410 protein-coding genes, 7 tRNA genes and 1 pseudogene (2 of these 418 running past the window's edge) are annotated in these 461,373 nt (G+C 69.4%); 177 read left to right on the top strand and 241 right to left on the bottom strand.

From position 1 onward, the window contains the following. A protein-coding gene (locus RUR_RS14925; RefSeq protein ID WP_428846997.1) for an ATP-dependent helicase crosses the window boundary here: on the bottom strand, nt 1-634 show its start. Its footprint begins 2,570 nt before the window's first position; the window shows 634 of its 3,204 coding nt (coding positions 1-634); the start codon lies at nt 632-634; its stop codon lies beyond the left edge, outside the window. Between the two features lie 481 nt (nt 635-1,115). Between RUR_RS14925 and RUR_RS14920 the strand changes: the two genes are divergently transcribed. Both RUR_RS14920 and RUR_RS14915 read left to right on the top strand, forming a co-directional pair. Beyond that, nucleotides 1,116-1,394, top strand: a complete 279-nt coding sequence (locus tag RUR_RS14920; protein ID WP_283135620.1) for a type II toxin-antitoxin system Phd/YefM family antitoxin — start codon at nt 1,116-1,118, stop codon at nt 1,392-1,394. Continuing rightward, nucleotides 1,394-1,672: a hypothetical protein gene (locus tag RUR_RS14915; protein ID WP_283135619.1), complete on the top strand. Its 279-nt coding sequence runs from the start codon at nt 1,394-1,396 to the stop codon at nt 1,670-1,672. Before RUR_RS14920 ends, RUR_RS14915 begins: the two co-directional genes overlap by 1 nt. Before the next feature lie 57 nt (nt 1,673-1,729). On the opposite strand, the gene RUR_RS14910 is transcribed toward RUR_RS14915, so the two are convergent. The 13 genes from RUR_RS14910 to ku all read right to left on the bottom strand — a co-directional run bounded on the left by RUR_RS14910 (nt 1,730) and on the right by ku (nt 18,554). Continuing rightward, entirely contained in the window at nt 1,730-4,603 is a 2,874-nt protein-coding gene (locus tag RUR_RS14910; RefSeq protein WP_283135618.1) for a CDP-glycerol glycerophosphotransferase family protein, read from the bottom strand. Nucleotides 4,604-4,629: 26 nt separating this feature from the next. Continuing rightward, a complete protein-coding gene (locus RUR_RS14905; protein WP_283135617.1) occupies nt 4,630-4,959 on the bottom strand; it encodes an MGMT family protein in 330 nt (109 codons plus the stop codon). Continuing rightward, nucleotides 4,956-6,158 (bottom strand): S8 family serine peptidase, encoded by a 1,203-nt coding sequence (locus RUR_RS14900; RefSeq protein ID WP_283135616.1) that lies wholly within the window; start codon nt 6,156-6,158, stop codon nt 4,956-4,958. The genes RUR_RS14905 and RUR_RS14900 overlap by 4 nt, the downstream gene beginning before the upstream one ends. Further along, nucleotides 6,152-7,012, bottom strand: coding sequence for a hypothetical protein (locus RUR_RS14895; protein ID WP_283135615.1), 861 nt, complete (start codon nt 7,010-7,012; stop codon nt 6,152-6,154). The genes RUR_RS14900 and RUR_RS14895 overlap by 7 nt, the downstream gene beginning before the upstream one ends. Before the next feature lie 150 nt (nt 7,013-7,162). After that, complete coding sequence (locus RUR_RS14890; RefSeq protein ID WP_283135614.1) at nt 7,163-8,341, bottom strand: S8 family serine peptidase; 1,179 nt, start codon at nt 8,339-8,341, stop codon at nt 7,163-7,165. Between the two features lie 70 nt (nt 8,342-8,411). Then, nucleotides 8,412-9,575 carry a S8 family peptidase gene (locus RUR_RS14885; protein WP_283135613.1) on the bottom strand — a complete coding sequence of 388 codons (1,164 nt, stop codon included), beginning with the start codon at nt 9,573-9,575 and terminating at the stop codon, nt 8,412-8,414. A gap of 80 nt (nt 9,576-9,655) precedes the next feature. Beyond that, nucleotides 9,656-10,834: a S8 family serine peptidase gene (locus RUR_RS14880; protein WP_283135612.1), complete on the bottom strand. Its 1,179-nt coding sequence runs from the start codon at nt 10,832-10,834 to the stop codon at nt 9,656-9,658. Then, nucleotides 10,828-12,735, bottom strand: a complete 1,908-nt coding sequence (locus RUR_RS14875) for a serine/threonine-protein kinase (RefSeq protein WP_283135611.1) — start codon at nt 12,733-12,735, stop codon at nt 10,828-10,830. The genes RUR_RS14880 and RUR_RS14875 overlap by 7 nt, the downstream gene beginning before the upstream one ends. 195 nt (nt 12,736-12,930) lie before the next feature. Then, complete coding sequence (locus tag RUR_RS14870) at nt 12,931-14,142, bottom strand: S8 family serine peptidase (protein WP_283135610.1); 1,212 nt, start codon at nt 14,140-14,142, stop codon at nt 12,931-12,933. Next, entirely contained in the window at nt 14,136-15,077 is a 942-nt protein-coding gene (locus RUR_RS14865) for a hypothetical protein (protein ID WP_283135609.1), read from the bottom strand. Before RUR_RS14865 ends, RUR_RS14870 begins: the two co-directional genes overlap by 7 nt. Before the next feature lie 160 nt (nt 15,078-15,237). Then, nucleotides 15,238-16,416, bottom strand: coding sequence for an adenylyltransferase/sulfurtransferase MoeZ (gene moeZ / locus RUR_RS14860; RefSeq protein ID WP_283135608.1), 1,179 nt, complete (start codon nt 16,414-16,416; stop codon nt 15,238-15,240). Nucleotides 16,417-16,712: 296 nt separating this feature from the next. Next, nucleotides 16,713-17,612, bottom strand: coding sequence for an alpha/beta fold hydrolase (locus RUR_RS14855; RefSeq protein ID WP_283135607.1), 900 nt, complete (start codon nt 17,610-17,612; stop codon nt 16,713-16,715). A gap of 12 nt (nt 17,613-17,624) precedes the next feature. Next, nucleotides 17,625-18,554, bottom strand: a complete 930-nt coding sequence (gene ku, locus RUR_RS14850; RefSeq protein ID WP_283135606.1) for a non-homologous end joining protein Ku — start codon at nt 18,552-18,554, stop codon at nt 17,625-17,627. 69 nt (nt 18,555-18,623) lie between these two features. On the opposite strand from ku, the gene ligD (RUR_RS14845) reads away from it, so the two are divergent. From ligD (RUR_RS14845) to RUR_RS14825, 5 genes are all read left to right on the top strand, one after another. After that, a complete protein-coding gene (gene ligD / locus RUR_RS14845; RefSeq protein WP_283135605.1) occupies nt 18,624-19,592 on the top strand; it encodes a non-homologous end-joining DNA ligase in 969 nt (322 codons plus the stop codon). Continuing rightward, a complete protein-coding gene (gene ligD / locus RUR_RS14840) occupies nt 19,589-20,455 on the top strand; it encodes a non-homologous end-joining DNA ligase (protein WP_283135604.1) in 867 nt (288 codons plus the stop codon). The genes ligD (RUR_RS14845) and ligD (RUR_RS14840) overlap by 4 nt, the downstream gene beginning before the upstream one ends. Before the next feature lie 52 nt (nt 20,456-20,507). Beyond that, complete coding sequence (locus tag RUR_RS14835) at nt 20,508-20,714, top strand: hypothetical protein (RefSeq protein ID WP_283135603.1); 207 nt, start codon at nt 20,508-20,510, stop codon at nt 20,712-20,714. A gap of 79 nt (nt 20,715-20,793) precedes the next feature. After that, entirely contained in the window at nt 20,794-21,414 is a 621-nt protein-coding gene (locus tag RUR_RS14830) for a TetR/AcrR family transcriptional regulator (RefSeq protein ID WP_283135602.1), read from the top strand. A gap of 90 nt (nt 21,415-21,504) precedes the next feature. Further along, nucleotides 21,505-21,735, top strand: a complete 231-nt coding sequence (locus RUR_RS14825; RefSeq protein ID WP_283135601.1) for a DUF3107 domain-containing protein — start codon at nt 21,505-21,507, stop codon at nt 21,733-21,735. Between the two features lie 370 nt (nt 21,736-22,105). Here the strand turns inward: RUR_RS14825 and RUR_RS14820 are convergent, their stop codons facing one another. Next, entirely contained in the window at nt 22,106-22,756 is a 651-nt protein-coding gene (locus tag RUR_RS14820) for a ferritin-like fold-containing protein (RefSeq protein ID WP_283135600.1), read from the bottom strand. A gap of 371 nt (nt 22,757-23,127) precedes the next feature. Here RUR_RS14820 and RUR_RS14815 point away from each other — a divergent pair, with 371 nt between their 5' ends. Together RUR_RS14815 and RUR_RS14810 are read left to right on the top strand one after the other, a co-directional pair. After that, a complete protein-coding gene (locus tag RUR_RS14815; RefSeq protein ID WP_283135599.1) occupies nt 23,128-24,750 on the top strand; it encodes a DEAD/DEAH box helicase in 1,623 nt (540 codons plus the stop codon). Between the two features lie 118 nt (nt 24,751-24,868). Beyond that, nucleotides 24,869-25,768, top strand: coding sequence for an alpha/beta fold hydrolase (locus RUR_RS14810; protein ID WP_283135598.1), 900 nt, complete (start codon nt 24,869-24,871; stop codon nt 25,766-25,768). Here the strand turns inward: RUR_RS14810 and RUR_RS14805 are convergent, their stop codons facing one another. From RUR_RS14805 to RUR_RS14790, 4 genes are read right to left on the bottom strand one after another with little or no spacing between them, the layout of a single operon-like run. Further along, the gene (locus tag RUR_RS14805; RefSeq protein WP_283135597.1) at nt 25,769-26,617 is read right to left on the bottom strand and encodes a RecB family exonuclease; all 849 of its coding nucleotides are present in this window, start codon (nt 26,615-26,617) and stop codon (nt 25,769-25,771) included. It abuts the gene before it with no gap. A 60-nt stretch (nt 26,618-26,677) separates the two neighbouring features. Beyond that, nucleotides 26,678-27,391: an MBL fold metallo-hydrolase gene (locus RUR_RS14800; RefSeq protein WP_283135596.1), complete on the bottom strand. Its 714-nt coding sequence runs from the start codon at nt 27,389-27,391 to the stop codon at nt 26,678-26,680. A gap of 28 nt (nt 27,392-27,419) precedes the next feature. After that, on the bottom strand, nt 27,420-28,292 hold the full coding sequence (locus tag RUR_RS14795; RefSeq protein ID WP_283135595.1) for a PHP domain-containing protein: 873 nt from the start codon (nt 28,290-28,292) through the stop codon (nt 27,420-27,422). Beyond that, entirely contained in the window at nt 28,289-28,915 is a 627-nt protein-coding gene (locus RUR_RS14790) for a DUF6758 family protein (protein ID WP_283135594.1), read from the bottom strand. The genes RUR_RS14795 and RUR_RS14790 overlap by 4 nt, the downstream gene beginning before the upstream one ends. Before the next feature lie 61 nt (nt 28,916-28,976). On the opposite strand from RUR_RS14790, the gene RUR_RS14785 reads away from it, so the two are divergent. Continuing rightward, entirely contained in the window at nt 28,977-29,366 is a 390-nt protein-coding gene (locus tag RUR_RS14785; protein ID WP_283135593.1) for an NUDIX hydrolase, read from the top strand. Here RUR_RS14785 and RUR_RS14780 read toward each other — a convergent pair. From RUR_RS14780 to RUR_RS14765, 4 genes are all read right to left on the bottom strand, one after another. Beyond that, a complete protein-coding gene (locus RUR_RS14780; protein WP_283135592.1) occupies nt 29,356-32,472 on the bottom strand; it encodes a hypothetical protein in 3,117 nt (1,038 codons plus the stop codon). The two genes, RUR_RS14785 and RUR_RS14780, sit on opposite strands and share 11 nt — an antisense overlap. A 375-nt stretch (nt 32,473-32,847) precedes the next feature. Then, nucleotides 32,848-33,894 carry a DUF2332 domain-containing protein gene (locus RUR_RS14775; RefSeq protein WP_283135591.1) on the bottom strand — a complete coding sequence of 349 codons (1,047 nt, stop codon included), beginning with the start codon at nt 33,892-33,894 and terminating at the stop codon, nt 32,848-32,850. 20 nt (nt 33,895-33,914) lie between these two features. After that, nucleotides 33,915-34,991 (bottom strand): CPBP family intramembrane glutamic endopeptidase, encoded by a 1,077-nt coding sequence (locus RUR_RS14770; RefSeq protein WP_283135590.1) that lies wholly within the window; start codon nt 34,989-34,991, stop codon nt 33,915-33,917. Between the two features lie 168 nt (nt 34,992-35,159). Further along, nucleotides 35,160-36,113 carry an HpcH/HpaI aldolase/citrate lyase family protein gene (locus tag RUR_RS14765; protein WP_283135589.1) on the bottom strand — a complete coding sequence of 318 codons (954 nt, stop codon included), beginning with the start codon at nt 36,111-36,113 and terminating at the stop codon, nt 35,160-35,162. A gap of 208 nt (nt 36,114-36,321) precedes the next feature. On the opposite strand from RUR_RS14765, the gene RUR_RS14760 reads away from it, so the two are divergent. Further along, the gene (locus tag RUR_RS14760; RefSeq protein WP_283135588.1) at nt 36,322-36,906 is read left to right on the top strand and encodes a biotin transporter BioY; all 585 of its coding nucleotides are present in this window, start codon (nt 36,322-36,324) and stop codon (nt 36,904-36,906) included. Then, nucleotides 36,903-37,265 (top strand): hypothetical protein, encoded by a 363-nt coding sequence (locus tag RUR_RS14755; protein WP_283135587.1) that lies wholly within the window; start codon nt 36,903-36,905, stop codon nt 37,263-37,265. Before RUR_RS14760 ends, RUR_RS14755 begins: the two co-directional genes overlap by 4 nt. A 34-nt stretch (nt 37,266-37,299) precedes the next feature. Here the strand turns inward: RUR_RS14755 and RUR_RS14750 are convergent, their stop codons facing one another. Further along, nucleotides 37,300-38,286, bottom strand: coding sequence for an EamA family transporter (locus RUR_RS14750; RefSeq protein ID WP_283135586.1), 987 nt, complete (start codon nt 38,284-38,286; stop codon nt 37,300-37,302). Nucleotides 38,287-38,419: 133 nt separating this feature from the next. Here RUR_RS14750 and RUR_RS14745 point away from each other — a divergent pair, with 133 nt between their 5' ends. Beyond that, nucleotides 38,420-39,682, top strand: a complete 1,263-nt coding sequence (locus RUR_RS14745; protein ID WP_283135585.1) for a magnesium transporter MgtE N-terminal domain-containing protein — start codon at nt 38,420-38,422, stop codon at nt 39,680-39,682. Continuing rightward, nucleotides 39,669-40,148, top strand: a complete 480-nt coding sequence (locus RUR_RS14740; RefSeq protein WP_283135584.1) for a DUF1003 domain-containing protein — start codon at nt 39,669-39,671, stop codon at nt 40,146-40,148. The genes RUR_RS14745 and RUR_RS14740 overlap by 14 nt, the downstream gene beginning before the upstream one ends. Before the next feature lies 1 nt (nt 40,149). Here the strand turns inward: RUR_RS14740 and RUR_RS14735 are convergent, their stop codons facing one another. Further along, nucleotides 40,150-40,599, bottom strand: a complete 450-nt coding sequence (locus RUR_RS14735) for a MarR family winged helix-turn-helix transcriptional regulator (RefSeq protein ID WP_283135716.1) — start codon at nt 40,597-40,599, stop codon at nt 40,150-40,152. A gap of 97 nt (nt 40,600-40,696) precedes the next feature. On the opposite strand from RUR_RS14735, the gene RUR_RS14730 reads away from it, so the two are divergent. Next, on the top strand, nt 40,697-41,836 hold the full coding sequence (locus RUR_RS14730; RefSeq protein ID WP_283135583.1) for an Mrp/NBP35 family ATP-binding protein: 1,140 nt from the start codon (nt 40,697-40,699) through the stop codon (nt 41,834-41,836). Nucleotides 41,837-42,186: 350 nt separating this feature from the next. On the opposite strand, the gene RUR_RS14725 is transcribed toward RUR_RS14730, so the two are convergent. The 5 genes from RUR_RS14725 to sigE form a co-directional block, all read right to left on the bottom strand. Then, nucleotides 42,187-42,537 carry a sec-independent translocase gene (locus RUR_RS14725; protein ID WP_283135582.1) on the bottom strand — a complete coding sequence of 117 codons (351 nt, stop codon included), beginning with the start codon at nt 42,535-42,537 and terminating at the stop codon, nt 42,187-42,189. A gap of 179 nt (nt 42,538-42,716) precedes the next feature. Continuing rightward, nucleotides 42,717-44,321 (bottom strand): S1C family serine protease, encoded by a 1,605-nt coding sequence (locus RUR_RS14720; protein WP_283135581.1) that lies wholly within the window; start codon nt 44,319-44,321, stop codon nt 42,717-42,719. Nucleotides 44,322-44,409: 88 nt separating this feature from the next. After that, nucleotides 44,410-45,402 (bottom strand): sigma-E factor regulatory protein RseB domain-containing protein, encoded by a 993-nt coding sequence (locus RUR_RS14715; RefSeq protein ID WP_283135580.1) that lies wholly within the window; start codon nt 45,400-45,402, stop codon nt 44,410-44,412. 59 nt (nt 45,403-45,461) lie between these two features. Next, nucleotides 45,462-45,977, bottom strand: coding sequence for an anti-sigma factor family protein (locus RUR_RS14710; protein ID WP_283135579.1), 516 nt, complete (start codon nt 45,975-45,977; stop codon nt 45,462-45,464). Next, on the bottom strand, nt 45,974-46,597 hold the full coding sequence (gene sigE, locus RUR_RS14705) for an RNA polymerase sigma factor SigE (RefSeq protein ID WP_283135578.1): 624 nt from the start codon (nt 46,595-46,597) through the stop codon (nt 45,974-45,976). The genes RUR_RS14710 and sigE overlap by 4 nt, the downstream gene beginning before the upstream one ends. 192 nt (nt 46,598-46,789) lie before the next feature. Here sigE and RUR_RS14700 point away from each other — a divergent pair, with 192 nt between their 5' ends. Continuing rightward, nucleotides 46,790-47,422: an O-methyltransferase gene (locus tag RUR_RS14700; RefSeq protein ID WP_283135577.1), complete on the top strand. Its 633-nt coding sequence runs from the start codon at nt 46,790-46,792 to the stop codon at nt 47,420-47,422. Here the strand turns inward: RUR_RS14700 and RUR_RS14695 are convergent. Both RUR_RS14695 and RUR_RS14690 read right to left on the bottom strand, forming a co-directional pair. Further along, nucleotides 47,409-48,857: a leucyl aminopeptidase family protein gene (locus RUR_RS14695; RefSeq protein WP_283135576.1), complete on the bottom strand. Its 1,449-nt coding sequence runs from the start codon at nt 48,855-48,857 to the stop codon at nt 47,409-47,411. The two genes, RUR_RS14700 and RUR_RS14695, sit on opposite strands and share 14 nt — an antisense overlap. Nucleotides 48,858-48,933: 76 nt before the next feature. Then, nucleotides 48,934-49,101, bottom strand: coding sequence for a DUF3117 domain-containing protein (locus RUR_RS14690; protein ID WP_283135575.1), 168 nt, complete (start codon nt 49,099-49,101; stop codon nt 48,934-48,936). 173 nt (nt 49,102-49,274) lie between these two features. Here RUR_RS14690 and RUR_RS14685 point away from each other — a divergent pair, with 173 nt between their 5' ends. Both RUR_RS14685 and RUR_RS14680 read left to right on the top strand, forming a co-directional pair. After that, nucleotides 49,275-50,066, top strand: a complete 792-nt coding sequence (locus RUR_RS14685; protein WP_283135574.1) for a PaaX family transcriptional regulator — start codon at nt 49,275-49,277, stop codon at nt 50,064-50,066. A gap of 8 nt (nt 50,067-50,074) precedes the next feature. Then, nucleotides 50,075-50,857 carry an enoyl-CoA hydratase-related protein gene (locus tag RUR_RS14680; protein ID WP_283135573.1) on the top strand — a complete coding sequence of 261 codons (783 nt, stop codon included), beginning with the start codon at nt 50,075-50,077 and terminating at the stop codon, nt 50,855-50,857. Here the strand turns inward: RUR_RS14680 and RUR_RS14675 are convergent. Together RUR_RS14675 and RUR_RS14670 are read right to left on the bottom strand one after the other, a co-directional pair. After that, the gene (locus RUR_RS14675; protein WP_283135572.1) at nt 50,844-51,410 is read right to left on the bottom strand and encodes a DNA-3-methyladenine glycosylase I; all 567 of its coding nucleotides are present in this window, start codon (nt 51,408-51,410) and stop codon (nt 50,844-50,846) included. The two genes, RUR_RS14680 and RUR_RS14675, sit on opposite strands and share 14 nt — an antisense overlap. Continuing rightward, complete coding sequence (locus RUR_RS14670) at nt 51,407-51,868, bottom strand: hypothetical protein (RefSeq protein WP_283135571.1); 462 nt, start codon at nt 51,866-51,868, stop codon at nt 51,407-51,409. Before RUR_RS14670 ends, RUR_RS14675 begins: the two co-directional genes overlap by 4 nt. Nucleotides 51,869-51,934: 66 nt before the next feature. Between RUR_RS14670 and RUR_RS14665 the strand changes: the two genes are divergently transcribed. Next, on the top strand, nt 51,935-52,357 hold the full coding sequence (locus RUR_RS14665; RefSeq protein WP_283135570.1) for a hypothetical protein: 423 nt from the start codon (nt 51,935-51,937) through the stop codon (nt 52,355-52,357). A 149-nt stretch (nt 52,358-52,506) separates the two neighbouring features. Here the strand turns inward: RUR_RS14665 and RUR_RS14660 are convergent, their stop codons facing one another. From RUR_RS14660 to RUR_RS14645, 4 genes are all read right to left on the bottom strand, one after another. Next, on the bottom strand, nt 52,507-53,097 hold the full coding sequence (locus RUR_RS14660; RefSeq protein WP_428846996.1) for an LOG family protein: 591 nt from the start codon (nt 53,095-53,097) through the stop codon (nt 52,507-52,509). Nucleotides 53,098-53,131: 34 nt separating this feature from the next. Further along, entirely contained in the window at nt 53,132-53,908 is a 777-nt protein-coding gene (locus RUR_RS14655) for an LOG family protein (protein ID WP_283135569.1), read from the bottom strand. Between the two features lie 216 nt (nt 53,909-54,124). Continuing rightward, a complete protein-coding gene (gene dapE / locus RUR_RS14650) occupies nt 54,125-55,180 on the bottom strand; it encodes a succinyl-diaminopimelate desuccinylase (protein ID WP_283135568.1) in 1,056 nt (351 codons plus the stop codon). A gap of 18 nt (nt 55,181-55,198) precedes the next feature. Then, nucleotides 55,199-56,035, bottom strand: a complete 837-nt coding sequence (locus RUR_RS14645) for a 2,3,4,5-tetrahydropyridine-2,6-dicarboxylate N-succinyltransferase (RefSeq protein WP_283135567.1) — start codon at nt 56,033-56,035, stop codon at nt 55,199-55,201. Nucleotides 56,036-56,091: 56 nt separating this feature from the next. Between RUR_RS14645 and RUR_RS14640 the strand changes: the two genes are divergently transcribed. Continuing rightward, on the top strand, nt 56,092-56,910 hold the full coding sequence (locus RUR_RS14640; protein WP_283135566.1) for a hypothetical protein: 819 nt from the start codon (nt 56,092-56,094) through the stop codon (nt 56,908-56,910). Nucleotides 56,911-56,919: 9 nt separating this feature from the next. On the opposite strand, the gene RUR_RS14635 is transcribed toward RUR_RS14640, so the two are convergent. From RUR_RS14635 to fdxA, 3 genes are all read right to left on the bottom strand, one after another. After that, nucleotides 56,920-57,558, bottom strand: coding sequence for a DUF4178 domain-containing protein (locus RUR_RS14635; protein WP_283135565.1), 639 nt, complete (start codon nt 57,556-57,558; stop codon nt 56,920-56,922). 62 nt (nt 57,559-57,620) lie between these two features. Next, nucleotides 57,621-58,757, bottom strand: coding sequence for a succinyldiaminopimelate transaminase (dapC, locus tag RUR_RS14630; protein ID WP_283135564.1), 1,137 nt, complete (start codon nt 58,755-58,757; stop codon nt 57,621-57,623). Nucleotides 58,758-58,863: 106 nt separating this feature from the next. Next, complete coding sequence (gene fdxA, locus RUR_RS14625) at nt 58,864-59,190, bottom strand: ferredoxin (RefSeq protein WP_283135563.1); 327 nt, start codon at nt 59,188-59,190, stop codon at nt 58,864-58,866. A gap of 107 nt (nt 59,191-59,297) precedes the next feature. Here fdxA and RUR_RS14620 point away from each other — a divergent pair, with 107 nt between their 5' ends. The 8 genes from RUR_RS14620 (at nt 59,298) to RUR_RS14585 (ending at nt 70,203) form a co-directional block, all read left to right on the top strand. Continuing rightward, the gene (locus RUR_RS14620; RefSeq protein WP_283135562.1) at nt 59,298-59,543 is read left to right on the top strand and encodes a putative acetyltransferase; all 246 of its coding nucleotides are present in this window, start codon (nt 59,298-59,300) and stop codon (nt 59,541-59,543) included. 79 nt (nt 59,544-59,622) lie between these two features. Beyond that, nucleotides 59,623-60,711 (top strand): ABC transporter substrate-binding protein, encoded by a 1,089-nt coding sequence (locus tag RUR_RS14615; protein WP_283135561.1) that lies wholly within the window; start codon nt 59,623-59,625, stop codon nt 60,709-60,711. A 215-nt stretch (nt 60,712-60,926) separates the two neighbouring features. Then, nucleotides 60,927-61,691 carry a class I SAM-dependent methyltransferase gene (locus RUR_RS14610; RefSeq protein ID WP_283135560.1) on the top strand — a complete coding sequence of 255 codons (765 nt, stop codon included), beginning with the start codon at nt 60,927-60,929 and terminating at the stop codon, nt 61,689-61,691. 93 nt (nt 61,692-61,784) lie between these two features. Further along, nucleotides 61,785-64,067, top strand: coding sequence for a hypothetical protein (locus tag RUR_RS14605; protein ID WP_283135559.1), 2,283 nt, complete (start codon nt 61,785-61,787; stop codon nt 64,065-64,067). Further along, nucleotides 64,067-66,127 carry a UvrD-helicase domain-containing protein gene (locus RUR_RS14600; protein WP_283135558.1) on the top strand — a complete coding sequence of 687 codons (2,061 nt, stop codon included), beginning with the start codon at nt 64,067-64,069 and terminating at the stop codon, nt 66,125-66,127. The genes RUR_RS14605 and RUR_RS14600 overlap by 1 nt, the downstream gene beginning before the upstream one ends. A gap of 48 nt (nt 66,128-66,175) precedes the next feature. Then, a complete protein-coding gene (locus tag RUR_RS14595; protein ID WP_283135557.1) occupies nt 66,176-68,101 on the top strand; it encodes a sigma factor-like helix-turn-helix DNA-binding protein in 1,926 nt (641 codons plus the stop codon). Then, nucleotides 68,094-68,846, top strand: coding sequence for a site-2 protease family protein (locus RUR_RS14590; protein WP_283135556.1), 753 nt, complete (start codon nt 68,094-68,096; stop codon nt 68,844-68,846). Before RUR_RS14595 ends, RUR_RS14590 begins: the two co-directional genes overlap by 8 nt. 46 nt (nt 68,847-68,892) lie before the next feature. Beyond that, nucleotides 68,893-70,203 (top strand): DUF2252 domain-containing protein, encoded by a 1,311-nt coding sequence (locus tag RUR_RS14585; protein WP_283135555.1) that lies wholly within the window; start codon nt 68,893-68,895, stop codon nt 70,201-70,203. 54 nt (nt 70,204-70,257) lie between these two features. On the opposite strand, the gene RUR_RS14580 is transcribed toward RUR_RS14585, so the two are convergent. Beyond that, complete coding sequence (locus tag RUR_RS14580) at nt 70,258-71,499, bottom strand: hypothetical protein (protein ID WP_283135554.1); 1,242 nt, start codon at nt 71,497-71,499, stop codon at nt 70,258-70,260. Nucleotides 71,500-71,640: 141 nt separating this feature from the next. On the opposite strand from RUR_RS14580, the gene RUR_RS14575 reads away from it, so the two are divergent. After that, nucleotides 71,641-72,780: a cysteine--tRNA ligase gene (locus RUR_RS14575; protein ID WP_283135553.1), complete on the top strand. Its 1,140-nt coding sequence runs from the start codon at nt 71,641-71,643 to the stop codon at nt 72,778-72,780. A 9-nt stretch (nt 72,781-72,789) separates the two neighbouring features. Here RUR_RS14575 and RUR_RS14570 read toward each other — a convergent pair whose 3' ends face one another. Next, nucleotides 72,790-73,425, bottom strand: coding sequence for a YflT domain-containing protein (locus RUR_RS14570; RefSeq protein ID WP_283135552.1), 636 nt, complete (start codon nt 73,423-73,425; stop codon nt 72,790-72,792). A gap of 212 nt (nt 73,426-73,637) precedes the next feature. Here RUR_RS14570 and RUR_RS14565 point away from each other — a divergent pair, with 212 nt between their 5' ends. Continuing rightward, a complete protein-coding gene (locus tag RUR_RS14565) occupies nt 73,638-76,223 on the top strand; it encodes a penicillin acylase family protein (RefSeq protein WP_283135551.1) in 2,586 nt (861 codons plus the stop codon). Here the strand turns inward: RUR_RS14565 and RUR_RS14560 are convergent. The 4 genes from RUR_RS14560 to mshB all read right to left on the bottom strand — a co-directional run bounded on the left by RUR_RS14560 (nt 76,213) and on the right by mshB (nt 78,620). Next, nucleotides 76,213-76,629: an eCIS core domain-containing protein gene (locus RUR_RS14560; RefSeq protein ID WP_283135550.1), complete on the bottom strand. Its 417-nt coding sequence runs from the start codon at nt 76,627-76,629 to the stop codon at nt 76,213-76,215. The genes RUR_RS14565 and RUR_RS14560 overlap by 11 nt on opposite strands. Nucleotides 76,630-76,698: 69 nt before the next feature. After that, the gene (locus tag RUR_RS14555; RefSeq protein WP_283135549.1) at nt 76,699-77,211 is read right to left on the bottom strand and encodes a flavin reductase family protein; all 513 of its coding nucleotides are present in this window, start codon (nt 77,209-77,211) and stop codon (nt 76,699-76,701) included. A 7-nt stretch (nt 77,212-77,218) separates the two neighbouring features. Beyond that, on the bottom strand, nt 77,219-77,581 hold the full coding sequence (locus RUR_RS14550) for a DUF6113 family protein (RefSeq protein ID WP_283135548.1): 363 nt from the start codon (nt 77,579-77,581) through the stop codon (nt 77,219-77,221). A gap of 145 nt (nt 77,582-77,726) precedes the next feature. Then, nucleotides 77,727-78,620, bottom strand: a complete 894-nt coding sequence (gene mshB / locus RUR_RS14545; protein ID WP_283135547.1) for an N-acetyl-1-D-myo-inositol-2-amino-2-deoxy-alpha-D-glucopyranoside deacetylase — start codon at nt 78,618-78,620, stop codon at nt 77,727-77,729. Nucleotides 78,621-78,876: 256 nt separating this feature from the next. Here mshB and RUR_RS14540 point away from each other — a divergent pair, with 256 nt between their 5' ends. Next, complete coding sequence (locus RUR_RS14540) at nt 78,877-80,919, top strand: S9 family peptidase (protein ID WP_283135546.1); 2,043 nt, start codon at nt 78,877-78,879, stop codon at nt 80,917-80,919. Beyond that, nucleotides 80,912-81,688 (top strand): O-methyltransferase, encoded by a 777-nt coding sequence (locus RUR_RS14535; RefSeq protein WP_283135545.1) that lies wholly within the window; start codon nt 80,912-80,914, stop codon nt 81,686-81,688. Before RUR_RS14540 ends, RUR_RS14535 begins: the two co-directional genes overlap by 8 nt. On the opposite strand, the gene RUR_RS14530 is transcribed toward RUR_RS14535, so the two are convergent. The 5 genes from RUR_RS14530 to RUR_RS14510 all read right to left on the bottom strand — a co-directional run bounded on the left by RUR_RS14530 (nt 81,620) and on the right by RUR_RS14510 (nt 88,813). Next, nucleotides 81,620-83,455: an ABC transporter ATP-binding protein gene (locus RUR_RS14530; RefSeq protein ID WP_283135544.1), complete on the bottom strand. Its 1,836-nt coding sequence runs from the start codon at nt 83,453-83,455 to the stop codon at nt 81,620-81,622. The genes RUR_RS14535 and RUR_RS14530 overlap by 69 nt on opposite strands. A 49-nt stretch (nt 83,456-83,504) precedes the next feature. After that, on the bottom strand, nt 83,505-85,211 hold the full coding sequence (locus tag RUR_RS14525; protein ID WP_283135543.1) for an ABC transporter ATP-binding protein: 1,707 nt from the start codon (nt 85,209-85,211) through the stop codon (nt 83,505-83,507). A 157-nt stretch (nt 85,212-85,368) separates the two neighbouring features. After that, nucleotides 85,369-86,115, bottom strand: coding sequence for a succinate dehydrogenase/fumarate reductase iron-sulfur subunit (locus tag RUR_RS14520; protein ID WP_283135542.1), 747 nt, complete (start codon nt 86,113-86,115; stop codon nt 85,369-85,371). Beyond that, on the bottom strand, nt 86,112-88,049 hold the full coding sequence (locus RUR_RS14515; protein ID WP_283135541.1) for a fumarate reductase/succinate dehydrogenase flavoprotein subunit: 1,938 nt from the start codon (nt 88,047-88,049) through the stop codon (nt 86,112-86,114). Before RUR_RS14515 ends, RUR_RS14520 begins: the two co-directional genes overlap by 4 nt. After that, complete coding sequence (locus tag RUR_RS14510) at nt 88,046-88,813, bottom strand: succinate dehydrogenase cytochrome b subunit (RefSeq protein ID WP_283135714.1); 768 nt, start codon at nt 88,811-88,813, stop codon at nt 88,046-88,048. The genes RUR_RS14515 and RUR_RS14510 overlap by 4 nt, the downstream gene beginning before the upstream one ends. Nucleotides 88,814-88,902: 89 nt before the next feature. On the opposite strand from RUR_RS14510, the gene RUR_RS14505 reads away from it, so the two are divergent. After that, nucleotides 88,903-89,850, top strand: a complete 948-nt coding sequence (locus RUR_RS14505; RefSeq protein WP_283135540.1) for a LysR family transcriptional regulator — start codon at nt 88,903-88,905, stop codon at nt 89,848-89,850. A 350-nt stretch (nt 89,851-90,200) separates the two neighbouring features. Here the strand turns inward: RUR_RS14505 and RUR_RS14500 are convergent, their stop codons facing one another. Then, nucleotides 90,201-92,000, bottom strand: a complete 1,800-nt coding sequence (locus tag RUR_RS14500) for a glycoside hydrolase family 13 protein (RefSeq protein ID WP_283135539.1) — start codon at nt 91,998-92,000, stop codon at nt 90,201-90,203. A 710-nt stretch (nt 92,001-92,710) separates the two neighbouring features. On the opposite strand from RUR_RS14500, the gene RUR_RS14495 reads away from it, so the two are divergent. Genes RUR_RS14495 through RUR_RS14485 form a run of 3 tightly spaced genes read left to right on the top strand, consistent with a single transcriptional unit; the run spans nt 92,711 to nt 96,237 of the window. Continuing rightward, nucleotides 92,711-93,526, top strand: coding sequence for a hypothetical protein (locus RUR_RS14495; RefSeq protein ID WP_283135538.1), 816 nt, complete (start codon nt 92,711-92,713; stop codon nt 93,524-93,526). A 21-nt stretch (nt 93,527-93,547) separates the two neighbouring features. Beyond that, nucleotides 93,548-95,467, top strand: a complete 1,920-nt coding sequence (locus RUR_RS14490) for a fumarate reductase/succinate dehydrogenase flavoprotein subunit (RefSeq protein WP_283135537.1) — start codon at nt 93,548-93,550, stop codon at nt 95,465-95,467. Further along, on the top strand, nt 95,467-96,237 hold the full coding sequence (locus tag RUR_RS14485) for a succinate dehydrogenase/fumarate reductase iron-sulfur subunit (protein ID WP_283135536.1): 771 nt from the start codon (nt 95,467-95,469) through the stop codon (nt 96,235-96,237). The genes RUR_RS14490 and RUR_RS14485 overlap by 1 nt, the downstream gene beginning before the upstream one ends. Nucleotides 96,238-96,524: 287 nt before the next feature. Here the strand turns inward: RUR_RS14485 and RUR_RS14480 are convergent, their stop codons facing one another. The 10 genes from RUR_RS14480 to RUR_RS14435 all read right to left on the bottom strand — a co-directional run bounded on the left by RUR_RS14480 (nt 96,525) and on the right by RUR_RS14435 (nt 110,438). Continuing rightward, nucleotides 96,525-97,481, bottom strand: a complete 957-nt coding sequence (locus RUR_RS14480; RefSeq protein WP_283135535.1) for a hypothetical protein — start codon at nt 97,479-97,481, stop codon at nt 96,525-96,527. A 230-nt stretch (nt 97,482-97,711) separates the two neighbouring features. Continuing rightward, nucleotides 97,712-98,956, bottom strand: a complete 1,245-nt coding sequence (locus RUR_RS14475; protein WP_283135534.1) for a hypothetical protein — start codon at nt 98,954-98,956, stop codon at nt 97,712-97,714. 306 nt (nt 98,957-99,262) lie between these two features. Then, nucleotides 99,263-99,661, bottom strand: coding sequence for a (deoxy)nucleoside triphosphate pyrophosphohydrolase (locus RUR_RS14470; RefSeq protein ID WP_283135533.1), 399 nt, complete (start codon nt 99,659-99,661; stop codon nt 99,263-99,265). Nucleotides 99,662-99,684: 23 nt separating this feature from the next. Next, the gene (locus RUR_RS14465) at nt 99,685-100,767 is read right to left on the bottom strand and encodes a C40 family peptidase (RefSeq protein WP_283135532.1); all 1,083 of its coding nucleotides are present in this window, start codon (nt 100,765-100,767) and stop codon (nt 99,685-99,687) included. Continuing rightward, nucleotides 100,767-101,402 carry a hypothetical protein gene (locus RUR_RS14460; RefSeq protein ID WP_283135531.1) on the bottom strand — a complete coding sequence of 212 codons (636 nt, stop codon included), beginning with the start codon at nt 101,400-101,402 and terminating at the stop codon, nt 100,767-100,769. Before RUR_RS14460 ends, RUR_RS14465 begins: the two co-directional genes overlap by 1 nt. Nucleotides 101,403-101,485: 83 nt before the next feature. Continuing rightward, nucleotides 101,486-103,891 (bottom strand): type IV secretion system protein, encoded by a 2,406-nt coding sequence (locus tag RUR_RS14455; protein ID WP_283135530.1) that lies wholly within the window; start codon nt 103,889-103,891, stop codon nt 101,486-101,488. A gap of 53 nt (nt 103,892-103,944) precedes the next feature. Next, nucleotides 103,945-106,398, bottom strand: a complete 2,454-nt coding sequence (locus RUR_RS14450) for an ATP-binding protein (protein WP_283135529.1) — start codon at nt 106,396-106,398, stop codon at nt 103,945-103,947. Between the two features lie 96 nt (nt 106,399-106,494). Further along, the gene (locus RUR_RS14445) at nt 106,495-108,996 is read right to left on the bottom strand and encodes a TcpE family conjugal transfer membrane protein (protein ID WP_283135528.1); all 2,502 of its coding nucleotides are present in this window, start codon (nt 108,994-108,996) and stop codon (nt 106,495-106,497) included. A 44-nt stretch (nt 108,997-109,040) separates the two neighbouring features. Further along, nucleotides 109,041-109,310, bottom strand: a complete 270-nt coding sequence (locus RUR_RS14440) for a hypothetical protein (RefSeq protein WP_283135713.1) — start codon at nt 109,308-109,310, stop codon at nt 109,041-109,043. A gap of 78 nt (nt 109,311-109,388) precedes the next feature. Then, nucleotides 109,389-110,438: a conjugal transfer protein gene (locus RUR_RS14435; protein ID WP_283135527.1), complete on the bottom strand. Its 1,050-nt coding sequence runs from the start codon at nt 110,436-110,438 to the stop codon at nt 109,389-109,391. Nucleotides 110,439-110,907: 469 nt separating this feature from the next. On the opposite strand from RUR_RS14435, the gene cutA reads away from it, so the two are divergent. Beyond that, a complete protein-coding gene (cutA, locus tag RUR_RS14430; protein ID WP_283135526.1) occupies nt 110,908-111,237 on the top strand; it encodes a divalent-cation tolerance protein CutA in 330 nt (109 codons plus the stop codon). 139 nt (nt 111,238-111,376) lie between these two features. On the opposite strand, the gene RUR_RS14425 is transcribed toward cutA, so the two are convergent. Both RUR_RS14425 and RUR_RS14420 read right to left on the bottom strand, forming a co-directional pair. After that, nucleotides 111,377-111,742, bottom strand: coding sequence for a hypothetical protein (locus RUR_RS14425; protein ID WP_283135525.1), 366 nt, complete (start codon nt 111,740-111,742; stop codon nt 111,377-111,379). Between the two features lie 14 nt (nt 111,743-111,756). Then, nucleotides 111,757-113,025, bottom strand: a complete 1,269-nt coding sequence (locus tag RUR_RS14420) for a helix-turn-helix domain-containing protein (RefSeq protein WP_283135524.1) — start codon at nt 113,023-113,025, stop codon at nt 111,757-111,759. 421 nt (nt 113,026-113,446) lie between these two features. On the opposite strand from RUR_RS14420, the gene RUR_RS14415 reads away from it, so the two are divergent. Then, complete coding sequence (locus tag RUR_RS14415) at nt 113,447-114,358, top strand: radical SAM protein (protein ID WP_283135523.1); 912 nt, start codon at nt 113,447-113,449, stop codon at nt 114,356-114,358. Between the two features lie 238 nt (nt 114,359-114,596). Here the strand turns inward: RUR_RS14415 and RUR_RS14410 are convergent, their stop codons facing one another. The 3 genes from RUR_RS14410 to ychF all read right to left on the bottom strand — a co-directional run bounded on the left by RUR_RS14410 (nt 114,597) and on the right by ychF (nt 117,748). Beyond that, nucleotides 114,597-115,037, bottom strand: a complete 441-nt coding sequence (locus RUR_RS14410; protein ID WP_283135522.1) for a GNAT family N-acetyltransferase — start codon at nt 115,035-115,037, stop codon at nt 114,597-114,599. Between the two features lie 544 nt (nt 115,038-115,581). After that, complete coding sequence (locus RUR_RS14405; protein ID WP_283135521.1) at nt 115,582-116,490, bottom strand: phosphotransferase family protein; 909 nt, start codon at nt 116,488-116,490, stop codon at nt 115,582-115,584. 169 nt (nt 116,491-116,659) lie between these two features. Beyond that, on the bottom strand, nt 116,660-117,748 hold the full coding sequence (ychF, locus tag RUR_RS14400; RefSeq protein ID WP_283135520.1) for a redox-regulated ATPase YchF: 1,089 nt from the start codon (nt 117,746-117,748) through the stop codon (nt 116,660-116,662). A 119-nt stretch (nt 117,749-117,867) separates the two neighbouring features. On the opposite strand from ychF, the gene RUR_RS14395 reads away from it, so the two are divergent. Both RUR_RS14395 and RUR_RS14390 read left to right on the top strand, forming a co-directional pair. Continuing rightward, nucleotides 117,868-119,187 carry a DNA recombination protein RmuC gene (locus RUR_RS14395; protein WP_283135519.1) on the top strand — a complete coding sequence of 440 codons (1,320 nt, stop codon included), beginning with the start codon at nt 117,868-117,870 and terminating at the stop codon, nt 119,185-119,187. Nucleotides 119,188-119,241: 54 nt separating this feature from the next. Further along, a complete protein-coding gene (locus RUR_RS14390) occupies nt 119,242-119,814 on the top strand; it encodes a DUF6542 domain-containing protein (RefSeq protein ID WP_283135518.1) in 573 nt (190 codons plus the stop codon). Here RUR_RS14390 and RUR_RS14385 read toward each other — a convergent pair. Further along, complete coding sequence (locus tag RUR_RS14385) at nt 119,811-120,773, bottom strand: 4-hydroxy-3-methylbut-2-enyl diphosphate reductase (RefSeq protein WP_283135517.1); 963 nt, start codon at nt 120,771-120,773, stop codon at nt 119,811-119,813. The genes RUR_RS14390 and RUR_RS14385 overlap by 4 nt on opposite strands. Nucleotides 120,774-120,934: 161 nt before the next feature. On the opposite strand from RUR_RS14385, the gene RUR_RS14380 reads away from it, so the two are divergent. The 3 genes from RUR_RS14380 to RUR_RS14370 are packed head-to-tail and all read left to right on the top strand — an operon-like array spanning nt 120,935 to nt 123,197. Further along, nucleotides 120,935-121,678: a hypothetical protein gene (locus RUR_RS14380; RefSeq protein WP_283135516.1), complete on the top strand. Its 744-nt coding sequence runs from the start codon at nt 120,935-120,937 to the stop codon at nt 121,676-121,678. A gap of 42 nt (nt 121,679-121,720) precedes the next feature. Further along, nucleotides 121,721-122,965, top strand: a complete 1,245-nt coding sequence (xseA, locus tag RUR_RS14375; protein WP_283135515.1) for an exodeoxyribonuclease VII large subunit — start codon at nt 121,721-121,723, stop codon at nt 122,963-122,965. Nucleotides 122,966-122,969: 4 nt separating this feature from the next. After that, nucleotides 122,970-123,197, top strand: a complete 228-nt coding sequence (locus RUR_RS14370) for an exodeoxyribonuclease VII small subunit (protein ID WP_283135514.1) — start codon at nt 122,970-122,972, stop codon at nt 123,195-123,197. A 310-nt stretch (nt 123,198-123,507) separates the two neighbouring features. Here RUR_RS14370 and RUR_RS14365 read toward each other — a convergent pair whose 3' ends face one another. Both RUR_RS14365 and RUR_RS14360 read right to left on the bottom strand, forming a co-directional pair. After that, nucleotides 123,508-124,206, bottom strand: a complete 699-nt coding sequence (locus RUR_RS14365; RefSeq protein ID WP_428846994.1) for a DUF4245 domain-containing protein — start codon at nt 124,204-124,206, stop codon at nt 123,508-123,510. 4 nt (nt 124,207-124,210) lie between these two features. Then, a complete protein-coding gene (locus RUR_RS14360; protein WP_283135512.1) occupies nt 124,211-124,822 on the bottom strand; it encodes a TetR/AcrR family transcriptional regulator in 612 nt (203 codons plus the stop codon). A 75-nt stretch (nt 124,823-124,897) separates the two neighbouring features. Here RUR_RS14360 and glpX point away from each other — a divergent pair, with 75 nt between their 5' ends. Then, the gene (gene glpX, locus RUR_RS14355) at nt 124,898-125,947 is read left to right on the top strand and encodes a class II fructose-bisphosphatase (protein ID WP_283135511.1); all 1,050 of its coding nucleotides are present in this window, start codon (nt 124,898-124,900) and stop codon (nt 125,945-125,947) included. A gap of 3 nt (nt 125,948-125,950) precedes the next feature. Here glpX and RUR_RS14350 read toward each other — a convergent pair whose 3' ends face one another. Continuing rightward, entirely contained in the window at nt 125,951-126,610 is a 660-nt protein-coding gene (locus RUR_RS14350) for a DUF1707 SHOCT-like domain-containing protein (RefSeq protein ID WP_283135510.1), read from the bottom strand. A 416-nt stretch (nt 126,611-127,026) separates the two neighbouring features. Here RUR_RS14350 and RUR_RS14345 point away from each other — a divergent pair, with 416 nt between their 5' ends. From RUR_RS14345 to RUR_RS14315, 7 genes are all read left to right on the top strand, one after another. Beyond that, nucleotides 127,027-127,935: a DMT family transporter gene (locus tag RUR_RS14345; RefSeq protein WP_283135509.1), complete on the top strand. Its 909-nt coding sequence runs from the start codon at nt 127,027-127,029 to the stop codon at nt 127,933-127,935. Between the two features lie 48 nt (nt 127,936-127,983). Next, entirely contained in the window at nt 127,984-129,624 is a 1,641-nt protein-coding gene (locus tag RUR_RS14340) for a fumarate hydratase (protein ID WP_283135508.1), read from the top strand. Between the two features lie 227 nt (nt 129,625-129,851). After that, a complete protein-coding gene (locus RUR_RS14335) occupies nt 129,852-130,457 on the top strand; it encodes a superoxide dismutase (protein ID WP_283135507.1) in 606 nt (201 codons plus the stop codon). Between the two features lie 75 nt (nt 130,458-130,532). Next, nucleotides 130,533-131,969: a serine/threonine-protein kinase gene (locus RUR_RS14330; protein WP_283135506.1), complete on the top strand. Its 1,437-nt coding sequence runs from the start codon at nt 130,533-130,535 to the stop codon at nt 131,967-131,969. 34 nt (nt 131,970-132,003) lie between these two features. After that, nucleotides 132,004-134,145, top strand: a complete 2,142-nt coding sequence (locus RUR_RS14325; RefSeq protein WP_283135505.1) for a serine/threonine-protein kinase — start codon at nt 132,004-132,006, stop codon at nt 134,143-134,145. A gap of 76 nt (nt 134,146-134,221) precedes the next feature. After that, nucleotides 134,222-135,619 (top strand): class II fumarate hydratase, encoded by a 1,398-nt coding sequence (locus RUR_RS14320; protein WP_283135504.1) that lies wholly within the window; start codon nt 134,222-134,224, stop codon nt 135,617-135,619. A 102-nt stretch (nt 135,620-135,721) separates the two neighbouring features. Next, entirely contained in the window at nt 135,722-136,360 is a 639-nt protein-coding gene (locus RUR_RS14315) for a TetR/AcrR family transcriptional regulator (RefSeq protein ID WP_283135503.1), read from the top strand. A 162-nt stretch (nt 136,361-136,522) separates the two neighbouring features. On the opposite strand, the gene RUR_RS14310 is transcribed toward RUR_RS14315, so the two are convergent. The 15 genes from RUR_RS14310 to RUR_RS14240 form a co-directional block, all read right to left on the bottom strand. Then, a complete protein-coding gene (locus RUR_RS14310; protein WP_283135502.1) occupies nt 136,523-138,367 on the bottom strand; it encodes a glycosyltransferase family 2 protein in 1,845 nt (614 codons plus the stop codon). Nucleotides 138,368-138,451: 84 nt separating this feature from the next. Further along, the gene (locus RUR_RS14305; protein ID WP_283135501.1) at nt 138,452-139,165 is read right to left on the bottom strand and encodes an aggregation-promoting factor C-terminal-like domain-containing protein; all 714 of its coding nucleotides are present in this window, start codon (nt 139,163-139,165) and stop codon (nt 138,452-138,454) included. 241 nt (nt 139,166-139,406) lie between these two features. Then, the gene (gene phoH2 / locus RUR_RS14300) at nt 139,407-140,735 is read right to left on the bottom strand and encodes an RNA 5'-3' helicase PhoH2 (protein WP_283135500.1); all 1,329 of its coding nucleotides are present in this window, start codon (nt 140,733-140,735) and stop codon (nt 139,407-139,409) included. Nucleotides 140,736-141,028: 293 nt separating this feature from the next. Continuing rightward, entirely contained in the window at nt 141,029-141,790 is a 762-nt protein-coding gene (locus RUR_RS14295) for an isoprenyl transferase (RefSeq protein ID WP_283135499.1), read from the bottom strand. A gap of 33 nt (nt 141,791-141,823) precedes the next feature. Beyond that, on the bottom strand, nt 141,824-142,321 hold the full coding sequence (locus tag RUR_RS14290) for a hypothetical protein (RefSeq protein WP_283135498.1): 498 nt from the start codon (nt 142,319-142,321) through the stop codon (nt 141,824-141,826). Nucleotides 142,322-142,429: 108 nt separating this feature from the next. After that, nucleotides 142,430-142,822: an SCO6045 C-terminal-like domain-containing protein gene (locus RUR_RS14285; RefSeq protein ID WP_283135497.1), complete on the bottom strand. Its 393-nt coding sequence runs from the start codon at nt 142,820-142,822 to the stop codon at nt 142,430-142,432. Between the two features lie 80 nt (nt 142,823-142,902). Further along, nucleotides 142,903-143,727 carry an MbnB/TglH/ChrH family RiPP precursor modification enzyme gene (locus RUR_RS14280; protein ID WP_283135496.1) on the bottom strand — a complete coding sequence of 275 codons (825 nt, stop codon included), beginning with the start codon at nt 143,725-143,727 and terminating at the stop codon, nt 142,903-142,905. Between the two features lie 53 nt (nt 143,728-143,780). Next, complete coding sequence (locus RUR_RS14275; protein WP_283135495.1) at nt 143,781-144,740, bottom strand: TIGR04222 domain-containing membrane protein; 960 nt, start codon at nt 144,738-144,740, stop codon at nt 143,781-143,783. A 122-nt stretch (nt 144,741-144,862) separates the two neighbouring features. Next, nucleotides 144,863-145,825 carry a TIGR04222 domain-containing membrane protein gene (locus tag RUR_RS14270; RefSeq protein WP_283135494.1) on the bottom strand — a complete coding sequence of 321 codons (963 nt, stop codon included), beginning with the start codon at nt 145,823-145,825 and terminating at the stop codon, nt 144,863-144,865. 231 nt (nt 145,826-146,056) lie between these two features. Further along, on the bottom strand, nt 146,057-147,052 hold the full coding sequence (locus RUR_RS14265) for a TIGR04222 domain-containing membrane protein (RefSeq protein WP_283135493.1): 996 nt from the start codon (nt 147,050-147,052) through the stop codon (nt 146,057-146,059). A gap of 99 nt (nt 147,053-147,151) precedes the next feature. Then, the gene (locus RUR_RS14260) at nt 147,152-147,394 is read right to left on the bottom strand and encodes a hypothetical protein (protein ID WP_283135492.1); all 243 of its coding nucleotides are present in this window, start codon (nt 147,392-147,394) and stop codon (nt 147,152-147,154) included. A gap of 139 nt (nt 147,395-147,533) precedes the next feature. Continuing rightward, the gene (locus RUR_RS14255; RefSeq protein ID WP_283135712.1) at nt 147,534-149,375 is read right to left on the bottom strand and encodes a phosphoenolpyruvate carboxykinase (GTP); all 1,842 of its coding nucleotides are present in this window, start codon (nt 149,373-149,375) and stop codon (nt 147,534-147,536) included. Nucleotides 149,376-149,757: 382 nt separating this feature from the next. Beyond that, the gene (locus tag RUR_RS14250; protein ID WP_283135491.1) at nt 149,758-151,068 is read right to left on the bottom strand and encodes a C40 family peptidase; all 1,311 of its coding nucleotides are present in this window, start codon (nt 151,066-151,068) and stop codon (nt 149,758-149,760) included. 429 nt (nt 151,069-151,497) lie between these two features. Next, nucleotides 151,498-151,998 carry a transcription elongation factor GreA gene (gene greA, locus RUR_RS14245; protein ID WP_283135490.1) on the bottom strand — a complete coding sequence of 167 codons (501 nt, stop codon included), beginning with the start codon at nt 151,996-151,998 and terminating at the stop codon, nt 151,498-151,500. Nucleotides 151,999-152,089: 91 nt separating this feature from the next. Next, nucleotides 152,090-152,470: a DUF4307 domain-containing protein gene (locus tag RUR_RS14240; RefSeq protein ID WP_283135489.1), complete on the bottom strand. Its 381-nt coding sequence runs from the start codon at nt 152,468-152,470 to the stop codon at nt 152,090-152,092. Between the two features lie 106 nt (nt 152,471-152,576). Between RUR_RS14240 and mca the strand changes: the two genes are divergently transcribed. From mca to RUR_RS14225, 3 genes are all read left to right on the top strand, one after another. Beyond that, entirely contained in the window at nt 152,577-153,455 is an 879-nt protein-coding gene (gene mca / locus RUR_RS14235; RefSeq protein WP_283135488.1) for a mycothiol conjugate amidase Mca, read from the top strand. Between the two features lie 112 nt (nt 153,456-153,567). Next, nucleotides 153,568-153,780, top strand: a complete 213-nt coding sequence (locus tag RUR_RS14230) for a hypothetical protein (RefSeq protein ID WP_283135487.1) — start codon at nt 153,568-153,570, stop codon at nt 153,778-153,780. 2 nt (nt 153,781-153,782) lie between these two features. Then, nucleotides 153,783-154,061 carry a GNAT family N-acetyltransferase gene (locus RUR_RS14225; RefSeq protein ID WP_283135486.1) on the top strand — a complete coding sequence of 93 codons (279 nt, stop codon included), beginning with the start codon at nt 153,783-153,785 and terminating at the stop codon, nt 154,059-154,061. Between the two features lie 31 nt (nt 154,062-154,092). On the opposite strand, the gene RUR_RS14220 is transcribed toward RUR_RS14225, so the two are convergent. The 4 genes from RUR_RS14220 to RUR_RS14205 form a co-directional block, all read right to left on the bottom strand. Next, entirely contained in the window at nt 154,093-155,241 is a 1,149-nt protein-coding gene (locus tag RUR_RS14220; protein ID WP_283135711.1) for a hypothetical protein, read from the bottom strand. A 108-nt stretch (nt 155,242-155,349) separates the two neighbouring features. Beyond that, entirely contained in the window at nt 155,350-156,834 is a 1,485-nt protein-coding gene (locus tag RUR_RS14215; protein ID WP_283135485.1) for an extracellular solute-binding protein, read from the bottom strand. Continuing rightward, complete coding sequence (locus RUR_RS14210; protein ID WP_283135484.1) at nt 156,831-158,771, bottom strand: vWA domain-containing protein; 1,941 nt, start codon at nt 158,769-158,771, stop codon at nt 156,831-156,833. The genes RUR_RS14215 and RUR_RS14210 overlap by 4 nt, the downstream gene beginning before the upstream one ends. 428 nt (nt 158,772-159,199) lie before the next feature. Continuing rightward, nucleotides 159,200-159,811 carry a TetR/AcrR family transcriptional regulator gene (locus RUR_RS14205; protein ID WP_283135483.1) on the bottom strand — a complete coding sequence of 204 codons (612 nt, stop codon included), beginning with the start codon at nt 159,809-159,811 and terminating at the stop codon, nt 159,200-159,202. Nucleotides 159,812-159,881: 70 nt separating this feature from the next. Between RUR_RS14205 and RUR_RS14200 the strand changes: the two genes are divergently transcribed. Then, the gene (locus tag RUR_RS14200; protein ID WP_283135482.1) at nt 159,882-160,613 is read left to right on the top strand and encodes an SDR family NAD(P)-dependent oxidoreductase; all 732 of its coding nucleotides are present in this window, start codon (nt 159,882-159,884) and stop codon (nt 160,611-160,613) included. 48 nt (nt 160,614-160,661) lie between these two features. Here the strand turns inward: RUR_RS14200 and RUR_RS14195 are convergent, their stop codons facing one another. Both RUR_RS14195 and RUR_RS14190 read right to left on the bottom strand, forming a co-directional pair. Beyond that, nucleotides 160,662-161,417, bottom strand: a complete 756-nt coding sequence (locus RUR_RS14195) for a (2Fe-2S)-binding protein (protein WP_283135481.1) — start codon at nt 161,415-161,417, stop codon at nt 160,662-160,664. A gap of 233 nt (nt 161,418-161,650) precedes the next feature. After that, nucleotides 161,651-162,883 carry an alginate lyase family protein gene (locus tag RUR_RS14190; protein WP_283135480.1) on the bottom strand — a complete coding sequence of 411 codons (1,233 nt, stop codon included), beginning with the start codon at nt 162,881-162,883 and terminating at the stop codon, nt 161,651-161,653. Nucleotides 162,884-163,665: 782 nt separating this feature from the next. Here RUR_RS14190 and RUR_RS14185 point away from each other — a divergent pair. The 3 genes from RUR_RS14185 to RUR_RS14175 all read left to right on the top strand — a co-directional run bounded on the left by RUR_RS14185 (nt 163,666) and on the right by RUR_RS14175 (nt 167,105). Then, on the top strand, nt 163,666-164,517 hold the full coding sequence (locus RUR_RS14185; protein ID WP_283135479.1) for an NmrA family NAD(P)-binding protein: 852 nt from the start codon (nt 163,666-163,668) through the stop codon (nt 164,515-164,517). A gap of 140 nt (nt 164,518-164,657) precedes the next feature. Next, complete coding sequence (locus tag RUR_RS14180; RefSeq protein WP_283135478.1) at nt 164,658-165,029, top strand: hypothetical protein; 372 nt, start codon at nt 164,658-164,660, stop codon at nt 165,027-165,029. A gap of 87 nt (nt 165,030-165,116) precedes the next feature. Next, the gene (locus RUR_RS14175) at nt 165,117-167,105 is read left to right on the top strand and encodes a thioredoxin domain-containing protein (protein ID WP_283135477.1); all 1,989 of its coding nucleotides are present in this window, start codon (nt 165,117-165,119) and stop codon (nt 167,103-167,105) included. Nucleotides 167,106-167,252: 147 nt separating this feature from the next. Here the strand turns inward: RUR_RS14175 and RUR_RS14170 are convergent, their stop codons facing one another. Further along, nucleotides 167,253-169,298, bottom strand: coding sequence for a transglycosylase domain-containing protein (locus tag RUR_RS14170; RefSeq protein ID WP_283135476.1), 2,046 nt, complete (start codon nt 169,296-169,298; stop codon nt 167,253-167,255). Between the two features lie 168 nt (nt 169,299-169,466). On the opposite strand from RUR_RS14170, the gene RUR_RS14165 reads away from it, so the two are divergent. After that, the gene (locus RUR_RS14165; RefSeq protein WP_283135475.1) at nt 169,467-169,745 is read left to right on the top strand and encodes a hypothetical protein; all 279 of its coding nucleotides are present in this window, start codon (nt 169,467-169,469) and stop codon (nt 169,743-169,745) included. A gap of 261 nt (nt 169,746-170,006) precedes the next feature. Here RUR_RS14165 and RUR_RS14160 read toward each other — a convergent pair whose 3' ends face one another. After that, entirely contained in the window at nt 170,007-170,483 is a 477-nt protein-coding gene (locus tag RUR_RS14160; protein WP_283135474.1) for an Lrp/AsnC family transcriptional regulator, read from the bottom strand. Between the two features lie 178 nt (nt 170,484-170,661). Between RUR_RS14160 and hppD the strand changes: the two genes are divergently transcribed. The 4 genes from hppD to RUR_RS14140 all read left to right on the top strand — a co-directional run bounded on the left by hppD (nt 170,662) and on the right by RUR_RS14140 (nt 175,653). After that, nucleotides 170,662-171,771, top strand: coding sequence for a 4-hydroxyphenylpyruvate dioxygenase (hppD, locus tag RUR_RS14155; protein ID WP_283135473.1), 1,110 nt, complete (start codon nt 170,662-170,664; stop codon nt 171,769-171,771). Between the two features lie 168 nt (nt 171,772-171,939). Beyond that, nucleotides 171,940-172,650 (top strand): RDD family protein, encoded by a 711-nt coding sequence (locus RUR_RS14150; RefSeq protein WP_283135472.1) that lies wholly within the window; start codon nt 171,940-171,942, stop codon nt 172,648-172,650. Nucleotides 172,651-172,730: 80 nt separating this feature from the next. After that, complete coding sequence (locus tag RUR_RS14145; RefSeq protein WP_283135471.1) at nt 172,731-174,197, top strand: M1 family metallopeptidase; 1,467 nt, start codon at nt 172,731-172,733, stop codon at nt 174,195-174,197. A gap of 61 nt (nt 174,198-174,258) precedes the next feature. Continuing rightward, complete coding sequence (locus tag RUR_RS14140) at nt 174,259-175,653, top strand: M1 family metallopeptidase (RefSeq protein ID WP_283135470.1); 1,395 nt, start codon at nt 174,259-174,261, stop codon at nt 175,651-175,653. 16 nt (nt 175,654-175,669) lie between these two features. On the opposite strand, the gene ilvA is transcribed toward RUR_RS14140, so the two are convergent. Genes ilvA through RUR_RS14115 form a run of 5 tightly spaced genes read right to left on the bottom strand, consistent with a single transcriptional unit; the run spans nt 175,670 to nt 181,341 of the window. Continuing rightward, nucleotides 175,670-176,884, bottom strand: a complete 1,215-nt coding sequence (ilvA, locus tag RUR_RS14135) for a threonine ammonia-lyase (protein ID WP_283135469.1) — start codon at nt 176,882-176,884, stop codon at nt 175,670-175,672. 58 nt (nt 176,885-176,942) lie between these two features. After that, nucleotides 176,943-177,707, bottom strand: coding sequence for a hypothetical protein (locus RUR_RS14130; RefSeq protein ID WP_283135468.1), 765 nt, complete (start codon nt 177,705-177,707; stop codon nt 176,943-176,945). Nucleotides 177,708-177,731: 24 nt separating this feature from the next. Further along, the gene (locus RUR_RS14125; protein WP_283135467.1) at nt 177,732-179,189 is read right to left on the bottom strand and encodes a hypothetical protein; all 1,458 of its coding nucleotides are present in this window, start codon (nt 179,187-179,189) and stop codon (nt 177,732-177,734) included. Nucleotides 179,190-179,236: 47 nt separating this feature from the next. Next, nucleotides 179,237-180,181 (bottom strand): ROK family protein, encoded by a 945-nt coding sequence (locus RUR_RS14120; protein WP_283135466.1) that lies wholly within the window; start codon nt 180,179-180,181, stop codon nt 179,237-179,239. After that, on the bottom strand, nt 180,178-181,341 hold the full coding sequence (locus RUR_RS14115) for an FIST signal transduction protein (protein ID WP_283135465.1): 1,164 nt from the start codon (nt 181,339-181,341) through the stop codon (nt 180,178-180,180). The genes RUR_RS14120 and RUR_RS14115 overlap by 4 nt, the downstream gene beginning before the upstream one ends. Before the next feature lie 214 nt (nt 181,342-181,555). Between RUR_RS14115 and RUR_RS14110 the strand changes: the two genes are divergently transcribed. Genes RUR_RS14110 through RUR_RS14100 form a run of 3 tightly spaced genes read left to right on the top strand, consistent with a single transcriptional unit; the run spans nt 181,556 to nt 185,425 of the window. Further along, nucleotides 181,556-182,953, top strand: coding sequence for a sigma 54-interacting transcriptional regulator (locus RUR_RS14110; RefSeq protein ID WP_283135464.1), 1,398 nt, complete (start codon nt 181,556-181,558; stop codon nt 182,951-182,953). A gap of 18 nt (nt 182,954-182,971) precedes the next feature. Next, on the top strand, nt 182,972-184,951 hold the full coding sequence (locus RUR_RS14105; protein ID WP_283135463.1) for a vWA domain-containing protein: 1,980 nt from the start codon (nt 182,972-182,974) through the stop codon (nt 184,949-184,951). A 54-nt stretch (nt 184,952-185,005) separates the two neighbouring features. Continuing rightward, the gene (locus tag RUR_RS14100; RefSeq protein WP_283135462.1) at nt 185,006-185,425 is read left to right on the top strand and encodes a DUF2269 family protein; all 420 of its coding nucleotides are present in this window, start codon (nt 185,006-185,008) and stop codon (nt 185,423-185,425) included. A gap of 37 nt (nt 185,426-185,462) precedes the next feature. Here RUR_RS14100 and RUR_RS14095 read toward each other — a convergent pair whose 3' ends face one another. Further along, a complete protein-coding gene (locus RUR_RS14095; RefSeq protein WP_283135461.1) occupies nt 185,463-186,605 on the bottom strand; it encodes a cystathionine gamma-synthase in 1,143 nt (380 codons plus the stop codon). A gap of 152 nt (nt 186,606-186,757) precedes the next feature. Here RUR_RS14095 and RUR_RS14090 point away from each other — a divergent pair, with 152 nt between their 5' ends. Both RUR_RS14090 and RUR_RS14085 read left to right on the top strand, forming a co-directional pair. Next, nucleotides 186,758-188,242 (top strand): MMPL family transporter, encoded by a 1,485-nt coding sequence (locus RUR_RS14090; protein ID WP_283135460.1) that lies wholly within the window; start codon nt 186,758-186,760, stop codon nt 188,240-188,242. 257 nt (nt 188,243-188,499) lie between these two features. Further along, on the top strand, nt 188,500-189,642 hold the full coding sequence (locus RUR_RS14085; RefSeq protein WP_283135459.1) for a sensor histidine kinase: 1,143 nt from the start codon (nt 188,500-188,502) through the stop codon (nt 189,640-189,642). Nucleotide 189,643: 1 nt separating this feature from the next. On the opposite strand, the gene RUR_RS14080 is transcribed toward RUR_RS14085, so the two are convergent. Continuing rightward, on the bottom strand, nt 189,644-191,023 hold the full coding sequence (locus tag RUR_RS14080; protein WP_283135458.1) for a cystathionine beta-synthase: 1,380 nt from the start codon (nt 191,021-191,023) through the stop codon (nt 189,644-189,646). A 135-nt stretch (nt 191,024-191,158) separates the two neighbouring features. Between RUR_RS14080 and RUR_RS14075 the strand changes: the two genes are divergently transcribed. The 3 genes from RUR_RS14075 (at nt 191,159) to RUR_RS14065 (ending at nt 195,164) form a co-directional block, all read left to right on the top strand. Continuing rightward, nucleotides 191,159-192,190 (top strand): SGNH/GDSL hydrolase family protein, encoded by a 1,032-nt coding sequence (locus RUR_RS14075; protein WP_283135457.1) that lies wholly within the window; start codon nt 191,159-191,161, stop codon nt 192,188-192,190. Nucleotides 192,191-192,289: 99 nt separating this feature from the next. Continuing rightward, nucleotides 192,290-193,642, top strand: a complete 1,353-nt coding sequence (locus RUR_RS14070) for an outer membrane protein assembly factor BamB family protein (protein ID WP_283135456.1) — start codon at nt 192,290-192,292, stop codon at nt 193,640-193,642. A 301-nt stretch (nt 193,643-193,943) separates the two neighbouring features. Further along, nucleotides 193,944-195,164: an acetyl-CoA C-acetyltransferase gene (locus RUR_RS14065; protein ID WP_283135455.1), complete on the top strand. Its 1,221-nt coding sequence runs from the start codon at nt 193,944-193,946 to the stop codon at nt 195,162-195,164. A 40-nt stretch (nt 195,165-195,204) separates the two neighbouring features. On the opposite strand, the gene RUR_RS14060 is transcribed toward RUR_RS14065, so the two are convergent. From RUR_RS14060 to RUR_RS14045, 4 genes are all read right to left on the bottom strand, one after another. Then, the gene (locus RUR_RS14060) at nt 195,205-195,615 is read right to left on the bottom strand and encodes a PPOX class F420-dependent oxidoreductase (RefSeq protein ID WP_283135454.1); all 411 of its coding nucleotides are present in this window, start codon (nt 195,613-195,615) and stop codon (nt 195,205-195,207) included. A gap of 109 nt (nt 195,616-195,724) precedes the next feature. Next, nucleotides 195,725-195,958 (bottom strand): DUF4287 domain-containing protein, encoded by a 234-nt coding sequence (locus RUR_RS14055; RefSeq protein WP_283135710.1) that lies wholly within the window; start codon nt 195,956-195,958, stop codon nt 195,725-195,727. A gap of 199 nt (nt 195,959-196,157) precedes the next feature. Then, the gene (locus RUR_RS14050; protein WP_283135453.1) at nt 196,158-196,943 is read right to left on the bottom strand and encodes a Bax inhibitor-1/YccA family protein; all 786 of its coding nucleotides are present in this window, start codon (nt 196,941-196,943) and stop codon (nt 196,158-196,160) included. Nucleotides 196,944-197,109: 166 nt separating this feature from the next. Further along, nucleotides 197,110-198,285 carry an ROK family protein gene (locus RUR_RS14045; RefSeq protein ID WP_283135709.1) on the bottom strand — a complete coding sequence of 392 codons (1,176 nt, stop codon included), beginning with the start codon at nt 198,283-198,285 and terminating at the stop codon, nt 197,110-197,112. A gap of 102 nt (nt 198,286-198,387) precedes the next feature. On the opposite strand from RUR_RS14045, the gene RUR_RS14040 reads away from it, so the two are divergent. Continuing rightward, on the top strand, nt 198,388-198,708 hold the full coding sequence (locus RUR_RS14040; RefSeq protein ID WP_283135452.1) for a Gfo/Idh/MocA family oxidoreductase: 321 nt from the start codon (nt 198,388-198,390) through the stop codon (nt 198,706-198,708). A 302-nt stretch (nt 198,709-199,010) separates the two neighbouring features. Here the strand turns inward: RUR_RS14040 and RUR_RS14035 are convergent, their stop codons facing one another. The 5 genes from RUR_RS14035 to RUR_RS14015 all read right to left on the bottom strand — a co-directional run bounded on the left by RUR_RS14035 (nt 199,011) and on the right by RUR_RS14015 (nt 202,794). Further along, nucleotides 199,011-199,556 carry a methylated-DNA--[protein]-cysteine S-methyltransferase gene (locus RUR_RS14035; RefSeq protein WP_283135451.1) on the bottom strand — a complete coding sequence of 182 codons (546 nt, stop codon included), beginning with the start codon at nt 199,554-199,556 and terminating at the stop codon, nt 199,011-199,013. A gap of 19 nt (nt 199,557-199,575) precedes the next feature. Beyond that, nucleotides 199,576-200,418, bottom strand: a complete 843-nt coding sequence (locus RUR_RS14030; protein WP_283135708.1) for a M55 family metallopeptidase — start codon at nt 200,416-200,418, stop codon at nt 199,576-199,578. Nucleotides 200,419-200,601: 183 nt separating this feature from the next. Further along, nucleotides 200,602-201,435, bottom strand: a complete 834-nt coding sequence (locus tag RUR_RS14025; RefSeq protein WP_283135450.1) for a hypothetical protein — start codon at nt 201,433-201,435, stop codon at nt 200,602-200,604. Continuing rightward, nucleotides 201,432-202,241, bottom strand: a complete 810-nt coding sequence (locus RUR_RS14020; protein WP_283135449.1) for a MerR family transcriptional regulator — start codon at nt 202,239-202,241, stop codon at nt 201,432-201,434. Before RUR_RS14020 ends, RUR_RS14025 begins: the two co-directional genes overlap by 4 nt. 61 nt (nt 202,242-202,302) lie before the next feature. After that, nucleotides 202,303-202,794: an Lrp/AsnC family transcriptional regulator gene (locus RUR_RS14015; protein WP_283135448.1), complete on the bottom strand. Its 492-nt coding sequence runs from the start codon at nt 202,792-202,794 to the stop codon at nt 202,303-202,305. A gap of 162 nt (nt 202,795-202,956) precedes the next feature. On the opposite strand from RUR_RS14015, the gene RUR_RS14010 reads away from it, so the two are divergent. The 3 genes from RUR_RS14010 (at nt 202,957) to RUR_RS14000 (ending at nt 208,963) form a co-directional block, all read left to right on the top strand. After that, a complete protein-coding gene (locus RUR_RS14010; RefSeq protein ID WP_283135447.1) occupies nt 202,957-206,418 on the top strand; it encodes an indolepyruvate ferredoxin oxidoreductase family protein in 3,462 nt (1,153 codons plus the stop codon). A gap of 42 nt (nt 206,419-206,460) precedes the next feature. Further along, nucleotides 206,461-207,600, top strand: coding sequence for an acyl-CoA dehydrogenase family protein (locus tag RUR_RS14005; protein ID WP_283135446.1), 1,140 nt, complete (start codon nt 206,461-206,463; stop codon nt 207,598-207,600). A 370-nt stretch (nt 207,601-207,970) separates the two neighbouring features. Continuing rightward, a complete protein-coding gene (locus RUR_RS14000; RefSeq protein WP_283135445.1) occupies nt 207,971-208,963 on the top strand; it encodes an ankyrin repeat domain-containing protein in 993 nt (330 codons plus the stop codon). A 34-nt stretch (nt 208,964-208,997) separates the two neighbouring features. Here RUR_RS14000 and RUR_RS13995 read toward each other — a convergent pair whose 3' ends face one another. Beyond that, entirely contained in the window at nt 208,998-210,536 is a 1,539-nt protein-coding gene (locus tag RUR_RS13995) for a carboxylesterase/lipase family protein (RefSeq protein ID WP_283135444.1), read from the bottom strand. 96 nt (nt 210,537-210,632) lie between these two features. Between RUR_RS13995 and RUR_RS13990 the strand changes: the two genes are divergently transcribed. Continuing rightward, on the top strand, nt 210,633-211,205 hold the full coding sequence (locus RUR_RS13990; protein WP_283135443.1) for a TetR/AcrR family transcriptional regulator: 573 nt from the start codon (nt 210,633-210,635) through the stop codon (nt 211,203-211,205). Between the two features lie 190 nt (nt 211,206-211,395). Here the strand turns inward: RUR_RS13990 and RUR_RS13985 are convergent, their stop codons facing one another. The 4 genes from RUR_RS13985 to RUR_RS13970 all read right to left on the bottom strand — a co-directional run bounded on the left by RUR_RS13985 (nt 211,396) and on the right by RUR_RS13970 (nt 214,989). Continuing rightward, entirely contained in the window at nt 211,396-211,668 is a 273-nt protein-coding gene (locus RUR_RS13985) for a hypothetical protein (RefSeq protein WP_283135442.1), read from the bottom strand. Continuing rightward, nucleotides 211,668-212,564: a nucleotidyl transferase AbiEii/AbiGii toxin family protein gene (locus RUR_RS13980; protein WP_283135441.1), complete on the bottom strand. Its 897-nt coding sequence runs from the start codon at nt 212,562-212,564 to the stop codon at nt 211,668-211,670. Before RUR_RS13980 ends, RUR_RS13985 begins: the two co-directional genes overlap by 1 nt. Further along, a complete protein-coding gene (locus RUR_RS13975; protein WP_283135440.1) occupies nt 212,518-213,162 on the bottom strand; it encodes a type IV toxin-antitoxin system AbiEi family antitoxin domain-containing protein in 645 nt (214 codons plus the stop codon). The genes RUR_RS13980 and RUR_RS13975 overlap by 47 nt, the downstream gene beginning before the upstream one ends. A 468-nt stretch (nt 213,163-213,630) precedes the next feature. Then, a complete protein-coding gene (locus RUR_RS13970) occupies nt 213,631-214,989 on the bottom strand; it encodes a pyridoxal phosphate-dependent decarboxylase family protein (protein ID WP_283135439.1) in 1,359 nt (452 codons plus the stop codon). A 225-nt stretch (nt 214,990-215,214) separates the two neighbouring features. Here RUR_RS13970 and RUR_RS13965 point away from each other — a divergent pair, with 225 nt between their 5' ends. Then, the gene (locus RUR_RS13965; RefSeq protein ID WP_283135438.1) at nt 215,215-216,543 is read left to right on the top strand and encodes a glutamine synthetase family protein; all 1,329 of its coding nucleotides are present in this window, start codon (nt 215,215-215,217) and stop codon (nt 216,541-216,543) included. Between the two features lie 166 nt (nt 216,544-216,709). Here the strand turns inward: RUR_RS13965 and RUR_RS13960 are convergent, their stop codons facing one another. The 5 genes from RUR_RS13960 to RUR_RS13940 all read right to left on the bottom strand — a co-directional run bounded on the left by RUR_RS13960 (nt 216,710) and on the right by RUR_RS13940 (nt 223,297). Beyond that, the gene (locus RUR_RS13960; RefSeq protein WP_283135437.1) at nt 216,710-217,807 is read right to left on the bottom strand and encodes a hypothetical protein; all 1,098 of its coding nucleotides are present in this window, start codon (nt 217,805-217,807) and stop codon (nt 216,710-216,712) included. A gap of 4 nt (nt 217,808-217,811) precedes the next feature. Continuing rightward, nucleotides 217,812-219,866 carry a methyltransferase, FxLD system gene (gene fxlM / locus RUR_RS13955; RefSeq protein WP_283135436.1) on the bottom strand — a complete coding sequence of 685 codons (2,055 nt, stop codon included), beginning with the start codon at nt 219,864-219,866 and terminating at the stop codon, nt 217,812-217,814. Nucleotides 219,867-219,921: 55 nt separating this feature from the next. Next, nucleotides 219,922-220,995 carry a lanthionine synthetase C family protein gene (locus RUR_RS13950; RefSeq protein ID WP_283135435.1) on the bottom strand — a complete coding sequence of 358 codons (1,074 nt, stop codon included), beginning with the start codon at nt 220,993-220,995 and terminating at the stop codon, nt 219,922-219,924. Next, nucleotides 220,992-222,986, bottom strand: coding sequence for a lantibiotic dehydratase family protein (locus tag RUR_RS13945; RefSeq protein ID WP_283135434.1), 1,995 nt, complete (start codon nt 222,984-222,986; stop codon nt 220,992-220,994). The genes RUR_RS13950 and RUR_RS13945 overlap by 4 nt, the downstream gene beginning before the upstream one ends. 128 nt (nt 222,987-223,114) lie before the next feature. Continuing rightward, on the bottom strand, nt 223,115-223,297 hold the full coding sequence (locus tag RUR_RS13940) for an FxLD family lanthipeptide (protein ID WP_283135433.1): 183 nt from the start codon (nt 223,295-223,297) through the stop codon (nt 223,115-223,117). 238 nt (nt 223,298-223,535) lie between these two features. On the opposite strand from RUR_RS13940, the gene RUR_RS13935 reads away from it, so the two are divergent. Further along, nucleotides 223,536-224,828, top strand: coding sequence for a helix-turn-helix domain-containing protein (locus RUR_RS13935; protein WP_283135432.1), 1,293 nt, complete (start codon nt 223,536-223,538; stop codon nt 224,826-224,828). Here the strand turns inward: RUR_RS13935 and RUR_RS13930 are convergent. Next, entirely contained in the window at nt 224,814-225,446 is a 633-nt protein-coding gene (locus RUR_RS13930) for an HAD-IA family hydrolase (protein WP_283135431.1), read from the bottom strand. The two genes, RUR_RS13935 and RUR_RS13930, sit on opposite strands and share 15 nt — an antisense overlap. A gap of 171 nt (nt 225,447-225,617) precedes the next feature. Here RUR_RS13930 and RUR_RS13925 point away from each other — a divergent pair, with 171 nt between their 5' ends. Continuing rightward, nucleotides 225,618-225,977, top strand: a complete 360-nt coding sequence (locus RUR_RS13925) for a type I glutamate--ammonia ligase (RefSeq protein WP_283135430.1) — start codon at nt 225,618-225,620, stop codon at nt 225,975-225,977. 73 nt (nt 225,978-226,050) lie between these two features. On the opposite strand, the gene RUR_RS13920 is transcribed toward RUR_RS13925, so the two are convergent. The 15 genes from RUR_RS13920 to mfd form a co-directional block, all read right to left on the bottom strand. Continuing rightward, entirely contained in the window at nt 226,051-227,334 is a 1,284-nt protein-coding gene (locus tag RUR_RS13920) for a TfuA domain-containing protein (protein ID WP_283135429.1), read from the bottom strand. 2 nt (nt 227,335-227,336) lie between these two features. Continuing rightward, a complete protein-coding gene (locus RUR_RS13915) occupies nt 227,337-228,380 on the bottom strand; it encodes a YcaO-like family protein (RefSeq protein ID WP_283135428.1) in 1,044 nt (347 codons plus the stop codon). Continuing rightward, nucleotides 228,377-229,342 carry an MvdC/MvdD family ATP grasp protein gene (locus tag RUR_RS13910; protein ID WP_283135427.1) on the bottom strand — a complete coding sequence of 322 codons (966 nt, stop codon included), beginning with the start codon at nt 229,340-229,342 and terminating at the stop codon, nt 228,377-228,379. Before RUR_RS13910 ends, RUR_RS13915 begins: the two co-directional genes overlap by 4 nt. 140 nt (nt 229,343-229,482) lie before the next feature. After that, a complete protein-coding gene (locus RUR_RS13905; RefSeq protein WP_283135426.1) occupies nt 229,483-229,776 on the bottom strand; it encodes a hypothetical protein in 294 nt (97 codons plus the stop codon). Between the two features lie 91 nt (nt 229,777-229,867). After that, nucleotides 229,868-230,038, bottom strand: a complete 171-nt coding sequence (locus tag RUR_RS13900) for a hypothetical protein (RefSeq protein ID WP_283135425.1) — start codon at nt 230,036-230,038, stop codon at nt 229,868-229,870. Nucleotides 230,039-230,156: 118 nt separating this feature from the next. Continuing rightward, nucleotides 230,157-230,229 (bottom strand) — tRNA-Leu (locus RUR_RS13895). A 152-nt stretch (nt 230,230-230,381) separates the two neighbouring features. Further along, nucleotides 230,382-231,731: an NAD(P)/FAD-dependent oxidoreductase gene (locus tag RUR_RS13890; protein ID WP_283135424.1), complete on the bottom strand. Its 1,350-nt coding sequence runs from the start codon at nt 231,729-231,731 to the stop codon at nt 230,382-230,384. A gap of 247 nt (nt 231,732-231,978) precedes the next feature. Continuing rightward, nucleotides 231,979-232,773, bottom strand: coding sequence for a uracil-DNA glycosylase (locus tag RUR_RS13885; protein WP_283135423.1), 795 nt, complete (start codon nt 232,771-232,773; stop codon nt 231,979-231,981). After that, nucleotides 232,770-233,693, bottom strand: a complete 924-nt coding sequence (locus RUR_RS13880) for a Ppx/GppA phosphatase family protein (protein WP_283135422.1) — start codon at nt 233,691-233,693, stop codon at nt 232,770-232,772. Before RUR_RS13880 ends, RUR_RS13885 begins: the two co-directional genes overlap by 4 nt. Next, on the bottom strand, nt 233,690-234,211 hold the full coding sequence (locus RUR_RS13875; protein ID WP_283135421.1) for a DUF501 domain-containing protein: 522 nt from the start codon (nt 234,209-234,211) through the stop codon (nt 233,690-233,692). The genes RUR_RS13880 and RUR_RS13875 overlap by 4 nt, the downstream gene beginning before the upstream one ends. Then, nucleotides 234,195-234,599: an FtsB family cell division protein gene (locus RUR_RS13870; protein ID WP_283135420.1), complete on the bottom strand. Its 405-nt coding sequence runs from the start codon at nt 234,597-234,599 to the stop codon at nt 234,195-234,197. The genes RUR_RS13875 and RUR_RS13870 overlap by 17 nt, the downstream gene beginning before the upstream one ends. A gap of 75 nt (nt 234,600-234,674) precedes the next feature. Further along, nucleotides 234,675-235,952, bottom strand: a complete 1,278-nt coding sequence (gene eno, locus RUR_RS13865; RefSeq protein WP_283135419.1) for a phosphopyruvate hydratase — start codon at nt 235,950-235,952, stop codon at nt 234,675-234,677. An 89-nt stretch (nt 235,953-236,041) separates the two neighbouring features. Further along, complete coding sequence (locus RUR_RS13860; RefSeq protein WP_283135418.1) at nt 236,042-237,016, bottom strand: nucleoside triphosphate pyrophosphohydrolase; 975 nt, start codon at nt 237,014-237,016, stop codon at nt 236,042-236,044. Nucleotides 237,017-237,019: 3 nt separating this feature from the next. Beyond that, nucleotides 237,020-237,649 carry a SurA N-terminal domain-containing protein gene (locus RUR_RS13855; protein WP_283135417.1) on the bottom strand — a complete coding sequence of 210 codons (630 nt, stop codon included), beginning with the start codon at nt 237,647-237,649 and terminating at the stop codon, nt 237,020-237,022. Continuing rightward, nucleotides 237,646-241,224 (bottom strand): transcription-repair coupling factor, encoded by a 3,579-nt coding sequence (gene mfd, locus RUR_RS13850; RefSeq protein ID WP_283135416.1) that lies wholly within the window; start codon nt 241,222-241,224, stop codon nt 237,646-237,648. Before mfd ends, RUR_RS13855 begins: the two co-directional genes overlap by 4 nt. Before the next feature lie 150 nt (nt 241,225-241,374). Between mfd and RUR_RS13845 the strand changes: the two genes are divergently transcribed. Beyond that, entirely contained in the window at nt 241,375-242,106 is a 732-nt protein-coding gene (locus RUR_RS13845) for a class I SAM-dependent methyltransferase (protein WP_283135415.1), read from the top strand. Between the two features lie 28 nt (nt 242,107-242,134). Then, nucleotides 242,135-243,373 (top strand): adenylyl-sulfate kinase, encoded by a 1,239-nt coding sequence (cysC, locus tag RUR_RS13840; RefSeq protein ID WP_283135414.1) that lies wholly within the window; start codon nt 242,135-242,137, stop codon nt 243,371-243,373. Here cysC and RUR_RS13835 read toward each other — a convergent pair. After that, nucleotides 243,342-244,367, bottom strand: coding sequence for a glycoside hydrolase family 26 protein (locus RUR_RS13835; protein WP_283135413.1), 1,026 nt, complete (start codon nt 244,365-244,367; stop codon nt 243,342-243,344). The two genes, cysC and RUR_RS13835, sit on opposite strands and share 32 nt — an antisense overlap. A gap of 282 nt (nt 244,368-244,649) precedes the next feature. On the opposite strand from RUR_RS13835, the gene RUR_RS13830 reads away from it, so the two are divergent. Genes RUR_RS13830 through RUR_RS13805 form a run of 6 tightly spaced genes read left to right on the top strand, consistent with a single transcriptional unit; the run spans nt 244,650 to nt 250,764 of the window. Next, complete coding sequence (locus RUR_RS13830) at nt 244,650-245,540, top strand: Wzz/FepE/Etk N-terminal domain-containing protein (RefSeq protein WP_283135412.1); 891 nt, start codon at nt 244,650-244,652, stop codon at nt 245,538-245,540. A 20-nt stretch (nt 245,541-245,560) separates the two neighbouring features. Next, entirely contained in the window at nt 245,561-246,847 is a 1,287-nt protein-coding gene (locus RUR_RS13825) for an O-antigen ligase family protein (protein WP_283135411.1), read from the top strand. Beyond that, entirely contained in the window at nt 246,844-247,800 is a 957-nt protein-coding gene (locus RUR_RS13820) for a hypothetical protein (RefSeq protein ID WP_283135410.1), read from the top strand. The genes RUR_RS13825 and RUR_RS13820 overlap by 4 nt, the downstream gene beginning before the upstream one ends. Beyond that, nucleotides 247,797-248,657: a sulfotransferase family protein gene (locus RUR_RS13815; protein WP_283135409.1), complete on the top strand. Its 861-nt coding sequence runs from the start codon at nt 247,797-247,799 to the stop codon at nt 248,655-248,657. The genes RUR_RS13820 and RUR_RS13815 overlap by 4 nt, the downstream gene beginning before the upstream one ends. Further along, on the top strand, nt 248,654-249,856 hold the full coding sequence (locus RUR_RS13810) for a lipopolysaccharide biosynthesis protein (RefSeq protein WP_283135408.1): 1,203 nt from the start codon (nt 248,654-248,656) through the stop codon (nt 249,854-249,856). The genes RUR_RS13815 and RUR_RS13810 overlap by 4 nt, the downstream gene beginning before the upstream one ends. After that, nucleotides 249,853-250,764: a sulfotransferase gene (locus tag RUR_RS13805; protein ID WP_283135407.1), complete on the top strand. Its 912-nt coding sequence runs from the start codon at nt 249,853-249,855 to the stop codon at nt 250,762-250,764. The genes RUR_RS13810 and RUR_RS13805 overlap by 4 nt, the downstream gene beginning before the upstream one ends. 103 nt (nt 250,765-250,867) lie before the next feature. On the opposite strand, the gene RUR_RS13800 is transcribed toward RUR_RS13805, so the two are convergent. The 3 genes from RUR_RS13800 to RUR_RS13790 are packed head-to-tail and all read right to left on the bottom strand — an operon-like array spanning nt 250,868 to nt 253,478. Then, on the bottom strand, nt 250,868-251,644 hold the full coding sequence (locus RUR_RS13800) for a WecB/TagA/CpsF family glycosyltransferase (protein ID WP_283135406.1): 777 nt from the start codon (nt 251,642-251,644) through the stop codon (nt 250,868-250,870). Nucleotides 251,645-251,646: 2 nt separating this feature from the next. Then, entirely contained in the window at nt 251,647-252,540 is an 894-nt protein-coding gene (locus tag RUR_RS13795) for a glycosyltransferase family 2 protein (protein WP_283135405.1), read from the bottom strand. Further along, nucleotides 252,537-253,478, bottom strand: a complete 942-nt coding sequence (locus RUR_RS13790; protein WP_283135404.1) for a sulfotransferase family protein — start codon at nt 253,476-253,478, stop codon at nt 252,537-252,539. Before RUR_RS13790 ends, RUR_RS13795 begins: the two co-directional genes overlap by 4 nt. Nucleotides 253,479-254,114: 636 nt before the next feature. Between RUR_RS13790 and RUR_RS13785 the strand changes: the two genes are divergently transcribed. Next, nucleotides 254,115-255,113, top strand: a complete 999-nt coding sequence (locus tag RUR_RS13785) for a hypothetical protein (protein ID WP_283135403.1) — start codon at nt 254,115-254,117, stop codon at nt 255,111-255,113. Nucleotides 255,114-255,320: 207 nt separating this feature from the next. Here the strand turns inward: RUR_RS13785 and RUR_RS13780 are convergent. Continuing rightward, nucleotides 255,321-255,698, bottom strand: a pseudogene (locus RUR_RS13780) (sulfate adenylyltransferase); the annotation flags it as partial. A gap of 468 nt (nt 255,699-256,166) precedes the next feature. On the opposite strand from RUR_RS13780, the gene RUR_RS13775 reads away from it, so the two are divergent. Then, entirely contained in the window at nt 256,167-257,198 is a 1,032-nt protein-coding gene (locus RUR_RS13775; protein WP_283135402.1) for a hypothetical protein, read from the top strand. 312 nt (nt 257,199-257,510) lie between these two features. Here the strand turns inward: RUR_RS13775 and cysN are convergent, their stop codons facing one another. Genes cysN through RUR_RS13755 form a run of 4 tightly spaced genes read right to left on the bottom strand, consistent with a single transcriptional unit; the run spans nt 257,511 to nt 261,989 of the window. Further along, nucleotides 257,511-258,773 (bottom strand): sulfate adenylyltransferase subunit CysN, encoded by a 1,263-nt coding sequence (gene cysN / locus RUR_RS13770; protein ID WP_283135401.1) that lies wholly within the window; start codon nt 258,771-258,773, stop codon nt 257,511-257,513. Continuing rightward, complete coding sequence (gene cysD / locus RUR_RS13765; protein ID WP_283135400.1) at nt 258,774-259,688, bottom strand: sulfate adenylyltransferase subunit CysD; 915 nt, start codon at nt 259,686-259,688, stop codon at nt 258,774-258,776. It lies immediately after the preceding gene. Nucleotides 259,689-259,712: 24 nt separating this feature from the next. Then, entirely contained in the window at nt 259,713-260,477 is a 765-nt protein-coding gene (locus RUR_RS13760; protein WP_283135399.1) for a 3'(2'),5'-bisphosphate nucleotidase CysQ, read from the bottom strand. 12 nt (nt 260,478-260,489) lie between these two features. Further along, nucleotides 260,490-261,989, bottom strand: coding sequence for a sugar transferase (locus tag RUR_RS13755; protein WP_428846993.1), 1,500 nt, complete (start codon nt 261,987-261,989; stop codon nt 260,490-260,492). Nucleotides 261,990-262,194: 205 nt separating this feature from the next. Between RUR_RS13755 and RUR_RS13750 the strand changes: the two genes are divergently transcribed. Further along, the gene (locus RUR_RS13750) at nt 262,195-262,845 is read left to right on the top strand and encodes a 3'-5' exoribonuclease domain-containing protein (protein WP_283135398.1); all 651 of its coding nucleotides are present in this window, start codon (nt 262,195-262,197) and stop codon (nt 262,843-262,845) included. Here RUR_RS13750 and pth read toward each other — a convergent pair. The 5 genes from pth to RUR_RS13725 form a co-directional block, all read right to left on the bottom strand. Continuing rightward, the gene (pth, locus tag RUR_RS13745; protein WP_283135397.1) at nt 262,769-263,365 is read right to left on the bottom strand and encodes an aminoacyl-tRNA hydrolase; all 597 of its coding nucleotides are present in this window, start codon (nt 263,363-263,365) and stop codon (nt 262,769-262,771) included. The genes RUR_RS13750 and pth overlap by 77 nt on opposite strands. Before the next feature lie 85 nt (nt 263,366-263,450). Then, entirely contained in the window at nt 263,451-264,086 is a 636-nt protein-coding gene (locus RUR_RS13740) for a 50S ribosomal protein L25/general stress protein Ctc (RefSeq protein ID WP_283135396.1), read from the bottom strand. Between the two features lie 171 nt (nt 264,087-264,257). Beyond that, nucleotides 264,258-265,235: a ribose-phosphate diphosphokinase gene (locus RUR_RS13735; RefSeq protein WP_283135395.1), complete on the bottom strand. Its 978-nt coding sequence runs from the start codon at nt 265,233-265,235 to the stop codon at nt 264,258-264,260. Further along, nucleotides 265,232-266,668: a bifunctional UDP-N-acetylglucosamine diphosphorylase/glucosamine-1-phosphate N-acetyltransferase GlmU gene (gene glmU / locus RUR_RS13730; protein WP_283135394.1), complete on the bottom strand. Its 1,437-nt coding sequence runs from the start codon at nt 266,666-266,668 to the stop codon at nt 265,232-265,234. The genes RUR_RS13735 and glmU overlap by 4 nt, the downstream gene beginning before the upstream one ends. A gap of 162 nt (nt 266,669-266,830) precedes the next feature. After that, nucleotides 266,831-266,901, bottom strand: a tRNA-Gln gene (locus RUR_RS13725). A 335-nt stretch (nt 266,902-267,236) separates the two neighbouring features. Between RUR_RS13725 and RUR_RS13720 the strand changes: the two genes are divergently transcribed. The 3 genes from RUR_RS13720 (at nt 267,237) to RUR_RS13710 (ending at nt 270,039) form a co-directional block, all read left to right on the top strand. Then, nucleotides 267,237-268,178, top strand: a complete 942-nt coding sequence (locus RUR_RS13720; RefSeq protein ID WP_283135393.1) for an acyl-CoA desaturase — start codon at nt 267,237-267,239, stop codon at nt 268,176-268,178. A gap of 136 nt (nt 268,179-268,314) precedes the next feature. After that, on the top strand, nt 268,315-269,259 hold the full coding sequence (locus RUR_RS13715; protein WP_283135392.1) for a TetR family transcriptional regulator: 945 nt from the start codon (nt 268,315-268,317) through the stop codon (nt 269,257-269,259). A 270-nt stretch (nt 269,260-269,529) separates the two neighbouring features. After that, a complete protein-coding gene (locus RUR_RS13710; RefSeq protein WP_283135706.1) occupies nt 269,530-270,039 on the top strand; it encodes a MarR family winged helix-turn-helix transcriptional regulator in 510 nt (169 codons plus the stop codon). Between the two features lie 61 nt (nt 270,040-270,100). On the opposite strand, the gene RUR_RS13705 is transcribed toward RUR_RS13710, so the two are convergent. Genes RUR_RS13705 through RUR_RS13680 form a run of 6 tightly spaced genes read right to left on the bottom strand, consistent with a single transcriptional unit; the run spans nt 270,101 to nt 277,258 of the window. Then, on the bottom strand, nt 270,101-271,879 hold the full coding sequence (locus tag RUR_RS13705) for an ABC-F family ATP-binding cassette domain-containing protein (RefSeq protein ID WP_283135391.1): 1,779 nt from the start codon (nt 271,877-271,879) through the stop codon (nt 270,101-270,103). 4 nt (nt 271,880-271,883) lie between these two features. Then, nucleotides 271,884-272,786 (bottom strand): 4-(cytidine 5'-diphospho)-2-C-methyl-D-erythritol kinase, encoded by a 903-nt coding sequence (locus RUR_RS13700; RefSeq protein WP_283135390.1) that lies wholly within the window; start codon nt 272,784-272,786, stop codon nt 271,884-271,886. 36 nt (nt 272,787-272,822) lie between these two features. After that, nucleotides 272,823-273,680, bottom strand: a complete 858-nt coding sequence (rsmA, locus tag RUR_RS13695) for a 16S rRNA (adenine(1518)-N(6)/adenine(1519)-N(6))-dimethyltransferase RsmA (RefSeq protein ID WP_283135389.1) — start codon at nt 273,678-273,680, stop codon at nt 272,823-272,825. 42 nt (nt 273,681-273,722) lie between these two features. After that, a complete protein-coding gene (locus RUR_RS13690; RefSeq protein ID WP_283135388.1) occupies nt 273,723-274,559 on the bottom strand; it encodes a TatD family hydrolase in 837 nt (278 codons plus the stop codon). 43 nt (nt 274,560-274,602) lie between these two features. Next, nucleotides 274,603-275,979, bottom strand: a complete 1,377-nt coding sequence (locus tag RUR_RS13685) for a hypothetical protein (protein WP_283135387.1) — start codon at nt 275,977-275,979, stop codon at nt 274,603-274,605. 55 nt (nt 275,980-276,034) lie between these two features. Next, complete coding sequence (locus RUR_RS13680) at nt 276,035-277,258, bottom strand: glycosyltransferase family 2 protein (RefSeq protein WP_283135386.1); 1,224 nt, start codon at nt 277,256-277,258, stop codon at nt 276,035-276,037. 310 nt (nt 277,259-277,568) lie between these two features. Between RUR_RS13680 and RUR_RS13675 the strand changes: the two genes are divergently transcribed. Continuing rightward, on the top strand, nt 277,569-279,083 hold the full coding sequence (locus tag RUR_RS13675; protein ID WP_283135385.1) for a hypothetical protein: 1,515 nt from the start codon (nt 277,569-277,571) through the stop codon (nt 279,081-279,083). A gap of 288 nt (nt 279,084-279,371) precedes the next feature. Here the strand turns inward: RUR_RS13675 and rsmI are convergent, their stop codons facing one another. Then, nucleotides 279,372-280,211 (bottom strand): 16S rRNA (cytidine(1402)-2'-O)-methyltransferase, encoded by an 840-nt coding sequence (rsmI, locus tag RUR_RS13670; protein ID WP_283135384.1) that lies wholly within the window; start codon nt 280,209-280,211, stop codon nt 279,372-279,374. A gap of 85 nt (nt 280,212-280,296) precedes the next feature. Here rsmI and RUR_RS13665 point away from each other — a divergent pair, with 85 nt between their 5' ends. Beyond that, a complete protein-coding gene (locus tag RUR_RS13665) occupies nt 280,297-281,940 on the top strand; it encodes a dolichyl-phosphate-mannose--protein mannosyltransferase (RefSeq protein ID WP_346349040.1) in 1,644 nt (547 codons plus the stop codon). Nucleotides 281,941-281,944: 4 nt separating this feature from the next. Here the strand turns inward: RUR_RS13665 and RUR_RS13660 are convergent, their stop codons facing one another. After that, nucleotides 281,945-282,709: a PhzF family phenazine biosynthesis protein gene (locus RUR_RS13660; protein WP_283135383.1), complete on the bottom strand. Its 765-nt coding sequence runs from the start codon at nt 282,707-282,709 to the stop codon at nt 281,945-281,947. A gap of 58 nt (nt 282,710-282,767) precedes the next feature. Here RUR_RS13660 and RUR_RS13655 point away from each other — a divergent pair, with 58 nt between their 5' ends. From RUR_RS13655 to RUR_RS13645, 3 genes are read left to right on the top strand one after another with little or no spacing between them, the layout of a single operon-like run. Then, nucleotides 282,768-283,184 (top strand): SSI family serine proteinase inhibitor, encoded by a 417-nt coding sequence (locus RUR_RS13655; protein WP_283135382.1) that lies wholly within the window; start codon nt 282,768-282,770, stop codon nt 283,182-283,184. A gap of 45 nt (nt 283,185-283,229) precedes the next feature. Beyond that, nucleotides 283,230-284,570 carry a hypothetical protein gene (locus RUR_RS13650; RefSeq protein WP_283135381.1) on the top strand — a complete coding sequence of 447 codons (1,341 nt, stop codon included), beginning with the start codon at nt 283,230-283,232 and terminating at the stop codon, nt 284,568-284,570. Nucleotides 284,571-284,615: 45 nt separating this feature from the next. Continuing rightward, nucleotides 284,616-285,164, top strand: coding sequence for a hypothetical protein (locus RUR_RS13645; protein ID WP_283135380.1), 549 nt, complete (start codon nt 284,616-284,618; stop codon nt 285,162-285,164). 172 nt (nt 285,165-285,336) lie between these two features. Here RUR_RS13645 and RUR_RS13640 read toward each other — a convergent pair whose 3' ends face one another. Beyond that, entirely contained in the window at nt 285,337-285,540 is a 204-nt protein-coding gene (locus RUR_RS13640; protein ID WP_283135379.1) for a cold-shock protein, read from the bottom strand. A 1,416-nt stretch (nt 285,541-286,956) separates the two neighbouring features. Further along, nucleotides 286,957-287,574: a hypothetical protein gene (locus tag RUR_RS13635; RefSeq protein ID WP_283135378.1), complete on the bottom strand. Its 618-nt coding sequence runs from the start codon at nt 287,572-287,574 to the stop codon at nt 286,957-286,959. 188 nt (nt 287,575-287,762) lie between these two features. Between RUR_RS13635 and RUR_RS13630 the strand changes: the two genes are divergently transcribed. Continuing rightward, the gene (locus tag RUR_RS13630; RefSeq protein WP_283135377.1) at nt 287,763-289,796 is read left to right on the top strand and encodes a sensor histidine kinase; all 2,034 of its coding nucleotides are present in this window, start codon (nt 287,763-287,765) and stop codon (nt 289,794-289,796) included. Beyond that, nucleotides 289,793-290,443: a response regulator transcription factor gene (locus tag RUR_RS13625; RefSeq protein ID WP_283135376.1), complete on the top strand. Its 651-nt coding sequence runs from the start codon at nt 289,793-289,795 to the stop codon at nt 290,441-290,443. The genes RUR_RS13630 and RUR_RS13625 overlap by 4 nt, the downstream gene beginning before the upstream one ends. Before the next feature lie 71 nt (nt 290,444-290,514). Here the strand turns inward: RUR_RS13625 and RUR_RS13620 are convergent, their stop codons facing one another. The 13 genes from RUR_RS13620 to galU all read right to left on the bottom strand — a co-directional run bounded on the left by RUR_RS13620 (nt 290,515) and on the right by galU (nt 300,877). Next, nucleotides 290,515-291,645: a site-2 protease family protein gene (locus tag RUR_RS13620; RefSeq protein ID WP_283135375.1), complete on the bottom strand. Its 1,131-nt coding sequence runs from the start codon at nt 291,643-291,645 to the stop codon at nt 290,515-290,517. A gap of 304 nt (nt 291,646-291,949) precedes the next feature. Beyond that, nucleotides 291,950-292,768 carry a MerR family transcriptional regulator gene (locus tag RUR_RS13615; RefSeq protein WP_283135374.1) on the bottom strand — a complete coding sequence of 273 codons (819 nt, stop codon included), beginning with the start codon at nt 292,766-292,768 and terminating at the stop codon, nt 291,950-291,952. 38 nt (nt 292,769-292,806) lie between these two features. Next, complete coding sequence (locus tag RUR_RS13610; protein WP_283135373.1) at nt 292,807-293,313, bottom strand: VOC family protein; 507 nt, start codon at nt 293,311-293,313, stop codon at nt 292,807-292,809. A 44-nt stretch (nt 293,314-293,357) separates the two neighbouring features. After that, a complete protein-coding gene (locus tag RUR_RS13605) occupies nt 293,358-293,510 on the bottom strand; it encodes an HIT family protein (RefSeq protein ID WP_283135372.1) in 153 nt (50 codons plus the stop codon). Nucleotides 293,511-294,226: 716 nt separating this feature from the next. Further along, a complete protein-coding gene (locus RUR_RS13600; protein ID WP_283135371.1) occupies nt 294,227-294,976 on the bottom strand; it encodes a hypothetical protein in 750 nt (249 codons plus the stop codon). Next, nucleotides 294,969-295,556 (bottom strand): RNA polymerase sigma factor, encoded by a 588-nt coding sequence (locus RUR_RS13595; protein WP_283135370.1) that lies wholly within the window; start codon nt 295,554-295,556, stop codon nt 294,969-294,971. Before RUR_RS13595 ends, RUR_RS13600 begins: the two co-directional genes overlap by 8 nt. Nucleotides 295,557-296,130: 574 nt before the next feature. Further along, nucleotides 296,131-296,204, bottom strand: a tRNA-Ala gene (locus RUR_RS13590). 50 nt (nt 296,205-296,254) lie between these two features. Beyond that, on the bottom strand, nt 296,255-296,926 hold the full coding sequence (gene sepX / locus RUR_RS36785) for a divisome protein SepX/GlpR (protein ID WP_428847000.1): 672 nt from the start codon (nt 296,924-296,926) through the stop codon (nt 296,255-296,257). A gap of 163 nt (nt 296,927-297,089) precedes the next feature. After that, on the bottom strand, nt 297,090-297,740 hold the full coding sequence (locus RUR_RS13580) for a GNAT family N-acetyltransferase (protein WP_283135368.1): 651 nt from the start codon (nt 297,738-297,740) through the stop codon (nt 297,090-297,092). Nucleotides 297,741-297,780: 40 nt separating this feature from the next. Then, nucleotides 297,781-298,263: a MogA/MoaB family molybdenum cofactor biosynthesis protein gene (locus RUR_RS13575; RefSeq protein WP_283135367.1), complete on the bottom strand. Its 483-nt coding sequence runs from the start codon at nt 298,261-298,263 to the stop codon at nt 297,781-297,783. A gap of 25 nt (nt 298,264-298,288) precedes the next feature. After that, nucleotides 298,289-298,771, bottom strand: a complete 483-nt coding sequence (gene moaC, locus RUR_RS13570) for a cyclic pyranopterin monophosphate synthase MoaC (protein WP_283135366.1) — start codon at nt 298,769-298,771, stop codon at nt 298,289-298,291. Next, entirely contained in the window at nt 298,768-299,964 is a 1,197-nt protein-coding gene (gene glp, locus RUR_RS13565; RefSeq protein ID WP_283135365.1) for a molybdotransferase-like divisome protein Glp, read from the bottom strand. The genes moaC and glp overlap by 4 nt, the downstream gene beginning before the upstream one ends. A 10-nt stretch (nt 299,965-299,974) precedes the next feature. After that, nucleotides 299,975-300,877 (bottom strand): UTP--glucose-1-phosphate uridylyltransferase GalU, encoded by a 903-nt coding sequence (gene galU, locus RUR_RS13560; RefSeq protein ID WP_283135364.1) that lies wholly within the window; start codon nt 300,875-300,877, stop codon nt 299,975-299,977. A 42-nt stretch (nt 300,878-300,919) separates the two neighbouring features. On the opposite strand from galU, the gene RUR_RS13555 reads away from it, so the two are divergent. Next, nucleotides 300,920-301,498: a 5-formyltetrahydrofolate cyclo-ligase gene (locus RUR_RS13555; RefSeq protein ID WP_283135363.1), complete on the top strand. Its 579-nt coding sequence runs from the start codon at nt 300,920-300,922 to the stop codon at nt 301,496-301,498. On the opposite strand, the gene RUR_RS13550 is transcribed toward RUR_RS13555, so the two are convergent. Continuing rightward, complete coding sequence (locus RUR_RS13550) at nt 301,475-302,560, bottom strand: LCP family protein (protein ID WP_283135362.1); 1,086 nt, start codon at nt 302,558-302,560, stop codon at nt 301,475-301,477. The two genes, RUR_RS13555 and RUR_RS13550, sit on opposite strands and share 24 nt — an antisense overlap. 148 nt (nt 302,561-302,708) lie before the next feature. Here RUR_RS13550 and RUR_RS13545 point away from each other — a divergent pair, with 148 nt between their 5' ends. The 6 genes from RUR_RS13545 to RUR_RS13520 all read left to right on the top strand — a co-directional run bounded on the left by RUR_RS13545 (nt 302,709) and on the right by RUR_RS13520 (nt 308,290). Further along, nucleotides 302,709-304,211, top strand: a complete 1,503-nt coding sequence (locus RUR_RS13545) for a potassium/proton antiporter (RefSeq protein WP_283135361.1) — start codon at nt 302,709-302,711, stop codon at nt 304,209-304,211. Between the two features lie 99 nt (nt 304,212-304,310). After that, the gene (locus RUR_RS13540; RefSeq protein ID WP_283135360.1) at nt 304,311-304,649 is read left to right on the top strand and encodes an FmdB family zinc ribbon protein; all 339 of its coding nucleotides are present in this window, start codon (nt 304,311-304,313) and stop codon (nt 304,647-304,649) included. Between the two features lie 66 nt (nt 304,650-304,715). Next, the gene (locus RUR_RS13535; protein WP_283135359.1) at nt 304,716-305,522 is read left to right on the top strand and encodes an S-methyl-5'-thioadenosine phosphorylase; all 807 of its coding nucleotides are present in this window, start codon (nt 304,716-304,718) and stop codon (nt 305,520-305,522) included. A gap of 12 nt (nt 305,523-305,534) precedes the next feature. Beyond that, a complete protein-coding gene (cpaB, locus tag RUR_RS13530; protein WP_283135358.1) occupies nt 305,535-306,140 on the top strand; it encodes a Flp pilus assembly protein CpaB in 606 nt (201 codons plus the stop codon). A gap of 63 nt (nt 306,141-306,203) precedes the next feature. Further along, nucleotides 306,204-306,686 carry a large conductance mechanosensitive channel protein MscL gene (gene mscL, locus RUR_RS13525; RefSeq protein WP_346349039.1) on the top strand — a complete coding sequence of 161 codons (483 nt, stop codon included), beginning with the start codon at nt 306,204-306,206 and terminating at the stop codon, nt 306,684-306,686. Between the two features lie 62 nt (nt 306,687-306,748). After that, nucleotides 306,749-308,290, top strand: coding sequence for a N,N-dimethylformamidase beta subunit family domain-containing protein (locus RUR_RS13520; protein WP_283135357.1), 1,542 nt, complete (start codon nt 306,749-306,751; stop codon nt 308,288-308,290). Here RUR_RS13520 and RUR_RS13515 read toward each other — a convergent pair. Further along, nucleotides 308,229-309,284, bottom strand: a complete 1,056-nt coding sequence (locus RUR_RS13515; RefSeq protein ID WP_283135356.1) for a D-alanyl-D-alanine carboxypeptidase family protein — start codon at nt 309,282-309,284, stop codon at nt 308,229-308,231. The two genes, RUR_RS13520 and RUR_RS13515, sit on opposite strands and share 62 nt — an antisense overlap. Before the next feature lie 721 nt (nt 309,285-310,005). Between RUR_RS13515 and RUR_RS13510 the strand changes: the two genes are divergently transcribed. The 4 genes from RUR_RS13510 (at nt 310,006) to RUR_RS13495 (ending at nt 312,397) form a co-directional block, all read left to right on the top strand. Continuing rightward, nucleotides 310,006-310,078, top strand: a tRNA-Arg gene (locus RUR_RS13510). Between the two features lie 645 nt (nt 310,079-310,723). Next, complete coding sequence (locus RUR_RS13505) at nt 310,724-311,161, top strand: hypothetical protein (RefSeq protein WP_283135355.1); 438 nt, start codon at nt 310,724-310,726, stop codon at nt 311,159-311,161. A 176-nt stretch (nt 311,162-311,337) separates the two neighbouring features. Next, entirely contained in the window at nt 311,338-311,814 is a 477-nt protein-coding gene (locus RUR_RS13500; protein WP_283135354.1) for an NUDIX hydrolase, read from the top strand. A gap of 31 nt (nt 311,815-311,845) precedes the next feature. Then, nucleotides 311,846-312,397 carry an SMI1/KNR4 family protein gene (locus RUR_RS13495; RefSeq protein WP_283135353.1) on the top strand — a complete coding sequence of 184 codons (552 nt, stop codon included), beginning with the start codon at nt 311,846-311,848 and terminating at the stop codon, nt 312,395-312,397. Between the two features lie 291 nt (nt 312,398-312,688). Here the strand turns inward: RUR_RS13495 and RUR_RS13490 are convergent, their stop codons facing one another. Further along, a complete protein-coding gene (locus tag RUR_RS13490; protein ID WP_283135352.1) occupies nt 312,689-313,246 on the bottom strand; it encodes an RICIN domain-containing protein in 558 nt (185 codons plus the stop codon). A 321-nt stretch (nt 313,247-313,567) separates the two neighbouring features. On the opposite strand from RUR_RS13490, the gene RUR_RS13485 reads away from it, so the two are divergent. Continuing rightward, nucleotides 313,568-314,230, top strand: a complete 663-nt coding sequence (locus RUR_RS13485; protein ID WP_283135351.1) for a class F sortase — start codon at nt 313,568-313,570, stop codon at nt 314,228-314,230. A gap of 112 nt (nt 314,231-314,342) precedes the next feature. Here RUR_RS13485 and RUR_RS13480 read toward each other — a convergent pair whose 3' ends face one another. The 3 genes from RUR_RS13480 to RUR_RS13470 all read right to left on the bottom strand — a co-directional run bounded on the left by RUR_RS13480 (nt 314,343) and on the right by RUR_RS13470 (nt 316,629). Further along, nucleotides 314,343-315,194 carry a DUF72 domain-containing protein gene (locus tag RUR_RS13480; RefSeq protein WP_487250716.1) on the bottom strand — a complete coding sequence of 284 codons (852 nt, stop codon included), beginning with the start codon at nt 315,192-315,194 and terminating at the stop codon, nt 314,343-314,345. A gap of 125 nt (nt 315,195-315,319) precedes the next feature. Continuing rightward, nucleotides 315,320-315,913 (bottom strand): ankyrin repeat domain-containing protein, encoded by a 594-nt coding sequence (locus RUR_RS13475; protein ID WP_283135350.1) that lies wholly within the window; start codon nt 315,911-315,913, stop codon nt 315,320-315,322. Nucleotides 315,914-316,074: 161 nt separating this feature from the next. After that, entirely contained in the window at nt 316,075-316,629 is a 555-nt protein-coding gene (locus tag RUR_RS13470) for a GlcG/HbpS family heme-binding protein (protein WP_283135702.1), read from the bottom strand. 248 nt (nt 316,630-316,877) lie between these two features. Here RUR_RS13470 and RUR_RS13465 point away from each other — a divergent pair, with 248 nt between their 5' ends. The 6 genes from RUR_RS13465 (at nt 316,878) to RUR_RS13440 (ending at nt 320,215) form a co-directional block, all read left to right on the top strand. Next, on the top strand, nt 316,878-317,984 hold the full coding sequence (locus RUR_RS13465) for a sensor histidine kinase (RefSeq protein WP_283135349.1): 1,107 nt from the start codon (nt 316,878-316,880) through the stop codon (nt 317,982-317,984). Continuing rightward, nucleotides 317,981-318,601, top strand: a complete 621-nt coding sequence (locus RUR_RS13460; protein ID WP_283135348.1) for a response regulator — start codon at nt 317,981-317,983, stop codon at nt 318,599-318,601. The genes RUR_RS13465 and RUR_RS13460 overlap by 4 nt, the downstream gene beginning before the upstream one ends. Before the next feature lie 267 nt (nt 318,602-318,868). Next, nucleotides 318,869-319,066, top strand: a complete 198-nt coding sequence (locus RUR_RS13455; RefSeq protein WP_283135347.1) for a hypothetical protein — start codon at nt 318,869-318,871, stop codon at nt 319,064-319,066. Nucleotides 319,067-319,146: 80 nt separating this feature from the next. Then, nucleotides 319,147-319,305: a hypothetical protein gene (locus RUR_RS13450; RefSeq protein ID WP_283135346.1), complete on the top strand. Its 159-nt coding sequence runs from the start codon at nt 319,147-319,149 to the stop codon at nt 319,303-319,305. Nucleotides 319,306-319,307: 2 nt separating this feature from the next. Then, nucleotides 319,308-319,934, top strand: coding sequence for a TIGR00645 family protein (locus RUR_RS13445; protein WP_283135701.1), 627 nt, complete (start codon nt 319,308-319,310; stop codon nt 319,932-319,934). Nucleotides 319,935-319,966: 32 nt separating this feature from the next. Further along, nucleotides 319,967-320,215, top strand: coding sequence for a hypothetical protein (locus tag RUR_RS13440; RefSeq protein WP_283135345.1), 249 nt, complete (start codon nt 319,967-319,969; stop codon nt 320,213-320,215). 276 nt (nt 320,216-320,491) lie between these two features. Here RUR_RS13440 and RUR_RS13435 read toward each other — a convergent pair whose 3' ends face one another. From RUR_RS13435 to RUR_RS13425, 3 genes are all read right to left on the bottom strand, one after another. Continuing rightward, nucleotides 320,492-323,332, bottom strand: a complete 2,841-nt coding sequence (locus RUR_RS13435) for a type 1 periplasmic-binding domain-containing protein (RefSeq protein WP_283135344.1) — start codon at nt 323,330-323,332, stop codon at nt 320,492-320,494. Between the two features lie 258 nt (nt 323,333-323,590). Continuing rightward, a complete protein-coding gene (locus RUR_RS13430) occupies nt 323,591-325,117 on the bottom strand; it encodes a GNAT family N-acetyltransferase (protein WP_283135343.1) in 1,527 nt (508 codons plus the stop codon). A 481-nt stretch (nt 325,118-325,598) separates the two neighbouring features. Beyond that, nucleotides 325,599-326,348 (bottom strand): AfsR/SARP family transcriptional regulator, encoded by a 750-nt coding sequence (locus RUR_RS13425; protein WP_283135342.1) that lies wholly within the window; start codon nt 326,346-326,348, stop codon nt 325,599-325,601. Between the two features lie 583 nt (nt 326,349-326,931). Here RUR_RS13425 and RUR_RS13420 point away from each other — a divergent pair. Together RUR_RS13420 and RUR_RS13415 are read left to right on the top strand one after the other, a co-directional pair. Then, nucleotides 326,932-327,342 carry a hypothetical protein gene (locus tag RUR_RS13420; protein WP_283135341.1) on the top strand — a complete coding sequence of 137 codons (411 nt, stop codon included), beginning with the start codon at nt 326,932-326,934 and terminating at the stop codon, nt 327,340-327,342. 105 nt (nt 327,343-327,447) lie between these two features. Next, nucleotides 327,448-327,852 (top strand): hypothetical protein, encoded by a 405-nt coding sequence (locus tag RUR_RS13415; RefSeq protein WP_283135340.1) that lies wholly within the window; start codon nt 327,448-327,450, stop codon nt 327,850-327,852. Nucleotides 327,853-327,866: 14 nt separating this feature from the next. Here RUR_RS13415 and RUR_RS13410 read toward each other — a convergent pair whose 3' ends face one another. Beyond that, nucleotides 327,867-328,490: a cyclase family protein gene (locus RUR_RS13410; protein ID WP_283135339.1), complete on the bottom strand. Its 624-nt coding sequence runs from the start codon at nt 328,488-328,490 to the stop codon at nt 327,867-327,869. Between the two features lie 586 nt (nt 328,491-329,076). Between RUR_RS13410 and RUR_RS13405 the strand changes: the two genes are divergently transcribed. From RUR_RS13405 to RUR_RS13380, 6 genes are read left to right on the top strand one after another with little or no spacing between them, the layout of a single operon-like run. Beyond that, nucleotides 329,077-330,987 carry a TIGR03986 family type III CRISPR-associated RAMP protein gene (locus RUR_RS13405; RefSeq protein WP_283135338.1) on the top strand — a complete coding sequence of 637 codons (1,911 nt, stop codon included), beginning with the start codon at nt 329,077-329,079 and terminating at the stop codon, nt 330,985-330,987. After that, on the top strand, nt 330,984-332,357 hold the full coding sequence (locus RUR_RS13400; RefSeq protein ID WP_283135337.1) for a Cas10/Cmr2 second palm domain-containing protein: 1,374 nt from the start codon (nt 330,984-330,986) through the stop codon (nt 332,355-332,357). The genes RUR_RS13405 and RUR_RS13400 overlap by 4 nt, the downstream gene beginning before the upstream one ends. Then, nucleotides 332,354-332,941, top strand: coding sequence for an RAMP superfamily CRISPR-associated protein (locus tag RUR_RS13395; RefSeq protein ID WP_283135336.1), 588 nt, complete (start codon nt 332,354-332,356; stop codon nt 332,939-332,941). The genes RUR_RS13400 and RUR_RS13395 overlap by 4 nt, the downstream gene beginning before the upstream one ends. Beyond that, nucleotides 332,938-334,281, top strand: a complete 1,344-nt coding sequence (locus RUR_RS13390) for a type III-B CRISPR module-associated Cmr3 family protein (RefSeq protein WP_283135335.1) — start codon at nt 332,938-332,940, stop codon at nt 334,279-334,281. Before RUR_RS13395 ends, RUR_RS13390 begins: the two co-directional genes overlap by 4 nt. Beyond that, nucleotides 334,278-335,546: an RAMP superfamily CRISPR-associated protein gene (locus RUR_RS13385; RefSeq protein ID WP_283135334.1), complete on the top strand. Its 1,269-nt coding sequence runs from the start codon at nt 334,278-334,280 to the stop codon at nt 335,544-335,546. Before RUR_RS13390 ends, RUR_RS13385 begins: the two co-directional genes overlap by 4 nt. After that, nucleotides 335,543-335,944, top strand: coding sequence for a hypothetical protein (locus tag RUR_RS13380; protein ID WP_283135333.1), 402 nt, complete (start codon nt 335,543-335,545; stop codon nt 335,942-335,944). The genes RUR_RS13385 and RUR_RS13380 overlap by 4 nt, the downstream gene beginning before the upstream one ends. Nucleotides 335,945-336,126: 182 nt before the next feature. Here the strand turns inward: RUR_RS13380 and RUR_RS13375 are convergent, their stop codons facing one another. The 3 genes from RUR_RS13375 to RUR_RS13365 all read right to left on the bottom strand — a co-directional run bounded on the left by RUR_RS13375 (nt 336,127) and on the right by RUR_RS13365 (nt 341,032). Continuing rightward, complete coding sequence (locus RUR_RS13375) at nt 336,127-336,423, bottom strand: MTH1187 family thiamine-binding protein (RefSeq protein WP_283135332.1); 297 nt, start codon at nt 336,421-336,423, stop codon at nt 336,127-336,129. A 131-nt stretch (nt 336,424-336,554) separates the two neighbouring features. Next, entirely contained in the window at nt 336,555-339,800 is a 3,246-nt protein-coding gene (locus RUR_RS13370) for a M28 family peptidase (RefSeq protein WP_283135331.1), read from the bottom strand. Nucleotides 339,801-340,033: 233 nt separating this feature from the next. Next, a complete protein-coding gene (locus RUR_RS13365; RefSeq protein WP_283135330.1) occupies nt 340,034-341,032 on the bottom strand; it encodes a LysR family transcriptional regulator in 999 nt (332 codons plus the stop codon). Between the two features lie 217 nt (nt 341,033-341,249). Between RUR_RS13365 and RUR_RS13360 the strand changes: the two genes are divergently transcribed. Beyond that, a complete protein-coding gene (locus tag RUR_RS13360; RefSeq protein ID WP_283135329.1) occupies nt 341,250-342,284 on the top strand; it encodes an NAD-dependent epimerase/dehydratase family protein in 1,035 nt (344 codons plus the stop codon). Here the strand turns inward: RUR_RS13360 and RUR_RS13355 are convergent. Next, complete coding sequence (locus RUR_RS13355) at nt 342,250-343,542, bottom strand: NsdA family TPR-like regulatory protein (RefSeq protein ID WP_283135328.1); 1,293 nt, start codon at nt 343,540-343,542, stop codon at nt 342,250-342,252. The genes RUR_RS13360 and RUR_RS13355 overlap by 35 nt on opposite strands. 261 nt (nt 343,543-343,803) lie before the next feature. On the opposite strand from RUR_RS13355, the gene RUR_RS13350 reads away from it, so the two are divergent. After that, entirely contained in the window at nt 343,804-344,010 is a 207-nt protein-coding gene (locus RUR_RS13350; RefSeq protein ID WP_283135327.1) for a hypothetical protein, read from the top strand. A 96-nt stretch (nt 344,011-344,106) separates the two neighbouring features. Here RUR_RS13350 and RUR_RS13345 read toward each other — a convergent pair whose 3' ends face one another. Next, on the bottom strand, nt 344,107-345,423 hold the full coding sequence (locus RUR_RS13345; protein WP_283135326.1) for a cryptochrome/photolyase family protein: 1,317 nt from the start codon (nt 345,421-345,423) through the stop codon (nt 344,107-344,109). A gap of 269 nt (nt 345,424-345,692) precedes the next feature. Between RUR_RS13345 and RUR_RS13340 the strand changes: the two genes are divergently transcribed. Continuing rightward, complete coding sequence (locus tag RUR_RS13340; RefSeq protein WP_283135325.1) at nt 345,693-347,660, top strand: NAD(P)-binding protein; 1,968 nt, start codon at nt 345,693-345,695, stop codon at nt 347,658-347,660. 396 nt (nt 347,661-348,056) lie between these two features. Here RUR_RS13340 and RUR_RS13335 read toward each other — a convergent pair whose 3' ends face one another. The 9 genes from RUR_RS13335 to RUR_RS13295 all read right to left on the bottom strand — a co-directional run bounded on the left by RUR_RS13335 (nt 348,057) and on the right by RUR_RS13295 (nt 356,264). Continuing rightward, entirely contained in the window at nt 348,057-349,361 is a 1,305-nt protein-coding gene (locus tag RUR_RS13335; RefSeq protein ID WP_283135324.1) for a sensor histidine kinase, read from the bottom strand. Between the two features lie 256 nt (nt 349,362-349,617). Next, on the bottom strand, nt 349,618-350,469 hold the full coding sequence (locus RUR_RS13330) for a DMT family transporter (RefSeq protein ID WP_283135323.1): 852 nt from the start codon (nt 350,467-350,469) through the stop codon (nt 349,618-349,620). Nucleotides 350,470-350,563: 94 nt separating this feature from the next. Beyond that, nucleotides 350,564-351,088, bottom strand: coding sequence for a flavin reductase family protein (locus RUR_RS13325; protein ID WP_283135322.1), 525 nt, complete (start codon nt 351,086-351,088; stop codon nt 350,564-350,566). Continuing rightward, complete coding sequence (locus tag RUR_RS13320; RefSeq protein WP_283135321.1) at nt 351,085-351,582, bottom strand: NADPH-dependent FMN reductase; 498 nt, start codon at nt 351,580-351,582, stop codon at nt 351,085-351,087. The genes RUR_RS13325 and RUR_RS13320 overlap by 4 nt, the downstream gene beginning before the upstream one ends. Further along, on the bottom strand, nt 351,579-352,868 hold the full coding sequence (locus tag RUR_RS13315; RefSeq protein ID WP_428846999.1) for an LLM class flavin-dependent oxidoreductase: 1,290 nt from the start codon (nt 352,866-352,868) through the stop codon (nt 351,579-351,581). The genes RUR_RS13320 and RUR_RS13315 overlap by 4 nt, the downstream gene beginning before the upstream one ends. Before the next feature lie 21 nt (nt 352,869-352,889). Beyond that, nucleotides 352,890-353,720: an ABC transporter permease gene (locus RUR_RS13310; RefSeq protein WP_283135319.1), complete on the bottom strand. Its 831-nt coding sequence runs from the start codon at nt 353,718-353,720 to the stop codon at nt 352,890-352,892. Then, entirely contained in the window at nt 353,713-354,510 is a 798-nt protein-coding gene (locus RUR_RS13305) for an ABC transporter ATP-binding protein (protein ID WP_283135318.1), read from the bottom strand. Before RUR_RS13305 ends, RUR_RS13310 begins: the two co-directional genes overlap by 8 nt. Continuing rightward, nucleotides 354,507-355,529: an ABC transporter substrate-binding protein gene (locus RUR_RS13300; RefSeq protein ID WP_283135317.1), complete on the bottom strand. Its 1,023-nt coding sequence runs from the start codon at nt 355,527-355,529 to the stop codon at nt 354,507-354,509. Before RUR_RS13300 ends, RUR_RS13305 begins: the two co-directional genes overlap by 4 nt. Before the next feature lie 381 nt (nt 355,530-355,910). Next, on the bottom strand, nt 355,911-356,264 hold the full coding sequence (locus tag RUR_RS13295) for a PRC-barrel domain containing protein (RefSeq protein ID WP_283135316.1): 354 nt from the start codon (nt 356,262-356,264) through the stop codon (nt 355,911-355,913). A gap of 116 nt (nt 356,265-356,380) precedes the next feature. Here RUR_RS13295 and RUR_RS13290 point away from each other — a divergent pair, with 116 nt between their 5' ends. The 7 genes from RUR_RS13290 to RUR_RS13260 all read left to right on the top strand — a co-directional run bounded on the left by RUR_RS13290 (nt 356,381) and on the right by RUR_RS13260 (nt 362,981). Then, on the top strand, nt 356,381-357,058 hold the full coding sequence (locus RUR_RS13290; RefSeq protein ID WP_283135315.1) for an IclR family transcriptional regulator: 678 nt from the start codon (nt 356,381-356,383) through the stop codon (nt 357,056-357,058). A gap of 83 nt (nt 357,059-357,141) precedes the next feature. After that, on the top strand, nt 357,142-358,314 hold the full coding sequence (locus RUR_RS13285; protein WP_283135314.1) for a homogentisate 1,2-dioxygenase: 1,173 nt from the start codon (nt 357,142-357,144) through the stop codon (nt 358,312-358,314). Continuing rightward, a complete protein-coding gene (locus RUR_RS13280) occupies nt 358,311-359,051 on the top strand; it encodes a hypothetical protein (protein WP_283135313.1) in 741 nt (246 codons plus the stop codon). Before RUR_RS13285 ends, RUR_RS13280 begins: the two co-directional genes overlap by 4 nt. Then, a complete protein-coding gene (fahA, locus tag RUR_RS13275; protein ID WP_283135312.1) occupies nt 359,051-360,160 on the top strand; it encodes a fumarylacetoacetase in 1,110 nt (369 codons plus the stop codon). The genes RUR_RS13280 and fahA overlap by 1 nt, the downstream gene beginning before the upstream one ends. Nucleotides 360,161-360,277: 117 nt before the next feature. After that, nucleotides 360,278-361,414, top strand: coding sequence for a L,D-transpeptidase (locus RUR_RS13270; RefSeq protein ID WP_283135311.1), 1,137 nt, complete (start codon nt 360,278-360,280; stop codon nt 361,412-361,414). Nucleotides 361,415-361,505: 91 nt separating this feature from the next. Then, nucleotides 361,506-361,937, top strand: coding sequence for an NfeD family protein (locus tag RUR_RS13265; RefSeq protein WP_283135310.1), 432 nt, complete (start codon nt 361,506-361,508; stop codon nt 361,935-361,937). 3 nt (nt 361,938-361,940) lie between these two features. Then, nucleotides 361,941-362,981 (top strand): SPFH domain-containing protein, encoded by a 1,041-nt coding sequence (locus RUR_RS13260; protein ID WP_283135309.1) that lies wholly within the window; start codon nt 361,941-361,943, stop codon nt 362,979-362,981. A gap of 13 nt (nt 362,982-362,994) precedes the next feature. Here RUR_RS13260 and RUR_RS13255 read toward each other — a convergent pair whose 3' ends face one another. Together RUR_RS13255 and RUR_RS13250 are read right to left on the bottom strand one after the other, a co-directional pair. Next, nucleotides 362,995-364,623 (bottom strand): GTPase, encoded by a 1,629-nt coding sequence (locus RUR_RS13255; protein WP_283135308.1) that lies wholly within the window; start codon nt 364,621-364,623, stop codon nt 362,995-362,997. Further along, a complete protein-coding gene (locus tag RUR_RS13250; RefSeq protein ID WP_283135307.1) occupies nt 364,620-366,320 on the bottom strand; it encodes a P-loop NTPase family protein in 1,701 nt (566 codons plus the stop codon). The genes RUR_RS13255 and RUR_RS13250 overlap by 4 nt, the downstream gene beginning before the upstream one ends. Before the next feature lie 395 nt (nt 366,321-366,715). On the opposite strand from RUR_RS13250, the gene RUR_RS13245 reads away from it, so the two are divergent. Further along, nucleotides 366,716-367,168: a sterol carrier family protein gene (locus RUR_RS13245; protein WP_283135306.1), complete on the top strand. Its 453-nt coding sequence runs from the start codon at nt 366,716-366,718 to the stop codon at nt 367,166-367,168. Nucleotides 367,169-367,306: 138 nt separating this feature from the next. Here the strand turns inward: RUR_RS13245 and RUR_RS13240 are convergent, their stop codons facing one another. Next, a complete protein-coding gene (locus RUR_RS13240; RefSeq protein ID WP_283135305.1) occupies nt 367,307-367,771 on the bottom strand; it encodes a DUF4190 domain-containing protein in 465 nt (154 codons plus the stop codon). 111 nt (nt 367,772-367,882) lie between these two features. Further along, nucleotides 367,883-368,215, bottom strand: a complete 333-nt coding sequence (locus RUR_RS13235; protein ID WP_283135304.1) for a DUF4190 domain-containing protein — start codon at nt 368,213-368,215, stop codon at nt 367,883-367,885. Between the two features lie 802 nt (nt 368,216-369,017). Between RUR_RS13235 and purF the strand changes: the two genes are divergently transcribed. Then, the gene (gene purF, locus RUR_RS13230; RefSeq protein ID WP_283135303.1) at nt 369,018-370,454 is read left to right on the top strand and encodes an amidophosphoribosyltransferase; all 1,437 of its coding nucleotides are present in this window, start codon (nt 369,018-369,020) and stop codon (nt 370,452-370,454) included. A 28-nt stretch (nt 370,455-370,482) separates the two neighbouring features. Next, nucleotides 370,483-371,526, top strand: coding sequence for a phosphoribosylformylglycinamidine cyclo-ligase (gene purM / locus RUR_RS13225; protein ID WP_283135302.1), 1,044 nt, complete (start codon nt 370,483-370,485; stop codon nt 371,524-371,526). 90 nt (nt 371,527-371,616) lie between these two features. Here the strand turns inward: purM and RUR_RS13220 are convergent, their stop codons facing one another. Together RUR_RS13220 and RUR_RS13215 are read right to left on the bottom strand one after the other, a co-directional pair. After that, a complete protein-coding gene (locus RUR_RS13220) occupies nt 371,617-371,844 on the bottom strand; it encodes a DUF3073 domain-containing protein (protein ID WP_283135301.1) in 228 nt (75 codons plus the stop codon). 150 nt (nt 371,845-371,994) lie between these two features. Continuing rightward, the gene (locus RUR_RS13215; protein ID WP_283135300.1) at nt 371,995-373,098 is read right to left on the bottom strand and encodes a Glu/Leu/Phe/Val family dehydrogenase; all 1,104 of its coding nucleotides are present in this window, start codon (nt 373,096-373,098) and stop codon (nt 371,995-371,997) included. 139 nt (nt 373,099-373,237) lie between these two features. Between RUR_RS13215 and RUR_RS13210 the strand changes: the two genes are divergently transcribed. The 6 genes from RUR_RS13210 (at nt 373,238) to RUR_RS13185 (ending at nt 379,528) form a co-directional block, all read left to right on the top strand. Then, a complete protein-coding gene (locus RUR_RS13210; RefSeq protein WP_283135299.1) occupies nt 373,238-374,110 on the top strand; it encodes a DUF8083 family protein in 873 nt (290 codons plus the stop codon). Nucleotides 374,111-374,430: 320 nt separating this feature from the next. Continuing rightward, the gene (bldC, locus tag RUR_RS13205) at nt 374,431-374,634 is read left to right on the top strand and encodes a developmental transcriptional regulator BldC (protein ID WP_013133571.1); all 204 of its coding nucleotides are present in this window, start codon (nt 374,431-374,433) and stop codon (nt 374,632-374,634) included. Between the two features lie 735 nt (nt 374,635-375,369). Beyond that, nucleotides 375,370-376,518 (top strand): LacI family DNA-binding transcriptional regulator, encoded by a 1,149-nt coding sequence (locus RUR_RS13200; RefSeq protein WP_428846992.1) that lies wholly within the window; start codon nt 375,370-375,372, stop codon nt 376,516-376,518. Nucleotides 376,519-376,613: 95 nt separating this feature from the next. Then, nucleotides 376,614-376,862, top strand: coding sequence for a hypothetical protein (locus RUR_RS13195; protein ID WP_283135297.1), 249 nt, complete (start codon nt 376,614-376,616; stop codon nt 376,860-376,862). 148 nt (nt 376,863-377,010) lie between these two features. Beyond that, entirely contained in the window at nt 377,011-377,880 is an 870-nt protein-coding gene (locus RUR_RS13190) for an N-acetylmuramoyl-L-alanine amidase (protein ID WP_283135296.1), read from the top strand. A gap of 25 nt (nt 377,881-377,905) precedes the next feature. Next, entirely contained in the window at nt 377,906-379,528 is a 1,623-nt protein-coding gene (locus RUR_RS13185; RefSeq protein ID WP_283135295.1) for a beta-N-acetylhexosaminidase, read from the top strand. A gap of 80 nt (nt 379,529-379,608) precedes the next feature. On the opposite strand, the gene RUR_RS13180 is transcribed toward RUR_RS13185, so the two are convergent. From RUR_RS13180 to RUR_RS13170, 3 genes are read right to left on the bottom strand one after another with little or no spacing between them, the layout of a single operon-like run. Beyond that, nucleotides 379,609-381,750, bottom strand: a complete 2,142-nt coding sequence (locus RUR_RS13180) for an alpha/beta hydrolase family protein (RefSeq protein WP_283135294.1) — start codon at nt 381,748-381,750, stop codon at nt 379,609-379,611. Beyond that, nucleotides 381,747-382,142: a hypothetical protein gene (locus RUR_RS13175; RefSeq protein WP_283135293.1), complete on the bottom strand. Its 396-nt coding sequence runs from the start codon at nt 382,140-382,142 to the stop codon at nt 381,747-381,749. The genes RUR_RS13180 and RUR_RS13175 overlap by 4 nt, the downstream gene beginning before the upstream one ends. Then, on the bottom strand, nt 382,139-383,965 hold the full coding sequence (locus RUR_RS13170) for a peroxidase family protein (protein WP_283135292.1): 1,827 nt from the start codon (nt 383,963-383,965) through the stop codon (nt 382,139-382,141). The genes RUR_RS13175 and RUR_RS13170 overlap by 4 nt, the downstream gene beginning before the upstream one ends. Nucleotides 383,966-384,498: 533 nt before the next feature. Between RUR_RS13170 and mdlC the strand changes: the two genes are divergently transcribed. Together mdlC and RUR_RS13160 are read left to right on the top strand one after the other, a co-directional pair. Beyond that, nucleotides 384,499-386,082, top strand: coding sequence for a benzoylformate decarboxylase (gene mdlC / locus RUR_RS13165; protein WP_346349038.1), 1,584 nt, complete (start codon nt 384,499-384,501; stop codon nt 386,080-386,082). Between the two features lie 95 nt (nt 386,083-386,177). Then, nucleotides 386,178-387,581, top strand: coding sequence for an FAD-binding oxidoreductase (locus RUR_RS13160; RefSeq protein WP_283135290.1), 1,404 nt, complete (start codon nt 386,178-386,180; stop codon nt 387,579-387,581). Here RUR_RS13160 and RUR_RS13155 read toward each other — a convergent pair. Beyond that, complete coding sequence (locus RUR_RS13155) at nt 387,526-388,866, bottom strand: cytochrome P450 (RefSeq protein WP_283135289.1); 1,341 nt, start codon at nt 388,864-388,866, stop codon at nt 387,526-387,528. The two genes, RUR_RS13160 and RUR_RS13155, sit on opposite strands and share 56 nt — an antisense overlap. Nucleotides 388,867-389,234: 368 nt before the next feature. Between RUR_RS13155 and RUR_RS13150 the strand changes: the two genes are divergently transcribed. Together RUR_RS13150 and RUR_RS13145 are read left to right on the top strand one after the other, a co-directional pair. Beyond that, complete coding sequence (locus tag RUR_RS13150; protein WP_283135288.1) at nt 389,235-390,962, top strand: ABC transporter ATP-binding protein; 1,728 nt, start codon at nt 389,235-389,237, stop codon at nt 390,960-390,962. Beyond that, complete coding sequence (locus RUR_RS13145; protein ID WP_283135287.1) at nt 390,959-392,674, top strand: ABC transporter ATP-binding protein; 1,716 nt, start codon at nt 390,959-390,961, stop codon at nt 392,672-392,674. Before RUR_RS13150 ends, RUR_RS13145 begins: the two co-directional genes overlap by 4 nt. A 544-nt stretch (nt 392,675-393,218) precedes the next feature. On the opposite strand, the gene RUR_RS13140 is transcribed toward RUR_RS13145, so the two are convergent. The 6 genes from RUR_RS13140 to RUR_RS13115 all read right to left on the bottom strand — a co-directional run bounded on the left by RUR_RS13140 (nt 393,219) and on the right by RUR_RS13115 (nt 398,756). Next, nucleotides 393,219-393,728 carry a MauE/DoxX family redox-associated membrane protein gene (locus RUR_RS13140; protein WP_283135286.1) on the bottom strand — a complete coding sequence of 170 codons (510 nt, stop codon included), beginning with the start codon at nt 393,726-393,728 and terminating at the stop codon, nt 393,219-393,221. 8 nt (nt 393,729-393,736) lie between these two features. Beyond that, nucleotides 393,737-394,156 (bottom strand): S26 family signal peptidase, encoded by a 420-nt coding sequence (locus RUR_RS13135; protein WP_283135285.1) that lies wholly within the window; start codon nt 394,154-394,156, stop codon nt 393,737-393,739. After that, nucleotides 394,153-396,009: an ABC transporter ATP-binding protein gene (locus RUR_RS13130; protein ID WP_283135284.1), complete on the bottom strand. Its 1,857-nt coding sequence runs from the start codon at nt 396,007-396,009 to the stop codon at nt 394,153-394,155. The genes RUR_RS13135 and RUR_RS13130 overlap by 4 nt, the downstream gene beginning before the upstream one ends. Continuing rightward, the gene (locus tag RUR_RS13125; RefSeq protein ID WP_283135283.1) at nt 396,006-396,539 is read right to left on the bottom strand and encodes a TlpA disulfide reductase family protein; all 534 of its coding nucleotides are present in this window, start codon (nt 396,537-396,539) and stop codon (nt 396,006-396,008) included. Before RUR_RS13125 ends, RUR_RS13130 begins: the two co-directional genes overlap by 4 nt. A 222-nt stretch (nt 396,540-396,761) precedes the next feature. Further along, nucleotides 396,762-396,929 (bottom strand): hypothetical protein, encoded by a 168-nt coding sequence (locus tag RUR_RS13120; RefSeq protein ID WP_283135282.1) that lies wholly within the window; start codon nt 396,927-396,929, stop codon nt 396,762-396,764. A 1,650-nt stretch (nt 396,930-398,579) separates the two neighbouring features. After that, nucleotides 398,580-398,756 carry a hypothetical protein gene (locus RUR_RS13115; RefSeq protein ID WP_283135281.1) on the bottom strand — a complete coding sequence of 59 codons (177 nt, stop codon included), beginning with the start codon at nt 398,754-398,756 and terminating at the stop codon, nt 398,580-398,582. Between the two features lie 429 nt (nt 398,757-399,185). Between RUR_RS13115 and RUR_RS13110 the strand changes: the two genes are divergently transcribed. Beyond that, nucleotides 399,186-401,258, top strand: coding sequence for an AfsR/SARP family transcriptional regulator (locus tag RUR_RS13110; protein ID WP_346349037.1), 2,073 nt, complete (start codon nt 399,186-399,188; stop codon nt 401,256-401,258). 89 nt (nt 401,259-401,347) lie between these two features. Further along, on the top strand, nt 401,348-401,746 hold the full coding sequence (locus RUR_RS13105; RefSeq protein ID WP_283135280.1) for a VOC family protein: 399 nt from the start codon (nt 401,348-401,350) through the stop codon (nt 401,744-401,746). Nucleotides 401,747-401,938: 192 nt separating this feature from the next. Here the strand turns inward: RUR_RS13105 and RUR_RS13100 are convergent, their stop codons facing one another. Next, on the bottom strand, nt 401,939-402,415 hold the full coding sequence (locus tag RUR_RS13100) for a hypothetical protein (protein ID WP_283135279.1): 477 nt from the start codon (nt 402,413-402,415) through the stop codon (nt 401,939-401,941). Nucleotides 402,416-402,558: 143 nt separating this feature from the next. Further along, nucleotides 402,559-402,984, bottom strand: coding sequence for a pyridoxamine 5'-phosphate oxidase family protein (locus RUR_RS13095; protein ID WP_283135278.1), 426 nt, complete (start codon nt 402,982-402,984; stop codon nt 402,559-402,561). Nucleotides 402,985-403,222: 238 nt separating this feature from the next. Between RUR_RS13095 and RUR_RS13090 the strand changes: the two genes are divergently transcribed. After that, nucleotides 403,223-403,687, top strand: coding sequence for a GNAT family N-acetyltransferase (locus RUR_RS13090; protein ID WP_283135277.1), 465 nt, complete (start codon nt 403,223-403,225; stop codon nt 403,685-403,687). Between the two features lie 154 nt (nt 403,688-403,841). Here the strand turns inward: RUR_RS13090 and RUR_RS13085 are convergent. The 4 genes from RUR_RS13085 to RUR_RS13070 form a co-directional block, all read right to left on the bottom strand. Further along, nucleotides 403,842-403,915 (bottom strand) — tRNA-Phe (locus RUR_RS13085). Nucleotides 403,916-403,945: 30 nt separating this feature from the next. Further along, nucleotides 403,946-404,020 (bottom strand) — tRNA-Asp (locus RUR_RS13080). Between the two features lie 69 nt (nt 404,021-404,089). Then, nucleotides 404,090-404,162: transfer RNA gene (locus tag RUR_RS13075), tRNA-Glu, on the bottom strand. A 75-nt stretch (nt 404,163-404,237) separates the two neighbouring features. Further along, nucleotides 404,238-405,887, bottom strand: coding sequence for a metallophosphoesterase family protein (locus RUR_RS13070; protein WP_283135276.1), 1,650 nt, complete (start codon nt 405,885-405,887; stop codon nt 404,238-404,240). A 65-nt stretch (nt 405,888-405,952) separates the two neighbouring features. Between RUR_RS13070 and RUR_RS13065 the strand changes: the two genes are divergently transcribed. Together RUR_RS13065 and RUR_RS13060 are read left to right on the top strand one after the other, a co-directional pair. Continuing rightward, entirely contained in the window at nt 405,953-406,294 is a 342-nt protein-coding gene (locus tag RUR_RS13065) for a metallopeptidase family protein (protein WP_283135275.1), read from the top strand. 75 nt (nt 406,295-406,369) lie between these two features. After that, nucleotides 406,370-407,656: an MFS transporter gene (locus tag RUR_RS13060; protein WP_283135274.1), complete on the top strand. Its 1,287-nt coding sequence runs from the start codon at nt 406,370-406,372 to the stop codon at nt 407,654-407,656. Here the strand turns inward: RUR_RS13060 and RUR_RS13055 are convergent, their stop codons facing one another. Continuing rightward, a complete protein-coding gene (locus RUR_RS13055) occupies nt 407,657-407,908 on the bottom strand; it encodes a PspC domain-containing protein (protein WP_283135273.1) in 252 nt (83 codons plus the stop codon). It abuts the gene before it with no gap. 112 nt (nt 407,909-408,020) lie between these two features. Between RUR_RS13055 and RUR_RS13050 the strand changes: the two genes are divergently transcribed. Then, complete coding sequence (locus tag RUR_RS13050) at nt 408,021-409,178, top strand: acyl-CoA dehydrogenase family protein (RefSeq protein WP_283135272.1); 1,158 nt, start codon at nt 408,021-408,023, stop codon at nt 409,176-409,178. Between the two features lie 211 nt (nt 409,179-409,389). Here RUR_RS13050 and RUR_RS13045 read toward each other — a convergent pair whose 3' ends face one another. The 10 genes from RUR_RS13045 to RUR_RS13000 form a co-directional block, all read right to left on the bottom strand. Beyond that, the gene (locus tag RUR_RS13045) at nt 409,390-411,660 is read right to left on the bottom strand and encodes a BREX system ATP-binding domain-containing protein (protein ID WP_283135271.1); all 2,271 of its coding nucleotides are present in this window, start codon (nt 411,658-411,660) and stop codon (nt 409,390-409,392) included. Continuing rightward, on the bottom strand, nt 411,657-412,568 hold the full coding sequence (locus RUR_RS13040) for a hypothetical protein (protein WP_283135270.1): 912 nt from the start codon (nt 412,566-412,568) through the stop codon (nt 411,657-411,659). The genes RUR_RS13045 and RUR_RS13040 overlap by 4 nt, the downstream gene beginning before the upstream one ends. Beyond that, nucleotides 412,565-413,359, bottom strand: a complete 795-nt coding sequence (locus tag RUR_RS13035) for a hypothetical protein (protein ID WP_283135269.1) — start codon at nt 413,357-413,359, stop codon at nt 412,565-412,567. Before RUR_RS13035 ends, RUR_RS13040 begins: the two co-directional genes overlap by 4 nt. Then, the gene (locus tag RUR_RS13030) at nt 413,356-415,350 is read right to left on the bottom strand and encodes a hypothetical protein (protein WP_283135268.1); all 1,995 of its coding nucleotides are present in this window, start codon (nt 415,348-415,350) and stop codon (nt 413,356-413,358) included. Before RUR_RS13030 ends, RUR_RS13035 begins: the two co-directional genes overlap by 4 nt. Nucleotide 415,351: 1 nt before the next feature. Further along, a complete protein-coding gene (locus tag RUR_RS13025) occupies nt 415,352-416,422 on the bottom strand; it encodes a TRAFAC clade GTPase domain-containing protein (protein ID WP_283135267.1) in 1,071 nt (356 codons plus the stop codon). A gap of 3 nt (nt 416,423-416,425) precedes the next feature. Next, nucleotides 416,426-417,436: a protein kinase family protein gene (locus RUR_RS13020; RefSeq protein WP_283135266.1), complete on the bottom strand. Its 1,011-nt coding sequence runs from the start codon at nt 417,434-417,436 to the stop codon at nt 416,426-416,428. Beyond that, complete coding sequence (locus tag RUR_RS13015; protein ID WP_283135265.1) at nt 417,433-419,631, bottom strand: hypothetical protein; 2,199 nt, start codon at nt 419,629-419,631, stop codon at nt 417,433-417,435. The genes RUR_RS13020 and RUR_RS13015 overlap by 4 nt, the downstream gene beginning before the upstream one ends. Continuing rightward, nucleotides 419,628-422,786: a tubulin-like doman-containing protein gene (locus tag RUR_RS13010; RefSeq protein ID WP_283135264.1), complete on the bottom strand. Its 3,159-nt coding sequence runs from the start codon at nt 422,784-422,786 to the stop codon at nt 419,628-419,630. Before RUR_RS13010 ends, RUR_RS13015 begins: the two co-directional genes overlap by 4 nt. A gap of 37 nt (nt 422,787-422,823) precedes the next feature. Beyond that, a complete protein-coding gene (locus RUR_RS13005; protein ID WP_283135263.1) occupies nt 422,824-425,139 on the bottom strand; it encodes a vWA domain-containing protein in 2,316 nt (771 codons plus the stop codon). 953 nt (nt 425,140-426,092) lie between these two features. Beyond that, entirely contained in the window at nt 426,093-426,338 is a 246-nt protein-coding gene (locus RUR_RS13000; RefSeq protein ID WP_283135262.1) for a hypothetical protein, read from the bottom strand. Nucleotides 426,339-426,475: 137 nt separating this feature from the next. On the opposite strand from RUR_RS13000, the gene RUR_RS12995 reads away from it, so the two are divergent. The 10 genes from RUR_RS12995 to RUR_RS12950 all read left to right on the top strand — a co-directional run bounded on the left by RUR_RS12995 (nt 426,476) and on the right by RUR_RS12950 (nt 436,488). Further along, a complete protein-coding gene (locus RUR_RS12995; RefSeq protein ID WP_283135261.1) occupies nt 426,476-426,727 on the top strand; it encodes a hypothetical protein in 252 nt (83 codons plus the stop codon). A 408-nt stretch (nt 426,728-427,135) separates the two neighbouring features. Further along, nucleotides 427,136-427,855, top strand: coding sequence for a hypothetical protein (locus RUR_RS12990; RefSeq protein ID WP_283135260.1), 720 nt, complete (start codon nt 427,136-427,138; stop codon nt 427,853-427,855). Between the two features lie 663 nt (nt 427,856-428,518). After that, nucleotides 428,519-429,211, top strand: a complete 693-nt coding sequence (locus RUR_RS12985; protein ID WP_283135259.1) for a response regulator transcription factor — start codon at nt 428,519-428,521, stop codon at nt 429,209-429,211. After that, on the top strand, nt 429,208-430,782 hold the full coding sequence (locus tag RUR_RS12980; RefSeq protein ID WP_283135258.1) for a sensor histidine kinase: 1,575 nt from the start codon (nt 429,208-429,210) through the stop codon (nt 430,780-430,782). Before RUR_RS12985 ends, RUR_RS12980 begins: the two co-directional genes overlap by 4 nt. A gap of 175 nt (nt 430,783-430,957) precedes the next feature. Then, the gene (locus RUR_RS12975) at nt 430,958-431,488 is read left to right on the top strand and encodes a hypothetical protein (RefSeq protein WP_283135257.1); all 531 of its coding nucleotides are present in this window, start codon (nt 430,958-430,960) and stop codon (nt 431,486-431,488) included. Then, nucleotides 431,485-432,561: a peptidoglycan-binding domain-containing protein gene (locus tag RUR_RS12970; RefSeq protein WP_283135256.1), complete on the top strand. Its 1,077-nt coding sequence runs from the start codon at nt 431,485-431,487 to the stop codon at nt 432,559-432,561. The genes RUR_RS12975 and RUR_RS12970 overlap by 4 nt, the downstream gene beginning before the upstream one ends. After that, nucleotides 432,558-433,229 carry an ABC transporter ATP-binding protein gene (locus RUR_RS12965; RefSeq protein WP_283135255.1) on the top strand — a complete coding sequence of 224 codons (672 nt, stop codon included), beginning with the start codon at nt 432,558-432,560 and terminating at the stop codon, nt 433,227-433,229. Before RUR_RS12970 ends, RUR_RS12965 begins: the two co-directional genes overlap by 4 nt. Further along, on the top strand, nt 433,223-434,443 hold the full coding sequence (locus tag RUR_RS12960) for an ABC transporter permease (protein ID WP_283135254.1): 1,221 nt from the start codon (nt 433,223-433,225) through the stop codon (nt 434,441-434,443). Before RUR_RS12965 ends, RUR_RS12960 begins: the two co-directional genes overlap by 7 nt. 496 nt (nt 434,444-434,939) lie before the next feature. Next, entirely contained in the window at nt 434,940-435,470 is a 531-nt protein-coding gene (locus RUR_RS12955) for a hypothetical protein (protein WP_283135253.1), read from the top strand. 4 nt (nt 435,471-435,474) lie between these two features. Continuing rightward, nucleotides 435,475-436,488, top strand: coding sequence for a peptidase (locus RUR_RS12950; RefSeq protein WP_283135252.1), 1,014 nt, complete (start codon nt 435,475-435,477; stop codon nt 436,486-436,488). A gap of 316 nt (nt 436,489-436,804) precedes the next feature. On the opposite strand, the gene RUR_RS12945 is transcribed toward RUR_RS12950, so the two are convergent. Beyond that, nucleotides 436,805-438,244, bottom strand: a complete 1,440-nt coding sequence (locus tag RUR_RS12945) for an NAD(P)/FAD-dependent oxidoreductase (protein ID WP_283135251.1) — start codon at nt 438,242-438,244, stop codon at nt 436,805-436,807. Between the two features lie 76 nt (nt 438,245-438,320). On the opposite strand from RUR_RS12945, the gene RUR_RS12940 reads away from it, so the two are divergent. Both RUR_RS12940 and RUR_RS12935 read left to right on the top strand, forming a co-directional pair. After that, nucleotides 438,321-438,959 carry a TetR/AcrR family transcriptional regulator gene (locus RUR_RS12940; RefSeq protein ID WP_283135250.1) on the top strand — a complete coding sequence of 213 codons (639 nt, stop codon included), beginning with the start codon at nt 438,321-438,323 and terminating at the stop codon, nt 438,957-438,959. Between the two features lie 139 nt (nt 438,960-439,098). Beyond that, nucleotides 439,099-439,593 carry a beta-class carbonic anhydrase gene (locus RUR_RS12935; protein ID WP_283135249.1) on the top strand — a complete coding sequence of 165 codons (495 nt, stop codon included), beginning with the start codon at nt 439,099-439,101 and terminating at the stop codon, nt 439,591-439,593. A 208-nt stretch (nt 439,594-439,801) separates the two neighbouring features. On the opposite strand, the gene RUR_RS12930 is transcribed toward RUR_RS12935, so the two are convergent. Continuing rightward, nucleotides 439,802-440,008, bottom strand: a complete 207-nt coding sequence (locus tag RUR_RS12930) for a hypothetical protein (protein ID WP_283135248.1) — start codon at nt 440,006-440,008, stop codon at nt 439,802-439,804. 219 nt (nt 440,009-440,227) lie between these two features. On the opposite strand from RUR_RS12930, the gene metG reads away from it, so the two are divergent. The 3 genes from metG to RUR_RS12915 all read left to right on the top strand — a co-directional run bounded on the left by metG (nt 440,228) and on the right by RUR_RS12915 (nt 445,998). Further along, nucleotides 440,228-441,925: a methionine--tRNA ligase gene (gene metG / locus RUR_RS12925; RefSeq protein ID WP_283135247.1), complete on the top strand. Its 1,698-nt coding sequence runs from the start codon at nt 440,228-440,230 to the stop codon at nt 441,923-441,925. A gap of 346 nt (nt 441,926-442,271) precedes the next feature. Further along, on the top strand, nt 442,272-443,537 hold the full coding sequence (locus tag RUR_RS12920; RefSeq protein ID WP_283135246.1) for a serine hydrolase domain-containing protein: 1,266 nt from the start codon (nt 442,272-442,274) through the stop codon (nt 443,535-443,537). A 502-nt stretch (nt 443,538-444,039) separates the two neighbouring features. After that, nucleotides 444,040-445,998 (top strand): glycosyl hydrolase family 18 protein, encoded by a 1,959-nt coding sequence (locus tag RUR_RS12915; RefSeq protein ID WP_283135245.1) that lies wholly within the window; start codon nt 444,040-444,042, stop codon nt 445,996-445,998. 274 nt (nt 445,999-446,272) lie between these two features. Here RUR_RS12915 and RUR_RS12910 read toward each other — a convergent pair whose 3' ends face one another. From RUR_RS12910 to RUR_RS12875, 8 genes are all read right to left on the bottom strand, one after another. Continuing rightward, on the bottom strand, nt 446,273-447,682 hold the full coding sequence (locus RUR_RS12910; RefSeq protein ID WP_283135244.1) for an amidase: 1,410 nt from the start codon (nt 447,680-447,682) through the stop codon (nt 446,273-446,275). Further along, on the bottom strand, nt 447,669-447,881 hold the full coding sequence (locus tag RUR_RS12905) for a hypothetical protein (RefSeq protein WP_283135243.1): 213 nt from the start codon (nt 447,879-447,881) through the stop codon (nt 447,669-447,671). Before RUR_RS12905 ends, RUR_RS12910 begins: the two co-directional genes overlap by 14 nt. A 77-nt stretch (nt 447,882-447,958) precedes the next feature. Next, nucleotides 447,959-448,816, bottom strand: a complete 858-nt coding sequence (locus tag RUR_RS12900) for an MBL fold metallo-hydrolase (RefSeq protein ID WP_283135242.1) — start codon at nt 448,814-448,816, stop codon at nt 447,959-447,961. Between the two features lie 33 nt (nt 448,817-448,849). Beyond that, the gene (locus RUR_RS12895; RefSeq protein ID WP_283135241.1) at nt 448,850-450,169 is read right to left on the bottom strand and encodes an ABC transporter permease; all 1,320 of its coding nucleotides are present in this window, start codon (nt 450,167-450,169) and stop codon (nt 448,850-448,852) included. Then, the gene (locus RUR_RS12890) at nt 450,166-451,374 is read right to left on the bottom strand and encodes an ABC transporter permease (protein WP_283135240.1); all 1,209 of its coding nucleotides are present in this window, start codon (nt 451,372-451,374) and stop codon (nt 450,166-450,168) included. The genes RUR_RS12895 and RUR_RS12890 overlap by 4 nt, the downstream gene beginning before the upstream one ends. After that, nucleotides 451,371-452,921 (bottom strand): ABC transporter ATP-binding protein, encoded by a 1,551-nt coding sequence (locus tag RUR_RS12885; RefSeq protein ID WP_283135239.1) that lies wholly within the window; start codon nt 452,919-452,921, stop codon nt 451,371-451,373. The genes RUR_RS12890 and RUR_RS12885 overlap by 4 nt, the downstream gene beginning before the upstream one ends. Before the next feature lie 39 nt (nt 452,922-452,960). After that, complete coding sequence (locus RUR_RS12880; RefSeq protein WP_283135238.1) at nt 452,961-454,043, bottom strand: BMP family lipoprotein; 1,083 nt, start codon at nt 454,041-454,043, stop codon at nt 452,961-452,963. Between the two features lie 275 nt (nt 454,044-454,318). After that, a complete protein-coding gene (locus RUR_RS12875; protein ID WP_283135237.1) occupies nt 454,319-455,290 on the bottom strand; it encodes an aldo/keto reductase in 972 nt (323 codons plus the stop codon). A gap of 192 nt (nt 455,291-455,482) precedes the next feature. On the opposite strand from RUR_RS12875, the gene RUR_RS12870 reads away from it, so the two are divergent. The 7 genes in view from RUR_RS12870 to RUR_RS12840 are tightly spaced (at most 55 nt apart) and all read left to right on the top strand, a layout consistent with a single transcriptional unit that may run on beyond the window. Then, nucleotides 455,483-456,379 (top strand): NAD(P)-dependent oxidoreductase, encoded by an 897-nt coding sequence (locus RUR_RS12870; RefSeq protein WP_283135236.1) that lies wholly within the window; start codon nt 455,483-455,485, stop codon nt 456,377-456,379. A 49-nt stretch (nt 456,380-456,428) separates the two neighbouring features. Then, nucleotides 456,429-456,827, top strand: a complete 399-nt coding sequence (locus RUR_RS12865; RefSeq protein WP_283135235.1) for a cupin domain-containing protein — start codon at nt 456,429-456,431, stop codon at nt 456,825-456,827. Next, nucleotides 456,827-458,245 carry an aldehyde dehydrogenase family protein gene (locus RUR_RS12860; RefSeq protein WP_283135234.1) on the top strand — a complete coding sequence of 473 codons (1,419 nt, stop codon included), beginning with the start codon at nt 456,827-456,829 and terminating at the stop codon, nt 458,243-458,245. The genes RUR_RS12865 and RUR_RS12860 overlap by 1 nt, the downstream gene beginning before the upstream one ends. Nucleotides 458,246-458,254: 9 nt before the next feature. Beyond that, a complete protein-coding gene (locus tag RUR_RS12855) occupies nt 458,255-459,136 on the top strand; it encodes a MurR/RpiR family transcriptional regulator (protein ID WP_346349036.1) in 882 nt (293 codons plus the stop codon). Beyond that, the gene (locus tag RUR_RS12850) at nt 459,133-460,317 is read left to right on the top strand and encodes a CaiB/BaiF CoA transferase family protein (protein ID WP_283135233.1); all 1,185 of its coding nucleotides are present in this window, start codon (nt 459,133-459,135) and stop codon (nt 460,315-460,317) included. Before RUR_RS12855 ends, RUR_RS12850 begins: the two co-directional genes overlap by 4 nt. A gap of 55 nt (nt 460,318-460,372) precedes the next feature. Beyond that, nucleotides 460,373-461,341, top strand: a complete 969-nt coding sequence (locus RUR_RS12845) for an FAS1-like dehydratase domain-containing protein (RefSeq protein ID WP_283135232.1) — start codon at nt 460,373-460,375, stop codon at nt 461,339-461,341. Between the two features lie 14 nt (nt 461,342-461,355). Continuing rightward, on the top strand, nt 461,356-461,373 hold the 5' portion of the coding sequence (locus RUR_RS12840; RefSeq protein WP_283135231.1) for a thiamine pyrophosphate-binding protein. The gene runs 1,701 nt beyond the window's last position; the window shows 18 of its 1,719 coding nt (coding positions 1-18); it begins with the start codon at nt 461,356-461,358; its stop codon lies off the right edge, out of view.

Below are 461,373 nucleotides of genomic sequence, written 5' to 3'. Positions count from 1 at the left end.
CCAGATCGAACCGCTGGTAGTACCGCTCGGAGAAACGCCCGGCCGCCTCCCAGTCGTCCCGGTCCCAGTCGCGGCCCAGCCGGACCAGCTCGGGCCCGTCGATGCCGCGCTCGGCCGCCCGGAGCAGGAAATCCCGCAGTTCCTCGGCGAAACCCCGGGTGGCGAGGGCGGGGCGGAGCCGCTCCGGCCAGTACCCGCCGCCGTCGGAAAGCTCCCCCTGCAGCAGCCGCCGGACCTCAAGAAGCTGCTCGGGGCCGCTCAGCAGCCGCGGCGGCATCTCGTCGGAGAGTACGGCCTCCCGCCTGAGCAGCGCGTTGGCGTAGCTGTGAAAGGTCAGCGCGAGCGGGGTCCGCGTCGTGCGGCGGAGCCGGGCGCTGATACGCTCCCGGAGCTCACCGGCCGCCTTGCGGCTGAAGGTGAGGACGAGGACCCGGTCCGGATCCACGCCGCGGTTCTCCACCCGGTCCACGATCGTCTCGACGATCGTGGTGGTCTTCCCCGTCCCCGGACCGGCGAGGACGAGCAGCGGACCGCCGGGGTGGTCCACAACCGCACGCTGATACTCATCGAGCACAGGGGGCACAGCTCGTCCCGCGGCACCCCGCCGCACCAACTGATAGCCCTGAGCTCTCACAACACTCGATTTCACCAGATCACACGAGTCGTTCGGGCCAACTTGGGTAATCCCACGCTCCTGCTACCCCTGGAGCGTGTCACAGGACTATACACCCATCACTCGAACACCACATCGAGGATCGCGATCAAAATCACCGACTCCCCGAACCGGCGATCATCCGCCTCAGCCGGGCACGGCGACGATCGGGAAAGCCGCGGAAGCCTTACCGGATTGGGTTGTCCGGCGAGAGCGAACGATCTTACGATGTGAGCCGAATCCGCATCGTAACCGACTGTGACTGACTAGTCTTCCAGCGTGTCTACATACAGATGGAACATGAACGAACACGCGCAAGTCATCGGTGAGTGCGCTCCGATCGGCTACGCAGCCACCCACAGCGCTCCTCCGGCTTGAGCTCGGTCTCATGGTGAAACACGTTGACCTCGGCAGCAGAGCCGACCACGTGCCGACAAGTTGTAAGAGTTGTACGATTTGGAGTATGACTGAGATGATGCCGATCAGCGAGGCCCGCGAACACCTTGCCGAGGTGGTAGGCCGGGCGCGTTACGCCAAGGAAGAGACCGTGCTGACTCACTACGGGCAGCCCGTAGCGGTTGTGATCTCTATAGAGACGTATCAGAAGCTAACGCAGGGCACCGCTGATGTGCCCACATATGATCTGCCTGCGGAGATTCAGGCCCAGATTGACGAGGGGCGTCGCCACCCCGAGCGGCGGAGTCCTCGACCGCGACGTGCCGGGCGCAGGATGACCGCGTAGTGGCCGACATCGAGTTCGACCCGCAGCCTCGTGACGCCTACGCCTTGCTGGAGAAGACCTCAGCGGGAACGCAGCTTCTTGATGCCATCGACGATGCCTTGGACCTGCTCGAAAACGACTCAGGGGATGCACGGGTCAGACGACGCTCCTTCCGCGACGGACTATGGGGGATCCCCGTACGCGACCGCGCCGAGGATTGGCTCATCATCTGGGAACAAGACCCTGGTCAGGTTGATACCGTTGTGATCCGCTACCTGGGCGTGGACCCTTTCGCCTAACCCTCGAGCCCGTCGCCGGATGGACACGCCAATGCCGACCAACTCGGCACCCGGCGGCTAGGTGGACGGGTCCCAGATGTGGTTGACGAGGCGGGTGGCGGCTTGGCCGTCGTCGAAGGGGCAGTATTTCTCGCGGAACGCGATACGGCGGCCGGCGAAGGAGATGGAGAAGGCGTCCGGGGAGTCGAGGCAGTTTCGCAGGGCCGCGAGCAGCTCATCGGAGGTCGAGGTGAGCGGGCCGGGAGCCTCGGCCTCGAAATCAAAATAAAAGCCGCGCTTTCCTGTTCGATACCGCTCGAAATCGTAGGTGAAGAAAACCATCGGCCTGTCGGTGGAGGCGAAGTCGAACATGACCGAGGAATAGTCGGTGACGAGCGCGTCCGCCACCAACAACAAATCCCCAATATCGGGATATGTGGTGACGTCGAGGAGAAGGCCGGTGGGATCGTCCAGGCCCGGCCTGCGCTGCATGAGATGGCCGCGGACGAGCATGACGCAGTCGCCCAGGACACGCCGGGCGTCGGCCACGTCGAACCGCAGGTCCAGGGTCTCCCCCGAGTCCCGCCAGGTCGGCGCGTAGAGGACCACCCGCTTCCCGTCGGGCACGCCGAGCCGCTCCCGGATCCGCGCCTTGAGGCTCCCGTCCCGGTCCCGGAAGAGCAGGTCGTTGCGGGGGTAACCGCACTCCAGGATCGGCCCCTCATAGCCGAACGCCCGCGCCAGGATCGGCGAGGCCCAGGGGGTCTGCGAGACGAGCAGGTCCCAGTTGACCACCTCCGCCCGCTGCCGGTGCCAGAACTCCGGCTTCGGCTCCCCGGACATGGCCGGCATGTCGTTGCCGATGCGCTTGAGCGGGGTCCCGTGCCAGGTCTGCACGCAGAGCTGGTCCTCCCGGATCCGCACCCACTTCGGCAGATAGGTGTTCGCCACGACATAGCGGGAGGTCGCCATCGCGGCGTAGTGTTCCCGGCTCCCTGCCCGTACCACGACCAGCCGGTGCCCCGCGGCCCCGCCGAGTTCGGCGGGACCGGGCGGGGTGAACGCGCCGTCCTTGACGATCCACAGATGCTCCAGGGGGATGTCCCGCCGGACCAGCTCCTCGTAGACCGCCCGCACGCTGTCGCTGTACTGCTGCCCGTTCCAGCAGACGTAGGCGACCGCGTCGCGGAGCGGCCGTTCCCGCCACTCGGGGTAGAACTCCTCCAGCAACGCCCGCCGACCGGCCTTGTCCCGTTCCTCGTCCGGCTTCTCCTCCGCCACCGTCAGCACCGCCGTGTCGGCGCCCTTCACCCGGAGGGTGTGCCGTCGCCCGTCCACCACGACGGGCGCCTCGGTGAGGTCGTCGATCGCCCGATGGTCGTACCGGACGGGCTCGCCGCCGATCTCCAGCTCCCAGGTTCCGCTCGCCAGCGGAACGGGCGTGCCGAACAGCGGGGTGCGCGTGGGGGCGAACCGGACCTCGAACCGGTTCCCCGCCCGCTCCACCGGGAACGCCTGCAAAAGCCCCGAAGGGTGGCGCAGCACGAGCCGCCGGGCACCGGGCGCGGCACAGCTCCCGGACAGCACGAGCTCGCCCGAGGCGCCGTCCCCCCAGTGCGCCCCGCCGAGGGACGCGCGGTAGGGGTGGACGCCCACGACCACCCGGTCCTGGAAGTCCCGGGTCACGCTCAGCTCACGGTCGTCGTCCACCGAGAACCGCCGGTCCGCGGCCTCCGACGGGCCGATCAGGTGGACGGCCACCGCGGCGTGGCCCTTCGGTTCGGCCCAGAGCCGCCACTCGCCGGCCCGTTCGGGGACGGGGAACGACGCGGTGAACGCCGTACCCCCCTCGGCGCTGGTGAACTCGGCGGGGAGGAGCAGCGCCGAGTCGCCCGAGCCCAGGCGGAGCCGGCCGGTCGGCGCCGCCGGCCCCGGCAGCAGCCCGGAGAGGTGGAGCAGGCCGTCCTTGACGTCCGACCGCTCCAGCACCGCCCCCGTCATCCGGGAGACGATCCGCAGCTTCCCTCCCGACCAGACCGGACGGATCCACTGCCCGGGGGCCGCCTCCCGCCCTTTCGGCCGCTGGACCCGGCCCGCCGCGGGGCCGCCGAGGAGGGCCGACCCGGTGGCGCCCCGGCTCCAGATCCGGATCTCGGCCCGCCAGGTGACGTCGGGCGATCCCCTCCGGCGGGCGCGAAGGAGGCCCAGCGCGCGATGCAGCGCCCGGTGGAGGGCGGCCCGCCAGGTCAGCGCGGACGGGTCGAGTTCGGCGACGAACCCGGACCAGTCGTAGTTGCAGCCCTGGTGTCCCGCCGCGCGGGTGGCCTCGGGACGGTGGGTACGGCGGGCGCGCAGCCGTACCGCGGGGGTCCCGCGCGGACCGCGGAGCACCACGGTGGCCCGCTGGAATCGGGCGGTCCTGATCGACATCCGCGGCAGGTAGGCCCAACCGGCGATGCGCAGGCGCCCGTCCCGCCAGTCGATCTCGTCCACCCGGGTCGCCGGGGTGAGCTCGGCGGGTGACAGCCGGTACACGTGATCGGGCAGCTCCCCCAGGTAGGGCAGCCGGGCGTACCAGCGCATCCGCTTGCGTACCCGGGCCGCCGGGCCGGTGAACCCGGCCAGTCCGGCGAGTCGCTCGGCCATGTCCTGCTCGATGAGGTGGTACTTGAGGCGGGCCAGGGTGGGAAGCTCCCGTTTCACGGGGGCCGAGACGGTCAGCAGATAGGGCCGCAGGAGCACGATCAGCTCCCGGCAGCGCTCCACGCCGCCCTCGACGGCGTGCTCGACGTGGCGGGGGAGGATCTCGCCGAGCACACCGAGGTCGAAGCTTCGCCGATCGCGGGGGCGGCCGGCCCGCTCGGCCGCGGCCGTGACGGCCGCGGCGACCCCCGCGACGGATTCCTCCCGATCGCAGATGGCTTGCAGCTCGCGCAGGGCATCGCTCGGCATAGGTTCACGGCCTTCCATGGCGGGGTTCAGGAAATCGTAGTGCCGATCTCCACGCCGTCCCACCGGGCCCGGGGCAGGTCCGCGCGCTCCCCACGCATCGGCGTCCCCTCCGTCGTCCATTGCGCGCGGCACTTTCGCTCGTGTCCGCGCACCGGGGACCCGTCGGACCTGATCACCCGCCACCAGGGGACTCCGCCGCCCCACAGGGCCATGACCCGGCCGACCTGGCGGGGCCCGCCCTCCCCCAGGTGCTCGGCGATGTCGCCGTACGTCATGACCCGGCCCGGCGGGATGCGCTCGACGAGGTCCAGGACGCGTTCGGCGTACGGGCCGGGTCCGGCCACGGCGTGGGTCATCGGGGGTCTCCGTTCGCGGCGGGCCCGCCCGTGGTCCGGCGCCGGGTGAGCAGGAGGAGTCCCCCGATCACCCCGGCCAGGCCGGCCAGCGCCCCACCGCTGTAGATCGTCATCTTGAGGGGGTCCGCCCCGGGCCGGGCGGGGGGCCCGGGCGGCGGGGCCGCACCGAAGTGCCGGTCCTGGGCGACCGGGACCGTCTTCTTGTAGCCCGCGAGAGTGGCGGCCTTGGCCAGGGCGGCCCCCGCGTCGACGATGCCGAAGCCGACTTCGTCGTCGTAGCCCCGCTCGGGTTTCGCCCGGGTGGTGCTGGTGATCGCCATCGCCACCAACTCCGGCGCCATATCCGGATATTTCGCCTTTATGAGGGCAGCGATTCCCGCCACCAGCGCCGAAGCGGCACTACTCCCCCGCACCGCGGCGTACCGCCCGTCGGGCAGCGCCACCGGGACGTCCACCCCGGGCGCGGCCACCGCCACCGAGAGGTTGTCGTTGCTGAACGCGGCCGCCCGATCGTCCCGGTCGACGGCGCCGACGCCGATGACGCCCGAGTAGCCCGCGGGGAACCGCCAGAACGAGGACGAGCTCCGCCGCGCGTCGCCCGTGTCCCCGTCGTTCCCGACCGCCGCCACGATCACGATCCCCCGGGCGAGGGCGTCGCGGATCTCCCTCCGCTCGGCCTGCTGCGGGCCGTACGCGCCCACCGAGAGGTTGATCACCTTGACCCCGTTGTTCGCCGCGTACCTGATCGCCCGGGCGAGGGGGTTGTTGCGCGCGCTCCGCGAGGTGTCCCGGAGCCGGCCTTCGTGGTCGTCGTCCATCATCCGGATGGAGAGGATCCTGGCCTCGGGGGCCACGCCGAGCAGGCCGCGCTCGCCGCCCTTGCCGGCGCCGGCGATGAGGGAGGCCATGGCCGTACCGTGCAGTCCCGGCCCGGCCGTCCGCTCCTCGCGGGGAATCAGCTCGGGGCCGGCCTCGACCCGGCCAGCGAGCTCCGCCAGCTGCGGATTGACCCCGGAATCGATCACCGCCACGGTGGCCCCGGCGCCCCTGGTCACCCGCCACGCCTCCGCCACGTTGATCGAGTGCAGCACCCACTGCTGGGCGTCCCGCACCTCGTCGGCGTGGGCCGCTCCGGCGAGGAGCGTCGGAAGGCAGGCCGCGAGCGAGGCGAGCGCCAGCCGTACCGGCCTGTTCAACACACGTTCCCCTGGGTACACCGCGGCACCTCCGGTGGCTCGCTCAGCTGTCGTGCGATCCGTCCGGCGACGGTCTGCGCCGTCGGCCAGAGTTCGCTGTGCAGGAGCTCCTCCGGGGGGACGGCCTCCCGCCTGCGCCCGTCGGCGTATCCGGCGGTGGAGAAGACGACGTACGGGCCAGCGCTCACCCATCCGGTCCGCTGCCGCTGCGCGGGGCCGAACCCGGACGCCACGGTGCCGGGGAACGCCACCGGCAGGACGCCGCTGCGGCCGTCGACCGGAAGTTCGCGCACCAGCCGTGCCCGGGCCTGCTCGTCCTGGAGCACGGCGATGCCCACCGTGATCACAAACGACGAGGACTGATCGACGTAGGTGGCGCGGAGCATCGCCGTGCAGCCGTGCCGATCGAGGACGGCGCCGACCCGCGCGTCGACCGCGGTCCCGCACGGAACCGCGTCGGCGATGCCGATCCGGCGCGCGTACTGCTGGACCTCTTCCAGCCCCGCGTACTCGACCCCGTCGGGGAAGACCATCGCGGCGGGCCAGGAGCGCCAGCGCAACGCGACGTCCTCCCGGATATAGCGCTCCCGCTCCTGCGGGGTGAGCGGCCTGGCCCGGGTCTGCTCGATCAACCCGAATCCGCCGGTGAGCAGGGTGATCGAGCCGACGGCGAGCATCAATCCGCTCAACGCCAGCAGGATCCGGCGGCGGCGGACCCCGCGTTCCCGCTCCTGCTCCTCGTGGAGGGCCGCGGATCCCGTCCAGGCGAACGGGCGGCGTGGGGGCGCCGCCCGGGGAACGGCCCGCCGGAACGTCCCGTGCGATCTGTACTGGGCGGCGCGCCCGGACCACGCCACGGCCGAATCGGACGTCCGGGCCGGGGCCTGGGTCCGATCGGCGTCGGGAGGAATGCGTGCCCCAGGCGCCGGTCCCGGCGGGAGAAACTCCGGCCGGGTAGAAGGCTCCTCAGGCGACATACCCCCGATGCTACGTATTCCCGGAACGGATCAGGAAGGCACCCTTCTCCGACGGATCAGGAGAATCGTGGCTACCCCTGAAAGTACGGCTCCAAGGCCCACCAAACCCCCGAATAGCACCAGCCTCCCAGTGCTGCGCTGGACGGCATTGATCTTGTGGACGGGCGCGTCCCCAACGAATCGGGCATTGGGGTCAACCACCGCACCACCCGGTGTCGCCGATCCTGGATAACCCGCCATATCTGCCGCTTTCTGCAAAGCACCAACGGGATTTACAATTCCAAAACCGACATTAAAGTCATATCCCCCTTTAGGGGTACGACGGGTACTCGTCGCCAGCGCCTGGGCAACCAGCGCCGCAGACATATCAGGGTATTTCGCCTTCACCAGCAACGCCGCCGCCGCGACCTGTGCCGCCGAAACCCGGCTCCCCCACACCAGCCAGTCCTTGTCACCGGGGGCGACGACGCTATGCCTGCTGTCCGGGGCCGCGATGAAGACCCCGCTGTTTCGCGCGGAGAGGTCGTCCTTGGGGGGACGACCGTCGGCGCCGATCGCGGCCGCCCCGATCACCCCGGGCGTGGCGGAAGGGTAGACCAACTGCTCGGTGGGGCGCGACTCCGACCGGCCCATGTTGGTGACGATCACCGTCTTCTTGGACACGGCGTAGGCGATCGCATCGTTGAGCCGGGCGTCGGTGTCGATCCACGACCAGTTCGCCAGGATGACCCCGGCCCCCTGGTCCACGGCGTATCGGATCGCCCGCGCGTAGACCGGCCCCAGCTTCTGCCCGTTGAACCAGGCGTCCCAATCCTTCTGCCCACCCGCGAAGTCGCGCGCCTCGGCCTCCACCCGAACCGAGAGCACCTTCGCATCCGGGGCGAGCCCCCGAAGGCCGAGCGGGGGCGCCGCCTTGTCGCCGCCGAGAATGAGCGTCGCGAAGAGCGTGTCGTAGAAGTACTTCGGCGAGCCGACGCCGGCGAAGTCCTCGCCGCGTTCCACCTTCCCGCGCAGCACCCGGACGCCGGTGTCCACCCCGCCGCCCAAGATGGCGAGCGTCGCCCCGTCACCCCTGGTGATCTCGTGGGCGGCCTTGAAGTCCAGCCCGAGCCGCTCGTTGATCGATTCGGCGTGTACGGGCTGCGCCCCAAGCGCCAGGGCGAGCGTCGCACCCGTACCCGCCAGCAGTACACGCCGCACCGCGTTCACCACCACACCGTCCCCACAGTCCTTCGATCCGCCGACAGTCGTCAGCGGTGGCGTCCGGACGCCGGGCCGATCAGGAGGAGCGCCTCCTGGTGGCCAAGAGCCCCACTCCGACTCCGAGCAGAACGACCCCCACGCCCGCGAGCCCGCCCGACACGACGAGGGTAGTCGTTTCGTGCTGGATCGCGTTGATTTTCTGGCTCCCGGGGCCGCCCCCGAAATAGCCCGCGGTGTCGATCACCGCACCGCCGGGGGTCGCGGCCTGCGCGTGCGCCGCGAACTCCCCGGCCTTCCGCAGCGCGCCCTCGGGGTTCACCACCCCGAAGCCGACGTCGACGTTGTAACCGCCCTTGGGACGGCGCCTGGTCGAGCCGGCGATCGCCTGGGCGACCACGGACGGGCTGAGGTCGGGGTACTTCGATTTGACCAGGGCGACGGCGGCCGTCACCTGAGAGATCGCGGCATCCGCCCCCCGAACGGACCACGTGCCACCCTGCCCGATGGCATCCTGGTCTGTGGCGGTGCCGGCGACGAGGACCCCGCTGTGCCGCCCGGTCGAGCCCTTGACCGGCTTACCTGAGGCGTCGACCGCCGCGACCCCGATCACGCCGGGCAGACCCGCGGGGTAGACGACGTCCCCGGCCTTCGCATCGGAGACGGGCTCGGTGCCGACCACGACCACGGCGCCCTTGCTCACCGCGTAGGCGACCGCCTCGTTCAGATCCGTACTGGTGAGAATCCAGCGCCACGTGACGAGGATGACGTCCGCGCCCTGGTCGACCGCGTAGCGGATTCCCTGATGGAAGTCGTCGGCGCTCTTTCCGTCGTTCCACCAGCGGTTCCAGCCGGTGCTCCCGTCGGTGAAGTCCTGCTCCTCCGGCTCGACCCGCACCGAGATGAAGTCAACCTCGGGGGCGAGGCCCCGTACGTTGAGCGGCGGCGTCGCCTTGGTTCCGCCGATGATGAAGGAGGCGAGTACCGTGTCGATCAACCGCTTGCCCGCACCCCCGTGCTTCGCCAGGTCGGTGCTCGCCTTCAGCCTGGACCGAAGGTCGTTGACCGCGCCGTCGATGCCGCTTCCGACGATCGCGATCGTGGCCCCCTCGCCGCGGGTGATCTCGTGGGCGGCCCCGAAGTCCAGCCCGAGCCGCTCGTTGATCGACTCGGCGTGTACGGGCTGCGCCCCGAGCACCAGGGCGAGCGTCGCACCCGTACCCGCCAGCAGTACACGCCGCACCGCGTTCACCACCACACCGTCCCCACCCTCAGTCCGATTCGCCGGCAGGTCGCCGACGGTGAAGCCCGACGCCGAGCCGGTCAGGAGGAACGTCTCCTGGTGGCCAGGAGCCCCGCTCCGACTCCGAGCAGAACGACCCCCACGCCCGCGAGCCCGCCCCACAGGACAAGGGTGGTCGTTTCGTGCTGGATCGCGTTGATTTTCTGGCTCCCGGGGCCGCCCCCGAAATAGCCCGCGGTGTCGATCACCGCACCGCCGGGGGTCGCGGCCTGCGCGTGCGCGGCGAACTCCCCGGCCTTCCGCAGCGCGCCCTCGGGGTTCACCACCCCGAAGCCGACGTCGACGTTGTAACCGCCCTTGGGACGGCGCCTGGTCGAGCCGGCGATCGCCTGGGCGACCACGGACGGACCGAGGTCGGGGTACCTGGACTTGACCAGGGCGACGGCCGCCGCCACCTGGGCGGCCGCGACGCTGGCACCCCGTACGGTCCACTCCTCACCCTTCGGCCCGACGACCGTCTGGTCCGCGGTGGTGCCGGCCACCAGGACCCCGCTGTTGCGCGAGGTCGAGCCCTTGACCGGCTTTCCCGAGGCGTCGATCGCCGCGACCCCGATCACCCCGGGCAGGCCCGCGGGATAAATAACCTCCCGGTCCTTCGCGTCGGAGACGGGAACGGTGTTCACCACGACCACGGCGCCCTTGCTCACCGCGTAGGCGACCGCCTCGTTCAGATCCGTACTGGTGCGAATCCAGCGCCACGTGACGAGGATGACGTCCGCGCCCTGGTCGACCGCGTAGCGGATTCCCTGATGGAAGTCGTCGGCGCTCTTTCCGTCGTTCCACCAGCGGTTCCAGCCGGTGCTCCCGTCCGTGAAGTCCTGGTCCTCCGGCTCGACCCGCACCGAGATGAAGCTCACGTCGGGGGCGAGGCCCCGGACGTTGAGCGCCGGCGTCGCCTTGGTTCCGCCGATAATGAAGGAGGCGAGCAGCGTGTCCAGCACCCGCTTGCCCGCGCCGCCGTAGTCGGCCAGGTCGGTGCTCGCCTTCAGCCTGGACTGAAGGCGGTTGACCGCGCCGTCGAGGCCGCTCCCGACGATCGCGATCGTGGTCCCCTTGCCGGTGGAGATGTCCTGAGCGGCCTTGAAGTCCAGCCCGAGCTGCTCGTTGATCGATTCGGCGTGGACGGGCTGGACCAGGGCCAGGACGGCGAGCGACGACGCGGCGAACACGGTCAGCGACCGGCGCAACGCGGTCAGCACTGTACGACCTCCTTGACCGAACAGGCCGGCACCACCTCGGTCAGGCCCTTCTGCACCTGCGCCACGACGTCCTTCACGAAGCCGAACAGCCCCGGCCGGTCGGAGTCGATCTTCGGGCGCCCGTCGGTGTAGCCGGCCGCGGCGAAGACGAGGTACCGGCCGTGCACCTCCAGGGTGAGCGACTGCCGCTGCGCGTCCCCGAACAGGGCCGTGGCGGTCTGCTCGAAGCCGACCGCCTTGACCCCGCCGGGTACGGCCGCCTGGTTGATCTCGTCACGTGCCTTCTTCGCCGCGTTCTCGTCGGGCATCACCGCGACCCCCAGCGTCGTCGCCACGACGCCCGAGCCGTCCACGTAGGTCGACCGCAGCACCGCCATGCAGCCCTGCTGGGTCAGCGGGCCGGCGACGGACTGGTCCACCGACTCCGCGCAGTCGGTCTGCGCGGAGATGCCGATCCGCCGGGCCTTCTGGTTGGTCCGGTAGCCCGACGGCAGGTACTCGACGCTCTCCGGGAAGATCTCCCCGGCCTTCCTGGTCTTCCAGCGGCCCGCGAGTTCCTGAGCCCCCGCGGCCTGCTGCTCCTCGGGTGTCGGCCCGCGGGACAGCTCACTGCCCAGGTTGACCGCCCCGACCCCCAGCGCGGCCAGGCCCAGCACCGCGGCGACCAGCGCCGCGACGACGCGCCCGCCACTTGAACGCCGGCCCGAGGGGGCGGACGGATGGGTGGGCCCACCGGGCCCGGGGAAACCGGGTGGCTGCGACGGGAAGGTGTGCGGCTGCTGTACGGGCGTCTGGTGCCCTTGCCCGACGTGGTGCATCGGAGCGTTCTGGTACGCCCCTTGCCGGGGTGGCTGGTGTGGTATCCCCTGCTGGGGTGGCTGGTGCGGCACCCGCTGGTGCGGCGGGTAAGGCGGCGGCGTGGCCACCTGGGGCGCCGGCTGCCAGAGGGCGTGGCCGGGCGGCGTGGCCGACTGCGCGGGCGGCGGAGGCGGCGGCTGCCAGATCGCCTGACCGGGCGGCGGCGTATGCGACGCGGGCGGCGGAGGCGGTGTCGGGCGTCCGGCCACGATCCGGGTGGTGGGCTCTCCGGGGGTGTACGTGGAGCCCATCATCCGCTGGAGCAGTTCCTGGGCGGTCGGCCGCCGCCGCGGGTCCTTGACCAGGGCGTGGGCGACCAGATCCCGCATGGCCGGATCCAGTCCGTCCAGATTGGGCTCGGCGTTGAGCAGCTGATGGATCGCCGCGGGCAGGCTGTCGCCGCCGAACGGGGTGCGCCCGGTCCCGGCGAAGGTGACCACGCACCCCCAGGCGAAGACGTCGCACGCCTGGGTGACCGGCTCGCCGGCGATCACCTCGGGGGCCATGTAGTGCGGTGTCCCGATCAGCTGACCGGTCCGGGTTCCGCCGCCGGCGGCCCCGATCGTCCGGGCGATGCCGAAGTCGATGACCCTCGGGCCGACCGGCGCGAGGAGAACGTTGGAGGGCTTCAGGTCGCGGTGGACGATCCCCGCCCCGTGGATCGCCGTCAGGGCGGTGGCGACGCCGACCGCGAGGGCGTCGAGGCTGGAGCCGCGGAGCGGACCCTGCTCGCGTACCGACTCCTCCAGGCTGGGCCCGGCGACGTACTCGGTGACGACGTAGAGCTGCTCGCCGTTGAGCGCCGCCTCCAGGACCGCGGCGGTGCAGAACCGGCGGACCTTCTGGGCGGCCTCGGCCTCGTGCCGGAACCGGAGCCGGAAGCTCTCCTCCTGGGCGAGATCCGGGTTGATGACCTTGATGGCCACCCGCTGGCCCGAGGTGTCCTCCCCGAGGTAGACCGTCCCCATTCCCCCTCGGCCGAGACGACCGAGCACCTGGTATCGACCGATGGCACGGGGCTCGCCGGGGTTGAGGGACTGCATGCCCGGTACGGCTGCCGCGCCCGGTAGCGATGCTGAAGGCTCTATCCGCCCCGTCTCCTCAGACCCACGGGAGGCGGAATCTTCCGGCCACCCGGTAGGTTCACTCATACCGCCGACCTTAACCCGGATTTATCACGATTCAACGCCGAAATAGGGCGTCTCAAGTGGTCCGCAAGCGTTTCGCAAGCGAAACGATCATGAAGTTCTCCGCGTCCGCCGAACGAAGACGACAATTGTCCCCACGCTACCAATCGCACCCAGGGCAGCAGCCGCCGCGATCCCACCGTACAAGGCGATGAGCCCGTGTTCCCGCTCGACCACCGGGACCGGCCCCATCGGGGGGCCGAACGGCTGAGCCGGGTCGTGGCCGCTGGCGCTGAGCCCGAACCGAGAGATCTTCTTCGCCTCCGCGAGAGCGGCGTAAGCGCTGACGACCCCGAAACCAACTCCAGGATCGTAGCCCGATATAGGTCGTTTTTGCGCACCGGCCGTGATTGCCTGGGCAACCAGGGCGGGTGCCATATCCGGATACTTCGCTTTTATTAGTGCGGCAACTCCGGAGACGAAGGCAGTCGCCTGCGAGGTGCCCTTCCCAACCCAGTAGTCGTTGCCGGGGCCTGCGCCCAGCACGTCCACCCCCGGCGCCGCGACCAGCACCGAGCTGTTCCGATTCGAGAACGAGGCGGGGACATAGGCCTGGTCGACGGCCGCCACGGAGATCACGCCGGGGAAGGACGCGGGGTAGGAGTACGGGGTGAGGCGGAGTTTGCCGGTCTGGCGCCGACCGTCGTTCCCGGCGGCGGCGACCACCACCACCCCCTTGGCGATCGCGTACTGGATGGCCTTCCGCTCGGCCGCCTTGGGGTACTGCTTGGAGATCGACATGTTGATGACGTCGGCACCCTGGTTCACGGCGTAGCGGATCCCGTCCGCGACGGTGTTCTCGTAGTGCCGGCTGTTGTTGAAGGTCGCGAATCCCGGCTCGTTCCGCTCCAGGATGACCCGTACAGAAAGAATCTTCGCGTGCGGGGCGACGCCCACCAGGCCGTCCCGGCGGCCCGGGCCGTGTCCGCGTCCGGCGATCAAGGAGGCCATGTACGTCCCGTGCAGCCGACTCGCCCGGACGCCCGGAGGGTTGGCCCCGGCGGTGAAGTCCCTTCCCGTGATCACCGCGTTCGCAAGATCCTGATGCTGGGCGTCGACCCCCGAGTCGAGCACCGCGACGACGACGCCCTTTCCCTTCGTCACCTCCCACGCCTCGTACACATCGAGCGCGCGGAGCAAGGTGATCTGACTGGCGCGCACCTCGTCGGCGTGGGCGGGGGTCGGAACGGCGAACACGAGCAGGAACACGGCCAGCAGCGCGACGGAGGCACGACGGGATCGCGAACGGAGTCGCCCTAACACGTCCACTCCTTCGTGCCGCAGTCGGGGACGCCCCGGTGGGTCAGCACCCGCAGGACCTGCTGGGCCATCTCCGGGGCGAGCTGGTAGTGGGTGGGCCGCCGCTCGGGCACCCTCGCCGGGCGGCCGTCCACGGGACCGACCGTCGAGGCGACGACGTAGGGCCCGAGCTGCCAGACCGAGGCGGCCTGCCGGGATTCGGGCTTGAACCGGGCGGTCACCGTCCCGGGAAAGGCCAGCGGACGCAGCCCCGGGATCGGGCCGCCCGGGAAGAGCGCGCTGGCGGCCACGGCGGACTCGTCGTCGGGGAAGGCCGCGACGCCGATGGTGACGACCAGCCCTTGCAGCGCGTCCAGGTAGGTGGCCCGGAGAATACCCAAGCAGCCGCGTTCCCGCAGATCGCTCAGCAAGCTGGGGTCGACCGCCTTCGAGCACTCCTGGTCCGGGGAGATGCCGACCCGGCGCGCCTTCTCCCGCACCCCCTGGTGGACGCCGTAGTCGAGCGTCTCAGGGAAGATCTTTCCGGCCGGCCAGGTCTGCCACCGGCGTCCGATCTCCTTGTCGGCCGCTCGGAGCACCTCGGTGGGGGTCGGCTTTCGCTGCACTTCGGCGAAGACCCGCACCCCCGCGACCACGGCGGACACGGCGCAGACCACGGCGACCAGGGCGGCGGCGAGAAACCACGGCCAGCGGCCGCCGCGCCGTACCGACTGCCGGCCGAGGGCATCGGGCAGGTCCTCGTCGCGGAAGAGCATCGCGTACGGCTCGACGCCGTGCCCCGGGCTGCCCTTCCTGGTCCAAAAGTGCGGGGGCGACACCGTCGAGGGGCCTTGGTGAACCGGTAGGTCGTCGGTGAGCGGTGCCACGCCTTCGGGAAGAGCCGATCCAGGTGACGCGGTCGGCCAGATTCGACCGTGCTGACCAGGGGGCTCATTCACGCCACTGACCTTAATACCGATATGGGGAGTTGCTGTGCTGTTCAGCCTACCTGGAGGCCATAAAGTAATTGAATAGCCGAAGGTCTAATAAGAAAGGTACGGCCGGTGAAAGTACCACCGGCCGTACCCATCGGTCGTCTAGGGCCGCCAAACCCGCCGATCAGTAGGTCGGCAGGCTCGGGTCCACCGTCTTGACCCAGCTGAGGACGCCTCCGCCGACGTGGACCGCGTCCGAGAAGCCGGCCGCCTTCACGATGGCGAGGCACTCGGCGGACCGGGCGCCCGACTTGCAGTGCAGGACGACCTTCTTGTCCTGCGGCAGCCGCTCCAGCGCCGAACCGTTGAGGAACTCACCCTTGGGAATGAGCACCGCCCCGGGAATGCTGACGATCTCGTACTCGTTCGGCTCCCGGACGTCGACGACGAGGATGTCGTCACCGCGCTCCTGCATGTCGCGGAGTTCCGCGGCGGTGATCGTCGAGCCGGTCGCGGCCTGCTGGGCCTCGTCGGAGACCACACCGCACCAGGAGTCGTAGTCGATCAGCTCGGTGACGGAAGGGTTCTTCCCGCAGAGCACGCACTCGGGGTCCTTCTTCACCTTGACGCTGCGATAGGTCATCTCCAGGGCGTCGTAGATCATAAGGCGCCCGACCAGCGGCTCGCCGATGCCCGCGAGGAGCTTGATCGCCTCGTTGACCTGGATCGAGCCGATGGAGGCGCAGAGCACGCCGAGCACACCGCCCTCGGCGCACGAGGGCACCATCCCCGGCGGGGGCGGCTCGGGGTAGAGGCACCGGTAGCACGGCCCGTGCTCGGCCCAGAAGACGCTCGCCTGGCCGTCGAAGCGGTAGATGGAGCCCCAGACGTACGGCTTGCCCAGCAGCACGGCGGCGTCGTTCACCATGTAGCGCGTCGCGAAGTTGTCCGTGCCGTCCACGATCAGGTCGTAGCCGGAGAAGACCTCCATCACGTTGTCCGTGGTGAGGGCGACGTTGTGGACGATCACGTTGACGAGCGGGTTGATCTCCCGTACCGAGGCCGCGGCCGAGTCGGCCTTGAGCCTGCCCACGTCGGACTGGCCGTGGATGATCTGGCGCTGCAGGTTGGACTCGTCCACGACGTCGAAGTCGATGATGCCGAGGGTGCCCACACCGGCGGCGGCCAGATACATCAGAGCCGGTGAGCCGAGGCCGCCCGCGCCCACACAGAGCACCTTGGCGTTCTTCAACCGCTTCTGCCCGGCCATCCCCACGTCAGGAATGATCAGGTGACGCGAATAGCGCTTGACCTCGTCGACGGTCAGCTCGGCTGCCGGTTCGACCAGCGGTGGCAACGACACGGTTCTGACTCCGCTTTCTCGGGGGCTTCTCAGGCTTGGCCGCAGGGCGTCCTGCAGTGGAGGGTCGCGGGTGACTTTCATCGCTCGCTCAAGAGTCCTAACCCTGCCCGGCTCGGTCCCATTCCCAAATGGGAAAACCTATCGGAAGACATCGGATCTTCGCCTCGTCCGGGCTTCCATCGGTGTCACCGAGGCCGTGCACACACCCGGGGACACGGGCTCACCCGGTCCCGACGCGTATGGCCTACCCGGAACGAGCATGATCATGCACCCGATCCGTCACATGTGGCCCGGAATCAACTCGGGCAGGTGATCAGCCCACGGGCCTCTTGCGCCACGAGCCCGGGATACTCCATCTGGGCTACGTGCCCGGCGTAGGGCAGCAGGACGACCTTGACCCTGGGGAACACCCGGGACGCCCGCGTCGCCATCCGCGGGTCGACCAGCCGGTCGTGCCGCCCGTGGATCAGCAGGGTCGGCGCCTGGATCAGGGCGGCCTGGCGCCACAGGTTGCGTTCGCCGCGGCGGAAGTACTCGGTGACCACCCCCCGCACCGCCCCGACGACGGCCTCGTCGCAGTAGTCCAGCTCGTCCCGGTCGACGAGCGCCTGGACGGCCTCGGCGAAACGCTGGGGGTGCACCCTCCGCGCGTCCGCGTAGATCATGGCGAGGGTGGCGGTGATCCGCCGTTCGGGGGGCAGCCGGCGAAGCCGCGAGACCGCCCACGCGCCGATGCCGGGGAGCCCGGCGGCCGCCGTACGGACCGGTGCCGGTCTCGGCAGCAGATCGGGCAGGGCCGGGGAGACGAGCGTGAGGGTACGGACGAAGTCGGGATGCTCGGCGGCGAGCCGGGTGGAGACGGCACCCCCCAACGAGTTGCCGAACAGGTGTATGGGAACGCCGAGCCGCCGGATGTAGCCCGCCACCGTCGACACCTGGGCGTCCACCGAGTAGTCGCCGGTGCTCGGTGAGGAACCGAATCCCGGCATGTCCAGCGCGTGCCCGGTGACCAGGTCGCCGAGCTCGCCCATGAGGTCGGTCCAGTTGGTCGAGGATCCGGCGAGACCGTGGACGAACACTGCGTGCTCCGCACCCGCCAGCTCCGGCGTCGAACGGACGAAGACGACCCGGTCCCCCAGGTCGACCCGCTCCCCCGGCCACTGCGGGAGCACCCCGTCCACCATGGTTTCGGCCATCTGCGCCTCCCATCAAGCCGTCTTGCGCGTACGGCGCCGCCGCGGCTCTCCCTCCGCCTTCGCCGAATCCGGCTCTCCCGAGGCCTTCTTCCGCGGCCCGCCCCGCGCCGGGGAACCACCGGCGGCCTTCTTCTCCGCCTTCCCCTCGCCCTTCCCCGCCGCGGCGCGCTCCCGCTTGGCCGCCTCCACGCTGGCGCGCAAGGTCGCCATGAGGTCGGCTCCGGCACCGGCCTCCGCGCCCTCGGGAGTCGGTCCGACGATTTCCTTGCCCTCCACTTTAGCCTCGATGACCTGCTCAAGGGCCTCCCGATAGGCGTCCTTGTACTCGGCGGGATCGAAGTCGGCGGCCATGCTGTCGATCAGCGATTCGGCCATCTTCAGCTCCTGGGACCGGACGTCCACCGGCTCCTGCAGGAACCCGAACGCCGCGGTGCGCACCTCGTCCGGCCAGAGCATCGTCTCCAGGACGAAGACCCCCTCCCGCACCCGGAGGGTGGCCAGGGCCTCGCGCTGGCGCAGCGCCACCTTCACGATCGCCACCTGGCCCGAGTTCTCGAGCGCGTCCCGGAGCAGGACGTACGGCTTGACGCCGACGGCTTCGGGCTCCAGGTAGTAGGACTTGGCGAAGTAGATCGGGTCGACCTGCTCCAACGGGCTGAACTGCAGCACGTCGATACGGCGCGAGGTGGTCAGCGGCAGCCTGGCGAAATCCTCGTCCTCAAGCACGACGGTCTCGCCGGTGGGCAGCTCGAAGCCCTTCGCGATGTCGCCGTAGGACACCTCTTCCCCGCAGACCGAGCAGACCCTGCGGTATTTGATCCTGCCCGCGTCCTTCCGATGGACCTGGTGAAAGGAGACGTCTCGCTGCTCGGTCGCCGAATACAGCTTCACGGGGATCATGACCAAGCCGAAGGAGATGGCGCCCTTCCAGATGCTGCGCATGACCGGTCCTTACCCGCAGAAGCGGAAATTTGCGCCTTAGTAAGACATAAGCCCGGGTAAAGGGCTTTTATGGCGGAGTTTCCGTATTTGATCAGGCCGATGCTGGCGGTCGCCGCCGACCTGCCCGCGGACGAGGCGCTCTGGGCCGCCGAGTTCAAGTGGGACGGCGTGCGGGCCCCCGCCTACCTGCGCGGCGGGACGGTCCGCCTGATGTCCCGCGGTGACCGGGACATCACCGAGGGATACCCCGAACTCGCCGCCCTCTCCACGCTGACCGGGCGGGAAGCCGTACTCGACGGCGAGATCGTGGCCTTCGACGACGAGGGCCGGCCCGACTTCGCGGCCCTCCAGCACCGCATGCACGTACGCGCCCCGTCCCGACGTCTGATCGCCCGGTTTCCCGTGGCCTACTACGCGTTCGACCTGCTCCACCTGGACGGGGTGTCCACCCTGCGGATGCCCTACACCGACCGGCGGCACGCCCTGGAGGCACTCGACCCCGGCGACCCGCTCCTGCGCCTCCCCCCGTCGTTCCCCGGCGCCGCCCGCGCCGTCCTGCACGCGGCCCGGAGCCGGCGGCTGGAAGGCGTGGTGTGCAAACGCCTGGACTCCCCCTACCTGCCGGGACGGCGCAGCGGCCTCTGGCGCAAGACCAAGATCCTCCAGTCCCGGGAGGTCGTCGTCGGCGGGTGGAAACCCGGCGCCGGACGGCGATCCCAGACCCTCGGATCGCTCCTGGTGGGCATCCCCCACCCCGCGGGACTCCGGTACTGCGGGCACGTCGGAACCGGGTTCACCGACGCGACGCTGCGCGACCTCACCGCCCTCATGCGCTCGATCCCCCGCGCCACCAGCCCTTTCACCGCCGCCGCGGGGGTCCCCCGCGAGCACGCGGCGCTCGCCCGATGGGTGGAGCCCGTCCTGGTCGGCGAGGTCGGATTCGCGGAGTGGACCACCGCCGGCGTCCTGCGCCACCCGGTCTGGCGGGGCCTGCGCCCGGACAAGGAGCCCGGCGAGGTCACGGAGGAGGCGACGTGACCCGGATCCGGGTCACGGTCGAGGGCCGGGTCCTCAGCCTGTCCAACCTCGGCAAGGTGCTCTACCCCCGGACCGGGTTCACCAAGGGGGAAGTGATCGACTACTACACGCGGATCGCCCCGGTCCTCCTGCCGCACCTGGCGGGCCGGCCGCTCACCGTCAAGCGCTACCCGAACGGGGTCGAGGGCCCGTCGTTCTTCGAGAAGAACGCCCCCGCGCACACCCCGGGCTGGGTCCGCACCGAGCGGCTGCCCGTCTCGGCGCGCGGCTCCGGGCGGGAGACCGTCGACTATTCGATCGTGGACGACCTGCCGACCCTGGTCTACTACGCCAACCTGGCCGCCCTCGAACTCCACGTGCCGATGTGGCGGGTGGGGCAGCCCCCCGATACCCTCGTCTTCGACCTCGACCCGGGCCCGCCGGCCACGATCGTGGACTGCTGCCGGGTCGCCCTCCTGCTCCGCGAGACCCTCACGGAGGACGGGCACCGCGGCTACCCCAAGACCAGCGGGAGCAAGGGGATGCAGCTGTACGTCCCCTGGGGCCCCGCCTGCGGCCGTACCGAAGGGTACGCCAAGACGCTGGCGCAGCGGCTGGAACGGGAGCACCCCGGCCTCGTCGTCAGCCGGATGACCAGGAGCCTGCGCGGCGGCAAGGTGCTGATCGACTGGAGTCAGAACAACCCGGCCAAGACCACGGTGGCCCCGTACTCGCTCCGCGGGCTCGCCGAACCCACGGTTTCCACCCCGATCGCCTGGGCAGAGGTGGAGAGCTGTGACCGTCCGGAGAGCCTGCGGTTCACCGCGCCCGACGTACTGGAGAGGGTCTCCGGCCAAGGGGACCTCTTCGCGGGGCTACATTGAGAAGAGCAGCGGTCAAGGCTCACCCGGAGCATTTCGTCAAGGGAGGCCAAAGATGTCGGAGATGGATGTACGGGGAGAAGAGCTGCCCTCCTCCGCCGAGATCGCGATCGAGACTCCGGAGGCGGACGCCGTCGAGCAGCAGCGGAGCCTGCGCCTTGAGGACGACGACCTGCCCGCGGAGGTGCCCTTCGGGGTGGACCCGGCGGACGCCGGGGATCAGAAGCGATCGGTCCCGCAGGATGAGGACGACTACCGCTGACCTGCGCTACTCACGCGTAGGATGACGGCTAAGCCGTGGGGGGGCCGCCTCCCGCGCCGAGGAGACATCGGAGAACGCCGTGACCACTACCCCGGATGTCAGACCCCGCGGCACCCGGCTGCCGCGTCTGGCCCGGCGCCGTCAGCTCCTCGGCGCCGCGCAGGAGGTCTTCGTGGCGCACGGCTACCACGCCGCGGCCATGGACGAGATCGCCGAACGGGCCGGCGTCAGCAAGCCGGTTCTCTACCAGCACTTCCCGGGGAAGCTGGAGCTCTATCTGGCCCTCCTCGACGAGCACGCCGACGAGCTGGTCAACCGGTGCCGGGTCGCGCTGGCCTCGACCACCGACAACAAACAGCGGGTCCTCGCCACCTTCGGGGCCTATTTCGACTTCGTCTCCGAGCAGGGCGAGGCGTTCCGGCTGGTGTTCGAGACCGACCTCCGGCACGTCGCCGCCGTCCGGGAGCGGGTCGAACGGATGCAGCAGGAGTGCGCGGAGCTCGTCAGTCAGGTCATCCAGGTCGACACCGGGGTCTCCAGTGACGAGGCCCACCTGCTGGGCATGGGGCTCGTCGGCATGTGCGAGGTGAGCGCCCGCTACTGGCTCTCCACCTACGGCTCCATCCCCAGGGACACCGCCGAGGGGCTCATGGCCCGGCTGGCCTGGCGTGGAATCGGAGACTTCCCCAGGACCACCTGAGGTGTTCGCTCGCCGCGATTCCCGGTGCGCGAGCGGCGCCCGACAAGCGAGCATGGGAACCGGCAGAGCCGGGCGGGTGAAGGGAACGACGTGGAAATCAAAATCGCCGTGAAGTCGGTCCACCACGAACTCATCGTGGAGACCGATATGACCATGGAGCAGGTGGAGGACGCGCTCAGAAACGCGCTCGCCGTCGAGCGAGGCGTCTTCGCCATCACCGACACGGGCGGCCGGCGGATCGTCGTTCCGGTCGCGTCCCTGGGGTACATCGAGATGGGCAAGGAAGAGCCGCGCATGGCGGGCTTCGCCGGCATGCTCTAGCCTGCCCCCTCCTCCGGCCGGGCGCCGGGGATGCGTGCCGTGGCGCGCGCTCTCGGCGCCGGGAGCGAAGGTGTTCGGAAACCGGGTGGTGTGCGGAACCGGGTGTCAGACGGGGTGCCCGTGGCCGATCCCGAAACCGTCCTCGAAGGTGCAACCGTAAGGACGCCTGAGCTCCTCACTGGTCCTGACCCCGTGCAATCTCGGGCTGGTCACCGGACAACCCGCGCTCATTCTGTGCAGGACAGCGCGGGAAGACCGGCGATTCGGCCCACATCTCATCAGGAAACTGCCGTGGCGGCGCGAGGCCCTCATACTCGAACGGTACAACCGTTTCCCGGCCACGCGCCGCTCGATGCGGAGACCGCCCCCGTTACGCGGTGGCGGAAAGGCCGAGCGAGGCCATGCGCTTGCTGTGGCCTTCCGTCAACCGGGCGAACATCCGCCCGATGTCGGCGGGATCGGGGTCGGAGGTGAGGAGCAGGGCGAGGGACTCCCGCTGGGCCGCCACCTGCTGCGCCTGACTGAGTGCCTCGCCGACCAGCCGCCGGGCCCAGAGCGCGAGCCGTCCGGCGATCTTCGGGTCCGCCTCGATCGCGGCCCGGACCCGCTCCACCACGAACTCCGATCGGTCGGCGTCCGCGAGCACCTCGTCGACGAGGTCGGACACCTTCTCGTCGACCCGGCTCGCCGCCTCCCGGTAGAAGTCGCCGGCGATGCCCGTACCCACATAGGCCTTGACCAACGCCTCCAGCCAGTCCCCCGGCGCGGTCTGCGCGTGAAACGCGTCCAGCGCCTCGGTGAAGGGAGCCATCGCCTCCTCGGGGTTCACCCCGAGCGAGGAAAGATGATCACGCAGGAGCCGGAAGTGGGCGTACTCGGCGGCGGCCAGATCACTGAGCGCCGCGCAGTCGGCCAGCGTCGGCGCAAGGGTGGCATCCTGCGCCATTCTTAGGAATCCGGTCAGCTCAGCGTAGGTGAGCACACCTAAGAGATCAACGACGCCGGAGGATTTCTCAGTCATGAGTGCAGGGTACGACGAGCGACTACGCACTGTCGGCTATCGCAAACATGCGGAAATCGATTGTCTCTTGTGCTATCGAGTACACTACTGTGTGAAAGTGCGACCGCGTAGTGTTAACCCCGGGGAAAAACTCGCGTTCAGGCGTCAGCCGGCTAGGTGACATCGGTAGGTCGCTTCCGCATCGGAGTGACGTTTCCGCGCGGGCCCGGCGGGCATTGGGGGGATCAGCGCCACCGCAGGCCCCGGAAGCCGATCTCCGCTCGAAACCTAGGCAGGACACGCTGACGAGTTTCCGAGACCTCGGAGTCATTCCAGAGATCGCCGATGCCCTTGAGACCGAAGGCATCATCCACCCGTTCCCAATCCAGGAGATGGCGCTGCCGATCGCGATCAGCGGTCACGACGTCATCGGGCAGGCCCGCACCGGAACCGGCAAGACCTATGCCTTCGGTGTGGCCATGCTCCAGCGCATCAACGGCATCGCGCCCAGCCTCCCGACCCCCGTGGAACCGGAGGTCGCGGGAGGCCGCAGACGTGGCCGTTCCTCCTCCCAACCCAAGGGAGTTGGCGTCCCGCCGCGCGGATTGGTCGTAGTCCCCACCCGTGAGCTCGCCATTCAGGTCACCGAGGACCTGGTGCTCGCCGGTGGCAAGCTCGGCACCCGGGTGCTCAGCGTCTACGGCGGACGCGCCTACGAACCGCAGATCGCCGCGTTGAACGAGGGGGTCGACGTCGTCGTGGGCACCCCCGGCCGACTGCTCGACCTGCTCCAGCAGCGCCACCTGGACCTCGCCTCGGTGGCCGTGCTCGTCCTCGACGAGGCGGACCGCATGCTCGACCTGGGCTTCCTCCCGGACATCGAGCGGATCGTCGCGGCGGTCCCGGCCAAGCGCCAGACCATGCTGTTCTCGGCCACGATGCCCGGTGAGATCGTCGCGCTCTCCAAGCGGTACCTCACCCGTCCCATGCACGTGCGCGCCGAGACCTCGGCGGAGGCCGAGGACACGTCGAAGACGGTTCAGCACGTCTGGCGGACCCACCGCATGGACAAGATCGAGATTCTCAGCCGAGCCCTGCAGGCGGAGAGCCGGGGTCTGACCATGGTCTTCTGCGAGACCAAACGCGCCGTCGACATGGTCGCCGACGAGCTGCACGTCCGCGGGTTCGCCGCGGCGGCGGTCCACGGCGACCTCGGTCAGGGACAGCGGGAGCAGGCGCTCCGCGCGTTCCGGGCCGGCAAGGTGGACGTCCTGGTCGCCACGGACGTGGCCGCGCGGGGCATCGACATCGACGACGTCACCCATGTGGTCAACTACGACTCGCCCCAGGACGACAAGACCTACGTCCACCGGATCGGCCGTACCGGCCGGGCCGGGCGCACCGGCGTCGCGGTGACCTTCGTCGAGTGGGACGAGCTGACCCGCTGGAAGCTCATCAACAAGATGCTCGACCTGGACTTCGCCGACCCGGAGGAGACGTATTCGACGTCGCCGCACCTGTTCTCCGTACTCGGGATCCCGGACGGAACCCGCGGGGTGCTGCCGCACGCCCGGCGTTCCCGGGCCGGGCTCGACGCCGAGAAGATCGAGGATCTCGGCGAGACCGGCCGCACCCGGTCCGCCCGTGGCCGGGGTTCCCGATCGGCCGAGGAGCGACCGGCCGACCGGCCGCCGCGGACCCCGCGCGAGCGGCGCCGTACCCGGGGTGGCCAGAGCCTTGAGCCGGCGACCGTGGAGGCCCCCATCGCCGTGGAGGCCCCCATCGCCGAGGAGGCCGCTCCGGCCCCCGAGGAGACGGTGACCGTGACCGTGGCCCGGCAGGTGCTCCCGATCGCGGCCCCCACCTCACCGTTCACCATCACCTTCCTGGCCCCGCCGAACCAGGCCCCCCAGGACACCGACCATCCGGACGACGACTTCGACTTCGACGACTTCCCCCCGTCGCCCACGGCACGCCCCGTACGGCGTAGGGCACGGACCGGTCGCCGTGTCTGAGGGGATGACAGCCCGTGCAGGCCATCGCGTGCCGTCCCGGACCGGACCACCACCAAGGTAACCAACAAAGATATTTAGCCGGTGTCCTCCCCCAGGACGCTGGGTATCGTGGTGCCACGTGAGTACGCCGCGATTCCTTACCCTGCCGCCGGGCGTGAGCCCGTACGCGGTTCGCACCGAGACCGGCACCTTCGCAGCCCTGGAGGCGTTGCCGGTCAACGGTGTCGCGGAGAGATGGCCCGCCCTGCTCGTCCCCGGCCTCACCGGGAGCAAGGAGGACTTCATCTCCGTGCTCCAGACCCTCGCCCAGGCCGGGCGCCGGATCCTCACGATCGACATGCGCGGGCAGTACGAGACCATCGGCCCCGACGACCCCCTCGCCTACAGCTGTGCGGCACTCGGCGAGGACATCGAATCGATCATCGCCTCGCTCGGCGAGCCGGTCCACCTGGTCGGGCACTCCTTCGGCGGCCTGGTCTGCCGGGAAACCGTCCTGGCCGGCAAGGTCGGCGTCGCCTCGTTCACCCTGATGAGCTCCGGTCCCGCGGCCCTCACCGGCAGCCGGCGAGGGGGCGCCCGGATGCTCATCGAGCGACTGCCCGTCGAGGGGATCGAGACGATCTGGAACACCCGGATGGAGCCCGACGCCATCGCCTCCGGAACCCCGGACGACGTCATCGACTTCCTCCGCAAGCGCATGCTCGCCAACTCCACCGCCGGCCTGATCGGCATGTGCCGGGAGCTGCTCTCCGCCCCGGACCGCTGCGACGAGCTGGCCGAGCACCAGGTGCCCAAACTCGTGCTGTGCGGCGAGCGCGACGACGTCTGGTCCCCCCTGGTCCAAGCCGAGATGGCCCAGCGCCTGAACGCCGAATGCGTGGTCGTGCCGAGTGCCGCCCACTCGCCCTGTGTGGAGGCCCCCGAGACCACGGCCGCCGCGCTCAACCGGTTCTGGAGCGAAGCCGAGCGCAGCGCGATCGCCTCCGCCCCCACCGTGCGGCGGTCGGCGGCCGGCTGATCAGGCCGCCGGGCCGTCGTCCTCCGGCAGGCCCGCCCACGGCCGGTGGGCGGGCGCGGCCCGCATCCCCTCCGGACAGCTCTGCCGGAAGTCACACCACCCGCAGAGCGGTCCGGGATTCGGGGCGAACAGCCCTTCCGTACCCGCTCCGTCCCGATATGCCTCGTCCGCGGCCGACGCCTCCACGGCCACCTGCTCGGCCCGCTCCACGTGCCGGGCCAGCGACTCCGGCGTGTGCTCCCAGGCGAGTACCGACCCGGAGGGGAGATGGTGGAGTTCGACCCGGCGGCAGACCCGGTGCATCATCCGCGCGGAGGCCATCGCGTAGATCGCCAGCGCGAGGGAGGACCGGGCGTCGTCGACCGTGAGCGCACGCCGGCCCGTCTTGTAGTCGACCACCACCAGCTCGTCACCGCGCCGGTCCAGCCGGTCGACCCGGCCGGAGACCGCGATCACCGCGGTCTTGGCGGCCACCGTGCGTTCCACGCCCACCGGTTCGTCGGCCGGATCCAGCCCGGACACGTAGGCCGACACCATCCCCTGCGCCCGGGACCGCCAGGCCGCCGACTGCCGCTCGTCCCGGAAACCCTCGGAGATCCAGCCGGTGAACACGAGCCGCTCCGCCGCGGCGGGGTCGCGCCGGGCCGGAGGCAGCCGCCACCAGCCCGCGAGCGCGTTGTGCACCGAGGAGCCGACGCTGTTGTGCGCCCACCGGGGGCCCTTGGGCGGCGTGGGCCGGTCAAGGTAGGTGAACCGGTAACGTCTCCGGCAGTCCAGCCAGGTGTTCAGGCGTGCCGGAGTACAGGGGTAGAGCCTGCTCGGCATCCCCTCCAGTCCCAGCTGCGTCATGCTCGCTCCGCTCTCAGCCGCGGCGCACGCCCAGGCCGGGGGTTCCCGGGCGCGGCCGCCTCACTTGCCGTCGGCTTCCTCCTGCTCGTCCTCGTCCTCGTCGTCGTCCTCATCCTCGTCGTCCGGGTCGTCCTGATCCTTGGACTCGAGCCGGCCGGCGATCCAGTCGTCGAAGTGACGCTCCTGGTCGGCGATGGTCGTCTCCTCGCCGTGCGCCGGCAGGACGCGGGTGTCGCCGGAGAGGGTGAAGAGCTTCTCCCCGATCGTGGTGAGCTCCAGGGACAGGTCGGGAAAGACCCCGCCGAGACGGCCGGGGCCGTCTGCGTTCAACGTCTTGCCGGTGAAGACCGCCTGCAGGCCCTCGCACAGGAGCGCGGTGCCGCCGGCGCTGACCCCCGGGGTGTGCAGCACCTCCAGCTCCACGTCGGCCACCTGGAAGCGGCCCTCCTCCTCCATGTCGATGTCCGGGGTGGTGTCCGCCCAGGTCTCGCGCCACAGGATCCGGTCCTTGGGGTGGAGCGCCACCATGGCCTCGTCACGCTCGGCCACCTCCAGGGCCGCGCCGACATGATCGGCGAACCCGTGTGTACAGATCACGGCGAGCACGACCCGCTCACCCACCTGCTTCAGGATCGCTTCGTGGTCCCGGCCCGGGTCGACGACGATGACCTCGTCGTCGTCCCCGATGATCCAGGTGTTGTTCTCCACCTCGTGCTCGACGTCGTCGATGCTCACGGTTCCGGTGGTCACGACTTTCTCAATGCGCGCTGTCACGCCATGAGACCTTACCGGCGCGGGCGGCTCACGATAAGCGCTCCGGCGTCGTTGGGCCCGACGCTCCCCGAGCCTCGGCGATCAGCCTCTCCAGCGTCTCGGGGGAGGTGGTCTCGCAGCCGAGGCGGTGGCCGGTGAACTCCCCGTGGTCGTCGCTGGAGCCGGTGACGGCCAGCCCCAGCTCCTTGGCCAGGCCGCGCAGTTCGGCCCGGGCGGCCGGATCGTGCTGCGGATGGTCCGCCTCCACGCCGAACAGCCCCGCCTCCGCCAGCTCGGCGAGCCACTCGGCCGGCATCGCGCCGCCCCTGGTCGGCGCCCACGCGTGCGCGAGCACCGGCACACCGCCCGCGGCCCGCGCGAGTCGTACGGCGGGTGCGGGGTCGAGCGCGTAGCGCGTCACGTGGGCGCGCCCGCCCGTACCGATCCACTCCGGGGTGAACGCGTCCTGGACGGTGTCGATCACGCCGACCTCGACCATCGCCCTGGCGATGTGCGCCCGGCCCACCACCCCGCCGCCGGCCAGCGCGGCGACCCGATCCCAGGTGATCGGGACGTCGAGCCCGATCAGCCGGTCCACGATGTCCCTGGCCCGGCCGACCCGGGCGTCCCTGATCCGCGCGCACTCGGCGGCCAGCTCGGGGTGGCCGGGATCGAAGAGGTAGACCAGAAGGTGGATGGCGCGGCCGTCGCGTCGGCAGGACAACTCCATCCCCGGGATCAGGGTGATGCCCAGCCGCGCCGCCTCGGCGCCCGCCTCGGCGAGCCCGGAGACCGTATCGTGATCGGTGAGGGCGAAAACGTCGAGCCCGGCGGCCTTCGCCCGCCGGGCCACGCCGGCGGGCGGCTCCGTGCCGTCGGAGGCGTTGCTGTGGCTGTGCAGATCGATGCGGGGTCCGGTCAAAGCTCTCCTATCCGTGGGGTGGTCGCGCCGAACGGGACGTCCGGGTCGTATTCCCGGAGATCGGAAAGGGCGAGACGCTCGATGGCCACCAGGCACCCCGCGTCGGCCGGCCAGGCCACGGCCCACAGCCAGTTGCCCAGTGCCTCCCCCACGTAGACGGCCCGGTCCTCCGCCGAATCCACGCACCACAGCGGCGTCGGGCGACCGAAGACGTCCACCTTCGCGTGGGGCGGCCCCTGATCGAAGCCGGCCCCGGGGTCGGGCCCCTCCAAACCGGCGAACGCGGCCCCCAAACCCGTCCCCGGCTCCTCCGCGATGAGGAGCAGGTCGGCGGGGCCGTCGGAGAAGGAGGGACCGGAGAGCGCCACCACACCCGCCCGGCCGCCGGTACGCTCGTCCCCCGCGGTGCCGAACCCCGTCACCAGCCACGCCGTCGGGAGCGGCCACGGCAACCACAGCGGAACCCGGGTGAATCGCCGGAGCTCGGCCATCGCCTCCGGCGAGGGGCGTGCGGGCCGGTACGGGAGAACCTCCCCGTGCGCATCACAGCGCCACGCGCTGGACCACAGATCCGGCGCGTGCAGCGGGCGGAAACACCGCGGACACCTGGGCGCGGCTCTCATGATTTCTGACAGTGCCCTCTCGCCTCCCCTCTCAAGCTTACTTCCCCGTAATCTTGGTTCCGTGCGTGTTCGATGTGTCGGCGCGGTGGTCCGGGACGGCGAGGACCGGCTGCTGCTCATTCGCCGTGCCAACCCGCCGGGAGCCGGGCTCTGGTCACTCCCCGGCGGGAAGGTCGCGCCGGGCGAGTCCGACACGGCCGCCGTGATCCGCGAGCTCCGCGAGGAGACCGGGCTCACCGTCACCGTGGGACGGCTGGCCGGGCGGGTCGAGCGACCCGCCGAGCACGGCGTCTACGAGATCTACGACTATCTCGCCTCGGTGACGGCGGGGCGGCTCCGCGCCGGGGACGACGCCGTCGACGCGGGCTGGTTCCCCGACGACGACCTGGTCCGGATGCCGCTCGTCCCCGGCCTGCTGGACGCGCTCCGGGAATGGGATCTCATCGGTTGAGGCTCGTCCGCCACACCGTCAGGTGGTCCGCCGAATAGGTGGTGCTCCGGCCGATCGCCACCACCTGGTTGCCGCTCACCGCGACGGTGCCGAGTCGCTGCACACCGGCCCCCATCAGGTCGACCGCGGCGAAGGTCTGGCTCTCCCAGGTCCGGCCGTCCACCGACACCCACGCCGCACTGTCCTCGGCACCGGGCGGGCCCGCGGACCCCACGGCGACCAGCCCGTCCGGCCCCGCCGCGAGATCGTCGACGTTCGCGGGCTCGTCGGCCGGCAGCAAGTGGGTGCTCCACTCCCGCCCGCCGTCCGCCGAGAGCGCGGCGAACGGGCGGCTGCGCCCGTCCTGCAGCGCCGTGCCGACCGCGACCAGCTCCGGACCCCGCGCGACCACGTGCCGGAGCCCGGCGCCGGCGGCCTCCTCCGGGACGATCCACGGAGCCGGACTCCAGGTCACCCCGTCGGCTGAGACCCAGGCCACGCCCTTCTCCCGGTCGCCGGAGCCGGTGCCGCCCACGGCGGCGAAACCACCGGGGGTGGCGGCGACGTCGTGGATGCGGACGCCCTGTCCCCCATTGGGGGGAGTTACCCGGGTGAACCGCTTGCCGTCGGGCGAATGCCAGAGCGCGGCGACGGTCGCGGTCGTGCTCTGGTCCTCCCCGGCGACGACGTAGCCCTTGGGGCCCGCCGCCACGGCGAACGCCCGGAGCGCGGGATGGTCGGCGGGCTGATCCCCGCGGACCGAGACCTTGCGCCAGGTGACGCCGTCCGCGGAGGCGACCAGCAGCGGCTCGGTCCTGGAGGGGGTCGTCTGCGTGCTCCCCACCGCCAGCCAGCCGTGCGGCCCGGAGACGACGTCCAGCAGCTCCTGGCGGTTGTCCCCGCCGAACACCGCGCGGCCGCCGCGTGCCCTGGACCAGGTGTTCCCGTTCGGGCTCGTCCACACCGCCGCGTCGCCGGCGGATCCGCCGACCACCGCCATCCGGTCCTGTGCCCCCACCGCGAGCCGGTAGATCCCGCGGGAGGCGAGGCGCAACCCGGGGATCCGCTGCGGTGGGACCCGTACGGCGGTCCGGCGGCCCTTCGCCGCGGTGAGCAGGACCGGGCGGTTGTCCAGGTCCCCGACCTTCTCGTCCCCGCCCACCACGACGGTGCCGCCGTCGGTCAGCGCCAGGCCGCGCAGGCGTCCGGAGACCGAGCCCAGGTCCGTCGACCGGCGCCAGCGCCTGCCGTCGGTGCTGGTGTAGACGGCGAAGCGGCGCAGCCCGGTCTCCACCAGCGCGGCCATCCCCGCCTTGGAGGTGGTCAGGTCGCGGACGCCCAGGCCGTCGGCGGCGAGTCCGTCCAGGCCGCCGCATTCCTTCCACTCCACCCCGCCCCGCGAGCAGTAGACCGGCACGGGTTTACGGGATCCGGCGGGCCGTTGAAAGGCGGGCAGGAGGACGAAGCCGCCGCGGGCGAGCGCCAGACCGCCGGACTCCGGGCGGAGCCGGCCGAACCGTCCGCCGACCCGCTGCCACCGCTGTCCCCCGTCCGGGGACATCATCAGGATCGAGGACCGCGGATCGCCCGCGGCCTCGGCGAGGGCGACCACCGAGTCCCCCCGCGCCACGACCGCCCGGATTCCGCCGAGCACACTCGACGCGCCGATCTGCGAGGGATCCACGCGCTTCCAGCCGATTCCGTCGGGCGAGGTCCAGGCCGCCGGTCCCCGGCGCCCGTCGGCCCCGGGGGCCGAGGCCCCGACCACGAGATATCCGCTCTGGGTACGGACGACGTCGTGGACGAGCTCGTTCGGGCCGAACGCCGTCAGGCGGGCCGAGTCCACGCCGGCCCAGCTCTGCCCGTCCTTGCTCACCCACATTCCGCGCGGCCCCGGGCCGCCCGCGTCCGTGCTGATCGCCAGCCAGCCGCCGGCTCCGCCCACCACCCGCCCGACCAGGCCGGACCCGGAGGAACCGGTCACCTGGCCGAGCCGCCACCGCTTCCCCCCGTCGACGGAGACGATGAACAGGGGCCGCGGCACCGGTGCCGTGGAGTCGCTGCCCACGACCACGACGGTCGACCCCCACGCCGCGGCGCCGTTGAGCACCTGCCGGGCGCCGTCGCCCCGGACGTCCGGCGGCGGTTTGAACTGAGCGTCGCCGAGCCGCGCCTCCCCGGCCGCCAAGGCGATCAGGGACTTCTCCGGCGGGGTGCTCCAGGCGTTCAGCACCAGCGCCCCGGCCCCGGCCAGCGCCGCGACACCGGCGACGACGACGATCGGGACGAGCAGCCTGCGCCGTTCCGGCGGTATGTCGCCGAAGCCGCGCCGCTTGTGCCTGCCCGTGGGCCTGCGGCGGGTTCCGTCGGCGGCGAGGACGTCCTCCGGCACCGGGTCGAACCCGCCCTCGACGGGCACCCCGTCGTCGTCTTCCGCCGGATCGAGCCAGTCCTCGTCGTCGAGCTCGGGCGGGCCGAACCGCCGGGCGCCCCTGCCGGGGCCTTTGGGCGGGGTCGGGCCGCTGCGGCGGCGGGACAGCTCGGGCAGGGCGGGCGGGAGCACCTCGGGCGGTCCGGCCCCGTCCTCGGGACGCCCGGGCGCGGCCGCCGCGCCGGGGAGGACCTCCGGTACGGGCTCCGCGGTCGCGTGGTGCGATCCGGCGGGAGGCCCCGAGGCCACCCGCCTGTCCCACGGGCCCCAGGGGGCGAGGTCCTCGTCGGGCTCGGTCGGCGCCGCCGCGTAGGGCCGGGAGTACGGGCGGCCTCTCCGGCCTTCCCGGGTGGCGCCGTCCCTCTCCTCCGGGGGTCCGGCGACCGGCGGATCGCCCGTCCCGTCGGGGGCGGCCAGGGGTTCGCCGGCCCACATCACCGGGGGTGCGGACTCACCTTGGATGTAGGGCCGGACCCGGCTCGGCTCCGGCGACGGGGTGAAGGGCGGCAGGGTCCACGGCGATTCGCGGTCACCGCCCGCCGGCGCCCGCTCGCCCTCCGGGCCCGGTGGCGCGTGCTCCAGCGCCGGCGGTGTCTCGGGGAGGCCACGGGATCGGCCCTGCGGCGGACCGGCGCGGTCGCCGGACTCACTCGGCGACGACCACGGCGAGCGCGGATCCTGGGGGTCCGAGGCCACGCGTAGCACCTCCTTGTCGGCAGCGTACCGTGGCCCGGAATTGCCGCCTATACGCCGCAATTTTGGACCGTACGCCAGCAGCACCGCGCATCTGCCACATTGACCCTCGCTTGTGGCAAATTACGCATGATCATACTGATACCCAGATCGCCATGCGTGCTCACTTCCCGGAGCCAAGAAGCTAGACCGGGACGGGGTTCCCGCGCCACCACAAGATCAACTTGCCCTCCTTTCTGGCATCTTTCCCGGTTGTCTTCTCCACCGAACTCAAGGTGATTAGCGGGGAATTGTTGAGTTTTAGGACACGACATATCTAAGGCACACCGATTGTCGGCATTGACATTGGTTGTCCGCTATCTCAAGGCGCCGGAGCGGTCAGTACCAGGTCGCGGGGATCCCGTGCGCGGCGGCCTCGCCGATGATGCGCTCCTCGCCACCCGGCCACAACCGGACGGCGACCGCGTAGACCAGACGACGATCCCGGTTCGAGCGAGGCTCGAAGGTGACGTACCCGAAGGGGCGGTCCACCTCGGCCGCGGCGGCGAGCCTGGCGAGCTCCCCCTCGGTCCGCGCCCACTCTCCGTCGGAGACGTACTGCCGCATCACCGAATGCCAGACCACGGTGGCCTGACCTCCCTTGAGGACGATCCCGGCGAGGAAGTCCGCGGCGCCCGCCCTGACCAGACGCGCGGGGGTCTCCTCCGCCACCTCGCAGGCCGCGCGAAGCCGGGCGATCCGGTCAGGCTGGTCGGGCCAGACGTAGGAGAGCAGCCGCAACCGGCCCTGCCGGGTCGTGGGGTCGATGGGGGCGACGTCGCACCCCACCCGGTCCACCACCACCGGGGTCTCCCCCTGCGGCCCCCGCCCGGGCTCCCAGACCTCCTCGAACACCACCGGAGAACCCTCGGGGCCCAAGGACCACGGACCGTCCCGGTAGCGGAACCGGTCGGCCCGGAGGTTCAGACCGGCGCTGCTGCCGATCTCCAGCAGCCGGATGGGCAGCCCGGTCGCGGCCGCCACGTGCCGAAGCCCGCCGATCAGCGGTACCGAACGGCCGATCTCGTTGGTCTGCGGCGGCGCGCCGAGCCCGGACCGGATCTCGTCGCGGTACTCGGCCAGCACCCCGGCGAACACCGGCCAGGCCAGCAGCGGATCGCGTGCGCCCCCGGCGCTCGGATAGTGGGCCGCCAGCTCGGGCAGCCTGCCCTCCAGCACCATCCGATGCACCACCCCGAGCAGCCGCAGTTCCAGCGCGGACCGATCGTGCTCATGCTCGTGACCGGCGAGCACCTCGGCGGTGATCCCGTCCCGTACGACGTCCTCGGCGGCCCGCTCCAGCAGGTTCGCGTACATCGGCGAACCCAGCGACGCACACGCCCGTGCCTGCCTGAGCAGGCGCTCCGACAACACCTTCGCCGACATGGCCCTCCTCTCCCGGCCGTTCAGGACGTCGTGCGCACCCCTTTGCGCCGAGCCAGAACGACCACGCAGATCGTGAAGATCGCCATTTGGACGACCGTGCCCACGATCGACTGCCACGGCACCGCCCCCTGCTTCAGCGCCGACTCCAGCTGTCCCGCGGCGGCGGTCACCCCGAACGCCACCACGTTGTTCACCACGTGCAGCGCGATCGCCGCCTCCAGCCCGCCGGTGCGGACCGTGAGCCAGGCGGCCACCACCCCGAAGGTGAAGACGTCCACGATGCCCCAGTCGGTGTACGCGTGCAGGTAGGTGAACGCCACGGACCCCAGCAGGATGCCCGGCCAGGGGTTGCGGAAGAAGGACCCGAACGCCTGAAGCAGCCAGCCCCGGATCGCGTACTCCTCGGCGGCCGCCTGGAACGGCACCAGCAGGAGCGTCACGATCAACGCGGGCAGGAACCGCTCCCAGCCCACCCAGCCGAACACGGTCTCGGACCGGCCGCCGGAGAGGGTGAGGGTCAGCAGCACCGCGAGCTGGGCGAGGACCACCGCCACCACCGCGACCGCCGAGCACAGCAGCATCCACCGCCAGCGCAGCCGCCCGGCCACCGAGGAGACGGTGCCGGGTGGCCGGCGCCCCACGAACCAGACCGTGAAGAACACCACCGGGAGCACGAGCGCCAGCCCGGCCAGGGTGACGCCCAGCTCCAGCAGGGGCTCCCCGAACAGCCTGCCCCCGGGGAAGACCGAGATCCCTCCCGCATAGGCGATCAGTATTCCGACGAAGATCGTCAGCATGGTGGTGACCAGTGCGCCGCCGACCACCAGCCCGGTGCCGAGGACCGGACGCCACCAGCGGTGCAGCGGGGTGCGGCCGAGCCGGTGGTAGGGCGTCCCGGGCGGCGCGGACACCGTCCAGGACGTGCGCACCTGGGGCGCCGGACGCATGGCGGGCGGGCCGGGGGGCGGACCGTACCCCAGCGGCACGCCCGTACCCTCCGGTCCTCCGCTCAAGCCCCCGGTGCCCTCGGGCACGGCCGGCTCCGAAGCGCGCCCGTCCGGAGGATTCGAATCGGGCTCACGGTCGGGTCCGGACATCTGCGACTCCTGCATATGTGGTCTTTCTTGATCGGTTGTATGTCGCGGCCGGGGGTCCGCGGTGTTCCGTCCTACCGTCTCCGGCATGGGGACGTGCGGACCGACGCGCGTGACGCGCGCCCGAATCGGCGGGCCGGACGCGTCGCAGACGTCCGGACCAAAGGCCCCTCACTCCGGCGGGGGTTCGAAGGTCTTGGTGGGGGTCATGCCGGCGGCCCGGCCCTTGGCCGAGACGACCAGGGCCATCTTCCTGGAGGCTTCGTCGATCATCTCGTCGCCGAGCATCACCGCGCCGCGCAGCCGGTGGCCCGTGGCGTGCTCGTAGGCGGCGAGGATCAGTTCGGCCTGGTCGAAGGCGTCCTGGTCCGGGGAGAACACCTCGTTGGCCGCCGCCACCTGGGCGGGGTGGAGCACCCACTTCCCGTCGAAGCCGAGCGCCGCCGAGCGCCGGGCCGCCCGCCGGTAGCCCTCCACATCGTGGATCTTGAGATAGGGACCGTCCACGGCCTGGAGATCACAGGTACGCGCCGCCAGCAGGATCCGCATCAGGATGTAGTGGTACGCGTCGCCCTCGGTGTATCCGGGAGGCTGCTCGCCGACGACGAGCGTGCGCATGTTGATCGAGGCCATGAAGTCGGCGGGGCCGAAGACGAGCGCCTCCAGGCGGGGGCTGCTCGCGGCGATCGCGTCCACGTTGACCAGACCCCGGGCGTCCTCGATCTGCGCCTCCACCCCGATCCGGCCCACGGGCAGGCCGACCGTCTTCTCGATCTGGGTGAGCAGGATGTCCAGCCACCGCACCTGGGCCGGGTCCTGCACCTTCGGCAGGATGAGGCAGTCCAGGCGGTCGCCCGCGCCCTCGACCACCTCGATGACGTCCCGGTAGGTCCACCGGGTGGCGAGGTCGTTGACCCGTACGGCACGGATCTTGCCGCTCCAGTCGCCCTCGCGGAGGGCGGCGACGACGTTCTTGCGGGCCTGCTCCTTGGCGAGGGGGGCGACCGCGTCCTCCAGGTCGAGGAAGACCTCGTCCACCGCGAGCCCCTGCGCCTTCTCCAGAAAGCGCGGGTTGCTTCCGGGCACGGCCAGGCACGAACGGCGGGAACGCGGGCTCGACCCCATCTAGGCGGTCCTTTCTCCAGAGTTGCCGGGTGACGTCCACGCTAGCCGAGGCCGGACGGCACGCTGTGGTCGACTCGGCGCCCGCTCGATCGGGACTCCGGCGGTCGCCTGTAGAAGACCCACAAAGGGATCTCGCGGTTGTTGACCGGGGTGGCGTACCGGTAAGCGACCCCTTACCCGAAGAATAGGTGTGGATTAGGAGGAAATCATGGCAAATACGCAGACTGTCCCGGTTTTGTCGGATCTTGTGCCCGGCAAGCTCGTCAGGGACGTCGGCCTGGTGGTCGGCGCAGCCGTGCTCACCGGCATTTCCGCGCAGCTCACCTTCCCCATACCCGGCACGGTCGTGCCCTTCAGCTTCCAGACCCTCGTCGTGCTGCTCTCCGGCGCCGCGCTCGGCTTCCACCGCGCCGCGCTCAGCATGGTCCTCTATCTCGCCGCCGGCGTGGCCGGGGTTCCGTGGTTCGCCGGAGGCAACTCCGGATGGGCGGTGCCGACCCTCGGCTACGTGTTCGGGTTCCTCCTCGCCGCCGTCGTGGTCGGCGCGCTCGCCCGGCGCGGCGGGGACCGCACGGTCGTGCGCACCGTGGTGACGATGGCGCTGGGCACCCTGCTCATCTACGCGGTCGGCGTGCCGTGGCTGATGAGCTCGACCGGCATGGACCTGTCCACCGCGCTCGCCAAGGGCGTCGTCCCGTTCCTCATCGGCGACGGCATCAAGATCGCTCTTGCCGCGGGCCTGCTCCCCGCCGCCTGGAAGCTGGCCGGAGGGCGTGGCAAGCTGGAGCGGTGAGCCTGCCGCTGATCGAAGAAGCAGCCAAGAAATCGGGTGTGCTGTGGGTCGGATCGCGCCTCGCCTGGCACGTCTGGCATGACGGCGCGATCTACCTGGTCACCGGCGGGGCCGAGCAGCGACTGCCCGGCCTCGCCACGACGCCCCGGACACCGGTGACACTGCGGAGCAAGGACTCCGGGGGTGCGCTCATCACCTTCGAGGCCGAGGTCACCGTGGTGGCCCCGGGGACGAAGGAGTGGGACGCCGCGGTCCCCGTCCTCGCCAAAGAGCGCCTCAACGCCCCCGACACCGAGTCCATGCCCGCGCGCTGGGCCGCCGAGTCCACCGTCCTCAAACTCCGCCCCACAGGCACCTGACCCCCATGCCGTACGGGCTCCGCGGGCCGGCGGTCTAGCCGCTCGCGCCGCGGAGGGCGGGCCGGGCGCCCGGGGACGGGTCCACTTCAACGGACTCGTGATCGGGTACGGGCCCGGCCTGCGGCAGCCGTACCGTCGCCCGCTGGGCGAAGAAGACCCCGACGAGCACGATCAGGCCGCCGAGGATCTGGAACGGGCCGAGCCGCTCGCCGAGGACGAGGAAGGCCACGACGGAGGCGGCCACCACCTCCAGGGAGGCGACGGTCGCCCCGACGGCCGCCGACAACCGCCGGACGGCCATGACCCCCGTGGTGTAGGCGACCACCGTGCCCACCACGACGAGCCAGCCCGCCGCGAACGCCACCGGAATCGACAGGTCGCCGAGTGAGACCGAATCCCCGAACGCGGCCCACGGCAGGGACCACGGGGTGGCGAGCGGCGCCAGGACGAACGCTCCGCCGACGAACCCCCAGGAGATCAGCCCCAGTGGGTCCATGTCGTTGCCGTGGCCGTCGCTGAGCAGGAAGTACCCGGCCAGACCCGCGGCGGCGCCCAGGGCGAGCAGAATGCCGACGACGTCCAGGGTGATCCCCTGCCACGCCTCCACGACGACGGCGAGGCCGATCAGGACGACGACCGAACCGAGGTAGGCACCGACCGACAGCCGCGTCCGGCGCACGAACCTGACCCAGAGCACCACCAGGACGGGCCCGGTGTACTCGATCAGCAGGGCGATCCCGACGGGGAGCCGGGTGATCGCCGCGAAAAACAGAAGCTGGGTCCCGGCGACGCCCACGAGGCAGTATCCGACGAGGTGTCGGAGGCGTCCCGGGGGGATGCGCAGCGCCTGCGGCTTTAGCGCCGCCACCCCGGCGAACATCAGGACCGCGGCGAACAGGACCCGGATCCACACGGCCTGGAGCGAGGTGAGCCCGGCCTGGTTGAGCAGCTTGGCCGCCGGTCCGGAGAACGCGAAGCACACCACCGACACCAATGCCAGAACAAGCCCTACCCGCCGCATCCACCACACCTCCCGGGAAACTGTCCCAATTATCCGTAATGAGTGTCAAGTAACTTTGGTGCTGTCGCCCGCGCGGACCCGAACCCGTGTCCCGGAGCACCGGCAGGGGAACCCCGCTCGCTACGCTGCCTCTATGGGCAGGATCTTTATCGCCCGGCTGGCCGGCGTCGCCGTCTTCGACCCCGCGGGCGACCAGATCGGGCGGGTACGGGACATCGTGGTCGGGCTGCGCGCCCCCGGCCAGCCGCCCCGCGTCCACGGGCTCGTCGTCGAAGTCCAGCCCCGCCGCCGGGTGTTCCTCCCCATCACCAGGGTCACCGCTATCCAGGTGGGCGCCGTCATCTTCACCGGTCAGATCAACATGCGCCGCTTCGAGCAGCGCGCGTCCGAGACCCTGGCGATCGCCGAACTCCTCGACCTCCGGGTCGCCGTCGGCACGAAGACCGTGACCGTTCTCGACCTGGCCATGGAGCGGCTGCGGCCACCCGACTGGGTGATCTCCAAAGTCGCCGTCGTGCCCGTCGAAACCGGGATCGGGTTCCGGCGCCGGTCCCGGCGAAGACAGGAAACGAAGATCGTCGACTGGGCCGACGTCACCGGCTTCGGCGAACTCCAGGCCGACCAGGGCACGGCCAACCTGCTGGCCGCCTTCGAGACGCTGAGAGCGGCCGACCTGGCCAACGCGCTCCGCTCCCTGCCCCTCCGCAGACGCGCCCAGGTCGCGGCCGCGCTCGTGGACGAACGCCTCGCCGACCTGCTGGAAGAACTCCCCGAAGACGAACAGGTGGAGATCCTCGACACCCTCGACGCCGAACGCGCCGCCGACGTGCTCGAAGCGATGAACCCCGACGACGCGGCCGACCTGCTCCACGAACTCCCGCCCGACCGGGCCGAACGCCTGCTCCAGCTCATGGAGCCCGACGAAGCCGACCCGGTACGCCGGCTCCTCACCTACCCCGAGGACACCGCGGGTGGCCTCATGACCACCGACCCGGTGATCCTCACCCCGGACGCCACCGTCGCCGACGCGCTCGCCGCCGTCCGCAACCCCGACCTCACCCCGGCGCTCGCCGCCCAGGTCTACGTGTCCAGGCCCCCCGCCGAGACCCCGACCGGCCGGTTCCTCGGCGTCGCCCACTTCCAGCGCCTCCTCCGGGAACCCCCATCCACCCTGGTCGGCGGGGTCGTCGACCGGACCGTCGACCCGCTGCGCGCCGGGATCCGGCTCCCCGGGGTGGCCTCCTACTTCGCCACCTACAACCTGGTCGCCGCCCCGGTGATCGACGACGACGGCCGCCTGCTCGGCGCGGTCACCGTGGACGACGTCCTCGACCACATGCTCCCCGAGGACTGGCGTGCCGAAGACCGCGAAGGCGGTGCCGATGGCACCCCGTGACCGGCTCGACCAACCGCGCGAGCGGCGCCGTACGCTGCCCCGGCCCCACTACGACCAGGAGACGTTCGGCCGGATGGCCGAACGGATAGCCCGCTTCATCGGCACCGCGCGGTTCCTCGTCTACATGACCGTCTTCATCCTGGTCTGGCTCATCTGGAACGTGCTGACGCCGTGGAAGTTCGACTCGTACCCGTTCATCTTCCTCACCCTCATGCTCTCCCTTCAGGCGTCCTACGCCGCGCCGCTGATCCTGCTCGCGGAAAACCGGCAGACCGACCGGGACCAGGTCCAGGGGGAACACGACCGGCAGGCCGCCGAACGCAACCAGGCGGAGATCGAGTACCTGGTCCGGGAGATCGCCGCCCTGCGGAGCGCGCTCGGCGAGGTCGCCACCCGGGACTTCCTCCGCGGCGAACTCCAGCGGCTCAGCGACGAGATCACCGCCCCCCGGGACTCGGGGGTCTGACTCAGGCGTCGAGCAGCTTGACGAGCACCGAGCGGCAGGCCGCCAGGTCGGACTCGTCCAGCGCGTCCAGCACATGCGCGCGGACTCCCACCAGGTAGGTGGGGGTCGCCTCGACCAGACGCTCCAGGCCCGCGTCGGTCAGCACCGCGAACAGGCCCCGGGCATCGCTGGAGCAGGCCTGCCGGTCGACCAGCCCGTCCCGCTGCAGCCGATCGATCAGCCGGGTGAGACCGCTGCGGGACAGCAGCACCCGATCCGCCAGATCGTTCATCCGCAGGCGGCGCCCCGGCGCCTCGGAGAGCTCGGTCAGCACGTCGTACGAGGCGAGCGCCAGACCGTGTGCCGCGATCAGCCGGATCTCCAGCCGCCGGGTGATGCGTACCTGCACCCGCTGGAGCATCTTCCAGACCGCGAGTTCGTCCAGGGGCGTGGCGACGGGGCTCCCGAGCATGGTCACCGCGCAATCCTAGAAGATCCAGGAGGCCTGACACGCGGGCTGGGGGAGACCGCATTCGCCCTGGACGCCTCGGGGTTCATACCATGAGGGCATGGCTCCCACCCCGGCACAGGTGACGGCAGCGCTGGCGACTGTCAACGACCCAGAGATCCGCCGTCCGATCACCGAGCTCGACATGGTTAAAGGCGTGGAAATCTCCGCCGCCGGCGATGTTCGCGTTGACATATATCTCACCGTTGCAGGCTGTCCGATGCGCGACACCATCACACGGGACGTCACCCGAGCCGTCGGCGCGCTCGACGGCGTCCGTGGCGTCCGCGTGGAGTTGGACGTCATGAGCACCGAGCAGCGAAAGAACCTCCAGACCAAACTCCGCGGCAACCGAGGTCCCGAGAAGGAGATCCCGTTCGCCCGGCCGGGCTCCCTCACCCGGGTCTTCGCGGTCGCCAGCGGCAAGGGCGGCGTCGGCAAATCCTCGGTGACCGTCAACCTCGCCGCCGCGATGACCGCGAACGGCCTCAAGGTGGGCATCGTCGACGCCGACATCTACGGGCACTCGGTGCCCCGCATGCTCGGCGTCGAAGGCCGCCCGACCAAGGTCGAGGACATGATCATGCCGCCGGTCTCCCACGGGATCAAGGTGATCTCGGTCGGCATGTTCAAACCCCCGGGCAACAGCGCCGTGGTCTGGCGCGGCCCCATGCTCGACCGCGCCCTCCACCAGTTCCTCGCCGACGTGTTCTGGGGCGACCTGGACGTCCTGCTCCTGGACCTGCCCCCCGGCACCGGCGACATCGCGATCTCGGTCGCCCAGCGGCTGCCCTCCGCGGAACTGCTGATCGTCACCACGCCCCAGCAGGCCGCGGCCGAAGTGGCCGAACGGGCCGGCTCCATCGCCGCCCAGACCCACCAGCAGATCGCCGGTGTGATCGAGAACATGTCCTGGCTGCCCTGCCCGCACTGCGACGAGCGGGTCTCGGTGTTCGGCGAAGGCGGCGGCCAGACCGTGGCGGACGCCCTCGCCCGGACCCTGGGCACCAGGGTTCCCCTCCTCGGCCAGATCCCGATCGACGTCCGGCTCCGCGAAGGCGGGGACAGCGGCAAGCCGCTCGTCCTCACCGACCCCGACGCGGCGGCCTCGGTCGAACTGATCGCCGTGGCGAACCGCCTCGGCAAGAAATCCGCCAGCCTCGTCGGCCGCCCCCTGGGCCTGGCCCCCACCGCCCGCTGACCCACGGTCCCAACCACGGACGTGCGGTACCCCGTTAGGGGAAGTCGGGCTTACAAGAACAGTGTTTTTTGATATTGACCGCAAGGGTTTGTGCCGGATTAAGAACATCCGGCGCAAACCCTTGCGCGCATTCTCGCGCCGCAAAGTACGCGGCGCGAGAAGTGCGGACGTGGCGCGACCAGCACCTAAGATCCAGCCACACACCTACAACCCGACCTGGGAACCTCGTACAAGACCCTGGGTCTACCCGCCGTGGCCCCTGCCGGTTCAGACCTACAGGGTGAGCACAACCGGGGCCGGTCGAGTAGGAGCCGTCCGAATGGCGACGACGGACGTGCGATGGCCAGAAGTCACGTCGCCTCGGGGTCGAACGGCGGGATGACGCCGGGGGGGAGTTCGGGGTCCGGGTCGGCCGGGTAGGTGGCGGCGTAGGCGGGCTGGGGGAAGTCGCGCAGGTCGTCGTCGTCCTCCATCAGATGCCTGCGGACGAAGTTCTTGGGGTTCAGGTCGCCCACGTCGAAGTTGGAGAACTCGGGGCCGAGGCCGGAACGCAGGTCGTCCCGCGCGCTGTTGGCCAGGCGGCGGAGCTGCCGGAGCTGGCGCCCGGCCGACGCGGCGGCCTTGGGGAGACGTTCGGGTCCAAAGACAAGGAGCGCGACGGCCACGAGCATCGCGATCTCCGCCCAGCCGAGGTTGAACACCTGATCTCCTACCGACGCGCCGATACCGCATGGGAGTGTCCGACCGTCTCAGACTAACGCCGATATCGGAGTAATCGGCGCCATGCAGGCCCGCCGATTCCCGTCGGCGGCACGGTCACACCGGAAAAACCCCGCACCCTCCACGTCACACGGGAAAGCTGCGGGGTCATCCGTGCGGCTCACTCCTCGGGAGCCGACTCCAAGGTAACGGTCGTGCTCTGCTCCTGGCCACCCCGCTGGAACTTCACCGGCACCTTGGTGCCGGGCGCCTTGCTGCGGATCGCCACGATGAGCTCGGTGGGGTCGTCGACCGGCTTGCCGTCGAACTCGATCACCACGTCCCCCGGCTTCAGCCCGGCCTTGTCCGCGGGACCGCCGGCCACGATCGGCGGCTGGCCGCTCTGCTGCGGAGTGGAGGCGATCCGCACCCCCTGCCCCTGGTACTGGAGGTCCAGGCTCGCCCCGATCCGAGCGGTCTGCGACTTCCCGGTGGTGATGATCTCCTCGATCACCCGGCGGGCCTGGTTGATGGGGATGGCGAAGCCGAGGCCGATGCTCCCGACCTGACCGCCGCCGACCGTGCCGCGGCCGAGGGAGGCGATCGCCGAGTTCACCCCGACCACCCGGCCGCCGGAGTCCACGAGGGGTCCGCCGGAGTTCCCCGGGTTGATGGCCGCGTCGGTCTGGATGGCGCTGATGAACGACTCCACCGATCCGCGCTCACCGCCCGCGGTCACCGGCCGGTTCAGCGCGCTCACGATCCCCGTGGTGACCGTCCCGGCCAGGCCGAGCGGCGAGCCGATCGCGATGACGGGGTCGCCCACGACCACCTGGTCGGAGTTGCCGAGCTGCATCTCCGGCATGGCGAACGTCTCGTCGGGCTTGAGCACGGCCAGGTCGGAGGAGATGCTCCGGCCGACCAGCTGGGCACTGGTCTTCTTCCGGTTGCTGTACTGGATCGTGATCTCGCCACGCGCGTCCGCGACGACGTGGTTGTTGGTGATGACGTAGCCACCCTTGATCAGGAAGCCCGAGCCGGCCCCGTCGGCCACCTGGATGGAGACCACGCTGGGGATGACCTGCTGGGCGACGCCCGCGATCGAGTCCGGGGCGCGGTTCACGTTCCCGCTCGGCGGCGGCTCCAGGTTGTACCCGGGGTTCGATCCCGAGTCGTTCGCCCGGGTGAGGAGGTAGGTCCCGGCGCTGCCCGCCGCCCCCGCGACCAGGGCGACCACCAGGGCGATCACGATCAGTGGTCCGATGGACGGGAAACGCCGCTCACGGACCCGCGGCGGCTCCATCGGGTTCGGCCACATGGGTCCCGAGCCGAACGGCGTCCCCTGCGGCGGGGGCGGCGGCGGGGGCGGCGGCGGAGCCGCGCCGGGAGGCAGGGGCGGAGCGCTCGGCGGGGGTGGCGGCGGAGGTGGTGGCGGAGGCGCCGAGCCGCCGGCCGGGCCGCCGGGAACGGGGAAAGCCCCGGTTCCCCCTTGGGGCGTGGCGTTCCCCGGCCCGTGGAACGGGGAGTCGGTCTGGTGGGAGGGGGCGAAGGGGGGCGTACCGGAGGGACGATCGTCCGGTCGTCCGAAATCAAGCGTCGGTCCACCCGAGAGCGCGGGGGTCGGCGAGCCCCACCCCGGGGGCGGTGCCTCGTCGGCGGGGAGGAAGCTCGGCCGGACGTGGGTCGGCTCCGATGCCTGCGCCGCCTCGGGATCCGTCTTCTCCAGGCCCTGACTTTCCCTGACGTCCGCGGCTTCCGGCTCAGGGGTACGAGCCTCGTCGGTCATCGAATCTCACTCCTTGCCCGCACGGCTGTCTACGCTGTAAATACTGCACTTAGCGGCATACGAGCGACGTAAGTTCACATCCGCCCGGCTACTCGAACGGGTTCACCCAAGCGACGACCCTGCCGAACCCACGGACGAGCTGATCCCATACGCCCGGGGGAGGCTCATGGGGCAGCGCCTGGATCGCCGCGTCCACGGTATCCCCCGGAGCGTTCGCCAACACGGTGTAGATATGCCCTCCACCGGCCCAAACGGTCTCCTGGGTAGCCGCGTTCCGCACCCAAATGGTATGGTCCCGCAGCCGCTGTGAGTGCCACCCCACCAGACGGCTCTCGTCCAGGCGGCCGCGCTGAACGAAGACCGACAGCACCGAGAGTCCGTCGGAGTAGCTCAAGTGCAGGTAGGGGCCGGAAGGGGCCAGGCCGTCGGCCGCCGCGAACAGCTCCAGCCGCCCCGGCAGCGTGCCGGGGAAGGACCATCCCTTGTTCCGGAGGTCGGCCAGCCGCGTGGTCTCCAGCGGGGTGAACGGCGTGGCGACCACGATGTTCTTCGCCGCCGTCCCGTCGATCCGGAGATCGATGAACGCCCCGGCGTGCGCGATCCTGCCACTCGAATCGATGATCTCGCGCCGGAGGAGCAGGCTGGTCTTCTCGTCGATCCAGAAGCGGGCGGCAGCCGTACCGTCCCCCCGGCGCGCCTCGACGATCCGGCTCGCCCGGCCGCAGACCGAACCCCGGCCGACGTCGGCGACCCGGTAGTTGCGCGAAAGAATGTCGAGCATGCCCTCGCTCGGCGCGGTCAGCCCGCCGGAGGGCAGCTGGTCACCGGGGTCGGCGGCGAGCACCTCGGTCGAGCCGGAGGTGCCGGTCGCCGGCGTGCGCAGCGTGCTTCCCCGGCCCGGCACGTGGGTGATCTCGACCAGGGACGCGCGGGAACCGCCACGACCCCAGCTGGTCACGAACTGAACGCCCGTGTACCCGCGGTCGCGCCCCGCACCGGCCGCCGACCGCAGCAGCGGAAGACCGGTGTCCTCGCCCTCCCCCGGATCGACGGGGACGACCGCGTGGGCGGGATTGCTCACGAACAGGCAGAGCAGAACCATTGCAGCGACAACCCCGGCCCCAGTGAGGCGCGGGGCTATCACGGCGCGGGCCGGACCGTGGTGGCAGGCTCCTGCACGGAGATCTTGTGCTGGTTGGCGAACATCTCCACCGGCGGGACGACGCCCGGTGTGTTGTCCACGCCGCCGATGGCGAACAGGGTGCCGAGCGCGACGGCCGCCGAAGCCACACCGACCGCGACGTAGCGGACGCGCCTGGCCCGCCCCCCGCCGGGCTTCCGCTTGGCCGGGGCGGTGAACGCCGCGGCCCGCGGGGGACGGTTGTCCGCCGGACCGTAACCCCGCAGCGAGGGAAGCGGTCTGGCCCGCGGCGGGATGGGCCCGCCGGGCTCCCCCATCCGCAGCAGGGACATCGTCAGGTCCGCCGGGATCCCGGTCGGGGCGAGCGACCGCAGCCGGTTCTTGAGGGAACGCAGCGCGTCCACCTCGGCCCGGCAGTCGTCACACCCGGCCAGGTGGGCGAACGCCTTCTCTCGTTCCGTGTGCCCCAGCTCGCCGTCGATCAGCGCGGAGACACGTTCTCCTAGATGGCTCATGCCGACTCCTCCCTTCGGATCGGGGGGAGCTCGTCGTTTCCGGGCGCACGATGCTCCAAGGCCGCACGCAGCTGGCTGCGGCCACGGTGAATCCGACTGCGAACCGTGCCGAGCTTGACGCCCAGCGTGGCGGCGATCTCCTCGTATGACAGCCCCTCGATGTCGCACAGCACCACGGCCGCGCGGAACTCGGGGGCGAGTCCGTCGAGAGCGTCCTGGATGTCGCCGTCGAGGTATCTCTCCTCGTAGGCCTGCGCCGGACTCGGCTCGCGCCCGCGCAGCCGGTCGGCCGCGTCGTCCGCCAGGCCCTCGAAACGAATGCGCTGACGGCGCCTCGCCATGTCGAGGAACAGGTTGGTCGTGATCCGGTGCAGCCAGCCTTCGAACGTCCCCGGGGTGTAGCTCGACAACGATCGGAACACCCGGACGAAGACCTCCTGGGTCAGGTCCTCGGCGTCGTGAACGTTGCCGGTCAGCCGGTATGCGAGACGATAGACGCGCGCCGAATGCGTGCGAACGACCTCATCCCAGGTCGGAGGCGTCCACCCCAGGGACGCGTCGACCTGGTGGTCGTGCTCCTCCACCGGAGCTCCTTTCAGAGGGACCACCGCTACAGCCATAGTGCCTGCTTTCGTCCCTTCCCGCCTACCCGGGGCGTACTCATTCGGCTCAATGCCTCCAACGTCCCCCGTCCCGGATGAGTTCCCGGCTACCCGACATACCGCGAGGATCACTCGGAAATCACCGGTTGGCGCTACGCGACGTGTGGGATCAGGCGCGCTAGGCTTCCCACAACGAAGGGAGGAAGGGCTGTGAACGACGCCCCGGCAGGTCGCGCCTACGCCGAAACGTTCCTCCCGGAGGACGAGATTCTGCAGAACGCGCGGCGACGCGGTTCGGAGGTGGGCGCGCCCCCGATCCAGCCCGGTGGCGGGGCGGCGCTGCGTTTCCTGGCCAGCGCGATCAGCGCCCGAGCGGTCGTGGAGATCGGCACCGGATGCGGTGTCTCCGGCGTCTGGCTGCTCCGTGGGATGCGACCCGACGGCACGCTGACCAGCGTCGACGTCGAGCCCGAACACCAGCGGCTGGCCCGCCAGGCCTTCAACGAGGCCGGCTTCACCGGAGGCCGGGTACGGCTTATCAGCGGGCGCGCCCTCGACGTGCTGCCCCGGCTCGCCGACGGCGGGTACGACCTGGTCTTCTGCGACGCCGCCAAGCGGGAGTACACCGACTACTACGTCGAGTCGCTGCGCCTGCTCCGGCCCGGCGGCATCGTCGCCTTCGACAACGCGCTCTGGGGGGACAAGGTGGCCGATCCGAGCCGCCGGGACCCCGACACCGTCGCCGTGCGCGAGCTGGGCAAGCTCGTCCGCGACGACGAACGGCTCACCCCGCTCCTGATCCCGCTCGGCGACGGGCTGCTCGCCGCGGTCAAGACGGGCTGATCAGCCACTCCAGCAGAAGCCGGGTCCCGTACCCCGTCGCGCCCTTGGCGTTCTCGCCCTCGTCCGCGGCGGAGCGCGCCGGACCGGCGATGTCGAGATGGGCCCAGGCCCGCTTCCCGGCGAACTCACGCAGGAAGAGCGCCGCAGTGATCGAGCCGCCGCTGTAGGCCGACCCGGCCTCCACGTTGGTGAGGTCCGCGACGGAGGAGTCCAGCGCGGGGAGGTAGTCCTCCACCAGCGGCATCCGCCACACCCGGTCGCCGCTCGTCTCCGCGGCGGCGGCCAGCTCGGCGGCGAGGCCGTCGTCGTTGGCGTAGAGCGCGGCGTACCTGCCGCCGAGCGCCACCCGCGCCGCGCCGGTGAGCGTCGCCATGTCCACCACGACGTCGGGGGCGAGCCGTTCGTCGGCGTAGGCGAGGGCGTCGGCGAGGACCAGGCGTCCCTCGGCGTCGGTGTTGAGCACCTCGACCGTCCGCCCGCCGTAGTGGACGATCACGTCGCCGGGGCGGAGCGCCGAACCCGAGGGGAGGTTCTCCGCCACGGCGATCAGTCCGGTGACCTTGGCCCGGACCCCCAGCTCGGCGAGCCCGCCCATGACCGCGATGATCGCCGCGCCACCCGCCATGTCGGTCTTCATGGTCTTCATGCCCTCGGTGGGCTTGAGGGAGAGGCCGCCGGAGTCGAAGGTGATCCCCTTGCCGACCAGGACGACGTGCCGCTCCGGGGTCCCCTCCGGGGTGTAGGAGAGCTCGATGAACCGGGGTGGCCGGGCCGAACCCATCCCCACCGCCCGGACCCCGCCGAACTCGGCGAGCTCCTCCCCGGACCGAACCCGTGCGGTGAGACCCGAGTCCCGCGCCGTCTCGACCGCGCGCTCGGCGAGCCACTCGGGCGACTTCACCGACGCGGGGGTGTTGGTGAGGTCCCTGGCCAGCGCGGTGGCGTCGGCGAGGGCCTTCGCCTTCCGCAGATCCACCGCCCCGCCGAAGAGCGTGATCTCACCCACGGGACCGTTCCGGCCCTGGTCCCCGGTGGTGAGGGCGTAGCGGTAGGAGGCGAGCAGCGCGGCCGTCGCGAACGCCGTACCGGACTCCTCGGTGAGCCCGGCGGGCAGGACCACGCCGAGGGACCCCCTGCCCTTGGCCCGGCGGGCCAGGGTCGCGCCCGTCTTGCGCATCGCCTCGGGCCCGGCGTCGCCTACGCCGTAGAAGAGCACGCGGAGCACGCCGTCACCCGAGGCGACGGGGAGGTCGACGATCTCACCGGCGTCGCCCTCGACCTCGTAGTGCGCGCGCAGGGTCTCCCACGGCAGCGGCAGAAGCCCGGCGAGTGCCGGGATCTCCTCGTGCGTGCCGAAGGGCACCGCCAGGGCGTCCAGCCCGGTGAACTCGGTCGGGGGGTGATCGGTAACGGAAACCGACGTCTTGATCGGCACAGGGTTCCAATTCCTCAGGGGGCGGCCGGCCCGCGCACCAGGTCGCTGATGCGCAGGCGTCTTACGCGTAGGCGCGTCAGCCGACCACGTTCTTCAGAGCGTCACCGAGGGCGCTCGCCTCACTCGCCGAAAGCTCGACGACAAGCCGTCCGCCACCCTCCAGGGGGACCCGCATGACAATGCCCCGTCCTTCCTTGGTGACCTCCAGCGGACCGTCGCCGGTCCGCGGCTTCATCGCCGCCATGCGTGTATCCCTTCCTGCCTTGGCCCGCGGAGCCCGTGGAGCAAAGTTGGTCTCCCGCCGCCTTCGCGTGACTTGTGATGTCCTATTATCCCGCCTCCGGAGGCCAAAATGGTAACGATCTCCAGCCACATTGTTCGTTGTCCTGCGGGGCAGGGGCTACCACACTGGGACAAATGAACGCCCGTGCCGCACTTTTCGACCTCTACGGAGATCATCTACGCCCGCGTGGCGGGCGCGTGTCGGTGGCGGCATTGGTCCGGCTGCTCGCGCCGCTGGAGATCGCCTCACCGGCCGTCAGAACCGCCGTTTCGCGGATGGTCCGACAGGGATGGCTCACCCCCATCCGGCTCACCCACCCGTCGGGGCCGCCCCTGCCCGGGTACGCGCTCACTCCGAAGGCGGTACGCCGCCTCGACGAGGCCGCGCTCCGGATCTACCGCGTCGACGCCGTCAAATGGGACTGCCGCTGGCACCTGGTGGTCTTCGACCCGATCCGGGAACGCTCCCGCCGCGAACGGCTCCGCTCCGCCCTCGGCTACCTCGGGTACGCGCCCCTCTCCGAGACCACCTGGATCGGCCCCCGGCCCTCCCCCGAACTCGACTCGCTCCTCATGGGCGAGCAGGTACGCGCCGTCCGCTTCGAATCCGTGCTCGACGGGGACCCCCGGGCCCTGGTGAGCCGGGCGTGGGACCTGGACGCGATCGGCCGCGCCTACGAGCACTGGCTCACCGAAGCCGTCGCGATGGTCGACGCGCTCCCCGCCGGCGCACCCGACGACCGGGTGTTCGCCGTCCGCAGCCGTCTGGTAAACGGATGGCGTAACTTCCTGTTCCAAGACCCGGGCCTGCCCCCGGAACTCCTTCCGGCCGGATGGCCCGGTGCGAAGGCCGCCGTGTACTTCGAGGAGGAGGCCTCGCGCCTGCTCCCCGCCGCGTCGGCCTTCGTCGATGCGAACCTTCCCTGAAGAGAAAGATGTCCTACATGACCGTGCTCTACGACGTCGGCGAAGGCGTCGCGACCATCACGCTCAACCGGCCCGAGGCGATGAACTCGATGACCCACGGGCTCAAGGCCGAACTGCTCAAGGTCCTCCAGGAGGCGAGGCGGGACGACTCGGTCCGGTCCGTCCTGATCACCGGGGCGGGGCGGGCCTTCTCCGCGGGGCAGGACCTGCGCGAGCACCTGGAGAACCTGCAGTCCGGGCGCGGGATGGACGACGTCGTCCGGCGGTTCTACAACCCCATCGTGGAAGCGCTCACCGACATGGAGAAGCCGGTGGTGGCCGCGGTGAACGGCGTCGCCGCGGGGGCCGGCGCCTCGCTCGCCTTCGCCTGCGACCTGCGGGTGGCCGCCGAGGGCGCCTCGTTCCTCATGGCCTTCGCCCGGGTCGGCCTCGCCCCGGACACCGGGGTCTCCTGGACGCTCCAGCGGCTGATCGGCGCCGGGCGGGCGATGGAGCTGATGCTGCTCGCCGAACCCGTCGACGCGCGGCGGGCCCTTGAGCTGGGACTCGTCCACCGGGTCGTCCCCGACGCCCTGGAGAACGCCCGCGAGCTCGCCCTGCGGCTGGCGCAGGGGCCGACCACCTCCTACGGGGCGATCAAGCGGGCGATCGGTTTCGCCTCCGCCCACCCGCTCCGGCAGGCGCTGGAGCTGGAGGCGGAGCTGCAGGACCGCTGCGGCGCGACCGAGGACCACCTGAACGCGACGCTCGCGTTCGTCAACAAGGAGAAGCCGGTCTTCACCGGTCGCTGACCCAGGCCCCCCGCCGGAAACAGCCGGCCAGATGGTCGTCGACGAGCCCGATCGCCTGCATGAGGGCGTAGACGGTGACCGGGCCGACGAACCGGAAGCCGGAGGCCTTCAGCTCCTTGGACAGCGCCTTCGACCCGGGGGTGACCGCGGGGACGTCCGCCACCGTGACCGGTGCGGGCGCCCCGGGGTCGGCGTACCGCCAGACCAGCTCGGCCATCCCCGTCGGCAGCTCCAGCGCGGCCCTGGCGTTGCCGATCGTCGCCTCGATCTTCGCCCGATTCCGGACGATCCCGGCGTCCGACATGAGCCGGTCCACGTCGTCCGGGCCGAACCCGGCGACCTTCTCGATGTCGAACCCGTTGAACGCAGCGCGGAAGTTCTCCCGTTTGCGCAGGATGACGAGCCAGGACAGCCCCGACTGAAAGGCTTCCAGGCACATTCTCTCGAAGACCCCCTGATCCGTCCGGACCGGACGCCCCCACTCCTCGTCGTGGTACTGCACGTACAGCGGGGTCGAGATCGCCCACGGGCAGCGGACGGGTTCCGCCGTCATGGGGCGTCGACCTCCTTCGCCGGCGCGCGCGGGCTCGGCGGCTCATGCCCGATCCGCAGCTCGTTGCCCGGCGCGATCTCCCGGATGACCTCGGGTTCCACCACCGGCTCATGCTCGGTGACCGGGGTGAGGCCCTGGGCCGCGAAGGAGTCCTGGCGGGCGTAGACGCTCCGGGAACCGAGCTCGGAGATCTGCTGCTCCAGCACGGCGATCTTGGTGTCGCGCTCGCTGATCGCGGTGGCGACCCGGCGCAGGGTCTCCTCCACGCTTTGGGTGTGATATCCGATGAGCCCGACGGGCAGCCGGAGGGTCACCACGTCCACCGCGTTCGGCGACTCCGGGAGGGCCAGCGGCGGGAGGTCCGGGGTTGACTCCGTCAGCTCACCGCCATGGCCCAGCGAAACGACCACGACGGCCGCGAGTACGGCTAACGCGGCTATTGCGAGTACGACCGGCACACGTCAAATCGTGCCACACCTATACCGGAGCGCGTCCACCCCTGACGATGTGGCACGATCCACGGCATGGGTACGCACCTGGTCATCGCCGATCTGACCGATCTGGCCGATCCGACCGACCCCGATCGGGCCGGCGAGGCTCGCCGCGCCGCCGAGGCCGACGGGGCCGACCACGTCAGCTTCGCCCCGGGACCGCTCACCGGCCTCCCGCCGGAGTGGGGCCCGCCCGGCTCGATCGTCGAGGCGCACACCGTGGCCGAGATCGAGGCCTGCGCCGCCGCGGGCCGTACCGTCCTGGTGAGCCCCGCCGCCTTCGCGGGTCCCGGCTGCGACGAGACCGCCGAGACGGCCGCCGCGGCGATCTGCGCCTGGGCCGGGGCCCGGATCTTCCGTACCCGCCGGGTCACAGCGGTACGGCAGGCGCTGGACATGACGGCCGCGATCCGCGGCGACCGTCCCCCCGCCCTCACCAGGCGCGGCCTGGCCTGACCCGGTACGGCGCGCGGCCCAGCCGTTCCCGGCCGCGCCCCGGCCTCGGGTAGCCGGCCGGAACCCGCCCGCCGTACGGGCGACGCCGGGTCGGTCCCGGGCCGGCGACGGCGAATCGCATCCGGCCGTACCGCCCGCGGACGGGCAGGTCAGGGTGCCGACTCCAGCATCTCGGCCGAACTGGGCGGGATACGCGGGACGGGCCGCTCCAGCCGGTCGAACGCCTCGGGTACCGCGGTCGTCCAGCTGATCGCGTCGAACACGTGCGGCCTGGTGAAACCCTGCTCGGACATGCCGGCGACCAGCTCCCGGAGCGGTTCGTACAGTCCCCACGGGTCCAGCAGGACCAGGGGTTTGGCGTGGAAGCCGAGCACCCGCGCGGTCCAGATCTCGAAGAGCTCCTCCAGGGTGCCGATCCCGCCGGGCAGCACCAGGAAGGCGTCGGAGCGGGCGTCCATGACGCCTTTGCGCTCCCGCATGTCCGCCGTGACGATCAGCTCGTCCGCGTCCTCGTCGGCGACCTCGATCCCGGTCAGGGCCCGCGGCAGCACCCCGACGGTGCGGGCGCCGGCCTCCCTGGCCGCCCGCGCCACCGCGCCCATGCAGGAGACCCGGCCCCCGCCGCTCACCAGGGTGTGGCCACGGCGGCCGATCTCGGTGCCGACCTCGGCCGCCAGGTTGAGGTACTTGGGGTCGATCCGCTGATTCGACGCGCAGAACACGCAGATCGCCAAGCCCACCAAGGCCTCCTGAAGTCGTGCTTTTTCCACAACCCTATAGCTCGGTGCCGTTTCTCCTCTGCGGATCGGTCCTCCGGATGATCTCGACGGCGCGCTCCACGTCGTCCACGACCTGGATCAGGGCGAGATCGGCGGAAGCGATCTTCCCGGTCGCGACGAGGGTCTCGCGGATCCACTCCACCAGTCCGCCCCAGAACGCCGAGCCGATCAGGACGACCGGGAACGAGGTGACCTTCCCGGTCTGGACCAGGGTGAGCGCCTCGAACGTCTCGTCCATGGTGCCGAACCCGCCGGGCAGCACGACGAAGCCGCAGGCGTACTTCACGAACATGGTCTTGCGCACGAAGAAGTAGCGGAACTCGACGCCGAGGTTGACGTAGTCGTTCATGCGCTGCTCGAACGGGAGCTCGATCCCCAGGCCCACCGAGACGCCGCCGGCCAGGAGTGCACCCTTGTTGGCCGCCTCCATGCAGCCGGGGCCACCCCCCGTGATCACCGCGTAGCCGTTGGCGACGAGGGCGGCGCCGAGTTGTTCGGCCATGTCGTACTCCGGCGAACCAGGCCTGCTGCGCGCCGATCCGAAGACGCTGACGGCCGGCCCGACCTCGGCGAGGGAGCCGAAGCCGTCGACGAACTCGGCCTGGATACGCAGCACCCGCCACGGATCCATGTGGAGCCACTCGACCGGACCCCGCCGGTCCAGCAGCCGCTGGTCATGTGTCGTGTCCGGGACGAGATCCCCTTTGGCGAACACGGGCCCCTGGCGGTGTTCCCGGGCGTCGATCTCGTCCGTCGACTGCGAATCGTTCATGGACGTCACCGTAGCCAGCCGACCGGCCCCGCACCCGCCGGGGCACGCGATTCGGCGACATCTTCCGCCGGGGTCCGCGCCGTACAAAGAATCTTGAACTTAACGGAACCGGCCGCTCGCCGGGTCGCGTCTAAGGGCCGAGGGTGCTGCTCGGGATTGAAAAAAATGGCTCTCCACGCCACATGGCCGGCGCGGAGAGTCATTTTCATGCCGGCGTCAGCTCAGCCAGTCGCGCATCCGGCGCTCGCACTCCTCGATCAACGGCAGCTCCGCGTACTCGTCCCGGGTGTGCGCCAGGTTCGGATCCCCCGGACCGTAGTTGACCGCGGGCACCCCGAGCGCCGAGAAGAACGCGACGTCGGTCCACCCCAGCTTGGCCCGCGGGGTCTCGCCGATCGCCTTGACGAACGCGGCGGCGACCGGGTGGTCCAGGCCGGGGCGCGCCCCGCCGACACCGTCGGTGAACCGCACCTCGAAGGCGTCGAAGAGCGTGGCGACGTAGTCGCGCGCCCGCTCCAGGGAGAGGTCGGGGGCGAACCGGTAGTTGACCTCGACCGTGCACTCGTCCGGGATCACGTTGCCCGCGACCCCGCCCCGGACGGACACGGCGTTCAATCCCTCGTGGTACTCGAGCCCGTCCACGACGGGCTGCCGCGCCGTATAGGAGTTGAGCAGGTCCAGCACGCGGGAGGCCCCGTGGATCGCGTTGAGCCCGAACCAGGAGCGCGCGCTGTGCGCGCGCTTGCCCCTGACCGTCACCTCGGCCCGGAGGGTGCCCTGGCAGCCCCCCTCGATCAGGCCGCCCGTCGGCTCCATCAGCACGGCGAAGTCGCCCGCGAGCCAGTCGGGATGGGTACGGCTGAGGCGGCGCAGGCCGTTCCGCTCGGCCTCGACCTCCTCGCAGTCGTAGAAGACGTAGGTGACGTCCCTGGACGGCTCGGGGACCGTCGCCGCGAGCTTGAGCGCCACCGCGACGCCCGCCTTCATGTCGGAGGTGCCGCAGCCGTACAGCCGGTCCCCCTCCAGCCGCGACGGCAGGTTGCCGGCGATCGGGACGGTGTCGATGTGCCCCGCCACCACGACGCGCTCGGCGCGCCCGAGGCCGGTCCGGGCGACGACCGCGGCGCCGTCCCGCAGCACGGTGAGGTGCCCGTACGGGCGTAGCGCCGCCTCGATCGCGTCGGCGAGGGGCCCCTCGTCGCCGCTCACCGACTCAACGTCCACGATCGCCGCGGTGAGCCCGCCCACGTCCTGTGCCAAATCCAGCCGCATGGGCAAGCACACTATCGGCTAGGCGTTCACCCCGTGCTGCCGGAGGACGTCGTTGAGCTCGGCCTTGTCGTGCCGCTGCCCGGCCTCCAGGCGCTTGAGCACCAGGACGCAGGGGAGACCGAAGGTTCCGCCGGGGAACTCCTTGGGCCGGGTCCCGCCCACCGCGACGCACCAGTCGGGGATGTGGCCCCGGCCGATCTCCTCGCCGGTCTGGGTGTCGATGACCGGCATCGTGGCGGACAGGATCGTGCCGGCCCCGACGACGGCGCCCCGGCCGACCCGGGCCCCTTCGACGATCATGCTTCGGGAGCCGATGAGCGCCTCGTCCTCCACGACGACCGGTACGGCGTTCGGGGGCTCCAGCACCCCGCCGATGCCCACGCCGCCGGACAGGTGGACGTTCTTCCCGATCTGGGCGCACGACCCGACCGTCGCCCAGGTGTCCACCATGGTGCCGGAGTCGACGTAGGCGCCGATGTTCACGAAGGACGGCATCAGCACGACGCCCGGGGCCAGGTGCGCGCCCCAGCGCGCGATGGCCCCCGGCACCACCCGGACCCCCTCCAGGTGGGTCTTGAGCGGGATCCGGTCGTGGTAGTGGAAGTCGCCGACCTGGGCCCGGGACATCCCGAGTACCCGGAAGCTCAGCAGAATCGCCCGCTTCGCCCGCTCGTCCACGACCACCCCGCCGTCGGCCGGGTCGACGAAGGCGACCCGGGCCGCCCCGGTGTCGAGGGCGTCCACCGCGGCGGTCACGACCTTGCGGGCGTCGAGGTCCTCGGGGGTCAGCTCCGCGCGACGCTCCCAAAGATCATCGATATCAGCCGACAACGGGCTGTCAAAAGGCTTGCTCATGGCAGGCGAGCCTATAGCGCGCCAAGAGAGCCGCAAGGACAGGTAGGTTCAAGGGCGTGCGACGGAGACTTTCCCGCGGAGTCACCACCATCGCGATCATCGTTCTGGTCCTGGCCGTGGCGATCGCGGCCGGGGTGTACCTTCTGCTCAACCGAGCCAGGCCGTTTGTCGCGAGCCAGCGCTGCGAGGTGACCACCCCTGAGGGCAGCCTGTCCCTTGACATCGACCAAGCCCAGGTCACGGCCACAATCGCCGCGGTGGCCGCGCGACGGAAGTTGCCGGAACGGGCTGTGGTGATCGCATATGCGACGGGGATCCAGGAGTCCAAACTCCGCAACCTCCCGTTCGGTGACCGCGACTCAATTGGGATCTTTCAACAACGACCCTCTCAAGGATGGGGAAAGCCTGACCAACTACTTGATCCGGTGTATACGACGGAGCGGTTCTTTTCCGCCTTGGTGAGGGTAAAGGACTACCGGAAACTTCCCCTGCACATCGCCGCGCAAGCCGTACAGCGCTCCGCGGACGGCAACGCCTACGCCCAGCACGAGCCGGACGCCAAAATCCTGGCCGCGGCCTTCACCGGCCGGATCCCCAAAGCGGTCAACTGCTGGTTCGCCGCCCCCAAGGCGACCCCGACCCCGCACACGCACCTCGACGAGGCGCGGGCCGAGCTCAAGCGGGCGCTCGGATCGGGGACCAGCCCCGCGTCCGAGCAGCAGGGGTGGCTCATCGCCTCCTGGTCGGTGACGCACGCCCAGCGGTACAACCTCCGCTCGGTCGGCTACTCCGGCGAGCGCTGGACCGCCCTTACGGGCCTGGACGGCTGGCAGGCGGACACGACCGCGGGCAAGACGGCCGTCGAGCTCCGCTGACCGGGCGGATCAGCTCCGCGGGTGGATCCGCAGCGACCCCGGCGAGACCGGGGTCGCGTAGGCCGACCGCCACATCTCCCCCTGGACGCGCTGGAAGGAGAGGGAGCGGCCGTCCTCCGCCTGATAGTCGGCGAAATCGAGGAGGCCGCGTTCGGGGTGCCCGGTGGTGCCGTCGGACCGGAAGGCCGCGGTGCCCCGTTCCACCGGGAAGTACTCCACCCCTTCGACGAGGAGGGTGTGCTTGGCGGGGACCATCCCCTGCGTGGGCACCGGAGTCCAGACGAGGACCTCCAGATAGGATGGATCGGTGGAGACCAGCCCGGGTCGTTCCTCGACCGAGAGCCACCGATATCCGCGCTTCCCGTCGTCCATGAGGTACTCCACCCATTGGCTCCCCTTACGGGTGAGGTAGAGCGCCCCGATGGCCCGGTACCGCACGCCCTGGCAGTCGATGACGTCGCCCACCTTGATGGTACGCGGGTCGACGAAGTCGGGGGGCGCGGACAGGATCGTGGGCTGGGTCACCTCGGCGGGCAGCCGGTGCGGACCCGTGATCGCATTGGTGGTGGCATGGATGGGATCCGGAGGTGCGGTCCCCTCGGACCCGCCCTTCCGGTCTTGCCGCGCCACAGCCACGAGTGCGAACATAATGACGATAATCGTGACTATGCTCAAGCCAAGTACGACCGCGATGGTCATGCCCGGGGATATTAGCGGAGCCGGGTAACAGCCGCATCGACCCGTTCGTCGCTCGCGGTAAGGGCTATCCGAATATGCCCGTGTCCGGCCGGCCCGTAGAAGTCCCCCGGAGCCACCAGAACACCGCGCTCGGCGAGCATCCGGACCTGCTCCCAGGAGTCGCAGTGCTCCCCATCGGGTCCCGTCCGGGTGGCCCAGAGGTAGAGCCCGGCGCTTGAGTGCTCGATCCGCCACCCCGCCGCCTCCACCGCGGGCCACAGGCGCGCGCGGCGGGCGAAGTAGCGTTCCCGCTGCTCCCGCTCGTGCTCGTCGTCGGAGAGGGCGGCGACCACGGCCGCCTGAACCGGGGCGGGCACGATCATGCCCAGGTGCTTGCGGAGCTCCAGCAGCCGGGAGACCACCGCCGGGTCGCCGGTGACGAACCCCGCGCGGTAGCCCGCGAGGTTGGACCGCTTTGACAGAGAGTGAACGGCCAGCAGTCCCTCGTGCGAGCCTTCGCAGACATCGGGATGCAGAATCGAGACCGGTTCGATATCCCAGCCGAGCGAGATGTAGCACTCGTCCGAGGCGACGACGGCGCCCCGCTCCCGGGCCCACGCGACGACCTTCCTCAGGTGCTCGACGGGCAGGACCCGGCCGGTGGGGTTGGACGGGGAGTTCACCCAGACCAGGGGCGTGCGCTCCGGTCCCAGCGCGAGCAGGCCGTCGGTGGCGTGCGCGCGGGCCCGCGCCAGCCGTACCCCCACGTCGTAGGTGGGATAGGCGAGCTCGGGGATGACCACGGTGTCGCCGGGGCCGACCCCGAGCAGCGTCGGCAGCCAGGCGACCAGCTCCTTGGAGCCGATGGTCGGCAGGACGTCCTTGGGATCGACCGCGACCCCGTGCCGACGGGCGAGCCAGCCGGCCACGGCCTCCCGCAGCGGAGCGGTCCCGTGGGTGAGCGGATAGCCCGGGCTGTCGGCCGCCGCGGCGAGCGCGGCCTGGGCGACGGCGGGAACCGGGTCCACCGGGGTACCGACCGACAGGTCGACGATCCCGTCCGGATGGGCCTGCGCGAGTGCTTTGTACGGCGCCAGCCGGTCCCACGGGAAATCGGGTAGTCCGTATCGGTCGGCGGAACCCTGGTCCGCCCCTGCGCCGAACGCCATGATCAGGTGGCTCCTTCCCATGTCGCACGTGGCCGCCGAGTCAGCCTCCGCCGCGGCCACGTCCTTCCCAGGGCCCGGACCACCCTCCTGCGGCGGTACGGGCCTATCAGTGATCTTCCCCCTGCGGCGGAAGCGCGGCGACGACCGGGTGGTCCTTGTCGATCTTGCCTACCTTGGAGGCGCCACCCGGCGAACCGAGGTCGTCAAAGAAGTCCACGTTCGCCCGGTAGTAGTCCTTCCACTGCTCGGGCACGTCGTCCTCATAGAAGATCGCTTCAACGGGGCACACCGGCTCGCACGCCCCGCAGTCCACACACTCGTCGGGGTGGATGTAGAGCATACGGGCACCTTCGTAGATGCAGTCGACAGGGCACTCTTCGATGCACGCCTTGTCCAGCACATCCACGCACGGCTGCGCGATGACGTAGGTCACCTCGGACTCCTCTTTCTCCCGGCCTTCGTATGACTACCGTGGGGCTTGTCACGCCCTAGTATTGCCGTGCCAGGCCAGTGGCTTGAACCCGAGGGGGCGAATACGGCATGACCCCACAATTCTCCGCCCGTTTCGCCGTCTCCGTCACCCCTTCCGACGTGGGAAGCCGCGTCAGTCTTCGCAGACGGGTCACCGGCGGTTTCGGCGACGTCGTCGGGGTGCTGGAATCCTGGGAGAACGGGGTGCTCTCGGTCCGCCGACGCGACGGCTCACTCACCGAAGTCCTCCAGGTCACGCTTGTGGCCGGCAAGGTGGTGCCGATGAGCGCGCCTCCTCGACGCAACCGCTCATAGACCCCACTATAAGAGCGTAGTGTGACCAGACCTGCTACGGGGGTAAGCAGTGAGGCGGACTTGGACGCGTCGTTCGGCTGTGGCACTCGGAGCGGTGGGGGCGCTGACCGCGGTGACCGCGTGCGGTTCGCCGTCGGCACCCGCAAAGCCCGGCATCGCCGTCAAACCGGCCACGGCGACCTCCGTCGCCGACTTCGGCGGGATGGACGGCCTGATCGAGGCCGCGCGGAAGGAGGGTGAGCTCAACGTCGTCGCCCTCGCCCCCGACTGGGCCAACTACGCCGAGATCATCGACACCTTCTCCGACAAGTACGGGATCAAGGTCAACTCGGCCGAACCGAACGCCGGAAGCCAGGGGGAGATCGACACCGCGGCCAGGCTCAAGGGGAGCAACCGGGCGCCCGACGTGTTCGACCTGGCGACGGACGTCGCGATCGGCAACTCCGGGCTCTTCGCCCCGTACAAGGTCCGCACCTGGCACGACATCCCGGACGAGCGGAAGGCGCCCGACGGCGCCTGGTTCGGCGACTACGGCGGCTACCTGTCGATCGGCTACGACAGCGCCAAGATCCCGCCCATCGCCTCGATCAAGGACCTGACGCGCCCGGACCTGAAGGGCAAGATCGCGCTCAACGGCGACCCCAGGGCCTCGGACTCGGCCTTCTACGGGGTCGTCGCCGCGGCGCTGGGCAACGGCGGCTCCGCCGACAACGTCAAGCCGGGCGTGGAGTTCTTCAACCGGCTCGCCAAGGCCGGGAACCTGACGTCCGTCCACCCCACGAAGGCGACGATCGAGAGCGGCCGGACCCCGGTCGTCCTGGACTGGGACTACCGCAACTCCTTCCCGGCCAAGGAAGGGGTCACCTGGAAAGTCGTGATCCCCAAGGACGCCACGACCGGGACGTACTACGCGCAGGCCGTCAACAAGACGGCGCCGCATCCGGCGGCGGCCCGGCTCTGGCAGGAGTTCCTCTACTCCGACGAGGGCCAGAACCTCTTCCTGAAGGGCCGTACCCGGCCGATCCGCCTGGAGGCGATGCAGAAGGCGGGCACCGTGGACAAGGCCGCGCTGGCGCTGCTGCCCACCGCCGGGTCGCCGGTCTCGCTCACCATCCCCCAGGCCGACACCGCCAAGGAATACGTCTCCGCCCACTGGGCCGGAAACTGACCCGTCGATCCGCCGCTCCACGGACACGCCGTACCGAGCCCGGCACGCACGCCCAAGGTGCCTGACCTGCCGATCTGTCCGGTCTCCGGCATGGTTGTCCACGATACGACCACACTTATGCCCCACCTGTCCTACAGGCCCTAATCTGTCCTACAGCTGACGTGGGGGGCACGTCGTATCGGAATGTGAGCTTGATTATCTTGCGATTTGAATCTATGGGCGGTACGACGCGGTGGAACTCCCGCGCGTACGACAGCTCCTTCGGCTACGTCTCCGCGCACGGAGCCCCGCTCGTGGAACTGCTCGACCCCGGCCCCGGCGAGCGCATCGTGGACCTGGGCTGCGGCACCGGCGTGCTGACCGCGGAGATCGCGGCCCGGGATGCCCGGGTCCTGGGGATCGACGGAGCCCCTTCGATGATCGAGGCGGCCATGTCGCATTACCCGGGAATCGACTTCGTCGTCGCCGACGGATACGACTTCACCGTCGCGGAGCCGTACGACGCGGTCTTCTCGAACGCCGCGCTGCACTGGATGGCACGCGACCCCGACCGGGTGATCTCACGGGTCCACGCCGCGCTACGGCCCGGCGGGCGATTCGTCGCCGAGATGGGCGGCGCGGGCAACTGCGCGGCGCTCATCGCCGCCATGCACACCGCCTGGCGGGAGTACGGCCTGCCCGAGCCGGAGCTGCCGTGGTACTTCCCCACCCCCGCCGAGTACGCCGCACGGCTGGAGGCCGCAGGCTTCACCGTCCGGCTCCTGGAGTACTTCGACCGGCCCACGCCCCTGGACGAATGCCCCGGCGGCGCCGCCGACTGGGTGCGCATGTTCGCCGGAACCCTGCTGGAAGGGGTGGCCGCCGAGGCGGTCGACCCGCTTCTGCTCCGGCTTAACGAGCTGGCCGCGCCCGCGCTCCGGCGGGAGAGCGGCTGGATGGCCGACTATGTCCGGCTCCGGTTCGCCGCGGTTCGCCGATAGCGGTGTTCTTTGCGATGCCTCACACTGATTTTTAAGCGGCACGCATACTAATGTCCCCCTCAGGACTCGAACCGTGAGAGGCGGAGAACACCGATGAACTTCTGTCTGAGTGATCTCGTGCCTCCCCTGCGCTGGGGGGATTCCACGCAGTTCATCGAGCTCACCGGCTTCGGTGGACTTCCGCCCGCGTGGTGGCGGTCACTGCCGCTGACCGAGGTCTTCACCAGGGTCGGTCCCGGTCCCGTCTGCGACCTGCTCACCGACCTCTCGCTGACCCGATGGCCCTCGACCGCGGTCGGCGACATCCTGCCCGCCCTGTACGCCACGACACCCCGGACGCAGACCTGGTCCGACGCCGCCCGGGGAGCGCTGGAGCGGGTCGGCTCCTGGCAGAATCTCGTCTCGCTCACCCCGCAGGCGCTCCGGGATCTGACCCCGGACCGCTCCACGGCGTTGATCCGCGCCGTCTACTGGGAGGCCGTCGGCCTCTTCCCCACCGCGCTCACCGCCGCCGGCCCCGCCATCGCCTCCCCGGTCGGGGTCCTGCTCGACTGGCTCCCCGAGTGGGCGCCGCAGCAGATCCGCGACGCGCTCGACGAGCTGGCCGCCGCCGTCGCCGCGGCCGGAGCCGCCCCCGCCGCCGCGCGACCGGGCGGCACCCCGGTGGCCGCGGGCGCCCCGGCGGCCCCCGTACCGGCGAACCCGGCGGGGCGTCCGGAGACCGCCCAGGCCGCGCCGCAGCCGGAGCGCCGCGGCGGCGAACTCGTCGCCGTCCGAGGATCGGCCACCTCGCTCGTCCCGCTGATCGACGCGTCCTTCGCCAACCTCAGCGACCTGCAGTGGGCCGTCGCCCAGAACCGCCTCTTCACCGACGCCCCCGGGGCACCCGAGCAACTCGCCAAACTCTTCGCCGTCCCCGTGGAGGAGATCCACCACCTCGAAGCCGAGCTCAGGGCCCAGCTCTCCGCCTGGCTGACCGACCCGGCCACGACCGCCTACGCGGCGCACCTGTCCGCGATCACCGCCTCGCTCGGCGTCGCCGCGCCGCTCACCCGCCTCGCCGCCTTCGCCGACTGGCATCAGGAGGAGGTCCAGGCGCTGGGGGTTCCCGCCTGGCAGTTCGTGCTCGCCACGCTTCCCGGGCACAGCCTGCAGAACCGATGGCTGGTCACCGGGGACATCACCCAGCTGCACGACAGGACCCGGCAAGTGATCATCAGTGCGAAGGAGCCGCCGACGGTCAGCCAGGCCCTGGCGCTCGTCTCGACGCTGGGCATCCATCCCGAACACGCCAAGGAGTGGCTGCAGAGCGTGCCGCAGCTGCGCATCCTCGGCGCGGACGAGTTGTCGCCGCAGGCCCCCGCGAACGCCCCACCGCCCGCCGGCGCGGTCCCGCCCGTCCCCGCGGACCAGCCGTTCCCGGTGCCCGTCGCCGTGGGCGCCGTACCGTCCGCGGGCGCCGCCTCGCCGATGCCGGCGCCGGCGCCCCCCACCGCGCTCCCCCTTCCGCCGCCCGCCCCGCCCGTGCCCGTCCCGGCCCATCCGGGTGCGCCCGCCCCACTTGTCCCCGTCGCGACCCCTCCGGGTGCGCCTGCCCCACTTGTCCCCGTCCCGGCCCCGACGGGCGCGCCTGCGCCGCAGGCGACGCCCGTACCCGTCGGGCACGCGGTCCCCGTCCCGGTCGGCGCTCCGGCGGGTCCGCGGCTCGACCCGCTCGGCCTGCCGGTCGCCCCGGCCGGGCCGCCCGCCGACCCCCTCGGCCTGCCGCCGCGGCAGGCGTACCCGGATACGCCGGGTCACGGATTCCCCGGCGCCGGTGTGCCGTACGCCCCGCCGCCCGAGGCCGCCGGGCCGATGCCCCACAAAGACGTCTCTCTCACCCGGCGCTGCTTCCGCCAGCCGGACGGCCGGTGGTGGATGCGCATCGACGTCGAGGACGGCCATCTGCACGGCGCGGAATGCCCGCTGCCCGGCGGTTTCGCGGCGTACCTGGGCCTGGCCCCCGGGGACAGCCGGACCGTGGCAGGGACCGCGGGCGGCCTCACCCTCACCTGGGGGGAGCAGCCGACGCTCAACTCCCTCCAGCGGCTCCTGCTGGAGTGCGGCGGCCGCGAAGGGGACCACCTCTTCTGGACGTTGTCCGACGACGGCATCCTGCGGACCCGCCACCTGCCGGGCCCCGACCCGCGGATGCCTCCGCCGGACCAAGCCCTGTACCTCGTCGGGTACACGGCGCCCATCGAAGACAAGGAACAAGCCATGCGGATCGTCGCCGCCAGAATCGGCATGGCGGGTCATCTCGATCCGGATGGTCTCCTGGCCCGGCTGAACGAACGCGGTGACCGCGACATCCTCGCCCTGCTGACCACCCACTGATGCCCAGAATCGCGATCTCCCCGGACTTCCTCGCGGAGCTGGAGAGGCTGACCCCCCAAGCCGGACAGGCCGTCGTCGACGCGCTGACGGCCGTCCTCCGCGGCGACCCCGCGGCGCCGTACCCCGAACGGGTGCGGAACTCACCCGACGCCCGCCTGCACACGATCCGCCTCGGCGCGCTGCTGCGCGGCGTCGTGGTCGTCCCGCCCCAGGGGGACGTCCACTGGCTGCTCTCGGTCCTGACGGACGACGAGGCGCACGCGTACGCCCGGCGGCACCGGATCACCATCAGCCGGACCGTGGGGACGGTGGAGATCTGGGACACCGAGCTCCTCGCCAAGGTGATCCCGGCCCTCAAGCGGGCGGCCGAACGGACCTCGGCCCGTCTGTTCGACCATGTGAGCGATCCGGTGCTGGTCCGCCTCGGCGTCGACGAACAGGTGATCCCGCTGATCCGGCTGCTCGGCTCCGAATCCCACCTGCGGGCGATCGAGCCGATCCTGCCGGAGTCTCAGTTCCGGCCGCTCGACGAGATCGCGCGGGGCAAGAAGGTGAGCGGAGACCCGGTCCCCGACGCCGCCTACGACGACGACCTGGTGGCGGCGCTGGAACGCTCACCGCACCTGGCCGCCTTCGCCGAGAACGAGGACGAGCTCCTGCCGATCCTGACCTCCCCGGACTGGCGGACCTTCCTCACCCCCGAGCAGCGCGACCTCGCCCGCCACGACCCCTACGACACCCCCGTCCTGGTGACCGGGGGGCCGGGCACGGGCAAAACCCTCGTCGCGCTCCACCGGGCGGCCCACCTCGCCACCGAGGGCCACCGCGCCGCACGGGAAGGCCCCATCCTCATCGCCACCTACAACCGGAGCCTCGCCTCCCGGCTGGAGGGCACCCTGGAGGTGCTGATCAAGGACGAGGAGATCCGCAAGCGGATCGAGGTGCTCAACGCGGACCGCCTGGCCCAGCGCATCGTCACCCAGGCCGACGGCGCCGCGGCCCGGCTCGCCAGCAGTGCCGAGGTGGAGGGGCTCTTCGCCGAGGCCCCCGAGAGCGGCCAGGGGCCAGCCTTCCTCCGGCACGAGTGGGAGCAGGTGGTGCTCGCCCAGAACCTGCGGACCGAGGACGAATACCTCCGGGCCCGGCGGTTCGGGGTCCCGCTCGACCCGGGTCGGCGGGCACGCGTCTGGCGGGCGATCGGCTACGTCGTGGAGCGGCTGGGGGAACGCGGGCGCTGCACCTGGCTCCAGCTCGCGGCTCGCGCCGCCGACCTGATGGCGCGGAGCACCGGCGACCTGCTCGCCCCGGACCCCCCGGCGAGTCGCCCGTACCGGCACGTCATCGTGGACGAGGCCCAGGACCTGCATCCGGCGCAGTGGCGCCTGCTGCGGGTCGTGGTTCCCACCGGACCCGACGACCTGTTCGCGGTCGGCGACCCCTATCAGCGGATCGGCGGGCATCCCACCTCGCTCTCGGCCATCGGGATCGCGGCGCGGACCCACCGGCTGACCCGCTCCCACCGGATGCCGGAGGAGATCGCCTCCTGGGCGGTACGGCTCCGCGGCGGCGGCCCGGTGGACGGCCTGGTCGACGGGGCGGACAGCCTGCACGGCTACCGTTCGGCGCACCGCGGCGAACGTCCGATGATCGTCGCTTTCAGCAACCGGGCCAACGAACTAGACGGCTTGGTCGCCCGGCTACAAGAATGGCTTGACGACGGGGTTGACCCAGCGGGCATCGCCGTCACAGCCCGAACAAGCGATCTCGTCCGCGAGGTCCGGACCGTGCTGGAGGCCGCCGAGATCCCTGTGACATCGCTCCCGGGTTCCACACCGAGGGTGGCTGTCGGCATGATGCAGAGCATGAAGGGTCTGGAGTTCCATCGGGTGGCCGTGATCGGCGCGGATCTCGTTCCCGTGACCACGGACTCCCCGGACCCGATCGTGCGCGCTCAGGAACTCACCCGGGAGCGTGCTTTGCTGTTCATGGCGTGCACCCGCGCTCGGGAAATGCTTTACCTGTCGTACTCGGAGAGTCCAAGTCCGTTCCTGCCATCGTGATTACATACTCTGAACTGCGGATATATCCCCTGTGTCGTCTGGATCCACATGAACCTCAGCCTGAGCGACATCGTGCCGCCCCTGCGCTGGACACCGGCCAGCCAGGTCGCATCCGTCGCGACTGACCCGCGCCTCCCTGATGCGTGGTGGCAGGCGCTACCCCTGGCACGCGCCATCGACCTCATCGGCATCCCGCAGATCAGCATCTATCTGGCGGAGATCACGCGTGGGAGCTGGGGTCACGTCCTCGTCGGCGACATCCTCCCGGCGTTGCACTTCATCCCCCAAGGCACCGGAATCGACTTCGAGGCGCTCGCCGGCGACCGGCACCGCCTCCTCACCGGAACCGCCGAAGGGCTCCCCCCCGAAGTCCTGCGGACCCTGTTCGCCGAGACGCTGAACCGCCTGGCGGCCTCGATCGCCGGTGAACCCGAGCCCTCCGCGGAACCCGAACCCACGCCGCCGGTCAAGCGGGTCGCCACGCCCACCACCCTGCCCGAGATCCTCGACAGCGCCTTCTACGACATCGACGAACGCCAGCGCGTCATCGCGCGCAGCCGGACGTACGGCGACGAGCGGCTCACCCTCGACGAACTCGCCCAGCGGTTCGACGTCACCCGGGAACGGGTCCGGCAACTCGAACGCGACCTGCGCGAACACGTCGACACCTGGCTGCAGGGGAACACCGCCGCCCCGGTCGTCACCCATCTCAACCGGCTCCGCGAGGCCCTCGGGGTCGCCTTCCCCCTGGACGTACTCGTCGCCGCCGCGCCCTGGCACACCGCCGAGCTGCCCAGCATCGGGGTGCCCGCCTGGCGGGTCGTCCAGTCCGTGCTGGGCTACGAGCCCTCCGACGGCTGGCTCGTCCTCGGCGGCGCCGAGACCCTCCGGGAGAAGACCCGGCAGCTCATCACCGACGGCCCACGCCCCATCCCGGAGGCCCTGGAGCTGATCGCCCAGATCGGGATCCGCCCCGACGTCGCCGAACGCTGGCTCGGCTCGGTGCCGCAGATCAAGATCCTCGGCGATCACGTCGCCCCATGGCCGCGGAGCGTGAGCGAAAAGGCCGACGCCGTGCTCAGCCTGGCCGGTCACCCGCTCTCCCCCGAGGAGATCCAGGAGCGGATCGGCGAGGACTACAGCCTGGTCGGCATCCGCAACCAGCTCACGGCCGACAACCGCTTCATCCGCCTCGACCGCAACAAGTACGGGCTCAGCCGCTGGGGCGGCGAGGAGTACCTCGGCATCCGCGAGATGATCGTCCGTGAGATCGAGCGAGCCGGCGGCGAGGCCGAGGTCAACGCGATCGTGGCCCGGCTGACCGAACGGTTCGACGTCAGCGAGAGCTCGGTACGGGCCTACGCCGGCGGGCCCGGGTTCGAACGGACCCAGCGCGGGTGGATCCGGGTGGCCGCGGGCGGCCCGGCGCAGCCGTACCAGCCCCGCAGGGACGTCGCCGCGACCCGCCGGTGCTTCCGCGGGCCGGACGGGCGCTGGTGGCACCGGGTCGACCTCAACGCCGAGCACCTGCGCGGATCCGGCTCACCCCTGCCCACCGGGTTCGCCGCCTACCTCGGCATGGCCCCGGGCGGGCAGCTCACCGCCTCGGCCGCCGCCGGCGACGTGCTGATCAGCTGGCACAACCAGCCGACCATGGGCTCGATCCGGCCGATCCTGCAGGAGTACAACGCCGCGGAAGGCGACCACATCTTCCTCACCGTCTCCGACGGGGGCGAGCTGCTTCTGCGCCACCTCCCCGCCTCGGCGGCCGGTCCGCACCTGCCGCCCGCGGTCCGGGCGCTGCACCTGTCCGGATACACCGCGCCCGTCGGCTCCGACGCCGAGGCCATCCGCCTCATCTCCTCCCGCATCGGGCTCGACGAACCACTCGACCTCGACGCGGTGCTGCTCCGGCTCCGGGAACGCGGCGACCGTGACATCCACGCCCTGCTCGGGGGCGCCCCGGATGCGTGAAGCCCGCCCGAGCCCCGTCTTCCTGGCCATCCTCGCCGTCTTCCTCGGGAGCGGAGTCCTGGCCTGGCAGTCCGGGGGACAGGCGGAGTGGGTGGCCCGGCTCGCGGTCTTCGTCTTCGTCATCACCGGATGGGTCGTCTCCCTCTCCCTGCACGAGTTCGGGCACGCGTACCTCGCCTATCGCGGCGGCGACCACAGCGTGGCGTCGAAGGGCTACCTCACCCTCAACCCGCTGAAGTACAGCGACATCGGTCTCTCCTTCGTGCTGCCGATCCTGTTCGTGCTGATCGGCGGGATCGGACTGCCCGGCGGGGCGGTGTACGTCAACCGGGGTGCGATCCCGGGCCGGCTCAGGCACAGCCTGATCTCCGCGGCGGGGCCGGCAGCGAACCTGGTGTTCGCGGTGGCTCTCGCCGCGATCGTGGTCAACCTCACCTCGGACCGGCCCGCCTTCTGGGCCGCACTGGCGTTTCTGGCCTTTCTCCAGGTGACCGCCGCGGTGCTCAACCTGCTCCCGGTGCCCGGACTGGACGGGTTCGGCATCGTCGAGCCCTACCTGCCCGCCCGCTGGGCCCAGGCCGCGGCCAAGGTCGGCGCGTTCGGCTTCCTGGCGCTGATCGCGCTGCTCTGGATCCCGGCGGTGAACCGGGTGTTCTTCACCGGCGTCTTCGCGATCCTTGAGGTGCTGCGGATCGACCCGCATCTGGTCTACGTCGGCGACCGCCTTTTCCGTTTCTGGACATAAACCCGCAAGATGGCATCTGCCGGGGTGTGTCGCTAATGTGCCGTGGGTGAAAAATGACCCACGTGCGGCGTTGATAGTGGACATCCTGGTCGCCGAATTCGGGGAGTCCATGAAGCGGGACCCCGCCGCTTTCCGCCGCAAGTTCCGCAAGATGGCGGCCTCACCGTTCGCCTTCTACCGCGGCTCCGCCTGCCTGTTTTATGCGGATATGACTAGTTCTTACGCGGATGATGCGTTTCTCGATGAGAGGACGCGCCGCGTCTGGATCCACGGTGATCTGCACGCCGAGAACTTCGGGACGTACATGAACTCGTCCGGCGTTCTCGTCTTCAACGTCAACGACTTCGACGAGGCGTACGTCGGCCCCTACCTGTGGGACCTGAAGCGGCTCGTCGCCAGCCTCGCCCTAATCGGGTACGCCAAGGCCCTCTCCGACCTGGCCATCAGCGACCTGATCACCGCGTTCGCCGAGTCCTACCTCGACGCGCTGTGGGCCATCGCCACCGAAGGGGACGACGTCGTCGGTTCGCTCACCCTGGAGACCACGAGCGGGGTGATCCACCGGGTACTCCAGCAGGCACGGCTGAGCACGCGGGTGGCGCTGCTCGACAAGATCACCACCGTGCAGAACCACGACCGGCGCTTCGCCGCCGGGGACGGCGTCCACCTGATCGACGCGCCCACCCGGGCCGCCGTCGAGGAGGCCTTCCACGCCTACCTGCCCACGCTCTCCCCGTCGAGCGCCGCCATGCACCGCCCGATCGCCCACACCGTCAAGGACGTCGTCCTGCGCAAGGGGGTCGGCATCGGCTCCGCCGGTCTGCCGTCCTACAGCGTGCTGCTCGAAGGGCACACCCAGGCGCTGGAGAACGACGTCGTCCTCTACATCAAGCAGGCGCAGACACCCGCGGTCTCCCGGTACGTCACCGACGAGCGGGTGCGCGCCTACTTCCTCCACCAGGGCCATCGGACCGCCGAGTCCCAGCGGGCGCTTCAGTTCAACGCCGACCCCTGGGTCGGCTACACCGAGCTGGACGGGGTGGGTCAGCTGGTGGCCGAGGTCTCGCCCTACAGCGAGGACCTCAGCTGGGACGACGTGAACGAGCCCGACGAGCTCCACTCGACGGTGCACGACCTCGGCCGTGCCGTGGCCCGCATGCACTCGGTCGCCGACGACGAGTCAAGCCACACCCTGGTGGACTTCTGCACCGAGGCCGCCATCACCTCGGTGATCGGCGCGGACCGTGACGGCTTCGTCGGGCTCCTGGTGGACTTCGCCCACACCTACGGGGCGCGCACCCGCCTCGACCACCAGATCTTCGTCGACCTCTTCCGCAACGGGGAGCTGCCCCTGTGACGGCGCCGGGGGAGCCGGCGGACGCGGGCCGGCTCCCCCACCGTGCGCCGGAGCTCACCACGGCCCGCCGGAACCCGGGCCCGGGGAGTCCGCCAGGGCGGGCATGACGGGCACGACCGCGTTGCTGATCCACGCGGACTGGCCCCGGCGGAAGCTCCGCTGCGGACCGACCGTGAGGTAGGGGGCGACCACGGGGAGGTCCCCCGACGGCTCCTCCATCCGCAGCCGGACCGAGGCGCCGTAACACCAGGTCCACGGGGATCCCCAGTATCGGCGCAGATCGCTCACGGTCACCTCCGAGGACGCGGGGACGCGGTGCCGGTCCCCACCCCGCCGGCCGGCCGTCCGGTTCCAGTAGCCGTGGAGGAGCCGGGTGGCGAGCGCCCGGAGCAGGTTGATGGTGTGCGGCACCGAGTCGGGCGGCACTCCGGGCAGGAGCAGCTCCGGCAGCCCGAACCGGTGCAGGCCCGCCGTGACGAGCCGCACGGTCGGCGTCCGCCCGGGTCGTTCCAGCAGGTCCAGCAGCAACTCCCCCGGAACCCAGTCACGGGAGGTCACCGGCCCCGGAGGGGGATCCTCCCACGGCCCGCCGCGACCCCGCACGCGCTCCTCCGCCGGATCCGCGGACGTCCGGGGACCGGCCTCCGGCGCGGGTGAGCGCGTCGACACGATCGCGGGGATGAGCGGGGACCGCCCCAGCACCGGCGGCGCGGCCCCGGAGGACACCCCGACGGGCTCCGGAATCCGAAGCGGGTCCCGGGCGACGGCCTGCGGCACGGCGGGACAGGGCACCCCGCCCGGTAACGGCGGGGTCCGCCCGTCGTCGGGGACGACGAAGACCGCCAGCCAGTCGTCGGAGAGCCGGAACTCACGCCGTTCGGCCAGGCCGCCCGCGAGCGAGACCACCTGGTTGGTCCGGTCGTCGGCGATCACCCCGTCGGTCGCCGCGGCCAGCAGCCGCGCCACCGCCCTCGCCGCCTGCGCCTGCTCGGGCTGGCGCTCCGGCTCGGCCCGAAGTGAGACGAGCAGGTGGTGCCCGGCGCCGAGGAGCCGCTCGGACTCGGACTGGGTGCCGCAGGCCATGGCGAGAAGTCGGAGATACCACCCCGAGGCGCCCGCCGTGGCGGACCGGATCCGCAGCGCGTCGGAAGCCGTCAGGTCGGCGACCACCCCCGCCCAGGGTTCCGGCAGCCGGGCCCGCACCAGGGCCATGGGGTCTTCCGGTGGGTCACAGGTGGCGACGATGAAGTGGGATGCGACGTAGGGGGGCATTTCCAGTGCGATCTGACCGGCCATGGCGTCTCCTCGGGTGGTGCGGTGGGTCACGTCACCAGGGTCACCGGGGAGGGGGGTGCTGTGGGGAGCCGAACGGGCTTCTGTGGAAAGGACCGAACGTTATCCACAGGAACGGGGGTCTTGAACGCTAGGCTCGATCATATGCTCCGGTTGCATGACTCCCGGACCGACCGAATCGAGCCGGTGGCCGCATCGGGGTTCCTGCGCGTCTACACCTGCGGCCCCGCCGCCGGGCGACCGGCCGGCCTCGGTGACCTCCGTCCGTATCTGCTCGCCGACCTGATCCGCCGGGTCGCCGAGTGCCGGGGGCGACGGGTGCTGACCTGCCGCAACCGCGCCGAGGGGGAGGTGACCGGGGCCGAGGAGGACGTCCGGTCCCACCTGGCCGCCTTCGACGCCGACACCTTGGCGCTCAACATCCACCCGCCCGGCTGCCCCGCCGCCGGGCTCGGATCCGTCGACCTGGTGGTCGACCTGATCGCCGCGCTGGTCGAGCGCGGGCACGCCTACATCGTCCAGGACGGGTCGGTGTTCTTCTCGGCGGAGTCCTTCCCCGGCTACGGCGCGATGTCGGGCGGCCGGGTGCACGGCGGACGGGAAGACGACCGAATCGAGGTCGGCGACCCCCGCAAGCGAGGCCACGCGGACTGGGTGCTCTGGGAACCGCGCTCGACCGGACCGTGCCACCTGGCGCCGTGGGGACGGGGCCTGCCCGGCGCGCACGTGGAGTGCTCGGCCCTGCCGCTGGACCACCTCGGCACCCGGATCGACGTCCACGTGGGCGACGCGAGCCTGAGCTTCCCGCACCACGAGAACGTGCGGGCCCAGTCGAACGCGGCGACGGGCCGGGAGACGGTGGGCCACTGGGCGCACACCGCACCGGTGTCCCCGCCGGAGCCGAGTGCCGGGCTCCGGCGGGTCGTGGACGCCGGCCTGGACCCGCTCGCCGTACGGCTCGCGCTGCTTGAGCGGCACCACCGGCACCCGGCGGACCTCACCTGGGACGTGCTCCGGGCGGCCGGCGCCGGACTCGACGACTGGCGCTCGCGGGTCGCCGCGTGGGCGGAGTCCCCGAGCGCGCCCCTGCCCGCCGAGCCGGTCGCCGCCGTGGTCGAGGCCCTGGAGAACGACCTCGACACGCCGCGGGCGCTGCGCCTGCTGGACGGTCTCGGCCGTGATCGGGGCATCGCCCCGGGTGCCCGGTTCGAGGCCTTCATCCACCTGGACCGGATCCTCGGACTCGATCTGGCGCTCCAGGTGGGCCGGGCGGCGCCGGGTTAGCAGGTCGGGCTACAGGTCACGGCCCTGGTCGGGCCGCGGTGACTGCGGCGGCTGCGGCGGCTGGTAGTCCGATCGGGCGGCGGGCGGTGTCTGCGGTGCCCCGGCCGTGGACGGGTGCTGCGGCACGGAGGGGGCGGCCGGCTGCTGGGGAACCTGCGCCGTCGCCGCGGAGACGTGCTCCAGCATCTGCCGTGCCTGCGGTACCAGCGGCGCCGCGCAGAGCACGTCGTACCGGCCGGCCAGAATGGTCTGCACCGAGGTGAAGTCCCGCTGCCCGCCGGTGAACGCGTATCTGATGAGCCCGAAGACGACCCCGAAGATCGCACCCCAGATGGCGCAGTAGACCACGATCCTGAGCCACGCCCCGATGCCGGGGGTGAACAGGGCGAGCAGCAGGCCGACGAACAGACCGATCCACACACCGGTGAGTGCGCCGTACAGAGCCGACTTGGCCCAGTTCAAGCGCCCGGTGACCCGCTCGATCGACCGCAGGTCGGCGCCGACGATCGCGAGGTTCTCCACCGGGAACCTGTTGTCCGAGAGATAGTCCACGGAGCGCTGTGCCTCGGCGTAGGAGGCGTAGGACGCGATCGTCTGTGCGTCCGCCGGAATCGCGGCGAACTTTGGAGCCAGTGGTGATGTCATGAGTCCCCCTTTTCTTCCGGCCTTTCCGCAAAATGCCTGGTAAAACCCGGTTCTAGGGATAAACACCACCAAGCCGCACTCGATCCCTCATCGGGTTCGAGCCGGAAACGCCGCCCCGGCAAGGGAGACGGGCGCTGGGTAATGTGACTGGAAATGGTTTTGGGGTGGAACATACTGATGAACCGCCCCGACGCCGCCCCTGGAGAGTCCCGGTGAAGCTACGCCCGTTCGCCCGTCTGCCTTGGCCTCTGCGGTGGCTCGCCCGGGTCCTCGTGACCCTGCTGGTGCTCACCGCCCTGGTCGCGGCGTTCGCGGTGTGGACCGTCCGGGAGTCCTTCCCCCAGCTGGAGGGTTCGCTCACCGTCAAGGGCCTCTCGGGTCCCGTCACCGTGATCCGGGACCGGTACGGCATCCCGCAGCTCTACGCCGACACCCCCGACGACCTCTTCCTCGCCCAGGGCTACATCCACGCCCAGGACCGCTTCTGGGAGATGGACTTCCGCCGCAAGACCACCGCGGGGCGCCTGTCCGAGCTCTTCGGCGCGAGCACCCTCGACACCGACAAGGTGATCCGCACCCTGGGCTGGCGCCGGACCGCCGAACGGGAGCTGGAGCTCCTCGACCCCGAGACCCGCCGGGTCCTGGACGCCTACGCCAAGGGCGTCAACGCCTGGATGGCCGAACGGCGCGACGCGTTCGGGCGGAGCCTGGAGTACACGGTGCTGAAGCTCACCAACGGCGACTACGCCCCCGAGCCGTGGACCCCGGCCGACTCGGTGGCCTGGCTCAAGGCGATGGCGTGGGACCTGCGCTCCAACATGGAGCAGGAGCTGGCCCGCGCCGTGGCCGCAACGGCCGTGCCCAAGGACCGGGTCGACCAGCTGTGGCCGGAGTACCCGTACGACCGCCACGCGACGATCGTCGACGGGGAGCGGACGGGTTCACCGGCACGCGCCGTGACCGAAGCCCTCACCCCCGGCGTCCCCGCCGTCGCCGAGCCGGCGCTGGCCGGGGCGATCCGCGCGATCCGGCGGGCGCCGAGCCTGCTCGGCGACGGCGCGGGCGGCTCGGGCGGCATCGGCTCCAACTCCTGGGTGGTCGGCGGCGCCCGTACCACGACCGGAAAGCCGCTGCTCGCCAACGACCCCCACCTCGCCCCGCACATGCCTTCCCTGTGGTACCAGGCCGGACTGCACTGCCGGAGCAGGTCGGCCGAGTGCCCGTACGACCTGAGCGGGTTCACCTTCGCCGGCGTGCCGGGCGTGATCATCGGACGCAACCACAACATCGCCTGGGGCTTCACCAACCTCGCCCCCGACGTCTCCGACGTCTACCTGGAGCGACTGCGGGACGGCCGGTACGAGTACAAGGGCGAGTGGCTCCCCGTGGAGACCCGGACCGAGGAGATCAAGGTCGCGGGCGGGCCCCCGGTCCGCGTCGAGGTCCGGTCCACCCGGCACGGGCCGCTGATCTCCGACGTCATCGGGGACGCGCGCCGGGCGGTCCCCGGCGCGGGACGCATCCTCCAGGTCCCCGACGCGACGGCCACTCCGGCCCCACCCGGCCCGTCCGGCCCCGCGCCGGGCGGGGCCGCCGAGACGGCGTACGGCGTCACGCTCCGGTGGACCGCGCTGGAGCCCGGGCGTACCGCCGACGCGATCCTGCGGCTGGCCAAGGCGCAGGACTGGAAGGGCTTCCGGGAGGCCGCCAAGCTGTTCGAGGTTCCGGCGCAGAACCTCCTCTACGCGGATCTGCAAGGCAACATCGGCTACCAGGCCCCCGGCAGGATCCCGGTCCGGACCAAGGGCGACGGCCGCTGGCCGGTGCCCGGCTGGACCGGCGAACACGACTGGTCGGGCTACATCCCCTTCGACAAGCTCCCCACGGTCTACAACCCGGCCAAGGGGTACATCGTCACCGCGAACAACGCGGCCGTCGGAGCCGACCATCCGCTCCTGCTCACCAAGGACTGGGCGTACGGCTCCCGGGCCCAGCGGATCGTCGACCGGCTGGAGGAGGCGTTCGCGGCGGGCAAGGTCGACTTGGAGACGATGGGCCGCATCCAGCTGGACAGCGAGAACGCGCTCGGCCCGGTCCTCGTCCCCTACCTGCTCCGGATCGGCGACCCGACCGGGCTCCTGAGCGGCTGGGACTTCTCCCAGGAGCTGGACTCGGCGCCCGCCGCCTACTTCAACGCGGTCTGGCGGAACCTGCTCGTCGACACCTTCAACGACGAGCTGCCCGAGGACGCCCGGCCCACCGGGGGCGACCGGTGGTTCCAGGTGGTCCGGTCGCTGCTGGGCAAGCCCGACGACCCGTGGTGGGACGACGTCACCACCGCGGGCCGCACGGAGACCAGGGACGACGTGCTGAAGGCCGCCCTCGACAAGGCCCGGCGGGAGCTGGGCGGCGACCCGGCGCACTGGCGCTGGGGTGACCTGCACACGCTGACCCTGGTCAACGACACGTTCGGCACCTCGGGTATCGGGCCGGTCGAGTGGCTGTTCAACCGGGGGCCGATCCAGGTCGGCGGGAACGACGACGCGGTGAACGCGACCGGCTGGAACGTCCAGCAGGGCTACGCGATCGACTCGCTTCCCTCGATGCGCATGCTGATCGACCTGGCGGACCCGGACCGGTCGCGGTGGATCAACCTCACCGGCGCGTCCGGGCACGCCTTCCACGACAACTACTGGGATCAGGCGCTGCTCTGGCGGGACGGGAAGACCACGCCGATGCGCGCCCGCGAGGAGAGCGTCCGCCGCGAAGCCGTACACACCCTCACCCTCACCCCTTGACCCGGCGCCAGCGCAGGGTGCCGCGCACGTACCCCCCGTCGTCAAGGCCGGCCAGGCGCTCGAACGGGTTCCAGGTGGCGAAGTCCCGGCAGAGCAGCCAGGAGACCCCGGCCGCCAGGAGGTAGCAGGGCAGCAGCACGGGTCCCAGGCACGCCGCGTACTGCGTCGCGTGCCGGGCCTCGTGGGCGAGGAGGGCACGGCGGTCGTCGAACCAGCCGTGCGGGAACCGGGTGAGCACCACGTTGCCGACGGTGAACGCGGCCGCCGGCGGCACGGAGAGGCGGTAGCCGTGGGCGAGGAGCAGTCCGTCGGGGCCGCGGCTCACCGCGGCTCCGCCGAGCCTGGCCACCAGCAGCCCGAGCGGCGTCGACAGATTGAGGTAGTTGACGATCCGACGTGCCCGCATATCACCAATTGTCACCCCGATCCGGCCTGCAGGCCCATATGTCCGTACGGCGACAAGCGCGGCCCGGCCTCAGCCGCTCGTGGCGGCCTCCGGCGCGTACCCCGTGTGGTAGTCCCCCGCGAAGTAGAGCAGCGGCGGCTCGGCCGGGTCGCGGAGAATGACGTCGGCGACCTCGCCCACCACGATCGAGTGGTCACCCGCGTCGTGGACCGTCCGGATCCGGCATTCGAGGGTGGCCAGGGCGCTGTCCAGCAACGCCGCCCCGGTGTGCGGCCCGCGGTGAAACGCCCGGCCGTCGAGCTGGTTCTCCGGCGACCGGCCCCGTACGGCGAACGCCCGGGAGTCGCCTTCGCCGCCCGCCCCCAGGATGGAGACGCCGAAGAACCGGCTCCGCAGCACGACGTCGTGGAAGCGGCCGACCCGGTTCGCGCAGAACAGCACGAGGAGCGGGTGCAGGGAGACCGAGGTGAAGGAGTTGACCGTCATGGCGTGGTCGACGTTTTCGTGCACGGTGGTCACCACGGCGATGCCGGTGGCGAAACGCCCGACCACGCGACGGTAAACGGAGGGGTCGACGTCCATCCGGCGGTCAATCGGGCAGTGGGTCGGAGCCGGGCAGCTGCCGGGTCGTCCACGGCCGGGCGCTCTTGGTAAGCAGCACCGCCGCCAGGACCATGAGGGCGCCGCCGTACAGGTAGACGTAGCCCGCGAGATTGGCGGCGATCACCAGGTCACCCTCGCCACGCGGGGTGGAGAACAGGAAGGAGACGATGAGCCAACCGGCCGCCGGGGTGAACGCGGCGAGTTTCGACCGCATCGACCATCCCGCCCAGAGCAGGACGGTAAACAGGAAAAGCACCAAACCCACCGCGGACGCCGGAACCCCACCGAGATACCAGCCATGCTGAAATCCTCCGACAAATCCTGTCATGACGCCCAACATGAAGAGCATGCCGTAAACGGCGCCGGTAAGGAACGCCTCATTTCTGCGAGATCGCGCCGGAGGTGCCGACGGCTCCTCCACCGAATCGGCCGACTCCCGACCCACGGTGTGATCCGGCACTTCGGGCTCCTGAGACTCCCCCATGAACGCCAGGCTATCCGCTCACGACGGGCACACCCGCGAACAGATCGCGCTCCCGTCCCACGCCGTCGGCGAGTCCCCGCTCCCCCTCGGCCAGGATGTAGAACTCCCGGCCGAGCGCCTCCTGCCCGACCCCGTCCGAGAGCGCGTACCACGGCGCGTCCACGCTCACCTGGGTCGCGTGCGCGCGCAGGGCGTCCAGCTTGGCGCCGAGCAGGCCCGTCGCGTCGACCTCGGTCGTCACCGCCTCGTCCGCGCAGCCCGGCCCCGGATCCTCCGGGGGAAGCGCGAAGGCGGACCCGCTCCGTTTGAGCCGCCCCGCCGACGCGACCAGCTCCGAGCGGGGCACCGCGGTGAGATAGAACTTGGCGATCGACCAGGGCTCGCCCGTACCGAACGAAGGATCCGCGGCGAGCTCCCGAGCCCACCGCGAGACCCGGTGCGCCTGGATGTGGTCGGGATGGCCGTAGAAGCCGTTCGCGTCGTAGGTCACCAGCACCTGCGGGCGCACCTCGCGGATCACCCGCACCAGCTCGCCCGCCGCCTCGTCCACGTCCGCTTGCCAGAAGCAGTCCACCCGGTCGTTGCTCGCCAGCCCCATCATCCCCGAGTCCCGCCAGCGGCCCGCACCGCCGAGAAACCGGTGGTCGGACACGCCGAGCGCCCGGCACGCGGCGGCCAGCTCACCGACACGGTGCTCGCCCAGACGGTCCTCGCGGTCCACCGCCAGATGCCGGAGATCTGGGGGGATGACCTCACCCTCCTCCCCCAAGGTGCAGGTCACCAAGGTGACATGAGCCCCCTCGGCCGCGTACTTGGCCATGGTCGCCCCGGTCCCGATCGACTCGTCGTCGGGGTGCGCGTGGACCAGGAGCAGCCGGCGGTCGTCGCCCGTTCGCGCGCTCATGAGCGGGAGCCTACTCGGATCGGCGCGGGACGCCAGGGGGCGGGTACGGGTCCGCGGATCCCGGAGGCACCCGGCAAAGATCTTCGCGGGGAAGATTCCCGACCTCATCTGGTGGCAGGATGGGACGCCACACACGAGCGAGCCAGGAGACACACCGCCGACCCGGCCGTGTCGACGCCCGCGCCTCGGGCACGATCTGCCGGAGCGCACCCGGCGGCCTGGGCAAGCTCCCGGGACCACGACGTGGAGAGCGCGGATGAGCGATAGTTTCCCCAAGCGGCAGGCGCGGACCCGGCGGTTCACGCTCGGCGCGCCGCGTGGCTTCACGATCTCGCCCGACGGTGCACGCGTGGTGTTCCTGCGCAGCCGATCCGGCCTCGACCCGGTCAACTGCCTGTGGTCTCTCAACGTCGCGACCGGCGCGGAAACCCTGATCGCAGACCCCCGGGCCGTCGCCGACCCCGACGAGGAGCTCCCCGCCGAGGAGCGGGCCCGGCGGGAACGGAGCCGCGAACAGGCCGGGGGCGTCGTCGCCTACGCCGTCGACCGGGGCGCCGGCACCGCCGCGTTCGCCCTCTCCGGCTTCGCCTACCAGGCCGACCTCACGCTCGGCGCGGTCCGGCGCCTGAACACCCCCGCCGGGGTGATCGACCCGCGGCCCGACCCGACCGGCTCCGCCGTCGCCTACGTCTGCCAGGGCTCGCTCCGCGTCTACCACCTCGCCACCGACGAGGACCGGGCCCTCGCGGTACCCGAGAGCCCCACGGTCGCCTACGGTCTCGCCGACTTCATCGCGGCCGAGGAACTGCACCGGCACCGCGGCTTCTGGTGGTCCCCCGACGGCGACTCGATCCTGGTCGCCCGGGTGGACGAGGAGCCGGTCCGGCGGTGGTTCATCGCCGACCCCGCCAACCCGGACCGACCCCCGGCGGAGCAGCGCTACCCTGCGGCCGGGACGCCCAACGCCCGGGTCGAGCTCTTCGTCCTCGGCCTGGACGGCTCCCGGACCCCGGTGCCCTTCGACGACGAATACCTGGCCGACGTCTCCTGGACCGCGCACGGCCTGCTGCTCGTCACGGCCCCCCGCGACCAGCGCACCCTGCGCATCCTGCGCGCCGACCCCGCCACGGGCGAAACCGAGCAGCTCCACGCCGACACCGATCCCACCTGGGTGGAGGTGCCCTCCGGCGTCCCCGCCCACCTGGACGACGGTCGGCTGGTCTGGCTGGCCGACGTCGAGGACGGCCGCCGTTTGATGATCGACGGCGTGCCCGTCACCCCGCCTTCCCTGCAGGTCCGCGAGGTCTGCTCGGTGGACGGCGACACCGTGCTGTTCCGGGCGAGCACCGAGCCGACGGAGATCAACCTGTGGACCTGGTCCGCCGGGACCCTGTCGATGGTCAGCCCGCAGACGGCCGGGGTGTACCAGGGCTGGCGGGCGGGCGGCACCACGGTGATCAGCGCCCAGACGCTCGACACCGAGGGGGCCGCCGTGCGGGTGCTCGGCGGACCGGTGATCCCCTCCTACGCCGAACGGCCCGGCCTCGACCTGCGGATCGAGCTCATCCAGGCCGGTGAGCGACGGCTGCGCACCGCCGTACTCCTCCCGTCCTGGCACTCCTCCGGCAAGCTTCCCGTCCTGCTCGACCCCTACGCCGGGCCGCACGTGCAGCGGGTCCTCGCCGCGCAGGGGGGCTTCCAGACCAGCCAGTGGCTCGCCGACCAGGGGTTCGCGGTGGTCGTCGTGGACGGCCGCGGCACGCCGGGCCGGGGCCGGGCCTTCGACCGGGCCGTCCACGGGGACCTCGCGGCGCCCGTCCTGGAAGACCAGATCGACGCCCTGCACGACGCGGCGGGCCGTTACCCCGACCTCGACCTGGACCGGGTGGCGATCCGCGGCTGGTCCTTCGGCGGATACCTCGCCGCGCTGGCCGTCCTGCGCCGCCCCGACGTCTTCCACGCGGCGATCGCCGGGGCCCCGGTCACCGACTGGGAGCTCTACGACACCGCCTACACCGAGCGCTACCTGGGGCTGCCGAGCGAGGGCAGGTACGCCGCGTCCTCCCTCCTGCCCGACGCGGAGAAGCTGTCCCGTCCGCTCCTGCTCATCCACGGGCTCGCCGACGACAACGTCGTCGCCGCGCACACGCTCCGGCTCTCCTCCGCGCTGCTGGCGGCCGGCCGATCGCACACCGTGCTCCCGCTCTCCGGCGTGACCCACATGACGCCGCAGGAATCCGTCGCGGAAAACCTGCTGCTGTTCCAGGTGGACTTCCTCCGCGGGGCGTTCGGTGCCTGATCCGCTCCGGCCGCTGCTGCACGCGCTGCGGCACTCGCGGGTCCGGAGCCGGGCCCGCGCGGAGGCCGCACGGCTGCGCGGTACGGGCGACGCCGACGCGCTCCTCCTGGCGGAGGTCGTGGAGCGGGGCGTCCGGCCGGAGCTCTCCGCGGGCGAACGGCGCTGGGTGGAGCTGATCGAGGCGGAGCGGAGGCGGCTGAGCGCCTCCACGGAGACCGTCACCGGGCCCGGGCAGGCCGACACCTCGGTCGCCCGGATCACCCGGAACGCCTCCCAGCCGTGGCGCAGCGCCATGATCCTTTACGGCGCGGTGCGCGCGTTCCGGCCTGAGGTGTGCGTGGAGATGGGCACCTGTGTGGGGATCTCGGCCGCGTACCAGGCCGCGGCGCTGGCCGACAACGGGGCGGGCCGGCTCGTCACCCTGGAGGGGTACGAGGGCCTGGCCGCCCAGGCCAGGAAGGTCTTCGCCAACCTCGGGCTGGCGAACGCCGAGGTCCGGGTGGGGCGGTTCGCCGCCACCCTCGCCCCGGCGCTCGCCGAGGAGCCGATCGACTACGCCTACGTGGACGGCCACCACCACGAGGACGCCACGGTCGCGTACTACGAGCTGATCCGCGCCCACCTCCGGCCGAAGGCGCTGCTCGTCTTCGACGACATCGACTACTCGGCCGGGATGGGCCGGGCGTGGGAGCGGATCAGGTCAGACTCCGCCGTGCTCGCCCACGCCCACCTGGGACGTCTCGCGTTCGCCCTGGTCCGGGGCGGCTGAGGCGGCCTTGCCGGTTCGAGCGGGGGCTCCCCCGTGCCAGCTCCGCCAGAGCGCCGCATAGGCGCCGTCGGCGGCGACCAGCCGATCGTGGGAGCCCAGCTCGGCGATGCGCCCGTCCTCCACCACCGCGACCCGGTCGGCGTCGTGCGCGGTGTGCAGGCGGTGCGCGATGGCGATCACGGTCCGGCCCTGCAGGACCGCGGCGAGGGAGCGCTCCAGGTGCCGCGCCGCACGCGGGTCCAGCAGGGAGGTCGCCTCGTCCAGCACGAGGGTGCTCGGGTCGCTGAGGACGAGCCGGGCCAGCGCGAGCTGCTGGGCCTGCGCGGGGGAGAGCGCCTGGCCGCCGGAACCCACCTGGGTCTCCAGGCCGTCCGGCAGCGCCGCCACCCAGTCCCAGGCGTCGACGGCTTCGAGCGCCGCCCGGACCCGTTCCGGCCCGGCCTCCTGAGCGGCGATCACCATGTTGTCCATCAGCGTCCCCCGGAACACGTGGTGCTCCTGGGTGACCAGGGCGACGTGCCGACGGAGCTCGTCCGGCGACAGGTCGGTCATGGGCACGCCCCCGACGGTGACCGAGCCGGTCCGCGGTCCGTCGATGCCCGCCAGGAGCCGGCCGAGGGTGGACTTGCCCGCCCCGGAGGGACCGACCATGGCCAGGCGCTCCCCCGGGGTGACGGTGAGCGAGACCCCGTGCAGGACGTCCCGCCCCTCCCGGTAGGCGTACCGGACCCGGTCGGCCTTGATCGTTTCTCCCGCCGGAACGGGTCCGTCCACCGCCGCCGGCGCGGACGACACCGTGGCGACGCCGAGCAGCCGCGCGAGTGAGGCGCCGCCCACCTGGAGTTCGTCCATCCAGGAGAGCAGCCGGTCCAGCGGGTCGATGAGCTGCTGGACGTAGAGGACGGCCGCGGTGACCTGGGCGATGGTGACGAGCCCGTTGAGGTGGAACAGCCCGCCGAAGAGCAGGGTCGCCACCACCGGGACCACGTAGCCGATCTCGGCCAGCGGGAACCAGACGGTCCGCAGGAACAGGGTGTAGCGCTCGGCCGCCCAGGACCCGGCGATGTCGGTGTCGGTACGGCGGTGGCGGCGCTCGGCGAGGCGGAGCGCCTCCACGGTCCTGGCGCCGTCCACGGTCTCGGCGAGTCCCTCGGTCATCTCGGCGTAGCTCGCGTTCTCCCGGAGGTACCCCGCCGGGGCGCGCTTGAGATACCAGCGGGTCGAGATCCACAGGATCGGCACCGCGATCAGCGAGGGAAGCATCAGGAGTGGGCCGACCAGCAGCAGCGCGCCGACGGTGAAGAGGCTGCCGACGATCGCGATCAAGGTCTCGGGTACGGCGTGCCGCACGGTCCTGGAGAGCGCGTCGACGTCCCGGGAGGTCCGGGTGACCAGGTCACCGTGGCCGGCCCGCTCGACCGTGGCGAGCGGGAGCGCGAGCACCCGGTCCACGAACTCCTCCCGCAGCTCGGCGAGGACCATCTCCCCCAGCTTGGAGGACGCGTAGACGGCGAATCTGATCAGCACCGCCTGTACCACGACGAACCCCCCGATGAGGAGGGCCACCAGGTTGACGTCGATTCCGGTGCCCCGCTGCACGGCCTGCACCAGGTCGCCGAGGAGCCAGGGCGCGGCCAGTCCCGCGACGGCCGCGAGCCCGTGCAGACCGACCGCGAGGCCGAGGGCACGGGGGTGTCTCAGCGTGAGCCGCCGGGCGTAGGCCCGTACCTGCGCCTGGTCGGCGACCGGCAGAATCTCGCGGCTCATCGGCCCTCCCCCCGACCGGGCGGGGCGAACGGGCAAGCGAAGGACGCCATCAGTCTTCCCCTCGGGTGACGGTGGAGTGGTAGCCGGGGTCGGTTTCGAGGAGCTCCCGGTGGCCGCCCTCCGCCCGGACCGTACCGCCGTCCACGTAGACCACGTGGTCGGCCTGGTCGAGGACGAGCGGGCTGGTGGTGCAGACCAGCGTGGTACGGCCCGCTCGGGCCGCGCCCAGCCGGGCGGCGATCCGCGCCTCGGTGTGCGCGTCCACGGCACTGGTCGGCTCGACCAGGATCAGCACCTCCGGGTCGGCGAGGAGGGCCCGGACCAGCCGCAGCCGCTGCTGCTGGCCGCCGGAGAACTCCCGGCCGGCCTCGGCGATGTGCTGATCGAGCCCGTCGGGGAGGGCCTCCACGACGTCCTCCGCGCAGGCGGCCCGGAGCGCCCGGCCGATCTCGGCCTGGTCCGCGGTTCCGTCGACGCCCTGGAGTTCGTCGCGGAGCGTGCCGGTGAAGAGCCGCGCCTCGTTGTCGGCGACGAGGATTCGCCGGCGGACCTCGGCGAGCGGCAGGTCGCGCAGGCGCACGCCGCCGTAGGTGACCTCCGACTCGGCGTACCTGCCGAGCCGCTCGACGATCCCGACGGCCTCCTCGGGGACGGCCGCGGCGAGCGCGGTCAGCCGTCCGGGCCGCAGGACCAGCCCCGAGACCGGGTCGGCGAGTTCACCGCCGGCCGGGGGCGCTCCGCCGGCCGGCGCCTCGTCGACGATCTCCGGTTGGATCCGGAGGATGCCCACCACGCGACGGGCGGAGACGTGCGCCTTGGTGAGCTTGTCGGCGGCCTCGGTGAGGGTGCGGAGCGGGGCGATCAGGAAGACCGCGTAGCCGTAGAACGTCACCAGCTGGCCGGCGGTGATCTCCCCCGCCAGCGCGCTCCGGGCGCCGAGCCAGGTGATGAAGGCGATGAGCAGGCCGGGCAGGAGGATCTGGGCGCCCTCCAGGATCGACTCGACCCCGGCCACCCGCAGGCCCGCCCGCCGTACCCGCTGTGACTCGACCCGGTACTTCTGGGCGAACACCTGCTCGCCGCCGATGCCCCGCAGGACGCGCAGGCCCTCCACGATGTCCCCGGCCCGGGTGGCGAGCTCGGCCTGAAGATCGCGGTGGCGGTGCTGCCGCCGGTGGAGCGGGACGAGCAGCGGGCCGACGGCCAGGGCCATCAGCGGTACCCCGATCAGCACGAGCAGCCCCAGCCGGAGCGAGGTGTCGATCATGATGAAGGTGACGGTGCCGATGGCGACGATCGCCCCCGAGCCCCGGGCGATGATGTCCATCCCGTCGCCGATGTGGGCGATGTCGGAGCTGCCGACGCTGATCACCTCTCCGGTGGAGAGGCGTTTGGGCAGCGTCGCGCCGAGCCCGGTGGCCTTGCGGGCGGTGACCTGGACCGTGCGGTACGCCGCGGAGAGCCAGTTGAACACGGCGAACCGATGCCGGACGATACCGGCGCCGGCCTGGGTGAGGCCGAGGCCGAGCAGGATCGCCGACCAGTACAGCAGGGCCTTTGGGTCCTTCAGGGTGATTCCGGCGTCGATCGCCTTGCCGAGCACGGCGGGGACGAAGGCCTGGCCGAGCCACCACAGGGTTGCGAAGGTGACTCCGCCGGCGATCGTCAGGGCTTGAGCTCTGGTGAGCCATAAGAGGTAGCGGAGTGGTCCACGGGCGTCAGGGGTACCGGGATCGGCGACAGGCAGCTGGAGCATAGCCAGCCAAGATTAGACACACCCGCCCATGGCCCGGCAAATGAATTATCGCTATTGATCTGACAGCCCTCTGACAGATCACGAAATATCAAATCAAGTCGGAAATGACTCATAGGTGGAGCGGGTCAAGCCACCGCTCCACCTCCATCGTCCCAGGTCAGTCGCCTGTGGCGGCCAACCCCAGATAATCGGCGTTCATCCGGGCGATCGTCGCAAGCGGAATTCCCTTGGGGCAGACCGCCGTGCACTCGCCGATGTTCGTGCACCCGCCGAAGCCGAGCTCGTCCGCCGTCTCCACCATGGCCCGGGCCCGCCGGGCCCGCTCGGGCTGACCCTGCGGCAGCAGCCCCAGATGGGTGATCTTGGCTGCGGTGAAGAGCGAGGCGGACCCGTTCGGGCAGGCCGCGACACACGCGCCGCAGCCGATGCAGGTGGCCGCGTCGAACGCGGTGTCCGCGCTCGCCTTGGGCACCGGTACGGCGTGCGCGTCGGGGGCCGAGCCCGTCGGAACCGAGACGTAGCCGCCCGCCTCGATGATCCGGTCGAAGGCGGACCGGTCGACCACCAGGTCCTTCACCACGGGGAACGGCGCCGCCCGCCACGGCTCGATGACGATCGTGTCCCCGTCCTTGAAGTGGCGCATGTGCAGCTGGCAGGTGGTGGTGGCCCGCTGCTCGCCGTGCGGGACGCCGTTGATGACCAGCCCGCACATGCCGCAGATGCCCTCACGGCAGTCGTGGTCGAACGCGATGGGGTCGTCCCCGTCGAGAATGAGCCGCTCGTTGAGGACGTCCAGCATCTCGAGAAATGACATATCCGGCGATATTTCTTTAACCCGATATGTCGTGAGATGTCCGCGAGATGTGGCGTTCTTCTGCCGCCATACCTTCAGGGTTAGATTCACTTGTACGACCTCTGGCTGGGTTTGACGTACTCGAAGGTCAGATGCTCTCGATGGAGAACCGGCCGGTCCCCGGTGTACTCCCAGGCGGCCACATAGGAGAAGGTCTCGTCGTCCCTGAGCGCCTCACCGTCGGGCGTCTGGGACTCCCCGCGGAAATGCCCGCCGCAGGACTCGGTGCGATGCAGGGCGTCGATGCACATCAGCTCGGCCAGCTCGAAGAAGTCGGCGATCCGGCCCGCCTTCTCCAGCTGCTGATTGAGCTCCTCGCTCTCCCCGGAAACCAGCACATCGCGCCAGAACTCCTCCCGCAGCGCCTGGATCAGCCCGACCGCCTTCCGCAGCCCCGCGTCGGTCCGCTCCATCCCGCAGTAGTCCCACATGATCCGGCCGAGCTCCCGGTGGAAGGAGTCGGGGGTCCGGGAACCGTTCACGGCCAGCAGCTTGGCGACCCTGGTCCGTACCGCCTCGGCGGCGTCGGCGACCTCGGGGTGGGCGTCGTCGAGGGGTTCGAACGGCCCGGCCGCCAGATAGTCGCCGATGGTGTTCGGCAGGACGAAGTAGCCGTCGGCCAGGCCCTGCATGAGCGCCGAGGCGCCGAGCCGGTTCGCCCCGTGGTCGGAGAAGTTCGCCTCGCCGATGACGAAGAGGCCCGGGATCGTGGCCTGCAGGTCGTAGTCCACCCAGAGCCCGCCCATGGTGTAGTGGACCGCCGGGTAGATCCGCATCGGCGTCTCGAACGGGTCCTCGCCGGTGATCCGCTCATACATCTCGAAGAGGTTGCCGTACTTGGCGGCGACGGCGTCCCGGCCCAGGCGCGCGATGGCGTCGGCGAAGTCGAGGTAGACGCCGAGCCCGCCCGGTCCCACCCCGCGGCCCTCGTCGCAGACGTTCTTGGCCGCACGGGAGGCGATGTCCCTGGGCACCAGGTTGCCGAAGGACGGGTAGATCCGCTCCAGGTAGTAGTCCCGCTCCGCCTCGGGGATGTCGGCGGGCGCGCGGGTGTCCCCCCCGGTCAACGGCACCCACACCCGGCCGTCGTTGCGCAGCGACTCCGACATCAGGGTGAGCTTGGACTGGTGGTCGCCGCTCACCGGGATGCAGGTCGGGTGGATCTGGGTGTAGCAGGGGTTGGCGAAGAGCGCACCCTTGCGATGCGCCCGCCAGATGGCGGTGACGTTGCAGCCCTTGGCGTTGGTGGAGAGGAAGAAGACGTTCCCGTACCCGCCCGAGGCGAGCACCACCGCGTCGGCGAAGTGGTTGCGGACCTCCCCGGTGACCAGGTCACGGGTGACGACGCCCCGCGCGCGGCCGTCCACGAGGATCAGGTCGAGCATCTCGGTGCGCGGATGCATCTCGATCTTGCCCGCCTGGATCTGCCGGGCCATCGCCTGATAGGCGCCGAGCAGGAGCTGCTGACCGGTCTGCCCCCGTGCGTAGAAGGTCCGCGAGACCTGGGCCCCGCCGAAGGACCTGGTGTCCAGGAGCCCCCCGTACTCCCGGGCGAACGGCACGCCCTGGGCCACGCACTGGTCGATGATCTCCACGCTGACCTGGGCGAGCCGGTAGACGTTGGACTCCCGGGAACGGAAGTCGCCACCCTTGACGGTGTCGTAGAAGAGCCGGTGGACGCTGTCGCCGTCCCCCCGGTAGTTCTTGGCCGCGTTGATCCCGCCCTGGGCGGCGATGGAGTGCGCCCGCCGCGGCGAGTCCTGGTAGCAGAACGACTTGACGTCGTAGCCGAGCTCGGCGAGGGTCGCGGCGGCGCTGCCTCCGGCGAGCCCGGTGCCCACGACGATCACGGTGAGCTTGCGCTTGTTGGCCGGGTTGACCAATTTGGCGGCGAACCGGCGGTTGTCCCAGCGCTCGGCGATCACGCCGTCCGGGGCTTTCCCATCCTCGATGGGTGCGCCTGTTCGATAGAACTCGGTACTCATTTCACCACTCCGACGAGGACACCGACCGGCGCGAGCAGGAAACCGGCCACCAGGACGACGGCGAACCCCGTCGCGAAGAGCTTGATCGGCCGCTCCCGCGCGGTGCCGCCCCGCCCGAGGGACTGCGCCGCGCTCCACACCCCGTGCCGCAGATGCAGACCGAGCAGGAGCAGCGGTACGGCGTACGCGACCACGAGGTACCACCGCTGGAAGTCGGCCACGAGCCGGGTGTAGGGGTCCGCCGCGGTACCCGCCGGGTTGGCCACCCCGACGGTGAGGTCGAGGATGTGGTAGACGACGAACGCGGCGATGATCACGCCACCCCAGCGCATGGTCCGCGAGGCGTAGCTCTGCTGGACCCGGCGCTTCACGTGGTACTTGACGGGACGTGCCCGTTTCGCCTGCACGGTGAGCTGGACCGCCGCGGTGATGTGCAGGGCGAGGATCACCAGCAGCCCGATCCGCTGAATCCACAGGAACCCGCTCGGTGGAAGCATCGGCTCGCCGACGGTCCGGAGCCAGGCCGCGTAGTCGTTGAACGAGTCCCGCCCGGCGAACACCTTGAGGTTGCCGATCATGTGCAGGACGAGGAAGCCGATCATCAGGGCGCCGGTGACCGCCATGACGGCCTTTTTCCCGACGGCACCGCGATACCGCGTGGTGGCGCGGGAACCCTTGGTGGCCGTCGTCCGCTCCGTCCTGGCGCGGCCGGCCCCCTGATCGGGCGCTTGGACGGGCGCGGTGGCCGCACCCCGATCGATCATCAATGTCACATCAAATTAAGTTATGTCCGAGTTTAGCTGGGAGACAAAGTCATGATGCGACTGGTTTCCATAGCCATACGCTATGAAGCGTGCAACTACAGCAACTCACCTACTTCGTCGCCGTCGCAGATGCGAGGCATTTCACACAGGCGGCGGAGCGGGCCGGGGTCACCCAGCCCTCCCTGAGCAAGCAGATCAAGACCCTGGAACAGGAACTCGGCGCCCCGCTGTTCAGCCGGGCCCGGGGCAACGTCACGCTCACCGCCGCCGGGGAGGCCCTGCTCCCGCTCGCCCGGCGCATCCTCGCCGACGCCGAGACCGCCCGGCGCGAAGTCGCCGAACTCGCCGGACTCCGCCGCGGCCGGGTCCGCCTCGGCGCCACCCCCTCGCTCTGCGCCGGACTGCTCGCCGACACCCTCGCCCGGTTCCACGGGGAGTACCCGGGGATCGACCTGCTGGTCGAGGAGAGCGGCTCGCGCGACCTCGTCCGGGACCTGGCCCGCGGGCAGCTCGACCTGGCGTTGATCATCCTCCCGCTGCACGGGGGCGACCCCGCGCTGGTCACCGAGGCGATCCTGCGGGAGAGCCTGGTGGTCGCCGCCCCCGCGAGCGAACCCGGGCTGACCAGGGGCAAGTCGTACATGCGCATCGAAGACCTGCGCCGGCGTCCCCTGGCGATGTTCCGGCGCGGGTACGACCTGCGGGAGGCCACCCTGGCCGCCTGCCGGAAAGCCGGTTTCGAACCCCGGTTCGCCGTCGAGGGCGGGGAGATGGACGCGGTGCTCCGCTTCGTCGAAGCCGGGCTCGGCGTCGCGGTCGTCCCGAGCATGGTCCTGCAGAGCCGCCCCCTCCTGCGGGGCACCCCGCTCGCCCCGCCCGGCCTGCGCCGGACGATCGCCATCGCCCGTCGGCCCGACGTGGAGCCCACCCACGCGGCCCGCGCCTTCCGGACCTGCCTGCTCACCTTCCTCGCCGAAGCCGCCGAACGGAAGAGCCTTCCCCACGGCGTCGAACTGATCGGCCGGACCCCCCGCTAGCTTCGGCGGATCCGGTACGGCTTCGCGCCGCGAACCGCCGTGCCGTACCCGCCCATGATCGTTGCGCTGTCCGCACCCCCCAAGGTGCACAGACCACAACGATCACACAGCCCCGGACCGGACCAGCAACTTGAAACACCGGTCCCCGTGATCATTGCGCTGTACGCACCCCACCGGGTGCACACACCACAACGATCAGGCCTGTCCCGGCCACCGGCACCTCGGTGACCTGCTCGCGAGAACGCTCCGCCGCGACCGGTCGAAGGGCGCGGCCCCGCGAAACGGCGACCGCAGGTCCCGTACGGCTCGCGCCGCGGACGCCGTACCGGACACGCCTTGAACAAAAGAGGCTAGATCGACCAGACCTGGAAGGTCGGGCCGTCGCCGGGGAGCTCCAGCGTGTCGCCGAGCAGCTTCGCGGCCGCGCCGCCGTATAGGTTGCGCGGGCTGAACCGGGCCAGGGTGCCCGGGAGCCGAACCCCTTCGTGCGCCGCCCGGGAGGCCAGGATCAACAGCCGGTCCTCGGCGTTCTCCCGCAGGTAGGCCAGGGCCTCACCCCCGGTGTGCAGCCACCGCAGGCCACCGCCCTGCAGGGCCGGCTGCGTCCGGCGGAGGGTGATCAGGTCGCGGTAGACCTCGTAGACGGGTCCGCCCGTCGCCCCCCAGGGCATGGGGGTGCGGGAATGCTCGCCGTTCTCCCCCTCCAAGCCGAGTTCGTCGCCCATGAACACCATCGGGGTCCCCGGATAGGTGAACAGCAGACCGGCGGCGACCGCGACGTGGTCGGCCGAGCCGAGGATCGTCCGGATCCGGGGGGTGTCGTGCGAACCGAGCAGGTTCACGCTCGCCGAGCTCACCGACCAGGGGACCGCCGCGGCGAACGCCCGCATCGTGCCCACCGCCTCGGTCGCCGTGCTCTGCCGCAGCGGCAGCGGCATGCCCGGGAAGACCGGGCCGACACGGCGCCGGGTGAGCCAGGACCACACCGGCCTGGCGAAGCCGGAGTAGTTCATCGTCGCGTGCCAGCCGTCGCCCGGCATGTCGGCGGTGTAGTCGTGGAAGTGCTCCGCCAGCAGGAACGTGTCGGGCGGCATGTGCGCCCGGATCATGCGGGCGATCTCCTGGTTGTAGTCGTCGTCGCCGCACCGGCCGCTCATGTTGGCGACGTCGATGCGCCAGCCGTCCAGACCGTACGGCGGGCGCAGCCACTTGCCGACCACGGCGAGCATCTCGGTGCGCAGCGCGGCCGACCCCCAGTTGAACTTGGGGAGGGTGGGCACGCCGAGCCAGCTCACGTAGTCCTCGGGATGGGACCGGAAGTAGTAGTAACCGGCCTGCTCGCTGGTGGGGTCGGCCACCGCGCGACGGAACCAGTCGTGGGTGTCGCCCGAGTGGTTGGTGGTGAGGTCCCCGATGACCCGCATGCCCCGGCGATGCGCTTGCGCGGTGAGGAGACCGAGCGCCCGGTCGCCCCCGAGGAGCGGGTCGACCTCGTGGAACGAGGACGCGTTGTAGCGGTGGTTGGACTCGGCGGGGAAGACCGGGGTCAGATAGAGCACATCGGCGCCGAGCCGCTGGACGTAGTCGAGGCGTTCGGCGATCCCGTACAGGTCGCCGCCGTAGAACTGGAGCGGGCAGTCGGGACCGCGGCCGATCACCGGGTCGTCCCACGCGGCCGGTACGGCCCAGGGCGGGCTCTGCTCGGGTGCCCGGGCCGACCTGGCGAATCGATCCGGAAATATCTGATAAATCAGGCCGGTTCGGATCCAGTCGGGGGGTGGGGAGAAAGTGGTGACCCGGAAATCGGTGGCGTCGGGAATATCGTGCTCGGCGATTCCTGCGGCATGCAGCCATACCCGGCCCATGCCACCCCGGTCGATGAGAAAACGGTAGTTCGTCACCGGATTGCCGATCCGCAGATCGGCCCGCCACCAGAAGTCGTGGGCGTCCCTGCGGTCGAGGACCGCCGGGGTGTACGCGGATTCACCGTCGGTCACCGAGCGGAGGTGGACCGAGGTCGCCAGATAGGTCCGCGGCAGCCGGACGAAGACCGGGATCACGTCTCCCGGCGAGGGATTCTGCTCGGGAAGATGGAGTTCGGAGCCGTCGTGGTGCGGCCGACCCGCGGCCGTCCGGATATCCGCGGTCATCGCCTCTCCTCACCACCGGACCTGGCGTCGCGGGGCCGAACGTCATCGAACATCGCTGCGTATTTCCGAAAACCAGAGCACGAAAAGGTAACCGACCCACTCCTGCACGACAGATCCCATTAAAGGGGGAGAACTTAAACAATAAGACACTAGAAACCCCCCGGTGGGGAAGACGTCCGGGTAACGGAGAGTCTTCCGGCAATCGGGCGGCGAGCCACTAAGGCGAGTGGCTGATTGTGAGTGTTTTACGGAATGACATCGCCCACGGGAAACTCCCGGTCCGGCGGGACGGCCCGGACCGAAGGCCGGGACCCGGCGAAAATGTGATCGATCTGATGCGACACCGGGCGCGAGGGCGGCCCCCGGCCGGTCCGCGACACCCTCAACGGAGCCGGTAATGCACCTCTGACCTGCTAGTTCAATTAGAATCAGAGGACATGCCAGACGGCTTCGCCGACCGGCCCCACCGGCACTCGCGCACACCGGGACAACGGGCCCCTCGGCGACACGTGACAACAATCACACAGCGGCTGCGGAACAACCGGTGACCCTTGTCACATCGAGGGTTTGCACCTGTCGTACCGTAGTCCCCTAACACGCGCACCGGACCGGTTGTTTGGCGCGGAAAACTAAGGCGATGCGCGCGAGGAGCGCATTCGTCCCGGGCCCACGTGACTCGCAGGGCCCGGCGGGAGGTGGAGAGGTCTCCGATGACCCAGACAGCGGCTGAGCGGCCGGTCAATGAACCGACCCCCAGAAGGCAACGAGCCGACATCAAGGCCAGAACGCTCAGAACAGATCGATGGTGGCTGAACCCGGCGCTGACCTTCGCCGCGCTCATGTCCTTCCTCGTCTACGGCTTTTGGGCGATTTTCGATCAAAGCTACTTCGCCGACCCGTACATCGCGCCGTTCTCGGCGCCGTGTCTGGCGACGAGCTGTCCCGAGGGGGCGCGATTCCTCGGACTCGCCCCGTTCGGCGACTGGTACACGCTTCCACCCGGGCTGCTCATCCTGGGGCTGCCCGCGGGCTTCCGGCTCACCTGCTACTACTACCGGAAGTCGTACTACCGCTCGTTCTGGCTGTCGCCTCCGGCCTGCGGGGTCGGCGAGCCCCACAAGAAGTACTCCGGCGAGACCCGTTTCCCGCTGATCATGCAGAACGTGCACCGGTACTTCTTCTACGGCGCCATTCTGATCGGTCTCATCCTTACCTATGACGCGGTCCTGGCATTCCGCGACAAGGACGGGAACTGGGGACATGTCGGGCTCGGGGCGATCATTCTGCTGGTCAACGCCATTCTGATCATGGCTTACACGATCTCCTGCCACTCCTGCCGGCACATCACCGCAGGACGCCTGAACCACTTCTCGCGGCACCCGCTGCGGTACAAGATGTGGACCTTCGTGTCCAAGCTCAACGCGAAGCACCAGCAGCTGGCGTGGGTCTCGATGTTCTCCGTCATGATCGCCGACCTCTACGTCCGGCTGGTCGCCAAGGGCATCATCGCCTTCCCCTTCGCCTAACAGGATCGTTAAGGAACCACAGTGGACATCGAACGTCACGAATACGACGTCGTGGTCATCGGAGCAGGCGGGGCCGGGCTCCGAGCGGCGATCGAAGCCCGGCAGCAGGGCAAGCGGACCGCGATCGTGTGCAAGTCTCTGTTCGGCAAGGCCCACACGGTCATGGCGGAAGGCGGCGCCGCCGCGGCCATGGGCAACGTCAACCCGTCGGACAACTGGAAGGTTCACTTCCGCGACACCATGCGCGGCGGGAAGTTCCTGAACAACTGGCGGATGGCCGAGCTGCACGCCCAGGAATCCCCCGACCGGGTCTGGGAACTGGAAGCCTGGGGCGCCCTCTTCGACCGCACCAAAGACGGCAAGATCAGCCAGCGCAACTTCGGCGGTCACGAGTACCCGCGCCTCGCCCACGTCGGCGACCGGACCGGGCTGGAGCTGATCCGGACCCTCCAGCAGCGCGTCGTCGCCCTCCAGCAGGAGGACGAGAAGCTGCACGGCGACCCCGAGGCGTACATCAAGGTCTTCGCCGAGTGCACGATCACCCGGCTGCTCAAGGACGACAGCCCCGGGCACGGCCCGCACGGAGCCATCGCCGGCGCGTTCGGCTACTGGCGGGAGAACGGCAGGTTCATCCGATTCGACGCCCCGGCCGTGGTCCTGGCCACCGGCGGAATCGGCAAGTCCTACACCGTCACCTCCAACTCCTGGGAGTACACCGGGGACGGCCACGCCCTCGCCCTGCTCGCGGGCGCCAGCCTGATCAACATGGAGTTCATCCAGTTCCACCCCACCGGCATGGTCTGGCCGCCGTCGGTCCGGGGGATCCTGGTCACCGAATCGGTCCGGGGTGACGGAGGCGTCCTGCGCAACTCCGCCGGCGAGCGCTTCATGTTCAACTACATCCCCGACGTGTTCAAGGACAAGTACGCCACCACCGAGGAGGAGGGCGACCGCTGGTACACCGACCAGGCCAACAACCGCCGTCCCCCCGAGCTGCTCCCCCGGGACGAGGTCGCCCGGGCGATCAACTCCGAGGTGAAGGCGGGCCGCGGCTCGCCCCAGGGCGGTGTCTTCCTGGACGTCTCCACCCGGCTCCCGGCCGCCGAGATCGTCAAGCGCCTTCCGTCGATGCACCACCAGTTCAAGGAGCTGGCCGACGTCGACATCACCAAGGAGCCGATGCAGGTCGGCCCGACCTGCCACTACATCATGGGCGGCGTCGAGGTCGACCCCGACACCCAGGCCTCGTCCGTACCCGGCCTGTTCGCCGCGGGTGAGGTCGGCGGCGGGCTGCACGGATCCAACCGGCTCGGCGGCAACTCCCTCTCCGACCTGCTGGTGTTCGGCCGGCGGGCCGGACTCGGCGCCGCCTCGTACGTCGACGGCCTGAGCGACCGGCCGGAGGCCGCCGCGGGCGACCTGCGCGCCGCCGAAGCGGAGGCGCTGGCCCCGCTGGACCGGACCGGCGGGGAGAACCCCTACACCGTCCACCACGAGCTCCAGCAGTCCATGAACTCCCTGGTCGGGATCATCCGGAAGGCCGAGGAGATCACCGAGGCGCTGGAGGTCATCGAGAAACTCAAGCACCGGGCCGCGAACGCCGGATCGCCCGGCACCCGGATCTACAACCCGGGCTGGCACCTCGCCCTCGACCTGCGCAACATGCTCCTCGTCTCCGAGTGCGTGGCCAAGGCCGCGCTGCTCCGCGAGGAGAGCCGGGGCGGGCACACCCGGGACGACTACCCCGGCATGTCCTCGGACTGGCGGCGCAAGCTCCTGGTCTGCTCACTCGACGACGCGGGCGCCGTGGAGATCGAGGAGCAGGTCCAGCTCCCGCTCAGGCCCGACCTGCGCGATCTCTTCGACCTCGCCGAGCTGGAAAAGTACTACACCGAGGCCGAGCTGGCCGAGGGCGGCGCCACGACCGTGAAGGAGGCCTGATGGGCTACAAGGCGAAGTTCCGCGTCTGGCGCGGGGAGGCCGGCGAAGGTGCCCTGGAGGACTTCGTCGTCGAGGTGAACGAGGGCGAAGTGGTCCTCGACGTGATCCACCGGCTGCAGGCGACCCAGGCGCCCGACCTGGCGGTCCGCTGGAACTGCAAGGCCGGCAAGTGCGGCTCCTGCTCGATGGAGATCAACGGAAAGCCCCGTCTGGGCTGCATGGCACGGATGTCCACGTTCACCGAGGAAGAGACGATCACCGTCACGCCCATGCGGACCTTCCCCGTGATCAAGGACCTGGTCACGGACGTGTCCTTCAACTACGAGAAGGCGCGGGAGATCCCCTCGTTCACCCCGCCCAAGGGTGTGGCGCCCGGCGAGTACCGGATGCAGCAGGTCGACGTGGAACGCTCACAGGAGTTCCGCAAGTGCATCGAGTGCTTCATGTGCAACAACGTCTGCCACGTCATCCGGGACCACGAGGAGAACAAGCAGGCGTTCGCGGGACCGCGCTTCCTCATGCGAATCGCCGAGCTCGACATGCACCCCTACGACGTCGAGGACCGGCAGAACTCCGCCCAGGACGAGCACGGCCTGGGCTACTGCAACATCACCAAGTGCTGCACCGAGGTCTGCCCCGAGCACATCAAGATCACCGATAACGCGCTCATCCCCATGAAGGAGCGCGTCGTCGACCGCCGCTACGACCCACTCGTCTGGCTCGGCAACAAAATCTTCCGCCGAACCAAGGAGAAGACCCCGAAAGCCTGAACCGGCGAAGGCCCGCCCCGATGAGGGGCGGGCCTTCGTGCATGAGAGGGGGGGTGAGAAAGCCCGGACCTGCTCACCGCCTTAAGGAACCCACCCTCAAAAGCCTGTATTTTCTGACATCGACCGCAACGGTTCGTGCCGGATAAAGAGCATCCGGCACGAACCGTTGCGCGCATTCTCGCACCGCAAAGTACGCGGCGCGAGAAGTGCGGACGTAGCGTGTCCGACTCTAGGATCCAGCCGTGGTTACAACCCTGGCCCCGGGAACCGCCTAAGAAACCTCGCGCCTACGAGGTGGGCGCTCCGGGGGTCTGGGGTGGGGGCTGCTGGGGTGGGTAGCCGGGCATGACCATGCCGGGCGGGAACTGCACCGGGTACGGCATGGTGGGCATGCCCGGGTAGACCATGCCGGGCACGGGGTAGGCGGCCGGGGGCATCGGCATGGGCATGGGAGCCGGGTAGGTCATGCCGGTCGGGTACATCGGATAGCCGGCCGGGTAGGCTCCCGCGGCCCCGGGGTAGACGGGGTTCTGCGGGTACACCGCGGTCGTGTCGGCCGCCTCGGTGGGATACGTCGCGGTCTGGTCCGCGCCCCGGCGATGCTTGCTGGGCCGCCGCGGCCCGGCGATCCGGATCGCGGCCGCGAACGCCTTCGGCCGGAGCTTGCTGTCCACGAAGTACAGGCAGACGATGACGAAGATCGCGATCGCCAGGGCGGACCAGGCCATCCGGCCGGTCAGCCAGATGTCGCTCATGCCGTTCGGGTGGTCGGCGTTGCGGAGCACCACCGGCTGGGAGGACGGCTCGGGCGCCGTCGGCGTCGGCGTCAGCTCGGGGACGACCACTCCGGGGGTCGTGCCCGGGGTCGACGGGCTGGACACCACCGGTGTGGACTCGCCCGGGGTCGAGCCCGGCGGGGTGGCGTCGCCGGCTCCGGTCGGGGTCGTCGCCGGCGGGGTGTAGGCGGGCAGATTGGGGGTCGTCGCGGGCTCACTCGACCGGGGGGCCGGAGTGGTCGTGGTCCGCTTGGGCGGCTTGGACGTCGCCGGGTTCGTGGGCAGCGGAGCCTCGGTGATCTTCGGCTCCACGGTCTTCGTCCGGGTGACGGTGGGGGTCGGCGCGGTAACCGTGACCTTCGGCCCGCTGGCGGTGACCGTGACGGTCGCCCCGGCTTGAAGCGTCTGCCCGCTTCCGGTCGCGCCGAAGGCCGAAGCCGCCACCACGGTGCCCAGTGCGGACAGCATGAGTGTGCCTACGAGGGCAAACACCGCCTTGGAACGTCCCCGATCGGCCACCACAGTCCTCCGCCACTGCCCGCAGGCGCTCGGCTCCCCGCTCCCACTGACCGGATTCGGGGGTTTCACCCACCCGATCCGCTATGTCGTGGAGTCAATAGCGACATCCTAGGCGAGGAAAAGTAACGGCAAAGTCTGATATCCAATACAAAGCCGAGGACTTTGGCAGCGGGCCAGATCTACTCGGACACGGGGACCTGTCGCTTGAGCGTCCTGCGCCGGTGCATCCGCAGCTGTACGGCGAGCAGGACCAGCAGGACCAGGATCGCGCCGACGACGGCGGGCAGGCTCCGCACCCCGGTCAGCCGCATCGGCTCGATCAGCGTGGTCACCCCGCCTTCCCCCGCGCCTTCGACGGTGGGCAGCGTCCCCGGACCCGCCGGTGGGGCCGGCGGCGGTGGCGGCACCGGGGGCAACCCCACCCGGGCCTCCGGGACCGAGGCGGCTCCCCCGACCGGGGGCCGTGCCATGGCCGGGACTGGCCCGGTGCCCCCGGGTGTGGACGGAATCTGAATCGGTGCGGTGACCGGCACCGGCCGGGGCAGCGCCGGGGCCCGCCTGGGGGTTCGGCCGACGCCCACCTCGCGGTGACCTCGCCCGCCCGACCCGGGGGCACCGGCCCGTGGCGCCCTCCGCTGCCGGGGAACCGTCCGCGGGTGTTCCTCTACGTCGGCCGCGATCGAGGAACCCGGACCGGCGAGCCCGGTCTGCTTGGCCGGTGCGGCGCCCTCGGCCGGTCGGGTCTGATGCAGCTGGACGTACGGCTCCGCGGCCGGCCCGGACGGCTCACCCGTGGCCTGCTGCCCGAACGCGGTGAGCGTCGCCGACGAGGCCGGGGGCACCGGACCGGACATCGCCGTCCCGATCGGGGAGACGGTCCCGACCACGACGGTGCTCACCGACCGGGTGCCGAGCGGCCCGAGCGCAGGCGACTCCACCGAGGCGGTCAGGGTGACCGCGTCGTTGAGCGAGGTCTCCACCGGGACGACCAGCTTGACGTCGAAGCCCTCTTCCACGTCGGCCCGGCCGATCGGGCAGCGGGCCTCTCCGTCGGTGAACCGGACGGTCTGCTGCCCGCAGCCGACGGTGCCGGTCGAGGTGCGCGGCTCCGCCTCGACGACCAGGAAGGCCCCGGCGGCGACCTGCCGGCCGGCGATGACCCTGATCCGGTAGAGCATCTCGTCCCCGGCCCGGACCAGACCGTTGTGCGGCCCGTCGTCGGCCTTGTCGAACGGCGGCAACCCGTCGGAGACCACGTCCAGCGCCATGCTCACCGGCGCGCCCGCCTCCGGCCGCGAGAGCGGCGAGGGGGTCGGCGAGATCTCGACCGCGGGCGGCTCGCTCCAGGGGACGGTGAAGCCCTCGGCTCCGAGCGCCGACGCGGTGGAGGCACCCCCACTCGTGATGAGCACGCCGACGCTCACCACAGCCATCGTGCGCGCACGGAATCGCCTCACGACGCGCCCCCCGTTTCCCCCGATACGGTCGCCGCGGCCGGTCAGCCACGAGCAAGCACAAGTCAGACCGACAATACTCTCCGTGATCGCAGCATGACAACTCGTGGTCGCATATGGGTATCACAAAGAACCACATATCGGCCTTTGTCGGCACGGGGCACCCTCAGCTGAGAGCCACTCCGTCACCGGCGGTGGCCGACCGTGTCCGTACGAACGTCCACCGAGGTCACCCGGTACCGGCGACCTCGCGCCGAGCCGGCCCCCGGGCGAGGGTCAGTACCGGTCGACACCGCCGAGGCAGCTCCGTACGGATCCGACGATCGGCAGGTCCGCCGGGAGCCACGGCACGTCGTACAACTCCGACTCGGTCAGCCAGCGCAGCTCGCGGTGCTCCTTGGGCTGGGGGACGCCGGAGACGACCCTGGCGAGCCAGACCCGGAGCACCGCCGTATCGGTCAGGCGCCAGTCGCCGCCGACCCGCCCGTCGAGGACGATCTCCACGCCGAGCTCTTCGCGGCACTCCCGGACCAGGGCTTCCTCGTCACTCTCCCCGGGATCGACCTTTCCCCCGGGAAACTCCCAGCCCCCGGCGAGCTCGGACGGCTCGGCCCGCTGGGCCGCGAGCAGGCGACCTTCGGAGATGATGGCGGCACCCACGACGACGTTGTCCACGATCACCCATTAGAACATTCCGGCTACGCCTGTTCGAGGCGCCGCAACTGCTCCTTGACACTGGGATGGTCAAGCGGCCGGGTGAATCCCATCAAACTAGTCCGATTCGAGTAGGTGGTGATCTTGATCGGGCCGCAGAGCCGGCAGCGTGCCTCGATCATCTTGCCTTTGGCCACCACCATGCCCACATGGCCGGGATTGTTGGGTCCGGTCCCCGGCCCGGCGTTGAAGAAGACCAGGTCACCGGGTTGCTCGGAGCCTTCCGGGATGCGCACCCCGAAAGGCCACTGCACGAAGGTCGTCCTGGGGATCGACAGACCCACATCGCGGTAGGCCATGTAGATGATGCCGGAGCAGTCGAACCCTTCCGGTCCGGTACCGCCCCAGATGTACGGCTTACCCTGCTGGGCGAGCGCATACCGCAGGATCCCGCGGACCACGTTGTTCGGTGCGGCCTCGACCGAGTCCAGATCGCACTCGGGAGCGGCGTCGCGGGGCACCGGGACCGTCCCGTCCCCCGCGTACCTGCGGGCGATCTCCAGGACCTGGCGGACGTACCACATCGCGCGGTTGTAGACGAAGAGCGCCCGCTCCAGGTTCTCGGGGGCGCCGTTGCGCTTGAGCATCCGCGCGGCCCCGAGGATCGCGTCGGCGGGGTTGTAGACGTCCATCCAGCCGTCGCCGTCGCCGTCGGAGGCGTAGCCGTTGAACTTGCTCCCCTCCTTGATCCGGGGCTTCCCTCCCCACGTGCTGATCAGGAACTGCATGGGACCGGCGGCACCCGCGTGGTTGGTCCCGTCGCTCACCCCCGGCAGCCGGGAGCGGCCGTGATCGGTCTCCCGTTTGCCGACGGCGGCGAGGACGTTCCACTGCACGCCGATCTTGGCGCCGTGCCGCTTGTAGAGTTCCAGATAGTCCGCGGGGATGTCGCGCTGCGCCACCGTGGAGAGCGCCGCCTCGCCGGGCTTGTACTCCGTGCACAGGTCGGTCGTGCCGCCGAGCCCGCCGAGGAACGAGGGCACGGTCATCAGCATCGGGGCGATGATGAAGCTCATCAGCAGGAGACCGGCCGTACCGGCGACGATGACGATCCGGAACCTGGACATCAGTGGGGGTCTCCCTCCTGCCCCGCGTTCGCCTGCTGGATGTCGTGAACCTTCCAGTCCGCCCCCACCTGGGAGACCGTGATGGCGTACTCCTCGGTTCGCTGATCGGAGCCCGACTTCGCGGTGATCCGCTGGGTGATCCCCACCACGTAGACCACCGAACGCTCCTTGACGTCGCGGATCTCGCGGATCTCGGCCGACGCCTGGGAGACCACCTGATCCGCCCGGTTCTGCTCCAGCTCACCCGGGGACAGCACCCCCCGGGCCAGGATGCGGCCGAGATCGGGGGTGGTGAACACCGAGATCCGCCGCGCGTGGACGGCCGGGTCCTCGTCGTGGCGGTATCCCCCGTACGCCGTCGCGAACCGGTACGCGACATCGGCGGAGGCGGCGAACTCCTCCTTGGAGAGCGGCAGCAGCCGGTAGATGTCGAACGACTCGGCCGAAGGCGGTGGGCTCGGCGTCGCCGGGACCGGAGGCGGAGCCGGTGCCGTCCGGCCGACGTCTTGGACCGGCGGTACGGCGCCGTCGGACGACGTGCCGGTGGGAGGGGCGAGCACGGTCAGATAGACACCGATCGCGGCCAGCCCGAGCACGACGCAGATGAAGACCCACCTGCGTCTCCCCTCGGTCACCGGTACCCCTCTGCGCCGGGAGACCGGCCGACGGGGGATTGGCCCGGCGGCCGATCGTCGATCTCTCGGGAACGCACTGAACGCTAATCCTTCTCGCGGTTGGAGGGCCTCAGCCAGAACGGGGCGGACGGCTCACCGTCGTCGGCCTGACCGGAGCGGGGTCCGGGCAGCCAGAGCGGCGGGGGTTCGCTGCGCCGGGTACGGCTCGCGCGGTCGCCCTCCTCGCTCCGGCGCGGGCGCGGCGTGGGGTCCTGCTGGGGCCGTCGCGCCGGAGCCGACGGCCGGGAGCCGCCACCTGCGGACCCGCCGCCCGCGGAGCCTCCGCCGAACCAGCCGCCGCCCGTACGGGAGCCACCCCGGCCACCGCCGAACCAGCCGCCTCCGCCGGAACCTCCGGAACCGGAGCCGCCCGAGGACCGCGACGGAGCAGACGATCGGGAGCCGCCGCCGAACCAGCCGCCCGAGCCGCGGGGCCCGGGAGCCCCGCTCGGGGTCGACGGCACGCTCCCGGAGGGGGCGCCCGCCGCGGGCCGCGGCGGGGTCCCTCCGGAAGCCGCTCTGGGCGCGGGGGTTCCCCCGGAGGCCCTCGGCGGAGCCGCCGGAGCCGCGCCGGGCGCCGTACCGCCCCTGGTCAGCGGCGCGCCGCCGCGGGAGGCCACCGGCGGGGCGCCGGGGGTGCGAGCCGACGGCGTACGGCCGGACAGGTTGAGGGGCGGGGCCGAGCCGGCTCGGGAGACCGCGACGCCGCGTCCCCCGATCTGGCGGCGGCCGGGGGTGCCGGGCTCCGCGCCCGCCATGGGCGGTGCGGCCGCGCCGGCCTGGGCGTTCGCCGCGTCCTCGGGGCCGCCGCGAGCCCGGGCTGCACCCGCCGCGCTGATCGCCGCGCCGCTCGCCCCGACGACGGCCGCGGCCTGCAGGGCGGGTTCGGCCTTGCGCAGCCCCCAGCGGGCGACCCGGAACCCGGCCACGGGGGGCAGGACCGAGGCGGCGCGGGAGAGCGTCGGCGCGGACGTGGCCTCGCCGAGCACCCGGGTGGTGAAGTTGTGCCCGTCCATGGAGGAGAACAGGTGCTGGAACGGTCTTCGGTAGAAGAACACCGCGATGGTCAGCAGCGCGATGAACATGATCTGCATCCCCCACGGGAGCGGGGTGGAGATGATCAGCGCGTAGCCGTACACCAGAATGCCGAGCACGACGGCGAGCACCGCCTGTCTGAGCAACGTCCCCACCAGCATCTCCAGCCATCGCATGGCGATGATCCGCCCGGTGCCCGGGTGCACCCCGATGATCAGGAAGATCGGGGCGAGGATCAGCAGCATGAGGAAGCCGATCTTCAGCACGAGCAGGGAGACCGCCACGAGGAAGATGAGCAGCCCCGCCACCATCGCCGCGATGAACGCCCCGATCGCGATCCCGAGCCGGGAGGTCCAGTCCTTGCCCTGGAAGAGGAAGAAGATCGGGGTCCGCTCCAGCGGATCGGCGACCTCCTGTTCGAACCGCTCCTGATGCGCGCTCGCGCCCGGCTGCTGGTTCGCCGCCTGTTCCTCGCGGTCGACGGCCTGGATGTCGAGGAGTTTCTGCCCGAAGGTCTTGATCACCGGGGCGTTCGGGTCCGCGGTGCCGAAGACACCCATCAGCCACGGTTTGCAGACCAGGGTCGACCAGAGCGCGTCGGTGTTCTGATCCACCCCGCTCACCCCGGTCTTGCCGAACTCCGGCGTCGTGGCCGTCTCGCCCTTCGGGGGCAGGCAGGACGTCCCCTCCGCTCCGGGCAGCCCGGCCAGCGCCGAGTTGACGACCTCGCTCGTCTTGCTGGTGACCGTCGTCCCCAAGCCCGTGAAGTCACCGGGCCGGCTGAAGAACCAGACCGCCACCGACACGGCGAGCACCATCCAGATGACGCCCTCCGCCGTCGTCGTCGCCCGCTTGCGGATCAGTCCGTACCAGGCGAGCCAGATGGCGCCGAGGATGACGATGGGCCGCAGGAAGGGCCAGTACAGCGCGTCGGCGAGCCGGGTCACGATGTCGTCGACGACATCCTTGATCGTGTCGAGCGGCCCCTCGGTGGCCGCCGCCTCATAGGTCGTGATCGTCAGCCGGTCGACCGCCTTCGCCCAGGTGAAGATGGCGTTGGCCCAGGTGTTGCCGAGCACGGCGGCGACGTCCGAGCAGCCCAGCTGGTGGGTGTGCCAGAACAGCCCCTGCATGCCGTACCTGGCGTAGTTGGTGTTCGCCGGCTGCGGGGCGTTCGGATCCGCCGGGGTGCCGGTCGCCGGCGTCGTCGGCGGAGTCGCCCCGCCGGACGTGGCCGGCGCGTCCGGTACGGCCGCCGCGGCGCCCGCGGGGGCCGGAGCCTGGATCAGCCCGTCGATGGCGCCGCCGACCACCTCGGGGGCGAGGTCGGCGGAGAGATCGCAGATGGGCACCGCCGCCGTGGCCGTACTGAACGGCAGCGCGGCGGGAACGACGACGAACGTGCCGAGGAGCATCAAGAGAAAGGCGGACCAGCGAGTTCTCCTCCCGATCCGCCTCATTCGCCGCTTCACGCCCCGACCTCCCCGGCGATCTGCTGGGACTCCTCCGGCTTGTCGCGCGTCGGGTTGGTATCGAGCCACCGCAACAGTTCCTCCGACATCAGATCCACGCCGATTCGACCGGCACGCCCATCGAGATCCCTGAAGACACATTCACCGTTGCCGAGCGCGCGAAGAACCGCCTTGTGCTCCTCCGACGCGTCCACGCCGAGAAGCGACATGACGTGCTCCACCTCCACCCGCTCGGTCGACCGGAAGGCGAAGACCGAGGAGAGACAGTTGGTGACCTGCTCGTTGAGAAGGTCACCGGCGTTCTGGGAGACGAGTACGAGTGCGGTGTTCCGGGAGCGGCCCATCCGGCTCACCTCCGGGACGAGCTTGGCCCCCTCCGGCGTGGAGGTGATCGCCCACGCCTCGTCCAGGAAGATCGCCTTGGGCGCGCGCCGGTCCAGACCGTTCATCAGCCGCCGGGCGAACTGGGAGACCAGGTAGAGCAGAGCCACGGAGAGCCGCTGTTCGTAGGAGTAGTCCTCCCGGGCGAACGCGGCGTCGGGCAGGGTCAAGCCGCCCAGCGTGAAGACCGTGGTCCAGCCCTCCGAGTCGATCTGGTCACCACCTGACGGGTCGAAGCAGAGCCGAGCGAGACGCATCTCCGACATTGAGCGAAGCACGGCGCCGAGGTTTTTGGAAGCCGGATCCTCGGAAGCCTCCAAATACTCCACGACCCGCCCGAGCGACGGGGACGGCTGATTGGCGACGGCCGTCACCGCCTGGATCATCGCCGACTCCCGCTCCTCCGACATTCGGGGCAGCAGCAGCCGCAAAGTCTCGGTGGCCATCGTCTTCTTCGCGGCGAGATCGTCCCCGAAGGAGAACGGGTCGAGCAGCCCCGGGGCCGCCGACCCGAGCGGCAGGATCCGGGCGCGGCGGCCGCGGCGCTGCAGCAGCCGGACGAGGGACTCGGCGTCCCCCTTGGGGTCGATGACCGCGATCGTGGTCCCGCGCAGGGCCATCTGGTAGATGAGCAGCAGGGCGAGCGTGGTCTTCCCGCCGCCGGGCTCACCGGTGATCGCGATGGCGGTGGGACGGTTCCGCGCCGCCGCGACCAGCGGGTCGAAGTGGACGATGGACCGGGCCCGGCCCATCGTCTCGCCGATGTAGGGCCCCACCCAGCCCGAGTCCCCCCGGGCCGCCCGGTCCCCCAGCTCGACCGTGGCCATCGCCATCCCGCCCGCGATCGTCCGCAGCGGCTGACGCTGGGCGTAGGCCTGCACCCGGACCCGCTCGCCGGGAAGCGCCTCGCAGAAGAGGGAGAACTGGTCCCCGGTGGAGTTGACGATGTCGATGCCGAGGTCGCGGTAGTGCTCGACCACCGCCTCGACCCGCTGGACGCAGATCTCCTCGGTCGGCGCCGTCACGATGAGCCGGTGCCACCCGTACACGAACGGCAGCCGCTCCTTGGTGATCCCGTGCTCCAGCATCCGGGCCGCGTCGATCTGCTCGGCGAGGGCGATGGGCGCCTCCGCCCCGGCCTCCCGGATGTGGATGTCCATGTCCCGGGCGTGGGCGAGCTTGCGGGCAACGTCCCGCGACGCCTTCACCGGGGTGATCAGCCGCATCCGGCTGGACACCTCGACGGGGAAGGGCAGCGCGTCGGCGAAGTGCAGCCACGGTTCGCCGTCCGGGAACGGCATCAGGTCGGGAAACCGGGCGAACGACAGGTGCGCGGCCCAGGACTCCCCGTTTACCTGGACGATCCGCAGCATGGATCGCCCATTGTGGATCTGCCCCTCGACCAGGGACTCGATCTCCCCCCTGCCCCAGCGCCGGTTCGGGCTGGCCGAGGGCGCGGGGTCGATGAGCGAGCCGCTCACCGCGTGCTGGAAGAGCCAGGCGATCTCGGCCGACGTGGCGTGCCGGGCGTAGAGGGCGCTCGCCGAGAGCGCCCGCCCGAGCCGTTCCGCCTGCTCGGTCCACTTGGTGATCTCGTCGTCGGGGATCGAGTCGTCGTCGAGGCCGAGCATCCGCTCCGAACGCTGGTACGCCCCGAAGAACTGGGAGAGCACGCCGGTGCCGAGCTGGGTCCCCCGCAGGCCGAGCCGGACGCCGAGATAGACCTCCTTGGTCCAGAAGTCCTTCGCCCAGACGTGCCGGTACATCTCCTCCAGGTAGTCCCGCCAGCCGGGCCCCTCGTCGGAGGTCCGGTCGAGTTCCATCGCCCACGCGGCGGCCGGGTAGGTGCGGTTGGCCACCCGCAGATGCACCTCCGCGTCGGGCATCCGGATCGCCGACAGGGCTATCGTGACGTTGGTGGCGAGGGCTTCGCGCTCCTCGGGGGTGACGAACTCGTAGGAGACCGTGGGCAGCCGGAAGTACACCCAGGCGGCCGTGTCCGTGAGCAGAATCCGGTCGTCGAAGTATCGGACGGCGAGTCGGCTCCGGTTCCGGGAAGCCCTGCTCATCGATGATTCCCCCTCCTCGCGCGCCCCTCGGCCATCCCGGCCGGCGCCGTCGTCACCCCGCTCGGTCCGCGGCTGTCCGGGCTCACCGGGCGGCTCTCATCGGGTCAGCTCCTGTTCGGTCACCGAGGTGGCCTTGAATCCCGAGGTCACCACGCCGGCGAGGGCCAGATACGCGCGCCGTGCGGGCATCCTGAGGTAGCCCAGCTCCACCCGCGGCTCCTTCCCGGGCGCGAGCGCGTCGTCCCACGGCACCCGGACGATCGCCCGGCAGCGGCCCCGGGCCACCATCTCGGCCTGCTCGACGTCGGAGATGCTGCGTTTGCTCACCCCGTTGACCACCATGACGGACCTTCTGCGCAGTTCCGCACAGCCGTGGCCGTCCAGCCACTCGTAGGTCATGGCCACGGCGTCCGGGGCGTCCTCGCTGGCGGGGGCGACGAGGACGAGCTGATCCGCGTACGGCAGGGCGCGCGCCGCCACCGCCGCCGCGGGGTCGACGACGATCAGCTTGTAGTGCCGGTCCAGCACCCGGACGGCCCGGTCGAAGTCCTGGTCGTCGAGGTTGGAGCCGCCTTCGCCACCCGCGATCACCTCCAGGCCGGACTTGGTGAGATTGGTGTAGGCACGCATGCTCATATATCCGGATATGCCTTCGAGGCCGCGGAGGAGGGAACCCAGCGTCTCCGGCGACTCCGGCTTGATCCGGCTCGTCAACGTCTGATCACCGACGTTGGCGTCCACGGCGAGGATCCGATCGTCGCGATGGTGGGCGAGCGAGTGACCCAGCATCAACGCCGTCGTCGTCTGCCCCGCCCCGCCCGTACAGCCGAGGACCACCACCCGTCGGCTCCCGGTGAACTCGGTGCGGACCCGCGCCTCCTCGGCGCCCTGCCCGTCACCCCGCCCCGCGCCGCCGATCACGACCTGGGCCAGCCTGCGCCAGCCCCCCGGCTGATCCGCCCGGCGGACCACCGACTCCACCCGGCGAACCCTGGGCTCCACCCTGGCCGGATCCGGCTCCCGCGACGGCCCCGGCAACGGAACGGCGGGGACCGCACCCGACCTGGCGTCACCCGAACGTGACGGAGGCGGCTGGTTCGACATGCTGATCGACACCGCGCCCTGACCCGGCCGAGCCCGGCCGGGCGTCCGCCCCCCGGCGGGCGCCGGAGACTCGGGGTGGCGCGGGCGAGGCGGAACCACCGCGGGCGCCTCCCGGCGCGGACGCGGCGCCGGCGGCCGTACCTGCGGCTCCGCGTGGACCGGCTCCACCGCATCGGCCTCCCCCGGGTCCCCGACCTGGGGAACCCGCCGATCCTGGGGCTGTGCAACCGGCTCCGGCACCCAAACGGGCTCGTCTTCCGGCTCCGATCGCTTGGCGGACACCAGCAGCACATCCGGACGAGAGGGCCGGACGGGACGCGCCGGTACGGGCGGATCCTGCTCCCGTGGGTGGTCCACCGTCTCCGGGACCGCCACCTCGGGAACGCGAGACGGGCGGGGTCGCGCGGGCTCCGCCTGCTCCCCGGACTCCGTCCCAGACGCGTCGGATCCCGTCCCTTCCTCGTCGAGGGCGACCTCCACCGCGGGTGCCTCAGACCGAGAATGACGTGACGACGGCACGGGTACGGGCGGAGCCGCCGGGTCGGCCTCCTGCGCGGGCTCACCGAGGTCGTGCGGTGCGACGAGCGCATCCGGGGGCGGCTCGGCCGGGCCTTTCGCGTGGCGGCCCACCGGCTCGGCCGCGAGCCCGGCCTCGGCGCGGGCCACCTCGGCGCGGAGCCGGTCCGCGCTCAGCCGCTCCCGCTCGGCCTCCGGCCGTGCCTCCGCCGAAGGCACCGGCCGCGGCTCCACCGCCGCGGTGTCCGCGGTCTTCGGGGCGTCGCGGCGGCCGGATTCGCCGGGCGGGTCGGCCGCCATGTGCCTGCGGAGCTTGCCCAGGGCTTCGGCCGAGATGCGCGGGACGCCACCGCGGATCCGCTCCGCCGGGAGCGCCGACCCCTGTGCGGGGGGAGTGGACGCCCGGACGGGCTCGGGCCGCGGCGGTGCCTCCGGCACCCGTTCCGCCGGAAGGGCGCGTTCCCGCGGCCGCGGCGCGGGCCGCCGGCGGGCGGCGGGCCGCTCGGGCACCGGATCGGGTGCCGTCGCCGGCTCGGGAAGGGCGCGCGGCGGCGCCTCGTCGGCGACCCGGTCCAAGACGAGCTCGGGCGCGGAGCCGAGGGCGACCCGCTGCGGATCGCGCCAGACCCGCGCGGTGAGAACGATCTCTGAGGGCTCCTCCACGGGGGCGAGCCGGCACCAGGTCCGCGGCTCGCCCATGTAGCGGAGCTGGGATTGGAGCAGCTCGGTGAGGCGCTTGCTCTCGATCACGGGGCGGGTGGCCAGCCAGGTGACCACTCCGGGGGGTACGAGGTAGACGACGTGCCACGGGGCGTCGAACGGAAGCCCGATCAGGTAGAGCAGGAGGCTCCAGGGGGCGAGCACGCCGATGAAGACACCGATCCAGACCATGGGCAGCGGCACGGGGAGCCGCAGGTCATACAGTTTGTATAACCGCTTCTCGATTCGCCAGATATTTGTGTATGTAGGCAGATCCACTTACGTGCCTCCCTTCACCGCCCGGCCTGATTCCTGTCACTTCCCTACTTAATACCGAGTGCCCCCGCCAGAGCCCTCGCGATCGCCTCGATGATGTTCGGAACGTAGAAGATCACACCGATTCCGATGGCCAGAATGATGAACTGCACAAACCTGGTGATCTCACGGGTGAAAAGGAAGAAAATCGCCACCACGGATACGATCACGAGGAAGAGCGGGCCGAAGAATCCACGCAGAAAGTTGGCCAGCCCCTCGGTGTCGACCTCAGCAGGGGGTGTGGTCGGTGACGCGAGATCGACCGCGGCCGACAGCACGGTCTCGATAATCAATTCCGGTCCTCCAGGGGTCTCGATCAGCAAACCGCGACGAGTGACGCCAATCTAGGTCATTCGCTACCCCGCGGACCGACTTGTGCCGCGTATGTCCTTTACGAACCACTTGTCGCCTTGCTGCTCTACAGTGAGCCGATAGGACTGGGTGAGTTTGGAGGTTCCCTGGCCTGCCCCGCCTGAAGTAGTCCCCGCCCCACGCACTCTCCACACCACGGTCGCGTTGATCTCCCGGGTCGGCCCGCCGACCGGCACGACCACCTGCTGAAGTCTGTCCAGCTCCAGGGCACCCTCAAAACCCTTCAAGCTCACCCCCTGCGCCAGGTAGCGCTGAAGGGCGACCGCGTCCGTCCCGCCGTAGGCCCGGAAGAACCCGTCGAGCTGACCGGTGAGCTCACTCTCCGTCGCCACGTCCCGATCCACGTCCTCCTGCTGGGGCAGTGCGGCGACGGCGGGCGCGGGAAGCAGCCCCGGACGATCCGCCACGACGAATCCCGTGCCCGAGTAATGAACGGGCACCGAGAGGAGATACCGCTGCGACGCGGATTGGACGACGATGGTGATCACGGCGTTCTTGGCGTCACGGACGTCGACGTCGTAGGCCTCGAAGGCACCCGCTACCAGTTTTCCGGTCCCGTCCCAGCCGAACTGCCGATCCGCGCCCGCGGGCAGGAACGGGGCGAGCCGCGCCTCCCGTTCGGCCGGCCTGGTGGAATCGAAATTCAAATAGGCTGCGGCGAATTGTTCGGCGAAAGCGGTACCGGCGACCGTCGGAAATCCCGCCTCCGGCTGAACAATTTGACCGACCGGAGCGGAAGGCGATTCGGTATAGCGGGCGACGAGTGCGGTCACCCCGTTAATCAATATGACGATGAGAACGGCCCAGAGAATCGTCCGGCCGATCCAGACCAGCCAGCGTCCGCCCCCGCCGCTCCAGCCCGGCCTCCGCCGGGCGGCCCGGCCGCGATCATCCTCTTCGGCCCATGCGTCGCCCGCGTCGGGTTCGTATGACGCGCGCCTGAACGGGGCCTGCCCGTCGAGCCGGCGCAGCGGCGCCTGCCCCGAGCCGCGGCCACCCCGCGAACCGTGCTGGACGGTCGACTTGCGAGCCATCACGCCTCCGCTCGCGCCGTTCCTCCCGGTGGGCGCGGTATCGTCATACTCTCGTTATCCACGGTGAAGTATTCACCATAACGGTGCTTACCAAATCTTCCGGGCATGACTCACCTACACCATCGAAAGCCGCATCTGACCCCAACGTCTGCATCCACAACACGAGGGTCACACAGACCGGCGCGAGTAGGCGGCCAAACCACGCACGAGTTTGCTATTACCTGGCAGCCAGGAATTTGTCACCAGAGTCAGACATGACGAAGCACCACGCCTGACCAGCGCGTCAAATCCCCCGGAACCCACCCGACTCAACAACCGACGGGCCTTTTCCGGTCCTGGCGGCACAACCGGAACCGACGGCATCCATGATCCCACCCGTCCCTCACCCCGTCGACCCGCATCCTGTGCGACAGTCGGTGTCGTCACGTCGGCGTCACGTCGTCACGTCGGCCGAGGAAGGAAGGCGACCATGTCCCAGGCCGAGTACCTGGCCGTTCTCACCACCACCGACAGCGCCGAACGCGCCAGGGAGCTCGCCGCCACGGCCGTCGAACGCCGCCTGGCCGCCTGTGCCCAGATCGACGGCCCGATCCGCAGCGTCTACCGCTGGCAGGACACCATCCAAGACGACACCGAGTGGCGTGTCCTCTACAAGACCACCGCCGACCGCTACCCCGACCTCGAAGCCCACATCAAGAGCGTCCACACCTACGACACCCCCGAGATCATCGCCACCCCCATAACCGCCGGCAACGACGCCTACCTCACCTGGCTCCACACCGAAACGGCGCCTCGGTAGCCGAAGACCCTGCCGTCAGCCGTGCCGGAACGAGTAAACGCCCAACCCGGCATCGAGGCGACACCCAATTCACGAAACCGATCACGCCGCGGCCTCCGCCCAACGGCGGATCCGACGGCCTCAGACGACCGGTCCGGTGTCACCTGGCCCTGTCTTCGATGGCCTCGAAAATGTCCGAGTCGGTCTCCTTCTGCCAGTCCGGCAGGTCCGGCCAGTCAGCAACGTAGCCCGGCTTCGGATCCTCGAAGTGCTTGTACATCTGAGCTACCCAGCACGTCGCGACGAAGCGGCCCTTCTGCTCCCGTGTCAGCCGCACCGCGTGGCCATCGCTCAGATCGAGGAATTGACGTACCTGTTCGTACACGACCCCTGCAGCCGCACGTTCCCACTCGGGCGTGTCCTCCCAAGGAGTCACGTAGCCCGGCTTCGGCTCACCCGGAAAGTGCTTCCGCACTCCCGCGATCCACGCCTCCCTGAACAACCGGGCGCCCTCAATCTCCGGCACGACGACCCCTCTCGTCACATCACACCCAAGACACCGATCTCGGCGTCCAACTCCGCCACACGGCGATCCCGGCCCCAGGAACCGAAATCCGCCCGCAAAGCCTGGAGTTTACGGGCGATGTATCCAGAGCCCGATTGCTGAGCCAGCCGGAGAGCCTCACCACCATAGGTCAGAAGCTGCTCGACGTCACGGCGTTTCATCCCGATTACTGCGAGGTCGGCTAGGGCGGCACCCCGGCGGCGAATAGACTGCCCCTTGGTCAAAGCGTCAGAGACCAGCGCCCTCTTAAGCGCTGTCTCGGCAGGGTCGAGTCGCCCAAGCCGGACGTAACAGGCCCCCCGCTCCTCATCGAGACGTGAACCGTCGAAGCGTAGCCACCCGCCGTTGTCGACAGGTCCATTCAAGTCTGCGACCTGCTGAGCCTCGTCGAGGGCCCGCTCGCAAGAACCGACAGTTCCCAAGCCCGCGTATGCCGCAGCCTGCACTGATGCCACCCAATGCCTTGTGGACCGTGCGCTGTCACCACGTATGGCGATCCTCCACGCAACTTCGAGAGTCTCGGCGGCCTGCGCAAAACGTCCCTCGAAAACGTCCAAGTACGCGTGCCGGACAAGCGCGCAGGCCCACAGATCGAAAGCGTGAGCGTTGCCACTGGCTGAAGTGGCCAACGTGTAGTCCGCTGCAGCGTCCGTGTATCGGTTGGCATCAAATGCCAGCTCACCCGAGAGCTGAAGGAGATCTCCTGCGACCTCACACAAGGCACTGGTCTGGTGTGATTTCCTCAGTGCGTCGTTCAACACACCAAGCTGTTCGCGAACGATCAACGTGATGGAGCCTTTTGAACGGGCCAGCAGGTAAACCCGCCAAAGGTGGTCGTTCATCTGGTGGAAGTCGTCGATCGAGCCTCGCTCGACCGCATCCGCAATCGCCTCAGCCTCATCATGCGCGAGGGCCGTCAGAGCCCCGGTCGTCGCCATGAGGCGTAGAAACTCACGTCGGATCACGTCGTTGTTATGCCCTGAACCATGACAATCACCAGACGGCGACGCTACGGACTCCAGGCAGGCAGTTCGTGGCAAGGTTAGCATTACGTCGAGTTCGGCGAGATCCAGGTGTAGCAACATGGCCATTTTCGGCCGGTGAACACCCTCGGGGGTTGTTTCCCCCCGCTCCCAGCGGCCAACCGTTGTGCGATCGACACCGAGGGCATGGGCGAGCCGCTCTTGACTGTAGCCCATGGCTTTCCGCCGCTTGGCTAGGCCCATATCGGCCTCTTTCCCCAATTGATCATTGTCTTACCCATACGGTGCACTCCGTGCATCAGAAAAGCGTCAAGAATGCCGCACGGTTGCCGTGGTTCACATCGATCCGGGACTGTTGGCTGGACTTACCGCCGGACAAGCTCCCCCGGTTCAGGTCAGGCGGCTTAAACAAGAGCCCGCTCCGAAACGCGGTCGGGCATCCATCCCGAAGGGATATTAAGGGAACCACCAGTGACCCGGGAGGACTCTGATGCACTTGGTTATCGCAACTCCATTTCTCGACGACTACTTGTTGCTTCGGCCGGGTGCAGCAAACGGCGCGAGGTTACCGCGAGGTATGTATGAGGAGCTCAGGCAGCTGGCCGGCTCAAACAGCAGAGTCCCACCGTGGCTGGCCGATGCGGCTGCGAAGTCGTGGGGGCTGGAGCTAAGGACCCGACCGATGGCCGAGACCGTTCTGGTACGTCAGCCATCCCCCCACGGCTACTGCCGAGCATCGTACGAGCTAAATCTCGGCTGCAACTTCGACTGCTCGCACTGCTATCTCGCCCAGAAAAGGTTCGCCGGGCTGAAGTGGTCTGATCGCGAAAAGCTCCTGAACGCGATGCGTGACGCGGGCGTTGTGTGGCTCCAACTAACGGGCGGCGAACCGCTGATCGATGGACAGTTCGCTGAGACATACATCTACGCCTACGGGCTGGGCATGATGCTCTCCATATCCACAAATGCATCCACATTGTGGAAGCCAAAGAACATTGACCTCCTCACCTCCAGACGCCCCTATCGCGTGACGATCAGCGTGTACGGCGGAAGCGAAGAGTCATTCGACGGGCTGACTAGGCGCCGCGGGTCGTGGAAGAACTTCAACAAGGGCATGAGGGCGGGCATGGAGGCTGGTCTGCCGATCAACCTCAACTTGATCATCACCGGGAGCTGCGCCCAAGAACGCCAACAGATGATCGATATGGCCGAAAGTTGGGGACTTCCCTACCACGTCTTCAGCAACATGAGTCCGACCATCTACGGGGGCGCCGACTCCCTGCCCGCCCAGTCAGAAGAGCACCTCACAAAGCGGCGAGTGTTTACCGGCTGCCACGCGGGCCATACGTTCTTCCACTCTGACCCTCACGGCAGAGTCACCATCTGCAAGGTGGGCCGGGAACACCCCATTGACCTCGTATCGGAGGGTGTGAACGGGCTGTCCAAACTTCCCGCCATCGCGGATTCCCTCATGCTTCGCACTGGTGGCTGCTCCGGCTGTGCTCTATCGGGCTCCTGCATGGTGTGCAGACCGTTGGCCAAGCTCTACCAAGAGGCGAAGGCACCACTGAAGATGTACTGCCAGCACGCCTAGGAGGTAGTCGCATGACCGCGCTCATCATGGAACGGCCAGCGGGTCCCGGACCCGTCGCCATTAAGATCACAACTCGCCCTTGCGAACTCACGGAGATCGAGTTCGTCAGCGATCTTGAGGCTGTCGTCGAGTCCGAGAAGTGCTCATGTAACGCGGGTGACGACAACCCCTACTAGGTCGCCAACTGCGACCTAGCAGGTAGAGCGCGGGTGTCTACCGGCCCCGCGCTCGCTCATTCCTAATCCTGAGTGGCCAGCGCATCGAGCTGCTCAGCAGGCCGCTGAAGGGCATTGATCATGTTCCCCTTGTACTCCCGTGTCCGGAGCAGAGTGAACCCCTGGGTCTCGTAGTACTTGACCAGTCGATCCTCGGTGGTTACGCGCCGGACCCACCGCTTGCCCTCCCGCGCAGCTCGGTCGACGGCCCAATGGGCGATCCTGGTCCCCAGTCCCTTGCCCGCATATGCCGGATCGGTGACCGTGTTTGCCAAGAGGAAGCAGCTCTCAGCTCGCTCTTCCTCGGTAAAGATGGCGGTGCCGGTCTGTTCAAGGAGCATCGTCATGCCGATGGGCAGACTGTCGTCGCCGACCAGGACCCACATGGGCGCGTGTGCGGAGAGACTCCTGTCAGCGATCTCGCCGGGTGTCTGAGGCCACAGAATGACACCCTGATCGGCCATCCACGTGAAGCGGCTCGCGACGAATCTCTCAACGTGATCCCGGTCCGAGGGAGCGGCTCGACGCATGACATACAAGGCGGCTCACTCCCATGATGTTGGGTATCACCACAGTAATGGGATCGGTGAAACCCATGGGGCGAAGACGTAATCCCAGGGCGGTGGAACGCACCGAACTGTGTCACCCTTCGTGAGTCGGTGGCACGGTTCGGGGGCCACGCGGTGAGAGCAGCGGGTCAGACGTGAAGCGGAACTCCACGACGTGCGCCATCGCGCATGCTCCGGGTGCAGCAGTACGATTGCGACGACACCCCGAGATCATCGCTATCCCAGTCACCACCGGCGACGACGCCTACCTCACCTGGCTCCGCACCGAAACCACCACCCACCGCCTGACCTCCCATGGTTCAGATACGAGTCGTCCAACACGATCGACATCGCCGAGTACCGATAGGGCGGTTCCCCAACAGTGAAGTTCTTGGGGCGAAGACGTAGTCCTGAGGTGGTGAGACGCACCAAACCCACCGAACCATGGCCCCACCGGCTTTCACATGCGGAGTGTGGTCACAGTGTGTGCGATCTCCCGTGCATGGTCCGCCGCTGCGGGGCCGCGGATCGGATCGGGCGCCTCGGCCAGGAAGACGAGAGCAAGCATCAACGCGGCGTCCAGTCGGCACACCGACAGCGCGGGATCATTGTCGGGGGGAACCGCAGTCGTCTCCGCATATCCGCTGCGGATCGCTGCCAAATCAAGCCCGTTTTCGGGGTATCGGGCGTATTCCGTCAGTCGCCCGAACTCCACGGCGGAACAGCCGAGCAGGGCGTTCGACCAGTCCAGCAGGGCGACGACGTTGCCACGCCGCCGCCGAGTGTTGTCGCTGCGGATATCGAGGTGGATGAGACTGTCCTCGGTAACGCCGCTGAGGTGTCTGCTGATGAGTGACGGATCTGGCGGTTCCGACCAGTCGCCGATGTACCGGCCGATCTCACCCCACCGGCGCCGAATGCGTGCGGCGATCGCCCCGGCTGTGGGCATTCCCTCGGACGCGACCGGCCTCAGGCGTGGCGGTGGCACACTGTGAAGGCGGGCGAGGAGCCGCCCCAGGGCAAAGGAGTCGAGATCCGAACCGTCGTCGTGGACATATGTGGTCAGCAACGCGTCGGAGGATGACGACTCGTCCGCCAGGATCAGCTCCATCGGCTGTGCCACCGGCAAGCCGTAGGCCGCCAGATACCGAGTGAGCTCGTATTCCTGGGCAAGCAGGGCGCGGGTGTCCACATGAGGATCATTGGCGTTCGAGTCGTACCGCCGAGGGGCGAGCCGAACCACAACGGGTTCCCCGTCTTGCCGCCGGGCCCGGTACGCGGAGAACTCCAGTCCCCTGCCGATCAACTCCAGGCCGCTCAACCCCCACCGTCCGGCCAGGTCATTCAGGATGGCGGGGTGTTCAGTCACCGTGCACGCTCGGAGAACTCACTTGCAGGCGGGATCGCAGGAGGGGGAGCAGGCTCGGCGATTCTTTCATTGGGCGCAGGATATCAAGCGTCCAATGAAAGTAACGCTCCGCAGTCAAGCACTCACACGAATCGGCGCGTGCTTGTGCACGGTCCGCGCCGACCGGCCGCTACACGTTGAAGCGGAACTCCACGACGTCGCCGTCGCGCATGACGTAGTCCTTGCCTTCGATCCTGGCCTTGCCGCCGGAGCGGGCGGCGGCCATGGAACCGGCGGCCGTCAGCTCGTCGAAGGAGACGATCTCGGCCTTGATGAAGCCGCGCTGGAAGTCGGTGTGGATGACGCCCGCGGCCTCCGGCGCCGTGGCCCCCTGCTTGATCGTCCAGGCCCGGGCCTCCTTGGGGCCCGCGGTCAGGTAGGTCTGCAGGCCGAGGACGTTGAAGCCGACCCGGGCGAGCTGTGCGAAGCCGGACTCCTCCTGGCCGACCGACTGGAGCAGCTCCAGCGCCTCGTCGTCGGGGAGCTCCACCAGCTCAGACTCGATCTTGGCGTCGAGGAAGACCGCCTCGGCGGGGGCGACGAGGGCGGAGAGCTTGGCCCGGAGGGCCTCGTCCACCAGCTCGTCTGCGTCGAGGTTGAAGACGTACAGGAACGGCTTGGCGGTAAGCAGGTGGAACTCCCGCAGTTCCGCCAGGTCGATCCCCGCGCCCGCCGCGCCGGCGAAGAGGGTCTGCCCGGAGTCGAGCAGCCTGGAGGCCGCCTCGGCCGCGTCCAGCAGCGCCTTCTTCTCCTTGGAGCCGCGCACCTCCCGGGTGAGCCGGGGGATGACCTTCTCCAGGGTCTGCAGGTCGGCGAGGATCAACTCGGTGTTGATCGTCTCGATGTCCCGCCCCGGGTCCACGCCGCCGTCCACATGGGTCACGTCGGGGTCGGTGAACACGCGGATTACCTGGCAGATGGCGTCGGTCTCCCGGATGTTGGCGAGGAACTGGTTGCCCCGCCCCTGGCCTTCGGAGGCGCCCCGGACGAGCCCCGCGATGTCCACGAACTTCACCCGGGCCGGGAGGATCTTCGCCGAGCCGAACATCTTCGCCAGTGCGTCGAGGCGGGGGTCGGGCACGCCGACCTCGCCGACGTTGGGCTCGATGGTGGCGAAGGGGTAGTTCGCGGCGAGCGCGTGGGCGCTCTTGGTCAGGGCGTTGAACACCGTGGACTTACCGACGTTGGGCAGGCCGACGATACCGATGGACAGGCTCACGTTCGGTGAGTTTACTGGCCTTTCCCCCGGCCCGCTCCGCGTGTACGGCCTGCGGCCCGTACCGGATCCCGGGCGTGTCGGGCGTCGAACGCCCGGGATGTCCTGCGAGCATGCCGGGCATGGACGTCACGGCTCTCCTCCTCGGACTGTTCATCGGGCTCGGCACGGGTGTCGCGATCGGGCTGGCGCTCGGCCGGGCGAGGACCTCGGCCGCGATCGTGGAGTCGGCCACCCGCGCCGCCGCGGCGGAGGCCCGGGCTCACGCGGCCGAGGAGCATGCGGAGGGGCGCCTCACCGAACGTTTCCAGGCGCTGTCCACCCGGGCGCTGGACGTCAACAACCTGCGTTTCCTGGAACTCGCCGAGAGTCGGCTGGCCGCCTCGCGCGCCGAGGCCTCCGGCGATCTGGAGCAGCGCAGACAGGCGGTCGAGCACCTGGTCACGCCGCTGCGGGAGGCGCTGGAGCGGCTGGAGGCCCAGATCCGCGAGTCGGACTCGGGGCGGCGGACCTCCCACGCCGAGCTCGCCCAGCAGGTGGAGTTCGTCCGGAAAAGCTCGGATCAGCTCCGCGCCCAGACCCAGTCGCTGGTCCGCGCGCTGCAGCGGCCCGAGGCCCGGGGTCGGTGGGGGGAACTGCAGCTGCGCCGGGTGGCCGAACTCGCCGGGATGGCGAGGTTCTGCGACTTCGACGAACAGGCCGTCGCCTCGACCGCGGACGGGACGGTCCGGCCCGACATGGTGATCCGGCTGGCGGGCGGCAAGAACGTGGTGGTCGACTCCAAGGTCTCGCTCGCGGCGTACCTGGAGGCCGCCGAGACCGAGGACGCCAAGGCGGGGGCGCTCCGCCTGCAGGCGCACGCGCGGCATCTGCGCGAGCATGTGGACCGGCTGGCCGCGAAGCCGTACTGGCAGGCGTTCAGTCCGGCGCCGGAGTTCGTGGTGCTGTTCATCCCGGGCGAGGCGTTCCTGGCGCCGGCGCTGGAGCACGACCCGGAGCTGCTGGAGCACGCGATGCGCCGCCGGGTGCACATCGCCACCCCGACCACGTTGATCACGATGCTCCGTACGGCGCACTACGCGTGGCAGCAGGCGGCGCTGAGCGAGAACGCCCAGGCGGTGTTCGAGCTGGGCAAGGAGCTCTACGAGCGGCTCGGCGGGATGGGCCGGTCGCTCGACGGCCTGGGCAAGGCGCTCGGCAAGGCCGTGGAGTCCTACAACCGGACGGTCGGCTCGATGGAGAGCCGGGTCCTGGTGACCGCCAGGAAACTCCAGGATCTGGGGGTGGTGGACGCGGCTCTCGACACGCCGGACCCGGTCGATCAGACGCCCCGATCCCTCTCCGCCGCCGAGCTGATCGAGCCGTCCGCGCAGGTCGACCCGGCGGCAAACATCGCTCTTCCACCTCCCGCAAACGGTAGGTTGGCGCGAGACTTGTCGTAGGCGTCCTGGTGTGGGTCTTCGCCGACCCGCCGCATACTCGGGAGGGGGACGACGGTGACCGATCAGCTGTCTTCGGTACGGCCGGGGCCCACGGCCCCGGTCGCGGGCCGGTCGGGGAGGGAGCCGGGCGTCCGGCTCACCGCCCGCGGGGCGACCCTGCTCATCGTGGCCGTCACCCTGGCCGGGCAGCTGACGGCCGGGCCCTTCGCCGTGCCGTTCCTGGGCGGCCTCTGCTTCGTCGCGGTGTGCCTGGGCGTCGCCTTCCTGGTCCGCTCCGCCGACCTGCTCTCCCTCGTCGTGACCCCTCCGCTGATGTTCTTCCTGGCCACGTTCGCCGCCGAGTTCGTCAAGGCGCTGGGCGGGTCACTCCTGCAGGGGCTGGGAATCGGGCTTTTCACCGCCCTGTCGGGCGGCGCCCCGTGGATGTTCGGCGGGTCGGCGCTGGTCCTGGTGATCGCCCTGGTCCGGGGCCTGGCGGGGAACGTCCGGGATCTCCGGGAGGCTCTGCGCGGCGGGGAGCAGCCCGAGGCCCCCAAACCCCCCGAGTTCGCGCCGGAACCCGAGGGGTACTACGAGCCGCGCACCTACGGCATGACCCGTGAGGATCGGGAGAGCCGCACCGGTTAGATGGCGGCCCTGAGGTCGCGGCGAAGCTCGTGCGGGAGGGCGAACCGGACGTTCTCCTCGATGGAGGAAACCTCTTCGACCTCGTCGAAGCCGTGTGCGGCGAGTTTGGCCAGCACCCCGGCGACCAGCTCGTCCGGGACCGACGCCCCGCTGGTCAGCCCGACCGTGTCCACGCCCTCCAGCCACGCCTCCTGGATGAAGGACGCGTTGTCCACCAGGTAGGCGGCGTCCGCTCCGGCGTCCACGGCCACCTCCACCAGGCGGACGGAGTTGGAGGAGTTGTCCGAGCCGACGACGATGACGAGCTGAGCCTGCTTGGCGATCTCCTTCACCGCGACCTGGCGGTTCTGGGTGGCGTAGCAGATGTCGTCGCTCGGCGGGTCGAGCAGGTTGGGGAACCGTCCTTTGAGCGCGGCGACGGTCTCGTTGGTCTCGTCCACCGAGAGCGTGGTCTGGGAGAGCCAGGCGACCCGCTCCGGGTCCTTGACCTGGACCTGGTTGACACCGGCGAGGCCGTCCACGAGGTGGATGCGGTCGGGCGCCTCACCCGCGGTGCCCTCGACCTCCTCGTGCCCTTCGTGGCCGATCAGCAGGATGTCGTAGTCCTGCGCGGCGAAACGCTTGGCCTCGTTGTGCACCTTGGTGACGAGAGGGCAGGTGGCGTCGATGGTCCGCAGGCCCCGCTGGGCCGCCTCCACGTGCACCGCGGGGGACACGCCGTGGGCGGAGAAGACGACGATGGCGTCCTCCGGCACCTGCTCGGTTTCCTCGACGAAGATCGCTCCACGCTCTTCCAGGGTCTGCACGACATGCGTGTTGTGCACGATCTGCTTACGGACGTAAATCGGCGCGCCGTACTGCTCAAGCGCCTTCTCCACGGCCTGTACCGCGCGGTCGACCCCCGCACAGTAGCCGCGTGGTTTGGCCACCAGGACACGCCGCCGGTTCATCGAGGTCATGAGTCCATGGTATTCGGGGTACACGTGGAGTCTGACGGGGAGATGAGCCAGCTATGAGGCAGAGTGATCCTATGTCCGACACAGTGTCCAGTGCGGGGTCCACCAGCCACCGCAATAAACGTGATGAATACCACGAAACTCCTCCAGAAGGAGCCACCGCGATGATCCGTGACCTGGTGAGCACGGTGACCAAGACGGTGCGCGAGGTGATGGAGGACCCGTCCGAACTCCGGGACCGGGCCAGAGACCTTCCGCTGTTCCTCTTCCAGACCGCGCTCAGCGGCGTGGGTCAGGCCCTGCTCGTGGGCGATCAGATCAGGACCGCCCTCAAGCAGCTCACCGGCGACCTGGGCGCCGAGGAGCGGGAGGCCGAGGAGAGGCCGTCCACCCGCCGGGAGCCGATGATCTTCGCGCCCCGGCCGGCGAGCGACGGCGCGGAGCGGCGGCGTGAGGAGCCCGCCGTGTTCCGGCCCCGGGCCGGCGCGAAGACCGCGGCCAAGGCGGCCGAGAAGCCCAAGCGGACCAGGGCCACGGCCACCACCGCGGCCAAGGGCCGCAAGCCCGCCGCCAAGGCCCCGGCCGCTTCCAAGGCCCCGGCCGCCGCCAAGGCGGCCAAAGCGGCCAAGCCCCGAGCCGCCGGCCGGCCGGCCGCCAAGCCGGCGAGGGCCGCCAAGCCCGTGAAGCCCGCCGCGGCCGCCAAGGGGACCGTGGTGGAGTCCAAGGCGATCCCGGGCGAGCCCTTCGAGGGGTACGCCAAGCTCTCCTTGAACTCGCTCCGCGCCCGGCTGCGGGGGACCACGGCGGCCCGGATGACCGCGCTCATCACCTACGAGAAGGGGCACGCGGCGCGCCCGGACGTGCTCCAGATGTACGAGAAGCGCCTGGCGAAGCTGAAGTCACACTAAGCGGCGGTGCCGCGGGCGCCCGCGGGCAATAGGGTTGGCGGGGTGACCCAGCAATCCTCACCCGAAGCGCCGGTACCGGTCAGGACCGTGCTCCAGATGGTCGGCGGCTGGATCGCCAAGCTCGGCCGGATCTGGGTGGAGGGCCAGATCACCGAGCTTGCCGTCCGCGGCGGCACGGTCTTCCTGACGCTGCGCGATCCCGTGGCCAACGTCTCCGCCCGGGTGACCTGCCCCAGGCAGGTCTACGAGGCGACGTTGCCCCGGCCGGTCGACGGCGCCCGCGTCGTCGTGCACGTCAAACCCGACTTCTGGGTCAACAAGGGCACCTTCGCCTTCACCGCGCTGGAGATCCGGCCGGTGGGCGTCGGAGAGCTGCTCGCCAGGCTCGAACGCCTGAAGGGGGTGCTCGCCGCCGAAGGGCTGTTCAAGCCCGAACGCAAGCGGCGGCTGCCCTTCCTGCCGGGCACCGTCGGGCTGATCTGCGGCCGTGACTCAGCCGCCGAGCGCGACGTGGTGGAGAACGCCCGCCGCCGCTGGCCCGCGGTGCGGTTCCAGGTGGAGGCGGTGGCCGTCCAGGGCCCGTATGCGGTCGGCGAGGTGATCGACGCGCTGAAGCGGCTCGACGCCGACCCCGAGGTGGACGTGATCGTCATCACCCGGGGCGGTGGGTCGCTGGAGGACCTGCTGCCCTTCTCCGACGAGGCGCTGGTCCGGGCCGCGAGCGCCTGCCGGACCCCGCTGGTCAGCGCGATCGGCCACGAGCAGGACAACCCGCTGCTGGACTACGTCGCCGACCTGCGCGCCTCCACCCCGACCGACGCGGCCAAGCGCGTGGTGCCCGATGTGGGGGAACAGCTGGCCTTGGTGCATCAGCTCCGCGACCGGGGGCGGCGCCACATCGGCGGCTGGCTGCAGCGCGAGTGGGCATGGCTGTCGGCGGTACGGACCCGGCCCGCGCTCGCCGATCCGATCAGGGAGATCGAACGCCGGGCCGAGCAGGTGACCGGGCTCCGCGACCGCGCCCGCCGCAGCCTGCGAGGCGCACTGGACCGGGCCGAGGACGGCCTGGGCCACACCCGCGCCCGGCTGGTGACGCTCTCCCCTGCGGCGACGCTGGAACGGGGCTACGCCATCGTGCAGAACGAGTCCGGACATGTCGTACGGCTTGCGCACGACGTCGCGCCCGGCGAGGCGCTCAGCCTGCGTTTCACCGACGGCAGGGTCGGCGCCCGGGCCGAGTCCGGCGACGAGAACCGGCCGGAAGGTCCGCCGCAACCTCTAGAGTGATGTCATGGCCGAGGAGAAACTCCCCTACGAAAAGGCGCGCGAAGAGCTGACCGAGGTCGTCCGCCGCCTGGAGGCGGGCGGGCTCACCTTGGAGCAGTCCCTGGAGCTCTGGGAACGGGGCGAGAAACTCGCCGCCCTGTGCGAGGAATGGCTCCAAGGCGCCCGCGTCAAGCTCGCCGCCGCCATGGCCGAGCGCGAAGAACCATCCCCCGGCGCCAAAGCCCCCTTCTGACCCCGTACGGCCTCAGGCCGGCGGCCCAGCCTCTCCCACACCCGCCGAGCTCGGGCTCGGCGCTGCCGCCGCAGGCACGGGCGGTGAGCACTCACGCCGTACGGCTCAGGCCCGTACGGTCGGCCGCTTGGGGCGGTGACGGGCTTGACAGGGTCTGAGGGCGAAGGGAGGCGGCGAGCAGCCCGGGTTCCTCCCAGCTCGCGGTGCCGGTGATGACGAGGGTGGCCTCGGGTCGTTTGAGAACGAGCGTGCGCTCCGACCCCGGTGCGGGGACGGCCCCCTGCTCGGAGACGGCGCGGCCGTGCGGGGATCAGCTCGCGGATGGGACCGGGGTGGGTGTGACGGGGGTTTCGGCACGGAGGGAGACGGCGAGGCGGCCGAGTTCCTCCCAGCCGGCGGTGCCGGTGACGACGAGGGTGACCCCGGGTCGCTTGAGGATCAGGGTGCGCTGCTTCTTGTCCTCGCGGAACCGCTGCTCCCAGGTCACTGAGCCGACCTGCTGGGTGCCGACCGGTTTGTCGCTGTTGGCCATCCGGTTGGCGAACTCGGTCGGGTCCTCGTTGCTCTGCGCGAGCATGGCGTGCTCAAGGAGCGGGGTGGTGAAGCCGAGCCGCCAAGTCACCGCTTCGCCCTTCGCCCCGTCTTCGGAGCCGGCCTCGGCGTCAGGGGACGCGGTCTCGCTTCCCTCGGCGGGGTCGGGCTCGGTCGTGATGGTGTCGACCGTGACGGTCTCGGTCTCGTGCTCGACACCCTTCACGGACTTGGTCTCGATCTCGGTGGTCTCCACCCGGGAACTGGTGGGGATCCAGCCTGCGGGCAGTCCCTCGGGCACGTGGACGGGATACGGCGCCTGGCGGCGGAGTTCCCAGACGGCCGGCTGGTAGTCGATCTTCGGGATGTGCTGGGTGTCCCGCTGCGGCGTGATCACCAGAAAGACCGCCACCGCCGCCAGGCAGACCAGCATGGCGACGATGTATCCGGAGAAACCTTGGGCGAAGCGCACGGACATGAGGCTACCCGGGCCGCCGGATGGCCGCGATTATGGCCAGGGCGTCCTCGGCCAGGCGACGGGAGGCCTCCTCGTCCTCGGAGAGGGAGATCTCGGAGACGACGGAGGAGAGTGCACCGGTGATGACGACCACCAGGGCCGGTTCGTCGTCGTCGAAGAGGGCGGCGTTACGCTTGGCCCACTGCCTGAGCCGATCCTGCATGACCAGCTCGAAGCCGGGCGGGCCGTCGCCTCTGAGGAAGAGGGCGGACAGGTCGCGCTCCGCGAAGCAGCCTTCGAGGTAGGCCCGGGCACCCGCGATGAACAGGCGCATCGGGTCGGTCTCGCCCTCGGCACGGGCGTCGTGGAGGGCCTGCCGGGTGCGCTGGACCTGCCGGCGCTGAAATTCCTCGTAGAGGGTGTGATAGAGATCGGCTTTTCCGGAGAAGTGATGATAAAGACTGCCGACACTGGCTTTGGCCTGGGATACCACCTCGTTGACGCTCGTCTCGGCGAAGCCGCTCGCGATAAAGATCTCCCGCGCCGCCGCCAGGATCGCGCCTCGCGTCGCAGCACCCCGCTCCGAGTGCCGGGGCCGGGGGTCGGCCACCGTGGGCTGCTGGGTATCACTCCTCATGGTGGCTGACATTATCGTCCGATGTCGTTTTGAGCACTCCGACCACAACCGCACATGACAGAGGGGCTGATCAACATGTCCGACCACACGTCCACGACGACGACGGCGGTGCCCGCCGCCCTCGCCGCCGGCGAACACGCCCCCGATCGCAACCTCGCGCTTGAGCTCACCCGGGTCACCGAGGCCGCGGCGATGGCCGCCGCCCGCTGGGTGGGGCGAGGCGACAAGAACGGCGCCGACGGAGCCGCGGTGAACGCGATGCGCCAGTTGATCAACACGGTGTCGATGAACGGTGTGGTGGTGATCGGCGAGGGCGAGAAGGACAACGCCCCCATGCTCTACAACGGCGAGCAGGTCGGGGACGGCAACGGGCCGGACTGCGACGTCGCCGTGGACCCGATCGACGGCACCCGGCTCACCGCGCTCGGCATGCCCAACGCGATCTCGGTCATCGCGGTCTCCTCCCGGGGCTCGATGTACGACCCCTCCGCGGTTTTCTACATGGAGAAGCTGGTCACCGGCCCCGACGCCGCCTCCGCGGTGGACATCAACGCCCCGGTCGCCGACAACGTCGCGGCTGTGGCACGTGCCAAAGGCTGCTCCGCCTCCGACGTCACCGTGGTGATCCTGGACCGGCCGCGGCACGACCGGATCGTCAAGGAGGTCCGGGAGGCGGGCGCCCGGATCAAGTTCATCACCGACGGCGACGTGGCCGGCGCGATCATGGCGGCCCGGGACGGGACCGGGGTGGACATGCTGCTCGGCATCGGCGGCACCCCGGAGGGCATCATCGCGGCCTGCGCGATCAAGTGCCTGGGCGGGGTGATCCAGGGCCGGCTCTGGCCGCGGGACGAGGAGGAGCGCCGGAAGGCGGTGGAGGCCGGACACGACCTCGACCGGGTGCTGCTCACCGACGACCTGGTCCGCTCCGACGACGTCTTCTTCGCGGCGACCGGGATCACCGACGGCGAGCTGATGCACGGGGTCCGGTATCGCGGCGGCGGCGCGGTGACCGGCTCGCTGGTGATGCGGGGGCGCAGCGGCACCATCCGCAAGATCGAAAGCGAGCACCAGCTCTGGAAGCTCCGCGCCTACAGCGCGATCAACTTCGACAGCGCCCAGTGACGGTCAGGCCGGTCTGCGCCGGCCGAACCACCGTGCCTTAGGCGGCTTGGGCGACTTCGCCGTCACCTCGCCCAGCAGCACGAATCCGTCGATCTCGATCGTGGGCGCCCCCGGGTCGGCCGGGGGCGGGACCTTGTTGTTCCGCCCCCCCACCACGACCGAGGCCGACATCTCGATCCGCACCCCCTGCGGCACGATCAACGTGACCTTGCCGCAGATCACCGACAGGTTGAGGCTGACGTGGTGCGTCTGGAGGAGCGCCTCGCGCAGGTCCAGCGTGACGTTGCCGAAGAAGGCGGTGACCGGGTACCGGGGCGGGACCACGAACCGTCCCTTGCGCTCGTCGGAGCGGAAGAAGACCGACACCGGCCGGGTGTCCATTTGCAGCGGCTGCTCGTCGGGGGCGAGCAGATCCGCGGTGACGACGACCAGCTCTCCCAGGGTGCGGGCCCGGTAGACGCGTTCGATCCGCTCCTCGTGCTCGACGGCGGTGATCCGCCCGTCCGCGGCGGCTTCGCGGAGCACGTCGACGACGCGTTCCCGATCGGCGTCGGAGGCGCGCAGCTCCTCGGGCCGTGGCGCGTCGCCCCGCGCGGTCACCGGCAAGCCGACCTGCTCGGCGATCCGACGCGGGTCCCAGGGGGACGGAGATCGTTGGTCCACCCTTCGACGATATATCCCGCGTGGGTGGATGACATCCGGCGAATCCCTGAGCGAGGCCCCGGGAGTCCGCTCGAAAACCGCCGAGGGCGCCTCCGGTCGTGCGCGGCCGAAGCCCGCCGTGATCACCGCGTCCTCCCCAGTGCCAGAACACGGAAGACACGGTGATCACGAGCGGACGGATCGGCCACGGCCGCCGTTGACCCAAAGACGGCCAAACCTCACCGCGACGCGAATCTAACTCATTTTCGACAAAGAGGCCCAATCGCCCCCGCATTCCCGTGATCGTCGCGCTGGACGCACCCGCCGACGTGCACACGACACAGTGATCATCCGGATCGGCGACTCAGGAATGGACCACTAGATTTGCCATGCATTGGACCAATACTTTGGACCAATAGCTATCTAGATTCTTCCTCATGACCAGAACAGTGAGAGGCGCGCTCTGCGCCACCTCCGCCATGTTTCTCGTGGGCACGCTCGCCGCCGTGTCCGCCTTGGTCGGCACTTATCCGATCTATGGCGGCCAGGCGCTGCGGTACACCCTCGCCGCCGTGCTGCTGATCGGCATCGCCGGAGCCATGGGCCTGGGCTGGGTACGGCTGACGCGGCGCGAGACGCTGTACCTGCTGGCGCTCTCGGCCACCGGGCTCGTCCTGTTCAACGTCTTCGTCATCGAGGCGGCCCGGCACTCCAGCCCGACCCTGCTCGGCACGATCGTGGGCTCGGTCCCGCTGATCCTGGCCATCGCCGGACCGCTCGCCGCCGGACGCCGGCCCTCCGTCCGCGTGGTCACCGCCGCCTCGATCGTCGTGGCGGGCGCCACGCTCAGCACCGGTCTCGGCAGCGGGAACCTCCCCGGCCTGCTCTACTCCCTCGGCGCGCTCGCCTGCGAGGTGTGCTTCTCCCTGCTGGCCATCCCGCTCCTGCCCAAGCTCGGGGCGGTACGCATCTCCGCCTACACGACGGTGACCTCGATCCCGATGTTCATCGTGGTCGGCTTGGCCTTCGACGGCACGGGGGCGTTCCGGATCCCGAGCATGGCCGAGGCCCTCTCCCTGATCTATCTCGGCACGGTGGTGAGCGCGGGCGCCTTCTTCCTCTGGTACACCGCGCTCCCCCTACTCGGCGTGGACCGGGCCGGGCTGTTCGCCGGGATGATGCCCGTGGGGGCGATCATCGGCACACTGCTGCTGGGGCTGGGCACGCCGACCCCGGGGGACCTCGGCGGCGCGTTCCTGGTCATCCTGGGCGTTCTCATCGGGCTCTCCCCGGAAAAGCCCAAGGTCACGGGGGCGACGACCCTCCCGGATGAGATCCGCCGGTGACGGGCCGTACCCTGGGGGCGACCCGTATGTCGTGACGAGGAAGACGCGATGCCCGAGTTCGCCTATACCGACCTGCTCCCGCTCGGCCCCGACGAGACCGAGTACCGATTGATCACCACTGAGGGGGTCAGAACGGTCGAGGCCGCGGGCCGTACCTTCCTGGAAGTCGACCCCGGGGCCCTCAGCCTGCTCGCCGAGACGGCGATCCACGACATCTCCCACCTGCTGCGCCCCACCCACCTCGCCCAGCTCCGGAAGATCCTGGACGACCCCGAGTCCTCGCCCAACGACCGGTTCGTCGCGCTCGACCTGCTCAAGAACGCGGCCATCTCCTCCGGCGGTGTCCTGCCGATGTGCCAGGACACCGGTACGGCGATCATCATGGGCAAGCGGGGCCGGCACGTCCTCACCGACGGCCGGGACGCCGAGCACCTCTCCCGGGGGGTCTACGACGCCTACACCCGGCTCAACCTGCGGTACTCCCAGATGGCACCGCTGACCACCTGGGAGGAGAAGAACACCGGGAACAACCTCCCCGCCCAGGTCGAGCTCTACGCCGAGGGCGACGACGCCTACAAGCTCCTGGTCATGGCCAAGGGCGGCGGCTCGGCCAACAAGTCCTTCCTCTACCAGGAGACCAAGGCGATCCTGAACGAGGGGCGCATGCTGGCCTTCCTGGAGGAGAAGATCCGTTCCCTCGGTACGGCGGCCTGCCCGCCGTACCACCTGGCGATCGTCATCGGCGGCACCTCCGCCGAGTTCGCGCTGAAGACCGCCAAGTACGCCTCCGCCCGGTACCTGGACTCCCTCCCGGCCGAAGGCGGGATCACCGGGCACGGCTTCCGCGACCGCGAGCTGGAGGAGAAGGTCTTCGAGCTCACCCAGAAGCTCGGCATCGGCGCGCAGTTCGGCGGGAAGTACTTCTGCCACGACGTCCGGGTGATCCGGCTGCCCCGGCACGGCGCCTCGCTCCCGGTCGCCGTCGCGGTGTCCTGCTCGGCCGACCGGCAGGCACTGGCCAAGATCACCCGGGACGGGGTCTTCCTGGAGCGGCTGGAGACCGACCCGGCGCGATACCTGCCGGAGACGACCGACGACCAGCTCACCGACGAAGTGGTCCGGATCGACCTCAACCGGCCCATGGACGAGATCCGCGCCGAGCTCGCCAAGCACCCGGTGAAGACCCGGCTCTCCCTCAACGGGTCGCTGGTGGTCGCCCGGGACATCGCCCACGCCAAGATCGCCGAGCTGCTGGACTCGGGTGCGCCGATGCCCCGGTACCTCAAGGACCACGCGGTCTACTACGCGGGCCCCGCCAAGACCCCGGAAGGCTACGCCAGCGGCTCCTTCGGCCCCACCACCGCCGGGCGGATGGACTCCTACGTGGAGCGCTTCCAGGAAGCCGGCGGCTCCTTCGTGATGCTCGCCAAAGGTAACCGGTCCAAGCAGGTGACCGAGGCCTGCGCGCGGTTCGGCGGCTTCTATCTCGGCTCCATCGGCGGTCCCGCGGCCCGGCTCGCCCAGGACTGCATCCGCAAGGTGGAGCTCCTGGAGTATCCGGAGCTGGGCATGGAGGCCGTCTGGAAAATCGAGGTGGAGGACTTCCCGGCCTTCATCGTCGTCGACGACAAGGGCAACGACTTCTTCAAAGACCCCGGCCCGGCCCCGCTGCGGATCGGCCGGCGCTGACGGTTTCCACAGGTCACGCCCGGTGAGCCGGGCGTGACCCGTACCGTGCGAAGATCGTTGATCGGATGGTTGGCCGGGATCGCCGCGGGTAGACGACCCAGGAAGACCGCGGAGGCCAGGGCGCTTTTTCCCCTCCCGTATGGGGGGATGCCGCAGGATCGCCCGATGCCATGGTGCAGGATGGCCTTTGGTTACACCTTGCTCTCAATACGAAACCGAGGAAGGTTATGGGTTCGTACACGCTTCCCGATATGCCCTACGACTACGCCGCTCTGGAGCCCGCCATCACCGGGCAGATCCTGGAGCTGCACCACGCCAAGCACCACGCGGCCTACGTCAAGGGTGCCAACGACACCCTTGAGAAGCTGGCCGAGGCGAGGGACAAGCAGGAGTTCGGCGGCCTGGTCGGTCTGGAGAAGACCTTCGCGTTCAACCTCTCCGGCCACGTGCTGCACACGATCTTCTGGCAGAACCTCTCCCCGGACGGCGGCGACCGCCCCGACGGCGACCTCGCGTCCGCCATCGACGAGCACTTCGGCTCGTTCGACGCCTTCAGCAAGCAGCTCACCACCGCCACCGCGACCGTCCAGGGTTCGGGATGGGGCGTGCTGGCCTGGGAGCCGCTGGGCAAGAGGCTCATCGTCGAGCAGGTCTACGACCACCACGGCAACGTGGGCATGAGCACCACTCCGCTGCTGGTCTTCGACGCGTGGGAGCACGCTTACTACCTGCAGTACAAGAATGTCCGCCCGGACTATGTGCAAAAGCTCTGGGATCTGATCAACTGGAATGACGTCAAGGCCCGCTTCGACGCGGCCCGTGGCGTCAGCTGACGAATCGCGACACGTTCCCGGTCCGCTACTCGATCGGGTACAGACCGGAACGCACCTATAGGTATCCTCACAGCCATGCGTGCCCCGCCCGGATATCTGCTCGCTGCGCGGTATCGGCTCGTTGATCCAGTCGGTCGTGGCGGTATGGGTACTGTCTGGCGGGCGAAAGACGAGTTCCTCGACCGTGATGTCGCGGTCAAGGAGATGCGCCTTCCACTCGTGCTGGACGAGGATCTGCGCAAGGAACTCTGCGCACGGACCGAACGCGAAGGGCGGGCGACCGCTCGGGTCGCCCACCCTTCCGTCATCACGGTCTTCGACGTCGTCCTGGAGGACAACCGTCCCTGGATCGTCATGGAGTTCCTCAAAGCCCGCTCGCTGGAGGAGGTCGTCCGCCAGGACGGCCCGATCCCGGCCCGCCGGGTCGCCGAGATCGGCAGGCAGGTGCTCAGCGCGCTCCGCGCCGCGCACGCGAAGGGGATCCTCCACCGGGACGTGAAGCCGAGCAACGTGCTCCTGGCCGAGCACGACCGCGTCGTCCTCACCGACTTCGGCCTGGCGCTCCTCGAAGGCGACGTCCCGATCACCCAGGCGGGGATCGTCCTCGGCTCCGCCGGCTACATCGCCCCCGAGCGGGTCCTCGGCGCCCAGGCGGGCTCCGCGGCGGACCTGTGGTCCCTCGGTGCCACGCTGTACACGGCGGTGGAGGGTCGCGGGCTGCACGGCCGCCGTACGGCCGCCGCGGCGCTGGCCGCGCTGACCAGCGGGGAGCCCATCCCGATGAGCCTCGCCGGGCCGCTCGCGCCCGTGCTCAACGGACTGCTCCGCATCGACCCGAACACCCGGCTGGACGGGGCCGCCGCGGCCCTGATGCTGGCCCGGGTCGCGGCGGGCCGCGAGGCCGAGGAGCGCCCCGCCTGGGGCCCGTTCCAGGTGCGCCCGCCGTATCCGCAGATCCGTCCGGCACGTGCCGCCGAGACCCCGATCCGCCCGGTCCACGGGTTGTCCCACGGCCCCCACGTGTCCGAGCCCGTCACGGATACCCACCGCCACGGCGACCTCGCGCGAGGACCGCAGCAGTACGGGCCGCCGTCGTACGGGTCGATGGATCCGGGGTCGCAGGCGTACGGGCCGCCTGATCAGGGGTCGCAGGCGTACCGGACGCAGGTTCCCGCCCCCAGGCACCGGGGCGGAGCGCATCGGGCGTCGCCACCGCCCGTGGCGGCCGACGCACCGGCTTTCCCGTGGAACGTCCTGCCCAGGAAGATCAACGAGTCCCGGTGGGGGGTGCCGAGAAGGCTCGCCTCCTCCCGTCCGCCGCGGCCGACCTCCAGGGCCGCGCACCGGAAACCGGAGCCGAAGCCGTCCCGGGACTGGCGGAGGTTCACCTTGATGGCGGGGGTGGTGGTCTCCGCGCTGCTCATGATTTTGATCTTCAGCAACATCGCGCGGGCGAACCGGGCCGTGGACGTCGCGCACTGCGGATCCGGGCACGCGTGCAAGTCAGGGTAAAGCGGGCGTCAAGTCTTGCCGCTATCGTCGAGGCATGCCTGAGAAGCGTTTGCTCGCTGGGCGTTACGAGCTGGTCGATCCCGTGGGCCGAGGCAGTATGGGCACGGTCTGGCGGGCTCGCGACCAGCTCCTGAACCGTACGGTCGCCGTCAAAGAGGTGACCCTCCCCAAGGGACTCGACCGGGAACAGCAGGTCGAGCTCTGCGAGCGAACCGTCCGCGAGGCACGGGCGGCGGCCCAGGTCCAGCACCCGTCCGTCATCACCGTCTTCGACGTGGTCACCGAGGACGACCGTCCCTGGATCGTCATGGAGCTGGTCGACGCGCGCTCGCTGGAACAGATCATCGAGCAGGACGGCCCCCTCTCCCCCCGGGTCGTGGCGGAGATCGGCGAGGACCTGCTCGAGGCGCTCCGGGTCGCGCACGCCAAGGGCGTGCTGCACCGGGACGTCAAGCCGGGCAACGTCCTGCTCACCGAAGGCGGCAGGGTCGTCCTCACCGACTTCGGCATCGCCAAGTTCCACTCCGACCCCGATCTGACCAAGACCGGGATGGTGATCGGCTCCCCCGGTTACACCGCGCCGGAACGGGCGCGCGGTGAGTACACCGGGCCTGAGTCCGACTTCTGGTCGCTCGGCGCGACCCTCTACTTCGCGGTCGAGGGCCGGGCCGCCTTCGAACGCCGCTCCGTCATGGCGACGATCAACGCGCTCCTCCAGGAGGAGGCCGACACGCCGCGCCAGGCCGGGCCGCTCCGCCCGCTGCTGGAAGGGCTGCTCCGCAAGGAGCCGGCCGCCCGGCTCTCGGCCAAGGAAGCGGCCACCCTGCTCCGTTCCGTGGCCCGCGGCGCCACCCCGGAGTCGGCCCCGGCCGCCGAGGTCACGCCTACGCCGGTCCCGGCGCGGCCCGTACCCGAACCGGTGGGCCCGGTCGTCGCCGACCTCCCCGCCACCGGCTCCTACGACAACGCCGCGAACTTCACGTCGGACGCCCCCGTGGCCGGGGACGGCGACCGGCCGGACCTGGACCGCACCCGGGCGATCTCCCGTCCGCCCAGAACCGCTCCGCCGCCACCGGTGGTCCCCTCGCCGATCTGGGGTGCTTCGCCGAACCGTCCCGGATCCCCGGCGGATCTCCCCGCCGCGCCGCCCCCGGCGCCCGGCGTCGCACAGAACCCTTCCCCGGGGTTCACCCCCTCCTTCACCCCCACCTTCACGGCCGGGTCCCCGCCCGGGGCCGCCGCCGGACCCGAGCCCGGGTGGACGCCGGGCGCGGGGTCCCCGCCCGCGTTCCAGCCCGGTGCCGCCGGTCCCGAGCCCGGCCCGTGGACGCCGGGCGCGGGGTCCGCGCCGGCCGACCCGGCGACCACGGTCGTACGGCGGGACGGCGGCGCCTTCCACGACGTCTTCGGATCGTCCTCCCCTCCGCCGCCCCCGGCCAAGACGGGCAAGCAGAAGTCCGGGGCGGGCCTCATCCTCCTGATCTTCGCCGGGGTGATGGGTCTGGTCGTGATCGCCTTCGTGGTGACGAGCGCGCTCAGCGGCTCCGGCCGGGAGAACACCGCGAACCGGGTACCGGCGCCCTCGACCCCGACCGCGAGCGGCTCCGCGCCGACCAAGTCCCCCGAGTCCACTCCCACCGAGCCGCAGCCGACCAAGTCCCCCGCGTCGACCGCCACCAAGCCGGCACCGACGGGGAATCCCGAGGACGGTGTCCCCCAGGGATTCAAGCGGCACAAGGACCCGATGGGGTTCACGATCGACGTGCCCGACACCATGACCCCGGACGGCTCCGGGGACGACGTCGAATTCCGCTCCCCCCACGACGACGGATTCCTCCGCGTCAGCCGGGTCAAGCTGGAGGCGCGGGACCTGGACGCCGCGCTGGCCGAGCTGGAGAAGCGCTACAAGCCGCGCTACCCCGGCTACGAGCGGACCCGGACCGCCGCCCTGAACCCCAACCCCTACCCGGGCACGGACTCACTGGACTGGGAGTTCGTCTACACCGACGGCGGTGAACGTTTCCGCGTGCTCACCAGGATCGTGCTCGCGCCGGGTGAAGGCCCCCACTACGCCCTCTCCTGGACCGCCCCCGAGAGCCGGTGGCAGGCCGGCCCGCTGGACGCCGTGCTCGCCTCGTTCCGCCCCGCCGTGCCCAAGGGCGTCGGCGGGTCCTGAAGACCGCCCGGCGGCACGGGCCCCGCGTTCTCGTGCCGCCGGGTACTTCCCGTCCGCCTCTTGGCAGACTGGACACATGACCACAGAATTCCGTATCGAGTACGACTCCATGGGCGAGGTCCGGGTGCCCGGCCACGCCAAATGGCGGGCTCAGACCCAGCGGGCGGTGGAGAACTTCCCCATCTCCGGACGGGGTCTTGAGCGGGCGCACATCGCCGCGCTGAGCCGGATCAAGGCCGCGTGCGCGAAGGTCAACGGAGAGCTCGGCGTGATCGACACGGAGCTGGCCGCGGCGATCGAGGCCGCGGCGAACGAGATCGTCGCGGGGATCTGGGACGAGCACTTCCCGGTCGACGTGTTCCAGACCGGCTCCGGCACCTCCAGCAACATGAACGCCAACGAGGTGATCGCCACGCTCGCCGCCGAGCGGCTGGGCCGTCCCGTGCACCCCAACGACCACGTCAACGCCTCCCAGTCGTCCAACGACGTCTTCCCGTCCTCGATCCACGTCGCGGCCGTGGTGGCGGTGGCCGAGGACCTCACGCCCGCGCTGGAGCATCTGGCGACCGCGCTGGAGGCCAAGTCGGCCGAGTTCGCCTCCGTCGTCAAGGCCGGGCGCACCCATCTGATGGACGCCGTCCCGGTGACGCTGGGCCAGGAGTTCGGGGGCTACGCGACCCAGGTCGAGCTCGGCATCGAGCGGCTCCAGGCCTCGCTGCCCCGCGTCGCCGAGCTGCCGCTGGGCGGGACCGCCGTGGGGACGGGGCTCAACACCCCGCCGGGCTTCGCCGAGCGGGTCGTCGCCGAGCTGGGGGAGAGCACCGGGCTCCCCTTCACCGAGGCGCGTGACCACTTCGAGGCCCAGGGCGCCAGGGATGCCCTCGTCGAGCTCTCCGGGCAGCTGAAGACGATCGCCGTCGGGCTGAACAAGATCGCCAATGACATCCGGTGGATGGGTTCGGGGCCGCGCGCCGGTCTGGCCGAGATCGTGATCCCCGACCTCCAGCCGGGATCGTCGATCATGCCGGGCAAGGTGAACCCGGTCATCCCCGAGGCGGTCTGCATGGTCGCCGCCCAAGTGATCGGGAACGACGCCTGCGTCACGTTCGCGGGCGCCTCCGGGAACTTCGAGCTCAACGTGATGCTGCCGGTCATCGCCGGGAACCTGCTGGAGTCGATCCGGCTCCTCGCCAGCGTCTCCCGCCTGTTCGCCGACCGCTGTGTCGCCGGTGTCACCGCCAACGTCGAGGAGAACCTGCGGTACGCGGAGTCCTCGCCCGCGATCGTGACGGCGCTCAACCCCTACCTCGGCTACGAGGAGGCCGCCAGGATCGCCAAACAGGCGCTCGCCGAGCGCAAGACGATCCGTGACGTCGTGATCGAGCGAGGGCACGTCGCGAACGGCACGCTCACCGAGGAGCGGCTGGATCGGGTGCTGGACGTCCTGGCGATGACCCGGCCGCCCCGGGCCTGATCCGGATTTCGCGGTGGCGGAGTAAACAGGGAGGCCGGAGATACGTCATTTAACCCAGTTGCGTACGATATCGGAGTAACGGCCGGCCAACGAGAGGTTCACGTGGACGAGCACGTTACACCCGATTCCGACTTCTGGACCCCCACTCCGACGGAGACCGTACGCCGCCTGCTCACCGCGGCGACCGCGGTCATGGCGGAGCGCGGCTACCACGGCACCTCGACGCAGGCGATCATCCGACGCGCGGGGCTCCGCCCGGCCGAGCTCCACGACGCCCAGCCCGCCAAAGCCGCCCTGCTCTACACGATCACCCGATCCGGGCACCTCCACCTGCTGGACGAGGTCCGCCGGGCGGTCGGCGGGGCGATGACGCCCACCGAGTCGATCTGTCTCCTCATCCGGGCGTTCACCGCCTGGCACGCCCGCCACCGCGAGGCCGCACGCGTCATGCAGTACGAACTCGGCTCGCTGTCGCGGGACGAGTACCGGGAGATCACCGCGCTCCGCTGGGAGTTCGAGGCGATGCTGCGAGGACTCCTGGACTGGGGCGTGGCGACCGGGGAATTCGAGATCGACGACCTCGCCGGAACCGCGCTCGCGATCCTGTCCCTCGGCGTCGACGTGGTCCGCTGGTACTCCGACGGCGAGCCCAGGAAACCCGAGGAGATCGGCGAGCTCTACGCCGGCCTGGTGATCCGCATGATCGGCACCCGCCGCCCCACCTTCCGACAACCTCCCTGATCCCGCCATATCCCGAGACCGCCGTGTCCCCACCGCCACACGGCGGTGCTCCCATGCCCGCCGCCCGCGACAAGCGTCCGGTACGACGTCCGCCCCGGTCACGTACCGCCGAACGCCGGAGACGTGGCACGCGGAGCCCGTACCGGCGGTGCGGCGGTCCGGTCACCTGCGGTGGGCGGCGCGCAGGGCTCGTACCAGGCGCAGGACGCGGGGCATCCGCTGGACCACGCCGAGGGAGAGCTCGCCCAGGCGGTGGGCGACACCCGGTGCCGGGGACTCGACGCATACCGTCACCCGCCCCGTCACGGCCACCTGAAGGCCCCAGCGCAGCTCCGTCTCCTCCCCTTCGGCGCAGAGCGCGGCGGTCCAGCTTCCCGGCCCCAGCGAGCCCGCGACCTGGAACATCCCGATCGGCACCTTCGCCATCAGCTGACCCGGCAGCCGCCCCGACGGGCCCGGCTCGACCAGGGCGGGGGCGAGGACCGCGCGGTCCCCGGAGCGCAGCACCAGCTCCACCGCAGGGCCGCCGCTCGGCGGGACGTACGGCACCGGGAGCCCCACGTAGACGTGGCCGTCCCGCCGGGCCACCCGGGTCTCCTCCGAGACCAGGGCGATCGACTCGATGAAGGAGCCCGGTTGCACCCGCAGGCTCAGCGTCCGCTCCGGGGTCCAGTAGGGGACGACGAGACGTTTGGGGTAGCCGGCGAGCGCGCCGGGACGGGTCCGCCCGGCCTGTTCGGAGCCGGGCGGCCCCAGCGGCGCCTGCGCGCCGTACCCACCGCAGCGCATCCGGACGTGGACGTCCCAGGTGCCCTCGGCGAGCGGCCGGCCCAGCCCCGCCGAGCCGACGTCCAGCCGGGCCTGCGCGGTCACCAGGATCCGGCCGGTCTCATCCACCTCGACCTTGCGGATCGCGGGCAGGAAGTACTCCTCCCGATCCTCCCGCCCCTGGACGAAGACGTCGAGCCGGGTGGCCTCCACCGCGTCGGTGACGTCCAGCGCCTCCACCGACTCCACCGGCGGGCGGAGCAGGAGCCGGTCGCCCTCCCGGGTCAGCCGTACGCTCTCGCCCCCCGGATAGACGAGCTCCGCGGTGAGGTCCATCACCACCACCCCGGCGTCCCAGGACAGGTCCTGTACGGCGCAGCGCAGGCCCATCGGGTGCTCGGCCCGGGCCAGCTCCGCGAGCGTGGCCAGATGCCCCTCCCTGGTGAGGGTCGCCCGGTTTCTGAGCGCGAGGGGAAGGTATCTGTCGACGTCGACGGGGAACCGCTCCAGCGACTCGCCGCGCCGCAGCGCGACCCGCTGCCAGTGTGCGTAGAGGCGGTCGCGCTGGGGGCCGGGCTCGGTGCAGGCGTCGATCACGTCCAGGACCGCGTCGATCTCGGTCAGCCCCGGCCTGGCGTCGCCCCGCTCGCAGCAGAGGTAGTCGGCGAGCACGCTGACCACTTTGGCCTTGAGGTACGCCTCCAGGACGAAGACCTGCTCCCCGCCCCGCTCGGTGAACTCGATCCCCTCGGCCCGCAGAAAGCCGCGGCGGAAGAGCTTGCGCGCGGTGAGGTCCTGCAGCAGGTGGTCGCGGAGGATGTCGGCGCGCTCCCGGTTCTTGCGGAAGACCTCCCGGGGCCGCCCGGCGCTGGAGACCTTGCCCACCAGGACGTCCGCGTCCCCGGCGGTCGCCACCGCGTGCATCCGCCGCAGGGCGTCGGGCCGGAGCCGGTCCTCCCCGTCGATCAGGTAGACGTACTCGCCCTCGGCCTCGGCGATCCCCAGGTTCCAGCACCGCCCCGGGTCGACCTCGGGCTCCACCCGGAACAGGCGGACGTTGGGGCTCGTCGCGACGACGGCGTCCAGATGCTCGGCCGTCCCGTCCACCGAGCCCCGATCGATGAAGACCACGTCGTAATCGATCGCCCGCATCGACTGTTCCTGCAGCGATCGCACGCAGGCCTGCCCGGCGGGACCGGGGTCACGCGCTGCCACGATCACGGTGAGCTTCACACCCATGCGCCCAGAGTGGGGCTAGAAGGCGAGCCGATCAGCCGTCTTGCCGAAAACTGAACGAGTTCGCACCGGGAAATAGACCGGTGGTCAGTACCAGTTCTTGCTCAGGAAGAAGCCCCACGCCTTGCACGGGCTCCCGTAGCGCCCCTTGATGTACCCGAGCCCCCACTTGATCTGCGTGGCGGGGTTGGTCATCCAGTCGGCGCCCGCGCTGGCCATCTTCCGGCCGGGCAGCGCCTGGGGGATGCCGTACGCCCCGCTGTACCGGTTCTGGGCGCGGTGGTTCCACCCGCTCTCCTTGGTCCAGAGCTTCTCCAGGCAGCCCCATTCGCCGTCCCAGCCCTGGGCGGCGTTCATCGCCTTGCCGATCCCCTTGTTGCTGCCGGGGTCCGGCGGCGGGCCGGGCGGGACGTTGGGGATGGGGAAGCCGCTCTCCCCCTCCTTCTTGGGCGGCTCCGGACGGTCGACGAGGTCGAAGGGTCGCTGGTCCCGGCCGCTCTTCAGCTGGTCGGCGCGGTACGCCTGCACCGCCGCGGCCTTGAGGGTGTCGATCTTGGGGTCCGCGGAGAACGGATCGTCGAGGATCCGCGCCATGTCCTCGGGGGTGAAGGCCAGCTCTTTGGTCGGCGGCCGGTTCTCGTTCTCGATCGCGGTGATCGTGGTGACCACGGCGAGGGCGGCGACCCCCGCCAGACCGAGCCCCATCGAGATCTTGCGGGCCATGGACCAGCCGGGTTTCCGCACCACCGGATACCCGTGGTCCTCGCCTCTCCTGGATTCCTGCCGTCGACGTGCGCTCACGCCCCCTGAGCTTGCTGCAACCAGGGGGGTGGTTCGCAACCGAATCTTGGGATTCGCTTGGTTGCCAGCGGAAGGTGGCTAGACCGGCTGATGGACCAAGAGCCCTGCTACGTGGGGTTTAATCCCCCAACGCCGCTCGGTTGTGATTTTCCTCACACTTCACAGATTTCTCACGAAATATCGGAGAATACGGGGCTTGTCGGGCCGCTGTCGTGGTGGCGGCGGCCCGACAGCCGGCGCCTCAGAGGGTGAGATCCTCCAGCATCTCGGTCACCAGGGCCGCGATCGGCGAACGCTCCGACCGGGTGAGCGTGACATGCGCGAAGAGCGGATGGCCCTTGAGCTTCTCCACCACGGCGACCACCCCGTCGTGCCGCCCGACCCGGAGGTTGTCGCGCTGGGCGATGTCATGGGTGAGGACGACCCGGGAGTTCGCCCCGATCCTGGAGAGAACGGTCAGCAGCACCCCGCGCTCCAGCGACTGCGCCTCGTCCACGATGACGAACGCGTCGTGGAGGGAGCGTCCGCGGATGTGGGTGAGCGGGAGCACCTCCAGCATCCCGCGGTCCAGGACCTCCTCGATGACCTCGGGCGAGGTCACCGCGCCGAGCGTGTCGAAGACCGCCTGGGACCACGGGCTCATCTTGTCGTTCTCCGAGCCGGGCAGGTAGCCGAGGTCTTGCCCGCCGACCGCGTACAGCGGCCGGAAGACGACGACCTTGCGGTGCCTCCGGCGTTCGAGCACCGCCTCCAGACCGGCGCAGAGGGCGAGGGCGGACTTACCGGTGCCCGCGCGTCCTCCCATCGACACGATCCCCACCTCGGGGTCCATGAGCAGGTCCAGGGCGATCCGCTGCTCGGCCGAGCGGCCGTGCAGCCCGAAGATCTCGCGATCGCCCCGCACCAGCCGTACGGACTTGTCGGGCATCACCCGGCCCAGCGCGGAACCCCGGCTGGACAGCAGGCGCAGGCCGGTGTGGCAGGGGAGGTCACGTGCCTCGTCCAGTTCGGCGGAACCGGACTCGAACAGGGTCTCGATGTCCTCGGCGGAGACGTTGAGCTCGGCCATGCCCGTCCACCCGGACTCCACGACGAGCTCGGCCCGGTACTCCTCGGCCGTCAGGCCGATCGAGGCGGCCTTCACCCGCATCGGGAGATCCTTGGAGACGAGGACGACATCGGATCCCTCCGCGGCGAGCGCGCGCGCCACCGTGAGGATTCTGGTGTCGTTGTCGCCCAGGCGGAACCCCGCCGGAAGGATCGACGGGTCGCTGTGGTTGAGCTCGACCCTGATCAATCCCTGTCCGATGGAGATGAACTCATCCAGACGCCCGTGTTCCAGCCGCAGATCGTCGAGGTACCGGAGCGCCTTTCTGGCGAAGTAGCCAAGCTCAGGATGGTGACGCTTCGCCTCCAGCTCGGTGATGACGACGATCGGGACGACGACCTCGTGTTCGGCGAAGCGGGTCAGCGCCGCCGGGTCCGCGAGCAGGACCGAGGTATCGAGGACGTAGGTGCGCCGCTTGACGGAGCGGCGGCGGGACGGACGGGACGACGAGGATGTGGCCACGCGTTCTCCCCCGGGCGCCAGGGGTGGGCGCCCTGCACTGGCTGGTGGTGAACGAACCGGATCGGGCCCCGCCGAAACGGAGACCGGGATCCGGACTCCATCCCAGCGTGTCAAGCTGTGCTCTCAGCGCGCGCCTCCGGCACGTCAAGGGCGGGCCCTCTCCCAGGTGCGGCGGTCTGGTACCTCCAGATGTCCGCCTGACACCTACGGTACGTCCTATTTTCCCATTCCCATAGTTCTCATACCTGACCGAAAGTCGGTGTTCATCTTCCGGTTGAGAACCATGGACGGGACTAGTAGCCGTACCGTCGGTGCCGCGCGGCGTACGAGCGGATCGCCCGCAAGAAGTCGACCTTCCGGAAAGCAGGCCAGTAGGCCTCACAGAAGTAGAACTCGGAGTGGGCGCTCTGCCAGAGCAGGAATCCGGAGAGCCGCTGCTCGCCCGACGTGCGGATGACGAGATCCGGGTCGGGCTGACCGCGCGTGTAGAGATGCTCGGCGATGTGCTCGACATCGAGGACCTCCACGAGTTCCTCGATACTCGCGCCCTTGCTGGCGTGCTCCGTGAGGAGGGAGCGCACCGCATCAGCGATCTCACGCCTACCTCCATACCCAACCGCAACGTTCACAATCAGACCGGTTCGGTGGGATGTGACCTCTTTGGCCTCTTTAAGCACATGTGCGGTGTGGTCGGGCAGAAGATCCAGCGCACCCACCGGCTTGACGTGCCAGCCCTCCTCCACCAGCTGCTGGACCAGGTCCTCGATGACCGCGAGGAGCGGCTCCAGCTCCTCCTTGGGCCGGGAGAGGTTGTCGGTGGAGAGCAGCCAGAGGGTGACCAGCTCCACCCCGGTCTCCTTGCACCACCCCACCAGCTCGGTGATCTTGTCGGCGCCCTTGCGGTAGCCACGTTTGACGTCCCGCATGCCCATGCCGCGGGCCCAGCGCCGGTTCCCGTCCACGATGACACCGACGTGCCGCGGAATCTGATCTGGAGAAAGGCTCGCCTCGATCCGGCGTTCGTAGAGCCGGTAAACGAGATCACGCATGCCCATACCTATGGAGCCCCTTCCTCGCCTGGCATGCAATTATCGCCCGCCCGGCCGAGTCGGCGCCGCCGGAATGCCGGAGCCGTTCGGTGCGCAAACCATGGAACCGCCTCCAAGCAGGCATTCCGCCTCAGTCGCCATCTCACGGAGAAAACTCTCCAACTGGGACGACGTCAGAATCGCCCGGACCCCGACCCCGGCGGCCCCCCACGCCTCGACGAACGCGTGCCGGCTCAGCCGCCACGCGCCGCCCGTCCCGGGCCCGGCGATCCAGCACGCCTTGGTGCGGAGGCGGCAGCGGAGCTCGCCCTCGCCCGGCCGATCGAAGCGATCCCGACGCCGGAACGCGAACAACTCACCGTTCCCCGGGTCCGGGAATCGGTCGTCCGGATCCGCCCATCGCTGCCCGGCGTCGCTCCGGGCCGCCCGCACCTCGCAGGCGACCGCGGCGAGGGACCAACCGCAGCACACGCCGATCGCGCCGTACGGCTCGCCGTCGCGGGTCAGCTCTAGGGTGACCTCGTAGGCCACGCCCATGCGATCACGGCAAGCCACCGGCGTGACGGTCAATTGCGAACCATCCACGCAATGCAGTCTTGCCACGTCAAAGAGGGTATCCCCTGCCCGACCTGGCAAAACATACCTTCACCCTACCCGGCCCCGACGCAGCCGGCGCTTCCACCACCGGGGGCGCGCCTCCTCCGCCGGCGCCGGTGCGCGCTCGGGCAGCCGCCCCGCCGCCTCCAGCCACGCCGTGAACGCCCGGGCGTCCGCCGCCGACCCGCCGGCAGGCTTGGGCCGCCCGTCCGCATACCCGGCGAACAACGGGACGAACTCCCCGTCCAGCGCGTGCACCAGCAGCGGCGCGGCCCGCGCCACCAGACCACGGCGTTTGGCGATCAGACTGTCCCGCTGCACCCGCAGCCGCACCGGATCGAACCCTTCGGGCGGCGGACCGCCCGCCACCAGCGCCGTCAGCAGCTCCGCCTGACGCGCCGCCAGCCGCTCCCGCGCCGAGCCCGCCCCACCGTCCGTCACGGCCGCCCCTCCTCACTCACACCGACTCCGCCGTACCGCCCGGGACAAACCGCCGATGCCGTACGGCGCGCAGCGCGCGGTCAGCCGACACGGGCCCGCCCGGTCGTCTCGCGGATCCGGCCCAGCTCGGCGGCGAGCGCCGCGTCGCTCGGGTAGTCGCCGTCCCATTCGAGCAGCACCCCGGGCGGGTCGACCCTCGCGCACAGCTCCGCCAGGACCCCGTGCACCTGCGCGGGGACCGCACGGGTGTGGGTGTCATGCCAGACGCCGTCCTTGGCGTAACCCCCCGCCACGTGCACGTAGGCGAGCGACTCCAGCGGCAGCCCGTCCAGGAAGGCCTCGGGGGAGAGCCCGAAGTTGACCTGGTTGTTGTAGACGTTCGCCACGTCCACCAGCAGCAGCACCCCGGTCCGCGCCACGAGCTCGGCGAGGAACCGCTCCTCGGTCAGCTCGTCGCCCGGCCATTCGAGCAGCGCCGACACGTTCTCCAAGGCGAGCGGGACGGGAAGGGCGGCCTGGGCCCGCGCCACGTTCTCGGCGACCACCTCCAGCGCCTCCCAGGTCCGCGGGACCGGCATGAGGTGCCCCGCATCCAGATCCCCCGCGCGAACGAACGCCACATGCTCGCTCACCAGCGGAGCGTCCACCAGCTCCGCGCACGCCGCCAGATGCTCAAGCCGCTCCGGCCGGGGCGGCTCGGCCCCGCCGAGGCTCAGGCCCACCCCGTGCGGGATCACCGGCATGCCGCGTTCCCGGAGAATCCGCAGCGACTCGGGGAGCCCGTGACGCGGCGCGAGCTGCTCCGCGACGACCTCCACGAAGTCCACCCCGGCCATCCGCTCCACCGTGAGATCGATCTCCGGCCGCCAGCCGATACCGACCCCGAGCCGCGGAATGGACGACATCGCCCTCCCCCTCCCTTTGGTTCAACCTCGTCGTGATGTAGGGGCCCCGCCCGTCAACCGCCACAGCCGCCGCAGCCACCACAGCCGCCACCACCGCCGCAGCCACCGCCGCCGCCACTTCCTCCGCCGCAGCCACCGCAGCCGCCGAAGTCACTTCCGCCGAAGCTCTCCGTGCCCGAGCCGGTCGCCCCGCCGCCGCACCCGCCCGCGGCACAGCCGCCCGAGCCGCTCCTGTCCTGCAGCCCCTCGGCGAGCGCCGGGTCGTCGAGCTCGCTCAGCCCGTACAGCGCCAGCGGTGTCGCGACCGCGAGGACCCCCGCGGCGGCGAGGGCACCGGAACGTTCACCCTTTGGCCGATGGGTGCTCCGCAGATCTTTGAGCAGCCGATGCCCTGTGGTCGTCACCACGTTGGCGGACTGACGCCGCATGTCGGCGCCGAGTTTCCGCCCCACGATCGCGAAGACCACCGAGATCGCTATGGTGACGACGGCGTCCCCCGACCCGGTGAAGAACCGGTAGCCCGACGCCACCGCGATCGCCGACTCCGCCAGCGCGATGGCGACGATCACAAAACGGAGCATGGCGGAGCCGCGCCCTTGGCGGCCGGGGAGCAGCAGACCCAGCGAGACGAGCCGCTGCCGCAGGCCGTTCATCGCGGGGCTGTTCGCCACATAGTTCCGGATCGCCCCGGGGTCCGGACCCCGCCGCATCTCGACGACCTCGAGCACCGTCCGCTCGATGGGGGATTCCGGCGGCGCCTGCTCGCCGACGACCTTGGTGACCCCGGCTCGGGACACCCTGATGTATCCGTCGCCGGAGAGTACGGCGAGCGCCGTGTTCACCACACGGAGCGGGCCCCCCGCGAGGTAGGCGTGGTCGTACCGGTCGAGGGCGGCGGGGTCGAACGCGCTCGGCCGTGTTCTGAACCGTTTGTCCACCCAGCTCACCGCCATGCCCAGCAGGATCAGGACGACGGCGAGCGCGGACGCGGCCACCAACAGCAATGCGTGCACGGATTCACCTCACACCCGAGACTCCCGAACCCGTCATGTGCCCGGATACCGAGCCATGCGGGCTTGCCTTTTCAGCGCCTGCGAAGAATCTCCCACCGGCGCCTGTTTCCGGGCTAACCCGGTCAGCTGCATCCTCCGCCACCGCAACCACCTCCGCAGCCGCCGCTTGAGCTTTCCGAGCCGCCGAAATCGCCACCGCCGGAACCACCCGATCCACCGGAGCTTTGCGAGCCGCCGAAATCCCCGCCGGCGAAGCCACCCGAACCGCCGGAGCCTCCCCAGCCGCTCCCGCCGGCGGGATCCGCCGAGCGCTGGATCTCGGCCGCGAGCGCCGGATCGTCCAGCTCCGTCAGGCCGTACAGCGCGATCGGGGTCGCCAGTGTGATCACGTCCGCATTGCCCGCCAAGGGTGAGCCCCCGCCCGCGGTCGTGCGTGGCCGATGCAGTACGCGAGCGGCTTGGAGCGTCCGCTGCCCCAAGGCGGTCGGCGTCCAGGCCCTGGCCTTTCGGGACCGGGCGAGCGTGACAGCCCCGGCCCCTATCGTGGCCGCTGCGACGAATCGGGTTATGCCGAAGATGAGACCTCCGTCGTAGTCGACGAATACGGCCACGGACGAGAAGAGGCAGGCGAGCAGCACGATCACGGTGACGATGACACGGCGCCCCTGGGCGAGGGCGGGAAAAATCAACTCCCGGTTGACGAGGCCGGTGGCGAGCTTCGCCATCGCCGGACCGTTCGCGACACCCTGCCGTATCCGTGCCGGACCGGTAAAGCGCCGGCTGACGAGCAGCTCGTAGGTGAGCACGTCGAGCACCGCCCGCTCGATGGGATGGTTCGCCCGGGACTGTGCGCCCGCGACCTTGGTCACCTGGCCGCGGGAGACTCGAACGATCTCGTTCACGCTGAGCACCGAGATGGCCGTGTCCACCACCCGGCCGGGCCCCCCGGCCAGGTAGGCGAGCTCATAGTGGTCGAGCCCCTGTCCACCTCGCGAATCGAAGCGCCACTTGTCCTCTAGGATCCTGCCCGCCCACAACACCCCGCCTAAGGCGAGGATCGCGACGATCAACATGATCGTGTTCATGGAACCCTCCATGGACAGTCTGCCCTGACAGCAAAGCGTTTGAGAGGGGTGGAGATGGTATCGATCGCCTAACAGGCCGCGAGAGCGAAGAAGACCACAAAACCGACAAACACCAGTGTGATCTCCGCGATCACCGCACGCCACCTCATCCGGTGTGGACCTTGCCGCGTAGGCGAAAGGCGGAGGCGGTGAAGCGATCGAGTGAACTCCATCGGTTTCAGGCCGCTTGGGTCAGCCGCCACCACCGCCGCCGCAGCCGCCTCCGCCGCCGCCGCAACCGCTCGAACCGCTCCCGCCGCCGCAGCTGCTTCCGGAGCCGCCTCCGCCGAAGTCGCCGCCGCCGGAGCCCCCCGAACCGCCGGAGCTCCCCCAATCACCGCCCGAGGAGGTGTCCGGGGATGTGCTGCCGCAGGCCCCCGCGGCGCAGCCGCCGGCGCCGGGGCCCGCCGAGCGCTGGATCTCCAGTTCGGACGCGAGCGCCGGGTCCCCGACCTCGCTCAGGCCGTACAGGGCGATCGAGGTCGCCATGGCGCCCGCGGCGACCCTGCCGGTCGCGGGTGTCATCCGCCCGGCGGTCGTCCGCGGCCGGCTTATCTGGGCCGACGCGAGCGTGCGGCGCCCCAGGACGGTCAGCTTCTTCTTCCGATATCTGCGGTACCGCACCAGCGCCGCCACCCCGACGACCACCGTGACGGCGCAGATCACTCGCGTGATGAACGTCCTGGAGTCCTCGGAATCCCCATCGCCCAGGACTATCGACAGGATCGCGGTAAGCAGCGTGAACAGCGTCACACCGGGGATGATCGCCTCGCGTCGCTGCTGGCCTCGGAGCGGCGGATGGATCAATCCCCGCCTGACCAGGTCGTCGGCCAGCCCCTTCATCGCCGAACCGTCCGCGACCTGTCGCCGTATCCGCCCCGGCTCGGGGGCGTGCTCCCTGGTGACGACGGAGAGGATCTCCCCCTCGATGGGATTGACGATCTTAATGCGCGACCCCGCCACCCGGGCCACCTGGCCACGGGAGACGCGGATGACCCCTTTCGTGCTGAGCACGGCGACGGCCGTGTTCACCACACGGAGCGGCCCCCCGGCGAGATAGGCGAGCCCGTAGGCGTCGAGTCCCGTCCCGCCCCGGGAATCGACCCGCCGGTGAGCCCGCCTGGCCGCGCTCGCCCACACCATCGCGGTGAGCAGAACGAGCGAGATGATCAGCAATACCGTGTTCATGGAGACCTCCCTGAGAGAGCTTGCCGGGAAATCACAGGAAACAAGAGGGCCGGGATGTTATCGATCGCTTAACTCCGTTGCGACACCGCGGGGCCGGGGTCACCCTCCGCCACCGCCGCAACCTCCGCCCCCGCCGCCTCCACCGCCACAGCTGAAATCGCCGCCACCGCCGGAATCACCGCCGTGGGTGACCCAGGCGCTCCCGGAGTCGGAGCCGGACCGGCGGGAGCCGGAGCGGGGCCCGCCCTTGGGCCGCGCCTTGGCCCGTACCGTCAAGATCACACCGGTCGCCGCCGCGGCGCCGAGTCCGAAAGCGCCACTGATGAGCAAAAAACCTGCCATGGAATCCCCTCCCACCCCAAGGGTGCATGCCCGAAGCGCCTTTGGAGAGGTCTGCCATGTTAGGAAACTGCTAAATGTGGTAGGAGCAGCACAGAACCACCGGATTCCTGGAAATCCGGTGGTTCTCGCGATCAGACGGTCAGCTCAACCGGTCGTGCAGGGCGTTGTACTCGTCCCACAGCTCCTTGGGCAGGTGGCTGCCGAAGGTGTTGAAGTGCTCGGGGATGAGCGCCGCCTCCTGCCGCCAGATCTCGGGGTCGACCGAGAGCAGGGTCTCCAGGTCACGGTCGTCCAGGACAAGGCCCTCGGTGTCGAGCGACTCCTTGGTCGGCACCCGGCCGATCGGGGTCTCCACCGCCTCGGCCTCGCCGGCCAGCCGCTGCACGATCCACTTGAGCACCCGGCTGTTCTCGCCGAAGCCCGGCCAGAGCCACCTGCCGTCCTCGTCCTTGCGGAACCAGTTGACGTAGTAGAGGCGCGGCAGCTTCTCCGGCTCGGTCCTGCCGCCGACCGCCAGCCAGTTCCCGAAGTAGTCGCCCATGTTGTAGCCGCAGAACGGCAGCATCGCGAACGGGTCCCGCCGCAGCTGCCCGATGGCCCCGGCCGCCGCGGCCGTGGTCTCGGAGGAGACGTTGGCCCCCAGGAAGACGCCGTGCTGCCAGCTGAACGCCTCGGTGACCAGCGGTACGGCCGTCGCCCGGCGGCCGCCGAACAGGATCGCCGAGATCGGCACGCCGGCCGGGTCCTCCCACTCGGGCGCGATGGTCGGGCACTGCGCGGCCGGGGTGGTGAAGCGGGCGTTGGGGTGGGCGGCCGGGGTGCCGGACTCGGGGGTCCAGTCGTTGCCCTTCCAGTCGGTCAGATGCGCCGGAGGCTCGTCGGTGAGACCCTCCCACCACACGTCGCCGTCGTCGGTGAGCCCGACGTTGGTGAAGATGCTGTTGCCCCAGAGCGTCTTGATCGCGTTGGCGTTGGTGGACTCACCGGTGCCCGGCGCGACGCCGAAGAAGCCGGCCTCGGGGTTGATCGCGTACAGGCGGCCGTCCTCGCCGAAGCGCATCCAGGCGATGTCGTCCCCGATGGTCTCGACCTTCCAGCCCGGGATGGTGGGCTGGAGCATGGCGAGGTTGGTCTTGCCGCAGGCCGAGGGGAAGGCCGCGGCGACGTAGCGGGGCTCGGCGTCCGGCGGGGTGACCTTGAGGATGAGCATGTGCTCGGCGAGCCAGCCCTCGTCCCGGGCCATGGTGGAGGCGATGCGGAGGGCGTAGCACTTCTTGCCCAGCAGCGCGTTGCCGCCGTACCCCGATCCGTAGGACCAGATCTCCCTGGTCTCGGGGAAGTGGGAGATGTACTTGGTCTCGTTGCACGGCCAGGGGACGTCGGCCCGGCCCGGCTCCAGCGGCGCGCCGACGGAGTGCACGGCCTTGACGAACTCGCCGCGCTCCTCGATCAGCCGGAGCGCCGGGGCGCCCATCCGGGTCATGATCCGCATCGACACCACGACGTACGGGGAGTCGGTGATCTCCACGCCGAGCTGGGAGATGGAACCGCCCAGCGGGCCCATGCAGAACGGGACGACGTACATCGTCCGGCCCCGCATCGAGCCGCGGAAGAGACCCGCGAAGGTCTGGCGCATCTCGCCCGGCGCGATCCAGTTGTTCGTGGGGCCGGCGTCCTCCTCCCGCTCGGAGCAGATGTAGGTGCGGTCTTCGACGCGGGCCACGTCGCTGGGGTCGGACGCCGCGTAGAAGCTGTTGGGCCGCTTGGCCAGCCGCCGGAACGTCCCCTGCTCGACCAGAAGGTCCGTCAGGCGTGACCATTCGGCCTCGGATCCGTCGCACCACTCGACCCGGTCGGGCTGGGTCAGCTCGGCGATCTCACGAACCCAGGCAATCAATTCGGCGTTGCTGGTCGGGGCCTGTTCAAGGTCGACGACCTGGTCGGACACGACGAACTCCTTACATCCCTCGGACTTAAGCATCATCGGCGGGGTTCTACAGTTATGCCAATTGGCGTATACCAATACCCTCCCCAAATACCCCAAGTGGGATATCTGGGACATTCCACTACCCCTTCCACAAAGCTATACCTGACCAGCGGGGATACCGCTTCGCCCGTACGGCGGCAGAGGATGCCGAGGAGTGTACCCACCTGTTTGACCTGCAAAGAAAGCCGAAACCGGCATGGTGAAAAATTGGCCTATACCATTGCGATTGGTATAGGCCAATTCTGTGAAACAGAATGTGTCCGCGCGATGCCGCACCCTGGGGTGATGGGGGGAAAATCGCCGTTCGAACGTACGGCGGGTCGTCACCTCAGTTCAGCGCAGCGTGACCAACATCACGCCCCCGCTCAACGTGCCGCTAACGCACCTGGGCGGCGACCGCCGGGCTGATCCGCACCACACCCGCCAGATTCCGGGTCGTCACGGGACTCATCTTGACCACGTCGCCGGAACGGGGCGCCACGATCATCATTCCCTCACCCCAGTAGATCGCGACGTGCGAGATGTAGCCCGGATTCGTGGGATCGTGCCGCCAGAAGATCAGATCACCGGGCTGCAGCTGATCGAACGGCACCTGCGGACCCGCCGCCCACTGCTGGTGGGTGACCCGCGGCACGGTCACCCCGGCCTGCGCGTACGCCCACTGCACCAACCCCGAGCAGTCGAAGGAGTCCGGGCCCTCGGCACCCCAGACGTAGGGGCGCCCGAGTTTGCTCCCCGCGGCGAGCAGCGCCGTCTTGACCTGCTCCGGGGTCACCAGGGATCCGCTGTCCACAGCCGGCCCCGCGGGGGGTGCGGCGGGAGGCGCCGCGGGAGGCACCGCCTTCCGCTCGGTGTAGACGGGATTGATCAGCCCGACCTGGGTTCCGCGCGGCAGAACCTTCAGCAGGGTCTCCCGCAGCTTCCCGGAGTCCGCCTTGGGCGCGCTGAGCACGAAGGCGTTGCCCTTGGGGATCCCCAGCCGCCGGGCGACCTCCCGGGAGACGACCGCGTCGACCGAGCCCATCCCCACCGTGGCCATCGCCCCGACCCGCAACCGCTCCGCACCGCTGTGCACGGTACGGCCGAGCTTCAGCCCCCCGTCGGTGCCCAGCAGGAACGAGACGGCCATCTCCCCCGCGGCCACGCTGCGCCAGAGCGCGTCGGAGGAGGCCGTGAGCCGCGGCGTGAAACCCCGGAACGTGGACGGGTCGACCCCCATGGTCCCCACCCGCTTGCCCTCGATCGTCACCTCGGCCGCCTCGACGACCTCCAGCGACGTGACGGCCTTCCAGCGCCGGATTCTCGTGATCAGGTTCGCCGGGAGGCTCGCCGGACCGGCCACGATCAGATGCGCCTTCCGTACGGCCTTGAGCGGCGCCACCGCGCTCGGGAGCACCAGCGGGTCGACCGCCGGGATGGCCGGGGTGGGCGCGGCCTCCCGCGGAGCGGCGGGTGCCTGGACGCGGACCTGCGCGGCCTGGGTCCGGACCGTGCTCTTGCGCCGGTCGAACTCGGCCAGTACCGCCAGGTCGGCCGCGATCGTCGCCACCAGGGCGACCGCGATGACTCCGATCATGCGCCGGCGGCGCCGCACCAGCCTGCGCCAGGCGAGGCCGCCGTCCGGCCCGTACACCAGGGAGGCGAGATCCACTCGGGTGTCCGGAAGGACGGGTCTCCCATGGCGCACGAGACCACTCCCTTCCCGGCCCACCGCTTTCCGGCTGTCCAGTGAATACCGTAAGCCCGCTGAGATCCTGGAATGGCCAATTTTGCGGGTCTGGAATCGGTCGGTGACCCGTCCGGTACGGCCGCGCGGCCCGCGATCCGGCCGTCGCCGAGGCCGGGGAAGCACCGAGAAGAGGGGTTTGGCCGGCGGACCCGGCGCAGCCCGTACCGGAGACGTCGGGGTTTACCCGATCGGGCCGAGGGTAGCCAAGGCTCCTGGTCTTGATGGGCCGGCCCCCGAAACCGGTTCAGGCAGGGGCGATCCGGAGTCGGCTGCGGCGAGGGCGCCGGATGACCGGCGCAGGCTCATTGGCACGGCGAGCCACCGCGCCAATGAGTGCTGCCGGGACGACGGTGTCCCGCCGTGTCCCGGCGTCCCGGAAGCCGGGAGCTAGTTGCCGACGTAGGGCACGGCCTCCAGGATCTCCACCGTGTTGGTCCGCCCGTTGGGCATCGTGTAGCTCGCCCGCTCGCCGATCTTCTTGCCGTTGATGGCGGATCCGAGCGGGGACTTGGGGGAGTAGACGTCGATGGGCGCGCCGCTCTCCTCGCGGGACGCGAGCAGGAAGGTCACCTCTTCGTCGTCACCCTCGAACCGGATGGTGACCGTCATCCCCGGGCCCACCACACCTTCGGTGCGGGGCGCCTCCCCCACCTTGGCGTTGTCGAGGATGTGCCGCAGCTGGAGGATCCGGCCCTCCTGCTTGCCCTGCTCCTCCTTGGCTGCGTGGTAGCCGCCGTTCTCGCGGAGGTCACCCTCTTCCCTGGCCGCTTCGATCTTTTTGGCGATGTCGATGCGTCCCGGGCCCGAGAGGTACTCATACTCCGCCTTCAGGCGGTCATACGCCTCCTGGGTCAACCAGGTGACGTTCTCGGCGTGGGAGTCGGCCACGGGTACTCCTTCTCGGGGGCTGCGTGTTGAGCGATTGTGAATTTCGAAAGGCTAACAAGTTCGGTCGGCGTACGCTTCCCCTATTGTCTCACTATTTGAGATGGCAGTACACAACATAACCAGAAGTCGCAGGTGCACTGGTCTGCAACGCCTCGGTGAGCCGTACGGAACCCTCACCCGCAGGGACGACCACCTCGCGGCTGCCCACCTCCGAACGCCGCCGGTCCATCGCCCCCAACCGGCACACCGCGGCGCTCTCGGCGGGTTTCACCACGTCAAAGGTTACCGAGATCGTGTCGTCGTCGACGACCTTGAACGCCACCACCTGATCGATGACCTCGGTCTGCCCCTTGGACGCCCACATCACGTAACCCCAGCCGCCGGCGAGCAGGGCGGTCAACACGCCGAGAACGACAAATGCCGCGACGCCCATGGTTTTACGGGGAACCTGGGTCTCGGTGGGGGCGGCCATCGTGGAATCTCCCTGCATGTCTTCGACGTTGTCCGAAACAATTGTCTCTTGCCCGGCGGGCGGTCCGCCCAGGGCCCTGACAAACCACTTGAGGAGACGGCTGACCGTGAGCGAACCATTGAGGTTGATGGCCGTCCACGCCCACCCCGACGACGAGTCGAGCAAGGGCGCGGCGACCATGGCTCGATACGTGTCCGAGGGCGTGGAGGTGCTGGTCTGTACCCTCACCGGAGGTGAACGCGGCTCCGTGCTCAACCCGAAGATGGACAGACCGGAGATCGTCGCCAACATCACCGAGGTGCGCCGCCAGGAGATGGAACGCGCGCGCGAGATCCTTGGCGTGCAGCAGAGGTTTCTCGGCTTTGTGGACTCGGGGCTGCCCGAGGGCGATCCGCTGCCCCCGCTGCCCGAAGGTTGCTTCGCGTTGCAGGACCTGGAGACGGCCTCCGCTCCCCTCGTCCAGGCCGTACGGGAGTTCCGGCCCCATGTGATCCTCACCTACGACGAAGACGGCGGCTACCCGCACCCCGACCACATCATGACCAACCGCGTCTCGGTCGAGGCGTTCGACGCCGCGGGCGACCCGGACCGCTATCACGGGACCGGCCAGCCGTGGCAGCCGCTCAAGCTCTACTACCACCTCTCCTTCACCAAGGCCCGTTTCGAGGCCCTGCACGAGGCGATGACGGCGTCGGAGATCGGCTCCCCCTACGGCGACTGGATCTCCCGGTGGGAGGACCGGCCGGAGAAGTGGGCGGTGACCACCCGGGTGCCGTGCGCCGAGTTCTTCGCGACCCGGGACCAGGCGCTCCTCGCCCACGCCACCCAGGTGGACCCGGACGGTTTCTGGTTCGTCTGCCCGCGCGAGATCCAGGAGGAGGTCTGGCCGACCGAGGACTACCACCTGGCCAGGTCCCTCGTCGACGTGGAAGGCCCCGAGGACGACCTGTTCGCCGGGATCAGGGAGCACGCCTGCACCACCTGATCCCGCACCCGGTACGGCCTCCGCTCGCCTGCCCGACCGCCGTCGCGCGGGCGGTGGCCGCCGGGCCGGACGCGCTCAAGGGGGCGGCCACCCCACATGGGAGAATGGACAAGTGAGAGTCTTAGCAGTACAGCTGGTGACGACGGAGGGCCGTGTCGAGCCCGGGATCGTGGCCTTTCTCATCGTGGCCGCCCTCGCCTTGGCGCTGGTCTTCCTCATCAAGTCGATGAACAAGCAGATCTCCAAGATCGAGGTCCCGCACAAGGACGAGGACGGCGACGACCGGGAGGACCACCCGGCCGCCTCCCCCAAGCAGACGACCTGACCATGACCAGTGACGTCGTCAAGAACGAGTCCGACACCCGATACGAGATCTGGGTCGAAGGACGGCTCGCCGGTTTCGCGAACTACCGCCTCCGGCCGGGCCGGGTGGTGATCCCCCACACCGAGATCGACCCGGAGTTCGAAGGCAAAGGGCTGGGCAGCCGGCTCGCCCGAGCGGCCCTGGACGACATCCGGCGGTCCGAACTGAAGGTCACCCCGCTCTGCCCGTTCATCGCCGACTACATCCGGCGGAACCCCGAATACCAGGACCTGGTCGCCTGAACCCCGCGGAACCGGGAAACCCGGCGACCGCCTACAGCTCGCCGCCGGTCCATGCCCGCTGAGCCGCCTCCGGCAGGCCCCACCAGCCGAGCGGGGTGAGCCGCTCCGACCGGTCGACCACGCCGAGGACCTCCCAGAGGAAGACCACATCGGTGAAGAGATCGGCCTCGGCCGCCTCGTCCTCCACCCCCTCGTAGAAGCCCTCGATGTCCTCCGACTCGCCGATCATGCGGGCGATCTCGGCCGGGGAGGCGGGGGTGCCCGGCCCGTTCCGGGTCAGTGCCGCCACCGCGCCCAGCCAGTTGGCGTGCTGGATCGAGCAGAGCGTCGCCATGGCCTGATCGTCGAGACTCAGCTCCCCCTCAAGGTCGACGAACTCCAGCAAGGTGTCCTCGTCCTCGGGGATGTCGTCGATCGGAGAGATCAAACCGCTCACCAGCGCGAGCCAGAATGCCTCGTTGTCCTCCGGGAGCTCGTCGGCGGTCAGCCCCGCCGCCGCGAGCAGGACCCGGCTCGGATAGACGTCCTGCAGGAAGAGCGCGCGCAGCCGTACCGCCGCGGCGTCCAGCTCCTGCCGGGGACACAGCCGTCCGGGCAGCTCGGCGAGGATCCGCCGCAATTCGGCGAGGGCGAAGGACTCCTCCTCGTCGTAGGCGGCCAGCAGCTCCTCGTCCTGCTCGTCCATCACCTTGTGCGCGGGCACCCGGCCGTCGGGCAGCGGATTCTGCAGCCACTCGTCCTGCAGCCGGAAATACTCGTGCTTGGCCACCGGATCGTCGACGGCCAGCCGGTCCGGATCGACCACCCCGTCGCGGACCAGACCTTCCAGGTGCTCCACGAGCAGCGCGTGGAACTCGGTGGCCACCGGGCCGCGCTCCCCCTCGTCCGGCCAGACGAACATGCCGACGAGGGTGATCGGCTCCGTCCCGGTCGCCTCCAGCCAGCGATGCACCTCGCCGACCGTCGCCACCCCGGACTCGATCCCCGCCAGAATCGTCCGCGTCGAATCCCAGAACGCCGCGGAAAGCGGATTGCCGACCGCCAGCAGCTCACGGCGCAGCGTCGGCACGGCGACCAGCGCCCGCCCCGAAGGCACACAGAGCAGGGCCTTGGCCACGTCACGCCGGGTCAAGTCCTTCGCGTCCCTACCGGCCAGCCCGCACACCAGATCCAGATCCATGTCCACGGCTGTGAGCCTACGCGTCCCCACCAGGTCATGAGTAGAGAGCGGACGGGTGGCGTCGCGGTTCCGCGCCGTTTGCCCCGCCCGCGCGCCGTCGAGGAGATGTCACGGACCCAGCCTGGCCACCGGCTTGGAGCAGTGCGCCAAGGAGGCCAGCGGGGCCTCCGGCCATCTGCCCTCCCGCGCGTCCCGCAACGCGTCGGCGAATCGCCCGACGTCCAGCGCCTCGGCGGCGAGGTTCCCGGTCACCACCGCTCGTGCGCAGGACCGGAACACCGCACTGAACATCGCGTAGTACTCGTACTTCGGCCGGGTCTCCGCCTTGACCAGTGACCGCTGCAGTATCCCCGCCAGATGCTTGAGCATCTTCCCGGTGATTTCGACGTCGTTCTCGTCGCTCTTCTTCGCCGAACCATCCAGATTGCCCGTCGGGGCGCCGATCAAAGTCTTGCAGGTCCGCCCATCCTTGTCCGTGCGGTACTCCTCGTACACCGACTTGAGGACGGGTGGATATCCACTGCACGCGAACAGTTTCATCTGGGCGTCGTGACCGGTCAGATAGTCGATGAACTCCCGGGCCTGCTGAGGGTTGTCCGAGGTCGCCGAGATCGCCAGGTTGAAGCCACCGAGTATCCCCACCCCCGGGAGCGGCGCCACGTCGAACAGCATTTCGCCTTTGGCGTCATACATCGAGTGGTCCGCGCCGAGCCGGTGATAGGCGTACGGCCAGTTGCGCATATAGCCGGCGGATTCGTTCCGCAGCCCTTCCCGGAAAGTGTCGAAGGTCTCGGCTTTGGAGTATTCGTAGGCTCCGGGGGTCAGCACACTGTTCAGTCCGGATTTCCAGGTCGCGAAGGCCTTCCGCATGAGTTCTCCGAGGTCGGATTCATCGAGCACGACCCGGTCGCCGTCGGTGATTCTCCCGCCGAAAGACCGCACTGCTTCGATGAGGTTGACCGTCCCGCCCTCGAAGTCGCCGAGCTGTACGGCGTATCCGCCGTACCTCCCGGCGTAGTCCCAGAGCTGCTCCCTGGTGGTGGGAACCGGCAAGCCCCGGCGATAGTAGAGCAACGGAACGTCGGTGACGTGCGGTATCGCGTACTGAACGCCATCCACCTTGCCGGCTTCCAGGACGTTGTCCACGAAGAGCGCCGCCCGCTCGGGATCGAGCGGGTTCGGGATGATGTAACCGTTTCTCGCGAACTCCGCCACCCAGGCGACGTCCACCGAGAAGATGTCGTAGGTGCAGCTCATCAGCTGAGCGCGCCCCACCGTCTCGACCCGTTCCTCATCGGTGGGGGCGGCTATCTCCACCAGCACGACCTTGGTGGATCGGGTCTTGTTCCACTCCTCGACGAGATCGCGCCGGTAGCTTCCCTCACTGATGTCGTCACCCGTCGCCACGGTGAGCACGTTCTCCCCACCGTCGCACCGGGTACCGGAAGGACTTGGCGGCGCGGCGCCCCTTCCCAGGGTGATGAGGAGTACGCCGGCGAGGACGAGCCCGATCACGAACCCGGCACCACCCCAGCGGCGCGGGCTGAAGCCGGGTGGCGGGGGTTCTCCTCGGCCTGTTTCCACCGCACTCATCTCCGCCCATCCTGACGATCCCGGTTCACCGTTCGGATCTCGGCGATCAGCCGCCTAAGCGCTTCGGAGATCTCCGAAGACTCGGCACCTCCCGTAAGGCAGGTGCGGTATTTGCCGCCTACCGGAGAGGAACGGCGACAGCCGTCGTACCCCAGGGCAAGGACGTAGAGGTCCGTGACCTTCTCGGCTTGCCGGAGCGTCTGGCCGACGCTCTTCATCCTGTCCTGTTCCTTGTCGAAGGGTCCTCCGTCGGTCACGACGATCAGAGCCCGGCCCGACCTCGGATTACGCCGGTCCACGCCCTTGATCGCATCGGAGATCGGGGCGTCGAAGCCACCCGCGATCACGTTTCCGACGCGGTTGATGAGGTCGTCGAATTCGGAGCGATTGGCCGGGGTCGTCCGAAGGCGCCATACCTGGGTCGCCGAGTTTTCCGTCGGACGATTGAACGCGCTCAGCCGGAGATCGTCCCGTGGCGTGATTACCTGCGTGACACCGGGGAGGGCCTCCCGCAGCTTGATCAACAACGAGCGTGGTTTCGTGGCCATCGACCCCGAGACATCGAGCACGATCTCAGCATCGATTCTGGGGATGAGCAGCGAGAATTGGTACCTTGCCTCGGCCAGGACCCCGGAGTCCCGCACGGCCTGCTCGAACTCCGACTGCCCCGGAACATGTGTGTCGAAGAGCGGATTCTCGACCAGCCAGTCTCGGAGCAGGTTGAGGCCGGTCGTGCGTTCCGCGCTGGTCTCACCCGGCCAGTCGACGGTGACGAACGGATAGTCCAATGTGGACAGATCAGGCGAGATAAGCTCACCCAGCCTGTCCTCTCCGGTGGGTCTTCCCCCCATGCACCGGTCGTCGTCGTATCTTCCTTCGTTGTAGTCCGTCAAACTGTGGTGCGGGATCACCAAGGCGAGGCTCTCCGCCGCACCCCTGCTTTTCGGCGTGTTCATCAGCATGAAGTCGCAGAGCAGCGAGCTGACGCTCTCCGCGACGACCCCCCGCTGTTCCGGATCCACCACACCTTTGTGCCCGAGCAGGTCGGAGATCGCGACCAGGCCGGCGGTGGACAGCTCCGGCTGCGGATAGTTCACCGACATCTTGAGGTCGGTCGAGATCATCCGCCAGAGTTTGGCGAGGGGGTATCCCTTCGCCGGCGTCCTTCCCAGTCGCGATTTGACGGTCTCCGCGGATCCGCCGAGCATTCCGATCACCAAGCGGTCCGAGGCGACCGACGGGCCGATGCGGAGTACGGCCGACTCCTGGGTCACCAGCTGCACGCCGGCGAGCCGGGCCTCACCGGTGCTGGTGGCGATCCAGGCGTCGGGCCGCGGGCCGAAAAGACGGCGAAACGGCTTCTTCCGCTCCTGATTCACGTCGTTGCGATACCAGTTGTTGCCGAAGGCGTACTGCAGCTCACCGATCGACGGAGCGATCCCCACCGTGATGGCGTACGGGGCACACCCGTCCACAAGCCTGGTCCTGGCGAACCGCGCGACGCTCTCCCGTAGCACCCTCACGTTCTCCGGGGCGGTTATCAACCGCAGTACCAGCGGCCGGGAACAGGCCGGAGCAGACAATCCGGCTCCAACCAGGCCGCCGACCTTGATCACCCCCCACGGGACCACAATGATCGAGGCGCCTAGCAGCGCGCCAAGAAGCCCGGCGGCAAGCCGCTGCCCGAGCCCGCCCAGCTGAGGCAGGACCTTGTCACGTAGATCCTTGAGAGACAGCCGTAGCGACTTCAGTCGCTTACCCAGGAATGCGGCCACACGTCCGAAGGTGAGAAACGCGCCCAGCGCGAGCCCGACCCCCGCACAGATCAGCACCGTGGTGACGGGCCCCAAATCATCACTGATGTTCGCCAGCGCCGTGGCAAGGTACGTACCGGTTCCGCCGATTAGAGTGAAGATCATATATTTCTTGATCTCCACCCAGATGTCCTTAGGGGGGTCCTCGGTGGATGATCGCGAGCCGTCGTCGGTTGGGGGTTGCGCCGGACCGGTCATGAAGTCCACTACCTGTTCGACGAATCCTAAAGACCAGCAGAATGAGCGAAACCGGCCCCCCGCCCGATCAGGCCCGGATATACATAATCCTAATCGGAAAGTTGTCTGGCAAGTCGATTCGCCTGGTTTACCCTACCTCTCCTGATATCTAACCCCAATAAAATACATTGGGCTCTCCAGTGGCCCAAACAACAGTGGACCCCAATCGACCCATGCCGACGCCACGGGTTTCTGCGGCTCGTCCCCTCTTGACCAGGATGCCGGAGGCACCAAGTCGACCAGCACTCGCGAGGCTCAGAGGAATAGCCGGTCCCCACAAAAACCCGTTTCGCCCTGATTTACGCGCAGGTTCCTTACTCGAAATTCGGCTCGACATATTCCCCGTCACGCGGGCGTACGGTGATCGCGACCAACTCGGGTGCCTGGTCGGGGTGGAGTTCGGGATCGCCGGTCAGCAGCCGCAGATAGATGATGCCGAGCACCGATTCCGCGGCCAGCGGGACGCTCGGGAGGATCAGCCGCCCCTCCTGCTGGGCCCGTCGCAGCGTCGGCGTCAAGGATTCCCGCTGGTGCCGCTGCGCCTGCGACAGGGCCGTCCCCAGGGCGTCCCGGGCGGCGAAGTACGGCGCGAGCTGCTTGATCAGATCACCGGCGACCGTGGTGGTCAGCACGGTCAGCTTGTCGCGCAGCAGGGTCTCCAGCACGTCGGCGACGTCGTCGGACTCCCGGACACCGGCCCCGACCTGGGCGAAGGCCATGCTTACCGCGTCTGAGACGAGTGGGCCGAGCTCCGGCCACCGCCGGTAAACCGTGGGACGGCCCACCCCGGCACGGCGTGCGACGGCCTCGACGGTGGTCTTGGCGAGCCCGTACTCCGCGACGACCTCAAGGGTGGCCGTCAGGATGCGCTGCGAGGCGCCCTCGTCCCGGGGCCGGCCGCCGCGTGACCGTCGGATGTCGTCCATGCCGATGATTCTCTCATCGAGATACGTTACATTGGACAGACGTAACGTATCTCGATGAGAGGAGAACGACGTGGCGTTGGCTTTGATCACCGGCGGGTCCCGGGGGGTGGGCGCCGCCCTCGCGGCGGAGCTGGCCGGGCGTGGCTACCGGCTGCTGCTGTGCGGCCGGGACGCCGCGGCCCTGCACCGGGTCGCCGCCAAGTACCCCCAGGCCGTCGGCCTCCCCTGCGACCTCGGCGACCTCTCCCAGGTACGGATGCTCGCCGAGACCGCGTCCAGACTCGGCAACCTCGCCCTGCTGGTCAACAACGCCGCGATCCAGCACGTCTACCAGCTCGGCGATCTTCTGCCGGACCAGGCCTGCCGGGCGATCGACGAGGAGATCGCCGTCAACCTGACCGGTCCGCTCCAGCTGACCGCGCACTGCCTGCCGATGCTGCGCGCACAGCCGGGCGCCCGGATCGTCAACATCACCTCCGGTCTCGCCCTGGCCCCCAAACGCGGGGCGGCGGTCTACTGCGCCACCAAGTCGGGCCTGCGCACGTTCACCCGGAGCCTGCGATATCAAGAGGAGGCCGCCCGGTCAGGGGTCGGCGTCACCGAGGTCGTACTTCCGCTGGTCGACACCGACATGACCACCGGCCGGGGCACAAACAAGATCAGCTCTCAGGACGCCGCCAGGGCGATCGCCCGTGCCGTCGACGAGAACCGCGACGAAGTCCATGTCGGAAAAATCAAGCTTCTCCATGCCCTGCACAGAATCAGTCCTCAGCTCAGCTACCGGGTGCTTCGCGATGCGTGAGCCACCCGCCCGGAGCCGGCCGCACGGTAGGCACGGAGTCCCGGCCACCTACCGGCGCAGCAGCACACAGTCCCCGCACAGGCCTCCGCCGGGCACCCGGTAGTAGAGACAGCAACTCCGCCGGACGAAAGGAGGGCCTTCCCCGAAGACACCCGTGTCCCGGAGCACACCCCGGGAGAGCAGCTCCCTGCCGAGCGGAACCGCACGGGCCGCCGTCCCAGGCCGCGCGCCGGCGAGCGTGCCGAGCGTCCCGGCGAGCGCGGAGGCGGCGTTCCCCCACAGCAGGCCGGGCGCGATCGGGACGATCTCCCGGACCGCCCGCACCAGCGGTTCCAGAATCCCGGTCACCACGACGCGGTGGAGCGGTTCGGCGACCTGGCCCGTCTCGTCGAACCGCCACCCCTGCGGGGCCGCGAGCCGCAACGGCATGGGACCCGACTCCGCGGCACGCCAGTGCAGATCCGCCGGGCCGCAGCGGATCAGCAGATCGTGGGCGAGAACCGCCCCGAGCACGGGCGACCACACCCGTGCGGCCAGCCCCTGAAACCAGATGGACGCGGCGACCCTGGTCTCGCCGGTGCCGAGCCGTTCCCCCATGTCCGAGATCAGGGCGGCGAGGACCGCGCCGTCGGTGCAGAGCGTCGTCAGCGGCGACCAGCCGGGGCCGACCGGCTCGCCGACGGAGATCTCGAAGTAGGCGTTGATCCCGGCGACGTCCGCCAGCGCCCGCGCCATCCGATCCGGAGCCTCCGGCCGCAGCCCGGCGAACACCGGACCGGCCAGGCGGTCACCGCCCGACTCCATCCACCACCCCAATCTCGATACCCTCCCGAGGGTAGCCACCGCCGATCTCAGCCACCCGGACATGCAACCACGGGTGACCCAATTCATGCGGGTACGGGCTGCGCCGGATCCTCCCCGAACGTGCACCGACATCCGGAATCAGGCCCGCATGGGTACATCCACTGACGAACGGGCCCACCACCAGGTGTACGCAGCCCGTACATCGCTCATCGCGTCGTGATCGGGAGGAGGGGTCAGGGGGTGCCGGCGTGGGTGAGGGTTTCCCACGCGAGGAAGTGGCTGGGTCCGGCCGGGCGGGCGGCCTCGGTGAAGCGCTTGGTCTGCGGCATGTTCATGCCGAGCCGGCCCGCGTAGTGGTTGTAGGCGACCTCGGTCACCGCGCCCAGGCCGAGCTGAACCCGGCCGCCGCAGAGCCAGTCCGGAACGGCGGTGCCGTTCTCATATCTGGTGTGGAATCCGAACGCCTTGTCGAGACGGCCGCGTACCTCGGAGTAGAGGTCGATCCCCTGGTGATGGGCGGTCTCCGCGACGTGCGCCATCGCGGCCAGGCCCCAGCCGGAGTGGCCGAAGTCGCGGCAGGTCTCCTGGGCGAGGCCGTCCACGTAGGTCGACTGGCCCTGCCAGTACCGGACCAGCCGCTCGGGAGTGTTCCACCTGCTGTTCGGCGGCGACTTGGGGGTGACACCGTCGGATTTGAGGTAGACGTAGGCCGGGACCCTGCCCCGCCAGATCTGTACGGCCTTGTCGAAGCGGGCCCGATCCTCCAGGAACACCGCGATGCCGATCACGGCGTCCATCATGATCAGTTCCCAGTTGCCGTTCTTGTCCGGGGCGCCGTTCTCGATCTCCGGCAGGTAGACGCGGCGGAGCATCGCGCCGAACCGGGCGGATCGGGCGGCGGGCCAGACCGTGGAGGTGTGCCGGATCAGCTCCGCCGCGCGGGCCCACGAGGCGCCCGCCCAGCCGGTCTGCAGCGGGGCGTTGCCGTTGGTGTGGTCCCTGATCACCGCGGACCAGGCGTCCATGATCTCGGCGGCCTTCCGGGCGTGCCGGGCGTCCTTGGTGATCGACCACATCAGGGCGTGGGTGTAGGCCGCCAAGGCGTCGTTGCGTTCATCGGTGCACCCCAGGTTGGGGTTCGAGCCGGAGCCGCACTCGACCACCGCCCGGGGCTTCGCGCGGTATGCCAGAGATGCGAGACCACTCCGGCGCATCGCGTCGAAAGCCGACGTCCACGGCTCGGCGCCCGCCTTCACCTTCTGCCGGACGAAGTCGAGCTGCGCACCGCTCACCAGCACACCGGGATGCTTGAAGGTGCTCGGCGCCACGGTGACCGCCGCCGACACGGTACGGGCGGACGTGGCGTCCACCGTGGTTCCCGGAGCGATCGCGGCGACCACCAGCGCGGCACCCAGCGAAAGGCCGAGTCCGGCGTGGACTCCTCTGCGGGTCGTTCTCCTGCTCACAGACCCATCTCTCCTCATCGAGCCGACGGAGCCGAGGCCGATCCGGCCTGGTCCACAGCCCACCGGCGACTTAGTTAGTAAAGCTTCCTATCTTTCAGTGCCGGTCATCCTCGTGGCCTCCGCGGCGACCCGTCAACCACTTCGCGATAATTGGTGAGGATTATTCAGGTTTTGCGGACCGTGAGTACCGAAACGGGGAATCCGGATGCCCGCCTCAGCTCACCCGCGACTTCCCCAATCCGAGGATTCACCCGCGATCCACCCTTGAGGCTGCGACGATGGAGGCGACCCTGTCCGCCACCGAAAACTCGAGCAGGGTCTGACCTGCGATGACACATCGCCGCCGAACACCCCGAGAACCACTCACGCACAACCCCGCCGACCGCGCCTTCACCTAAGGGTCCACGGATCATCCCTGCAGGGATAGCAACGCCAAATCGTCGTCGCCTTCGCCCTCACCTTCGCCGGTATCGAGATCGTCCGTGGCGGGACGGCTCCGCAGCACGCCGCCCCAGCTTGCCGGGTGGGGTCGGTGGAGGTGCGGGTGGTCGGATTTTCTGGGTATTTGTGGTGAGTTGCGAAATCCCAGGTCAGCGATGCCGTCTTGCGGGTTCGCCTGCCTCCGGCTAGATCCACTGAAGCAGTGTTTTCGCAGGTCAGAGTAAATGTGAATGTACTTTTCATGTTTGCTTGGCGGCCTGGGCGTCGGTCATGATGGAGCATTCACAGTTCAACTCCCGGCCGGGGTTGTTTGTCATGCCCGAACGACGCTAGGAGGAACGATGTCGATTTTGGTGACCGGGGCGACCGGAACCGTCGGGGGCAGTCTGGTCCGGCAGCTGGTCCAGGCCGGTCAGGCCGTGCGGGCGATCACCCGAAACCCCGGTTCGACGGCGGCGGCGGCGCTGCCGAAGGAGGTCGAGGTCGTCCGGGGGGACTACAGCCGCCCGGAGAGCCTGGTACCCACGTTCGCGGGGGTCGAGCGGATGTTCCTGGTTTCGGTGGAGGAAGCCGCCGAGCCGGCCGTCACGGCGCAGATCCTGGGGCTCGCCGGGAAGGCGGGGGTCCGCCGGGTCGTCCACCTCGGCCACGACGACGAGAGCCGCGACGACGACGATCCCTACGCGACCGGGCGGGGGGTCAAGCGGGCCGTGGAGAACTCGGGCCTGGAGTGGACCCACTTCTTTCCCGGCGAGTTCATGGCCAACACCTATGAATGGGCCGCGTCCATCCAGGCCGAGGGTGTGGTCCGCGCGCCTTTCGGAGACTGGACCAGCAACATGATCCACGAGGCGGATATCGCGGCGATGGCGATGGCGGCGCTGCTTGAGGAGGGGCACATGGGCAGGACGTACCGTCCGGTGGGACCGCTGCCGGTGCGCCGCAGGGACGCCGTCCGGATGATCGGCGAGGCTCTCGGCCGCGACGTCCGGTTTCTTGAACTCACCCCGGACGGGGCCCGCGCCCAGTGGACGGAGATGGGCTATCCGCCCGAGGTCATCGAGTGGTTCCTTGAGCTGGGCAAGAACCAGGACATGTCCGGCGGGAACGTGCACGAGATCGAGGAAGTGACCGGCCGCAAGGGCCGTACGTTCGCCGAGTGGGTCGTCGACCACGCCGACGGCTTCCGCTGAGCGCCGGACCGCGCCTTAGGCCGTACGCCCCCTGCGGTTAAGGCAACCTCACCGACCGGCTAGGGGCGATCCGTTGTCGTGCCGGTCGCGCCCGTGCGATTCTCAGCCGGGGTATCCGGTCGAGAGAGCAGGGGTGTGCCATGGATCCGTCCGTACTCACAGCGATGATCTCCGCGTTGATCGGCGGCGCCGCCGGGGAGGCCGGGCGGGGCGCGTGGACCTCGCTGACCACACTCGTCCGGGATCGTTTCGGCGGCGGCTCCGCGGAGCTCGCGACCGTGGAGGAGACCACCGCCGCCGACGCGGCCGCGACCGCCGGGGTCCTGGTGGACCGGGCGCAGGCCGATCCGGAGTTCGGGCGGGCCCTCGGCTCGTGGACCGAGCAGACGGCCCGGCTCGTGCAGCAGAGCCAGAGTGTCGTCAACACCGTCTCCGGCGGCGCCCAAATCCACGGATCGGTCATCCAGGCGGGCAATGTGTACGGTTCGATCAACCTGGGCGGCCCCCGGTGATCGGCCGTACCGCGTAGGGGTTGCGGTGCCCAGGTCTAGGGTGGGAGGTGACAAGGGGTAGCACCGTTGCGCATGGGGAGAACGCCGATGAACCGGCTGAAGGACGCCACCAGCCCATACCTGCTCCAGCATGCGGACAACCCGGTCGCGTGGTGGCCTTGGGGAGCCGAAGCCCTCGCCGAGGCGCGGGTACGGCAGCTGCCGCTGCTCATCTCGGTGGGGTATTCGGCCTGCCACTGGTGCCATGTGATGGCGCATGAGTCGTTCGAGGACCCGGAGACGGCGGCGTTGATGAACGAGCACTTCGTCAACGTGAAGGTGGACCGGGAGGAACGGCCCGACATCGACGCGATCTACATGGAGGCGACCCAGGCGCTGACCGGCCACGGAGGCTGGCCGATGACGGTCTTCGCCACCCCGGACGGGCACCCCTTCTTCACCGGCACCTACTATCCCCGGCCGCATTTCCAGCGGCTGCTGCACGGCGTGGCGCAAGCGTGGCGGAACGAGCGCCAGGAGGTCGTCGCGCAGGGTGCCAAGATCGTATCCGCGCTGGCCGAGCGCGGTGCCGTGGCGAGCGGTCCGCGGCCGGACGAGGCGAGCCAGGCACTGGCCGTGACGGGGCTGGTCGACCTCTTCGACCCGGTGAACGGCGGATTCGGCGCCGCACCCAAGTTCCCTCCGTCGATGGTGCTGGAGTTCCTGCTCCGGCGGTACGCCCGTACGGGGGACCGGGCCTCGCTGGACATGGTGGAGCAGACCCTGGCGGCCATGGCCCGGGGCGGGATATACGACCAGCTCGCGGGCGGCTTCGCCCGGTACAGCGTGGACGCGTCGTGGGTGGTGCCGCACTTCGAGAAAATGCTGTACGACAACGCCCTGCTCCTTCGCGTCTACACCCATTGGTGGCGGACGACGGGTGCTCCGCTCGCCCGCCGCGTCGCGCTGGAGACAGCCGATTGGCTGATCGCGGAGATGCGTACGGCCGAAGGCGGCTTCGCCTCCGCGCTCGACGCGGACAGCGAGGGCGTGGAGGGCAAGTTCTACGTGTGGACGCCCGAGCAGCTGACCACGGTGCTGGGCGCCGAGGACGGCGCGTACGCCGCCTCCCTCTTCTCGGTGACCGACGACGGGACGTTCGAGCACGGCCAGTCGGTCCTGCAGCTCCCCTCCGACCCAACAGAAGCCGATATTTCGAGATTTGAGCGGGTCAAGGAGTCGCTGCTCACCGCCCGAGCCGAACGCGTACGCCCCGGGCGGGACGACAAGATCGTCGCCGCGTGGAACGGCCTGGCCGTCGCCGCGCTCGCCGAGACCGGGGCGGTGTTCGAACGGCCCGACCTGATCGAAGCGGCCCGCGACGCGGCGCAACTCCTCGCCGACCTGCACCTCGCCGACGGCCGGCTCCAGCGGACCTCCAAGGACGGCCGGGTCGGAACCAACGCCGGGGTGCTCGACGACTACGGCGACGTGGCCGAGGGATTCATCGCCCTCTACGGCGTGACCGGCGAAGCCCGCTGGATTGAGTCGGCCGGCATGCTCCTGGACACCGTCCTCACCCGCTTCCCCGACGGCGAAGGCGGATTCTTCGACACCGCCGACGACGCCGAACGGCTCTTCCGCCGGCCCCAGGACCCCACCGACAACGCCACCCCGTCCGGGCAGTTCGCCGCCGCGGGCGCGCTGCTGTCCTACGCGGCGCTCACCGGATCGGCCCGGCACCGCGAGGCCGCGGAGGCCGCGCTGCGGACCGTCCCGGTGCTCGGCGAGCGACACGCCCGATTCGCCGGATGGGGGCTGGTCGTCGCGGAAGCCGCGCTCGCCGGACCGGTCGAGGTCGCCGTCGTCGGCCCGCCCGGCGACGCCCGTACCCTCGCCCTGCACCGCGCCGCCCTGCTCAGCGACTCCCCCGGCCTGGTGATCGCGCTGGGCGAACCCGGCGCCGAACCCGCGGTCCCGCTCCTCGCCCACCGGACCCCGCGCGACGGCGAACCCGCCGCCTACGTCTGCCGGGGCTTCACCTGCCGCCTCCCGGTGACCACCCCCGCCGACCTGGCCGCCGAGATCACCGCCTGACCTCCGCGAAAACCCGGCATCCGTACGGCCTTAGGGCTCCCCACCGCCCGGTACGGTGCCCGCGAGGCCACCACGCCGAGCCCGCTCACCGACTCGTCACGCCCGGTGGGGCGGCTCTTCGACGATGCCGGTAAGCGACCGGTCGACTCAGCGTCTGGCCGGTGCGGTCCGTTCCGTGCCGGGCGGGCGGGCGTCGGGCACACCGGGCTCGGTGCCGTCCTCGCCGGAGCCGGGGCCGGTGGGCGGGGTGTTCGGCTGGGTGCCGTCGCCCGGGGTGCCGGTCTCGCTCTCCCAGGGGGTGCTCTCGCCGGACGGGTCGTCGAACCCGGGGGCGGAGGGCTCCTCGCTCGGGTCCGGCGGGACGTAGACGGAGTAGGCGGAGTGCTCCGGGAAGTCCTCCACGGGCTCGCCCTTCATCGCCTCGGCCATGAAGGACCGCCAGGTCCTGGCCGGGATCTGACCGCCGTAGAGGTCGCCGTAGCCGGGGATGCTCACGGTCTTGAAGTCGTCGCGGAACATGGTGACGGCGACGGAGAGCTGGGGGGTGTAGCCGACGAACCAGAGGGACTTGGTATCGCTCGCGGTCCCGGTCTTGCCCGCCGCGGGGCGGTCGTAGAGTCGCGCGGACGTGCCCGTACCGGCCTCGACGACCTGCCGCAGGGCGTAGGTGGTGTCGGCCGCGACCTGGGCGGGGAAGGCCCGCTTGCCGGCCACCGAGGTCTTGGTGGTCTTGCCGGTCGCGTCGGTGACGGAACGGATCACGTGTGGGGTGCGGTGGATCCCTTCGGCGGCGAAGGTGCCGTAGGCGGCGGCTTGCTGGACGGCGCTGACGGAGGCGACGCCGAGGGGGAGCGTGGCCGCGCGGGCGTGCCGGGCGAGCTGGTCGGCGGGGATGCCGGCGGCTTTGGCCGCGGCGACTATCTTGCTCAGCCCGACCTTGCGCCCCAGGTCCACGTAGGCGGTGTTGATCGAGCTCCGGGTCGCCTGGACCAGGTCGACGCTGCCGTAGCTCATGTTGCCGGAGTTCCGGATCGGGGTTGAACCGATCATCAGCGGCGAGTTGCCCTCGAGGCGGGTGCCGAGGTCGAGCCCGTGGTCGAGGGCGGCGGCCAGCGCGTAGGTCTTGAAGGTCGATCCGGCCTGGACCTGCGCGGAGAACGCCGCGTCGTACTGGTTCTGGGTGTAGTCGCGGCCGCCGTAGAAGGCGACGACCTCTCCGGTGCCGGGGTCGACGGCGGCGAGCCCGGTCCGCACCCCGGCCGGGGTGTTCTCGGGACGTACGGCCTTGACGGCCCGTTCGGCGGCTTCCATGAGGTCTTTGTCGAAGGTCGTGGTGACCTTGAGGTTGCCCTGGTTGATCTGTTCGTCGCTGTAACCGAGCGTGTTGAGCTCTTTGCGGACCTCGGCGAGCATGTACCCCTTCTGCCCGCTGAGCGACAGGGGGGCTTTCGGCTTCTTGAGGACGGGGAAGACGAGTTGTTGCGCCTCAGATTTTTGGAGCGCTCCAATCTTCTGCATGCCGTCGATCACGAACTCCCAGCGCTGCCGGACCTGCCGGAGCGCGTCACCCTTGGGGTCGGAGAAGTAGCTCGGCTGCTGGATCACCGCGGCGAGGTACGCGCCCTCGGAGACCGTGAGGGCGCCGACGTCCTTGCGGAAGTAGGCCTGGGCGGCGGACTGGATGCCGTAGGCGCCGCGGCCGAAGTAGATGGTGTTCAGGTACTGCTCGAACACCCAGTCCTTGGACTTGGACTGGTCGACCTTGATGGCGACCATGACCTCTTTGAGCTTGCGGGACAGGGTCCGCTCCTGGCTGAGGCCGCTGTAGTAGTTGCGCACCATCTGCTGGGTGATCGTCGAGCCGCCCTCGATCCGCTTGCCGGTGATCGTGGACCAGACCGCGCGGAGCGTACCGGAGACCGAGACCCCGGCGTCCTTGTAGAAGTCCCGGTTCTCCGCGGCGATCACCGCCTGTCGTACGGCCTTCGGGACCTTGTCCAGCTTGACGGGCTTGCGGTCGACGCCCTCGCGGGCCAGCACGGTCTTGCCGTCCCGGTAGTAGTACACCGAGCCCTGCGCCGTGGCCATCGGCTGCGTCGAGTCGGGGATGGGCGTCCGCACCCAGACCAAGACGAACATCCCGAACAGCGCACCGCCGAAGACCGTGACGGTGAGGAAGAACGACTTCAGCATGCGCCGCTTACGGCTCTTCTTCGCCGCGGGTTTGCGGCCCTTCGTCGGCGCCGCCCCACCGGAACCCGGCCGGGCGTCGCCCGTAAGGGGCTCCCCTGCGGGACCGGGCCGGGAATCGGCCGGTACGGCGACCGCGGGGAGAAGCCGAGTGGCCTCATCGGGTTCCGGATGAGGATCGACCGCGGAAAGAACCTGGGTGGCCTCGGGGTCGGGCACGTCCGGCGATCCGGTGGATTCGCCCGGCCGGCCTGGATCGGGTACGGCCGCCGCGGGCTCGTCCGGGGGTCCTGCGGCGACGGGCAGCACCTGGGTGGAGTGGTCGTCCCGTGGCTCGTCTTCCGCTGCCGTGGTGTGGCCGGGCTCGTGGTGAGCCTTGAGTCCATTCCCGTCCTCCTGCGACTGACGGCCCTGGTCCGCGACATCGTGGACGTTCCGCGTCTCGCCTGAGTCCGATCCGGGCGAATCCTGGTCTCCGCCGCTGCCCTGCACGTGATCCCCCGATCAGTCTTCGCAGCAAATAGCCCTTAAGCTGGGCGAATGCTCAGGGTAAACGAGGCAGAACGGTGCTCGGGACCCCCATCGGGCTCGGCGAACGGTCGTCCGGCGGTGCCGGCGGCACTGGTCTATCACGGGAACGCCGCCGGGCACGGGCCCCACGTCGGGCGGGTCGGAAGATCAACCGCTCTTTTACCTCTCCGAGGTTCCCTGTCACGGATTGGGCTGTGACGCCGCGACGACCAGGGGGAGGACCCGGTAGGGAACCTGCGTGGCGAGGGAGATGACCGTCGAGGCCCGGACGATGCCCTCGACCGCGACGATGAGGTCGATCACCCGCTGGAGGTCGGCGTTGCTCCGGGCGACCACCCGGCAGAGCATGTCGCCGCTCCCGGTGATCGTGTGGACTTCGAGCACCTCGGGGATGCCGGCGAGCCGCTCGGCCACCGGGTCGTGCCCGCCGACCTGTTTGATCTGCATGGTCACGAATCCGGTGACGTCGTAGCCGAGGGCCGCGGGGTCCACGTCCGGTCCGAACCCGCGGACCACGCCCCGGGCGACCAGCCGGTCGAGGCGGGCCTGCACGGTCCCCCGGGCCACGCCGAGCCGTCGGGAGCACTCCAGGACACCCAGCCTGGGCTCCGCGTCCAGCAGGGTGATCAACCGGGCGTCAAGCTCATCGATCGCCATTACCCTCCTAAGGCCACGCATAACCCAGGCATGACACGCTGAGCAGCGTGTGCAGCAAACGCGGCACCACTTCCCCTCAGAGTAGACAAATTGTCTAGCGATTCACAGCTCTGTTGCGCAGGAAATCTAGCCGAATCAGAGTATGGGCATCAGATATGCGCACAAAGGAGTGTTGGTGATGACAGACGTCTTCCCCGTAAACGGCATGGACGCGGTCGTGTTCGCGGTGGGCAACGCCAAGCAGGCCGCCCACTACTACTCCACCGCGTTCGGCATGCGGCGTGTGGCGTACAAGGGGCCGGAGACCGGCAGCCGGGACGAGGTCGCCTACGTCCTGGAATCGGGTTCCGCGAGGTTTGTCATCAAGGGTGCGGTCCGCGCGGGGACCGACCTGGCCCGGCACGTCGCGGAGCACAGCGACGGCGTGATCGACCTCGCCATCGAGGTCCCCGACGTGGAGGCCGCCTACCGGCAGGCGATCGGCGCCGGCGCGCGGGGGCTCGAGGAGCCGTACTCCCTGGAGGACGAGCACGGCAAGGTCATGCTCGCCGCCGTCGCGACCTACGGCGAGACCCGCCACACTCTCGTGGACCGTTCCAACTACAACGGCCCCTACCTGCCGGGGTATGTCAAGGCCGACCCCATCGTGCCCGCCCCCGAGGTCCGCAACGGCCGGATTTTCCAGGCGGTCGACCACTGCGTGGGCAACGTCGAGCTCGGCAAGATGGACGAGTGGGTGGAGTTCTACCGCCGGGTCATGGGCTTCACGAACATGGCCGAGTTCATCGGCGACGACATCGCCACCGAATACTCGGCGCTCATGTCCAAGGTGGTCGCCGACGGGACGCGCAAGGTCAAGTTCCCGCTGAACGAGCCCGCCGTCAGCAAGAAGAAGTCGCAGATCGACGAGTACCTGGAGTTCTACGGCGGGCCGGGGGTCCAGCACATCGCGCTGGCGACGAACGACATCCTCACCGCGGTGGACCACATGCGCGCCGTGGGGGTGGAGTTCCTGGCCACCCCGGACTCCTACTACGACGACCCCGAGCTGCGTGCCCGGATCGGCAAGGTCCGCGCGCCGATCGAGGAGCTGAAGAAGCGCCGGATCCTCGTCGACCGGGATGAGGACGGCTACCTCCTCCAGATCTTCACCAAGCCGGTCCAGGACCGCCCGACGGTCTTCTTCGAGCTGATCGAACGGCACGGCTCGCTCGGTTTCGGCAAGGGCAACTTCAAGGCGCTCTTCGAGGCGATCGAGCGCGAGCAGGACCTTCGCGGCAACCTCTAATCCCCTAAACCATGGCTCATCGGTCCTATGTCGCTTCTGCTCTCAAGGACCGATGAGCCTCGGCATTCATCGCTACTGCCATAGTTGGCGACAATCCGGACAAGCTCTTCACCGGCGGACAGGCGAGTCTTGATGATCTCAAGACCGTCACCGGTTGAGCATTGCCCCATGCAACCACCGCACGAGCCGCCCGGCCCCGGGCAGCCGCCAGACGAGCCGGAGCCGACCGCGCCGATCCCGCCGGCCGAACCGGCCCCGCGGGAGCCGTACGGGCAACCGCCGTCCGGGCCGGCACCCCGTGAAGAGCAGCCCCCGTACGGACGGCCGTCCCACGAAACACCGCCGCCGCACGAGGGGTACCCACCGCCGCCCCTCTACTCGGCGCCGCCCTACGGCGGAACGCCGTACGGCCACCGCGGGGTGCCCGAGGGGGTCAGGCTGGCGGGCCGCTGGCGACGTCTGTTCGCCGGAATCCTCGACGGCGTGATCGTGAACGTCATCGCCTCGCCCTTCACGCTCAGGACGGGGGCGGGCAACGCCTTCGACATGAAGACCGGGAGCTGGCATTTCGAGCGGGTCAGCACCGGATCCTGGCTGGCGGCGATGGCCATCGTCTTCCTGTACTACTGGCTTTTCCACGCGTACTGGAACGGCCAGACGCCGGGCAAGCGCGTGTTCGGCATGCGGGTCGTCCGGGAGGTCGACGGCGGCAAGATCAGCAGCGGTCAGGCCGCCGGGAGGATCGCCTTCTCGATCCTGCTGAGCCTGGTGTGCTGCATCTCGATCATCGACGTCGCCTGGATCCTCTTCGATCCGCGCAAGCAGGCCCTGCACGACAAAGTCGCGCGGACCCTGGTGGCGGATACCCAAGTGCGGTGAGCGATGTGTCGACTACGCTGTGCCGGTCGCCCGACCACGAGGTGGGAGGCGTCAACACCGTGAAAGGGGGCCTCTCACCCATGACCGCTCACCGGTCTCGCACGACCCGGTCCGGCCGTCTCCCGGCTCTGTTCACCGGTGTGCTCGTGGGGGTGTCCGCCGTCGGCTGCTCTCCCTCCCCCGCCGACACCGTGCCCACGCCTCCCGCGTCGGCCCGGCTCGCCGACGTCGGCACCGCGGGCGCGGAGGGGATCGGCGACACCGACTTCCCCAAGGACGGCAACGGCGGTTACGACGTCAAGCACTACTCGCTCCGGCTCGACTACGACCCGGAGCGCGTCCACCTCACGGGCGAGGCGACGATCCGGGCGCTCGCCCTGCAGAACCTGTCCCGCTTCAACCTCGACCTGTCCGGCTTCGACGTGCGCAAGGTGACCGTCGACAACGTGGAGGCCTCCTTCGACCGTGCGGGCACCGAGCTGATCGTCACCCCGAAATCCCTGCTCAAGAACTCGGCGGAGTTCACCGTCAAGGTGGATTACAAGGGGCGGCCCCAGCCCGTTCGCAACTCCTCAAATCTCGGGACTTACGGGTTCATTCCCACCAAGGACGGGGCGTTCGTCACCTGCCAGCCGAACGGAGCGAAGACCTGGTTCCCGGGCAACGACCACCCGTCCGACAAGGCGACCTTCGACTTCACGATCTCCGTGCCGCGAGGCCTGACCGCACTGGCCAACGGCGAGATGGAGGGGGCACCCCGCACCGAGGGGAACAAGACCGTCTTCACCTGGCGGGAGAGGCACCCCATGGCCACCTACCTCGCCACGATGACCCTGGGCAAGTTCGAGACCCTCACCGGGAAGACCAAGTCCGGCATCCCCAACATCGCCGCCGTCGACCCCGCCTACCGGGACGACCTCCAACGGCTCCACCGGGTCAACGGCCAGATCACCGACTACTGGACGACGGTCTTCGGCCCCTACCCGTTCTCCTCGACCGGCGCCGTGGTCGACGACTTCGACGCGGGATACGCGCTGGAGAACCAGACCAAGCCGATGTACGGGGGCTTCAGCCCCGACGAGGGCATCGTCGCCCACGAGCTGGCGCACCAGTGGTTCGGCAACAGCGTCAGCATCGCCCGGTGGAAGGACCTCTGGCTGAACGAGGGATTCGCCACCTACTCCGAGTGGCTGTGGAGCGAGCACCGCGGGAAGGGCACGGCGCAGGAGCTCTTCGACTCCGCCTACAAGGCCCAGGACGAGAAGTCCCCGATCTGGTCCTACCCACCCGGCAAGGCCAGGGCGAAGGACCTCTTCAACACCTCGGTGTACGTGCGCGGCGCGATGACGCTGCACGCCCTGCGCAAGAAGGTCGGGGACAGGACCTTCTTCGACCTCCTCAAGACCTGGGCGCACGACCACCGGTACGGTTCGGTCTCCACGGAGCAGTTCATCGAACTGGCCGAGCGGATGTCCTCGCTCCAGCTCGACGACCTCTTCGGCGAGTGGCTCTACGGAACCAGGAAACCCAAGCCGCTCACCCGGTGACGGCGGCGGTGCCGGTGATAACTTCGACGATCAAGTGCACGTCGAAAACGGAGCCATGGCAATGCGACGAACCCGACCACTACTGATCACGGCTCTCATCGGTTCCCTCCTGCTCGCCCCGGCCGCCGCGGACGCCTCCGCGGGGCCGCCCGACGCCGTCCCCGGGGCCTCCGGGGTCGGCGACCCCTACCTCCCGCTCGCCGGAAACGGCGGGTACGACGTCGTCCACTACGATCTCGACCTCGACTACACCCCGGCCACCCGGCAGCTGAAGGCCACCGCCCGCATCCTCGCCAAGGCGACCGAGAACCTCTCCCGCTTCAACCTCGACTACCAGGGACCGCCGATCACCTCGGTCTCGGTGAACGGCCGGCGCGCGCCGTACGTCCACGAGGGCGGGGAACTGGTGATCAGTCCGCGCTCCGCCCTGCGCAAGCGGGTGCCGTTCCTGGTGGAGGTGTCCTACGCGGGGAGCCCGCAGGCCATCGACGACCCAGCGCTGGGCGTGTACGGCTGGGTGCCGACCGACGACGGCGCGGCCGTCCTCTCCGAGCCGGACGGGGCCCGCTCCTGGTATCCGGTGAACGACCATCCCACCGACAAGGCCTCGTACAGCATCAGGCTCACCGTCCCCGACGGGGTCACCGCGCTGGCGAGCGGTGAACCGCTCGGCCGGGCCGTCTCGCGGGGCGGCCGCACCACCTCCACGTGGGTCTCCCGCGAGCCGACGGCGAGCTATCTGGTGACCGTCGCGATCGGGGAGTTCACCGTCGAGCGGAGCCGTACCAAGTCCCTGCTCAACATCACCGCGATCGATCCCAAGGTGAGCGCGACCGACGGGGGGTTGCACCAGACCACGGCCACCGTGACGGATTGGGCGGCCGGGCTCTTCGGCCGGTACCCGTTCTCCTCCATCGGCGGGATCGTCGACAAGGTGGGGGTCGGCTACGCCCTGGAGACCCAGACCCGCCCGATCTACGACGGCCGGCTGCCGTCCACGTCGCTGATCGTCCACGAGATGGCGCACCAGTGGTACGGCAACAGCGTCTCACCCGCCACCTGGCGGGAGATCTGGCTGAACGAAGGATTCGCCACCTACGCCGAGTGGCTCTGGTCCGAGCAGCACGGCGGTGACAGCGCCCAGGCCCGCTTCGATCGGATCCACGCCAGGCCGGACACCGATCCGCTCTGGCGGCGGCCGCCCGGCGACCCGGGCCGCGACGACCTGTTCACCGGTGCGGTCTACAGCCGGGGAGCCATGACGCTGCACGCGCTCCGGCAGACCATCGGGGACGAGCGCTTCTTCACGCTGCTCAAGAGGTGGGCGGCCGAGTTCAGACACCGCACCGCGAGTACCGCCGACCTGCTCGCCTTGGCCGAGAAGGTCTCGGGGAAGGAGCTCGACGCCCTGTTCACCGCCTGGCTGTACACCTCCGGCAAACCCGCCCGCCCCTGATTCCCGTGTTTCCCACTCATCCGAAGATCAGCGTGTAGCCGCTCCGGCGGAGGGCGTTGAGCATCTCGTCGCTGTGGGTGGGGCCCTTGGTCTCCACCTGGAGGAGGACCTCGACCTCGTCCAGGTGGAGCCGGGCCGCCATCCGCTCGTGCACCACGTCCAAGACGTTCGCCCCGAGTGCGGCGAGCTCCCTGAGCAGCGTGGCGAGCGCGCCAGGACGGTCCGAGAGCCGGATCCGGAAGGCGAGGTACCGCCCGGCCGCGGCCAGGCCGTGCCGCAGCACCTTGGCCAGCAGCAGCGGGTCGATGTTCCCGCCGGACAGCACGGCGACCACCGGCGGCTCGAAGGCGTGCGGGTGGTCGAGCAACGCCGCCACCCCGGCCACCCCGGCCGGTTCCACCAGCAGCTTGGATCGCTCAAGGCAGAGCAGCAGGGCCCGGGAGAGGGACTCCTCGGAGACCGTGATCACGCTGTCCACCAGATAGTTGATCAGCTCGAACGGCAGGCTGCCCGGCTTGCCGACCGCGATCCCGTCGGCCATCGTGGACGACGGCTCCACCAGCACCGGGTGCCCCGAGGCGAGGGACGCGGGGTAGGCCGCCGCCCGTTCCGCCTGCACCCCGACGATCCGGACCCCGGGTCGCAGGGTCTTGGCGGCGAGCGCCACCCCGGCCGCCAGGCCACCGCCGCCGATCGCCACCACGATCGTGCCGACCTCCGGCAGCTGCTCCACGATCTCCAGCCCGATCGTGCCCTGGCCGGCCACGATGTCGGGGTGGTCGAAGGGGTGGATGAAGACCGCGCCGGTCTGCTCCGCCCAGTCCTGCGCGGCGGCGAGCGCGTCGTCCACCGTCTCCCCGGTGGAGATCACATCGGCACCGTAGGAGCGGGTCGCGGCCACCTTGGGCAGCGGCGCCCCCTGGGGCATGAACACGGTGGCCTTGGTGCCGAGCAGCCCGGCCGCCAGGGCCACCCCCTGGGCGTGGTTGCCCGCCGAGGCCGCCACGACGCCCCGCTCCCGTTCCCGCTCCGTCAGCCCGGCGATCCGCACATAGGCTCCCCGGATCTTGAACGAGCCCGCCCGCTGGATGTTCTCGCACTTCAGGTGGACCGGCCCGCCGACCGACTCCGACAGGACGCGGGAGTGGAGCACCGGGGTCGGCAGGATCACCGACGACAGCAACTTACGGGCGTTGACGACATCGTCGTACGTCACAGGATGCGGGGCCATGCCCGTATCCTCCCACCCGGCCGCCTCCCGATCCCCCTGCCGCATGGCCGGCACGGCGTCAGCGACGGCATCTGCGGGCGCTCTCCCCACCGCTCATCTGATACCTCGGCACCCAGTTCCGGTAGGCGATCCGATACCAGTTGTTCGTCTTGCAGAGCACGTCCAGCAGGACGTGGTCGGCCGCCACGCCGACCTGCCGGCCGCGACCCGGGCTCGACCAGACGGTGATCGCCCGCCCCGAGCCGCCGTTGACCCGGGCCGGGTTGATCCGGCTGCCGAGCCACAGGAAGGTGACCCGGACCCAGCTGTTCCTGCGCATCCCCAGCCCGTCCCAGAACGTGCCGTCGCCGAGGTCGATCCCGGCCGGGTTCCGGACCCGCCGGCCGCGCTCGTCCCGCCCGTCGTTGTGGCGGGAGAAGTAGGCGGCCTGCGCCTGCGGGACGCCCCGGCCCAGGTCCCGCCACGAACGTCTGTCGTAGTTCCAGTAGTCGTCCCGGGTGTTCCAAGGCCCCACGTCCATGACCGGAACGTACGCGCAGAGCTCCCCGTTGCAGACCCGTACCGCCCGGTCCCGGTTTCCGGGAACCGAGAGCCCCCGGCGGGACGGGAGCGCGACGAAGTGGTCCCGGTACCGGATGCGGTAGCCGTTTGCCGTCCGCTGGCCGACGAGCCCCACCCGGGTGGCGAAGATCCGGAAGGTCGGCGCCGAGGCGTACGAATACGAACCGTGGTACGGCCCGGGGTCTCCGTCCTGCGGGACCACGGGGGTGGCGGACATCAGCGCCCCGAGGGCGACGGCCGCACCGGCCAGCAGAGTGCTCACCGTGACCACTCTGTCACAGAAAGTCTATCGATCAATGATGTAGGCGTAGGTGTCGCGTTTTCCGGGAAGCTTGGCCAGCCGCCACCGCGGGATCTCCGAAGGAACCCTGTCCACCGCTCTGACCAGCAGCACCACCCGCTCACCCGCCGCCCGGGCCGCGCGGATCCGGGGCTCGTTCACCGTGGGGTTGGTGGGGGTCCAGGCGGATCGGCAGCCGGTGAGGTAGGCGAGCTCGATCGCCCCCGGGCCGAAGAGCGCGCACCGCGGTGCCACCCCCAGCTCGTCGCGGAGGAAGTCCGCCGAGGTCCGCTGGACCAGGGTGTTGTTCACATGCCGGGTGAGGGTCCGGTCGAAGCTGAGGCTCTGCGCGTAGGAGTGGACGGCGAGCACGAGCGCGATGGGGACGACCGCGTACCTGTGCCGCCGGATCCCCGCGATCAGGACTCCGGCCACCGGGAGCATCAGCAGCGCGTAGGCGGGCTGGAGGAAGCGGGAGTTGGCGTAGGTGAAGAGCAGCAGGTAGGGCAGGGTGAAGGCGGCCGTCGAGGCGAAGATCAGCAGGTACGGCCCCCGGGTCCGCGCCACGGCGAGACCGGCCGCCGCCACGGGGAGGAGCAGCAGCCACCAGCCGACCTCGAACCAGTGGATGTCCGCGCAGTTCTTGATCGGGCGGCACAGCAGGTAGGAGCCGTCCACGGCCTCCAGGTGCCGGAGCAGGCTGAATCCCATCCCGGGCTCGTTGACCTCGGCTCCGGCCCTGAGCCGGGCGACGGGCCCGCCGAACCGCCAGAACGCCTCCACCGTCCAGGCGCCCCAGCCGATCCCCAGACCCGCCGCCACCGCGGCGGGCGGTGTCCAGGCGGGCCGCGACCACACCGGCGTCCGGGCCGGTCGGCCGCCGAACACGCTCGGCAGCAGGGGCGCGAGCAGCAGCGGGATCGCCACAGCCGCGCTGTCGGTGGGGCGGAGCAGCGACGCCAGGGCGAACGCGAGGGCCGCGCCCGCCCAGGGCCGGACACCCGCCTCACCCCCGGCCATCCGGCAGAAGTAGCCGACGCCCGCGGTGAGCGCGAAGGCGAGCCAGACGTTGGGGTAGGCCATGGCGCCGAACAGGACGGTCGTCCACAGCGTGCAGAACAGGAAGGCCGCGACGGGCGCGAGATACCGCGGGCCGATCCGCAACCACGGCCGGAAGGCGAGGTAGAGCCCGGCCACGGCGAGGACGGTGAGGTAGGCGCGGATGACCGGAACGGCGTCGGTGAAGAAGCCGACGGGGGCCAGGAGCAGCGGCATCCCCCAGGCCCTGGGGGCCGACATGTCCGCCGGCTCCGCCCCGGTCACGACCTGGCTGGCGTAGACGACCTCGTCCCAGGTGAGGGTGACGGCGTGGAAGGCGTGGAGGGCGACGAGCGCGCCGTAGCCGAGTGCCACAACGATCAACAGGGTGTGGGGTGTGGGAGCTCTCAGCCCGGCAAGCTTCACGAAGCCGCACTATAGGGGAGAGTTAAGGGACTTAGCCGACTAATACGCTAGCCGGCACTCCAGTACCGCTCCCCCGCGAGTACCAAGGCGGCCGCACCGACCATCCCCGCGTCCTGACCGAGCGCGGCGGGCACCACCCGTACCTCCCTGGCGAAGTCCATCCGGGCGTGCGCCCGGAACGCCTCCTCCAGCGGATCGAACAGGAGCGGCCCGGCCTGGGAGAGCCCCCCGCCGAGGCAGACCACGTCCAGGTCGCACAGGTGGGTGGCCGAGGCGATGGCGATGCCGAGGGCCCGGCCTGCCCTGCGCATCGCGGCACAGGCCACCGGGTGCCCCCGGGCCGCGTCCGCCGCCAGGTTCACCGCGGTCGGCTCGCCCGATCCCTGCCAGCCCTGCGCCACGGCCCACTCGGCGAGCGCAGGGCCACGGGCGATCGCCTCCAGACAGCCCCGCCCGCCGCACTTGCACATGGGGCCCTCGGGGTCCACCACGACGTGACCGATGTGACCGGCGTTCCCGCTCGCCCCGTCCACCAGGTGGCCGCCGAGGATCAGGCCGCCGCCCACCCCGGTGGAGACCACCATGCCGAGCACGTTGTCCCAGCCCCGGCCGGCGCCACGCCAGTGCTCCCCCACCGCCACGCAGATCGCGTCGTTGTGCAGCCGTACCGGAACTCCGGGAAACCGTTTGACCAGCCGATCCCGGAGCGGGAACCCGCGCCAGGCGGGGATGTTGAGCGGCGACACCTCACCGCTCGGCCAGCTCATCGGGCCGCCGCAGCCGACGCCCACCCCGACCAGCTCGCCGGACAAGATCCCGGCCGAGTGCAGCACCCGGTCCACCATGGTCACGAGCGTCCGCCAGATCGTCTCCGCCTCGACGTCGTCGCCGTGCGGGGTGGGGATCCGGACGGAGGTGGTCAGCCGGCCGCCGGAGTCGACCACGGCGAGGGCGAGCTTGGTACCGCCGATGTCGATCGCAAGAACGCTCACCGGCCTCTGCCAAAGGTGAGCACCGACGCGCTGAAGCCGTGCACGTGGTTGTGCCCGGCCACCGGGCCGATCTCACCCGCCGCGAAGAACCCGGCCACCCCGATGGGGCCGAGCACGCCGCGCACCGCCAGGACGTCGTGGTCGGATCCGTCGAACATCGCCGCCCCCCGCCCGTTGCAGCAGAAGAGCAGGGCCCCCTCGACCGGGCCGAGCCCGGCCACATGCGCGGCGAGGAGGTCGTTGAAGTCGTCGTTGGCGCTCGTCGCGTCCCGGACCTGGAAGCGCACGGTCTGCCCGATCTCGACCACGTCGCCGATCGCCACGGCCTCCCGGTCGGGGTCGATGCCGAGCACGCCGCGGATGAGGAAATCCCCGCGTTCGTGGCGTTCGGCGTACTCGTCCATGGCCACACCGATCTGCAGCCCGGAGGCGACGAGTTCGCGGTCGGCCTCCCCCAGCCCGCTCACGATCTCCTCCAGGCGGGCGAGTGCGGGCTGACCGGCCAGTTCGAGCAGCATGTTCTCCTCGACCCCGGTGACCACCATGCTCGGGCCGATGGGGCGGCATCCCTGGCTGACCATCGTGGCGACGTCGACGTCCCCGCCGATCAGCACGCCGACCGCGCCCTCGGCGTACACCTTGTCGCCCGCGAACAGGCGGACCGAGCCCCGGCCGAGCAGCCCGTTGGCGAGCCCGCCGACGAGCGGCAGGTCGCCGAGCACCTCCTCCGAGCGCTCGACGAAGGCGTCGGCGGGAAAGCTGTACGGATCGGCGAGGATCACGGCGACCCGGTCGTCGGGCTGCCGTTCGGGGAGGCCGACGACGACGAACCGATCCGCGGCGCGGAGGGTCTCCAGGCTGAACACCGAGGCCCGGCCGCCGGGGATGGTGGCCGCCCACGCGCTCACCGCCGGTGTCAGCTCGATCCCCTTCCCGCCGCCGATCACGCCGGTCGCGCTGCATCCGATCACCACGGCGCCGCCGGCGGAGGCCATGGCACGCTCACCCGCGCGCGCGATCATGTCGGGATCGTCTCCGCAGATGAAGAAGCAGACCAGATCCGGCGGACCGGACAGCCCGGCGATGGCCTGGTGGACCGCCGACTGAGCGGCGTCAACCAGATCCAGTCCGACGGCGATGCCGTCTGCGAAGCGCGCCATATCCCGGATTGTCCCCTCTCAAGGGACGGCTATCCCCATAATGCAAGTCAGTCTTCCCCTCGGATCCAGACTAGTCGGGTACAGCTGCGCGCAGTCCCGGATCCCCGGCCCGGCAAGGCTTGCCGTACACCGATTAAGTGGAACGAATCAGATCACAAGCGGGCTGCCGGAACCGGCCCGGTGCCCGTAGTCTCGACCCGTGCATGATTCGCCTGTGTCACAGCCGAGACCCGCCACCCTGCGCGAGTTGCGGGAGAGCGGCCACGTCCACCGCGGAGTCAAAGCCGAGATCAGGGAGAACCTGCTCCAGCGGCTGCGGAAAGGCGAGCCGGCGTTCCCCGGCATCGTCGGCTTCTCCGGCACGGTCCTACCGCACCTGGAACGCGCGCTGCTCGCGGGGCACGACCTGGTGCTGCTCGGCGAGCGCGGCCAGGGCAAGACCCGCCTCATCCGGACGGTCGCCGGGCTGCTGGACGAATGGACCCCCACGGTCAAGGGCTGCGAGATCAACGATCACCCGTACGCCCCGGCCTGCCTGGGCTGCCGCCGCGCCGTCGCCGAGCAGGGAGATGACCTGCCCGTCTCCTGGCTGAGCCGCGGGCAGCGGTACGGCGAGAAGCTCGCGACCCCGGACACGAGCGTGGGCGACCTGATCGGCGACGTCGACCCCATCAAGATCGCTGAAGGGCGCTCCCTCGGCGATCCGGAGACCGTGCACTTCGGGCTGATTCCGCGGACCAACCGCGGGATCTTCTCGGTGAACGAACTCCCCGACCTCGCCGAGCGCATCCAGGTCGCGCTGCTCAACGTGCTGGAGGAGCGCGACATCCAGATCCGGGGATACGCGATCCGCATGCCGCTGGACCTGCTGCTGATCGCCAGCGCCAACCCGGAGGACTACACCAACCGCGGGCGCATCATCACCCCGCTCAAGGACCGGTTCGGCGCCGAGATCCGCACGCACTACCCGCCCAGCCTGGAGCTGGAGCTGGAGCTGATCCGGCAGGAGGCCCGCCTGGCCGAGGTGGGCGCCGACCTCCCCGACCATCTGTTCGAGGTCATCGCGAGATTCACCCGGCTCGTCCGCGAGTCCCCGGCGGCCGACGCCCGCTCCGGGGTGTCCGCCCGGTTCGCCATCGCGGCCGCCGAGACGGTCGCCGCGGCGGCCGTACGGCGTGCCGCCCGTACCGGCGAGGAGCAGGCCGTGGCCCGGATCTGCGACCTGCCCGGGGTGGTGCACACGCTGCGCGGCAAGGTCGAGTTCGAGGTGAGCGAGGAGGGCCGGGAGACCGAGGTCCTCTCCCACCTGCTCCGGCGGGCCACCGCGGAGACCTTCCGGGAGACCCTGGGGGGCGCCGATCTCACCGCGCTCCTGGACCGGTTCTCCGCGGGGGTGAGCGTGGAGTCCGGGGACGGCGTGTCCGCACCCGAGCTGCTCCACCGGATCGGCCAGGTGCCCGGGCTCTCCAAGATCATGGAGAGGCTCGGCATGGACGGGAACGAGTCCCCCGGCCACGCCGCCGCCGCGCTGGAGTTCACCCTGGAGGGGCTGTACCTGATGCGCAGGCTCTCCAAGGACGAGGTCGACGGTGGAGCCGTCTATCGCACCTGATCGACGGGAGAGACGGACATGAGCGGATACCGCTACGGGGAGTACCACGACGGCCCGGACCCGCTGGCTCCGCCGTACGACATCAGAGCCGCGCTCGACGAGATGAGCGACGCGATGCTCACCGGCTCCGGCCCCCTGGAGGCGCTGCGGGACCTGCTGCGCCGCGGCCTGCCCGCCACCGGCGGCGCGCCCCGGCAGCGGGGCCTCGACGACCTGCTGAAGTCGGTACGGCGCCGCAGACGCGAACTGCGTGAGCAGGGCCGGCTCGGCGGCACCCTGGAGCGGGTGAGGGAGCTTCTGGACCGCGCGGTCGGGCAGGAGCGCGCCGCGATCGAGGAGTCGCACTCCCGCACCGGCCCCGGCCCCGGCCTCACCCTGCGCCGGACCGAGCTCGACACCCTGCCCGAGGACACCGCCGCGGCGGTGATCCGGCTCTCCGGCTACGACTGGCTGTCCCCCGCCGCGCGGCGGACCTTCGACGAGCTGCGCGACCTGCTCCGCGGCGAAGTGTTGGAGACGCAGTTCCGCGGGATGCGGGACGCGCTGGCCTACCCCGACCCGGCGGTGCTGCGCCGGGTCCGGCGGATGACCGTCGACCTCAACGAGATGCTCCGCCGGGACGAGCGGGGGGAGCACACCCAGACCGACTTCGACGCCTTCATGCGCGAGCACGGCGACCTGTTCAAGGACCGGCCCGAGACGCTGGAGGAGCTCGTCAACTCCCTCGCCAGGCGGGCCGCCGCGTCCGAGCGCATGCTCGCCGGGATGACGCCGGAGCAGCGGACCGAACTGGAGCGGCTGATCGATCAGACGCTCGCCCAGGCGGGGCTCACCGAGCAGATGCGCCTGCTCGGTCAGGCGCTGCGGGCCCGCCGTCCCGACCTGGCCTGGACGGCCGGCGACCGGGTCTCCGGTGACCAGGCGCTCGGCATTGCCGACGCGACCACCGTGCTGGAGGAGCTGGCCGACCTGGCCGAGCTGGAGAACGCCCTGCTCCAGGACTATCCGGGCGCCCGCCTGGACGATGTGGACGAGACGGCCGTCCGGCGGGCCTTCGGACGCCAGGCCGTCGACGACCTGGCCGCGCTGAAGCGGATCGAGCGGGAGCTGGAGCGGCAGGGCTATCTCCGGCGGCAGCGGGGCAAGCTGGAGCTGACGCCCAAGGCCGTACGGCGGATCGGGCAGACCGCGCTCCGGCGGGTCTTCACCGCCATGGCCGCCGGGCGGCCCGGGGAGCACGACCAGCCGGACGCGGGCGCCGCGGGCGAGCTCACCGGGGCGACCCGGCCGTGGCGGTTCGCCGACGAGCAGCCGATCGACGTCGTCCGTACCGTCCTCAACGCGGCGCAGCGGCCGGGGCCGATCACCCTGCGGGTGGACGACTTCGAGGTGGCCGAGACCGAACAGCGCTCGGCCGCCGCCGTCTGCCTCCTGGTCGACCTGTCGTACTCGATGGCGATCCGCGGCACCTGGGCCGTGGCCAAGCAGACGGCGCTGGCGCTCGCGGCGCTGGTGGCGCAGAAGTTCCCGCAGGACGCGCTGCAGATCATCGGGTTCTCCAACTACGCGCGGGTACTCCAGCCGGGCGAGCTGGCCTCCCTTGACTGGGACATGGTCCAGGGCACCAACCTGCACCACGCCCTGCTGATCGCGGGACGGCACCTGGACCGCCATCCCGCCTTCGAGCCGGTGGTGCTGGTCGTGACCGACGGTGAGCCCACCGCGCGCCTGCACCGCGACGGGCGCCCGATCTTCGACTACCCGCCCGCGCCCGAGACGCTGGAGCTCACCCTGGCCGAGGTGGACAAGATGACCCGGCGGCGGGCGACGATCAACGTCTTCATGCTCGCCGAGGACGAGCGGCTGCGCGATTTCGTGGACGAGGTGGCACGGCGGAACGGGGGGCGGGTCTTCGCACCATCGGCCGACCGGCTCGGCGAGTACGTGGTGAACGACTTCCTCCGGTCACGCCGGGCGACCCGCCGACACGCGGGCTGACCCCGGCGACGGGGCTGCCCGCCGACCGGGACGGCGAACCGCTAAGGTCATTCCATGTCGTTCCTCGACAATCTCTTCCTCTGGCTGCACATCGCGTTCGCGATCTTCGCCCTCGGGCCGGTCGCCGCGGTCACCATGGCCACGCCGCGTTACATCCGCGCCCGCGACGTCAACGTGTTGCGCTACCTCAACCGGACGACGCGGATCTTCGGTGTCCTCTCGCTCGGCGTCTTCCTCTTCGGGCTGCTGCTCGGCCGGAGCGAGCTCGGCAAGCCGTACCTCTCGGCCTCGATGACGCTGTTCATCGTGGCCGCGATCATCTGGCTGCTCATCCTCCGAGACCAGAAGGCGGCGATCGCCGCGCTCTCCGGCGGCAAGGGCGACGCACAGGTGCAGGTCGGCCGGATCGCCGCGCTCTCGGGCGTGTTCAGCCTGCTCCTACTGATCATTTTGGTGCTGATGATCTGGTTCTGACGGATGCCGCCCCGGCGCCGGGGCGGCATCCCCTCGATCAGCCCAGCGCCTGCCGGAGATCCTCAAGCAGGTCGTCCGCCGACTCGATGCCCACCGAGAGCCGGACCAGATCGGCCGGGACCTCCAGCGCGGAACCCGCCACCGAGGCGTGGGTCATCCGGCCCGGGTGCTCGATCAAGGACTCGACCCCGCCGAGCGACTCGGCGAGGGTGAAGAGCCGGGTTCGATCGCAGACCCGCAGCGCGGCCTGCTCCCCGCCCTCGACGCGGAACGACACCATTCCCCCGTAGCGTCGCATCTGCTTGCTCGCCGCCTCGTGGCCCGGATGGCCGGGCAGCCCCGGGTAGAACACCTCCACAACCCGCGGATGCCGTACCAGCAGCTCGGCCACCCGCTCGGCGTTGTCGCAGTGCCGGTCCATCCGGACGGCGAGGGTCTTCAGGCCGCGGAGCGTCAGCCAGGCGTCGAACGGCCCCGCCACGGCGCCCATCGCGTTCTGGTGGAAGGCGATCCGCTCCCCCAGCTCGGCGTCGGCCACGACCAGCGCGCCCCCGACCACGTCGGAGTGCCCGCCCGCGTACTTGGTCGTCGAGTGGACGACCACGTCCGCGCCGAGGGCGAGCGGCTGCTGCAGGTAGGGGGTGGCGAAGGTGTTGTCGACGATCAGGAGCGCCCCCGCGTCGTGGGCGACCCCCGCCAGGGCGCCGATGTCGGCCACCGAAAGGAGCGGATTGGTCGGGGTCTCCACCCAGACGGCCTTGGTCGTCCCCGGCCGGATCGCGGCACGGACCGCCTCGACCGAGGTGAGCGGGGCCGCGTCCCAGTCCAGGCCCCACCGCCCGTACACCTTGGCGAAGAGCCGGTACGTCCCGCCGTAGGCGTCGTTCGGGATCACCACGTGGTCGCCCGGCCCGCAGACCGTCCGGAGCAACGTGTCCTCCGCGGCCATCCCCGAGGCGAAGGCGAAGGCGCGCGTCCCGTCCTCCAGCGCGGCGAGGCACTCCTCCAGCGCCGTCCGGGTAGGGTTGGCGGTGCGGCTGTACTCATATCCTGATCGCCGACCGCCGACGCCGTCCTGCTTGTAGGTGGACGTCGCGTAGATCGGCGGCACGACGGCGCCGGTACGCGCGTCCGCCTCCTGGCCCGCGTGAATGGCAAGCGTTTCGAACCCATCGGTCATAGCTTCGAGGCTACCCGTGGATCGACCCGCCGAACCGACGTGGTCCCCGTGCGATCTACGACTCCGGAAGGAGGAGACCCGTCTTTTGAAGTAGCCGCGATATGCCCATATGGCCGATGTTTTCCCGCAGCTCACCACCTAGCGTGCGGAGAGTGGAGATCATAGTCGTCGCGGTGGCCGCCGCAGCTCTCCTCATCCTGCGCGGCCCGCTCGCCGCTCTGCTACCCGTCGCCCTCGCGGCTCCGGCCTGGTACGTGTCCGTCGCCCTGGTCCACCTCGACCAGAACATGCGCACCGTGCTCGCCGCGGTCCTGCTCAGCCTGGCGTGCGGCCACGTCCTCACCCTCCTGTCCCGCTTCCGGGAGCGGCTGCGAATCGGCGACGACCGGGCCCGGGCGGCCGGCGAGGCGATCAGGCGGGCCCGGACGTCCCTGGTCGGCACGGAGATCGTGCTGGTCGTCGGCTCCGGTGCGCTCGCCCTCGCCAACACCCCGGCGCTCGCCGCCTTGGGCGTCGCCCTGGCGGTGGGCGTCGCCCTGCTCAGCCTGGTGTGCCTGACCGTGCTCCCCCTCGCCCTCCACCACCTCGGCACCGCCGTCTTCTGGCCGGCCAAGCCCTGGCGCCGCGGCGGACGCAGGCCGGCCGCCACCCGGCTGAGCAACCAGGTCGCCGCCCGGCCCGTGACGGTGGCGCTGGCCTCCGCGGTCCTCCTGGCCGGGCTCGGCGCGCCGGCGTTGGTCACCCACGCCGACTACGACGCCGGATCCACCACCCTGCACGCCTCGCTCCGCGGAGCGGACGGGGCCGTGCCGACCGGTGCGGAGCTGACGGGGTTCGCGGCCCGGCTCCGCCTGATCGACGGTGTCGGGGAGATCGTGCCGAGCGGCGACCGGATCGAGCTCCGGCTCGCCCCGCGCCCGGGCACCGACGTCCTCGATCTGATCAACGGCCCGATCCGGGTCGAGGCGGCCCGGGCGGCCCCCGACGGCACGGAGGCCGTGGTGGACGGGACCGCGGTACGGCTGGCGGAGCTGCGTACGGCGACGGGAGACGATCTCACCACGCTGCTGCCGCTCGTCGCGCTGCTCGTGCTGCTCACCCTCGGGTTCATCCTGCGCGGCATGGTCGTGGCGCTCCTCACCGGGGCGGCGGTCCTGCTTGGGGCGGGGGCGTCACTCGGGGTGACCTCGTTGATCGGGGGCCTGACCCTGCCCTGGCCGCTCCCCGCGGTGGTTCTCATCCTCTCCGCCGCGGTCGGCGTGGGCTGGACCGTCCTGATGGTGACGCGGGTGCGGGAAGGGGTCGGGGCGGGGCTGGAGCAGCGCACGGCCTCCGCGCTCGCCGTACGGTACACCGCCGGGCCGGTGGTCGCCGGCCTGCTGCTCACCACGGTCGCGGCGGTCTCGCTCGCGGCCGGCGTGCCGGCGTTCGAGGGCTACGGCCTCGCGGTCGCGGCCGGGGTGTTCCTGCCGACCGCCGTGGTCACCACCCTGCTCGTTCCGGCACTCGTCGCCCTCTCCGGCCGATCGGTCCGCGCCCGCCTGGCCGGGGGTACCAGGCCGTGGAGGGACACCGGCCCCGCCGCCTCCGGCGCCTCGGGCGTGCTGCGCCGGCCGCGGCTGTCGTCGGCCGGCTGACGGCCCAGCCGCGAAATGATCTCGGGCTCGGCAAGGGCACAGGCGAAGACCACCACGACTCCGGCCACCAGCAGTGCGATTCCCAGAATGTTCATCGTTCCCCCAAAAGCGATCAGAGGTGATCCATGTGGTTCACATATCTCCAGAATCGCCGCCGGGGGCGGCTCGGCGCCTCGACAGAACGTCCACTCCGCCGGGCCGACCTCGGCCGAAAGGTCGATCCAGGTAATCGGCCGGTCGGCTTAGTCTGATTAATCGTGGCGGAATGGCAAAAATTCACTCTTTGGGTCAGACGGCTGGCGAACATCGCCTTGATCGGCTGGCTCTGCCTGCTGACGTTCGTCGACCTCGCCGTCGCCGTCAGCACGAGTGAGAACCAGCTGAACGGCCTGCTCGGCAGTGTGGTCGGGGTCGTCGCGGTCCTCTACCGGCGTAGGTACCCCGTCGCGGCGACCTGGGTCGCCGTCGCCGTGTCGATCCTGGTCTCCGCCTTCCTGGTCAACCGCGGCTACCCCTGCCTCGGCGAGACCGGCGCCCTGTTGATCATGACGATCACGGTGGCCCGCGTCGTCTACCCGCTGCGCAACGCCGTCATCATGATCATCGCCACCGCCGCCGCGCTGCTCGCCGCCGTCGGGGTCCGCGTTGCCGACAATTACGACATCGTCCTCGGTTTCGTCGTCTTCGTCGCCTGGGTCGTCGCCGCGGCGATCGGCGCCTACCAGCGCTATCACGAGGAGCGACGGCTCGACTCGGTGGAGGCGGTGCGCCGGGCCGAACGCCTGGAACTCGCCCGGGAGCTCCACGACCTGGTCGCTCACCACATCACCGGGATCGTGGTCCAGGCGCAGGCCGCCAGGGTCGTCGCCGAGCAGCGGCCGGAGGCGACGCTTCCCGCGCTGGACGCGATCGCCGGGGCCGGGGGTGAGGCGCTGACCGCCATGCGGCGGCTGGTCGGGGTCCTGCGCTCCGAGGACGAGGCGGCGCGCCGGCCGGGCACCAGCCTCGCCGACCTGCGGATCCTGGTCGAGCGGTTCGCCGCCACCGGACCCCTGGTCGCCTTCGACGTGGGACCCGGCATCTCGGAGGCGGATCTCGCCCCCGAGGTGCTGACCACACTCCATCGGGTGCTGCAGGAGTCCTTGACCAACGTCCGGCGGCACGCGCACACCGCCACCTGGGTCGAGGCCGATCTCCGCCTCGTCGACCACGGGCTACGGCTGCGTGTGTGCAACTACGGCTCGGCGGTGCCGCACAAGGTCTCCCGGCTCGGCGGCGGCTTCGGCCTGGTGGGCATGGCCGAGCGGGTCGAAGCGCTCGGCGGCGTCCTCAGCGCGGGCCCGAACGGCACCGGGGTCTGGGAAGTCTGCGCCTTCTTCCCGCTACGACCCGTCGGCTAGCTCAGGCGCGGGACGGCGCCGCCAGGAAGGCGATGAGGTCCTGCCGGGTGATCACGCCCGCCGGCTTCCCGTCGAAGAGGACGACGGCGGCGTCGGCCTTCTCCAGCGCCTCCACCGCCCGGCTCACCGGCTCACCGGAACCGATCATGGGCAGCGGTGCGGACATATGTCCCTCAAGCGGCTCGTCCGGCGACACCTTGCCCCGGTAGAGCAGCTCAAGCAGGTCGCGCTCGACGATGGATCCGATCACCTCGGCCGCCATGACCGGCGGCTCCTCCTTCATCACCGGGAGCTGGGAGACGTTGTACTCGCGCATGATGGCGACCGCCTGGCTCACGCTCTCGTACGGGTGGGCGTGCACGAACTCCGGCAGGGTCGCGCCCTTGCGGGCCAGCACGTCGCCCACGTGCCCCTCCTCCGAGGAGGCGGTGAGGAAGCCGTAGTCGGACATCCACTCGTCGTTGAAGATCTTCGAAAGGTAGCCGCGCCCGCCGTCGGGCAGCAGCACCACGACCACGTCCTCGGGGCCGGCCGTGGCCGCGACCTCCAGCGCCGCCACCACCGCCATCCCGCAGGAGCCGCCGACGAGCAGGGCCTCCTCCCGCGCGAGCCTGCGGGTCATGCCGAAGGAGTCCTTGTCGGCGACGGCGACGATCCGGTCGCAGACCGTGGTGTCGTAGGTGGCGGGCCAGATGTCCTCGCCAACCCCCTCCACCAGGTACGGCCGGCCGGTGCCCCCGGAGTAGACCGAGCCCACCGGGTCGGCGCCGATGATCTGGACCCGGCCCCCGCTGACCTCCTTGAGGTAGCGGCCGGTGCCGCTGATCGTGCCCCCGGTGCCGATGCCCGCGACGAAGTGGGTGATCCGTCCCTCGGTCTGCTCCCAGATCTCCGGGCCGGTCGAGTGGTAGTGCGAGGCGGGGTTCTCCGGGTTGGAGTACTGGTCGGGCTTCCAGGCTCCGTCGATCTCCCGGGCGAGCCGGTCGGAGACGCTGTAGTAGGAGTCGGGGTGGTCGGGCGAGACCGCCGTCGGGCAGACCACCACATCGGCGCCGTAGGCCCGCAACACCGAGACCTTGTCCGCCGCCACCTTGTCGGGCACGACGAAGACGCAGTGGTAGCCGCGTTCCTGCGCCACGATGGCGAGCCCGACCCCGGTGTTTCCGGAGGTCGGCTCCACGATCGTCCCACCGGGCCGGAGTTCGCCGGAGCGCTCCGCCGCATCGATCATGCGCAGGGCGATGCGGTCCTTCACCGAGCCACCTGGGTTGAAATACTCCACTTTGGCGAGCACCTGCGGGGAGAGCCCCGCGGTTACTCTGCGGAGCCGGACCAGCGGGGTGTCGCCCATCAGCTCGATCAACGAGTCATATACGCGCACTGAAACAACCGCCTTATTTTTGCTAGAGCTTTGTCAGCCTTAGCCCCTAACCGAGCCCTTATGGATGGGTAGAACTCGGTTACTTCCATCACTCAACGTATCCCTATCGGAGACGCTACGGGGGCGAGTCGCGAGGTGACAGGGACAGGACCATTCAGGCGGATCGCCACCGCGGCGGCCTACGGCGGGGGCGGACTCACCCTGCTCGGTCTGGCCACCTACGGTCTCCTTCTCGCCGAGGCGGTCCTGGCCCGCAAGACGGTCGGCAGCCCCCACGGTCTCGACGGACCCTATGCGGATGGAGTCTACGGCACCGTCTACAGCACCCCCGGGAACGCCGAGCCGATCCGGCTGGCGATGCTCGGGGACTCCCTCGCGGTGGGACTCGGCATGATCGACGCGTCCAACACCCCGGCGGTGCGGATCGCGCACGGCCTCGCCGCGGTGGCGGAACGCCCGGTCCACCTGACGAACGTCGCCAAATCCGGGTCGGTCTCCGCCGACCTCGCGGAGCAGGTCGACCTGGCGTTGCGGGCCCGGCCGGAGATCGCCGTCATCTTCATCGGGGCGAACGACGTGACGACCCAGCAGAAAACGCCTCTGGCGGTGTCCGGGCTCCGTCAGGCCGTACGGCGCCTGCGCGACGGCGGCGTCGAGGTCGTGGTGGGCACCTGTCCCGATCTCAGCACGGTCGAGCCGATCGCCCAGCCGCTCCGCTGGCTCACCCGGCGGTGGAGCAGGGCGCTCGCCGCCGCGCAGACCATGGCGGTGGTGGAGGCCGGCGGCCGTACGGTCGCCTTCGCCGACCTGCTGGGCCCAGAATTCCGGACGTACCCCCGCGAAATGTTCGGACCCGATCGATTCCACCCATCTGCCCGAGGCTACCTACAGGCCGCTTACGTGGTGCTACCGTCTGTATGCGCCGCACTCGGGCTATGGCCGGAGTCTGACACCCAGCCGGACCCGGAACGCGGCGAAGGTGTACTTCCGCTGTACCTCGCGGCGAGCGAGGCCGCGAAGGAACCCGGCTCGGAGGTGGCCGCCACCCGCCTCGGCGGCCGAGCGATCGGCCCGCGAGGCAGGTGGGCCATGCTGTTGCGCCGCGGGCGAGGCGCCGAGGGTCCGGTCGACCAGGACGACCCGGAGGTCATGCCGCGCGGGGCGTGACGCACGCCCGGATCCGACCACCCTTCGCGCCCGAATCGCCACGGAGAGCAGCGAACCGCGACCGGCCAGGCCGGGCGCTCCCCCCGGACCCTCATAAGGATGTGGCGAATCATCGTGATCCGGCCTCGTGCAACCGTCCTCGCCCTCACCGCGCTCGCCGTCACCGGCTGCTCGGCGGGCGCTGTGACGACCAAACCCGTTCCCACCTGGCAGAACAGCGAAGTCAACCTGGTCAGCAAGACGTACGGCGCAGGCGGGGTCACCGCGGCCACCTCGATGCGCCCCGACGGCGCCCTGGAGACGGTGGCGCTGGAGACCGCCACCGGAAAGCGGCTGTGGACCGCCCCCGCGGGCATGGCCGGCCGGCTCCCCGGGATGGGTGTGCAGGCGCCCGCCGTCCTTGAGAGCAAGGGCCAGACGATCGTCTCCGCCGTGGAGCCGATCAAACAGGGCAAATGGCGGGCGATGCTGATCACGCGCGAGGCGAGGACCGGACGCCGGCTGTGGAGCCGCCCGGTGCACTCCACCTTCGGCCCGCAGCGCTGCGGCGCCCTGCTGTGCCTCTCCGAGCACACCGCCCTGTCCGCGGCCCGGTTCGTCGCCCTCGACCCGCTGACCGGAAAGGCCCTGTGGCGGCTCCCCGGAATCGCCGAGGTCCAGTGGGCGGACCCCACCCGGGTCGTGGTGTTCCGCCTCGCCAAGCACCCGGTCCTGGCGGCGCACCGGCTCACCGACGGCAAGACGATCTGGCGGCTGCCGGTGGAGCAGGCCGTCGGGGCGGGGGTCAACCTCGCCGGAGGCTGGGCCTTCGGCGCGGTGGGGGACGACCTCATCGGCTACATCGCCCCGTACACCAACCCCCGGACCAGGAGGGTCTCCACCTTCGGCCTCTTCTCCGCCCGGCTCGCCGACGGCGGGATCAACTGGATGCGGCCCGCGGTGGTCCGGGTCTACCCGAGCGGGAGCCCGGCCGTCGCCCCGATCGTGCGCCCCGTCGACCGGCAGGGACAGTACGGCGGATTCGCCCGGCTCGACGCCCGGTCCGGCCGGGTCCTCGGCCAGATCACCGCCCAGCAGGTCCCCGCCGAGACCGGCTGGTGGCTCGCGTTCCCGCACAACCTGGACCGGCTCGGGTTCCTCCGGCACGGCGCGGCCGGGAACACCTACGACCTCGCCTCCGGCCAGGCGGCCCCGGTCAAGGATCAGCGGGGCTGGTCGTTCTGCGTGACCGACCCCAAGCCGCTCCAGATCGTCGGGGCGAGCCCCGGCTTCTATCCGCCCGCGGCCCTGTGCGAGTACGACCTCGCCACCGGCAAGCGCACCGCCGGCGGGGGCGCGCCGCCCGCGTGGTTCACCGGCAGCGACGGCGAGTGGCGGCTCTGGCGGGACGAGAAGGGCGGCCTCCATGCGATCAAGGACGCCTCCGCCCCCTCCCCCGGCATGTACGGGTGACCCGGCGCCGGCCCGTACCGGAGGTTCCGACGGTCAAGGGGCGGGGTCGGACCGGGCGCAAGCCGGCCTGACGTCGCCATCGGGTACGGGCGAGGCCGGCGAAAGCCCGTACCCGGCTCACCGCGGTCGGTGCGACCGGGCGGATCGGTTGGTCGCACCGATCCGGGACGGTGCTTGCACAAGCGATCGGTCAAACGGTATCCCCCGTGCCGCGTGCGAGATACCGGCGGGTAACGTGCTAGCAGGAGCCAGCGCTCAAACCCCGGCCGATCCCGCCGCACCGGGGAGAACGGAGAGCCACATGCCCGAAGCAGTCATCGTCGCGACCGCGCGGTCACCGATCGGACGCGCGGTCAAAGGATCCCTCAAGGACATCCGCGCCGACGACCTCACCGTCCAGATCATCCGCGCCGCCCTGGACAAGGTTCCGCAGCTCAACCCGGCCGACATCGAAGACCTCCTGCTCGGATGCGGCCTGCCGGGCGGCGAGCAGGGGTTCAACCTCGCCCGGGTGGTGGCGGTCATGCTCGGGCTCGACGGGGTCCCCGGCGCGACCGTCACCCGGTACTGCGCGTCCTCCCTCCAGACCACCCGGATGGCGTTCCACGCGATCAAGGCCGGCGAGGGGGACGTCTTCGTGTCCGCCGGGGTCGAATGCGTCTCCCGGTTCGCCACCGGAAGCTCCGACTCCTGGCCCGGCACCCAGAACCCGCTCTTCACCGAGGCGACCGCCCGTACCGCCAAGAGCGCGGAAGGCGGAGCCGGGGTGTGGCACGACCCGCGTGCGGACAACCTGATCCCCGACGTCTACATCGCCATGGGGCAGACCGCGGAGAACCTCGCCTCCGTCAAGGGCGTGACCCGCCGGGACCAGGACGAGTTCGGGGTACGTTCGCAGAACCTCGCGGAGAAGGCCATCGCCGCCGGCTTCTGGGAGCGCGAGATCACCCCGGTGACGCTCCCCTGGGGGGCGGTGGTCTCCGCCGACGACGGGCCGCGCGCCGGCACCACCTACGAGGCCGTCGCCCGGCTGGGGCCGGTCTTCCGCCCCGACGGCACGGTGACCGCGGGCAACTGCTGCCCGCTCAACGACGGCGCCGCCGCCGTGATCGTCATGAGCGACGTCAAGGCGGCCGAGCTGGGCATCACCCCGCTCGCCCGCGTCGTCGCGACCGGTGTCTCCGCCCTCTCCCCCGAGATCATGGGCCTCGGGCCGGTCGAGGCGTCCCGGCAGGCGCTGGCCCGAGCCGGGATGTCGATCGACGACGTGGACCTGGTGGAGATCAACGAGGCGTTCGCGGCGCAGGTCATCCCCTCCTACCGGGACCTCGGAATCGACCTCGACCGGCTCAACGTCAACGGCGGCGCCATCGCGGTGGGACACCCGTTCGGCATGACGGGTGCGAGGATCACCGGAACCCTGATCAACAGCCTGAACTTCCACGACAAGGCGATCGGCCTGGAGACCATGTGCGTGGGCGGCGGCCAGGGCATGGCGATGATCCTGGAGCGGCTGAGCTGATCCGAACCGGGTGCCCGGACGTCCGGGCACCCGGTCCCGGTCAGCCGTGAACGTCCGGACCGGCGCGGGTCAGCTCGATCCGCATGATGACCCGCCGGTCCTCCACCATCACCTTGCGGTAGTCCGCCCAGTCCGGGTGCTCGCCGGAGATGTCCCGGTAGTAGTCCACCAGGATCTCCATCGCCTCCGGCAGGTACACGATCTCAGCGGTGCCCTCGATCTGGATCCACGGACCGAAGAACGCGTCGCTCTGCACACAGACGGCCACCCGGGGATCCCGCAGGACGTTGCGGACCTTCACCGCCGTCTCCCGGCTGCTCACCACCATCCGGCCCTTCCCGTCCAGACCCACCGTCACCGGCGACATCTGCGGGCGCCCGTCGGCGTGCCAGGTGAGCATCACCGCACGATGGTTGTTCCGGATGAACTCCCGAGCCTGGTCGAGATCCATGGACCACTCCTCATCATCGAGTCTTGCACGACCCATCCAACCCGATGAACAAGGCTCGGCGTCCGCGCAGCCACACGCGAACGCCGAGATCGAAGTCCGATGAACCCCGCTACAGGGAGTTCAGGCGAATACGGCGACGCCGAACGTGCTCGTGCACGATCGCCGATGCGTAGCCGTGGGTCAGCCCGTGCTCGTCCGCGAGCCAGTTGGCTCTCTCCTCACAGCGGAGAAAAGCAGGGCCGTTCTCGATTGCTTGGAACCACTCTGGGAGTTCGCGTCCGGTGATGGTGGGAACACGAGCGATGAGCTTGCTATGCGTCTCCGGTGAGTGGTTCAAGGACATGGGCACCTCCACGGGTGAGCTCCTCTTGCGCTTGAGACTGCATCAGGACCTCGCACAAGACAAGACCCTGACGCCTAGCCCTGTGACGCGATGCGGACGGCCCATAGCGCAATGTACGGCTTGCGCCATGGATACCCGTAGTCCCCCCTACTCATGCAAAAACCCCCCACGTTTGTGGAGGGTTTTGGCAAGAATCTCACTAGTCGCTACTGCTGAAGTAGCTGAGCAGGCGGAGCACCTCAAGGTAGATCCAGACCAGGCTCACCGTGAGGCCGAAGGCGCAGAGCCAGGCGAACTTCTCGGGAGCCCCCTCGCGGACACCGTCCTCGATCATCGCGAAGTCGAGAAGGAGGAAGAAGCAGCCGAGCAGGATCATGGCCGCGCTGAAGACCCAGCCGAGCCAGCTGTCGGTGCGCAGGCCGAACCCGACACCTTCGTTGGTGAGGCCGACCAGGAGGTTGACAAGGACCAGGCCGAGTGCGGCGATGCTCGCGGCGACCACGAAGCGGACGAACTTGGGCGTGACCCGGACGACCCGGAGGGTGTAAGCGGCGAGCGTGCCGGCGAAGGCGAACGCGGTGCCGAGCACGGCCTGCATCACGATGCCGTTGTAGAGATCGTTGAAAATGTTGCTGACCACACCGACGACGACGCCGTAGCTCAGTGCGTAACCCAGAATCAACACCGGGTTGGTGCTCTGCTTGAACGAGACGATCAGGCCGAGGATGACACCGACGATCATCGCGCCGATGGCGACGCCGAGGCCCAAGTCGAGCCACCAGGCTACGGCGGCCGACGCGACGAGGGTGCCCAGGGTGAGGAAGCCGCGGATGACGACGTCGTCAATCGTCATCGTCCGCCCGGCGGCAACCGGGGCGTACGACGGCGTGTCGTACATCTCCTGAAGCTGCCCGGGGGTCGGTGTCGACCAGGCCTGCTTGCCCGCCGAACCCCGTCGGCTGAATACCGGATTTTTGCTCTCCATCGCTCCTCCACAGGCTCTGTGATCAGCCTATTCCATATAACGGCAGTCAGCAGTCCTAAATTGACTCGACGTTTAACGGCCCTTGATTGTTCCACGAAGGGCGTTGTCCCAGGTGACAATCTGATCACAGCGCCCGGCGCGGCCCCGGGATAGCCACGCTCGGACTTCAGCCCGCCACCGAGAGGTCGACCGCCTCGGGGGCGAGAACGTGCTCGATCACCATGACGGCCGCGCCGACGACCCCGGCCCGGTCCCCGAGGACGCTCGCCCGGATGCCCAGGTGCTGGGTGGCGAGCGGCAGCGAACGGCTGTAGATCACCTCACGGACGCCGGCGAGGATGTGCTCCCCGGCCTCGGCGACGTCCCCGCCGATGACGATCACACCGGGGTTGAAGAAGTTGACGATCGACGCCAGCACGTCGCCGATCTCCCGGCCCGCCTGCCTGATGAGCTGGACCGCCTGGGTGTTGCCGGCCCGCACGAGCCGGACCACGTCCCTGCTGTTCTCGGCCGTCTCGCCGGCCTGGCGGAGCCGTACGGCCATCGCGGCGCCCCCGGCCACGGCCTCCAGGCAGCCGACGTTGCCGCACCGGCAGACCACGTCGTCGGCGGAGGTGACCCGGATGTGCCCGATGTCCCCCGCGGCGCCTTGCGCCCCCCGGTGCAGGTGCCGTTCGGTGATGATGCCGCAGCCGATCCCCGTGCCGACCTTGACGAAGATGAGGTGGTCGGTCTCGGGACGGACGGCCCAGTGCTCGCCGAGGGCCATGATGTTGACGTCGTTGTCGACGAGGACCGGGGCGCCGAGCCGGGCGCCGAGCCAGTCGGGCACCGGAAAGGCGTCCCAACCGGGCATGATCGGCGGGTTGACCGGGCGCCCGGAGGCGTGCTCGACGGGGCCGGGGAGGCCGAGACCGACCCCGCACACCTCGGCGACCGAGTGGCCGATCTCCGCCAGCATCTCCCGGAAGGTGGCGACGAGCCAGCCGAGGGTCTCCTCCGGCCCGCGATCGATCGCCAGATCGAACGCACGCTCGACAAGAACGGTGGACGCCAGGTCCGTGACGGCGAGCCGGGCGTGCGTGGCGCCGAGATCGGCGGCCAGGACGAGCCGGGCGTTCCTATTGAAGGCGAACGCGATCGCGGGCCGCCCCCCGGAGGAGATCGCCTCCTCCGCCGGGACGATCCACCGCTGGTCGAGCAGCGCGTCCAGTCGCTGCGACACGGTGGATCGGGCCAGGCCTGTCAACTGCACCAACTCAGCCCGGGTACGCGCCTGGCCGTGCCGGAGGATGGTCAGCAGGGCACCCGCGCCGACCGTCTGGCCGCTCGGCTCACGCATGCGCTCAGTCAATCACGTCTCCTCTCTCTGCCCTCGATTATGACACCAATCGGCGAACTTTTGCTTGACCATCGCCATAAGTGATCCCTAACATCCAAAAATATGGAGGACATCGGTCGGAAATCATCAGATACCGACCCGCCGATCCGGGTGGGCGTCGTCGGTACCGGCTTCATGGGTACGGTGCACGCCCGAGCGGCCCGGCTGGCCGGCGCCAGGCTCGTGGCGGTGGCGGGTTCCCGGCCCGACCGGGCCCGGGCCGCCGCACGGGAGCTCGGCGCCGAGCGGGCCGCCGGCTCCGCCGAGGAGCTGATCGATTCCGGCGCCCTGGTCGCCACGGTGGACACCGCCGACAGCGTCAAGCTCCGCGCCCACGTCGGCCACGGCGACATCCTGCTCCACCGCCTCGCCGGCAGCCGCTAGCCGCGACATGCCGCCGACGGCGGCAGGATCCACGGCTCCTGGATCTACGCGATGGGCACCCGGGACGGCAGACACATGGTCGTCACCAATGTCAACGGCGACTGGGACACCCCGGTCACGACCATCTCCATCGAGGCCATGGAAGCGGAGGTGTACCCCAGGGCTCCTGATGACCACTGCGCAACCGTCGCCCAGCTTGATCTCCAAGCTGGGCGACGTCGCGTTATCAGCCGGTCGCCAGATCGCCTGCTTACCCGGTTTCAGGCGAGAGACCCGGCGGGCGGCACCCGTCCGGGACCCGATCAGGTCAGGCCGATGGGCTCGTCCCAGTCGAGGGTGGGCTGCAGGTAGCCCTCCAGGGTGAGCAGCCGGCGCTTGCCCGCCACTCCCTCGCCCCCGCTGAACCCGCCGAGGCCGTTCCCGGCCACCACCCGATGGCAGGGCACGATGACCGGGATCGGATTGGCGCCCATGATCGAGCCGATCGCCCGCGCCGGAACCCCGGTCCCGCTCATCGCGGCGAGTTCGCCGTACGTCACCGCCTTGCCGTAGGCGACGCGCTCGTAGAGGGTGCCGAGCACTCGGTGCTGTATCGGGGTGAAGAGCCGCCAGTCCAGCGGAACGCCGAAGATCTTCAGCTCGCCCGCGTAGTAGGCGGCGAGCTCCGTCAGCACGGGGGCGGTCCGCGCCGGGTCGTCGGCCTCGGGGAGTCCGAGCGAGTCGAGGGCTCTGGCCCGCAGCCGGTCCGGGTCTCCCCAGCCGGTGCTCACCACCCCGTCCTCGGTGACGCCGATCAGCATCTCCCCCAGCGGTGTGGACATCCGCCCGAATGCCACCGTCTCTCCCATGCGCCCCTCCACACCGGAATCATGGCGTGGTCCGCCCCAGGTGCGCCACCAGCTGGACGATCCGGTAGGCCTCGGCGAAGTCGGGCGAGGTGTAGGTCACCGTTCGTGCCCCCGTACCTCGGGATACTCCGGGGATGAGCAGCGCCAGCTCCACCGAGGCGGGACGGAACAGGTCGATCTCCACCTGAACCGGCCCGGCGCTCGGGACCGGCGCCACCCGGTCGCGCACTCTGACGGCCAGTTCCGCGTTCCGTCGCAGCAGCCCGCACGCCTCGTCCGGGTGAAGGGACTCGGCGGCGCTTTGGCCAAGCGCCCGTTTCGTGGCCACGGCCACCCCTTCCGGGACCAGCTCGGCGAACTCGGCGCAGGCCACGTCGTCTCCGCCGAGCATCAGCACCGGAACCCCGTACGCCCCGGCCAGGGCGGCGTTGAGCCCGATCTCACCGAACGGGCGGCCGTCCACCCGGACGTCGAGCACCGTGTCGTTGATCGTGTGGGCGAGTACCCCGGGCCCGCCCGCCCGGCCGTGGTAGCCGACGAAGATCACCCCGTCGCAGCCGTCCCGCACCCCGGCGAGCATGCCGAGCGCCCGGGGTTTGCCCCGGATCAGCCGGGCACGGGGGTCCAGCTCCTCGGGGTGGATGTTGCGGAACGGGCCGTGCGAGTCGGCCACGGTGACCCGGGCGCCCGGTGCCGCGGCGAGCACCCCGGCGACGACGGCGTTCGCCTCCGCGGTCATCAGCCGCCGCCCCCGCGCGTAGTCGTGTCCCTCCGGGTTGGTCTCCGTGGCATGAACGATCCCCGCGACACCTTCCATATCCACCGATACAAGGATGCGAAGCGCTGACTCGACGGGGGGCACCCGATACCTCCAGGCGATCCGGATGTTATCCGACACCGAACACCATTCGGTGATCGTCCACAAGTACCTTTGAGCTGGGAAATTACGGGATTTGGGCTGGTACGGGACCAGCCGGTCCGCTCCGCACCCCGTGGCCGCTCGCCCCAGCGTCACGGGCTCCCTGCACCGCAGGGGAGAGGGCCGTCACTCAGCCGTCGCCGGCTCGGCGAGCGCCTGCCGCAACGCCGTGGGATCCTCCAGGTACAGGCTGAGCCGATCGGCGACGACCCGTCGGCAGTTCCGCGCGAAGTACGCGGGAAGGACCGCCTCGACCGGCTGGGTGAGCCGGATGTCCAGGTTGCTGCCCTCCGAGGACGCCAGGTGCAGATGCCCGTCCTCCTCGGCGACCCAGGTGTGCTGCGCCCGTTTGAGCGACGTCACCTCACCGATCAGGGAGACGTCGACGCATGCCACCACGTGATCCCCCGATCTGAGGGTGAGGGTCCGGGAATCGAGGAGGTGCGGGTGGACGATCTGCCGGGCGATCAAACCGAAGATCAGGACGAGTGTGTACACCGAGAGCAGGAGCAGGACGGCTGAGAGCCACGCCCAGGGGATCAGGAAGTGCATGAGGGCCGCCTCGATCAGCACGGCGACGACGAGCAGCATCGGCACCGTCATCGAGCCCTTGACGTAACCGAAGCCCCGCACATCTGCGCCGACACCGTGGCGTCGGCGGCGAATCAGCAGCCAGGCACTGTGCAGGGTGACGAGTTCGGAGACGACCAGCCGGATCATCGGATTGGACCCGCCCACCTCGTCACCGATTCGCCGCCACCCGTGCCCGTCCACCCGCCCCTGACGAACCTGGCGGAACACCAGGAAGAGGACGAACAGTCCAAGCGGTAGCTCCATCCCGAAGAACAGGGCGACGGCGACACTCCACGTGATCACCTCCATCCGCAGGAGGACGAGGTCGACGAGGATCACGGCCACGGTGATCGGCAGCAGGATCCGATGCGACACCGCCGTCTTCACCGCCCCTCACCTTCTGCCGGGGTCTCCACCGCGAACGCCGCTGCGACCCGCAGTGCCACCTCCCGCTGCGCCGGATCCGGAAAGAGAACATCCACCGAGAACCGGCCCCAATCCGGGTCCCCCGCCGCGGCGGAGAAGTCGACGGAAGACGCCAGCGACTGAAGCACCGGAGAGTTCGCCAACGTGGCGACAAGCTCGTCGATCTCTTTCGTCGCAAGACGGACCGGCCTGCCCGCGAGCGCGGCGAACCGGTGAAAGAAGTCCATGACCTGCCCACGCTCGTCATCCTTCAGATGGACGTAGAGATCGGCGAAGACACCGGGCACTCTGCCCCGCAACGCCATAAGCTCGATCATCTCCCGCTCATGCCTGATCACGGACCGGACCCGGTCGTCATCCACCTCGTCGTGGAGGTTCTGGAGTGCCCTGGCCATCTCCGGCGGCAACGGCGAGACGATCCCCCCACTGGCGTAGGAGTCCCTCAGGTTCTCCAGGCGTGCCAGTTGCTCGGTGACCTTGGCCAGCTCCGACCGGGCACGTACAAGCAGAGCGTCGAGATCGGCGATGACGTCGTCCTTGGTGTCGCCGGAGGACCCCTGTTCGGCGAGGATGCCGGCGATCGCCCCCAGCGGGACTCCCGCGGCGGCCAGCCAGCGGATCCGCATCAGCCGGAGCAGATGCTCCAGGCCGTAGTCCCGGTAGCCGTTGGCGAACCGCACCGGTTCGGGCAGCAGGCCAAGTCGGTGGTAGTGCCGGACCGCTCGCGGTGTCGTCTCCGCGGCCTCGGCGAGGTCGCTGATCCTCATGGCTCGATCCTGAACTATGACGCTACGTCACAGTCAAGCCGCGAGACCGCCGACGACCCGGTCAGCGCCGGGTACGGCCGCGGGCCTCCGCCGACCGCCCGCGGAGCGCGACCCCCGCCTCCCGGGTCCACGAGCCCATCACCAGCAGGGTCTTGGTGCCGGTGACGTTTCCGGTCCGCCGCAGGCCGTCGATCACCTGCTGCAGGTGGTCGAGGTCCCGGACCCGGATGTGGATCAGCGCGTCGGGGTCGCCGGCGATGGTGAAGACCGCCTGCACCTCCGGCGCCCCGGTGGCGGTCCGGACGATCTCGCTGACCGGGGTCGAGCCGGCGTACCGCAACTCGGTGAACGCCTCGATGCCCCAGCCGAGCTTGGCGTAGTCGATCCGGGCGGTGAACCCGGTGATCACGCCGAGCTCCCGCAGCCGATCCACCCGGCGTTTGACCGCCGCCACCGAGAGCCCGACCCGCTCCGCCATCTCGGAGAACGTCCGGCGCCCGTCCTCCCGCAGCAGCTCCAGCACCCGATGATCGATATCGTCGATCTCGACCATCGAAAACTCCTCAGGACTCCGCAAACAATACGACCGCTAGCAGCATATGTCGCAAACTATTTGCGTCTTTGTCGCTTTCTGGCGCCAGATACTTGCTCACCACCTTAGGCCGTTGCTGTGCTTGGGCCACCCACCACAGGATGCAAAGCCGAGGAGGCTCTCGTGAGCGCCCACCCCGCCGCGGTGTCACTCGACGACAAGTACACCTCCGACGAAGGCCGGGTCCTCATCTCAGGCATCCAGGCCCTGGTCCGGCTGACCTTGGAACAGCGCCGCCTGGACACCGCACGCGGACTGGACACCCGGGTCTTCGTCAGCGGCTACCCGGGGTCGCCCCTCGGCGGGGTCGACCTGGAGCTGGGCCGCGCGGCCCGCTTCCTCGACCCGGCGGGCGTGGTCTTCCGCCCCGGGCTCAACGAGGAACTCGCCGCCACCGCGGTCGCCGGCACGCAACTGCTGGGCCAGGCGCCCGGGCGGCGGCACGACGGGGTGACCGGTTTCTGGTACGGCAAGAACCCCGGCCTGGACCGGGCCGCGGACGCCATCCGGCACTCCAGCATGGCCGGTACGGCCGAACTCGGCGGGGCCGTCGCCTGGATCGGGGACGACCCGGGCTGCAAGTCCTCGACCGTACCCAGCTCCTGTGAGCCGATGTGCCAGAGCCTGTCCATGCCGCTGCTCGCCCCCGGCTCCATCGCCGAGATCATCGAGTTCGGGCTGCACGCGGTCGCCCTCTCCCGGGCGAGCGGCCTCTGGGCCGGCCTGAAGATCGTCGCGGACATCGCGGACGCCTCCGCGGTGGTCGACCTCGGTCCGCTCCGCGACGGAATCCCGCTCCCGGTGCGGGACGGGCGGGGCCCCTCGCCGCTCCTGGTGGGCCCGGCGGCCCTCGACTCCGAGCACGACATGCTCACCCGCAGACTCGACCTCGCCAGGGCCTACGCCCGCGCCAACGGGCTCAACCGGATCACCTTCGGCGCGAGCCGCGCCACCCTCGGCGTCCTCGCCTCCGGGACGGCCCACGCCGTCGTCCTGCGCGCCCTGGCCGACCTCGGAATCGACGAGACCGCGCTGGAGGAGCTCGGGATCCGGCTCATCCGGCTCGGCATGCCGTTCCCGCTCGACCACGGCGAGCTCGTGTCGATGACCGGCGACCTCGACCAGGTCCTCGTGGTCGAGGACAAGGTCCCGTTCCTGGAGGGCGGCCTCAAGGAGGCGCTCTACCGAAGCGGCCACGCCCCCTTGGTCGTCGGCCGCCGGGACGAGGACGGCCGCGAGCTGCTCACCGCCCGGAGCACCCTCGGCGCCGAGGACGTGGCACGGGCGCTCGCCGGGCGAATCGGGACCGACCGGCTCCCCCGGCAGGCCGTCGCGCTGCTCGCCGCCAAACCGGCCCGGGCCGCCCGCCGCGCGCTGCCGATGGTGGCCGCGCGGACGCCGTACTTCTGCTCCGGATGCCCGCACAACGCCTCCACCCGCGCCCCGGACGACACCCTCGTCGGGGTGGGCATCGGCTGCCACGCCATGATCGCGCTGGACGGGGCGGGGCGCGGGACCCGGCTCGGGATCACCCAGATGGGCGGGGAGGGCGCGCAGTGGATCGGGCTGGCGCCGTTCACCGACGACCGGCACTTCGTGCAGAACCTCGGGGACGGCACCTTCCACCACTCGGGTTCCCTGGCCATCCGCGCCGCGGTCGCCGCCGGGGTCACCATGACCTACAAGCTGCTCTACAACGACGCCGTGGCCATGACCGGCGGCCAGAAGGCCGAGGGCCGCCTGGACGTCACGGAGGTGACCCGCCTGCTCACCGTCGAGGGGGTACGGCGGATCGTGATCACCACCGCCGAGCCGGAGACGTACCGCGGTGTACGGCTTGCGCCGACCGTGTCCGTACGGCACCGCGACGAGCTCGCGGAGGCGGCGGCGGATCTCGCCGCCGTGGACGGGGTGACGGTGCTGATCCACGACGACCGCTGCGCCGCGGAGGAGCGCCGACTCCGCAAGCGCGGCAAACTCCCCACCCCCGCCGAAAAGGTCGTGATCAACGAGCGGGTCTGCGAAGGCTGCGGAGACTGCGGGGACGTGTCGACGTGCCTCTCCGTCCAGCCGGTGGAGACCGAATACGGGCGGAAGACCCGCATCCACCAGGCGTCCTGCAACTCCGACTTCAGCTGCCTGAAAGGCGACTGCCCGTCCTTCCTCCTCGTCGAACCCGGCACCCGGCGGCGGCGCGAACCCCCGGCCCTGCCGGTGGAACTCCCCGAACCGGTCTCCCGGTACACCGGCCGGCAGGTGCTGCTGCGGATGCCCGGCATCGGCGGCACCGGCGTCGTCACCGTCTCCCAGATCCTGCAGATGGCCGCGTACCTGGACGGACTGCACGCGGCCGGGCTGGAGCAGACCGGCCTGGCGCAGAAGGGCGGCCCCGTCGTCAGCGACGTCCGCATCTCCCCCGACCCGGTGATCGGCTCGCTGAAGGCCGTACGGGGCACCACCGACGTGCTGCTCGGCTTCGACCTGCTCGGCGCCGCCGCCGACGCCAACCTGGCCGCCCTCGCCGCCGAAAACGCCGTCGTCGTGGTCAACACCGCGCTGGTGCCGACCGCCGCCATGGTGACCGGCCGGATCGCCGCACCCGGCACCCCCGACGACGCGATCCGGCGGATCGAGGCGCAGAGCCCCGGAGCCGACAAGCTCTACCTCGACGCCCAAGGCCTCGCCGAAGCGCTCTTCGACGACCACATGCCCGCCAACATGCTGCTTGTCGGCGCCGCGTACCAGCACGGCTGCCTGCCGATCGGCGCCGAATCCGTGGAAGCCGCCATCCGGCTCAACGGCGCCGCCGTCCAGACCAACCTCGCCGCGTTCCGGTGGGGACGCGCCGCCGTGGTGGACCACGCGGCCGTACACGCCGCCCTCGCCCGCCCCACCGTGCCCGCGACGCAGGCCGGCGGCTCGGCGGCCGCGACCGAGGAGACGCTGCGCGACGTGCTCGCCACCCGCGTCGCCGACCTCTCCGAGTACCAGAACCCGGCCTACGCCAACCGCTACGCCGAAGACGTACGGTGTGCCGCCGCCCTCGCCGTGAAGCGCGCGGGAGACGAAGACGGCACCCGGATCGCCGTCGCCTACGCCAAGGGGCTGCACAAGCTGATGGCGTACAAGGACGAGTACGAGGTGGCCCGGCTGCACCTCGACCCGGTCGAGCAGGCCCGGCGCAAGGAGGAGTTCGGGCCCGACGCCAAGGTCTCGGTCCTGCTCCACCCGCCGATCCTGCGCGCCATGGGCATGAAGCGTAAGATCAAACTCCGCCGGTCGGCCGGGGTCGCCTTCCGGACCCTGCGGGCCGCCCGCGCGCTCCGCGGCACCCCCCTCGACGTCTTCGGCTACGCCGCGCTCCGCCGTACCGAACGGGAACTCATCCCCGAATACCGCAAACTGGTCCGGGACGCGTTCACCCATCTGACCCCGGACACCGCCGACACCGTCGCCGAGATCGCCGCGCTACCTGAGACCATTCGTGGGTACGAGGAAATCAAGCTCCGCCGAATCGCCGAATTCCGCGAACGCGCCACAGCGGCACTCGCCAAACTGGCCGGACGCACCCACCAGCCCGCCTGACCCGGTTCACCCGGACCGGTTTCGCCCCCTCCAGGAGAGAACGTGGCCGTCTCCCGTCTGCTGCCCAGCCAGGAGGCAGAGGACCTCCTCGACCTTGTCCGCGACTTCGCCGACAAGGAACTGGCCTCGCGGGTCGACGAGCACGAGCGCACGGAGACCTACCCCGAAGGGCTGTTCGGCACCCTCGGCGAGATCGGCCTGCTCGGACTGCCCTACCCCGAGGAGCTCGGCGGCGGCGGCCAGCCGTACGAGGTCTACCTCCAGGTCCTGGAGGAGCTGGCCGCCCGGTGGGCCGCCGTCGCCGTCGCCGTCAGCGTGCACGGTCTCGCCTGCTCCCCCGTCGCCGCCTACGGCACCCCCGAGCAGGTGGAACGACTCCTGCCCGACATGCTCGCCGGGAACGTCGTCGGCGGCTACAGCCTCTCCGAACCGCAGGCCGGATCCGACGCCGCCGCCCTCACCTGCCGGGCGGAGAAGGTCTCTGACGGGTACCGCGTCACCGGGACCAAAGCGTGGGTCACACACGGCGGCATCGCCGACTTCTACGCGCTGTTCGCCCGGACCGGCGAAGGCCGCCGCGGCGTCTCCTGCTTCCTCGCGCCGGGTCACGCCGACGGGCTCACCTTCGGCCGCCCCGAGGCCAAAATGGGGCTGCACGCCATCCCCACCACAACCGCGCACTGGGACGGCGTCGTCCTCGAAGCCGACCGGCTGATCGGCGCCGAAGGCCAGGGCCTGGAGATCGCCTACAGCGCGCTCGACGCCGGACGGCTCGGCATCGCCGCCTGCGCCACCGGGCTCGCCCAAGCCGCGCTGGACACCGCGGTCGCCTACGCCAAGGAGCGCACCACCTTCGGCAAGCGGATCATCGACCACCAGGGCCTCGGCTTCCTCCTCGCCGACATGGCCGCCGCCGTCGGCTCCGCCCGCGCCGTCTACCTCGACGCCGCCCGCCGCCGCGACGCCGGCAGGCCGTACAGCCTGGAGGCGAGCATCGCCAAGCTCACCGCCACCGACGCCGCCATGAAGGTCACCACCGACGCCGTCCAGGTCCTCGGCGGCTACGGCTACACCCGCGACTTCCCCGTCGAGCGCTACATGCGCGAAGCCAAGATCATGCAAATCTTCGAAGGCACCAACCAAATCCAGCGCCTCGTCATCAGCCGCCACCTCGCCCGCTGACAACCCCACCCCACCGGGGAACCGAGAGCCGCCTCCCGGTGCGCCCGCACCACGCCCAACGTGAAACTACAAATCCTCTGTAGGTTGGTGCGAGCCGCTACGCGAACTACAAAACCTTTAGGTTGGCGTCACTTCAGTGGAGGTCGCGGACTGGGCTTGGCTTCCTGACGTACAGCGCTCGGGGTACGGCTACACGCATGACTTCCGAGCGCCACAGCGGGAAGCCAAGATCATGTGGATCTCCGAGGGATGGCGGCGGGCAATCGCGCGAGGGCTTGCAAAGCAGCTCTGAACAGGTGGGACGGAATCTGTCGGCCTCGTAGGCCATGATCGGCCCTCGAAGATCCCACACATCCGTTCAAGGAGTGCCATGGCTGTCAACGATGGATCCGGGTGGTCCGGTATCGGCTGGGATGGCTGGACGGACCTCAGCCTGATCCGCGCCCGACTCGACGCGGGAGCCGACCCGAATTCAGGGGTGTACTTCCACGAACGGCCGCTCCATGCGGCGGCCGAGCGCGGCTCGCCCGAGGTGGTCGCGGAGCTGGCTCGGCATGTCGACGACATCGACGCGGAGCGTGAAGGTCATACCGCGCTCTGGGAAGCCGTCTTCGCCAACCGCCCCGGCAACGCCCGCGCCTTGGTCGCCGCCGGGGCGGACCCGTGGCGACCGATGATGACCGGCTGGTCCCCCGGACGGCTCAGCCTGGCCACTCCCACCCCTGACCTGTTCTCCCTTCCCGACGGCGAGGCCGGCCTGTCCACCGCCGAGGCCGCCGCCGTGGCAGAGGCCAGACGTCTGATCGCCGCGCTGGGTCGCTTTGACGACGACGGCTTCAGCCTCGCCTGCACGGCCGGCATCACCGCGGCCGAGGCGGCACAGCGCCTGGAAGCCGTACCGGTCGATCACGCCGACGTAGAGAAGTTCATGGAGGATCCCTGGTCGAACCACGACTACAACCTGGCCGTCGTCGGCACGGACGTGCCTGGCGAATCCGTCATCGGAGTCACGGATGTGCCCGGCGGATGTGTCGTCTTCCAGCCGTGGTATTTCGCCGCGTCCAACCCCGGCGTCATAAAGCGCTTGTCGGTGGGCACTGTCTGCTACGGACTGTTCGCCAATCCCAAGAGCGGAAACCAGGGGGCCGAAGCCCGCGATGGCGTCATCGAGGAATGGGACACCCATCCCGGCGGCGGGAGCGTCTACCCCGAACAACCCGCGGAGGAGATCCTCACCACCTACCTCTACCACGGCGAGGCCGTGGCCTACTGCTATGCCGGAGCGAGCCTGCGGCCGACCGACCCCCGATCGATCAGCGGCAAGCCCGACATGTGGCTGAGACTGCCAGAACACCTGCTCTAGAAAACCGGTTATGGGACGTTCCGGACTGTCGGGACTAACGGATGTTCTTCCAGAAACCGTAGTTGTGGTCGGCGGTGAAGTCCGTGCGCTTCCAGGCAGTGGAGGCGAGCTGCTGCACATGGCCGCGCCTGCCGTGGAAAGCGGGCCAGCCGGTCTTGCCTGAGGCGGCGAAGCCGGTCCAGGTGCGGAGCATGCGGTCGCGGAACGCACCCTGTCCGGGCGCGATGTCCTCGAAGAGGGTCAGGCCGTCGAAGAGGTAGGGCAGCTCGGTCATGTGTGCGGCGCGCTGCTCGAAGCTGGGTGCCGGGTACCCCCGGAACCAGGACGTGTCGGGCTCGCTGAACTCATACATCCGGGTCCGGGTCCACTTCGACAGCAGTCGCGCGGTGTCGAGCGTGGGGACCGACCAAGTCGCGTCGGTGAGGACGGCGGCCAGGGCCTCGCCCGCCGAGCCGTGCCCGGTGAGCGGGTAACGCTTGAGCACCGCGTCGGCCTTCTTGCCGAACCGGTCCCGGACGGCGGGCGCATAGTCCTCGGGTTTCATGGGCGTGGCGCCGGGTGCGAGCTCCATGCCCAGGATTCTCCCGCGCTCCTCGTCGTGGTTCACGCCGATCAGTACAGGGACGCGGTTGAACCTGCCCGTGCGCAGCGCGTCGGCCGGTGAGAGCGGCATCAGCTTCGTCCCGGCCGCGGGGCGAGGTTCGGCGAACGGGCCATAGGCGTCGAGGAGCTTGGCGACCGGGGTGGCGCGCAGACAGTCCGCTGTGTCCTTCTCGCAGCCGACGGCCGCGATGACCCGCTTGGCATCGGCCTCGGCTTCGGCCCGGGTACGGGAGCCGCCGGTGGCGCACGGCGCGCTCTGCACGATGGCTTTCTGGAACAGTCCGGCGGAGGATGGTGAGACGAGGTGGCCGCAGACGCTGTAGCCGCCGCCGGACTGGCCCATGATCGTGACGTTGTCCGGGTCGCCGCCGAAGGCGTCGACGTTGGCGCGGACCCAGCGCAGGGCGGCCTGCTGGTCCTCCAGTCCGAGGCCGTCGGCGCCGGGCTGGGACGGGTCGCTGAGGAAGCCCATCACGCCCAGGCGGTAGTTCATCGACACCACGACCGCGCCGTTGGCGACCAAGCTGTCGGGGCCGTACATGTCGCCGGTGCCGTACATCAGGCTGCCGCCGTGGATCCACACGATCACCGGCCGCTTGCCGCCGGTCTGCTCGGCGGGTGTGGTGACGTTCAGGTAGAGGCAGTCCTCGGTCGTGCTGGGGATCCCGATCGGCAGGCCCTTGGGTTGCGCGCAGGGGGCACCCGGGATCTTCGCGGCACGGATCCCGCTCCAGGTCGCGGCTGGCCGGGGTGACTTCCAGCGCAGTTCGCCGACGGGCGGTGCGGCGTAGGGGATCCCCTGGAAGCTGAGCACCCGGCCGTTCGCCGTGCCGCGCACCTGACCGCCTGCCGTGGCGACCACCGTCGGGTCGGTTGCGGCCTGGGCCGGGCCGGGAGAGGTGAGCGTGAGCCCCAACCCCAGCGACAGGACGGCGATGGACCGCATGGAGAGGTTCTTGGCGTTCGTCATGAGGAGGACGGTAGACAGATTTGGGCGATCGCGCAAGACGATCGCCTAATACGATCGCCTAAGACGATCGATCTAAATGGTGATATCCTCCAGCGCATGGGAAACCGTGAAGTCCTCCTCATCGGCGCCAAGGAATGCCTGCGGCAGAAGGGGTACGACCGCACCAGTGTCCGGGACATCGCCACTGCGGCCGGCGTGAGCATGGCCGCCATCGGCTACCACTACGGCTCCCGGGAGGCCCTTCTCACCCAGGCCCTTTTCGAGATCCTCGACGAATGGGGCGACGCGATGGGACGGGCCCTGGTCCCGGGCGCCGACGGCTCGACCAAGGACCACTTCGAGCGGCTGTGGCAGAGCCTGATCGACAGTTTCAGCGCACACCCCGACCTGTGGCTGGCCTCGATGGAACTGTTCATGCAGGCCCAGCGCCAGCCCGGGCTGCGCGCCCCGCTCGCCGACGGCACCGTCCAAGGCCGCCGCGGCATGGCGGCGCTCCTCAAGAGCGTGCCGGAGGATGAGGTCCCGGAAGACTCGGTACGCACCCTCGGCAGCGTCCAGCTCGCCCTCATGCAAGGCGTGATGATCCAGCACCTCAGCCACCCGGCCACCGCTCCCACGGCCGGCGAGATCCTCGACGGGCTACGCGCCCTGGCCGAACTCACCCGCTGACCAGCGCGTGCAGTGCGGTCAGGCCGCCTGATCACCACGTTCGCCGACGACATACCGGTCCAGCGGGGCGCGCTTGACGGCAGTGGCCGGCGGCCAGGCCGACATGTGGCTGAGCCTGCCCCAAGCGCTTCTCTGAAGGAGAGGTACGGCCATCCGGGCGCTGTGCCGGAGCCGCAGGCCGTACAGCCGCTCAGTTGCCGCCGGCGGCCAGGCGCTCGACTCTGGCGTGGAGCGGGCCGAGGTGGGTTTCGGATTCGGGCTTCATCAGGACGCTGCGCAGGACCCGGGCGTCGGCGCGGTCGGCGACGACCTCGGGGTGCCTGCGGACGAAGCTCCGGGCGTCGGCGCGCAGCACGCTGAGGTAGACCGGGTTGTGGCGGTCGGTCATGCCCTCGCGCATCACCCGCTCGGAGGCGGCGTCGATCGCGGACAGGCTCGCCGGCGAGACGGCGCGCCTCGTCATCAGCCGCCACCTCGCCCGCTGACCGCCCCTGCCCCACCAGCGGAATCGAGAGCCGTCTCCCAGTAGCCGCGCACCAGATCCAGGGCCTTCGGCAGGAGAACGATCGAGGTAAGACCTTCGGCCAACCCTGGATACGCTCCCGCCCAAGCCGGCGGGGGCTCTCCGATTTGTACGGGCAGATCATGCGTCGCCCGTACGGTGAACACATGCCGACAGGCCGTGACCAGTGCAGCATCCGGCACCAAGCCATCCTCAATCAGCAGGACGAGATCCAGAAGATCCTTGACCCGCGTATTGGGACGATCACCGTAGTCACGGGTCAGCGCGTGCAGCTTCTCCGCGAAGTGCTGACGCGGGTGAACGACTTCCACAAATCGTGGTGGTACGCCCGCGAAGTCGAGGAAGCCCGGTAGCCGGAGCTCCTCGGTCTCCGTCAACTCCTCGGGCCTGGCCACGATATCCAGCTTCACCCCGCCGAACGGCTTCCCGGCTAGTTCCGCCTGAACCCCGAAGCGCCATCCCGGTCGGCCACCCGAATCAGGGTGCAGTGCCGTGGGAGTACCCACCAGAAAAACAAACCGATCCTCGTCGGGGTCGGCTCCCAGGGTCTCGATAAGCTCATCACGGAGTTCACCGTCTCCCAGATCGCCGTCCCTCAGCGCGAGGTCGATGTCCTTCGTGGTCCGAGCACGATTCGGCATGCGGAACTCCAACACCGTTCCGCCTTTGAACACCCATCTGCCGGGAACAGTCATTGCGAAACGCGCACAAATCCGATCGAAGATCAACAGCCGTCGAAGCCTCATCAGGTCCATGCCACTCTCATTGGCCTTAGCCTTCAGGCGATCTTCAATGGCGCGACGCAGCGCCACCGCGTTGGGGTAGCGGCTCATCATGCGGCTCTCCAGTCAGTGCACGGTCGATGCCAAGTTCCGCCCGGGAACCATGGTGTTGTGCAGCCATGAGCAGCTGACGCTTTGTTGTCATGCCCCGCTCCAGCAGATCCGTGACAGCTGAGTCGATCAACTCCTGATCCACCCCCTCCGCGGCTGACTCCACAACAGCTCGAACCGGGCTGCTCACCAGGAACCCTTCTCGTGCCTGGATCTCCTCGGGTACGGGCTGACCGAAATGGAGCACCACGGCCGGATGCCGCCGCCTGAATCCTTGTGGCACAGTCAGATGGATCTTTGCCGGATTGGCGATCCCAAGATCATGCACAGCTAGGGCGCTGACGTGAGACACGACCCCTTGGCCTTGGCTCCACAGCGACCATCGAACCAGGTGATCATGCTCTCCGTCAGAAAGTGCGTCAAACTCCTGAAACCTGAAGAGCCCACGATCGACGCGAACCCAGTCACCGCGTTGAGTGTGGAACCACTGTCCCTGGTAGGAGTAGCCGATCCGCAGCGCCTGAGCCGCCGTGAAGTAGCCCCGCTGCTCGGCTGCGATGTCCCAGAGCCGGCTGCGAAGGTCACGCGAATCAGCCCGCATGGGTTCAGGGTACCAACGCGAACCTACAAAACTTTTGTAGGTTGATGCAGGACCCTACAAGAACCTACAAAACTTTTGTAGGTTCGTGCGAGGGTCAACGCAGAACTACAAAACTCTTGTAGGTTGCCGTCACTTCATCCGAGGCCCGAACAGGAGATCGATGTCCGGCTGCATACGGCACCGGGGACTCGCAGAGACCGCTAGGACCACTGGCTGACACCTCGGACCGGCACTTCAGGGCACTGCGGGCAGATGAAGAGATGGGTCGATCCAACGTCACCGATCATGATTCCGGCCGGGCCCATACGCTCGGGATCGAAGTTCGAGCTGAGAAGGTGCCGCTCTTCAAGCGGCACCCGACCGACGCCCGATCGGCCGGCGGCCAGGCCGACATGTGGCTGAGCCTGCCCCAAGCGCTTCTCTGAAGGAGTGGTACGGCCATTCCGGAGCCGCAGGCCGTACGGCCGCTCAGTTGTCGGCGGCCAGGCGCTCGACTCTGGCGTGGAGTGGGTCGAGGTGGGTTTCGGATTCGGGCTTCATCAGGACGCTGCGCAGGACCCGGGCGTCGGCGCGGTCGGCGAGGACCTCGGGGTGCCTGCGGGCGAAGCTCCGGACGTCGGCGCGCAGCACGCTGAGGTAGACCGGGTTGTGGCGGTCGGTCATCCCCTCGCGCATCACCCGCTCGGAGGCGGCGTCGATCGCGGACAGGCTCGCCGGCGAGACGGCGGGGTAGTACGTGACGATGTCCAGCTCTGGGCGCTGGTAGAGACGGAGATGCTCGCTTTCGGCGATCAGGTCGGCCCAGCGCAGGGCGGCCCGGCGGCCCGCGGCGAGCACGGCGCCCAAGCCGTCACGGGTGGGCGGCAGCAGCCGGAACGTCAGCCACAGCGCCGCCGCCGCGGCACCCGGGCGGGAGCACTCCAGGCTGATCTCGCCGAAGTGCAGGTCCTCGGAGGTGAAGTAGGTGTACGGCGAGTCGTGCACGTAGAACCGGCCGACCGCCGGGTCGCGGAAGAGCACGGCCCCGCACCCGTACGGCTGCAGCCCGTGCTTGTGCGGGTCCACCACCACCGAGTCGCATTCGGCGATCGCCGCCCACGGCGCCGGATCCAGCCCCTCGGTACCGGCCAGCAGGGTGAAGAACCCGCCGTAGGCGGCGTCCATGTGGACGCGGACGCCGTACTCCCGGCAGAGCGCCAGGATCTCGTGCACCGGGTCCACCGCGCCGAGCCCGGTGGTGCCGGCGGTGACCACGACGGTGCCGATCCGCCCGTCGGCGAGGGTCTCCCGCAGCGCGTCGAGATCCATCCGGCCCGCGCCGTCCACCGCCACCGAGGTGCCCGCCACGCCGAGTACCCGGCACATCCTGGCGTGGGTGTAGTGGCTGTCGGCGCTGTAGGCCACACCGCGATCGGGGTGAAGTTCGCGGGCCACGTAGAGGGCCTCCAGGTTGGCGATCGTGCCGCTGGAGGTGAGGTGGCCGAGGTGGGTGTCGTAGCCGAACATTGCGGCCAGGTCCGCGACGACCTCGCGCTCCATCTTCGCGGTGGCCGGACCGCCGTCGAGGGCGTGATTGTTGGGGTTGATCAGCATGGCGGCGAGGTAGCCCGCGACCGCGGCCGGGTGGGGCGGCTTGAGCATCTGACCGGCGTAGCGCGGGTGGAAGAAGGGGTAGTTGTCCCGCAGCCTTTCGGCCAGTTCGTCGAGGCTTTCCTCGACCTGCTCCGCCGGTACGGCAAGCGATTCGTGTACGGCGTACTCACCGAAGCCCTCGGTCCACTTGCGGTGGTTGGCCAGTACCTGATCGAGCGCACGCCGAAGATCCATAAGTGCTGCCTTTGCTGGGTTTGTGCTTTTGAGGGAGCTAGAGGGCGATTATTCAGGAAGGACGAGTGTGGAGTCGCCTGCACCCCCCAGCCAAGATCACGACGGATCGGCGGATTTCCAGGAATCATTTGGCTCCATACGACCATCCAAACACAGGCTGTCAAGTCTTGCCACCCGGCCTCGGCGGGCGTATCTTTTGCCCCCAAACGAATTGTGGGAGGTCCGGTGCAAGAGCTCCTCCAGTGGCTGGCCGAGCGGGAGATCGACGTCCTCCGGATCGGATTCCCCGACCTCATCGGCACCGAACGCGGCAAAGACGTGCTCGTCTCCCAGCTCACCGACGTCGTCGGCGACGGCCTCGGCTTCTGCCGGGCCATCTACTACACCTCTCCCCAAGGGGACACCGTCGCGGTACCCGGCGGCCTCGACCTCGGCCTCCCCGACATCCGGATCCGGCCCGACCTGACCACCCTGACCCGGCTTCCCTGGGAGCAGGGCGTCGCCCACTGCCTCGGGGACGCCGTCCTCCCCGGGACCGACATCCCCTTCCCCGAGTCACCCCGTGCGGTGCTCCGCGCCGCCGTCGCAAAGCTGGACGAACAAGGACTCACCGCCGCGATCGGCCCCGAACTCGAGTACTTCCTCCTGGAACCGGAGCCGGACGGAACCGGCTGGCGGCGCTACGAGGACGCCCCCGGCAACGTCTACGTCACCGGCTACAAAGGGGACAAGACCTCACACCTGCTCCGGACGCTCCGGATGCTCGACCGGCTCGGCATCGGCGCCACCATGGGCAACCACGAATTCTCCGGCGGCCAGTTCGAGATCAACCTCACCCACTCCGGGCCACTCGACGCGGCCGACCGGGCGTTCCGCTTCAAAACCGCGATCAAGGAACTCGCCCGCCGCGACGGACACCGCGCCACCTTCATGGCCAAACCGTTCAACGACGAAGGCGGATCGGGCTTCCACCTCCACGTCTCCTGCACCGACCGGAACGGGCACGGCGTCTTCGCCGACCCCGCGGCGCCGTACGGGCTCTCCGGCGTCGCCGCGCACGCCATCGGCGGTGTCCTCGCACACGCCCCCGCCCTCGCCGCACTGCTCAACCCCACGATCAACTCCTACAAGCGCCTCGGCCCCGACACCCTCGCCCCCTGGCTCGTCGACTGGGGCCTGGACAACCGCAGCGCCATGCTCCGCATCCCGCCCGAGCGGGGCTCCGCCACCCGCTTCGAGATCCGGCTCGGCGACGCCGGCGCCAACCCCTACCTCGGCATCGCCGGCGTCCTCGCCGCCGTACACCTCGGCATCCGGGACCGCCTCACCCCGCCGCCGCCGCTGGAGGGGTACGGCTACCGCCCCGCCGAAGCCGCCGTCCTGCCGATGACGCTCCCGGCCGCGCTCGACGCCTTCCAAGCCGACACCGACCTCGCGGACGTCCTCGGCAAACAGTTCGCCGAGGCCTACCTCGCCTACAAACGCGATGAGGTCGAACGCTTCTCCAGATTCGTCACCGACTGGGAACTCCGCGAGTACGCCTACCACCTGTGAACACAGACGTGATCCTCACACGAACCCAATCATCCAGGTGTGATCGGGAAGGATGCTTGGCCTTGAAGCCCCGTGCCAGGACCGTGGTCGTGCGGCCAAGTCCTCTACGGCGGGCTCCAAATCCGGGACTTCGGCCGTGTCGGACGGCTGTTGTCCACTGAGCGGATCACAGAAGCATGCGGAGCGCGACTTCGGCCTTATCCACAGCTGCGTTTAGAGCTTGCATGTGGCTAGTTGAGAGGTTTCCCACGCCGAGCCCTGATGCGGTGAGTACTGCGTCGAGTCTCTGTGTTTGCCCATTGGTCATGTGGGAGCGCGTCAAGTGGTGGTTCAGGACGTCGCGAGCAGCATAAGCATCGAGGATGGCCACCTCGACGATGGTGTTCCGCAGGAGAACAGCGTAGGGGCTGGTCTGGTCGCAGGTCAGGTCAAGTGCGGTCAACCCGATACGGGCCTGGAACACCGGAGTCGCGGAGTCGGGCGGGGCGATCAAATCGAGTACCGACTGTAGAGCAAGGTCCAGTTCTGGCTGCCGTGTTACTTGGGTCTGGGGCAGGCAACTGGCGCGCAGGAGGGCCGCCACGGTGTTCTCCCACGGCTCTGCGGGGGTGGTGGAGTCGATCATGGCGTGGGCTTGCTGGTCGAGGCCGCGCTCGATCAACGACATGATCTTGATTTGGCGTCCGTCGAGGAGCCGGTTACCGATGCCTCGATAGGCGGTCATGGCTTCAGCGGCCTTGGTCCAGTGTCCACCACGCGCCAGGGCTCTGGCGCCGTCGATGAGGATGCTCATCCACAGTTCTTCGCAGATCTTCCGGTGAGTCGCCTCGGTGCGAATTATCGCGGACAGATCGACTTCATGATCGCAGATCGTGGTTGTCCCGCGCCTCTGAGCGGCCCGATACAGCCGCCTGAGAACGTCGTACGCTCCGTCGCCGTCGCCCTCGCGGGTCAACAGCCGGGAGATATTGATCAGGGGCATGAGTGACATCACGGCGATGTCCTGCGGAAGGCTACCGGCTTTGGCGAAGACCCGGTGTTGGCGCCAACACAGCTGGGCAGCCAGGTCGGGATTCCCAACGTCGGAAGCGATCAGTGCAGCGTAGTTGAGGACACCACTGGCGCGTGCCACCAGATCATGGTGGCTCGCTCCGTCAGGGTGGCCGGCAAGCGTGGTGAGGTGATTGATGCGTTCGTCCAGCGGCAATGCGGGCGCTTTGGGCCGTCTCACCAGTGGGATGCGGCAGGCTATCGCGGAGGGCATCGGCTCAGCTCCTGCGCGGCCAGTCGACGATCAGGCGGCTGTAGGTTTTGTCGATGACGAAGCGCGGGTCGGCGGTCGTCAACTGATCACGGGCGTCGCCCACGGCCATACGAAAGCTGGGTTCGGACGCGTCGTTGCCCCAGCTGTGAGCCCACTCGCCAATCTCGGCAGCGACCTGGTCGGCGAGGACGGGAGCGCGCGGGCCGTGGCCAATGACGCCGATCTCCCAGAATTTGCCCTGCTTGTCTTCGCCTTCACGTACGGTGATGTAGGCCAGGGTGTCGCCGTCGAGCGCGGCCATGGAACCCCAGCCGAAGTGTGGGGAAAAGCCGGGGCGAGACCCGAGCATACGGGACAGGCCATTGGGCAGCACCGACGCCAGATACAGGTACAGCCACTGCCAGGGGTCCCCTTGGCGGAACTTCACGCCAGAGTAGGCCTTGGCCGAGCGTTGGTCCAGGACGGTGCGCATCGCGTCCAGGTCGACATTCTGCTCACTGAAGATCTCCAAGCGGACGTTGCCCTCACCAGCTATGGGGACGAGGGTGTAGATGTCATCGCAGACGCCCTTGCGCAGGGGCACAAACGTGGCCATCTCGCACGAGACGGTCTTCCAGATGTCGCCGTCGCGTTCGAAGGCGAAGCTTCGGGAGATACTGCCGCGGATCCGCATCGGAATGACCAGGCGTCCGTCAGGAGCGAGCTGGTCTAGGATCCTCAACGGAATGTCGCCAGTGCCGACAGTGAACTGGATGCGGTCGAAGGGTGCGTGTTCGGGGAGCCCGACCGCACCGTCGCCCAGCACCGCCGACACGTTCGACGCACCGTTCTGGGCCAGGTTCTTCGCGGCGCGGTCGACGAGGTCCTGGTCTACGTCCACGGTCCATACATGGCCTCCGGGCGCTACGAGTTTGCCAAGCAGTCCAGCGTTGTAGCCGGTGGCGGCCCCGGCTTCCAGAATCCTGTGGCCGGGCTCGGCGCCCAGCTGCTCCAGCTGAGTGGCGACGATCGAGGGCGCGGAGATGCAGGAGATCATCTCGCCCGTCTCGTCGTGCTTGACGGACACGGCGTCCTCGACGTACGCCGTTTTCCGTTCGACTCCTGGAAGAAAGCGGTGGCGCTCGGTTTCCCGGAAGGCGGCGATGACGGCGGGGGTGCGCAGGTGTCCGCCGTCGATGAGGCGGCTTACGAGCGCTTCGCGCAGGGCGGCGGGGTCGGTGTTGCCGGTCAGGGTGGTCTCCATTCGAGTGAAGGTATGGGCCGGGACGGTGGACTTGCGAGCGGACACGTCGGCTGCTTCTCCTCCGGAGAAAGCGACGTGGCGCCCCAGCCATGCGGTTGCGGCCTGCTTGTCGGCAGACACCCCGGCACGATTGAGGGCGAACACCGCGTGGTGAGCGAGCACCGCGCGCAACCCCCTGGTCAACCGCCCATCGGCAGCCAACTGCCTCAGCTGGTACCCGGCGGCCTCGAACGTGGCGACGCGCTCGGTCCAGCCGGGCTCGGCGTCCGGCCGCCGGACGGCATCGGAGTTCATCAAGCGACGCATGGCCGTGACCGCCGTGTCGCGTGGGGCACCCGTGGGTGGGTCGATCGGTGGCCGGAGGGAACCGAGTTTGGCCCAGACATCGCCAACCTCGAACGGATCCAGGCCAGCCGCCCGGTTCATGGTGGAGAGCAGCAGGACGCAGCGTTCCGTTGCCCCTGAGATACCGGTCTCGACCAGGGCAGCACGGCTGTCCGCGCAGAATACGTCGTGGGCGACGTCCATACCCTCGGGGCCGCCGAACGCTTCGGTCTCCGGCTCGTAGACGCCTTGCACCCAGCCACTGGCCAGATGTTCGGCGACAAGGTCGTCCAGTAGCGCAGCCACGGAACGCTCGGTGCGCAGCCGAAGCCCGGCGTCCTTACGCAGAAAGTGGAACCGCTGGTCGTTCAGCGCGGATGACAGCACCTGAGCAGCCTCCGGGCTCATCCCGGCATCGCCAGGAAAGGAGACGCTGGCATGCCACCAGTGCATCTCGGCGATGATCGGAAGGTCTTCGTCGTCGACGTTCATGTTGTTGGTGCTCCTCGTCGGCGGGCTCGGGTCTGAGTCGAATGGCAGGCGGAGGTCAGGAGATCAACAGGGCGCGACTCCAGCCCGTGGTACTCGTGCCGTCCAGCGCCAGATGCGCGCCAGCACGGCCTTCCATGAATCCGGGCTTGGCCAGCCGGTCCACGTCAGCGGCCAGGCGCTTGTTCAGGTCTTCGATGAGTGGCCTGAATCGGTCCGGTGCGGAGCTGTCGTCGGCGACGGCGCGAGTGACGGTCAGCAGACCAGCCCAGCCGTGGCACAGGGAGGCGTCGGTGACTCGGTCGAGATGAGCTGGATCGGCAAGCACGCGCACGGCGGTATCCTCTGCCGCGAGTCGACGGGCGGGGTCGTTCAAGGCCCTCGCGGCCAGCTGCTGGGTGCGGGCGATGCCGAGCCTGCCGTAGCACCAGGACGGACGCGCCGGCGCCGGCCTGGGCGGCTCTGCCTCGAAGAGCTGGTTACCGGTGACCCAGTAGAAGGAGCCGTACCTGTCCAGCCAGCGCGAGAACACCCCGATGGCATCGTGCTGTCCCGGCACCCGAATGTCGCGCCGGGCGGCGAGGGACAACACCGCCAAAGGGCCGGCGATACCGTGTGCGACACCATTGTTTCCGTGTCCGCCGTCCACTTTCCCGCCGGCAGGTCCGGCCTCCGACCACCAACCCGGCAGCTCCCAGCCCTCGATGCGGACTGGCCGTGCCAGAGAGACCAGGTAGGCCAGAACATCCTTCAGCAGTGACGAGACGCCGTCGCGGGTCAGCAGTAGCGCGCCAAGCCCGGTCAGGCCTCGGATGAGATCGAACTCCGCGAGATGCGGCAATGCCCCGGAAGCCTGCCTCCGACACGCTGCGGCCAGGCGGGCGGCCACGACGCGATCAACGGCATCCCGGACGTCGCGGTCGGTGCGCTCAGCACGGCCGAGTACGAACTCCAGCGCTGGGGCGCCGTGGAACAACGACGCGTTACCTCCGGCACTGACGCCATTTGCGATCGCCTGCGCCAGGCTGCTTCGGGCGGTGGCGAGATCCCCGCGCTCAATGTGCAACAGCGCCACCCCGAGCGCTCCCTCGGACAGGTCCTGCGTCCTAGGCAGGGTCGCCGTCGCTTTCATGAGCGTGCCCTCAACGGGACGACGAGGCTGTGTGCCCGCTCGCCGATCCAGCCGTCGGCATCCGCTGGGGGCGCGTCATATAGAACCGCGACACCGGGGAGGCTGGCGGCAAGGTGGGTACGCAGCAGGTCTAGGTGCATGTCTTGGCCCAGATTGAGGGGCAGCTGCTGGTCGTCCTCGGTAAGAAGGACGTGGTCTGGCACGCCGAACCGACCCATCCAGGCATGCAGTTGTCCGGCCCACTCGTCGAGCGTCGCGGTGCGACCGGGCAGTGCCCGGGCCCACAGCTTCCATCGTGCGGACACCAGGATCGAACGCCGGTAGTGCAACGCCGGGGTAAACGGGAGAGTCCAAGCTGCACCCCAGTCGAACCACGTCACCTGCGGAGCCGCTGCCCGGCTGATCTCGGCCAGGAACCGGGCCAGGGGAGGGGTGTAGTTGTTCCACAGGAAGTTGATCGCGGTCGGCGCAAGCACCTCCAAGTGGGTGCCGGTGGCGGCCTCGGTAAGGTAGAGACGCCCGTTGCGGACACCGACGGCGAGATCGGGCGGGAACAGCACCCCCGGCCCGGGGTGCCGGAACTCCCCGACGCTGACCACCCGAGGGAGCACCTGCGGGGCTCGCGTGAGCAGGTCGGCTGGGACGCGGCCAGCGTGGAAAGACAGCTGGGCCAGCTCCGCGCCGCGCTCGACCGTGGGCAGATCGGCATGGCTCGCGCCGACGTGTGGGAACAGGTGCCAGAAGCGGCCTGTCATCGAGCCGGCCGCACGGGAGACGGTGGACACCCGAAGACGGAAGTCCCCGCTGTCCAGAGCACGCATCGAGGCGGCCTGGATCTGCGCACACAGTTCGAGGTGAGGCGGGGTGAGCGCGGGCTTGCCTGCGGCGGCTTCCAACCGCTCGATCGTCGCGCCGGACAGCACCACCGACCTGCTGCCCTCGGCGGCCGCGGCGCCGGCCAACTCCAGAAGCAGCCGGTCCCGTAGGGTCATCGGGCGGGGTGGCTCGGAGACCTCGCCGAACCCCTCGGGAAAACCTAAGCCTCTGTCGGCATCCGTCACCAGTTCCAGCGGCACCTCGACGTCCTCACCGTAGCGGTCGGCGAACTGCACGGCGTAGCGGCACCAGGCCGATGTTCCCCTCGGATGCGTGGCGAGGCGGGTCAAGACAGTCGCAGCGGTCTCCACCTCCGCCGCTATCACCTCGGGCAGCTGCACCGTGGCATCCAGTCGCAAATCCGGCGCCACCGTGCTGTTATGGCTCTCTCGCAGGGCGAGCGGCAGGGGGACGACGGGATCCACAATGGTCGCCGGCGCCCGCAGCGCGGACCGCAGCAGCCGCACCTGCAGTAACTGCGCGATCAGCCCAGCTCGGTGGCGTTCTTCCGCCTCCGGGAACTCAGCGCCGATCTTGTCCGCCAGGTCCGAGTACCGGATCGGGGATCGGGCCACGTCGAGCACCAGCTCGACTGCAGGCGTCAGCGCCAGCGAGAACTCCGAGGCGCCGTCGGACGGGACGTGGACGCGCCCGTCTCTCTGCCGGACCAGGTTGTTGACGCAGATCTCGATGTCGGCCATCCACTCGGCATCCGCTTCCCAGGCGCTGATCGCCGCGTCCAGCACCACCGGATCCGGCCGGGCAACGGCATGGTGCCTGTTCCCGAAGCTTGCCTCGGCCACGTCACCGAACTCGATCAGAGTGACACCCGCGAACAGGCCGAACGGAGTGGAGCGGCGTGTATACCTGATCGCGTACCGGGCGGTGGCCAGTGCCGCCCGGCGTACCCGGCGCACCTTCGTCGATCGTCCGTTGAGGATCGCCCGGACCCGACGGTCCAGGTCCGGGCTGGCGTGGGACACAGCCTGCCGAAAGACGTCATCGGCCCACACTGTGGCCAGCCACGAACGCCAGTGTTGGATCGGAGCTGAGGCCCCCGGCCACGGTGGCATGTCCGGCCCGTGGATGTTCACCGCAGCGCGCAGCATCCCCATGCCGACGCCTTGGTACAGGCTGTGTCGCGAGCGCGTCATCACCCACACTCCGTTCTCTGTTCTCTGCCGGAAGAGGAGCGGGCCGGACGAACGCCTTCTCCGGCCCACACCGCCGGGGCTGACCTTGGCTACGAGGTGGTGCAGGCGCTCGGGCAAGAGCTCCCGCAGTTGTCCCCGGTGCTGCACATCAACACCGTCTCGGCCGCCGGCGTGTTCTCAATAAAGGTGATATCGAGATGGAACGGATCGTCGGCGTCGTCGGCAACGTGCTGGTGCGGCTCTACTCTCCGCGCGATGGCCTGCATGCTCATCTGTACTCCCAATCATGGTCGGAGGGGCCTGACGTCCAACGTGCAGCTGGTGGCCTGGTGCTATCACGTGGCCTGGCACAGCACCCGACTACGGAATCGCGATCGGCCGCGCGCACTCGATCTGCGGCTGAGCGAAGACCCTCGCTTCATGTGTCGAGTCGAGCACACACCGCCCAGGGGCGGGGGACAATGGCGTGGCCCGATCCAGCACCGATCCCAAGCAGGGAGGCCGTCCCTGATGTCCGATCAGCTCCGCGACGAGATGCGGGAGGCGCGAAGGTCATCCGGCATGATGTGGGCAAGGTTCGCACGTGAGGCCGGGTTCGGTGAGGCGTACCTGCGCAATGTCGAGAACGGGAACAGGTCGGTGACCACCGGCGTCGCTGCGGCCTATGACAGGGTGCTGCAAACCGGCGGAACCTTCATGGCTGCGCTGCACGACACCGATTCAACAGTCGCCGAGAAGGGGTTGTGGGAACGGCCGGGGAGCCTCACGGTCCTCGCCGATCTGTTAACGGGGAGCAGCGTGGATCGCAGGAGTTTCCTCTCGGCCGGGGCTGCATTCTCCGCCTCAGCGAGCAGCTGGGCCAAGGCCCTGGGGCCGAACCGGGCGGCCAGGACGCCAGTTTCCCTCCCCGGTGGTCCTGCCCTGGTCGCCCACGTGAACGATCGGCTTGATCACCTCAGACATCTCGATGACGAACTCGGCAGCAGGGAGGTGTACCTACTGGCTCGCAGCGAGCTGTCCCTGATCGTGAAGCTGATCAGGTCGCGTCGCTGCGACAGCCGAACCGTGGACCATTTGCATTCGATGGCGGCCGAAGCGGCTCGACAGGTCGCGTGGGCAGCCTTCGATCAAGGGCGCCCGGGCATCGCCCAGCGCTTCTTCGACGGTTCCCTCCGGGCCTCCGCTGAGGTAGGCGATGCGATCAGCGGAGCCTACGCTCTGTCGTTCGCCGCGATCCAGTGCTACTCCACTCCGGGTCAGGCAGGCAGAGCGATATCGCTCCTGGAGACGGCACAAGAACAGGTGAGACGAAAGGCGACTCCACGCATGCACGCCATGCTTGCCGCTCGCACCGCCCGCGCACTGTCGAAGACCGGCACGAAGAGGGAGTGCGCTCACTACCTTGACATTGCCCGCGCTGCGCTGGACAAAGGACGGCATGACGACGACCCGAAGACCTTGTACTGGGTGGACTACGGCGAGATCGAGATGATCGCGGGTTCGGCCGCTTTACAGCTCGGAGACCCGGCCGAGGCGATATGTCGTTTCGAAGCCGCCATGAAAGCGTCGTACCCCGGCGACGACGAATACCCGCGCAGCCACGCGATCTACCTGGCCCGCGCTGCCGAAGCACATCTCGCCATGCACGACCTGGACGCCGCTGTCGCCAACGCCCGCCACGCGGCCAGATGCCTCGGATCAGTGGACTCCACACGCTCAGCGTCCGAGCTGAAGGGACTTCGCCAGAAGCTGGCGGCACATACCTCATACGCGGCCGTGCGCGAGTTTCTACAGGTTGGGTAGGCCAAGCACTGCACGGAGGCTGGCGGCCACAACCTCCTCATCCAGTGCCAGGAGCGGCGTGAGGCCGAGTCTGTGAGCGGCAGCGAGATTCTCTTCGCTGTCATCGACGAACAGGCACCGCTCGGCCGGGACACCAAGCTTGCTGAGCACCAGGCGAAAGATGGCGGGATCGGGCTTGCGCACTCCGTGCTCTGCGGAAAACACAACTTCATCGAAGGTGCCGTGCAAGTCGAACCCCGCGTAGGGGTCGTATGGCTCCCGTCCGAGGCTGTTGGACAGCACCGCAGTTTTGATTCCAGCCGCCCGTGCCTGCCGCGCAACATTGAGCACATGGTGGGCCGGGAAGGCATCGTGCAGATAGCGGGCCATCAGGTTGTCGGGCGCGACGCCGATCAGGGCAGCAAACGCGCTGTTCCAGTCAGTCTGGGTGATCTCACCGAGTTCGAGCCGACGAAACAGCTCCTGCCCTCTTGGGTCGGCCCAACCGCGAAGGAAGGTTCCCCGGGCGAGCTTCTCCCGGTCCTCAAAATACGAGATCACCTCGACCATGTTGAAGGTCAGGACCCCAAAGAAGTCGAAGATCAAGCCACGGTACCGGGGCTGTGCGGTTGTCGCCATTCGCAAAGCCTACGATCCACAGGGAAATCTCAGCGGCGGCCTCGAATGCCCGCAGGGCGGCCAACCTCGACAGATCCAGCCGTACACGGTCGACTACCGCCGTAAACAATTGGACGGACGAAGTCCGCCCGTCACCCCATTGACGCTGGTGACAGGCCGTTTCCCAGCGCCATGCTCCGTATCCCGCCCGAGCGGGGCTCCGCCACCCGCTTCGAAATCCGGCTCGGCGACGCCGCCGCCAACCCCTACCTCGGCATCGCCGGCGTCCTCGCCGCCGTACACCTCGGCATCCGGGACCGCCTCACCCCGCCGCCGCCGCTGGAGGGGTACGGCTACCGCCCCGCCGAAGCCGCCGTCCTGCCGATGACGCTCCCGGCCGCGCTCGACGCCTTCCAAGCCGACACCGACCTCGCGGACGTCCTCGGCAAACAGTTCGCCGAGGCCTACCTCGCCTACAAACGCGATGAGGTCGAACGCTTCTCCAGATTCGTCACCGACTGGGAACTCCGCGAGTACGCCTACCACCTGTGAACGGGAAGGCGATCCGCCCCGAGTCCGGCGGCGACTTCGCGGACCTTACCGGCATCGGGTACCACGCCGCGGGTCAGCGGACGACCGATGACAGCCGCCAGGACCACATGGTCACCATTTCCGGATCCGCCACGATCCGGAGGCGTTCGCCAAGCCCACGGCTTCTCGCCCGATCGCCGAAGGTGAGAAGCTCCTGCCAGGTCTTGAATCCACGCCGACGGCCTTCGACCGGCAACCCCTCGGGAACCGGCACGTCGAACATCTCGCCGAGCCACCTTTCAATGCCTCCGCCGGAGGCACCGCCGCCATGGTCGATCAGCGCCGCGACCCGGTCGCGCAGCGGACCGAGCAGCCCTTCCCGGTCAAGCCAGGCGAGGACCGGATCCATCCACGGCGCACCGGGCACACTCGAGATCCGGCGGCTCGCCGTCAGGCACATGAGCTGTTCGAATGTGCAGGTATCACGTTCGAGTGGCGTGGTCCACGGCACCAGGTGATCGTTCTTCGACACGAGCCCGAGAGAGATCACCCGCTCCGCGAGATCCTCCCACTTCAACGCCGCCCCCTGCCCACCGGCGAGTTCGTCGAGAAAGGCGGAGAAACGCACGCGGGGCCAGTCCACCGCACCCACACCGAGCACGGTGGCGAGATCGATATCGGAGATCCTCGAACCCGGGCGAGCGCTGCGCTCCCAGTACCACTGGAGTGCGGTCGGCCTGGTGTCGTGTCCGCACCACTTGGCCGACAACGGCGTGCGTGAGGCCAGCTCGACGCAGTGGCGGGCGTCTTGGCTCTTGACGCCGACCCAGTTCTTCTCCACCTCCTCGCGAAGGACGTCGGGAAGCTCCGCGAAGACGGCGTCCGGGGTGCGCTCGGAGAAGGCCAAGGTCGCGCAACGGGTCAGCAGCCGCCGGGCCTCCCGAACGGTCAGCCGTTTCTCCGCGAGGAGCCGGTGGATCGTGGCGCGGAGGTCGACCATCGCGATGGTGAGCTGCTCATACCTTCCATCGGCTGAATGCAGCACGGCGACTTCGTCGTCCCCGTCGAGCAGGCCGTGCCGATACCAGCTGAAAACACAGCCGACCCCTTTCATCCCATGTACGGCCAGCTCCGCGGCGCGCAACGCACCGATACTCGCCGCTCCCCACACGTCCACACCGGAGCCGATCAGCGAAAGGATCTCCTTGTGCCGGACGGATCGCCGGTTGGCCAGGTATCCGTCGATGAGCACCACTCTGTCGCCGGGAACCGCGCAGTCCAGGAGATCGCCTGCCGCCGCAGGTGGATGGATGCAGAACGGGCCGGGCAACGACGCCCGGTTCTCGGCGAGGCTGGGGCCCGCGTAAACGTGTATCACGACTAGTGCTCCAAGCCCGGAACCACGCATTTGACCACGTACAGCTCCTCGTCCTGGCGCCGGAGATCCACGGCGACGACCGGTCCGGCGGCGAGCTCCTCCAAGGTGCGTACGAGATCGCTCAGGACCTGCACGGCCGACGGCGGTTCGGCCCGGCTCAATGGCGGCGCGTCCCACATCTCCGGCGGAGGACCGGGCGGATTTCGCAGGTGAAGATCGTCGCGGCTCCCGGCGACGACGGTCGCCCGGCACTGGATCGCTTCCATGAGCGCGTCCGTCGCCGCCTCCGCGTACGTGGGCCTGCATGCGGACCCGGCCACCACCGAGGCCAGCTCGGGCGAGCGAAGGAACGCCATCACGCAGGGAAACCGAGAGATCTGTGTCGCGTCGTACAGACGTATCTCGACGTCGCTCCCGGCGAGACGGCCGCCGAGCTCGTTGTCGATCAGCTCCTCGGCGGAAAGCCTGCGGGGCATTCTTGAGCTTTGTCCAAGAAGATGCACCGAGTGTCTCTCCAGGAGCTCCAGCAGGGCGTGGGAGATCGCCCGGGTCCTGCAGACCCCTGCGGCCTGGCCGGCGCTCGACGGCGCGAACACCGGCCGGAACAAGGGCCGGATCGTGGAGTCGAGACTGATTCCATCCCAGGGAAGCCAGGTGGCACGCCCGTCCGACAAGGTCCGCCCGCGCACCCACGAGGTGGGAGTGGACTCGGCGAGCCGGTCGTCGCCGTAGTGACGCAGTGCCTCAAGCCGGTAGGGGAGCTCCGAAGAGAGTTCGGCGGCCGACACGCCCGTCAGGTCCGGGGCGATGGTTTCCGCGTACGACATCTCGAGGCACTCCATGAGCGCGGACATGATCGCCGCGTGATCGCTTCGCCCTTTGCCCTGGGAGACCGCGAGGCTCAGCCCCCTGGGCCGGATGGCCTGGTACACGGGGATACCGATGGTGTCCAGGGCGGTCAGCCGTGCGACACGTGTGACGCCGAAGGATCTCGCCTCGGCCAGCGCGAGCCGGTAGACCCGTTCCGCCGTGTCCTCCCGGCTCATGTCTCGCCGCGGGGAACCCCGCACAGCAGATCCGCCATCGTCTCGCTCAGGGGGATCCCCAGCGCGTGCTCCAGCCAGAGCCACTGGCCGTTGGGGTTCAGATCGAGGAACACGTAGCGGTTGTCCGGTGTCAGGATGAGATCGGCCGAGGAGAATCGCAGATCGAAATGCGTGACCAACTTCCGCAGGGAGTCTTCGACATGGCGCGGCAGTATATGCCGCTCATGGCGGATATCGATGGTTCCACGGCTGTCGATCTCGGTAAGGTCGTTCGTCTGCGTATGCATCTCGGCGGCATAGACGCGCTCGCCGATGACGACCGCTCTGATTTCGACGGACTTCTTGATGTAAGGCTGATAAATCGTGGGCGAGATCGCGATCGACTCGTCCGCCAGATCACTTGACGACGTCCACCTGCTGGTGAGCGGGACCTTGTAGACCTTCCGCTCGGAATCGTTCATTATCTCAGGGGTGTACGCTTTGACGGCCATGTCGCCACCGACATCCGCAAAGAATCGCCTGGCCTCCTCGGGGTTATTGGTGAGGATGGTCTCCGGCGTCGTCAGCCCGGCGTCCCGGGCGGCCATGAGTTGAAGAACCTTGTTCTCGGCGAGGGTAAGGCTCTGCGGACTGCAGATCCACTTCGAGTCGGGGATCAATTGCCAGAGCGCTTCGAGCACACATTTCGCCTGTATTCGACAGTAGCGTTCGGCGCTCGTGTGAGTGTGTCCGCTGTAGTCGGGGAGATTGGGCTTCCTGAACCAGGCCGCCCTGATCTCGTCGAATCGGACGGAACGGCCTCCGAAGCTCACCTCGGCCCGGACAGACCCCTCACCACCTGCGCGTACGGTGACGCCCATCGAGTGGGGCAGATCCTCCGGGTGAACCCTGACAACCGGGACGCCCCGGGTGTTCAGCAAACGGATCACCGCGTCGGCATGCAGGTCCAGCGGTTCGGTCACGATGAGGATGACTTCGTCTCGCCGCACAGCACTCCCGAAGATAAGAGCTTTCCCTGCATTCCTACCGTGAAAATGGGTACGCCCTTGCCTATACTCCGCTACCTGAAGAGATAGACAAGGACGAACAGCGATCCATGTGCCTAGTCGATTACTCGGTCGTCGGTTCCGAACACAAGAACCTTCTGATCCCACCCGCAGTTCCACTGCGAAACCGTGTAATAGGAGTGTGTCACGGTACTGATCGGCGCATTCGACCGGAGTGGACCTGTTGACGTCTGCGAGGCGTTGTCATAGGTGTAATCGGTCTTGAGATCCTCCATATGCCGCGAGGGCGATTTCCCTTGGAGGACGTCGTAGCTGAATTCGCCGGCGGTCAGGACGCCCGGTGCGGGCATCGGGAGCGGCATGCGGGCTGGTGCCTGGTGGGGGTCCATGTATGGCGAGCCTCCTCTTAGCGCCTGTAAAGAGCGTAAGATTCATGTCAAGGGACGACAAGCGTATATGCACTTATACATTTATTAATTTTCACGGGTCCCTATTCGGCCATTTCCCGGCGGCGAGGAGGCGGGCCGAGCCGACGGCGTGGGCGACCCGGATCGAGTGATCGACGCCGCGCCGACCCGCCGCGGAACCCGGGGTCCCCACCGGTTCGCCGGGCGGGCTGCGCACCGCGGCGCCGCGCCTCCACCGCGACATCTGCGCCGACGACGCGGCCCGGCCGCCGCGCAGGCACCGGAACCGACCCTGGCCCCGCCCCGGGGCGCACGATTAAGGCCCGAACCCCAGCCATTGAGCCGGGTTCGGGCCTTTCGCGTGCCCCCGGCGGGATTCGAACCCGCACTACAGCCCTTTTAAGAGGCCTGCCTCTGCCGTTGGGCTACAGGGGCGTACAAGATCATATCCAGTTGTCGCCGGCCGCGCCTCTCGTAAGGCGCGGTCCCCGACTCCAGGGATACATCATCTCAGCAAAGACGATGTGATCGCGCCCCTGGGGTCACCGAGTCGGGCTCCCACCCGGTGACCCACCCGATGGGTGCCGCTACGCGGCGTGCGCGTTGTCGCTCCGTGCGGCCAGCTTGAACTCTTCCCGCGGATGCTGGAGCTCACCCAGCGAGACGATGTCCCGCCGGAAGAACAGGGCCAACGTCCAGTCTGCCATCACCCGCACCTTCCGGTTGAGCGTCGGCACCTTGGACAGATGGTACGTCCGGTGCATGAACCACGCGGCGACACCTCGGAGCTTAACGCCATAGACGTTGGCGACGCCCTTGTGCAGGCCGAGACTCGCCACGGAGCCCGCGTACTTGTGCTCATACGCCTTCAGCGGCTTGCCGCGCATCCGCCGTACCAGGTTGTCCGCCAGGACCTTCGCCTGCCGTACGGCGTGCTGCGCGTTGGGGGCGCAGAACTCGCCGGGGTTGGTGAGGTCGGGTACGGCCGCGACGTCTCCCGCGGTGAACGCGTCGGCGACGCCGTGCACGGTGAGGAACTCGGTGGCCTTCACCCGGCCGCGGTCGTCGACGGGAAGGCTGCCGTGCCGCACCACCGGGTTGGCCTTCACACCGGCGGTCCAGACGAGGGTGCCCGCCTCGAACTCCTCCCCGTCGGAGAGGACGATGTGCCCCTTATCCGCGCTCTCCAGCCGGGTCTCCAGCTTGACCTCGATGTTGCGCGACCGCAGCGACTCCACGGTCCAGCGGCCCATCTCCGGCCCGACCTCGGGCAGGATCCGGTCGGTGGCCTCGACGAGGATCCACCGCATGTCCGTGCGGTCGATGCCCGGGTAGTACCGGGTGGAGTACTCGGCCATGTCCTCCATCTCACCGAGCGCCTCGACACCGGCGAATCCGGCACCGACCACCACGAAGGTGAGGGCCTTGCGGCGGATCTCGGGATCGTCGGTGGACTCGGCGATGTCCAGCTGGGAGATCACGTGGTTGCGCAGCGAGATCGCCTCGCCGATGGTCTTGAAGCCGGTGCCGTTCTCGGCGAGCCCGGGGACGGGCAGGAGGCGGCTGATCGAGCCGGCGGCGACCACGACCGTGTCGTAGTCGATCTGCCGGAGATCGCCCGCCACCGGCTTGAACATCACCTTGCGCTTGCCGTGGTCGATCCGGGTCACCCGGCCTGTGAGGATCTCCACCTTGGGCAGGACCGTGCGCAGCGGGACGACCACGTGGCGCGGGGAGATGTTGCCGGCCGCGGCTTCGGGCAGGAACGGCTGATAGGTCATGTAGGACTGCGGGTCGATAATGGTGATCTTGACGGATCCGCGGCGCAGCTCCTTGCGGAGTTTGCGCTGCAGGCGGAGTGCCGTGTACAGGCCGACATACCCTCCGCCGACGATCAGGATGTGCTTGGTGTCGTTCTGGACCGCCGTGACCTTCATAACTGGGCCCTACCCATGCCTTGCTGGTGATACCTGCGTGTCACTTCTTGTGAACCCGTTCACAAGGGGTATTATTCCTTGTGAATCCATTCACAAGCTATCACCATCGCATCGGCAAGGACCAGCCCGCCAGGACACAAAATCAGATGAAATTTCCGGAAACGGAAGAATGTAAGCGACTTTCGCGGTGAAGTCCGCTGAAAATTCTTGATGCGATGATCCTTTGGGCACAGGACCGCCGAGCGGGCTAGGGTTTCTCCCCCATCGCGCGCCTGAAGACCTCGTCGGTCATCTCCTCGGTGAGCACCCCGGTGAACGTGTTCTGCGGGCTCGGGTGATAGCAGCCGATCAACGTCACCACCGCATCGCCGTACCGCAACGGAACCTCGACCCCGTGGCCGAACGGCGGCCTGCGCCGCGGCGTCTCCAGCCCCGCCACCGCCAAGGCCGGCCACAGCGCCTGCCAGGCGAACCCGCCGAGCGCCACGATCGACCGCAGGGACCCCGCGACCAGCGCGATCTCGCGGGAGAGCCATGGAGAGCAGGCCGCGCGCTCGGCGGGCTCGGGCTTGTTCGCCGGGGGCGCGCAGCGGACCGCGGCCACCATCCGGGCGTCGATCAGCCGCTGGCCGTCCCCCGCCCGGGTGCTCGTGGGGATCGCCGCCAGCCCCACCCGGTGGAGCGAGGCGAAGAGCCAGTCCCCGCTACGGTCCCCGGTGAAGATCCGCCCGGTGCGGTTGCCCCCGTGCGCCGCCGGGGCGAGACCCACGATGAGAAGCCGGGGGTGTTCGGCGCCCCAGCCCGCGATCGGCCGGCCCCAGTAGGTCTCCCCGGCGAACGACCGCCGCCGCTCCACGGCGACCCGCTCCCGCCACTCCACCAGCCGGGGACACGCCCGGCACACCGCCTCACAGGCCGTCAACTCGGCCAGGGTACGGCTGGCGCGCGCCAGCTCCACCACCTCGGCGGCGTCGTGTGCCACCGGGGTGTCCGGCGAGGACGGGTCGTCCGGCCACCCGGAGCCGGGCGGGACCGGACTCATCCGATGGACCAGGCGATTCCGTCAAGGATGTCGTGCTCGCTGACGAGCACCTCGGCGAACGAGTAGCGATCGACGACACGTTCGAGGATCAGGGCGCCGGCGCCGATCACGTCCACCCGGCCCGGGTGCACGATCTCCAAGGCGGCCCGCTCGTCGTGGGTCATGGCAAGGAGGCTCCGGGTGACCCGGCGAACCTCGTCGGCGGGGATCCTGGACCGATGGATGCGATCCGGATCGTAGGTCGGCAGGCCGAGGGCGATCCCGGCGACCGTCGTCACCGATCCGGCGAGCCCGACCAGGGTACGCGCCTCACGACCCGGCGCCCGTACCGGAACGGCGGCGTCGACCCGGTCGAGCGCCGCGTCGACGTCGGCCTCCACGGCCGCGATCTGCGCGGCCGTCGGCGGATCCGCGTGCAGGTGGCGCTCGGTGAGCCGGACACAGCCGATGTCCGTCGAGAGCGCGCCGTCCATGTGCACGGTCCCGACCACGAACTCCGTCGAACCGCCGCCGATGTCCACGACGAGGTACGGCGTGGCCTCCCCGGTCAGGTCGCGGGTCGCGCCCTCGAAGGAGAGCTGGGCCTCCTCGGCCCCGCTGACGACCTCGGGGGCCACCCCGAAGATCTCCTTGACCCCGTCGACGAACTCGTCCCGGTTCACCGCGTCCCGGGTGGCGCTGGTCGCCACCACGCGAACCCGCTCCGCCCCATGGGTGCCGATGAGTTTGGCGTACCCGCGCATGGCGGCGAACGTCCTGGTCAGCGCTTCGGGAGCGAGCCTGCCCGTCCGGTCCACGCCCTGTCCCAGCCGGACGATCTCCATTCGGCGCTCGATCGAGGTCAGGGTCGTCCCGGCGACGTCGGCGATGAGCAGACGCACCGAGTTGGTCCCGCAGTCGACGGCGGCGACACGTGTCATTTCGAATCCCCTTCCCCGGCCGGCATGTCGACGCACGGCCCGTCCGCCCACCAGTCCGGAAGCAGGTCCAGCGCCTCACGGCCGAACGGGTTCGAACCGGGCACCGCGAGCTCGTGGCCGACCAGCGCGTGCAGGCACTTCACCCGGTCGGGCATCCCGCCGGCGCTCTGCATCCCGGGCGGGAGGGGTTCGACGCCGGCTTCGGCCGCCACCGCGTCCCGGCGTTTGACGTAGTCCTGATGGGCCGCGCGATAGGCCGCGGCGAGCTCGGGGTCGGCGCCGAGCCGAGCCGTCATCTCCCGCATGACGCCGTCGGACTCCAGCGTGCCGATCGCCGAGGCGGCCTTGGGGCAGGTCAGGTAGTAGAGGGTCGGGAACGGGGAACCGTCGGGCAGCCGGGGTGCGGTCTCCACAACGTCGGGGAGTCCGCACGGGCAGCGATGCGCGACGGCCCGCAGGCCGCGAGGAGCCCGGCCGAGCTGACGCTCCACCGCGGTCACATCATCGGGATTGAGCATCGGCCCTCCGACCGGTTCCGTCACGTGCCGCCTCCACCGACTCCCAGAGCATCTGGTACCAGGGGAGCCGGTTCACCGCCACCTCGGCTTGCTGATCCTCCGGGGTCTGCTCGTCGTCGAGCACGACGTAGCACTTCTCGCCCGGGTCGCACATGTGCAGCCGTCTGCGGGCCTCGCCCTTGATGTAGTTCGGGTCCGACAGCTGCTGCCGCTGTCGCTCCAATTCACGGAGCTCCACCAGCGCCGTCTCCTGCTCCCGCTGGAGCTGCTCGATCTGCCGGCGCTGCGCGACGTACTCGCGGAAGGGGTAGGCCAAGCTCATGGCGATGACGCACACGACCACCGCCAGGATCGCGGCACGTCCGGTCAACTGCGGTCGCTTGACCATCTCCCCCTCCAACATGTCCCGGTCCGCGGCGGGCTCGCCCCGTTCACCCCGTCGAAGCCAAGCCCCCGTGGGGGATCAGCCGCGGAAGCGAGGGAATGCGCCCTTGCCTGCGTATCGAGCGGCATCGTCGAGGTATTCCTCGATCCGCAGCAACTGGTTGTACTTCGCCACACGGTCGCTCCGCGCGGGAGCACCGGTCTTGATCTGCCCGCAGTTCGTCGCAACCGCGAGATCGGCGATCGTGGTGTCTTCGGTCTCGCCCGAACGGTGGCTCATCATGCAGCGGTATCCGCTGCGGTGCGCCAGATCGACGGCGTCCAGGGTCTCGGAAAGCGTACCAATCTGATTGACCTTGACGAGCAAAGCGTTGGCCGCGCCTTCGGCGATCCCCCGCCCGAGTCGCTCGGGGTTGGTGACGAACAGGTCGTCTCCGACGATCTGCACCTTGGACCCCAGGGCGGCGGTCATGGCCTGCCAGCCGTCCCAGTCGTCCTCGTTCAGCGGGTCCTCGATGGAGACCAGCGGGTACGCCCCGACCAGGTCGGTGTAGTAAGCGATCATGTCCTCGGCGGAGCGCTTGGCGCCCTCCAGGGTGTAGACGCCGTCGCTGTGGAACTCCGAGGCCGCCACGTCGAGCGCGAGCGCGATGTCCTCGCCCGCCGCGTAGCCCGCCTTGTCGATCGCTTCCAGGATCAGGTCGAGGGCGTCCCGGTTCGAGGGCAGGCTGGGGGCGAAGCCGCCCTCGTCGCCGAGGCCCGTGGCGTACCCTTTGGACTTCAGCACCGACTTGAGCGCGTGGTAGGTCTCGGTGCCCATCCGCAGGGCCTCGGAGAAGCTCGCCGCCCCGATCGGAGCGATCATGAACTCCTGGATGTCGACGTTGGTGTCGGCGTGGGCACCGCCGTTGAGGATGTTCAGCATGGGGACCGGCAGGATGTGGGCGTTGGGCCCGCCGACGTAGTGGTAGAGCTCCAAGTCCGCAGAGGCCGCGGCGGCCTTGGCGACGGCGAGGGAGACGCCGAGGATGGCGTTGGCGCCGAGGCGGGACTTGTCGGCGCTGCGGTCCAGGTCGATCAGGACCTGGTCGATGAGCCGCTGCTCCTGGGCGTCGTAGCCGATCAGCTCTTCGGCGATCTCGTCGGTGATCCCCAGCACGGCCTTCTCGACGCCCTTGCCGCCGTAGCGCTCACCTCCGTCGCGCAGCTCGACGGCCTCGAACCGGCCGGTGGAGGCGCCGCTGGGCACCGCGGCGCGCCCTTGGCTGCCGTCCTCCAGCTGGACCTCGACCTCTACCGTGGGATTGCCCCGGGAGTCTAGGATCTCGCGTGCGGCGACAGCCTCGATGGAAGCCACAAAACGCTCCTCTTTCAGGTTTGGACGGTTTGCCTCCAGAGCCTATCGAGCTTCCTTGTGGGTACGGCTGCCGCCACACGTCCCCGGAATCAGGGCCGGTGGGTGCCGCTCTCCCACTCTTGAACGCGCTCACGGAAAGCCCGGGAGGCGGCCCGGAGCTCGGACTCGGGGTCCAACCCTTCGGCCCGCGCCCGCCGTACCAGCTCGAACAGCTCCGCGCCGATCCCGGAACCCGGATCGGTCACCAGCTCCTGCGGGACCCCGGCCCGCTCCGCCCGCTTCTGCAGCTGCGCGGCGAGGGCCAGGGCCGCCTGGCCCATCGGCACCCCGTCCAGGACCGAACCCGCGGATCCGTCGCCCTTCCGCGCCCGTTCATCGGCCTTGATCGCGTCCCAGTTGGCCTTGACCTCGTCCGCGTCCGCCACCTCGACGCCGGCGAAGACGTGCGGATGCCGCCGGACCAGCTTGTCCACGATGTCCCCGGCCACGTCGTCGATGTCGAACCCGTCCTCGGCGGGCAGGCGCTCCTCGGCGATCCGGGCGTGGAACAGCACCTGCAGCAGGACGTCGCCGAGTTCCTCCCGTAACGCGGCGTAATCCCCCTGCTCGATGGATTCCAGCGCCTCGTACGGCTCCTCCAGCAGATGCGGCGCCAGCGACTCGTGGGTCTGCTTGGCGTCCCACGGGCAGTCCCGCCGCAGCCGGTCCATCACGGTGACCAGGTCGAGCAGCCGCGCCCCGGGCAGGTCGTAGGAGCCGTGCACGAACTCCATGGCGGGCGGGTCGGCGACGGACAGCATCGCCTCGCCGACCGCCCGCATCAGCTCCTCCGCGCCCTCGGGCGCCGCCAGCCACACCACGGGGCCGACCTGCGCCTGCTCCACCAGCCGGCGGGCGTCGGGTGCCACGACCTCGACGAGGATCCCCGCCTCGGCCAGGTACGGCGCCTGCGGGTGATCCGGGGTGTCGGTCAGCACCCTGCCCGCGCGCAGCGCGTCCCAGGCCTGCCGGCTGAGCAGGCCCGGGGCGACCCGATGGGTGGTGGCGACGACCGTGAACGTCATCGATCAGCCACCCGCCGCCGCTTCCTGGCCTGCGGGCGCGCCGAACCGGTCGTTCCCCAGCCAGGGGTTCGCCCCCGGGTTCATCTGCGCCTCCGGGTTGGGCTTGAGCTCGTAGCGGGGGTTCACCACCAGCTTGAGCTTGGTGATCTCCTTGCTGAGCAGCCCCTGGGCACGCTTGAGGGCGGCCTTGTCGGTCCCGCCGCCGAACTTGACCAGCAGCTTCTGCTGGATCAGCTGGGCTCTGGCGAGGCCCCGCATCTCCTGCGGGGGCACCCCGGCCTGCAGGGCCTCCACCTCGGCCTGCTGCAGGCCGCCCTTGGACGCGATGAAGGCGTCGATCTCCCCGTCGGTCACGGTGACGCCGTTGGCCCGGCCGACCTGCTCGTAGGCCCGTACGGGGATCAGCGACTGAAGCACATAGCCGGGGATCGCGATCGCCGAGATCTGGTCCTCCGGGACCTTCAGCTTGACCAGCGCCGCCGTGTAGTCGCGGACGTCGGTGTTGAGCTCCTCCTGGCTGATGCGCTCGTTCCCCACGATCGCCGCGGAACCCGCCTGAATCGGGTTGCAGGCGGTGAGTGCCACGGTGGCCGCCACGGCCAGCAGGGCGACGCGAATGCCCTTCGACTTCACTTGAGTCCCTTCGTTGTCACTGCGGCCGCTCTCGCGGGTTCCAAGAAGAGCGCCTCCACCAGATCACTGCACCATTTGAGCAGATCCATATCGCGCAGTGGCTGGCCACCCAGCGGCTTGGTCTTGGGTACCGGGACGAGCAGCATCTTCGTCGCGGACTTGACGAGAGCCTTGGGATAGAGCCGCGACAGCCGTACCTGCTGTGAGTCACGCAACTCTACCGGGGCAAAGCGGATGTTCGTCCCTTGGAGGGTGACATCGGTAAGTCCGGCCTGCCGGGCCCGGAGCCGGAACCGCGCCACCTCCAGCAGGTTGTCCACCGGCTCGGGCAGTTTGCCGTACCGGTCCGCCAGCTCGTCCCGGACCGCGGCGATGTCGTCGTCGGAGGCGACCGACGCGATCCGCCGGTACGCCTCCAGGCGGAGCCGCTCCCCCGGCGCGTAGTCGTGCGGGATGTGCGCGTTGACCGGCAGCTCCACCTTGACCTCGGACTGCTCCGCGGGTCCCTCTCCCTTGAGCTCGCGTACGGCTTCGCTGACCATCCGCACATAGAGATCGAAACCCACCCCGGCGATGTGCCCGGACTGCTCCGCGCCGAGGACGTTGCCGGCCCCCCGGATCTCCAGGTCCTTCATCGCCACGAACATGCCCGCGCCCATCTCGGTGTGCTGCGCGATCGTGGCCAGCCGCTCGTGCGCCGTCTCGGTGAGCGGCTTCTCCGGCGGGTAGAGGAAGTACGCGTAGCCGCGCTCCCGCCCACGCCCGACCCGTCCGCGCAGCTGGTGGAGCTGGGAGAGGCCGTAGGTGTCCGCACGGTCCACGATGAGGGTGTTCGCGTTCGGGACGTCCAGCCCGGACTCCACGATCGTGGTGCAGACCAGGACGTCGAAGGAGCCCTCCCAGAAGTCCACCATGATCTTCTCAAGCTGGGACTCGTTCATCTGCCCGTGGGCGACGGCGATGTTCGCCTCCGGGACGATCTCCTTGATCCGCGCCGCGACCCGGTTGATGGAGGAGACCCGGTTGTGCACGAAGAAGACCTGTCCGTCCCGCATGAGCTCCCGGCGGATGGCCGCGGCGATCTGCTTCTCGTCGTAGGGGCCGACGAAGGTGAGGATCGGATGCCGCTCCTCCGGCGGGGTGAGGATCGTGGACATCTCCCGGATCCCGGTCAGACCCATCTCCAGGGTCCGCGGAATCGGGGTGGCCGACATGGCCAGCACGTCGACCTGCGTCCGCAGGTGCTTCATGGCCTCCTTGTGCTCCACGCCGAACCGCTGCTCCTCGTCCACGATGATCAGGCCGAGGTCCTTGAACCGGGTCTCGTTGGACAGGAGCCGGTGGGTGCCGATGACCACGTCGACGCTGCCCTCCCGCAGCCCCTCGACGGTCTGCTTGGCCTCCCCGTCGCTCTGGAACCGGCTCAGCGGCTTGACGACCACCGGAAACGACCCGAACCGCTCCCCGAAGGTGGACATGTGCTGCTGGACCAGCAGGGTCGTCGGCACGAGCACCGCGACCTGCTTCCCGTCCTGTACGGCCTTGAAGGCGGCCCGGACCGCGATCTCGGTCTTGCCGTAGCCGACGTCCCCGCAGATCAGCCGATCCATCGGGATCGCTTTCTCCATGTCCTGCTTGACCTCGTCGATGGCGGCGAGCTGATCGGCGGTCTCCGCGTACGGGAAGGCGTCCTCCAGCTCGCGCTGCCACGGGGTGTCGGCCCCGAACGCGTACCCCGGTGAGGCCATCCGCGCGGAGTAGAGCCTGATCAGCTCACCCGCGATCTGCCGTACGGCCTTGCGGGCCTTGGTCTTGGCCTTGGCCCAGTCGGTGCCGCCCATCCGGTTGAGCGTGGGCGACTCGCCCCCGACGTACCGGGTGACCTCGTCGAGCTGGTCGGTGGGGACGTAGAGGCGGTCGCCCTTGGCGTACTCGATGACGAGGTACTCGCGGGTCGCCCCCTGGACGGTCCGCTGCGCCATCTCCACGAACCTGCCCACACCATGCTGTTCGTGCACGACGTAGTCGCCGGCCCGGAGCTGAAGCGGGTCGACCATGTTCCGCCGGCGGCTGGGCAGGCGCCGCATGTCCTTGGTCGACGAGCGCTGACCGACCAGGTCGCCCTCGGTGAGCACGGCGAGCCGGAGGGTCCGGCCCGCCTGACCCGGCTCGCGGACCCCGCCGAGGAGGAACCCGTGGTCGATGCGCCCGGTGGCCACGTGGGCGACCCCGGGCTCAAGCGGCCGGTCCAGCCCGCCCAGCCTCGTCGCGATGTCCTCGTTTTTCAGGACTTCGAGGAGGCGTTCCGCCGAGCCGTGCCCCTCGGTGAGCAGGACGACCCGCCGATCCTCCCCCAGCCAGCCCTTCACGTCGGCGAGGGCCCTGGCCGTGTCCCCCCGATACGACTGCACACCCGTCGCGTCCAGCACCACGTGGCCCGCGTCCGCCGTACCCGGATCCAGCGGCGAGATCGTCCACCAGGGGACGCCGAGCTCGCCCGCGTGCGCGCGGACCTCGTCCAGCTCCCGGAAGGCCGCGGCACCCAGATCGATCGGGGCCTCCCCGCCGGCCGCCGCGTTCACCCAGGACGCCTCCAGGAACTCCTGACTGGTCCGTACCAGCTCCTCCGCACGGCCGCGGATCCGCTCCGGATCGCAGACCAGGACACAGGAGCGGATCGGCAGATGATCGAGAAGGAGCTCCATGTCGTCGGTGAGCACCGGCGCGAGCGCCTCCATGCCCTCGACCGGCGTCCCCTCCGCCAGCTGCTCCAGGATGTCGGCGAGCGACGGGTGCTCCTCCGCCAGTTTGCGCGCCCGGTCCCGGACCTCGGGGGTGAGCAGCAGCTCACGGCAGGGCGGCGCGAACAACCCGTTCTCCGCCACCTCCAGGCTGCGCTGATCCGCGACCTTGAACCAGCGGATCTCCTCCACCACATCGCCCCAGAACTCCACCCGGAGCGGGTGCTCCTCGGTGGGCGGGAAGACGTCGAGCAGCCCGCCGCGGACCGCGACCTCGCCACGCCGCTCCACCATGTCGACCCGGTGGTACCCGGTGTCCACCAGCCGGCGGACCGTGTCGTCCAGATCGGCCTCGTCCCCCGCGCGCAGCCGGGCCGGCACCAGGTCGCCCAGGCCCGCGACGATGGGCTGCAGCAGCGCGCGCACCGGTGCGACGATCACGCGGACCGGCCCGGCCGCCGGGTCGTCCTGCTCCGGATGGGCGAGTCTGCGCAAGACCGCCAGACGCTGCCCGACCGTGTCCGATCGGGGGGAGAGCCGCTCATGCGGCAGGATCTCCCAAGCCGGGAACAAGGCCACCCGGTCCGGGTCGAGCAAGCTGGTCAGCGCCGCGACGAGATCCTCCGCCTCCCGGCCCGTGGCGGTGACGACCAGCACCGGGCGGTCCGCCCCGCGCTCCCCGTCGGCGAGCGCGGCCACCGCGAACGGGCGGAGCGCGGGCGGGGCGATGAGATCGACCCGATCCCCGTCCGGTGAACCGCTCTTGGCCGCCTCGAGCGCGGCACTCAAGGCGGGATCGGCAACAACAAGATCAAGAAGTCCAGAAAGGCTCATCAGACGCCCAACGCCCCACGTCGGCAGACCACATGCCCCAAGCCCGGGGTCACTAAGGACAAGGCTACTTGCCTGCGACCCCTGAGCTCTCCCGGATCTGCCGTGGCAAAATCCGTTACACAACGCATCCATCTGGATACTCTTCGAAGTATGTCCGAGATACGATGGCCGTCATACTCTCAGGGTGACGTCTTCTCCCAGCGGATCAGGGAGCAGTGGACCGAGCGACTCGGCCGCCGCCTCGACGTCCTGGTCGCGGGTTGCGGAGGCGGCACCGAGATCGACATGGGGCGGGTCGCCGCCCGGCTGACCGGTGTGGACGAAGACCTGCCGGCGCTGCGGGCCCGGACCGAGGCCCGCGCCGACCTCCACGCCTGGAGCCTCGGCGACCTGCGTTCCGTGCCGCTGCCGCACCGCTCCTTCGACGTGATCCGCTGCGAGTTCCTACTGGAGCGGATCCGCCACACCGAGCTGGTCCTGGACCGGCTCTCCTCCGCGCTGCGACCCGGCGGGCTGATGTTCCTCCGGCTCCGCGACCGGGGTTCGGCCTACGGCTTCTGCTCGCGGGTCCTGCCCAGACGGGCCCGGAGGCTGCTCTGGCCGCGATTCGCGCCGGCCGGGGAGGTCGGACCGCTCCCCGCCGTCTACGAACCCATCGTCTCCCGCGAGGGGGTCCAGTCCTACTGCCTGATGCGCGGACTGATGATCGCCGAGGAGTACGTCGGGGTCTCCGGGCCGGCGCACCGCGGCCGGTTCGGGCCGCTTGTCGGCGGGATGTGCAAGCTGATCGAGAAGGCGTCCCGGGGTCAGCTTCCGGCCGCCCACGACGAGGTGACCCTCGTCGTCCGCAAGCCGCAGAACCACTTCGCCCGCATCATCTAGACCGCGCCGGGTGAACTAAAGTGACCGCGTGACAACGGACCTGCCCTCCTGGACTCCCGACGCACGCGAGCTCGCCGACCTGGAACTGCTGCTCTCCGGCGCGTTTCATCCGCTCAGCGGTTTCCTGCCCGCCGCCGAGATCGCGGAGATCCACACCCGCGGCACCCTCCTGGACGGCACCCCCTGGCCCGTCCCGGTCACCCTGACCGTTCCCGCCTCGGTCGCGGCGGCGGACCGGCTCGTCCTGCAGGACCCCGAAGGGGTGCCGCTCGCCGTCCTCACGGTCGAGGAGCGGACGGCCCACGGTGACCGCGTGGCCCTCGCGGGACCGGTCGAGCCGCTGAACCACCCCGAGCACGGCCCGTTCCGGCGGCTGCGCAGACCGCCGCACGCCGTACGCGAAGAGCTGCTCGACGGCCCCGTCCTCGGGGTCACGATCCGGGGGTGGCTCGACGAGTCCTCGATCACGCAGGTCAAGGGGCTCGCCGAACAGCACAAAGCCGACCTGCTGGTGATGCCGCTGATCCTCGGCTCCGACGACGCCGCCCTCATCCGCCGGGTGCTGGACGCGTTTCCCCAGGCGGTGGTGGTGCCGTTGCCGCTGCCTCCCCGGGACGTGCCCGCCGAGCGCGACCTCGACCTGCGCACCCACCTCGCCGCCGCGCACGGGGCGACGATGCACGTGGCGACCCCCGATCTGCCGCGTCCGCGGCCTCCGGCGGCCAGGCGCGGGCTCACGCTCTTCTTCACCGGCCTGTCCGGCTCCGGCAAGTCGACGATCGCCCGGGGCGTCTACGACGCCCTGCTGGAGGAGGGCAAGAGCGTCACCTACCTGGACGGCGACGTGGTGCGGCAGGTGCTCTCCTCCGGGTTGACCTTCTCCAAGGCCGACCGGGACCTCAACATCCGGCGGATCGGCTACGTCGCCGCCGAGGTCTCCCGGCACGGCGGGATCGCGATCTGCGCCCCCATCGCCCCGTACGCGCAGACCCGGAAGGCCGTCCGGGAGATGGTCACGGAGGTGGGGGGAGACTTCCTGCTGGTGCACGTCTCCGCGCCACTGGAAGAGTGCGAACGGCGGGACCGCAAGGGGCTCTACGCCAAGGCGCGCGCCGGGCTCATCCCCGAGTTCACCGGTGTCTCCGACCCCTACGAGGTCCCGGACGACGCGGAGCTGACCCTGGACACCACCCGGATGACCGTCGAGGAGGCGGTGCACGGCGTGCTCAAGCTGCTCACCTCGGTTCGGGGATTCTCGCGCTCGTGAGGTGGGGCGACCGCGCCAGCCGGCGGAACGCGCCGAGCTCGCCGCCGGTCGCGTCGAACCGGGTGTCGCCCCGGGGCGCCCGGGGCGACTCGAAGTAGGCCAGCGCCTTGAGCCGGGGGAACCCGGGGAGCTGCCGGTGGACCGAGTCGAAGAACCGTTCCTTGAACCCCGGATCGGCTCTTCGTGAGAAGACACCCCATTCGGCGAGCATCAGTGGCTTTTCGGGAAATCGGCGGACCGCCCAGCTATAGAAACCCGGCCAATTCGGATAGTCATCTCTGGTCTTATCGACAAGTCCGGCAAAGTCGGCGACCCGCCCGTCCGCGTAGGGATCCATCCCGATCCAGTCCACCACCTCATCACCTGGATAAAGCGCGTCGAACCATGGCTTCGAGCTCCAATTCGGCGCACCCATATACGTCATCACGGTGATCGCGTTGGTCACCCCCCGAGTCCGCAGCCGCTCGATCACCCGCCGGAACATCGCCCGGTAGTCGTCGGCGGTGTAGCCGGACCCGGGCCGGTCCACCACCTCGTTTTCCGGCTCATGATGCACAGTAAGGAAGAATCGCTCGGGAAAGACCTTGGTGATATGAGCGGCCAATTTATCAATTCGGTCATCGAGCGCTCCGGCCGCGATCTCCGCCCAGCTCCGGTGGAACGACGGCTTCCAGTTGACGAGCAGGATCCTGCGCCGGCCGGGCTCCCGGGCGAGCCGGATCTCGGCCTCGGTCGGAAAGAGCCGATCGCCTCGGTGGTAGACGTGCAGGATGTCGGCGGGCCGCCCCATCAGCTCCTCGGCGACGGCGAGCGCCCGCCCCGGCGGCGTCCGGGTGAAGACGGCGGGGGCGATCCCCCACCACGCGCCGCAGGAGGGGACCAGGATCGCCGAGACCTCGCACGCCGATTCCCCCGGGGCGGGGGTGTGGCCTTCGGCGGCCGAACAGCCGAGACCGACCAACGCCAATATCACGGCGATCCCCACAAAACGCACCAGACCCACCTCGTCATTCGGCATTAGACGAAAGAACCGGGCTGGGAGGGATTCTAGCCGTGCCAATCCTCCGAGTCAGCCTCAAGAATAAGTCCGGATTTATCCACTTTATTGCTTTGTGATAGTCCACCATTCCGGGACCGTCACCGCGAATTCAAGGTCGTTCTCCGGTAATCAACGGATGAAATCATGACTCAGCCTATAGTTGCCGAGTATCCGACCGCGCTCGGCCCTTGACGAGCGCCGGAATCGTCGGCCGTCCATGTCGAAGGGTTGTTCACCGTGGCGTCGAGCAGAGGGGAACCCACCGGGCCGCATCCGGTCTCCACCGATTTCTCGGCGTACACCGGAATGCTCAGGCGCCGACGCCTGCTCATCGCCTCGTTCGCCCTCGCCGGTCTGGTCCTGGCCGGCCTCACGGCCATCGTCGTCCCCGGCTCCTACACCGCCACGACCGAGGTCCTGGTCACCTCCACCGGAGTGCAGGAACCGGTCAACACGCTCACCCCCCGCCAGCGCGAAGTGCTCAACCTGGACACCGAGGCCAAGGTCGCCGGGTCGGCCGTGGTGGCGGCCGGGGCCCTGCGGGGTGTCGGCGTCACCGGCGACCCCGATCGCGTCCGGCGCGCGGTCACCGTTCAGGTGCCGCCCAACTCCGCGATCCTGGCGATCACCTACACGGCGGGCGACCCGCTCTCGGCCGCCTCCGGGTCGCGCGCCGTCGCCCGCGCCTACCTCAACCATCGGGCGAACAGCGCCAAGCAGGCGATCGCCGGCCAGCTGAAGACCGTCGAGGCCCGCATCGGCGAGCTGAACGCCCGGCTCGCCAAACTCGCCCGGACCTCCGCCGCCAAGGACGGCCCGGTCCTGCTCCGGTGGGAGCAGTCGATGCTCGGACGGCAGATCTCGGCGCTGACCACCCGGTACAACGCGCTGCGCACCACGGCGACGACCTCGGGTTCGGTGATCAGCGACGCCGTGGAACCGGCCTCGCCGAGTTTCCCCGACCCGCTCCTGTTCCTCGGCTCGGGGCTGGTGCTCGGCCTCTTCGGCGGCGTCGGCGTCGCGTTCCTCGCCGATCGGGGACGGGAACACCGGCTCCCGGAGCGCGGCCGACCCGCCAGGCGTCCCGCCGCCCGGCCCGGCGACGTGATCCGTACCGCGACGTCGTGATCCCCCGGTCTCCGGCGGCCGTGAGCCTGCCGATCGGCATCCTGCTCGTCGGCTACCCGCTGTGGTGGGCCCTCGGCTTCGGCGGGCTGATCGTCGTCGTGCTCGCGGTGCCGATGGCCGTGATCCTCTGGCGACGCCGCCCCCTGCTGCTCCCCCGCGGCTTCGGCCTGTGGAGCCTGATCCTCGTCGGCTACCTGGCGAGCGCCACGATGCTCGGCGCGACCCCGGCGGGGACCCACGGAGACCTCCGGGCGGGCCGGATCGCCGGCTACCTCATGCGGCTCGCCCTCTACCTGGCGCTGCTGATCGTCGTGCTCTACATCGGCAACCTCACCGAACGGGAACTGCCGAGGCTGGCGCTCATCCGGATGCTCGGGGTGCTTTTCCTGGTCACCGTGGCCGGGGGCCTGCTCGGCGTGCTGGCGCCGGGTTTCGAGTACACCGCGCCGATCGAGCGGCTCCTCCCCGACTGGATAGGCGGCAACTCGTTCGTCCGGAACCTGATCCACCCCACCGCCGCGCAGACGCAGTACGTGCTCGGCTACGCCGCGCCCCGGCCGGAGGCCCCGTTCGAGTGGGCGAACGCCTGGGGGAGCAACGTCTCGGTGCTGCTGGTGTGGTTCACGGTGGGCTGGTGGGTGTACGGCGGCACGCGGCGCAGGGTGATCGCCGTCGCCGTCGTCGCCCTCGCCGCGATCCCCGTCGTCCACTCGCTCAATCGCGGCCTGTGGATCGCCCTGGCCTTCAGCGCGGTCTACCTCGTGCTCCGGCTGGCCAGGCAGCGCAAGGCGCTGGGCGTGGCGGTGCTCACCGCCTGCCTGACCTTGGGCGGCGCGGTCTTCCTGATCACCCCGCTACACGCCATCGTCGCCCAGCGGATCGAGAGCCCGCACAGCAACGAGGTCCGCGGCCACACCGTGACGCGGACCCTGGAGGCCGCCTTGGCCTCACCCGTTCTGGGGTACGGGAACACCCGGAACGCGGTCGGCAACCACCGCTCGGCGACCACGGCCAAGACGTCGTGGTGTGCCGAGTGCGGCCATCCGCCGCTCGGCAGCGACGGTCAGCTGTGGCTGCTGCTGATGACGCAGGGCTTCATCGGGGCGGGGCTCTACGTCGCCTTCTTCGCGGGCGCGGTCCGCAGGTACCGGCGGGACACCAGCCCGGTCGGCGTCGCGGGCACGCTAATCATGATCTTGGTTCTCTTCTACATGTTCGTCTACGACGGGCTCGTCACGCCGCTCATCCTCTATCTGATCTCCTTCGCCCTTTTATGGCGCAACGCTATGGAAACGACGGACATATGAACGACGCACAGGTCAGACTGCGCTATCTCCACGAGGTGATCGCCAAGCTCTTCCCGCCCGGGGAGCGCAGCGAGACGTTCACCGTGGTCCCCGGCAGGTTCGCGCCTCGGCTGCTCGTTCCCGTCTCGGCGCCCCGGGCCGCCGAACGCGCCGTACGGCCGCATCGGCTCTCCTGGGCCGTACGCCTCGGGCTCTTCGCCGAACGGATCCACACCCCGGCGGGCGCGGACACGATCCAGACCTATCTCAGCGCCGCGCTCGGCACCGAGGTGGTCGTGGCGGTCTCCGCCCGTCCGGCCCTGCGGGCCAACCGCAAGCCGGTGCTCCAGGCGCTCACCCGCGACGGGCGACTCCTCGGCTTCGTCAAGATCGGCGACAGCGACCTCGCCCGGCGGCTGGTCCGGCACGAACACACGGTCCTGGAAGAGCTGGCACGCACCCCGCTGAAGGTGGTCGTCCCCCCGCGGGTCCTGCACCACGGCGTATGGCGGGACCTGGAGGTCCTGGTGCTCTCCCCGCTCCCGGTGCGTCGAACCCGGCGCCGGACGGACGAGGATCTCCTGGTCGCCGCGGTCCGGGAGATCGCCGACCTGGGTGAGCACGCCTGGCACGGCGACCTCACCCCCTGGAACGTCGCGGGGGACGGCGGGCGCCTCCTCGTCTGGGATTGGGAGCGTTTCGCGACCGGGGTGCCCCTCGGCTTCGACCTCGTGCACCACTTCTTCGCCTCGGCGCTGCGGACGATGAAGCCGAAGACCGCCGCGCGGGCCTGCCTGGCGCAAGCCGTACGGATCCTCGCGCCCCTCGGTCTGGACGGGCACGAGGCCCGCCGTACCGCGCTGCACTACCTCATCGCACTGGCCGACCGGCACGCGTGCGACGGGCACGAGCCCTTCGGCCCGCCGCAGCGCTGGCTGAACCCCGTGGTCGACCAGGCCGAGGCCCTGCTGTGAGGCCGGAGGTGAAGCGGGTCGCGCACTCGGTGTCCCGGACGGTCGGCAGGGCGAGCCACCACGGCCGGCTCCTGCCGAGCTTCATGATCATCGGAGCGCAGCGCTCCGGGACGACCTCGCTGTACCGGACCCTGAGCCGGCATCCGATGATCTTAAAGCCGGTGCTGCACAAGGGAATCCACTACTTCGACGTCGACTACACGCGGGGGATGAGCTGGTATCGGGCGCACTTCCCGCTGACGGCGACCGGCCGCCGGATCGAACGACGGTACGGCGCCCGCCCGCTGGCGTTCGAGGCGAGCCCGTACTATCTCTTCCATCCCCTCGCCCCGGCCCGGATCGCCGCCGACCTGCCCGGCGTCAAGCTCATCGTCTTGGTCCGCGACCCGGTGGAGCGGGCGTACTCCGCCCACGCGCACGAAGTCGCCCGCGGATTCGAGAGCGAGACGTTCGTCCGGGCGCTGGACCTTGAGGCGGAACGGCTGAGCGGCCAGGTCGCCCGGATCTCCGCCGACGCCGGATACGTCAGCCACGCGCACCGGCATCAGGCCTACCTCGCCCGCGGCCGGTACGCCGACCAGCTCGACCGGCTCCTCCCCCACTTCGGCGAGGAACGGATCCACGTCGTCGACAGCGGGAGACTCTTCCACGATCCCGAACCCGTCTACGACCGGATCCTGGAGTTCCTCGGCCTGCCCCGGCTCTGCGACCCGGTCCTCCCCCGGCTCAACGCGCGATCCCGGGTCGCCATGCCCCCCTGGCTCCGGGTCGCCCTGTCGGCGCACTTCCAACCCTCCGACGAGCGGCTCTGCGCCTGGCTGGGCGGCGTCCCGTCCTGGCGCAGGACCGACCCGTGACCCAGGATCAGACCGACGCCGAAGCCCCCGTCCGGGAGAACCTCCGCCTGACCCTGGTGGGGGCGGCCACCGGGGCCGGCTGCCAGCTGCTGGTCGTGGTGATCGTGGCACGCGGCTTCCCGCCCGCCGTCGCGGGCGACTTCTTCACCTCGACTTCGCTGATCCTGCTGGTCGCCGCAATCGTACGGCTGGACGCGGGCACCGGACTGCTCCACTTCATCGCCGGCACCGGCGGATACCGGCACCCGCACGCCGTTCTGCTCCCGGTGCTCGGCCTGTCCGCCCTCGCCGCCGCCGCGCTCACCCTCCGGCTCCCGCCACCGGTCTGCTGCGCCCTGCCGTTCATCGTCTTCCTGGACGTGGTGCTCGCCGCCAGCCGGGGCTACGGTGACCTGGCCACCACCGCGCTCGTCGGCGGGATCGGCAGGCCCCTCGCCCAGCTGGGCCTCGTCGCCGCGACCACCTCCGCCGACCTCCTGCTGATCGCCTGGAGCCTGCCCTACCTCCCCGCGACCGTGCTCGCCGTCGTCCGGCTGCACCGGGCCGCACGATCCACCCAGGCCGTGGCGGCCACGGGTTTCTGGCGCCACACCTGGCCGCGGTCCGTCGCCTCCGCGCTCCAGGCCGGCTTCCAACGGGCCGACATCCTCCTCGTCGCGGCGCTGGCCGGAGCCGAGACCGCCGCCCTCTACACCGCCGCGACCCGCTTCAAAGTGGTGGGGCAACTGGTCAACCAGGCGCTCACCCAGCCGGCGCAGCCCATGCTCGTCCGCGCCTTCGCCGAGGGGAACCTGGAACTCGCCCGCGACCTCTACCGGCGGACCACCCGGCGGCTGATCCTGCTGACCTGGCCGATGTGGCTGGGGTTCGCCGCGCTGGCGCCCTGGCTGCTCGGGATCCTCGGCGCCGAGTACCGGAGCGCCGCCTCGGTGACCTGGATACTCGCCGCGACCATGATGTTCGCCGGAGGCTGCGGCATGATCGACATCGTGCTGATCTCAGCGGGGCGCACCGGCTGGAACCTGCTGAACGTCCTGATCGCGCTGATCACCACGGTCGGGACGAACCTGCTGCTCACCCCCGGCCACGGCCTCCTCGGCGCCGCCCTCGGCTGGTCCGCGGGCGTCGTCGTGAAAAACCTCCTCCCCCTGCTGCAGGTCTGCCGCTGGTACGGCCTCCGGCCCACGGAGCCGCGATGAGCCCGATCCTGGTCACCGGACTCCCCCGAAGCGGGACAAGCTGGGTGGGCAGAATGCTCCACGCCGGCGGACGGCTCGTCTACGTCAACGAACCGCTCAACCCCCAGCATCCCCCCGGCCGCCGTCCCGGCGTGCTCAACGCCTCGGTGACCCACCGATTCCAGTACATCTGCGATGACAACGACGAACTCTGGCTCCCCGCCTTCCAGCGGACCCTCGCACTCCGGTACGGGCTCCGCGCCGACCTCCGGCGGAACCGGTCACCCGGCGCCCTCGCCCGGTCCCTGCGGGACGGGACCGCGTTCCTCACCGGACGCCTCCGCGGCCGCCAGGCACTCCTGGACGACCCGTTCGCCCTCTTCTCCACCCGGTGGTTCACCGAACGGCTGGGCTGCCGGGTGGTCGTCCTCATCCGCAACCCGGTGGCCTTCGTCGGAAGCTGGCAGCGGCTCGGCTGGACGGTCTACTTCCACGAGCTCCTGGAGCAGCCGCTGCTCGTCCGCGACCTGCTCGGCCCCTGGGCACCTGAGCTGCGGGCCCACGTCGGATCCCAGGACCGGATCGCCAAGGCCGCCCTGCTGTGGCGGACGGCGCGGGCGGTGGTCCGGCCGATCCCCGGGGTCCGCCTGGTCCGCTACGAGGACCTGGTCCGCGCCCCCCTCGAAGGCTTCCGGGATCTCTACGACTGGTGCGGTCTGGAATGGACGGCACGGGCCCGCGCCCGGATCGCGGCCGCGTGCTCCGGTGACGGCGACCGGCGCCCGTTCGCCTGGCACGGACTGTCCCGTACGGCGTTCCGCCCGATGAACGCCAACCTCACCCTCACCTCGTACCTGAACCGCCTCAGCACCGAGGAAATCACCAGAATCCAGGAGCTGACCGGCACCCGCCTCACCACCCCCCGCTGAAGGACTGGCGAACCCGCTTGCCGTGACAAGCGGGTCGGCCGACTCGCGACCAGCAGGTGCACCGCGAAAGCCGGGCCGGCGCAGCAGAGAACCCGCTTCGGGCTTACCGGGTCAGGCGGGCCAGCCAGCTTGTGGCGAGCAGGTGCACCGCGAAGGGCAGGTCGTCGACGAGGTAGCGGCGGGCCAGGCGACGCGGCTCGCTGCCGAGCCGCCACAACCACTCGAGGCCGGCCTGCTGCATCCAGAGCGGCGCACGCCGTACCTCTCCCGCGGCGAAGGAGATCGCGGACCCGCAGCCGAGGAACCAGGCCTTGGGCAGCACCGGCCGGAGGCGGTCGATCAAGAGATCCTGCCGGGGGAAGCCGAGCCCCACGAAGACGATGTCCGGCCGGGCCTCCAGCAGGCGGCCCCGGACCTCCTCGATCCCCTCCGCACCGATCCGGTCGAAGCCGAACGGAGGGGCGTGGACCCCGGCGACGACCAATCCGGGATGTCTCGCCGCCAAGGCCCGGGCCGCCTGTTCGGGAACCCCGGGCGCGCCCCCGAGCAGGTAGACGGAGAGGCCGTTCCCCGCCGCGGCCGCGCTGAGGGACCAGATCAACGCGGACCCGGTGACCCGTTCTGGCAGCGGCTGCCCGCCAAGCCGGGCGGCCCAGACGAGCGGCATCCCGTCGGGAACGGCGATGTCCGCCCGGGCGAGCAGCTCGCCGAGGCGCGCGTCGCGTCGCGCCCTCCGGCAGATGTCGACGTTGGGGGTGACGATATGGCCTCCCCGCCCGCCCCGCACCGCGGCGACCAGGTGTTCGACGACGTCGTATTCCGTCATCGCGTCCAGGGCGATCCCGGCGATCCGTACCCGGTCTGATCTCTCCGCTGCCATGGCTAGATCCCTCGCCCCCACATGTGCGACATCCGCAAGACGGTCGACGCCGGGATCACGCCGAGAGCGACGGCGAGCGCGATCGGCACCCGGCGTTCGGTGGCATTGGTGGTGAGAGCGCGCCAGGCCCATCGGATCGCGGCTCGGCGGCGCCGGAGCGCCGCATTGTGGAACGCCAGCTGGCCGTAGACGCGCGCGGCGCCGGCCCGGCTCCCGCTCAGCTCCGGGTGGCACCGCAGCATCCACTCCAGCCCCGCGATGCGGTCCTGCCAGACCTGGGCGAACATCGAGGTCCGGCCCCAGGTCACCCGGACCAGCGGCACGTCCACATGGGTGATCGGATGCCGCTTCGCGGCACGCAACGCCAGATCCCAGTCCTCGTTCTGACCGGCCGGAATCGACTCGTCCGGCAGCCCGATCCGGTGGATGAGGGCCTGCCGGTCGATGAGAAACGTCGAGGAGTGAACCATGACCATGCGGGAGCGGAGCAGGTCGGCGTGGGTCACCTCGGCCCGGCCCGCCAGCCGGTGGACGGAGCGACCCGCCGACTCGACGGTGATCGAGCAGCTGGCGAACTCCGCCCCATGGGCCGCCCGTAACGCCCTGACCTGCGCGGTCAGCTTCCCGGGAAGCCAGGCGTCGTCGTCGTCGCAGAAAGCCACCAGCTCGGTGCCGAGGGCCAGGATCCCCGTGTTCCGCGCGCCGGGCAGGCCGGGGGACCGCCGGTTCTCGATCACCTCGGCCGGGACCGTCCCCGGATGGCCCCGATCCGCGACGACCAGGGTCCGTACCGGACCGGGGTAGTCCTGCGCCGAGATCGCGTCTAGGGTACGGCGGAGCAGCTCGGGCCGGTTTCCCCGGGTCGGCACCACCACACCGACGGCCGGCCAGGTCACAGTGGGCTCCCGCGGTAGCCGTACCGGCTGAGCAGCGGCCAGGTCAGCACGGTGACCGTCGCCCGCTGAAGGCGGGGCAGCCGGCTCCGCCACGCCTGATCGGAGCGGAGATCGACCCGGCCGGTGCGGAAGCGCAGCGGATTGCCGGAGACGGTGTGGGCGACGGAGAGCTCGGCGTGGCCGGTGCCGACGAAGTCCAGGGCCCCGTCGTCGCACCGGAGTCCGAGTTTCCCTGCGAGGTGTGCCAGCGTGGCACGGGGAGCACGGAGGAGCTCCTCGTACCGGACGGGCGTCACCGGCACACCTCGGCGGGAGAGCAGCTCGAAGGCGAGGTTCTCGACGAGCCAGTGGATCCCGGTGCGGAGCGGCGGCCACCGGGTCATCGGGGCGCCGTCCTCCGGGCGTTCGACGCGCTTGGCCCAGGAGTGGGCGACGCCCCGGCTGTCCCGGACGACGTGCGCCACCCGGAAGGCCGGATCGGCGGTGCGCAGGCAGAAGGCGAGTGAGGCGTGCTTGCTGGAGTCGATCACCACGGGACGGCCGCTCACCGCGGAGGCCGCTGCGTATAGCCGGAGATATAAGTGGGCGTAGTCGGCCACGGCGGACCGTCGGCCGCCGATCCGGGCAGCCGGAACCGCCGCGCAGGCCAGCCAGGGAATCCTGCGGATGCGATCCACCCGCCGTTTTCGCCGGAGGATTTCCGCGACGTCCAGCCGATCCCAGCCGCCGAAAGCCCGATCTCCGACATTTCGCCAGAATTGGCAATCCAGAAACGCCACACCACAGCCGCACGGCTCGTTCCGCCGCAACCCCCGCTCCCAGAGGTGGACCACCTCGCCCAGTGCCACCACCCCGGGCAACTGGGCGAGGAGGCGCTCCAGCAACGTGGTGCCGCTCCGCCCCAGCCCGCCGAGGAACACGACCCGACCAGCGTCCATCGATGCCCACCTCCAGGGTCGGCCACGCAAATCCCGTTTACCGAATCGGGATATCCGCATTACTCAATGAACGTTATTGGAACCGGGCCCGGGAGTCAGCAGCTCGACCAATCATCGCCATTAATGAACCATGCGAAATTGGCCACATCTGAGGGTATTAATCCGAAACACCAATTCGACAAATCCGATATGTCAGCTAAAGGTGAGACATTTTCCATCGACGACGCGACAAGGGAACCCCTGGCACGTCCGCCCGATCCCCAGCCGGATCTTGATCTCCCTTTTCGGCCCTACCAAAAATAGTCTCACGACTGTCTGATACAGCCCGGGGCGGCGGCCCCCGGGCTTCGAAGAATCCAGCGAGCGAGCCGGGGAAGGCGGCGACCCCGACTGGCCGCACGCAGCCCGCACCTCCTCTATCAGCGGACCTGGGGCCACTTGCGCTCAGCCTCAACACTAAACAGCACTCCCAAAGAGGACAGAAGCAGCTGAATAAGCACTGAGATTGCCATACCAAACCAAAAGGCATCGGCTCTGGCTCCACATTGCCCGGCAGCATCCGACAGGCCGTGACTCGCCGATTTTTGGGCCGAACAAATAGCCCTCCGTTCGCATCAAAGCGTGCAGGGAGGCACCATGGAAAAGATCTTCGATCGCCTGGCCACCGTTCTCACCACGGTGGCACTCACCCTTGTCGCGACCGTCGCGACACCCCTCACCACGCGGGCGGAAACCCGCCCCCACACAAAGAACACCATCCGTCACGCCACGCTCGACCGCTGCAAGGTCCTCACCCAGCACGCATGCGGGCCCTGGCGGCTTTCCTTGCGTAATGGCAAGCGGATAACTCTCGCCGATGCCCAGGTCCACCCGCGTGACAAGCGCGGCAAGCCGATCCTGGAACGGATGGCCGCGATGGCGATCAGCGGACAGGGTCGGCAGGTGGCCTACATCCGCGCCGCCGACCACCGCATCGTCGTCAGAGACCTGGGCGGTGACGTGCACGTCATGCCGAGGAAGTCACTGCCCACACGGGGGGACGATGTCACCCTCCGACTGTCGCTCGACGGCACCTACCTGGCGATCGACAACCAGATCTTCGACGTCAACCGGGGCGTCAAGCTGGCCGAGCTCCCGTGGGAGGCCACGATCGAAGGATTCAGCGGCGACGGCAACGAGGTCCTGACCGTGAAACCGCTCAAGGACGAGCGGCTGGAGTTGACCTCCTACTCACTGCGCGGCGAGTTACTCGCACGCGCGACGCTGAAAAGCGATGACGAGCCGACCGCCTACAGCTATGTTCCGTACGCACTTGGCACCGACGGCCACACAGTAGCGCATCTCACCACGAACACCGGGGGAGGCTCCGTCGAGATCATCGACCTGATCACGGGTGAGATCGTCAGGAACGTCAAGGTCAAGATGGGTATCTTTTACAGCGGTCGTCTCCAGCTGGTCTTCATAGCCGACTGGATCACCGCCGATGAGCTGACCGTGTACCTCGAAGAGGAAGGGCCGACCACGCCAAGTCCCATCCGCGTCCTCGAGATCAACCTCACCACCGGGAAGATCACGACGCGCGAACGCTACAAGTTCCGCGACAACGTCTTCGGCTACGAGGCATGCGGAGGCTGAGCGCGGCCAACACCCGACGTCGGCCGGTTGAGCGGGCGAATGCCTCAGCAGTCGAAACGGCAACGGGGTTTCTGCGAGAACAGTGTCGAGCAAGATCACCGTTCACCGGGAGCTCCGTGGACCCATCGAGGTGGTGGGCTGGACCGGCCTCTGATCGTTGTACTGTCTGTACCCCTAGAGGGAACGCACAGCACAAGGATCATTGTCCGGCCGGTTGTTCGGCCGGCAGATCATGTCGCCGCGGGAGATGTCGATCTCGTCCTCCAGGCGGAGCGTCACCGACATCGGGGCGAACGCCTCCTGCACCGAGCCGTTGAAGGTGTCGATGGCGGCGATCCGCGTGGTCAGGCCGGAGGGCAGGTGCATCACCTCGTCGCCGGGCTTGAGCACGCCTCCGGCGATCTGACCGGCGTAGCCGCGGTAGTCGTGCAGCTCCGGGCTGGTCGCCTTCTGCGGGCGGATGACGTACTGCACGGGAAACCGGACGTCCACCAGGTTCCGGTCGGAGGCGATGTGCACGTTCTCCAGATGGTGCAGGAGGGAGGAGCCGTTGTACCACGGCCTGTTCTCCGACCGGGAGACCACTTCGACAAATCCGATATATCAGCTAAAGGGGAGACATTTTCCATCGACGATGCGACCAGGACGCCCCCGGCACACATCCGTCCAATCGCCAACCCCAATCTTGATCTTCCTTTTCGGTCCCACCAAAATCGCTCTCACGACTGTCTGATACGGCCTGGGGGCCGCGGCCCCCAGGTTTCAAGGAGTCCCGGTGCGAGTGAGCCAGGGAAGGCGGCAACCCCGATGGGCCGAGCACAGCCCGTACCCCTCCTATCAGCAGACCTGTGGCCACTCGGGCTCAGCCTCAACACTGAACAAAGCCACCAAAGAGGATAAAAGCATCCGAATGAGCACTGTGATTGCTATACCTAGCCAAAAGACATCGGCTCTAGATCCGCATTGCCTGCAGCATCCGGCAGGCCGCGACTCGCCGATTTTTGGGCCGAACAAATAGCCCTCCGTTCGCATCAAAGCGTGCAGGGAGGCAGCATGACAAAGATCTTCGATCGTCTGGCCACCGTTCTCACCACGGTGGCACTCACCCTTGTCGCGACCGTCGCGACACCCCTCACCACGCGGGCGGAAACCCACCCCCACACAAAGAACACCATCCGTCACGCCACGCTCGACCGCTGCAAGGTCCTCACCCAGCACGCGTGCGGGCCGTGGCGTCTCACCCTGCGCAACGGAAAGCAGATCATTCTCCACGACGCCCAGGTCAACGCCCGCAGCAAGAAGGGCAAGCCGATCCGCACCGAGATGGCCGCGATCGCGATCAGCGGGAACGGCCGACGGGTGGCCTACATCCGGGCGAACGACCACCGCATCGTTGTCAGAGACCTGGGCGGCGACGTGTACGTCATGCCGAGAGAGGCACTGCCCACCCGGGCGGACAACGTAGCCCTCCAACTTTCGGACAACGGGACCCACCTGGCGGTCAACACCCAGATCTTCAACGTCGACCGGGCCGTCAAGCTGGCCAAACTACCGGGGACCGGCACAACCGGCGTCCTCGACAGAGCGCCCACCGACGGAAAAGCCTCGTTCGAAGGGTTCAGCGGCGACGGTGACGAGGCCCTGACCGTGAGGTCGCTCAAAGGCGACCGGCTGGAGCTGATCTCCTACTCACTGCGCGGCGAGGTGCTCGCACGCGCGACACTGAAAAGCGAAATCCCACCGAGCTTTCTCGGCTACGCCCCCTTAGCACTCGGCGCCGACGGCCGCTCAGTGGCGCACCTCACCGCAACCGCAGGTAAAGACGCCGTCGAGATCATCGACCTGACCACAGGCAGGCGCATCAGGAACGTCAAGGTCAAGGTGCCTGAGTACGGCTACCAAGCGGTCTTCGCAACCGACTGGATCACCGCCGACAAGCTGACCGTGCACATCCAAGAGGAGTTGCTGACCACGCCGAGTCCCATCCGCGTCCTCGAGATCAACCTCACCACCGGGAAGATCACGACCCGCGAACGGTACGAGTTCCGCGACAACGTCTTCGGCTACCGGGCGTGCGGAGGCTGAGCGCGGGCAACGCCCATGTCGTCTGAAGCAATCAGGCGAATGCGTCTCAGCCGAGACGGCGACGGAGCTCCCGCCGGAACAGTGTCGGGCAAGATCACTGTTCAGCGGGGCTCCGTTGACCGTTGTAGGGGCGGTGTGCAGGCTCGGCCGCCGAATCCGGCCCACACGATGCCGGCTCGCCGTACCCGCACTCGCCCCCACACGCCTTCTCCACCATCAGGGGTGAGGCTTCGCCGATCGACTGGCCACTTCGTCAGCGACGTGCTCGTGTCTACCGATCTTCGACAGCGGAGCCGCCACGCCGCGTCGGGGCTAGCGGGCCTCGACGATCATGCCGGCGCCGACGGTCCCGTTGGTGGCCTCGTCGATGAGGATGAAGCCGCCGGTAAGCCGGTTTCTGGCGTAGTCGTCGACGAAGAGCGGCTGGGTCACCCGCAGGGATACCCGCCCGATCTCGTTCAGGCCCAGCGAGGGCGCCGCCTCGTCCCGGTGGAGCGTGTTCACGTCCAGCCGGTAGTGGAGGTCGCGTACAAGCGCGCGGGCCGTCCGGGTGGTGTGCTTGATGACCAGCTTGGACCGGGGGGCGAGCCGTGCGGTGTCGCTCATCCAGCAGACCATCGCCTCCAGCTCCTGGGCGGTCTCCGGCCGGTTGTTCGGCCGGCAGATCATGTCGCCGCGGGAGATGTCGATCTCGTCTTCGAGGCGGAGCGTCACCGACATCGGGGCGAACGCCTCCTGCACCGAGCCGTTGAAGGTGTCGATGGCGGCGATCCGCGTGGTCAGGCCGGAGGGCAGGTGCATCACCTCGTCGCCGGGCTTGAGCACGCCTCCGGCGATCTGACCGGCGTAGCCGCGGTAGTCGTGCAGCTCCGGGCTGGTCGCCTTCTGCGGGCGGATGACGTACTGCACGGGAAACCGGACGTCCACCAGGTTCCGGTCCGAGGCGATGTGCACGTTCTCCAGGTGGTGCAGGAGGGATGAGCCGTTGTACCACGGCATGTTCTCCGACCGGGAGACCACGTTGTCACCGTGCAGGGCGGAAATGGGGATGAACGTCAGGTCGGGGGCGTTCAGCTTGGCCGCGAACGAGGTGAACTCCTCGCGGATCTCCTCGAACCGCTCGGAGGAGTAGTCGACCAGGTCCATCTTGTTCACCGCGAGCACCAGATGCGGAACCCGCAGCAGCGTGGTGAGGAAGGCGTGCCGCCGCGACTGCTCCAGGACGCCCTTGCGTGCGTCGATCAACACGATCGCCAGGTCCGCGGTCGAGGCTCCGGTGACCATGTTGCGGGTGTACTGGATGTGCCCGGGGGTGTCGGCGATGATGAACTTCCGCCGGGGCGTGGCGAAGTAGCGGTACGCCACGTCGATCGTGATCCCCTGCTCCCGCTCGGCGCGCAGGCCGTCGGTGAGGAGCGACAGGTCGGTGTACTCGGTGCCCCGGTCCCGCGAGGTCCGCTCGACCGCCTCAAGCTGGTCCTCGAAGATCGCCTTGGAGTCGTACAGCAGCCGCCCGATCAGGGTGGACTTGCCGTCGTCGACCGAGCCCGCCGTGGCGAATCGTAAGATGTCCATTTAGAAGTAGCCTTCCTTCTTACGGTCTTCCATGGCGGCCTCGGAGGCGCGGTCGTCCGCGCGGGTGGCCCCGCGCTCGGTGATCCGGGTGGCGGCGATCTCAGCGATGATCTCTTCGATCGTGCCCGCCCGCGAGGCGACGGCCCCGGTGCAGGTCATGTCGCCCACCGTCCGGTAACGCACGACGGCCTCCCGCAGCGGTTCGTCCTCTCTGCGCTGTACGAACTCGCAATCGGCGAGAAGCATTCCGTCCCGGTCGAAAACCTTGCGGGTGTGGGAGAAGTAGATCGACGGGATCTCAATCTTTTCCCGCCGGATATAGTCCCAAATATCCAGCTCTGTCCAGTTGGACAGGGGGAAGACGCGGATGTGCTCGCCCTTGCGGATCCGCGCGTTGTAGAGGTTCCACAGCTCAGGCCGCTGGTTCTTCGGGTCCCACTGGCCGAAGTCGTCCCGGAACGAGAACACCCGCTCCTTGGCCCGCGCCTTCTCCTCGTCCCGGCGCGCCCCGCCGAAGACCGCGTCGAACTCGTGCTCCTCGATCGCGTCGAGCAGCGTCGTGGTCTGCAGGCGGTTCCGCGACGCCCGCCTGCCGGTCTCCTCGACGACCCGGCCCGAGTCGATGGAGTCCTGCACGCTCGCCACCACGAGCCGCACCCCGAGCTCGGCCACCCGGTGATCCCGATACTCGATCACTTCGGGGAAGTTGTGCCCGGTGTCCACATGCATCAGCGGAAACGGGATCGGCGCCGGCCAGAACGCCTTCTCCGCCACCCGCAACATGACGATCGAGTCCTTGCCGCCGGAGAAGAGGAGGACCGGCCGTTCGAACTCGGCCGCGACCTCCCGCATGATGTGGATCGCCTCGGCCTCGAGGACATCGAGCTGCGACGTGGTGTAGTCGCGCTGAAGCATGGGGTTTCCTCCGGGGGTGCGCCGCTAGTCGTTCAGGTCACGGATACCGGCGAGCAACATTGGCGCCAGTCCGGGTAGGGATACCAGAATATCCGGTAGCCAAGGGTCACCCTCGTTGTAGGTGAGCGCCGCGCCGTCGACGCGGCTCGCGTGGAATCCCCCGGCCTGTGCCACGGCGACCGGGGCCGCGGAATCCCACTCATACTGCCCGCCCGCGTGGACGTACGCGTCGACTTCCCCGGTGAGCACCGCAGCGATCTTCGCTCCGGCGGAACCGATGGGGACCAGCTCCGCCCCGATCGACTCGGCGAGCCGCCGGACGAACTCCGGCGGACGGCTCCGGCTCACCGTGATCCGTACCGGTCCGTCCGGAATCGGACGTGTCTTGGGCGGATCGGCGGTGGTGAGGGTACGGCCCTGGGCGGGCAGCGCGACCGCGCCCGCGGTAAGCCGACCCCGTTCCCAGAGCGCGACGTGGACCGCCCAGTCGCTCCGGCCCTCCTCGGCGAACTCCCGGGTCCCGTCGAGCGGGTCCACGATCCAGACCCGGTCCGCGGTCAGGCGCCGGGGATCCATGCGCTCCGCCCGGTCGGACTCCTCGGACAGGACGCGGTCGTCCGGCCGGAGCCGGGCCAAGGACTCCATGAGGAACTCGTGCGAGGTCAGGTCGCCGGTGTCCTTCAAAGTCCCCGGATCGCCGAAGCCCCGTTCCTCGCGCAGCCGGAGCAGTCGCCGTCCGGCTTCCTCGGCCAGGTCCCGGGCGAGGGTGTGATCGTCAGGAGTGTGCACGCCGGTAGCCCTTCAGTATGCTCCCGCGCCACGCGCGACCGCCGACCAGGTCTTCCACAAGATCTGGAGGTCGAGCATGAGCGACCAGTTTTCAACATAACGCAGGTCCAACCGTACAGACTCCTCCCAGGAGAGGTCCGATCGGCCGCTGACCTGCCACAGCCCGGTCATCCCGGGTCGCACCACGAGTCTTCTCCGTACGTCGTCCCCGTAGCCGGCGACCTCCTCCGGGAGCGGCGGCCTCGGCCCGACCAGGGACATGTCCCCCCGCAGCACGTTGATCAGCTGCGGCAGCTCGTCGAGGGAGCAGCGCCGGAGAAACCGGCCGAGCGGGGTGATCCGCGGGTCATAGCGGATCTTGAACAGCGGACCGTCCCCCTCGCTGCGGAGCCCGTCCCGCCAGGACTCCGCGTCGGCGACCATGGTCCGGAACTTGTAGATCGTGAACTCGGCGCCGTCCCGCCCCACCCGGACCTGGCGGAAGAGCACCGACCCCGGACCGGAGAGCCGAACGGCAACCGCCAGGACGAGCAGGAGCGGGCTCAGTGCGAGCAGCGCGAGCGCGGCCGTACAGCGGTCGAAGAGGGTCTTGATCAGTTGCCGGGTGCCGGAGAGCTCGGGATGCTCGACGTGGAGCAGCGGAAGCCCGGCCACCGCCCGGATCGTGGTCCGCGGACCGGCGACGTCCATCAGCGCCGGTGCCACGACCAGGTCGGTACCGGTCTTCTCCAGTCGCCAGGCGAGCCGGCGCAGCGCCAGCCCGTCCATCTCCGGGCAGGCCAGCACCGCGACCGTGTCGGCGGCCGCCTGGCCGGCCACGAGGGGGACCTCGGAGAAGTCGCCGAGCACCTCGACGTCCGCCACCGGGTCCTCGGCGGCCGAGACGGCGGGCAGGCAGACCGCGACGACCTCCATTCCGTGGTACCGCTCCCGCAGCAGCTGGCGGACGAGGTCCGCCACCGCCGCGCGATGCCCGACCGCCACGACCCGGCGCATGCAGTGCCCGCGGGCCCGGCGCCGGTGCAGACGCCGCCGCAGGCCGTACCGGACGCCGAGGGTGAGCGTGGCGGTGAGCGGAAGGGCGAGGACGACGTAGCCGCGGGCGACGTCGGTCTTGGTGACGTAGGCGCCGATCGCGACGGCGGCGGTGAGCATGAACCCGGCGTGCGCCACGCGCCGGAACTCATCGGAGCCGATGCCGATGAGCCGCACCTCGTAGGCGCGGTTGAGCGCGACGGCGCCGATCCACAGGAAGGGCAGGGCCAGCGTGGTCACCGCGTACAGGTGGTTGGCCGGGCCGAATCGCAGCAGGAGGGCGGCGACTCCGCCGGCCAGCGCGGCGCCGAAGTCCGCGGCGAGCGCTCCGGCCCGGTATCGGCGGACCCAGTCCGGCAGGTCGGGCGGGCGGCGGCGGACGGATCCGGTACGGCGGCGCGCCCCCCTGACCTGTCCCTCCGGCCACGCGCACGGCGGCGCGAGCCCACCCGGGTTCCCGGACACGTCTCCTCCCATTCACCGGTGGCGGCGATTGCGCACAGCGGCCTGGGAATACTAACGATGCGCTTAACGCCGGTCTCGGCGAATTCGAGAAACCTCCGCGGCCTTCTCCATCGCAATATCGACTTAACACCACATAGAACGCCGTCGTGGCATGGCATGGACCGCTTAAGCACGGGACTTGGGAGTATGAAAGATGGGGACACGGTAGGTTGGTTCGGTGAAGTCAGAAATCTACATCTCCGCCGATATTGAGGCGGACGGTCCCATTCCCGGCCCCTACTCGATGGTCAGCTTCGGCCTCTCCGTCGCGGGATCCCGGGAGGGGACCCGGTTCATCCCCTCGGATCCGCTCGCCCAGACCTTCTACGCGGAACTCAAGCCCATCAGCGAGAACTACGTCCCCGAGGCGCTCGCGGTGAGCGGCCTGGACCGGGACCGGCTCATCGCCGAAGGCCAGGACCCCCGGCAGGCCATGACGGCCGCGGCCTCCTGGATCAGGCTCGTGGGACGGGAGCGGCAGCCCGTCTTCGTCGCCTATCCGCTGGCGTTCGACTGGATGTGGATGTACTGGTACTTCATCACGTTCAACGAGTCCGGATCACCGTTCGGCCATTCCCGCTGCCTGGATATCAAGACGCTCTACGCCGCAAAAGCCGACGTCCCCATCGGATGGGCCACGAAACGCCAGATGCCCGAGGAGATCCGATCAACATATAAACACACGCACAATGCCCTCGACGACGCCGTCGAGCAGGCGGAGCTATTTCAAAACATCATGCGCTGGAAGAAAATCAGCGCGGCGGGCGGGCCGGCGAGAGGTCCACAGCGTGGAAATCGTTCTGCGTCGCCGCCAAGCCCCGGCCGATGAGCGATTCGACGACGTCCGCCGCGCGATCGACCAGGAGAGGGAGGTCTCTGCGCTCCGCAGTGGCGAAATCCCGGAGCACGAACTCCGCCGGGTCCATCCGGCCGGGCGGGCGCCCCACCCCGAACCGGACGCGTGCGTAGTCGCGCGTGCCCAGCGCCTTGGTGATCGAGCGCAAGCCGTTGTGCCCGTTGTCGCCGCCGCCCAGCTTCACGCGCAACGCGCCGTACGGGATGTCCAGCTCGTCGTGGACCACGATCAGATGGTCGGGCTGCACCTTGTAGAAGTCGGCCAGCGCCTTGGTCGGCCCACCCGACAGGTTCATGTACGAGCGGGGCTTCCCCAGCACCACCGGGGAGTCCGCGAGCCTGCCCTCCACCACCTCGGCGTGGGCCTTGTGCGCCTTGAACCGGCCGCCGGCCCGGCCCGCGAGCTCGTCCAGCACGAAGAAGCCGGCGTTGTGGCGATTGCCGGCGTACTGAGGCCCGGGGTTGCCGAGCCCGATGACGAGCCACCTCTCCACGACGACGTCCCCTCCTCGGCTCAACCTCTGTACCAAACGATAGACGGGACGGCCCCGCGGAGCCGCCCCGTCCATCTCACGGTCGTCAGGCGGAGGGCTGCTCCTCCGCGGCTTCCTCGCCGGCGGTCTCGGCCTCCTCGGCCTCCTCGGCGACGGCGACCTCGCCCTCCATCTGCTCGGCGGTCGGCGCGGCGATCACGTGCAGCACCAGGGTCTCGGCGTCGGCGACGAGCGACACGCCGCGGGCCAGCTTCAGGTCGCCCGCGAGGACGGCGGTGCCGACCTCCAGCCCGGTGATGTCGACCTCGACACCGGACGGGATGTGCGTGGCCTCGGCCTCGACGGCCACCTGGATGAGCTGCTGGTCGAGCAGGCCCCCGGCGACGACGTCACCGGTGACGGTGACCGGGATCTCCACGTTGACCTTCTCGCCCCGCTTGACCAGGAGCAGGTCGATGTGCTCGATGAAGCCCTTGATCGGGTCCCGCTGCACGCCCTTGGGGATGGCGAGCTCGTCGCCGCCCTCGAGGCCCTTCAGCTTGATCAGCACGTTCGGGGTACGGAGCGCGATCATCAGCGCGTGGCCCGGGAGGGTGAGGTGGCGCGAGTCGGTGCCGTGGCCGTACAGGACGGCCGGCACCTTGTCGGCGCGGCGGATCTTCCTGGCGGCGCCCTTGCCGAACTCGTTGCGCGGCTCGACGGGGATGGCTACTTCGGACACGGCGAGTCTCCTAGGGGTTGTAGGTCTTTTGAGGACGCTCACCCTTATCCGCCCTAGCGGAAGGCGTTACGAGCGCAACCTGTGCAGCATACCGTCTCGTTCCGGCGATACGCGCATACCGGTGAGGGGCGCCCGAGCCTGGCCCGGACGCCCCTCAGGGAACGCGTGTCGTCAGCTGTCGCCTTCGAAGAGGCTGGTCACGGAGCCGTCGCTGAACACCTCACTGATCGCCCGGGCGATCAGCGGGGCGATGGAGAGCACCGTCAGCTTGTCGAATCTGGCCTCCTCCGGGATGGGGAGGGTGTTGGTGACCACGACCTCGGAGATGCGGGAGTTCTTCAACCTGTCCACGGCGGGGCCGGAGAGCACCGCGTGGGTCGCGGCGACCACGACCTTGGACGCACCCTGCTCGAACAGCGCGTCCGCCGCCTTGCAGATCGTCCCACCCGTGTCGATCATGTCGTCGATCAGCACACAGGTCCGGCCGCGGACTTCACCCACGACCTCGTGGACCTTCACCTCGTTGGCGACGTCCGGATCGCGCCGCTTGTGGATGATCGCCATGGGGGTGCCGAGCTTGTCGGTCCACCGCTCGGCGACCCGGACCCGGCCCGCATCCGGCGCGACCACGGTGACCCGGTCCATGGCGAGCTTGTCCTCGAGGTAGTCGGCGAGGATGGAGAGGGCGAAGAGATGGTCGACCGGACCGTCGAAAAAGCCCTGGATCTGCGAGGTGTGCAGGTCGACCGACATCAGCCGGTCCGCGCCCGCGGTGCGGAACAGGTCCGCCATGAGCCTGGCGGTGATCGGTTCCCGCCCGCGGCCCTTCTTGTCCTGCCGGGCGTAGCCGAAGAACGGCATGACCACGGTGATCCTCGTGGCGGAGGCCCGCTTCAACGCGTCCACCATGATCAACTGCTCCATGATCCACTTATTGATGGGAGCCGTGTGGCTCTGGATCACGAAGGCGTCGCACCCGCGGACGGACTCCAGGTAGCGGGCGTAGATCTCCCCGTTCGCGAAGTCGTGCAACTTGGTCGGGGTCAACTCGATTCCCAGGCAATCCGCCACCTCGCGCGCAAGCTCCGGGTAGGACCGCCCGGAGAAGACCATCAGGTTCTTCTCACCGGTCGCCTTGATGCCGCTCACTTGTTCTCCAGCCCTTTCGCGCGTTTCGCTGCCTCTGCCGATGTGGTCCCCGCCCGACGGCGTTCGACCCACCCTTCAATGGTGCGCTGTCGCTCTCGGGCGACTCCCATCGCCCCCGGGGGAACGTCGTTGACGATCACGGACCCCGCCGCCGTATAGGCGCCGTCCCCGATCGTCACCGGTGCGATGAGCATGGTGTCGCTCCCGATCCGGACGTGGTCTCCGATGACGGTGTGGTGCTTTTCGACCCCGTCGTAGTTGACGAAGACGGACGACGCCCCGATGTTGACGCCCTCGCCGATGGTCGCGTCGCCGACGTAGGTGAGGTGCGGCACCTTCGAGCCCGCACCGATCACGGCGCTCTTGACCTCGACGCACGTCCCGGCTTTGGCCTTACGCGCCAACTTGGCACCGGGACGAAGATATGCGAACGGGCCCACGATCGCCTCCGGCCCGATCTCGGCCCCGTCGCAGATGGAGTTCCGCACCAGGGCGCCCTCCCCGACCACGGTGTCGGTGAGCGTGCACCCGGGGCCGATTTCGGCTCCGGCGGCGACGACGGTACGGCCGCGCAGCTGGGTCCCCGGATGGATCACGGCGTCCGCCTCGACCGTCACGCCCACGTCGACGAAGGTCGAGGCCGGGTCCACGATCGTCACACCCGCCCGCATGAGCCCGACGAGGACCCGGTCGTTGAGGATCCGCCGGAGCCAGGCGAGCTGGACGCGGTCGTTGACCCCCTCGACTTCGAGGGCGTCGTCCGCGACGTGGGCCCCGATGCGGTGGCCGTCCGCCCGGAGGATGGCCAGGACGTCGGTGAGATATTCCTCACCCTGATCGTTGGCGGTGGACACCCGCTTGATCGCGTCGGCGAGCAGCGAGCCGTCGAAGGCGTAGACCCCGGAGTTCATCTCCCTGATCGTCAGCTGTTCCGGACCGGCGTCCCGATGCTCGACGATCTCCAGTACGGCGCCCGCCTCGTCCCGCACGATCCTGCCGTACCCGGTCGGATCGGCGACGACCGCGGTGAGCACGGTGGCCGCGTTGCCCTGCTCCGCATGGGTTCGCAGCAGCTCGGCGAGGGTCTCGGTGCGCAGGAGCGGGGTGTCCCCGTACGTCACCAGGACGGTGCCGGGGATGGTGCCCACCGCTTCGAGCACCATGCGCACGGCGTGGCCGGTGCCGTTCTGCTCGGCTTGAACGATCGGCTGGGCGTCGGGGGCGCTCTGCGCCAGATGCGCGCCCACCTGTTCCCTTCCGTGGCCGATCACCACGAAGAGTCTGTCTGGTCGGAGATCCCGTGCGGCGGCGAGCATGTGGCCGACGAGCGGCCGACCGCAGATTTCGTGCAGAACCTTGGGTATTCGTGATTTCATCCGGGTGCCCTCACCGGCGGCGAGGACGATGACGGCGGCCGGGCGGGTCACGTTCACGGACGGTGGCTCCCTGGCTTCGCTGCTGGGTCACGTCGGGTACGGCTACCGCCTGAGGCCCTCAGGCCGCCGACCCGACACCGTGAGAATACCGCCTGGTCATCCAGACGAATCCCCCCGTGGTGGGAGAGTTACCCCACCAAGCCGCAAAGCTGTCCTACGCTCCCGGGGAAGGATTCGAACCTCCGTTGACTGAACCAAAATCAGTAGTCTTGCCCCTAGACGACCCGGGATAGGTGGTTCGACGGATTCATCCGCCACCACGCGCCTACGCATACGATACCGGGGCTGGATGGGATTCCGGCAGCGATAATCACACTTCCGCGTACGCGGCTTTCACGTCACAGCGTAGATCTCCCGCTATGGTCCGGGCAATCCGGGGCCAGGCGCCCTTCCACCCGCCAGGCTCCCATATCAGATCAAATAGCTCCGGACAAGGCTGAGGGCCACAACTCCCCCGCCGCGAGAGAGTCAGCTTCCCCACATTTCCCACTTGGCGACAATCAACCTACGATGGCGTAGGTTACGGTTGCGTAGCCGTAGGCACCCATCGAGCGCGAGGAAGCCCATGACCGTCGCCACCGACCGTCCCGTACCACGACCGCCGCTGCCCGAATACGAGGACAAGCCGAAGAGCAGGGTAGACCTCATCCTCTTCGCCGTCTTCGTCACGGTCCCGTTCCTGGCGGTGCTCGCCGCCGTGCCCTTCGCCTGGGGATGGGGACTCGGCTGGACCGACGTGGTCATCACCTTGGTGATGTACATCGTGTCGGGCCTCGGGGTGACCGTGGGGTTCCACCGCTACTTCACCCACGGCTCCTTCAAGGCCAAGCGCCCGCTGAAGATCACCCTTGCCGTGATGGGGAGCCTCTCCCTGGAGATGTCCGTGCTGGACTGGGTGGCGACCCACCGCAAGCACCACAAGTTCTCCGACAAGGAGGGCGACCCGCACTCGCCCTGGCGCTTCGGGACCGGGTTCAAGGCGCTCAGCAAGGGCGCCCTCTACGCCCACATGGGCTGGCTCTTCGAGCCCGAGCGGGTCAATCGGGCGAGGTACGCCCCGGACCTGGTCAAAGACCCCGACATTCAGCGCATGCACCGGCTCTTCCCGGTGATCGCCATCACCTCCTTGGCGCTGCCGGCCTTGCTCGGCGGTCTGCTGACCATGTCGCTCTGGGGGGCGGTGACCGGCTTCTTCTGGGGAACCCTCGTCCGGATCTCGCTCCTGCACCACGTCACCTGGTCCATCAACTCCATCTGCCACATGTTCGGCGACGAGCCGTTCCAGGCCCGGGACAAGTCCCGCAACGTCTGGTGGCTGGCGATCCCCTCCTTCGGGGAGTCCTGGCACAACCTGCACCACGCCGACCCGACCTGCGCCCGGCACGGCGTCCTCAAGGGCCAGCTCGACCCCAGCGCCCGCGTGATCCGCTGGTTCGAGCAGCTCGGCTGGGCCACCGACGTGCGCTGGCCCACCCCCGAACGACTGGCGGCGAAGCGCATTGGCTAAGCAGGCCACCATCACCGCTCCCGGCGTCCCCGGGGGCGGGGGTACCCCCGATCACGTGTCTCCGCCGGGTCTCGAAGACGCGGCGAGCACGTCGCCGACCGACCCCGGGCGGTCGCGACAGGTCATGATGAGATCTGTGAACGATCCCCCGCAGCGCTCCCGAAAGCGCATGACCGGTAAGGAGCGCAGGGAGCAGCTCCTGAACATCGGGCGCATGCTCTTCGCCGACAAGGGCTTCGACGGCACCTCCATCGAGGAGATCGCCGCGGTCGCCAAGGTGTCCAAGCCTGTGGTTTACGAACACTTCGGCGGGAAGGAGGGGTTGTATGCCGTCGTCGTCGACCGCGAAATGGACCGCCTGCTCAGCATGATGACCACCTCACTGACCGCCGCGCATCCGCGGGTACGGCTGGAGCGCGCCGCCTTGGCGCTCCTGCAGTACATCGAGGAGAGCAGCGAAGGCTTCCGCATCCTCGTCCGCGACTCCCAGGGCACCACCGGTGCCGGCGGGTTCGCCAGCCTGCTCAACGACATCGCGAGCCAAGTCGAGCACATCCTTACCGAGGAGTTTAAGAATCGGAAGATAGATCCGAAATACTCCTCCATGTACGCCCAGATGCTCGTGGGCATGGTCGCCCTCACCGGCCAGTGGTGGCTGGACGTCCGCAAGCCCAAGCGGGAAGAGGTCGCCGCGCACCTGGTCAACCTCGCCTGGAACGGGCTCACCGGCCTGGAGGCCAAGCCCTCGCTGGTCGTGTCCCTGCAGCCGCCCACGGCGCTCCTGACCCCGCCCGCCGAGCGGCTCAGCCCCAAGGAGCTCCGCGAACAGGAGAAGGCCCGCGCCCGCGAGCAGAAGGAGCAGGAGAAGGCCCAGCGCGAACGCGAGAAGGCCAGGCGGGAACTGGAGAAGGCGCACGCGCGCGAGCAGCGGGAGCAGGAGAAGGTCCGGGCCAAGGAGCTCCGCGAGCAGGAGAAGGCCCTCGCCCGCGAGCTGAAGGAGCGGGAGCGCGCCGCGGCCAAGGAGGCCAAACTCGCCAAGGGCGACGCCGCGAAGTCACCCGAGCCCGAGGCCAAGCGCTGAACGGGCGTCGCACCGTCGGCCTCATGGCGACTCCCTGGGGACCGCGCATGAGGTTGACGGTCTTGGCCGTCCGGGTACCCCGCCGATTTCCCCCGAAATCGGGGCGATAAGGTCCATCCGAGTCCTGGCCGACGAGGACACGGCCGCGGAGCGGAGACCAGATATCTCGATGTCGAGAAAGATAGACTCCTCGTCATGACGACACACGATGCCCGGCCGGAGGGTCGGAACGGTGTCGGGATCAGTCAAGACCTCGGGCCGGACCACCCCATGTCGGCCGGGAGCGGACACCAGGAGGACGAGGTCGACCGCCTCGTCGCCGCCTGGCGCCAGCAACGACCCGACCTCGACGTCAGGCCGCTCCAGATCCTGAGCCGGGTCTCCCGGCTCGCCCGGCACCTCGACCGCGCCCGCCGGGCCACCTTCGCGGCCCACCACCTGGAGTCCTGGGAGTTCGACGTGCTCACGGCGCTCCGGCGCGCCGGCACGCCGTACGAGCTCAGCCCCGGATCGCTCCTGAAGGCGACCCTGGTCACCTCGGGGACCATGACCAACCGCATCGACCGGCTGGCCGCCGCCAAACTCGTGGTGCGCCGGCCCGACCAGCAGGACAAGCGCGGGGTGCTGGTCCGCCTGACGGAGACCGGTCGCGAGCGCGTCGACGCGGCGTTCACCGACCTGCTCCGGCGCGAACGGGAGCTGCTCGCCTCCCTCGACGAAGACGACCAGGCCACCCTGGCGAGCCTGCTCAGGGCGCTCCTGGTGCCTTTCGACACCTGACCTCCCGCTTCGGTACGGGCTCCGCGCCGTCGAAGGCCGTACCGAAGGAGGCGGGGCCCGGTCAGTCGCCCAGCCGCTCCGCGAGCTCCAGCCACTCGGCCTCCAGGGAGTCCCGCTCGCCGAGGAGTTCCTTCAGCTCGCCGTCGAGCGCGATGAGCCGCTCGTAGTCGTCGGCGCCGGCGGCGAGCGCGGCGTGCAGCTCACCCTCCCTGGCGGAGATCTTGCCGAGGCGCCGTTCGATCCGGGCGAGCTCCTTGCGCGCCTCCCGCTCGTCCTTGCCCGACAGACCGGACGCGGGAACGGCGGGGGCGGCCTCGGCGACGACCCGCGGGCCGGGCGGCTCGGCCCGCTCGGCGGCGGCGGCCCGGCGCTCCAGGTACTCGTCGACGCCCCCGGGGAGCATCGAGAGCCGCCGATCGCCGAGCAGGGCGACGCAGACGTCGGTGACCCGCTCCAGGAAGTACCGGTCGTGGCTGACCACGATCAGGGTTCCGGGCCAGCCGTCGAGCATGTCCTCAAGCTCGGTGAGGGTCTCGATGTCGAGGTCGTTGGTGGGCTCGTCGAGCATGAGCACGTTGGGATCGTCCATCAGCCGGCGGAGCAGCTGCAACCGACGCCGTTCCCCGCCGGAGAGGTCCCCGACCATCTTCCACTGCGCCTCGCCCCGGAACCCCAGCCGCTCCAGCATCTGCGAGGCGGTCCAATCCCGCTTGCCGACCCGGATGACCCGGCGGATCTCCTCCACCGACTCCAGGACCCGGCGGCTCGGGTCGAGCTCGGCCAGTTCCTGGGAGAGGTAGGCGAGCCGGACGGTCTTCCCGGTGACGAGCCGCCCCGCCGCGGGCGGGATCGTCCCGCCGAGCAGCCGGAGCAGGGTCGTCTTGCCCGATCCGTTGACCCCGATCAGGCCGATCCGGTCACCCGGGCCGAAGTGCCAGGTGCAGTGGTCCAGGATCGTGGTGTCCCCGGCCTTGAGGGTCACGTCCTCCAGGTCGTAGACGGTCCGGCCCAGCCGGGCGGTGGCGAACTTGACCAGTTCGACCTTCTCCCGCACCGGGGGCTCGTTCGCGATGAGCGCTTGAGCCGCCTCGATCCGGAACTTGGGCTTGGAGGTACGGGCGGGCGGGCCCCGGCGGAGCCAGGCGAGCTCCTTGCGCATCAGGTTCTGGCGGCGCTCCTCGGCGGAGGCGGCCTGCCGGGCCCGCTCCGCCTTCGCCAGCACGTAGGCGGCGTATCCGCCCTCGTACCGCTGGACCTGGCCGTCCACCACCTCCCAGGTCCGCACGGTGACCGCGTCCAGGAACCACCGGTCGTGCGTGACGACGAGCAGAGCGCTCTTGAGCTGGGTCAGGTGGGCCGCCAGCCAGGCGATCGCCTCGATGTCCAGATGGTTGGTGGGCTCGTCCAAGACGATCAGGTCGTGCTCGTCGATGAGCAGCCGGGCGAGCGCGGCACGCCGCCGCTCACCACCCGAGAGGGTGCCCACCGCGGCGGTGAGGTCGACCCCGCCGAGGAGCGCGCCGACGATCTCACGGACCCGGGCCTGGCCCGCCCACTCGTGCTCGGCCCGATCCGTCAGCACCAGATCCTGTACGGCCGTCGCGGGGTCCAGGTCGTCGTGCTGGGTGAGCACGGCGATCCGGGTGCCCCGGGTGTGGGTGACCCGCCCGGCGTCGGGCTTGAGCGCACCGGAGATCACCGAGATGAGGGAGGTCTTGCCGCCGCCGTTGCGGCCGACCACCCCGATGCGTTCACCCGCGGTCACACCGAGGGAGACGCCGTCCAGGAGCACGTTCGGGCCGTATGCCAAGCTGACGGCCTCTAGATTGACGAGGTTCATCGCGTTAAACGATCGTAGCGCCAGGAACGGGGCCGTAGGCCCGTACCACCGACCGGCAGACCCCGGCCCCCCGCAGCGCGACCGCCAGATCGAGCGCCTCCTCCTCGGAGGCCGCGAGGAAGGCGCAGGTGGGCCCGGACCCGGAGACGATCGCGCCGAGCGCGTGGTGCTCCCGGCCGGCCGCCAAGGTCAGGGCGAGACTCCCGCGCAGGCTCAGCGCCGCGGGCTGCAGATCGTTGTGGAGTGCGGCCCCGAGCGCCTTGGCGTCCCCGGCGCGCAGCGCCGCCATGAGGGTCTCGTCCACGTGCGGCCAGCCGGCCTCGACGCCCATGACCATACGGAGGCGATCGCACTCGGCGTAGACGCGGGCGGTGGAGAGCCCTCCGTCGGCGAATGCGAAAACCCAGTGGAAACGTCCCTGGGAGAGCGCAGGGGTGAGCGTCTCCCCCCGCCCCACGCCCACGGCGGTCCCGCCCAGGAGCGCGAACGGCACGTCGCTGCCGATGCCGGCGGCGATCTCGCTCAGCTCCGCCCGATCCAGCCCCAGCCCCCACAGCGCGTCGCAGGCGACCAGCGCCGCGGCCGCGTCCGCGCTCCCCCCGGCCATCCCGCCCGCGACCGGGATGTCCTTGCGGATGCGCAGCTCGGCCCGCCGATCGCAACCGGCGTACGCCGCGAGGGCCTGCGCGGCCCGGATCGCCAGATTGTCCCCGTCGAGCGGAACGTCGGCGATCGACTCGCCCGCCACGGTGACGCGGAACCCGTCCGCCTCGACCGCGGTGACCTCGTCGAAGAGCGACACCGCGTGGAAGACGTTGATCAGGTCGTGATAGCCGTCGTCCCGGCACGGGCCGACGGAGAGCTGCAGATTGACCTTGGCGGGGACTCGTACGGTGACGGCGTTCACGTCTCCCGATCGTATGCGGCTCCGCACATCACTCCTTCACCCGGCGTTCTCCGCGATCTTCGCGAAATCCTCGACGTCCAGCTGCTCTCCACGTAACGAGGGATCAATCCCCGCGGCGCGCAGAATCTCCTCGGCCCGCGCCGCCGTACCCGCCCAGGAGGCGAGCGCCGCCCGCAGGGTCTTGCGGCGCTGCGCGAACGCCGCGTCCACCACGGCGAAGACCTCCCGGCGCGAGGCCGAGGTCTGCGGCGGCTCCCGGCGCACCAGCGAGACCAGCCCCGAGTCGACGTTGGGGACCGGCCAGAACACGGCGCGCCCCACCGAACCGGCCCGGCGGACCTGCGCGTACCAGGACGCCTTCACCGACGGGACGCCGTACACCTTGGAGCCCGGACGCGCGGCCAGCCGCTCCGCGACCTCGGCCTGAACCATGATCAGCACACGGTCGAGGGACGGCAGCTCCTCCAGCAGGTGGAGCACAACCGGCACCGCGACGTTGTAGGGCAGGTTGGCCACCAACGCCGTCGGGGCGGGGCCGGGGAGATCCTCCCGTCCGACCGCCATCGCATCCGCCCGGACCACGGCCAGCCGGTCCGCCACCGCCGGAGCGAACTCGGCCGCGGTCTCCGGGAGCCGTCCGGCGAGCACCGGATCGATCTCCACGGCGATCACCCCCCCCACCACGGGCAGGAGCGCCAGCGTCAGCGAGCCGAGCCCCGGGCCGACTTCGAGCACGACGTCGTCCGAGCCCACCGCGGCGGCGCGGACGATCCGCTGAACCGTCCCCGCGTCCAGGACGAAGTTCTGGCCCAGCTTCTTCGTCGGACGCACACCCAGCTCGCCGGCGAGCCTGCGGATGTCGCCCGCGCCCAACAGCCCCGTTTCCCGAGTCACCCAATCAGTCTCGCGTACCCGGTGACCTAACAGGAACCGGGCTTACCCGAAGGAGCCGAACACCCGTTCGCCGTTGCGCGCGATCGCCGTACACAGCTCCTCCACCGGGACGCCCTTCACCTCGGCCAGGAACCGGACCGTGAGCGGGATGAGGTACGGGGCGTTCGGCTTGCCCCGGTGCGGAACCGGCGGCAGATAGGGCGCGTCCGTCTCGACGAGGATCAGCTCACTCGGCGCGACCAGTGCGGCCGCACGGAGGTTCTCCGCGTTCTTGTAGGTGACGGTCCCCGCGAACGACATGAAGTATCCGGCCTCGGCGCAGGCGTCGGCCATCTTCTCGTCACCCGAGAAGCAGTGGAAGACGACCCGCTCGGGCGGTCCCTCCTCCGCGAGCACCCGGAGCACGTCGTCGTGCGCGTCCCGGTCGTGGATCACCAGCGCCTTGCCGGAGCGCTTGGCGATGCCGATGTGCGCCCGGAAACTCGCCAGCTGATCCGCACGGGACGCCGTGTCCCGGAAGTAGTCCAGACCCGTCTCGCCCACCGCCCGCACCCTGGGCAGGTTCGCCAGCCGCTCGATCTCGCGGAGCGCCTCCTCCGACGCCCGGTGTGCCTCGTTGGGGTGGATCGCCACCCCCGCGTAGACATCGGGGTGCTCCTCGGCCGCCCGCGCGCACCAGCGGGAGGAGTCCACGTCGTACCCGATGGTCACCAAGCGGCGGACCCCCACCGCCTGCGCCTCCCGGACGATCTCGGCGACCGTCCGCGGACCGGCGGACGGTCCCGCCCGCTCCCCGACCATGATGTCGAGATGACAGTGGCTGTCGAACACCTCTACGGGCAACGGCTCGGGCGCCGGCGGGATCTTCACACTGGTCACCGCGCCAACCTATCGCGGCGCCGGCGCATGCCCCCAAAGCACCTCATGACGGGGCCCGGGATCGGCGGAAGGCGAGGGCGGCGGCGATCATCGCGAGGGGTACCGCCGCCAAGACGTAGCGGTAGCTGAACTCGGCGGTGGCGGCGGGGACGACGACGAGGACGACGGCGACCAGCCACGGCAGCAGGCCCGGTGCGCGCAACCACCGCAGGTACCACGCCGGTGAACCCCGGACCGGGCGGCGGAAGAGCCCGGCCAGGCCCACGAGCAGGACCACGCCGAACATCGAGCCCCGTAGATAGACCCGGTCCTGGTAGCCGCCGAGGAGGCCGGCCTGGGGTTCGGAGATCACGGTTCGCCAGCCGGGGTCGTAGGCCGTGAGGTACGGCGGCTCCCAGTTGGGGAGGGACTCGATCACCTTGTCGAACCGGTACTGCGCGTAGGTCGGTTCGTCGGGAAACGGGGTCCGCTCCCAGGCGAAGGTCCTGGCCACGTCCTTGAGGACCACCGAGAGATAGTCCAAGGGCTGTGCCAGTACGGCCCTGCGGGCGAACTCCCCCGCGAGCCGGTTGGTCTGCTCGGTGAAGACCTCGCCGCCCAGCCGGTAGAGCGGCGAGGACGCGGACCAGATGTACAGCTGGGAGAGCGGTCGCCGTTCGGCCGGAAGATCGTCGCAGAGGGGTGCCAGCCGGGGAGGCGGCTTGATCTTCCCGCAGTCGGCGAAGGCCATCGTCCGGCTGTAGAGGAAGATCCCCGAGCTGTCCGACAGGGAGTACCGGCCGTGCACCTCGTGAAACCACGACATGTACGCAAATATCGGGATCGCACCGGCTAGGGCGGTGGTGGTGACGACCCGCCAGCCCACCTGCCGTATCAGCAAATATCCGATCAAGAGAATCAGAAGTGGCTGCCCGATGCTCCGGGTCACGGTCGCCAGCCCGAGCAGAACCCCGGCCACGGCCCCCACCGCGACCGTCGGGCGCGCCCGTACCACGAGGACGACCGCCCCCACCACCAGGACGGTGAAGAGCGTGTCCGACATCACCAGGTGTTCAAGCTGAACCTGATACGCGTCGAAGAGCACCGGGACGGCGGCGAGCACCGCGGCCCAGGCCGGGGCGCCGAGGCGGCGGACCACCTGGTAGCAGAGCACCCCGACGGTCAGGCCCATCAGATGCTGGACCACCGCCACCAGCGTGAACCCGCCGAGCGGATCGAGCAGCTTGAGCAGGAACGAGTAACCGCTCGGCCGGATCGGTGAGGGGTTGAGCTCGAAGGCGTCGGCGACGTATCCGTACGAGTCGTTGAACCACATGATCGGCCGATAGCCGATCATGACCGTGATCCGCAGGGCCACCGCAAGGGCGAGCACGACGAGGAACGCGCCATGGCGCGCGGCCCACCTCCGGACTGCCCTCATAGTCACCGTATTTTTCCCAGGCCACAGGCCATGAGGCAACTACGGCGATCGAGGGTCAGTGGCTGGAGGCCTTCTCGCGGTTCACCGCTTCCGCGGCCTCCTCAGCCGCAGAGGCCGCCACGTCGAAAGGGGTCTCTTTGGTCCGCCGGATACCGAGGATGCTGATGAAAAGCGTCGCGAAGATCGCCTGGAAGCTCATGATCAGGGCGGTCGCGGCCGGCACCACGATCCGGAGCGACTGCCGCGGATCGAGCTCGCCGAAGTTGTTGACCTGCCAGTGCACCAGCGACGCGATCAACCCGGCGAGGCCGGCCACGGCGAGCACGCCCCCGATGACCAGCCCTTTCTCCAGGCTCATGAAGTCGATGAGCTTGCGGATCCGCCGCGACTCCGGCAGAAACCCCTCCTCCGCCGCGTAGACCTTGGTGAAGAGGGCGAACAGCGCCGCCTGGAAACCGATCACCACAAGCGCCGAGGTCCCGACGAGGGTGTCGACGTCGAACGCGAGATCCCCGATCCGGACCGGCCCGGTGACCAGGATCGCGCTCGCCAGCAGGCCGACCGCCATCATGAGCAGGCCGGGGATGAAGAACAGCCAGCGGGGGCTGTAGAGCAGGAGGAAGCGCAGGTGGCGCCAGCCGTCCCGCCACGACCGCAGGTGCGGGGGACGGGAGCGGCCGTCCGGGGAGAGCGTGGTGGGGACCTCGCGGATGTCGAGCTTGGCCAGGGTGGCCTTGACCACCATCTCGCTGGCGAACTCCATCCCCCCGGTCTGCAGTCCCAGCTTCAGGATCGAGTCACGGCGGAACCCCCGCAGGCCGCAGTGGAAGTCTCCGATCTTGCTCCGGAAGAAGAGCCGCCCGACGAAGGAGAGGACGGGGTTCCCGAGGTACTTGTGGAGCGGGGGCATGGCGCCCGGCGCGATCCCGCCCTTGAAGCGGTTTCCCATCACCAGCTCGGCGCCGGCCCGGAGCTCCTCGACGAACGGCAGCAATCCGGTGAAATCGTAGGAGTCGTCCGCGTCGCCCATCATCACGAACTTGCCGCGAGCCGCGCGGATACCCCCGATCAGCGCGTTGCCGTACCCCTTCTCCTGAATGTGGACGACACGCGCGCCCGCGTCCCGGGCCAACTGCTGAGATCCGTCCGTGCTGCCGTTGTCGGCAATCACGACCTCGCCGTCGATCCCGTGCTCACGCATGCAGTCCAGCGCCTTGCGCACGCATATCTCGACGGTCTCCGCCTCATTGAGGCAGGGCATCACCACGGTCAGTTCCACGTCCAGCTCCTCGATCTCTCCGGCACACCCGTATCGGCGTCCCCGAGTTTCGCCGGATGCATCCTGGATGTAAGGCCTACGGATACCCTCACAATGTCGTTTTCAGACCACCCATGATGCACGGCATCATGTGCTGATCGGGTCCGCTCCGCCAAACGAAACGGTTCAGAGACCCTACATTTCAGTTAGTGACGTGGTCATGTCGATCGCTGAAAAGCTTGTGAGGCCATCGATGTGGCGGGGATGCCGACCCCGCGTCGACGTTAGCGGATCGGCGACGTCGGGGACGAACCAAGGAGGAAAGATCAGGGTGACCAGCGCGAACCTTCGCGATGTGGGCGCGAGAGCACTCGCCGTGCCGCGACGCCACCCCCTCTTCGCCGCCGCCTTCGCTGTGGCGTCCGTGTTGCGGATCATCGCGATGCTCGGGTACACGCCGGCGATGTGGTTCACCGATTCTTACGAATACGTATCGGTGGCGCTCAACCCCCGGCCGCACCAGATCCGTCCCGACGGCTACTCGTTCTGGCTGCTGCTGCTGAAGCCCTTCCACAGCTTCAGCCTCGTGGTGTTCACCCAGCACCTGATGGGGCTGGCGACGGCCGTACTCATCTATCTCCTGCTCCGGCGCAGGTTCGGCCTCCCCGCCTGGGGGGCGACGCTGGCCGCGGCACCCGTCCTGTTCGACGGCTACCAGATCCAGCTTGAGCACCTGATCCTCTCCGACGCCATGTTCACCCTGATCGTGGTGGCCCTGATCACCCTTCTGCTCTGGCACCGCAAGCCCTCACTTATGATCGCCACCTGGATCGGGCTCCTGCTCGCGCTCGCCGCCCTCACCCGGACGATCGGCCTGCCGATCCTCGCCCTGGTGGTCGCCTACCTGATCGTGAAGCGGGTCGGCTGGCGGCCGATCACCGCGGTCGTCGTCGTGTGCGCCGCCCCCGTCCTCGCCTACATGGCCTGGTTCGCCTCGGTCTTCGACGGCAGGTTCGCCATGACCAACAGCGACGGGGTGATCCTCTACATGCGGACCGCCATCTTCGCCGACTGCGCCAAGATGAACCCCGAGCCCGAGCTGGTGCCGCTGTGCATCAAGGAGCCGGTCGACAAACGCACCGAGTCCCAGCGCTACCTCTGGAACGACTACGAGAGCCCGCTGCACCGGCTGGGCGGCTACAAGTTCAACGCCTACCAGAACGAGGTCGCCGGACGGTTTGCGCGGGAGGCGATCCTCAAACAGCCGGGCGACTACCTCGCCGTCGTGGCGCGGGACTTCATGCGCACCTTCCAATGGGACCGCCCGATCTTCCCGGACCGCAAGACCTGGGCGCGATATCAGTTCCGCCCGCTGGGGGCCGAGGAGAAGCACCTGCCCAAGTGGCGGGTGGACCGGCGGGGCGGCACTGCGGCGGAGGACGCCGCACGCTACGAGGCCGGCAACCCCGAGACCCAGGTCGTGGCCCCGTGGGCGGGCATCATGCAGACCTATCAGGGGATCTTCTTCCTCCGCGGGACGCTGCTCGGCGGGATCCTGCTGATCGGCCTCGCCGGGATCGTCGTCCGCTGGCGCAAGCTCGGCGGCCCGGTGCTGCTGCCCTGGCTCGCCGCCGTCGGGCTGCTGCTCGCCCCTGCCGCGACCGCGGAGTTCGACTACCGCTACGTCCTGCCCGCGGTGCCGCTCGCCTGCCTCGCGGCGGCGATCACCCTGCGGCACGGGCTGCCCTGGCTCCGGCTGCCCTTCCTCCGCCGGGCCGATTCGACCCCGCCGCCCGCGTCGCCGCCGCTCCACACCGACACCCGCGTCCCCGTCTCGGCGCGCTGACCGCCCGACCCCGCCGGCACCGGAGGCCGGTACGGCGTCACGCGGCGAGCCCGCCACGCCGTACCGCCTCCGGCACCTCAAGGCACCGACCCCGCGCAGGCGCGGCTTCACCCGGTCTCGGGACGGCTCCCGCGGCCACCGCGAACCCACCCGGCCCGCCAGGCCGTCCCCATCCGGCGCATCGACCGCCCGATTCCCTCGACGCACTGCTCCACAACGGTTCCGGTACGGCTCCTGCGGCCCCAGGAAAGCCGTCTACGCGACAAACTCTGCCGTACCCCTCCCCGGCTAGCCCTGGCGGTGTACGGCGTCGTAGAGGGTCCGCTTGGGCGTGCCCGCCGCCTTGGCGACGTCGACGATGGCCTGTTTGCGCGAGACGCCCTCGGTCTCCAGCCGCCGTACCTCGGCCACGAGGTCCTCGATGTCGGCGGTGCCGGACGCCGGTTCGGCCCCCGCGACCACCACGGTGATCTCACCCCGTACCCCGGAAGCCGCCCACGCGGCGAGCTCGGCCAGCCCGCCCCGCCGTACCTCCTCGTAGGTCTTGGTGAGCTCCCGGCAGACGGCGGCCGGCCGGTCCGCGCCGAGGGCCTCCGCCATCGCGGCGAGGGTGGCCGCCAGCCGGTGCGGCGCCTCGAAGAACACCATGGTGCGCGGTTCGGCGGCGAGCTGGGCGAGGCGGCGGGACCGCTCCCCCGCCTTCCGCGGCGGGAAGCCCTCGAAGCAGAACCGGTCGAACGGCAGCCCGGAGAGCGCCAGCGCGGTGGTGACCGCGGATGGGCCGGGGAGCGCGGTGACCCGTACTCCGGCGTCCACCGCCAACCTGACCAGCCGGTATCCGGGGTCGGACACGCCCGGCATCCCCGCGTCGGTGATGATCAGAACCTCGCTCCCGGCCTGGAGCTCGGTGAGGAGTTCGGCGGCGCGCCGGGATTCGTTGGCGTCGTAGTAGGAGACGACCCGCCCGTGGACGGACGCGCCGAGGTCGGCGGCGAGCCGGTGCAACCGCCTGGTGTCCTCGGCCGCGATGACGTCCGCGGACTCCAGTGCCGCCTTGAGCCGGGGCGAGGCGTCGGCCGCCTGCCCGATCGGGGCTCCCGCCAGGACGAGCCTGCCTTCTTCGTTCACCGGTCAATCCTGACATGGGAGAACTCCGCGGCATGCCGCGTTCGCTTGCCGGGCGTGACGACCGAGGGTCCCTTACCATGGCCGGGTGGCTGTGACCGAGTACGAGCAGCAGAACCCGCCTGATCAAACGCAGGTCGGCGGTCATCTTGTCATGCGAGACAAGGAGAAGGCCACGCTGCGCGAACGTCTGGTGCCGCCGATGCGGGGCAGCCGACTCTGGGGCTGGCTCGGGCCGATCGCCGTCATGATCTTCGGTGGGTTCCTCCGCTTCGACCGGCTGGACAAGCCCCACGGGATCATCTTCGACGAAACCTACTACGCCAAAGAAGGCATTTCTCTGCTGAAGTTCGGGGTCGAGCGCGTCATGCTCGGCACCGACAAAGACCCGATCGCCAACAACCGGCTGATCAACGGCAACACCGACATCTTTCTTCAGTGCTCCCCCGAGACCGTGGAGAAGTGCGCCGGCTACGTGGTGCACCCACCCCTCGGCAAGTGGATGATCGCCCTTGGCGAGTGGGTGTTCGGGCCCAACCCCTTCGGCTGGCGCTTCGCCGCCGCCCTCTTCGGCACGCTCTCCATCCTGCTGCTCGCCCGCACCGCCCGGCGGATGACCCGGTCCACCCTGCTGGGCTGCCTCGCCGGATTCCTCCTCGCCCTCGACGGCCTGCACTTCGTGCTCAGCCGGTTCGCCCTCCTGGACGTCTTCCTCACTTTCTGGATCATCGCGGGGTTCGCCTGTCTCATCGCCGACCGCGACCACACCCGAGGCCGGCTGGCGGAGCTGGTCGACGCGCACGGGACGACCGGACGGGCCCTCTGGCTCGGGTTGCGCCCCTGGCGCATCGCCGCGGCCGCCTGCCTCGGGCTCGCCGTCGCCACCAAATGGAGCGGTGTCTTCTTCCTCGTCGCGTTCGCCCTGCTCAGCCTCGCCTGGGACGCCGGGGCCCGCAGGACGGCCGGCCTGCCGCGCCCGTACCGCGCGATGTCCCTGCTGGACGCCCCGATCGTGCTGGGCACCATGGCGATCACCTCGATCGTCGCCTACACGGCGAGCTGGGCGGGCTGGTTCGCCACGCCCTACGGCTACAACCGGAACTGGGCGAAGGCGACAGGCGAAGGGCCGATCGGGTTCCTCCTGGAATCCGTGCGTTCCTGGTGGGACTACCACTTCATGGCGCTCAACTTCCACACCGGCTTGAACAAGCCGCACACCTACATGTCCGAGCCGTGGCAGTGGCCGCTCCTGGCCCGCCCCGTGGCCTTCGACTATGAGCCGATCAAGAAGGTCTGCGGCGTCGAGGACTGCTCACGCGCGGTGCTGGGCGTCGGCACCCCGGCCATCTGGTGGGGCGGGCTGGTCGCCCTCGTCGCCATGATCGCCTGGTACGTCGCGACGCGGGACTGGCGGGCCGGGACCGTGCTGATCGCCTACGGCGTCGGCTGGCTGCCCTGGTTCTACTTCGCGCTCGCCGACGACCGGACCATGTTCCTGTTCTACGCGCTGCCGATGCTGCCGTTCCTGATCCTCGCCATCGTCCTCGCCATCGGACTGATCATCGGGCCGAGCCGGGGGGAAACCATGCGCAGGGCGGGGGGAGCCGCGGTCGCCGGAGCCTACTCGCTGCTCGTCCTGATCAACTTCTGGTGGCTCTACCCGATCCTCGCCGCGAAGATCATCCCGAACGCGGACTGGGTCGCCCGCATGTGGTTCAAGAGCTGGATCTAGCTCCTCACCCGTGCAGCTCGCCGCTGACCACGGTGACCGCGCGCCCGGCCAAGCCGACCCGGTCACCGCGCACGGTGACGTGGACCCGCCCGCCCCGAGCCGAGAGCTGCGCGCCCACCAAGGAGTCCCGGCCCAGCCTGCCCGCCCAGTACGGACCCGTCGCACAGTGCGCCGATCCGGTCACCGGATCTTCGGGGATGCCGAGCGCGGGGTAGAAGCAGCGTGCCACGAAGTCGTGTTCCCCCGAACCCGGGGCGGTCACGATGACCCCCCGGGCGTCCAGCCCCGCGATGAAGGCGAGATCCGGCGCGATCTCCCGGACCGCCGCCTCGTCCGCCACCTCCACGAGGAGATCGAACTCGCTCGTCCCCATCCAGGTGATCGAGGCCCCGAGCGCCTCGGCGAGCCCGGCGGGGGCCGGCGTCGCCCGTACCGGGAGCGCGGGAAAGTCCATCGAGATCAAGCCGTGCTCCCCCCGCCGTACGGTGAGCCCGCCGCTCAGCGTTTGGAAGCGGACGCGACCGTCGACGCCCTCCTCGAAGAGGACGTGCCCCGTGGCCAGGGTGGCGTGTCCGCAGAGGGCGACCTCGGCCTTGGGGGTGAACCAGCGGAGCCGGTCGCCCAGCAGGAAGGCGGTCTCGGAGAGGTTCATCTCAGCCGCGATCGCCTGCATCCGCCCGTCGTCGATCTCCCGGTCAAGCAGGCAGACGGCGGCCGGGTTACCGGTGAACGGCCGATCCGCGAAGGCGTCGACGATGAAGAGGCGCATACCCGGGAGAATAGCCGGATCACCTGTCGCGCTTGATCGATTACTTATTGTTATCCCTATGCGAACTTACCTCAAGGCACTCGGTGCCGGCACACTCCTCATGCTCACCGCGGTCAGCGTCCCGGCGGCCGCCGCGGCCCCGCCGGAACCCCCGCCCGTCGGGGCGTTCGTCCTGACCGTCCAGGTCGGGCAGATGGCCCCCGCCAATTCCCCGAGGTACGTCGTCGTCCTGCAGTGCGGGCCGCTCGGCGGCACCCATCCGCGGGGCCGGCAGGCATGTGAGGAGATCCTCAAAGCGGGCGGCGACTTCACCAAACTCCCGGGCGACCCCAAATCACGGGCCTGTACCCGGGAGTACAACCCGACGACGGTCACCGCCGTCGGGCTTTGGAAGGACAGACGCGTGAAGTACGACAAGACCTTCGCGAACCCGTGTGTGAAGCGTGGCGCGACAGGCGCGGTCTTCGCGTTCTAGCTCAGTGATCGTCATATCGGCCATGCATGCGGCAGACTGCGAATCATGCCTGCACCCGATGTGGCCGCGCTCCTAGCCGAACTGGAGACAACGGATCCGGACGCGGTCGACGACGCCCGGGACGCCGTCGACTGGCTCACGGGCGGCGAGGGCCTGGAGACCATCACCCAGCTGAGTATCTGCGAGTTCCTCTGGTACGCCCTTCCCCTGAAGTGGGCGGGGTCGGTCGAAGAGCGGATCTCGGCCGCGTGGGCCCTCAGCCGCCTGCTGACCCTCGGTGGACTGGAGAGATACGCCGCGCTGTGTGTCTCCCCGACGACCACGCAGATCCTCCGTACCTACGATCGGGATGGCGACGACGCGGGGGTCACCGCCTATCAACGCGCCATGGAGACGACGGGGCTGCTCCCTCCGGACATGCCGGAGCTGACGTGGAGCGCGATCATGGGCCCCGAGGAGGTCGGCGCGCACGACGCCTGCGCCGCGGCGCTGGAGCTCGCCATCGTGTCCGGAGAGCTCGCCCCCTCCAGCCGGACCTGGCGCAGCAGGCGCAACGCACTGATCAACAGATGGCTCACCACGCCCCGGAACGAGCTCGGCGGGGACTCCTGGCTCCAGCGGATCCACGGGGAGCGGCTCAACCGCTGGGCCCTGGGACGGGGCCAGCCCCGGCGCCGGCTCGCCCAGCCGTTCGAGGTACGGCTCCACGCGGCGATCCCCGTCCCGGACGCGGCCGGCCACTCCCTCGAACCGCTCCGCTGGCTCCTGGAACACGCCGACACCGGGGTTCCGCTCACCCAGAAGCACTTCATCGCCCGCGCCCTCGTGGTGGAGGCGTTTAACCGGTTCGGCTGGGAGTCCCGATGTCTGGGCACCCCCAGGTGCGAGAACGATCTCAGTCCGCTGCAGGCCCTCCGCGAGCTCGCCCAGCATGAGATGCGCGCGCTGCGCCGTACCGGCCGGGCACTCCTCATCACCGGCACGGGTCGCGCCCTGCTCTCCGACCCCGACCTGCTCTGGCAGGCCGCGTCCTCGGCGCTCATCGCCCAACGCCCGGACGAGCAGGACTTCGACGTCTCGGTCCGGGAGATCTCGCTCATGGTGCTGGCCGACGGCGCGACCCTGGACCGCGGGGAACTCGCGGTCACGGTGGCCGAGGCCCTGGCGGGAGAGGGCTGGCGTACCGGCCAGTCCGGTGGTGTCGACGTCGGCGAGGTCCGCTGGGGCCTCAATGAGCTAGAACGCCGACTGGAGATATTCCGGCTTGTCGCCCCCCGCGACCGCTGGGACTCCCCCATCCGGCTCACCGCGGTCGGCCAGACGGCGGCGTTGACCGCGCTGCGCACCCGGGCGCTACTCCCCCGGCAGTACGTCGGGATGGGGTGAGGCGCAGGTCAGCGAGGCGGTGGCGGAAGGACCGTCGTCGGTTCCGTGGCGGGCGGATCGGTCGGCTCCGGCTTTGAGCTGGGCGGCGGCGGCCGTTCCGAAGGCAAGTCCGGCTGCGGGGTCTTGACCGGCTTTCTGGGTGGCTGCGTCGATCGGACCGTCGGTTTCACCGTGGGGACCGGGCGAGGCGGTGGCGGGTTCCGCGGTGGCTTGACCGAGGGTGCCGTCTCCGGCGACGACGAAGGGGGCGGCGGCAACGCGGGTGCGTCGCTCGGCAACCCGGTGGTCGCTGGGGGCGGTGGCGGCAGTACCGGCCGGCTGGGCTCGGGAACCTGCACCGAGGCCGGCACCGGATTCTGGGACCGGATGTCCGGCGGATCCGTCTCCGGTTCACTCTGCGCGGCCAGCCCGAACGTCACCCCGGTCACCGCCAGGGCGATCACCCCGACTCCGGCCAGAGCCTGCCACAGCCTGGTACGCCGGGGGCTCTTCCGAAAGTTCAGCCGCTCCGGGATCTCCCGTTCGGTGCCGACGAAGATCGACGGCGGTAGAACCGCACCCTCGGAGTCCGTCGCGGGCGTCGAGTCCTCGTAGCGGTCGTTTCCCGACCGGTACGGCTCAGCCCGCCATCCTGACACAAGCGGTCATGCTAGACGTTTTGCCCGGCCTCAGCAAGATCCTTTTGTGTCTCGCAACAGTCCGGACTGCCGCGAGACACAAGGATCGTGCGATCAGGCGTGATCGGCGATTACGCTACGCGACGCGATCAGAGCGGGCGAACCTGCTCCGCCTGCGGACCCTTCTCCCCACGACCGGCGGTGAACTCGACACGCTGGTTCTCGTCGAGCGTGCGGTAGCCGTTCGTCTGAATGGCGGAGAAGTGAACGAAGACATCGGCGCTGCCGTCGTCGGGGGCGATGAAGCCGAACCCCTTCTCGGCGTTGAACCACTTCACGGTGCCCTGAGCCATGTGCTCTCCCTTGTCAGGCGATTTCCGAGGCCACGGACATGACCCCGGGTTGCTGCGACCGTCGCCCTCCGAAGGCACAAGCGTTCTCGTACGGCATACGCCCGCTGTCGGAACTTCGCAGGCGCTGAAAGCACGTACACGAACTTCGACTACAACCTCGGCCTATTCAACACCATCACGAGGTGGAACGGTGCCGAAGGATGTGCCCCCGCCGACCGAGCTCGCCCGGGCTCCGAGCGGGCGCGCCAGGCCCCGGAAAGCGCCGCCCCATCGGGTGAATCCACCCGGACCCGGGGGCGGGTACGACGGTCCGGATCAATTCATGATCACTACAACGCGTAGTCGGCCACGGCACGAGCCGTTTGTGTCAACCGTCACTTTACTAATGCAGCTCCTTCCGCTCGATTGAACCGGATCCGGCGGCGAATCCGATCCGGCGGCGAATCATCTCAGCCATGCCCGCCGAGTCCACGACGGCCCCCGGCGCCAAACCCTGTCGTATTGCCGCTCGAATGGACGGACAATGCCGGGACGCGTCTCCGGTCCATTGAAGATCGGCCTCTCGGCTCCCCTGCGCCCGGCATTTGCCCGCTCCGGAACCACACCCCCGTCCACCCCGCTGACCTGCCGGGACCACATTCATTCGCCGTACCGCGGGTACCGGCGCCGAACGCGCCCGAACGTCGGCGAACCGAGCTCGCATTCCGAGTCGGAAGACGGTCGTCACGGCGTCTCCTCCGGCTGTGGCGCATTTCCAAGATCGCGGGCGAATTTCGGCGGGAGTTCAACACAACCGACCGCAGAACTCCGTCTCGGAATAATCACAGGATCCGCCCGGCCATATTCAAAGAATCCCATCCCCTCCCCAGGGGAAACCTGCCGAAACATCGATGGAAACCTATTAGCAGCCCACGTCGCCATAACCGAAGAAAGCCACCTCCGATGTCTCCCTATAACCGGTCCACGGAAACCCCGTGCCACTTCACACGCCCGCCTCGGCAGCCAAACCACCCGGGCGCACCGCCGCCCCCCGAACGGGAGCGCATCCGGGAAAGATCAGTCCTTTCACTTCATCGCAGGCCAGACGCCCCATCGACAACTATCACAAAATGATAACTTTTTGACAAACAGTCCCTAAGCCACCCACGAGGAGCCTGGATTGACCGGCGGGCCACCGGACACGGGCCCGATCATCCCTGACATGAGGGTGAAGGATAACCCCGGATCACTCACCATAAAGCCGAACACCACTGGTTCCCCATCGCAACTCCCCCTAAACATCTCTTACTCTGCCATACCAGAGAATATTGTTATACAGAGAGTAATTTTATATTTAATTCAGGAGCGTCGGCGCTCAGCCCACCCATGATCCTCCAACCCTCGGACGGGCTGAGCCGACCCCCGGCGGACGGCAGGTCACAGACTCGGCCGGACGGCGAGCCGGATTCCGATCTGGACATAGGTCAGGAGCAGCCAGGCAGCACTGACATAAATCGATACATTCGAACCACCGAGAATGTCGGACACCATCGATACGGGGAACCACAGTCCGCCCAGCAACGGCAGCCAGCGCAGCCATCCCCGATAGCGGCCGACCACCGCGACGGCGATCCCCTGGACCAGCATGCCGGCCATACCGAGCGGCCAGGAGACGTCGAGGATCATCAACGGGAGCGGGAACTCGTCGTGGGTCGCATAACCGAAGGAGAACAGGTTCAGCAGAAACGCGCAGGGAGCCACGATGAGCAGTCCGGCCGGGATCACGCGGCCCAGCCGATCGCCCGTCCCCCGGGTGACGAACACCGTCCAGACGAAAGCGAAGATCCCCGTCATGAACATCATCCCGGTGACGGTGTCAAGCGTCTGGATGCCCTCTTTGATCTTCTCGCCCACGATGACCGTTCCGGCCGCCCAGGCCGTGGCGCCGACCGCCAGCAGCACACCGGCCGTACGGATCGACTGCGGCCGCACGGTCACCGGGTGCCCGAGCGGCTCATCCGGGTTGACGTTGCTCCGCCGCGTGTAAACGGACATGGTTTCCTCCTTTGTCTCCGGAGCCTGTCTCCGGAGCCACCAATGTCTCCGCGCCCCGCCCCAGGCGGCCAGGGAGCGTGGCCACCTCGGCGGTCCCCACCTGCCCGGCCTCGTCCGGGACCGAGGTCCCCTCGAACCGGGACACCACTCCCATGCCACCAAGCCGGACATATGGCACCCTGGCCACCATGTCCCCCCTTTTCGGCACGCGCCATCACCTGGCGACGGCTGCGGCGGCTCTCGCGACCCTGTGCGTGGTCGCCGCCGGGCTAGGCGTGTGGGCCGAGCTCGCGACCGGTCCCGTAACCCGGCCGGAGCCGCTCGACTGGGCCGTGTGGGGCTCGACGGTCCCCGGCGTGGCCTTCGCGCTCGCCGGGGGGGTACTGGGCATGCGCCTGCCCCGCCATCCCCTGACCTGGCTGCTGCTCGCCGGCGGGGTGACGGCGTGCGTCAACGGCCTCGCCGGCGCGTACGCGGTCCTGTCCCTGACCCGGCACGGCGGAACCCTGCCGCTGACTCCGCTCGCCGTGTACGCCGGTGGGCGGCTGGGACCACTGCTGATCCTGGTCACACCGCTCGTCCTGCTGTTCTTCCCCGACGGACGGCTCCCCTCCCCCCGCTGGAGGTGGGCCGCCGGACTCTCGCTCGGCGCCGGCGCCCTGGCGGTCCTGATCTTCATGACGATCCCCTGGCGAATCCAGTCGCCAGGACGGTCGTGGCCGGGGCTGGACCTCACGTCCCTCCCCGTCCCCGACGGGGTCTGGCACGTCCTCCTCCCGGCCGCACCGGCGTTGATCCTGCTCAGCCTGCCGGTCCCCGTGGCGTCGTTCGTCCACCGGTTCCGCGGATCCTCCGGGGCGCGCCGGGCACAGCTTCGCTGGATGCTGCTCGCGGCCCTGCTGAACGGGGTCCTGATCCTGGCGCCGATCGTCGTCGACGGCCTGCCGCGGGACCTCACGTTCGTCGTCTCCCAGGTGGCGATCGCCGCGGCCGTGCTGGTGGCGGTGGGCCGCTACCGGCTGTACGACATCGATCCGGTGCTCAGCTGGACCCTGCTGTACGGCGGCCTCGCGATAACGATCATCGCGATCGACGTCCCCGTCTTCGTCGGTTTGGGCGCGCTCATCGACGAGCCGGTCGCGGCCGTACTCGCCGCCGCCCTGGTCGCCGTGGTGTACGCGCCGCTGCGCGCCCGCGCCCGCCGATGGGTGCGACGCGTCATCACCGGGCGGGGCGACCCGTACGACGTGGTCGCGGCGCTCGCCCGGCGGCTGGAGGATTCCGTGGGGCCCGAAGCGCTGCTGCTGGAAGTCGCCAAAGCGGTGGCGACGTCCTTTCACTCCCCGTACGTCCGGGTCGAACTCGACCGTACCGACGGCCGGACCCTGGTGGTCGAGCACGGCTCGCCGCGCGACGACGCGATCATCCTTCCGTTCGCCTACCGCGGCGTCACGATCGGGCGGCTCGCCCTGGTCCCCCGGACCGGCGCCTTGGTGACCGAGTCCGACCAGTGGCTCCTCGCGGACGTCGTACGACAGGCCGCGGCGGCCGCCCGGGCCACGGCGTTGACCGAAGAGCTTCAGCAGAGCCGGGAACGCCTGGTCACCGGGGTGGCGGAGGAACGCCGCAGGCTCCGCAGGGATCTCCACGACGGGCTCGGCCCCACCCTCGCCGCCGTCGCGCTCAAGGTCGAGGCCGCCCGCAACCTGGCCGCCCGCGACGTCGAAGCGGCCCGGAAGACGCTGGACGAGGTCAAGGGCGACCTGGTGGCGGTCGTCGGCGACGTCCGACGCCTCGTCCACGACCTGCGCCCGCCGGCGCTCGACCAGTTCGGCCTGGTGGAGGCGGTACGGCACGAGGCGGCCCGATTCCAGGACGGCGCCTTCGCCGTACAAGTCCACGCGCGGGGAGACCTGACCGCACTTCCGGCCGCGACCGAGGTGGCGGCCTACCGGATCGTCTGCGAGGCTCTGGTCAACGTGACCCGGCACGCGGACGCCGCCACCTGCGAGATCCGGTTGACCGGGTCCGAGGACGGACTGGAGGTCGAGGTGTCGGACGACGGGCGAGGGGTCCGGCCCGGAGCCCTTGTGGGGGTGGGTCTGGTGGGCATGCGCGAGCGTGCCGAGGAGCTCGGCGGCCACTGCAAGGTCACCTCCCGTGACGGCGGCGGAACCCGAGTCCACGCAGTCCTGCCCGCCCGGCCGGGAGCGGCCCGATGACGCCCCGGGTGCTCCTCGTCGACGACCATCCCGTGTACCGGAACGGCCTGCGGATGCTGCTGGACTCCAGCGGCGAAGTCGACGTGGTCGGCACCGCCGCGGACGGGGAGGAGGCGGTCGCCCGTACCGCCGAGCTCCGTCCGGACGTCGTCGTCATGGATCTGCAGATGCCCCGGCTGGACGGCGTTCAGGCCACCCAGCGGATCGTCTCCATGTTCCCGGCGACCGGCGTACTCGTCCTCACGATGCACGAGGACGACGACAGCGTCTTCGCCGCGATGCTGGCCGGAGCCCGCGGGTACCTGCTCAAGGGTGCCGACCAGACGGAGATCCTCCGGGCCGTCACGGCCGTCGCCGGCGGTGAGGCCATCTTCGGCCCGGCCCTGGCCCAGCGGGTGACCCGCTACTTCGCCCGGCTCGCCGTCGAGCACCCTCCGCGGCCGGAGCCCTTTCCCCAGCTGACCGCGCGCGAGCGGGAGATCCTCGGCCTCATCGCGGCGGGCCTGTCCAACCCGAGAATCGCCGAACGCCTCTCCCTGTCCCCCAAGACGGTCCGCAACAACATCTCCACGATCTTCGCCAAACTCCAGGTGGCCGACCGCTCCCAAGCGATAGTCCAAGCCCGGGACGCCGGTCTGGGCCGCTGACCGCCGCGTCCCCCGTCGTCCTGCACATGCGCGGGTACGGCGAACGCGCGGCCGAGCTCCCCCGGGTCCCTTCACACCGCCGTGGTGGAGCCACGCAGGGCTGCCTGCGACAGGATCCGCGCCAGATCCGGCCCGCTGACCATGCCGATCACCCGACCGGCCTCGCAGACCAAGGCGACCGGCTCGTTGCGGGGCGCGGCGCAGTTCAGGATCCGTTCGGCGGGATCGTCGGGCGCCAGGAGGCGTTCCGCGGGAATCGGGCGAGCCAGCTCCCCCACCCGCGTGGCGGCACGCCGTTCCGGGGGCAGCGCCGCGATCGCATCCAGCGAAACGGAGCCGACCGGGGCGCCGGAGAAGTCCACGACGGGGAAAACGCCCTGCCGTGACAGCAACCCCACCGACGTCGCGAAACCCTGCAGGTCGGACCAGGCCGGGGCCGTGTCGGGATCAGGCGTCATGATGTCCCGGACGAGTAGTCCCCTCAGCCCTTCCTTCGCCATCCGGACGACGCCCTCGATACGGCCCACACCCATGAGATACCAGCCGATCAACACCGTCCAAAGGCCACCGATCGGGGACCAGAAGACCATCTGCGCGAGACCCAGGCCCACCAGGGCCATGCTCAGCCGCTCCCCCGCCTTCGCGGTCGCCCGGTCGGCTCGGGCCCGGTCGCGATACCTCCACCAGAGCACCGCGTGCAGAATCCGGCCACCGTCCATCGGGGCCGCAGGGAGAAGGTTGAACACCCCCAGCACCGCGTTGATCAGGGCGAACCAGCCCAACGCCACCAGCAGCAGCCGTGGTCCGCTGAGGGGAACCAGCGCGCCGAAGGCCACCACGGCGATGGCCAGGCTGGTGAGCGGCCCGGCTGCGCTGATCTCCAACTCTGCCCGGGGGGTCGGGGCTTCCCCGTCGAGCTCGGTGACCCCGCCCAGCATCCACAGCGTCACGGACTTGACCTTGATGCCCCGGCCCCGGGCGACCAGGGCGTGGGCGAGCTCATGAGCCAGCAGCGAAGCGAAGAACACCGTCGCCGTCAGCACGGCGGCGATCCAATAGGACCTCGGCGACAGCCCCGGGGCGGCGACCGGCAGCACCGAGATCCCCAGAAGCGCGGCCACCGCCCCCACGATCACCAACCCGGACCAGTGGATCCCCACCGGAACCCCGGCCACACTCCCCAAACGCAGACTCGATCTCATCTCACCCCCTCGCCGACGACGGCCGGATGAGCTCGACCGCCCTCTCGGCGATCAGGGCGGTGAAGCCTTCGGCAGGATCGGAACATACCTGTCACCATCTCCGTCGGGCCCTCTTCCAGGACGGGAACCTCCGTCAAGACCCGCAATATCTCGATGACAGTGACATACCCACCAGAACGCGTCCGGCCCCAGAACGGTGACCGCGTAGGCCATCCAGGGCTCCCCGACACAGGCTCTTGACCGGTTGATCGATGCTCCCCCACACCGACCTCCCCATCGGTGTCTCAACCAGGGAGCGGAAGCGTCAGGTCCAGGTCGCCGAATCCGGGTCGATGCCTCGATCGCGGGCGTTGGCGTCGATGATGTCACGGAGCCAGATGGTGAGGCCTGGCTCGATTGCGTCGTAGTAGGCCGTGAAGCCGGGATCGGCGGTGTACTTCCTTCCCAGGCAAACCTGCATCGAAAGGGTGCAGTCGAAGTACGCGCCCATGGAGGCCCTGTGTCGTTCCGCCAGAGCGTTGGCTTCGGCGTTGCCTGGCCTGACGCCGGCGCGCTTGGCTGCTGCCAGGTCGTACTCAAGCGTTGCGATGTTGTCGGCAATCTGCTGCCAGTCCTCGGGAGTCATGCCCGCGGCGCGCTCGGCGTACTGCGCCCATTGAGCTGTGTCGCCCCACCGATCACGTGCGCCCACGGCCAGTGACGGCTTCCAGCGCTGCCCGAAGATCGCGACTTGTTCCTCCGCGGAGAGCAGGATGCCGGTGCGTGCGGCTTCGATCATGCGATCGACCGCGTCGACCATTGCCCGCAAGCGGGAGATGCGATGAAGGAGCTGGGCGCGCTGTTGTCTCAGCGGCACGGTCATGTCGACCGTCGGAGCATCGAGAAGTTCACCGATGTCGTCGAGCGACAGACCGAGCTCGCGGTAGATGAGCACCCGGTGAATGCGTGCGACGTCGGCCGCGGAGTAGAGCCGGTAACCGCCGGTGGTTCGCCCGGACGGGCGGACGAGCCCGATCGCGTCCCAATGATGGAGGGTGCGGACGGTGACTTCCACGTGCGATGCCACGGCCCCGACGGTCAGCCCGCCGGATCCCGCGGCATCGTCCATCGCGGTGTCGGTCACGCTGTCGAGTCTGACATGCGCATCTGACCTACGCGGTTTCACCCGTTGGGGAGCGTGAAGCCGTTTGCTTCGAGGTAGCGTGCCTCGGCGCTGTCGAGGTCGAGGGGACGGGCCGCAGTCATGATCACGCGAGCGTTCTCCGGCGTGACGACCTCCAGTTCCACGGTGTTCCACGGAGTCTGTCGCGGTCCCGTCGTGCATCCGGGCACCAGCGTGGTGCACGCCTGCGCGATCTCATCGACCTGGCTCAGTACGCAACTGAAGCCGATGCTCACCGTTGAAGGAGTCGGCAGAGTACCGGTCGGGATCAGCAGGGCATCTTGGAATGCCCACCGTCGAAGGTGCGTGACCTGGCCCGGAACCGTGAAGAAGTCGATGAAACCGAGCCCGCGGGTCCAGAAATCCACGGACGCGGCCAGGTGCGGCGTCGGCACGATGACGAACATCGGCATGCCGTAGATGCCCCGGTAAATCTCAGGTGGCGTCGCATCGGGCCCGGGCGGAGGGACAGGGCTGATATCGAATGCCTCATAGTAGTCGGTCATGCGTTCATCGTGGTGCCTAACGCAACGTCAGGGTCAAATCCGGATCAGTACTGGCCCGCGGCCTCGCCCGTGTTGGGCTTCACGTTCACGCCGTCGGGGGCAAGGGTCGTCTTCAGCAAAGCAGCGACTCGACGCACCATGTTGGCGACCTCGCCGTGGGTGGCCGCGGAGATCTCCCACACGTCGCGCATGCACACGCGGAACTACCAACGTGTGTCCGGGAGAGGGGGTCGATGAGGGCTAGATACTCTGGTCCTCAGATCGCCATAACCACTAATTGCTATCCCTTAGAGGGTTGAAGAGGACACCGCGCAGACCACGGAGGCGTACCTGGCCGCTATGTTGCTATCCCTCAAAGGTTTGATGAGGACCCCGTCATTACGTCGCAGGTCAATGGCCCGTTCCGTAACAGGATCCGGCGTGGGATTGCAGTGAACCTCCGGTGGCGCATCGACCCCGGGAGTCCGTTGCAAACCCGGCTCCATGATGACACGAACCCACTGCGCCGACATCGGCAGAAACGCATCGTCAGCGTGCACGTCCTGATGGCCACCGCGGTCAACGCCAACGGTAACCGGGAGATTCTCGGGGTGTCCTCGGCCGAGGACGGTGCCTGGTCCCGGCCGAGCAGACCGATGAAGCGACGACCCTGCGAGCAAGCCCAAAGCTTGCGAGCAGGGTCGTCGCATAGGAGCGTGGGGCGTTCACGAGTAGGCATGACCTGCGGTGGAGGTGCGGCCAGGAAGATCGCTTCCCGGAAAGCCGGTGATCCTATCCCGGGTCGAGCCTGACCAATGGGACGGAATCAGTGCGGCTTGAATCCTGGCCGGGTCGTCCGCCCCACTGCCGTGCCGACCGGAAACACTCCCCACGCCGGTGAGTTCTGGCCGGACCTCACGTCGCGGGGTGTGCATCAACTGCCGGGCGGTGGTGTGGCGTCGCCGATGTGGTGGGCCTCAGGGTCCGCCACGACCTTGCACGGCTCGATGGGCCCGGTCGTCAGCCGCCCGCTGAACTGCCAAGCGACCCCGGGACGCTCCACCGTGGGCGTGACCGGATTCTCCATGACCTCGATCATCGCGATCTGGCCCGGTTTGATGTGGCGGGGGTAGATGGTGATGCCATCTCGCGGGCGAATCGCCTGGAAAGAGATCGACTTTTCCAGTCTTTCCCGAACCCTGGCCTGGACGGCGGCATCACTGCTCAACAGTTCTTCCTTGGTCGCGCCGAAGTCGTCGCCCTTGAGGAAGGGCGCCCGATTGTTACCGCAGCTCTTGCCCAGAGGCAGGTAGGTGATGTCAGCCGGCACACCCCAATCTGCCAGTTCCTTCTCGAGGTGCTCGGGGTCCCGGAAGTCGTAGACCTTGAGGTTGATCGATCCGTCCTGGTTCTTCGTCAGGGCGTACGCCGGATCGGCATCACCAAGCAAAGGCACGGCCACTCCTGCCGTGATGACCGCCGCCACAGCTGCGCCCATCGCGAGCCGCCGCCCGCTCAGGAGCGGCTGGTCCAGCCGGGTGTGCCGACCGAACGGAAGCAGCCTCCTCCAGCCTCGATCGCGCGGTGCCGCAGTCGTCTCCTGGGCGAGCCGTAGGCGTTGCCGGGCCAGGGAGTGGGGCGGCTCATGTTCCAGTTCACCGATGAGCGTCTTCAATTCATCCATGATCGTGCTCCTCCAACGGGTTGACTCCACCAAGGGTGTGGCGGACCTTGCGCCGGGCCCGATTGAGTCGTGACTTGACCGTGCCGACCGGAATGTCGAGCGCGCGGGCCGCTTCCTCGTACGTCATGTCGCTCCAGGCGACCAGGAGCAGGACGTCTCGGTCGCCTCGCGACAGCAGTGCGAGCGCGTTCAGCAGGACAGTCCGCGACCCTTGAGCGGTCAGATCACGAGTGATCGCCTCTTCCGGCCCTTCAACGGGCTGGGCCGGGTTCTGCCGCTCCAGCGCACGGTAGCGGCTGACTTCGGTCCGGCGGTGGCCGGTGATGAGCTTGGTGGCGATGCCCAGCAGCCAGGGCCGGGCATCGCGGTAGGAGATGTCGTACGCGGCGCGCCTGCGGAATGCGATCAGGAACGTCTCTCCGACGAGGTCCTCGGCGAGTCCTGGGCCGAGCCGGAAGGAAATGTACCTGTACAGCGCTGCGGCGTAGCGGTCGAACAGGACGGCGAACTTCTCCGGATCATCGAGGGAACTTGTGATGATCTCGGAGTCCACCACCAGTGGTGATGTGTCAGTCACCATAGATGATCTATTTTCAGCACTGGACCCCCTTCGAGTTACATCTGTGTCTTGTCACAAGAGCCTTGAGTGTTCACGGGCATCTGCGCCGCCTGGACTGCTGCACAGTCGTGGTCGCCGTCCCCGGCACAGGCAGAAACGCATCGTCGGCGTGCACGTCCTGATGGCCACTGTGTCAACGCCAACGGCATGGGGCTGGACGTGCTCGCCAAGCCGGATGCGCCTCGTTGCCGGCAACACACCGCAGCACAACCCACATCCACAGACACGCTTAACCTGCAAAAACAGGATCACGCGAAGGCCATCTCGTACACCACTTCGCCGGACGTACGCGACCCACCCCCAACCCCGCCGAGCAAAGCGAAGACCCTCCCGCCGAGCAAAGCGAAGGCCCCTCCCGCCGAGCAAAGCGAAGGCCCGAACGGAAACGCCCGGAAGGGTAAACCGAGGAACCCAAAGGTGAGGCGGGAACGGATCCGTCCCCGGGGGGCTCCGGGGGTGGCCCCCCGGGAAAAAATAAAGCGACGACCCTGCGAGCAAGCCCAAAGCTTGCGAGCAGGGTCGTCGCATAGGAGCGTGGAGCTGAGGGGATTCGAACCCCTGACCCCTTCGATGCGAACGAAGTGCGCTACCGGACTGCGCTACAGCCCCAAATCCTCCGCTAGCTTAGCAAACGTCGGGGGTTGTTTGCGCCGTGGTTGTCAGTCGCCGACTGCTCGGCGTCGGGCGTCTTCGTACTGGTCGTAGGGTTCCTCGGGCAGGTGGGGGCTGAGGTCGATGATGTCGGCGGTTTGCTGGGCCTGTTCGCGTCTGCGTTCTTGCTCGCGGCGGCGGGCTTGTTCGCGCTGTCTGCGGGCTCGTTCGCGCTTTTCGGCTTCGCGGCGCAGTTGATCGATTTTCATGGCCGAGCGGAGGACGGTGAGGTATCCGGCCATGAGGACGATGGATGGGAGGGCTCCCCACCAGGGGATGATTCGGGAGAGGGCCAGGGTGGCGGAGGTGAGGAGCAGGAGGGTGCACCAGAGGAGTTGCCGCCTCCGTCGGGCGACGATTCGTTGCCGGTTTCTCCGCCTGCTGGATGCGGTTTGTGACTTTTCTGCGGCGGCTGGGGCGGGCGCCGGTGCCGCATGTTCCGCGTCTCGTGTCTGGTCTTCACCGTTTTCGGGGCCGGGGACCGTTTCCAGGTCGTTTTCCGTGGTGTTCTCCGCGTCGGCGGATCCGGCGAGTGTGTCGAACAGGGTGGGGGCGTCCCCGTCCGGTGTTTCCGGGTGTGCCTCGGTACGAGAATCATCACGATCACGCCGTAACCACATGGGAACCAGAACTCCGGCCCACATGAGCACAATGGCAAGATAAAGCAGAGCGCTACTCATAGCGCCCCCGCACAGCACACACCAATACCGATCGGGTGGCACTGGTTACGGGCATGGTCACGTCACGCACCGTAAGACCGTGTGTCAGTAATTGACGAGTATTCGATGCGGTGTGTCGCGAGATCGGCAAACAGTTAGTCACTTGGCCGGGGCGGAAACGAGGTCAGGCGGGGCGGGTTTGGCTGTCGCCGAGTCCGGCTTCGCGACTCCGGCGCCAGTCGGCCAATACGCCTTGCGGGCAGTCTTCCACGGTGATTGCGTAGCAGATGTGGTCGCGCCACGCACCGTCGATGTGGAGCTGCCGGCGGCGGATTCCTTCTTCCCGGAATCCGAGTTTTTCGACTACTCGACGGCTCGCGAGATTTTCCGGACGTATGTTCGCCTCCAGGCGATGCAGGCCGACTCGGAGGAAGCAATGATCGACGGCCATTGCGAGCGCGGTCGGGATGATTCCCCGCCCGGCGAGCGCCCCGTCGATCCAGTATCCCACCTGAGCGGACCTGGCCGCGCCCCAGAGGATGCCGCCCACGGTGAGCTGACCGGCGAAGGCGCCCTCGTAGGTCACCACCCACGGCAACGCCGTACCCTGCCGGCCTTCTTTGCGCAGGGCGCCGACCATGGAGACGTACGGGCCGAGGCCGGTGCGGAAGAGCGGGGTTTCGGGACTGGTGGGCTCCCATGGCCGTAGCCAGGCCACGTTCCGCAGGCGTACGTCCCGCCAGGCACGGACATCCCACATCCGAAGCGGGCGTATCTCTACAGGACCCTCGGTCAGGGTCGCCGGCCAGCCACGCGCACGATCCACTCTTGTCATCATCCTCGCCTTGGGCCCGGTTCGCCACGTCGCCGCGGGCTCACGGGCTCCCGGGGTGATCGCCTCCGCGGATCTGGTCGACGGCGTGCCGCAGGATCGGTCCGATCACCGTCATGCCGTCTCTGACCCCCCCGGTGGATCCGGGCAGGTTGACGATGAGGGTGGATCCGGCGAGCCCGGCGAGCCCACGGGACAGGATGGAGGTGGGTACGGCCGACCGGCCGACGGCCCTGATGGCCTCGGCGATGCCGGGGATCTCCGTGTCGAGGACCCGGCGGGTCATCTCCGGTGTGCGGTCGGTCGGGGTCAGCCCGGTGCCTCCGCTGGTCACGACCACGTCGTAGCCGGCCTGTACGGCTTCGCGGAGCGCGGTCTCCACGGCCGGCCCGTCGGGGACGACGATCGGGCCGTCGACGGTCTCGCATCCGGCTTCCCGAAGCAGCTCCACCACAACCGGTCCTGATCTATCCGCGTAAATCCCGGCGGCCGCGCGGTTAGAGACCGTGATCGCCAGTACCCGCATCCGTTCCCCACCTAGGTCGGGCGGCTCAGGGGTCACCGGTTCGATCTCGAGTCCAGGTGCCCGTCTTACCGCCGGTCTTCTCCTCCACGCGGACGTCGGCGACACTCGCCGCCGGGTCCAGCGCCTTCACCATATCGATCAAGGCTAACGCGGCGACGGTCACCGCCGTCAGGGCCTCCATCTCCACGCCGGTACGGTCGGCCGTCCGCACTGTCGCGACGATCGAGACACCCTCGTCGTCCACGGTCAAGTCGACTTTGACGCCGTGCAGAGCGATCGGATGGCACAGCGGGATGAGGTCCGGGGTGCGTTTGGCGCCCTGGATCCCGGCGATGCGCGCCACCCCCAGCGCGTCCCCCTTGGGGGTGTCCCCCGCGCGGAGCGCGGCGAGGGCTTCGGCGGACAGCCGTACCCTGCCGCTCGCGCGCGCCGTACGGACGCTCACGTCCTTGGCCGAGACGTCGACCATCCGCGCCGCTCCGGACTCGTCCAGATGGGTGAGCTTCACAGGGGTATGACCTCCACTTCGGTGCCGGCGGCCACCTCGGTCGCGGACTCGGGCACGACGATCAGGGCGTTGGCCGAGCTCAGCGCGGCCAGCTGGTGGGAGCCCTGGCCTCGGACCGGCGACACGGTCTCCCCCGTGTACCGGCCGCGCAGGTAGGAACGCTTGCCCTCGGGTGACTTCAGCGGCTCCGTGGTCACCGCCCTGGACGGCGGGGCCGCGTGCGGCGGGAGGCCGCGCATCACCCGCAGAGCGGGCCGTACAAAGATCACAAAGGATACGAACGCCGAGACGGGATTGCCGGGCAGGGCGAAGATCGGAACCTTCTCCTCCCCCACGACGCCGAATCCCTGCGGCATCCCCGGCTGCATCGCGACCTTGACGAAGTCGACCGTCTCCAGCGACGTGAGGGCCTCCTTGACCGGCTCGTACGCCCCCATGGAGACACCGCCGCTGGTGATGACGGCGTCGGCGCGGAGCAGCTGGGCGTCGAGCATCTCCAGGAATCGCCCGGGGTCGTCGCCGACGATGCCGTTCCGGAACCCCACGCCCCCCTCGTCCGTCACGGCCGCGGTGAGCGTGACGCCGTTGGAGTCCCAGATCCCGCCGTCCGGGAGCGGAGTGCCCGGCTCGGTGAGCTCCGCGCCGGTCGACATCACCACGACCCGGGGTCGCGGCCGGACCCACGCCCGCCTGCGGCCGACTCCGGCGAGCATGCCCAGCTGAGCCGGGCCCAGCATGGTCCCCGCGGGGAGGACGACCTCGCCGGGCAGCACGTCCTCGCCGGCCCGGCGGATCGCCCCGCCGGGTTCGGGGGCCCGGCGGATCGCGACCTTGACGGTCCCGCCGTCGGTCCACTCCACCGGAACCACCGCGTCGGCGCCCGCGGGCAGCGGCGCACCCGTCATGATCCGCGCGCAGAGGCCGCCGGCGATGGCGTGCACACCGGCGTCCCCCGCCGCGATGTCACCGACGACCGAGAGCGTGACGGGTGCCTGCTCGGTCGCCCCGGCCAGGTCGCCCGCGCGCACCGCGTAGCCGTCCATGGCGGAGTTGTCGAACGGCGGCAGCGCCACCGGGGAGCTCACGTCCTCGGCGAGAAGGGTGCCCCCGGCCTCAAGGAGTTCGAACTCCAGCGGGGCGAGCGGGTGCACGGTCCGGAGGATGTGTTCCAGGTGCTCATCGACCGTCTTCATGGCCACAACCTTAGGTGCGGGTGGCTAGGAACTCCTTCAACCAGGGTATGAACTCCCCGGCGAGGTCGGGCCGCTCGGCGGCGAACTGTACGACGGTGCGTAGATAATCCAGCTTGTTTCCCGTGTCGTACCGCCGCCCGCGGAAGAGCACCCCGTGCACCGGCCCGCCGGCCTCGGCGTCCCGGCCGGCCAGCTCCTTGAGCGCGTCGGTGATCTGGATCTCCCCGCCCCGCCCCGGCGGGGTGTTCTCCAGGACTTCAAACACCGCCGGATCGATCACGTAGCGCCCGATGACCGCCCAGTTGGACGGCGCCTCGTCGGCCGGGGGCTTCTCGACGAGGTCGGTCACCCGCACCACGTCGTCCTCGCCGGTGGGCTCGATCGCGGCGCAGCCGTACATGGACACCTGGGAGGGCGGCACCTCCATGAGGGCGACCACGCTGCCGCCGTACGTGCCACGCACCTCGATCATGCGCTGGAGGAGCGGGTCGCGCGGGTCGATGAGGTCGTCGCCGAGGAGGCAGGCGAACGGTTCGTCCCCGACGTGGTGCTTGGCGCAGAGGATGGCGTGCCCGAGGCCACGCGGCTCGCCTTGGCGCACGTAGTGCAGCATGGCCAGGTCGGCCGACTCGCGCACCTGGGCGAGCCGCTCCTTGTCGCCCTTGGCGTCGAGGGTCTCCTCCAGCTCGTACGCTCGATCGAAGTGGTCCTCGATCGAGCGCTTGCTCCGGCCTGTCACCATGAGAACGTCGCTCAGCCCCGCGGACACCGCCTCTTCGACGACATACTGGATCGCGGGTTTGTCGACGATCGGCAGCATCTCCTTCGGGGTCGCCTTGGTGGCGGGCAGGAATCGGGTGCCAAGGCCGGCCGCGGGCACGACCGCCTTGGTGACAGGGACGTAGTCAGCCATGTGCTGACCCTAGCGGTGCGACGTGGCGGAATTCAGGGAGAGGTGGACGACGTGGAAAAGGCGGCGATCCGGAGGCGTGTCCTCGCCACGCGCGCGGAGCGCGGCGAGGAGGAGCGCCGTACGGGCTCCGCGAGCGTCCGCGAGACCCTCCTGGAGCAGCCCTGGGTCCAGATGGCCGGGACCGTCGCGTGCTACTGGTCGATCGGGGCCGAGCCCCCGTCGCACGGGCTGGTCTTCGCCCTGTGGAAACACGGCAAGGCGGTGATCCTGCCGGTCCTGCAACCAGACGGCGACCTGGACTGGGCCGCCTACGACGGGCCCGACACCCTCGCCCCCGGGCCGCGGGGCCTGATGGAGCCGGTCGACACGCGGCGCGGCCCCGACGCGGTCCGTACCGCCGCACTGGTCATCGTCCCCGCCCTCGCCGTGGACCCCGGCACCGGCGTCCGGCTCGGCCGGGGCGGCGGATCCTACGACCGGGCGCTCGCCCGGGTCGGTCCGAACGTGCCCACGGTCGCCCTTGTCTACGACGACGAGCTGGTCCCCGGGGTCCCCTGGGACCCCCACGATCAACGGGTCAAGTGGGCGGCGACCCCGTCAGCCCTCACCCGCGTTGGATAGGTAGTCGTCGACCCGGTCCGTGCGGAGTGCGTCGAACAGGAGTTTGGACCGCTTGGGGTCCATGTAGACGACGCTCTGCCGCTGCTCGGTACCGGTGCCCCGGACCGGGGCGGTCGCGTAGAAGATGTCGGATGCCCGGAGATCACGGACTTCGAAGGCGAGCTCACGGAGCGTCCCGACGGTCACCGAGTCGTCGACGCTGACCGCCCTGGTGAAGGCGTCGAGGAACGCGTTGAGTTTGAAGGGGTTTGTCAGCGTGCCCGCGGAGGCCGCCTCGCGGACCACGGCCCGGAGGAAGTCCTGCTGGCGCTTGATCCGGTCGAAGTCGCCGCCGGGGAGCCCGTGTCGCTGCCGGACGTAGCTCAGCGCCCGCTTCCCGTCGAGGAAGGTCCGCCCCCGTTTCCAGGTGATCTTGCTGATCGGGTCGACGGAGTCGGCGGGCACCACGACCTCCACACCGCCGAGTGCGTCGGTCATGTCGGCGAAGCCCTCGAAGTCGATCGAGGCGAAGTGGTCGATTCGCACGCCGGAGAGCTTCTCGATCGTCGCGATCAGCAGGCTGGGACCGCCCCAGGCATACGAAGCGTTGATCTTCGCCTTGCCCTTGCCCGGAACCGTGACCCAGGCGTCGCGGGGGAAGGAGACCAGGTACGCGCGCTGCCGGTCCGCGGCGAGGTGGATCAGCATGATCGTGTCGGCGCGCTGTCCGATCCCGGGGTTGTCCGAGCGCTTGTCCGAACCGACGAGCAGCCAGTTCTGCGCCGCGCCCACCACCCGGTCCGGCCGGTCCCCCTCGGGGGGAAGCGCCTGGGCGATCCGGCGAATGTTGTTGTTGAAGGTGCTCTGCCGCTCCAGGAGCAGGGCGAACGTCCCCGAGACGAGTACGGCGAGGACCAGGCCGATCACCATGAGCACCCGGCGGAGACGTCGTCGCCGAGGCTTGCTGTGCTTCTCGGCGTGTTTACCGGATTCAGGGAGGGGCAAGCGGTCCTCATCGTCGGATCGAACCGCGCGCGGCTTGGGGTTCTCGTCGCCGACCTGCGGCTCAACCTCGGATGTCACGGGGCAACCTTACGCAATAGCCGCATAACGCTGGGCTGATTGACCAGGCTGTTATGGCGAACGCCGGGTTATGGATGGGACGGTTGGCCCCTGGAGTGGTCGGTGAGCAACAATATGAGAAAGTCGCCGGTCAGGAGGGGGGCGCAGGTTGGAGCAGCTCAGTCTGTGGCTGCTCTTCGGTGCCGTCATCATCATCGTCGCCATCGCCTCCGTACGGCTCGCGTACCGGACGGGGCTTCCCAGCCTCCTCCTCTACCTCGCGCTCGGCCTGATCATCGGCGAAGCGGGATTCGGGCTGCAGTTCGAAAGCGCCGAGCTCGCCCAGCAGCTCGGCCTGGCGGCGCTCGCCCTGATCCTCGCCGAAGGCGGTCTCACCACCAACTGGCAGCACGTCCGCCGGGCGGTTCCCACCGCGCTCGTCCTGGCCACCCTCGGAGTCGGCGTCAGCATCGCCTGCGTCGCGCTCGCCGTCCACTTCATCCTGGGACTCGACTGGCGCCTGTCCATCCTGCTCGGCGCCGTCCTCGCCTCCACCGACGCGGCGGCCGTCTTCTCCGTGCTGCGACGACTTCCCCTGCCGCCCCGGCTCGCCGGAATCCTCGAAGCGGAGTCCGGATTCAACGACGCGCCCACCGTCATCGTCGTCATCCTGTTCAGCACGATGGAGGGGGGCATGCCCAGCCTGCCCACCGTCGTCTTCGACATCGTCTACGAGCTGCTCGTCGGCGCCGCCGCCGGGCTCGTCATCGGCCCGATCGGCGCCTACGCGCTGCGCCGGGTGGCCCTCCCCGCCTCCGGTCTCTACCCGGTCGCGGTGCTGGCGCTGGCCCTGGGGGCGTACGGCGCCGCGGCGGTGATGCACGGCAGCGGATTCCTGGCCGTCTACCTGGCGGCGCTGATCCTCGGGAATTCCCGGCTGCCGCACCGCCCGGCCACGCGGGGATTCGCCGAAGGGCTGGCCTGGCTGGCGCAGATCGGGCTGTTCGTCATGCTCGGGCTGCTGGTCAGCCCCTCGGAGCTCCCGGTCCAGTTCGCCCCCGGGCTGATCGCCGGACTCACCCTGGTCCTGCTGGCCCGCCCGCTGTCGGTGGTGCTGTCGGTGGCGGTCATGCGGTACGGCAAGGAGCGGCTCGCCTGGCAGGAACAGGTGTTCCTGTCCTGGGCCGGGCTGCGCGGCGCCGTACCGATCGTGCTCGCCACGATCCCCTGGTCCAACGGCGTCGACAGCCCCAAGGTCATCTTCAACCAGGTGTTCATCGTCGTCGTGGTGTTCACCCTCCTCCAGGGTCCGACCCTGCCCTGGGTCGCCAGGAAGCTCGGGGTGGCGGCGCCCGGGGAGGCACGTGAAATCAACGTGGAGGCCGCCCCGCTGGAGCCGCTCAACGCCGACCTCTTGCAGATCAAGGTCCCTGCGGAGTCGCGGCTGCACGGTGTGGAGATCTTCGAGCTCCGGCTCCCCTCCGACGCGGCGATCACCCTCGTCGTGCGGGACGGCAAGAGTTTCGTCCCCACGCCGACCACCAGGATCCACGCCGGCGACGAGTTGCTCCTGGTCACCACCGCCGCCTGCCGGGACGAGTCGGAGCGGCGGCTACGCGCCGTGAGCAGGAGTGGCAAGCTCGCCGGATGGTTCGGTGAACGGGGAGGATGACGAGGTCCGGGGAATGGTCGGCTACTCAAGTGGCGTTTAAGGAAGTCAGCTGCGTACCATTAGCAGTCGCATCGAGTGAGTGCCAACGAGGAGGAGTGCGTGCCCACCTATCAGTACGCCTGTACGGCCTGTGGTGAGCGACTCGAAGTCGTCCAGAAATTCACCGACGACCCGCTCGCCGAGTGCCCGAGTTGTGCCGGTCGGCTGCGCAAGCTGTTCTCCGCCGTCGGCATCGTTTTCAAGGGATCCGGCTTCTACCGGACGGACAGCCGAAGCGGCGGGTCGGTCGGCACGAGCACGACGACCACGCCGGCGACCGCGAGCTCCGAGTCGACGACCGCCGGCGCCAAGAGCTCCGAGTCGAGCACCACGAGCTCGGAGAGCGTGAGCAAGCCGAAGGCGGAATCCACAACCGCCAAGCCGGAAAAGGTCGCCTGACCGGGTTATCCACAGAGCGCGATTCGGTTTCCGACGGGCGTGCCCGCGGGCGCTAGTGTCTGCGCCATGCCAACTCGCGCAGAGATCGGCGTCATCGGAGGCACCGGGTTTTACTCCCTCCTCGATGAGGCTGAGGACATTCAGGTCAACACCCCCTACGGCCCGCCGAGCGACGTTGTCACGATCGGGCGGATCGGTGATCGCGACGTCGCCTTCCTGCCAAGACACGGCCGAGATCACCGATTTCCCCCGCACCGCATCCCCTATCGGGCCAACCTCTGGGCGATGCGCGCGCTGGGAGTCGAACGGGTGCTCGCGCCGAGCGCCGTCGGCTCCCTCACCGCCGAGCACGGCCCCGGGACCCTGGTCATCCCCGACCAGCTCGTCGACCGCACGTCCGGCCGCGTCCAGACCTACTACGACGCCGGGGGCGCGGTCCACGTTTCGTTCTCCGATCCCTACTGCCCGCACGGCAGGGCCGCCGCGGTGCAGGCCGCCAGGTCCGGCGACTGGGAGACGGTCGACGGCGGCACCCTCGTCGTGATCGAGGGACCGCGGTTCTCCACCCGCGCCGAATCCCGCTGGTTCGCCTCCGCCGGATGGAAGATCATTGGGATGACCGGCCACCCGGAGGCGGTGCTCGCCCGCGAACTCGCCCTCTGCTACACGACCCTCGCCCTGGTCACCGACTACGACGCGGGTGTGGAGGAGGGAGAGGGGGTCACCATGGACGAGGTGCTCAGAGTCTTCGCCGAGAACACCGCCCGGCTCCGCACCCTGGTCGGCGACGTGATCACGGCCCTCCCCGACGAACGCGACTGCCCCTGCGTGCACGCGCTCGACGGCATCAAGCTCCCCTTCGAACTGCCCTGACCGAGGGTGGACATGCGTGCGCTCCGCCGTGCCTTCGCCCGTCGCCGGCGATTCGTCGCGGCCCTACTCGCCGCGGCGGCGACGGCCTCGGTCATCCTGGCCCTGCGGCCGGAGTCGGCGGAGCCCGTACCCGTCCTCGTGGCGAGCCGTGACCTGCGCGGCGGAGCCCTGAGCGACGGCGACCTGGTCCTCGTCGGGTATCCGCCCCAGGCCGTACCCGACGGGGCCCTGCGCTCGGCCGCGTCCGTGCACGGGCGGGTCCTCTCCGGCCCGATGCGGCGGGGTGAACCGCTCACCGACGCCCGGCTGCTCGGGCCGGGCATGCTCACCGGCTCCGGCTCCGGGCTGGTCGCGGCGCCGGTGCGGATCGCCGACGCGGACGCGGCACACCTGGTCACCTCCGGAGACCGCATCGACGTGCTCGCCGTGTCACCCGAATCCGACACGGCCTCCGGAGTCGCCCGAGACGTGCCGGTGCTCGCCGTGCCCGCACCGGCACGGCCGGGCGGCGGAGACGGTGCGCTGGTCGTCCTGGCGGTCACCTCGGATCAGGCCGCCCGCCTGGCCCACGCGCAGACCCGGGCTCGGCTGTCGCTGACCGTACACAGACGGGAATGACTCCCGGACGTCGAGAGACGATTACCCTAAGTCAATCGAATGCACAACGGCGTTGGGACTCCCATGGGTGAACGTGATGAGAAGGACAAGGGGCCGCGTGCCTCGGGCATGGCACAGATGCAGGTCCTTCGCAAAGGGATGGGCATGAGTGGGTTCAAGAAGTTCCTCCTGCGAGGGAATGTCATCGACCTCGCCGTCGCCGTGGTCATCGGAGCCGCCTTCACCACGATCGTGAACTCGTTTGTGAAGGATGTCCTCACCCCGCTGATCGCCGCGATCGGCGGGAAGCCGGACTTCTCCAAGCTTCAGGTGACGGTCGGGTCGTCCACGATCGCCTACGGCAACTTCCTCAACGCCCTCATCTCCTTCCTCATCGTCGCCGCGGTGGTGTACTTCCTCGTGGTGAAGCCGTACCAGCACCTCACCACCCGGTTCAGCAAGCAGGAGGAGTCGGTGCACCGGGAGTGTCCCGAATGCCTCTCCGAGATTCCCAAGGCCGCCCGGCGCTGCGCTCACTGCGCCTCCGAGGTCCAACCGGTCACCTGACAGGGTGATCGATCGCCGCCAATCCGGTCCTTCCACTCGCTGACCAGGCACAATCGTCGTTTGTGCCTCATCGAAGCCTGCGATTGGCCACAGTGGTGGCGATACTCGTCACGGCCCTCGGCGGCTGCCAGGGCGACACCGGCACCGCTCCTGCGTCCCCGCAGGCCGCCGTCCAGGCCGCCCCGGTCGCTCCCGCGACCCCGGCGGCCTCGTGGACGGTCCGGGAGAACGCACAGGCCGGTGATCGAGGCTGGCAGATCTCCAAGCTCGGTGGCGACGACGAGATCGCGGGCTACGCGGACCGGGTGAGCGTGCTGCCGGGCGAGCCGTTCCGGCTCCTGGTCTCCACCCGAGCACCCCGCTTCGTGGTCCACGCGTTCCGCATCGGCTGGTACGGCGGTGCCGGCGCCCGGCGGGTCTGGCGGTCCGCACCGACCCCCGGCATGGTTCAGGACGCCCCGAAGCTCATCGAGTCCACTCAAACGATCACGGCCGAGCATTGGCGGCCTTCCCTCACCGTCGACACCGCGGGCTGGCCGGAGGGCAGCTACCTGCTCCGGCTGGACGCGTCCACCGGGGCCCAGCGCTATGTCCCGATCACCGTGCGCAGCGCCGAGGTGGCCGGAAAGGTGGTGATCGTCAATGCGACCACCACCTGGCAGGCGTACAACACCTGGGGTGGGCGGAGCCTGTACGAGGGTCCGGGCGGGCGGAGCGACTTCGCCAATCGTTCTCGCGCGGTGAGCTTCAACCGTCCGTACGACACCAACGGTGCCCGGCTCTTCCTCTCCTTCGAGCGCGCCGCCATCGAGACGGCCGAGCGGAGCGGCGTGGCGCTCGCCTATCTCACCAGCCATGACCTCGACCGCCGGCCGCTTGACGGGGCGAGGGCGCTGATCTCCCTCGGCCACGACGAGTACTGGTCCGCCGGGATGCGGCGCCACGTCACCCAGGCCCGCGATCAAGGAACTAACCTCGCGTTCCTCGGTGCCAACGCGGTCTACTGGCGGATCAGATTCGAGGAGAACGGCCGGCTGGTCGTCTGCTACAAAGACGCGGGCGAAGATCCTCTGTTCGGTGAACGCAACACCGAGGTGACCGCGCTCTGGCGCGCCTTCCCCGCCGCCGACCCCGAGAGTTCGCTGGTCGGGCCGATGTACGACTGCTTCCCCGCGGAAGCGCCGTACGTCGTCCGCCGTCCGGATCACTGGATCTTCTCGGGCACCGGGGTGCGCCGGGGGACCGCCTTCCCCGGCATGGCCGGGGTGGAGACCGACAAGATCATGCCGGGCTACCCGATTCCGGAGTCGCTGACGGTGCTCGCCGAGTCACCCCTGCGCTGCGGGGACCGGGAGACCCTCGCGCACAGCACCTACTACCGGACCGCCGCCGGCTCGGCGGTGTTCGCCTCCGGAACGATGCGCTGGGTGTGTGCGATGCGCGGCCGAGCGTGCGGGCACGGTGTCACCCACGCCGCCGCGGCGTTCACCCGGCGCGCCACGCTCAACCTGCTCCGCCGATTCGCCCAAGGCCCCGTCGGCGCTACGTCAGCGGGGTCTTCGGCTCGTACTCCCAGTGCCACGGCTCGAAGGGGCTCCTCTTAGCCCAGTCCGGGTGGATCCAGCCGTACCTCCGGCCGTTCTGCTCCAGCCAGTTGAACTGCACGGACCTGAAGTTCTGCACCCCGCCGCAGAGGTCCACCGCGAGTCCCAGCCCGTGGTTGCTCCGTCCGGGAACGGCGGCGAGCCCCGGCCGGGAGTAGTAGACCGCCTGCTGTTCCGGGAGGCTGCGATAGCTGTCGGTCACACAGATCGGCGCGCCGAAACGCTGCTTGTACGCCTCGTTCAGGCTGATGAAGGCGATCGCCGCGTCCGCCCGGAGCCGCTCACCCGACTGGGTGAGCGGGCAGAGATACGAGGACGGGAGCAACCCGTTCGGATACTGTTCCGCGTCGCGTACCTTCGTCGGATCGCAGACGAGCGCCGCACGGTCCACCCTGTCGATCTTGATACCGAGCTTGACCAGCGCCTGGGTGAGCGCCTTCACGACCTTCGCGGATCTCTCCTTCAAGGTCTCGATCTCCACCGCGATCTGGGCTTCCGCCAGAAGATTGCCGGCCCGCAGCTCCTGGGCCTGCACCACCAGCGCCTCCCGCTGCTTGAGCAGCAAGCCCGCCTTGTCGGCCAGACTCTGCCTCGCCAGCGCGAGATAGTTGAGGTCACTAAGCGTCTGCAGGCTCTCCGCACCGCGTTCGGCGAACAGGAAGGGCACGAGGTTGCTCGCTATGGGCTGCTGATAGTAGACGCCGATCAACTCGGCCAGCGGCCGACGTGCCTCGGCCAGCGCACCGTCCGCCGCCTGAAGGTCCTTGAGCTTGCGGCTGAGCTCCTGCTGCGCGACCTTCAGCTTCGCCTGCCGCTGTTCCAACGCCTTGGTCGCAAGCTCGATCGCCTTGGCGTGCTTCTCGGCCTCCCGGCGCAGCTCGGTCAGGTTGGTGGGGTCTGCCGTCGCCCTCGCCGTACCGTCCGCCACGCCCGTCACAAGCCAGATCATCGCCATGAAGACCGCGATCAGACCGGCTGATCGAGGAGATGGCACAGTGAGAACTCCTCTGTTTGCGAACCTGTGACCTAAGCCAGCCACGCACGTTACTACAGGTCCAGGGGTGCGTGGGTAGAGTCATCCGACCCGTTATGCCCGAAATGCCTCCTAGTTTTGGTGATCGGCCTGCTCCAGGCATATCTCCCAGAGCCAGCTCTCCCGCCACTCCTCCGGGCAGACCACCACGCTCTCCGAAACCTCGGTCGCCTTCGGCTCGGGGCTTCGTCGGGCTCTCGTACCCCTCGGCGGCCTTGAGGTCACCACGACCCCGACGGTCTCACTCCCGCGGTGCCGTCCGTTCTCCGATCTTCCCCGTACCGCCTCGCGGTACCGACGGTCCGAATGCGGCGGAGGAGGCACCGCCACCGGCCCAAAAGCCCGATAAGTCGTCTCATATGGCTGAGTAACGGGATCCCCGATGGGCGTCCGGCCGCTCAACCCGTTGAGCTCACCGACGAGCAGCCAGCCCGCCAGAAACGCCGGAGCCACCACCGCCACCACCAAAGCCCCAGGCCGCACGGTACCCCGCGCCCGAACCCTCATGCGTCGCCCACCGATCACGTTCGGTGACTGTACGGCGGGATCCACGCCCCGGCGAAAGCACTTACCGGGCCTTTACCCCTGGCTAGACCTAGGTGACCACGGCAACCGAGCCCGAGGTGTCGCCGGGAGAGCCCAACGAGTACCCTTGTTTCGCTAAGCTTGTCCGCAGTTCCCTGCCCTCGTAGCTCAGGGGATAGAGCACCGCTCTCCTAAAGCGGGTGTCGCATGTTCGAATCATGCCGAGGGCACAGTTCGTACCGGCTGCTGAGCCTCTGACCTCGGGGTCGGTGCAGCCCTATCGGCGACATCACATGCCGCCAGGTGTAGTCGTGGCTCAGCATTCGCGAGACAAACACGACGGTCATGGTCTGGTCTCGCCGCCCACCGTGGTGCCATTCCCCGCTCAACCCTCCACCGCGTGCCGACCACCTGGTGTCCTGGTCGTCTTTGTCGCCGTTGAGGACCACCCTCGGTCGGCTGGGCCGGCCACCACGACGTCGTGCCTGAACATCACCGGCGCTGCCGCTGTGCCGACCCGACGCAAGTGATCTACAAGTCGATATCCGTCGCCGTCCTCTAACTTCATGGCGAGCCGCGTACCCGAAGCCAACGTGAGAAGTGGGGCAAGAGTGTCGCTTGATGAAGAATCCGTGGCTGTGCGCCTGGCTTCACATTCATCTCAGCGAGTGCCGCGCCCGGGCCGGGCACCTTCGAGCAGCCACCGCTGGGTCGCCGGGATGGTGGTGGTGCTCGCCTTGAGCTCTCTTTCGGCGTGTGCCGCAAACACACCGTCATCATCAGGTGGGGCCGTCAAGAGTGGCGGCTCCGCGACACCCACGCCCACCGGCAAGGTGCACCGTCTGGTGCTCCCACCACCGCAGAAGGTGGGGACCGTGCGCCTTAGCGCCATGTGGCACTTCAACGAGCGCCACGAACTACTGGCCGAGCACCCCCATGGCCCGGATGTCACCGTGCAGGACGTGGTCCAGGCACGATACGAGGAGATCAAGAAGGCCAAAGGCTGGCCGTTTACCAGGAACCTCACCTTCACCGGTTACGACGTGATTATCCGGGAGGACCAGCAGGTGCCGACCGCCGATCGCATGCTCGAGAAAATTGCGCGAGGCTTTTCACTGAGCCGCGAGTTCACCGTCGCCACGGGGTCGTTCGGCGGCTATGCCCGCTGTATCGGGTTCATCGTCGGCGAGAGTGAGACGGGCTCGTGCGCCTGGGCCGACAACGGCACAGTGGGTTTCCTGCTCGGCGCCAATTTTCGTGCCGCCGAGCTCGCAAAGTTCTTACCCGCCTTTCGCGCCGCCGTCGAGCGCTGAATCCATGCCATGGGTCCGGCTGTCGAAAGTCGGGGCCGAAGGTGACCGGGGACGGCAAGTCACCCGCATGTAGGCATTCAAGCCGGGAACGTGCCTGTCTTCCGCCTTCGGATGGTGCATGGTGAGGACATGGTCGGCACCTACACCGAGCGTGGTGGGGAAGGGGAGAGCCTGCTGTGAGCCGTCGCATCGACTACTACGACGACCCGGACGCCCCGCAACCGAACAGCCTCGTCCCCTCGGTCAACGTCATCGTGACCAACCAGGCCGGGGACCTACTGATGATCCGGCGCAGCGACAACGGCAACTGGGCCGTTCCCGGCGGGGCCATCGACCTGGGGGAGTCGATTCCGGCGGCAGCCGTACGTGAAACCTTTGAGGAAACCGGGATCACGTGCGAGATCACCGGGCTTGTGGGCACCTACAGCGACCCCCGGCACGTGATCCTCTACACCTCCGACGGCGAAGCCCGGCAGGAATTCTCCCTACTCTTGACGGGCCGCTTGATCTCCGGAGAGCCAACGCCGAGTGGCGAGTCGCGCGAGGTTCGTTGGATGCCGCGCGATGAGATCGGCTCGCTCAAGATGGACCGCTCGATGCGGATGCGGATCGAGCACTACCTAGGCGGGACCGGCCTGCCGCATATCGGATGAAGCATCGGTCGTGACCATTAAGGTCCCCGTCATGAGCGCTTCCGATGCTTCTCGTTCTTCTTGGTCCGATCTCCTCGGGCAGGTCAACCAGCCCATCCCGTCCGGCGCGAGCGAAGCCGAGATCGCACAGGTTGAAGAACGTCTCGGTGTCAGGTTCCCGCCGAGCTACCGGGCATTTCTGAGTTCCGCCAACGGATGGGGCGGGGAGACCCTGCTACCGGTTGGCGAAATCGGCTGGTTGCGGGATCTGGACCCGCACGCGGCCGAGCCCTGGGATGACCTCGCCCACGTACCCGACGAGGAGTACTTCACGTATGGCGACGGCCAGGACCCAGCTCTTCATTTCCGCTCCGAGTACTTGCCGGACACGCTCCTCATCGGTCATTTCGATGACGGCCAGTACCTTCTCAACCCACGGGTCACCACTCCCGAAGGCGAATGGGAAGCCTGGCACCTGGCGAGCTGGTGGCCGGGGGCCATCCGTTTCCGTTCCTTCTGGGACCTCATGAACGACCAGGTCGAAAGCAGGCTTGCCGACTACTACTCGGAGGCGGACAACGCAGCCTCGACACCCGGACGGTGACCAAGATGCACGGCTTTGAGGCGGTGATCGAGCGGGAGACGAGATGCCCCGGGCCATAGCGGGTGGCCAGAGGAGACGCCGGTCACGGGCTTCCTGGTGTGTCCAGTGGCGTACAGCGGCGCGGCGTGGCCACTATGCGGCCATAAGTAGCGCCGAGCCTCGGAATGATCCGAGGCTCGGCGAGGGTCTGACCGACATCGTCGAGATCCCCAGGGGCTCGATGTTCACCGTCGTCGGCATGAGCGGGACCCGGGCATCGGCCCCGTGCTCACCTCTGACGGGTCGTGGCGATCAGGCGGGCACGAAGGTGAAGGCGTCGTTCTTGTAGCCGGTGCTCGGGTCGTTGCAGTCATAGGTGATGAGGTCGACATTATCGCTGTAGTCGACGGCGTAGACGTGGAGACACTTGTCGACCAGAGCAGGGTGGCGGGTGGTGTAGACGGCCTGGTACTCGACGTCGTCGAACTTGTGGAGAGCGTGGATCCGGAAGAGCTGGCGGAAGTCGGTGGTGCAGGTCTGCTGCCTGATGACGAGGTCGTTGGTCTTCTCGGCCCCGTCACGGGTCCAGCACAGTCCCGCAGCGGTCTTGATGCGGTAGAACGGCTCGTGGTCGAGGACCTTGACGAGGGTGAAGCGCTGGGTGTTCTTGCCGGCACAGGTGTTCTGCACGATCGTCGCCCCCGCTCCCGCGGGGGAGCTCGCCACGTCCAGGCACTTCTGCGAGTGAAGGACCTTGATCTTGTAGGCGCCCTCGTCCGGGGCTGCCGCATGGGCCGATGACGACGACGCCGTGAGCGCGGTGGCGGTCGCGACGGCGACTGCCACGCTGACGAGCAGGTGTTTGCGCACGGACTGTATGTCCTTCCGTTTACGGCGCCTCGGAGCGAGCGCCGGACCGATCATCCAATCGGTCGGGCACCTAAAGTAGTCAGTCGATGGCCTTATGCAGTCGCCCGTTGGGTTGATCTAGGTAAACGCCTGGTGAGCACTTCCTGGCAGGCGCGAGCAGCACTGGGCCGGCCCTGGCGAGAGTCCGTGCCGAAGGTATGAGACACCTCTCACCAGTACCTCATTACGACATCATCCGCCCTTTACATCCTGATTTCATCCGCAGATCGGCTGTGGAATGACATGCAGGAGGGCCATATGGCTCTGACAGTACGGCGGCGCATGCTGATCGCTCTCGCGGTCATTCTCGGCATCGGCGCCTTCGGCGTACCGCAGGCGGCTGCCGGTCAGGCCGCCGGACCGACCGGCGCCCCTCAGCTCAGCGCGGCAGTTCAAGCCGACGACCCCGATGACGACGATGATGATGACGACGGGGGCGATGACGATGACGATCGTCGGGTTCCCCGGGGCGGTGTCGAGACCGGCGCGGGCGGCACCTGGAACGGGCAGGTAGCCGACCCGGTGCGCCTGCGGGTTCCCTCGATCGGCCTCACCACCAGGGTCATTCCCCTGAAACTGGACGTCGGCGGCAAGCTCGTCGCCCCCAAGCGCTATGACCTCGCCGGCTGGAATCGCAAGGGTCCGGAGCCGGGTGAACGTGGCGCGTCGGTCATCGCCGGACATGTCGACTCCAAGACGGGACCTGCGGTGTTCTACCGGCTGCGCCAGTTGCGTCCCGGCGACAAGATCCACGTGGACCGGGCCGACGGCACCACCGTCACCTTCAAGGTCAGCAAGCTCGCGCGCTACGCGAAGAACCGCGTCCCCGACGGCACGGTGTACGGCCCGACCAAGACACCGCAGTTGCGCCTGATCACCTGCGGCGGCGTCTTCGACAAGAGGAAGAGAAGCTACCGCGACAACATCGTGGTCTTCGCCCGTTGAGTTCGACCCCGCACCCTCGCCACCGGCGGAGGAGCCGTACGGAACCCGGTTCCGTACGGCTCACCTCCCGTGTCGCGTCCCATCAGCCGGGCGTATCCGGGTTCGACCGCACTCAGAACAGGGTCAACGGCTCGTTGGGCATGGGCTCGGGCAGCGGCTCGACCTCCGGCAGCCGGGCCCGTACCTCGTCATGAAAGCGGCGGGCGAGCATCAGCGCGTCGGCGTTGTCGGGAGTGTGCACGAACACGGTCGGTGAGCGGCCTTCGCGCAACCATTCGACGACCTTGTCGATCCACAGGCTCCAGCCCTCGATCGTCTGCTCCGTCGCGTCCCGGCCGAGGTAGCGAATGATCGGACGGTCGGTGAGAGCGGACGACCGGCGCGGCACACGTGGCTTCTTCATCCACGCGTCCCGTTCGGCGTCACTGGTCGGCGGACTACGGAAGAGGGTTGTGGTGTCGAAGGGGACCCATTCGGCGCCGACGGCGGCGAGCACCCTTTCCAGCAGCCGCTCGGACCGGGCGTCCTCGAAGAACGCGCGGTGGCGGACCTCGACGGCGTACCTGTGGGTACGGGGAAGCCGGCGCAGGAACCCCGCCAGGGTGCCGAGATCGGCCGGCGCGAACGACCCCGGCAGTTGCACCCAGAGCGCGGCGGTTCGCTCCCCCAGCGGTTCGATCGCCTCCAGGAACGACCGGAGTTCCTCGTCGACATTTGACAGGCGACGCTCGTGCGTGATCGGCTTCGGCAACTTGACCACGAAGCGAAAGTCGGGGCCGGTCTGCCGGGCCCACGTCTCGACGGTGCTCCTTGTAGGCGTGGCGTAGAACGTTGTGTTTCCTTCCACCGCGTTGCACCACGACGCGTAGGCCCGCAGCCGCTCGCCGGGAGGAAGCGGATGAGGGAGATATCGCTTCTGCCATGGCGCATGAGTCCACATCGCGCATCCCACATGAAGCCGCATGGCTTTGACGCTATCCAAGGTGACGAGCGGAAATGTCCGAACCGCCTTACACCTCGACCATTATCGGCAACCGGACCGGTGCGGCGGCGGGCGGAACCGAAGCGGTGACAAGCCTCCCGGGCCGCTCAGCGGCCCCCAGCTGCGCGGAGGAGCGCGGCAATCTCGTCGTATCCCTTCTCCCGCGCGTGCCCGAGCGGTGTGACCCCCTGGCTGTCCGCCAGGTTGACATCGGCGCCCGCCGAGACGAGCAGCGAGACGATCTCCTGGTAGCGCTTGGAGCCGTCGCCGAGGATGACGGCTTCCAGCAGGCCGGTCCAGCCGAGGTTGTTGACGTGGTCGACCTTGATATCGGTCTTGAGCACTTCGCGCACGTAGTCCACGTGCCCACGCTCACAGGCGGGGATGAGCGAGATGCCGCCGTAACGGTTTCTGATGGTCAGGTCCGGCTTGGCGGGCAGCAGCACCTTGAGCATGGCCACGCTCCCGGTCACGCCGGTGACCAGCCAAGGTGTGTCGCTTCTGTCGTCCGGCGCGTTGGGATCGGCGCCTGCGGCTACGAGGATCTTCGCCACCTCGACGTGATCGCCGGCCGCGGCCAGCAGCAGAGGGGTGCGCCGGATCCCGTCGCGGACGTCCGGTTCGGCTCCGCCCGTGATGGCCTCCCGGACCGTCACGGCGTCACCGGAGGCGGCGGCTTTCAGCAGTCGATCGTTGAGCATTTCCGTTCCTTTGCGGTCGGTACCGGCGCCGACACCACTCGAGCCCGAAGCCGAACCCGTGCCGGAAGGGACAGTGGCCCCGGTGCGGTCCGGCCCCGCGCAGGCGCCCACCGTCACGGCGAGCATGGAAAACAGTAACGTGCGTCTTTCCATCTCACCCCCTAGCCGAGCTGCCCCGCAGCGCGCAATCCAGCCTGGGCGAGCCGCTCGTCGATGTCGCCGCTTGGCGCCCCGCCGACGCCGATTCCCGCGATCGGACTGCCGTTCACGGCGACAGGGATGCCACCGGCCAGCATAAGCGTGCCCGGAATGTCGGCAATGCTGGGTCCACCGCCGCCGATGCCCTTGCCCAGCTCACTGGTTGGCCGCCCGAACGACACCGCCGTGAACGCCTTGCGCTTGGCCGACTCCTCGGTCTGCGGCCCGGCCCCGTCGCCCTTCAGGATGAGACGGGTGGCACCGGAGCGGTCCACGATGGCGACCGTCACCCGCTGCTTCTCCCTGGCCGCCTCGCGCATCACGGCGTCTGCGATCTTCAGTGCGGTTTCGGCGCTGAGCACCTGGGTTTGGGTGACGCCCTGCCGCTTCACCGCGGGGGCCGTCGTCTGCTCGGCGGACGACGGCGCGGCGAGTGCCGGTACGGCCACGGCCGCCCCGCCGACGACGGCGAGAACGGCGAGAGTGCCGACGGCGATACGGGGGCGGCCTGAGAACATCTTCTTCACGGCTTTTCTCCAGGTGAGAATGGCTTGGATGATTCCAAGATGCCGCGCTGTGGGCAGGAGCCCATCCAGAAAACCACTGAAACCGACATCAACCGATCGGTTGATGGAGCACCGGCCTCGGACGGGTAGCGTTGACGCGGTGGTGAGCGGCGGAGCACAGTGCGCCACCACGCAGAGCGGTTGACCGGAGAGCCGCGGAAGCCGTACGACATCCGCGAAAGGCCGAAGAAGGGGCGTACGTGGGGGAACGCGTATGGCTGAACCGCGCCATGCACGCGGGCTTCTTCCTGCTGCTCGCCGCATCCGCGTCCCGGCTCGTCGTCCGGCACGAGATGACCGCCCAGACGATCGTCTCTCTGTCGCTGTCCGCACTGCTCGGCCTCGGGTACGCGATCGGCGTCCTCCTGTGGGAGCCCCTCGGCCGGAAAGGCCGCCTCGGCTGGCTCGGCGCAGTGCTCGTTTGCTGGCTGATCCTGGTCGTACTGGCCCCGTCGTTCAGCTGGTGCGCGGTTCCGCTCTTCTTCGTCTGCCTGCGTCTGCTCCCGCAGCGGGCGGCGGTGGCCGCCTCCGCCTTTCTCACCCTCGCGGTCATCGTGGCCCAGATCCGCATCACCGACGTCGTCGAGCCGAGCCTGGTGCTCGCCCCGATAGCCATCGCCGCCATGAGCGTGGTGATCTTTCATGAGCTCCGCCGGACGGGCGTACTGGAAGAGCGCGAGCGTCTGGCTCGCGAAATCCACGACACCCTGGCCCAGGGGCTGTCCAGCATGGGCATGCTGCTGCACGCCGCCGAGCGGGGCTGGGAGACCTCGCCGGAGCACGCCCGCGCTCACGTGCGCCGGGCGCGGGACATCGCCGAGGAGAGCCTGGAGGACGCCCGGCGCTTCATCCGCGACCTGCGGCCCTCCGGACTCGACCAGGTGCCGTTGCCCGACGCCCTGACCGCACTCTGCGCCGACGTGGGTGCCGCGGGTGACCTCCGGGTACGGTTCCGCCGAGAGGGCGACCCACGTCCGTTGGATTCGGCCGCGGAAGCGGTGCTGTTCCGCGTGGCGCAGGGTGCACTGGCCAATGTGTGCGACCATGCGGCGGCACGGCGGGCGACGGTCACCCTGTCCTATCTGCCGGACCAGGTCACCCTCGACATCCACGACGACGGCTCGGGGTTCGATCCGGGGGCGACGACGCCCGCCGACGGCAGAGGGTACGGCCTGCGGGCCATGCGCGATCGGCTGGCGCAGGTGAACGGGCGACTGGTGATCGAGAGCGCCCCGGGGGAGGGCACGGTTCTGGCGGCATCGCTACCGGTGGAGAGCGGTGGCCACCCGTCCGAGGAGGGCCGGTGAAGATCTTCCTGGTCGACGACCACCCCGTGGTGCGGGCGGGTGTGAGCGCCCTGCTGGGCGGTGAGGCCGGCCTGGAGATCGTGGGAGAGGCGGCCACCGGCGCCGAGGCGGTTCGGCTGATCGGCCTCAAGCGGCCCGATGTGGTGCTCATGGATCTCCAGCTCGGCGACGGCATCGACGGTGTCGAGGCCACACGGCGGGTGCTCGCCCTCCCGGAGCCGCCCGCGGTACTGGTGCTGACCACCTACGACAGCGACGCCGACATCGCACGGGCCGTCGAGGCGGGCGCGATCGGCTATCTGCTCAAGGCCTGCCCGCCGGATGAGCTCTTCGCAGCCGTGTGGGCGGCGGCCAGGGGGGAGACGGCGCTGTCACCGGCGGTCGCGACGCGGATGATGCGCCGGATGCGCGACCCCGGACCCGTGCTGACGACGCGCGAGATCGAAATCTTGGAGCTGCTCGCCCAAGGGAGCGGCAATCGGGAGATCGCCGCCCGGCTCTTCATCTCCGAGGCCACGGTCAAGACCCACCTCGTGCACATCTACGGCAAGCTCGGCGTGGAGACGCGTACCGCCGCCGTGGCCGGCGCGGTCGAACGCCGCCTGATCAGGCTCTGAGCTCACCGCGAAGTCACAGACCGACTTCTGGAGTTGTACGGCTTTCGCTCCCCGATCTCCGCCGCCGACCTCGTCCTCCGGGAATTGCACCGCAAGGGAGTCTATTAAGCGCCGGCGGGACGGATCCGCGTTGCTCCAAGCCGCCCGAGACGCGGTGACAAGATCTCCGATCGGTACCGACATTATCTTTTCCAGAACGCATCGTTACCAATCAATTACTCTGGGTAGCTAACAAGGAGCTGTTCGTTACCTACCCAGGAGGTTGACGTGCGCCAAACCGCTCGCCTGCTCATCGCCGTCACGGTCACGATCTTAGGTCTACTGGCCGCCGCCCCCGCCGCCCACGCGGTCGACCCCATCGCGACCACCTTGTGCCTGGTCGAGACCGCGACCGGTCTGACCACGGCCGTCGATCCGGCCCACCTGGCCGTGCCGACCGAGGCCCTGCACTGCTTCGGACCGTGAAAAACCTCGCACCGTACTAGCACTGGCGCGGCGGAAACGCCGCGCCACCCCATGGACACTCAACGTCACTAGGAGATCCGATGAACGCCCGAGCCTTTGTCATCATGGTCCTCGCGCTGGCCGCGGTCGCCCTGCTCGCCAGTGTCCCTTCCCAGGCCGCAAGCGGCGGCGGAGGCCATACGACGATCAGCGTGCACTCATTGATCGACCGACTGTCGATAAGCCTCCTCACGTCGTGACGATGGTGAAGATACTGTCCGTCGCCACCAGCGCGCCCACCGGACTGCAGGGATCGGTGAAACGCCTCGGCTACATCATGTTCCTCAGCCGGTGGATCCAGGCACCGCTCTACTTCGGGCTCATCGCCGCACAGGTCGTGTACGTATGGCGGTTCATGGCGGAGCTGAAGCACCTCGTCACGCTCGGTTTCGGCGGGGCCGCGCCGGAGACCACGATCATGCTGATCGTGCTCGGCCTGGTGGACGTGGTGATGATCTCCAATTTGCTGATCATGGTGATTGTCGGCGGCTACGAGACCTTCGTCTCACGGCTGCGCATCGAAGGCCATCCCGACCAGCCCCAGTGGCTCTCCCATGTCAACGCCAACGTGCTCAAGGTCAAGCTGGCTATGGCGATCATCGGTATCTCCTCCATCCACCTTCTCCAGATCTTCATCAACGCGGGCCGTCCCGCTGTCACCGATAGGGAACTTCTGTGGAAAACACTGATCCATGTGACCTTCATCGCCTCGGCCGTTGCGCTTGCCGTGATCGATCGGATCATGCAGGGAACGCTCCCCAAACCGTCCTCGAACCAGAGCGCGGCAGCCGATCCGACGAATGTGTCGCAGGACAGGGTGGCCGCCTAGCGGCGATCCGGCGCAGCCGTCCGTGCCGAGCGATGGCCAGAGGCATCGTCGGGGTCGGCTTCGCCATGGCGGCGTTGCTGTTTCTGGCCGCCCCCGCCCACGCCGAAGGTCCGGGGCCGGCGAAGAACCCGCCGCTCATCGGCGATGTGATCGTGTTCAACGACGAGATCGTCGAGCCCGTGTCCGCTCCGGTGAGCACCTGCGGCGGCGCCCTGCCGGTGCTCAGCAGCTCCGACACCAACTGCAAGGACGCCTCGCGGGTATCCGACGACGACGCGTGACCGCCTCCCGTGTGCCCGTCCGGGAGTCCTCGGGCGGGCACACGGCGCATCCCCGAGGGGACGAGCCGTGTGAACGGTCCGGCCGGTTCCCCGGATGACGCCAGGACGTCAGGCCCGCTCAGCATCCTGCCCAGCCGCATGGGCAGGATGCCAGAGGCAATGATCTTCTCTTAGAGCCGGTGGGCGCTTACCGGAAACATGGTTGTGGACACGGCTGGAGCCCGGACCACACCGGAAGAAGACGATCAGCAAGGGTGCCCGGAGATTGGCGCGGGGTTAGGGACATCCATTCTCGGAACGTTCCTGGTCCTTTTCGTAAAGGTCGCCGATGAGATAGTCACAGACCGGTTGAGTGGCCAGGTCTCGAATGTTGGATATGTTTAGGATAGCGATGTTCCTGGTGAACCCTATGCGTGAGGCCCGAAAGTCAATCAGACCGGTCACACCTCGGAAGGGGTTCTCGCGGAACCATTGCCCCACTGCGGCCCGATGTATTCCGGAGCCGTCGGCGAGTGACTTGGCCGCCTGGATGAACATGCCCGCCGCATCGTAGGTCCCCCCAACCCTCTCCCCGACCCAGGGTGCCTTCTGCTCATATCCGATCTCATTTCTGAGCTTGGAAAGGCCTTTGCAGAAGGTATCAACCTGAGAGCCGGCTAGCAGCTTTGCATTGGACCTGCCGAGAAGACAGTCCTGACCCGCCAGGACGACCAGACTCCCCATCCCGACATAGGAGACCGGTATGCCGGGGAGTCCGGGCTGGACCCGGTTGCGGTTCTGCGCGATGAACCTGGACACCGCGTCCGCCGCGACTATGGTCGGCAGCCGCCGGGGATCGTGGCAACCGCCGGCGATGTTGACGAGAAACTCGCCGAACGTCTCCTCCCGGCCCGCGTAGAACACCAGCTCGTCATTGTGATCCATGGCCTTGGCGCAGAGAGACGGCACCGCCCCGGAGCCTTTGGGGAAAACAAATTCATTCACCGCGATTTTTGTATCCGAGAGTTTCCGCCTGATCTGTTCAACCAGAGTCCGCACATAAACATCTTCCGCATCAAGAGGCGGATGATAAAGTCGCACCATCTTCTTGTTGCGATACTGCGCATAGTTCGCTATCAGCAACGCCTGACGCTCGTTTGGTGGAACAAGCTGAAAATAGAGTTGGGAATCCGTCGCAAGGCCTTCCCCGGTCAGGGTTGTGCCGACGGCCATCATGCCTTGTCCACCCAGCAGGCGAATCGCGTCTCTGGTCTGCTGAACCGTCCTGTTGAAGCCGACCACTCCCAAGATCGTAGGATCGGCGAGCAACGGGGCGAACATTCGCCGTACGACATGCTCCGCGGCGGCCATCTTCTCCGCGCCGTTGGCCACGGTGATCTGGAGCAGCGGCCCGGTCTGGCGTTGAGTGTTCTGCTCTTGCTGCCGGAGAAGGAAACCTTCCAGTTCCTCGGCCACCGCCTCATCGGTATCGGGATCGGCCTCCCGATGCGAGAACCCTGACATATAGACAATGCCCACGATCGCTCGCTCGGGTTTGAGCGCGTGGAGCCTCGACGCCGTGTCGTTCTGCTCGAAGATCGCGCGCTGTAGCCTCCGCACGCGCTCACTCGATCCGCCCGCACTGTCGTCGCCGGAGGTGAAGATCTGTCGAGCGTCACGGCTGAATCCGACGCATTGCGTGTTCCCCACCTCAACCATGTACGCCTCAACGTTCAGGGCGTCGGAAAATGGACCGGCGAACAAGCCGGAAATCGAGCAGCCCGCCTCATAGTGATTCTTGATGTCAACGGCGCCGAGCAGCAGCACGGGTGTGATTGCGACCACCACTGCCAGCTCCAGAACCCCTCGCCTGGTGAGAAAGTGCGGCTTTCGTGGCCGGAACCCATCCTTCCGCGTCCAGATCCCCGCGTCGGCCGGGAGGCCCACCCCTTTGGGGGAGACCGTCCCGGGGAGCCTGATGAGTAGATACCTGGCGTCGCGGGCGAGTGACTGGCGGCTACTCGGGAGAGCCTGGCGCCAGTTCTCCAGGGCATCCAACGCCTGGGTCGCCTTGACCGGCCTGGCCTTTCTCATCGATGGTGGCTGCTCCTGGCTCGCCGCGATGATCAAAAGCGGGTCGGGTTCACCGGTCCTGTTACGAACGGTGTTGATGAGTTCGAGCAGCTCCCAGCCACCGTTCCCGGCGGACACGTTGTCCAGGAGAACCATCACGTATGAGGTGCGGCGCCAGCCCTGCCTTCGCGGCAGACCCCGGTGAAACCGGCGGTAGACGGAACGCAGATCCTCCAGGAACGCATGGGTAAGCAGAGCCTTCACTTCGGTCTCGTTCTCATGGTCACGCTGGTTCCTGGTCAACCGTTCGGCGAACCCCAGAAAGCTGGTGGAATGCTGCGGAACCATGAATATCTGGTTCATAAACCATCGGGGCCTACGGCCGAGTCCTGGAACCCAGGTCCTCCTCAGGCGAAGGAGCAGCGACAGCGCCATCCCGAAAGCGCTCAGGGATGTCCGGATCGTGACGTCCGGGATTAGTTGCTCCACCCCCGGGCCGGGCTCCGATGAGTTGCTCGCGTCAGAGTTCCTCACCCATGCCTTCAGTGCGTCCACGATGCGCAGGTGCTGGTCCCGAGTCTGCGAGTCCCGAAGGGAGACCCTGGTCAGAAAGGATGCCAGGCGGTAGTGATGAAATCGGGCGATACGCCAGGTGCCGAAGCGATCTTCGGAGAGCCGGTTGCACAGCTCGTCCAGGAGCGGCAGCAAGGGCGGGCTCGCCGGTGGGGGCGCATCGGAAGCGGTGTCCCCTGCGGAGTCGAGCCGATCGCGGTCCTCTTCCCGCTGGCCTTGGGCAGCCTCATGGACCTTGTCGACGTCGATCCGGATATGCATGATCTGCGGCCTATCGACCTGATTGAGAAGGCTGCTCAGGTGGCCCAGGAAGTCCGGCTGATTGAGGCTCCGTTTGAGACAGATCAAGGGCAGTGCTTGATCTCCACGGATCTCCCCCTTATCCCTCCGGTCGAAGAAGGGCGGCCTCTTACTGACCTTTTGGATAAGCTCCAGCACCACCGCTACACCCGGAAATAGCGGCAGTTTTCCTGGCATCCCCATCGAGATCACCCACAGCCCGTCTACAGAACGGCAAACGTCAGGAACTCAGAAACCCCGTAGTTCATCCCGGTTTCCACTATATGCCGGGATAGCAGGAATATCCTCCGCCCACAGAGTTCACGCCGTCGCTATAAGACTCTGGAAATAACACCCGATCCGAGGATTTAACTCCTATTAGTCAGACGTAATAGATGACAGCCGAATCCAGCCTGATAACCCGGCCGTCGCTCGCACGAAGCCGGTGGATTTGCGGATGTGCCGTCCAGGTCAGGGGCGGGTTCGGTAGTGGTAGCTGTGTGAGTGCGTGAAACCGATTCCGGCGTAGAGCCGACGAGCGGCCTCGTTGTCCTTCTCCACCTGGAGATACATCCGCTGGATCCCCTGGGTGGACGCCCAGCGCGCCCCCGCGCCGAGCAGTGTGGTCGCCACACCCCGACGCCGGGCCTCCGGCCGGGTGACCATACAGAACACTCCTGCCCACCCCGAATCCGCAGCGAACAGCCCAAGCCCGTCGACCCGACCGTCCCGGACGACGCTGAGAAAGGCGACCGGAGCGGGGATACGGGAGATGATCTCCTGCCCGACGAGAAAGGCGTCGGTGCTCCCGTCGAGCTCGGCAAAGGCGTCAAGCCAGCGGTGCGGGTCGTCGGCGACGTCGGCCGTCAGCGTGGCGGCCGTGGCGGCGATGACGGTGTCGGTCGCCGCCTTGAGCACCACGGTCTCACCGCCAAGCCGGTAACCCCGGGCCTCCAGAAGCGCGTCCAGCTCCCGATGGTGTTCCGCCGGGCTCACCTGGACCTGAGAAGGCATACCCCGATCGCGATAGAAACTCCCGACCGCGTCGAGCTCCAGGGCGGGCTGAAGAGGCGGGAGAGCCGAGTTGCTCCGCTTTCGGGAGACCCCCGGAGTACACCGGAACAGCCAGCCGCGATGTTCCCGGATCACCGGGGCGGGCCAGGCTCGGGCCGCGCGAAGCTCGATCTGGCGGGCGCTTGACGCGCGGCAGATCCGCACCAGCTCCGGGACGAACGTGGCGAGCAGCGCGTTTTCCCCTAGCTGAACCGGCCGGTATCCGGCGAGACTGAGCCCAACGATCTCGAATCGTTCGGCGAGCGCCGCGATCCGCGCGATGAACTCCTCCGGCGGCACTCCACCCGGTTCGGGGGCACCGACCTCGGAGAAGCGCCGAGGATCGAGAACATCGAGATCGATATGAAGATGGACCGCCTCTGCCGCTGTCTTCCCCACTTCCTCCACCAAATCCGACAAATCCGGCATATGCAGCTGATGGTGTCCTGCGTAGGAATGCTCCGCCGGGTCAAGAGCTCGTGTCCCGGCGAAAACCACCTGTCCCGGGCTGAGCGTCCGATCGGGAACGAGCTCCGGCAGACCGTCGCCGAGGAGCGTGCGGACCACCATGCCGTCAAAGGAGCCGGATGGGGATGAGTCAGGCGTGTTCAGATCACCGTGTGCGTCACACCACACCACCGCGAGCCGGTCACCGTACCGGCGCAGTGCCTCGGCGACCGGACTGAGGGCCACCCCACAGCCTCCGCCCACGGTGACGACAAAGCGATCACGCACACACGAGAGCACGGTACGCGTCCGCTCGGCGGTCTCTGCGAGGGTGGGACCGACGTCGACCCGTACCCGCTCCGCCGCGGGGATCATCGCCGCCAGCCTCGCGGCCCCCTCGCGCAACCGAGGCGCCGTCTCCGAGAAGGAACCCTGCCACTGCGGCACCTCGACGACCATCACCCCGGTCAACGCCTCCCCCGACGTTTCGATCAACACGTCTCCTCTCTCCAAGGACTCGCGGCGCACAGACTCGCCGGTTCACAATCCAATACTCGGGGATCGTCCTGGTTGGGTGCTCCACATCGTTTTCCTACGAATCCCTAACGCCGGTGCCCCGCCCTCCAAGCCGATCCGGTACGGCCTGCGGCGGCCACCATCCCGAACCGCGAAATCCCCGCGGCGGCGACCGCCGGCCGGACCCGGCGATCACCGGGACGATCCGGAAGGCCGACCTCCGGCGCACGCCGTACCCGACCTTCCGACTGTGGCCCGGACCCGAGCGTGGGGTCGACAAGACCGCGGGGCCGCCGGTGTCCCCGAGCGTCCCCGCGGCCGTGCGAGCCGGTCCGGGCCGTCGACGGCCCGGAATCGGGGCGGCCCTCGGCCGGTGTCGAACCGCGATGGTGCGCGGTTCGACACCGCGGTTACGGTGAGCCGCCGTGGCGACGAGCCGTCGACGATGCGGCGGCCGAGCCCGTTATCTCGCGTCGCAGACGAGAATCGCCTGATGGGCCTGCCTCAGCTCAGGGCCGGGTTCGACGCCCACCGTGTTGATGAGGTGCGCCCGGACCTTGCCGTAGGTGGCGAGGGCGTCGGCACGCCGCCCCGATTGGTGGAGCGTGTGCATGAGACGTACCCAGAGGCGCTCGTTCAGCGGGAATTTGATGATCATCCGACGGAGTTCCGCGACGGCCTTACCGTACAGGCCGACCGAGATCCAGATATCCAGGCTGCGTTCGGCCACCGCGAGATGCTGCTCCTCCAGCCAGGCGATGTCGGCTTCGAGCAGCTGGCTTCCCCGCGCGTTCTCCAGCGGCCGGCCGCGCCACAGTTCCAGCGCCTGGTTGAAGGACGCGCTGGCGGCGGTGATGTTGCCTCGGGCGAAGTGCCGTTCGCCGTCACCGGCCAGTTGCTCGAATCGGAGGACGTCGAGTTCGTCGGGAGAGATCGACAGCCGGTAGCCGCCGCGGAGGGTTTCCAGCCGGTAACTCGCGTTGGGAGTGACCGATCCCAGCGCGCGACGCAGCGCGTAGGCGTAGCCGCGGAGGTTGGCCTTCGCCGAGGGCGGAGGTCTGTCCCACAGGTACCTGCTGAGGAAGTCGAGTGTGACCGGCTTACCCGATCGAATAAGTAGTGCCGCTAGGAATGCACGAATTCGGCCACCCACGAGTTCGATACACTGATCCCCTTCGCTCGCCTCAAGGCTGCCGAGGACGCGAAAATCCACACTTTTCCCCTTTTTTGACACCGTGCCTGGCCTTGAACGGCAATATCGGCAGCAAGCATCAGGGAACAACGGGCCTGAAGCCTATTTCACGCCAGTAGACAAGTGTGATCTGAGAATGTCGTCTCACGAGGTGACGTATTCAACTCGGACGCCCTGACCAAGTTGGAACACTTCCTGGAAGTAGTCCACGTCACGTAACCGCCCCCAAAACGGCCACGACCCGCAAGCACTTCACTCTGAGATTCATGCATCCGCCCGATCAGTGGGCGGTACCGACCGCGGTTCGCCTCCAGTTGAGGGTTCATCCGCATGCCCGAGCCTGTTCCCCTTTGACGCCAAGCCTGGGGCCCGAGTCAGGCTGAAGACTCGGACCGCCCCCGTAATAAGACCTCCAAGACCGGCAACGCTTCGTTTGTCGCTATACGGCGACACACTATCGCACTTCGTCTTACGTTTCCAGAACGGAATATTACTATAAATCGTATATAAGGGCACGAACAAGACAAAGCAACTTACCGCCTGTCGACTAAGATGACAGAAAGCGTCGCGACTTCGCGACGCGCCAAACCCCGAGAGAGTGATCTTGACTAACCGTCCGGGAGAGCCTTCTCCAGCGCTGTCCAACCTTGTCCGGGAGGCGTGTCTCGGCGGAGTGTCCTACCGCCAGCTCGCGGAGAGTTCGGTCGACGAGGAGACCGGAACCCGGCTCGACTTTCGCTGGATCAACGCTCTCGCACACGACCGCCTGGCCAACGCCCCGACCCCGGCCCGGCTCCGTGCCCTGGCCAAGGGATTGAGCATGCCGGTGGAGGAACTGAAACGACTGGCTGCGATTCAATGGCTGGACTACCACGTCACCGTGGACATCGCCGAGGCGGGTGAATGGGTGCTGTGGACCCAGCTGAATGAAGAGGATCTGGCTGCGGTGCGCATCCTCGTCGAAGGGCTGGCAAGTCGACGGAAGCTTTCCCAGAACTCGCGGGAGAACTCCTGATCACCTGATATACCTAATATATACCTGCCGATACGACGTGGGTGCTCGCGAAAAGCGAAGCCACTTCGGCTGACCATCACAGGGCAGGTATGACAAGGGGCAGGTATGTACTGTATCCGCATAGAACGTTCGAGCGACCCCCGCTATCGTTGCGATGCGGAAGGACCTCGTCTCGTCAACAATCCCGGCAACAATACCGTTCTTATCACGGTCCACGAGAGTGAAATCGACGAGGAATACGCTCGCCAGCTCAGCGAAGAGTTCTCGAACCACACGGTCCGGAACGCATGCCGGCGTCCTCCGGACGACCTCGCCGAGGAACCCATCGAGATCGACCACATCCTGGTTGCCGCCGAAGAACTACCTCCGGGAAAACTCGTCTACGTGGAGACGTCCGCCGACCGGAAACGAGTGATCGCGTTCCACCATGAGGCCCGGTTTCCGCGTGAGCTGGCTTCCCGCCTGGCGCTGCTCGTCGAGGAGGCGAGCAGGCATTTCGACCTCCTATGACGACGACGCCCCTGTCACCCCTCCACGAGCACGGCCCGGGTGGGCGCCCCGTCCGCGTTCGCGAGCTTGAGCGGCACCGCCCACAGGGTGTAGTCCCCACTCGGCACATGGGCGAGGCGCAGACCCTCCAGAATCAGCACGCCGGCCCCGAGAAGAGTGCGATGCGTGCTGAAGTCGTCGTCGACGGCGGCATCCACGCTGAGGTAGTCGATCCCCACCAGATTGACGCCGCGCCGCACCAGCAACCGCGCGGCCTCGGCACTGACGTGGACATACGTCTCCCGGTAGGGCTCTTTCTCCCCGATGTGGGAGTTCGCCGTCCGGAACAACACGTTCTTCCCGGATACCCCTTCGGGAACGTCGCCGGCCGTGACCGTGTCGCCCGCGACGTCCACGACGACCGCGGGCCCCTGAAACCGGCTGAGGGGGATGTCGTCGAGGGTCGGGGCCCCGTGGATGAAGTGGGCGGGGGCGTCGATGTGGGTGAGGACGTGGGCGCTCATCCGCTCGATCTGGGTGAGCGCATAGGGTGATCCGGCTTCGATGCTCGCGACCTCCCGCAGGGCGGGGGGTGCGTCGCCGGGATACACGGGCGCGTCGCCGTTGATCGTCCATGAGATGTCAATGATCGTCGGCATGCCGTGCTCCCCTCGCGTACCGCGGTCGACCACCGCAGAGCAGCGATCTTAGTTCCCGGTACGACGTGGCTCGCCGTGAACCACCGATCCCCTCCCCCAATTCCGAATAAATCCCCTATATCTTGACATTTAGCTTTGATACCGGAATTCAAGATCGCCTATGCTCTGCAATACTCCGGGCACTTCGCGAGAACCAGCCGGTATGTCGCTTCCGCAGTGTTAACCTCGCATTCTGCCTAAGGCGGGTGATGGCAACGGAGGGGTGGGGATGTCCAGGGCGAGGGCTTCCCGGCATCGCTTGTCCCAGCGAGATCAACCGCGGTGGCCGGTGAGCCGGGTACGGCCGCAGGCGGCGGCGCCCGTTCGGTACGGCGGGGCCTCGCCGAGCCCGGTCCGGTCACGCGCGAGCCGACCTGGACGATCTCCGGTGTCTCCCCCGAGGACGAGCTAGCGGACTCCTCGCCCCTGCCTCCGCGATGTCGCCAGAAAGTGGACCAGCGTGTCAACGTTCATCAATCCATATACGTTCATCCCATTTCCGGAAATAGTGGATCCAAAGGCGTTTCGAGCGCCACCCCACGGCCACGTGAAACTCGGCTCCGGCCGCTACCTCGGCGAGATAGAGGTCGAGCTGACCGCTCAATCCCCCCTACTCCTCCGCGGGGCGGTGCGTGAACGGGCCGTCAGGGACGACGGCGTGCACGCCTTTCCCACCCGGGCCTTCCCCGGCGCCACAGGTGAACCGGAGCCGTACCTGCCCGGCTCCGCGCTCGCCGGCGTCCTGCGTTCCCTGCACGAAGTGATCGCGGGCGGGTGCCTGCGGGTCTTCCACGGCGACTTCCGCCCAGGCCACCGGGACGTCGCCAAAGTACGGGGCACCGGCTGGACACTCGGGCTGGTGGAGGCGGTCGACGCCGGTGGGCGGCCCGTCAGGCTCCGGCTCTGCGACGAGGTCGTCTGGGTGCCCGCGCACGACCTCGCCCGCGCCCTCGGCGGGCCGGACAAGGTGGTGACCGGGGCTCGGGTGGACCTCCCCGGGAACGGCTGGGTCAAGCACGGTCACAAGAACCGGAACGAGCTGATCAGCGGGGCCGAGGTCACGGCGGGCACCGGCTGGACGGTGCTCGTCACCGACCTGGGCACCCGGCAGAGGTCCAAGGGCGTCTTCTTCGCGGTGGGCAGGCTGAGCGAGACCGTCGCGGAGGAGGTGGCCGACAAAGCCTGGGAGGACTACCAGTGGGCGGTCGACGGCACCAACGACATGCGGCTCGCCCGGCGCCCGAACACGGTCGTCCCCACCGGCCTCGCCACGCTGGAGGAGGAGGTACGGCGCGGGCCTGAACTGCTGGGGAAGCGGCACCTGGCCCGGCGTGCCCTGCTCCCCGGTCAAGTGCTGTGGGTGCTCAGCCGGGGGCAGGGCCGGAACAAGCTGATCGACGATTTCGCCCTGTCGGCGATCTGGCGGCACGCGGGCAAGCACGCCGCCAAGGAGCGGGTGCCGACGGTGCTGCTGCCCTGCTCGGACCCGGACGACCTCTGCCCCACCTGCCGGATCTTCGGCTCCGCGGACACCGAACGCGAGGACCGGCCGGAGGCCCGTCAGCGGAGCTACCGCGGGCATGTCCGGTTCTCCGACGCCCGGGTCGCCGGCCCGTACTCCGTCAAGGTCGAACATCTCGCCCCGCTCGGGCAGCCGCGGCCCGGCGCCGGGCAGTTCTATCTGGAGCCGAACGACGTCAACCCGGGAGAGCGACCGCTGCGGGATTGGGGATCGAATGCGGACAAGCCGGTGCGGATGCTGCGTGGCCGCAAGCACTACTGGCTGACCGCGCAAGCCGACAAGCGCCCCCTGCTGCGGGTGAAGGATCGGCCGTTCACGGGGGAGATGGCGAAAAGCGCGGAGACGGTGGAGGCCGGGGCCCGTTTCGTGTTCACCGTCCGGTTCGAGAACCTCACGGCCGCCCAGCTCGGCGGTCTGCTCGCCGTACTGGAACCGGGGCCGCTCCCCTGTGCCTGCGCCATATGCGGGGGCAAGGGCGGCAAGCGGAAGAGTGAGCGGTACGGCTTCGCGGTGGGCGGCGGGCGCCCGTTCGGCTTCGGCACCTGCACCTCGTCGATCCGCGCGCTGCGGGTGGACACCGCCGAATCCCGCTATCTGGCCGAGTTCGACCCGCCCGACCCGGCCGAGGTGACGGCGGCGGCCCGTACCGCGTTCGAGGAGGACGTCGACCCGGGCGTCCGGGCGACGCGCTGCGCGGTGGCCGCGGCACTCCAGATCGACCGGGTTTCCCCCGTCCGGGTCTGGTACCCCACGGAGGAGGAGATCCCCTCGGGTGAGCTCACCAAGGACCACCTCGCCGTGGGTTTCACGTTCTGGAAAGACAGTCAAGGCGTGCTCTACAAGGAGGAGAAGGCCCCGTTGACGCCGCTTCCCGAGGTGACCCGGGCCAAGCAATCGATCACGCTGAAGCCGCGCGTGCCACGGAGCGCCCGATGACCGCGTTCTACGCCGAGATCGGTGTGAAGGGTATCCAGCGCTATCTCGCCCGTACCCCTCGGCTCCGGGGCCGGCGAGGGGCTAGTGCGCGGCTCGCCGACGCGACGAACCAGGAGACGATGAAGCGGCTGCTCGGCGCGCGTGCCAAGATCAACGAGGAGGCCGGCTCCGCGGACGGGGTGGTGAGCCTGATCGTCGATCGGGACCCCGAGGCAATCGTCGACGACGTCCTCGCCTACCTGCGGACGCAGCTTCCGGGCGCGGAGTTCCAAGCCGCCTGGAGTACCGGAGTGGACTATCTGCACGCCTATCAGGCGATAAAGGAAAGCCGGACCGCAGGCCGATCCCCGGTCACGGCCCCGTTCCGGACCGATCTGCCGGTTCCGCCGGAATTCCCGTTCGCCGCGCCGTGCCGACTGTGCCGTACGGCGCACGCGGTGGACGAGGTGAAACTCGGCGACCGTGAGGTCAGGCAGGTGTGCGCCGATTGCCGGATGCGGGAAAGTCACGGAACCCGCAGCCTGGGCAAGGACGCCGAGCACCGGCTCGCCCGGCAGCTCGGGGTGGACCGGGTGCAGGGTTTCGACGAGCTGGCCCGGCTGGACCCCCGGGACGACTCCCCCGGCTCGCCTTCGGGGAACCACCTTGCCACGGTCTACGCCGACGGAAACTCCATGGGGATCCTCTTCGACCGGCTGGCCGAGGACGACGGCGCCCTGAAGAAGGTGATCTCCAGGAAGGTCTCGGAGCACACCTGGACGGCGCTGGTACGGGCCACCGAACAGGTGCGGCGGCCCGGGGAGAAGTCGCTCTGCGTGGTGCCGCACGTGGTCGGCGGCGACGACGTGCTGGTGAGCCTGCCCGCCGCGCGGGCCTGGCCGTTCGTCCTGGCGTTCTTGAACGGGTTCGGCGAGCTCATGGCCGAGACGCTCGGCGAGAGGCCCGGGCTCCCGATCCCCTCCGCGTCCGCGGGCCTGATCATCGCCCACGTGACCACCCCCTTCTCGCTGGTGGTCGACAACGCCGAGCGCGGGCTCAAACAGGCCAAGCGCCTGACCCGCGGCCGGGGTTCCTCGGTGCACGCCCTGGATGTGACGGTGGACGGCACGGACGGGGCGCGGTTCCCCGCACTGAAGGCGGACGACCTGCGGGACGCCACCGCCGACCTGGAAAGACTGCTCACCGTCCCGCCCGCCGGCCGGAGCAACCTCCTGCAGGAGCTGGCGGTGGAGCGGGATCCCGTCGAGGGCGTGAAACGCGCCGAGACCCTGGCCAAGCGCATGGGCTTCCCGGAGAAGATCGAGCCGTTCACGGGCGGCGGGCCCATCGGGCTGGGACACGCGCTGAGAATCGTGAGGTGGTGGAGGTGAAGGTCACGATCGCCTTTCACGGCCCGTTCCGGGTCGCGACCGGGGTCGCCAGGGCCGACACGCACGAGGCGGTGGACGCGGACGATCTGCTCCCCGCCTCCTCGCTGAAGGGGTTGATGCGGGCGGCGGCACGGCTGCTGCTTCCCGGCGGAAACGACCTGATCACCGAGGTCTACGGGAGCGAGGCCGACCGCACCCGCACGCCGCACACCCCATCCGCGAAAGCCCGGGTCGCCTCGCCCTGGCACTGGAGCGACGCCGAGTTCACCGGCGAGGGTCCGCGGACATGTGTCCGTACCCGGGTCTCCATCGACAACGAGACCGGTACGGCCAAGCGCGGGCACCTCGTCTCCGGGGAGGAGGTCTGGGCGGAGTCGGCCACGTTCACCGTGACCCGGCGTTTCCCCCTCTACCCCGAGACCGCGCGCAGGCACCGGGTGGTCCTCGCCGCCTCGGCGGCCGCGGTGCACGCCCTGGGCGCCGACCGCCGCCGGGGCCTCGGCTGGGTGAGCATGACCCCCGAGGACCCGGCGATCGACGAAGCGCTCCTCGCCGACCTCGCCACGCTGAGGAGCATGTCATGACCGAGGTACTGGACGTCACCGTCGTGGCCAGGCAGGCGTTCGCCATCGGGGTCCGCCCCACCGCGGACGCGCCGATCCAGACCCGGTTGCACGTGCCGGGCTCGGTGCTGCGGGGCGCGCTCGCGGCCGCCTGGATCAACGAGTACGGCGAGCCGGATCCGCTCCGTCCGGGACGTGCGGTCATCCCCCCGGGACGGCGCGCCGAGTTCGAGGAGTTGTTCGAGCGGAAGGTCCGGTTCGGCCCGCTGCTGGCCGTCGGCTCATCGGTCGTGCCGCTATCGGTGAAACGGTGCAAATACGCCGACGAGGGCGACCTCGACGACCCATGCCGGACCGCCTTGCAGGACGAGGCCTTCGGCCAGACCGGCAGAACCTGTCCGAGCTGCGACGGCCCGACGGTGCACGGCCGCGGCGAGGTCGAGTTCTTCGACACGGCCCGGGCCGGGCGGGCCGAGAAGACCCGGCTCGCGCTCACGGACGGGGAGACCTCGGCCGACGGCATGCTCTACACGCGTCAGGCGCTACGCCCGTTCGACCGGGAACCCGGCCGGGACGGAAAACGGACGTGGCGTTCCTTCACCGGTCAGATCGTCGGCTCGAACAGCTGGCTCGGCGAGACCAGGAGGATCCACATCGGCGGACGGCGCAGCACCAGCGGAGCCGCCGACTACTCGGCCAGACCGGCCGGGAACCGTCCGGCACCGATCGAGGACGACCGGCTGGTGCTCCGGCTGACCACCCCGGCGATCCTGGTCGACCGGGCGGGCCGCCCCGTCGACGTACCGGACACCACACTCCTGTCCGAGCAGCTCGGGGTGAAGGTCACCGTCGGCCGCCGCTGGGTCCGGACGACCACGGTCGGCGGCTGGCACGCGGCGAGCAACCTTCCCAAGCCGGACGAACTCGCGGTGACCGCGGGGTCGGTGTTCGAGCTGCTCCTCGACGACCGGCCGGACCCGGACGCGGTCGAAGGGCTGCTCAGGCACGGGCTCGGGCTCCGCCGAGGCGAAGGATTCGGCTGGATCCAAGCCGGTCCCTGGCACCGGCCCGCCGCGCCGACCCCGCCGGGGGACGACGAATCCGCCGGGGAGAGCGACGCGACCGTCCTGTTCGCATCCGGTCACGGAAAATGGCTGATGCGGGAACTCGGCAGGTTTCTCGACCAGTGCCGCGGCGAGGACCGCCCCGGCCCCTACCTGCTGGGCCGGCCCATCCTTGAGGAAGCCCTCCAGTATTCGACCTTCCGGGAGACACTCCACCGGATCCTCACCCGGTACACCGTCCAGCAGATCACCCAGGTTCGGCAGGAGCTCGAAAACAAGGTGCGGGACAACGGATGAAAGTGACCTTGCTCCGGGTGGACCTGGAGCTGACCAGCCCAGGCGGGGTCGCGGCCCCGGAGACCGCGGCGACGGAACACCCCCAGCTCCCCATCGCCCGGGACCCCTACGGCAGACCGCACATCCCGGCCACCTCGATCGCCGGCTCCCTCCGGGCGCACGCCGGCCAGGCGGCCGTGGAACTCTTCGGCACGGTCGGCGAGAAGACGCTCGCGTCCCCCGTCCGCCTCATCGGAACCGCCGTACAGGATCAGGTCGTCTCCCGGGCCCGAACCGCCGTCGACCGGCACCGGGCCGCGCCGGCGAGAAACTCGCTCCGCCGATCACAGCACCTCGCCCCCGGAACCCGGATCACCGTCTACCTGCGCCTGGACGAGGACCGGCTCCTCCCCGAGCTGCTCGACCTGCTCGCCCGCTGGCGACCGGGGATCGGCGGCGGGCGATCCGTCGGCTTCGGCCGGGCCAGGGTGACCGGGGTACGGGGCCGCACGGTGGACCTCGGCACCCCCGACGGCCTGCGGGCCTGGCTCGGCGAAGGCGGACCCGGCATGTACGGCGACACGGCCACCGAGCCGATCGCGCTCCCCGAGACGGCCCCCGAGACACCGGAGGTGCTCCGCTCCCACTGGGAGATCGTCGACGGCCTGCACATCGGCGGCGGAACCCGGGACGAAGACACCAAGCGGGCACTGCTCGTCCGGTCCGGCGGCCTCCCCATGGTGCCCGGCTCGACCTGGAAGGGGATTCTCCGGTCGCGCTGCGAATTCATCCTCGGCTCACTGGACCAGCGAGTCTGCCGGTCGAGCCTGGTCCGCGGCGCCCAAGGCGAGGAAGAGGCGATCTGCGGCTCCTGCCTGATCTGCGACGCCTTCGGCTGGGCCGGAGGAAACGGCTCCGGGGCACGCTCCCGGCTGATCTTCACCGATTCCCCGATCGAAGCCGCGACCGTGGTCACCCGGCAGCACGTCGCGCTCGACCGGTTCACCGGCGGCGCCGCAGGCGGCCTCCTGTACGCCGAGGAAGTCGTCGAATCCGGCCGGCTCACCCTGGAGATCCACCTCGACGGGGAGGTCTCCCCCGTGATCCGTGGCCTGATCAACCTGGCACTCGCCGACATCCACAGCGGGCTCACCGGAATCGGCGGAGCCACCACCCGCGGACTCGGCACACTCCGCCGTACCGACCTCACCCCCGAGCAGGCCGAAGGGGAGCGGACCTCCGCCACCTGGGCCCTTCTGCACCATGTGACCGGAGACGCCGCGTGAAGAACTGGACGCTGACCGGCCACGGACGGCTCCCCTGGTCCACGGCGCTCGAACTCCTGACCGGGACGACCTGCGCCTGGACGGACCTGGACGGACCACACCTCGGCCCACCCCCGACGACCACCCCCGTCGGAACCACCCACCTGTGGGCCTGGGCCGACGGCCGCGCCCTCCGGCTGCGGATAGACGATGAATTCGCCTACGTCGCGGAGCTCGCCCACGACGGGCCCGGAGAACCGGTCACCGTCATCATCCACCCGGAACTGCGGCTCTGGGCACCCGCCGACGAACAAGCCGGACCGATCCCGGAAACCGCCCACACCCTTGACTGGGAACTCCTGGAGCTCCCCGGGCCGGGCCCCGTCTCATTCGTCGTCGCCCACCCCAAGAAGAGCTGAGGCGATACGGCGGGTACGGCCGAAGGCCCGCTTCCGCGCTGTGGGCGGGTCATGGGTCGGCCGGCAAGGCACGATGCGGGGGACGACCTGCGGTACCCCGTTAGGTGATGAGTGACCACTCGGTTAGGGCCGGCTTTGCCCGTACAGAACGGGGGTTGATGTCCGTGGACCGTACAGGAAATTCAATCGGTGGCCAGGTGACGTTCGATGCTGTCCACTTTTGCGGTGAGGGCGTCGGTCACGCCGGGGCGGATGTCGGCTTTGAGGACGAGGCCCACTCGGGGGGCTCTGGCGGCGACGGCCTCGGTGGCGCGCCTGATGACGTCCATCACCTCGTCCCAGTCGCCTTCGACGGTGGTGAACATGGCGTCGGTGCGATTGGGCAGGCCGCTCTCCCGGACCACGCGTACGGCTTCCGCGACCACCTCGCCCACATCCTCTCCGACGCCGAGCGGGGTAACCGAGAACGCGACGATCACGAGGGCCTCCTCACATCCGGCGGGCTGCGGCACCGCCTCCGTCGCAAAACGATGCCACAGCCCGCGCGGACATCCCACCCGGGACACGGGGTGGCGGCCGGAGCCGACCCGGCCGCCACCCCTTCATGGTTTTAGACGGCCTGCCAGAGGGCGGGGGTGAGGTTCGGCTCCCAGCCGGGCAGGGAGGTGTGCGCGATCCGGCACCGGTACGAGACTCCGAGGTGGGTCACGACGTCACCCACCGCGTAGGCCTTGCCGGGTGCCCAGGCCTCGCCACCGGGGTCTTCACCCTGGACGGTCAGGGTGAAGGTCGTCGAGCGGCTGACCGTCCCCGAGGCCTGCAGGCCGATCGGGTAGGTCCCCGGCGGAGTGCTCGCCGAGGTCGTGATCGACACCGCGGAGGACTGGCCCGTGGTGATCGACGCGGGGTTGAAGGTCACCGAGACCCCGGCGGGCGCACCGCTCGCCGAGAGGGTGACGTTCAGCGCGTTGCCCGAGGTGACCGTGGTCTGCAGCGTCGTCGTGGCCGAGCCGCCAGGCGGGACCGATCCCGTGGCCGGACCGGCCGAGATCGAGTAGTCGTCCGACTGGGTGGATCCGACCGCGAGCTTCCACAGGACGTAGGCGATCGCGTCGCTGTTGCGGTCGAGCGCCGTCTGGTTGACGTTGCTCGTGGTGTCGCAGGCCGAGTGGTAGCAGCGGTCGAACGCCTGGCCGGCCGTTCCGCCCCACTTGGTGGCCTGGGCCGAGCTCTTGAGCTGCTCGGCTCCGGTGAAGACGCCGCCGACCCGGACCCCCGCGTTCTTGAACGGGGTGTGGTCGCTCCGCCCGTCACCGGCGGTCTCGATCTCGGTCGGCACGTTGATCGAGCTGTAGAAGGTCTTCAGGTGGTTCTCCAGCGTGGGGTCGTCGTCGTAGACGAAGTAGCCCGGGTTCGGCGACGCGATCATGTCGAAGTTGAGGTAGGCCTCAACCCCGGCCGTACCGCCGTTCTGCACGTAGTAGGTGGAACCGCGCAGGCCCAGCTCCTCCGCGCCCCACCAGCCGAACCGGACCCGCTTGACCATGGCCGGGTTCCGGTTGGCCAGGGTCAGCGCGACCTCCAGCAGGGCGGCCGAGCCCGAGCCGTTGTCGTTGATCCCGGGGCCCGCGGTGACGCTGTCCAGGTGGCTGCCGAGCATGACCGTCTGGCCCGCGGGGCCGCCCGGCCAGTTCGCGATCAGGTTCTGGTGGGTCCGGCCGTTGTAGGTGAAGTTCTGCACCGTCGTCGTGTAGCCGGCCGCGTCCAGCCTGCCCTTGATGTAGTTGAGGGAGGCCGTGTAGCCGGCCGAACCCGAGGACCGGTTCCCGCCGTTGGCGGTCGCCAGCGACTGCAGCTGGCTCAGATGGGCCGACACGTTGGCCACGGGGATGTCCGGGATGCCGGTCGGCGGGTTGTCGCCGGTCACGGTCAACGTGTAGGTGACCGTCTTGTCGACGACCGTGCCGTCCGCGGTGACCGCCACCGTGTGCGTGCCCACCGGGGTTCCGGCCGAGGTGGCGAGGGTGAGGGTGGCGTTCTGGCCGGAGTTGATGCCCGCCGGGCTGAACGTCGCCGTAACCCCGGACGGCAGGGTGCCGGTCCGCAGCGTGATGGCCTGAGCCGCGCCCGCGGTGATCGTCGTGCTCAGCGTCGTGGTGGCCGAATCGCCCGCCCGCACCGAACCCGAGGTGGGGCTGAGCGTGGCGGAGAAGTCGTCCGAGGCGACCGTGCAGGTGGGCTCACCCTGCTGCGCGGGGACGTTGACCGCGCTCCAGGCGTTGCGCACCGCGTTGAACTCGACACACCCGTTCGGGTACAGCGCCTTGGCCGCCTGCAGCGTGGCCACGCGGGCCTTGGCGTGGGTCCACGGCACCGTCTTCCGGTTCAGGCCGTTCATGTAGATCTCGCCGGCCTTGACGATGCCGATCCCGGTGAGCGGGGACTGCCCGCCCGAGCAGACCGGGCTGGTCGGCTTGCCCGGCGGGTTGGTGCCCTCCGCGAGCAGGTAGAACCAGTGGTTCTGCGGGCCGGCGGCCGCGTGCACCGGGGTGCTCGGGATCGAGGAGCTGTAGCAGTTGGGGTTGTTCCCGACCAGGCTGGGGTTGTACATGTTGCGGATCGGACCGTTGCCGACCAGGTTCACCTCCTCGCCCACCAGGTAGTCCGGCGGGTCGAGGTTGGCCGGCTGGTTGACGTAGTGCTCAAGCAGCGCGCCGAAGATGTCCCCGGTCGACTCGTTGAGGCCACCGGCCTCGTTGCCGCTGCCCGCGCCGCCGGTGCCGGAGAACTGGAAGATCGCGTGACCGTACTCGTGGCCCACCACGTCCATCGGGGTGGCCTGCTGCTGGCCGGACTGGTTCCGCCCGTAGTTGGTGTAGCTGCCGGTCCAGTAGGCGTTCACGTCGGCCAGGCCGACCCGGGCCGGGAAGCCGCCGCCGCTGCCGTTGAACCCGTTCCGGCCCAGCCACTCGCGGAGCATGTCCCATTCCTTCTGGGCCGCGTACAGCACGTCGACGCACGCGGTCTCCAGGTTGGTGCCCGAGCCGTTGCCCCAGTTGTCGTCGGGGCCGGTGTACGCCTGCCCGTTCTGACCGCCGCAGCTCAGCCCTTGGCGGGTGGGGTCGGTCATCGAGTACGAACCGCCCGAGCCCGAGGTGGTGATGTTCAGGTTGCCGCCGTTGTAGAAACCCTGGCCGGTGCCGGCGCGAACGTCATCCCACTTGTCGACGATGGACCCGTTTTTCGCGTCCACGAACACGTGCAGCACGCTCAGTGCGCGCTCGGACCTGCCGGTGACCGTCACCTTGTAGGCGAGCCGGGGCCGGTCCGTGGCCGCGTGCACCATGAGCTCGGGTGTGGTCGTGCTCTCCACGGAGCTCAGCAGGGCGCGGGCGATCGCCGCCGCCTGCTCGGCGCTCACCGCGGCCTTGGCCGGCACGTCCAGTTCGACCTGCTGACCGGTGGTGACCGAGTCGACGGCCTTGCCGGTACGGTCGGTGGCGACGATCACGTCGCCCCCGTACACGGGAAGTCCGCGGTGCTTGCGCTGGTAGGTCAGGTACTGCAGTCCGCGGGTGCTGTCCACCACGGCGGCCCGCTGGAAGGTGTCCTCGGGGCTCGTGCGCAGCGCCGAGGATGTGGACGCCAGCGCGTGGTCCGCGGTGGCGATCGCACGCTTGCGGGTCTCCGGGTCCGCCGGCGCGAAGGCGGGTACCGGTGCCGCGCTGAACAGGGAGGCGCCGGGGTCTGCCGCCTTCGGCGACGCGGACGCCCCGGTTGCGCCCGCCAGCGACGAGGCGGTCAGGGCGACGGCCGCCAGTACGGCGACCGCGCCTGATTTGACTTGGGGTTTCACTCTTGGTGACTCCTCTCACAAGTCCCTCGGGGGGTTAAGGGACCAAAGGAGCCCGGCCGGCTGGGCTTGACCCAAGCTGACACTTCCGGATTCCCCAGGAGTACCCCACAACTTTCCATAACTCCGCGATATAGCCGGTAATCGCAGAACAGAGCACGGCGCAACTTTTAGACCGCGCAAGTCTGTTACAAAAGACTAAAAACAGGTAGTAGCCATTAAAAATAGAAACCGGCTTAGATTTCCCGGAGCATTCTGAGCGCCGCATAGGCCCCCGGAGGCTGGGGAAGCGGCCCGTGCCGCTTGAGCCAGGAGAGATGGACCGGGGCCCGAAGCGCCTCGGTCCAGTAGACCCGCATCGCCTCCCGTACCAGGTCGGCCGCGTGCTTGGCGATCGGCGAGCCCTCCCGCCACCCCATGACGTGCCGGAATCGGAGCGGGGAACCGGCCAGCGGGCGCAGCGCGATCCCCGGATGCTCCCGATGGGTCGCCTGAAACATCGCGATACATCTCCCGGCCGCGATGAGGTCGAGTACCACGGCGAAACTCACCGAGTATGCAATATTCGGAGAGAATCCGTATTCCCGGCACGTCTCCCAGAAATACTCGCGGTGCCGGGATTCCACCAGTGGGGGGAGCGCCCATTCGGCGGCGGCGAGATCCCGGAGTTCCACCTCCTCCCGTTCGGCGAGGGGATGCGTGGCGGCCATGGCCACGAAGATCGGCTCATGGGCGACGACCGCGTAGACCACGCCTTCCGGAGGCGAGAGCTCGTGGCCCGGGTAGTCGCCGAGTGTCGCGATCTCCAGCCTGCCGGACTCCAGCAGCTCCGGCAGGATGTCCATGACCTCCTCGGTCCGTACGGTGACCTCGGCGTCGGGGAGCAGGTCGCGGAGGGCCGTGGTGACGTATCCGGCGAGCCGGGTCGCCGCGCACCCCATCCGGATCTGCGTGCGCGCCTCGCCCTGCCTCGCATACCGCCCCGCGTCCCGCAGGAACTCGTCGAACGCGGGGAGCAGGCTCTGCGCGCGGATCAGCACCCAATCCCCGAACGGGGTGGGGTGCACCCCGTCCCTACCGCGGTCGAACAACCGCCCGCCCAGCATCCGTTCTATCCGCCCCAGCTGGGCGGCGAGCGCCGGCTGGGACATCTTGAGCGCCACGGCCGCCTTGGAGATGCTGCCGGACTCCGCCACGGCGCAGATGGCCCTCAGGTGACGCACTTCCAATTCCACATCGTGAGAATAGGGAGGGCCGAGATGACTCCGTAACCCCCACGAATCATGTCATTCAGCCGAGGAACCCCGTCCCTCCCCCGGGCCGGAAAGCCCGCTGCCCATGACCCGAACAGGCTGAGGACCTACAAGAATCCTCATATATCCCTATCAATCCATACAAAATAGCCCGTAATGGTCTGGCCTCATCCCTCCTCCGGCGGTAATGATCGAGAGCGTGCGCATTCTCGTGCTGGGCGGAACCTGGTTTCTGGGCAGGTTCCTGGTTGAGGAGGCCCTCCGCCGGGGCCACACCGTGACGACGTTCAACCGAGGCCGGGTCGATCCGGGCGCCGAAGGCGTCGAATCCCGCCACGGCGACCGGGCGAACCCCGCCGACCTGGAGGCTCTCGTCGCGGGGCGGGAGTGGGACACCGTCGTCGACACCAGCGGCATGATCCCCCGGCTGGTCTCGCTCTCGGCCCGCCGGCTCGACGGTCACGTCGCGCGGTACGTCTTCGTCTCCACCGTCAACGTCTACCGGGGCTGGCCCACGGAGCCGCTCACCGAGGCCTCCCCCGTCCGGGAGTGCGACCCCGGCGCCGGCGACGAGGATCTCGGCGAATCGGTCACCGATCGCCAGGGCCGCCTCAAGTCCGGCTGCGAGCGCGCGGTCGGCGAGGTTTTCGGCGACCGGAGTGCGATCCTGCGTCCCGGCGTCATCCTCGGCCCGCACGAGTACGTGGGCCGGCTCCCCTGGTGGCTGACCCGGATCGCCAAGGGCGGCCGGGTGCTCGCCCCCGGGTACCCGGAACGTCCCTTTCAGGCGGTCGACGTGCGGGATGTGGCCGCCTTCGCCCTCCATGCCGCCGAGCGGGCGCTCGGGGGAGCGTTCAACGTCTGCCCGCCGATCGGGCAGGAGACCTACGGGGGCCTGCTCACCGGCTGTGTACGGGCGAGCGGCTCCCCCGCCGACCTCACCTGGGTGGACGACGCCTTCCTGCTCGCCCGCCAGGTGGGCATGTGGCGTGAGCTGCCGCTGTGGCGGGTCCACCCGGGGGCGTGGCAGGTCTGCGCGGCGGGTGCGCGGGCCGCCGGGTTGCGCACCCGGCCGCTGTGGGAGACCGTCGTGGACACCTGGCGGTGGATGAGCTCGGGCGGGATCCCGGTGGCGCATCAACGGCGCGATCTGATCGGGATAGACCCCGCCAAGGAGCAGCGGATCCTACGGGAGTGGCTCAGCGAGGCAGGCCGGAGCGGACGCGGGGCGTGATCGCGGGCGTCACCGGGGCGGCGATGAACTCGGCGATCTCCTCGCTCAGCGTCAACGCCGCCTTGACGTCGCGGTAGGGCTCGGACCCCAGCAGCCGCCCGACGGTCTCCAGCCGCTGGATGAGGCCGTTGATGCGGTGACCCATGGGGAGGGCGAGCACCTTGCCGAGGGCGTCCTGCGCCCCGTCCAGGCTCCTGCGGAGCAGGTGCGCGGCGGCGAGGTCGACGTAGGCCTGCGGGATCACCTTCAGGCTCTCGTGGCGGGACTCGGCGTAGAGGGCGAGCGCACCCGCGGTCTCGTTGATCGCCGCGTCGGCGTCGCCCAGCTGCAGGTAGGCGCTTCCCGCGCAGCGGGCCTGCCTGGCCGGGTCGAAGGCGAACTCCCCGCCGACCCCGTCGTGGCAGTCGTCGTAGTCGCCGTCGACGTCGCGGGCCTTCTTCGCCGCACTCAGCGCGAGTTCGACGTTACGGCGGTCCGCCAGGTGCGACCAAGCCCGGGCCTCGATGCAGACGGCCCTGACCAGGCCGGTTCCACCGCGCACGTAGGTCTGCGCGGCGCGGGCCAGTCCCACGGCGTCCCGGGGCCGCCCGGCCCAGTAGGCGATGAGGGCCTGGGTTCCGCGTGCCCAGGCGCGCAGCCCGTTGTGGCCGATGTGCTGGCCGAAGCCCCAGGCCGCCCGGGCGTGTCGCTCCGCCTCGGCCTCGTGTCCCAGGTCGAAGCTGGTGGAGGCGAGGATGCCGCAGAGCTGCCCGAGGATGAGATGGAGGTCGCGGAGCTGGTCGGGCTGACGTACCTGGTCGAGCAGGGCGTAGGTGCGGCGCCGGGCCCGGACCGCCTGGAGGAAGATCTCCCACGGCGGGGTCGCGGCGTACCCCCGCGCCAGCCGTACCACGTCGTCGTGGAGCTGCTCCAGGGTGGCCGGTCCGATGGTGGCGGATTCGATTCTGGCGAGGTGTTCGACCGATTCGTCGGCGGCCGCCCGGATGGCCCCTTCGTCCATGGGCTGGGGTGCCGAGGCGGCGAAGGTGGGACGCAGGAGGGTCTCGACCGGAACCTTGAACATGTGCTCAAGGACCCGGCAGCAGCCGGGTCTGGGGAGGCTCCGTAGATCACCGCCGCACCACCGGGCCCACTGGCGTTCACTGACCGTGTGTTTCAAGCCGAGCCCGGCGGCCGTCCGGCCGAAATCCTGAACGGCGTCGGCGTAGGTCCAATGACGTTCCGCCGTCAACCTCGCCAGCATCGTGGGATGGCTCATGGGCGGGCCGGTCGGTGTATTCCGCCGGGGTGAGTCGGAGCAGTCGACACACCTGGCCGGATACTCGCTACGCTCATGTGGGCGCCTCCAGTGAGTTCACCGTACGGCGGTGGCGGCGCGATGGCTAGAAGATCGGCAACAGACGTCCGATGAACGGCAGACAGACGTCAGGTTTGCGACATCGCCACGACTTCACAATTCGCGTCACCGTTGTCCTGACAGGTTTCCGACTCCAATTGTGGCGAAGGGGCGTGCTCGCCTGTGGTGGACCGTCAACAAGAACTCGCCGCCCGCTTTGAGAGCTGGACCATTTGGCGAAGCGACGTCGGCTCCTGGTATGCCACGCGCCGAGGCATGCTCCCGGACGACGCGATCCGAGCGGGTTTGGTGATGACGGCCAGTGCCGACGACTTGCAAACACTTGGTGACCTGCTGAAGGAACAAGAGAAGCTGGAGACGGCCGGCTGAGCCGGCCGCGCATAGACCGGCACGGCGACGCGGTTGACCGCCAGGGTGTATCCCGCGTCGTCGTGCCTTCCAGCCGAGTCCCGTGGCCGGGCGGGGCTACGTCACCGGTTCCACCAGGGGATCGGGATAGCCGCCACGCCAGGCCGCGGGGAGCCGCCACGGGCGGTGGATCGCCGATCCGGCCACGTTGCCCAGCTCCTCCACGTACCGGCGGACGTAGTCGCCACCGGAATCGAACCGTTTCGCCTGCCGGAGCGGATTGAGGACCCGGCCCGGGCGGGTGTCGTTACCGGTCCCGGCCACCCACTGCCAGTTGCCGAAGTTGTTCGGCACGTCGGCGTCGAGCAGCAGACCGGCGAAGTGCCGCGCCCCCAGCCGCCAGTCCAGCCGCAGCGTCTTGGTGAGGAACGAGCCGACGATCAGTCGGCCGCGGTTGTGCATCCAACCCTCGGTGGCGAGCTGGCGCATGGCGGCGTCCACGACGGGGTAGCCGGTCCGCCCGTCCCGCCACGCCTCGAACGCCTGGTCGGGGTCGGGTACCGTCGGCGGCCCGGCCGCCCTGGGCCGGTAGTCCTTCCAGGTGATGTCGGGGAAGGCCAGCGTCACCTGGTGGTAGAAGTCACGCCAGGCGAGCTGCCGGACGAACGGCTCCGCGCCGGGCCGTCCGCTCGCCTCCGCGGCGAGCTCCCGCGGGGAGACGCAGCCGAAGTGCAGGTACGGGCTGAGCCGGGAGGTGATGTCACCGGGGAGGTCGTCCTGCCCCCGCTCGTAGTCGGCGAGGCAGTGCTCGATCCAGGACGACATGCGACGGCGCCCGGCGACCTCCCCTCCCGGCACCCGTCCGCCGGGGGCCGTGGCCCGGGTGAGCTCGGTCGGCGTGGGCAGCGTCCCCGCGCGCAGTCCGTCCGGGAGGAGCAGCGCCTCGGGCGCGGGCAGCACCTCACGCCATCGCGTCGCCGACCAGGCACGCCAGTACGGGGTGAACACCTTGTAGTGGTCGCCGCCGGCGGGGGTGAGTTCGCCGGGGGGCACCACGGTGACGCCGGGGAAGAGCCGGAGGTCGAGCCGTTCCCGCCGGCATTCCGCGACCAGGCGCCGCTCCCGGTGCCGCGCGTAGCCGCTCACATCCGAGCTGGCGAAGACGCCGTCCGCGCCCACCCGCCTGGCCATCGAGATCGTCTCGGCCACCGGATCCCCCCGGCGGACGACCAGGTCCGCCCCTCTGGCCCGGAGCGCGGCGCGCAGGTCGGCGAGCGAGTCGAGCAGGAAAACCGTCCGGCCCGGCGGCGCCGCCAGCGCGGGATCGAGGACGAAGAGCGGGACGACACGGCGGGCCTGCCGGACCGCGGCGGTCAACGCCGGATGGTCGTTGACCCGGAGGTCCCGGTTGAACAGCACGATCACGGTCCGCACCCGCGTTCACCCCTGATGGATTCGATTCGAATCCCGTTCATAACGGGTGTGGTCGGCAGCCGCAAGCAACACACGGAAAACGCTATTTCCGCCCGCCGCGGACCGTGGAAATTCACCCCGAATCCGACTGGCACAATGTCTCGATAAACATCCTCAAACCTAACAATTCACATCGAGCAATCGGCAATACCGCAATAAGCCGGGAAATTCTCGGTATAAGTCCACAGAGCTTCCGTACTGCCCGACCTCGCCGGGGACACCATCCGGTCATGGAATTCGATCCGCGGCGAGGTCGTGACCTGGGCATGGGTCGTCCGATCAGCCGCAGGGACCTGCTGGACGGATTCGTCGCGGCCGCCGGCCTCGCCGCGCTCGGCTCGACGGCGGGCTGTACGGCCGACCTCGGCCACCGGACGCGACTCATCGGCACCCCGGAGTTGAGCGTCCCGCCCGTGCGGCCGTACCCACCGGGCCTGACCGGCTCCCGAGGGAGCGTCGAGCCGGCGCTGAGCGTCCCGCACGCCCTGCGGGACGCCCGTTTCTGGCCGCAGGCCGGACGGCCGGTCCCCACCGGAGAGCGGTACGACCTCGTCGTGGTGGGCGCCGGGATCAGCGGGATCACGGCCGCGTACCGCTGGGCCAAGGAACGCCCGGACGCCCGCATCCTCGTCCTGGACAACCACGACGACCTGGGCGGGCACGCGCGGGCCAACGAGTTCCCCGCCGGGAACCGGCCGCTCATCGGGCACGGGGGCGCACCGTCCCTGAACGCCCCGTCCACGTGGACCAAACACGGCAAGGCCCTGCTCCGCGAGCTCGGTGTCCGGCTCCGGCGCTTCGATCGGGCCTTCGACCAGCGGCTCTACCCCGGCCTCGACATGCACGACAGCGTCTTCTGCGACGCCGAGACCTTCCGGCGCGACCGGCTCGTGGTCTTCCGCCCGGGCAAGACCACCGCCGAGTGGATCGAGGAGACCCCGATGGCCGAGCAGGCGAAACGGGATCTGCTCATGCTGTTCGAGAACCCCCCGGACTGGTTTCCCGGGCTGTCCGGTGTCCGCAAACAGGCGAGGCTGGCGGACCTGACCTACACGGGGTTCCTCCGCGACGTCTGCCGCGTCCACCCCGACGTGCTCGGGTTCGTCCGGACGATGCCGAGCGAGGACTGGGCCTACGGCTCCGACACCTTCGGAGCCATCGACGCCTGGGGGAGCGCCGACGGCTACCGCTACCCCGGCTTCACCGGCCTGGGCCTGGACGACACCGTCCCCTCCCGGTACAACTCCCCCAGCGTGACCAAGGACTGGCCGGCCCGCGACCCGGATATCCACCACTTTCCCGAAGGGACGTTCGCCCTGGTCAAGCTGATGGTCCGGCGGCTGATCCCCGGCGCCGTCCCCGGCCGGGACATGGACGACGTCACGCTCGGCCGCATCGACTACGGCACGCTCGACCGGCCGGCCAACCGGGTGCGCATCCGGCTGTCCCGGCCGGTGGTCTCGGTACGGCACGACGGCTCGCCCTCGGCCGCCTCCACGGTGACCGTCGGCTTCTTCGACGGGAGCCGGGTTCGCACGGTGAGCGCCCGGAACGTGATCCTGGCCTGCTGGCACACGATGATCCCGTACATCTGCCCGGATCTCCCGCCCGACCAGCAGGCCGCGCTGCGCCAGGCGGTCAAGCTCCCGCTCGTCTCCGCGACGGTCCGGCTGCGGGACTGGGAGGCGTGGCGCAAGGCCGGGATCCACCGCACCCGGTTCACCGGCGCCTACTGGGCGGGCGCCGCGCTCGCCCACCCGGTCAGCCTCGGCGGCTACGCCTGCCCGAAGAGCCCGGCGGAGCCGATCCTCGCCCATCTGACCCACACGCCCGCCGTCGGGGGCATGGCTCCGGCGCAGGGGGCCGTGGCGGGCCGCTACCAGCTGCTCAACACCCCCTACGACCACCTGGAGTACACCATCCGCGACCAGCTCGCCCGGCTGCTCGGGCCCGGCGGCTTCGACCCGGCCCGGGACATCGAGGCGATCACGGTGAACCGATGGGCCCACGGCCACGCGCCCGAGTACATCCGGCCGTGGCACGACTTCTACCCGGACGGCCCGTTCCCCGCCGACACCGCGCGGCGGCCGTTCGGCCGGATCGCGATCGCGGGCTCCGATTCGGTGCCCGCCGCGTTCGCGGACGCCGCCGTCTCCGCCGCCTACCGGGCGGTGGCCGAACTCCGCGACAACGACTAAGCCCGCGTTTCAAGCTCAGGTACGTGGCACGGCCGACGTCCGTACGCCGCGTGATCGTTGCGTTCCGCGCACCCCACGAGGTGCGGACAGCACAACGATCAACCGCCGGAGGGTACGGGCCCACGCCGGGCCGATCTTGACGGCCTCCCCAAGGCTCCACCGGCCGCGGCCCGTACCTCATCCACATGATCGTGTGGATCTGTGGACCCCTCAAGGTGCGCACGACACAACGATCACCCACCACCGGGGTACGGATCGGCGGGCCCGCGCTCCACCGGTCGCCGCCCGTACGCCGCGTGATCGTTGCGTTCCGCGCACCCCACGAGGTGCGGACAGCACAACGATCAACCGCCGGAGGGTACGGGCTGCGCCTTGCGGGGCGGGGAGGAGGTGGGGCTAGGGCTCGGCCCGGGGAAGGGTGAGCACGAAGCGGGCCCCGCGGTCGCTGTCCCCGACGACCAGGGTCCCGCCGTGCGTCTCGGCGATCTGCCGGGCGATGGGGAGCCCGAGCCCGGTCCCCCCGGCGTCCCGGCTCCGGGAGGAGTCGAGCCTGGCGAACCGCTGGAACACCACCTCCCGGTCCTCGGGCGCCAGGCCCGCACCGTCGTCGATCACTTCGAGGACGGCGGCCGCGTCCATCGAGCTCACTTTGATCGTGATGACGGTGGAGGCGTGCCGTTCGGCGTTGGTCAGCAGGTTCATCAGCAACCGGGTCAGCCGGATGCGCTCACCCATGACCACGACCCCGGCCTCCAGGTCGGTCTCCACCCGAACCCGGAGCGCCGGAATCCCGGCCAGCTCCATCCGGACGAGCTCGGCCAGGTCGACGTGTTCGGTCCGCCCGACGATCCCGGCGTCCAATCTGGCCAGGACGAGCAGGTCGGTGACGATGGCCTGGATCCGGTTGAGGCTTTCCAGCAGGGCGCTCGCGGTCTCCCGCCAGTCGGTCTCGTCCGGGTGCAGCAGCGACTCCTCGATCTGCGTGCGCATCGCGGTGATCGGGGTACGGAGGTCGTGGGAGGCGTCGGAGGCGAAGCGCCGCTGCTGCTCGACGGCGGCGTGCAGCCGGTCCAGCGTCTCGTTGGCGGTCCTGGCGAGTGCGGCGATCTCGTCGTCGTGATCGGGCACCGGGACCCTGCGGCCGAGGTCGGTGCCGGTGATCTCGGCCAGTTCGGTGCGGATGGCGTGGACGGGGTTGAGGGCGGAGGCGACCGACCGGGAGGTGGCGGCGGCGGTGACCCCGACCAGCACCAGGCCACAACCGGCCAGGACCAGGATGTAGACGGGGTCGATGAAGGGGTGGGCCTCGAAGTCGGCCGCGTAGACCAGCCAGTCGCCGCCGGACCGGAAGACCCGGTAGGTGACGATGATCAGGCACTCGCTGGGCGCCACCTTGGAGTGGCATTCCCTGCGGATCGCCCGGACGTCACCCGCCGCGGGCTCGAAGGCGGCGATCCGGGGCTTGCCCATGAGGGCGGGGCTGGCCGCCACCACCTGCCCTTTTTCATTGACGACCTGCATCATCGTGCTGCCGGCCGAATGGATCGGACTGGTGACCTTGCCCTGATCGAGCTCGTACACCAGCCGTCGCCCGGCTTGCGCGATCTGCTCCGTCCGGTAGTTGTCCGCGATGTCGCGGAAGGACATCGTCAGCACGACCGCCAGGAAGCTGTAGACCAGTCCCATGATGATGCTGGTCATCAGGGTCAAACGGCGCCGGATCGACCGGCGTGGCCACGGGCTCATGGCGTCCGGCGCCGCTCCAAGCGCGCATCGCCGGGCACGCCGGTGCCCGCCCGCGCACCCGACGCGGCGTCGGCCGGCCGGTCATCCGCTCTCCGCCCCCGAATCGTCCCCATGCGCGCTTCGCCGTACCCGGCGTTCCCCCAACCTCCCCGATGGCCCTCCCCGTGGAGACAATTCCCCCTTGACCTTGGGATATGCCATCTTTGGAGGATCACATCGCCGACGACCCGACCGGCTCCTTGCGGGTATGGTCCGGCGTGAGTTTGGCGAGGGTGACGGTCCCCGCGATCACCAGCGACGCGGCGACCAGGGCGAGTGCCACACTGCCGAGGCCCACGGGGAGCTGCTCGCCGAGCAGGACCACCCCGGCCGTGACCGAGGTGATCGGATCCACCACCTGCACCCCCGCGTACGCGACGCCGAAGTGGCCGACGGCGTACGACTTCTGCAGCAGCACCACGGCGCCGATGAGCAGGAGCGGGATCGCCACGGTGAACCAGTGCAGCACCGTGGCGAAGTCGCGGGTCAGGTTGGCGCCGACCACCCGCACGAACGTCGACACGGTCGCGGTGACGACCCCGGCGCCGACGGACAGGACCAGCGCCCGCGCCGAGCCGTGCAAGCGGCTCGCCACCGCAAGGCAGATCGCCACGATGATCCCGACGGTGGCGATGAAGCCGATCGCCGAACCGTGGCCGAGCACCGGGACCTTGTGGTGCGTGGGGATCAGCAGCATGAGCAGGAGGAGCCCGGCGGCGACGACCAGAGATCCGATGATCTCAAGGCGCAGCGGCCTGCGGCCGTGCAACCAGGCGGCGAGCGGGACCGCGAACACCAGGGTGGCCACCCCGACCGGTTGGATCACCGTCAACGGTGCGAAGCTGAGCGCCACGGCGTGCAGGCAGGCCCCGGTGAAGCCGATGATCCCGCCGACCCACCAGCGCAGGCGGCGGGTCAGCTCCAGGGTGGCCCCGAGGACGGCTGCTTCACGTTGCTGGACGGCCGCGCCGAGCGCGTAGCCGAACGCCCCGACCAGGGCGATGGAGAGCCCTAACCCGATCATGCCGTGTCACGGTGGATAAATGGTTGCATCACGCCAGCCTAGGCAATGGTTGCCCAGGGAGCGCACGTGTGGCACCCCCTGGGTCCGTTACCTGCTAGGTGTAGGGGATGAACCTCCCGAAAGTTCCTTGCTGATAAAGCAGCGGATGTCGTGTCGGCCCCAGACTTGTGTCCGTCACCTCACCGACGACGAGGACGTGGTCTCCGAGCTCCACGGTCCTGTGCGCCGCGCAGACCAGATGCGCGGTGACCCCGCCGAGCAGAGGGACTCCCCACGGCCCCGCCCGCCACGGGGTTCCCGCGAACCGGTCGGCACCGCGCCGGGCGAACCGAACGGCCACCTCCCGCTGCTCCCGGGCGAGGATGTTCACCCCGAAATGATCGGCGAGCCGGAGCCCGGGCCAGGTGGTGGAGGACCGATCGACGTAGAAGGACACCAGCGGCGGGTCCAGGCTCACCGAGGTGAAAGAGGTGGCGGTGAGCCCCGCCGGACCACCCGGAGTCTCCGCGGTGATCACAACCACCCCGGCCGCGTGTACGGCGAGCGCCCGCCGGAAGCGGTCCTCGTCGACCGCGGTCGGATGCCCCACGGCCGTCGGCGACCTCCGGCCCGCGCTCATGCCGGCACCTCCGCGTGCAGGAGGGTGGCCAGCCCGTCGGCCCATGGGCCGACGACTTCGTCGAGCCGGTCCAGCTGGGACTCCAGAACCGCCAGCCCCCGAGCCGGGATCGCGGCCCCGAGTTCGGCCAGGAGCGGCCGGAGATGCACCTCCACCGCGGAGGCGTGCCTGGGATCCGCCATGACCATCACCGGCAGCGCCGACGTCCCGGCGAGCGCGCCCGGCGGGAGCCGGTCCAGGAAGACCTTGAGCAAGCCCGTGTAGGTGCCTTTGTAGGTCGGGCTGGCGACCACCAGGACACGGGCCCGGGCTACTTGAAGGAGCGCGTCCTCCACCGCCGCCGACGCCTCGGAGGCGAGCAGCCGCGGGCCTAGTGCGCCCAGATCGACGGTCTCGAAACCGACGCCGGGCAGGACGGCCTCCGCCACCGCGGCGGCCACCCGGTGGGTGCGGGAGGCCGCGCGGGGATTGCCCACCAGGACGACGGCGCTCATGAGACCGCCGCCGTGGCGAACCGGCCGACCGGCCTGCGCAGCCCGTAGTTCTCCCGCAGGGTCCGCCCGCCGTACTCCAGCCGGAACAGCCCGCGCGCCTGGAGCTCGGGGACCACGTGGTCGACGAAGTCCTCCAGCCCGCCGGGAAGGTGGGCCGGCATGACGTTGAACCCGTCCGCGGCCCCGTTCTCGTACCAGTGCTGGAGCTGGTCGGCGATCTGCACGGGCGTCCCGGCCACCACCCGGTGCCCCCGCCCGCCGGCGAGCCGGGCGATCAGCCGCCTGATCGTCAAGGATTCCCGCCGTGCCAGGTCCACGATGAGCTTGACCCGGCTCTGGTTCCCCTCGGTGTGCACGTTCAGCGGAGGCAGCGGACCGTCCAGCGGATACGCCGACAGGTCGATTCCGGCGATCTGCGAGAGCTGCGAGACGCCGTACTCGGGATTGATCAGTTCTTCGAGCTCGGCCTCCAGCCGCCGGGCCTCCCGCTCGGTGGAGCCGATGATCGGGGAGATGCCGGGGAGCACCTTCAGCTCGCCCGGCTCCCTGCCGTACCGGGCGAGCCGGGACTTGAGGTCGTCGTAGAAGCCCTTGGCCTCCTCGAAGGTCTGCTGCGCGGTGAACACCGCCTCGGCGTACTGCGCCGCGAACTCCTTGCCGTCCTCGGAGGAGCCCGCCTGGACCAGCAGCGGGTGTCCTTGAGGGGGCCGCGGGACGTTCAGCGGGCCGCGCACCCGGAAGTGCTTCCCCCGGTGATCAAAAGTGTGCACCTTGTCGGTGTCGGCGTAGACGCCGCTCCGGCGGTTCACCACCAGCGCGTCGTCGTCCCAGCTGTCCCAGAGTTTGACGGCCACCTCCAGGAACTCCGCCGCGCGCTCGTACCGGTCCGAGTGGGCGGGCCGGTCGTCCAGTCCGAAGTTCTGCGCCTCGGCCGTACCCGCCGAGGTGACGATGTTCCAGCCGGCCCGGCCCCCGCTGATGTGGTCGAGTGAGGCGAACTTGCGGGCGAGGTGGAACGGCTCGTTGTAGGTGGTGGAGGCCGTGGCGATCAGTCCGATGTGCGAGGTGACCGCGGCGAGCGCCGCGAGCAGCGTGAGCGGTTCGAGGCCGCCGGTCGCGTTGTGGCGGACGTTGTTCCAGATCGCCAGGCCGTCGGCGAAGAAGACCGAGTCGAGCTTGCCGCGCTCGGCGATCCGGGCGAGTTGCTGGAAATGCCGGATGTCGAGGACACGGCCCGGCTCGGTCCTCGGGTGACGCCAGGCCGCCTCGTGGTGGCCGACGCCCATCAGAAACGCATTGAGGTGCACTTAAAGCCTCCAGGTGGAGAAGCGGCCTTCGAGGCGAAGGAGCAGCTGATTGAAGAGCAGGCCGAGCACGGAGATCGTGACGATGCCCGCGTACATGTCGGGGACGGCGAAGTTGAACTGCGAATGGTTGATCAGGTAGCCGAGCCCCGCCTTGGCGCCGACCATCTCCGCGGCGACGAGCACCAGGATCGAGTAGGCGCCGGCCAGCCGGATGCCCGTGAAGATCGCCGGAACCGACGCGGGCAGGATCACCTTCTGGAAGAGCCGGAGCGCGCCGAGGCCCATGGACCTGGCCGACTTGATCAGAAGAGGGTCCACGGTCTTCACCCCGTTGATCGTGTTGAGCAGGATCGGCCAGGTGCAGGCGTACAGGATGATCGAGATCTTGGAGGTCTCGCCCAGGCCCAAGATGAGGACGAACACCGGGAGCAGGGCGAGCGCCGCGGTGTTGCGGAAGAGCTCAAGCACCGGGTTGAGCAGCTCGGCCACCGGCCTGTACCAGCCGATCACCAGTCCCAGCGGGATCGCGACAACGATCGCGAGCCCGAAGCCGGCCAGCGAGCGGACCAGCGAGGCCTGGGTGTGCTCGGCCAGCTCCCCCGAGCGAAGCAGGTCGTACCAGGCGACGGCGACGTCGGAGAACGGCGGGAGGAAGGTCGCGTCGACGAAGGAGAGCCGGGGCAGCAGCTCCCAGACGAGGAGGAGGACGACGATCGCGATCGAGCGTCTGGCCGGGGCGAGAGTCCGGTACGGCGCGCGCCGCCGCACCCCGGGCGGCTCGTCGGCGACGATCCCGGTGGTGTCCGCGCGGGTCTCGGTGAGGCTAGCCAACGGAGGCCACCTCCCTCAGCTCCTGGATCCGGGCCCGTTCGACCTCGTCCCGGAGCAGGCTCGCGAGCTCGCGCCGGTACCGGCCGAACTCCGGCGCCGCCCGTACCTCCCCTTCCGTCCGGCGTCCGAGTGAGACCGGTACGACATGCTTGATCCGTCCCGGCCGAGAGGTCATCACCGCGACCCGTTCCCCGAGGTAGATGGCTTCCTCGATGCCGTGGGTGATGAAGACGACGGTCTTGCCGGTGCGTTCCCAGATCCGGAGCAGCTCGTCTTGGAGCGACTCCCGGGTCTGGGCGTCCAGCGCCGCGTACGGCTCGTCCATGAGCAGCACGTCCGGGTCGAACGCCAGACTCCGGGCGATGGCCACCCGCTGCCGCATCCCGCCGGAGAGCTCGTGCGGGTAGCGGTCCTCGAATCCGGAGAGGCCGACCAGGCTCAGGTGATGCCTGGCCCGCTCGCGGCGTTCCCGCTTCGACAGGTTCTTCCCCTCGAGGCCGAACTCGACGTTGGCGACGGCGGTCCGCCAGGGAAAGAGCGCGTACTGCTGGAACACCACGCCGCGGTCGAGTCCGGGACCGGTCACCGGCACCCCGTCCAGCAGAATCCGGCCCGAGGTCGGCTCGCTCAGCCCGCCGAGCAGATCCAGCAGGGTGGACTTTCCGCAGCCGCTCGGCCCGACCACGGCTAGGAACTCGCCCGTACGGATCTCCAGGTCGATGTCCTGCAGCGCGGTGAAGGATTCGCCGCGCACGTCGAACACCTTGCCCACGCCCTCGATGCGGATCATCGCGCACCTCCGGCGAGGGGGTTGAGGGCGTTGGTGAACACCTCGCCGGGCCGGACCCGGCCCGGCTCGATCTCCCCTTCGGCCTCCAGCCAGCGGACCCAGGTGGCGAACTCCGCCTCGGCGATGGCACCGCCGCGGCCGGCGACGCCGCTGCTCCGCCAGTAGCCGACCAGGGACGGGTCCTCGTTCCGCCCCCGGTTCTGGACGATCTTCTTGAAGCGGGCCACGACCTCCTCGCGGTCGTGGGTCTGGGTCCATTCGACGGCCTTGGCGACACCCTCGACGAACTTGCGGGCGGTCGTCGGGTTGCGGGCGATGAAGCGGTCGGTCAGCACGATGCTCCCCGCGGTGAACGGGCCGAACAGGGCGAAGTCGGAGAAGAGCAGCCGAAGACCGCCCCGCTCCACCGCCTTGTCCCGCAGGACGCCGCCGAGCACCGCCACGTCGATCTGCCGCTGCCGGAGCGACTGCTCCACGTTGACCGGCGGGACGACGACCGGCTGCACCTGCTTGATCTCCTCCGGGGTGAGACCGCCCCGCCGGAGGTACTCCTTGAGCACGGCCTCCGCGTGCGCTCCCAAGGTGTTCATGCCGATCTTCTTGCCGATCAGATCCCGCGCGGATTCGATCGGGCTGGAGTCCAAGGTGTAGTAGCCCTGGAAGGTGTTTTTGTCGCTGCCGTAGTAGCCGACCACCGCCTTGATGGGGGCCTTGGCGGCGACCAGCTTGACGATCGCCCCGTTGAACGCCCCGCCGAAGTCGGCGTCGCCGGTCGCCACGGCCTGGATGTCCTGGGGACCGCTGATCGTGTTGCCGATCCAGTTGAGTTTGATGTCCCCGAGGTAGCCGAGGTCCTGGGCGAGCTCGGGGAAGGTGACGGTGCCGACGGAGCCTTGGTAGCGGAGTTCCAGGGTCTCCGGCTCGCCACGTCCGGCGTTGCTCTCCGAGGATGCCGGCGCGCAGCCGGCACCGGCCGTCGCGAGCAGCACGACGGCCAAATGGATCACGAGTTTCCTCACTCTTGGTTTCCTCGCGTTGACGTTCCGCCGTGACCACGGCGGTGGGGCCCTCGATCGAGAGGGCGGAAGGCCTGCGGCTGAGCGGCCGCGGAATGGCGTCGACGGGCGACGCGACGCAAGAGGCACAGTGGGCCGAACCCGGCGGTTCCTACCGGCGGTCGGTTCGGCGCTCCCGGTGGACGGTCAGCGACAACACTGGGCGCTGAACACGCGACAGCAGTCGACGTGCGCGCATCGAGTCAGGTACATGCCCTGGTGCATGCCGTCGACGTTACGGAGGCCACGTCGAAATGTCAACTTTCCCTACCTGATAAATAGGAAATTTCGGAAATGAGGAGGGGCGCCGGGAATGTCCCCAGCGCCCCTACCCCGCGCCGCCGATCACCGCAGGTAGAACGGGCCGTAGTAGTGGCCCAGCTTCTCGCGGTAGCCGACGTCCTCATGATGGAATCCCGCGTCGTACCGGGGAGCGCTCTTGATCTCCTCCTTGGTGCGGTCCACGTAGACGCGCTGCTCGGCCGGATCGACCTCCTGGACCACGCCGGCCGGGAGCATCACGTGCTTTCCGAAGATCCACGGGCCGGTGTCCACGATGAGATGGGCGGAGCCGACCTCCTCGGTCGCCGCGGCGACCTTCCCGATGCTTCCGTCCACGGCCTCGACCCGGTATCCGACCAGGTCCGCGCCCGGGGCGTACTTCGACGTCGCGCGGTATCCCCAGATGTCGTATGCCATCTTCGTCTCCTCCGTTTTGCGGAGCACCCCCGCTACCCCGGCCTCCGACGGTCAAACACCCGGGCGGCTCCCCGGTTCCGCCGCCCCCGGGACGGGAGTGGGTACGCTCTCACGTCATGGCCGCCGCCGAGTCCTCTCAGACCCTGGAGCGCGGGCTCCGCCTCCTGCGCCTGCTCACCGACGGAAGCGAGGGGCTCACCCCGACCACCCTGGCGGCCCGGCTCGAACTGAGCCGTCCGGCGGTGTACCGGCTCCTCACGACCTTGCAGAACGAGGGATTCGTACGGCGAAGCGCCGACGGCCGGGTCCACCTCGGCTTCGGCGTGCTCCAGCTCGCCCGGTCGGTCCATCCGCTCCTGCGCGCCGCGGCGCTGCCCGTACTCCGCCGGCTCGCCGAGCAGGTCGGCGCCACCGCGCACCTCACGGTCGCGGAGGGCTCGGAGGGATTGGCGATCGCGGTGGTCGAGCCGTCCTGGACCGACATCCACGTGGCCTACCGGGAGGGCGCCCGGCACCCGCTGGAGCGGGGCGCCGCGGGGCTGGCCATCCTCTCGGTTCGCGCCGCGGAGATGACTGAGCCGGGCTCCGCTGGGGAGGTATCCCCACAGGCCGCGCCGTACTTCGTCACCGAGGGGCAGCTTCAGCAGGACGCGCGGGGGATCGCAGCCCCGATCCTGGGGCTGCCGTCGCTGGAGGCGAGCGTCGGGGTGGTGACGTTCGGCGCCCTGGACGCGACCGCGGTCGGCCCCCGGGTGGTCGAGGCGGCCGGCGAGCTGCGCGACGCCCTGGCCTAGGCATTGACAGACACACGGAGTCACGTAGCATCGTTGTACGAATAGAGGACATTGACGTCCGATAAACGGACAAGGAGAAGGCGATGCCGTACTACCGGGTCGTGGGCGAGATCCCACGCAAGCGTCATACACAGTTCCGGCGGCCCGACGGCGGCCTGTACTCCGAAGAGCTCATGGGCGAGGAGGGCTTCTCCTCGGACTCCTCCCTGCTCTACCACCGGTACCTCCCCACGGCGATCGTCAAATCCGAAGCCGTCGAACCGCCCGGCTCGACCGACCTCCGCCCCAACCTGCCGCTCGCCCCACGCCACTTCCGCACCCAGGACCTGCCCTCCGGCGGCGACCTCGTGGCGGGCCGGCAGCTCCTCGCCGGCAACGGCGACGTTCGCGTCTCCTTCGCCGCCGCCACCGAGCCGAGCGAGCTCTACCGCAACTCCATGGGCGACGAGTGCGTGTACGTGCAGAGCGGCCGGGTGCGCCTGGAGTCGACCTACGGCGCCCTTCCCGCCGCCGAGGGCGACTACGTCGTAATCCCCACCGGCACGATCCACCGCTGGGTGCCGCTCGGCGGCGAGGTCAAGGCGCTCACCGTCGAGGCGGCCGGCCACATCCGCCCGCCCAAGCGGTACCTGTCCAAGTACGGGCAGTTCCTGGAGCACGCCCCCTACTGCGAGCGGGACCTGCGCGCACCCGCCGAGCCGCTGATCGTCGAAGGCGGGGAGACGCCGGTCCTGGTCCGCACCCGCGGCGGCCTCACCCGGCTCACCTACCGGAACCACCCGTTCGACGTGGTCGGCTGGGACGGCTGTCTCTACCCCTACGCGTTCAACATCGCCGACTTCGAGCCCATCGTGAAGGGCATCCACGCCCCGCCGCCGGTCCACCAGACGTTCGAGGGGCCGAACTTCGTGATCTGCTCCTTCTGCCCGCGGCCGCTGGACTTCCACCCGGAGGCCGTACCGGTCCCCTACAACCACCACAACGTCGACTCGGACGAGTTCATGTTCTACGTGGGCGGCGACTACACCGCGCGCAAGGGGTCGGGCATCGACGTCGGATCGATCTCCCTGCACCCCGCCGGGTTCACCCACGGGCCGCAGCCCGGCGCGGTCGAGGCCTCCATCGCCGCGGTCAAGGAGGGCAAGACCACGGCCAACGAGCTCGCCGTCATGATCGACACCTTCCGCCCGCTCGACCTGGGTCCGGCCGCGCTCGCCGCCGAGGACTCCGAGTACGCCTGGTCCTGGGTCCGATGAACACCCTCTTCCACGGACTCGTGGACGACGCCGGGCTGTTTCCCCCCACGCAGCTGTCCATGGCCGGGGCGCTCGACCGGCACATCGCCGACGTCAAGGAGGGCAGCCCGGTGCTCACCCACCGGTTCCTCTGCCCGTCCAGCCGCCTCGACGAACTGCGCACGCTGCTCATGGAGCCGATCAGGATCGGCCTCATCCTGGAGGCCCCGCGCGTGCCGTCGTTCGACGACCTCGACGTCGAACTGATCGAAGTACGGCTGCCGGCCGCCGGGGAACTCCCCCGGCACCTCCCGGTGTACTACGAGCCGCCGCGGGAACCGGGCTGGCTCGACGTGGTCGCCGGTCTGCCGCGCGCCAAGGTGCGGTGCGGCGGGCTCAGCCCGTCCCTCTTCCCCACCGCGGCGGAGCTGGGGGCCTTCATCCAGACCTGCGTCGACGGCGGCATCCCCTTCAAGGCGACCGCCGGGCTGCACAACGCCGTCCGCCGGTTCGACCCGATGCTCGCGGTCCACCGGCACGGCTTCCTCAACCTCGTCACCGCGGTGTGCGCCGCGGTCGACGGCGGCGACGTGACGGCGGTGCTGGAGTCCGAGGACGCCGACGAGCTGGTACGGCTGGCGCGGGCGGTCTCCGACGAGACCGCGGCGCGGGCGCGTGAACTCTTCGTCTCGTACGGGTCGTGCAGCACCCGCACCCCGATCAAAGACCTCCGTAATCTCGGCCTTTTGGAGAAGTGATGTCCGGCTTTACCCCGCCGCCCTACGGGGTGTTCTCCCGTCCCGGTGAAGCCCCCCGGGTGGGGGTGAAGGTCGGCGACGCCGTTCTCGATCTCGCCGCGGCCCTGGGCGACGACGTGTTCGCGGCGCCGAGCCTCAACCCCTTCCTGGCGCTCGGGCGCCCGGTGTGGCAGGCCGTGCACGAGCGGGTCCGGGCGGCGCTGGCCGACGGCGCCGAGACGATCCCGCTCGCCGAGGTGCGGTCGCACCTGCCGTTCGAGGTGGCCGACTACGTCGACTTCTACTGCTCGCTGGAGCACGCCTCCAACCTCGGGCGGATGTTCCGGCCGGACGAGGAGCCGCTCAAGCCGAACTGGCGGCATCTGCCCGTCGGGTATCACGGCAGGGCGGGCACCGTGGTGGTCTCCGGTTCGCCGATCAGGCGGCCTTCGGGCCAGCGGGCGCCGGGGCCGGAGTTCGGTCCGTCGCGCAAACTCGACATCGAGGTCGAGCTGGGTTTCGTGGTGGGTGCGCCCACCGAGCTCGGTGAGCGGGCCGGCTCCTTCGAGGACCACGTGTTCGGGGTGGTCCTGGTGAACGACTGGAGCGCCCGGGACATCCAGGCCTGGGAGTACGTCCCGCTCGGCCCGTTCCTCGGGAAGTCCTTCGCGACGTCGGTCTCGGCGTGGGTGGTCCCGCTGGAGGCGCTCGCGCACGCCCGGGTCCCGGGCCGGGAGCAGGATCCGGAGCCGCTCGACTACCTGCGGCGGTCGGCGCCCTGGGGGCTCGACCTGGAGTTCGAGGTCACGCTCAACGGGCAGGTGATCTCGCGTCCGCCGTACCGGGGGATGTACTGGACCCCGGATCAGATGCTCGCCCACATGACCGTGAACGGGGCGAGCCTGCGGACCGGCGACCTGTTCGCCTCCGGGACCGTCTCCGGCACCGAACCCGATCAGCGCGGGTCGTTGATCGAGATCTCCTGGAACGGGGCCGAGCCGCTCAAGCTGACCGACGGCTCCACCCGGGCGTTCCTGGAGGACGGGGACACGGTGACGATCACCGCCACCGCGCCCGGCCCCGGCGGGGAGCGGATCGACCTGGGCGAGGTGACCGGCACGGTCCGGTGAAGCCATCGGGGCGCGATCACACCCCAAAAGGATGGCAACAACCTGTAGTCACGCAATAACCCTCCGCCTTCAGATCGATAGCCTGGCCGTCTTCGGAGCGCTCGGAAGGCGGAGGAAATGCGGCTTGGCCCTGTTCTATCCACGATCGTGATCGCGGCGATGGCACCGGGCTGCTCGTCCTCATCGGCCGAGTCCCCCGACACGAGCGTCCTGCCCAAGATCCGGGTCTCCCCCGCGGACGGCGTGCAACGGGCCCGGCCGGACCGCGGGGTGACGGTGAGGGTGGATCGGGGCGCGCTGGTCAAGGTCGCGGTCAGCGTGAAGGGCGTCCCGGTTCCCGGCCGGTTCGACACCGCGTCCCGCGTCTGGAGGTCCAGCTGGGCCCTCCAGCCGAACGCCGAGTACGTGGTCAACGCCACCGCCCAGAACAGCCAGGGCGTGCAGACCAGCCTCACCCGGTTCCGGACCCTCAAGCCGGCGAAGTCGTTCTCGGTGACCTCGGTGACACCCGACCAGGGTGAGCAGGTGGGGGTGGGCATGCCGATCGTCGTCACGTTCAGCGCCCCGGTGACCGAGCGGGCGGGGGTCGAGCGGAGCCTGGAGGTCCGGGCGCAGAAACCGGTCGAAGGGGACTGGCGCTGGCTGAGCCCGACCCAGGTCGCCTACCGGACGAAGACCCTCTGGCCCAGCCAGCAGCTCGTCACGTTCACCGCCCATCTCACCGGGGTCCGCGCCGCGCCCGGCGTGTACGGCTCCGCCGACCGCACGGTCTCCTTCGGGGTGGGACGCAGGCAGGTGAGCCTGATCGACGCCGTCGCCAAGCAGATGACGGTCCGGCAGGACGGCTTGATCATGCAGCGGATGGCGATCAGCGCGGGTATGGGGAACACCAAGGAGTACACCACGACGAGTGGGTTCCATCTCGCCATGGAAAAGGGCAACCCGGTGAGAATGGTCTCTCCGGGCCGGAAGAAGGGCGACGAGGACTACTACGACCTGCTGATCAACCACGCGGTGCGGATCTCGCACAGCGGGGAGTACATCCACGCCAAGGACAACGTGTGGGCGCAGGGCCGGGTGAACGTCAGCCACGGATGCGTCAACGTCCGGCCCGACCAGGCCGAATGGTTCTACACCAACACCCTCCGCGGCGACCCTGTGATCGTCAGCGGCACCACCCGCCCGCTGGATTGGCACAACGGCTGGGGCTACTGGCAACTCAGCTGGGAGGAGTGGACGGAACAAGTCAAATAAAAGATCCTTTTGGCCTCCGATAAATATGCCACGGGGCGACTTCGAGGGATATCGTGAAGTAAAAGGTTCATTGGCTGGAAGGCCATATGCAATGGACGCCTGGATAATCTGGCTGGTCTTGGCGATCGTTTTCGGTGTCGCCGAGATCGTCACGCTGACCGCCGCACTCGGGCTCCTGGCGATCGCCGCCCTCGTCACGGCGGGGACCGCGGCCCTGGGTTTGCCCGTCGCCCTGCAGTTCGTGGTGTTCGGTGCCGCCTCAGCCGTCGGACTGGTCCTGGTCCGCCCCATCGCACGGCGCCGCCTGCGCCAGCCGCCCGCCCGCCGATTCGGGGTTCCGGCACTCGTCGGCAAGACGGCGTACGTCACCAGTGAGGTCACCGGACGGGGCGGCCGGGTACGCCTGAACGGTGAGGAATGGTCTGCCCGAGCCTACGACGAGTCACTCGTGATCCCCGTCGGGACGACCGTGGACGTGTTCGAGATCGAGGGGGTAACCGCCCTCGTCTACCCTCGGGAGTAGCGCATGGGCATCGAAACGCTCTTGGTCCTGATGTTCGCGGCCCTCGCGGTCGTCATCGTCGTCTTCAAGACGGTCCGGATCGTCCCCCAGGCGAGGGCGGCCAACGTGGAGCGGCTCGGCCGCTACCACCAGACCCTGGAACCCGGGCTCAACTTCGTCATCCCGTTCATCGACAAGATCCGCCCCTTCATCGACCTGCGCGAGCAGGTGGTGTCGTTCCCGCCGCAGCCGGTCATCACCGAGGACAACCTCGTGGTGGACATCGACACCGTCCTGTACTTCCAGGTGGTGGACCCGCGAGCCGCCTCCTACGAGATCTACAACTTCATCCAGGCCATCGAACAGCTCACCGTGACCACGCTCCGCAACGTCATCGGCGGCATCGACCTGGAAGCCACCCTCACCTCCCGCGACCACATCAACAACCAGCTCCGCGGGGTGCTCGACGAGGCCACCGGAAAGTGGGGCATCCGGGTCAACCGCGTTGAGATCAAGGCGATCGACCCACCGCGCACGATCAAGGAGGCGATGGAGAAGCAGATGCGCGCCGAGCGGGACAAGCGCGCCACGATCCTCAACGCCGAAGGCGTCCGCCAGGCCCAGATCCTCACCGCCGAGGGCGACAAGCAGAGCGCGATCCTGCGGGCCGAGGGCGAGCGGCAGTCCGCCATCCTGCGGGCCGAAGGCCAGTCCCGCGCGATCGAAGAGGTGTTCCAGGCCGTCCACCGCAACGACCCCGACCCCAAACTCCTCGCCTACCAGTACCTGCAGATGCTGCCCAAACTCGCCGAAGGGCCGGGCAACACGTTCTGGGTCATCCCCGGCGAGGTCACGAGCGCTCTCCAGTCGGTCACCAAGGCGTTCAGCGAGGTGCTGCCGCAGAGCCCGGCCACCCGGGCGGAGCCGTCACCGGAGGCCAAGGAGGCCGCCCGCGAGATCGAAGCCGCCGGCCCCGAGCTCGACCAGGTCGTCAAGGACGCCATCAAGGAGGCCGAGCGCCTCCAGCGCCCGGGCGGCGGCTCCACCCCCAAGCCACCTCAGTGATCCGCCGAGCACCTCAGCGGGGTGGGGCGGGTACGGGGAGGGGGGCGGCCGATCCCCGTGCCGCCGTGACCAGCTCGCAGAACCGGCGGTAGCGGTCGCGCTCGGCCGCGACCGGGGTGAGCACGAGGTCCTCCGCCACCTGCTCGACCGCTTTGTACAGGCGCCGCTCGACCCGACGCCGCCGCCGTCTCCCACCCACATAAGCGATAAATCGGCATATGAGGGCTAGGATCACTCCGGCCAGCGCGCCCCCGATCAGCAGGGTCGTCGGCCACGGCAACTCACCGAACGTCGGATTCGGCGGCTCGGGCAGCCGCAGATAGCCCAGCAGGAACAAGGCGCCCAGCCAGAGGGCGCCCGCGACCATGGCGGCGAAGACCAGCCACTGCAGCGGACCGGCGACCCGCCACCACAGCGGCCGCCGCCCCGCCTCCAGTTCGGTCCCGGCGACCGCCCGGTCCAGCGCCGACTCCAGCTCCCCGGCACTTGAACGGGCGGAGCCCCGTACCGCCGCCGCCCACGGCTCGGGCACGCCCACGGCGGCGTTCCGCCCGAGCGCGCGCAGCGCCGTGTCCACCCGGGAGCGCTGCACCCCGGTCGCCGCGGGCAGCGAGGTCCGCCCCGCCGTACCGCCGCCGGGGACACCCCGGAGGCCGAGGGCCGCACCCACCCCCGAGGGCAGCCTCAGGCGCCGCAGCGGGTCGGGGCGGAACCGGCGGAGCAGGCGGGTGACCGGCCAGCCCGTGGCGATCCCCGAACGGTATCGGTGGGCCTTCTCGACCGCCCGGGCCACCACCGGCACCCCCGCGGCGGACGCGAGCGCGTCGACCAGCTCCGCGCTCTCCACCTTCCGCGCGGACCCGGTGGGCGGGGCGGCGAGCCGGGCGGCGGCCACGGCGGCGTCGGCCTCCAGCCGGAGCATCCACGACCGGCGGTCCCGGACCCGACCGGCGAGCAGCTCCCGCAGACCGCCGAGACCGAACCCGGTCTTGGCCGAGACCGACAGCACCGGCACGTCCGAGAGGAGCAGCCGGCGCAGGTCGCCGGAGACGGAGGCCACCGACTCGACGGGGAGCCGGTCCACCTGGTTGAGCACGAGCAGGGTGACGTCCCGATGGGCGGCGAGCGGACGGAGATAGCGTTCGTGCACGGCGGCGTCCGCGTACTTCTGCGGGTCGACCACCCAGATCAGCAGGTCCACCAGACCGACCAGGCGATCGACCTCCATCCGGTGTTCGACCCGGATCGAGTCGTGATCGGGCAGATCCAGCAGGATCAGGCCGTCGAGCCCGGCACCGTGATCGGCGTGACCGAGCAGATGCCGCCGGGGCACGCCGAGCCAGTCCAGGAGCTCCGCCGCGCCTTCGGCCGTACCCCACACCGCGGCCTGCGCGGCCGCCGTCGTCGGACGGAGTGCGCCCACCTGGGCGACCTGGTCGCCGATGAGCCGGTTGAACAGCGACGATTTCCCGCTCCCGGTCGCGCCCGCGAGCGCCGCCACCGTGTACTCCACCGAGAGGCTTCGCCGCGCCCCGGCCCGCCCGACGACGGTGAGCGCCGAGTCGACGCAGGCGTCGTCGAGCCGCCCCCGGGCGAGTTCGGCGGCCTGGGCCAAGGCGTCGAGCCGATCTCCGAGCTTCACAGCTCCCCCGACGCCGCGGCCACCGCCGCCGCCGCGGCCCGCAGCCCGGCCGCGCCCGCCCCGTCCAAATGAAGATCGTCGACCATCTTGGTGTACCGGACCGACTCCTGGTCGAACACCCGCCCGACCCGCTCCCGCAGATCCCTGGTGGCCTCCGCGGCGAGCTGCCGTACCGCCTGATCACCGAAGATCGCCTCCAACAGCCGCTGGCTCAGCACGGACGTGCCGCCCGCGATCCCGATCTCCAGCCCGGAGAGCCCCGCCGTCTGCGCGAACACCAGCAGCATGAGCAGCAGGCCCACCCCGTTCACCCCGAACGAGGCGACCCGGGCCATCGTCCGCTTCCCCGCGCCCTCCATCCGGACCAGGGTCAGGACGAACCCCTGCCAGTCACGCACCGCCTCACCGGCCCGCGCCTTGAGCTCCGGGGAAGCCCGTCCCAGCCTGCTCGCCGCCACCACGCCGTCCCGCTCCAGCAGCGCGAGTCCGGCCGGCCGCGCCGACCAGGCGTCCACCGTCCGCTCCGCCGCCTGCTCCGCCGAATCCCTGATCAGCGACTCCACCCCGGTCTCCAAGGCGACGGCCAGCCCCGCCTCGGGCGCGGGGCGTCCGGTGAGGACGGCGACGATCCGATCGCGCAAGCGGCCCACCCGGCTCTCCAGTGCCCGCATGAACTCGCCGGTGCCGATGAACTCCTGCCAGCGCGCGAGCACCTCGCCCCGGAGCAGCGATCCGTCCCGCATGCCGTCGTCGAACTGCTCCCGCGCCCGCCGGTAGGCGCCGTACACGTCCCGGCGCAGCGCGTCCGCGGTCTCCAGCTGGACGTCCACCTCGTCGGCGAGCCGGGGAACCCGGGTCCCCAGGGCGGTCAGGGCCCCGGAGAGGGTCTGCCGGACCACCGCGTCCCGTGCCTGCTCGTCGGCGGCGAGCCCGGCGAGCCACCCCTCGATGGGCTGTACGGCCTGCGGCGGCAGCCTGCCCTCGGTCAGGGGAAGCTCGGCTACGCCGAAGAGCGGGACCCCGGACAGACCGTGCTCGTCGAGCAGTCTGGCCAGGTCGGCCCGTACCTCGTCCATGATCTCGGCGGGGACGCGGTTCAGGACGATCGCGAGGGCCAGACTCCGCTCGCTCGCACTGCGCAGGAAGCCCCACGGCACCTCGTCGGCGTACCGGGACGACGTCGTGACGAACAACCACAGATCGGCCGCGGCGAGCAGCTGGGCGGCGAGCTCGCGATTGGCCGTCACCACCGAGTCGATGTCGGGGGCGTCCAGCAGGGCCAGACCCGCCGGCACCGTGTCCTCGGCGACGATCCGCAGGGTGCCCGGCTGCTCCGGACCGGACCCGGAGACCCGCGGCAGGCCGGGCAGGACCCGCTGCTCGGTGAACCAGGACAGCTCACCGGGATTCACCGCCAGCGTGGGCGCGAGGGTCGTCGGGCGCAGCACACCCGGCGCGGCCACCTCCGCGCCCACCAGCGAGTTGACCAGCGTCGACTTCCCGGCCCCGGTGGAACCGCCCACCACCGCCAGCAGCGGGGCGTCGATCTGGGTAAGCCGCGGCACGATGTAGTCGTCCAGCTGCGCGGCGAGCTCGCGCCGGGCACGGCGGTGCTCGGCGACACCGGACACCTCCAGAGGAAAGAGCTCCCCCTCAAGCCGGTGCCGCAGATCCCCTAGGGCCTCCAGCAAGCTCACAATCCGGTCATCCCCCGCCTGGTTCCATTTATCCACCGGGGAAAACGCCTGCTTGACCCACCACCGCCCGCATCAGGCCCACGTCATCCGCGACAGCCCGTACCGCGTAGCCCATCGTCGCCGCGTGCGGGAACGATCGACCACGCGGCCGTGAACCGCGGCAAACCATCCCGCCCGGACCGGCCATCGCCTCTGACCTGGGCCGACGGCCGTACCAACCTCTCTCTGCGGCACCGGCTCCGCGCCCCGGGCGGCATCCTCCCCCGGCGGAATCCGCAAAGCCCATCGACTCCCGTGACAGTCACACAAACTTGGGGGAGAGTGGCGGGCTCCTGACCCCGGGCACCTGCCGCTGAGCGGCCGTTCCGCCGCCCGCGCGTTGGGATGATGGGGGCATGCCACCGCGACGATTGGATGCCGGACAGGTGAGGGCCGCCCTCGACAAGCAGCTCGGCACGCTGGGGAGGCCGCCGTACGACGGGCCGCTCGGGGGTGTGTTCGGGGCGTGTGTCGCGGTGGTCGCCGAGCTCTACCGGCACGGCGGGGTTCCCGAGCGGGACGCGGCGCGCTCGGCGGTGCGTCACCTGCTGGAGACGCTCGTCACGGCCGCGCCGGGCAGGTCGGTGGAGGTACGCGTGCCGCCGTACGCCGCCGTGCAGTGTGTGGAAGGGCCCCGGCACACCCGGGGAACCCCGCCGAACGTGGTCGAGATGGACCCGCCCACCTGGCTCGCCCTCGCCACCGGCACGACGACGTGGGCCGAGGCCGTGGCCGACGGCCGGATCTCCGCGAGCGGGCCCCGCGCCGACCTCTCGCCCTATCTTCCGATCACCACGGCAAACGACTGACACATCCCGCGAGCGGGTTTTCACAGGTCAATGGTGGGAATCCGATCGGCTACCGGCCGGACTCCCGCCGGCTTCCGAGTTTTCGGTGTCCGAGATTGGCCGCACGGCGGGTCAAAGGCCGGGAGACGACACCCGGAATCAGGCTGGGGTGGTTATCCCGAAAAGCTCGTTGATACAAGCGTTGGTGGAGGCGTCGTCCGGATACCTGACCGGGTCCGCGCACTCCAGGATCCCGGAGAAGTAGGGGGCGACCAAGACCACGAGCAGCACGGTGATGATGAGCGCCAGCAGGTTGAGGACGATGCCGACCACCGCCATGCCGCGACCACGGCCCTTCGCCGCGGCGACGATGCCGAGGATCAGCCCGATGACCGATCCGATCCCGGCGATGCCGAGGGTGAACAGCCCCACGATCCCCAGCACCAGTGACGTGATCGCCATGCCCTTGGATTGCGGGGCGGGCGGGGTCGAATAGCCCGATCCGGAGTATCCGGAGTAGGGGGCTGCCGACAGTCCGTACTGCCCGGGGGCACTCGCGACCGGTTGCTTGACCTCGTCGCGGCCGATCGGGCGGGTCTGGTTGGGGTCCTCGGGGGTGGTCACTGTCGGTTCTCCCAAGTGGTGGGTGGGAAATCTGATCAATTGTCGACCAGACTCTCACCTTCTCTCCCGGGTCACCAGGGGTTCGGCGTCACCGGGTATGTCCACGGCGGTTCACGGCGCCTGCGGGCCGGGCGTCGGCGTCAGGAACGGCATCAAATTCTCGATGCACCTTTGCTGATCCTCACTTGTCGGATATTTCGTCCGATCGGAGCATTCACCCACGGTGGCGAAGAACCACTCCGCCAAGGGGATGGCGAAGACCAAACCTATGATCGAGAGAATCAGCGCCAGGCCGTTGAGGACGACGCCGGCGATGGCCATCCCCCGGGACCGATCCTTGACCACGCCCATGACGCCCAGGACCAGGCCGACGATCGACCCGACCCCGCACAGCCCGCAGGTGAAGATGCCGACGATCCCCAGGACCAGGGAGGCGATGGCCATCCCCCGCCCGGGCTCCGACGGTGGAGGCGCCCACCCCGCCGGGGGCGGCGGCTGGGTTCCCCCGGAGAAGCCGGAACCGCCGGGCTGCGAAACCCCCGGATACCCCGCGGCGCCCGGGGGCGGTTTCGGCGGCTCCCACGGCTTCTCCGGACCGGGTCCGGGCTGCCCTGGAGACACGGACTCGGCTTCGGGCCGGTGTGGCTGTTCCGGGCCGGGTTCGGGGTGGCGGAGCGCATCGGGGGTTCCTGGGGCCGGTTCGGGCCGTCGAGCCTCCCCCGGAGTCTCAGGACCGGGTTCAGGCCGCCGAGCCTCCCCCGGGGTCTCAGGACCGGGTTCGGGTTCGGGTCGCCGCGGCTCGTCTGGTGTCGTCACTTCTGATCTCCTGGCGTCGAGTCCGGCGAGTCCGAGTTATCCGAGCCTCCCCCCACCAAGCTCTAGATCAACGATCAAGCGGGCAAAGGTTGGCTTCGAGATCTCCCAAACCGGCCTCGACGCGATCGGCGACGCGAAGGATCGATCAAGCACGGCCAGTCGGTGATCGTCGCGCCTTCTGCGCCCCCGAGGGGGCGGGCAGCACAACGATCAACCGGGGAAAGTGCGGGCCGTCGTCGCGAAAACCCGGGGATGCCACAGGTTTGGCAAAGAACCGCCGCCCGGGCCCTGATCAGGAGTGAAAGCCCGGATTTCACAGGGTTTCCGATGACCCCAGGATTTATCCACAGGCTGTGGACAACCCGCCGGAAAATCCACTTCACCGGCCCCGGGGTACGCCAGGCTCCGCAGCCCGCCTAAACTTGTGCATGTGCTCAAGGGCGACGGCCGACTCGGTCATGACCTGGACCCCCGCGACCAGCCTCCGAAGGACGCCTGCGGCGTCTTCGGCGTATGGGCGCCCGGGGAGGATGTCTCCAAGCTCACCTACTACGCGCTCTACGCGTTGCAGCACCGCGGACAGGAGTCCGCAGGCATCGCGGTGAGCGAAGGCCACCGTATCCTCATCTACAAGGACATGGGGCTGGTTGCCCAGGTCTTCGATGAGACGATCCTCGGCACGCTCCGCGGCCACCTGGCGATCGGCCACAACCGGTACTCGACCACCGGTTCGAGTGTCTGGGAGAACGCCCAGCCGACACTCCGCTCCACCGACGTGGGCGGTCTCGCCCTCGCCCACAACGGGAACCTCATCAACACCCCGGAGCTCGCCGCACGCCTCGGTTCCGAGGACATCCGGGCGACCACCGACACCGAGGTGCTGACCGCCCTGCTCGCCGACGGCTCGCAGTCCATCGAGGACGCCGCGGCGCAGCTCCTGCCTGAGGTTCGCGGCGCCTACTCCCTGGTCTTCATGGACGAGAAGACGCTCTACGCCGCACGGGATCCGCAGGGCGTCCGCCCGCTGGTCCTCGGCCGGCTGGAGCGCGGCTGGGCCGTGGCCTCCGAGACGGCGGCGCTGGACATCGTCGGCGCGACCTTCGTCCGTGAGATCGAACCGGGTGAGCTCATCACCATCGACGAGCGAGGCGTCCGCTCGCGGCGCTTCGCCCTCGCCGAACCCAAGGGCTGCCTCTTCGAGTACGTCTACCTGGCCCGCCCGGACACCACCATCGCCGGCCGAGGCGTGCAGACCACCCGGGTCGAGATCGGGCGCCGCCTGGCCCGGGAGCACCCCGCCGAGGCCGACCTGGTGATCCCCACCCCCGAGTCGGGCACCCCCGCGGCGATCGGGTACGCCCAGGAGAGCGGCATCCCGTACGGCCAAGGCCTGGTCAAGAACTCCTACGTGGGCCGTACCTTCATCCAGCCCTCCCAGACGATCCGGCAGCTGGGCATCCGGCTCAAGCTCAACCCGCTGCGCGAGGCCATCGAGGGCAAGCGGCTCGTCGTGGTCGACGACTCGATCGTGCGGGGAAACACCCAGCGGGCGATCGTCCGGATGCTGCGCGAGGCGGGCGCCAAGGAAGTCCACGTGCGCATCTCCAGCCCGCCGGTGAGCTGGCCCTGCTTCTACGGCATCGACTTCGCCACCCGGGCCGAGCTCATCGCCGGCTCCCTCGACGTCGAGGAGATCCGGGCGTCGATCGGCGCGGACACGCTCGGCTTCATCTCCCTGGAGCAGCTGATCGAGGCGACGACGATCCCGAGAGAGCGGCTCTGCCGGGCCTGCTTCGACGGGATCTACCCGATCCCCGTCGACAAGGGCAGTGTGGGGAAATACGTCCTGGAGCAGGCCGCCCAGTGATCGGGCGCGCCCCAGCGAGGAAGAGACAATGACCAGCTACAAGACCGCCGGTGTCGACATCGAGGCGGGAGATCGCGCAGTCGCCCTGATGAAGGCGCACGTCGCCGGGGCCCGGCGAGTCGAGGTCGTCGACGACCCGAGCGGATTCTCCGGCCTGTTCGACGCGTCCGCGCTGCTCCGGTACGAGCGGCCGCTCCTGTCCACCTCGACCGACGGGGTGGGGACCAAGGTCGAGCTGGCCCGCCGGATGGGCGTGTACGACACCATCGGCCACGACCTGGTCGGCATGGTCGTCGACGATCTGGTGGTGTGCGGGGCCGAGCCGCTCTTCATGACCGACTACATCGCCTGCGGCAAAGTGGTCCCGGAACGTATCGCGGCCATCGTCGCCGGGGTCGCCGACGGCTGCCGTAAGGCGGGATGCGCCCTCATCGGCGGCGAGACGGCCGAACATCCGGGTTTGCTGGAAGAAGATGAGTTTGACCTCGCGGGGGCCGCTACGGGGGTTGTAGAGGCTTCTGCGGTACTTGGAGCGGCTCGGGTGCGTCCTGGAGACGTCGTCCTCGCCCTCGCCTCCTCCGGGGTCCACTCCAACGGCTTCTCCCTGGTGCGGCACATCCTCAGCGCGAAGGGGCTCCCGCTCGACGCGGACCTGCCCGAGCTGACCCGCCCGCTCGGCGAGGAACTCCTCACGCCGACGCGGATCTACGCCCTCGACTGCCTCGACTTGGCGAGCCGGAGCGAGGTTCACGCCTTCGCCCACATCACCGGCGGAGGCCTCACCGCCAACCTGGCCCGATCCCTGCCCCCGACCGTGGACGCGGTGCTCCACCGGGACTCCTGGACGCCACCGGCCGTCTTCGAGGTCCTCGCCGGATACGGCGGCGTCACGGCCGAGGAGATGAACCGCACCTTCAACCTCGGGGTGGGTATGTGCGCGATCGTGCCGGCCGACGCCGTGGACGGCGCCGTCGCCGTACTCACTGAACGAGGCCTACCGGCCTGGGTGGTCGGCGAGATCGTCCCCGGGAGCGGCCGGTCGGAGCTGATCGGAAAGCACCCGACGGCGTAACCGGCTGTGCCGTCCGGGCACGGCAGCGACACCCGGCGTGCCGAGGCACACCGGGTGTCCTAACCGCCTGTACCGCTGACGGCCGATGACCTACCTGCGGCCGGTCGTCCCGTCCTTGCGGTCGTCTCCGTCGCCGTAATCATCGGCGTAGTCGGCGTACCGATCCGCCAGATCGTCATAGGAGTCGTCATCCCGCTTGGAGTCGTTGTCGTTGACTCCGAGCTCCGTGCGAAGACGCTCAAGATCGGTGCCCCCGCTGTTGTACTTAAGCTGGCGGGCTACCTTCACCTGCTTGGCCTTAGCTCGGCCGCGCCCCATGGCTCGACCCCCTCATGCGGGGCCGTGCTCGACCCCTCGTCGCTACGCTACGCGAGGGCTGACGTGTCCTGACGCTCATCGTCAGCTCTCGTTCGCCTATTACCGTACCTGTTTTACGCTCAGCTCGGTACGCCGTATCGTCGGCGGCGGTCAGGTGCCGAGCCAAATACCCCTCAGGCGCCCGACCTCCGACATCCTGCGTTCGGCCAGCCGGTCGGCGGCGACCGCCGGCGGGACGCCCTCGTCAGCGGCGATCTCAAAGATCCGCAAGGTCGTGTTGTAGATCCGCGTCGCCTTGGACCTGGCACGATCCATACTGAACCCCTCGATCTCATCGGCGACTTGAATGACCCCGCCTGAGTTGACGACGTAGTCCGGAGCGTAGAGGATCCCGCGGTCGGCGAGCTGCTTCTCCACTCCGGGGTGAGCGAGCTGGTTGTTTGCTCCACCACACACAATAGTCGCGTTCAGCCGAGCCACCGTGTCGTCGGTCAAGGCACCGCCCAGCGCGCAGGGGGCGTAGACCTCGATGTCCGCACCTGTGATCTCTTCCTGGTCCGCGACGACCTCGACACCCGGGTACACCCGGAGTACCCGGTCGACCGCCTCCCGGCTGACGTCGCAGACCACCACCTCGGCCCCGTCGTCGACCAGGTGCTTGACGAGCCGGTGCCCGACCTTGCCCACGCCCTCGACGCCGACCCGCCGGCCCCGCAGGGACGAGGTGCCGTACCGGTGCTCGGCGGCGGCCCGCATGCCCTGGTAGACGCCGTAGGCGGTGAGGATCGAGGAGTCTCCCGCGCCACCGTGCTCGACAGTGCGGCCGGTGACGAAACGGCTCTCCCGCGCGACGATGTCCATGTCCTCGCTGTACGTGCCGATGTCGCAGGCCGTGATGTACCGGCCGCCGAGCGACTGGAGGAACCGGCCGTAGGCCCGGAGCAGGGCCTCCGACTTCATCGTGGCCGGATCGCCGATGATCACGGCCTTGCCGCCCCCGTGGTCCAATCCGGCCAAGGCGTTCTTGTACGCCATGGCGCGTGAGAGATTGAGCACATCCGCGAGTGCTTCGGACTCACTTGGGTAGGGGTAGAAACGTGTGCCGCCGATGGCGGGACCCAGCGCGGTGTTGTACACGGCGATGATGGCGCGCAGTCCGCTACGCTCATCGGAGCAGAAGACCACCTGCTCGTGTTGCCCACCGGCACCTGGGCTCGCGTCCTTGTGGGACAGCCCGGAAAAGACGTCGGTCACGGTTGTGACTCCTGGTCTCGGGGACCGTCGCTCCGCTGCGACGGGTCTCGCACCCAGAGTATCCCCCCTGTGATCATGTCCTTAATCTCTCATGACGCGATCGCGGACAAGACGCGGTCCGTCGTGACACGATGCGCTCGTGCTCCCGTATGCCGCCTACCTCCGTGTGTACGAACCGCTGGCCGCGTTTACCAACCCCCAACGTGCGTTTTGGGAGGACTATGCCCTCTCGGACCGCAGGCCGCGTCCTCGCCTGACGCTGGAGGCCGAGCACGCGGAGGCGGTACGGCGCATGATCGCCGTACCGCCCATCGTGGCCCCTCCGCACGAGAGCGCCCACGCCTACCTCCGGCGGGTGGAGGACACCCTCTACGTCTCGCCGTGGCAGAGCCGGCTGCGATCGTGGCTCGCCTTCGTGAAATTCTCCGGGAGTACGCCGGCGAACCTCATGGACCGCTTCGTCCCGGGGGGTGTCGCCGAGCAGACCCTCGCCGACTTCGAGAAGTACAAGCAGGCGGGCGGAACGGACGTCACGCTCCGCACTCATATCCTGAGCAGCACCTGGCACGTGCCAACCGCATGGTTCGTCCCCTTCGACCCCACCGAGCGCTGGCTCCGCCTCAGCGACCCCGGCGAGGGCGGACGCGACTCCGGCGCCACGACCGCGACCCGCAACCTGATCTACGTCACCTCCATGGGGCACGCCCGCAAGCGGGTGGCCCGGGCGCTCGCCGTGATCAGACGTCACCTGGACGAGGCGGGGCCGCTGATCAAGGTTGAGGACGTCGGCCGCTGGCTGGAGGAGTTCCATCCGCACTCCCTGGTCGAGCTGGACTACGGCGGTCTCGTCCACCTCCTCGACGACGAGGCCCTGCGCACCGACCAGTCGGTCGGCGAGATCGCCGCGGCGCTCACCGGACTCGACTCCGGGCAGGAAGAACTATCGGCGGCCATGTACCAAAGGGTCACTACTAGGTGGCGTTCCGTTCAGGCCCTTGAATCTGCGAATTAAGGGATAAAGCATCCCAGATAGCGCTCGCATTGGGTCCCCAGGGACAGGAATCTCACTTGTGAACTGACCAGTTTGGCGGTTTTCGCAGCGATACCACGAAACGTGTCGCTAGAATCACGCAGCGTGACATCAACACGTGGACGCCTCGTTGGCCCCCAGGGGTCGCCAATCGCTCTGCGTGCCTGTATGGTCACATCGGGTGATGCCACTTATGAACCCGAAAACCGCATGAACGGGATCATCTGGGGACATCCGTGACAAGCGCCAAGAAAAGTCGCAGGATCGCTGTCGCCGGTCCACACGGAGGAGAGGCCGCACAAATGTCAGCTCGTACACCCGAGGCCGAGCCACTGCTCACCCCGGCGGAGGTCGCAACCATGTTCCGCGTCGACCCCAAGACCGTCACTCGGTGGGCGAAGGCGGGCAAGTTGACGTCCATCCGCACTCTCGGCGGACACCGGCGCTACCGGGAGACCGAAGTGCGCGCGCTGCTGGCGGGAATTCCGCAGCAGCGGTCCGAGTAACGCGGGGCCGCTTAGACCTAGGGGGGACTCTGGGCGCGCTCGCGTGAATCTCAACGTGAGCGCGCCTGCCGTACAGAGCGGCGCCGCCCGCCCGGCGCCGCCCGCCTAGGTGAGGTCTCCTCGCCTTGCCCCCATGGAGCACTACCCTCGCGGCCTTGTCCGCATGCGCCGATCAGGGCGGGACATCCCTCGTCATCGGTTCGACCCGGCGATCACACCTCGCCACCCGGAGTGCCCGGCACACACCCGAGCGCCGGCCGAACGGACCGGAGTGCCGACGGTGGAGTAACCCGCGGTACCCCATTGGCGCCTATCGTTCCGGCCGAGTTCTCGGCACCGCTGAATCCACCCGGCCCTTCCACGGTCTCCCGAACATCGGGTTGACCCGCGTCGGCCCGAGGTCGAACCTCCAACCATTTCGTCACCGTGCGTAGTCAAAGCCGTCCGTCGAGACCGCGACGGCGATTGCGTCATGCCCGCCGACGAGCCCAAACGCCGCCTCGCACCCCGGATCGGACGCGGTGGGGCGGCCCGCTCACCCCGCTACTCAACAGCCGCCGGTAAAGACCGGAAGATCGCGAGTGCGGGTGACCCGTATCCCTCCGCAGCAATCGATCGTTTGGTGGGGCAGGAAGGAACGGAGGTTCCGGGACCGAGAGGTCCGCGAGCAAGAACGACGTCCGGACCCAGCAGCCGGACAACAAGCAGGAACCATCACGTCAGCCCGGGAGAGCCATGTCAGGCCCAAGCATGGGATCGTCGGTCCGGGCCTCGGCCCGACCGGCCGCAGGCACCATTCGGCCCCCCAAGATCACCCCTGAGGCGAATCGCCAAGGAAGCGATCTCATTGTGGGGCCCCAGGGTGGACGCCCTCGGCCTACCATTCGCAACGTCGCCGAGCGCGCCGGAGTCTCCAAGTCTCTCGTCTCACTCGTGCTTCGTGGATCACCACATGTCAGTGAGCACCGTCGGGAAGCCGTTCTCCAGGCGGCGCGAGAACTCGGCTATCGGCCCAACGCGGTCGCGCGCAGCCTGGTCGAGGGACGTACCCACCTCGTGGGAGCACTCGTTGCAGATCTCCACAATCCTTTCTACGCCGAGTTCCTCGACGGCCTGCAGGAGAGCCTGCACGGCGAAGGCCTCCGGCTCCTGATCGGCAGCGGCCGCTGGAATCCCGCGTTCGAGACCGAGGCGGTCGAGGCGTTCCTGGAGCTGCGCGTGGACGGACTGGTGCTCCTCGGCGTGGTCCCCGCCAGCGACTCGCTCGCGGAAGCGGCCGCGTACACGCCCACCGTGGTCGTCGGTGAGCGTGCCGTCGGCCTGTCCGGTGTGGACATCGTCATCGACGACGACGAACTCGGCGCCAGGCTCGCGGTGGACCACCTGGTCCAACTGGGTCATCGCGCCATCGCCCACATCGAGGGCCCGCCGTCGTCGGCGGCCCGCGGGCGCTGTGAGGGCTACCTCGTCGCGATGCGCCGGCACGGGCTCGTCTCCTACATCCAGGTGGAGTCGAGCGACTTCAGTGAGTTCGGCGGCTACCGCGCGGCCCGCGACATCCTGAGCGGAACACCACGCCCGACCGCCATCTTCGCCCCCAATGACGTGGTCGCGGTGGGTGCTCTCACCGCCGCAAGCGAACTCGGCCTCCGTGTCCCGGAAGACCTGTCGATTGTGGGATATGACAACACACACATCGCCGCCGTCCACCACATCTCACTCACCAGCGTCGACCAACCCCGGCGCGCCATGGGCCGTTCGGCGGCGGGCCTGCTCTGCGACCGGATCGGCGACCCCGGACGAGTCGGCCGAGTTCGCCAGGTCACCCCGCATCTGGTGGTCCGCAGGAGCACCGGCCCAGCCCCTTCGGACGCCCAAGAGTGAGTCAAGCCATGACGTGCTCTCCCGCATCGGTTGTATCACTGAACTTGACGTCGGCCCCCTAGCCGACATCAGATTGGTTCCACGGGGGTGCAGTCATGCGTGATCCAGAGCTGGTGTCGTGCGCACAGCGGGCCGCTGCCGATCTTGGGCAGGCCTGGGCGATGTGGCGTGCGACGCATGGGCGAAACGGGCGGACAAGCCCGGAAGCCGTGGCGAGTTACGTCGCCCACTCGATCGACCATCCCTGGGGTCGCCCACGGGTGGTGCTCGGCCTCGACGCCGAGGACGCCAAGGAGTTGACCGCTCTGCTGAAGGGTGCACGGGCGGCTCAGCACTCCTGGTGACATCCAAGCCGCTTCCTCTGGATTCCTGCTCCCCCACCCGCGGGAATCCAGAGGAAGCCCAGGAGATTCCCCACATCTCAGCCCGACCATCTCTCCCCACGTAAATTGGTGCGTTGAATCCCGGTGATTCACGAGGTGAGGAGGCCAGATGAGTCGAAAAGCCCTGACGTCCGGTGGAGGCCGTCCGGCGGCCGTACTGGCCTTGTGCCTTTCCATGGCGCTCGGTACGGCCTGCGGGACCGCGGGAACCGAAGGCCACGCCGCACAGCGGCCGCAGGACGCCGTACGGCCGGAGGCGGCGAGAACCGCCCCGGAGTCGCGGACGCCGGGCACGTTACCCGGATCGCCACCGGCCAGAGGCTCGCTGGCGGGGAAACGGATCGTCCTGGACCCCGGGCACAACGGGAACAACTATCGCCATCCCGAGATCATCAACCGCAAGGTCAATGTGATCACTGAGCGGAAGGCCTGTGACACGACCGGCACGCAGGCTCCGGGCGGCTACACCGAAGCCGCGTTCACCTGGGACGTCTCCAGGCGGCTGGCCGAGATCCTCCGGCGCCAGGGCGCCACGGTGACCCTGACCCGCACCAGCAACACCGGGGTGGGGCCGTGCATCACCGAGCGGGCCGCCATCGGGAACAAAGCCAAGGCCGATGCCGTACTCTCCATCCACGCCGACGGCTCCGCGCCGCGGAACCAGGGCTTTCACGTAATCGTCCCCAAGAAGATCAACGGCCCGGTGGACCCGGTGGTCGCGGCGTCGGCACGCCTCGGCGTCGACATCAGGAACGCCTACGCGAAAGGAACCGGCATCCCTTACTCCACATATGTAGGGAGCGAGGGGATACATGCGAGAAACGACATCGGTGGCCTCAATCTTTCGACTGTCCCCAAGGTTCTGCTTGAGTGCGGGAACATGAAGAACCCGAAGGAAGCGGCCAAGTTCGCCGATCCCAAGTTCCGCGAGCGGATCGCCGTATCACTATCCCGCGGATTGAACACCTATCTGAGATAACGATCAGTTCAGGCATCATCGCCTTATGAGGGATTTGTTGCCACGCCCGACGGCCGTACATCCGGCTCCCGGGGAATTCGTGTTCACATCCGCCACCGGCCTCAGCGGGCCGGATGACCTCACCGCGCCGATACGGTCGGCGCTCTCGGTCGTACCGCTTGCACCGAACGGGACGGGGATCGAGGTGGAACGCGATCCCGCTCTCCAGGCCGAGGCGTACACCTTGAGCGTGACCCCGGAGCGGATCCGCATCACCGCCGCCGATCGCTGCGGGGCCTTCTATGCGGCGCAGACCCTGCGCCAACTGCTCCCCGACGCCGTCTGGCGCGCCGCCGTGCCCGCGGGCACCCGGTGGGCCGTCCCCTGTGGGGTCGTCGAGGACGAACCGCGGTTCTCCTGGCGTGGGGCCCATCTTGATATCTCGCGGCATTTCATGCCCAAGCGTGAAGTGCTCAGGATGATCGACCTCCTCGCGATGCACAAGATGAACCGGCTCCACCTCCACCTCACCGATGATCAGGGGTGGCGGGTGGAGAGCCATCGGTTCCCCCTCCTGCATGTGATCGGCTCGCATCGGACCGAGTCCATGATCAGTCACTATGAGGAGGACGCCAGCTACGACAGCACACCCCACGGGGGCTACTACACGCTCAACGATCTCGCCGAGATCGGCGCCTACGCCGAGGCCAGAGCGATCACCATCGTGCCGGAGATCGACGTCCCCGGGCACGCCGCGGCGATCCTGGCCGCGTATCCGGAGCTCGGCAGCCGACACGACACCACCTACCAGGTGCTCGGCAAGTGGGGCATCTCCCGCGCGATCCTCTCACCGCTACCCGCGACGGTGGACTTCCTCACCGAGGTGTTCGCCGAGATCCTCGCCGCCGTCAAGACCCCCTACTTCCACCTGGGCGGCGACGAGTGCGTCCTGGACGACTGGGAGGCGAACCCGGAGATCGAGGAGTACCGCCGGTCCCTCGGCCTCGGCAGCATGGGCGAACTCCACGCCCACTTCCTCCGGGAGCTCGGCGACCGGCTCGCCGAGCACGGCTGCCGTGCCGTCTACTGGGACGAGGCCTACGTGAGCGGTCGCCTCCGCGACGACTCGCTCATCATGGCCTGGCGCGGCATGCAAGTGGCACGCCGAGCCGCGAGCGCCGGCTACGACGTCATCGCGACACCCGTCGTGCCCACCTACTTCGACTACGCCGAGGTCGACGACGCGAACGAACCCCTCGCCATCGGCGGTCCCATCACCCTCGACGACGTCGCCTCGTTCGAACCGGCCCCCGCGGACTGGCCGGAGGAGGCGTCCGCCCACCTCGTCGGCACCCAGTTCCAGCTGTGGACCGAACGGATCCCCGACGGCCGTACCCTCGACTACCGCGCCTGGCCGCGGGGCTGTGCCCTCGCCGAAGTCGCCTGGTCGGGGTCTGCCGACGCGGAGTTCACGGGCCGACTCACCGGCCACCTCGCCAGGCTCGACGCCTACGGGGTGGAGTACCGGCCGCTCACCGGCCCCCACCCCTGGCAGTCGGGCGGTACCGGCCCCCGGCGCCACCGCCCCGGCCGCATCGTCGCCGCCGACGTGATGACCCGCCTCGACGGGATGACCCTGGACGCGGCGTCCACCCGCCCCAGCATGTGACCCGGCACCCGTAACCTCCGCCTCAGGTGGCCGGGCGGCGCCGGAGCCCACCGGCGCCGCCCGGCCACCGGCCGATGCGCCTACCCGCCTTTGCGCACGGACACGGGCACCCCCGCGCCCAGACGCGTCTGCTGGCGCGGAACCGAGAGCACCATGAACGGCCGGGCCCCGGCGAGGCCGAGATCCCGGAGACGTCCGGCCATCGGATTCGGCGACGAGCCGACGGACAGCCGTACCTGATGGGAGGGGTGCAGCCGGGTGGAGCCCTTGACGTCCACCAGCGAGCGCAGGGTCTCGCCTTCGCGCTGGGAGTACAGCACCAGATCCGCCTCCGGACCCGGCACCCATGGGCCGAGCTTTCCGGACAACTCAAGCAGGTCCGGTACGGCTACCGCGAGCCGGCCCTTGCCGAGCTGGAAATCTATCTCGGTGGTGAACGTCCGATGCCCCCATATCTCCCGCCCGCTCACCTCCGCCGTGTCCGAGCTGACCGCGACATCGATCACATGCGCTCCCGATCGCCGGTGGTGGGGGCGCTTCATCAAGTCGGCCCAGACCAGAATCGGCCGCGGCTGCCACGGATCGTGCACGAGGATCGCCAAGCCCACCTCGGCGAACGGGCCGATACTCGACTCCCGGTGAGTCCGCGACAGCAGACCGACGATCGCCCCCGCCCACGGCATCACCGCGGGGCGCAGGCCCGTACCCTCCAGCAGCTTCAGCACGGCGGCCTGGTCGGCGGCGAAGTACGCCAGAGCCGACGACCCGTCGTAGGAGCGCAGCGGGAGCTCGACCGTCCCGCCGGTCGTCGTGCGCGGCGCCGTCGCGACCGTCAGGAACGGGAATCCGTCGGGCTCCTGAACCTTGTCCCAGAGACGGTATGCCTGCATTCGAGTGATCCCACCCCGATACGCGGTGAGATTTTCGTCGATGTGCTTGCGCGCCTCGGGCAGGTTGTATTCCAGGTCTTCCAGGTAACGCCAGGCGTTGTGGCACGCAGGGAAGTCGTGTGTGCCCACGTAGTCGACCACGTACCAGTCCGGGTGGAGGTGGAACGGCGAACCCGGCCCCTGCCCGTCCAGGCTGGGAATCAGGTCGTGCTGGTTGGTGATCGTCGCGACGAAGGAGTCCGACGGCGGGGTCTTCAAGTCCACCGGGGCCCCCACCGAGATGACATGTGTGATCTTGAATCTCCGGTTGAACGCGGGATCCTGGGCGATGTTCATCACCACGGCCCCGCCCTCGCTGTGTCCCATGAACAGGATCTCGGCGCCGTCGGGAATGCCGAAATCCTCGATCGCCTTGGCCACGGACCGGGTGTAGGGCGACTCGTTCATCAGGGTGTTCCGCCACGCGCCCACCAGGTCCTGCGGTGAGTCGTTGCGCGGCAGGCCCACCTGCATGCCCGGCGCGCTGATCACATAGCGGGTGCCCTCGATCTCCTGGATGAGAATCCGCCCGGTGTTGCCGACGAGGGCGATGTTCCTCATCAAGGTCGTGACGCTGATCTCGGTCCCCAGGCCCGCCACCGTCTCCTTGTCCAGATCGCACCGGGTGGCGTGCCCGTCCCCCACGTCCCAGCTGCAGACCATCCGCTCGGTGACGCCGAACAGGGTCTCCTCGTGAACCGGGCGCCCGGTGGCGATACTCCAGCCGGATTCGTCGTTGAGCGGGTTCTCGTCCAGGAGCGCGCGGATCGCCAGCAGCTCGGTGAAGATCGGAGCGATGTTGGTCAGCGCCTTCTGGATGCCCCGGCTCTTGATGAGCCTGCGCAGCGCCCGTACGGTCTCGAGGTCCTTGTCCGACCTGACCGCGGTGATCAGGTGGCGCAGCGTCTCGTCCTCGGCGAGCTCGGGGTGGAGCCGGGCGACGGCCTCGATCCGCAGGCGGAGCGAGGTCACCGCGACCAGCCGGGCCAGGCTCTCCTGACCGGTGAGCCCCCCCAGCTTCTCCACCGTCCCGGTCAGCGCGTAGCCCAGGCCCCGGCCGTTCGTCACGGTCTGGAGCAGACTGCTCTGCGCCTTCAACCCGGTCCTCGGCGACCGCAGCACGGTCGAGGTGAGAAGCCCCTGGGAGAGAACGGAACTCACCCGCGCCGACACCGCCTGGATCTCCTGCGCGGCCATGGCGATCTCCACGGCGACCCGCTTGACGACCTCCAGGTCGGGGAGATCCTCACCGGTGACGGCAGGCACCCGGCTCGGCTCGGTCTCAGTGCTCATGGTCCCTCCGCCCGGTTGAGAACGCCTGCCGCACCGTCCGACGAGCCCCGGTCCGGGTCCGATTCGGGAGCGACTCCTGTCGTGGACGGCGGCTCGCCCGTCCCCCCGCCCTCCGATCGGCGACCGGCTCGCCCTTGACCGGCCGTCCCGCGCTCCAGGATCGCCCTGGCGTGTTCGTTGAGCCTCGCCGCGGCGACGGAGAGGTCGGCCGACGCGGCCATGCACCGATCGATCTGCCCGCGGACGACCTCCTCGAACCAGCCGGGCACCTGGGATCGCAGGCGCAGCTCCTGAGCCGCGTCCCGCAGGCGAAGCGCCTGCTCGGTCATCTTCTGCGCGTCGGCCCGTACGGAGTCCGCCAGCATCGCGATCCGGCCCGCCTCCCCGCTCATCGGAGCCTGCGCCAGGGGGAGAAGGCATTGCCGACACCGGCGAGCGCCGGAGCGAGCTCGGGGTGATGGCGATGCAGGACGTCGAGCATGCCGGTGTTCTCGACCCACTCCAGGCCCTCCGGGGTGTAGACCTCCGGCGTGTAGTGGTCGGTGAAGAACGGGTCGCTCTTGAGCCGCCGGGACGCCATCAGCACGAAGATCCGGAATGCGGTCTCGGAGAACCCGAAACCCTTGGGCGGTTCCTCGGCGTACATGCCGATCATCGTGTCCACCTGGTCGATCTGCCCGTCGTAGATCTCCTCGATCTCCTTGGCCCACACGGCGTTCGGGGTGAGCCCGTGGAAATCGCGGACCGGCGGCTTGCGCAGCATCGTGCGGAAGGCGTTGTAGCGGGGGACGCCCCGCTCCCTGTCCCTGAGGATGTCGACGGTCCCGAGGTCGAGGTGCTCACCGCTGATCCGCACCAGGTTTCTGAGCGCGTCCGGATGGTTGTGCAGCGTGATGGCACCGGGGTGGGCGACGCCGAAGGAGTAGAAGAGATCGGACATGCCGTAACGCGTGACCGCGTCGCGCGTCCCCGCGCCCTGGATCGGGGCGAAGTCCACCCGGTCGACGAGCTCCCCCCGCCGGTTCGACCGGATCTCGTACTCATCCGGGATGAGCGGGTGGAGGCGGTAGCAGGTGACGAACTCCTCGGTGATCGAGTAGGGGGCCCCGTGGTGGTTCATGGGTGAGCCGAGAATCCCGGAGATCACCTCGCCGTCCCCCACCCGGCCGTACCTTCTCCGGAATCTCGGCCCGGCGAGCCCGCTCCAGTTCACGTTCATCGCGGCCACGGTGGCCGGGTGGGAGAGGATGCCGGGTGTCCACTCCACTGTGTGGATCTTGGCCATGACCGCGGCGTTGACGAGCCTGGCGGTCTGGAAAAGCTCTTCGTCGCCCCACGAGGGATACGCGGCCCGCAGCCTGTCGCAGACGGCGTTGTGCTCTTTGGCGAAGAGCGTGTGCAGCATGGACAGGCCGACCCAGTAGTTGTCCGAGAAACCGGTGAGGTCGATCCCGTCCAGCCCGGGGCGGTCGTCCTGGGGAAGACGGCCGTCCTCCAGGATCAGCTTCCCGTCCTCGCCGGTACGGAGCCTACGGCACCGCTCCTCGGAGCTGCCGTAGACCTGCGAGCCGTCCCACCAGTGGGTGACGGTGTTCTCGTAGGTGGGAGGACGGTCGGACCGGGTGTGGCTCACCGGGTCGGGACGGGTCCGGCGGACCCGCATCGGACGTTCGTGCCAGTCGTCGTCGTCCCGGAGCCCGACCTCAAGGGGCTGTGCCTCGTGGTTGTCGCCGTGGCTGAACCAGTCGTGGTTCTGGAACTGAATCCACGCGGCGGCCAGCAGGTTCAACGACGGAGCGGGCTGGAAGGCCCGGCGCCGGAGCAGCCGCCTGCTGATCTCGCGGGGGCTGGGGCTCATCATCCGCCCGGCGTCGGGGAAGGTCATCTCCAGGGGGGCGTTTCGGTCGAACCGCGTGCCCGCCCGTCCCATGTCCTCGTCGTAGGCGTCGTACCCGGAGCCGTCGTAGGTGCGGTGTCTGGGCCGGGGCCGGCCGGACGGTTTACGGTCCCCTTCCCCGCCGGCTCCCACCGTGTCGTGCAGGTTGTGTTCCCGGAGCCCGTCGCGCATCGCCGCGAGCCGGACGATCGCCAGCGGGGTCGGGAGCTCGTGCCACTCCCGCGGTTTGACCAGTCGCCGCAACGTTTCTGTGGCGGGCGGCCTCGTCCCGGTCTCCGCCGTCCCGTCGGCGGCCTCCGGCGGGCGGCCGACGGCCACGCGAGGATCCGGCCCGGTCTCCGCCGATTCCGCCGGCGGCTCCCGGCGCGGTTCAGACTGCTGTTGTTGAGGTATGTCGCTGTGCACGGTCCCATCCACCGGTGACGCCTCCTTGCCATGCCCGTCGGGTGATGGCCCAAGCCGTGTGGGCCGCTGCCGCTGCTTCGCCATGCTCCGTCCCCCCGACCGCCCTTCTGGGCAGATGACCCAACCACCAACAAATACCGCCAATTACCCTGAGTAATCGGGTGTTGACTTCCAATCACACTAACTCCCCGACTTCACGGAGCGCGACACATAACAAGGCCCGCGAGATTTCACCATGCGACTTATCCAGCAAACAGAACGCCGGAAAACATGCCCTTTCCATGGGTCGAACCATGAATGTGACATGCGCATCGAGAACAAGCCGAGTGGACAGGTGAGCACGCCCGACGCGGAGGATATATTCCAGAGAAAGCGCCGTCACCACCGAGGGAGCCGATGATTGCGGTCATCGGGATAAGAGCCGGCGCTCAACGGCCGACGAAGGGGTGCGCCCAGTGACGATCGTGCGGGAAGTAGTATTCGACCTATTCCGAAATCACGAAATTTCGACAATCTTCGGCAATCCAGGGTCAACCGAGCTGCCCATGCTCAACCGGTTCCCGGATGACTTTCGCTACATTCTGGGATTGCAGGAGGCTGTCGTCGTCGGCCTCGCCGACGGGTACGCGCAGGCGAGCGGCACCACCTCCCTCGTCAACCTGCACACCTCCGCCGGGCTGGGCAACGCCATGGGCGCCATCATCAACGCGGCGGCCAACCGCACCCCGATGGTCGTCACGGCCGGCCAGCAGGTCAGGGCGATGATGACCCTGGAGGCGCTGCTGACCAACGTCAACGCGACCACCGTCCCGCAGCCCGCGGTCAAGTGGGCCTACGAACCCCCGCGGCCGCAGGACGTGCCCGCCTCCCTCGCCCGGGCCTTCCACATGGCGGCCACGCCCCCCATGGGACCGGTCTTCGTCTCCCTGCCGATGGACGACTTCGACGTCGAGATCGACGCGGCCGAGGTGATCCGGCGCAAGATCACCTCGCGGACGGCCCCGCTGCCCGAGGCGATCACCGCCGTCGCCGACCGGCTGCAGCAGGCGAGCAACCCCGTCCTCGTCCTCGGCGGCGACGTCGACGTCTCCGGGGCGTGGGAGTCGGCGGTGACCCTCGCCGAGCGATGCGCGCTGCCCGTCTGGGCCGCCCCGCTGGAGGGACGCGCCGGATTCCCCCAGGACCACCCTCAGTTCCGCGGCTTCCTGCAGCCCGTCATCCCGATGCTCTCCGCCCAGCTCGCCGGGCACGACCTCATCCTGGTGATCGGCGCACCCGTCTTCCGGTACTACCCCTACCTCCCCGGCGACTACCTGCCGGCGGGGTCCGAGCTCATCCACATCACCAGCGACCCCGACGAGGCCGCCAAGGCCCCGGTGGGCGAGGCGATCGTCGGCGACGTACGGCTCGCGCTGGAGGCCCTGGCGAAGGAGACGATGCCGGCGGGCCGGCAGCCGACGGGGGCACGCCCGGCCCCGCAGGAGGCCGTGCCCGGGCGGATGACCCCGGTGGAGGTCTTCGCGGCGCTCGCCGACTCCGTGCCGCAGAACGCCATCTGGGTGAACGAGTCCCCGTCCAACGCGCCGATCTTCCAGGACCAGGTGCGGATCGGCAGGCCCAACTCCTACCTGTTCACCCAGGGCGGAGGCCTCGGCTTCGGGCTTCCCGCCGCGGTCGGCGCCCAGCTGGCCAAGCCCGAGCGGCCCGTGATCGCGGTCATGGGCGACGGTTCCGTGCACTACGCCGTCCCCGCGCTGTGGACGGCGGCCCACTACAAGGTGCCGCTGACGATCATCGTGCTCACCAACCGGGAGTATGCGATCTTGAAATGGTTCGGCCACCTGGAGCATGTCGACGGCATCCCCGGCCTGGACATCCCGGGCATCGACATCTGCGCCATCGCGACCGGGTACGGGGTGCCCGCCCGGCACGTCAACTCGATCGAGGAACTCAGGGCCGCCCTCGGCGAACGGCCGGAGGGTCCCCGGCTCATCGAGGTCCCCATCAGCACCGTCCTGCCGAAGATCTAGGCGAGGAGGACGGCCGCCCCGATCGACGGGCGCACACCGTCCGACGCCACCGGCGAACCGCGATCGTCACCTCACCCACGATCTAGGAGAAGAAGATGACCACTCAGACCGAAGTCTCCTGGATGGGAGCGTTACGCGCCGGCCTGCCCGCCGACGCCGTCCTGGAGGACGCCGCCAGCCGCGCGGCCTACTCCCGCGACTCCGCTCCGTTCAGCCCCGCCGGGGAACCCGCGATCGTCGTACTGCCGACGACCGTGGCGGAGGTCCAGCACGTGATGCGGACCGCACACGCCTTCGGCGTCCCGGTCGTCCCCCAGGGGGCGCGAACGGGCCTCGCCGGAGCGGCCAACGCCGACGACGGCTGCATCGTCCTCTCCCTGCTTCGGATGAACCGCATCCTGGAGATCGACCCGGGCAACCGGCTGGTGCGCTGCGAACCGGGAATCACCAACCGCGCGCTCTCCGACGCCGTACGCGAGCACGGGCTCTTCTTCCCTCCCGATCCCGCGTCCACGGACACCTGCACCATCGGGGGCAACATCGCGGTGGGCGCAGGCGGGCTGTGCTGCGTGAAGTACGGCGTGACCGCGGACTACGTGCTCGGCCTGGTCGCCGTCCTCGCCGACGGGCGGCTGATGCCGATGGGGCGTACCACGGTGAAGGGGGTCGCCGGATACGACCTCACCCATCTGTTCGTCGGCTCCGAGGGCACGCTCGGCGTCATCGTCGAAGCGGTCCTCGCCCTGCGGCCGATCCGGCCGCCGTCCCTGGCGATGCTCGCGACGTTCGGGACCGCGACCGCCGCCGGAGAGGCGATCGCCCGCATCATCGCCGAAGGCCACGTGCCCTCCGCCTTGGAGCTCATGGACAAGACCAGCTCGCATGCGGTGGCCGAGCTGGGGCATCCGATGCTCTCCGCCGACGCGTCGGCCACGCTTATCGTCGAATGCGACGGCAACGACCCGGCGAACGAGCTGGCGTCGATCGCCGGACTCTGTCGCGGCGCCGGCGCGCTGCAGGTCACCGTGGCGGCGGACCAAGCGGAGTCGAAAAGCGTGCTGGAGGCCCGCCGGCTCGTGCTGCCCGCGATGCAGGCGCAGGCCGCCCGGATGCCGGGCAGGCCGACGGCGTTCATCGAGGACGTCGCGGTCCCCCGGACCAAGCTGGCGCCGTTCATCGATCAGATCGCCTCGATCGCCGAGAAGTATCGGCTCTACATCTCCACGGTCGGTCACGCCGGAGACGGCAACCTCCACCCGACCGTCGTGTTCGACAAGGACGACCCGGACGCGTTCAAACGCGCCCAGGACGCCTACGACGCGATCATGGCGGCGGGCCTCGCGCTTGGGGGCACCATCACCGGCGAGCACGGTGTGGGCATCCTCAAGCGCGATTGGCTCCGGCGCGAGCTGGATCCGGTCAACCTGGAGATGCAGCGCGGGATCAAGCGGATTTTCGACCCGACGGGGATTCTGAATCCGGGGAAGGTGCTCGAGTAGTCGGCTTCGACACGGCGAAGCTCGTCTTGGATGAGTCGAACATGTACGGCAGGGGCCGGTCCGCATCGAGGACCGGCTCCAGCAGTTCGTAATCCCGCCGCTGCAGAAATGCCTCGAGGATCGCCGGGCCGAGGAAAAGCCCCAGGCCCTTGCCGGGGCACTCCCCCGGACCTTTGGCGAAGGGGTGAATCCACCAGTCCCGCTGCCCCCGGCCGTCCAGCCAGACCTCGGGGGTGAACCGATCGGCGTACTCCAGCTGCGGATTGCGGTGGAGGATCACCGATGGGATCAGTATCTCGACCCCGGCGGGCACGATCTCACCGTCCCAGTCGACGGGCTCGGTGGTCACCCGGGTCAGGCTGGGCACGAGAGCCCAGAGCCGGAGGGCCTCCCAGAAGCAGGCCCGGAGGTGGTCCTCATCGCCCATGGCCCGCGCCCGGTGCTCGGGGTGCACGGCCAGGAGCGCCAGCGCGTGGAGGATTCCCAGGCTGGTCACGTCGAAGGCCATCATCCAGTGGGTCACCTGCCCGACCGGGTTGGTCTGCGGGGTTGTGGGCGCCTCGGGGAACCTGCTCATCAGGCTGCCCGGCTCGGCGGCGGAGGCGTACTTGGCGATGCGGGCGGCGAGTCTGTCGTACAGCTGGGCGGCCTTGTCCTTGGTCCACGGCTTGCGGCCCAGCCAGTTGGCGTTCCGCCGGAGGGCGAGCAGCATCTCGGTGATCGCGTCGTCCTCGCGGGCCGAGTCCCCGAAGAGGCAGCGCCGGGCGATTCTGCGGAAGGCCCGGAAGGCGTCCTCCTTGGTCATCACCGTGCCGTCGAGCTCCGACAGCAGTGCCTCGATCTCCTCGTGCGCCACGGCGCGGAACCGGTCTTTGAGTGGGTCGAAGGTGAGCACCGCGTCGTTGAACCGACGCCGATCCCTGCGCAGCTCACCCTGGGAGACGATCAGGGAGTCCGGTTGAAACTGCTTGATTCCCGCGACCTTTTGCGGATTGGCCAGTGAGAAAACCTCATCCGACCCGTCCAGCACACGCTTGACGTCACCCTGGGAAAGCACGAGCAGCATCTTTCCGCTTAAGCCTTTGACCCACACCGAGCGGCCGCCGTACCGAACCCGCATTTTTGTAATGAGATCCGCTGCTTTGCGATGTGTGTCGAACTTTGTGGTGACACTGGTCCAGAAAGGGGTCAGAATGAAGATGCCACGGAGCAGACTGGTAGCCGTATAGAGCGTCGAGAACTGCAGGTTCTCTCCTGCGGAGGCGTGCGGGATTCCCTTTGTCATCGTGTCGAACCTCCTGGATGGTCTCTGTCGACGAACCGCCGCGTGAATCTCACCGTACGCGATCATTTTGCGGTTATCAGCCAGGGCCGCCAACACTTTTACATTACCTCCGCGCAACCCTCCCACCCGCCAGAACAATTTCCGAAATAGTCCGAAAAATCATCCGAGCAATAGGAGATGGCGCGCTATTCATCGCCATATTTGACAACCAAGGCGATGGATCCACCGGCGAACCCGGCCGGAAGGACACCTTGACGCAGGCGGAACTACTTGCAACAGTCTAGCTATTGCAAGTCTCTCGCATTAGGACGTCGCTTGCCGAACATCGCCCCCACCACCGGCCCGCACACCTCCGGCCGCGAAAACCCGTGCTGAACCGCACCCTGCTCGACCTGGCCCGACCGGGACGCCCCTGGCTGGCGGCGGCCGTCGCCGCCGGAGTCGTCGTCTCGGCCACCTACGCGGGCCAGAGCCTGCTTCTCACCGTGGCGATCGCCATGGGCCTCGACGGCGACCTGAACGCCGCGGTGCTCGCCGGATGCGGCGCGCTCGCCCTGGTCGCCGTCCGCGCGTTCCTCATCTGGGCCCGCGAGCTCGCCGCCGCACGAGGCGCGGAGCGGGCCAAATCCGAGCTGCGCGACCGGCTCCACCGGCACCTGCTCACCCTCGGCCCCGGCTACGTCGCCGAAAAGCGCACCGGCGGGGTGCTGACCACCCTGGTGGACGGCGTCGAGGCGATCGACCGCTACGTCGGGGTGTTCCTCCCCCAGGTCCTCGTCTCCGTCCTCGGCGGGGCGGGCCTGATCGGTGTCCTGATCGTGATCGACCCCGCCGTTGCGGGGGTGGTGACCGTGGCCGCCGTGCTCGCCGCCGCCGCGCCCCGGCTCATGCGCCGCAGGATGCAGGCCGGGCTGACCGCGTTCTTCACCGGATGGAAGACGTTGAGCGCCGACTACCTGGACGCGGTCCAAGGGCTCCCCACCCTCAAGGCCGTCGGCGCCGACGACCACTACGGACGGCGGCTGTCCGACAAATCCTGGTCCTTCTTCCGCGACTCCCTGCGGTTCACCGCCGTCTCGACGATCTCGGCGGGTTTCGTGGGGTTCTTCGCGGCGCTGGGCACCGCGGCGGCCGTCGGCCTCGCCGCCTGGCAGTACGCCTCCGGCGCGCTCACCCTGCCCGCGGTCTTCGCCGTACTCCTCCTCTCCCACGAGGCGTTCCGCCCGGTCACCGAGCTCATGTCCGCCTTCCACGCCGGCCAGGCGGCGTTGCCCGCCGCGCGGGGAATCGAGGAGCTCCTCGCCGCGGAGCCCGCCGTCCCCGACTCCGGCGGGCTCCGGCCGCCCCCCGCCGCGGTCGCCCCCGAGGTGCGATTCGAGAACGTGGTCCACCGGTATCCCGGCCGGGAACGACCTGCCCTCGACGGCGTCACGCTCACCTTGCAGGCGGGCCGGACCACCGCGGTGGTGGGCAGATCCGGGGCGGGCAAGACCACGCTCATCCGCCTGCTCCTCCGGTTCGCCGACCCGGCGCGGGGACGGCTGACCCTGGACGGCCACGACCTGCGTGACCTGCCGCTGGCCGACCTGAGGTCCCGGATCGCGGTGGTCTCCCAGGAGACCTTCCTGTTCCACGGCACGGTCGCCGAGAACATCGCCTTCGGCCGTACCGGCGCCACCCGCTCCGCCGTCGAGCAGGCCGCGCGCGCCGCCCACGCCCACGACTTCATCGCCGACCTGCCGGACGGCTACGACACCGTCGTCGGCGAGCGGGGCACCCGGCTCTCCGGCGGGCAGCGGCAGCGGCTCGCGATCGCCCGCGCGGTCCTGTCCGACGCGCCGCTGCTCGTCCTGGACGAGGCCACCTCAAGCGTCGACGTCGCCGCCGAGCGGGCCGTGACCGCCGCACTAAACCGGCTGCGCGCGGGCCGTACCGTCCTGATCATCGCCCATCGGCTCTCCACCGTGGCCGACGCCGACCATGTGATCGTCCTCGACGAGGGCCGGGTCGCCGAGGCGGACACCCCCGCCGGGCTTCTCGCCGCCGACGGGGTCTACGCCCGCCTCGTCGCCCGCCAGCAGGAGGGAACACCGTGACATCGGGTGCCTTGACCGCGCTGCTCCGGCCGCAGCGAACCCGGCTGGCCGTGGCGATCTGCTTCGGCCTGCTCGATCAGGGGCTCGCGCTGGCCGCCGCCCTCCTCGGCGCGGGATTGATCGGGCAGGCCTTGACCGGGGCGGATCCCGGGGAGCTCACCCCCGGGCTGATCGCGCTCGGGGTGCTGGTGCTCCCCAAGGTCCTGGCGGCGTGGGCGGAGTCCTACATCGCCCACGACCTGGCCTTCCGGGTCCTGGCCGAACTGCGCGACCGCTGTTTCCGGCGGCTCGCCGCCCTGACCCCGGGCTATCTGCTCCGGCGTCGCTCCGGAGACGTCGGCGCGACCGCCATGGCCGACGTGGAGGTGCTGGAGCTGTTCTTCGCCCACAGCCTCACCCCGCTCGTGGTCGCCGGCTCGGTGCCGCCCGCCTGCCTGATCGCCGCGTTCTGGGTGCACCCGCTCGTCGGCGCCGCGCTGCTGCCCGCCGTGGTCGCCATGGCCACGGTGCCGTTCTGGCTACGGCGCCGTTCCGCCGTACAGGCGACCAGGATGCGTGCGGCGGCGGGCGAGGCGACCGCGGAGACCGTCGACGCCGTGCAGGGCCTGGCGGAGACCCTCACCTTCGGCCGCCAGGACCACCAGGCCGACCGGCTGCGCGCCGCGACCGAACGTCTCAACCTCGCCACCCGGGCGCATCGCTCCCGAGGCGGGATCGAGAAGGCGGCCGGCCAGGCGATCGCAGCGGCCGGTCTGGTCGTCGCGCTGCTGGTGGCGCTGGCCCTGGTGAACTCGGGAAGCCTCGAACCCACCCGGGTGGTGCTCGTGGCGGTGCTCGGCGGCTTCGCGTTCCTGCCGCTGACGGGCCTGGTCGACACGTGGCGCGAGCTGTCCGCGATCCGGGCCGCCGCGAGCAGGCTGCTGCTGATCCTTGAGGCGGAGCCCGACGTCGTGGACCGTCCCGGCGTTCTCCCCCCTGCGCCGGTCCGGCCGGCGGTGACCTTCGCGAACGTCCGGTTCCGTTACGACCCCGACCTGCCCGACGCGGTGACCGGGATCTCGTTCGACGTCCCCGCCAACCACACGGTGGCCCTCGCCGGGCATTCGGGGGCGGGCAAGAGCACCTGTGCGTCCCTGCTGCTGCGCCATTGGGATGTAGCCGACGGAGCCGTGCGAATCGACGGTCACGACGTACGCGACCTCTCCTTCGCGCACCTGCGTTCCCTCGTCGTGGCCGTCCCGCAGGACACCTACCTGTTCGCCATGGACATCCGCGAGAACATCCGGCTCGCCCGCCCGGACGCCACCGACGCCGAGGTGGAGTCGGCCGCGCGCACGGCGTGCGCCCACGACTTCATCACCACGCTCCCGGACGGCTACGACACCCTGGTCGGCGAACGCGGCGCCCACCTGTCCGGAGGCCAGCGGCAGCGGATCGCCATCGCCCGAGCCCTGCTCACCGGGGCGCCGATCCTCGTGCTGGACGAGGCCGTCTCCAACCTCGACGCCGAAAGCGAGGCCGCGATCGACGAGGCGCTGCGGCTGGCCCGGGGCGCGCACACCACCCTGATCGTCGCCCACCGGCCGTCCACGCTGCGCGGCGCCGACATCGTCGTCCTCATGGAGCGGGGGCGCGTCGTCGACGTCGGCCCCCACGAGGAGTTGCTCACCCGATGCCAGGCCTACCGGCGGCTGCTCGCCCATCCCGGCTGAGTGACGCCCCACGCAGGTCGATCCGGCGTGGGTACGGCCTGCGGCGGCGCTCCCCCGGCCTCGCGGCAGCCCGTACCGAACCGGGCGGCGAAGTCCCGCGTCGGCCGTACCGCCCCAAATCGGAGCGGTACGGCCGGCACCGGCATGTGTCCCGGCCGGGGGCCTAAGTGTAGGTGGTCAACTGCTGACGACGCCCTAGAACGGCATGCAACGACCGCATGCGAGTCCACCGCCGAGGCTCGGACAGCACCACCTGCGTGTCCTCCCCCCTCGGCAGTAGTGATGTCCGCAAGGTCGGGCATGAGCGATCCCCGAGGGAGCGAGGAACCCCAAGAGGCGATCGCCCAGGGACCCCAGAGCCTTCAACATGGCTTCTCCATCCCATGACCGAATTTCGATATCCGGTCATGACATTGGATTGTTGGGCGACGCCGTAGAACCGCTGTAGACAATCCGTAGAGCGTCCGTTCCGGCGGCAGCCGTACCGGACGTCGATGTTCAGGTACGGCGGGCGGCCACCGTGGGCGCCGCGGCGGGCCGGGGTTCAGAAGAGCTCGGCGATGTCGTCGATGCTCATCGCCAGCAGCGCCAAGGCACCGCCCGCCAGCAGTGCGGCGGCCACACCCACCGGATGGGGTGCGGAGACAGCCGCCCACGATCCGGTGACGCCCACGGCCGCGACCGTCAGCAGGCACAGGTTCCGGACGACGTGACGGGCGCCGAGGGGGGTGGTCGACGTGCCGAAACACCGGCACGGTGTACGGGCCCCGCGGCGGAGCACACCCGCGATCGCCACGGTGAAGGCGGCGAGGAGCAGGCCGGCCAGGACGAACCCCGGTACGACGAGCGGGGGGACGGCGAGGGATATCACGATCAAGCCCTCACATGACACGACGGCCAGCCCGGCGGGCCGCACCCATCCGCTGCGAAACCCGGACAATTGCCGTACCGAGCCGAGGAACTCGGCGAACGCGGCCGGACGGACCTTACCGGAGGCGGAGACCAGAAAGACGATCCCGAGCAGCGCCCGGCAGCCGATCACGACATGGTCCATGAACAGGCCTATACCTTCATACGCCGCGAGACGACCCCGATCAGCTGGTCACCGGCGTAGTAGCCGACGAATCGGGAATCTGCGCTTCTCGCGCGATTGTCCCCTAGGAGCACCAGGGAGTTCTTCGGAACCCGTGACCCCGGAGCCACCTTGGCCGCCGACGCCACCTCGTCGGGGACCAGGTCACCGGGGAGCGCGGCCGCCCGCTTGATGATCCACTGGTGGGGCCGCACCGAACCCTCCACGACCACGACTTGCCCGGCGCTTATCCCGTCGATGGGCGTCCGGCGGACCAGAACCCGCTCACCCTCGTGATAAGTGGGCTCCATGCTCGGTCCCCGGACCGTCACGACCAGGAAACGACGGCGAATCAGCAACACAGCCGTCAGGATCGACAACACGCTCACGGCGCCGAGCAACTCGATCATGATTCTCCCCCGACGAGGGCGACATCGTCACGATAGCCCTCCGCCTGAAGCCGGAACAGCTCCGCGTACGACCCGCCGACCCGGATCAGCTCATCGTGGCCGCCCTGCTCGATGATCTTACCGTCCGCGAGCACGACGATCAGATCGGCGTCGCGGATCGCCCCGAGCCGATGGGAGATGAGCAGACTCGTCCGGCCTTCCCGGAGCGTGCGGAGCCGCCGGTGGATCTCGTGTTCGGCCCGCGCGTCCAGTCCGGCGCTCGGCTCGTCGAGGATCATCAACTCGCAGCCGTCCCGCAGCAGGGCACGGGCGATCGCCAGTCTCTGCCACTGCCCGCCGGAAAGAACCACCCCGGTCTCCGGGTCGTCCTTGTCCACCTCGCTGAAGAAGACCCGGCTGAGCATGGTGTCATAGCCGTTCGGCAGCCGTTCCAGCACGTCGTCGACGCCCGCCCGCTCCGCCGCCGCCACGATTCGATCCCGGTCCTGAAACGCCGGGAGGTCACCGAGACCGATGTTCTCCGCCGCGGTGAAGTCGTAGGACATGTAGTCCTGGAAGACCGCGCCCACCCGCTTCCGCAGATCCTCCACCGCGAGGTCCCGCAGATCGACGCCGTTCCACAGAATCGAACCGGATGTCGGCTCGTAAAAGCGGCAGAGCAACTTCACCAGGGTGCTCTTCCCCGCGCCGTTGAGCCCGACCAGCGCCACCGAGGAGCCGACGGGGATGGTGAGGTTCACCCCCTGGAGGATCCACGGATGATCCTCGCTGTAGCGGAACCAGACATCACGCAGCTCGATGTCGCCGCCCTCCGGCATGGGCTGCGGCCGCTCCGCCCGTACCAGGTCAGGCTCCATGTCCACGATCGCCAGAAAATGGCCGAACAGGAGCAGATCCTGATGGGTGGCGGCCAGCTGCTCGGCCAAGGCGACCAACGCCGACTGGACCGAGGCCACCGCCATCACGAACATCGAGATGTCGCCGGGGGTGCCGACCCCGTTCAGTGCCTGGGAGACCGCGTAGAACAGCCCGGCGCCCACCGTGCCCGCGCTCAGCAGGCTCAGCCCCGACTGGACGGCCAGCTCACGGCGGTCCAGCTTCCGGTGCTCGACGTTCGCCCGCAGCTGCTCGACCCGCATCCGCCCGCGGAGGAAGTCACCCAGCCCGAAAAGCCGGATCTCCTTGGCGGCCTGGACGTCGGCGAGCAACCGCCCGTAGAAGAACTCCCGGCGCTCCATCGGGCTCACCTTCCACATGAGGCGAAAGCGCCGACGGCTCAACGAGATCTCCGCCAGCACCGTGGGCACCGCGGCGAGGAGCACCGCCCCGGTGATGACCGGGCTGATCACGGCGAGCGAGCCGACGAAGCCCAGCACGGTGATCACGCTCTGGACGATGCCGAGCACCCCGTCCACGACCTGACCGGGGATCCGCCGGGCCGCCTGCTCGGCCAGGCGCAGCCGGTCCAGGAAGGCCGGGTCCTCGAACCTGGCGAGCCCGGCGAAGCCGTTCACCTCCGCGTACAGCCGGTCCTGGGTGCTGAGTTCGAGGGACCGGCCGAGCTCCGCCCGTAGATACCGGCGCGCGTGCGGAAGCATCGTGGTCAACGCCGTGACCGAGATCAGGCCGATCGCGGCCGGCATCACCGGGGCGGCGGCCTGGCCGATCAGCCCGTCCACGATGATTTTCAGCAGCCACGCGGTCGTGACCGGGACCACCGCCATCACCACGGTGATGGCGACGAACCCGATCAACCGGGCCGGCCCCGCCTGCCAGGCCAAGCGGAGGGCCGTGAACAACTCCCGGAGACGGAGGCCCTTCTCCTCTCCGGCGGTCACACCCTGAGCCGTCATGCCTTGACGGGAGTCGGCAGCACCGAAAGGTCGTGCGCCGCGGCGTCGATCGTGTGGTCGGGGCCGAGCAGGCAGAGGGTCGGGAAAGCCTGCACGCCGAAGGCCTTGGCCACCTCGTCCTTGTCGTCCAGCACCACCCGGGCCACCGGGGAGAGCGCGGCCACCATGTCGGCCGAGTCCTCGTTCCCGACGATCACCGCCAGCAGCCGGTCCCTGCCGCCCGGGAACGTCGTGGCATACGTCACGAACTCCGGCAGCGTCGTCTTGCACGGCTCACAGCTGGGCGAGAAGAACGCGGCGATCGAGCCGTCGGCGAGCATGTCGCGGGAGATCGGCCGGTTGTCCACCGTCTCCGCGACGAACTGCTCGATCGTCGATCCGGCCTTGGGCAGGCCGCCACGGGTGGAACTCGCGAGCTCCGCAAGCTGCTTGGTGTGCTCGCGGAGCCGACGAACCACCCCGAACGTCAGCAAGAGGTTCAGCCCGAGGAGCACGGTCAACACGATCACGGCTGCGGTCAGATAGGGCACCGTCGTCGATCCTCTCAGGTGAAGTCCAGTGGCGGTTCAGCGCCGACTGGCGTGGAACTTGGGGTTCGGCCGTCAGACCCGGCCGAGTCCGTACGAACAGATGCCGATCGCAGGGGCGGAGGCACGGACTCCGCCGCGAACCCACGATTGACTCGATACCGTGCGGGAGACGTCCCGCCGGACGGAGATTCCGTCCGGCGGGCGCCCAATCGCTCTCCGCCGTTAGCTGCAGGGGTTGCAGTAGACGCCGGTGTGTCGGCTGCAGCAGTACCGCTGCCTGATGCTGCTGCTTCCGCAGGGCTCCCACCAGCAGCTCATCGCGTCGGCATCCTTCTTGGGCACGAGCAGTTCAAGCAGCTGGTCACCGAGCAGACCGAGACGCTTCACCATTGTCTTTCCTTTCCAGTAGCCAGACGCGGATGCCCGGCTACTGAGCAGGAGTTTCAAACACCTGGGTAGAAGTCCTGTAGGGAATCTGTTGCGAAAATGGACAGCTGGTCTAGACCGGCTATCCACAAACCTGGGGACTCACATCTGCAGGTGTCATGCGGTGAGCGGATCACGGCCATGCGATGCCTCCAGAACCGTGCTCCGGCCCCCACGCGTGCCAGGGGCTTAGGCACCGGCGGGATTCCGAGATCCGCTGGCGACGGCGACTGATGCCCGTCGACCGGAAACCGGCCGACGGGCCCGGCGTCAGGCTATGGGCGGTACGTCGAACAGGGCCAGCAGTCAACCCGCGTAAGATCGGGAAGATAGCAGCACTGTCGCCACGTGCCCGGCCTCCACCAGCACTCCTCGGTCCAGCAGTGCCGTGGGGAGGCTTCCCCGTGTCCCTTGGGCGCGACCAGGCTCAGCAGCCGGTCGGCGAGCGAACCGATACCTTTCAGCATCGTTCCTCCATTCCACTGACCATTCCTATTGCGGCCACCCGGACTAATCGTCAAGGAATGCTGTAGAAATTCTGTAGGAAAGGTCGCGGAGGGAAGGGCCGACGTGAAACGGCCCGTGAAATCGCAGGCTACGGACGATACTCGCAGGGACCGCAGGTGACTCGGTCAGGGTAGTAGCAGCACCGCCTGGAGTGCCGGGCGCCACATCGTTCGTACCGGCAGTCGCCGGCGTTCGCACTCCCCTTGGGAGCGACCAGGCCCAGAAGGCGGTCGCTCAGGGAACCCAGAGTCCTTGACATGGCTCCTCCATCCCATGGCCAAATTTCCTGATACTTGGCCGTTGAGCGGGATTTTTCTACGGCACCGTAGGGGATCTGTAGAAAATCTGTAGCGAATCGATCTTGAGGGTCCCGCCGACCCGGACACGACCGGTCGGCGGGACCAGGGACTTCATCGCCGGACGGCTTGTAAGGGGAAAGCCGACTACGGGCGGTAGATGCAGGGGCCGCAGATGGTGTGGCCGGTGTCGTGGTAGTAGCAGCACTGCCTGGAGTGCCGAGCGCCACATCGTACGTACCAGCAGTCGGCGGCGTCGGCAGCCTTCTTTGGTACGAGCAGGCCTAGAAGGCGATCGCTCAGGGAACCCAGATTCTGCAACATGGCTCCTCCATTCATGACCGAATCCTGATATCCAGTCATGGCATTAACTGTCCAACAGCACCGTAGAAATGCCGTAGAAAACCTGTTGTGACTCGACCCCGGGGTGCCCGCCGACCGGGATCAGACGGTCGGCGGACATCACGGGCTTCGCCTGCGCGACGCTTGCTAGCTTCTGCAGGGGTCGCAGAAGAGGGTGCTGCTGTCGGGGTACCGACAGCAGCGCTGGATGCCTGTGTTCCCACACGGGCTCCACCAGCAGGTCCATGCCTGGGCATCGCCCTTGGGGGCGAACAGCCCGAGGAGTCGGTCACCCAACGTACCGAGTGTCTTCACCATCGTGTCTCCCTTCCTATGGCCGGATCCCGTGGCCGGCCACTGTTCAGATGGACGGGCAGATCCATAGAACCGCGAGGGTTCTGTGGTGACCCGCCTGGGATTGCTCATGCCCCGCTCCGGGCCGGCCCCGCGAGCGGGACCGAACTTGGATTTAGTAGGGCTGGCAGGGCAGGCAGATGTAGGTGCTGCTGTCGGGGTAGCGGCAGCACCAGGCACGGCGCATGGCACCACAGCTTCTGTACATGCAGTGCGGCTGCGACGCCTGGGCCTCACCCTTGGGGGCGAAGAGCCCCAGAATCCGGTCGCTGAGTGTGCTGATCGACTTCATCGTTGTCCTCCCTCGTAAGGACCGGATCCCGCTATCCGGTCATGTCACCGGATTGTTGGGTACGGCCGTAGGGAGTTCGTTGGGGACCGAAGGGGCGTCGTCCCGACGACCGCGAGGTTTGAGACCGCCGGAACGGCATAGACCCTCCGTCCGATACTCAAAGGACTTCCCCAGGAGGCCACGCGGTTTGAGGTGCTGCGCCCCTCAGCGGACGGAGTTGCGGACCACGGTATCCGTGTTCTTCTTGGGCACAGGCAGACCTGATAGCCAATCGGCTACCCAACCACTACACCGAGTAGCCGTTTTCGGCTATCCGATAGGGTGATAATTGGCCGTATAGCAACCAATATAATTGTTGATTTTCTGTTGTAGAAGTAGCGTAGAAATGGCGTAAAAAGTAGAATCTCCGCTGAGATCAGGGGGCCTCGGATGATGTCTACAAAGTTTCGATGTTTAGGGCCTTTAGAGGTGTGGGACGGCGACCGCTGGGTCTCACCTAGTGGCGGAAGGGCGCGCTCCGTACTCGCCGCCTTGATCGTCAAAGCCCGACAGAATGTCTCAGTCGATTACCTGGTATACGATCTCTGGGGTGACAATCCGCCTTCGACCTGCAGAACTCTTATCCGAGGCCACGTACTCGCGTTAAGACGGATAATCCGCGGCGAAGCTTCCCACGTCATCCAGTACCGTGCCGGCGGCTACCAATTGAATGTGGACCGTGACGCGGTCGACGCCTCAAATTTCGAAGACCTATGTGATGAAGGATTGATTCTTCGCGACAACAGGAATTCTACTCGGGCTTCAGTTCTTTTGAAAAAGGCGCTCTCACTGTGGCGTGGCCCGGTGATGGCGGATGTGCCCGTGACACCCTCGATATGCACCTACACGGACGCGCTCAACGAACGCAGGCTGGCGGCGCTCCAGTGGCGGATCGAGGACGATCTCGACGGAGGGCAGCCCGACCAGCACATCACCGAGCTTGTCGGTCTCGTGGCCGAACATCCGTTCCGTGAAGGGTTCGCGGCCCTGCTGATGCGCGCCCTTCTCCAGGCCGGAAGAGACTCCGAGGCGCTCAAGTTCTACGCCCGTCACCAGCGCAGACTGCGGGAGGACCTCGGCGTCGACCCCGGCCCGGAACTGCGTCGGCTCCATCAGGAGATCCTCATCTCCGAACGCCGTCCCGACCCTCGAACGACCGCCTCACCCCATCTGACGTACCTCCGGCGCTCGCTGTCGGATGGGTTCACCCCGGCTCAGATGCCGGCCTCCCCTGCGGACTTCACCGGACGCCGAGAGGAAATCGACCGACTGACCGAAATACTGGCCACGCACGACCGAGAAGCGCTCACCACGGTCGCCGTCTCCGGGCTCGCCGGCGTCGGCAAGACCACACTCGCCGTTCATCTGGGCCACCGGCTCGGCGAGCGCTATCCGGACGGGCAGCTCTACGCCGACCTCACCACCGGGGCCTCGTCCGGGCTTGTGCTCGGGCAGTTCCTCCGTGCTCTGGGCGTCGCCGCGACCTCGATCCCCGAGTCTCTCGCCGAGCGGGTGCAGCTCTACCGAAGCCTGCTGGCGAACCGTCAGGTCCTGGTGCTCGTCGACAACGCCAAGACCGAGAAGCAGGTACGGGCGTTGCTGCCGGGCTCAAGCGAGTGCGCGGTGGTGGTGACCAGCCGCCGGCGACTCCTCGGGCTGGAGGCCGCTCGGTTCGTCGACCTCGACGTTCTGGACCCGGATTCGGCCGTCGACCTCTTCACCAAGATCGTTTCCTCCGGGCGGGTCACGAGAGAGCCCGGCCCGGCCAAGGAGATCGTCGAGCTTTGCGGCAGATTACCGCTCGCCATCCGGGTCGCCGGGGTACGGGTGACTGCCCGCCCGGAACGGCGGCTCGCCGCGTTCGCCGAAGAGCTCCGCGACGAGAGTTCGCGCCTCACCCAGCTGAAGGTAGGCGACCTCGACGTACGGGCCACCATGGTCAGGTCGTACGCCGACCTCCACGAGCCCCAGCGACGGCTGTTCCGCCTGCTCGGGCTGCTGGACGTCCCGCACTTCCCCTACCAGACCGCCTCCGCGCTGACCGGCATGCCGGACCATGTGTGCCGGGAGTGGTTGTTCTCCCTGGTGAACGCGCACCTCATCGATGAGATCTGCCCGGCCTCCTGCGAGCAGCCCCGTTACCGCATGCCGGAGTTGATTCGCATCTTCGCCCGGCACCAAGCGGAGTTGGAGGACGATGTGCGCACCCAGCTGTCCGCTCTCGCCCGGGCGTTCGGCGGCTGGATGCTGCTCATGGACGACGCCGACACCTGGTCCCCGTGCCACATCACCGCCGCGCTCCCCCCACCGCACACCGACAGCGTCCCAACTTGGACCCACGGATCGAAGGCGACGCCGAACTGCCGCACCTGGAACTCCACACTCCCCTGGCGGAACAGTGCCCCGGCGGAACCGGAGAGCAAAACACCTTCTGTGCCCTTACCACGACCTCATTCCCCGTAGTACGCACTTGGGCGACCGACCGGTGCTTCGAGTGCTCCCACGACCTAGGGCAGCCGGGAATTGTCGGATCCCGACCCTAGTGTCGCTTCATGAGATTCCGTTCAGCGTTTCCCATGCTCGCCTGCGACGACCTTCAGCGTTCCATCGCCTTCTATGCGGACGGCCTCGGCTTCCAGGAGACGTTTCGGTTCGAAGACGGCGGAGAGCCGACCTTTGTCGCGCTCAAGCTGGACGACGGCTCACAGCTGGGCCTCGGCGTGGTCCCGAAGGGTGGCAGCGGAATCCACGGCATGCCGCAGCGGCCGATCGCCGGGCGCTTCTTCGAACTGTGCGTCTACTGCGACGATGTCGACGCCTCGGTCGAATTCCTGCGCGGTCTCGGTCACCCGGTGCTCGTCGAACCCGCCGACACGCCCTGGGGTGAACGCATCGCCTACGTCGGCGACCCGGACGGCCACCCGGTGATGGTGACCGCGGCCAAGGCATGACGCGGCCACGCCGGTGACCGGGGACGACCTCGCCACGGTGCATGTCAGGTGAGCGCGGTCGTCTCCGAGGGAAATGCGACGATATGTGCATCGAACTGGTACTCCGCTGATGCACCCACCCCGGACGATGTCGCCTTGTCCGGCCCGCTGTTCCTGAACCACCGGGCCAGCGCCCTCGCTCCGCTTGGACGATCAGGCTTGGGCAAACTCGTGTGAGATGACCACATCGGCGGCGGCCAGATCGGCCCGGAGCCTTGTCGCGGGATCAATGTGATCGTCGCGAGACTTGACGACATCTTGCACGAATGTGATCGCGCTATGGGTCAGATCCTGCTCGACCGTGACAGGCGACCATTCACCAACACATAGATCGCGAGCAAGAGCCAGCAGTGCTTTCCGCCCAGAGAACGCAGTCGCGACAAAGCGTCGAAGCTCGTCCTCACTCTCAAACTCAAGATCTCGGAGCTCTGTCGCCTGCTCTTCGGCAAGGTCGATATAGGCCCATATGGAGACATGCCCGTTGGCATCGCCGACGACGGTGAAAAGAACGGTCTGCTTCCCCCACATGAAGGTGCCTACCAGTGGCACCTCGTATTGATGCCAGACATCAAGATCGCGTGCCTGATCCGAGGGAGACCACGGCAGACCGCCGCACCTGGCACTTGCCATCCACGGCCAGGATGGCTCAGCCTCGATGATGACCTTGCCTATCCAATGACGTCACCTCGAATCCGGCACCACTACGGCGTGATCCAATCTAGTGACTGTCAGTGTCGAGTCTTCTGGAAATCCCGGAAAATTGCTCTACGGGACTAGATCAGCCATGTTCCGTTGCGGAGGATTTCGCGATCTTTGAGTTCGTATTCCTCGCCCCAGGCCTGGATTCGGGTGGGGACGACGCGGAAGTACAGGTAGCCGTCGAGCTTGCGGGGATCGAAGTGGGCCTTCGCCAGAAAGGCATCCCCAAGCTCGTCGGACACCTCGTCGGGGTGGAGCGGCTCGGCGCTTCCGTCGATCATCACGACGTCACGGGTGAGCCCGAGCCCGATGCGAATCCGGCCTGTGGCCCGCAGGTTCCGGCCGGTCGGGGTCGACCCGAGGGTGGCCAGGATCAACGCGGCACCGTCCCAGAGGAACGACAGCGGCACCAGATACGGGTTGCCGTCGGGGTCGGCGGACGCCACCCAGACGTCTTCGTCCTCTTCCAGCCGTCGCAGCGTGTCTTGCTTCCGGTTCACGGCACTTCTCGGAGTGTTCGACCGCGGAGCAGGAGTCATGGACGCCACCCTAACCAGCGTCCCCGACAAGCCTTGGGGAGACCCCACGCCACGACGCGATGGACACCATGGAGCTCAAGGACCTCGGGGCGGATCACCCATGGAGGATGGGAATCCGGCCGTAGGTCGTACGCCTCATGGAGGTCCGGGCCTCATAGAGTGCAGAAGACTTCTGTACCTCGTGCCCAGAGCGAGCTGAATGAGAATCATCGAGGATGACCTGACCGGTTCACAGATCGCCGTGTTTCTCCGCGAACACATCGAGGAGATGCGGTCGACCACGCCCTTGGAGAGTAAGCACGCCCTCGATCTGGACGGTCTCCGCGATGCCGACGTCACATTCTGGTCGGTGATGGACGACGACACCGTGGTGGGCTGTGGCGCGATCAAGAGGCTGGACCCGCTCCACGCCGAGCTGAAGTCGATGCGTACCACGGTCGCACGCAAGCGCAGCGGGATCGCGTCCTTGCTGACGGAGCACATCATCGCCCAGGCCACGAGTATGGGATTCGCCCGGCTGAGCCTGGAGACCGGCTCGGCGGATTTCTTCCTCCCGGCCAGGCGGCTCTATGCGAAGTTCGGGTTCGAGTATTGCGGGCCCTTCGCCGATTACCGGCCCGACCCACACAGCGTGTTCATGACCAGGCTGCTCGGGAACGCTTGATCCGCGCTATCCGGTGGCCGAGCCGGCCCTTCGGATCAAGGGGAGGCCTCCCCGTCACGCCGGTCTTCCACCCGCAATGTCGGTGCTGCCGTCACAGAAGATCAAAAAGCCCCGAACGACGATCCGTTCGGGGCATCTTAGTTGCTTGATCCGGTGGTCAGGGGCGGGGTCGAACCGCCGACCTTCCGCTTTTCAGGCGGACGCTCGTACCGACTGAGCTACCTGACCTCGATAGGCGTTGACTGACGCCAATCCGAGCGGTCCTGACGGGACTTGAACCCGCGACCTCCACCTTGACAGGGTGGCGAGCACTCCAAACTGCTCTACAGGACCTAGTTTTTCAAGCTATGAACGGATCTTACCGCGTTTCCGCCCTTGTTTGGTTCTCGTAAAGAGTACCAGTGCCCCCAACGGGATTCGAACCCGTGCCGCCGCCTTGAAAGGGCGGTGTCCTAGGCCGCTAGACGATGGGGGCGAGTTTCCGCCGGCGCGTCTTGTCGTCGGAGACCGCCTCAGCATAGGGGACAACCGCCCCCGATACCAACGCGGTTTATCTCGTCTTGGGAGACGGGAAACCCGGCGTCACGACTGCGCTGCCTGTCCCCGTTGGCGACGGGATAGGCCTCGGAGAAATTGTACGGCCAGGATCGACCGCCAGAACACGCTGGATCTGTGCGGACTGCTCCCCGTACCCGCCAAGGGTGATGTCGTCCCTGGCCTGAAGCCTTCTGGTCTCTTTGCTGAAGTACAGAACCGACGCCTGGAGCTGCGTGGGTTCCTCATGTTCCAGCCCGCGCAGACCGGCGCCGCCGGTGGATCCCTGGACGAGGAGTTCGGTGCCGGTCGGCAGGGTCTCCGCCGATCGGCGGTGGGTGTGCCCCGCGAGGACGAGTGGGGTGGCCCCGGAGAACTCCTTCCCGATGTTGGAGTCGTGCACGGCGACGACGTCGATCGGAGTGGTGAAGGGCGAGTCCGGCCCGATCGGCGGGAGCCGGGCCGGTTTGGCGACGGACCGCTTGCCGGGGGTTGGTGTCGCCGAGGGTTTGCCTTGGGGGGCCGGGGCGTGCACGGGTGGTTTGAGGCCGCCTTCGGGGAGAGCCCGCGCCAGCCGTACCGCATGCTCGCGGCCGAGGACGGCCAGGCCTTCGTCGGGGAGGACGGCCAGCGACTTGTCGGGGGTGAACCGGGGGTCCCCGACACCGTAGATCCGCAGCCCCGCCACGGCGACGGCGTCTCCGTCCAGGACGACCGCCCCGCGTTGCCTGGCCACCGCACGCTGGGTGACCATGGAATCGTGGTTTCCGCGGACCCAGACGTAGGGGACGCCGAGGCGCCCGATCTCCTCGGTGAACCTGTTCTCCGCAGCGGTGCCGTGGTCGGTCAGATCGCCGGTGTCGACCACCAGATCGATCTTGAACTGCTCGATCAGCGACCGGATGACGCTCCAGGCGATGGGGTTGATGTGGATGTCGGAGACGTGCAGGACGCGTATCGTCTCCGGATCCGAGGGGTAGACCGGCAGCTTGGCCGACGCCTCGTAGAGCCGGCCGACGTTGTTGACGAGTTTGGCCAGCTGGCTGCGGTACTGGGAGAACTTCAGCACGATCGACTCCGCGGAGCCGACCAGCGACGGTGCACCGGTGAGCAGCCCGGTGTAGCGGGGTTCCACGATCGAGCTCGGCTGGAACGTGAAGAGTCCGACCCCCGCGGTGGCGATCAGGACGACCGTGGCCGCGGCGGCGCTCCACGCGGCCCGGGAGAGCCTCCTGAAGACCACGAAACCGGCGACCACCGCCCCCAGGACGGCGAACGCCGCGCTTTTCAGCAACAGGGTCCGCACGCCCGCGGCGACGTTGGCCTCGAAGCGCTCGGGCAGCTTGTCGGCGAGTTTGGGGTCGTCGATGAACTCCCTGGCCTTCTCGGGATGGACGGCGTCGATGGTGACCCGCAGGGCGAGCGGGCCGTCGTGACTGTCGAAACCGAGGGTGCCGAGCGGACGGACGTCGACGACGGTGTCCCCGGTCCAGGAGGGGGTCAGGCTCATCCCGATCTCGGCGGGCCCGACCGAGGTCTGGACCGGCCCGCTCACCGCCAGGCCCAGCCATGCGCCCAGGACGGCGACGACGACCACGGTGGTCCAGCGGACGACAGGATTGGCCGGGATTCGACTGATAAGACTCCGGAGGCGTTGGCGTTCCATCGCGAATCCTCATTCCCCGCACCGCACCGGTCATCCCTAGTCGTTCCCGGGGCAGAATGGCGGTTGTGATCGAAGTGTCACGGGAGAGGTTCGAGGAGCTCGTCTCGGACGCGCTGGACAGCATCCCGCCCGAGCTGACCAAGGTGATGAGCAACGTCGTCGTCATGGTGGTGGACGACCCGCCCGAACCCGGGCTGCTCGGCCTGTACACCGGTATTCCGCTGACCGAGCGCGGCGACTGGTATGCGGGGGTTCTTCCGGATCGTATAGAGATCTACCGCAATGAGATCTGTGCGATATGCGAAACGGAGGATGACGTCGTGGAGGAAGTGCAGATAACAGTCATCCACGAAATAGCCCACCATTTTGGGATCGATGATGATCATTTGCATGAGCTTGGCTGGTAATCGGTTGCGAACGCCGCCACACTTGGGCACCGTAGGTGACAGGGCATCAACGCTAGGTAAATCTTGCGGGGCGATATGGCGGCCACGAGGCCGAGCCGGCTGCCCGGGAGGCATCGTGCGTCCGGCGGTCACGCGACCTACGGCGAGGTCATCGCCGTAGGTGAGTTCCGCGCGCTGTGGCTGGGCCAGAGCCTCTCCCAACTCGGAGATCAACTCGCCCAGGTCGCCCTCGCGGTCCTCGTCTACGAACGCACCGAGTCCGCGCTGCTGACCGCGGCCGTCTACGCCCTCACCTACCTGCCGCCGATCCTGGGCGGCCCCCTCCTGGCGGGCCTGGCCGACCGGTACCCGCGCCGGAGGGTGATGCTGGTCTGCGACCTCCTCCGCGCCTTCTTCGTCGCGCTCATGGCCGTTCCCGGGATGCCGTTCGCCGCGCTGTGCGTCCTGGTCTTCTGCGTCGTCCTGCTCAGCGCGCCCTTCACCGCGGCCCGCGCCGCGCTGCTGCCCGACATCCTGCACGGTGACCGGTACGTCCTTGGGTCCGCGCTGCAGAACATGACCAACCAGGGCGTCCAGATGATCGGCTTCGCGGCCGGCGGAGCGGCGATCGCCCTGCTCGGCCCCTACCGGGCGCTCGCCCTCGACTCGGCCACCTTCCTCGCCTCCGCGCTGGCGCTCGTGGCCGGAGTACGGCGGCGCCGCCTGCCTCCTCCGCCGGAGGGCGGCATGCCCTCCATGTGGGCGACGACGCGGATGGGAGCCCGGCTGGTCTTCGGCGATCCCCGGCTCCGTGTTCTGGTGCTGTTCGCCTGGCTTTGCGGCTTTTACATCGCCCCGGAGGGCATCGCGGCGCCGTACGCCGCCACGTTCACCGACGACGAGGGTCTGCCCGTGGTCACCGGCCTGCTGATGGCGGCCATGCCGACCGGGACGGTGATCGGCGGCTTCCTGTTCGGCCGGTTCGTCTCGCCACCGGGCCGACTCCACTCGATGGGCTGGATGGCCATGCTGACCTGCGCCCCATTGATCGTATGCGGGCTGGGGCCGCCGCTCTGGGTCGTGATCGTCCTCTGGTGCGTGTCCGGGATCGGCGGGGCTTACCAGCTGGCGGCGAACGCGGCTTTCGTGCAATGCGTCCCACCGGCCGGACGAGCTCAGGCGTTCGGACTCGTCCAGTCCGGGCTGCTCGCCGCCCAAGGGATCGGCATCCTCGTCGCGGGCGCCCTGGCGCAGAGCCTCGGACCGGCCTCCGTCATCGCGCTCGTCGGGGTGACCGGGCTCGCCGCCGCCTGCCTCCTCACCGTGGCGTGGACGGGCACCCGAGGCGGCATCATCGAACGGGTCCGCGCCGAACAGGCCTGACTACCGGCCCGCCCGCTGCTTCTCCAGCATGTTCTGCACGATCGAGGTGCTCGCCCCCTCCTCCGGAAGGAGCAGCCAGCCCACCGCGTACAGCGCGATTCCGGTGCCGCCGAAGAGGCTGAGGACGGCGAGCCCGATCCGGGCCACATTCGGGTCGACGCCGATATACCGCCCGATACCTGTGCACACACCGGCGATGATGCGGCCTTCCCGAGTCCGCTGAAGCTGCTTGAACTGGTTCATCTCATTCATAGGGCCATCATTTCTCCGCACGCTTCACGGAGCCATCCGGATTCCCCCTGGCCAAACCCTGGTGTACCCCCTGGCATACCCTGGTCGGAGACGCCCCGAGAGGAAACACCCCATGACCGACCTGCTTCGAATCGACGACGAGTTCACCCACGAGCAGCAGCTGATCCGTGACACCGTACGCGCCTTCGTCGACGACCAGGTCGCCCCCCACATATCGGAGTGGTTCGAGTCCGGTGTCTTCCCCTCCAGGGAACTCGCCCCCGCCCTCGGCGAACTCGGCCTGCTCGGCATGCACCTGGAAGGGTACGGCTGCGCCGGCCTCGACGCGACCTCCTACGGCATCGCCTGCCGCGAGCTCGAAGCCGGTGACTCGGGGCTCCGCTCCTTCGTCTCGGTGCAGGGCTCGCTCGCCATGTTCCCGATCTGGAAGTACGGCTCCGAGGAGCAGAAGACCACCTGGCTGCCGCGGCTCGCCTCCGGGGAGGCGATCGGCTGCTTCGGTCTCACCGAACCCGACCAGGGCTCCGACCCCGGCGCGATGCGCACCTACGCCAAGCAGGAGGCCTCCGGCGACTGGGTGCTCAACGGCGCCAAGATGTGGATCACCAACGGCTCGGTCGCCGACGTCGCCGTCGTCTGGGCGGGCACCGAGGGCGGGATCCGCGGCTTCGTGGTGCCGACGGACACGCCGGGGTTCTCCGCCGTGGAGATGCACCGCAAGCTCTCGCTCCGCGCCTCCGTGACCTCCTCGCTCTACCTCGACGACGTGCGGCTGCCCGCGGACGCCGTACTCCCCCACGTCAGCGGCTTGAAGGGCCCGCTGTCCTGCCTGACCGAGGCCCGGTTCGGCATCCTGTGGGGGGTGACCGGGGCGGCCCGGTCCTGCCTGTCCGCCGCGATCGACTACGCCAAGACCCGGGTCCAGTTCGACCGGCCGATCGGCGCCTTCCAGCTCACCCAGGAGAAGCTCGCCTGGATGGCGGTCGCGACCGAGCAGGCGGGCCTCACGGCGCTCCACCTGGGCCGCCTCAAGGACACGGGCCGGCTCACCCCGCAGCAGGTCTCCTTCGGCAAACTCGCCAACGTCCGCGCGGCCCTCGACATCGCCCGGCAGGCCCGGACCATCCTCGGCGCGAACGGGATCACCCTTGAGTATCCGGTGATCCGGCACATGAACAACCTGGAGTCGGTCCTCACCTACGAGGGCACCCAGGAGATCCACCTGCTCACCTTGGGCCGTGCCCTCACCGGCCTCGACGCCTTCCGCTGACCGTCCCGCCCGTCAGGGTTGTGAACCCGTTGCGGGTACGGCCGTCGGCGTCGGCCGTACCCGCAACGATCATCGGGGAGCCCCGTTTCACAGCGTCGAATGCGATGAGGGCGGTTCACAGGCCGGAGGGGTACGGCTGCCGCCGCGTACGCCGTACCGGGACATGGGCGCGGCTTCCGGCCGCACGTGCTCCGAAGATCGGCCGACGGGGTCAGCGCCTGCGGAAGTCCTCGTTGTAGATGGTCTCGTAGACGGTGCTGCCGAACCGGAGCACCTTCGATTGAATGATCTGTTTGTCGACCGCGAGCACATAGGGGACCCGGCGCTTCAGGTCCTGGCCGTAGTCCGGCAGCTGCCTGACCAGCTCCGCCGCGACCAGGTCGAACCGTTCCTGCTGACTTCTGAGTTCACCGCGGACGGCCGATCTGGTGAGGTCCGCCCGGCTCTGGCAGGTTTTCACGCCGAGGCCGAACGCCTGGACCGCGAGGTGCAAGGCGGCGAGCACTCCCATCGCCTGCACCACCGGCTGGGCGACCAGGTCGTCCAGGTGCGCGGATCCGCCCGAGGATTCGGACGGCGTGACCGGGCTGCCGGGCTGAAAGACCTCGTGCCACAGGCGCTCTGCCCGTTCCCGGGCCTGGTGGATGGTCCGCAGCACGTCGTTGAAGAGCCGGCTGACGTCGGCCCGGGCCAGCTCCAACTCCACGAACTCCGTTTCGCGGAACCCGAACGACTGGTTGATCACCATGTTGTGGGTGGTCTGCCGGTCGCCGCCCTCCTGGAGGATCCGCTCAAGGAGTTCCCGGTCGGATCGTCTGGCCGCGTGGAGCGCGACGAGTTCCAGCCGCAGGTCGCGCAGGAAGGTCGCCGTCTCGGCCTGGCCGCCTGTGCCGGCGGGTGTGCCGATGAGTTCGGCGAGGTTCCGGGTGAAGTCGTCCGCTCCCCAGTTGAGCACCCGGTCGAAGGACTCCCGCACGGTGTCGGCGAGCGCGGCGGAGAGGTATCCGACGACCACGAGGACGACGGGGCCGGACGGGGATTCGCCGGTCGATCCGATCAGCCGGGCCCGGCTGCCCAGTCCCTGGGCGATGTCGTCGTCGACGACCGAGTCGCTGACCACGATGGAGCAGTGGTGTCGCCCGGCTTCGAGGGGGATGTCGAGATAGACCAGCTCCTCCTCCGCCCCGGCGACCTTGTGCTGCCGTCGCCGTACGTGATGTCCGAGGCCGCCGAAGAGCTCCGAGATCTTGACGAGGACGTCGTCGGAGGTCTCCGGCCCGGAAATCTCCTGACTCGCCGTCTTGATCTCATCCAGGGTCACCCGGCCTTCCGCGCCGACGAGCCGGTACGTGTAGTGACAGAGATTGATGACCTTACGGGGGTGGCCCCCGGTGAAAGCCCGGATGTGCTTGATCGACGACAAGCCGAACGGGGCCAGCCGCCGTTCCCCGTTCACCGCGGACTGCGCGGCCTTGATGTACTGCCGGATCTCCTCCTCGCTGAGCGGACTCGGCCTGACCACCTGCCCGACCCGCTGGCGTACCGCCTCGGGCAGTGCCCGCCAGAAATCCGAAAGGCCGCACAGAACGAGAAAGGCGCCGCTCGCGGAGGCCCAGGCCAGCAGCGGGTTGATGAGGGACTCCAGGTCCTGCGGCGGTGCGGCCTCGGGCTTCCCGAGGTTCTGCAGCTCGTCGACGACGAGGACGAACCTGCGGCCGGACATCCCGAGGAGCAGCGCGAGCACACCGAGCACGCCGACGGCGCGCCGGTCATCGGTGATCGCGGTACGGACACCCCTGTCGATCAGGGCCTTGGTCGGCTCGGCGCCGCGGAGCCAGGCCCACGCGGCATCGGAGATCGCGTTGTGCTCGTGGAGGAGGAGACTCAGCGCGTAGCCGCATTCCGGGTCCTCCCCGGCCACCTCGGTCAGCCGCTTCCGCAGGCGGAGAACGCTTTCGACGGCGTGCGGATCGGGCTGCCGGGGGATCAGCCGGAGTTTCGCGTCCTCCGAGCCCCTCCCCGGCGGTACGTTCACCTCGTCGCGGAGCCGGTCCACCGCCCGCTCGACGTCGACGCGGAGCAGGACTCCGCCGGCCGCGTCCCCGCTGCGAACCCCCTCCGTGGACTGGAACAGCCGCCGGTAGAGATCGAGGAGGGTGTCGCCGACCTTCGCGTAGACCATGGTGACGACGACAAGGCCGTCTCTCTTGCGGACCTGGTCGACGACCGCCCCGGCGATGTGGCTCTTGCCGCTGCCGAGGTCGCCGACGAGGGCGAGGATCCGGCCGGTGTCCCGCGGCCTGCCGACGTCGGTTCCCCGCGCGTCCAGGTAGTCGATCGCCGCCGCACGGGCTTTCCTGACGGCCTCGGTCTCCACGGTGACCACGGGCCGGGAACCGTCGACGAGCCGGACCTCGGGGACTCCGGGAAAGGGGTTGCGAAACTCTCCGGGAACGATCTGCTGGGCCACGAGTCCGCTCATCCTGCCCCACCGAATTCAAGCGCCAGAACAAAGTGGTCGTTGTTCACTTGAACGCTACCCTGCGCCCGGTCGAACGCCTTGCGCAGGAAACGATTGAAATCGTCGACGGTCAACGAAAGACGATCTCCGTCCTTCGCGTTCTCCTTGAGAATGATCTCCAGTTGCGACCAGTTGACCGAACTCTCGACGAGCCCGCCCTCACTGACGCGTTTCCGCGCGAAGACCAACGCGTCGGCGACGGACCAGCGGTTCACCTCGACGACCTTCACCCGGTCGGTGTGCTGTCCGACCAGGCTCTCCAACTCGCCGAGCCGCCGGCCGCCACCGGAGTGAAACTCGTAGAGGTAAACGCAGTCGGCCAGGTGGTCGGCGGCTTCGGCGAACCTGAGGACATCCCGCGCGACCGTGTCGACCATGAGCGTGGGGTCCACACAGCGCAGCCGGACCAGGAGGCCTTTCCCAGGGGCCAGCTCCCGGGCGAGGGCCTCATGCCACTCCCGCCAGTCAAACCCGTGGACCGCGTCTATGTTCCGGTCCAATTCCTCGCTGAATCTCACCCCGGACCGTTTGACCTCGTTGATCACCCTGCCGGGGTAGAGCTGGTTTCGCCACTTTTCCAGATCGGTCTCCCGCTCGTCGGAGACCCATTCATCCACCACATAGGAGCCGTTGTCCAAGGCGTGCAGGAGTTTATGCGTGTATACGGATTTTCCGCAGCCGCTTTCCCCACCCACGACGACGACTCCGCCGACCACCTCATCGTGTGGCGGGATTTCAGGGAAGCTTCCCCGGAAATCCTTCAAGTCCAGGATGCAACCGTTCCGCCGGTGCTTTCCCATGGGAGGCCACGGAATCACGAACGGATTCCTCGTGATGGGGACCTGAGCTCCGACGTCCTCGACGGTCAAAGCACACCCCGCGAGCCCGTTCCGAGGTTCCGCATCACCCGCTCCAGCTCCGAGACCGCGGATCGCAGCTCCCCGGCCAGGGTCTCGCGGACCGGCCCGTCGATACTCCACCCGGCCTCGGTCACCAGCCGATGGGCCTGCTCCAGCGCCGCGACCGCGAAGTCCTCCTCCGGGAGCGGGAGCCGGAGCCGGTGCAGCGCGAGCCGCAGGTCCGCTCGTCTGCCGTCCCCGTCCGTCCAGTCCGGCGGAGGTCCGTGCCGGGAGTCCTGCCATTGATCGATACGGGCTCGCGCCGTCTTCAGGTACTCCGCGGTCGCCAGCTCGAACGTGTCGGCGGCGGCGGTCTGCCACCGGCGTCGCTCCATCCACAGCCCGGTGAAGTAGGTGAGCCCGCCACCCACCACGACGCCGACGAGGGGGTTGCCCAGCAGGCTCCCGATCGGGGAGGACCGGGGGTCGGCGAGGTGGCGCGCCTTCATCGTCACCAGGGCGTCGCACGCCCGATCGAACCCGCCGCCCGGTTCCCGACTCCACGTTCTCACGGTGACCTCTCCGGCCGGGGTTGTCGATGACCGCGACGGCGAGGGTATGCCTCCCCGCCAGGGCAGACCGAGGGCCACGGTCGTGTTGTACAGCGCGACCCGGTTCGCGGGCGACAGGCAGTACACCCGCCGGGCGTCCTCGCGCGGGTCGTCGTGGTCCACGGTTTCCCGGATGGTCCAGCCCAGTCCGAGTCCGCCGGCGAGCATCACCCCGCCCACCCCGAGCAGGAACCGGCTGCTCCGGTTCACCGGAACGTCACCGCCAGAATCACCGCCGTGAGGATGAGCACCCCGGCTCCGATCGCGAAGAGGACCGCCCACGTGCCCCGGCCCCGGATACGGCCGGGCGACCACCACGGTGCCCTGCCGTGTCCCGGTACGGCCGAAGGCGGGCCGCCGTGGTGGATGTTCCGCCTTGGCGGAGGTCGCGAGGGCGGTTCGTCGTGGATCCCGTGCTCGAACCGCCACCGGGTGGCGATCGCGGGCGCCAGCCGCTCGTGGAACTCGTAGAGGTTCCGGCCCTCTCTCCGGGCGACGCGGTCGATCTCCAGGGCCACCACCACCGGGGTCCGGTAGTCGGCGACCCATTCGGCGAGCTTGGCCTGGACGCTTGCCAACCCCAGGTCTGGCAGAACGGCGAGCCGGAGCATCGCTCTGATTCTCAGCTGTATGTTCATGCCGTCGGCCGCGGCGAGTTCCGCCACGAACCACTCGTACTGCTCAAGGATCGCCCGGGCGGCGGCCCGCTCCTCAGGAGCGAACTCGTACTCCTGTCTGGCGAGCTCCCCGATACGCCGCAGCGTCTCCCGGGGCTCGGATCCCTGCGGCTCCACGGCCACCTGCCCGAACAGCTCGGGCAGACGCTCGGGAGCGGGCTTCTTCACGGTCGCCGACACGGTGTGCTCCGTTTCCGAATCGACGGGATGCCGCGGCGCCGGATCGGCCTGCGGGGCGATCGAGGGTTCGCCGAGCGCCGTTTCCGGTGTCCCGGGCCGGGGTGCGTCGACGTCGGGGTGCTCCCCGGGGTCCGTCTCCTCGGCGGCGGCCCGGTCCGGGACCTCCGGTTCGGGTGCCGCCACGATGCCGGGCACGGCCTCGGTCTCAGCCGGGGCTTCGACCGGCTCACCGGGAGTTCCCGGCGGCTGCACCGGAAAGCGGGTGGTCTCCGAGGCCACGCCGACCCAGAGCGCGGGTCCGCGCGCGAAGATCTGGGTTTCCCGGCTCCGCTCGGGCTCGCCGAGGTGCTCCAGGACGGCGGCCAGCCTGACCGGCAGATCCCCGGCCGCGGTGATCAGGTGTATCCGGGCGGCGAATTCGTGGGGTTCCGACTCCCGGTAGGCCGTACCGAGTGCCTGTGCGATCTCCCACCACTTGTCGCGATCGGCCGTCGAGTCCCCCGCCCGGTCGAACGGGCGCACGACCCGCTCCGTACGTATCACATCGGGTGGACCGCCGGTGCTCGCCCGGGGTGCTCTGAAGATCAGGTGAGGCAGCTGCCCTGTCTGCTTGTCGCCCTGCTGCGACTCGTAGGTGGAGAAGGTCCAGCGCCATCCGGTCAACGGGCGTCCCGCGGAGTCGTGCAGGAGTTCGCCGAGTATCCCCCAGAGCGCGCGGAGCAGGGGGACCTGACAGCCGTCGGCGAGCGGCCGGACGACCTCGCGATCCGGCAGGACCACCGACAGCGGCTCCCCCGGGGCCCTGAGAACCGTCGCGACGAGCGGCTCCACCCCCGTCACGGATCGGCTCTTGGCCCGGAGCGTCTCATCCGATTCCCGGGCGATCACGGCGAAGTCGCCGGCGTCGATCGGACGGAGCTGGAATCCGCGGTGCACCGAGCCCGGGGCCGGGCCGATCGCGCCGGGCAGACTCCGGTAGGCCATCGGCAGGACCACGTCGGGACGCAGCACCGCCGCCGGTCCCACCAGCGCCCGGGCGACCAGGGGCCGCCTCTCCTCGCCTTCGTCGGCGAGGGGAACGGCGGCCGGCATCCAGTGCCGCCAGATCAGCGCCGCGGTCGCGTCCTCGAACACCTGGTAGACGACGCCGGCCTCCGGTGCGCGTGGCCCGGTGGACTGCGGATTGGGCGGCCCGACCAGCATCTTGAGCCGGGAGTACCACAGGTCGATGAATTCCTTGGCGTTGTTGGAGGACGCGATCGGACCGTAGCCGATGTGCTGCCACGGCCCGGTGGCCGCCCAGCGGAACTCGATCTGATCGAGCAGCCCACGCGCTCCGGCCATCTCAGATCCCCACTTTCCGGGCTTCGGGCGAGTTCAACACGCCGGTCATCGCCATCAGCGCCACCAAGGGGTTGAGCACCCGCCTCGGGGACACCCCGCGCGGGAACCGGGCGCCCCCGTCCCCGGTGTCGACCGAGGGTCCGCCGGCCGCGGAGGCGATGTGGAACGTGGCCTTGCCGCACTGCTGGTAGGGGCGGGTCCATCCCCCGGTCCCCTGCAGCAGCAGGTAGGCGTAGACGTCGGCGCTCTCCCGCAGCAGCTGGTCCGGGTCGATCCCGGTCATCTCGTGCCGGAGCCAGGAGGCGACGGGTTCCTCAAACCGCTTCATGTCCGCCTTGTTCAGCACGACGGCGGCGCTGACCACATCCGACCGCCCGCTCTCGGCGAGCAGGTTGAGCACGGTGCTGAAGGTGGGATCACCCGTCCCGGCTCCACCGGGATCGAAGCGATCCGGATCCGCGACGAAGATCAGTCCGTCGACGATCTCCAGAAAGCCCTTGGTGTCCTCGAGGCTCTGCAGCTCCTCCCCCGCCACGTCGAAGAACGTGATGACGCGCCGAGCACCGCCGTCCTCCTGGATGAGCAGCGCGTCCTTGAAGCTGACGATGCCCTCGGCCGTACGGGAGAGGACTCGGGAGTCCTTCAGAAACGGCTCGACCTCACTCTTGAGATAGTTCTGGTGCTTCGCCGGGTCGATAGGGCTCGCCGTGGCCGCGTAGCGCCCGAGCGCCCCGCCTTCGATCGCCCCCACCATGGCGGCGAGCAGGTGCGTCTTCCCCGAAGCGCTCGCGCCGATGAGTCCGTACACCGCGGGCGGCCCGTAGCGCCCGTAGGCCTCGGGGAGGAAGTGAAAGGCCATCTGCTCCCCCGAGTTGGGGCACCGTACGTAGGCGTTGCGCAGGATCCTCTTCCGCTGGTAGTCGTTGGCGTCCTGGGGGATGTCCAAGGACTCGTACCTCTCCTGGTCCCTGTTCCAGGCGTAGTGGGACTGGCCCCCCCAGTCGATCAGCGAGAGGCAGACCGGGCAGACGACCTGTGCCGCCTCGCCGACCAGGGCATCGGGTTCACTCATCGGTCACCTACTCACCAGGTAGATCACTACGGCCAGGACCAGCACGACGCCGAACATCCACGGCCAGACCCGGCGGACCGGCGCGGGCGGTTGCGGTGTCACGATCGGCCGCGCCAAGGGACGGACCGGTGGATCGACCTCCGGGTGCTTCCTCCTCCGGTAGGAGTGGAAGCTCTCGCGGCCCTCGGCGAGGGGGTCGGCGTCGAGGCCGCGTGGCACGCAGTCGGGTACCCTGAGCCGCTCGACCAGCAGCTCCCGCGCCGTCGGCCGGTTCTCCGGCGCGTCGAAGACCCCGGCGAGGAGCTCCACGAGCTCGGGGGCGCGGGCGAGCTGGTCGCGGCTGGTCAGCTCCTCCTGGGTCCAGGTGTAGTAGAGGAGACGGCCCGCCGCCCAGACGTCGTCGCGGTCGGTGACCACCCCGCGGACCAAGGGGCCGGAACGCTGTTCGGGCGCGGCCCACGGCGGGTGACCGGCCACGGTTCGCGGCGTGCCCACGATGGTGGCTAGGGCGAAGTTGGTGATCTGTATGGAGGTGTGGTCCCAGCGGACCGTGTCGGGGCTGATCCCCCGATGGGCGATCCCGGCCGCGGCGAGCCAGCGGAGCGCGGTCATCAGACTCACCTGAAAGGCCCGGCGGTCGGCGGTGAGCAGCTGACTGGCGTGCGCGCCGACCGGATCGCCCCGGTAGCGGTGGACCAGCGCGAACGGCTCGGGCGTGTCGTGAACGTAGCCGCGGAGGCGGCTGAGCCCATCGGGGTACGGCCCCGAGCCGACCAGCCAGACGAGCCGGAGACCGGCGAGGATCTCGTTGTCCAGCAGGTCGTAGGCGCGCCGGCGATCCTGATCGCCCACGGTGATCTGCAGAACCTCGCAGTCGCCCTCCGCCTCCGACTCCAGCCACAGCGGACGCGCCCGCAAGGGGAGCCCGGGCAGGGCGAAGGCCTCCCCGCGCGGGGTGACCTTGGCGTCCACCCACATCCCCCACGGGTTGATGTATCGGAGTTCCTCGGTCATGGCACCGGCTCCCCCTGATCATCGTTGGCGGTGGACCACACCCGCTGCACCGCACCAAGACGTACGGGCACAAGCCGGACGCATCCCGCGTGCGGGGCGCTGATCCAGGTGACGTCGGCGGGGAGCCGGCGGCCGAGCGCCAGCCGTACGGCACGCGGGGCGAACCGCAGCGTCCCCGGCCGGACCGCCCCGGTGTCCAGCATCGACAGATCGGCGGGCGCGCTCAGCTGCCACATCACCCCACGCACGTCGCACCCGGTCGCGGCGGCGATCTCATCCAGGTCCTCGTCGCTCTGGCCCAGGTATCCGTTCTCCACGGGCTCGGCGAACGGAGGCGCGTCGAGCGGCCCGTTGCTCTCCGCGTAGGAGGTCCAGACCCCGAGCAGCCTGCGGGTCTCCGACCTGGCCAGCTCCTCGTGCTTGGCCGCCTTCCCGAGCGTGACGGCACCCCAGCGCGGCTCCAGCACCCGGTGGACGAGATCCTTCAGGTATCCCGTGGCGACCGGGCTGAGCCCGCTGTCCCCACCGGTTCCGTGGGCGACCCGCTGCAGCTGCTCCTGGATGTCCTCGGCACGGGACCCCAGCTCGGCGACGACACCCGCGATCGCCGCACGGGCACGGATGATCGCGTCGACCATGTCGAGCCGGAGGGAGACCCGCGCCCACTCGTCGGAGGCGACCTGACCGACCAGCGCGGTCAGCCGTTCGGCGGCGCCCGGCACCTCGGCGACCCCCGAGGAGTGCCGCCACCGGATCACCCGTGTTCGCCACGCCTCGTGGACAGCGCCGACGGCGATCCCCACCGCGATCAGGAAGCAGACGAGGACGACGACCACCGGGGGCTCGGTGTTGATCCCCGCGAGCACCCCGGAGGGCAGGCCCAGGACCACGGCCACGACGTGCCCGCCGAACATCCGGCGGTTCCCCGAAACGTCCGGATCAGGGGCCCTGACCACGCTCAGGGTGACCAGGGCCATCCAGGCGATTCCCATGACCACCCCGGTGACCACCCCGAGGAGACCGGCGACCGACGCCAGGGCCGTCGTGAGAAACCCGGCGACCGGCAGCCAGGACGGGAGGCCCGGAGCCGGCGCGGGGCTGCGCAGCCGGTCGATGAGCCGATCGGGACAGATCTCCCGGACCCGCTGGAGATAGGACCGGCTGCCCATGGGGCGCACCTGGCGTTCCAGTGCGCGCAGGCTCTCGACGAGCCCGGGGAGCGACTCCCCCCGGGCCATGCTCGCCGTGACGAAGCGGTCGAAGGTCTCCGCCGACATCGAGGGGTCGATCCTGACCGGCTCGGGGAGCGAGACCCCGTATCCCTTCAGCAGGTCCCGCTGCCTGGGCGTGAGCCCGTCGGGGGTGTGCCCGGCGTCCAGCACCCGCTCCACCAGGTTCCGGTACTCGGCGAGACCGTCCCCGGCGGCGGCCACCGCGCCCCGGGCCGAAGACCCGCCCGGCCCCGCGCCGAGCAGCGACCCCAGATCGGCCAGCTGCTCAAGCGCCGCGTCGGCTTGGGCGGCGGTCGCCGTACAGGCCGCCTCCGCCGACTTCAGCGGACCCCCTTGATCGATCAAGGTGGCGCTGCCCTGATAGCCGTGTTTGTACTCGTCGAAGGAGTCGGTGGGCGCGGCCGAGTCCGCGGCCCCGGGACCGAGCAGCCGCCCGATGGCCTCCCCGAGGGCGGTGAGGAAGGTGACGTCGTCGGCCGAGGCACCGACCAGCCGAAGCCCCGGGCTGGCGACCCCGCCCGGGGTCTCCGCGAGAATCTCGCAGGCGCGTTCGAACACCTCGGTGATGGTGAGGACGCCGAGCAGCCGATGGAGCCCGGACTCCCCCTCGTTCCGGTGCATCGTCGCCGCCGCCGAGGCCGCGAACCGCCAGTCGACCCCGGCCGCGTCACCGACCCAGATCACCCTGGCCCCCTGCCCGACGACCCCGGGAACCCGGAACCGCCGCCCGTCGAGCGAGGACCTGCCGACCGGGACGCAGAGCAGGGTCTCCACCCGCGCCGAGGTCAGCAGCACCTCATAGGCCCGTTCGTGGGCCGGCAGGTCCGCCGCGCCGTCGACCACCAGCAGCCGGGTGAGGTCCGGCTGCGATTCGTCGTCGAACAGCGCGTACGTCGCCTCGACGGCGGCGGTCGGGCTCTTTCCCCGGAGGTTGAGGACGACGACCCGGGGGTGCGGGGTCACGGGCCGGTCTCCCCTCCGGTCCGCCACCCGGGGACCGCTATCTCCAGCGCGCGCAGGTTGGTGCTCACGGGTGATTCGAGCCCGCGGAACCTGAGGTCCAGCGACGAGGGAAGGGTCCGGGCCCAGAAGCCGAGGAACTGCTCGGCCCTGGCCCGATTGGCGGTCTTCGGGTCCTTCAGGATGGCGTTGATCCGTTCGACCTGCCCCTCGGCCAGGTCGCGGATGACCAGGTAGAGCTCGTCGGGGTGGTCGGGGACGGAATCCAGCCCGGCCGGGCGCTCCCGCATGAGCTGCCCGCAGAACCTGCGGCGGATGTCCTCGTTGTCGGCGAGCGTCCACAGTTCGTAGGCGCGGAGCAGGCTTCCCCAGGAGGACGCGCTGGCCATGGCGGTGAGCGAGAGCGTCATCGTCACCCCGCCGCCGAGCACCACCCGGATCCGCCGCGGTGACACGGGGTCGCCTTCGACGCCCACCCGGCCGTTCCACATCGCGCAGAGCAGCCGGTGCAGGATCTCGACGCGGTGCTCCTCCCGGGTGACCAGGTAGCCGAAGTCGTAGCCGGTCCGCTGCCGCCACCGCAGATGGTCCTGCGGCTCCTCGTTGGAAAGCGCGTCGGACCAGAGCCGCAGGACGTCCCTGACCTCACGGACCTCGGTGACCCCCATCGACGTGCGGAAGAGCACGACGGCGATCGACTCGGCGGCGGTGGGTTTGAACTGGTAGGTCAGTCCGGGCCCGGTGGGCAGCCGGAGCGCCTCACGCAGGTACGCCTCGATCGAGGGGTGCCGCCCGGCGGCCGGGTAGGAGATGAGCACCTTCATCTGGCCGCTCCCCTGCGGGGTGAACCCGGCCGGGACGAGTCCGGCGAGTTTGCCGCGGAACTCTTCGAGCTCGCCGGAGGTCACGGTGTCCGTCCCGTAGCCGGCGGCGTTCGCGAGCAGCTCGTCAAGCCTGGGGATCAGCGGGTGCCGGCCCTGCTCGGTGAGCCGGAAGAACGTCTTCACCTCCCGCTTCACCTGCTCGCGCAGGACCGCGACGGCCGTGGCGGGGTTCTCGTCCTGGCTGGTCCGGTACGCCTCCCGCCATCCCTGGACGCCGATGATCGCCCCAAGCAGCTCGGCCTCGGTGGTGTTCGGCCTCATCTGGCCGAGCGAGACCCGATGCTCGACCATCTGCCGGATCACCCGGCGGTAGAACTGGTCGACGTCGTTCCCGCCGAGGGGGAGCAGGTACGAGACGCCGACGCGGGGCCGCAGCAGGTCCCCGGCGCGCTTGCCGAAGCGTTCGGCGTCGGTGCGCGCGTACTCGATCAGCTCCCGGGTCAACGCCCGCATCCCCGCGTCGAGCTGTTCCATCACCCGCCGCCAGCGCGGGGTGTGCGCGGCCCAGTGCTTGCTCCACAGCACATGGGTCTGCCACTGGTACCAGGCGTTCTGCGCCTCGCGGGCGCTCACCACCACCGGATCGGACCACTTGACCTTGACCGTTCCGGCCATCCGGTCACGCATCGGCGGGGCGACCGGCACCCCCGCGCCGAGGCCCTGCGGCGCGGGGGGTCCCGCCCTCCGCCGCTGCATGAGCCCGTGCGCCCCGATCTGGTCGAGCTCGCTCGCCAGCCCGCGATAACCGAAGATCACCCGCTGGGTACGGAACACGTCGGCCTCGGCGAGTACCTCAAGGACGCCGGCGCGCGGCTCGAAGTCCGCCACCATCTTCGGCACGTCCTGGGCGAGTCGTGCGTCCAGTCCGCGCAGGGCGGCCCTCATGCCCTCGGCCCGCTCGCCCAGCGCGATCGAGATCTGCCGGGCCCCCTTCACCGGCTCCGGCTCGGCGGGGGCGACCCCCTGGCGGTTGAGCAGCGACTCGATCCCCGAGGCGGTGAGGAACCCGCCGATCAGGGCCCGGTTCTCCTCCAGGTCGCCGAGCGGTGTCGCCATCTCCTCGACCGCGGCGCGGAGCAGGCGACCGGCGACGAGGTCGGCGAGTTCGTCGACGGGCACGGTGAGCGAGGCCACCAGGGCCGTGGAGACGCCGCGGTTGCCGATTCCGTTGTCGGCGATCACCTGCCGGTCGACGCTGGCGTTGATGAAGCTGTCCGCGAAGGACTGGTGCAGTTCCCCCGCGCCCGAGCGGTCCTCCTCGTCCAGCTCGGTGCTGATCAGCGAGAGCATCAGGGAGACCACCGACCGGTGCAGGTCCTCGCGTTCGGCTTCGAGCGGCCGGGAGAAGAGGAAGCCGGTCTGCACCGTGGTCGGCCGCATGACGATCCGGCCCTCCGTCGGATAGTGCACCGCGACGTCGTCGGGGTCGATCCGGTCTCGCCGTTCGTAGCCGCGCAGGTCCCGGTTGGCGTCGCCCCCGTTCTGCTGGTCGACGAGACGGAACAGGTCGAGCAGGGAACGCCCGGCGTTGAGCTCCGCGGGCCGTCCGCCCCCCATCCCCTCGGTGAAGGCGGACGGCATGAGCACCAAGGGGAAGATCTTGGCACCGAGTTCGGAGTCGCCGAACAGTTTGCCGATCAGATGGAGATAGTCGTAGAAGATCCCGGCGCCGGTGCCCCCGGCCACGGAGAAGGCGACGAACACGTCGACGGACTTGGACGACTTGCCGCTGAGGGCGTACAGGTCCTCTCCGGACTTGGAGAGGTTCCCGATCGCCCGGCGCAGGTCGCGCAAGGCGGGGGCGAGCCCTTCGCGGAAGGTCTCGAAGAGCGCGGCCCGGCCGACCGTGGGGAGCTGACCGGCGCCCCGGCTGAGCGGCGCGACCCGGGGTTCCCCGTCGACCGGGGGCAGCCAGCCTTCGACGTAGGGGTCCATGGAGAGCCGCAGGTTCCGGGCGACCTCGGGGTAGGTGTCGACCTGGGGCACCAGGTCACGGACGTAGTGCGCGGTCTGATGCACCGCCGGGACGTGCCGGGGGCCGGGGACCACCCGGGCCGGCAGCTGGTCCAGATCCGCCTGGTTGACGTCGGCGTAGACGAACTGCACGCAGGAGGGGAGCTGGTACGGGAGCAGGCCGGCCTGCGGGCGCAGTTTGGCGAAGGCGGTGCCGTCCGGGCCGCACCACTCCTCGCGGAGCCGGCGTTCCAGCTCGGCGCCGATCAGGCATCCGGTCCCTCCCAGCCCGATGAAGAGAACCGGCTGATAGATCTTCATACTCAAGATGCGCCGTCCTTCGCTCCGTGGTGTCGGGTCATAGCCATTCGTCGTTCTTGTCGATGGGCGGGGCAGGCCCCCCGCCGGCCGGGTCCAGGCCGGGCCTGGTGGGATACCCGAACGGGTCGGGCCCGTGGGACAGGACCGGGACCGGGTTCACCGAACCCGCGACCGGCCGCCGCTCATCCCGGACGATCAGTGTCAGGCGGGGCGGGGGCAGCTCGACCAGGCCGCCGGAGACGACGTCGTCCCGCGAGCCGGACGGGCTCCACACCGAGACGGCGCCGTCCCCGGTACGCCGGACCAGGTAGGGCCGGTCACCCGGCTGAGACGGGTGGTCGAGCCGCGGATGCGGGCCGTCCTCGTCCCGCACCATGAACCGGAACTCCTCCGACCATCTGTTCGGCGCCCGCAGCGGCGCACCGAACGGCTCGCCGTCACGGGCGAGTACGGCCACCAGGCCGCGCACGTCCTTCGCCTTCCGGGCCGCCCGGCGTCGCCCGTACAGGAACGCGAGAATCAGCGCGATCAGCACGAGCGCCCCCAGCAGGGCCCAGCGATTGCGCTCGGCGAATCCCGGTTCCGTCCTGAGCTCGAAGCCGAGCAGCGCGTTGCCGTACACGATCCGCGCGTCGGCCGCGTCCACCACCCGCAGGGTCAGCGACGTCGGGCCAAGCGGTGCCTCCGCCCCGGCGACGAGGTGAAACTCCCGTTCGGCCTGCCCCGGGGCGATGTCGATCGGCCCGCTCGGCGAGACGCTCACGCCGCCCCGCGGGGAACCGTCCACGACGAGCCGAACCCGCCGGCGCTCCCCGGTGCCGTTGCCGGTGAGGATCCGGCCGGGCAGGCTCAGCCCGGGCCAGGCCTGCTCCGGTGGGACGAACTCCACCCGGGCCTGCAGCGCCGTCCCGCCCGCGCTCACCCGCACGGTGACCGGCACCCGATCGGCGTTCAGGCCGGGGCCCGCGGCGTTCCCCTCCACGGTCAGCACACCCTCCGACGAGGGCGCGGTGAAGGTCCCGGCGTACCGGCCGTCGCCCGAGATCTCGTCGGGGGCCCGCCCGTCGTCCCTGACCGGCACCTCGACCGGTCCGCTGAGCCCGTCGCCGGTGACGGTCGCCCCGATGCGCATCCCGCGCAGGGCGTCGCCGCTGGGCGTCACGCCCTTCCTGGTGATCAGAGAGACCCGGACGACCAGCTGCTTGCCGGGCTCGGTGCTCGGCGGCTCCACCACGATGAACGAGCGGACCGCGCCCTGCCAGTTCACCGAGGCGCTGACGATCCGCTCCCGGTAGCCCGGGGGTGCGTTCAGCTTCACCTCCCACCTCCCGGGCCGCGGGTCGGTGATCCGCAGTGCCTCGGTCGCGGTGTTCTCGCCGCTGCGCTCGAAGGTCGAGTCGTCGGACCGGCCGCTGGTGACGACGGTCACCCCGGCCGGGTTGACGTACTCCACCTTGACCCGGGGGTCGCCTTTGGTGACGACGATCGAGCCGACCGTGGCGAGTTCGGGGATCCGCACCGTCAGCGTCCGGGTCCCGCCCGCGCCGAGGGAACCGGTGTCGGGCTCCTCCAGCGCGGAGCAGGACGCGGCGGCGAACAGCCGGTGCAGGGTCCTGGCCACGGTCGTGGAGTCGGTGACCACCTGGGCCCGCGGGCGGGATTCGGGGCGGCCGTCGCACGCCTGCTGGGATCCGCCCGCGGCGAAGGCGTCCAGCGCCTTCCTGTTCGCGGTGCCGAAACCGAGCGGCCACACCTGGACCCCGGATGACCTGGCCACCCGGAGCTGGTCGTCCACCACCTGCTGCGCCGCCGCGTTCCGATCCCCGCTGCCGTAGTTCGGGCTGTTGCGGACGTCGAGCTCACCGTCGGTGAGCAGGAGGATCACCTTCAGCGCCCCGTCGGGGGAGCCCGCGGCGAAGTAGGACAGCGCCTTGGTGAGCGCGGCGGCGTGATCGGTGTCGTTGCCCTCCATGGGGGTCCGCCGCTTCAGCTTCCGCACGCATTCGGCGAGGTACTGCAGGTTCGCGGGGCCGCTAATCACGGTCGGCCGGCACCGCTCCGTGGCCGCCTCCTGGCCTCCGCCGTTGTTGCTGCCGAAGCCGAGTACGGTGACCCGGTTCCTGGGGTTGAGGCCGCTCTGCGCGATCGTCGAGGCGGCCTCGATCTCCCGGGTGACGTCGTCCTCGGTGAGGCTGCCGGATTCGTCGACCGCGACCACGATGTCGAGCGGTGTCGGCTCCGGCTCCTCGGCCGGCATCGCCGCCGCGGGGGGGCCGGTCAGCGGAGTCAGCAGAATCAGGGCGCCCACCGTCAACGCCCGTTTGAGTGCCGTTGTGCGCCTGCGAGCTGTCACGCGCTATCGCCACCTCACCGAGGTATCGCCGACCGTCTGGCTATGGGCTTTTATCTGTACCTGAGTTCAAATCAAGGGATAAGTAGACGGAGAACGGTGTTCGCACATCGTAAGAGGAACGATCCAGGAAGCCGCTCAGAAAAGCGATCATGTGGCCCGATCCCCCCACCAAGGATTACCTAACCACTCAAACGACCTCTGAAGTCCACCAAACGATGGACTTCACCAGAGGAGGACGCCGCCGACGCTTTCCCGGTTTACCCATCAGGCTCGGCAATCGGCTTCCCCACCTAACGCGCCCGGACTCTCGGTTCGTGCTTTTGGATGCCCGGTAAGACCATTGGACCGCCAGGGTGACGGGTGGCTCCAACGCCGGATGCGGACCGGGACCTCACCCGATTTACCCCCCAATCACGAGGAAAGTAAGGCATGAGGATTAAATCATGAAACCAGGTCCGGTTAACATGTTTTTCAGCCTTCCGCTCCCTTGCACTAGTACGATTACCGGCGTTTTGCAGTCGCACCTATTTGATCTTGACGACAAGCCGATTCCGAATGAATCAGCCATTCATCGAATCTGTCATTAATTTGCCATGGAGTCCGCTTAGAACAGGCGTTGCCGTCGCATTCATGGGGTAGTTCTTGATCATGGCATCACATCGTGGCGCCATTACAGATATCCGATTTGCGAATACACGGGATAACGGGAAACATAGTGATTCACCCATTTGTCACCAAACATGGGCGGCCCATCGCGGTCGTGACACTCATTGGTGGCCTTCTCATCACGTGGCCGCAGGCCACGTCCGCCGCCACGGGGGGTCAGGGCGAGCCCGGCGCCGTCCGGGTCGCGGCCGACGACACCCAGCGTGACCCTGCGGTGGAAGACGACTGCGGCTTCCAGTGGTTCTGGGGCTGCCCAGGTGAGCCCGGACCCAGGGGCTTCACCGGCCCTAGAGGGAAGCAAGGACCCACCGGCCCTCCAGGACCCCGCGGGCCATCCGGCCCACCCGGACCCACGGGATCTCGCGGACCGACCGGCCCGCCCGGACCGAGTGGCCCGCCCGGACCATCAGGGCCTCCCGGACCATCCGGATCTCACGGACCGTCTGGCCCGCCCGGACCGTCTGGCCCGCCCGGACCATCAGGGCCTCCCGGACCGAGCGGACCTCCCGGACCATCCGGATCTCACGGGTCATCCGGCCCGCCCGGACCGTCTGGCCCGCCCGGACCGTCTGGGCCTTCCGGACCGCCCGGACCGCCTGGAGCCGGTAGCGGCCTGGACTCCGCGTTCCAGGGCAACAACAAGTTCATCGGGCTCGTGGCGGCGAACAACATGACCCTGATCCGGGATCCGCGGACGACACCTCCGTGGAACAACATCTCCACGCTGACGGGCTACCCGTCCGGCGTGACCGACGTCTCGCTCGCCGTCATGGGGAACGACCTCCACGTGACGGTGCGGAACGCGGCTGGGAACGTGGCGCAGACATCCTGCACCGTAGCCCCGACACCGGGTACCGGCAGCAACCCGGCATGGCCGGCTAACTGCACGGCCTTCGTCAACCACACGCCGCCGAACAACTGATCCATCTCGGCATCAGGCGTCAAGGCGGGTGCCGTACCCAAGGTGCTTGGGTACGGCACCCGCTGTTTTGTCCAGAAATAAGTAACTGAAAGCCGACAAGTCAACGCGGATACGAAAACCGGTCCAGCCGTCGTCAAGCTCGACACATCGCGATTCAGCGTTGCGATTCCCATAATTCTATGATCGCCATATGACCGGCGATTTACCACCAAGATCAAACGATCTTGAGATGGTCGCGTTGGCGCGATATACAGCGGCTTGGCAACACTGCCATCAATTTGCCATTCAACCCGCTTCAAGCAGGCATCGACCCCATATCCAGCGGGTAACTTTCCCTCACGTCGCACCCATTAGTGCGACGTCTCGAAAATATCCGATTTGTGAATTCACAGGATACCGGGAAATATAGTGATTCGTTCAATCGCCATCAAACACGCACGGAACTTCGTAGTCACGACGGCACTGGTCGGCGGACTCATCGCCGCAGGATCGCCGGCCATCGCCGACACCGCGGAGACCAAGGCGGCCGACAAGGCCACGAGCGCCACCGTCAAGCGCGGCCCGATGAAGGAGTCCACCGGCCACCGCTGGGACGGCTGGGGCTGGGACGACGACGACTGGGGCGGCTGGGGCGGCGGCTGGGGCCGCGGCGGCGGCTGGGGCGGCGGCGGCTGGGGCCGCGGCGGCGGCTGGGGCGGCGGCTGGGGCTGGGACGACGACGACTGGGGCGGCTGGGGCAACAACCACGGCTGGGGCAACAACCACAGCTGGGGTGACGACGACTGGGGCAACCACTGCGGCTGGGGCAACAACGGCGGCAGCTGGGGCAACCACTGCGGCTGGGGCAACAACGGCGGCAGCTGGGGCAACCACGGCTGCAACACCACCACCACGGGAGCCGGCTGCGGCCCGGTCTGCGACATCTGCCAGTGCCGAAACCACCGCAAGTGGTGCCACGCCTGCAACTTCTGCCCCAGGCACAGAAGGCACCACCGCCCGAAGCCTCATCACAACGGCCATAACGGCAACGGCAACGGCAACAACGGCGGCAACAACGGTAACAACGGCGGTAACAACGGCGGTAACAACGGCGGCAACAACAACGCGGCTCTTCAGCCGGGTGCCTGAACAGGCGCCACACCACAGGCCTCGTGGTCCGCAGGGACCGCAGGGTCCCCAGCAGCCCGAACCCGGTGCTGCCGGTGAGGGAGCATAAGTAGGAACTCGGGATGACCCATCCCGCTTTTCCTTGGGGGCTCTCCGGATCATCCGGAGAGCCCCCGACGCGTCGGGTGGAAGATGCGCCTATTAGCGCCGGGCACATCCTCCATTTCTCGCACGGCCAAAACACAGAATCTTGTCTGGATTTGTCGCTTTTCCACTGATTTGCTGAGACATATCGGTTATTGATGGACTATTCCCTTAGGGAATACAACGATGTCGAAGCCGTCGGTGAAAACAGCGACAGCCCGGGCAATCACCGCCATATCGAAGGCCAAGAGCGGCGAAATCAGCACTGCGGTACAGTCCCCCGCTTCAGCCCCATCGGGGCCTGGGGAACCCTCGCCCCCTGCTCCATTACAAACGCGGGCCACACGGTGACCGAGTCGTAGGCGACGTGGAGCGGCTCCCGCGGCTCGGAGCACGGCCGCGTGCCGTTCATCGGCACAAACCGTCACGTCCGGCCGCCCGGCGTGCCCCGTACCCCACGCGACCGTGAACCGGCCGACCGGCCTGGCAGGGCGAAGGGGCTTTGAGGCTGTATTGAGAAATCTCGGATACACCTATTGCATGGAACGGCCCGACCGAGTGCTCGTCGTGGACGACGAACCGAACATCGTCGCGCTGCTGTCACAGACGCTGCGACTGGTCTCCTTCAACGTGCGGACCGCCGAGAGCGGCTCCAAGGCGCTGACCGCCGCCCGGGAGTTCGACCCCGACATCGTGATCCTCGACGTCATGCTGCCCGACCTGGACGGCTTCGAGGTGGCCAGGCGGCTGGGCGAGGTGCCGGTGCTGTTCCTCACCGCTCGGGACACCGTCCAGGACCGCGTGCAGGGGCTGAGTCTCGGCGCCGACGACTACGTCACCAAGCCTTTCAGCCTGGAGGAGGTGGTGCTGCGGATCAGGGCCATCCTGCGCCGCAGCCGCGCGTCCCTCCCGGCCGCCGACCATGTGCTGCGTTACGCGGACGTCGAGCTGGACGAGGAAGCGCACGAGGTACGGCGGGGCGGCAACCGGGTGGACCTGTCCCCCACCGAGTTCAACCTCCTCGCCTACCTGCTCGTCAACGCGGGCCGGGTGGTGAGCAAGGCGCAGATCCTGGACAGCGTCTGGCGCTACGACTTCGACGGCGACTCCAGCATCGTGGAGTCCTACGTCTACTACCTGCGCAAGAAAATCGACCGATGGGATCCCCCGTTGATCCACACGGTCCGCGGGGTCGGGTACACGCTCCGCCTGCCGCGAGGAGCCGGTTCATGAGGACACCCGGACGCTGGACGCTGCGCACCCGGCTGGTCGTGGCGACGGTCGCGTTGACCGCCATCGCCCTGACGCTGGCCAACACGCTCGCCGTGACACTGCTCGGCAATCATCTGACCGACCAGGTGGACGCACAGCTCAGGTTGGCCGTGACGGCCGCCGCCAAGGCGCCGGGCCCACCACCGACGTCGTCGTGGCGGTTCCCCCGCACACCGGACACCGCGATAATCCTCCGAGCGGGTTCGGAGTGGAGTCCCCAGGAAGACAGGGTCGTCAAGAAGATAATCGGCGAGCGGCGCCTGCTGCTCTTCACACCGGAAGGGCAGCTCGCCGGGGAGTTCCCGGGGCGGGTCTCCACCCGGCCGGTGCCCGACCCGCCGCAGGAGACCCCGGGGTTCACCGACAACCGGCCGATGCTCGGCGCGGCACAGGACATCCCGCGGAGTACGCCGTACACGGTACCGGGGACGAACGGACCGTCCTGGCGGGTGTACGCCCTCCCGATGTCGAACGGCGGGACCGCGGTCATGACCGCGTCGCTGGCCGAGGTCGAGGCGACCCAGACATGGATGATCTCCATCGGCGCCGGCATCACCGGGGTCGTGCTGCTCCTGCTCGGCCTCGGCGCCGCCGCGCTCGTACGGCTGGGCATACGGCCCCTCACCCGGATGGAGGAGACGGCCGCGCAGATCGCCGCGGGCGACTTCGGCCGGCGAGTGCCGGAACCCGACCCGCACACCGAGCCGGGTCGCCTCGGCGTCGCGATGAACGTGATGCTGGAGCGGGTGGAAACGGAGATCGCCGCACGGGCGAAGTCCGAGGCGCGGATGCGCCGGTTCCTCGCCGACGCCTCCCACGAGCTGCGGACCCCGCTGACGTCGGTACGGGGCTTCGCCGAGCTCTACCGCCGGGGCGGCGCGCCGCCGGGGCCGCCGCTGGACGAGACGATGCGCAGGATCGAGGACGAGGCCGAGCGGATGGCCCTGCTCGTCAACGACCTGCTGGTCCTCGCCCACCTGGACGAGGAGCGCCCGATGGACACAAGGCCCGTGGACCTGCTGGAGATCGCCGCGGACACGATCCGGGACGCGCGGGCCCGCCTGCCCGAACGGCAGGTGCGGCTCACCGGGTTCGACTCCCTCGCCCCCATCATGGTGCGAGGGGACGAGGCCCGGCTCCGCCAGGTGGCGGCGAACCTGGTGTCCAACGCGCTCGCCCACACCCCACCGGACGCGAAGGTCACCGTACGGGTGGGCTCCGGCGTCGCCGCCGTCGCCCCCGACGCCGCGATCGGGACCGGCGCGAACGACCTTCGGAGCATGGGGGTGCTGGAGGTGTGCGACACCGGCCCCGGCGTCCCGAGGAAACACGCGCCCCACATCTTCGAACGGCTCTACCGGGTCAGCGAGAGCCGTTCCCGTACCGAAGGCGGCGCCGGTCTGGGTCTCGCCATCGTGGCCGCGATCGTCAAGGCGCATCAGGGCCGGGTGGAGCTGGCGACCACTCCCGGCAAGGGGGCCGCCTTCCGGGTGCTGCTCCCGCTGCAGACCCCGGAGGCGGCGTCACCCTGACTCCGGGTCGCCGTACCTGGGTACGGGGCGGCTGAGCATCACGCCGGAGTGAAGTCGACCTACGTCGAACGGGTGCCGCTTCGTTGCGTCATTCCAAGGTTGCTCCCAGCCGGCTCCGGGGTCGTTCCGATCCACGGGTTCCACGATCGCAGGCATGAGAAAACCACTCTCAGGCATGAGAAGACCACTCGCCGCGGCGGCGCTGGTGGTGTTCGCGGCCGGGTGCGGCCAGGCCGCGCAGTCCGCGGGCATCGCCTCGGTGAGCGGGGCCCGGCCCGCCGCGGCTCCGGGGGGGAGCCCCTCCCCGACCGCCTCGATCGACCCCCGGGAGAAGGGACGGCTGTTCGCCCAGTGCATGCGGGAGAACGGCGTCGACATGCCCGACCCCGGGGCGAACGGCGGCGCGGTCAGGGTGGAGCGGCGACCCGGCGACGCGAAGATGGAAAAAGCCCTGGAGGCCTGCCAGTCCAAGGCCGGACCGGGGACACGCAAGCCGCTCGACCCGGCGGAGCAGGAGAAGTTCCGCGCCCTGGCCCGCTGCATGCGGGAGAACGGCATCGACATGCCCGACCCGGACTTCTCCGGCGGCCGGGTCACGATTGGGGGCGGGGACCTGAAGAAGATCAATCCCAGGGACGCCAAGTTCCGTGAGGCCATGGAGACCTGCCGGAACAAGGTCGGCATCACCGGGGGGCCCGGCCGGTGACCGAGAACAACCGACCCGCGACGCGCCGCCGCGGCCGGCGGGCGAAGGCGGTCGCGGCCACCGGCGCGGTCGCCCTCCTCGCCGCCGCGGTGGCCGCCGCCGCATTCGGCTTCGGCGGCGAGGCCCGGACGGCCGTCGCCGAACGCAAGCCCCCTGCCACGGCACAGGTGACCCGGGCCACGCTCACCGAGACCAAGACCGTGGAGGGCAACCTGGGCTACGGAGACCAGGTCACCGTGCAGACCGGCCTGCAGGGCACGATCACCTACCTCCCGGCGCAGGGTGTCGTGATCACCCGGGGACGGGCCGTCTACAGCGTCGACGCCGATCGCGTCCCCCTGCTCTACGGGGCCACGCCCCTCTACCGCACGCTCCAGGACGGAGTGGAGGGCCAGGACGTCAAGCTGCTGGAGAAGAACCTGGCCGCGCTCGGCTACGACGGCTTCACCGTGGACGACGAGTACACCTGGACCACCCGTGAGGCGGTCGAGCGGTGGCAGGAGGACATGGGGGTCCCGGTCACCGGAAAGGTCGAGCCCCGCGACGCGGTGGTCCGGCCGGGGCCGATCCGGGTCGCCGAGCTCAAGACCACGCTCGGCGCCGCCGCGGGCGGACCGGTGCTCACCCACACCGGCACCACCCGGGAGGTGACCGTCGCCCTGGACGTCGCCGACCAGCATCTGGTCAAGAAGGGCCAGAAGGCGACGGTCGAGCTGCCGGACGGCTCCACCGTGCAGGGGAAGGTGAAGTCGATCGGCAAGGTCGCCTCCCAGACCACCGCGCAGGAGGAGACCACGACCACCGTCGACATGGTCGTCTCGGTCCCGGACAACGCCAAGCTCAAGAGCTTCGACACCACCCCAGTGGAGGTTGTGATCGTCGCCGAGCAGCGGAAGAACGTGCTCGCCGTCCCGGTCACCGCGCTTGTGGCGCTGGCCGAGGGCGGGTTCGGCGTGCAGGTCCTGCAGGGCTCGGCGTTGAGCTACGCGGCGGTGGAAACCGGGATGTTCGCCGACGGCAAGGTAGAGGTCACCGGGGTTCCTGAGGGGACGACCGTGGTGGTGCCGAAATGATCGTCGAACTCGCCGAGGTGAGCAAGGTCTACGGCGGTGACGTGGCGGCGCTGCGCGGGGCGAGCGTGACGATCGAGTACGGCGAGCTGGTCGGCATCGTCGGCCCCTCGGGCTCGGGCAAGTCGACGATCCTCAACATGATCGGCACGTTGGACCGGCCGTCCGGCGGGAGCGTGCGGATCGCGGGGCACGAGGTGGCGCGGCTCTCGGACCGGGAGCTCTCCGCGCTCCGGGCCCGTACCATCGGCTTCGTCTTCCAGCAGTTCCACCTCGCCGCCGGGGTGCCGGTGCTGGACAACGTCGCGGACGGACTGCTCTATTCGGGCGTCTCGCTGCGGGAACGGCGCAAGCGGGCGTCGGAGGCACTGGAGCGGGTCGGCCTCGGCCACCGCCTCGACCACCGGCCGCACGAGCTCTCGGGCGGGGAGCGTCAGCGGGTGGCGATCTCCCGGGCGGTCGTCGGCGACCCCGGGCTCCTCCTCGCCGACGAGCCCACCGGGAACCTCGACTCCTCTTCGGGGACGGAGGTGATGAAACTGCTCCGCGACCTCCATCGGTCCGGGACCACCGTTGTGATCATCACCCATGACCGGGACATCGCGGCGGGCCTGCCCCGCCGGATCGAGATGCTCGACGGCCGGGTCGTCAAGGACTCCGGGGCATGCTGACCTCCCGCCGGCGAAACGGTACCCGGCTGACCCCCGCCCGGCTGAGCCCGGCCGACGTGGTCCGGGTCGGCGGGGCCGGGCTGCGTGCCCGGCCGCTCCGGGTGTTCCTCTCCGCACTCGGGATCTCGATCGGCATCGCCGCGATGCTCGCCGTGGTCGGCATCTCCGCCTCCAGCCAGGAGGACCTGAACCGGCAGCTGTCCGCCCTCGGCACCAATCTGCTCAGTGTCGGCCCCGGCCAGACCCTGTTCGGCGACGACTCCCACCTGCCCTCCGAGGTGGAGGAGATGATCGAGCGGATCGAGCCGGTGCACTCGGCGACCTCCGTGGGCTCCACCGACGCGCGGGTCTACCGCAACCAGCACATCCCCTCCGGTCAGTCGGGCAGCATCGCCGTCCAGGCGGCCAAGCTCGACCTGCTCAAGGACACGGGGGCAAAGCTGGCCTCGGGGGTCTGGCTGAACGAGGCCACCCACCGGTACCCGGCGACGGTCCTGGGCTCGCTCGCGGCGGACCGGCTCGGGGTGGTGCACGCCGGGCCCGAGCAGCGGGTCTGGCTGGGCGGCCGGTGGTTCACGGTCGTGGGCATCCTCGAACCGGCCCCGCTCACCCCCGAGCTCGACACCTCCGCCCTGGTCGGCTGGCCGGTGGCGCAGGAGCGGCTGGACTTCGACGGCTACCCCACGACCGTCTACACCCGGGCCGAGGAGGAGCACGTGACCGCGGTCCAGGAGGTGCTGGCCGCGACGGCGAACCCGCAGAACCCCAACGAGGTGGACGTCTCCCGTCCCTCCGACGCCCTCGCCGCCAAGCAGGCCACCGACGCCACGCTCAACGCGCTGCTGCTGGGGCTGGGCGGAGTGGCGCTGCTGGTCGGCGGGGTCGGGGTGGCGAACACCATGGTCATCTCGGTGTTGGAGCGCCGGGCGGAGATCGGCCTGCGCCGCTCCCTGGGCGCCACCCGGGGCCAGATCCGGCTGCAGTTCCTGGCCGAGTCGCTGCTGCTCTCGGCGATCGGCGGGCTCGGCGGGGTGGCCCTCGGCATCGGGGTGACCGCGGCCTACGCGACCTCGCAGGGCTGGCCGTCGATCGTCCCCGTCTGGGCGACGGTGGGCGGCGTGGCCGCAACGATGATCATCGGCGGGATCGCCGGCTTCTACCCGGCGGTCCGCGCCGCCCGGATGTCCCCCACCGAGGCCCTCGCCACCTCGTAACCCCCGTCCGGTACGGCGAACGCCGGGGCACCCGCCGAGGTGGCCCGGCGTTCGCCGTGCCCGGCGGCCTCAACCACGCCGGACCCCGCACGCCCGGCGCACGGGCGTCAGCCGTACCGGACGACGCCTTGATCCCCTCAGCAGGGTCACCCACTCAGGCGCCTTGTCTGGCCACGTTGAACCGCGGGTTCACCGACGCTCCGGCGGCCGACGTTCCCCAGCGCGGGCGACAGCCGTACCCGCCATGGGGCCCCGTCGGCCTGGCCCCGTCCGGCATGGCGTGCCACCGCGAGCACGTGTGGGGTCAAGCTCCGGCCTTGCCGGGTTCGACTGACCCTGAGGCGACGTTCAAGGGACCGGCAGGGCGGACCGGCTCAGCGCGGCATGTGGTCAGGGCTAGGGCAAGAGCCGCCACGACACTTTGGCGCGAACACACCGGCTCTCGAATCGCCTTGATAGTGACTCTGTCACCTTCGAATGATTCGGAGTAACAAACATGCGCATAAGAACCATATTTGCGGCGACGGCCTTCGCGTTGGCCGTCTCACCGGCAATGCCGGCCGCGGCCGACGATTCGGTGAACTCGACGATCACGTTCGTGGTCAACGCCACCGGCGGTCTGGACATCTCGGCGCCCGCCGCCGGAACCCTGTTCGCGACGACTCCCGGCAACCCGGCCATCGGTCAGCTCGGCAACGTCTCGGTCGTGGACAACCGCTCCACCCTGAACACCACCTGGACCGCGACGATCGCCGTCAACACGCCGTTCTCCACCGGTACCGGCAGCCCGGCGGAGACGATCACGAACGACAACGTCGTCTACAGCCCGGGGACCGCGATCAACCCGGTGAACGGACCCTTCACGGCGGGCGCCGCGGGCAGCCTGGCGGCCGCCCGTACCGCGTTCACCCGCCCGGCGGGCAGCGGCAACAACTCGGTGGGCTGGAACCCCACCTTCACCGTCAACGTGCCGGCGACCGCGGTGCTCGGTACCTACAACGGGGTGGTCACACATTCCGTCGCGTGACAGCGTGTCACCACGTAGCGCGGTGACGCTTTTCGTTCTGGTGGTCGGCATGGCGATCTCCCTTGTCTCGCTCACCTCGGTGGGCGCCCGGGCGACCGCCGTGCCGCCCCTAGCCGACCCCGCACGGGACACGATCGGCATCCGGCTGGTGGACGCCCCGGTGATCCGGCGCGCCGATCCACGGGCGATGACCTACATCGTCGACCACCTGAAGCCGGGTACGACGATCAGCCGCAGGATCGAGATATCGAACACCACGGCGAACAGCCGACTCATCCAGCTCTACGCGGCGGCGGCCGACATCAAGAAGAACAGGTTCGCCTTCGCCGAGGGACGGACGGCCAACGAACTGTCCGGCTGGGTGAGCGTGGAGCCGACTCAGCTCGACGTCCCCGCCAGGAAGAAGACCGTGGCGCGAGTCACGGTCAAGGTGCCGGAGAATGCCTCGTCCGGTGAGCGGTACGCGGTGCTCTGGGCGGAGAACGCGGCCGCCGCCGACGCCAAGCACAACATCGGCATCAACCATCGGACCGGGATCCGCGTCTATCTGGGGGTCGGGCCGGGAGGCGAGCCGCCCACCGACTTCGCCATCACCGAGATCACGGCGTCCAGGACCACCACGGGGCTCCCGGTGGTCACGGCCACCGTACGCAACACCGGCGGGCGAGCCGTGGACCTGAGCGGAACGCTCACCCTCACCGAGGGCCCGGACGCCATGACCGCCGGGCCGTATCCCGTCAAGTCGGGCACCACCCTGGCGCCGGGCGGAGTGGGAAAGGTGCCGGTTCAGCTGGGGGCCCGGCTGCCCGACGGCCCTTGGCGGGCCGAACTGGTGCTGCGGAGCGGGGTGGTGGAACGCACGGCCTCCGCCATGCTCACCTTCCCGCCTCCCGGATCCACCGTGGCGGCCCAGCTCCTCGATGCCGGCGGGATCATGATCTGGTCGGCCTGCACCGCCGTGGCCGTCGGCGTGGGGACACTCGGACTGATCGTGTACCGACGTCGCCGCCGGACCTGACCCCGGCTCCGGTGGTGCGCGGCCCACGACCCCGCGCACCACCGGAGCCGTCGGCCGCGAACGCCGTACCGGATGCGGCCTCGGGCGGTCACGGGCACCGTTTGGGATACAGCCCGGTCTCGGGATCCTGTCCCACCCGGCGCCGATACTCTCGCAGGAACTCCGGATCATCGGTCGGATCGCCGTCGTCCCTGGGCCACTTCCGCAACATCTGGTTCCAGATCCGGTCCGCCGCCCTACCCACGATCACCGAGTCCTTGCCCTCCACCGTTTCGCCTCCCGGGGAACCCCACCCACCGAATCGGATGCAGGCGAATCAGTCTCGCAGGACCAGCTGGACCGAGGCGGTACCGAGCAGGCGCTTGGCCTCACGGACGCCGGAGGTGAAAGCCCCGTCGGTGTACCCGAAACGGGTGGGCGAGGTGGCCTCCCCCGCGAACAGGAGGCGGCCCGCGACCGGCGCGGTCAGCGCCTCCGCGTCGGCCACGGTGGTGCCGGCCGGGTAGTGGCTGTAGGCGCCGCGGGAGAAGGGGTCGTGGTGCCAGCGGGTGACCTCGACGGCGACCGGCGGCGGAAGCCTGCGGCCCAGCGCGCGGTCGAGCACGGCACGGGCGTGCTCCACGGTCTCGTGCTCGCTCCAGGAGGCGACGGCCGCGCCCGCCGGGCCGCCCGCCAGCGCGATCAGGGTGGGCGCGCCCAGCGGACCGGTCGCGTCCAGCCAGGCCCGCAGCGGGGTGTCCCCGTCTCGGATCAGCAGGCCGGGGAGCTTCTCCCAGCACCGGGTCTCGTAACGCAGCACCACCTTCTCGAACTCCCCGAAGCCGATCGCGTCGATCGCCCGCAGCTTCGGCTCGGGCAACGCCGGACGGAACTCGATCGCCCCGGACTTCAGCACCCCGAGGGGTACGGTGACCAGCACGTGGGAGCCGCGTTCGGTACGGCCGTCGGCGGTCGTCACGCTCACCTCGTCCCCGTCGAGGCGGATTGAGGTGACCACCGCGCCGGTGCGGATCTCCACATCCGGGGTGAGCGCCGCGATCAGGCCGCGATACCCGCCGACGGGCAGGTCGTCGCCGCCGCGGTAACCGGCGGGCTCGGCGAGCGGAGTGACGGGCGCCGTCTCGACGGGGCCGCTGCTCTGGGTCTCGGACACCGTCCGGATGACGAACTCGGTCCAGCGCCGTTCCTCCGGGTCGGCCAACGTGGCCGTGTAGGCGGCGAGCAGGCCGGCGACGGTCTGGGCGGTTCGCTCGCCGGTGGGCCGGCGCGCGGCGGCCGAGCTGAAACGCGCGATCCGGGCCAGCAGTTTGAGGCGTCGGTAGCCGGAGTACCGTTCACCGTCCGTCCCGACCAGCATCGCCCCGGCGACGACGCGGTCGAGGTTGTACGCCGTACGGCGGATCGCCACCCGGTCGGCGAGTTCGGAGAGCGGATTTCCGCCCGGGGTGTGGATCCAGGCGGCGCCCAGATCGACGTCGATCCCGCCGAGCCGGACGGTGTGCGCCCGTCCGCCGCGGCGTTCCCGCGCCTCCAGCACCAGGACGTCGGCTCCCGCGGCGGCCAGGCCACCTGCCGCGGCGAGCCCCGCGAACCCGGCGCCGATCACGATGACGCGCCGTACCGGCCGTACCGATCCGCCGGGAACGTCCCGGTTGCCGTCGTCCACGGTCCACCGGCCGCCCGGCGGCCGCCTGTTCTCGGACGGACCGAGCCCGACGGCCTTCGCCGCGCGGGCCAGGAGATCGCCACCTGTCATGATCACTCCCCGACGTTGTTGTACACCGGACAATAGAAATCTAATGTACGGTGGACAGCGTGATCAAGAAGGCGATGTGAGGCGGGCGAAACACCGGGAACGCCCCCCTCTGTCCCGGGAGCTGATCCTCGCCGCGGTGCTGCGGGCGATCGACGACGAGGGCGTGGAAGCCCTCAGCGTCCGGCGGCTCGCCGGGGACCTCGGCGTGTTCCCGACGGCGCTGTACTACTACCTGCCCTCCAAGGACGCGATGCTGCGCGGGGTGGTGGAGCTGGTGCTGGACGAGATGGACCTCAGTCTGGCCGCCCACGGCGACTGGCGGGAACGGGTGCGGTCGCTGTGCCACGCCCTCCGCCGGGTCGGCCACGCCCACCCCCGGCTGTTCCCCTATCTGATCGCCTATCCGGAGATCACCCTCCAGGAGTACCGGCTCTACGAGGGCCTATACCGGGCACTGGAGGAGGCCGGGCTGGACGCCGCCCGGATCGTGCACGCGGGCAACCTGATCTTCGCCTACGCGAGCGGCTTCACCCTCGCCGAGGTCAACGCCGCCATCGGACCGTCCACCCCGGCCGAGATCGACGAGCTCGGCACGCTACCGGTCGAGGAGTTCCCCGCCACCCACCGGCTGGCCGGGCGGCTCCGCGCCCTCGACCTCGACCACAGCTTCGGCGCCGGTATCGACACGATCATCGCCGGGCTCACCGCCGGCTGACCCCATCCGGCACACGGCTAGTCGGACAAATCCGGCTAAATTCGGTAATTCTAGAATCGGTTACCCTGGGTAAATACCCGTTGACTGAGTAAGGAATGTAGGTAATGCTCGGAGAGTCCCCGACAAGTGGAGGCTCACCGTGAGCGTCACCGATCAGCTGCTCACCAACGCCGAACAGTACGCGTCCGACTTCGACCAGGGCACTCTGGCCATCCCCCCCGCCCTGCGCCTGGCCGTCGTGGCCTGCATGGACGCCCGGCTCAACATCTACGCCCTGCTCGGGCTCCGCGAAGGCGACGCCCACGTGATCCGGAACGCGGGCGGCGTGATCACCGCCGACGAGCTGCGGAGCCTCGCCATCAGCCAGCGGCTTCTCGGCACCCGCGAGATCATTCTCATCCACCACACCGACTGCGGCATGCTCACCTTCACCGACGACGCGTTCAAGGAGTCGATCCACGCCGAGACCGGGATCAGGCCCGACTGGGCCGCGGAGAGCTTCACCGACCTCGACGAGGACGTCGTCCAGTCCGCGGCCCGGATCAAGGTCGACCCGTTCGTCCCGTACACCGATGGCATCCGCGGATTCGTCTACCACGTGGAGAACGGCCGCCTCCGCGAGGTCAAACTCTGACCCTCCCCGCCGCCGAGGCCGGGCCGGCCGTCCCGGCGACGGCGCACGCCCGTCCGCACCGCGGACGGGCGCCGCGGCAGCCGTACCGGGCCTCGGCGGCCGTACGGCATCCGCGGCGACGATCAGCCGAGGCGACCTTTGACCATCGCCACCGGGCCGCCCGGAGGCCTGTCCCCCGCGAACCACTCCCGGCGGTACGGGCGGATCCTCAGGACCCCTGCCCCGGCTTGGCCCGGGCGGCGGAGAAGCCGGAGCGGACCACGACACTCCCGCGCGGAGTGGTGAGCCGGTATCCGCCGTCCCCGATCTCCCGGGTGCTCAGGCCTTCCGCCTGCTCGGCGGTGAGACCCGGGATGGCGATGACGCTGCCCGCCGACGTGGTGATGGTCGCCGTGAGTTCGCCGAGAGTGTCCATCCCCCAACGGTATGCGGGCGCCGACGGGTTCCGCGACCTTTTCCCGGCGCCCGCGATCGGCGCCGCCCCGGCCGTACCCGATCCGCGCCGGAACACTCCCACGGGCGCCTGGAGTGGCCGATCCGCCCGGTGAATATCCTGGAGATTGCCCATCCCGCGCTGTGCTAGCTTTCCGCTACCAGTGCGTTCACACACAGATCATCCTGGAGTCGAGCCGCCATGACGAGGTATCTCATCACGAGCGCCCTCCCGTACATCAACGGGATCAAACACCTCGGCAATCTCGTCGGCTCCATGCTCCCGGCGGACGTCTACGCCCGGTACCTGAGGCAGCGGGGTGAGGAAGTCCTCTACATCTGCGCCACCGACGAGCACGGCACCCCCGCCGAGCTGGCCGCGGCGGCCGCGGGCCTGCCGGTCGCCGAGTACTGCCGGCAGCAGCACGAACTCCAGGCCAAGATCTACGAAGGCTTCGAGCTCTCCTTCGACCACTTCGGGCGGAGCTCCTCCCCGGAGAACCGCGAACTCACCCAGCACTTCGGCCGGACGCTCACCGCGGCGGACCTCATCGAGGAACGCGTCATCAAGCAGGTGTACTCGCCCGCGGACGGCCGGTTCCTGCCCGACCGGTACGTCGTCGGCACCTGCCCGTACTGCGGCTACGACGCCGCCCGCGGCGACCAGTGCGAGAACTGCACCCGGCTGCTCGACCCCGTGCAGCTCATCGACCCGAGGTCCGCGGTGAGCGGGAGCCGTGACCTTGAGGTGCGGGACAGCAAGCACCTCTACTTCCGGCAGTCCCGGCTCGCGCCGAGGATCCGCGAGTGGATCGAGTCCCGGGCCGGCTGGCCCACCCTCACCACCTCGATCGCGCTGAAGTGGCTCAACGAGGGGCTGGAGGACCGGGGGATCACCCGGGACCTGGAGTGGGGTGTCCCGGTCGAGCGGGAAGGCTACGAGGGCAAGGTCTACTACGTCTGGTTCGACGCCCCCATCGAGTACATCGGCGCGACCAAGGAGTGGGCCGACCAGGCACCCGGCCGGGACTGGCGGAGCTGGTGGGAGGACTCGCACTACACCCAGTTCATGGCGAAGGACAACGTCCCGTTCCACTCGATCATGTTCCCCGCGATGATCATGGGGACCGGGGAGTCGTGGAAGCTCGCCGACTTCATCAAGGGCTTCAACTGGCTCACCTACTACGGAGGCAAGTTCTCCACCAGCCGCGGCTACGGGATCTTCATGGACGCCGCGCTGGAGATCCTGCCCCCGGACTACTGGCGCTATTTCCTGATCGCGAACGCGCCGGAGTCCGACGACTCCAGCTTCTCCTGGGAGCTGTTCGCCACCCAGGTCAACAAGGACCTGGCGGACACCCTCGGCAACTTCGTCAACCGGGTGCTCACCTTCAGCCGGAAGCGGTTCGGCGACACCGTCCCCGAGGGGAACCCTGCCGGTGAGCCGGAGCGCAAACTCGCCGAGGAGCTCACCAAGATCCTTGCGGACTACGAGGCCGCGCTGGAGGGCAAGCACTTCCGCCGGGCCGCCCAGCACCTCAAGGCCGCCTGGAGCGCCGGCAACTCCTACCTGGAGCTGAAGGCCCCCTGGATGGAGATCAAGGAGAACCCCGAGGCCGCGGCCCTCACCCTGCGGACCGGGATGAACCTCATCCACCTCTTCGGGCTGATCTCCGAGCCGCTCATCCCCGCCACCGCACGCACCATGCAGAGCCTGTGGGACCTGGAGGAATCCGACCCCGGGTACGGCGCGCGCTGGGCCGAACCCGAGCGGATCGCCCAGCTCGACTGGATCCCCGCCGGACGCGGCTTCCGGGTGCCCGAGGTGCTGTTCCGCAAACTCACCGACGACGACGTCGCCACCTGGCGCGAGCGCTTCGGCGCCCCCGAGAACGCCTGATCCCCGGTACGGCGTGCGGCGAGAACCCACATTCTCGCCGCACACCACGGCAGGCGTCCGCTCCCGGACATCCACCACCCTCGACCAGGCCACCACCCCGATACCGAGAGCCACGCCAGGCCTATGCCTGCTGTGGCCGTACGGCCGGTGTGATGTCGCGCGGCCAGCTGGGGCCTTTTAGACCTTTGTGTACGGAAATGGCGTGGTTTCACGTGAAACGCCAAGCTTTAGAAGCCTAAATCTGAGCTAATAGCCGTGGGTTTTGCCCTGTATGTCAGAGAGGTGTGGGATAGCTTGCCGGTCGACATCAGCAGTCGATCCTTGGGACAGGTAAATGACCGACAGGGTGACACGACGTGATTTCGGCCGGATCGTAAACCGCGCCGGGATCGGATTGGCCGGAGCCGGGCTCCTCGCCGGGCAGACGGGCACAGCGCATGCCGCCACATCCACCTGGCGGGTGACCGGTGGCATCGGCTCCGGGCTCAGCGGCTTCGACACCAGGATGCAGACCTTCATGCAGGCCCGCAACATCCGGTACGGATCGCTGGCCGTCGCCCGCAACGGGCAGCTCAAGCTGGCCCGCGGGTACACCTGGGCACCGGTTTCGATGGCCAACGCCCAGCCGACCTCGCTCTTCCGCATCGCCAGCCTGAGCAAGCCGATCACCGGGGCGGCGATCCTCAAGCTTGTTCAGAACGGTCAGCTCAGTCTCTCCGCCACGCTGACCAGCCTGCTCACCCTCACCCCGCCGCCTGGTGGCTCACTCGACCCGCGCCTCGGGAACGTGACCGTCCGGCGGTTGCTGCACCACCTCGGCGGCTGGGATCGCGGCATCACCATCGACCCGATGTTCAACGATTTCACGATTTCCTCGGCCCTCGGCGTACCGTTGCCGATCGGGAAGTCCGACGTCATCAGGTACACCAACGGCGTCGCACTGAACCACAACCCGGGCTCGGTGTACGCCTACTCCAACTACGGCTACCTGCTGCTGAGCCGGATCATCGAGGCGGTGAGCGGAGTGCCGTACGCCACCTACGTCCAGCAGCACATCCTCGGGCCGCGCCAGATCACCCGGATGCGGCTGGGCCGCACGCTGGCGGCGAACGCGGCACCCGGCGAGGTGCCGTACTCCTCGCAGTACTCGCGCCCGACGGTGTTCAACTCCTCCGGCACCTACGTGCCGAATCCGTACGGCGCGTTCAACCTGGAGAACATGGACGCGCACGGCGGCTGGCTGAGCTCGGCGGTCGACATGGTGCGCTTCTGCCACATCTTCGACGCGGCGAACCCGGTGCTCTCCGCCGCATCCATCTCCACCGCCTTCGCGGTGCCGGAAACCGGCGTCAACCCGGGCGGCTGGTGGTACGGCTGCGGCTGGCAGGTCCGCAACGTCACCGGAGGCCGCAACACCTGGCACACCGGCGCCCTCGACGGCACCTTCACCCTCCTGGTGCGCCGGTGGGACGGGCTGACCTGGGCCGCCCTGTTCAACCAGCGGGACGACCCATCCGGCCTGGACTACGGCGCCGTCGACAACGAGCTCCACCTGGCCGCCAACGCGGTGACCAGCTGGCCCTCGGTCGACCTGTACCCGCAGTACTTCTAGCCCACCCGCGGAGCCGCCCGGACAACCGGGCGGCTTCCTGCTTTTCCGGCGGGGATGGATTCCGGCTCGACGCTTTGACGGCGAACCGATAGGCACAAAACCCTTTTCGGCAACCGGACGCATCTTTCGGCGGGACTTGTTTTCGGCCCGCCGACCGCTTCGGTGGGCCTAATTTTCAACGCGGATTTCAATTCTCAGGATTGCCGAATGGGGTCATTCACCGGGATTCCCCGGGGGTCGCGGACCCGTTCGAGCAGCAAGATCTTTTAGAGGGCCGGGGCCCGGGTCGCGGGCGGCAAAAGCGCATGCCAAACCGAGGATCACGGACCCTGTCGTTCACGGCGACGCCGTCGACCGAACCTGAGGGCGGGGTTCTCTCATTGACGAACCGGCTGACAGCGGTTAGGTTCACCTCAAATTAAAAAGGAAACCTTCCTAATAGTTTCCTTTCCGACTCCCTCTGCCCCCCCATCTACCCCCCAACTGGATGTCGGAGCATTACATGAGACGTACCAGCAAGGTCGCCGCCGGTCTGGTGGCACTCGTCCTGCCCCTCACCGCAGTCGTCCTATCCTCACCGACCGCGAGCGCCGCCTCGGCCGGCGTGAGCGTGGCCGCCCTCGCACCGGCGTGGGCGCCGAACACCGCGTACACCACAGGCACCATCGTGACCTACAACGGTGTCGACTACCGGTGTCGGCAGAACCACACCTCCCTGCCCGGCTGGGAGCCGTCGAACGTCCCGGCCCTGTGGGAAGCGGTGACCACCGGCGGCGACCCGATCGCCCCCTCGGTCCCGCAGAACCTGCGCTCCGGTGCGCCTTCCACCAGCAGCACGATCTCGCTGGCCTGGAACGCCTCCACCGACAACGTCGGCGTCACCGGCTACGAGGTCTCCCGCGGCGGATCGCCACTGCCCACCGTGACCGGAACCACCTTCACCGACAGCGGCCTCAACGCGGACACCCCGTACACCTACACGGTGCGGGCCCGCGACGCCGCCGGCAACTGGTCCGCTGTGAGCACCTCGGTCACGATCCGGACCGCCGTCAGCAACGACCCGATCGCCCCGTCGATCCCGCAGAACCTGCGTTCCGGTGGACCTTCCAGCAGCAGCACGATCTCGCTGGCCTGGAACGCCTCCACCGACAACGTCGGCGTCACCGGCTACGAGGTCTCCCGCGGCGGATCGCCACTGCCCACCGTGACCGGAACCACCTTCACCGACAGCGGCCTGTCCCCCGACACCCCGTACACCTACACGGTACGGGCCCGCGACGCCGCCGGTAACTGGTCCGGCCAGAGCACCTCCGTCACCTTGCGGACGGACCGGATCACCCCCGGCGGCAGCAAGGTGCTCGGCTACTTCGTGTCGTGGGGTATCTACGCGCGGAACTACAAGGTCAAGAACATCGACACCAGCGGCTCCGCGGCGAAGCTGACCCACATCAACTACGCCTTCGGCAACGTGTCCAACGGCCAGTGCGTGATGGGCGACCGGGACGCCGACATCGACCGCGCCTTCACGGCAGCCGAGAGCGTGGACGGCGTCGGTGACAGCTGGGACCCGCCGAGCCCGCTGAAGGGTAACTTCAACCAGCTCCGCAAGCTCAAGGCGAAGTACCCGCACCTGAAGATCCTCTGGTCCTTCGGCGGCTGGACCTGGTCCGGCGGCTTCGGCCAGGCCGTGTCGAACCCGACCGCCTTCGCGGACTCCTGCTACCGGCTGGTCGAGGACCCGCGCTGGGCCGACATCTTCGACGGCATCGACCTGGACTGGGAGTACCCCAACGCCTGCGGTCTCACCTGTGACACCACCGGCTTCGCCTCCTTCAAGAACATGATGCAGGCGATGCGGGCCCGGTTCGGCCCGAGCAACCTGGTCACCGCCGCGATCACCGCCGACGGCCGGACCGGTGGCAAGATCGACGCCGCCGACTACGCGGGCGCCGCGCAGTACGTCGACTGGTACAACGTCATGACCTACGACTTCTTCGGCGCCTGGGCCGCCACCGGCCCGACCGCCCCGCACTCGCCGCTGACCGGCTGGGCCGGCCAGCCGATCGCCGGCTTCGACACCGACACCGCCATCCAGAAGCTGAAGAGCAAGAACATCCCGGCCAACAAGCTGCTGCTCGGCATCGGCTTCTACGGTCGCGGCTGGACCGGTGTCACCCAGGCGACCCCCGGCGGCACGGCCACCGGCCCCGCACCGGGTATCGAACCGGGTAACGAGGACTACAAGGTGCTCAAGGTCCGCTGCCCGGTCACCGGAACCGTCGCGGGTACGGCCTACGCCAAGTGCGGCAACGAATGGTGGAGCTACGACACCCCGAGCACCATCGCCGGAAAGATGACCTACACCAAGAACCAGGGTCTCGGCGGTGCGTTCTTCTGGGAGCTCAGCGGCGACACCACCAACGCCGAACTGCTGACGGCTTTGAAGAGCGGTCTGGGTTAACGCCGAAGGCTTCGGCCTGAGGCGTCGCGCCACCCAGTGACCGGGGGCCGGTCCCGAATCTCGGGACCGGCCCTTTCTTCATGCCCCCGATCCGGTACGGGCTCCGCGGCCACATCCTGGCCGGTACCCCCTGGCTTTGCGCCGTACGGCCTTGAGGCCACGCCGTGGCGGCCGTACCCCACATGCCGTCGAGCCGGTTCGAGCTCACGGCCCCGCCCATGGCCGTACCGGGCACACAGCCCGGGGGTGCCGGGCCGGAAACGTGCGGGGTGGCTCAGCGCGGCGGGGCCTTGAGGTGGAACGTCGTCGCCATCTGGAACCGGTGGCCCAGCCGCAGGGCGCGACCCTCCTCGAACGCCGGTGTGATGATCTGAAGGCCGGTGGGGAGCCCGCCGGCGTCGAAGCCCATCGGCACGTTGAGCGCCGGCAGGCCCGGCACACTGGCGAGGGCCGTGAACTGCATGTTGGCGGTGTGGACGTCGCGGTCCCGGCCGCCGATGTCGATCACGTCCTGGCCGATCCGCGGCGCGGTGAACGGCAGTGTCGGAGTGAGGATCGCGTCGACGGCGCGGAACGCCTCCGCGAACCTGGCCCGGATGTGCGTGCGATACCGCTGGGCCTGCACGTAGTCGACCGCGCTGAGCACGAACCCGGCCTCGAGCTGCGCACGGACGTCCGGCCCGTACTCGTCGCCCCGCTCACGGAGCCAGCGTCCGTGCAAGGCGCTCGGCTCCGCGGCGTCGAGCACGACGAGGGCGTCCACGATCGCGTCGAGGTCGGGGATCGCCACCGCGGTCACGATCGCGCCGAGCGACTCGAAGGTCGCCGTCGCCGCTTCGAACGCGGTGCGTACGGCGGGTTGCACGTCCTTCACGGAGTAGTCGTGGATCCAGCCGATCCGTATCCCGGCGAGCGGCCGTTCCAGCTCGGCGAGGTAGTCCGGCACCGGTTCGGCCGAGGTCTGGAGATCGCGCGGATCGTGTCCGGCGACGGCCTGGAGCACGACGGCGCAGTCCTGGCTCGATTTGGCGATCGGGCCGACCGTGTCAAGCGTCCACGCCAGGGGGAACACGCCGCCGTTGCTCACCCGGCCGATGGTCGGGCGGATGCCGCTCACCCCGTTCAGCGCCGCCGGGTTGCGGACCGACCCTCCGGTATCGGTGCCGATGGACGCGAACACCGTGCGTGCCGCGACCGCGCTCGCCGAGCCGCCGCTCGATCCCGCGGGGCTGCGCGAGGCGTCCCATGCGTTGCCCGCCGTCCCGTAATGCGGGTTCGCCGTCGTGCCGCCCCAGGCGAACTCGTGCATGTTGTTCTTGCCCACCACGATCGCGCCGGCCCGTTTCAGCGCGGACACCACCGAGGCGTCGGCCACGGGGACGTTGTCCTTGAGGATGGCGCTGCCCGCGGTGGTGACGACGCCCGCCATGTCGACGTTGTCCTTGAGCGACACCGGGATGCCGTGCAGGGGGCCGAGGTCGTAGCCGCAGTCGAGCATCGTCTGGTGGGCTTGAGCGAGCGAGAGGGCCTGGTCCCCGAAGACGTCGACGTAGGCGTTGAGACCGGAGATCGCGTTGATCCGCCCAAGGGACTCCGCGACGAGGTCCGCGACCGACACACGGCGTTCGCGCAGAGCTCGCGCGGCGTCGAGGACGCCGCCGTCCAGCACGTCAGCGGCGTTCACGGCGCTCCTCGCCGTGCAGACCGGCAGGCACGTGGGTGAAGGCGGTGACGGGGCCGGCCGCCGGGCCGACGACCTCTTCCACGACGGCCCGGACCCGTGCGGCGTTGCGCAGCCAGCTCGCGGCGAGCCCCACGGCGGCCTCGGTCTCCCGGATGCCGTGCGCGCGCAGCCGGCACCGGATGCTGTCGGTCTCGTCCATCTCTCCCCCTGTTCTCCGGCAGGACTCCGCGAAGGCGGCCGCGGGGCCACCAGTCGACCACGAACGGTCGCGCGGATCTACCAGGTGGTGGTCCACCGGCGCCCGTTTTCCGTGGTGGTGATCCGCTGGAATTCCAGGCCGGGGAAGTGGGTCATGCCGATGGACACCTCTCGTCCCTCCAGGGCCGCGAAGAGCTCCTCGCGCGCCCGCAACGCGTGTTCGGGTTCCTCCTCGGAGAGGAACGAGATGCCCTGGTCGTTGAGCTGCAGCGGGTGGTGGACGGCGTCGCCGAGCAGGTAGACGCCCTCGCCGCCGGAGGACGCGCTGACGACGTAGTGCCCCGGGGTGTGGCCGGGGCTGTGGCGCGCGGTGACTCCCGGGGCGAGCTCGACGGCGGGAGCGGTGACGGTGCGGAGCACCCCGGCGTCCTCGGCGACCTTGAGCCCCGCCCGGCCCTCCATCTCACCCGGCGCGGGCGCGGTCGGCGTCGTCCTCCAGTCGGCGTCGCCGCACATGACCACCGCGTTCGGGAAGTACAGCGCGCCGTCCGGGGCGATCCACCCGATGTGATCGGCGTGCAGGTGGGTGAGGAAGACGGTGGTGACGTCCTCCGGTGCGACACCGGCCTCGGCCAGCGCGCCGGGCAGCAGACCTCCCTGGGCGATCGTCTCCGGGGGATCGGTGAGCCCGGCCGCGGCGGCGATCTCGGCGGGGAACGGGATGCGGGAGGGCCCGAGGCCGGCGTCCACGAGAACGGTGAACCCCTCCCCCCGGATCAGGAAGCACCCCACCGGGATGTGGTACGTCCCGTCGGCCGCGAGCAGCCCGGGATGGGCGTCGAAGTCCAGTCCCGGGTAGTACATGGGCGGCAGGTGGACCACACCGTCGTTGAGGGCGTGGACCTTGATGCCGCCGAGGTCGATGACTCTGGACACGGGTTTCATCCTTCCTGAGTGATGAGCGGACCCTCATCCCTTCATGTACGGCACGCCGCCGGCGGCCGGTGCCCGGACATGGCCGACCAGACCGGCCACGGCGAGGAATGTGACGAGGTAGGGCAGCATGGAGAGGAATGCCGAGGGTATGGTGACCGGCATCGTGATGGCCGACGACAGCGTCTGCAACGCGTCCGCGAAGCCGAACAGCAGGGCGGCCCCGACCGCGCCGCGTGGACTCCAGCGCCCGAAGATCACCGCGGCCAGGGCGATGAAGCCTTTGCCGTTGGACATGCCGGCGCCGAAGGCGCCGACCGCGCCGATCGACAGGAACGCCCCGCCCAAGCCGGCGACGAGCCCGCCGAGGATCACGTTGCGATAGCGCGTGGCCCGCACCTTGACGCCGACCGAGTCGGCGGCCTTGGGGTGCTCGCCCACGGCTCGGGTGCGCAGCCCCCACCGGGTGTGGAACAGCGACACCTGGACACCGATGATCAGCACGTAGGTGATGTAGACGAGGATGTTGGCGTCGAACAGCAGCGGGCCGAGCAGCGGGATGTCGCCCAGCAGTGGGATCTTGAGCGGGGCGAGGACGGACGGGTTGTTGTAGGCGTCGGGGTCCCGCTGCATGAGCAGGTCGAAGCCGAAGCTGGTCAAGCCGAGCGCGAAGAGGTTGAGCACGACGCCCAGCACGATCTGGTTGACCGCGTACCGGATCGCGAACACCGCCAGCAGCAGGCCCATCAGTCCGCCGGCGAGCAAGGCGAGCACGATCCCGGCGCCGGCGTGCTGGGCCATGGTCGCGGCGAGCGCGGCGGTGAAGGCGCCGGTGAGCATCTGGCCCTCGATCGCCACGTTGATGACGCCCGAACGCTCGCAGAGGATGCCGGCGAGCGCGCCGAGGATGAGCGGGATCGCGGCGAAGATCGACTGCTGAAGCAGCCCGAAGACGCTGACCGGCGTGCCCGGTTGCCCGGTGCCCGCCCAGCAGAGGAACGCCAGGACGAAGCAGCCGACCACCACGGCCGACACCGCGCGCATGGCGCGACGGGAGAAACCACGCGCCAGCTGCCAGGCGCCGAGAAGGGTGATGACCGCGCCGAGCACGAGCCCGGCCTGCCTTCCGGGGACCCGGATCTGGAGGATCGGGCTCCCGTCGCCGACGGCCGACAGGCGCAGGACGGCGTCGCCCGCGTGGGCGCCCAGGCCCCAGGCCAGCGCGCAGACGAGCCCGGTGACGATCACGGCGACACCGGAGAGCACGCGCCGCCGGGCCGAGGCGGGGACCCCGGCCGTGCCGCGTGCGGCGGCGGGGTGGTCGTGCGGGGTGTCCGTGACGGTGTGACCGGTCATCCGTTCCATCCCTTCGCGAACTGTCCGACGCCGGCCGCGCCACCGCGGGATTCCGGCAATCGGAAGATCGACCGGATGAGGGCGGGGGCGGCGATGAAGAGCACGACGACCGCCTCGATGACCGACACCACGTCCGCCGGCACCCCCGTGTTGGCGACCATCACGACATCACCCGCGCCGAAGGCCCCGAACAGCAGGCCGGCCAGCACCGCGCCGCCCGCCGAGGCCCGGCCGAGCAGCGCGACCGTGATGGCCTGGAAGCCGAGCCCGGCGTCGATGTCGCCGGTCAGCGCGTGATTGGTGCCCAGGACCTGTGAGCAGCCGACCAGGCCGGCCAGCCCGCCGGAGATCAGCATGACCGTCACGTAGCCGCGCTCGACGTTCATCCCCGCGGTGCGCGCGGCGGACGGGTTGGCCCCGATGGTGCGCAGGGAGAAGCCCAGCGTGGAGCGTGACAGCAGCCACCAGCAGGCGACCGCGGCGAGGATCGCGATGACGAGGCCGGCGTGCAGCCTGAGGTCGGGGCCGAGGATCTGCGGCAACCGCGCCGTGTCGGACACCTCGCGGGAGATCGCCTGATTCGAGCCGGGGGCCTGGAAGCCGGGAACCCCGAGCAGGTAGCTCAGCAGGTAGAGCGCCAGGTAGTTCATCATGATCGTCGAGATCACCTCGTGCGCACCCGTGCGGGCCCTCAGCCAGCCGGCGATCCCGCCCCACACCGCGCCCCCGGCGACCCCGGCGAGCAGGGCGGCGAGCAGTCCCACCACGGGCGGCAGCCGGAACGCGAAGCCGACGTAGCCGGCACAGATCGCCCCCATGATCAACTGCCCCTGCACACCGATGTTGAACAGGCCCGCGCGGAAGGCCGTCCCGACCGCGAGGCCGCCGAGGATCAACGGCGTCGCGTTGAGCAGTGTGTTCGAGAGCGGCTCGAAGACCGCCATACCGCTGTTGCCGGGGTTGAAGACCGCCCCTTCGAACAGCGCCGCGTACCCGGACCACACCGCGTGCCAGCCGAGCGTGAACGTGTCACCGGGGGAGGAGAGGAAGTAGCCCATCGCCGTACGCGTCGGCTGGTCGGCGAGCACGATCAGGACCGCGCCGACGGCCAGCGCGCACAGCAGGGACAGCGACGTCATCACGACCGAATCGGCGCGGACGAGCGCGTCGAGCACGCGGCGGCCGGGGCCGGTACGCCCGCTCACCGGACACCCGCCGACGCCACGTCGCCGGGCGGAACGGCCGCCTGGTCATCCGGTGCCGAGCCGGCCATGAGCAGGCCGATCCGCTCGGCCGGGGCACCGGCCGGCACCTCCCCCGCGATGCGCCCGCGGTACATGACGACCATCCGGTCGGCCAGCCCCAGCACCTCGTCCAGTTCCGTGGACACCAGGACGACGGCCGTGCCCCGGTCGCGCTCGGCGACGATCCGCCGATGCACGAACTCCATCGAGCCCACATCCAGGCCGCGCGTGGGCTGCGCGATGATCAGCAGCTTGAGCGGGCGGGACAGCTCCCGGGCCAGCACGATCTTCTGCTGGTTGCCACCCGAGAGCGTTCCCGCCGCGCGGGTCGTCTCCGGCGGACGGATGTCGAACTCCCGCACCCGCGCCGTGGCGTCGGCCTCGATCCGGGCGAGGTCGAGCGCGCCGCTCCGGGCGAACGGCGGCTTGTCGTAAAGGTCCAGCACCAGATTCTCGGCGACGCTGAAATCGCCGACCAGCCCGTCGCGCAGCCGGTCTTCGGGAACGTAGCCGACCCCGAGATCAAGGATCTCGCCGGTCGACAGCGGCCCCAGGTCACGGCCGGCGACGGAGATCGAGCCGGTTGTCGGCTTCACCAGTCCGACCAGCGCCTCGGTCACCTCCGTCTGGCCGTTGCCCTGCACCCCGGCGATCGCGAAGATCTCACCGCCCCGGACGGAGAAGGTCAGGTCGTCGACGAGCACCACGCCGTCGTCGCCGACCAGCGACAGACCGCGAACATCCAGCACCACCTCACCGGGCTCGGCGGGGACCTTGTCGACGGTGAGCCGTACCGGACGCCCCACCATCATCGACGCGAGTTCGCCCTCCGACGCCGACGGGTCCGCGGTGCCGACCACGGCGCCGCGGCGGATGACGGTGATCCGATCCGCGATCCGGCAGACCTCGCGCAGTTTGTGGCTGATGAAAACGATCGACGTGCCGGCGTCCCGCAGGGTCCGGATCACGTTGATCAGTTGCTCGGTCTCCTGGGGTGACAGGACGGCCGTCGGCTCGTCGAGCACGAGCAGCCGGGCGTCGTGGCTGAGAGCCTTGAGGATCTCCACCCGCTGTCGTACACCGACCGACAGGTCCGCGACGACGGCGTCCGGCGGGACCTCCAGGCCGAACCGGTGAGAGATCTCGGTGACGCGCCGCCGGGCCCGCCGCCGGTCGAGGAACGCCAGGCCTTTCGTCGGCTCGTGGCCGAGCATGACGTTCTCGGTCACGGTGAAGACGGGGACGAGCATGAAGTGCTGGTGCACCATGCCGATGCCGGCGGCCTTCGCGTCGCCCGGGCCGCCGAAGGAGACCGGCGCGTCGTCGATCAGGATCTGTCCCTCGTCCGGCCGGTGGAGCCCGTAGAGGATGTTCATCAGCGTCGACTTGCCCGCGCCGTTCTCACCGAGCAGGGCGTGGATCTCGCCCGGCTCCACGACGAGATCGATGCGATCGTTGGCGGTCACCGAACCGAAGCGCTTGGTGATCGTTCGTAGTTCGAGTTTCACCGGAAGCCGCCGCCTCTCCGTCTGAGCCACCTCAAGGCGTCAGTTCTTCGGCTGGGTCGGTGACGTGATCTCGATGCTGCCGTCGACGATGCCCTGCCGCACCGCGGCGAGCCGGTCCTGCAGGGACTGCGGCACCTTCGAGGCGAACTCGTGGAACGGGGCCAGCCCGATGCCCTCGTTGGCCAGCGTGCCGATGTACGACCCGGTCGGGAACCGGCCGGCCGCCGCCTCGGTCAGGTACTTCTCCACCGAACCGGACAGGTTCTTGGTCACGCTCGTGAGGATGTACGCACAGTATTGGGGCGCGGACACGCACCCGTCGGTGTCGACCCAGATCACCGCGACCTTGCCCCCCGATTCGGCCGCGGCCGCGCCGGCGCCCAGCCCGGTCCCGGCGGCGACCGGGAAGACGACGTCCGCCCCCTGCTGGGCGAACGTCTGGGTGATCTGCTTGCCCTTGTTCTGGTCGGTGAACGACTGGGCGAAGGTGCCGGCCTTGGGGTCCTTCTCGTTCCAGCCCAGCACCCGGACGTTCTTGCCGTTCTGCGCGTTGTAGTACTGAACGCCCTCCCAGAAGCCGTCCATGTAGGTCGTGACCGGGGGGATGTTCCGTCCGCCGAACGTCGCGACCGTTCCGGTCTTCGTCATTCCGGCGGCCAGGTAGCCGCCCAGGAACGCTCCCTGCGCGGTGTTGTACTGCAGGCCGTACACGTTCGGCGCCGTCGAGGCGCTGTCGACCTCGGCGAAGCGGCTCGCCGGGTTCGCCTTCGCGACCTGCGCCACCGCAGAGCTCATGAGGCCGCCCACCGCGACCGTCGCATCGCATTTCTTGGCGACCATGGCGTTGAGGTTCGGCAGGTAGTCGTTCTGTGAGTTCGACGGTACGTAGGAGATGTCGATCCCGGGGTTCGCCTTGTTCGCCGCGACCATCCCCGCGTACGACGTCTGGTTGAACGAGCGGTCGTTGACGCCGCCGGTGTCGAGCACCATGCATGCCTTGAACGACCCGCCGCCGGCTGAGGCCGCCTCACTCCTCGGGTCCGCCTTGGCTCCGCAGGCGGACACGGTGAACACGACCGCGAGACAGGCCGATGCGATGCCGATCTGCTTGTGATGGCCCATGGCCACTCCTTTTGCTGTCCGGCGCAGGATGCCGGGTTGTACTGCTTCGGGGAGACGAAGACGCGCGAGACAGACCTGTCCGCGTCAGGAAACGGGAAGACCGCACGAGCCCGCCGGCGCGGCGCCACCGGTACGGGGCACCGTCCCCCTGCCGTCGCGGGTCGGTGAGCGGTCGGCGGGCCGTCGCAAGCCCACCGGGTACGGGGTCGCACGCGATGCGGCCGGGAGCCGCGAAGCGTCGACGGCTTCGCCGGGTGACACCGGCGAAGCGATCACTACCAGGCGTAGTCCTCCGGGGCGGGCTTGTGCCCGGGGAAGATCTCGTCGAGCCGGGCCAGCGTCTTCTCGTCGAGGACGACGTCGAGGGCACGTACGGCGGAGTCGAGTTGCTCCATGGTGCGCGGGCCGACGATCGGCGCGGTGACGGCCGGGCGGTGCAGCAGCCACGCCAGAGCGACCTCGGCGGGCTCGTGCCCGAGCTCGGCCGCGAGGTCCTCGTACCGCTCGATCTGCGGGCGGTACGCGGCCAGCGCGGCCGCGGCCCGGCCGGCGAGGCGGCGGCGTCCTTCCTTCTCCGCCCGGAGCACACCGCCGAGAAAGCCCTGGTTCAGCGGCGACCAGGCCAGTACGCCCAGGCCGTAGTGCTCGGCGGCGGGCAGCACCTCACGCTCGACCGCCCGGGTCAGCAGGTTGTAGAAGGACTGCTCGCTCACCAGGCCCATCAGGTTGCGCCGTCCGGCGGCGGCCTGGGCCTGGGCGATGTGCCAGCCGGCGAAGTTGCTGCTGCCGACGTAGAGGATCTTGCCTTGCCGTACGGCCACATCGATGGCCTGCCAGATCTCCTCCCAGGGCGTCTCACGGTCGACGTGGTGGAACTGGTAGAGGTCGATGTAGTCGGTCTGCATCCGGCGCAGGCTGGCATCCAGCGCCCGGCGGATGTTCAGCGCGGAAAGCCCGCCCTCGTTGGGCCGGTCGCCCATGTTCGCGTAGACCTTGGTGGCGAGCACGGTGCGCTCGCGCCGCCCGCCGCCCCGCGCGAACCAGGTGCCGATGATCTCCTCGGTCTTCCCCTTGCCTGCGTGCAGTCCGTAGTCGTTGGCGGTGTCGAAGAAGTTGATGCCCCGCTCGTCCGCGGAATCCATGATCGCGTGCGCGTCGGCCTCGCTGGTATGGGGCCCGAAATTCATCGTCCCCAGACACAAACGGCTGATGGTAAGGCCGGTGCGGCCGAGCTTGGTGAATTGCATGCCCGTCAGTGTGAGTCCGCTCGCAGCCGACTGTCAACAATAGATTTTCAAGATTCGGCCGCTGCTTGAAATTCTGTTCCAACGAAGCTAGCTTGCATCCATGACGAACCGGACTGTCATCTCCTGCGGACGGACCCGGCCTTGGTCGGCCCACGTCCGCGATCGGGTCGGAACCACAGGTGGTGGGCTTTTGTGAGCGCGGGCTCGGTGGGCTTCATCGGCCTGGGCAACATGGGCCGCCTGATGGCGGCCAACCTCGCGCGATCGGGCCGCAAGCTCGTGGTACGCGACACCGACGCCGAACGGCAGAACGCCTTCGCCATCGAGTTCGACGCCGTCGCCGGCGACACCCCGGCGGCCTTCGCCGAGGTGGAAGCCGTCGTGACGATGCTGCCTAACGGCAAGGCGGTGCGCGAGGCCGTACTGGACTCCGGGGTGGCCACCGCCCTGCGGCGCGACGCCGTTGTGATCGACAGCAGCTCGTCCGACCCCCTGGACACCCTTGAGCTCGGCCGTGAGCTGGCGGAACAGGGCCTGGCGCTGGTCGACGCGCCGGTGTCGGGCGGCATGGCGCGGGCGCTGGACGGCACTCTGGCGATCATGCTCGGCGCCGGCGACGAGGCCGCCGCCGAACGCGCACTCCCCATCCTGGACGCGATGAGCGCCCGGGTCTTCCGCACCGGCGCGCTCGGCACCGGCCATGCGATGAAGGCGCTGAACAACTTCGTGCTGGCCGCGGGCTTCGTCGCCGCAGCCGAGGCGCTGGTCACCGGCGGCAAGTTCGGCCTGGATCCCGCCGTGATGCTCGATGTGCTCAACGCGTCGTCGGGACGCAACGTCAGCACGGAGACCACGCTGGTCGAGGAGGTGCTGACCCGCCGGTTCACGGCCAACTTCACCCTCGGCCTGTTCACCAAGGACCTCGGCATCGCGGCCGGCCTGGCGGGCTCACTGGAGATCGACGCGCCCCTGTGCGCGCTGGTGCACGAGCGGCTGGCCCAGGCAGGCGCCGAGCTGGGCCCGCAGACCGACTACACCGAGACCGTGCGGCTGTGGGAGCGCCGGTCCGGCGTCGAGCCGGCCCCCTGAGCCGCGCCCACCGCAGCCGTTTGAATCAGTCCCATCGGAGGAACAGAGCATGAAGGTCATCCACGGGCGGGAAACCGACGCCCCCTCGATAAAGCAGTCGGACGGATTCACCGGCGAGGTCTGGGCCGACCCGGTGCTGCGCGGGGCCGAGGGCGCGTCCGTCCACACCGTGTTCTTCGCCCCCGGCGCCAGAACCCACTGGCACCGGCACAGCCACGGGCAGATCCTGCACATCACCGGCGGCAGCGGCGTCGTGGTCACGCGCGACGAAGCCGTCGAGGTGCGGGCCGGCGACACGGTGTGGAGCCCTCCGGGCGCGGAACACTGGCACGGCGCCGGGGAGGACGGCTACCTGATCCACACGGCGATCTCGCTCGGCGAGCACACGTGGCTCGACCCGGTCACCGACGAGGAGTACAAGCACCGCCTGGACCCGGGGAACCGGTGATGTGGATCAACGGAGCCGAGGTCTCCTCGGCGGGCCGGGACACACTCGCGGTCGTCAACCCGGCGACCGAGGAGCAGATCGGTTCGGTCGTGCGCGGCACCCCGGCCGACGCCGAGGCCGCCGCACGGGCCGCCGCCGACGCCTTCCCCCGGTGGCGGCGGTCGGCACCGGCCATCAGGGCCGCCCTGCTCCGCGAGATCGCCGACAGGCTCGCCGCCCACCGGGCCGAGCTGGCCGACCTGCTCGTCGCCGAGCAGGGCAAGCCCCGGCGCGACAACGAGAGCGAGATCGACTCCGCGATCGAGCTGTTCACCTACTACTCGGGCTTCGCCTGGCGCGACCGGGGCGCGGTGAACCCGGCCGAGGACAAGGTCCTCGACTTCGTCCTGCGTGAGCCGGTGGGGCCCGTCGCGTGCATCGTGCCGTGGAACTTCCCGATCATGCTGATGGCACGCAAGGTCGCGCCCGCACTGGCGGCCGGCTGCACCGTGGTCGTCAAGCCGTCGGAGGAGACGCCGCTGGCGACCCTGCTGTTCGCCAGGGTCGTCGCCGACCACCTGCCCCCCGGCGTCCTCAACGTCGTCACGGGCTACGGATCGGAGGTGGGCGAGCCGCTGGTCCACGACCCCCGGATCAGGCATATCGCCTTCACCGGCTCCACCGCCACCGGCCGGCGCATCGCGAGCTCGGCGGCCGCCGCCATGAAAGGCACGACGCTGGAGCTCGGCGGCAAGGACCCGCTCATCATCGGCCCCGACGCCGACCTCGAGACCGCCGTACCCGCCGTCGCCTTCGCCGGCCTGCTCAACGCCGGCCAGTGCTGCACCAGCACCGAACGGATCTACGTCGCCCAGCCCCTGCTCAAGGACTTCCTGGAAGCGCTCGTCGACCACGTGCGGGGCATCGACGTCGGCGACGGCGCACGGGCCGGCACCGTGATGGGGCCGCTGATCCGCGAGGACGCCCGCCGCCGGGTCGGCGAGCACGTCACCGAGGCCGTGGCGGCCGGCGCCAAGGTGCTCACCGGCGGCGGCGTCCCGCCCGGCCTGGACAGGGGCTGGTTCTACGAGCCGACCGTCGTGGTGGACGTGCCCGACTCCGCGCGGCTGCTCCGCGAGGAGACCTTCGGGCCCGTCCTGCCCGTGGCCGGGTTCGCCTCCGTCGACGAGGCGATCGCGCGGGCCAACGACACCGCGTACGGGCTGGGCGCGACGGTCCTGAGCAACGACCCCGGATTCGTCAAACGCTGCATCGACGGGCTCGACGTCGGCAACGTGTTCGTCAACGACCCCCTGACCGCCGCCACCGCGACGACGTTCGGCGGCACCAAGATGAGCGGGATGGGACGGGAGCTCGGGGTCGAGGGCTTCGAAGCCTTCCGGGAGTCCAAGCACGTCCACTGGATGTTCACAAGATAGGCACAGGTCGTGACATCGCCCCAGAATGATTCCAACCCCGTGATCGACGGCGCGAGCTGCATCGCGCGGATCCAGAGTATGCGCGAGAACCTGACGCCCGGCCAGCGCCGCCTGGCGGACACGGTGCTCGACGATCCGCACGCGGTGATCCTGGCGAGCGTGGCCGAGGTGGCCATGCGCAGCAACAGCAGCGACGCCGCGGTCAGCCGCTTCGCCCGGGTGCTCGGATACGGCAGCTACGCGGAGTTCAGGCTCGCGCTCACCCGCGACCTGGTCGGCAGCACACAGGCGATCCATGAGGACATCGAGGCCGGTGACGGGGTCGACGTCATCGCCGAGAAGGTCGCCGCGGCCAATGTCCGGGCCATCGAGGACACGTGCCGGGGCCTGGAGACGCCGTCGCTCGAGGCGGCCGTCGCAGCGCTGTCCGCGGCGTCGCGCATCGCCTTCTTCGGCTTCGGCGCGTCCGCCGCGGTGGCCCGCGACGCCCGGCACCACTTCCTGCGCACCGCCAAGGACACCATCGCGATCGAAGACCACCACGAACAGGTCATGTGGGCGACGACCGCGCGGCCCGGCGACGTCGTGCTGCTGTTCTCACACACCGGCACGTCCCGGGATCTGTGCGACGTGGCCGAACTGGTCCGCGCCGAGGGGGCGACGGTCATCTCGGTCACCAACCACGGGACCAGTCCGCTGACGAAGCTGGCCGACATCAACCTGTTCACCTCCTCGCGCGAGACGCGCTACCGGGAGGAGTCGGTGAGTTCGCGGATCGCCGCCATGACGATCATCGACATCCTCTACGTCGCGGTCGCGCTGGAGCACTCCGATGAGCAGGCGCAGCGCCGTAACAAGATCCGCCAGGCGATTCAAAGGAAGCGCACGTGAACTCCGACCTCCCCCTGAGCGACGTTCGCGTCGTCGACCTGTCGCGCTTCATCGCCGGCCCGTTCTGCACCCAGATCCTCGCCGACATGGGGGCGGACGTGGTGAAGGTGGAACGGCCCGGCGGCGAGGACGCGCGCCACCACGCGCCGTTCCTCGACGGCGAGAGCCTGTATGTGCTGGGCCTCAACCGCAACAAGCGGGCGATGACGCTGGACACACGCAACCCGGCCGCCCTCGCGGTACTCGAACGGATGATCGGCGACAGCGACGTACTCGTCGAGAACTACCGTCCCGGCACCCTCGCCGCGATGGGCCTGGGACCCGAGCGCCTGCGCGAACTCAACCCCGATCTGGTGGTGACGTCGATCTCGGGCTTCGGGCAGACCGGGCCGCTGGCGCACCGCGCGCTGTTCGACGCGATCGCGCAGGCGATGTCGGGGCTCATGAGCCTGACCGGGGAGGGCTCGCAGCCGACCCTCGCCGGAACCTACGTGGCCGACTACATCGCCGGCCTCTACGGAGCGCTCGGGACCCTGTTCGCACTGCGCCACCGCGACCGCACGGGCCAGGGCCAGCTGGTCGACATCGCCTCCCTGGACGGGCTCCTCTCCACCCTGACGACGCAGGTCATGGCCACCGCGAACCTGGGCACGACGCCCCCGCGCACCGGCAGCCGCGACGCGTTGAACGCACCGGCGAACGTCTTCGCGGCCAAGGACGGCCATCTCTACCTGCACGGCGGGACGAACCCGCTGTTCCCTCGGCTGTGCCTGGCCATGGGCCGCCCCGAACTGGCGGCCGACGAGCGGTTCGCCGACGTCGTCCCGCGCATGGCCAACGCGCGCGAGATCGAGGAGATCGTCGCGGCGTGGGCGGCGTCGCTGACGGTCGAGGAGGCGGGGGCGTCGCTCACGGCCCAAGGGATCCCGTGGGGGCCCGTGGCCACCTTGCCGGAGGTGATCGCGTCGCCCCAGGTCGAGGCGCGCGACATGCTCGTCACGATCGACCATCCCAAGCTGGGGCCGCTCCGGGTACCCGGCCTGCCGATCAAGCTGAGCGGCTCGCCGGGCAGGGTGCGGACACCGCCGCCGCTGGTCGGCCAAGACACCGAGGACATCCTCGCCGAGCTCGGCTACAGCGACTCCGAGGTGGCCGCGCTACGCGTCGACGGCGCCGTCTAGACGCCTCCGCACCCACGACTTTTGATCGCCCACCAAGGCAAGGGAGAGCCCTGACATGCCACAGGCGCCGACGAAGAAGAAGGAAGCCCTCTACGAGCTGGTCGAGATCCCCGAGGAGTTCGGCCCGGTGGAGGTGGTCGTGGACGAGGAACGGGTCAAGGCGTTCGCCTTCGCCGTCGACGACTACGGCGACTGGTACCTGGGCGAGCAATCGCCGTTCGGCGGCCCCATCGGGCACCCGCTGGTGCTCGCCAACGAGCTGCTCTTCCTCTTCTACGACAAGTACGACGGCAACACCGCACGCGGACTGCACACCCATGAGAAGCTGACGTTCCTCTCGCCGGTGCGCCGCGGCGAGAAGGTCACCCTGACCGGCTCGTACGTGGCGAAGTACGAGCGCCGCGGCCAGGGCTACGTCGTCCTGGAGGCGGTCGCCCGCGGGGAGGACGGCCGTGAACTGGTCCGCCACCGCGGCATCGAGATCATGCGCGCGCACGCCGGCTCGGTCGTCGGCCGGCGCAGCGCCGCCGCGTCCACCGGCCGGCGGGTGACCGGTGAGGTGGCCGCCGGGACGGCCCCGGTGGATCGGGCGCGGCCGGGCCTGGCGCCGCGCACGCCGATCACCCCGCTCGCCAAGCACGTCACGCAGGAGCAGATGTACGTCTTCTCCTGGGGCGGCCGGGGCTACCGCAACGTGCACACCGATCCGGGGCGGGCCGCCGAGTCCGGCCTGGACGCCACGCTGGTGCAGGCCCAGCAGCAGACCTCGTTCGTGACCCAGGCGATGACGCGCTTTTTCGGCCCGTCCTGGCTGACCAGTGGCGAGTTGGACATGCGGTTCATCTCACCCGCCTTCGCCGGCGACCACCTCACCGTCGGCGGCGCCGTACTCGGCGAGGTGCGGACCCCGCACGGCCCCGGGCTCGAACTGGAGGTCTGGATCGAGCGCCCGAACGGTGTCAAGACCGGCGTCGGCTGGGCCGTCGCCGCTCTCACCGAGCCCCACCACACCGGAACCCACTGAAGGAGCCCGTGAAGATGACGCAGTTGGATACG

Source organism: Rhizohabitans arisaemae, assembly GCF_025996515.1.
Classification (GTDB): Bacteria; Actinomycetota; Actinomycetes; order Streptosporangiales; family Streptosporangiaceae; genus Rhizohabitans; species Rhizohabitans arisaemae.
This window is presented reverse-complemented; position numbering and strand designations above follow the sequence as displayed.

What these genes read in the sequence shown, in the direction of transcription:
- RUR_RS14675 (WP_283135572.1), bottom strand. Translation starts at nt 51,410, where the DNA reads ATGACGGCGGAACCCGTCCGCTGCCCGTGGGCGATCTCGACCCCGCTG.
- RUR_RS13190 (WP_283135296.1), top strand. Translation starts at nt 377,011, where the DNA reads ATGAGTCGAAAAGCCCTGACGTCCGGTGGAGGCCGTCCGGCGGCCGTA.
- RUR_RS13480 (WP_487250716.1), bottom strand. Translation starts at nt 315,194, where the DNA reads ATGCGGCTTCATGTGGGATGCGCGATGTGGACTCATGCGCCATGGCAG.
- RUR_RS14040 (WP_283135452.1), top strand. Translation starts at nt 198,388, where the DNA reads ATGGAGGACATCGGTCGGAAATCATCAGATACCGACCCGCCGATCCGG.
- RUR_RS13900 (WP_283135425.1), bottom strand. Translation starts at nt 230,038, where the DNA reads ATGTCGCGGTGGAGGCGCGGCGCCGCGGTGCGCAGCCCGCCCGGCGAA.
- RUR_RS14690 (WP_283135575.1), bottom strand. Translation starts at nt 49,101, where the DNA reads ATGGCGGCGATGAAGCCGCGGACCGGCGACGGTCCGCTGGAGGTCACC.
- RUR_RS13640 (WP_283135379.1), bottom strand. Translation starts at nt 285,540, where the DNA reads ATGGCTCAGGGCACCGTGAAGTGGTTCAACGCCGAGAAGGGGTTCGGC.
- RUR_RS13720 (WP_283135393.1), top strand. Translation starts at nt 267,237, where the DNA reads ATGACCGTCGCCACCGACCGTCCCGTACCACGACCGCCGCTGCCCGAA.
- RUR_RS14150 (WP_283135472.1), top strand. Translation starts at nt 171,940, where the DNA reads ATGCAACCACCGCACGAGCCGCCCGGCCCCGGGCAGCCGCCAGACGAG.
- RUR_RS13110 (WP_346349037.1), top strand. Translation starts at nt 399,186, where the DNA reads ATGATGTCTACAAAGTTTCGATGTTTAGGGCCTTTAGAGGTGTGGGAC.
- RUR_RS14260 (WP_283135492.1), bottom strand. Translation starts at nt 147,394, where the DNA reads ATGGCAGGTTTTTTGCTCATCAGTGGCGCTTTCGGACTCGGCGCCGCG.
- RUR_RS14070 (WP_283135456.1), top strand. Translation starts at nt 192,290, where the DNA reads ATGTGGCGAATCATCGTGATCCGGCCTCGTGCAACCGTCCTCGCCCTC.
- RUR_RS14610 (WP_283135560.1), top strand. Translation starts at nt 60,927, where the DNA reads ATGGGCGGTACGACGCGGTGGAACTCCCGCGCGTACGACAGCTCCTTC.
- RUR_RS13890 (WP_283135424.1), bottom strand. Translation starts at nt 231,731, where the DNA reads ATGAAGGTCACGGCGGTCCAGAACGACACCAAGCACATCCTGATCGTC.
- RUR_RS14240 (WP_283135489.1), bottom strand. Translation starts at nt 152,470, where the DNA reads ATGGCCGCCCCCACCGAGACCCAGGTTCCCCGTAAAACCATGGGCGTC.
- RUR_RS13330 (WP_283135323.1), bottom strand. Translation starts at nt 350,469, where the DNA reads ATGATCGGGTTAGGGCTCTCCATCGCCCTGGTCGGGGCGTTCGGCTAC.
- RUR_RS13140 (WP_283135286.1), bottom strand. Translation starts at nt 393,728, where the DNA reads ATGGACCATGTCGTGATCGGCTGCCGGGCGCTGCTCGGGATCGTCTTT.
- RUR_RS12960 (WP_283135254.1), top strand. Translation starts at nt 433,223, where the DNA reads ATGCTGACCTCCCGCCGGCGAAACGGTACCCGGCTGACCCCCGCCCGG.
- RUR_RS13845 (WP_283135415.1), top strand. Translation starts at nt 241,375, where the DNA reads ATGTCCGAGATACGATGGCCGTCATACTCTCAGGGTGACGTCTTCTCC.
- RUR_RS13820 (WP_283135410.1), top strand. Translation starts at nt 246,844, where the DNA reads ATGAACGACGCACAGGTCAGACTGCGCTATCTCCACGAGGTGATCGCC.
- RUR_RS14330 (WP_283135506.1), top strand. Translation starts at nt 130,533, where the DNA reads ATGCGTGCCCCGCCCGGATATCTGCTCGCTGCGCGGTATCGGCTCGTT.
- cpaB (WP_283135358.1), top strand. Translation starts at nt 305,535, where the DNA reads ATGCGTGCGCTCCGCCGTGCCTTCGCCCGTCGCCGGCGATTCGTCGCG.
- RUR_RS13975 (WP_283135440.1), bottom strand. Translation starts at nt 213,162, where the DNA reads ATGCGGGCTGATTCGCGTGACCTTCGCAGCCGGCTCTGGGACATCGCA.
- RUR_RS13595 (WP_283135370.1), bottom strand. Translation starts at nt 295,556, where the DNA reads ATGGTGACTGACACATCACCACTGGTGGTGGACTCCGAGATCATCACA.
- RUR_RS14685 (WP_283135574.1), top strand. Translation starts at nt 49,275, where the DNA reads ATGAACGCCCGTGCCGCACTTTTCGACCTCTACGGAGATCATCTACGC.
- RUR_RS14410 (WP_283135522.1), bottom strand. Translation starts at nt 115,037, where the DNA reads ATGGCCGATCAGGGTGTCATTCTGTGGCCTCAGACACCCGGCGAGATC.
- RUR_RS13705 (WP_283135391.1), bottom strand. Translation starts at nt 271,879, where the DNA reads ATGAACCTCGTCAATCTAGAGGCCGTCAGCTTGGCATACGGCCCGAAC.
- RUR_RS13535 (WP_283135359.1), top strand. Translation starts at nt 304,716, where the DNA reads ATGCCAACTCGCGCAGAGATCGGCGTCATCGGAGGCACCGGGTTTTAC.
- RUR_RS12975 (WP_283135257.1), top strand. Translation starts at nt 430,958, where the DNA reads ATGAGAAGACCACTCGCCGCGGCGGCGCTGGTGGTGTTCGCGGCCGGG.
- metG (WP_283135247.1), top strand. Translation starts at nt 440,228, where the DNA reads ATGACGAGGTATCTCATCACGAGCGCCCTCCCGTACATCAACGGGATC.
- RUR_RS13070 (WP_283135276.1), bottom strand. Translation starts at nt 405,887, where the DNA reads ATGGAACGCCAACGCCTCCGGAGTCTTATCAGTCGAATCCCGGCCAAT.
- RUR_RS14310 (WP_283135502.1), bottom strand. Translation starts at nt 138,367, where the DNA reads ATGGGTGTGAAGCTCACCGTGATCGTGGCAGCGCGTGACCCCGGTCCC.
- RUR_RS13120 (WP_283135282.1), bottom strand. Translation starts at nt 396,929, where the DNA reads ATGGTGAAGCGTCTCGGTCTGCTCGGTGACCAGCTGCTTGAACTGCTC.
- RUR_RS13410 (WP_283135339.1), bottom strand. Translation starts at nt 328,490, where the DNA reads ATGCCGACGATCATTGACATCTCATGGACGATCAACGGCGACGCGCCC.
- ligD (WP_283135605.1), top strand. Translation starts at nt 18,624, where the DNA reads ATGGCGGAGTTTCCGTATTTGATCAGGCCGATGCTGGCGGTCGCCGCC.
- RUR_RS13155 (WP_283135289.1), bottom strand. Translation starts at nt 388,866, where the DNA reads ATGACAAAGGGAATCCCGCACGCCTCCGCAGGAGAGAACCTGCAGTTC.
- RUR_RS14745 (WP_283135585.1), top strand. Translation starts at nt 38,420, where the DNA reads ATGGGCAGGATCTTTATCGCCCGGCTGGCCGGCGTCGCCGTCTTCGAC.
- sepX (WP_428847000.1), bottom strand. Translation starts at nt 296,926, where the DNA reads ATGAGTAGCGCTCTGCTTTATCTTGCCATTGTGCTCATGTGGGCCGGA.
- RUR_RS13960 (WP_283135437.1), bottom strand. Translation starts at nt 217,807, where the DNA reads ATGCCCTCCGCGATAGCCTGCCGCATCCCACTGGTGAGACGGCCCAAA.
- RUR_RS14560 (WP_283135550.1), bottom strand. Translation starts at nt 76,629, where the DNA reads ATGCGGGCACGTCGGATCGTCAACTACCTCAATCTGTCGACGCCGCTC.
- RUR_RS13600 (WP_283135371.1), bottom strand. Translation starts at nt 294,976, where the DNA reads ATGGATGAATTGAAGACGCTCATCGGTGAACTGGAACATGAGCCGCCC.
- RUR_RS14920 (WP_283135620.1), top strand. Translation starts at nt 1,116, where the DNA reads ATGACTGAGATGATGCCGATCAGCGAGGCCCGCGAACACCTTGCCGAG.
- RUR_RS14530 (WP_283135544.1), bottom strand. Translation starts at nt 83,455, where the DNA reads ATGAGCCGCGAGATTCTGCCGGTCGCCGACCAGGCGCAGGTACGGGCC.
- RUR_RS13335 (WP_283135324.1), bottom strand. Translation starts at nt 349,361, where the DNA reads ATGACCAGCATCATCATGGGACTGGTCTACAGCTTCCTGGCGGTCGTG.
- RUR_RS14465 (WP_283135532.1), bottom strand. Translation starts at nt 100,767, where the DNA reads ATGTCCAGGTTCCGGATCGTCATCGTCGCCGGTACGGCCGGTCTCCTG.
- RUR_RS14140 (WP_283135470.1), top strand. Translation starts at nt 174,259, where the DNA reads ATGCGACGAACCCGACCACTACTGATCACGGCTCTCATCGGTTCCCTC.
- RUR_RS12865 (WP_283135235.1), top strand. Translation starts at nt 456,429, where the DNA reads ATGAAGGTCATCCACGGGCGGGAAACCGACGCCCCCTCGATAAAGCAG.
- RUR_RS14645 (WP_283135567.1), bottom strand. Translation starts at nt 56,035, where the DNA reads ATGAGCAAGCCTTTTGACAGCCCGTTGTCGGCTGATATCGATGATCTT.
- RUR_RS14050 (WP_283135453.1), bottom strand. Translation starts at nt 196,943, where the DNA reads ATGGAGAGCAAAAATCCGGTATTCAGCCGACGGGGTTCGGCGGGCAAG.
- RUR_RS14635 (WP_283135565.1), bottom strand. Translation starts at nt 57,558, where the DNA reads ATGTTCGCACTCGTGGCTGTGGCGCGGCAAGACCGGAAGGGCGGGTCC.
- cysN (WP_283135401.1), bottom strand. Translation starts at nt 258,773, where the DNA reads ATGGACATCTTACGATTCGCCACGGCGGGCTCGGTCGACGACGGCAAG.
- ilvA (WP_283135469.1), bottom strand. Translation starts at nt 176,884, where the DNA reads ATGGCCCCGCATCCTGTGACGTACGACGATGTCGTCAACGCCCGTAAG.
- mfd (WP_283135416.1), bottom strand. Translation starts at nt 241,224, where the DNA reads ATGAGCCTTTCTGGACTTCTTGATCTTGTTGTTGCCGATCCCGCCTTG.
- RUR_RS14290 (WP_283135498.1), bottom strand. Translation starts at nt 142,321, where the DNA reads ATGGGCGTGGCCTACGAGGTCACCCTAGAGCTGACCCGCGACGGCGAG.
- RUR_RS13415 (WP_283135340.1), top strand. Translation starts at nt 327,448, where the DNA reads ATGTACTGTATCCGCATAGAACGTTCGAGCGACCCCCGCTATCGTTGC.
- RUR_RS14680 (WP_283135573.1), top strand. Translation starts at nt 50,075, where the DNA reads ATGTCCTACATGACCGTGCTCTACGACGTCGGCGAAGGCGTCGCGACC.
- RUR_RS14180 (WP_283135478.1), top strand. Translation starts at nt 164,658, where the DNA reads ATGGATCCGTCCGTACTCACAGCGATGATCTCCGCGTTGATCGGCGGC.
- RUR_RS14580 (WP_283135554.1), bottom strand. Translation starts at nt 71,499, where the DNA reads ATGGCCGGTCAGATCGCACTGGAAATGCCCCCCTACGTCGCATCCCAC.
- RUR_RS13010 (WP_283135264.1), bottom strand. Translation starts at nt 422,786, where the DNA reads ATGAAGATCTATCAGCCGGTTCTCTTCATCGGGCTGGGAGGGACCGGA.
- bldC (WP_013133571.1), top strand. Translation starts at nt 374,431, where the DNA reads ATGTCAGCTCGTACACCCGAGGCCGAGCCACTGCTCACCCCGGCGGAG.
- RUR_RS14815 (WP_283135599.1), top strand. Translation starts at nt 23,128, where the DNA reads ATGGCGCTGCCGATCGCGATCAGCGGTCACGACGTCATCGGGCAGGCC.
- RUR_RS13320 (WP_283135321.1), bottom strand. Translation starts at nt 351,582, where the DNA reads ATGAGCGCCGTCGTCCTGGTGGGCAATCCCCGCGCGGCCTCCCGCACC.
- RUR_RS14740 (WP_283135584.1), top strand. Translation starts at nt 39,669, where the DNA reads ATGGCACCCCGTGACCGGCTCGACCAACCGCGCGAGCGGCGCCGTACG.
- RUR_RS13305 (WP_283135318.1), bottom strand. Translation starts at nt 354,510, where the DNA reads ATGATCCGCATCGAGGGCGTGGGCAAGGTGTTCGACGTGCGCGGCGAA.
- RUR_RS14760 (WP_283135588.1), top strand. Translation starts at nt 36,322, where the DNA reads ATGGCAAATACGCAGACTGTCCCGGTTTTGTCGGATCTTGTGCCCGGC.
- RUR_RS14035 (WP_283135451.1), bottom strand. Translation starts at nt 199,556, where the DNA reads ATGGGAGAGACGGTGGCATTCGGGCGGATGTCCACACCGCTGGGGGAG.
- RUR_RS14360 (WP_283135512.1), bottom strand. Translation starts at nt 124,822, where the DNA reads ATGAGGAGTGATACCCAGCAGCCCACGGTGGCCGACCCCCGGCCCCGG.
- RUR_RS14415 (WP_283135523.1), top strand. Translation starts at nt 113,447, where the DNA reads ATGGCCGAGACCGTTCTGGTACGTCAGCCATCCCCCCACGGCTACTGC.
- RUR_RS13220 (WP_283135301.1), bottom strand. Translation starts at nt 371,844, where the DNA reads ATGGGGCGCGGCCGAGCTAAGGCCAAGCAGGTGAAGGTAGCCCGCCAG.
- purM (WP_283135302.1), top strand. Translation starts at nt 370,483, where the DNA reads ATGACCAGCTACAAGACCGCCGGTGTCGACATCGAGGCGGGAGATCGC.
- RUR_RS13625 (WP_283135376.1), top strand. Translation starts at nt 289,793, where the DNA reads ATGACGCCCCGGGTGCTCCTCGTCGACGACCATCCCGTGTACCGGAAC.
- RUR_RS13885 (WP_283135423.1), bottom strand. Translation starts at nt 232,773, where the DNA reads ATGAGTCCGGTCCCGCCCGGCTCCGGGTGGCCGGACGACCCGTCCTCG.
- RUR_RS14665 (WP_283135570.1), top strand. Translation starts at nt 51,935, where the DNA reads ATGGGTACGCACCTGGTCATCGCCGATCTGACCGATCTGGCCGATCCG.
- RUR_RS14020 (WP_283135449.1), bottom strand. Translation starts at nt 202,241, where the DNA reads ATGAGGATCAGCGACCTCGCCGAGGCCGCGGAGACGACACCGCGAGCG.
- RUR_RS14710 (WP_283135579.1), bottom strand. Translation starts at nt 45,977, where the DNA reads ATGAGCCATCTAGGAGAACGTGTCTCCGCGCTGATCGACGGCGAGCTG.
- mshB (WP_283135547.1), bottom strand. Translation starts at nt 78,620, where the DNA reads ATGAGCGCGCGAACGGGCGACGACCGCCGGCTGCTCCTGGTCCACGCG.
- RUR_RS13875 (WP_283135421.1), bottom strand. Translation starts at nt 234,211, where the DNA reads ATGCTCAATCCCGATGATGTGACCGCGGTGGAGCGTCAGCTCGGCCGG.
- RUR_RS14735 (WP_283135716.1), bottom strand. Translation starts at nt 40,599, where the DNA reads ATGCTCGGGAGCCCCGTCGCCACGCCCCTGGACGAACTCGCGGTCTGG.
- RUR_RS14325 (WP_283135505.1), top strand. Translation starts at nt 132,004, where the DNA reads ATGCCTGAGAAGCGTTTGCTCGCTGGGCGTTACGAGCTGGTCGATCCC.
- RUR_RS13050 (WP_283135272.1), top strand. Translation starts at nt 408,021, where the DNA reads ATGACCGACCTGCTTCGAATCGACGACGAGTTCACCCACGAGCAGCAG.
- RUR_RS13775 (WP_283135402.1), top strand. Translation starts at nt 256,167, where the DNA reads ATGACAAAGATCTTCGATCGTCTGGCCACCGTTCTCACCACGGTGGCA.
- RUR_RS13200 (WP_428846992.1), top strand. Translation starts at nt 375,370, where the DNA reads ATGTCAGGCCCAAGCATGGGATCGTCGGTCCGGGCCTCGGCCCGACCG.
- RUR_RS13355 (WP_283135328.1), bottom strand. Translation starts at nt 343,542, where the DNA reads ATGAGCCATCCCACGATGCTGGCGAGGTTGACGGCGGAACGTCATTGG.
- RUR_RS14775 (WP_283135591.1), bottom strand. Translation starts at nt 33,894, where the DNA reads ATGTCGGCGAAGGTGTTGTCGGAGCGCCTGCTCAGGCAGGCACGGGCG.
- RUR_RS13265 (WP_283135310.1), top strand. Translation starts at nt 361,506, where the DNA reads ATGGACGCCTGGATAATCTGGCTGGTCTTGGCGATCGTTTTCGGTGTC.
- RUR_RS13685 (WP_283135387.1), bottom strand. Translation starts at nt 275,979, where the DNA reads ATGAGGGCAGTCCGGAGGTGGGCCGCGCGCCATGGCGCGTTCCTCGTC.
- RUR_RS14195 (WP_283135481.1), bottom strand. Translation starts at nt 161,417, where the DNA reads ATGGAGTCGGGCGGTGACCGCCTGGCCGGTCCGGTGTTCGCCGGGCTG.
- RUR_RS14255 (WP_283135712.1), bottom strand. Translation starts at nt 149,375, where the DNA reads ATGCTTAAGTCCGAGGGATGTAAGGAGTTCGTCGTGTCCGACCAGGTC.
- RUR_RS13800 (WP_283135406.1), bottom strand. Translation starts at nt 251,644, where the DNA reads ATGGCAGCGGAGAGATCAGACCGGGTACGGATCGCCGGGATCGCCCTG.
- RUR_RS13020 (WP_283135266.1), bottom strand. Translation starts at nt 417,436, where the DNA reads ATGACCGAGGAACTCCGATACATCAACCCGTGGGGGATGTGGGTGGAC.
- RUR_RS14055 (WP_283135710.1), bottom strand. Translation starts at nt 195,958, where the DNA reads ATGTCCTTGAACCACTCACCGGAGACGCATAGCAAGCTCATCGCTCGT.
- RUR_RS13660 (WP_283135383.1), bottom strand. Translation starts at nt 282,709, where the DNA reads ATGCGCCTCTTCATCGTCGACGCCTTCGCGGATCGGCCGTTCACCGGT.
- RUR_RS14015 (WP_283135448.1), bottom strand. Translation starts at nt 202,794, where the DNA reads ATGGTCGAGATCGACGATATCGATCATCGGGTGCTGGAGCTGCTGCGG.
- RUR_RS13495 (WP_283135353.1), top strand. Translation starts at nt 311,846, where the DNA reads ATGAGCGCTTCCGATGCTTCTCGTTCTTCTTGGTCCGATCTCCTCGGG.
- RUR_RS13090 (WP_283135277.1), top strand. Translation starts at nt 403,223, where the DNA reads ATGAGAATCATCGAGGATGACCTGACCGGTTCACAGATCGCCGTGTTT.
- glp (WP_283135365.1), bottom strand. Translation starts at nt 299,964, where the DNA reads ATGAAGACGGTCGATGAGCACCTGGAACACATCCTCCGGACCGTGCAC.
- RUR_RS14060 (WP_283135454.1), bottom strand. Translation starts at nt 195,615, where the DNA reads ATGGATCTCGACCAGGCTCGGGAGTTCATCCGGAACAACCATCGTGCG.
- RUR_RS14365 (WP_428846994.1), bottom strand. Translation starts at nt 124,206, where the DNA reads ATGTCCGTGCGCTTCGCCCAAGGTTTCTCCGGATACATCGTCGCCATG.
- RUR_RS14655 (WP_283135569.1), bottom strand. Translation starts at nt 53,908, where the DNA reads ATGAACGATTCGCAGTCGACGGACGAGATCGACGCCCGGGAACACCGC.
- RUR_RS13390 (WP_283135335.1), top strand. Translation starts at nt 332,938, where the DNA reads ATGACCGAGGTACTGGACGTCACCGTCGTGGCCAGGCAGGCGTTCGCC.
- RUR_RS14550 (WP_283135548.1), bottom strand. Translation starts at nt 77,581, where the DNA reads ATGCTCTTCATGTTGGGCGTCATGACAGGATTTGTCGGAGGATTTCAG.
- RUR_RS13710 (WP_283135706.1), top strand. Translation starts at nt 269,530, where the DNA reads ATGTCGGCCGGGAGCGGACACCAGGAGGACGAGGTCGACCGCCTCGTC.
- RUR_RS13980 (WP_283135441.1), bottom strand. Translation starts at nt 212,564, where the DNA reads ATGATGAGCCGCTACCCCAACGCGGTGGCGCTGCGTCGCGCCATTGAA.
- RUR_RS13440 (WP_283135345.1), top strand. Translation starts at nt 319,967, where the DNA reads ATGGCCAGAGGCATCGTCGGGGTCGGCTTCGCCATGGCGGCGTTGCTG.
- RUR_RS13475 (WP_283135350.1), bottom strand. Translation starts at nt 315,913, where the DNA reads ATGCTCAACGATCGACTGCTGAAAGCCGCCGCCTCCGGTGACGCCGTG.
- RUR_RS14750 (WP_283135586.1), bottom strand. Translation starts at nt 38,286, where the DNA reads ATGCGGCGGGTAGGGCTTGTTCTGGCATTGGTGTCGGTGGTGTGCTTC.
- RUR_RS12980 (WP_283135258.1), top strand. Translation starts at nt 429,208, where the DNA reads ATGAGGACACCCGGACGCTGGACGCTGCGCACCCGGCTGGTCGTGGCG.
- RUR_RS12860 (WP_283135234.1), top strand. Translation starts at nt 456,827, where the DNA reads ATGTGGATCAACGGAGCCGAGGTCTCCTCGGCGGGCCGGGACACACTC.
- RUR_RS14165 (WP_283135475.1), top strand. Translation starts at nt 169,467, where the DNA reads ATGAGGATCGACCGCGGAAAGAACCTGGGTGGCCTCGGGGTCGGGCAC.
- RUR_RS13905 (WP_283135426.1), bottom strand. Translation starts at nt 229,776, where the DNA reads ATGGACCCCCACCAGGCACCAGCCCGCATGCCGCTCCCGATGCCCGCA.
- RUR_RS13105 (WP_283135280.1), top strand. Translation starts at nt 401,348, where the DNA reads ATGAGATTCCGTTCAGCGTTTCCCATGCTCGCCTGCGACGACCTTCAG.
- RUR_RS13340 (WP_283135325.1), top strand. Translation starts at nt 345,693, where the DNA reads ATGGAATTCGATCCGCGGCGAGGTCGTGACCTGGGCATGGGTCGTCCG.
- RUR_RS14820 (WP_283135600.1), bottom strand. Translation starts at nt 22,756, where the DNA reads ATGACTGAGAAATCCTCCGGCGTCGTTGATCTCTTAGGTGTGCTCACC.
- RUR_RS13860 (WP_283135418.1), bottom strand. Translation starts at nt 237,016, where the DNA reads ATGACGTTCACGGTCGTCGCCACCACCCATCGGGTCGCCCCGGGCCTG.
- RUR_RS12930 (WP_283135248.1), bottom strand. Translation starts at nt 440,008, where the DNA reads ATGGACACTCTCGGCGAACTCACGGCGACCATCACCACGTCGGCGGGC.
- RUR_RS13030 (WP_283135268.1), bottom strand. Translation starts at nt 415,350, where the DNA reads ATGGCCGGAGCGCGTGGGCTGCTCGATCAGATCGAGTTCCGCTGGGCG.
- RUR_RS14575 (WP_283135553.1), top strand. Translation starts at nt 71,641, where the DNA reads ATGCTCCGGTTGCATGACTCCCGGACCGACCGAATCGAGCCGGTGGCC.
- RUR_RS14540 (WP_283135546.1), top strand. Translation starts at nt 78,877, where the DNA reads ATGAGCGATAGTTTCCCCAAGCGGCAGGCGCGGACCCGGCGGTTCACG.
- RUR_RS14790 (WP_283135594.1), bottom strand. Translation starts at nt 28,915, where the DNA reads ATGAGAGCCGCGCCCAGGTGTCCGCGGTGTTTCCGCCCGCTGCACGCG.
- RUR_RS13055 (WP_283135273.1), bottom strand. Translation starts at nt 407,908, where the DNA reads ATGAATGAGATGAACCAGTTCAAGCAGCTTCAGCGGACTCGGGAAGGC.
- glpX (WP_283135511.1), top strand. Translation starts at nt 124,898, where the DNA reads ATGTCCGACCACACGTCCACGACGACGACGGCGGTGCCCGCCGCCCTC.
- RUR_RS13880 (WP_283135422.1), bottom strand. Translation starts at nt 233,693, where the DNA reads ATGACACGTGTCGCCGCCGTCGACTGCGGGACCAACTCGGTGCGTCTG.
- RUR_RS13620 (WP_283135375.1), bottom strand. Translation starts at nt 291,645, where the DNA reads ATGAGATCGAGTCTGCGTTTGGGGAGTGTGGCCGGGGTTCCGGTGGGG.
- RUR_RS13295 (WP_283135316.1), bottom strand. Translation starts at nt 356,264, where the DNA reads ATGGCATACGACATCTGGGGATACCGCGCGACGTCGAAGTACGCCCCG.
- RUR_RS14335 (WP_283135507.1), top strand. Translation starts at nt 129,852, where the DNA reads ATGGGTTCGTACACGCTTCCCGATATGCCCTACGACTACGCCGCTCTG.
- RUR_RS13450 (WP_283135346.1), top strand. Translation starts at nt 319,147, where the DNA reads ATGAACGCCCGAGCCTTTGTCATCATGGTCCTCGCGCTGGCCGCGGTC.
- dapC (WP_283135564.1), bottom strand. Translation starts at nt 58,757, where the DNA reads ATGGCGTTCGGCGCAGGGGCGGACCAGGGTTCCGCCGACCGATACGGA.
- RUR_RS14450 (WP_283135529.1), bottom strand. Translation starts at nt 106,398, where the DNA reads ATGAGCAGGGCTTCCCGGAACCGGAGCCGACTCGCCGTCCGATACTTC.
- RUR_RS13270 (WP_283135311.1), top strand. Translation starts at nt 360,278, where the DNA reads ATGCGGCTTGGCCCTGTTCTATCCACGATCGTGATCGCGGCGATGGCA.
- dapE (WP_283135568.1), bottom strand. Translation starts at nt 55,180, where the DNA reads ATGCGGCTGGATTTGGCACAGGACGTGGGCGGGCTCACCGCGGCGATC.
- RUR_RS14480 (WP_283135535.1), bottom strand. Translation starts at nt 97,481, where the DNA reads ATGCTGTCCGCACTGGGCACCGTGGTGGCGGCTTCGGCCTTCGGCGCG.
- RUR_RS14345 (WP_283135509.1), top strand. Translation starts at nt 127,027, where the DNA reads ATGACCAGAACAGTGAGAGGCGCGCTCTGCGCCACCTCCGCCATGTTT.
- RUR_RS12880 (WP_283135238.1), bottom strand. Translation starts at nt 454,043, where the DNA reads ATGGGCCATCACAAGCAGATCGGCATCGCATCGGCCTGTCTCGCGGTC.
- RUR_RS12955 (WP_283135253.1), top strand. Translation starts at nt 434,940, where the DNA reads ATGCGCATAAGAACCATATTTGCGGCGACGGCCTTCGCGTTGGCCGTC.
- RUR_RS12995 (WP_283135261.1), top strand. Translation starts at nt 426,476, where the DNA reads ATGACCCTGATCCGGGATCCGCGGACGACACCTCCGTGGAACAACATC.
- RUR_RS13970 (WP_283135439.1), bottom strand. Translation starts at nt 214,989, where the DNA reads ATGGATCTTCGGCGTGCGCTCGATCAGGTACTGGCCAACCACCGCAAG.
- RUR_RS13445 (WP_283135701.1), top strand. Translation starts at nt 319,308, where the DNA reads ATGGTGAAGATACTGTCCGTCGCCACCAGCGCGCCCACCGGACTGCAG.
- RUR_RS14220 (WP_283135711.1), bottom strand. Translation starts at nt 155,241, where the DNA reads ATGGATCTGGATCTGGTGTGCGGGCTGGCCGGTAGGGACGCGAAGGAC.
- RUR_RS12945 (WP_283135251.1), bottom strand. Translation starts at nt 438,244, where the DNA reads ATGACAGGTGGCGATCTCCTGGCCCGCGCGGCGAAGGCCGTCGGGCTC.
- RUR_RS13185 (WP_283135295.1), top strand. Translation starts at nt 377,906, where the DNA reads ATGAGGGATTTGTTGCCACGCCCGACGGCCGTACATCCGGCTCCCGGG.
- RUR_RS12905 (WP_283135243.1), bottom strand. Translation starts at nt 447,881, where the DNA reads ATGGACGAGACCGACAGCATCCGGTGCCGGCTGCGCGCGCACGGCATC.
- RUR_RS13470 (WP_283135702.1), bottom strand. Translation starts at nt 316,629, where the DNA reads ATGTTCTCAGGCCGCCCCCGTATCGCCGTCGGCACTCTCGCCGTTCTC.
- RUR_RS14270 (WP_283135494.1), bottom strand. Translation starts at nt 145,825, where the DNA reads ATGAACACGATCATGTTGATCGTCGCGATCCTCGCCTTAGGCGGGGTG.
- RUR_RS13575 (WP_283135367.1), bottom strand. Translation starts at nt 298,263, where the DNA reads ATGCGGGTACTGGCGATCACGGTCTCTAACCGCGCGGCCGCCGGGATT.
- RUR_RS14605 (WP_283135559.1), top strand. Translation starts at nt 61,785, where the DNA reads ATGAACTTCTGTCTGAGTGATCTCGTGCCTCCCCTGCGCTGGGGGGAT.
- RUR_RS14175 (WP_283135477.1), top strand. Translation starts at nt 165,117, where the DNA reads ATGAACCGGCTGAAGGACGCCACCAGCCCATACCTGCTCCAGCATGCG.
- RUR_RS14225 (WP_283135486.1), top strand. Translation starts at nt 153,783, where the DNA reads ATGACCAGTGACGTCGTCAAGAACGAGTCCGACACCCGATACGAGATC.
- RUR_RS14730 (WP_283135583.1), top strand. Translation starts at nt 40,697, where the DNA reads ATGGCTCCCACCCCGGCACAGGTGACGGCAGCGCTGGCGACTGTCAAC.
- RUR_RS14115 (WP_283135465.1), bottom strand. Translation starts at nt 181,341, where the DNA reads ATGGCGCGCTTCGCAGACGGCATCGCCGTCGGACTGGATCTGGTTGAC.
- cysD (WP_283135400.1), bottom strand. Translation starts at nt 259,688, where the DNA reads ATGCTTCAGCGCGACTACACCACGTCGCAGCTCGATGTCCTCGAGGCC.
- RUR_RS14380 (WP_283135516.1), top strand. Translation starts at nt 120,935, where the DNA reads ATGATCCGTGACCTGGTGAGCACGGTGACCAAGACGGTGCGCGAGGTG.
- RUR_RS14105 (WP_283135463.1), top strand. Translation starts at nt 182,972, where the DNA reads ATGAGCGGATACCGCTACGGGGAGTACCACGACGGCCCGGACCCGCTG.
- RUR_RS14765 (WP_283135589.1), bottom strand. Translation starts at nt 36,113, where the DNA reads ATGGGGTCGAGCCCGCGTTCCCGCCGTTCGTGCCTGGCCGTGCCCGGA.
- RUR_RS14855 (WP_283135607.1), bottom strand. Translation starts at nt 17,612, where the DNA reads ATGGCCGAAACCATGGTGGACGGGGTGCTCCCGCAGTGGCCGGGGGAG.
- RUR_RS13580 (WP_283135368.1), bottom strand. Translation starts at nt 297,740, where the DNA reads ATGACAAGAGTGGATCGTGCGCGTGGCTGGCCGGCGACCCTGACCGAG.
- RUR_RS14370 (WP_283135514.1), top strand. Translation starts at nt 122,970, where the DNA reads ATGGCCGAGGAGAAACTCCCCTACGAAAAGGCGCGCGAAGAGCTGACC.
- RUR_RS13115 (WP_283135281.1), bottom strand. Translation starts at nt 398,756, where the DNA reads ATGAAGTCGATCAGCACACTCAGCGACCGGATTCTGGGGCTCTTCGCC.
- RUR_RS14515 (WP_283135541.1), bottom strand. Translation starts at nt 88,049, where the DNA reads ATGAGTACCGAGTTCTATCGAACAGGCGCACCCATCGAGGATGGGAAA.
- RUR_RS13045 (WP_283135271.1), bottom strand. Translation starts at nt 411,660, where the DNA reads ATGAGCGGACTCGTGGCCCAGCAGATCGTTCCCGGAGAGTTTCGCAAC.
- RUR_RS13160 (WP_283135290.1), top strand. Translation starts at nt 386,178, where the DNA reads ATGACCACTCAGACCGAAGTCTCCTGGATGGGAGCGTTACGCGCCGGC.
- RUR_RS14435 (WP_283135527.1), bottom strand. Translation starts at nt 110,438, where the DNA reads ATGGCTCGCAAGTCGACCGTCCAGCACGGTTCGCGGGGTGGCCGCGGC.
- RUR_RS14295 (WP_283135499.1), bottom strand. Translation starts at nt 141,790, where the DNA reads ATGGGCATGCGTGATCTCGTTTACCGGCTCTACGAACGCCGGATCGAG.
- RUR_RS12845 (WP_283135232.1), top strand. Translation starts at nt 460,373, where the DNA reads ATGCCACAGGCGCCGACGAAGAAGAAGGAAGCCCTCTACGAGCTGGTC.
- RUR_RS13180 (WP_283135294.1), bottom strand. Translation starts at nt 381,750, where the DNA reads ATGAGCACTGAGACCGAGCCGAGCCGGGTGCCTGCCGTCACCGGTGAG.
- RUR_RS14160 (WP_283135474.1), bottom strand. Translation starts at nt 170,483, where the DNA reads ATGGCGATCGATGAGCTTGACGCCCGGTTGATCACCCTGCTGGACGCG.
- fahA (WP_283135312.1), top strand. Translation starts at nt 359,051, where the DNA reads ATGTCCGGCTTTACCCCGCCGCCCTACGGGGTGTTCTCCCGTCCCGGT.
- RUR_RS13285 (WP_283135314.1), top strand. Translation starts at nt 357,142, where the DNA reads ATGCCGTACTACCGGGTCGTGGGCGAGATCCCACGCAAGCGTCATACA.
- RUR_RS13385 (WP_283135334.1), top strand. Translation starts at nt 334,278, where the DNA reads ATGAAAGTGACCTTGCTCCGGGTGGACCTGGAGCTGACCAGCCCAGGC.
- RUR_RS13315 (WP_428846999.1), bottom strand. Translation starts at nt 352,868, where the DNA reads ATGGGCGTCGGCCACCACGAGGCGGCCTGGCGTCACCCGAGGACCGAG.
- RUR_RS14590 (WP_283135556.1), top strand. Translation starts at nt 68,094, where the DNA reads ATGCGTGAAGCCCGCCCGAGCCCCGTCTTCCTGGCCATCCTCGCCGTC.
- RUR_RS13630 (WP_283135377.1), top strand. Translation starts at nt 287,763, where the DNA reads ATGTCCCCCCTTTTCGGCACGCGCCATCACCTGGCGACGGCTGCGGCG.
- RUR_RS13995 (WP_283135444.1), bottom strand. Translation starts at nt 210,536, where the DNA reads ATGACGAACGCCAAGAACCTCTCCATGCGGTCCATCGCCGTCCTGTCG.
- RUR_RS14095 (WP_283135461.1), bottom strand. Translation starts at nt 186,605, where the DNA reads ATGACCGATGGGTTCGAAACGCTTGCCATTCACGCGGGCCAGGAGGCG.
- RUR_RS13930 (WP_283135431.1), bottom strand. Translation starts at nt 225,446, where the DNA reads ATGGCGACAACCGCACAGCCCCGGTACCGTGGCTTGATCTTCGACTTC.
- RUR_RS14215 (WP_283135485.1), bottom strand. Translation starts at nt 156,834, where the DNA reads ATGAGTGCGGTGGAAACAGGCCGAGGAGAACCCCCGCCACCCGGCTTC.
- RUR_RS14555 (WP_283135549.1), bottom strand. Translation starts at nt 77,211, where the DNA reads ATGGACGTCGACCCCTCCGTTTACCGTCGCGTGGTCGGGCGTTTCGCC.
- fxlM (WP_283135436.1), bottom strand. Translation starts at nt 219,866, where the DNA reads ATGAACGTCGACGACGAAGACCTTCCGATCATCGCCGAGATGCACTGG.
- RUR_RS14595 (WP_283135557.1), top strand. Translation starts at nt 66,176, where the DNA reads ATGAACCTCAGCCTGAGCGACATCGTGCCGCCCCTGCGCTGGACACCG.
- RUR_RS13870 (WP_283135420.1), bottom strand. Translation starts at nt 234,599, where the DNA reads ATGGTCAAGCGACCGCAGTTGACCGGACGTGCCGCGATCCTGGCGGTG.
- ku (WP_283135606.1), bottom strand. Translation starts at nt 18,554, where the DNA reads ATGCGCAGCATCTGGAAGGGCGCCATCTCCTTCGGCTTGGTCATGATC.
- RUR_RS13635 (WP_283135378.1), bottom strand. Translation starts at nt 287,574, where the DNA reads ATGTCCGTTTACACGCGGCGGAGCAACGTCAACCCGGATGAGCCGCTC.
- RUR_RS14835 (WP_283135603.1), top strand. Translation starts at nt 20,508, where the DNA reads ATGTCGGAGATGGATGTACGGGGAGAAGAGCTGCCCTCCTCCGCCGAG.
- RUR_RS14395 (WP_283135519.1), top strand. Translation starts at nt 117,868, where the DNA reads ATGGACGTCACGGCTCTCCTCCTCGGACTGTTCATCGGGCTCGGCACG.
- RUR_RS12915 (WP_283135245.1), top strand. Translation starts at nt 444,040, where the DNA reads ATGAGACGTACCAGCAAGGTCGCCGCCGGTCTGGTGGCACTCGTCCTG.
- sigE (WP_283135578.1), bottom strand. Translation starts at nt 46,597, where the DNA reads ATGGCTGTAGCGGTGGTCCCTCTGAAAGGAGCTCCGGTGGAGGAGCAC.
- RUR_RS13925 (WP_283135430.1), top strand. Translation starts at nt 225,618, where the DNA reads ATGCTCCGTATCCCGCCCGAGCGGGGCTCCGCCACCCGCTTCGAAATC.
- RUR_RS13950 (WP_283135435.1), bottom strand. Translation starts at nt 220,995, where the DNA reads ATGAAAGCGACGGCGACCCTGCCTAGGACGCAGGACCTGTCCGAGGGA.
- RUR_RS14145 (WP_283135471.1), top strand. Translation starts at nt 172,731, where the DNA reads ATGACCGCTCACCGGTCTCGCACGACCCGGTCCGGCCGTCTCCCGGCT.
- RUR_RS14185 (WP_283135479.1), top strand. Translation starts at nt 163,666, where the DNA reads ATGTCGATTTTGGTGACCGGGGCGACCGGAACCGTCGGGGGCAGTCTG.
- RUR_RS13655 (WP_283135382.1), top strand. Translation starts at nt 282,768, where the DNA reads ATGCGAACTTACCTCAAGGCACTCGGTGCCGGCACACTCCTCATGCTC.
- RUR_RS12965 (WP_283135255.1), top strand. Translation starts at nt 432,558, where the DNA reads ATGATCGTCGAACTCGCCGAGGTGAGCAAGGTCTACGGCGGTGACGTG.
- RUR_RS14265 (WP_283135493.1), bottom strand. Translation starts at nt 147,052, where the DNA reads ATGAACACGGTATTGCTGATCATCTCGCTCGTTCTGCTCACCGCGATG.
- RUR_RS13790 (WP_283135404.1), bottom strand. Translation starts at nt 253,478, where the DNA reads ATGGACGCTGGTCGGGTCGTGTTCCTCGGCGGGCTGGGGCGGAGCGGC.
- RUR_RS14495 (WP_283135538.1), top strand. Translation starts at nt 92,711, where the DNA reads ATGACCCAGACAGCGGCTGAGCGGCCGGTCAATGAACCGACCCCCAGA.
- RUR_RS13000 (WP_283135262.1), bottom strand. Translation starts at nt 426,338, where the DNA reads ATGACCCGTGAGATCCGGATGGTCCGGGAGGTCCGCTCGGTCCGGGAG.
- RUR_RS14500 (WP_283135539.1), bottom strand. Translation starts at nt 92,000, where the DNA reads ATGACCGCGGATATCCGGACGGCCGCGGGTCGGCCGCACCACGACGGC.
- RUR_RS14045 (WP_283135709.1), bottom strand. Translation starts at nt 198,285, where the DNA reads ATGCGTGAGCCGAGCGGCCAGACGGTCGGCGCGGGTGCCCTGCTGACC.
- RUR_RS14455 (WP_283135530.1), bottom strand. Translation starts at nt 103,891, where the DNA reads ATGCTCCTCGGCACGTTCGTCGTCGTTCCCGCCGCGCTGCCGTTCAGT.
- RUR_RS13990 (WP_283135443.1), top strand. Translation starts at nt 210,633, where the DNA reads ATGGGAAACCGTGAAGTCCTCCTCATCGGCGCCAAGGAATGCCTGCGG.
- RUR_RS13985 (WP_283135442.1), bottom strand. Translation starts at nt 211,668, where the DNA reads ATGACGAGGCGCGCCGTCTCGCCGGCGAGCCTGTCCGCGATCGACGCC.
- RUR_RS12875 (WP_283135237.1), bottom strand. Translation starts at nt 455,290, where the DNA reads ATGCAATTCACCAAGCTCGGCCGCACCGGCCTTACCATCAGCCGTTTG.
- RUR_RS14000 (WP_283135445.1), top strand. Translation starts at nt 207,971, where the DNA reads ATGGCTGTCAACGATGGATCCGGGTGGTCCGGTATCGGCTGGGATGGC.
- hppD (WP_283135473.1), top strand. Translation starts at nt 170,662, where the DNA reads ATGACAGACGTCTTCCCCGTAAACGGCATGGACGCGGTCGTGTTCGCG.
- RUR_RS14570 (WP_283135552.1), bottom strand. Translation starts at nt 73,425, where the DNA reads ATGACATCACCACTGGCTCCAAAGTTCGCCGCGATTCCGGCGGACGCA.
- RUR_RS13935 (WP_283135432.1), top strand. Translation starts at nt 223,536, where the DNA reads ATGTCCGATCAGCTCCGCGACGAGATGCGGGAGGCGCGAAGGTCATCC.
- RUR_RS14100 (WP_283135462.1), top strand. Translation starts at nt 185,006, where the DNA reads ATGTCGTTCCTCGACAATCTCTTCCTCTGGCTGCACATCGCGTTCGCG.
- RUR_RS13100 (WP_283135279.1), bottom strand. Translation starts at nt 402,415, where the DNA reads ATGGCAAGTGCCAGGTGCGGCGGTCTGCCGTGGTCTCCCTCGGATCAG.
- RUR_RS14170 (WP_283135476.1), bottom strand. Translation starts at nt 169,298, where the DNA reads ATGCTGAAGTCGTTCTTCCTCACCGTCACGGTCTTCGGCGGTGCGCTG.
- cutA (WP_283135526.1), top strand. Translation starts at nt 110,908, where the DNA reads ATGTCCCAGGCCGAGTACCTGGCCGTTCTCACCACCACCGACAGCGCC.
- RUR_RS14770 (WP_283135590.1), bottom strand. Translation starts at nt 34,991, where the DNA reads ATGTCCGGACCCGACCGTGAGCCCGATTCGAATCCTCCGGACGGGCGC.
- RUR_RS14910 (WP_283135618.1), bottom strand. Translation starts at nt 4,603, where the DNA reads ATGCCGAGCGATGCCCTGCGCGAGCTGCAAGCCATCTGCGATCGGGAG.
- RUR_RS13755 (WP_428846993.1), bottom strand. Translation starts at nt 261,989, where the DNA reads ATGGGAGGAGACGTGTCCGGGAACCCGGGTGGGCTCGCGCCGCCGTGC.
- RUR_RS13400 (WP_283135337.1), top strand. Translation starts at nt 330,984, where the DNA reads ATGACCGCGTTCTACGCCGAGATCGGTGTGAAGGGTATCCAGCGCTAT.
- RUR_RS14510 (WP_283135714.1), bottom strand. Translation starts at nt 88,813, where the DNA reads ATGATCGATCGGGGTGCGGCCACCGCGCCCGTCCAAGCGCCCGATCAG.
- RUR_RS13650 (WP_283135381.1), top strand. Translation starts at nt 283,230, where the DNA reads ATGCCTGCACCCGATGTGGCCGCGCTCCTAGCCGAACTGGAGACAACG.
- RUR_RS13940 (WP_283135433.1), bottom strand. Translation starts at nt 223,297, where the DNA reads ATGAGCATGCAGGCCATCGCGCGGAGAGTAGAGCCGCACCAGCACGTT.
- RUR_RS14720 (WP_283135581.1), bottom strand. Translation starts at nt 44,321, where the DNA reads ATGACCGACGAGGCTCGTACCCCTGAGCCGGAAGCCGCGGACGTCAGG.
- RUR_RS13260 (WP_283135309.1), top strand. Translation starts at nt 361,941, where the DNA reads ATGGGCATCGAAACGCTCTTGGTCCTGATGTTCGCGGCCCTCGCGGTC.
- RUR_RS14320 (WP_283135504.1), top strand. Translation starts at nt 134,222, where the DNA reads ATGACCACAGAATTCCGTATCGAGTACGACTCCATGGGCGAGGTCCGG.
- RUR_RS14385 (WP_283135517.1), bottom strand. Translation starts at nt 120,773, where the DNA reads ATGACCTCGATGAACCGGCGGCGTGTCCTGGTGGCCAAACCACGCGGC.
- RUR_RS14280 (WP_283135496.1), bottom strand. Translation starts at nt 143,727, where the DNA reads ATGTCGTCCATTCCGCGGCTCGGGGTCGGTATCGGCTGGCGGCCGGAG.
- RUR_RS13195 (WP_283135297.1), top strand. Translation starts at nt 376,614, where the DNA reads ATGCGTGATCCAGAGCTGGTGTCGTGCGCACAGCGGGCCGCTGCCGAT.
- RUR_RS14905 (WP_283135617.1), bottom strand. Translation starts at nt 4,959, where the DNA reads ATGACCCACGCCGTGGCCGGACCCGGCCCGTACGCCGAACGCGTCCTG.
- RUR_RS13280 (WP_283135313.1), top strand. Translation starts at nt 358,311, where the DNA reads ATGAACACCCTCTTCCACGGACTCGTGGACGACGCCGGGCTGTTTCCC.
- mscL (WP_346349039.1), top strand. Translation starts at nt 306,204, where the DNA reads ATGGGTGAACGTGATGAGAAGGACAAGGGGCCGCGTGCCTCGGGCATG.
- RUR_RS14065 (WP_283135455.1), top strand. Translation starts at nt 193,944, where the DNA reads ATGCCCGAAGCAGTCATCGTCGCGACCGCGCGGTCACCGATCGGACGC.
- RUR_RS13135 (WP_283135285.1), bottom strand. Translation starts at nt 394,156, where the DNA reads ATGATCGAGTTGCTCGGCGCCGTGAGCGTGTTGTCGATCCTGACGGCT.
- RUR_RS14620 (WP_283135562.1), top strand. Translation starts at nt 59,298, where the DNA reads ATGACCCCACAATTCTCCGCCCGTTTCGCCGTCTCCGTCACCCCTTCC.
- RUR_RS14525 (WP_283135543.1), bottom strand. Translation starts at nt 85,211, where the DNA reads ATGCTCCAGCTGCCTGTCGCCGATCCCGGTACCCCTGACGCCCGTGGA.
- RUR_RS13235 (WP_283135304.1), bottom strand. Translation starts at nt 368,215, where the DNA reads ATGGCCATCGCCTCCCTGGTCCTGGGGATCGTCGGCATCTTCACCTGC.
- RUR_RS12985 (WP_283135259.1), top strand. Translation starts at nt 428,519, where the DNA reads ATGGAACGGCCCGACCGAGTGCTCGTCGTGGACGACGAACCGAACATC.
- RUR_RS13130 (WP_283135284.1), bottom strand. Translation starts at nt 396,009, where the DNA reads ATGACGGCTCAGGGTGTGACCGCCGGAGAGGAGAAGGGCCTCCGTCTC.
- RUR_RS14340 (WP_283135508.1), top strand. Translation starts at nt 127,984, where the DNA reads ATGCCCGAGTTCGCCTATACCGACCTGCTCCCGCTCGGCCCCGACGAG.
- RUR_RS13610 (WP_283135373.1), bottom strand. Translation starts at nt 293,313, where the DNA reads ATGACCGACTACTATGAGGCATTCGATATCAGCCCTGTCCCTCCGCCC.
- RUR_RS13325 (WP_283135322.1), bottom strand. Translation starts at nt 351,088, where the DNA reads ATGAGCGCGGGCCGGAGGTCGCCGACGGCCGTGGGGCATCCGACCGCG.
- RUR_RS13025 (WP_283135267.1), bottom strand. Translation starts at nt 416,422, where the DNA reads ATGAGTGAACCCGATGCCCTGGTCGGCGAGGCGGCACAGGTCGTCTGC.
- RUR_RS13175 (WP_283135293.1), bottom strand. Translation starts at nt 382,142, where the DNA reads ATGAGCGGGGAGGCGGGCCGGATCGCGATGCTGGCGGACTCCGTACGG.
- RUR_RS13805 (WP_283135407.1), top strand. Translation starts at nt 249,853, where the DNA reads ATGAGCCCGATCCTGGTCACCGGACTCCCCCGAAGCGGGACAAGCTGG.
- RUR_RS13945 (WP_283135434.1), bottom strand. Translation starts at nt 222,986, where the DNA reads ATGGGGATGCTGCGCGCTGCGGTGAACATCCACGGGCCGGACATGCCA.
- RUR_RS14205 (WP_283135483.1), bottom strand. Translation starts at nt 159,811, where the DNA reads ATGGACGACATCCGACGGTCACGCGGCGGCCGGCCCCGGGACGAGGGC.
- RUR_RS13245 (WP_283135306.1), top strand. Translation starts at nt 366,716, where the DNA reads ATGCCACCGCGACGATTGGATGCCGGACAGGTGAGGGCCGCCCTCGAC.
- RUR_RS13785 (WP_283135403.1), top strand. Translation starts at nt 254,115, where the DNA reads ATGGAAAAGATCTTCGATCGCCTGGCCACCGTTCTCACCACGGTGGCA.
- RUR_RS14805 (WP_283135597.1), bottom strand. Translation starts at nt 26,617, where the DNA reads ATGACGCAGCTGGGACTGGAGGGGATGCCGAGCAGGCTCTACCCCTGT.
- RUR_RS14485 (WP_283135536.1), top strand. Translation starts at nt 95,467, where the DNA reads ATGGGCTACAAGGCGAAGTTCCGCGTCTGGCGCGGGGAGGCCGGCGAA.
- RUR_RS13915 (WP_283135428.1), bottom strand. Translation starts at nt 228,380, where the DNA reads ATGAGCCGGGAGGACACGGCGGAACGGGTCTACCGGCTCGCGCTGGCC.
- RUR_RS13060 (WP_283135274.1), top strand. Translation starts at nt 406,370, where the DNA reads ATGGCGGCCACGAGGCCGAGCCGGCTGCCCGGGAGGCATCGTGCGTCC.
- RUR_RS14875 (WP_283135611.1), bottom strand. Translation starts at nt 12,735, where the DNA reads ATGCAGTCCCTCAACCCCGGCGAGCCCCGTGCCATCGGTCGATACCAG.
- RUR_RS13290 (WP_283135315.1), top strand. Translation starts at nt 356,381, where the DNA reads ATGGCCGCCGCCGAGTCCTCTCAGACCCTGGAGCGCGGGCTCCGCCTC.
- RUR_RS13485 (WP_283135351.1), top strand. Translation starts at nt 313,568, where the DNA reads ATGCTGATCGCTCTCGCGGTCATTCTCGGCATCGGCGCCTTCGGCGTA.
- RUR_RS12895 (WP_283135241.1), bottom strand. Translation starts at nt 450,169, where the DNA reads ATGACCGGTCACACCGTCACGGACACCCCGCACGACCACCCCGCCGCC.
- galU (WP_283135364.1), bottom strand. Translation starts at nt 300,877, where the DNA reads ATGGCTGACTACGTCCCTGTCACCAAGGCGGTCGTGCCCGCGGCCGGC.
- RUR_RS14600 (WP_283135558.1), top strand. Translation starts at nt 64,067, where the DNA reads ATGCCCAGAATCGCGATCTCCCCGGACTTCCTCGCGGAGCTGGAGAGG.